Genomic DNA, 461,373 nt, shown 5'->3' on the forward strand with positions numbered 1-461,373 from the left:
AATATAAATTACACTTTCATCCATCCACAATTGGTCAGGTACTATTTGTTGAGTAATTTGATCCACAACTTCCAGTAAGACGATTTGCATTCCTGTTAAACCGAAAACAAAAAGCAAAATAGTAGTCAATTTGGCAAAATACACATTTCTGCGTGCTGTAGGAAGCATGAGCAAACGATAAATAACCGATGATTTCCCTAACCAGTCACGGTACCAAATAAAAAATACATAAATCATAATTAACGCTGCTGCAAATACAACGGATAGTATGAAGTATTCCGAAAATAAAAAGTTCTGCAGTGAATACGGACCATAGTTTTGTATATAGTCGCTAACTGTCATATGGTCACGCAGCATCGTTGTTTCCGCATTGCTTACATAATGTAAAGACGTGATAATGGCACCAAAAATTTGGGCTGCTACTAACGCAATTATTAAAGCTAGAAAGAGTTTGCTGAATCGTTTCACTTCAAAATTGACGAGCTTTATATAATGATTCACCCGACATACACCTCCCGCATTACATCTACTACAGATTTGCCTTCTGTTTCCCGCATTTGTTCTACATTCATTTCTCTTAATACACGCCCGTCTCCAATGAGCACCGCCTTGTCAATTAAATGTTCAATATCATTAATTTCATGTGTTGTAATAATGACGCCGCGGTTTTCGATTAAATGACTCGTAAAGACATTCGCAATTTGTTCTCTTGAAAAGATATCAATTCCGGAAAATGGCTCATCCATTAGTATGTAGTCTACATCCAATGCCAAGCCAAGCAGTAAATTGACTTTTGCCGTGTTCCCTTTTGACAAGCTTGAAATTTTATCGCTCGGATCCAGTTGAAAAAAGGCGAGAAGTTCAATTGCCCGCTGTTCATTCCACACTTTATAAAAATCGGCCATAAACTCGAAGCTTTGTGCAATTGTATAGTTTGGCGACATTGTCAGACGGTCTGGGATATACGTAATTTTTTCGTACATATCTTTGCTGATTTTTTTGCCATCGATTAAAATTTCGCCACGGTCAATCGGAGTGAGCGCCATGATTGATTTCATAATGGTCGTTTTTCCGGCACCATTAATTCCGATCAGGCATGTAATTTCCCCTTTTTCTGCAGTAAAGCTCATATCTTTCAATACTTGCTTTCTTTTGTATTTTTTAGAGACATTTTTTACTTCAATCACGCTGCTCCGCCTCCTCATACTGTTTCTGTACGAGCTCCATTATTTCAGGAAGTGGTGCATTGATTGATTTTATCGAACTGATAAATACTTGCACCGCTTCACTGATTAATTCTTCTCGTACACTTTTCAGTACCGTTTCATCTTTCGTAATGCAACTCGGCATATTTCCTTCTGTATAAATCAATTTCTGCTCCTCCATTTCCTTAAAGGCACGCTGCACTGTATTCGGGTTGATTTTGAGCTGATTGGCCAATTCCCGTCTAGATGGGATGACATGCCCTGGCGCAAACGAACCTTTTGCAATTTGTTCCTTAAAATGACGGATTACCTGCACGTATACAGGATCCCGGTTATTGAATTTCACATCCACCTTGTTCAGCTCCTTTCGTGTATTATTCACTTAGTACACTATCCGCAAAAAAATCCTTTGAATTGTACTCTGTACTAACCGCTTAATACAGTACGCATAAAAAAATGTATTAAGCACTTCATACACCCAATAAGTGTATTATGTGGTTAATACATTTTTTTGTCAATATTATTTTTTAAAGGTAATCATTTACAGATGTTTTTGGATAATCCGATTTAATCCATTCATGGTCATTCGAAAGTTTTTCATCGCTTATGAGGAAATATTGATAATGGACACGATCTCCCTGATCCGGAACCGGGTCATTCCATGTAATATCGAGGTGATACCACTGTCCATCTACTTTCACTAAATTCCAGGCATGTGGTCCGCCTGCATTACCGACAACATATTTCGCTTCGATACCGAGCGCTTCAAACATTAATAAGGCTGCTAATGCATATCCTTCACAGACACCTTCCCCATTCATTAAAACAGAATAAGGGGTATGCGGATTTGCTTTACTGTTCAGGTTGTACTCAGTATGCACGACTAAATAATCATTCACAAATTTTACTTTATCGGATTCCGTTGCGTTCTCCGGAATTGTACTTATAATCTGATCGATTTTCCCAAGCACTATGGCGTTTTGTTCTGCTGTTAAATCATAGTTTACCGTTGCATGCCATTCGACTTTATTGCCAAAGTATTTGGCACGAGTTGAGAACTCGCCCATGACCGCCCATAAATACGGTTCATTTACTTCCAGCCATGCAAATACTTCATCTATTGTCGTTTCAAAATCGGACACATCCCCTTCATAGTACACCGTAAACTGATGTTCAAACTGCGACATATGATGGGCGATTGCCTGCCCTAACTGCTCGACATTGGTCACTGCCTTCGGTAAATCTTTTACGTCATAAACCGGAACAACTTTCTTATTTGCCAAATCTTGAAAATTAAAGCTTTGCAGTTTATTTTCACCTTGCATAAAAGTTGTCACGATCTGATCGATTTTATCTTCCAAGTTAACATTCAGTTTTAATTGAATGTCTTGGTCAACTGTCGGCAATGTCAATGAAGAGGCTTTTACTTCGTCTTTCAAAATTCCGCCTGAAAGAATTGTTGCAATTAGAAAAAGACATGTAAATAACCCTTTTGAATAGGTTAATGCGCTTGCATACAGTTTTGTGAAAGGATTTCTCGTCATACGATTTAATTCCGTATTTGCTTTCAGTTCAAATTTATCTCGGTCTCTGGAGGCAAATAATCGATTTGGTTTTAAAGTCGCGTTATTATAAACACTTTTATATACGTCAAATAGCTGTTGCTTATTGCCTTTTGCCAATTTAATTTGTTTGAAATTCTTCCTGATCCCTTTTCGTATTCTGCTCCGAATATATAATTGTACGGTAAAGGAACGAAACAGCTTTATAAAAATTACTAGGACGATTAGAAAAATGATTGAAAAAATAATTAAATTACTCATATTACCCCCTACTAATTTTACTTATTTCTATATTACTTAATTATAGTTTCAAATGATAAATAATATGCATGACATTCTCATAAATAGTCCTTGTACTATCTATTTTCCTCACCCGTTATTTATAGATTAGCTTTATGGTAAATGAATTTTCCGAAAACAATTTACTTCCACTACACAAAAGTGTAAAATTACACTAATAGAGTATCATTACTTTTATTGAAAGAGGTGATTGTGTGGAAAGAGATTCAGAGATGCTGGAACGGATTGCGGCTTTGGAACAGGAAGTACGTTCATTAAAAACAGAAGTACAGCATTTAAAACAGCATGTGAAAATAGAGCATGTTGTACCTGTTAAAAAAGAACAAGTAAAACCTTTTGTACGAGAAAAAATATCTGTACCGAATACGGTTGCTGTTCCTAGAGAAGACCCTATTCCCGTAAAGGAAAAGCGGTCACTAGAAGATTTGTTTACTCGGGCATTACCGCGAATTTTTACGGTCATTTTAGTGCTCGGTGTTCTTTGGGGATTGAAACTCGTTAGTGATTACGGCTTTTTATCAGATAGCGTCAAAATTATTGCCGGCTTTGCATTATCGATCGGCCTTGGCGCATGTGCCTATTATATGGAGAAAAAGGAAAAAGGGTCGCGGGTTGTCGCGTTATCGCTTTACGGTGGTGTCTTCATTGTCGGGATTTTAACTACTGCTGCAGGGGCCATTTTATATGATGTTCTTAGTTTATATGTGGCTCTGATTTTTGCACTGCTTTACATTGTTTATGGGGTGTTCATCAGCTTTATTAAAGGAAATGAAGCATTGACAGTACTCGTTGTCTTTACGTCATTATTACTGCCTTATTTACTGGAATACATGCAATTCAGCGGAATCATTATCGGCATTTTCATCGTGCTGCTGTTCGCAGTTCTACAAATCGTTATTTGGAAGCATACACAGCGAAAAGCACTTTATATCGGGACCATTTTTTCAGTTTTAGCACTGGCGGTTGTTTCAATATTCCACGATGAACGACTCGTATTTTTTGCATTTGCGATCATTGCCGTTTTTAGTCTATTTCTCGTAAGTTTCTTACGGTTGTATTCTAGTAATAGTAAAGTCCATGCTAGTTTACTATTTACTTTTACTGTCATTGTATTGTCACTGGTAAACGGCATTCTTTCTCGTGAACAGACCCCGTTACTAATCGCTCTTATTTTGTTCTTAACGATTGTAGCTGGTGCATTATACATCGTATATAAACGTACGGACCGACTGTTGATCGATATGTTCGGGACGTTATCGGCTATTGTACTGCTGAATATTATTACACAGCTTAATATTTCAAGTGAAATGACGCTGCTACTGATGATTGTCGTAACTTTTGGCGGACTGGTTGTTGCGGTAAAGCATGCGATATTATTTATGAAATGGGTTAAGGGCATTACGTTTACTGTACTCTCCTTTTTCGTTTTAATGTTTTATGAAGTGGAGCCATTTTTCTCACTGAAGCATTTAAACATTGTTCTAGTCATCGCGATGCTAATCGGTCTTTATAAAGTGCTGCTTCTGTATAAAGGTACACCGGTTGAAGAGAAGAAGAGACTTTTCAAACTTGAAGATATCTACCCTTCTCTATTGTATTTAGTCGGTCTTCTTTATATTTGGAAACTGGACTGGGCGTATATGCCGCAGCATTATACAACGTTTTTAGCTTTCAGTGTGATCGCATTTGCCTTTGCCGCAGTTTTGATTATCAAACGTGATATTGCCGGTCAACTTCTCCCATGGCTTGCTGCCGGGGTTTTCGGAATTGCGGGACTTGTTTTACTTTCTACGGTATGGGTTGATGATCGCACCGTTATTGTTTCCCTTATCGTTCGCATTTTATATTTTGCCATCCTGTGGGCAATTATTGCAGATTCTTGGGAACAAGGGTGGATTTATAAAAACTACAAAACGTTTTTCAGCCGTTATACAGAGCAGCTGACAATTGCCAGTATGATTATTTCGATTATTTGGATCTTCAGTATAACGAACTTCATGAATTTCCATGATCTCATCAATTGGAGTTCGGCGGTTATTCTAAATACCGTGTTCATTTTCATCTTCGCTTGTCTCGCACTGTTCCTTGCAGCGAGACGAAATTATAGCAATCTGAAGATGGTCGGTATTGGCTTATTGTTTTTCGGAATTATTAAGATGATATTCTTTGACTTATCCGAACTCGACATTTTAATCCGTTCGATTTCATTCATCATAATCGGTGCAATCGGACTGGTCATTTCAAACAAGCTACTCGGAAAAGAAAAAGAAAAATAATTGTTCATTGAATGTAGTCTAGGTGATTTTGCTTAGGCTACTTTTTTTCATTTCTATCCATCGAAATGAAAATAGTATTATGTTATATTTAGTGTATTATTACACGAGGTGATTCGATGGATCGAGATTTTATCATTCAAATAACATCGGAAAGTTTGAAACTTATCCGAACGGAAAATAATTACACGCAAGATAAAATGGCCGAAATTTTAGGCATTTCGAAAAAGACGCTCGTACAGATCGAGAAAGAGCGTACTTATGCAAACTGGACAACGACGATTGCGATCTGTGCCCTCTTCCGTCATAGCGAAACATTACAAAACCGTATTGGCGGCGACCCGATGGAAGTCATTGAACTTACCGCACATAATGTCATCATTACCCCACGTGAAAAAACAATGGGCGGTTATGTTTGGTGGAAGAACATCGACGAATTTAAACACCACCGACTTCAGCAAAATCTTTTAAGCAAGCATTACCGCATTTTAGATGACGAAAATTATCGAATCATTAGTACGTTTGATGAAGATGTCGTAATGGAAAAATGGCAAGCAATAAAATCTATTGTTTAATTAAAATGACGAGTAAATAAACGGTCCTGCTGAGTGAATTTCCCCTGTCAGCAGGACATATTAATTTAACCCCTCTTTTTTTTCATACGCTAACAAATATCTCCTAAAAGAAATAAAATAATTGTACAGTTATTCTCTTACCCTTTTGTGCATTTTAACGAAAAATTTATATAAGCTAGACAATTTGATGTTTTTTTAACTTTTTTAATAATAAACATTGAAAATTACCTTAATTCAGAATATTATTATCTATAAATATTATGAACTTTGTTCACTATATTAATAATTCAAGTCATTTCAATGGGGATTGGGGACTTTTAGGGGGAATGCATATGAAGAAAATTAACGTAGCACAAGTTATTGCAGACAGTAAATTTAACCGCTTTCATTTCAGCTTATTGGCATGGTGTTTTCTCATTATTTTATTTGATGGGTATGATTTAGTGGTCTATGGTACAGTTGTCCCTGTACTAATCGAGGAATGGGGATTGACGACAGTTCAAGCCGGAGCAATTGGCAGTTATGGTTTGTTCGGTATGATGTTTGGTGCGATCATTTTAGGGATTTTAGCAGACCGTATTGGCCGAAAAAAAGTTACCGCGATTTCGATCGTATTATTTAGCTTATTTACAGTCCTATGTGGCTTTACAACAAATGTATTGTTATTTTCAATTTTCCGCTTTTTCGCTGGGTTGGGCCTCGGTGGCATTATGCCGAATGTCATCGCATTATTGACAGATTATTCACCTAAAAAAATGCGTAGTATGGTCGTTTCCATCGTATTATGCGGCTATTCTGTCGGCGGGATGTTAGCCCCTATTCTAGGTATCTTAATTATGCCAAGCTTAGGCTGGGAGTCGATTTTTTGGGTGGCCGGAATTCCACTGCTATTATTACCATTGATGTATAAAAAGCTGCCGGAATCAGCAGTTTACCTTGCTAGAAGGGGAAAGACAGAAGAGTTATTCAAAAATCTACGAAAAGTAGATCCGAATATAACATTTGACGGAACGGAAGAGCTCGAACATATTCCGGTTGATAATTCCAAAGTTCCTGTTGTCGGATTATTTAATAATAAACGTGGTTTAAGTACGGTCATGTTTTGGACAGCGTTTTTCTCATGTCTTCTAATGGTTTATGGATTAAACACATGGTTGCCAAAGCTCATGATTGAAGCGGGCTATGGGTTGAACTCGAGCTTAGGCTTCCTCATTACACTTCAAGGTGGTGCAATGGTCGGTACGATTATTATCGCCCGGTTATGTGATAAATACGGTTCAAAGAAAATGCTCGTTCCGATGTATGCCTCTGGTGCAATCGCTTTAACACTTCTAGGGTTTGGCGGTAATACATTTTACATTTATGTGTTAGTTGCTGTCGCTGGTGCTGCAACAATCGGTGCTCAAAATATTGTACAAGCATACGTTTCACAGTACTACCCGCCAAATATCCGTTCCACTGCATTAGGGATGGCATCCGGGATTGGGCGTATGGGCGGCATGATGGGTCCCCTTCTAGGCGGGTTCCTATTATCGATTGCATTGCCGATTGAAATGAACTTCATCGCATTTGCCATTCCGGGTTTAGTTGCTGCGATTGCTTTAACATTCGTTTCGGATAAACGCTCATATGTAAATATGCAAAATCGCGTGTCTTCAGAAAATGTTACCGCAACTAAAGCGACCTTATCCGAAGCTGCCGATTAACCGAAATTGAACGAGAAGGGCTGGGACAGAAGTAGAAATTTCATAAGCTAAGGAGAAAAACCTTATTAAGAAACGGATATTTTATAAAATTGATTGGAATGGAGGGCGAGTGTAGCTGACGGCTACGCCTTTCGCTACAAGCAAGCTTCCTGCGGGAATAGCGTGACGCCTGAGACTAGGAACAAAAGCTAAGAACGCCACGTCCTGTGGCAACGCTTTTGTGACCAACATCCTGTTGGCCTCACACCCGCGGAAAGCGTCCCGAAATGGAAATCAATTTTACGCTCAGCAAAAAAATGCCATTTTTCTCTAAGAGAAAAATGGCATTTTTGGGTTATGTCCCACCCTCTCTTTGCGCTTTACTGCTATAGAATGTCGTGACCTGTGCTTAAGCTATTTAATATAAATAAACTTCCCCACGTTGAAAATAAACTTCGAATTTCGGGTATTATTTAAAAAACAACTCTTTTAAGGATGTGTGCATAATGTGGCAGGAAATTTATGCGGATTTACATATACATATTGGTCGTACTTATAAAGGTCGGGCAGTAAAAATAACAGGAAGCAAAAACTTGACGCTGACAAATATTTTGGAAACCGCTACTTCGAGAAAAGGATTGGATTTAATCGGCATTATTGATTGTCATTCGCCAGAAGTAATCGAAGAAGTGGAACATCTTCTTCTAGAACAAAAAGCAACAGAATTAGCTGAAGGCGGAATTCGTTATAAAAAGACGACGCTCATTTTAGGAACGGAAATCGAGATTTACGATGCCAACTGCCATGGGCCAATCCATGTTCTTTGCTATATACCGACACTTACTAAGATGAAACAGTTTTCAAATTGGCTCCGGCTTCACCAGAAGAACATCCATCTAAGCACACAGCGTACGCGATGTGATGGACACACTTTGCAGCAAAAAGTCCATGAACTTGGCGGCCTTTTTATTCCGGCGCACGTATTTACCCCGTTTAAAAGCCTTTTCGGCAGAGGGGTTAAAAGTAGTTTAACGGAAGTATTTGATCCAAACCTCATTGATGGAATTGAACTCGGATTAAGTTCTGATACGATGATGGTCAAAGGGATTAGTGAATTGGCCCCTTATAGCTTTGTAACAAATTCGGATGCGCATTCTTTAGGAAAGCTTGCCCGTGAATATCAGAAAATCCAGGTACAGGATGTTAATTTTGAAGAGCTGAGAAAAGCGCTCCATAAGATGGAAGGCAGACAAATCATAGCTAATTACGGACTTAATCCCCTACTTGGAAAGTATCACGAAACGGTATGTGCCAACTGCGGCGAACAATTAATAGAGGAAGGTCATAGCCGCTGCCCTCATTGCGGAAAGGAACAGTTGATCAAAGGCGTTGCAAAAAGAATTGTAGAATTAACGGATAACCCGCAGCTGGAAATCAGCAGACCTCCGTATATTCACCAAGTTCCGCTCGATTTTATTCCGGGTATTGGCGCTAAAACAATTGAAAAGATGTTGGATGCATTCGGCACCGAGATGAATATTTTACATGAAGCATCATTTGAGGAACTAAAAAGCGTCATTCCTGAAAAACTTGCAGTCCTCATCGATTTATCAAGAAAAGGACAAATTGCCATTACAGGAGGCGGCGGCGGAGTATATGGAAAGATTGATACGAATTAAAAGATTCTTTTTAATTAAAAATCGTGATTCTTTCTGCTTTTTCAATCATCATATTCGTACAGTCTACTAAATTATAGTATACTTAGATGATAGAAATTTTATATAAAGGCAGGGTAGGAACACACAATGAATAAAAAACGTAAATGGGGCATTGGCTTCAAAATAACGAGTGGGTATATTATTCTCATAATATGTTTAATCGTTTCGGCGCTTGTCTTAAATAACCAAATAACAAGTTTACAATCAGAACGAAACGGCGTCATTAAATATGATTCCCAAATGCGCATGATGTCAAATAATCTAGAACGTCAAATTCTTAATATGGAATCCTCCTTACAACGTTATTTAATTACAGATGACGAAACTCATCTTGATAAATTTAATGAAGAACTCGCAACATGGGAAGCTTCTTATGAAGAACTAAGCACAATTGTACGAGACTTTTCAAGCGGCCAAGAGCAGTTGGAAGTGATACACAGCGGTATCGAAGATTGGATCAATAATATTGGACAGCCTTTATTGAACGCGATACTTGCTAATAATAATGAAGAAATACTTTCGACGTTTGATGGAATGCAAAGCAGTGTGGCAATCAGTGATTTACAGCAAAAGTTCACTGCATTCCGTACTTTTGAAACAGACGCAATTCAAGTAAAAGTTGCGGAGCTTAATGACCAAAATACGGCGTTAACATATAGCCTTTTTGGAATTTTAACATTAATCGCGACGGCTACAATTATCATCTTCACAATTATTTCTCGTAATATCGCAGGGTCGATTAACGAAGTAACCGATGCTATCCAAGATATGAATGCATCAGACGGGAAAGTACGGAAGCGAATTACTGCTAAGACGAACGATGAAGTGAAAGATCTCGTACTGGCAACAAATTCACTTCTAACCACATTGGAGAACCGTCAATGGTTCCAAACAAACTTGGCCGAGGTTGTAACAGCCTACCAAGGTGTCGATACACTCGATGAATTAGGTGAAGTACTGCTGAACTCGTTGACGACACGTACACATTCGGTATATGGCGCATTTTATATTCAAGATATCCGCAATAAAAACAAATTCAATAAGATTGCTGCCTTTGCGGAAACTGGCGACAATGTCGGACGTGAAAGTTTTGAAGTTGGACAAGGCTTCATTGGACAGAGTGTGAAGGAAAAACGGATTTTAAGCTATGATAATAAAGATAATAGCTTCCACTACTTAGAAACAGCACTTGGTAATATTCCAATTTCAAATGGTATTATTGTGCCAGTATTTTTCGGGCAGGAAGTCGTAGCGGTTTTTGAATTAGCTTCACTAAAACCATATAGCCAACTGCATCGTGACCTAATTAAAGAAGTCGTTGTACATTTAGGCGTAACGATTAACAGCATCATCGGTCGTATGGAAGTCATTCGTCTTTTAAATGAATCACAGGCGATGACGGAAGAATTGCAAGTTCAGTCAGAAGAGCTACAAACACAATCTGAAGAACTGAAAATGCAAACAGAAGAACTGACAACAATTAATGAACGTTTAGAAGAACGTACACGTGACGCGGAACAGAAAACACATGAGCTGGAAAAAGTACAAGTTGAGCTGAGACAAAGTGCAGAACAGCTTCGTCAAAGTTCGAATTACAAATCCGAGTTCCTGGCGAATATGTCGCATGAATTGCGAACACCGCTTAACAGTATTTTAATCTTGTCTGAAATGCTCGCGGAAAACCATGAAAACCATCTATCTGATGATGAGCTCGAATACGCAAAAGTCATCCATGATTCAGGTGAAGATTTACTGAACCTGATTAATGACATTCTCGACTTATCAAAAGTGGAAGCCGGAAAAATGGATTTATGGTTCAGAGAGATGGATGTATATGAAATACCACAGCATATTCAAAATTTATTTATGCCGATAGCCAATCAAAAAGGTCTGGAATTATCGGTGGATGTCGCAAATGATCTTGCGGAAATCTTCCATACCGATGTGAAACGATTCCATCAAGTATTAAATAACCTGCTTTCCAATGCGTTGAAGTTTACAGAGGAAGGTTCGGTAACAGTGAAAGTGGATCGAGCACGTATTACACCGGCCATGAGACAGTTAAGCGACACATGGATTACGGTAAGTGTGACAGATACCGGTATCGGTATTCCGAAAAACAAGCAAAATATTGTATTTGAGTCGTTCCAGCAAGCGGACGGTGCTACTGTTCGTAAATATGGCGGAACAGGATTAGGCTTATCAATTTGCCGTGAAGTAACAAAACTTCTTGGCGGCTGGATTACTTTATCAAGTACTGAAGGTCAAGGTAGTACATTTACTGTTTACTTGCCAAGCTTACCTGATGGAAATGCTGCCCAAACGAACATTGCTGTACAGGAGGCTGTTTATACAGATGCTGCTCCGGCAATGGGTGTATCAAAGTCAATATTTGATGAAAAGCATATTTTGATTGTTGATGATGATTACCGTAATATTTACGCATTGCGCCAGGCATTGGAACATAAAGGTGTTCATATTCTAGAGGCGTCAAACGGCGTGGAATGTCTGAACATTTTACAGACGGCGACACGTGTTGATGCTGTATTGATGGATATTATGATGCCTGAAATGGACGGATATGAAACAATGGAGCGTATCCGCAAAGATTTACAATTACATGAGCTGCCGATTATTGCATTAACAGCAAAAGCGATGAAGCAAGACCAAGATCGTGCATTTGAAGCAGGGGCTTCCGATTATATTAGTAAGCCTTTAAACTTGGAACAACTATTCTCCGTACTAACGGTATGGCTCACAAGTGGGGAACGTTTACGAAATGTATAGAAAGAAGTTAGAAGTCCGCTTATTATTGGAAGCGGTATACTCATTATCAGGATTTGATTTCCGAAAGTATAATCAACAATCAATATTGCGACGGATAGAACATCGGATGCGGATTAACAATTTTTCATCAATATCACAATTAACCGAATCGATTATTTACGATAAAGATGCACTAAAAGTATTACTGAATGATTTCTCGATTAATGTGACAGAAATGTTCCGGGACCCCTCTTTCTTTAGGGCGTTCCGGGAAGAAATCGTTCCTAAGTTGAAGCAGCTTGATAAAATCCGGGTATGGCATGCAGGCTGCGCAACGGGTGAAGAAGTTTATTCCATGGCCATTCTGCTGCAGGAGGAAGGCTTGCTGGACCGCACGATGATGTATGCGACTGACATGAATGAAGATGTGCTGGAAAAAGCACAGCTTGGGGCCTTCCCTCTTCATAAAATGCAAGCCTATACGAAAAATTATATTTTAGCAGGCGGAAGAGAAAGCTTTTCCCAGTATTATAAAACGGATGACAGCTTTGCCTCTTTTCATCCATACTTAAGCGAAAACATCATGTTTGCCCAGCATAATCTGGCAACGGATAAATCGTTTCAGGAATTTGATATTATCATTTGCCGTAATGTGCTCATCTATTTTACACCGGATCTGCAGCATGAAGTACACCATCTCTTTTACGATAGCTTAGCAATAAACGGATATTTGGGTTTAGGCGATAAAGAAACATTGCAATTTACGCCGCTCGTTTCCAAATACCGTACCATTAACGCAACAGAGCGAATCTATCAAAAGAGGTTGTAGTAAGTACTTTTAGTTACTCAATATATAGGAATCGAAATAAAAATGGCACATCTTTTACGGATGTGCCATTTTTTATTTCGTATTAAATTATTTCTACATAGCAAAAACTCAATTTTTCTGTGAGAGAAAAATTGAGTTTTTATATTTAAAGACTTATTAATTAATCTAGTTTCCTTAACTATTGGCGCGCAATAATAATACACACATATCATCCGGCTGATTATGTTGCAGTTCACCCTTCAACAAGTAGTCAATCGGTGAAATGTCCGTCGACCAGTGGCTACTCGCAATTTTACATAGCTCTTTTTCAGATTCCAGATCACACGGACCCATTGCTTCCAGAACACCATCTGTAAAGAGGACAATTTGGATAGAAGAATTATATGGTATAACTGCTTTTTCAATTTTGATATCTTCCACAAATCCTACCGCATAGCTCGTCGACGTAATCGGTACTGTCTTTTCCCCATCAACTAGTGCATACCCTTTCGGATGCCCAGCATTTACGTATTCCACGGTTTTTTGCTTCGTATCGATAATAAAATACACACCAGTGAAATAGTACAATATATTTTCTTTTTCATTTTGCAGTAAATTCATATAACGATTCAATTCTGAAATAACACGCTTAGGGTCTGTCAGCTTCTTAATTGCCTCACGCAAAACAGATGAAATATACATACAAACAAGCGATGCGGACACACCATGCCCCATCATATCCAATAACATGACAGCATAGCGATCTTCATCAAGCTTGTCCCAATAGTACAAGTCTCCTGCCAAATTCGATGAAGGTAAATAAGAAGCCGTAATCGAGATATCCGGTTCATGAACAGGTGGACTTAATAGACTTTGTTGGACACGGGCTGCCAGATCCAACTCACTTTGAATAATCTTTTCCTGATTCGTATGCCAGTCCAGTTCTGATTTCAACCGTTTCCCTACACGTATACGGGCTAATAATTCTATTCGATTAATAGGTTTCGTTATGTAATCAATGCCGCCAACGTCCAAGGCTTCCGACAGCTTCGACTTATCTTCAAGAGCGGTAACGAAAATCACCTGGATATCTTTCCATTGTGGATTTTGTTTTAATATACGACAAGCTTCAATTCCATCCATCTCCGGCATCATAACATCCAATAAAATAACATTAACGTCATAGCACTTAGGGGCATTGGATGGATCTAGGTAGTCAAACATTTCTTTTGCAGATTGTACGGAAACAAACTTCTCATAACCATCACTTTTCAATATTTTTTCAATAACAAAGAGGTTAACTTGGTTATCGTCTACAACAAGAATGGTCATTACATCAACTTCTCTCTACTTTTTTAGATAAAGCATAATTCATTGCCCGTTACACCTAATTATACAGAAAACGACAGGTAAATGAAATGAAGAGGCTTTTTTGTCGATATTTCAGTCTATAAGTCTCATTAACTTTGTTCTATGTATAATATTAAGTAAACGATAGACTTGTTCTGAAAGCTTCTACCTATCTCTTTTTCTGCATGAACGAGCAGTACTTTATACCGAACAATTTATATAATTATCCTCATATATGTTTCCCACAAAAGAGAGATGGGTAAACATATAAGTTATGTTTTTTTTGAGAAATATTGCATAAAGTATTCTTTAAAGGGAACATAGGAAAAGGATAGGATAAAAAATATTTTAGTTCATGCCTCTCCATATAATCTTATCTATTGCATTTACAAGAGTACCCATATTATGATGAGCATAATTTAAAGAAAAGGATTCGATTTGATGAAAGAAATTTTGCTTATTCTATTATTACAACTGCTCTATGTTCCTTTATTTACTCTGCGAACAATTTTTTTAGTTAAAAATATTACAACGCTCGCATCACTGATCGGAATTGTTGAAATGCTCATCTATGTGTTTGGTCTGTCTCTTGTTTTCAGCGGCGATCAAGGTTTTCTTGCAATGGTCGTGTATGCGGTCGGGTTTGGTCTAGGGATCATTATCGGGACGCGCATCGAGCAAAAGCTTGCGATTGGCTATATATATGTAACAATCAATACACAAATCCGCAACGAAGAACTGATACAAGTTATGCGAAATGAAGGGTTTGCGGTAACGACATACGTTGGTGAAGGCCGGGATAGTCAACGATACAAATATGAAATTTTAACGAAACGGAATCGTGAAAAGGAACTATTTATGCTTGTTCAGCATCATGAGCCATCAGCTTTTATAATTTCTTATGAACCGAAGTCGTTTAAAGGCGGTTTCTTAGTCAAACGAATGAAGCAACATAAGAAGCATAAATAAAAAAGTCCAATGAAGAAAGTGCAGTGTAGCGCTCCCCCTTCATTGGACTTTTCATTTTATTTCACTTTTTGAGCTGTCACTTTTTCCAGTTCCTGCCCTAAAAACTTAGCAAGCTGCAGCATTGCGTACTTTTCTTCTTTTGCCTCTGCATCCGAATTATAGTTCGTATTTGTATTGACATCATACGTAAATACTTCGCCTTTTGCATTGCGGATGAATTCAATGCCTGCTACATCAATTCCGCTGTCTTTCAGGAAATTCGCATAGTTTTCAAGCAGCTTTATTTCGTTGTTTTCAACAATTTCGAATTTTGCACGCTGCTCTTTCGGCTCTTCCCCTACCGGACAGAATAGATCGCCAATTTGGCATACATCTGCTGGACAAAGCTCGAACCCTTCGGATGTGTCCACTTGTACAGAGTAGAAATACTCGCCGCCAATAAATTCAACACGTGTAATATAAGATTCAGGTGACTCGATGTATTCCTGAATCAGCACAATGCCATCTACAGGCTCTTCATAATCCGGCTTCGCTAAATGCTCTTCCAATGCAGCGATCGAATAAAATAGCTGAACACCTAATCCTTTGCCTGCACGATTATGCTTCGTAATGAACGGTACGATATTCAATGCTTTTGCAGCTTCAACAACTTGCTGTTTCCCAACGGCAGCAATTGTTTTCGGTGTTTTGATTCCGTGCTTTTCCAGTGCTGTATACTGCTTCACTTTACTTAACTCTAAACGCAATGCATTACTGCCATTCAACACTTTTCTTCCGTGGAATTCCAGCCAGTCCAGCACTGCTCCTGTCAGTTCAGGTGCGTAACGGTGACCACGGGTATGTGAAGAGGCACTCATTCGATTATAAAATACACCTTCTGGAGGAGCCTCTGTTAAGTTAACAATCCCCTCGTCCAAATGCCATGATTCATACGGTAAGTTTAATTCTTCTAATCGATTTACTAAGTGACGCGTCCAATCATCATTTTCATGGATTACATAGATTTTTGCCATCTGCCATTCCTCCAATATTCATGCTTATGCTTTTACACAGAATTTTTCAACTTTAAAAATTATACTTTCATCATATATTAATTCATATGATATTAGTATGATTTATTATCGTGTAATTAATAAATTTTAGGCTGAAAATAATAAAAGAACTCCATAGCGTTAACTAAGGAGTTCTCTTAACGTGAATACTCTGCTACTTTATTGCGCCCTGCCTGTTTTGCTCCGATATACAATGCACGGTCGGCATTGCGTAAAAGCCCTTTCGTTTCATCCGTGTCATCCGGGACATTTGAAACACCGATACTCACTGTAATAAACACCAGCTCTTTCTGACCGGCTTCGGCTAAATCGGATTCAATTAAAAATGGTGTTACTTCTACACATTGACGAATTTCTTCACCTAATTGGACTGCCTCTTCCTTCGTCCTATGCGGTAAAAGCATGACAAATTCCTCTCCACCATACCTAGCTAAAACCGCTTCTTCCGGAACAAAGTTTTCTAGTAGCTTGGCAAAATTTTGAAGGATGATATTTCCCGCATGATGGCCATACGTATCATTAATCCGTTTAAAATAATCAATATCCATCATTAACAATGAAAATTGAAGATGAGGATTCGCCTTAATCCGCTCTTGCTCTACTACTAGCATTTTATCTAAATAATGATAATTATATAGACCTGTCAATGCACAAGTCTCACTTTTCTCAACTGCCGCGCTTAAGTATTTCGCTTTTTCCAGAGACACGGCAAAATACGTCGACAGTAAGTGAACGATATCCATCTGATACTTTTCAAATGCATTCTTTTTGCGTGCTGTTAAAATTAATGTTCCTTCCGTTTTTTGGTTACGGTGTATTGGAACAATCATGACACTATTCATATCATGCGGGAGGAAATCCGGCGCATTTTCTTCCCACTCTTTTGCACTTGAGAATACCTTTTTGTCTTCTGTTTGGAAGCAAATATGAATAAATGAATCGCGGATTGAATCTGAATCAGCCTGAATTTCGATATCTTTTCTATCTACTCTTGCACGCAAAATCACATATTTCCCTTGAATATTATCGACAAGATACATCGCATCATGTGCAAAGAGCTGACTCACCCGGTGCATAAACAGTTCAATAATTTGCTGGGCGCTTAATCTGTCTGCCAACTCATGACCAAATTCGCTTGCTTTACTGAGTGAAAAGTTGACCCGTTCCGAAATATTATACATTTTTGCAATAAATGTTATCGCAAAAAACGGAATGCCAAGCAGGAAAATGGCCGGCGCCCCAATTTCATTAATCAGGATAACTAATGTAATGGCAAACGGGATTGTAATGGTCGCACTGCCGTAATCCCATAATATATGTTCACTGAAAAACTTTTCGTTTTCACCTGTAAAGCGATCGCGTACATATAAAATCGTATGGTTGATAAACAAATGGAACCCGACAAATACCGTTCCGTAAAGCAGTAAATGCGTTAAATTCGAATTCCCTACTTCAAACCCCGCTAAATGAACAATGCCTGCAGCCAAAAACGACGTATAGGCAAACATCCAAGAAGTAAAGATGATTCGGTAAAACGCATCTTTATGGTTTCTCATCTGGTAAATAATCGGTAAAATACTTAATTGGACAATCAGCATTTCCGCCCCGACGCCGTACAGCAGAAAGGCTGCCAATGTGACCCATTGTGAAAGAATAATCGTCGTGTTTCCAATTTGAAATGGAATGGCTGTTGTGATGAGCGCGAATATCGATAAATACACAAAAATTTCCCAGTCGATCGGCTGATTTGGAAACAGAAGATATAGGCCGTACATGAGGGGTAGCCCAGTAGCTAACCAAAGCAATAATACGTTCTTTTTCGTTCTTTGATTAAATTCCATACTTGCCCCCTTCCCTTTTAACTGAAATGTCTGATAACAATTATTATATCATGTCTATTAAGGAATGTAGCATGTTTTACTTCCTAATTTTTTATTTCTATTATCCTAATATTTAGGGAATTTCTGGGTTTTTAGATATAGTATACTGTAAAATAATAACATAATATTACGATTATTCAATAAAATTATTTTATTTAGCCAAAAAATGTAAATTTTTTATTTTGATTGTTGGATTACTTTTTCTACACTATCCCATACACAGTTTTGTACGTTGTTCATAGCTTAATTCATCTAAAAAGCTTTGGGGTATAATGCCTTTATATGTAGTTCTCCAACTATCAACATGCACTTTTGCAATCCCCGGTGCATCGTCTCTATTTGCTTTTCGAATATTCATCCCATCTCTTCCCTTCTAAATTACAGTATTTCAAATTGCTCCACTTCTCCTGTTTGCATATCTTTCATTTCATATCGTCCTGACTTCATTTCATTTTCTCCTAAAATGATCACTTTCCGGATATTTTCGCGGTTTGCCTTTTCCATTGCTTTCCGCAATTTCTTACCACTCAGTTCAACTTCTACACGATTTCCCTGCTGACGTAATTGCCATGCTAAACGCAGTGCTTCCTTTTGCGTATTTAATGGAATAATAAAAATATCCACCAACGCCTGATCTTCACTATTTTCTCTTTGCTCCATTGCTGTATAAATAACATCCAAACCAAATGAGATACCTACAGTCGAAAACTTTTCCTCTGAACCGATCAATCCTCCAATTGCATTATCGTAACGACCACCGCCTCCAATACTTGATTTAATTGCACCATCTTTTAAAAACAGCTCATAAATGGAACCTGTATATATCTCCAGACCTCGAGCTAAAAATGGGTTAAACACACAATTTTCACCAACATTTAAAACTTGTAAATAATCCTGAAGCTCGATTAATTCTTCATAGCCTTGTTTAATTAATTCATTCTCCTCTCGGTACTTCTCAAAATAGGCAATTGTCGGATTGGCATTTAAAAATTGCTTAATTAACTCAATCGTTGAAGGTGAAAGGTTCTGTTCTTCCAGTTCTTTCAGTAAAGTAACTTGGTCTATTTTCTCCATTTTGTCCAGTATGAGAATGACGCTATTTATTTTTAGTTGAGGGACTTTAAAGTATTGCAATAACCCTGCTAATAGCTTGCGATTATTGAATTGAATCAACATCTCAATATTTAGCTTGTTAAAAGCATCGATTGTCATCACCATCAGTTCAGCTTCTGCAGACTGTGACTCGATACCGACTACATCCACATCGCATTGAGTAAATTCTCTAAATCTCCCTGCTTTAATCGGTCCATCCCGAAAGACTTTTCCGATTTCATAGCGCTTAAATGGCATTGAAAGCTGTGGATTCATCGCAATTACTTTCGCAAAAGGTATCGTCAAATCATAACGAAGCGCTAAATCGCGTTCTCCTCGATCGGTTAATGTGTACATTTCCTTTAATATTTCAGCCCCGCCTGCATATTTGGAAGCCATTAACTCTGTATAGTTTAATATCGGCGTCTCCAATGGCTTACAACCGTACAACATAAACGTATCTTCTAAAGTGCGCCGAATGTTGCGTCTTACAACTTCCTGAGCCGGCAAGTAATCCTGTGTTCCTTTTACATTTTGATAGTCCATTTTTTTCATACGAATCCTCCTGTTTTTGAGAAATAAAAAAATCGTATAATGATAAAGCTCCAAAACGGCTTTATTATACGATTCAATGCGAAAAAGTCTTCCTATTCATTATTAAAAATTTAATAAAGATAGCAAGACTACTTAGTATGAAGATGTAATTGTGCAAACTGCTGTTGAGTATAAATGAACCCTTTCATAAAGTTTCCCCCTTTTTAATTACTACACTATACTGCATGCTTCCAGATTGTGTCAACTTAAGTTTCAGAATTTTCTTTTTATAGTTGGAGAAGTACTCATCTAATTTGAGATGTTCTAATATGACTTTCCGATTTTCTAATAACGCTTGGATCTTTTCTAATATCCCCAAGTTATCTTCTAATAAAATTTCGATTACCCATAATCTCCCAAAAATTATTAATTTTCTGCATAATTTTTTTATTTCATTTATTAAATGACAAGTATACGTTAAAATTGAAAATGTTGGAGGTCGAACCTCTACATAATGTATTTAAAGTAAAGGACTGATGAAATGAAAAGAAGATGGTTGTTTTTGATGAGTCTTCTCGTTGTAGTCGTGCTCTCTGCCTGCTCACAGAAGTCAGAGGAAGAGAAAAAGGAACGGGTGAAAATTGGGGTCATGCTGTCAGATGCAGGACTTGGTGATCAGTCGTTTTCAGATATTGCTTTTGAAGGTCTCGAAAAAGCACGCGATGAATTAAATATAACATTTGATTACCGTGAACTTGAATTTACCGGTACATATAAGCAAGGGCTGGAAGAGCTCGTTGAGGAAGGTCAGGATCTGATCATTGGAATCGGGTTTACGGTCCAGGAGGATATGGAGGCCGTTGCCGCTGCCAATCCGGACGAGCAGTTTTTATTAATCGATGCTGTGTCGGACTTGCCGAATGTTCATAACATAACATTTAAAGAAGATGAAGGTTCCTACTTACTCGGTGCACTCGCTGCGATGAAATCAGACAGCAATACAATCGGATTTATCGGTGGTGTTGAAAATGAGGTAATCGAACGTTTTGAAACCGGTTTTAAAGCAGGTGCCAAACAAGTAAATCCCGATACAGAAATGCTATCCGTTTATGCGGGGAATTTCGGTGATGATCAGCTTGGTGCCTCCATTGCACAGGATATGATTGAACAAGGCGCGGACTTTATTTATCCCGCTGCAGGCTTTACAGGTGTTGGCTCCATTTTAGCGGCACAGAAAGCCGGTGTATATGCATTCGGTGTGGACAGCGATCAGTTTTTCCTTGCAGAAGATACGATTGTTTCTTCCATGCTGAAACGGGTAGATACAGCTGTTTATCAGGCAATTAAAGAAGTTTCGGAAACGGGGACCCTTTCGGAAAAAGATAAAGTGCTTGGCATTAAAGAAAATGGTGTAAGTCTAGCACCAATCCGTGTCGTGAATTTAACTGCACAGGAACAAAAGCAAATTGAAAACCTACAGCAGGAGCTTGCGGACGGGCAACTGACGATTAAGTAGAAGAAAGGATCGTACAACAGTGAAATTAAAACAAAAAATATTAATATTGGCATTGTTTCCGCTAATATTAGCTGTCTGTATTATCGCTTATAATATTAGTCAGCTTATGAGCCTGAATGCATCAACGGAAGAAGTGGTGGATTCCTTGGTTGCTGTTGAGGAATTAAACAGCTCGGTACAAAGCCTGCAGAAATCATTGAGCGTCTATTCGATCAATGTGTCTGAAAACAACAAGTATAATATTGAAACAGATTTAGCACGAACAGAAAAAATTTACAATAGTCTGCAAAGCAGTTTTTCAACAGATCGCCAACGTCAGATTAGTGCACAATTTGAAGAAAAATTCACTAAAATTGCTGAAGCGACTACAGCTTCCCTACAGGAAACAAATGTGGCGGAAATTAAGCGCCAATCCCAGCGTACACGAGGAATTGTCAATGATGTAGTCGAGTTGAAACGTGATGTCAGTGCAAACTATACCGCAATGCAGCAAGAGCTTGGCAATAAAATTAATGCCATTACATGGATTTCCATTATTTCAGCGATCGCACTGATTATTATTAGCGTTGTATCGGCCCTGTATTTTACAAACAGAATTGTTGGCCGCATCAGTCGATTAACTGCAGGTGCAAAAGAAATTGCTGCAGGGAATTTAAATGTGCAGTTTGAGGATAAAGAGTCTGACGATGAAGTTGGCGAACTGCAGGTTTCATTCCGCCAAATGACCGGCAACTTAAAGGAAATCATTACACATGTATCGGACAGTTCAGATCAGGTTGCAGCATCTGCCGAGGAACTGATGGCCAGTGCCGATGAAACAATGCTTGGCACAGAACTGATTTCCACTTCCATTCAAAATGTATCGGATGCAGCGGACAAGCAAAAAGAAATGTCGAACGCCTCTGCCTCCTTTGCACAAAAAGTATTAGAAGAAGCTGAGGAAATTGCGAATCAGGCGAATCAGGCAACAACATTGTCTAATTCTACAAATGAAAAAATTGAAAAAGGTTCGGTATATGTTGAAAACACTGTATCCCAAATGAATCTCATTCAATCAACAGTCGATGAAACAGCTGATTCTTTAACACTTCTTGCTAGCCGTACGACTGAGATCGTCAATATACTAAAGCTTGTACAGGATATTTCCGATCAGACGAACCTGCTTGCCTTGAATGCTGCAATCGAAGCAGCGCGTGCGGGTGAAGCTGGTAAAGGCTTTGCCGTTGTCGCGGATGAAGTGAAAAAACTGTCCGAGCAGACGAAGCAGTCGGTATCCGATATTTCGCGAATTGCCGTTGAGATTGAAAATGATACGACGACAACCGTTGCATCTATTCAGCAAGTGAAGGATCGCGTCAATGCGGGGATCACAATTTCGTATGATACGAAGGCAACGTTTGACGAAATTCTGGCTATTATCGGTCAGGTACAAAACCAGGTAATCGAGATTACAGCTGTTTCTGATAGTATTCATTCGAAAATGGCAACTGTATCAGAGCAATCACTGCAAATGGCGGCAGTCTCCGAAACTACGGCCGATAATGCCGTGTCGGTTGCATCCGCTTCTGAAGAGCAGCTTGCCTCGATGTCAGAAGTAAATACCGCAGCAGGTTCCCTTGCCCATCTTGCCGAAGAGCTGCAAGGTATTGTGGCGAAGTTTAGAACTTAATTGTATGCCGAAATCCTTTTATAGGGTTTCGGTTTTTCTTATGGGGTTGGGTGGTTTTATTAGAAGTTTTCTTTTAATGGACTTCTGGTGCGAGATGTTTGCTTATGTACCGGTTTGCGGGATATGGTTTGCTATTTTATTAGAAGAGTTGCGCATGATATTAGAAGATTGCGATGGGTTATTAGAACACCGACAAAGTTTATTAGAAGTTTTCAATAAATGTGCATTTGGCTGAGGTAGTTTTCCTTGTTTTGCGGTTTGTGGTATACGGTTTGGTGTTTTATTAGAAGAGTTGCATCCGATATTAGTAGATTGCACCGTGATATTAGAACATTCACTGACTTTATTTGAACATCTCGGATACTTATTAGAACAACGGGCACTTATATTAGTACATCCAGCTTTTATTAAAACATTTTTCGCTATATTAGAACAACCCGGCAATATATTAGAAAATGCACCCCAGAAACTTAATTCCATACATTAAACTGGAATATGACGAAATATCCTACTTAAAACAATAGAAATATTACTTAATGCCAAAACTTTAATTTAAGACTAAATAAGTATTCCCTCTTTTCAAATGTAAGTCTTAAGTACTTTGAATTTAAACCGAAGTTATAGATATATTTTAACTATGAAATTCGGAGGTAAATAAATATGAATATTGGAAAGAAACTGTTCGGTAGCTTTGGTATCGTTATTGTAATTCTCATTTTTCTTTCAATTTTTTCTGTCATTAAAATGAATGAAATCGATAAGGATTATTCGTTCCTAATTGAAGATCGAGTATACAAAGTAACGGAACTATCGGAAATCCAAAATGCGACATCATTACAAGGGCTGTATATCCGCTCTTATGTTTTACGTCAGGATTCAGCTGATTTAGAAAACCTTACTACTCAAAGAGAAACAATTGCAGAAAAAATCGGTGAAATCGAAGGATTATTTAGAACTGCTGATATGCAGGAACAAATTAATACTTTAAAAGAAAATCAAGCTTTATATAATGACTATGTTTCTCAAGTTATTGACTATATTGATAACGATGAATTTGAAAAAGCTAATAATATGCTATTTGAATTTGCTGTACCTGCTAACCGCTCGATTCAGCAAACAATCAACAGCATTGTTGATGTCCAAAAGGAACAAATGCATACAACAAGCGATGAAACAACAGCAAGTGCAAAAATCAGTAAAGCACTCATGATTACCATTTCCGTTATTGGTATTTTACTGGCATCATGCTTAGCCATCTTTATTACACTCAACATTACTCGCCCTTTACACAGATTAACAAATGCGGCACATGTGATTGCAAACGGGGATTTACGAGAAGAAGATGTTCATGTGAAAACGAAAGATGAGATTGGCGAACTCGCGGCTGCCTTTAATGCCATGAAAGCCAGTCTCTCCAGCTTAATCAGTAATGTATCGTTGAACGTTTCAAGTACAACAGCTGCTTCAGAACAGCTGGCGAGCAGTACCGATGAAGTGTCGGCTGCTTCTGCTGACATTGCAAAACGTGTGGAAACCGTTGCTGAAAGCGGTAGTAACTCTGCAGCAATCGGTAATGATTGTGCTGTCGCTATGGATGAGACAGCTCAAGGTGTAAGCCGAATCGCTGAAGCCGCGCAAGTATTGAACTCTCATGCGATGGACATGCAGACAATTGCAGGAGAAGGTGGTCATACATTACAGACAGCCGAACAGCAAATGTCGGTTATTCAGCAATCTTCTTATGAAACAAAAGAAAAAATTAAACAGCTGAGCAGACAATCTGCCGAAATTGAGAACATTACAAAAGTGATTACGGATATTACAGATCAGACAAACTTGCTTGCTCTAAATGCAGCAATTGAAGCAGCCCGTGCAGGAGAACATGGGAAAGGGTTTGCCGTTGTCGCTGACGAAGTGCGCAAACTGGCAGAGCAATCGAAAAGCTCGGCATCACAAATTGCCGGCCTTACATCGACAATTCAAAAAGATACGAGAGAAGTTGAAGAAAGCGTCAATACAACAGCTCAAAATGTCGATCAAGGTGTTGTCTACTTACAAAATGCGCAAGTTTCGTTTAATCATATTGTCGGGTCGATTACAGAGATGACTGCTCAAATTCAGGAAGTTTCTGCATCGTCCGAACAAATTTCCGCAAGTACCGAGGAAGTTGCAGCGTCTATTGCTGAAATGGCTCATGCAGCTAACAGCGCTGCCGGTGAGATTGGCATTGTCCTATCAGCAGTTGAAGAACAAACTGCTACAATGCAGGAGATTAACGAGGTCGCCCAATCATTGAGTGAAGGCGCTGTCGGAGTTCAAGAACAAATCAATCTATTTAAAGTGTAGTAAACATAAAAAACGCAAAAGCTGCAAATCAGCTTTTGCGTTTCTTTGTATGATTGGATTCTACTAAACTTAATCCAACGTGTTAATCTGCTTGTACCATTTTAACTAGCACACTTGCCAATGCTTTCTTTTCATTTTCATCTGCTACTTTCCATAATTCTTGCAGCACTTTTTCTTCACTGTTTCGAGGTTCTTCGTTTTTAGCTAAATGATCCGCTACAAACTTGGCACCTTTTGCCAACATATCATCGCTCAAACCTAATCGTTCACCTTTAGCAAGCTGGTCGTTCAAATAACTTTTGAACGTTGAAAAACTTTCTAAAATCTGATCTTTTTTTTCAGGAGATAATTCTTCAAGTTTTTTGTTAATGTTATTCATTTCACTCATTTTGTAATTCCTCCTAGATTGTGTTTTGGCGTTCCCCTAACAATTACCCGCCTTATTTGTAATTAAACTTTATTTTAATAAAAGCTATTATTTTGAACTACCTAACGGTGATTGTCCGGTCTTTATCTATTTGTTTGTATTATTTTCGTTTTTTTCGATATGTTCCATAATTCGTTTATGACGACGGACATCCCGTTTCGTAATAGGAATGACTTCATGTCGGATCATTTTAAAGAAGGATACAATGAGTAAGAGCATGACGACAGTAAAAGGAAGGGCTGATATGAGGGAAGCTGTTTGCAATGCTTCGAGCCCGCCTGAAAACAATAGTACACTTGCAATCGCAGCGATTAATACACCCCATATTACTTTTAATCGATTATGAGGGTTCATTGTCCCTTTATCCGTCATACTTGCCATAATAAATGTAGCTGTATCTCCTGATGTAATAAGGAAAATAACAATTAAAACAATCCCTAAAATCGAGGCAATCGTTGTTAACGGAAGCTGTTCCAGCATAAGGAACAAGGCGACAGTCAGATCAGTATCAACTGCTTCGGCGATTGTAGTGCCTTTGTTCAAATCAAAGTAAAGTGCTGAACCGCCAAATACCGCAATCCAGAAACAAGAGATAACCGGCGGAATGATTAAAACGCCGACGATAAATTCACGGATTGTACGCCCTTTCGATACACGTGCTACGAACGATCCGACAAAAGGTGACCAGGCAATCGCCCACGCCCAATAGAAAATTGTCCAATCCTTCACCCACGTTCCCCCTGCATACGGCTGCAATCGTAGGCTATACTGTACGAAATTCGTAATATAATCACTGATTGCTAAAACGAAACTTTCCAATATGAAAACTGTAGGGCCTGTAACAAAAACAAATACTAGTAAAATCAAGGCCAAGTACATGTTTACATTGCTTAATATACGAATCCCCTTTTGCAGGCCGCTTATAGAAGATGCCATATATCCAATGAAAACTACACCTATAATTGCTAGCTGTACCCAAATTGAAATCGGTGTGTTAAAGACGGCATTTAAACCGCCGTTCGTTTGTAAAACACCTAATCCGATTGACGTGGCAACACCCATTACTGTAGCAATAACAGCCAATATATCAACTGTATTTTTAATGCCCTGATTTGTTCCTGTGACAGGCTCTAACGCTGTAGATATTAACAAATCTCTTTTTTTGTTGAACTGCATATAGGCCATAACTAACCCAATGATCGCAAATACGGACCATTGGCTAATCCCCCAGTGGAAAAAGGCATAGCCCATTGCGAGACGGGCAGCATCCGTTGTTTGTGCCTGGACATCGTTAAATGGTGTTTTAAAGTAATGACTCATCGGCTCGGCCACACCCCAGAAAACTAACCCAATTCCAAGGCCCCCTGCAAATAATAGTGCAATCCATGTATGGAATTTAAATTCCGGTTGTGCATCTTTTCCTCCTAAACGGATTTTCCCGTACTTGGAAATAGCCAGCACTAAAAGAAATACAATAATAATAAAAACGGAGAGCAAGTAAAACCAGCCAAAATAGTCGGTTGTCAAACCAAATAAATATGTAGCAACATTACTGAACGCTTTTGGTGCGATGCTTCCAAAAATAACACAGATTAATATAAATACTGCTGAAACTGTAAATACAGTATTCGAAAAATATTTCCCTTTCATATGTTCACCTCTTTAAATACATTGAAGAGAAATTACCCATATTATGCTATTTTTAAACATCATTACAAAGGCTGTTACTATTTTTATATAATTATTTCAGCTTTGCTCAGTGGATTCTTCGCTAAATTTTATTATTTGCCAAAATACCAAGCCGACGCATTCGTATAGAAGATTTTATCGCTAGCTTGTTCATCAAAAAGTTGCTGGATCAGCGTAATGTCCGCAATTTCAAATGGTCGTTTTGCCCGGGTCGATGGCAAGTCCGTCCCGAACATAAGTGCATCCGGGTTAATGCTGTAAATTTCCGGCAGTGATTTTTTTACATCTAATTCAACTCGGCCAAAACCGGTCGCTTTCACACGTACCCCTTTATCGACCAGCTTCAGTAAATGCGGCAGACCTTCTTCCGATAACCCTAGATGATCGATCGAAATAGCCGGTAATTTCCCAATCGTTGCAGCAATTTCAGGCAATTCCTTCGCATCGATATACAGCTCGCTATGCCAGCCGACCAATTCATGCACACGTCTCGCAAAATAATCGAGCTTGGATAAATCTTCCGAGCCACCGCGTTTAATGTTAAAACGCAATGCTCTCACACCATTTTTATGCAATGCTTCGATTTCTTCGTCTGACACTGTATACGGCAATTGTGTCACGCCGCAAAATGCCGGACCAAGCTGCTTTAGCGAATCAAGTAAATACGTTTGATCAAATCCTTGAAATGACCCTGAAACAATTGCCCCGCCTTGAACCGATAAATCTTTTGTTTCTTCGCTATATGCTGCAACGTCATAGCTTGGCGGCATATATCCCTGACTTTCGATAATCGGAAACTGATAATCGATAATATGAAAATGCGCATCAAAAATTCTCATTTCTCTTCTCCCCCTTTTGTTTTTACTATATATTTTTTGCCAACATATGTCTCATGATAGCGGGAAGTTTTATTAGAAGATTTAGTGTGGATATTTGAAAAGAGCAGCTGCTTATTAGAAGAGTCGAGTGGTTTATTTGCACATCTGACGGGGTTATTCGAACATTTGGCTATTTTATTAGAACTTCCGGTTTTTATTAGAACCTTTTTTGTGATATTAGAACAATTTAAGATTTATTAGAACACCTAGGAGGAACCTGGCAAACTCTATAAAAAAGACTGTAAGAAATTAACCCTACAGCCTCTTGTTCCTTCTCTATTTCATATACAAATCGACTAATTCATAGCATCGCTCTTTTGTTAACTGAGCTTGAGTGCTTACATATTGTAGTGTTTCCATTGATCCGCCTTTATATTGTAATGCGTCCTCTGTTGCCTTTTCATCGCGATATTCTACCCAGTCATGCTGCTCTACTCTTAATTTGCTCATGTCATCGGGTGACAGCTGGTTTTTTAGTTCAGCGTAGATTTCATTTAATAACTGATCCCATTTTGAATATACTTCACCCTGGGCTTCAGTTATTTCTACTTGTGTCCCTTGAGTGAAAATTTCGTCCAACTCTTTTACACTTTTTTCAACCTCTGCTAATTTAGCGTGGTATCTTTCGTTCAAGCTGACAGAAGAATCTTCGGATGACTTAGTTTCTCCTGGCGGGGGATTTCCTTCTTCATCACCATTAGCGGAATTTTGTTCAAAGTTCTCTCTAATACTTTTATTAATTTCCAGTTCGGCTTCTTCAATCATGTTCTCCAGCTCAGCTTTTAAATTAGGTTCCAATTCAGGATTTTCCAGCAGTGTATGTGCTTTTTCTAAAACGCCATCCCAATCAGCATGGCTTCTTGCTTCCTCTACTTCTTTAAATTCCAGAAGCTGTGCATGTAAATTTTTTGTTTCTTCGTCGATTTGGCTATCCCCTGAATTTTGCTCTATTAATATTAACGCTTTATCATATTCTTCATTTTCCAACGCTACAATGACTTTGTCTTTTAGTTGTTCCTCGCTTTCTGTACCGCAGCCAACTAACAATAAGCAAACGGTAAACATTCCTACTAATTTTTTCATGTTGTTTTCCTTCTCTCTGTTATATGCTGCTATTTAAGGGCAATTCAATACAAACTTCTGTACCTTTTCCATATGCGCTATTCACTTCAATTGTCCCGCCGTGCTTTAAAATAATTGTACGGGAAATTGCTAACCCGAGCCCGGCACCAACGGATTTCACATCGGCTTTATAAAAAGAATTCATAATATGCTGTAATTGTTCTTCCTTTATTCCCATTCCATCATCTCGAATCGTACAAATCGCCTTTCCGTTTAATACGTACTGCTTTATACTAATTTCGCTGTTATGAGGCGAAAACTTAATAGCATTTTCGAGTATATTCAATAATACTTGCCTGATTTTATCTTCATCGGCGTAAAGGCTAACTGGCGAAGTGTTAAGTTTCATGCTGATATTCTTTTCATTCGCTTTACTTTGCAACTGTAATGCCGCTTCTTCAATCAAAGTCGCATAGACAAACTTTGTCGGATGCAGCTCAATCCGGTTTGACTCATATCTTGAGAAGTTCAGAAGATCCTCCACTAACTTTATGAGGCGATCGGATTCACTGTTAATCATGCGTAAACCAAAGTTTACTTCTTTATCAGTTAACCCTTCCGGTGACTCCAACATTTCAGCCCATCCTTTTATTCCCGTTAGCGGTGTCCGAAGCTCATGGGAAATCGAGGAAATAAAATCATTTTTTAACGTGTCCGTTTTGACAATCTCATCCGCCATATAATTCAGTGTTTTTGACATTTCGCCTAATTCATCCGGAAAATCTTCTTTGATTCTCTTTTCAAATTGTCCTTTCGCCATTGTCTCTGTAAATTGAATGATTTCATTAAAAGGCTTCACAATGGACTGAGCAAGCTGAAGGGCTACAAGAAAGACAATTGCCGCAACTCCGATACAAAGTAAGATCCCGTATCCTACCAGTCTTTGAATGAGAAGATTTGTCTCTGTTAAGGATGTAGTATAACGAAGTACGCCTATCACTTCCCCATCCAGCAGCAGCGGGATATACGTAGCCAAAACTTTCTCGCCTGTCTTTTCAAGCTCTTCCTTTTCATAATAAGGACTATTGGACGAAAATAGATTCGGATCTACTTTATAGTTGGTGTCTTCATAAAAACCTGTAGAAGACTGGATCATTTCACCATCGTTATTTAACAGTTGCAGTTCGGCTCCTTCAAACTCATAGCTTTTTACAACAAAGTCACTGAAATCTTTTATTCTAGCGGAAGTAAGCTCGATTTCATTTGCCCATCTAGGATGTATCGCTTCCACATGTTGTTGAAACGTATTGGCGATTCCTTGGTAATAAAACTTTGTCATTGCACCCCAAAACACTGTCATCACAAGGGTTAACGTCAAAATAATGATAATCATGAAATAAAGAATGACTTTTCGTTTCATTCGTTAACCTTCCAAAGGTATCCCCGTCCCCATTCCGTACATAAATACATTGGGGAAGAGGGATCTTTTTCGATTTTCTGACGAATCCGTCTAATATTGACGTCCACTACTTTTAATTCACCTACATAATTTTCACCCCATACAGCATCCAATAACTCATCCCTTGTGAACAATTCGTTTGGATGCTCCATTAGAAAATGCAGGAGAGAAAATTCAGTAGGTGTAAGCTTCACTATTTCGTCGAAGCTGTAAAATTTCTTGTTTTTTAAATCCATTTTAAAGTCTTCGGAAATCAGCATATCGGTAATTTGGGATTCTGCCTGGTCAGCGACATTTATTCTCCGCATAAGCGAAAAAATTCTCACTTCCAGTTCCTTTAGACTAAAAGGTTTGCATAAATAATCATCAGCCCCTATAACAAGCCCATCTATTTTATCCTTCTCTTGTGTTTTGGCCGTAATCATGATGATGCCCACCTTTTGATTTACTTTCCTGATCTCTTGGCAGACTATAAATCCATCGATTCCCGGCAACATTAAATCGAGCAAAATAACATCAAAATTTCTATTTTGAAAAAACTCTATTGCTTGTTCGCCTGATTCGGCTTCCACTACATCATAGCCCTTCTTTCTCAAACTTAATGAGACAAAACTGCGAATGGATAATTCATCTTCAACAACTAGGATGTTTGTCATATTTGCCCTCGCTTAAAACTCGTATTGTTCCAAATGAAATGTTTCAACAGGAAAATCCAAGTGTTCTTCTATCGTAGTATAATAAACTGTCTCTTTTGTTTCTTTTAATATTTTATGGTCGGCATGATATGTTTCTTTATTCGCCCATTGCACTTCAAACAGCAGATCATTGTTTGCAATTGATATAATTTGGATGCATTTTTCTATCGTCTTAATGGTCACTTTTCCGTGCCATTTTTCCGGAATCTCTATATAAAAAGTATGTTCAAGGTTGGTAGCCCGTTCTGTTACTTTTTTAGAAGTGCCGTTGATGGAATATGTGACATAGCGCACTATGTATGGGATTTCAGTTGAACCTTCTTCTACCCATCCTTCTGGCAAATACGTTTCACCGACTTCAATTATGCCGTCTTCATTAAGATCTGTACTATATAGAGACAGCGATTTAAATGGGAGATCCCCTTGTTCACCGCCTACCTTTATTAGGGCTGAACCGTCAAAAGCAATAATTTCAGTAATCATGGAGTTCACACCAATTGCACTATCAATAAATAATGCGTGATTCCCATCATTTAAATTTCCGCTCTTCATCCGCTGATGAAATGCATAGCTGTTTAAAGGAACAGCAGATAGGGATACTAAATCTCCCAATTCATAGTGATATAATTCGGCGCTATACGATGCTCTTCTTTCACCGTCTATAAGCAGAAGTTCCAATCTTTCATCAGCATTATAATCTGAAATATCAAGCCCTTCATAACTGCGTTCCACGGTCTTTTTCAAGCTACTGTCCTGCCATTCATAGATCATCAACTGCTTTTTTGTTTCAAACTCACTTTCTCCCAGCCCAACTACTACTTCCAATACACCATCTTTATTTAAGTCATGAAGGCCAAAATAATCGATTGTTTGCCCATTTGGTTCAATGTGCGTCGCTTCCCGCCATTCATTATCTTCTTCTTGTAAAACAACAACATGAACTTGCGATTTCTCTTGTGGATTTCTGTATAAGACAAATGCTTCTTGCTGTCCGTCATCATCCATATCCTCGATAAAAATGGACTGATTTTTATCACTTTGCACAGGTGTGACGAGTTCACTCGACGATGGTAACAATCCTTTCATCTGTTGTTCCAGATTTCTTTTTTGTTCGTCTTGCTGTTGTGGTGAAGTAATTAAATCGTTTGGGGATTTTACAAGGTCGCATCCCGAAAGCAATGTGATCATTAAAATCGTCACCCATCCAATGCCTCTTCTCATGTGCATACGCACCCCTAACTAATGCTTGCTTTGATCTTTTTCAAAACACTATAAATTGGAATAAGTTTATTATAAAGCCAACTCCTGTAGAAAGAGTTACAAAAAGGTTACAGTTCAGTTTGCTTATCACATACTTTCCCAAGTTTTTGAAAACTCCCCTCCCATATTTTACAAATCCCTCTTTAAGGCCATTACTATTAATTTATTTTTATTAAAAAAAGTCAAAAGAACCAGAGCGATTGGTCTAATTGAATCAAATTGTCCATCAATTGTTGACGAGTAATCGTTTAAAGCGTAGCATAGCCGTTACAACATATTGATAATGATTATCAATATCATTAGTTGGTTTGTTGATAATTGAAGATTTATTAAAGGAGGTTTCAGCCTATGTTGAATGGATTTACACCGTGGCCTGCTGATCGAGCTGAATTTTATCGGGAGACTGGTTGTTGGGTAGGTTTAACTTTCGGCCAGATGCTCGAAGACCGTGCTCGTCAATTTGCTGACAATGTGGCAGTTATGGATGATAAACGATCACTTACATATGCACAACTTAATGAGCGTGTGGACCAGTTGGCAACCGGTCTTTTACTGCTTGGGATTCAGAAAGAAGATCGTGTCGTTGTACAGCTTCCGAATGTGGTGGGTTATGTGGAAATTGTATTTGCCCTATTTAAGATTGGTGCACTGCCTGTCTTTTCACTCCCCTCTCACCGTTCTAATGAGATTCGCTACTTCTGCGAATTTGCGGAAGCGAAGGCTTATATCGTAATGGATCATTTTGGGGGCTTTGACTACCGAGGTCTTGCGCGAGAAGTTCAGCACACAGTTCATTCGCTGGAGCATGTCATCGTTCTTGGCGAGGCGCAGGAGTTTGTGTCATTTGATTCATTATTCAGTACACAATCTATCGAGTTCCCTGAAGTTAGAGGGAGCGAAGTAGCATTCTTGCAGCTATCTGGCGGGAGTACAGGAATTTCCAAGCTAATTCCAAGAACACATGATGAATATATGTACACGATCAGGCTGAGTGTTGAACAATGCCAGGTGACCGAACAGACGGTATTTTTGGTTGTGCTACCGGTTTCTCATAATTATCCGATGAGTTCTCCAGGTATATTGGGAGCCCTTTATGCTGGCGGTAAAATCGTTTTAAGTTCTTCACCTAGTTCGGATGTTGCATTCCCGCTTATTGAAAAGCATCGTGTGACAATGGTGCCGCTTGTTCCTTCCCTTGCGCTGCATTGGCTGGATATTAAGCCGAATCATACGGAGGATTTATCAAGCTTGGAAGTCATGCTTGTTGGCGGCTCAAAATTCAGTGCTGAAGCGGCGAAACGGGTGCGTCCTGTATTTGATTGTCAGCTGCAGCAAGTATTCGGGATGGCGGAAGGTTTGGTTAATTACACAAAATTGGATGACCCTGATGAAATCGTCATCCATACACAAGGTCGCCCGATGTCCCCTTATGATGAGGTGAAAATTGTCGACGATGAAGATCAGGAACTGCCTATTGGTGAGACAGGTCATCTGTTGACGCGTGGACCTTATACAATCCAAGGGTACTATAAAGCGCCTGAACATAATGAAAAAGCGTTCACAAAAGATGGTTTTTACCGGACTGGTGATATTGTCCGATGCACGAAAGATGGTTATTTAATCGTAGAAGGCCGAGCAAAAGATCAAATAAACCGCGGCGGGGAAAAAATCGCGGCGGAAGAAGTGGAAAATATGCTGCTTGCCCACCCTGCTGTCCATGATGCGGCAATTGTCGGGATGCCTGATTATTATATGGGTGAAAAAAGCTGTGCCTTCATTATTCTAAGAAATGCGGATGTAACGAAACGCCAGCTAAAGTCATTTTTGCGTGAACGTGGGCTGGCTACTTATAAAATTCCGGATGAAATCTTATTTGTAGAGCAATTTCCATTGACCCATCTAGGTAAAGTTTCGAAAAAGGATTTACGCCTTTTACTTGAACAGCAACTGCAACATTAAAATACTGAATATTAAGAAAAGAAGGTTGATAATATGGCAATTCAAACTGATTTTACAATGGAACAGCTGCGCGAACTTGTTGCTCAATATGTGACAGAACCGATTGATACGATTTCGGATGAAGATTATTTACTGGATGTCGGGATCGATTCTATCACGATGATGACAATTGTTGAAGAACTCCGTCAAAAAGGCTTTGCACTTACATTCATACAGCTTGCCGATGAGCCAACAATCTACGGGTGGCATCGTCTGATCAAACAATCGATGGCAGATTACGGAGGTTGAGTCGAATGACTGAATTACGTTTCCCTTTAACTGAAGCTGCCGCAGGGATTTGGTATGCCCACCATTTAACGGAAAGCCCTTTATACAATACAGCGGAGTACTTACATATTCAGGCTCCGATCGACTCCACCCTGCTGTTACAGGCAGTTGATGCCACAATCGAGAGCGCGGTTGGACTACATATCCAATGTTCGGAGGAAGAAGGCTCAATTTTCCAGACGATCCCTTCTTCGGTTCAATTTCATTCTCAACAGATTAGTTGTTCAATGGCTGAAGCGTTTCAACATATGCAGGAAGATGTCGGAACATTGCTTCATTTAGCAAAGGATAACTTTGTACGCGCCATTTTATTTTCTGTGTCTGCCGAAGAACATTTCCTTTATTTGCGCATTCACCATCTTGTCAGTGATGCGTATAGTTTCCGGTTACTGTTCCAGCAAATTTCCGAGCGCTATTCGGCTATGCTTCATCATGAATCATTTACAAAGCAGTTTGGTGACTATATTCAGATGGTCGAGCAGGAAGTACAGTACAGAACTTCCGATAAGGCAACGGCGGACGCTGCCTACTGGTTATCCAAAATGCAAGGAACCGAAGTCATTTCGCTCAGCAAGAAAAAGAGTGGTCGTATGGGACAGATTATTTTGTACCCCTCTTCCCTTTCTGCCGCTACATGGGCGAAATTAGAAACATACAGTAAGCAGCTGCATGTCAACATACAGGAAGTCGTTACTGCAGCAGTTATTGCCTACACAAAACGGATGTCACAGGCAGAGGATGTGATTGTCGGCATTCCGTTGATGAACCGTTTTGGTCATAAGTCATTGTCCGTACCAAGTACACGAGTAAATGTTTTGCCTTTGCGTGCAACGTTCACGACTGAGGAAACTTTTGAACAGCTTTGTATAAACGTAAAAAGCTTCATGACGGAGATGAAGCAGCATCAGTTGTACCGTCAAGAACAGCTGCGCCGTGATTTGCGGCTGACATCCGATGACCAGCTGTATGGTCCGGAAATTAATTTCATGCCGTTCTATGAAAACTATCTGTTCGGAAATGTCGAGGTGGAGCACAAAAAAGTTGTGACAGGGCCTGTTGAAGATATTTCATTTAATTTCTACAGTACGCCGTATGGAATGCAGTTTGATCTTGTAGCCAATTCGGATCTTTATGAACAGACAGAAGTGGAACGTCATGCAGCACGTTTCCTACAATTGCTTGAGTTATTGGTAGATCAAGCAAAAACACCGCTGTTCAACTTGCCAATGCTATTGCAAGAAGAAGCGGCCCTTTTTAAAGCAAAACAAGGCCCTGTCAGTGAGCTGAAAAATGCCACTGTGTATGAATTGTTCAAAAAACAGATGGAAAATATGCCTGGTGCGACCGCTGTTCAGATGAATGATACATCTATTTCCTACGCAGAACTGGATCTGCTTGTTGGTCGGATTGCGCATCAGCTGAAAGCGCATGACATTGGGCTCGAAGACTTTGTCGGAATTTGCATGGACCGTTCGATTGAAATGGTCGCAGCGATGCTTGCCTGCTTCAAGGTAGGTGCTGCCTATATTCCGATGGACCCTACTTATCCGACAGAACGACTGCTTTATATGATCGAGGATGCTCGTCCAAAAATTGTGCTCGTTAACAGTGAAGTTTCGTTTAATGAAGAAGGAACTCCCATTGTGCCGTTACAGCCTTCCAAGCAAATTTACGAACCGATTGCCCCTTGTATCGGACAAACAGCTTATATGATTTATACGTCTGGATCTACCGGAAATCCAAAAGGTGTCGTTGTTGAAATGCCAAGCTTGGTTAACTTTTTACAAGCGATGCAGCATCAATTTACATTATCTGAAAAGGACAATTTACTGGCGATTACAACGATTTCTTTTGATATTTCGGCATTGGAGCTTTATTTACCGTTGCTGTACGGGGCATCGATTCATCTGGCGACAAAAGAACAAGTACAAGATCCGGTTGTGATGCAGTCGCTGATCCAGCAGCAAAACATTTCCATCATGCAGGCAACACCGACTGTTTGGCAGATGATGGTACAGTACGCGAAAGATGCACTGAACGGACTAACTGTACTTGTCGGTGGTGAAGCACTTTCAAAAAGTCTTGCCCTCGCATTACTGGAAGCAGGCGCAACCGTTCACAATATGTATGGACCGACCGAAACAACAATCTGGTCAACTTACACGGAAATTCGCCCGCAAGATGCCCCTTCATTAGGTACTGCAATCGACCGGACAGACATTTATGTGCTCGATGCCATGCTTCAGCCCGTTCCGATTGGTGTCGTTGGTGAATTGTATATTGCTGGTGACGGATTGGCCCGCTGTTATCATAATCGTCCATCCCTAACAGCTGAGCGTTTTGTTGCACATCCATTTACTGCAGGGAAACGCATATACCGGACAGGCGATTTAGTTGTGTGGCAGGAGGATGGCAGCCTTCATTATGTTAGCCGTGCCGACCATCAAGTAAAAATTCGCGGTTTCCGCATTGAATTGGGCGAAATCGAAAATGCGCTTGAAGAAATGACTTCGATTGAACAAGCCGTTGTGATGATCCGTGAAGATCAGCCGGGTCATAAACAAATCGTTGCCTATGTTGTTGGGAATGAAACAGAGCAACAGTGCAGACTGCAGCTAGGAGAACGTTTGCCGGATTATATGATACCTGCTCATTTTGTTTTCATGGAAGCCTTCCCATTAACGAATAACGGTAAGGTTGACCGAAAGATGTTGCCGCAGCCTCATGTTTCGATTATTGAAAAAGCGAAACCGACAACACGTACTGAAGAAACGATATGCGCATTCTTTGAAGATATTTTGAATCTGCCATCAGTGGGAATCGATGAAAACTTCTTCCAGATAGGAGGGCATTCCCTGCTCGCAACCGAGCTGCTGTTGACATTACGGAAAACATTTGCAATTGATTTATCGATCTCTGTTATTTTCAATCGGCCTACTGTAAAAGAGCTGGCACAAGCAGTGGACAAAGCAAATAAAAAGACGCTCACTGTGATCGACAGACAGCAAGTTGAAAGAATCCCTTTATCGCATGCACAGCGCAGTTTATGGTTTATCCAGCAGCTGGAGGAATCAAGCGCTTCTTATAATATTCCACTTGTTTATACATCTGAACAGCAGATCGATGTATTAAAACTTATTAAATCAAATGGTAAAGTAGCAGAAAAACATGCTATTTTACGTACGATATATCCTGCAGTGGATGGAGTGCCCTATCAGCTGATCATTGATGATTCACCTAAAGTGCTGATTGAGGAAGTGAATCCAGAAGAAGTGCCGTCTCAAATCAATGCGTGCACACGCTATGCTTTTGATTTGAAACAGGAACCCGGCTTCCGTGTAACGCTCATTAATACGAACACATTGGTCGTTGTATTCCATCATATTAGTGCGGATGGCTGGTCACTTGCGACATTCACTGAAGATCTGCAGCTTGCCTATGATGGCCATGAGCTTGAGCCGTTAACGCTTCAATACCATGACTTTGCGGTTTGGCAGCAAACGCACGATGTTTATACAGATGACAACCTCGCTTATTGGACGGAAAAACTGAAGCATGTCCCGGATGAGATTGAGCTTGTCCGCGATGGGAAGCGTCAATTGCAGTCGAAACCAACAAGCGAAACATTAACGTTTACAATCGATTCCGCGCTTCACGGACAATTGCAGCAGCTTGCCAAAGATGAACAGGCAACTCTTTACATGGTGCTACAAAGCGGATTCTTAGCCCTCATGACAAAGCTCGGTGCAGGGGAAGATCTGATTCTCGGTAGTCCAATGGCGGGTCGTGATCAGGAAGAACTGCTGGCAAATGTCGGTATGTTCATCAATACGGTGGCGATACGGACGGATACTTCCGGGGACCCTCGTTTCACAAAATTACTGGAACGCGTAAAACAAACATCGATTGAGGCAATGGAGCACCAATATGTTCCTTTTGACCATATTGTCGAAGCATTAAAACCGACTCGTGTCCCGTCACAGCACCCGATCTTCCAGATTATGTTCGCCTTACAGAACACCCCCCAGCCATCACTTGTAATCGATGGCCAAAATGCCGACATTCAGCTGCATACAGTTGGGCAGCCGAAATTCGATTTGAGTATCGAGATGCGGGAGGTATATCTGGCCGAGCAGCCTAATGGAATCGAAGTACAGGTGGAATTCCGAACAGATTTATATGAAGCAAAAACAGTTGCCGCTCTAATGGAACGCTATGTAATCGTCCTGCAACAGGCGTTGCATAATCCGGCCATTTCAGAATTGAATGTGCTGTTGGAACAGGAACAAGAAAAAATCCTGCTTGACTGGAATCCGAAAGGTCATGTAAGCGATCAAAAAACGATTGCCGAACAATTTGAAGCGATTGTGGAAATGCATCCCGAACGAATTGCTGTCAGTGACGAAAACGAAGAGCTTACTTATACCGACTTGAACCGTAAAGCGAACCAGTTAGCGCATCTTTTACTGGAAAAAGGCGTTACATCCGAAACATTTGTCGCACTGTTAATGCCGCGTTCGACCGACATGATTGTCAGTATTTTAGCCGTTTTAAAAAACGGCGCTGCCTATGTGCCAATTGATCCGGTTTATCCGCAAGACCGTATTGACTATATTTTAAACGATTCAAACCCGAGCTGTTTAATCACTACAGAAGACTTGAAACCTACTGCAGAAGTGACGGAAGCTATGGAAGTGCTTGTAATGGAGGAGCTTTCGCTTACTTCATTCCCTGTTGAAAATACAAATCATAACTATCATCCAATGAATCCGGCTTATGTTATCTATACTTCCGGTTCAACAGGCCGACCAAAAGGTGTGGTTATTCCGAACCAAAATGTCATCCGCTTACTTGATGCAACAGATGAATGGTTTCATTTTAACGAAGAAGATCGCTGGTCGCTGTTCCATTCCTATGCCTTTGACTTTTCCGTATGGGAAATATGGGGTGCCCTGTTATATGGCGGTGAGCTCGTAATCATACCGTACAATGTCAGCCGCTCGCCCATCGACTTATTGGCATTACTTGCAGACAAGAAAATTACGGTGCTGAACCAGACACCATCTGCCTTCTATCAGCTCATGACCGTAGATAAAGAGCATCCCGAACTGTCCGAACAACTGGCACTTCGCTACATTGTGTTTGGCGGGGAGGCACTTAACCTGACGCGTTTACAGGAATGGTATGACCGACATCCGGCAGATGCCCCTACCCTTGTGAATATGTACGGCATTACCGAAACAACTGTCCATGTCAGCTACTTAAGCTTAAATGAAGAACTGAGCCAGTCACAGGCGAATAGTCTGATCGGCACGGCGATTCCTGATTTAAATATTTATGTCCTTGATGGGCAGTTAAAACCTGTTCCTCCCGGTGTTGTGGGCGAAATGTATGTTTCTGGAGAAGGCTTGGCACAAGGCTATTTAAACCGCGCTTCCTTAACGGCAGAACGTTTTATCGCCAACCCGTATGGAGCTCCGGGAAGCCGGATGTACCGTACAGGCGATCTGGCTCGCTGGACGAAAAACGGCGAACTGGACTATATCGGACGCATTGACCACCAAGTGAAAATACGTGGTTTCCGCATTGAGCTTGGCGAGATTGAACAAGTCCTTCTGAAACATCCGCAAATCTCACAGGCAGCTGTCATTGCGAGAGAGGATCGAAAAGAAGATGTCCGCTTGGCCGCCTACTATGTTCCGGAGCAAGGCATGGATGTAACCGAACAAATGTTGAAAGAATTCGTTTCCCGTTCGCTGCCGGCCTATATGGTTCCTTCAAGCTGTACTTGGCTGGAGCAGATGCCGCTTACCGCCAACGGAAAACTGGATACGAAGCAGCTCCCTGCTCCTGTCATTACATTGCAGGAACTTGTATTGCCGAAAACACCGCAGGAAACATTGCTTTGTGAACTGTTCTGCGAAGTACTGAATCTGCCACAGGTCGGCACAGAGGACAGCTTTTTCGAACTTGGCGGCCACTCGTTACTAGCCGTACATCTGATCGGACGCATTCGAGAGGCATTCGGGAAAGAGCTGGCAATCGGGCATTTGTTTGAAGCACCTACTATATCCGGACTCGCACATATTCTGCAAAAAGGAAAAGAATCACAGGCATTGAACACCGTACTGTCGTTACGCAGCGGGGAGCAACCGATTTTTGCTGTCCATCCTGCTGGTGGGTTAAGTTGGTGCTATGCAGGATTGCTAAAAAATCTGCCGCCGGAGTTTGCCCTATACGGCATTCAAGCAAAAGGGATTGCCGAAGACTGTGAACTTCCGGGTTCTTTAACTGAAATGGCGCTCGGCTATATTGAAGCCATCAAAGAAATTCAGCCAAAAGGACCTTATCGTCTACTCGGATGGTCACTTGGCGGAAATGTCGTACAGGAAATGGCTGTCCAGCTGGAACGCCAAGGAGAGGAACTGTCGCTTCTATGCATTATGGATGCCTACCCGTTCACATTCACCCCGCCAGTGAAGCTGACGGAAGAACAGGAGGCACTCGTGGCACTTCTTGCCCTAGCCGGGTATGAACCTGATATAGAAGATGAAGTGACACAGGAATATGTAATGGATGCTCTAAAAGCAGAGGGCAGCGCGATTGCAACATTAGATGAATCGACCTTTCTGCGCTTAAAAGAAGTTTATAAAAACTCGATTCAGTTACTGAAAAATCATCAGCAAGAAACGTATAATGGCGATGCTTTATTTTATAAATCTACACTTGTGCCAGATTGGATCCCGGACATTGATGTTACTTCGTGGAATCCGTATATCAAAGGAGAGCTTACACAGATTGATATTGCCTGTCGCCATAAAGATATGTGTCAGTCCATCCCATTGAATGAAGTCGGTCAAACATTAGTCAAGTACTTAGTAAAGGAGAAAAAAATGTATGTCTAACCCTTTTGAACAAGAAGATCGTGAATATTACGTTCTGCGAAATGCGGAAGAACAGCACTCTGTATGGCCAGCAGTCATTCCTGTCCCTGCCGGATGGGAGGTCGTATATGGCCCTGCGTTAAAACCATTATGCCAACTCTATATAGAAGAAAATTGGCTGGATATGAGACCTAAAAGTCTGCGTAGTGTTTTGGGATGAAAGCACAGCGAGCAGTCATCATCGCCCTCTATGTTGTGGCGATGTTCATGGTTTCAATCGACGGAACGATTGTCAATGTGCTACTTCCTACAATTGCCGTTGAATTCGGTGTAACGCCGGGGGCAACGAACGGCATTAATATCGGCTACCTTGTCAGCATCGCTGTTGCATTGCCTGCTGCCGGCTATTTAAGCAATCGGTACGGCGTAAAAAGAATGTATGTACTCTCTGTCAGTCTATTTACACTCGCCTCTCTTCTTTGCGGATGGGCGGGAAGCTTGCAGGCCCTTATTTTAGCGCGCGTGCTGCAGGGACTGGCAGGAGGAATCATTACACCCGTCAGCATGACACTGCTGTTTCGGACATTTTCTCCACCGGAAAGACAAAATCTGTCGCGTTCATTAGTATTGCCAATCGCCTTTGCACCGGCGATTGGCCCCTTAGTGGGCGGACTGTTTTCGGAGTATTTATCCTGGAACTGGGCGTTCTTCATTAATATTCCGTTTGGTATCATCATCGTCCTGATCGGACTTTTTGCCTTAACGGAATTTGAGATTTTTAAAGCACCGTTTGATACGAAAGGCTATATGCTCATTGCACTCGGGTTGCCGCTGTTAATGCTCACTCTGAGCCTTATTGCATCAGACGGTGTTTCCATTACGGTCGTCTTTTGTGCGATTGTCGGTGTATTTTTATTAAGGCGGTTTTATGTATATGAACGAAAAATAAAAGAGCCGCTGCTGGATGTGCGTCTGTATGAACAACCGCTTTTCCTTTCATCGAGTCTCGTCGCGATGTGTTCCATGGGCGCCTTGATGGGGATGCTGTATCTGTTCCCGCTCATGTATCAGTACGCGTACTCAGCTTCTGCTCTGGAAAGCTCACTCATTACGTTTACTGAGGCACTTGGACTGATGGTCGCATCCAGATTACTGCCTCGAACATCCAAGCATTTCGGCATGCTGTATACAGTACGTCTCGGTCTGATTGGTACAGTAATGATTTTCTGCTGTATCGCCATCCTTGGTCCTTCAGCAAATCCTTGGCTGTTACGCGGATTGATGTTTGCTGTTGGGATATGTTTAGGCCATAGTGTAATCGGTTCGCAACTTTCCGCCTTTCATCATGTAGCGAAAAGTCAGATGAGCAAGGCGACAACGCTATACAATATGCTTAACCGCGTTGGAGCAGCAGTAGGAATTGCACTTGTAGCGACGACATTAACCGTGTCTGGTCGTTACTTTTCAGAGATCCTCTCTTATCAGTACGCCCTCGTTGCTACGGTTGTTTTGCTTCTGGCAGGACTCGGCTGTTCTTTATTTGCGAAAGAACAGGAAACTATTCTAAAGGGAGAAAAAGCATGACAACCATTGCCTATTGCAAAATCAACGAGATGCCTACTGATTGGCAACGTTATCTTCCCTTTTTGGAAAACGACGTGGTGGAGCGGGTTGGACGCATGCGGAAAACGGAAGATCAGTTGCGAACGGTTTGTGCTCATTTACTAGCGAAGATGATGTTTGTGACGACTTATGAAAAGGAATTATCGGAAGTTCGCTTTACCAAAGATTCAAACGGTAAATACCAACTAGGACAAGACCTTCACTTCAATCTCTCCCATTCCGGAAATTATGTGGCATGTGCCATTAGTGATTTTCCGGTTGGAATTGATGTGGAACAGCAGGTAACAAGGGACTTCTCCCTCTTTCAAACATTGTGGAGCGAAGAGGAGAATCATCTCTATAAGCTTCTTGAACAGGAAGCTTTCTATGCCCTCTGGACTGCTAAGGAAAGTTACGGGAAATATAAAGGGTTTGGTTTACACGATTCTTTAATGGAGGCAACGATTCGGCAAGATGGAACGATTCATCATCCCGCCTCACGTGTAAAAGCCCGTACCATTCCTTTTTTCCTTGCACCTGGTTACAGTGCAGCAGTCTGTTTGGAGGATTCCTTGGAGACCGTAACGCACGCTCAGTGGGCACAAATTGAAACATTTTTCACGAAAAAGATTGCGACATATGCGAAAAAATGAGTTAACGAATTAGCATTTAAAAGCCTGTAACCAAGGAAAAGGTTACAGGCTTAATCATTTCATCTTAATACTCGCTGAACATTATTAATCATCACTTTGCTTTTAGGCAAGCTTGGGATGCTAACTTTGCTGTAGCTTAAATCCTGTTCCGGGACATCGTATGTCATTTGGTTAACTAGAAAATCCAGACTCACTTTCATCATCTCAATCGTCACCCATTCCCCCGCACAGCGATGGCCTAAATAGTAATCGCCGCCACCTTGCGGAATAAAGCTGAACGGACTGCCATCCCAGTTTTCAAAACGGCTCGGCTGAAACACTTCGGGATTCCCCCAAATATTCGTATCATGATTCGTTCCGTATAAATCCAATAAAGTTAATGTACCCTTTTCAAACGTATAATCCTTCCAAGTAAAATCTACTTTTACTTCCGCAGCGGCAAAAGGGAAGAATGGATAAAAACGGCGCACCTCCTGCACAAACATCTGTGTATTTTTTTCGTTGCCGGATTGAAGTTTCTTCCGCTCTTCCGGATAATGATGGGCAGCCAATGCTGAAAAAGTAATATAGACCGCAATCGCTACAATCGGCCTTAATATATTGATTACTTCTACAGAAGCGACCTCCGGATCAAGAAGATTCCCTTCCAAATCACGATGCCATGAAAACGTATACAGTGCTGTACCTTCTTCAGGATTCAGTTTCCCCTCGCGCACTTGGTCGATGAGGTTCCCCATCCACTTTTCCACCCGGTTTCGTGCATGTCTGCCAGCCCAGTGCGATGGTCCGATTGCCGTTGCCGATTCAAACATCGCTCTAAAATCGTCTGCGAGCTTTTTCATGTCCTTTTCTTCCACCGGTACTCCCGCCCACTCACAGGCAGAACGGCACATAATTTCCAGCGCTTCCTCGTAAAGAACAACGTCGTCCATCTGCTGCCATTTAGTTAAAGCTGTATCCCACTGCTTCGCGGCAATTTCATTCATTTTTTTAAGTCGATCCTGGGACATAATGGACATAAACATCTTTTTCCGGTGCTTATGGGCATCTCCATCCAGTGTCTGTACACCCTTTTTGCCGAATAATGTTTCGGCAACACGGTTTGGTGCAACGCCTGCCCTTTTAAACTTACTGTTATCGTAAAAAAGGTCGGCCGCTTCCTTTCCGCCCATACAGACCGCCTTTTTTCCAAGCAATCGTGTTTCGAACAGATCGGAATGAAAGCTTTGTCTTCTATTTAAAATATACAAATAGCCTTCTCTCAGAAGATTCAGGCTGTGGTCAATTCCTTCTTCCTTTGGCACCGAATTTGTCATCTACTTCATCTCCTTTTGTCTAAAAACATTGTCGGTAACCAATTCCCTGTTTATTCTTCATAAAAACTTGCTTCCATTTAAATGCAAAAACAGGCGGTGAAAACTTTCACCACCTGTGTATTCTTATACGAGCTCTGCTTCTGCAGATGCCTCACGCTTTAGCTGGTCCATAATTTGTGCTGTAGAATAAACTGCCCCACAGCGACCTGCTACATAGTTGATCGCCATTTCATGCTCAGATTGTGTAAAATCAGCTACCGCATCGGCAATGAAAAAAGGCTTAATGTCCGACATGAAAGCTTCTCCAGCAGTCATAAGGCAACCGATATGGGCGTAAACCCCGCAAATGATTAACTGATCTCGGTCTTGTTCGTTCATCATTTCCAGAAAATTAGATTTTTTAAATGCACTATAGCGCCATTTTTTCAATACGATATCGGCCTTGCCTGGCGCCAATTCATCGATCACTTTTGTAATATTCGGATCGTCTTTTAGTCCTGTTCCCCAAAAGTCAGTCAGTAATGCGCGATCCTCTGGTTTTTGATTTCCCGATTGTGCCGTATAGACAACTGGAATGCCAAGTTCATCGCATTGTTTTCTGATTGCTTTTATATTGGCAATCATTTCACGAACTAATGACGAATCCTTCTCATAATAATCGATAAAATATTGCTGCATATCATGAATGAGTAGGACAGACTTGTTCGGATCGACTTTCCAACCTACTTTATTTTTTGGAAGATTGCTTTCTTTCGGCATTTTATATGATGAGATCGCTGGAATAGCCATCTAAATCACTCCTTTTTCTTTGTTGGTGAACCCTGTTGTAATTCATATAAATAGTCGTTAAATATCCTTCAGCTGCTCTGTATCGATGCCCATTGCGCGAAGCATTGTCTGGAATTTCGCACCCGTCTCAGCCAATTCTTCTTCAGGCTTCGATTCGCTCACAACGCCTGCTCCCGCAAATAATCGTAATGAATCGCCATTTGCCTCTGCGCAGCGAATCGTCACAACCCATTCCCCGTCGCCTTCAGCATCACACCAACCGATCGTGCCTGTAAAGAAGCCTCGGTCAAACGGTTCAATTTCTGTGATTGCCTGTCTTGCCTTTTCCGTTGGTGCGCCACAAACAGCTGGTGTAGGCTGCAGGGCAATGGCTAAATCCAACGATGAGATATCCGCTTTCAGGAGCTCTCCTTTAATGACAGTCGAAAGATGCATCATCGTTTCCGTATACACGACTGACGGTTTTTCCGGGACTTCGATCGTTTTTAGTAATGGACGCAATCCCTTGACGACTGCTTCCACTACGACCGCATGCTCATGTAAATCCTTTGGAGAAGAAAGCAGTTCCTCTTCACGTCTTTGGTTCTCTACCGGATCTTTACTTCTAGGTCTTGAACCTGCCAATGGATTCGCGATGGCGTACATCCCTTGTCTTGAAACAAGCAGCTCCGGACTAGCCCCGATGAGCGAAGCCTTTTGATTTCCGTATTCAATCGGTGCTGCAAACGTATATCCATGTTTGTTTTGATACGCAAGATTACGTAACAGCTGCGGAAGGTCGATCGGCTCATTGAGACTTACTTCCAGTGAACGTGACAGCACAATTTTATCGAGTTCGCCGCTTCTTATTCTTTCAATCCCTTGCATGACACCTAGCTTATAGTGCTCTGGTGTTGGATTGGATACGAGCCGATTGACAGTAACTGATGCTGAACCGGACACTGCCCTTTCCTCCTGCTGCAATGATGGTGCGATTTGGATAGATTCCGGAACAAGTAAACATGCTTTTTTATAGTAATCAAATGGTACTGCGCCCGTTACGACTAATCGTGGATGTCCTTGTTCTTTAGCCTTCTTCAGCGCGCTCGCCACCCTATCGGACAATCCTTCCATCTGGTTTTGATGTGGTTCACCCGTTGGCACATGCATGTATACACCTTTGCCTAATATCGTTCTTTTTGGTGTTTCAATGAAAAAGTCACCAACTTCATACTCATCTAAAAGTTCATGTTCGATTACTACTTTTTGTTTGCTTACCATATTACCGCTCCTTTTCGTTTCACTACTCTGAATTCAAAAGACAGACTTAGCTCGCTCCCAATGTCGCGCCGCCATCCACGACAAGATTGCTCATCGTAATATGACTTGACTGATTGGACAGGAAAAACAGAATAGCGTCCACAATATTGTCCGGTTGTGCAATCTTTTTCAGCGGAATCCCTACTTTATACGTTTCAGTCATTCCTTTAATCATTACTTCAGCGCCATGATCATCGGACCACATCGAACGCTGCATGTCCGTATCCGTCGACCCTGGTGAAACGATATTGCAGCGTATATTATGCTCTGCCAGCTCTAAACCGAGACATTTTGTAAACATGACCGTTGCCGCCTTTGATGCTGCATAGGCCGCCATAGAAATTCTCGGTACACTTGCGGCATTGGATCCGACTGTTACAATCGAACCTGCTTTTCTTTGAATCATATAACGGCTTGCCGCTCTTGAAACATAAAACACACCTGTCGTATTAATTGAAAAGATTCTTGCCCAGTCACGGTCAGTGAATGATTCGACCGGTCCTGTAGCCAATGTGCCTGCTACATTGACGAGCATTTCGATTGGTCCGATTTCGTTTTCCACTTTCTCGACAACCGCATCAATGGCGTTACTATCTCCCACATCCGCAGGAAATGCGAAAACCTCGTGCCCCTGCTCTATTAAACCATTCACATGGCTTCTCAATTTTTCCTCGTTATAATCGATTACAGCAACTTTTACTCCTAATGTAGCCAAGCTTTTGACAAGGCTTGCGCCAATTCCTTGGGCTCCACCTGTCACAAGTGCAACTTTCCCTCGTAACTCCTGAAAGTTCACTTCAACACTTCCTTTCTCATTTACAGTTATGTAAAGACAGCTTGATTTCTTATTAGAATCAACAATCAATAATGATAATCATTATCAATTGATTCTATTAGCAATGATAGGCCTAACATTTTACAACGTCAAGAGACATTCAAACATTCCAATAGAAAGACCTAAGTTTCGGTTTAGTGCTAATTTAAAGAAGTAATATTCGGCATTTTTGAAAAATTTATAAGGAAAACTGATTTAACAAAATCCAAATAAAGGAATAAATATAAACTTTCTCTCCTCTATTATGTAGTCTTATCAATTCATTACTGACCCGTAGAGAAGGTATCATTGTGTAAATATTTGGCCAGAAATACATTCTTGAAAAAGAGAGCGATAGGAATATTGAATTACTGTACAAAAGATTATGGAACTTCTTCGTTTTTTCCTGTAAATATTTAAATTATTTTAATGTAAAACACCGTTAAATACCTGCTACTAAAACATTCCCAAGCTTTGAATTCCATAAAAATTAATACAAGACTGAAAAATTTTGTTTAACAAGCGCTTGTTTGTGTTAATTACAGTAATAATACTTTTTTTCTGTTAACAGAAAAAAGCTATACATAAAAACATGCATTACAGTTTTACTTAGAAAACGAAATAAAAAGGACGTGGTACATGAATGTTGGAAATCGTTAATTTTTTGAATAAGTATGTTTGGAGTAATGCGTTAGTCTTTTTATTTTTGGTGGTGGGCCTCATTTTTACGTTGAGAACACGATTTGTTCAAGTGCGACGCTTTAAAGATATGATCACATTGCTGTTTGAAAAAAATAATGACAGTGCAGGGATTTCTTCTTTCCAGGCATTGGCGATGTCATTGGGCAGTCGTATCGGTACAGGTAATATTGTCGGTGTTGCAGCAGCCATCAGCCTTGGTGGTCCTGGTGCAGTATTCTGGATGTGGGTTATGGGATTCCTAGGTGCAGCCACTTCATTTATTGAAATTACCCTTTCTCAAATTTTCAAAAGTAAAATCGATGGTGAATACCGCGGCGGAACACCGTTTTATATTTACAAAGGTTTGAATTTAAAATGGTTTTCCATTATTTCAGCGACGATTTTAATTATCGTTATCGGTATTTTATGGCCGACAGTACAGGCGAACACGATTGCTTTAACGGTTCAGGAATCATTCAATGTTCCCCCACTTGTAACAGGTTTACTGCTTGCTACATTAATGGCAGTAATTATTTACGGTGGTGTAAAGCGAATCGCTACTGTTTCGGAATATTTGGTTCCGTTCATGGCTTTAGCATACGTGACAATTTGTATCGCATTATTAGTTGTTAACATTTCTGAAATTCCGGCGATGTTTTCATTGATTGTGACAAGTGCGCTTAACTTGAATGCTACATTTGCAGGTCTGGTCGGTACAGCCATCGCAATGGGTGTACAGCGGGGTGTATTCTCAAGTGCTGCCGGGTTAGGTACAGAAACGTTTGAATCCGGTGCAACGAGTGTTTCGCACCCTGCCAAACAAGGTTTAGTACAGGCATTTTCTATTTACATTGATACGTTTCTAATCTGTACAGCGACAGCCTTTATGATTTTAATTACAGGTATGTACAATGTTGCGCCAAGTGCTGGCGAGGCCATCGTATCGAACATTCCAGGTGCTAACCCTGAAATTTATACACAGTCGGCAATGAGTACACTGATCTCTCCGACATTCGGTCAGTACTTTATGACAATTTCATTATTCCTGTTCTGTTTTACTACGTTAATTACGTACTTCTACAAAATGGATACGAACATTGCCTTCATTAAAGAAACGCTGAATATCGGCAAAGTAGGGAAAATTATTACACATGCTGCCCGCCTCGGTCTTCTAGGCATGGTTATTTTCGGTGCAGTGAATTCGGCTACTCTTATTTGGGCGATTACTGATTTAGGAGTAGGTTTGCTCGGCTGGGTGAACGTCATTACGATTGTGCTGCTTTCGAAAACCGCTTTAACCGCACTGAAAGATTACGATACGCAAAAACGTTTGGGGCTTAACCCAACGTTCAACCCGTTAGTGTTAGGCATTAAAAACGCGGTTTTCTGGGAAGACCTCGAAGCAAGATCTTCAATACCAAATACCGTTCCTTCAAAAGGAAAAACGGTCGTTGCGAAGAAAGTCCAAGAGCGTCTGCAACCAGTGCCGAATCCGTTTTCTGAGTAATTGATAGGCTGACCATTGCTCGTTGTTTCGGTTGTGGTCAGCTTTTTTATTTATTATTTACTTCATATATGGTTCAATTATAGAACAAACGTTCCAATTAAGAGGTGAAGTTTATGAACATCGAACGGCTGCATATTCGCATTATGATTACGTGCTCGATTGTGGGCTTTGCCAAACGTGAAGCATTGGCCGCAAGCTATCCGACAGAGGCAATTGATGAACTGGAACAGCACGGCTATATTGCCCGGACGCGCTATGGCCATTATTACAATACGAAGCTTGCCGCGCAGTATTTAAGAAAGTTTATTACAACGTATAGCCCGCGCTTAAAGGTTGCGGAAATGGTGGAACTGTTGGAGCGTGCACCCGAATATGTTGTCGTTGATATCGAAACAACGGGAGGCTCTGCTGCTAGGGGCGATAAAATCGTGGAAATAGCTGCGTTAAAAATTCGCCATGGTGAAACGGTGGACCTCTTTCACCGGTTTGTGAATCCGGAAAAACCGATCAAAAATTCGCATATTCACGGGATTACTAATGAACGCGTGAAAGATGAGCAAACGATCTTCCCTGTCATTCATGCGTTTAAAGCTTTTTTAGGTGATTTGCCGATCGTCAGTCATCATATCGGTTTTGACTGGTACAGCTTTCTCGCGCTGGAGTTTTTCCGAAATGGCATTCGTCCAACAAATCCGGCTGCCTGCACTGTACTGCTTGCGCGGAAATATTTGGACAGCCCGAGAAATAATTTAAATGTCATTGCCGAAACGTATAACATTCCGCTTCTTAACCATCATACAGCCGATGCGGATGCGATTTGTGCCAATGAAATACTGCAGCTTATTATGAAGAAAGCGACTGCACAGTAGGAACCTGTTTATTAAGTTCATTTGTGCAATCGCTTTTTTGTTTTGGATTTTATTAGAATAGTTGGGGCGGTTTTTAGAAAATGTCGGCGGGATATTAGAACATCGGAGTGCTTTATTTGAAGATGTGAGGTTAGTATAAAAAATGGACACGTCTTAAGAGACACTTTAAGATTAAGATATCTAAAAAAGGACGTGGAACCGATGAAAGAAAAACAAACTCGTAAGCGATTAGACGCACAAACAAAAGAATACATTTTAAAGTCTGTTTTAGAAGATGGCGCAAAAGTTTCAGATCTGGCATTTAAGTTTGAAATTGGGTCTTCAACGATCCATAAATGGATTAAAGATTATCGTGAATCGAAAAATCAGGATGTCACACGATACTTTACTTCTAGCGAAGTAGATAAGTTGCAGGCAGCGTTTGATAAGAAGTTACGTGATTTGGAAGAAGAGAATGAAATTCTAAAAAAGGCTATGCACATCTTCGCGAAAAACCCCGAGTGATTTATGCATTCATTGAAAAGCATAAAAACGACTTTGGCATTGCGATGATGTGTAAAGTATTGATGGTTTCAAAAAGCGGTTATTATGATTGGCGTAAAAAACAGATACAGCCCTTATCGGAAAAAGAAGTACGTGATACAGAAATTGCCTATCAGATTCATCGATCGTATGCGAGGAGTTTTGGTACATACGGTAGCCCTCGCATTGCGCAAGACTTAGCGAGTTTAGGTTATGTCTGTTCGCAAAAGAAAATTGCGAATATGATGCGAAACCTTGGGTTAAGTGCCGTAATCCCGAAAACTGTTCAACGAACAACGGATTCCAATCACCATCAATTTATTTATCCGAATCTAGTCAAACGTCAATTTCAAGTAAAAGAGAAAAATAAAGTATGGGTCGCAGATATAACTTATATTCGAACACTGGAGGGGTGGGTGTATCTTGCGTCCATCATGGATTTATATTCTCGTAAAATCGTCGGCTGGGCCATCGCAGATCATATGGAAGAAACATTAGTAGATCAAGCCTTGAAGCATGCATTAGCAGTTCGAAAACCCGAGAAGGGATTAGTTCATCATTCAGATCGAGGCGCACAATATTGTGCCACAAGCTATACAAGAACTTTAAAAGAACATGGGATTAAAATTAGCATGAGTCGTAAAGGAGATCCCTATGACAATGCGTGTATTGAATCCTTCCACGCCACAATCAAAAAAGAATGGATCTATCGTCACCGTTTCGAATCCAAAAAAGAAGCACGAAAGAGCGTGGAGTCATATATCGTAAACTTTTACAATGAACGACGACGTCATTCAACAATCGGTTATTTATCACCAAACCAATTTGAGAGAAATCAACAGGAGTCAGTTTGTCAAAATGCCTCATAAAGTTCTCTTACAGGGTTTTCATCCCTCCATGCTCAGGTCTGGGCATGGAGGGATGAAAAACAGAGCAACCGAAGGGCGGTAGCAAAAAAGTCTCTTAACGCGTGTCCGAAATATTGACAGAAGACCAGATGTCGGATGGTTATTAGAACAACTGAGTGATATATTAGAAAATCGCAATTATATTAGAACATTTTTGGGTTTATTAGAACATTGCCGGTCGTTATTAGAACTATTTACATACCTCCTGTTTTATTTGAAACTATTTCCAGCCTATCGACGTAGAATAGAACAATTGGAGGTGTACGGATGAGAAACTTATCTTCATATATGATGCTTACCGGGATATTGATCACTGCCCTATGCGGGAACTGGATCATCCTTAATTATGATGGGGTCGTGATTTATCCGAAAGCTTCTTATCTTACTTTCGGAATCGGGTTGGTACTGGTAGGATGCGCTTTTGTAATGAATCAATTCTTCAGTTACCAGGAACCGGAAGAAGGACATACAAAAGATAAACGGCATGCTTTGAACGAATGGCTAATTGCCAATCAGCCATTTAATAAATGGTTGAGTGGACTTGTTGTTCTCCCGCTTGTGATCGCACCGTTTTATAGCTGGACGCTGTTTTTTACGATGTTGGAATGGTATTTATTTTCGGGGCTTGTATTAGCCGGTATTATTTACATGCTGAAAGGTGACAGAGTAGAAGACAATAAGGATTGGGAGTTTAAGGGGAAGACAAAAAAGTTGCTTGATCTGATCGATTACCGCAAACACCCGTTTAATATTTCGTTTATTATCTACATCATGGTCATTGTCAGTTTTGTGTTAAGCAAGGGATTGGATATTCCGCTCTATATGGAAACAGGAGGCAACTCGCGCTACGTTACTTCTTTGCCAACAATTTCATTTTTAATGTCTTCCTTAATGGTCGTGAGTACGTTTATTTATATTATCAGTCATGGGGATTTCTTTGGTTTTCGTAAAGCTGAGTTAAGTTATGAAAGAGTCATGTTCGTCCACTTTACAGAAATTATTGTATGTGGTGCTACCCTGTTTATTTTAATTTTCACATTAATCAATGCGTTGTATGTGTATTTTTAGATGGATGGCTACTAACGACAATAGGCACGCACTGGTAAATTATTGCATATTTTAACTACAATAAAAAAGAGGTGAACTATTGAATCCGAATCAAGATTATACATCAGTGCAACCCCAGTTTACATTCGACCTTAATAAAAACCCGTTGTTCGTTAAAGACCAGCAAAATTTTATTAATGTAATGGGCGTCAACCAGTTAAATACACTGGATAATATATCGCTGCTTGATATTTATTTGAGTGCCAATAATGTCATTGAACCGCACTACCACCAAAATGCGGCGGAACTTGTTTATTGTATTGCGGGGAGTGCGGTTGTTTCGATTTTGAATCCGTTTACGAAACAGCTGATGCATTTTCCGATTACCCCCGGCCAGGTGGCGAACGTTCCTCAAGGGTGGTGGCATTACGAAGTCGCCACGCAAAACAACACGCATCTGCTCGCCATTTTCAACGCACCGACACCTGAAGTCATTTTAGGTTCCGACCTCCTCAAGCTGACACCAGCAAATATTATGGCCCACACATATGGCATGAACGAAAATTTATGGCAGCAGGCAATTGCTCCTGTCAGACCGAATACGTTCATCGGTCCGCCAAACCCTTGGCAGCAAGTCCAGCCCGGCAACTATGGCGGCGGGTATGAGCAGTAGTTTTTCTCGGTCAAAGGAATCAAATTTCAAAAATACATTTGCATAATGAAACGGCCGTGTTATGATAACTGTGAAATTAACCTAATATTGGAAGCAGGTAATCTGCTTATAATTGAATATGAAAACTACTAGGGGCGCCTGTTTGGCTGAGAAGAACCCTTTGCACCTGATCTAGGTAATACTAGCGTAGGAAAGTAGTGTCGATCCCTTTTTATTTGTTTTAGGCTGCGATACCACTTTCTTTAGTTGAAAGTGGTTTTTTTGTTGCAAAAATTTATTGTAAAGGATGGAAGAGATGAATAAAACGAGGAAGCTTACGTATTCAGCGATTATCGCTGCACTTACAACGATTCTCAGCAGTTTTGTGTACATCCCTTTAGGTTTTGCCAAAATATTTCCGATTCAGCATTTTGCCAATGTCGTATCGGCGGTGTTGCTCGGTCCATGGTATGCGGTATTACAGGCATTCCTTACATCGACATTGAGAAACTTAATGGGGACAGGCAGTATTTTTGCTTATCCGGGGAGTATGATTGGTGCCTTTTTGGCTGCATTTCTGTTTGCTAAAACGAAGAAGTTAGCGTTTGCGGCAGTAGGTGAAGTAATCGGGACCGGGTTGCTCGGTGCGATGGCTACTTACCCGATCGCCATTTTATTTTTAGGTCAGGAAGCGGCGCTGTTCGGTTTTGTCCCGGCATTTATGATGAGTTCTTTTGCGGGGGCGCTTTTAGGCTATGGCTTGCTGAAGATTATGGTGAGAAACCGGGCGTTTGGCGGGATGCTTTATCAGAATGCCGGGTGAATGGAGGGTTTTTATTAGAAATTTTTGTGTCGATATTAGAACTTCTTGGCGGGATATTAGAACTTCTGCGAATGATATTAGAACAGTTTGGGATTTTGGTAAAACGGGCTTATTCTTTTTATGATACGCGACCTTTTTGCGGTAGCCTGCCGTTTTTTATTAGAAGATTTATGATAGATATTAGAAGATTGCAGGGGGTTATTAGAACTTCTGTGGACGATATTTGAACATATTAAAGACTTATTAGCACAATGTACAATTATATTTTAAAATCTCACTTTTATTAGAAGATTTTAAAATATATTAGAACAACTCAGACCTTTATTAGAAAATGAAACGCCGGGTATCCATTCAGACACCCGGCACATTTTATTAAGGTAAATTAATCTGCCAAGATACTCCGTAACGGTCATTTACCCAGCCGAACTTCTTACTGAAACCGTAATTATCGATTGGCATTAGCGGATGCCCGCCTTCTAGCAATTTTTCATAAAGATGGTCGGTTTCTTCTTCCGTATCACACGTAATAAAAATAGAGAATGACGGTGTGAAGTCAAATTCATGCTTTATATTACTGTCAATGCACATAAATTCCTGACCTTTTATCGAAAAAGTGGCTTGCATGACTTTTCCTTCGTCTCCGCCTTCATTTGCCCCGTAGTAAACAATGCTTGTAATTTCCGCATCATCGATAAGTGATGTATAGAAGTTCATCGCTTCTTCTGCAACGCCGCCTTGAAACATTAAAAATGGTTTTGCGCTTTTCATCGGACTCTTCCCCTTCTTAATTCAAATTTGCACCACTTCAATTTAGCCTATTTTACCCTTTTTCGCGAACTTTTCTCCCTATAAGTTAGAGGCATCTCCTAACTAGACGATGCCTTTGGTTTAATATTTAAATTTCGCGATGAGCTGTTGTTCCGAAGATGCGGCTACTTCTTCAGGTACCGTATAAAGATCTAGTAGAACAATTCAACATTTTATTAGAAAATCTTCCCCGAACATTCAATCACCGGATGGTCATGACCCCCACCCGGTGTTTCATTATACGCCCTAACCTTGATAGCTCACTTTTCCGGTCTCAACTAATTCCTTCAGACCCATGAACATTAAGTTCCAGCCATGTTCTGTGCAATCTCGCATTTCATCTAGAGCTTTTACGATGTCTGCATCTGTCCATTGCTCTTTATTTTCAACATGGATCAGTTGGGTGTACGTCATTTCACTGCCTTGTCCCAACGCTTTCAGCTCCACTGTAATTGTATCTTCCAATTCGCTGAATTGCGGCATTTTAAAAGTGAACACGATTTTTTCAGGCGAATTGATTTCAACGTATTCCCCGATCGCCCGGTAGTCCACTCCTTGCCGGTGGTCTACAATTTCCCAACTGCCCCCTACTTTTGGGTCATTTTGTGCAAGCTTGTTCGTCCCTTCCAATGTAAAGAACCACTTTTTCATCATTACAGGATTCAACCACGCGTCAAACACTTTTTCAGGCTTCACATTAAATTCTCTTTTCATTGTTAATGTAGTCGTTGAGGTATTGTACATTCAAATTCTCCTTTTAGTTACTATAGTTTATTAATAACCTATTCACAGGAACTTTTAAAACAATTGCTCCAATAAAAAAGTCTCCTGTGAGATTATTCTCACAGAAGACTTGCTTCATCAATTATTCCCCAAAAACAATATGCCACTCATCGCGGCCTGTTAAAAATTCCTCAGCCAATGCTTTTGCGCCTTCTAAGCTGTGACTTGCTGCCCAGCCGCATTGTACTTCATTACATGCGGGTACCGACTCCGCCTTCAATACATCCTTCAGCGTATTTTCAATAATCGTTAATACGCCGTCATAGTCATTGTAGTTCAGTAATGCCAAGTAAAAGCCTGTTTGACAGCCCATTGGCGATAAATCTACGACGTCTTCACTATGATTACGGATACGGTCAGCCATTAAATGCTCTAATGAGTGTAGTGACGGCATTTCCATATGCGCTTTGTTCGGCTGTTTGAATCGGATATCGTACTTTGTTACGACGTCGCCTTTTGCTCCTGTTTTCGTACCGGCAAGTCGTACGTATGGTGCTACTACTTTCGTATGGTCTAAATCAAAGCTCTCTACATTTGTTTTCTCTGTTGTCATGTTAAATCCCCCTATATTAGATAAACTGCATCGATTTTATAAATTGTTGAATCCGTTCATTATTGTTTGCTGTAAAGAAGTTTTCGGTTACGCCGTCATAGCCGATTTCACCGTTTTCCAGAAATAGAATCCGGTCTGCCACTTCGCGTGCGAAATTCAGGTTATGCGTCACGATAATCATCGACTTGCCTTCCTCCGCCAAATCCTTCAGCACCTTCAGCACTTCTCCCTCTAGTTCTGGGTCCAGTGCACTTGTCGGCTCATCGAACAGTAAAAACTGCGGCTCCATTGCCAATGCTCTTGCGATGGCGACACGCTGCTGCTGCCCGCCGGATAATTGCGAAGGATACTGGTCTGTTTTATGACTCAGGCCAACCTTCTCCAATAACTGCTGTGCCTTTTGTCTTGCAATTTCTTTGTCCTGCTTCAAAACGGTAACTGGCCCTTCCATCACATTTTCAAGCACTTTCATATGCGGGAACAAATTGAAGCTTTGGAATACCATCGCCGTATTTTGACGAATCGAAAGCAAGTTCTTCTGAGAAATCGGCTTGTTCAGTTCAACTGTCTGGTTCCCGACTGTCAGAACGCCTTTTTCAGGTCGCTCCAGCAGATTGATACAGCGCAGCAGCGTTGATTTCCCTGAACCGGATGGACCTAAAATAACCGTTGTTTCGCCTTCATGAAATGTTAAATTAATATTTTTCAATGCCTCGTTCTCGCCAAAGAACTTAGACATCTGCTGAAATTGTACGATAATAAGCCCTCCCTTTTAGCGCTTCACGTTACCCGACTTATATATATTTTGAAGCGTATTTTTCCAGTCGGCCTTGAATGACCATCAACACACTAATAAAGATTAAATATATAACTGCACAAAGTGAATAAATCATAAGCGGCTCATATGTCCTTGCTGTAATTTGCTGTCCGACCATGAATAGATCCGCAAGTGTGATACTGGCTACTAAAGATGTCCCTTTTACCATATCGATAAAATCATTGGCTACTGGCGGCAATGAAATGCGAACGGTTTGCGGTGCAATGACACGTCGCATCATCTGCCAATACGTCATACCGAGTGATTCTGCTGCCTCCCATTGCCCTTTTGGAATGGCCAAAATTGAAGCTCGGATCGATTCAGAAGCATATGCACCCGTATTCAGAGAGAATGTAATAGTTGCCGCTGTCCACGCATCAAGGGTAATCCCCAGTTTCGGTAGACCGAAGAACACTATAAATAATTGCACTAATAATGGAGTTCCGCGAAACACCCATACGTAAGCACCGAATATCCATCGTAAAACCCGGTAATTCGAAATTCTTGCTAATGCCGTCACAACTGCAATGACTAATGCAATGGCAAAAGCAATGAGCGATAGCGGAATGGTAACAAGAAGTCCTGCTTTTAAAATCGGCCAGATTGAGCTAAGTAAAATATCCATTTCTCTACTCATCCACTAGCACTCCTTTCTGTAATGAAAGCCATGTAAAAAAGGAGGCCGTCGAAACGACCTTCCCATTAGTTGTTTGAAATAACATTTTCACCAAAATATTTTTCTGAAATTGCTTCGAATGTACCGTCTTCTGTACGTTCTTTAATAATTTCATTTAACTTCTCACGGAACTCATCGTTTTCTTTATTTAAGATTAATGCGATATCAGTTGAATTGATCGCACCGTCCAGCACTTTCAACTTCGTGTCAGGCTGCTCCTGCAAGTATGTCAGGAATGTCACTCGGTCATGGATTGTTCCATCTGCACGTCCCTGTACTACTAGCTCGATTGAACTCATCAGATCATTTGTTGCAACAACTTCTGCACCAAGCGCTTCAGCATCGCGGGCAAAGTTACTTGTAATTGTTTGTGAAGATTTTTTGCCTTTCATGTCTGCCGGCTCTTTAATTTCTGTATTATCTGTGTGCACGGCTACTACCGCTTCCGATTTCATATATGGAACGGAGAAATCGTACTTTTCTTTACGCTCATCTGTAATCGATACGTTGTTAATAACAAAATCGTATTTATCTGTATCCAATCCTGCGATCAATGAATCCCATTTTGTTTCAACATATTCTGCTTCAACACCTAGGTCTTTTGCGATTTGATCGGCAATCTCATATTCAAAGCCTGTTAATGCACCTGATTCATCATGGAAGCTGAACGGAGGGAATGTTCCTTCAAGACCGATTTGAATTTTTCCATCTGCCTGGATTTCCTCTAATTTATTCTTTGCCTCGCTTGCATTTTCATCTGATTTGTCGCCACCACATGCTGCTAAAACGAGCGCCGATAATGTAACGATTGATAATAATTTCTTCATTCTAATTGCCTCCATTATTAATTCCTAGTTTTTTTATAAGCTTTATATTATAACAGAGTAACAGCAAAAACAATCTTTATTTTCTGAACAATAATTAAATTTAGAACTTTTAATTAATACGGACGGTAAAATGGGTTAAATACATAAAAAAGTGCCAATTTCCTTAAATGGAAAATTGACACTTTCATGTAATTTTACTGTCTTACTATTATTCTTCATAAATCATTTTCTTCGTCATCCCGCCATCGATTGTCAGATCCGTCCCTGTAATAAAATCATTTTCCGGGTTAGCTAAATACAGACAGGCACGGGCAATATCATCCGGTTTGCCGACACGGTTTGAAAAATGCTGGGCGTGGTCGGTAGGTCTGAGTACATCGTAATCTCCTGTTTCAATCCATCCTGGCGAAATGCTGTTTACCGTAATATTCAGCTCACTGAAAGAACTTGCCAACGCATGTGTCAGTGCAAGGATACCGCCTTTTGATGCAGCATAGCCTTCAGAATTTGGTTCGGACATGACTGCACGGGTTGAAGCAAGATTGATGATCGCCCCGCCGCTTTTCATAAGTTTTGCCGCTTCACGTGAACATAAAAAGACGCTGCGCAAATTCGTCTGGATGATGTCATCCCAGTCTTCGAGGGATAATTCCAGCGGTGAAATCCATTTCGCTTTCCCCGCATTATTGATCAAAATATGAAGCCCGCCAAAACGGCTTGCTGCCATCTCCATTGTTTGGCGAACATTCTCTTCACTGCGCACATCTGTCTCTATAAAAATGGCGGAATACCCTTCTGTTTGAAGCTCCCCTGCCAGCTGGACACCTAAGTCGTGCTCAATATCCGCGATGACCACATTGGCACCGGCCTTTGCGAAATGGGTTGCGACTGAACGACCGATACCTTGCGCCGCACCTGTAATGACGACTGTTTTGTTTTGGAACATCTGATTTCCTCCTTTATAAATTGCTTAGTAAAAGTGTAACTGAAATCGCTTGGAATTTCGTGCTTCGGGTTGTCCTTTTTGGAGTGGGTGTGGAGTTTTTCAGGTTGCTCGGAAAGCGGTGCGGGATTTTATTAGAAAGGTTTGGGGATATATTAGAAGAGTTGCGCGGGATATTAGAACATCGGTTAGGTTTATTTGAATAGTTGGAGCACTTATTAGCAAAAATATGATTTATATTAGAACATCTCACTTTTATTAGAAGATTTTTCGGGATATTAGAACAATGTAGAGCTTTATTAGAACATCCTCACGGCAATCGAATCTGTACATCTATTGCGACAAGTAATTGCTTCACTTTCATGCTATAATAGATGGAGCGGATCATTGCTAGTAAGGCAATGACAAAGGAGACAAAATAATGAGTCAACAAAATCAAGAATCAACACAACAATTACCTGAAAATTTCAGTGAATTAAAGAAAGCCGTAAACCGTACAGCAGATTGGGAAGCACGTTTAGATGCAGTACAGGAATTAGCGAAAATTAAAGCCGATGAATCGATCAAAATTTTGCAATATGTAGCGAAAGCCGATCTAGTAACGAAAGTGCGCGATGCAGCAGCAAAACAATTAAAGAAAATGGGTCAGCAAGTGGAACAATCGGAAGCACCTAAAGGCGAATTGTTCAAAGACCTTCGCAAAATTTTCAAACGTATTAAGAAAAGCTTACCGGCAGATCACACGTATGAAGACTTCAAAGTAAAACTTGAAAAAATGCGTATCGATATTTACAACACATACGAAGGCGAAAAAGGCGCACAATTTGACGCTTGGCTGAAGGATATGTGGGAAACTACTGAAACAAGAAAATAATTAGCAAAAGAGAACACGAAATGATTTTCGTGTTCTTTTTTTTGTAGAAACAGCCGGCCCCTTCTCACGGCGCCAACTGTATTCAAATTATCCCCAAATCTCTTTTGAAATATCGACAATATACTTCAGTTTCGTCCATTGTTCATCCTCAGTCAGGATATTTCCATGATGAGTTGAAGCGAATCCACATTGTGGACTAATACATAATTGCTCCAATGGCACATATTTTGTTGCCTCTTCAATACGAGCTTTAATATTTTCCTTCACTTCTAATTCACCATGTTTGGAAGTGAATACACCCAGCACTACTTGTGATCCACCATTCGGAATGTAATCCAACGGTCCAAAATCACCCGAACGATCATCATCATATTCCAGGAAAAATCCATTTACTTTTTCTTTTGCAAACAATGTTGGCGCAATTTTAGCATAGCTTCCCTCGAACGCCCACTTTGAGCGATAGTTGCCACGGCAAAGATGAGTCGTAATGATTAAATCTTCCGGCTTATCCTCTAATACTCCATTTGCAACACGAAGAGCTAAATCGATTAACTCTTCACGGGAATACCCGCTATCATTGAATGGAATTTCCGGAGCATTCAATCCAGCAATGTACACATCATCGAGCTGTAAATAACGGCAGCCTGCATCATAAAAGGCTTTGATGGCATCACGGTATGTGCTGATAATATCCTTTGAGTATTCTTCAATATCCGGATAAATATCCAAATTGCGAATACCCGCATTAAATAACTGGTTTGGGCTTGGAATGGTTTGTTTGGCAACAGCTCGGTCTCCAACTATTTCTTTAAATTCGATAAAATCTTTAATATGTGGATGATTTGGGTTAAACGAAATTTTACCGATTACCCGCACATCATATCTTTCGGTTTCTTCGCCTTTGAATGAGAAGCCTGAATCTGGAACATACCCCTCGACTCCATTTAAATGTTCAAGGAAATCTGTATGCCAAAATCTGCGGCGAAATTCTCCGTCCGTTACTGCTTGAAGGCCTACTTCAATTTGCTTATCAACAATTTTCTTAATTTCCTCTGTTTCGATGGCATGTAATTCCTGTTCCGAAATATTGCCTCCGTTGAAATCCTTTCTTGCTTTGTGGATTCGCTCCGGTCTTAATAAACTCCCAACATGATCCGCTCTAAATGGTGCCTTTATTAATGTTTTCGTCATATACAATCTCCCACTTTCCCTTTGGTTTTCTTAACGTAAAGCTAGTGTAGCATGGGGAAATTGTTATAACGTAACACCTAAATCCTATTCTTTGTTATAGTCTTAAACTATAACTGAACGATTTCTTGTTCAACAGATTCTTTTAAATACTGTATATACGTATTCGCCATTGTACTATTTGTAACATTTTTATGAGTTATATACCCTACATGAATTTGTTCGTCCACCTTTAAAGGAACCGCTATAATGTCTTTACTGTTTAATTTATGACTGATTACCCCTGTGGAAATCGTATAGCCATTTAACCCGATCAGTAAGTTAAATAATGTGGCACGATCGGTAACCTTTATATTTTTCGGTCTGGAAAGCGTGCTTAAAATCTCCTCCGAGAAATAGAACGAATTATAATCCCCCTGCTCATAGGAAAGGTACGGGTAAGGATCCAGGTCCGATAATGTGACATACTCCTTTTTGGATAGTGGATTTGCCGAGCTAATAAATATGTGCGGCTTTGCTGTAAATAGCTCATGAAACTGTAAATTGCCTTCTCCTAAAAACTTGCTGATTACTTTTTTATTGAATTCATTGACATATAAAATGCCGATTTCGCTCCGTAAGTTTTTGACATCCTCAATAATTTCATAGGTTTTGGTTTCTCGTAAACTGAACTCGTATTTTTCGATATCATAGTCTTTTAATAAGCGGACAAATGCACTTACCGCAAATGCATAATGCTGGGCAGATACACCAAAAAACTTTTGCGGAGACGTTGTATTCGTATAGCGACTTTCTAAAAGTTCCGCCTGCTCAACAACTTGCCGGGCGTATCCTAAAAACTCCGAGCCTTCAGCTGTAATGATAATCCCCTTGTTCGAACGCAGAAAAATCGTGATTCCCAGTTCTTCCTCCAACTCTTTTAGTGCATTGGACAGACTTGGTTGACTAATAAACAGACTTTGTGCCGCTTTATTGATCGATTGACTCCTTGCTACTTCTATTACATATTTTAATTGTTGCAATGTCATGTTTTTATCCTCTTCTTTCTCTTAAAATGTCTCGTATGTTATAAGCTTTACCATATAATGCAACTGCGATAAAAACAATCTTTCCAACGCAAAAAAGGCGCTCCTATTAAAAGAAAGCGCCTAATTTCTTCTTTTCGTATATTGAAAACTATATTAATAGTCTCTTTGCGTATTTCTTGGGGCATCTGCCGCTTCAAATACTTGTTTATCAATGTATTTATGGAAGAACCATTCCCCTAAACCGATGACTACTGCTGAAACAACGGCAGCTGCTACAATACTTTCACTATTTTCAGCAAAGCTTAGTCCCATAAAGTAAATAACAATAGCTGCTAACAGGACATCCGACAATGTGGCGATAATATTTCTTTTATCCTGCTCTGCACGAGCACCCGTATTTTGGAAAATTCCTAAGTCCCCTACAACATAAGCTAAAAGTGTTAACACTAAACTGATTACTAACGTGTCGCTAAATGCGAAATTAAAAATCCCTGCAAGAATAATACCTAAAACCGCCGCAATCATCACAAATTTAATAACCAAGGCCTTAACATGATTCATTTAGAATCCCTCCTTAACTTTGTTATAAAGCTTTAATACCCAATTCTAATATTTTTACGCATTTCGACGGAAAATTACTATATTTTTTTAATAGAAAAGTAGCGGCTCTTCACTCACTAGTCAAAAAGTTTTACTGTATTGGAATGATTTTATTCGGTTGCAAGTATATCTTTAGAAACAATGTAAAAAATAGCAGAGATTAGAAAACAAAATGGTTGAGGTGAAACATATTGGGTATTTTTGACGGTTTGATGGGGAATGCCAGTGAGTTGAAGGCAGAAGACGTTCAAAAGGAAATGGAAGAAATCATCACGAGTAATGAAGTGGTCAAACATGCTTATAAAGTCATCCGAGATACGTTTATCTTTACAAACAAACGATTGATTCTCGTTGATAAACAGGGGATGACTGGTAAGAAAACTGAGTACTTGTCCATTCCCTACAAAAGCATTACAAATTTTTCGATTGAAACGGCCGGAACGTTCGATTTGGATGCAGAATTAAAAATCTGGATTTCCGGTAACAGCATCCCTATTCAGAAGAAGTTTAACAAAGCTACAAATATTTATGCGGTTCAACGGGTTTTAGCAGAAAATATTTTGTCGTCTTGATTATTGGGAAAGACGCAAAACGAATGATTTTGTAGGCTCCTTTCGTGGAGAATCAGAATCGTTCGTTTTTTTGTTTCTTTTATCATTTGTGATTTATGATATGGTAGAAGCAAGAAGGATATTAGAAGATTTTCCGTTATATTAGAACATTTCCGTGCCTTATTAGAACTTCCGCAGGACATATTTGAACATCGGGTACACTTATTAGAAGTTCGTACATATATATTAGAAAATCATACGTTTATTAGAACATTTTTTAGCTTATTAGAACATTGAGCGGTGATATTAGAACTTCTTCCAACCACACGCTCTACGAAAGCGAGGAACCTTTCATGCAAATCGAACTTGATACAAATACGAAAAAATGGATGCAGTCAAAAGGCAAGCCGGTTTCCGTAAAAACCATTTCGGTGAACGCCTGCTGCGCCCCGCCTGTCCAGGAATTGATGACCCACTTAGGTAAGCCGAAAGATGCGCATAATTATAACGAAATCAAAATCGATAACCTGTCCGTTTTCGTTGAGAAGCATCTATCACATAATGAAAAAATCACACTGAAGCTTACAGGCATCGGGGTTTTCAAAATGGTTTCGGCAAAGTTAGGGAGCAATTAATAAGCGATCCCCACACGCGCTTTTATATAATCGCTGCTTTGCAGTAAGCTGTAGGCAAAATCCGCTGTATCCGGAACTGAAATTTGGCTGCCGTCTTCCGGTAGAAAATTGCGTTCTGTACGGTATTTCCCGAGCTTTTCCCCGTCCGGCAAATAGGTAGGGCAGACAATTGTCCAATCAAGGCCGGACTGTTGAAGCAATTCATACACTTTATGGTGTTCTTCTGCAGCTCGGGTTAACTTTCTTTTTGATTCACTTGACTGATAACGCAGCAGTTCCGGGCTGACCCGACTTTGCAGGATGCCGGCAGTACCGATTGTGATAATACGTTTGATGCCTTCCTTTTTCATTGCATCAATAACTAGCGGCATACTTTCGGTTAAAGTCGTTCCCCCATCTGTATTCAGTCCACTTAACACTACATCCACCCCATGCATCGCCCGCTCAACATCTTCTTTCTTCAGCACATTCCCTTGAATAACTGTTAAATTTTCATGATGATTTTCAATTTTGTCCGGTGTCCGAACGAGAGCTGTCACATGATGGCCATCCTGAAGCGCATTCATAACTAAATGACTTCCAACTCGACCTGTTCCGCCTAAAATTAATAAATTCATTTGTAAAACCTTCTTTCTTTCTTATAAAGATACGTCCTTAAACTTACTTTATTATAATGGTCTTCATAAAAAAATGAGAAACTCAATGATTGCCTAGTTTCTCATTTCTGTTTCCCCATATCGAAATTATATTAACGTCTTATATAATGTGCTCCTTTTCTTTTGCTCTTAGCACATGTTTCAAAATTTTCCCTGATGGATTACGAGGCATCTCTTTTACAATTTCTACTATGTGCGGAACCTTATATTTCGCTAATTTACTCCGTGCATGGTCAATAATTTCCTGCTCTGTAATCGCGCCTTCTTCTGCTAGGACAACAATGGCTTTAGGAATTTCACCATAAATTGGATCTGGTATGCCAATAACAGCCGCATCGATTACTTGCGGAATTTGATACAATACATTCTCGACCTCAATCGGATAAATGTTTTCCCCGCCCCGGATAATTAGATCTTTCTTACGATCTACAATATATAAGTAACCATCTTCATCGAGCCGGCCTAAATCACCTGAATAAAGCCAGCCATTTTTAATTACTTGCATCGTTTCCTCATCATTTTTTAAATAACCCTTCATAATTTGCTCACCTTTAATGCAAATCTCGCCGATTTCTCCAACAGGCAGGTCTACACCGTTTGCATCCACAATTTTCAGCTGTGTATTCGGTAGGGCTTTACCGACTGACCCTGCTTTAGTGAGCACTGCTTCATCTGGCAATTCCGTTGCACCAGGGCTACTTTCGGTTTGACCGTATAAATTATGGAACTCCACTTTGGGAAAGGCTTCTTTAAGATTTTTAATAATTTCATGCGGCATTGGTGCTGAACCGTACACCATTTTCCTTACATTAGGAAATGCCTGATTCGCAAAATCAAATTTACTTAGTAATAATGCATACATTGTCGGAACACCAGAAAACACGGTAATCTTTTTCTCTAGGATAGTAGAAATAGTACGATCCGGTATGAACATTTCATCGATTACTAATGTCGCGCCACAATAAATCGTTGATACGGCGATTACATGTAAGCCTGCACAATGGAATAATGGAATTGAAATGTAGACACGGTCTGACTTTTGATAGGCGATACGTTCCGACCATTGCTGCACAGCACTGATGACATTACGGTGGGTTAACATGACACCTTTGGGACGCCCTGTTGTACCAGACGTATAAAGTACCAATGCCGTGTCGTTCGCTTTGTTTTCAACTGGTTGAAGCTCCCTATCACTAGCCTCTGCTTGCAGTTCAGTCCGTGTTTGTGTCCATTCAAATTCATATTCCACCTGCTGCAACGATCCTTCAAGACGCTCATCATAGATTAATCCTTTTGCTTCTGAATGATTGAAAATATATGTCAGTTCATCTGGTGCCAACTTCGTATTGATCGGAAGTAATGTACATCCTGCAAGCTGAACACCATAATACACCGCCATAAACAAATCGGAGTTTAGCAGCATAGAGGCAACGATATCTCCTTTTTTCATGCCTTTACTTTGTACGAATGCTGCAACAAGCTCAACCTTTTTGTAAAAAGCCTCATATGAGATTTCATCGTTATTAAATGCCACCGCAATTGCTTCAGGTGTTTGTTCCACTTGTGCTTTCAAATAATCCGTGATGAACATGTTTTCGCTACTAAACTGATGTTGATCCATTCCCACTCATCCTCCTAATCGGTATTAAAATTCCTATTAGAAACTAATTCTCTTTAATGAGAGTAAATCCTTCTTTCACTCATCCAGTGTAATCGCCCATAAAAAAATAGGAGATGAGAGAAATAATCTCCCATCCCCTAATAATTAACCTTCAATATAATTCGCTTCCAAGCCGCGCGCTACTTCCTTCGTTTTATCCATAACTGCCCGATGTGCCGCCGCAACATACAGCTCGCTTTCGTAAAAACGGAATGGTATTTCCTGGCCTTCATATTGCCACATGAAGAAGTGGCCGTTAATTTTCATATTGACACCGTCTTGTGTGACACTATAGAAATCTCGGTATACGAAATCCGATTTTGTCGCAAAGAAGTTTTGGCATTCCTGTAAGCTGAACGTAGGATTCCCTTCCTGATCATGACGTGTAATTTTATATCGTGGATTCATTCGTGTATTCATTAAAAATCTCCTTTAATAACCATCTATCGTTTCATTATAGTTGGTTATGTTAGTTTAGGCAAAAGAGATCATTCAGGTTCCTTAATGCTTCACTACATATTTTTGCTTTGCTGCAGAAGTTTAGACTTCCCGGATCGTTCCCATTCTCCCACTGTCTCATATGCTTCTTCCGGGGAGTATCCTTTTCCTACTAGAACGCCCATAAGAATAAATTCCTGAAGAATATGAGTAGTGTTTATCCCTCTTTGAAAATCTTCTAATCCTTCTTTCACTAAATATTCGGTATGCCGTATCCATTCATCCGGCGTCTTCCCAAAAATAACAGGGAATTCATTGCTGTGACCTCCGCCTTCTTTCATAGCCATTGCTGCAGCTTTCGTAGGGTGAACCGTTCCGAATGGATGATTCGGTGGAGCGTAGATAGAATATAGTTTTAGTGGGACATTACCGGTATTCGTTAAGTTATGCCATGTTCCGGCAGGGATAAAAATGGCAAAGTCATCCTGGACATTTCTTCTAAAGTCTAATTGATCTTTATTTTTGCCCATTTGAGTTACCCCTTGCCCTTGCTCTATCCGTAAAAATTGATCGACATTCGGATGCATCTCCAGTCCAATATCTTCTCCCGGCTCCAGACTCATTAATGTGAGCTGCAAATGTTTCCCAGTCCATAAAGCCGTACGATACGTATTGTTTTGCTTCGATGCCTCGTTAATATTGATGACAAATGGGGTCGTTCCATAATCCTTTAACATCATTCCATTATTACCACCGGAAACAGGAGAGGGATTTAATTGATTTATAGAAACAGCCCCATATGGGTATGTCCAGTAAGTCGGGGTTCCAACATAATTATACGGCGAAGAATTCACATAATATGGCGCTTGATATGGATACCCATAAGATTGATAATACATTTCTTTCATTCCCTTCACAGAATCATCGTATTATCTATCATATGCGACTGTTTTAAAAACGCCTATTATAGAATATAGTTACCTGTCCCTTCATTTGGTTGTATCATAATTTATGTTCATTTTAAGTTCGTTTAAATCTTTATCAATTTTGGATATTACTCTATGTAACTCTTCATTTTCCGAAGGGGTAAATGTTTCGCCGCTGCGTTTCCTTAAAACTACTGCTTGATTTATGAGTCTTAAACATGTTTTAATCAGTGCCAAATCCTTTTCGATCGCCTCTTTACTTATGTCTATTTCGCCCATTTATAACACTCCCTTCCATAAATTATATAACAGGAAGCACAAAAATACTCCCCTTTGCTTAAAGGAGAGTATTTTTTCATATTTTATTCCCAAATAGCCGATGCCCACTCAGGATGATCGATAAATGGATTACGGTTGTGCTGGTAATCGGTATATATAATTTCATTTCTTGTACGTTCAAAATTGTCGACCGGGTCTTGTTTATGCCATTGGAGCAGTACCGAAAGCTTCCCGTGATAAGGAGCTGTGCCGTTGTTGACTTTATTGTTTAATTCCAAATCTACTTCTCCGCTGTCTCCTTCATAGCGAACCGCCATATAAAATAGCATACGGGCAACATCACCTTTTACACTGTCTCTTGGCTCCCATGAATCAGAATCATAGTAGTTGCCGGATGCTTCTGAATGCTCGTTTCCGCCATTGTCAAAGTCAAGATTGCTTCGCGTACCGTTGACACTGACATCGGTTGGACGCAAATGATGCAAGTCTGTTCCTGCACCCATCGATGTGCCAAAGTCACCGTGCGATTTTGCCCAAACATGTTCACGGTTCCAGTCATTCACGTTCCCGCCGTTTGTAAATTTGCTTTGGGAGCGGCCTGTATAAAGTAGGATGACGTTATTCGAATTGTTCGGATCTTCATCTGTTTCGCGAAGAGCTGTCCATACATTGGAATACGAAATTTCAGTATGGTCATCAATAATATTATGCAAAGCCGATTTTAAAGCTGCACCAGTTTTCCCTATAGCTGCATCATAATAGGCACCCGTTGAAGGATTTGGTGTCGGAGTCGGCTCAGGATCGGCAGGACTTCCCCCCACTACTTCAAAAGCTGTACTATTTTTTAATCCAGGATGAGAAAAGTATGCTGACAAGGCGCCCGTGATTTTCACGCTTTCTCCCATTAATGAAGGATTTGACTTTAATCCGTAAGAAGAGCGGAAAGAAGTTGGAATCTGTACATAGATCATGTTAGCGGTATTCGTTTCGTTCGCATTGTCCGCTATAGCCAATGCATAGTCATTTGGAAAACTGCCTGTAAGGACGGTCGTTGTTGATGTAGGTTGTCCCACCACATAACCTTGAACTGTTTTTGTGGAGTTGTTTTGATTGCTGATTGCCTGAGATACGGAGTAAGGTGTCGACCATGACCCGTCCCCAGCTGCTGCATTTGTAACAGTAGATTGAAGAGGCTGAATTAAAATGAAAACAATAAGTACCCAAGAAAACAGTAGAGTTACATTTCGATTTTTAACCATTTTTCTCCTCCTAGTTATGCAATTTAAGTTCAATCAGCAAACGCCAACCAACTCCTCTTTATATTATCATAAAATTATTAATATTCAGTTAATTTTCGAAGTAAAATCGTTAAATTATTTAATTACTTGTTAAGAATGTGATGGAATTAGTTTAGGCATGCCTATAAAGCAAAAAGGCTAGAAAATGAAATAGTCCACTACTCCATTTTCTAGCGATTAGAAATTTTCACTTTAGCGATTGCCGGAATTTCACAATTTCCACAAGGCGGTTATTCATCATATCCACAGAGTCTTCAAAGTTGTTCAAATACCATTGAATAAGTAATCCGATGATGGCATTTGCATTATAGGCATGCAGATATTTATTTAACTGATGTTCATGCTTTAAATAATCGGTCTCATTCATCAGCTTACAGATTTCATCAAAAAGCATGTAATAATATTTCATCGATACATCTTCAGATAATACAATTTTGTAAAAGTCCTCGTATTTTTTTACGTGGTCGAAAATCTTTACTGAATTTGGGTTTAAGTTGAGACCGTTGACGGTTAATTCCAGTCCTTCTTTAAATGGCTCATCATAAGAAATATGTAGATCCATCATAATTTCCTCGAATAATTCCTGCAGCACATCGTCAACACTTTGATAATGGAAATAAAAAGTGCCCCGGTTAATCGTTGCTTCTTTACAAAGCTCGGTAATTTTAATTTGAGGCAATGACTTTTTCTTCAATAATAACAGTAATGCTTTATGTATTGTTTTTTTCGTTTTGATAACACGAAGATCGTTTTTATTCATGATGACCTCCTTTACTGTACAATTCTAGCAAATATGTTGGATATCGTACAACATGAAGGTTTTTTGCTGATTGAAAACGCTTTATTTTGTGTAATATAATTTTATTGTACAAATGTGCAATAATGATATTTCAGGAGGATGAATTCAAATGAAATTACAAGACAAAGTAGCAATCGTAACTGGTGCAGCTTCTGGTATGGGTAAAGCAATCGCTGAACTTTATGCAAAAGAAGGCGCAAAAGTTGTCGTTTCAGATTATAACGGTGAAGGTGCGAAAACGGTAGCGGACGCAATCGTGGCAGGTGGCGGACAAGCAATCGCCAACCAGGCTAACGTAGCAGAATTAACTGACATCGAGCGTATGTTTGAAGAAACAAAAGCAGCATACGGTCAATTAGATATTTTAGTAAACAACGCTGGAATCATGGACGGCATGGAGCCAGTCGGTGAAATTTCTGATGAGAAGTGGGATCGTCTTTTCTCAGTCAATACTATGGGTGTGATGCGTGCAATGCGTATCGCAACAAACATCTTCCTTGAACAAGGTCATGGTGTTATCGTGAACAACATTTCAGCTGGCGGCCTACGCGGTGCTCGGGCTGGTGCAGCTTATACTGCTTCTAAGCATGCAGTAGCTGGTTTAACGAAAAACACAGGTTATATGTACGCTAATTCTGGTATCCGTTGCAACGGAATTGCACCAGGTGGCGTAATGACAAATATTCAAGCTTCGATGACAGGCATTTCCGAGTTTGGTGCTGCTCGTCAGCAAACGGGGCTTGGGACAATGCCGCGCGCTGGTCAACCGGAAGAAATCGCTAAGCTAGCATTATTCCTAGGTTCTGATGATTCAAGTTTCATCAACGGACAAGTCATTGCTGCTGATGCTGGTTGGACTGCATACTAATTTTCATGTAGCTGATAGATTAAATAGAGAGACAAAATCTTAGATCACTCGGATTTTGTCTCTCTTTTTCTTGCTTTAAACAGACGCCGCTGCATCCTGATCAGCTTTCACACAATCGATTGCAATAACAATAGCAATGATGATTTTTTCCATGTCATCCTTCAGTACTTCTACCTTGTAGCTATCCCCCCATGTAAACCATTCCTTGCTTACTTGCCCGATGACTTCCCCATGCTGTTTTACTGCAAATTGCATATCCCACCAGTTTCCCTCAATTTCCACCCCAACTGCATTCACCGAATAGCGCGCCTTGAAAAGCGAGAGCTCCTTCTGGATTGTCAATACCTCTTGTCCTTCGACTTCCACATAAAATTTTGGCAGCAAGCTGAGCACCTTTTTCGTAATTAGTGCGACTTCATTTCTTGCTGTATCCATAATCGAGTACGTTTTCGGTATTTGCATAAAACTTCCTTCCACAAAATATACATCATTTTCGTGCTGATCCTTTACCGTAAATTTCCCGCTAAGACTGAAAACCTTTTGTTTAATAAAGAGCTGTTTCATTCAAAATACCTCCTCTAGTTAATACCTTTACGATTAAATGAGTAAAAAAGATTCAATTGCTAAAATGTTGATGCGAATAATAAAAGTGAACCTTCCATCTCAAACTTGACTGGAAGGTTCACTTTTTCATTTATATTTTGTTAATAACGCTTCAGGAATATGGCAGTAATCATCCGGACATCTTGTTAACCGGTCCTGATGCTCTTCCGCACTTCTCACATAATTAGTGAGCGGCAGCACTTCCACAACAATCCGGTCAGCATCGGGTCTCGCTGTAATAAATGCTTTTGCATCAATCAAGTGTGCTTTGTTTTCGCTATAGACACCCGTTCGATATTTCTCGCCTACATCCTCGCCTTGTTTGTTCACACTGTACGGATCGATGATTTCAAAAAAGTACCCCATTAATTCGCGCATCGATACAACATTCGGATCAAACTCGGTTTTGACACACTCGGCATACCCATCATAATCGCCGTCCAGAGTGGTTGTCGTTCCGTTTGCTCTTCCCGCTTCAGTATGTGTTACACCAGGCAATGTTTTCATAAATGCCTGTACGCCCCATAAACACCCGCCTGCAAAATATACAGTTTCCATCTCGGTCACTCCCCCTATGTAAACTAGTCCTTTGTGCTATGTATGTCGATCTTTCATTCTCTCTACTATTAGTATACCATTTCAGGCTATACATTTTTAGACTACTCTTTTAAAATTTCCGTACTATACTGATAATACAAAATGAAAGGGGTGTGTCCTATGAAAGATCAAACAGATGTCCTCGATCGGGGTCCTTTTTTTCATGGTACGAAAGCAGAACTAAATATCGGGGATCTATTGGAGCCTCTTCACTTATCCAATTATCAGGATAAGAAATCGAACTATATTTACTTTACCGCAACATTGGAAGCTGCAAAATGGGGTGCCGAATTGGCAAGATCAACAGCAAAAGAGCGAATTTATATTGTTGAACCATTAGGTGAATTCGAAAATGACCCGAACGTTACGGACAAAAGATTCCCAGGTAACCCAACACGCTCATATCGTTCGAAATCTCCTTTGAAAATAGTCGCCGAATTAGGTTGTTGGGAGCGCCATTCCGATGAAGTCATCAATCATATGCTGGCATCTTTAAAGAAGTTAAGCGATGAAGGGAAAAATGTTATTTACGATTAAACCGGTAAAAAGCCAGGTACACAATATGCTCTTGTGTGTACCTGACTTTGATTACTTACTGTCTCGATGTTGATTGGCTAACAACTTGTTTCTTAATGCTTCATCACTTGCATAAATGTAGAGCCCTTTGATGCCGCGCTTCATCAAAATATTAATCGAGTTCAGGACAATCTTTTCTTTCGCTTCGTTCACATTGGCTATGCCATCTGTGCCCGAATAAGCACCTTTATCCATATACTTGCTCGGATCAATGACAAGTTCGTCTTTCGCTTCATCGTATTGAACTGACGGTCCGAGTACAACGCCAACATAATTTAAATCAAACCCTTGAATCGTATAGATTGAGCCCGCCTCATGAATCGTTTCAGGCTTTTCCGCCCACGTATATTTCGTACTCGTCGTATTCCACGGCATTTTATATTCACCGTTGGATTCGTTCACATAATACGTCCCGCCATCTTTTTTATGCAAGTAATCAAATGTCGAGACAACCCGGCTTAAGCCGAACTCACTGTTTCGCATTTTTATTGCATCATGCATATCCTTCATCGACTCAAACACTTTGAATTCATAGTTTTTATCATGAGGGAGCGGCAGAAGCTGCTTGTTTTTGAAGGCATTGATCCAATTGATGACATCATCATTTGCCTGCATGCGGAACTGGTTTGTTAACTGATATTCTTCATTATATAAGCTTTGTTTTTTTAAATGTTCGGGTGTTGCTGCACCCCAGAGGCTCTTCAATTTCAGCACCTGATTTTGGTCGTAAATAATGACAACGATTTTTGCTAACTTTAACAGCTCCTCCAGGTGATTGTTACCGTGGAAGTTATTATACGTATCCGGCTTTGTGAGCAATAAATGCGCTTCATCCACAAAAATGATGTCCGCCTTTTTATTGTCTTTTTGAAGCGAGTTCACTAAAGGTGTCGGTTTCGCAAAGTTTTTTGCCTTTAAATGCTTCACCTGTTTCGCAATTCCTTTATACGTTTTGAACATTTCTTCATGATTCACAACCAAATAATTTTCCGTCTGATGAAGCGGTGACGAAGCTTCCTCCGCCCGTTCTTGAATCGTATTGAAAATCGAACTTAGCACAACACTTTTCCCGACACCTGCTTCGCCTTCAATGACCAATAAGCTGCCGTATTCTTCAGGTGCGGCAATTACTTGTTTCTCACAAAATTCGAGCACCTTTTCTTTAAGTTCCAGCTGCTCGATCGATAGCTCTTTAAACGGCGATAATTTAAATATGTCTTTGTTTTCGATGACATGCAGTTCATGGTCGACCAGCTTTTGCTCGTGCAGCCTCTGCCAGATTTCTTTAAACAGCTGCTGATCATAATACGGCTTGTCGTAATAATTGTGCGTAAAATCGCTCGCCGTTTTACTTTTGTTTTGAAGTCTATATTTTTCATCACCAAGAAAGTAATTGATCAGCTTCGTTTCTAAATGGAAGGTTGCCGAACGGTTGAATTTCTCATGCTTAATGAGATTAATCTGATTGATGTTGTTACGGGCATTTAAATGCGCTTTCATCCGGCTTTTAAAATACACCGTCTCCCCTATGTAAGCTTCTTTATTGCCATTCAATACGTAGATGACCGGGTAATTTAAATAATGTTCATTATTATTAATCTGATTGATGCTCTCTTGCTTGAACGGCCAGGACAGTATTTCGATTGCTGACATATTTTCACCCCAATCCATTTAATTTTCTAAATCCAATTGCTTTAGTTTTCCATCATGATAAGTAGAATTATTATCTCATACAAACAGTAAATATACATTGCCATTAGCAATGTATGAAATATTTGAAAAACCTAAAAAACCTTTCCATTTAATATCAATGGAAAGGTTTTAACTGACAGATAGAGCAAAATATCTTTACTTCGCTGTTTTTAATTTATCCCGAACGTTATTTATACTTTCTGTGCATTAATTAAGCACTTATCAATTGTATTTTCATTAATACCTTGTTCTCTTAAATATACTTTTTGTACTTTTCCATTTGATGTCTTTGGAATACTTTCGTAAAACTCTATATATCTTGGTACCATAAATTTTGCCATATGGTCTTCAGCATACTTAAATAATTCTTGTGCGGTTAAATTTTCACCTTTTTGTAATACTACGCAAATTTTAACCTCGTCCTCATTCAATTCAGATGGTACTGCAATTGCAGCTGTTTCGAGAACGCTTGGATGGGCATTAATAATTTTCTCCACTTCAAAAGAAGAAATATTTTCACCCTTCCTACGGATTGCATCTTTTTTACGATCCACGAAGTAATAGTAACCGCTTTCATCTTTATAACCAAAATCCCCTGTATGAAACCACAGATTTCTGAATGATTCAACCGTTTCTTTATACATATTATAATATCCTTGAGCTAAGCTGTACGGTTGTTTAGATCTAACGATGATTTCACCCACTGTATTTACAGGAACTTCTTCGTCAAAATCATCTACTATCTTTATTTCATAGTTATCATTGGCTTTACCACAAGAACCCGCTTTAAATTCACCATATTCACAGCTAGTGAGAAAGGCTGTTTCCGTAGCGCCATATACTTCTACAACTTTTGCTCCGAAACGTTCTTCAAATGCATCGGATAATGCGGATGGCCCAATGTATACCGAGCGCAAATTATGATTTTTATCGTCTGGTGTGTCTTTCTGGTTTAATAAAATAGGAATCATTGCAAAAATTACGTGTGCCACTGTACTCTCATATTTTCGTATATCATTCCAGAAGTTCGTAACACTAAACTTCTCTACAACCGCTATTTCCGCACCGGCTACGAGCACAGACATTATCCCCAGTTGGTGAGCAATTGTGTGAAATAGAGGTAGTGGTGTATACAATTTGTCGTTAGCCGAGAAATTATTGATTTTTAGCCAGTCGGTTGCAATTAAAATACAATGTCGATGTGTTACAACTACTCCTTTAGAAGGACCTGTTGTACCAGATGTATACATGATAGATTGTATATCAGTATAATGCACATCGATTTCAATTGGTGCTGATAATCCTGCCAATAATTGTGAGAATTTAATATAAGAATGATCTGAATCATTATTAACAATTACATGTTTAATTTTAGGACATTCATGAAGTACTTCCTCTACCACATCTAAATACTCTGTACCTACTATAATTGCAACACTATCAGATTGATCCAGCTGATACTGTAATAATTGTTTTTTATGAGCAGTATTAATAGGTACTTCCACTGCTCCGATCTTTAATATACCAAAGGCAGATAGTACGAATTCTTTTCCGTTCCCCAATAACATGGCAATTTTATCGCCTTTTTTTATTCCTAAATCCAATAAACTATTTGCGATTCTATTAGATAGTTCATCAACTTCTTTATACGAAAAACGTTGATCGGCAAAATTTAAAAATGTTTTATCCGGTGATTCCTGAGCTCTTAATTGAAGTAATTCCCCTACTGATTTTTCGAACATATCCTCTTCCCCCTACCAAGCTTTTTCTAATAGATCGATAACATCTTCTCTACCATTAATCTTTCTCGGATTTGTTGCTACAATGAAATCTTCTAGCGCATCTTTTGAAATATGTGCAAAATCTTCTTTTGTAACGGTTGTGTCACGTAATCTGGAAGGTAAGTCCAAACTAACAATTAAATCTCTTACAGCGCCTGAAGCTTTTTTTGCGGCTTCTTTATCTGATTCGGTCTCACTGGCAACTCCTATTGCACGAGCAATCATCGCTTGGCGGTCCATTGTCACTTCTAAATTGTAGTCCATGACAGTAGGCAGCATTACACATGATGTCACACCATGTGGTACATTACATCTACCTCCAAGCTGATGCCCGATTCCATGACTGAGTCCTAAATTTACATTGGCTAACCCTGAAATTGATAACCATGCTGCCATTTGTAAATAAGATCTCGCTTGCATATCTTCTGGATTTTCTTTGCATTTCGGCAAATATTCGAATAATAACCGCAACGCTTCTTTTCCTAATGCATCTGTATATGGCATATGACCGTCCGAACATATCGACTCAATTGCATGGTCAACAGCGCGCAATCCTGTTGATAACCATAACCATTCCGGTGTATATAGGCTTAACTTCGGATCATGAATAACAGCTGTAGGCGTTAATTTAGGATCAATAGCCCCTACTTTTACTCGTGTTATTTCATCGGTCATACCGCCAATATGAGTAAATTCTCCTGCTGAAAGGGTAGTTGTGATCGCAATATGGGGAACTGGATTATTTGATAATGGTTTAAAAGTTAATTCACCTGTTTGATAGTTAAATTTTATTGGATATTCATCTAACTGTTCTTTCGTAGTTATATTTTCAGCTAATACCATTGCTAAACACTTCGCTGAATCTACCGGGCTTCCTCCACCAACACTCAAAATACTATCTGCATCTGTTTCACGCATTTTTACTGCCATATCTAAAACAAGTGACTTCGGTACATGCGCTTTCATACCTTGATATACGTAGGCAATACGGTCTTCACCAATTAATTCCTTAATTTGATTAATGATTGGTGTTTTTTCAGCTACAGAATTTCCTGTTACTATAAATACCTTGTTCATATTATGCATATCCAGTAAGGCAGGCAATTGATTGATAGAATCCTCACCATATACATAATTGCTCATTGGCAGCATCAAAAAGTTACCTTCCAACTTTGTATCAACTAACTTTGACATACTTGACCCCCTTTATTTTTGGTAGTTTAACTCTTCCATTAAAATTGGCATGCCTTCTTTAAAAGTATCCATTCCTACTTCTGCTGCAAGCTGGTATACTTCCAATATTTCTTCTTTTGTTGCACCATATTTAAGGGCATTTTGTATATGCGCTTTTAAACCCGGAGTATATAAATGTGTTGCTGAAGCGTCTCCTGCTATATAAATAAATTCTTTTTGCTTTGGTGTTAATGTACCGTTTTTCCATGGAATTGTTGAAAACTTAATGTAGACTTCAAAAAATTCATCATCCAACAACAGCAATCCATCCCAGAACTCATTCCAATAACCTCGTCCTTCAATAAAATCTTTCTTTAATTGTTCTTTTCTTTCATTAAGCGTTCGATCGATTGGTGCAATTTTTTCCACTTCTTCGATTAATACGGGCATTCCTTCTAAAAAAGTATGCATCCCAATAACACTTACTAATTGAAACACTTCTAGAATTTGTTCTTTAGTCGCTCCAAATGACATGGCCTTTTCAATATGTGTTTTCACTGCTGGTGTATACAGGTGAGAGGCATTCGAATATATTGATAAATAACAAAGCTCCTTCGTTAAAGGATCAACTGCACCTTTACTCCAAGGTACTCCTGTAAAACCTAAGTACGCTTCAAAAAAGTCAGGATCCATTTCAAGTAACCCATCCAATGAGTCATCCCAATAACCTCTTAAATCGATAAATCGTTGTTTTAATGCTTCCTTCATTGCAATCATCTCCCTCAGATTAATTATTTACTTATTAAAGCCTTTCTTCGTTGCAACCAAACATAGTTTTCCAATAGACCTATGAATACCATATATCGGAATCTTCTGAATATTAATTCCAGAGTAAGGAAGTCGTATTAATAGCACCGTTCCAACTCTCCTATTAAACAGGAATTATCTCAATCTATATTTTCTTTATTTTAAAATCCTCAATAACTGGTCAGCATACACTTTTGCAATCTCCTCAGGCGTTTTATCACCGTTTGGTTTATACCATGCCTGAATAGAATTAAGTGCCCCCATCATCAGGAAACGAGTCAACTTCACATCTTCTGTATGGAACTCTTTATTTTTTATGCCTTCCTTAATAATCCGATCTAAAATCTGATTAAATTTATCTCGGCCTTCTGTTATCAATAAAAAGTTCTGCTCTGAGAAAATATGCTGTAAATTATTTGCTAGACTAAAAATTGGTTTTTCATTGATTTGAAAAATAATATATTGATAAATTAGTTCTTCCAATTTCTGTGTCGTAGTGAGTTGACTATTATATATTTCTTCGATTAGTTTAATACTCTCATCAATAATCATCATGTTGCATTCAAAATAAAGCTCTTCTTTATTGGCAAAATAATAATAAAGGCTTCCCTTTGTCATTAACAATTCCTGTGCGACATCTTCCATTGTCGTTCTTTCATAGCCTTTAACTGCGAGTAAATCTATTGCAACCCGCAAAATATCGCTCTTTTTCTTTTCCATTTTTAATTCTCTTAATGTCTTTTTCATTTGCTTTTACCTACTCCTTCTGACAATTCTTTTTTAATTCACCTCCCATAGAATTTATTAAATCAATAATTTTCTTAAATAGGGTGATTAATTGTGTCTTCATGATGTTGTCTTTATATGAAATTAATAGTTAATTTACCTTCTTTTTTCAAAATGTCATTAGTACAATTTCTTCTGCACATAACACAAATATACCTGCTGCCATTAACCCAATACTATTAAACTTCATCTATTCCCCTCAATTTTTCGCAAATAACGGTTTTCTCTTTTCAACAAACGCAGACATTCCTTCACGTTGATCAGGAGTATCAAATAATAGTGAGAAATCTCTCATAATTAAATCAATTGCTGTGTTATATGGTATTTCTTCTGCTACGTTTACCGATTTCTTTATAGCTCCTAGTGCTCGCAGACTTTTTCCGCTAAATTCTTGTGCCACTTCTTTTGCCCGTTCTAGCACATTATCATATCCAACTTCCAGTAACTCGTTACTTAATCCCCATTCGTAGGCTTGCTCTGCGCTAATCATTTTTCCGGTCATTAATATTTCCTTAGCTCTTGCTCTGCCTAACCATTTTGTTATCCGGACAATTGCTCCGGCACCCGGCATCACACCAATATTTATCTCCGCCAAACCGAACTTTGATTTCTGATTGGTAATTACGTAGTCACAAGCCAGCGATAATTCTGTTCCCCCTGCTGGTGCATAACCGTTCACTGCAGCAATAACCGGCTGAGATATCGTTTCGATTAACTTGAATAAGTAAACCCATCGCTTTGTTTTTTCCAGAACATCTTGCGGTATATCAAAGCGCATTTCATCGATATCTGCTCCTGCTGAAAAGGCTTTATCTCCAACACCTGTAATAATAATCGGGTAACAAACTTTATCTAATTTACTGATTTCAAACTCTGTAATTAATTCCTCAATCATTTTCATATTCATGGCATTAAATACATTCGGGCGATTTAAATAGATAATTTTATAGTTATCAAACTTCTCTACTATGATTGTTTCGTACATTAAATCCCTCCATTCTCGAAGATTAATAATGGATTTTTAAGGATGTGCTTTATTTCCTTTATAAAATTTCCAGCTAATTCTCCATCAATCACTCTATGGTCTACGGTTAAACTATAGTAGCAACTGTATCCAATAACGATTTCATCAAATTCATTAATTACCGGTTTTCTTTCTACTTTACCAACCGCCAGGATACCTACTTGGTTTACATTTAAAATAGGGGTTCCGAACTCCCCTCCAAAACTGCCCACATTTGTAAATGTAAATGTACTATTTGTTAAGTGATCAGCAGTTAACTGATTGTTTTTTGCAAGTTCTATCAGGTTTTGTGAAGCTTGTGAGAGTGCACTAATTGAAAGCTTATCGGTATTTGCAATTCCAGGTACTACTAAACCATTCTTTCCTGAAATCGCTAGCCCAATATTAATATCTTTCCATAATTTATAGTGGTTGTTATCTACCTGGCTATTTAACATCGGGAATTTTTTTAATGCCAATGCTATAACTTTTAGAAATATTACCGTCCACGAAAGATTAATATCTTTATTAGCCAGTGTCTTTTTTAACTCTTTATAGACATTGTGTATTTCATTAAGCGAAAGCTCACCCATTAGCGTCATTTGTGCTGTATTTTCTAAACTGTTCATCATATTTTTTGAAATCGTTTTTCTTAATTGTGTGAAAGGGATAAGTTCAAATTCTTTCTCTTCTTTCACACTTTTCTCCAGACTACTTACATCCTGACTTTTTTCTTTGTTAAATTGACTTACATCACGACTAAAGATGATTGGAGCATCTATCGTATTTTTTAATTCCTCCACATCAATTTCTAACTCTCTTATTAAAAATTTGGCTTTTGGTGTAATTTTTTTATCGTTTCCATGTTGCGTACTATTAACCAATGAATTCTTCTTGTTTTTCCGCCTCTCACCAGGCCTTGGTTGTCGTGCATGTGGCCATGTTTCGGCTTTAATTTCAGATATGGGTTCGTTCGTATCCTGCGATGGGCTAGAAATTTTTTCTGTTTCTGAATTTTTATCAGCACTTAATTTGGCTATTAAATCTTTTGACCGAACAATAGAATTTTCGTCTACTAGTAGCTTAATATAGCCTTTATCGGGACTATTAATTTCTGAAGTAATTTTTTCTGTTTCGACAATAGCAATTGCCTGATCTTTTTTTACAAAATCATTTTCATCCACTTCCCAGGACACCAGTGTCATATCTCCATCTTCCACACCAATTTTAGGAACAAGTACTTCCATCATCATTCACCTCTCATAATTTGTTCGATGGCATTTGTTAAGTCCTCATCGGATGGCATAATGAAATCTTCACCAGTTCCAACTGGGTAAGGAACAAATTTAGAAGCTATTCTTTTAATCGGTGCTTCTAGATCATATAATCCTTCTTCTGCTATAATAGCAGCTACTTCCGAACCAAACCCAAACGGAGCATATGCTTCATGGATAATAATTAATCGAGAAGTTTTCTTTACCGAGTTTTTGATTATCTCTTTATCCAATGGCATCACTGTTCTTGGATCGATAATTTCAATTGAAATAGAATTTTCGTATTTCTTAGCTACCCTAACAGCTTGGCTTACACAAATCCCTAAAGCCACAATTGTTATGTCATTGCCTTCTTGAACTATTTTCCCTTTTCCGATTGGTACAGTATAATCTCCCTCGGGAATAGACTCTTTCACAGACATTAACGTTTTTTGTTCCAGGAAAATTACTGGATCCGGATCTCGAATAGCACTTTTTAATAATCCTTTCGCATCTGAGGGAGTAGATGGATACACCACTTTCAAACCTGGCACATGGCCAAACATACTTTCAATCGATTGTGAATGATGCATACCCGTTCTAAATCCACCTCCTGCTAAAGTTCTAACTACTAGAGGTATTGAGACCTGACCCCCATACATATATCGCATTTTGGCAGCATGATTGATAATCTGATCCATTGCTAAATAAATAAAATCCATAAACATAATCTCAACGATTGGTTTGAGCCCAACTGCAGCTGCCCCAACACCTAATCCTACAATTGCTTCTTCGCTGACCGGCGTATCGCGCACCCGCATTTCACCATATTTTTCTAATAACCCTCGTGTTAATCCAAAAGATCCACCACTTGCTGCTACGTCTTCCCCTAAAACAAAAACGCTTTTATCTCTTTCCATCTCTTCATCTATTGCCTGTGTAATTGCCCACCTAAAGTTTGTCTGCATGTATTTAACCTCCAAATCCCGCACTATTTACATATATATTGGATAAAATATCTTCTTTATTTGGATATGGACTATTTCTTGCAAAATCTACGGCATTGGTCATTTCACCTTGTATTTTTGATTCAATTTCTTCTAGTTCCTGTTCTGTGACAAATTGATTTTCAATTAGTTGCGTTCTCAAACGATCTAAAGGATCTCTACTTTTCCACGAGCTAATTTCTTCTTTTGTCCGATAGTTTTGAGGATCTCCTTCAAAGTGTCCTCTCCATCTATACGTTTTAAATTCCAATAAGCTTGGTCCGCCGCCATCTCTAGCTCGCTCAATCGCAGTTTTTAATGCGCTATATACTACATCTAAATCATATCCATCTAAAGATTCTCCCGGCATTCCATAACCTTCAGCCTTTTTTCCGATATTTGTTTGTTTCATTCCGACTGTAATTGGGCTGAGTTCAGCGTAGAAGTTGTTTTCACAAATAAATACAATTGGCAAATTCCATGTTGCTGCAAAATTTAGTGATTCATGAAACGCCCCTTGGGGAACTGATCCGTCTCCAAAGCTACATATTGTTATCGCTTTTTCGCCCATATATACTTGTTTAAATGCTGTACCTAATGAGATTGGCATTCCTGCTCCTAATATCCCAGAAGAACCCAATAGCCCTTTACTAATATCTGCTAAATGTGCTTCTCCACCAACGCCACCACATATACCGTCTCTTCTCCCCATAATTTCAGCTAATACGTGATGAGGCTTAACACCTCTAGCTAGAAAATAAGATTTCGAACGGTGATATGGGATGATATAGTCTTTTTCAATTAATAGTGTGCATAATACCGAACCGACCAGTTCTTGCCCTACACCTGAATGTAACCAACCTGCAATTTCACCTTTTTCAAATAAATTAATGGTTGTTTGTTCAAATTCACGAGTTAAAAACATATTAGAATAAATTTTTATCTTTTGATTAACATCCATATCATTTCTCCTAACAGCCAATTTTTTTCGCTATAAACAGTTTTTGAACTTCGCTTGTACCTTCACCGATTTCCATCATCTTCACATCACAGTAAAAACGGGATATTGCATATTCCTCCGTAAACCCGTATCCTCCATGAATTTGGAAAGACTCATCAATTACTTCTTTTGCAATTTTACTTGCATAGAGTTTTGACATTGAGGCCAATTCTTCGACGTCATCGGTTTTATTGTCTCTAGCGATTGCAGCTTTATATGTAAGGGATCGGGCTGCTTCAATTTTTGTTTTCATCATGGCTAATTTAAATTGGATATCTTGAAGCTTAGTTAATGGCTTGCCAAATTGCTCACGTGTTTTAGCATGTGAAAATGCTAAATCAAAAGCACCTTGTGCCATTCCGACACTACAACTTGCAAATGCCAATCGGCCTAAATCCATCCCAGTTAGTACATGCCGTAAACCTTTTCCTAACTCTCCTAGTTGGCAATCAAGTGGAATCTTACAATTTTCAAAGTAAACTTCCCTTGTGTCACCATGCTTCCAACCAATTTTCTTTATTTTTTTACCGATTACTAACCCTTCACTATCTCTAGGCACAATAAATGTACTAAATTGTTTTTCGCCTTTAACTTCAGAGGTATCGGCTAAAACAATAATTCCGTCACTTTGTTCCGTACCGCAATTTGAAATAAACGTTTTTTGACCATTCAGAAGCCATTGGTCTCCTTTTTTTACTGCAGTTGTAGAGATAGAACCTAAATCTGATCCTGCCCCAGGCTCAGTCATAGCAATCGCTCCAATTTTTTCTCCGCTAACATATGAAGGCAGCCATCGTTGCTTTTGTTCATCAGAACCAAATTGACTGATAACCTCGATAACTAAATTTTGAACTTGCATAATTAAAGGAATTGTAGAATCAAATTTTGCCATTTCCTCTAATGCCACTATATAACCGACTGTACTTATCGATTGTCCACCGTATTCTTCCGGAGCAAAAAAGCTAGCAAACCCTAAATCAGCCATCTGCTTAAAAACTCCATAATCAAACTCTTCTTTCTTCCACAAATCCTCAATTTTCTCTTGAATTACATTTTTCCCAAAGTTCTTCGCCATGTCCCTAATCATCAATTCTTCTTCTTTAAACATCATATCCACTCAATTCATCACCTTTATTCTAAATTTTCTGAATTAAATTAAATATAAACGATAGTTTTAATTTTATCTACTCATTTATTTTTTGAATTATTGTTCAAATTTTAAATAAAAGGAATACTTTTATTTCAAAATATAATTCTTTTAACTTTTTTTCTTATACTTAAAGGTTTTTAGAGTAATTTTCATTTTTTCGCAAAACCTTTTTTTATTAAAATTTTTTTATAATTTTTTTGGTTTATGGTACTTTCACATAAAAAAAGCCAGATACGGACACAATTGAAATTGTATCTGTACCTGACAATATGAGTTTATACATTTATTCCCTTCGTAAATCGACACTTCGGAAAGCCCTGACAGCCATAAAATGCTCCGCGCTTACCATTACGCATTACCAAGTTACTGCCGCATTTCGGGCAAGTATGATCTGAAGCAATACTAATAGGCTCAACAATAACCGTCCCTGCAGTAACGGGCTCGACTTTCACCTTACTTATTCTTTTCTTTACAGGTTTGGCCATCTCTTTTACATGCTCCAGATGCTGCTTTTTAACCTCCTTCTTTTGCTGTTTAGTTTTAGGAACAAGTGCATGCAGCATCTGCGAAATTCTGCTAAGTTGTTCGCTTGAGATTTCCTGCGTGGTATATTGGTTAATTGTTCTTTTTAAATGTTTTGTTTGAATAACATGCGCTTGTTGAAAAGGTTCTTTAAATTTAAATGTTGCCGCGTTCGAAAAAACGATAATTGAATGCAACGGCATATCCATATTTAAATAGTGCTGCAATGCTTTTACATGTGTGTTATTTTGCATGACCGGATTATAGAAACGCGATTTTTTCTTATAAATTGTTTGCGTCCAATTTTTTTGACTTTCACTTCCAAAAATCCAGCCCGTATAATTTTTCGTTTCGATTACAAAAATGCCTTTCGGCGAAAGTAAAACATGATCGATCTGCGTCATTTCCCCATTCTTTTTCGGGACATACAGATCATTGTAAATCTTCACTTCCTCCCCTAGACTTTCCAGTAATTTACGGATACGCTGCTCACCTACATATCCTTTCAGCTGTGGTAAATAGGCTTTAGCTACAACTGATGTTACAAAGATAAAGCCAAGTGCTACGTACAAGTTTATATTTACTAAAATTACTAAAATCATTATGTATGACAACAAACCGAGAACTAACATACTCTTCCTCCTTAAAAAGTCCTATTTTAGGTAATTAGACAAATTCCCTATTTCTCCTCCTCTAAATATCACATCTTCATGTCACATTTACCGGTAAATTCTGTTGGTTCTTGATCTGAAGTTTATTACGTTCTGGACAGTTCTTTTTCCAACTGCCAATTTTCCCTACCTTCAACATTTTTTATTCAATAATTTTTAATATTCCATTATTGTATATAGATTTATTTAAAAAGTAATTATGATACCGTTTATGCTAATAAAAGAAGAAGGGAGTCTACGAATAAAGCAAATTAATCATTTTTTGGATAATGGGAAGCGTTTTACTTAAAGACATAGGTGTGAGCTTTTAATGGATTGTTTTTTAATTTCAACACATTACTTTAAATTTACAATTTCCGATTATTTTGTAAGGGGGAGAATTATGCGTTCTGACCGTATGTTCAGCAAAATAACAAAAACAAACCTTAGTATTCTAACGGCTGGTAGTTTAATTTTATCTGGTTATATCAATCAAGATCATAATGATTCAACAAAGCAGCTGACACTTAATACTGAAAAGAAAAATCATGAATTCAAATTACAGGAAAAGCCAAACATCATTTACATTATTTTAGATGATTCTGGATACTCGGATATTGGGAGCTATGGATCTGAAATAAAAACACCTAACATCGACTTGTTAGCAGAAAATGGCATACGTTTTTCAAATTCACATGTTTCTCCAGTATCCTCTCCTACTCGAGCAGCCTTGCTCACAGGAAGAAACCCGCATGCTGTTGGGATGGGCATGGTTGCCAACTTCGATTTAGATTTCCCAAGTAAGCAAGGGCGAATTATTGATGAGGCAGGAACAATTGCAGAGGTTCTGAAAGAAGAAGGATACAATAATTATGCTGTAGGTAAATGGCACTTAGCACCGAGTCATCAATTAACAGCAGCGGGTCCCTATAACTATTGGCCATTAAACAAAGGATTCGATAAATTTTACGGTATTTTAGAAGATTCAACAGACCAATACAAACCAGACCTTGTAATGGACAATACATTTATAGAAGTTCCTAAAGACCCTGAGTATCATTTTTCAGAGGCAATTGTGGAACATGCAAATCAATATATAATTGACCAAGCTTCTGTTAATTCAGATCAACCATTCTTCTTAAATCTAGCTTTTGGCGCTCAACATCAGCCTGTTCAAGTGCCACAATCCTATAAAGATATGTATAAAGGTGTTTATGACAAAGGTTGGGATGAAATTAGAAAAGAACGTTTTGAAAGGCAAATTGAAATGGGCTTAATCCCTGTAAATACGCCATTTCCTGAGCGGGATCCTGGGGTTCCAGAATGGAACTCTTTAAGCAAAAAAGAAAAAGAAGTATTTATTGAATTTCAAGAGGCTTATGCAGGCTTTTTAACACATACCGATGAACAAATTGGAAAATTAATAGATACATTAAAACGTACAAATGAGTTTGATGAGACTTTATTTGTATTTTTAAGCGATAACGGGGCAAGTCCATTAGGCGGTCAAACAGGATCAATTAACCATACCTTAAATTATAATATGGTCGATGAAGATTTCGAAAATATTTATAAGCAGAAAAAGCAAATAGGTTCCGTAACAACGAAAGCAGAGTACCCTCTTGGTTGGGCGCAAGTCAGCAATACCCCGTTCACTAACTATAAAGCTTCTTTGTTTGAAGGTGGTATTCGAACACCGTTAATTATTAGTTATCCAAAAGAAATTCCAGTGAAAAACGAAATTCGGCATAACTATACCTATGTAACAGATGTAACAGCCACTATTTATGATTTATTGAATATAACCGTGCCAGAAACAATTAACGGAATTAAACAAATGGACCTTAACGGAATAAGTTTTGTCCCTACTCTATTCTCTGAAGAGACGGAAACCCGTAAAACGCAATATTACGAAGTTTCTGGAACTAGAGCAATTTATTCTGATGGTTGGAAAGCCATTTCTATCCATAAAAAAGGAGAAGACTTTGAAAAGGATAAATGGATGCTCTTTAACGTTAAAGAAGATATTACCGAAACAAAAAATTTAGCGAATGAAAACAAAGAAAAATTAGCTGAGCTTTTAACTATCTTTGATCAAGAAGCGAAAGCAAACAACTTATATCCTTTATCCGACATTCAAGCGGAAGGGTTTTCTTATGTAGCCAAAGGTTCTAATCGGGACAAAGAAAAATTTGTTTATTACCAAGGAGCTAATCGCATCGCTGAAGGAGCTACACCAATGCTATTGAACAATTCTTACGAAATCACAATACCGATTGAACGTACTTCATCCGATCAAGATGGCGTCTTAGTTTCATTAGGCAGTTATGAAAGCGGATACACATTATTTATAAAGGATAATCAACTTCATTATGTATATAATCGGGGCGACAAACAATACAACCTTGTTTCGAAAGAAGACGTTCCCCTAGATAAATCTGTAGTTAAATTGAAATTTACTAAAGGGGAAAATTTCTCTGGCACTATGCATGTATCCATTGATAATAATATAGTAGGTGAACTCTTAATCGAGCAAACGCATTTTGTAAAAATGAGTTTTGAGGGCTTTGAGGTTGGAAAAGATACAGGTTTCCCTGTAAGTCCAATTTATGCTGAACAAGGGGAATTTGAATTTAAGGGTCTAATTGAAAAAGTAGAAATTAATCTTGTGAATTAAATTTTCATTAGCCAATGGACTCTCCCATTGGCTCTTTTAGGAGGAAAAACTGTGGCAATAACGGAAGCATTTCACCTTATAGCAAAACCTTCTGGACCTATATGTAATCTTGATTGCACATATTGTTTTTATACCGAAAAAGAATCATTATTTAAAAAAGGCACTAGCTTCAAAATGAACGACGAAGTGCTAGAGCAATTCATATTAAACTATATTCATAAGCAAAATACAGAGCTAATACCATTTGTTTGGCAAGGTGGCGAACCTTTGTTATTAGGAATTGACTATTACAAAAAGGTACTTGCCCTCCAAGAGAAACATCGAGGAAATAAGAAAATCCACAATTCCATTCAAACAAATGGAACACTATTAAACGAAGACTGGGCAAAGTTCTTCAAACAACATGATTTCTTAGTAGGCTTAAGTATGGATGGTCCTGATTATATACATGATAAATATCGAGTAGATCGTGGTCAAAGGACAACTTTCGATAAAATTTATAAAGGAATGAAATTACTGCAAAAATACGATGTTCCTTTTAATATACTTGTTTGTATAACGAATGAAAGTTTAAAATATGGCCCAGAAATTTATCGTTTCTTTGTGGATGAAGGTGTTAAATATATACAATTCACTCCAATTGTTGAAAGAGTTTCATCGGAACAATCGTTATATTTAGGGTTAAAACATGGGCTACCACCGAAGTTAAATACTATTGATGAACAAACAACAGTTAGTGAATTCACGGTTGATGCTGAAAGCTACGGTGACTTTTTAATTCAACTGTTTGATATCTGGGTGAGCGAACATGTGGGTGATATTTTTGTTTTAAATTTTGAACATGCCCTTGTATCATGGCTTGGTTTACCGGCTGTATCTTGTCTATTTTCGGTTGAATGTGGGAGAGCTGCGATGATTGAGCACAATGGAGATGTATATAGCTGTGATCACTTTATGTATCCGGATTATAAATTAGGAAATATTTTAAGCGATGACTTAGCAATAATGCTAGATTCACATCAGCAAAAGACATTTGGAACACAAAAGAAATCATCCCTGCCTAAACAATGCCTACAATGTGAAGTACGATTCGCTTGTAACGGAGAATGTCCAAAACATCGATTTTTAACTACAGAAGATGGCGAACCCGGATTAAATTATTTATGTAAAGGCTATCGAAAATATTTTAATTACATTCATAAATATATGAAAGTTATGGTTCAATTAATTGAGAATGATCTCCCTGTATCGGACATTAAACAAGTAATAAAAGGTCCATTAATTGTACAAAAATGATTGTAAAGAAAAAGAGTTAGGTGTACAAAATTATTGAAAATTAATCAAACATCTTTATATAAACTATAAAAAGTCGATTCCCACTAATTTACTCATGGGGAATCGACTTTTAAGCTTCATTAAATCTATCAATCTATACTTGTACCACACCAATTAAAACCGCAATAATCAGTAGGGTAATACTCAATCCCCACATCCAGAAGAATGAGAACTTTAAGTGTTTGCCCATTTCCAGGCCTGACAGACCTAGTGCCAACCATACTGCTGGTGCAAGTGGTGATACGAATGTGCCGACGATGTTACCGATGATCATCGCATACGCTGTGGATAATGAATCGATGCCATATGTTAAACCGATTTGATCAACTACCGGGAACAATGCGAAGTAGTAGGCATCCGTACTTAACAGCAAGTCAAACGGTACACCAAGCACCCCGATAATAATATGTAAATACTGAGCTAAAAAGCTTGGCAAAATATTTACGGCATTGTTTGCAATGGCCGTCAACATGCCTGTCCCATTTAAAATCCCTAAAAACAATCCGGCAGCAATAATGATCGAAGCCATTGTCAATGCGTTCGATGCGTGTGCCTGAATACGTCCCATCTGTTCTTTCGGTGTACGATAGTTCAATGGTAAAGCGATTGCGACACCGATCAGGAACGCTAAGCCTGCTGGTAAAAGGCCTGACATTAACACAGCAAGAACAACAATTGCTAAAATTGCGTTTGCCCAAATGAGCTTTGGACGTTTCAATGTTTCATCCGTTTCAGCATTTAAAATACTGTTGCTCAAATCGAAGTTTAACGTTTGTCCTGTTTGCGCTCGTTTCGCAATCAGACGTTTTTCACGGAAGCCCATAAAGACAGCTAGTAGCAGCATGAGCACAACGCCGATCACCTGAATTTTAATTAACGGGTGCCATAGCTCTGTTACATCTGTTTCAAGAACGGAAGCAACACGCCCTAATGGCCCGCCCCATGGAATCATATTCATAATTGCGGCAGAACCGCCGACTAATAGTAAAAGTAAATACGGGTTCATGCCAAGTCGAACATATAGCGGCAATAATGCCGTAATCGAAATTAAAAATGTGGAAGCACCTGAACCGTCAAGCTGTGCAATAACCGCGACAATTACCGTAACGATTGCAACAAGCACGACATTCCCTTTTGACAGCGCTACCATTTTATTGATAATAGGTTCGAATAAACCGACATCCTGCATAATCCCGAAGAATATAATTGCAAAAATAAACATGATGGCAACACTGATTACAGAACTAATTCCATCATTGAAAAATACCCCTAAATCATCAAACGAATAACCCGCAACAAACATTGCCACTACTGGCGGAATAACCATTGCCACAATCGGTGATACACGTCCGCTAATTAACAGCGTGACGATAACTAAAATCGTAATAATACCAATAATACTTAACATTCAACAACCCCCATTGCTTAGAATTCTTATAATCTTATGACAATTCTGTGTTAGGAGGAAGAATATGCTCATTTATTTAATAAAAACAATAAAGCTAATTTTGTTCATAAGTTTCACGGAGGACATAATTACGTTCCGGACGACCGACTGTACCATAAAGCAGTTTCGTCTCCAGAATATTCATTTCCACTAAATATTCCAAATAGCGTCGTGCTGTGGAGCGGCTAGTACCGATCACTTCACTTAACTGTGTCGCTGTTAACGTTGTGTACTTTTGCTCCTTAAATAAGTGAATGACCTGTTCGAGTGTAAAGGTATCGATTCCTTTCGGCAGTGCCTTTTCAGTCATCGTGGAATGATTTTGCCGGTAAAACAACGTATCCAGGTCTTGCTGCGAGAAATGTGTTTTCTTTTGTAATGCCGACTGTGTCAGATGAAGCTGCAGAAATGCTTTTTGCAATCGCTCTTCATCAAACGGCTTCACAATATAATCGAATACTCCGTATGCATATAAAGCTTCCACATGCGCACGCTCGGCTGCAGCCGTTACCATGATGATGCGGATTTCCGGAAAATGCATGCGTACATACGCAACAAGTTCATAGCCTGTGACATCCGGAATATATAAATCCATCAACAGAACAGCTGGCGGTGTTTTATGTAAGAGTGCTTCTTTTAATGAGGCTCCCGTTAAAAATTGCTGTACTTGTGCATCCCGCTGAATTGTTTTTATATAATCGGCATGAATCGCCGCAATCCGAAAATCGTCTTCCAGTAGCCAAATATCCATTGAATCACTTCCTTTGTAAAATGATTAAAAAGCAGGCCCCGCCTAAGTCACTTTCTTCGATCAGCAGTGAGCCGCCGACTTTTTCAAGTGCCTGTTCACTGATTGCCAGGCCGTAACCGCGATCATAGCCATCCTTTGTCGTAAATCCGAGAGTGAAAATTTTATTTGCTGTTTCTGCATCGATGCCCGGACCATTATCATGCACCTCTATTATGAGCTCATGACGATACTGCTGTATAAACAGCTTAATTTGCTTATCCGATATAGTTGTTTGATCCAATTCATCCATCGCATTTTGAAGGACATTCCCTAGCGATGTTAATAATGCGTCCACTTCTTCATCATTATAATCGATTAATACATCCTCGGTTTCAATCGAAATGGTAATACCGCGCTCTTTCGCTTCTGATATTTTCCCTTCAAGCAATGCCTGAAGCAATATTGAAGGCTGTGTTGCAAGTGCCTGCTGCTGTTTCGTAGAATCCTGCTGTTCCTGCCTGATAAACGCAATTGCCCCTTCAATATGGGATTGCTTCAACAAGCCAAGGATAACGTGCAGCTTATTCGCAAATTCATGCGTTTTCGCTCGCTGCATACGCGCCTGCTGCTTCACCAATGTCAGCTCATTAATCACTGTTTCATACTCAAGCTTGGCACGCAAAATATATAAATAGCCGAGCTGCTTTTCATGTTTCAAAAGCGTTTTCGAAAAAATCATTTCCTGCTGCTGCAACGGAATTTCCAGGGCCTTGATGACTTCTTCTTTAAATAACCGTTCCGGGAGCAGCGTATGTAATGATATCCCTTCTGTCAGGGATGAGATGAGTTCCTTCGCACGTGAATTGGCAATCACCACTTCATTGTTCAATGTCGTTAAGATCACACCATCCGTTGTTTCCTCTAGTATTGTATGATAGGCCGAATAAAGCTTCGCAATTTGTGCCGGCTGCATACCGAGCAGCTGTTCTTTTACATAAAGCGAGATCAGCACCGCACAGACAATCCCGAAAACTGCCAGAAGGAGCGTGATTTGAAGCCAACCGAAAAATGCAGTATCGATTGTTCCTTGAAGATCTTTTGTCAAAAATCCAACCGAAACAACCCCGACAACATTGCCGTCAACCAGAACCGGTACTTTCCCGCGAACCGATTCACCCATTGAACCCTTCGTTACGGAAACAATGGACTCTTTGTTAATCAGCGCTGAATCATTATCCCCGCCGACCATCGACTTCCCAATCTTTTCGGTGTTAGGATGCGTATAGCGAATACCCTGCTTATTCCCTATCACGACGAAACTCGCCCCGGTCTGCTTCCGTATATCCTCTGCAATCGGCTGAAGAATGGAAGACGGATCTTGCTTAGAAAATGCGCCGACGACATCCGGCCGATCAGCAATCAAGTACGCACTCGTCAACGCCTTTTCCCCCATCTCATCCAGTACCGATTCGTCCAAGTAATGATTGATCAGCAGTAAAAACAGCACACAAATCGTAAAAATGATTCCGCTGATTGTCATGATGAGATGGGCTGTTAGTGATTGTTTTAAGCGATTGATCATGAAAGTCCCCCCTTTCAGGTCATCATTTTTACTAGTTTACCATGTAGAATGATCTCGTTTAACAATTATCAGGATGAGATTACCTCAAAAAAACACGCAAAACCTTGTGTAAGTAAGGTTTTACGTGTATTTAATACTTATGCTAATTCCCGATACCAGAACCGTTGGGCTGCTATCGCTTCAATGAATTGAGTTGCGAAATCCTGCATGTCTGCTCCTGTTATTACACCGGGCTGACCTAAAATCTGATTGACGCGCAGCCATTCAATCCCTTCGCCCGTCGCACCAATTGGCTTGTAATGTGAATAGGCTTCATCTATGAAATAGGCTGCATCCTTGTTAAACATGACGTTTGTGTTACTTCCTCTAACCATATAAACAGCATCAAACAGCACGGATTTTGCGGTTAGGAAGGTGTGTTCAGCTTTTACGACCACTCCTTCTGTTCCGTGTACCATCCCAATATGTTCACTAATAATTTCCGGAACTATGCCTTGGTTAATCAATCGGTAGAGCACGTAATTAACTTCCGGACCATTGAATCCCTCTGTCAAAATGATTGCGACTTTTCTTGTTTGTACTGATTTCACTGTATTTTCCTGGCTGAGTGCCGGGGAGGACTTTGTTACAGCCGAACCGCCCCGTGCAGGAGGATGTGCTCCGATATTTATTGCGAAGGCGGTTGCCAAATCCATATCTACATTGGCGAACATATCCACCACCTGCTGTTTCACTGACTCACTTTTCACTTTACTTAGTTCAAAACTGAACGCTTCAATGATATGCATTTTTTCAGGTGGGCTCATACTGTTCCAGAAAAGTGTCGCTTGTGAAAAGTGATCGGCAAAACTTTCACTTCGAGCTCGGATTTTCACACCGTCCACTCTTTCCTGATAAGTGGCATATCCCCCTTTGTCCGGACTTACAGGTGACGGAGTGTTCCCTGCTAATGAATTACGGTGATAATTCACTTTCCCTAAATTAATCGTCTGGCGGTGGAAGCCTTCCCGCTGATTGTTATGGAAGGGGACAACCGGTCTGTTAATCGGGATCTCATGGAAGTTAGGTCCGCCAAGACGGAGTAATTGTGTATCTAAATATGAAAATAGCCGTCCTTGTAATAATGGATCATTTGTAAAATCGATTCCCGGTACGACATTCCCTAAATGGAAAGCAACCTGTTCTGTTTCCGCAAAGAAATTATCTACATTCCGATTTAACGTCATCTTTCCAATAATATTTACAGGAATGTCTTCTTCTGGCCAAATCTTTGTCGCGTCCAGGATGTCGAACCCGAGGCTGAATTCGTCCTCTTCAGCAAGAATCTGAACACCTAGTTCGAATTCAGGGAAAAAGCCGTTTTCAATCGCACCCCATAAGTCATTGCGGTGAAAATCCGGATCGATGCCCGCCAGTTTACGGGCTTCATCCCATACTAAAGAATGTGTTCCCAATAAAGGCTTCCAATGGAATTTTACGAAATGTGCTTTTCCTTCCTCATTGACGAGACGGAATGTATGCACACCAAACCCTTCCATCATGCGGAAACTGCGTGGGATAGCGCGGTCTGACATGATCCACATGATCATATGGGCAGATTCCTGGTTATTCGCGACAAAATCCCAAAACGTATCATGTGCAGTAGAAGCTTGTGGTATGTCATTATCTGGCTCCGGCTTAAATGCATGTACAAGATCCGGGAATTTGATGGCATCTTGGATGAAAAATACCGGAATATTGTTGCCAACTAAATCATAATTCCCTTCCTCGGTATAGAATTTGGTTGCAAATCCTCTTGCATCGCGAACGGTATCGGCAGAACCACGGGAACCATTGACAGTAGAAAATCGAACAAATACAGGCGTTTTTCTGGAAGTATCCTGAAGGAATTTTGCCCGCGTATACTTTTCCATGTTTTTGTATAACTGAAATTCACCGTGCACACCGAAACCACGTGCATGGACAACACGTTCTGGAATCCGCTCATGGTCAAAATGGGTTAGTTTTTCACGAAAATGAAAATCCTCAAGTAAAGTTGGCCCCCTTACTCCCGCTTTTAATGAGAATTCATCCTCTGATACTTTTAACCCTTGATTCGTTGTAAGTTCTTTTCCTTTATCATCTGTTCGAAAAATGTCTAATTGTTCGTCTTTGCTGTTCTTTCGGTCATTATGTTCACTCATTTAATATCCCTCCTCAACATTAAATGGTATGAGTACATGGAATAATTTATGTAAAAGTATGCATTTGCAAACAGCATAATAGTAAACGTGAGAGAACTTTTAGCTTATCCAAATAATTAACTTGCTTATAATAAGTAAAGGAACTAATAAAATTTGTATTTGCCCACCTAAAAGAATAAAATAATACCAACAAGTATTTTAAAGGACGTTTAGATTGCCCTACAATAAAACAAGGAGTTGAAAGTGGTGAAGATTGCTCAAATTTCAAAGTATAGTCTCTTCAGTTTCTTTGGATTAGCAATAATTTTATTCGGTTTTATAACTACGCCACAAGCAAGTTATGAAATGGAAGACAATGATGTCATTCAGTCCATAAATCAATACTTACAAACTAATTATGTATCCATGTATGACAATGACAGTGAATATAATCTTGAAAATGAATTGTTAAAGGTTCAACAGTTACAACGTGATTTAGCACATGCGGATTTGGATAGCAAACTGCATCAACAAGCTCAAACCATGCTTGGACAATTAAGTAGCGCCATTTATAAAAACGAACCAGAAAACGCCGATTTTTACGTAGATGCTTATTTATCGACACTATATGAAACTGAAAATGCGCAAAGCCAATATAGTGATTGGAATCTGTATTCAATGCCCTATAATGACCATCAACAGATGAATACAGAGCTATGGAATCAGCTTACTGAACAAGAAAAAATCAGTTTTATTTTATCCATGAAATCAATCTTACTAAAACAACAAGCCGAACAGTACATGCCTTCTACATTTTATGTATTGGAAAAATTAGAACAGTCTTCTCACAATAACGTTGCTAACTCTGCTGTAAAAATTTTGCTCTACCCATAAATAAAATTTTTCTAACGAAACGTCTGTCATGCTCCCACTCTTAGAGGTGGGAGTTCTTTTTTAGAAAAAAAACACAAGGTAGTGATTACCTTGTGTTAAAAATACGTTTATATTTTATTTAACCTTTTGGGCATGGTGTGAAGCTGCTGCACCAGCCAGTTTACCAAATACTGAACCAGACATTAACCCGGATCCACCTGGGTAATTTTCATAGAAAATCCCACCAATCATTTCACCGGCAGCATATAAGCCTTCAATTGGTTCATTTTTCGTATTTAATACTTCACCTTCTGGAGTTGTCGCTAATCCCCAGAATGAGAATGTAATACCACAAGTAACTGGATAAGCATAGAAAGGCCCTTCACTTATTGTTTGTGCCCAGTTAGACTTCGGAGGCGTAATCCCTTTTGTACATTTTCCGTCTTTGTCAGAAGGATTAAATTCCCCTTCTTGAACAGCTGCATTAAATTCATTAATTGTTTGTAAGAATTGCTCCTTATTAATATCCAGCTGGTCTGCAAGCGCTTCTAGTGAAGATGCTTCAACGACTGTCGCCTCTTCTAAATTATACTCCGCGCGTAATATTGGACGAACTTTTGTATCATAAATTTGATAAGCAATATTATTTGGTTGCTTCAATATTTCTTTACCGTATTTTGCATATGTGTAGTTTCGGAAATCTGCCCCTTCATCTACAAAACGGTTCCCTTCCACGTTCACCATCACACTATACGGATACGAGTGTTTCTTGAAAATATCACCTGGTTTTTGGAAATCTCCAACTCGTGGCGCATTGGCATCTGTCCCAATCGCATGACAGCCATTTACTTGACCGAATGTTTGCGCACCGATTGATACCGCCATATCGATACCATCACCAGTGTTAAATTCAGTACCTCGAACTAACGCCTCGTTCCACTCTTCTCCTAATGCATCGGCACGTTTCTTTTTATTCGCTTCAATACTGCCACATGCCAGCACAACGCTTTCACATTTAACCGTTTTAAGTCCATCTTTTGTTTGAACTTCGATTCCCGCAACGGTACTATTCTCCTTTACGATCTTCGTTGCTGCACTTTCATACCATACATCAATCCCTAATTCTTCACAGCGATTGAATAAACTTCTCATTAAGCCAATCCCTTTTTCCACCGTTTTAACTGGCAGACCGCCCCAAAAATGTATCTTTCCTTCTTTTTCAAAAGACTGATTCGCATAGTTCAATTCAAACTCTACGCCTTGTTTTTTCATCCATTCAATCGTTGGTAATGACTGATCCACTAGCTGACGAATCAGTTCCGGTTTACTTTGATTTTTTGAAACACGCATAATGTCATCATAAAAGTCTTGTGCCGAATAAACGGGCATATCGATTTTATTAATCGTTTCCTGATCCAAATCAACTACTTTTGTAACAGCTTCTAAATTTTCATAGGCAACACGAATTGCACCGTCTGTAAAGAATGAATTCCCTCCTCGTTTCTCGAACGGTCCTTTTTCCAGTACCAGTACTGAACTTCCTTGTTCTTTTGCAGAAATCGCTGCACATAACGCTGCATTCCCTGCACCTACAATTACTACATCAACATCGTATTGTGACATCTGACATATCCCCTTTTCTATTTGTTAGCTTTACTATAAAAAATATATTGAAATAAATGAAATACTCATCTTTTAGAAATAACCATAAATTTTTTTTATCTCTTTAGTAATCTCCATTTTAAAAGCGGTAAAATGATTATATAAATAAACAACATTCGAAATAACTGAAATAGGGTCACCTGGGTTGCATCGGCCTGTAAAGCAGTTGCGATTAGTCCCATTTGATCCATACCGCCCGGAGCAGTACTTAAGTAGCTTGTCGCAAAATCCATTTCAAAAAGCAGCACCATTCCTTCCGCAATAAAAAAAGTAATGATTAATAGTAATATTGCACTGCTGATTCCACCGATTAATACACGTTTTGGTAAACGTAAAGATTTGGGATGTAATAGTAACCCGATATATGCACCGATACATAGCTGTGCGATATGCAATAAATTACTGTCTATCGGCGCTATTTCTACCTTCAATAGACTTAATAGTAACCCCATAATGACAGGTGTTAAAAAATGCGGTACGGGCAATTTTAATTTTTTCCCAACCGGTAACAATATAAAGCCAAGTAAAATTAAGAGGCCGTTATGCAATAAATTAGTTGAGCCTGTTTCGATTGTCTCCGGAACTTTCCCTGTTAAGGAAACTATAATCGGTATTAACCCGACTACGAAAAGTACCCGAATGACATGAAAGAACGTTACAACTGCCACGTCAATAGCTTCCTGCTCTTCTGCAAATACAACTAATTGAGACAAACCACCTGGAATACTTGCTGTTAAAGCTGTTGCAAGTGGTATATGCGCCCACTTTTGCAATGCATATGCTAATGCAAGGCAAAATGCACTTAACACGATGTTAAGGAGCAACATAAAAAGCAGTGTATCTTGCATAGCCACTAAAATATCAAAAGTGAAAAGTTGGCCAATCGCAGTTCCTACTATAAGTAATCCGATATTTCGCATGACGACCGGCCACTTCATCGGAAATTTCCAAAGCAGTTGTGTGAACAATACACCAAATAAAGAGCCTAACATCCAAGGCATCGGGAAGTTGATTAATTGAAAAATGGCGACACCAACAATTGCGACCATTATCACTGTTACAATAGGGGAAATTGTGTGTATTAAATTCTTCTTTTTCAGCTTAAACACTAATTGCTCCTGTAATGACCGCAGCAATAATAAGGACAATCGATGTTAAAAAGCACCATAGAAACGCATATTTTTGATATTCCCCTAACTCTTTTGAGATCATCCCAACTAACAAAAAGGTCGAAGCCACTAATGGACTTAATAGATGCACTGGTTGACCGAGTACAGAGGCACGTGCTATTTCAATTGGGTCAACCCCGAATGATGTAGCTGTTTCTGCCAAGACCGGTAGAACACCAAAATAATAAGCATCATTTGACATGACAAACGTGAAGGCCATGCTCGTAATCCCGACAATCAATGGTAATTGTGAGCCTAAGGAATCCGGAATCAAGGAGATCAGTGCATTGGACATGGCTGTTACCATGCCTGTTCCTGATAAGATACCCGTAAAAATTCCTGCGGCAAATACAAGTGCTGTTACGATTAATGCATTTCCTGCATGCTTCATAATAATCTCTTTTTGTACCGTATTTTTAGGGAAGTTAATCATCAATGCAATGGCAAAGCCAAGGATAAAAATAGCAGATGGCGGCCAAATCCCTTTTACGAGGATCACCATCACAGCAACCGTTAGCAACAGGTTTGTCCACCAGCGAATCGGTGAAGGCTTGCCTGCACTTTCTACACCTGTTTGCATAACATGGTCGATTGAAAGCTCATGAACTCCCACACGTTTGCGTTCCTTTTTCCCTAACAAATAAGCTACGAGCAGTACCCATATCGCCCCTATTACCATTAAAGGAATTAAAGGCACAAAAAATTCAGACGGATCTACACCAGTTGCAACAATTGCTCTAGTTGCCGGTCCTCCCCAAGGCGTCATCCCACTCATCACACTTAAAGAAAGCATTGCGATAGTTGCCAAAATTAAAGGATTCATTCCTATCTTTAAGTAGAGAGACAGTAATGCTGAAACGGTAATCATGTACGTTGTAGTACCATCTCCATCCAATGCAACAGCCAGTGCCAATACAGCCGTTCCCATTGCAATTTTTACCGGATCCCCTTTGACAACCGTTAAAAGACGATGAATAAAAGGATCAAATAATCCAGCATCAATCATTACCCCAAAATACAAAATAGCGAATAATAATAACGCAGCCGTTGACGATACTTGTTTCATCCCATCAAGCATCATGTCGCCAAGAGTTGAAGCAAATCCCGCAAATATGGCAAATAGAATCGGAACTGTTATTAATGCTACGATTGGTGATAAACGATTGCTCATAATGAGATACGTAAATAGGATTATCATTATAAAGCCTAAGCTAGCTATCATATACCTCCCCCGTTCTTATTAGTTTGAAAGCGTTTTACTATCCCTATTTTCAGAATATATGATATATTCAAATAAATAAAATAGATAGTTTTAAGCGATACCGATAAAATTTTTTTATTGCACCGAAGAAGGAGGAGTTGCCTGTGAATATAAATGACGCCCAATTATTAATAGATTTATACAAAACAAAAAACATTACACATACCGCTAGCAATCTTTATACATCTCAGCCCGCACTAACATACCGGATTAAACAACTGGAGAAGAAATATAAAATCGAGCTAATTGTACGCGGCTCAAAAGGAATCGATTTTACAGAAGAAGGTCAAATTTTATATGATTATGCGAAACAGGTCATACATAATGAAAGATTATTAGTAGATCAGTTAGCCAACCTAACTGTAGATACAAGGGGTACCATTTCTATTGGTGCTTCCGGTTTATTCTCCTTATATCACCTCCCCAAAATATTGGATGAATTTAAACAACTTTATCCGAATATCTATATTCAACTAAAAACCGGATGGAGCAGTGAAATCAAAGAGTCACTGAATGCGGAGGAGATACATTTAGCAATTATTCGCGGTGATTATGCATTGAATGCCAAAAAGCATACACTTTTTACAGAAGAATTATTTGTCGTATCGAAAACACCATTTATAAAAGAGGATATTCCAAACTTACCGTTTATCACTTATAAAACGGATATTTCGTTAAGTCTTATGATTGATAAATGGTGGCGTACTTATTTTCAGCAACCTATCCGTCCCAGTATTGAAACCGACCAGGCTGCGACATGTAAAGAGATGGTGAAATATAATCTCGGGATTGCCGTATTGCCCGAAATCAGTATAGAAGGAGAAGAATTCTTTAAAATTTCATTGAACGATTTTGGAGAAGATATTTATTATAGAGAGACGAGTTTATTTTATAACCCGTATGTGGAGAAATTAAGACATGTTAAATTATTTTTGGATTTTTTAAAGGGACATTATAATAAATAGAATGGCTATGACAATGCCAAAAGTAAAAAGGGGGATCTCCAATGCCTGTTTACAACAAACTAGTACGCGACTTAATACCACAAATCATTGAAAAGTCTGGTAGTAAATTCACTACACGTATCCTACACTCTTCTGAACATTTGACAGAAATTAAGAATAAACTTGAAGAGGAGGTGCATGAATATCAAGAGACTACTAATAATCAAGAAGCCTTAGAGGAACTAGCTGACATTTTGGAACTAATCCATGCTGCCCTCCCTATTCATGAAGCGACTTTTGAAGATCTTGAAAAAATTCGGGTTGCAAAGAAAGAAAAGCATGGTGGATTTGAGCAAGCGATTTATTTGATAGAGGTTGAGGATGAGTAATTTAAGACTCATTACATCTAACCTTGATGAATTTATAAAACTATTCCAATTCAATTCAACCATTCCCTTGAATAAAGAAACACTACGAACTTATAGGGCTACCTATAAGCATGCAAATTAGACTTTTCCTTTGAGTAAGAAATGGAGTGAATCAGAAGAACAGGTAGCTATGTTCGGACCAACGAGCGGTGAATCATTAGCTCATGAAAGTCAAAAATCTTATCAACTAATATTAAGGAGTGTAACAATGGCCATCCCTACATATGAAAAATTTATGTATCCTCTTCTTGGCTGTTTAAAAGACAGGCAAGAACATACATTAAGCGAACTAAATGAATCACTTATTGAACATTTCAATTTAACAAAAGAAGATTTGAAAGAAATGATTCCTAGTGGTAAGAAAAGTTTATTTGGCAACCGTTTTGGATGGGCTAGAACTTACTTGAAGAATGCCGGACTAATAGAAAGTCCACGAAGAACAGTGTTTAGAATAACGGATAGAGGCTTATCTATTATTAACGATCCTACCATTACATATATTAATGATTCAGTATTAAAACAGTTTCCTGAATATCTAGCTTTCAAAAAAGGGTCTTCTTCAAGTGCTGATAATCAAATTGAAGCAGCAAATACTGATACATCAAAAACACCTCTAGAACTTCTAACTGAAAATTACTCCCTCATTAAACAGGCCGTCCAAGAGGAAATACTCGAAAAAATTATGAACAACACTCCCCAATTCTTCGAGCAGTTAATTGTCGATTTAGTTGTCGCAATGGGTTATGGCGGTTCCGTTGCAGATGCAGGTAAAGCTGTCGGAAAATCCGGTGATGGCGGAATTGATGGGGTTATTAAAGAAGACATTCTCGGTTTGGATAAAATTTATTTACAAGGCAAACGCTGGAGCAACCCGGTATCACGCCCTGACATCCAAGCATTTGTTGGCAGCCTTGTTGGGTTTAAAGCGAATAAAGGAATCTTCATTACAACTTCTCGCTTTACAAAAGAAGCCTTTGATTACGCAGAAGGTATCGACAAATCGCTAATCTTAATTGATGGCCAGCGATTAACAGATTTATTATTTGAATTTAACGTTGGTGTATCTAACGAACAAACTTTTACTATTAAACGAATTGATTTGGATTATTTTGAAGAGATGTAGCAATAATACAAAACGATCCATCCACTTATTAAAAATGGATGGATCATTTATATTTTTTATAAAGCTACCTTATTCGATTCAATGGTCGATACATCATAATAGTTGCTCAACGCTTTTAAAAACTCTTCCTGCAGTGCCTCATTATCTAATAAGGGGCTCATTAATACCGGGTAAGCCTTATTAAGCTCGAAAATAACGCGACGGCCATAACGTTCATCTTTTCCTAAGTCCGGACGATCTGTTATTTTCGCCTTCAAAATCTCGCTGACGCCGAGTTCATGTATAATCGTTAGGATTTTTACAAGGAAATCACCATTTCGGAAAATCGCATATTTAATAATATAGTTAAAGATGTCTAAATTCTCTACGATCAGTTCAGAGTACTTTTCTTTGGAAAAACTTAGCTCCTGCGCATCGCTAACATATTCAACTGCTAAAATACATTTATATACGTAGTTCTCCCAGTCAAATGTCTTTAGTACAATATTCGTGAATTCGCGGTAACTCTCCATAACTTGCGGGTAGTGTGTCACTATATAATCACGCTTTACTGTAACAAATAACGAATGCCAAAATTTCTCGCTAAAGTGAATATCACGGTCTAACTGTACATACGATTCTTCCATGACACGAAATGCTTCTAAAAAATCTTGTTTCTTTTGTGCTTCTGAACCTTTTCCCATATAAATCGGGAAATCAGGAGCATTTTTGATTTCGACATATTCATCTAAAAAGAAATCTTCGTCTACTACCTCACCTGCTTGAAATGCGACGTAAAGTAACTCATCCTTCTTATATCCATCCTTTAAAAGTCTAATCTTCATTTGCGACTAACTCCTTTACAGCCTTCACGTACTTTTCAATAATTTGATGCGAAATTCGGCCAATTACTTCATCAATATTATCTACGCTTAACTCCTCAACCGATTTACTTATCATTAAGTTATATAACTTATAGTCCAATAAATCCTCAGGCTGTGTAATTTGTGAAAGTTCTACGATATCGTCATCTTCTTCCGCATATGTGCCAATAAATCGCTCTAATGCCATTCGTAAACCTGTGTAGAGATACGGATTTATAAATGCACTCGCTTTCGCCATTGACTGGAACTGAACCTCTTCATCACGGAAATGAATAATGATACATTCCGCACCAAGTTCAAACTTAATCGCAGAGGAAAGTTGTGGATCTAAGCGCTTTTCAAATAAATCAAGCGGGTTCTTCATTCCCCCCTCAAACGTCACAATATTAGAGAAACCCAACATCGAGAATTTCGGTACGATAATGGATGATTTCAGTTGATTATAAAATTGATTTAACTCATGGTTACTATTAAATGAAATATCGGCCTTCGCAACAATATGCATTTGAATCGATGTCCGGCTTGATAGGGACATTCGATTTTTTGGAATCTCGACTTGTAAGTTATTCTGATCTAGTGAGAAGAATTTTGTATCTTTTGATTGGATTACTAGTAAGTACTGTGCTTCCCCTTTTTGTAAGAGGTTTTGCACAAATTCAGACGTTAAGTGATCCTGTATTTTAAATTTATATAAATCCCCATCTTCTTCAAAGCTTACTTTAATCATAAAGTCGCTTTCATCATAAGCAAATGTATTAGAAGAAAGTATTGGGTAGGGGAAATTTGCATCTTTTTTGTAAATCATGATGTTACACCTCTACATAGTAAATGAATTTTAATGATCGATTATAAGTTGGTTGAAGAGCTAGCTGTAAATTGACAATGCCTTTTTGAATTGATACGTTTTTAATAGCATCCTTTTCAACCTTACACTCAACATTTGTATTTTTATCGATAACTTTCACATAGTTTTTCAGCATATTAAATTCGCCCATATACTCTTTACCCATGCCATCCACTATGTTGAATTTTAAATTACAGCGTTTAGCCTTTGCTACATCCCCGTCGCCCGATAAATTTAATTGAATGATTTCCTGGTCATTTAACAACAAGCGTTCAACACGATAAGGATTAATTTTGAACTCATCCTTTAAATCATCTACCGCACCGTCTACATCGCCATTATCCGGCTTTGTCTTTTTTCTTCGTACGCCTGTATTAGTTGGTTTAACATTCTTTTCGTCTTTCTTCTTCTTGCGTTTTTCTTTTGCCGGTGCAGTATCTGCATTTTTTCCTTCATCGCTTGTCACGATATTTCGGCCATTTTTAATTTTGATAGCACCAAAAGAATCTGCTAAATTTTCTTTAAAATCCAGCTCCATTGTATATAAAAGATCCGACGTATTAATTTTTCCGTCAACAGGATTATGTTTGCGGACAGCTTCTTCAATGACCTTCAACAGCTCTTTTGTTAAATTATTAATAAACTTCCTTGCTTGTTTTTTTAACTCCGGATTTTTAATATCATCACTTGAGATTTGGGTATGTGATTCATTTTCAAGTGATTTCAAGTACACATCCTCATTACTACTGCCGATTAATACACCATTAAAAGGTTTTGTGGAGTTATTTTTCACCATAAAGTCTTCAATTTTCATACCGATTGTTCGAATGATCGCAACTCGCCCTTTTGGAATCTGCTCGTCATAATTGAAGTACAAATTAAATTTAAACGTTGAATTGCCATGAGGAATTTCAATAACCCGTGGTGTTTCATTTTTATATGTACGTACATATAGAGGCGTAAACACTTTTTTCATCGCCGAAATATCTTGCTCATAATATGCCGGGTTGTTTACTATCTCTTCAATCGTAGAGGCATCAATTACTAAATCATTAATATGTACAATTAATTTTTTCTCAAGAATTGATACAAAGAAGCTATCACATACCGAGCGAACAATTTCGTCTTCTTGATAAAAGCTTTTGCGTAAAAAAGGAATAACAATTTTCAGGCCGCGCGTTTGTTTTTCAAAAATGTCTTCAAAGTAATTTTCAAACGGCATAAACTTAGATCCTTCTAATTTAGCAAAGTAGCCCGTAGATCGATAATACTCATTTTGATATTGATGCTCAATTAGCTGAATAGTACCTCCTAAATGTTGCTCACCATCTTTGTCACAGTTAGCAAAAAACATCATATGTAAATCTGATGCTGCATTGGATGCAATTTTCCCTACACCATGTGAACCACCGCGAGAAGCTTCAAATTCTTGATCTTTTTCTTCGAAGTGAACGCCTTTGTTATATGCATAAATGCCCCATGTATGATCCTTTGAATTACTTTGACCGTACTTTGCACCAGTTAAACCACGTGTATTACTATCTTCAAACGAAATATAGCGTACCTCTTTATCTTCCAACGTTGCTTTCATATGGCTAATGGTCTCTTTTGTATAACCATTCCGCCCTTCAAGACTATGAATGCGTTCCGTAATTGAATCCATTCCAGGGATCAGTTTTCGGTTAATTTCGCCAAGTTTTATTTTTACTACGACCGGCTGCTCATTATCATCTAATCGCCCATCTAAAGAGTTTTGAATATTTTCTCTTGTTAAGCCTGCTACTCCTAAACTATAAAAACGTTCTAATATTTTATTGAAATTTGATTCTTCTATATTTGGTATTTTAGAAAACTGCCAATAAGAATCCGTATGTGATAACGTCATACTATATCCTCCAATTTATTACTAATACTTCCTAAGTATAGCGTAGTATATCTACAAAAAGTCCCCCATTATAATCCAATACTACTATAAATATCATAATAAATCTTTTTTCCATAACAAATTGTATTATTATTTTATTAAATAATTTTTCATTAATGAGTAAAGCCAATGAATATTTACTTATCGTAAAAATTCATTGGCTTTATTTTTCTAATATTGGCATTTTCACATCCGACTGAAGAAACGAACTATCTAAAAAAAGTAAAATGAGTCCGGTACATTACCCCGACTCATTTTACCCAAGCTATTTAAGTGAAATAAATGTGTATAACTTTAAGATGTCGCTCCCTCCTCCACTCCTAAAGATTTGGAACTATTCCCCAATAAAATTCACTATTTTAGTTCATACTACTCTCTCAACCCTTGCCAGCTTTGCACATAGTGTATTCCTACCCCGCTATAATAACGGTTTTTAGCATAATGACTTGCCACTTGATCGAGTACTTGGTTCATCTTGATTTCACCTTCAGCTGAAAATGTTATATAAGGCTCATATGGGAAAGGCATTGTTTCAACACCCATAACAACCGGAGTTTGATACTTCTTTGCATAACTCATTTCATTTTTTGTAATGCTCTTTAATGCGGCAACTGTATTGCGATAGGCCATGATGGAGACGCCGTCTGTATTCGCAATCATCCACTCTGCCAAGTTGCCTTCACCAAATTGGTTATAATATAGCACTTCATCATACCAGAATGGGATATCCGCCTCTAACCTTAGTTCTGTACAGCGTACTTTATAGAGGGCTTGTTGTATTAATTCTTGATACTGACTGACTGCAAGGTTTCGATTCTGTTCCCATAATGCAGATAAATAAGGCTCTACATCTAAATGGACTGCTGTAAATTTCGATGCAGGATATTCCTGATGGTATTGACTGATCCATGCCCATAACGCATCAAAATTTGCTGTATTCCAATAAGAACCTCCATCCAGTGCCTGCACTTCAATATTTGCTTCGCGCATCCTGTTAATAAAGTCTGCGTACATATCATTCGGTATTGCTGGATCAATCTGCAAATAAACGGTCGTTACTTCTTTTTCTATTAGAAACTGGATTGTTTGCTCATCTGTAATCGTATGGGTATGCCAAAGCCAAGTGGATTTTGTATTATTTTGCTGTGCCTGTGCATCATTCATTATAAAAATGACTCCTAACATCATAAAAGCAGCGATTATTTTTTTCATTTACATTCCCCATGTTCATTCGTAGTTGTTATTTTTAGTATAAATCATTGCACTTGTCAGAAGAAAGTATATTTCAAGAATTCTGTGAACTCTGGATCTCATGCAACGTTAAAAAAGTAAGCTCGCTGCGTTTTCCGCAGCGAGCTTGATAGATAGAATAAAACTTAATCTTATTTCAGCAATTTATCCAAAACAACAGCCGCCTGTGCACGTGTCAACGATTGCTTCGGATGAAACTCATTGTTCGTTCCTGTCATAATGCCGGCTGCTTTCAGTGAGGCAACGGCTTCCTTCGCATGAGCGGAAATATCCACGTCGTCTGTATAGACAGGCGCTTCAGCTGCTGTGATCTGTCCTGCCCCCTTCAACGCATTGTAGACCGCTACAGCGAATTCTTCACGCGTAATTGGTTTTGCTGCGCCGAATACTTTGTTGTTTAATGGACTGATGAACTGATTTTCCACTGCCCATGAAACAGCATCTTCTGTTGCAGATGCTTTTATGTCATTGAAATTCGTAGTGTTACTTGCCGGTGTACCCGCCAAACGGTGCAGCACCAATGCGGCATGTGAACGGCTAAACGGCTTGTTTGGCGCGAATGTTGTCTCATTTACCCCTTTAAATAAACCGCGCTTTGTTACGTTTGAAATAGCATCTTTATCCGGATGATTTTCAACGTCTTTAAATGCGATCGGATCGTCCATTACATTCAACACCGTTACCGTACCACTCACTTCATGACCAACAATTAACTGCGGCTTGTCATCCTTCGTAATAATAGCCATTCCTTCTGGTGAAACATCACCTTTAATATCATCCGAGAAGTCACGTAAGTTCAGATAGTCTACAAATTTTGCACTTGCCGGTTTTGTGATGTTGTACATCATGACACCACCGATGCGCTCCAGTCCAATGTATGCAAAGATTTCATCACCTACTTTGCCGATCTTTACATCTTCCGGCTCGGGTCCTTTTTTACCGCTGCGATTATCAAGTTTCACGTTCGTATTACTTGCGTTGAAATGTTCGGGATGGTGCTGTGCTGTCATTGTTTCAAAATCACTGCCGCTATCGAACACGACATCCATTGTCTCAGCATTAAAGATAGCAAATGAACGTGCACCGAAAATATAGTCCTGCCCTTCTACAAAACCGTCGTAGCCGGACGTATCATATGTCACAATTTCTTCGTCTGTTTCGATTTCATTCAAATGGAAGTTTTCGCTCTCTTCTTCGCCCCATTCACGTCCATCGCCTTCATTGGCCGTGACGAGATAATCTTTGCCGTTAATCGTCACTGTTGCCATTCCATCGGGCATATAGATACCGAAATAGTTTTCATTTTTAATCTCGATTTTGCCGTCTTTCAATAAGTCGATTTCATTGCCGGGCTTGCTGTGGTCTTTGAAGCCAAGCCCTTTCACAGACACCACTTCATTTGATGTTAAGTCAATTGTGGCAACGGCATTGTTTTCCTGTAACGCGACATACGCCATTGTGCTCGCTTCATTAACTGCTATGTATTCCGGCTCCAGATCTTCAGAAGCATTTGTATTTTTCTTTAAAATGACGTTATCCGCAACGAGCTCAGCACGTTTTTCTGCTGTATCGAATGCTTCGAAGAAAAGCGTTTCTGCTGTTAATGCGTCAAAGCTGTTTGCTGTATCAATGACAGAAATACTGCCTTTTGGGTCAACAATATCTGCGCCATAGCCTTCACGCGGCTCCCCCTCATTTGCTGTTAGAAGCTTCGTCCCGTCAGCTGTGAATATAATATTGTCCGGCTGGATGCCAACTTTTGTTGCGCCAAGAAGCTTGCCATCCCCCGTTAGTACAACAGCATAACCGGCAGTATTGTAGCCTTTTGCCTGTACCGACACCGCAATTACATTTTCTTTCGGGTGTACCGTAATGCTTGTTAAATCACCGTATTCAAATGTTTGGTCGAATGTGGCAATTTTTTTGGCGATATCGATCGAAAGGAAAGGCTTTAACGTAATGGCCTCATCTTTTGTATAGTTGAGTGAGATTGCTTCGATTTTCTTCGTTTCACCATTTACGATATACGTTGCATGGGTGTGCGGGTTATACGCAACAATTTCCGTGGTACCACCATCTTCATTTTGAACACCGGAATCATAACGTGCATCTAAACTTAACGCAGCTTCTGCGACAATGGCAGGCGTAGTGACCGCCGCTCCAATAAGAGCCGCAGCTAGTAATTTCTTAGACATAGACAACATTCCACCTTTACATTTTTTCTTAGTGTAAGGGTGGAATATTAAGTTCATATGAATTAATTGTAAGAGATTGTAAGTATTATTATCACCGCATGTAATTAAAGGCCGGGAAAGTAGAAAGTTCCGGCTTAAAAGTAGAAAGAATCAATGCAAAAGTAGAACTCTGCGTCATGAATATAGAACGAGGACTGGTGAAAGTGGAACAAACCGGCTCTAAAGTAGAAGGCTTCGGGATAAGTAGAAGATTCAAGCTTGAAAGTTGAACAGTTCGGTCCGAAAGTAGAACTTAGTACCTTATTGTAGAAAGTAAATTGAGAAAAGCAGAACAAAGCAGTCGCTCTTTTGAAGTAACCTGCATAATTTCCCCAAAAACAAGTACCAATTTCTAATTGTTTCATATGATTTATATGAAAGGGGGAGAAGGTTATCGTCTATACGGAAACGATTGATCTTCAAGGTCATTTATTTACTGCGGTAACGGTTCAATTACCTAAAACAACATTGCTGACAATTTCGAATGAGCATGGCTACATTATGTGCGGTGCACTCGATGTTGGTCTGTTAAATGAAAAGTTGGCCGATCGCAAAATCATTGCGGGTCGTGCAGTAGGTGTTCGAACGATCGATGACTTACTTAAAGCGCCACTAGAATCCGTGACATACGAAGCAAGAGCGTGCGGTATTGAAGAAGGTATGATTGGCGAAGAAGCGTTATTAAAAATGATTTAGTTAAATTGGAAGTTCTCAGGTGATGAGCTCCACCCCAAAAATATTTCCATGCAAAAAACCGCTCTTTCAATTTCTTGAAAAAGCGGTCTATCTATTTTTATTGACGTTATTACGTACAATTAGATTGCTTTATTATAATAGGAAGCTTTTGATCCTTTACTTCTTTTCACGGCTAGAAGCTCTTCTAATTTTTGAATATATTCACGGTCTGCCGATATTCTTGTAAGGCTTGTTAATAAATATGGTCTTAATCCGGAATTGATTTTTTGGCAACGCGCAAGATTGATCAAATACTTGGCCATCTTAAATGACTTTAAGTGCGTATGTCCATTTTTAAATTCCTTCTTCGTATTGACGACCATAAATTCCTGCTTGCGCCCTTTATAAAAAGGAATAATAATAAACTCATCTTTTTTGAAAATTTGATTCATATTATCCTCATCCTTTTCTCGAATATATTCAAAAACGACCTTTCACATACGGAGAAATAGTGATCACCCCGTTTCTCTTAATGCCCCTCCCGCCTCTCCTTTTTATTGGTCTTACTTCTCCTTACCCTATTTACCGGTTACTTTATTCCAAGTTCCATCCAAAAAGCACTTTTTTAGCTATTATTAACATTTCAAATATGTTTTTACATTTGGTTAATATAGGATATTGCGGAGGGGATACAATTGACAGGACAATCGCTTTTATTTCACTGAATTTTCTGTAAAATTAAATCAAGTTCTATTCATTCCCCGAATGTTTTGGTCGCACATAACATTTTCAGCGGATTGGATAGGGCTTTTCTTTATGATTTCTTCACTTACTCAATAAACAACATAGTTCCGCTTATTTGGTATTTTACTGGTAAAACAAATGGAATAGACTGAAAAACGCCATTTATTTCTATGGAATATCGAATTCATAAAAAAAGGCTACATTAAAAGTTACTATTACTTTTAATGTAGCCTTTTTACGACATTTTATTTTATTAATTTAATTTCTTTTTCTACTTGGCTACTAAAAGCGCGGCCGCTTCCTCCAATGTCACCATATTTGTAATCATGGAACATGCTGCATCTAGAATCGGGAACGCTAGTGCAGCACCTGATCCTTCTCCAAGTCTCATATTCATATGCAGCATTGGCTCTAATTCTAGAAGCTCAGCTGCAATTTTTGCACCCGGCTCTTCCGATAAATGTGACGGAATCAAATATGCTTTCACATTCGGATTTAACTTAGAGGCGATTAATGCGGAAACCGTTGAAATATACCCGTCAACAACGACCGGTACACGATTCGCTGCAGCTGCAAGGAAGATTCCGGCCATCCCGCAAATTTCCAGTCCGCCTACTTTTGCTACAACATCAATCGGATCTTCGGCGTTCGGCTCGTTCAAGGCAATCGCTTTTCGAATGACTTCGGCTTTATATTCGATGCCGCCAGCTCCGACACCGGCTCCAAAGCCCGTTACTGCCAGCGGATCACAGCCGTGAAGCACTGAAAGCACTGCAGCACTCGGTGTCGTATTCCCGATACCCATTTCCCCGGTACCAATTAGATTGATACCGTTTTGGATCGCTTCTGTTGCGACTTCAATTCCTACTTCAATCGCTTGAATCGCTTCTTCTCGGGTCATTGCTGGACCTTTCGCCATATTGTCTGTCCCGTATTTGACCTTTTTAATGATTACCCCAGCATCTTGAGGTAAATCTTCTTTTACACCGATATCTACCGGAATGACTTGTGCATTCGAAATTTTCGCAATCGTACACATCCCTGTCGTCCCTTTCGGAAATGATAATGTTTGGAAAACCGTTGTACTTTGCGGATTTGGCGTTACGCCCTCCTCATACACCCCGTGATCCGCAGCCATGACGATCACCGCTTTATTATCGATTTTAGGCGCAAGGTCACCCGTAATTGTGGCGATTTGCAGAGCTAGTGATTCGAGCTTCCCTAGGCTTTGTGGTGGTTTGGCTAAAGAGTCTATGTACGTACGTGCTTTTTCTTCCATTTGTCGGTCGATTCCTTGAATTTGATCAATTGTTTGCTGTAATAATTGCATATTTCGTTTCCCCTATCTAAATGTATTTTTGACAATAAAAAAGCCTGTAGTTTATTCGATAACAAATAAACTACAGACATATCCAGTGTCTATAACAGTAAGCGTATTAGGCAGGTCTCCTGGCTCAGATTCACAATTTCATAGCCCCTTCCCAGATGTAAATCCAGTGGGTTTTGCTATGAAACTCCTCTATACAGTGTTGGGATTACGCTAAAGCTTTTCACTTTATTCCCTATTCTCCCTTAAAGGGCACCTAATGCTTGATGAATTTATCATTACTTTACGACGAACGACTTTTTTCGTCAAGGGTGGGTTTTAAATAAGCAGGAATTAATAAGTTCTCTGATTCAGAATCATTGAGCGATGAATCCACCGTATACAACGAATTCTGACCCCGTTTTAAAATGTTGACTCATCTGAAATAATAATACGTTCGGGTTTTGTTTCTTTAGTCTTTTAACGTAGGGACATGCAGATGATTGTAATTTGCAAGCGAAATGAGTACGATATCAATGTTTGGTAATTCATCTAACTGCAAATAATTTTTTTAAATTTTCACTTTTATCTCAATGAAGTTTCATGTATACTAAAATCAAATTGAATAGAAATAACTAGGGGTGTCCAATAAGTTGGGCTGAGAAAGAAACACGTTGAAGTTTCTTAACTCTTGGGACCTGATCTGGATCATACCAGCGTGGGGAAGTTAGCATCGTATTATAGTAATACTACTTCTGTATACATATTAGCCGGGTCCGACCATTTATTGGACACCGGCTTTTTTATGTACTTCATAGCTTTTTAGCTCACCACTGTTGTGTTCTATCTCTTGTCCTTATATTCAAAAAAAGGAGAGATTTATTATGTCAATGTCACCATCTTCATTAAACGAACAAAGTATTTCCATCATGTCTAATTTTTCAGGTAGCAAAAAAGTATATGTAACAGGCTCTAGACCTGACATTAAGGTTCCAATGCGTGAAATCGAGTTAAGCCCGACTACTGGTACGTTTGGAGAAGAGGATAATCCTCCAGTACGAGTGTATGACACGAGCGGACCTTATACAGACCCTGATTATTCTGTCGATATTACAAAAGGTCTCCCTGCCCTTCGCAGTACATGGATTCAAGAACGTGGCGATGTGGAGGAATATGATGGTCGTGAAATCAAGCCTGAGGATAATGGTTATAAAGATGAAAACGATCCTCGTGCTAATCATAACGTGTTTCCTGGTTTAAAGCGGAAACCGTTACGGGCCAAAAAAGGGAAAAATATTACACAACTTCATTATGCAAGAAAAGGCATTATCACGCCTGAAATGGAATTTATCGCAATAAGAGAAAATATGAAACCTGAATTCGTACGGGATGAAATTGCAAAGGGTCGCGCGATTATTCCTTCTAATATCAACCATCCAGAATCAGAGCCTATGATAATAGGTCGTAACTTTCATGTAAAAATTAATGCGAATATTGGCAATTCTGCTGTTTCATCTTCCATCGAAGAAGAGGTTGAAAAAATGACATGGGCAACACGTTGGGGTGCTGATAATATTATGGACCTATCAACAGGTAAAAACATTCACACAACACGGGAATGGATTATTCGAAATTCGGCTGTTCCTGTCGGTACCGTACCTATTTATCAAGCACTAGAAAAAGTAAATGGTGTTGCTGAAGACCTAACATGGGAAGTTTACCGTGATACATTGATTGAACAAGCAGAACAAGGGGTGGATTACTTCACCATTCATGCTGGTGTTCTTTTACGATATGTTCCGTTAACAGCAAAACGTTTAACAGGTATTGTATCCCGAGGTGGATCTATTATGGCACAATGGTGTCTTCACCACCATAAAGAAAATTTTTTATATACTCACTTTGAAGAAATCTGTGAAATCATGAAAACTTATGATGTTTCATTCTCATTAGGAGATGGCTTACGTCCTGGTTCCATTGCTGATGCCAATGATGAAGCTCAATTTGCGGAATTAGAAACTCTTGGAGAACTAACAAAAATTGCTTGGGAGCATGATGTACAGGTTATGGTTGAAGGACCGGGACACGTGCCAATGCACCTTATAAAAGAAAACATGGACAAACAATTGGAAGTTTGTAAGGAAGCTCCTTTCTATACTTTAGGCCCTCTTACAACTGATATAGCTCCTGGCTATGATCACATTACATCTGCTATTGGAGCTGCAATGATTGGTTGGTATGGGACAGCGATGCTTTGTTATGTAACGCCAAAAGAACATTTAGGTTTACCGAATAGAGATGATGTTCGTGTAGGGGTTGTCACTTATAAAATTGCTGCACATGCTGCTGATTTGGCAAAAGGGCATCCAGGAGCACATAAAAGAGATGATGCCTTATCAAAAGCTCGTTTTGAATTCCGTTGGAGAGATCAGTTTAATTTATCTTTAGATCCTGAACGTGCAATCGAATATCATGATGAAACTTTACCTGCTGAAGGTGCAAAAACAGCACATTTCTGTTCTATGTGTGGACCTAAATTTTGCAGTATGAGAATCTCTCAAGATATTCGTAATTTTGCAAAAGAAAAAGAACTTGATACGAAGGAAGCTATTGAAATAGGTATGAAGGAAAAAGCTGAACAGTTTAAGCAATCTGGTGGTAACATATATCAGTAACTTTCTTAGGGGGTCATTAGGATGAAGGTTGGAAAAATTGAAGAGGAAATTAATCAGCTCAAAACTTACCTTGCTGTTTTGGAGAAAAGTTTAAAAGAAATCCAGCAAAATTGTGATCATCATTTTAAAGGAAATCAATATCATGAAAAATGTATCAAGTGTAATAAAGTAAATGTTTTATATTATTAGTAAATAAAAAGTGTCATAAGAAATAAGAGATTCCATAAAAACCTTGCCTTAATTATTTTGTTAAGGCAAGGTTTTTTAACTTTAACAAGTAAAGATAGTTTAGAGGGTGAATTTTGTCGTGCCATCTCCTTCTGGAAATGCTGGATCAATCTTTTCATTGAGGGCCATTTCTACCTTTTCAATTTCGTTTTGCCTGCCTCAACATACAAAACACGGCAATAATCCTTTTTTCAAATATGAAAATCACAAATTTGAATTCTGCTGTTCTGCGCTGATGATAATCTTTCAAAGCATTTAACAAACCACCAATTACATTCGAAAGGTCTCCCCGATCGCTAACGATTTTAATTGTTCATTTTCTAAATTCGCCTGCTGCCAATGAAAATACAATCGGTCAATCGCTTCCTTTGGCGTCTCATCTGCCAGCATATACGCTCCGTAATGCATTGGGATAAACACTTGCGCCCCTACATCACAAAACGCCTGGATTGCTTCTTCCGGTGTCACGTGGGAGGCATACATAAACCATTCCGGCTCATATGCACCGATTGGCATTAGCGCTGTATGTATGTTGAAGCGTTCGCCAATATCTTTGAAGCCCCGAAAATACCCGCTGTCTCCGGCGTAATAAATGCTTTGCGCATCTGACGCCGTTTGCAGTACAAATCCGCCCCAATGCGATGTATTCGTATCCCAAAGCATGCGTCTCGTCCAATGCTGAGCGGGAACGAAATGAATTTCAAGAGGACCTGCCTCATGCTTTTCGTACCATGAAAGTTCGATAAAATGGTGCAGCTTGTGACGCTTCATTAAATAACCGAGCCCTTCTGGAATGATAAATAGGAGATTGGGATTTCGTTTTTTCAGCTTTTTTAGCGTCGGTATGTTCAGGTGATCATAATGCGCGTGCGATATAAGTACGATATCAATTTCCGGCAGCTCATCTAACCGTAATCCCGGCTCGGTTAACCGTTTCGCCACACCCATCCAATATGCCCAAACCGGGTCTGTTAAAATATTGAGCCCTTCTTTTTGGATTAAAAAGGTTGAGTGGCCAATCCACGTAACAGACTGCTCCATACGGTTACTTTTTAGAAACGCAATCTGCTTTTCTTCACACTGCGGTACTTTGTAATCGACGACTTTCTTTTGCTTTGATCGCTGCCATTTCAGCACATCTTTAAATGTCCCGAGACAATCAATTTGATCTAAATTGGAAAAGCGTTTTCTCATCGCAGCACTCTCCTACTTCTTAAAAGCTTAATGATATAATTTCCTAATATGATCAACCTGCTTTGGTTTCATTATTAACCTTGCATAAAAGTAAACAAAAAAACTAATCCAAGTTCCGAGGCCAGTGAAACTGTTTAATCTAGTTGAAGTGAAATTTAAACCGCTCACAATATTTAATGTGTAAAACACGAGAATTCCAAATAATGCAACTGTCATCACTATATTTTTTCTTGCCATTTGTTTACGAAACAGCGCACTGCCCGCAATGTGTTCGCTGCTCCTTGTTTCTTTAATTTGTTTGACTAAAGCATAAAATAGACCTGCAATAATGATAAAAACTACTGCATATCCGATTATTTCATCCATTTGCACTACCTCCGTTTCTTTGCTCCTATCACGAGTAAAGTTCTTTTAGCTTTTCAGGCAATGTTTTATGCAGAATATATCCTGCTAAACCCAATCCAATCAAAATTAATACAACTTCAAAAACCTTAGATAACCAAACAATCTGGATTGCATCTGTAAAATTGGAACCACCAATAATGATGAGTATCGCTACAGCCCATGCACCTAAAAATCCGCCACCACCCTGTAACCATTCTTTTTTTGATAGCTGTTTAAAAATCTCTCTGTTTTTATAAAATTTCACAATCAAAAATAGCGATAGTAACCCGCTCAAGATCCATCCTACCATGCCAATCCCTCTCTTTTAGATAGTTGATTTTGATTCTTTCATTTTCCCAACCTTTAAAATCGATATTAAATTTACGATGAATAAAAACAAAAATAGGACAAAGGAAATCCCCGCTAACCATTTAGCATCGATTGACGGCGGGTTCATAATAAGCTGTATATTTTTAATTAAGAAACTTGCACACATGATTTGAACAAGGATTAAGCACATTCTTATAGTAATCAGCATTGAATGACCATGGACCATATCCAACCCGCCTCCCACCCAACATATAGTTATTATTTTACTATGCTAACATATTCTCCTAAGTCCAGATAGTATGGATTCAGGCCCCTAAGCTCCCAGCACACCTCCCACCAATATAAAAAACCGGCATGAACTTCTCCATGCCGGTGGTTCAAGCTACTTTATTTAATTACTCCCTTACTTCCCATATACACTTTCACACGGTTGCGTCCTTCTTCCTTCGCCGCATATAAAGCGGTATCTGCTTTATGCAATAGCTGATACAGTGTCTCTTCTGTCCAGTCTTTCACTTCAGCAACACCGATACTTAACCTAGCCGAAAGATTACCCGCTTCCGTCATGAGTGGCGCCTTCTCAACGGCACCCCGAAGTCGGTCGGCTATTGTTATACCCTCAGCTTCTTTATATCCCTTCAGTGCAATGACGAATTCTTCCCCGCCATAACGAGCAAAGAAATGCCCTTCCTGCAATTGTGTTTGGCAAACCTTCACGACATGTACGAGCAGTTGGTCCCCAACATGATGCCCATACGTATCATTCACTCGTTTAAAATAATCGATATCCATCAAGAGAACCGTAAATGGCAAACCTGTTTCTCTAGCTGCCTCAAAATCCTGTTCACATTGCTGTATAAATGCGCGCCGGTTATAAATCTTAGTCAGCTCATCATTATATGCCTGCTGCTCCAATTTTTCCTGCAGCCTTTTGATCTCGGTAATATCCGTAAAAACTAACAACAACCCTTTTCTATTTCTCGCTTGATCTAATGAAGTAATCCTGACTTGATAAATCCGTTCCATCCCTTCAGAACATAACTTTATCTCTTGGGTGGCGATTCCATCGGTAACTAATTTGAATGGCAGAGCCTCCCCAGTCTGCTCCTTCCAAAACTTCACAAAGTTATTGCCGAACATCGATTTGTTCAAATTCGGCAACATCGCTTTTGATGCTTGATTGAACTCGATGAGACGGTATGATTCATCCAGTACGATGGCTCCATCATTGATACTATTATAGATCGTATCTTTCGCAATCGGCATAATCCGAAACAGCCGAGATGAGTTAATCGCCCATAAATATAATAATGAAGAAAGCCATAAAATCATCGGTACCGGATCAACTCCTGCCGGTGTGAGTCCGTTCAAATAAAGAAAAGCCGTCAGCATCGGAACTAGCTGACCAAACATTAATGCGATCAATTGTGGACGGTATGCCTTCCCCGTTTCCTTCCAATGAGAGATTAACAGTAAAAAGGCGACAAACATGCTGGCAAATGTGTAGACACCGTGCACCATATACCATATGCCAATTTCCTGGTAAACGAAAGGTGCTCCTAAATTCGGATCCAGCTCAAATACGCGATAATGAAGATGATGCCAGTGATTTGTCGCTACCATAATAATTGTAATAAACGGAATAAGAAGTATGAGCATGCTTCTTCTAAACGACAGCTTAAATCCTAAATAGCTCATGACATACAATAAGCCTAATGTTGCTGACGTAGGCATCCCGATGTAGAGAATGGTGTTCCAAAAACTGATTTGTTCAAGCGTCGTTGATATTAAAGTCATGGCCGAAGCAAAACAGTAAATGCTAATGGCAGCTGTATAGAAAATAAAATAATTTGCGATATTCGTATATTTATGACGTTTGCTAAAGGCATAAAGACATAAGTACAAATTCAATACGCCCGACGTACAAACAAGCGTAATATACATGGTCAATTGCGAACCCATTATTGGTTTACCCTCTCTTAATTAACACTTTTTCCTTATAATGTAGCACATTATAAAAAATAAATGGACATTTTATTGATATAATAATTGTAGAATTAGGGGCTTTCGTACCAAGATACGGAAATTTCTTCCTGTCCTTTAATGACTCGAATTTACACTGGGCTTTTTGGGCGTTAATTTAATTGCATTTTTTCAATACGCGCTGCTTGAATACGTTTGCCAATGATGCCATATACAATTGTCATCAACACAACACTAGCGACCATCACTGAAATACTAGGAACAATAAACGCTTTACTCATGGAGAAAATGACTTCTGTACGGAACCAGCTTTGGAACGGTATACCAAGACCTAAAAGTACAGCGAAGAATCCGATTTTCACCAAAATATGCTTCCCTTTCATTTTACCAATCATCGTATTAATCATTAAACGTAATAACGCCAACCCTGATCCAACAAAAAAGAATGTCACTAAATATCCTTTCACCGCTTCATCTAAAATAAGTGCTTTCCCCAAAAATCCGATTAATATAATACTAGCAATTGCCATTAATAGTTTTGATAATTTACTCATTGTTTGCTTCCTCCTCAAAATTGAACACATTGTTCATTTCTATGATTAAATTGTAAGACGGATGGGTGGATGAAGCAATGTACAATATTGAACACATTGTTTATTTTTCGTTAAATATCTCTCACTACTTCTATTTTCAAATGAAGTTCACAAAATATAAATTCATAGATTATCACTATAAAATAGTCATATTCCTTTACTTATATCCTAATTTCATACAGAATGATTGTTAAATAGGAAGTTAACATGATGCTTAAAAATGTTTAAACATATATAAATCAATATGTTATAAGTGACCATTTGAAGGGAGGGCTATTTCATGATTCAAAATACGTTTAAACGTAATAACGTACATATTCGTGGTAACGGTAAAAAACCTTTAATATTCGCTGCGGGATTTGGTTGCGACCAAACGGTATGGAATGATGTTTTTCCTGCTTTTGAAGAAGATTATCAAGTGATTTTATTTGATTATGTCGGGTTTGGAAAATCAGATATTACCGCTTTTGACCTTATTAAATATGGTGAACTGGCCGGTTATGTGCAAGATCTTTTAGATATTTGTGAGACGCTCGATTTAAAGGAAGCTATTTTTGTCGGCCACTCGGTAAGCAGCATGATTGGTTTATTGGCTTCGTTATCGAAACCGGAGTCTTTCTCACAACTGATCATGATCGCTCCATCACCAAGTTATATAAATGATCCCCCTGAATATTACGGGGGTTTTGAAATGAAAGACTTGCTCAGCTTAATGGACTTGATGGAAAAAAATTATATCGGTTGGGCCAATGCTTTCTCGATTACATTATTGAACAATACAGCAAATGCAGATGTGGCAAAAGATTTGGAAGATCGCTTCTGTTCAACCAATCCTTTATTTGCCAATACTTTTGCAAAGGCTTGTTTTTTTACTGATAATCGTCAAGATATTACGAAAGCTACGGTACCTTCCCTTATTTTACAATGTTCGGAAGACGTCATTGCGCCAAGGGTAGTTGGCGAGTACTTACATGCGAATATGCCAAACAGTACGATTGCCTATATGAATGCAATCGGTCACTGTCCACATATGAGCGACCCAGAGGAAACAATTTTTTTGATTAAAAATTACTTATTGGAGCATTCTATGCCCCTTATCGGTGAGGGCGTGGGAAATTTAAATGAATGAACTTATAGAAAACGCTCCGTGCGGTTTCATCACTTTATCTTCAGAAGGTGAAATTCTTACGATAAATAAGACATTGCTAAATTGGCTGGACTATCCATCATCTGAGCACTTTATGGGAAAGCATTTTAATATGCTATTATCTCCTTCCTCTCAGATTTTTTGTCAGCTTTATTTAGTCCCACTGATTAAAGTGAAGCATACTGTAGAGGAAATGTTTCTGACATTACATACCGTAATGAAAGAGGAAATTCCTATATTATTAAATGCATCTTTCCACGATAATCATCAGTTAACCTGTGTCATCTTTCCGATCCAAAATCGCAGTGCATTGGAAGATGCGCTCATTAATGCTCGGAAGATGACCGAAGATGCCTACCTAGAAAAAGAACTGGCTCTTTTAGAATTGGAAAGAAAGCAACAGGATCTCTTGCAGGCTAATCAAATCAACACGAAAATCATGCGCGAAACTGAACGTGATTTACAGATTGCCAAAAAAATTCAGGAAACCGCATTAACGAAAGATATTACTAATGACAATATTGAGATTCTGTCTTATTACCGTGCTTCCAAATCATTGTCAGGCGATATTTTTGGATTTTATCAAGTAACGCCACAAAAATACGCGATTATTTTATTGGATGTTATGGGGCATGGGATTTCATCGGCCTTAATTACGATGTCCCTTCAATCGATGTTCCAGAAGTTAATATCACGGGAAGCAGCGCCTGAAAGCGTATTGCAGGAGCTGGACCAATACTTGCACGATTTATTTCAAAACAACCAGGATGCATGGCATTACTGTACAGCAATCTATTTAAACATCGATATCAGCACACAGACGATTGAATATATTAATGGAGGCCACCCTCCTGCCATCCTACAGGAAGAAAATGGTGCACAGCATGAGCTAGGTGCAACCAATCCGCCGTTAGGAACATTTGAAAATATACTTTTTAAATCGAGAACATTGCACTATGAACGCGGGACAAGAATTCTTTTGTATACTGATGGGGTTTCGGAAGCATTTGAGTTAAACACTTTAAATCATTTATTGAACGAATCCATCTCCAGTCCATTAGCACAGACAAAAGAGATTATACAGAGCGCACTCGAAAACAAGGAAACGATCTATAGTAATTATAATAACGATGACCAATGTTTTATATTGGTTGAGTTATGATTGAAAAACAGTGAGAGAGGCTTCCCACTGTTTTTTTCATTTTCCTATTATCTCCCCTATCGTTCCCCGTATTAAATACATCATGTAGCATTTACCAAACTGCAATCAAAACGAAGGATAATAACAATACGTATCCGAAATATTAAACAGTGGAGGTGCTTAGGTATGAAGCAATTCATTTTAATAATAAGTCTCATTTTGTTAACTGCTTGTTCAAATGAAACACATTCAATTTACGGTGAAATAAAATCTATTGAAGCAGATCACATCAATATTGAATGTTCAGATTTAGTTAGAAAATTAGATAAGAGCAAAGATGATATCGGTTATTCTTGTGCTATTAAAATAACCGACGAAACGATGATTAAAACTCAAGCTGGCGATGCATTAACATTTGAGGAATTAGCTGAAAATAATGAGGTTTCAGTATCTATGGAAGAACCAATAAAAGTAATCGCTGTTTCTGAAAGGCTAACATTCATAGCTAAAGAAATAACGGTATTCGAAAACAAGTAATAAAAGCTTAGAAGTTTTTATCTTTAGGTGTTAATAAACCCCTTATTCAATCGAATTAGGGGTTTTGGTTCCTATAATCGGGAATATGATTGTATTAAAATGTGATTAAAGTGGCATTGAGGAATGTTTTATGTATAAAGTTTTATATTAATTAGGCAATATTTAAATACTGTTTTATTAAGTATAAATGATGTTCATGGAAAAGATGCTTTTCTAAATAATTGAATTCGACCCAACGCATTGTTTCTTTTTCAATCGGTTCAGCTACCTTTTCTAGTAGTTCACAAACGTAAAGTATTCCAATATTATGCTGAGAATCTTTGGGATATTTTTCTGAAACCCAATGTCTTTCCGCTTTACCTATAACTTCAACGATTTGGATTTCATGACCTGTTTCTTCAATACTTTCTCTTAATAATGCAAGTTCAGGAGATTCTTTTTCTTCTACTCCTCCCCCAACTAAAAATAAATTTCCGTCGATATCTTCTACACATAAAAATTGTCGATGGTCATTTTGAATAACAGCATATGCTCCAGTTCTTTTCCAATAATTCAAATCATAATTACGCTCCCCAAAACTTTTCATACATACCCTCCAATTTGGCATTTAAGGTAAATATTATAACATTAAATTCATTATCAAAGAATCGGTTGGTACCATTTCATAATATATCTGATGTTAAAAAAATAGTGTTATAATCAACAATAAATAACAAAATATAGGAGGTTGAGGTTATGCAATACAAGCTTTGGAATGGTGCCTCAGCTATTATAATTAGAGACAATCGTGTATTAATGATACGTACAATAGATTCAAATAGTTGGAGCATACCTTCAGGGGGAGTAGAAGATGGCGAAACCGTAGAGGAAGCTTGCATACGCGAAGTTGCAGAAGAAACTGGTTATGAAGTTAAGATAGTTAAAGAGTTACATACAAAAAAGACAATTATAAAAGAATATAAGGTAACAACAAAATATTTTTTATGTGAAATAACTGGTGGTGATATTCAATATAATGACCCAGACGAAGAAATTGAAGAAATCACATGGATGAATCGTAATGAAATTTCAAAGTTAATTTATACATACCCTGAAGATCAAGAAGTTATTGAACAACTATTATCATCTTAAAAAAATCTTCATCAATCGAGCTCTTTCTTTATTAAGAATTGTAGAAGGAAGAATAGATTCTAATCAAAAGGAGAAAATGATGAACTATATTAAATCACTTAGAAGTATTATCGGAACAAGACCAATTATTGCTCCTGGTTCAGCAATAATTGTAATGAGTAAGGAGAATGAATTATTACTACAATTACGTTCAGACACAAAAGATTGGGGAATTCCCGGGGGCGGGATGGAGTTGGGCGATAGTTTTGAAGAGACAGCTAAAAAAGAATTGTATGAAGAAACGGGGCTTATTACAAATCACTTAGAAATTTTAGGAGTAGCTTCTGGTAAGGAGTTTTATTATAAATTTCCTCATGGGGATGAGATCTACAATGCCACTGTAATCTTTAAGGCTAGCAAGATAACCGGAAATATAAAAAAAGATGAAGAAAGTTTGGAGTTGGCTTACTTCCCATTAGATTCTTTACCAGAATTAAATTATACTACCCAAAAGATTTTAGAAAAGATTGGATACATATAAAAGTTCCGAAAGCGGTGTTGGAGACATTTTAATAAGGTTGGTTACACAAAAGCCTTCTTTGAATGCTCGGATAAAAGTTCTCCTTTCGGTAATTCATCTAACTCCACCTCGATAAAATCATAGATGTTATAAATAGGGATCCCAATAATAAATAGTAAAATGAATACAACAATCCCCTTTTTCATTTGTCATCTCCTTCCTCTCATTTCCGTAAACTGTCCGTTAGTTGAAGTATATCTAAGACGTTTATCTTTCATTATTAAATAATAATCACCTTCCCAAACTCGATTCAAATAGCAACTACATAAAACCACCCTTAAATGGTAATATTATTACATAAATTATTGGGGGCGTTATGATGAAATTACATAAGATTTTAAGTATTATATCTATTCTATTCATACTAAATCTAAGCGCATGTTCAAAAGAGGAAGTTAAATATAATGGGGAACCTTTAGAAATCGCTGTAATTGGGGATCTGCCAGAACTAAATAATGAAAAAATTCATTTTGAATCAATTTCATTAAAAGAACTTAGCGAAGATACAGTACAGATTTCAACAAATTATGATGCAATTATGATTACACCATTGATGTTTGAAGAAGCTTCAAATGATCGCTTTGTCGAAGTGTATAATAATACGAAGATCCCCTTTATCTTTTTTGATTCTGAAAAGACGGATCTTCCATTTACAAATGGTGGGCTTACATACGAATCAGCTCGATGGGAATCTTTAAAAAACGGGTCTCATACGACAATATATCTTTCCGATATAAATGCTAACAGAGAGGATGCTTGGTATTTCTATTTAAACGATAAAAAAGAGTTAGATGTTCTTTATAAAGAGATTTTTGAAAAGGTTGAAATGTTATAATTTATAAATATCATTTAGAAAGCAGGTTAACATCTAATCCTGCAAATTGGCTCTGAATTTATTACAAATTAAATTTGTACTTCACACATAAAAGCATGTGTATTTCCTTCAGTATCTTTAAAGAATGTCATCCATGTTTCTGTATTTCCCATTTTTGCAACGACATGAGGTTGGTCGATAAAGGAAACCCCCTTTTCAATCAATTTTTCAACTGACTTTTTTATATCTTCTACCTGAAAATAGATAACTGAACTTGAATTTGCAAATTCATTTTTTTCAGGTAGTGAAAGAAGAAGTCGTTGCCCGTTACAATCAAAAAATGCCATATTTTCTGTATTGTAAAGAAGTGGCAACTCAAGTACTTCTTTATAAAAGTCAATTGCTCTTTCCACATTTTTTATTGGGACTGCTATTTGTCCAATTCTTTGAATTATACTAGATTCCATTATTATTCCTCCATTCAACGTTGAATTATTGATTTATAATGCTAATAGAATTAACTACTTTCCTATCTATTCTATTCAAAATGTACATTTCCTTTTTTTAATAAACTGATGCTTATGTACAGATAGTTCCCAAAGCTGCAGTTAGGGACGTTTATAGAGATGCCCACACAATTGAATCGGCAATGGCGATTAATATACACAAAAATGAAAATAATATGTACGCAACGCTGATACTAATTAAAAAAGTATGTTTTTTCACAGATTGTTCTGGAGTATGGATTATAATTTTTAGCAAGTTAATAATGCTGATGCAAAGGATTATCGAGAAAAGTGGAATACCTATTAATGATAAAGGAACTAATGTCTCCATAGCTACTACCCCCCTTTTTTGTATTTATTTTAAATTATAACAAATTATATTCCGTCTTTTTGTAACCTTTCAACCCTGATTCCAAAATCGTATTTAGGAGCATCTATGAAGAACTTTTAGAACGTTACGGACTTTCATAGAAGAGATTATCAAATTCCTACTACTAAATATCAATGTTTTATGCGACTTACATAAAAAAACGTATAAACAAAGTTCCACCAAAAAATCCACAAACACTGATTTAAAAGTGATTGTGGATTTTTTGGTTTCCAAACTTTCATTTAGGAACGTTATTTTGTATTGAGATGTATTAGTTATGTAATGTTTCGAAATGAGTTTTTATATATTCTAACATCAGTTTCTCTGGATTAGATTGTTTAGGAAGTAAAATCACGTGTTTAGTATCAAGTACTCCAAAAAATAAGATTTTTTTATCAGAGTTTAATTCATAATAGCAATATCCTTCATACTCAATATCATTAAAACAAACTACTGGATGTTCGTGTTCTTCCGTACATAAAGTCACAGTAGCATTTAAATCGCTATAAACTTTTAAAAGGTTTTGTAAGTAGTTTTTATGAACAGGAATAATTGGAGCAGTTATATAGTTTCTTTGAGCCGAAATAAGAGATTGCTCTTCCACTATAACCTCGTAATAATGCTCGTCAGTAAAATCTATTGTTTGTCTTACTTTCATAAATCGATTAATAAATTTGTTTGCTAATTTGTGTAAATGCTTATGAGGTGGGATATTTATTCCGTAAATTAATAAAGTTAAAGACTCCACAAAATGCTCCTTAATAGAAAAATTTTAAAACTAATATTAATATAGATTAATTTCGAAAGAAAAGTTATCAAAGCGGTGTTTAAGAACTTTATTTCTCATATAATTAACTAATCCAAGTCATTTTCACTTCTTTGGATTCCCATTTATTATCTTTATAATGAACTTTTACTTCTACTCCAACTGCCCCTAAACCTGAACGATACTTGGAACCCTCAAAAAAGATTTCATTGTTGAACTTAAAATCAACTTTTTCTATTCTAAGAAGTACGCCATCCAAACCCATCGTATCTGAATTGTATAATCCCTTTTCTTTCAGTTGTTCAAGAGTAGCGTCCATTACTTCAACTTTATACTTTTCCTTAAAGTAGCTTAAAATTTCTTCTTTATCCCTTTCAGCCGCGTCCTCGAAATTACTCATATCGATAGCTATATATTCCATATCACTACTTAATGCTTCATCCTGTTCCATGATAGATTCCAATGCAACACTATATATTTCTCCTAAATGCTCACTTGGCTCAATTCCAGTATTACAAGCAGAAAGCAATAGCGATAGGACAAGAAGAATACTAAAATGTTTAATTTTCAAATTACCCCCCCTTTACTGTATAGATGAAATTATTAATAAGACCGCTTCAAATAAACTTGTTCTTCTTCTAAACTGTCCGTTAGGTGTAATACTTCACATTATAGCCAAAATCCTCCTAAAGGGGTGTTTAAGGAATGTTTATAACAGTTTATTAGCTTAAAGTCCCTAACTCACTCACTCATAAAATGTGCTTTATTAAACGAATAATCATTCTAGGAATAAACATTAAAATGTTCCAAGCCACTTCAAATAATATTGAACTGGTAAGCTGCCCTAATAACTCTTTAAAAAAGTTGTCCTGTCTTTCTTTGTTTTTTTATTTTTCATTTTCTAACTCCAAATAAGATTTATTTGAATTATAATCCATTCTCATATTTGAAACCAATCGATGAAAGAAATAAAGTCCCCCGTACCCAAAATCGTATTTGTGAACTTCTTTGTATAAAGGTAGTAAACCACACAAATATGACGATCCCTTATTCCACAATCTGACGTATTTCTTGAATAGGAATTGAGTTTTCTTCTGCTAAAGGGCCAGATTGTTGAATAACACTCAATAAGAAAATTGAATATTTATGTTAGTATTTAATTGAGATTATAAAGAAATATCCTTAAAAAATCAGGACAGTTTAGTTGATAAATAATATATAGGGAAGGAGTTGAAAATTAGAGTGAACAAAGAAGAAAGACAGAAGAGATTAAATGAAATTGTAGAGGAACGTAAACAAAAAGAAATAATTCAACAAGCGATCCAAAAAGAGAATGAAGTAAAGATTCTGCTTCAAGAGGTGTTCGGCGAATTGGAATTATTTGAAATTCTAGATTCTAATACCACTAATTCAATTGTAGAAGATTTCTCTGAAAATTTCCCGATTGCTTTTTGGAACAGAATTGACTGGAAAAATGCTATTGTTAACCGAGTTGAATTAAATGACCAAGGAATTAAAAGCATTCCTTCCCTTCTAATTTCTAAAGAATTTGATACTTCAATTCCTATATATATCTTTTGGGGATACGATAATCATCCATGTGTAAAAACTAAATTGACTGAAGAATTATTAAGTAATATTGAAGATATTGTCTGGTTAGGAAATGATTTATATCTTTATTGTCCTACGCAGAAATATGTTATAGAATTCTTTCATGATGATACTGTTAATATTGGGTGGATTTAGGTCAACACAGACTTTGTTTTGTTCAACTAACGGGCGAGATTCTTCAATTTGAAGATCGCGTTTTTCCGTTATAGGGCCATTATCTGGAATAAAACTGATTAAAAACGTTAAAATAATTAGCAACCTTTTATTTTTAATCGGTTAAGGGGTAGTTTAGGAGGAATCAAAATATTTATTGTTCTATTTAGAATTATTTACTTTATTATTAGTATTCTGGTTTTTGTAATATTAATTAATCTAAGGAAGTACCATAAACTATTAAAAAAAGATGCATTAACACCTTTACAAATTGAAGCCTTTCAAAAAAAGTTCCCCTTTGCGCTTATTATTATAATTGTTTATTTGATACTTAGCATTATATTTCCATTTATCTAAAAAGCTATAAAAAATATAAGTGTTAGTTTAACTTGTTATTCCATTAAAGGGCGCTATTATTGAATACCATTTTCCATGGGGTAGCGTCAGAAAAGATGCAGATTTAAAACGATAAGAAATATACTCTACAAGTTTTTATGCAAATTAAAGAACAAGCCTAGCAAGTATAAATTACCGTTCCATAACGGTTTTCGTCATCTGTAAAAAATGCTGCATAACCAATGTTCCAAATAGGAGCGAAACGTTGATTTAACAACGTTCGCGCCTTTTTAATGTGTTCCCATACTTTGATTTGGAAACATTATTTTGTTTGAAGATGTGTAAGCGTATATTCCATAAGAGGATATATTCTCCCTGGAATAACTGTTGATTCAACATAAATTATTCTTTTTGCACCCATTTTCAAATAAAATTCATACGCGTTTGGATCACTATTAAAATGGAAGCTACTTAATCCATTTTCTGTTGCCTTCAGTAAAATATTTCCCCATAAAACTTTCCCTAAGCCTTGTCCAATGTATGTAGGGGCCACAAATAAGCTTTCTAATTCTTGCGTTTCTATGCACAAACAATAGAACCCTTTAATAGCCTTATCTTCTTCAAGCAGATAAATAACTTTTGACTGAATATCTTCTACTGTAATTATTAAAGCATCTTTCCATGCATTCATAAAATCATCTGAATAACCCCAATAGCCTTTTGCTTTAAAAGCTATATCTGTCAGTGTTGCTGCGTCCTCGACATTTGCTTTTCTTATCGTATTCATAACCTATTCCTCTTGATTCTTGTTTTCATATGTTGCATTCGTTCCAATCGACAAATACTTACTTCCTAATTAAGGAGCGGGCTTAAAATCTTTACACTGATCGTTTTTCACACGGGATAATAAATAAAATACAATGAAAAACTAACCGATCAATTCATCCATATGGGCGGTTTATTTCCTGCGAATTTATTCATCTGCTTCACTATCAATGCTTTGTGTTTGCTGCAACACCTAAAGGCAAGCTACATGCCAGTGTAAGCCCACTAATGAACATAAGTATTTTCTTCATCGTTAAATCCCCTTGATTTTGTAATGCCCTGTACGGACGGAAAAAACGAGAAATAGTTTCAACATTTTTTAAATTTATTTTGATAGGTCAAATTGGGCACGATTCTTCAATAAGAAAATTGCGCTTTTTCGTTATAGTGCCATATTGTTGAATAACATAGTAAGCGAGTAAGGTTAACAAGAAATGTTATAATGGAAATACAAAAAGGAATGTTAAGGAGAGTATTTAAATGGAAAATTGGCTTGAATTATCCGAAGCAGAGTATGAAAAAGTGTGGAATAAAATGTGTGAAGTTTTGAACTTTAAACCAAGCACCTCCAATTTCCCTTCTTTTGAAGTACCTACTCCTTTCATCACCTACGATATTTCCATTTATTTTGAATATTCTAATGATTTAGGAGCTTATGATGACTTGGAAGAAAAAGCACTACTTGTATTTAAAGAAAATACATCACGAGATGATTATCTTTATGCTTTGGATTGGCAACATGAATGTTATTGGATAAATCCAGGTTTGGAATTTGAAAAAGATGAATTCGATGAATTGAAGGTACCAGTCTTCCCAAATGGAGATTATTATTTCTTTATTCATAAGGATTTTGAATGGGGATATTTAGGACACCCTTGGGAAAAAACCATAACTATTTTTGGAGAAGGGCTAATAACAGGTTTTGAAAAACATCAACCAAAAATGTTCCAGAAAATATTACGTCAGGGGTAAAACCCTCTTCAACTAAACCAGCTTATAGAAGCTGGTTTGTGCTTTCTTCAGCTAAAGGGCGCATTTCTTGAATAAGAAAAGTCTTTATTCAATTATAGGGCTATTTAAATAGGAGTGAAAATATCGCATTGATTTGTTTAGAAGGCGCAAGTGCAGTAGTGTATAGAAAGCCCGTTACAAAAAATGGTTTATTTGTATACAACTAGAAAATATTACCCTAAAATAGAATTAGAAAGGCAGGGTTTACATATGAAAAAGTTATTATATTTAGGGGCATTATCAGTAATACTACTTACAGCTTGCGAAGAAGCAAAACCAGCCACAGAACTAATTGAAGTTGAATCACCACAGGCAGAATTAAAAAATGAAGCAATCGAATTAGATATTGTTGATGTTAACGAAAATAAAGTCGAAGTAGGTACTAAGGTTTTCTCTAAAGGTATTGTATCTAGAATAGTTACAGAAGAAAGTCTCGAATTTGAATTTGTACTTACAACAGAAGGTAAAGATCCAGGTATGTATGGAATTGATGATTACGCATTAGCTGACACAAAATATGGTGCTGAGATAACAGTTTACGGTACATATGAGGGACTAGGTTCCATGGGAGTCCCTATTATATCAGCTATTGTAGTAGAATAAATCAGATTATCTCTCACAATAGTCTTGTCGCTGCTCTATTATTTAGAAATGTTTCATTACATTTCTAAATAAAAGTTTTGGGACACAGAAAACCAAACTTCAACAAACTGGCGTGATTCTTCAATGAGAAGATCGCGTTTTTCCGTTATAGGGTCAGGTTGTTGAATAACATTTTCCATGGGGTAGCGTCAGAAAAGATGCAGATTTACAATGATATGAAATATATTATACAAAATTTTATGCAAATTAAAGAACAAGCCCAGCAAGTATAAATGTTGCTGCATCAACGTTTGCACCTTATGTATAAAAAACTGTATAAACAATAGTTCTCATAAAAAGTCACGAACGTTGATTTAACAACATTCGTGACTTTTTAATGTGTTCCAAAACTTTGATTTGGGAATGTTTTTTAGATTTGTTTTGCATTATTTATAAATCTTTGTTTCACTTTACACTCATAAGCCATTAGATATTTACTCACTATTTTTGCTGCAATAATGTACCATCTTGTTTATCGTATATTTTGTAATGTATACCAAATTCAGAACCTTCATAATAGGTAACTTCACAATACGCAGTTTTTAATGAGCCTTTATCCCAATTCTTTGGAGGAACACTAAAAAATACATCTTCTGAAAATAGAATATCTAAATAAGAATCTTTTGTAGTTTCCCAATAGTCAACTGTACAAGCACCTTTTACTATTTCGTGTTCTCCTTTTAAAATTTTAGGCATTACTGTTAGTGCATCCCAAAACACAGCAAGAGATAAAAGGCTAATTAATATGAGTACAATTTGGATTACATAATATTTAAAAAACGATAAGGGTTCTTTTTTTTGATTCTTTCTCATATATAAAATGCCCACAATGCATACAGTAAAGCCTAAAATTGTTAGTAAAAATGCACCTAGTAGTTCTATCATTTCAATTTAACACCTTCTAAAATCATTAGTTTAATACTAGAAAATATTATAATATAAAAACGCACCAAAAGCGGCATTTGGGAATGGTTTTTGCATCTTATGTTTTAAAGTTGACTCATAGGTACGAATCAAAATTTACTTTGATTTATTGAAAAGAATTAGACCACCTTGAATAAATAAAAATACTCCGATAAATTTCACTGTAATTTGCCATAAAAGATGAAATTCGTAAACATAGATACTCATTATTTTAGCGCCAATTAATAGTAATATTAAACCTAATAATTTTTTCAAAGTTTTTCCCCTTTTTTTATTGCAACTTATTAATATACAATTTCAATAAAAATGTTAATTCTCCCTAAAACGTTACCGGAACGCATAAAACTAATGTCAGTCGTTAATCAACACTCGGACGCAATTCGGTAGTGACCCCTTAAAAGTAGAATTTTGGTCTCTTTTAAGATATTATCTTCTAACTTTCTTTATATCTTAATTATATAAAATAAATGGCCTTCACTTGAGCGCTTATTAAATTTAATTATCTTAACCTTGACAGAGAGTTAACTATATATTATATATTATAAATAGAGTTTTATCCGTTCATTACCTTAGTTTGATAGTCAATATTTTGGACATTGATTATTAATCTACAAGGGAAAAAAGAACAACAATTATAAATAATAGGTAGACATTTTAAAGAACCTAGATAAGGTTAGTTAAAAGTAAACCGACAATTTTAAAAGTAAATGGTTTGATATTTGAGACCATTATTTTTGGATTGTCGGTTTTTTTATTTTCTTAGTAATGAAAGCTATGGACTTGTTAGAAATGGTATAGGAAACTAAACTTAGATGTGCTATTTAGGAGGAAATATGCTTTTGGCTTATAGTTAAACTAGAGGTAACAAAGACTATAAAATAAATGTATAACGATTAATTGTGGAATGGAAGGGATAGAAGTCATTATGGATAAAACAAAAGGTGCTCTTGAAGCCGAAATCAGTAAAGTGTTAACTCATTGGGAGAAAAGTTACCTTGGGCGCGGTTCAGTATCGGTTAAATCAGATATCTTGCGAGATATGGTGGTGGTTGTGTTAGGAGGTGTCTTAACACCTGCTGAATATGCAGTATGCCAAGATAAAGAGGGCCTATTATCTGTCAAAAAAATGCGAAATAGCTTGGTGGAATCGGGTGTAGAAGGAATAAAAGAAGCAATACTAACCATAACAGGTATAGAAGTGGTGAGTTTTTATAGTGATTTGAGTACAATAACTGGGGAACGCATTATGATCTTTAAGCTTTCAGAGGATTTGCAAAGTAAATTATGATCTAACAATTGCATGTAGTCATTTCTTTAGAAACGTCTCAAGGATTTAACGTAGGGCAAGGAATTACCAAGTGGAGTGTTTCGATGGTCCGTGGGCAGAGAAACTCTAACTGCTAGTAAGCGAACTATTTTAATTAGTCAAATACCCTAATACTTCAAATCTAAAATTTACAGTCTTCTTAGGGAAAGAAAAGATTTATATCCCTCAGTATAATAGAGGATAAAGGAGGATTAATTTGATATGGATAAGAGTAAGACATCAGTACCTCACTTAGATACAAGACTAAAAAACCATCCTGAACTTTACGATAATGAAATCCATCTAAAAATAAAGGAAACGATAGCTAAAAACAAAGAAATAATAGAGAAAAATCGTGAAATTAAGGAAGTATTAAATTATCTATCCTCTAAATTTGCTGATGATTTGAAAAAAACAACAGAATAACATTTTCCATGCGGTAGCGTCAGAAAAGATGCAGATTTAAAACAATAAGAAATATACTATACAAGTTTTTATGCAAATTAAAGACAAGCCCAGCAAGTATAAACACCGTTCCATCCAGGGTTTGCATCATCTGTATAAAATATTGCATAACCTAACCTAATGTTCATAAAAAAAGGCGCGAAACGTTGTTTTAATTACGTTCGCGCCTTTTTAATGTGTCCCTATACTTTCATTGGAAACGTTATTTAATTTTATTTTGTATAATTATAATTCATTGCTGACTATAAACTTTTCATCAGCTTTACTTATTATGATTCTTATAGTTTTTTTCATGAGCGTAAACTTCATTTTCCGTTTGTAACCAATTACTAATAGCAGTTAAAATTAATGCAAAAATCCCAAGTAAAATAAAAGCTATACTATAATGTCCTAAAAAAAATAAAACTAATCCAGCAATTAGTAGTAATATCACTAAAATTATTGACCATATTTTTAATTTTTCCTTTTTCTTTATAATCTACTCCTCCCCTTCTTTAAACGTTAATACCTCATTATTAATTTGTATTATTTTACCATAAATTAAATTAAAATGTCCCCAAAAGCGTTGTTTGGGAATGTTATTTTGTATTGATTTGTATGAATTCGATGAAACTAGTTTACAATTTAAACGTCAAAATGTAAAAATAAGGATTTGGTAGGTGTGAGCAATAGAACTTATAACAGGTAAACTCATAATGATTGCCTTGTTTATATTAATCATTCATTCAATTGAAACATTAGCGTATGCAGTGCGACTTTCTGGAGCTCGTGTTCGTTTATTAGCGTCAGCATTGTCACTTTTTAATGTAATGGTTATGGTTTCAAGACTCTCTAATATGATGCAGCAACCATTTACAGGGAGCCTGATAGATAAGGCTCCTGCCGATAATGCTTTACAATTTGTCGAGAATCAATTCCGATTCCTTATAGGTTCAGCTTCACTAGGTACATTACTAGGCATTATATGTTTGCCAACTTTTGTAGCCATTTTTTCTAGAGCCATTATTCATTTAGCTAATGAAAGAGGTTCAATCCCCGCTTTATTGAAAAAAGGTTTTACAATTGAGTATATACGTCGTGGATTCAAGCATATACGCAAACCAAGCCTTTCCTATTTACGAGGAATAGGTATAAAAGATATTCCTCTAAAATTATTTATAATTAATATTATCATTACTGCTGTTTATACAATTGGAGTTTTGTCAGCTTTGTATGCGAGTTTGTTAGTACCTGAATACAAAACAACTGCAATCATGGCATCCGGTTTAATAAATGGTATAGCTACAATGCTATTAATTATATTTATTGATCCTAAAATCTCTATATTAGCTGATGATGTAATAAATAAAAAAGGAAATTATTCTGAATTGAAAAGAGCCTCTGTTATGATGATGAGTTCAAGGCTTTTGGGGACATTATTTGCTCAAATTCTATTTATTCCAGGAGCACATTATGTTGCTTGGTTTGCAAAATTCATTGCATAATAAATTTTTAAACATAATAAAAGTCTGGATTTTCCTTTAGGGGACTTACTTAAAACGAATTTCCAAAATCGGCGCGATACTTTAATAAGGATCGCGTCACTTTTAATTAAAGGGCCAGATTGTGGAATAAATGTCTTTTATGCCATGTTACCAAATACCTCTCTGGATACTTTCACGTTGTCCTTCATTGATTTATATTGTTAAAGAACATTAGAACTTATTAATGTAGAATATTAATGGAATTCGTATGAAGAAATATTTAAAAGGAGAAAGAATTTAGTGAACAAGAAATGGTCTTATATTAAAATGTTAGCGGCGTACTTTTTTCTTACTACTCCGTTAATATTAATATTCACATTAGCCTCAATTCCTGAAGCAATTACAATACAACCCACTACACTAAGTAGAGTGTTTTTTATGGTGATACTATTTGGCTTAGGGATTATTTTTTATTTTTATATAGATCCAGCATTTAAGGAATTAAAATATAAGACAATAGCTTTTATTATCTCAATGATAGCGAGTGTTTTATTTCTAATAATAAGCTTAAGCTACTAATATTCAGCAATCGTGCCGATTGTTGCATAAACGTCTCTATTCTTATTATACTAACTGGTGCTTTAGTAGAAGAAAGGGTTCTACATATGAAATATATCTAATATGTAGAGCCCTCTAATTTCTCTATCTTTTTAAATTTAGGTTTTGATAAATATAACAACGTTTGTGGCTTTTTAATGCACTCAGAAACAATGAAAGGTGCATAAAGAAATCATCACATTTACTGAAGTGTAGGGTCAGGTAGCATTAAATCCTCTTCTGCTTGCTCTAGAAATAGTTGATATTCATCATACACTTCTTTGAGCGCTTTATATGCTTGTTCATGCTGTTCAGGTGTTTCTGCTGCCATATATTTTTCTAAAATAACAGCAAAATCTGCTCTTGCATCATTGTATTCATCGTAATACTTATAATATATCTTTTGTTCCGTTGTGAGTCCAACACCTGCTCGATTAGAAATCGTAGAAAACATAACATTTAAATCATCGAGCATTTCCTTTCGTTCGTCATCTTCATAATTATCATCGTTCTCATGAAGTTCGATTACTTTTCCAATTGGAAAAGCCAATAATTCTAAAGAATAGTAAGGAATCTGTCGATATTCAAGAATTGTTTGATGTTGCTTGTACATAACTACAATTATGCTAATTCCGATAACCCCTATAATCACAAACTTCCATTTTTTCAACTTAACCACCTCTGTTTAGAAAAGTATAACTGAACTTGCTTAAATAAAGTTACTAACTCCCCCTATCGTTAATTCCATTCTTCTTCAATTCACCCTAAATCATAAGGTTAACGCATCATCTAAGATTAATTTTGAAAGCTCATGATCATTAATTACAAATGGTACTTCAGAGGGTTCTACCCAAATTCGAGCAGACGATTCATGTTCTCGGAGAAAAGGTAAACATTCGGTAACATCCATTCTAAAAAAAGCTTGATAAGCAATCAATGGATACTTTCCACTGGAATCAAAGGACGGATTTTCTTTATGACTCACTTCAATTGAACCTATGTATCTGATTGTTCCCTTTACATAACCCTCTTCATATGATTCGCGTAGTATGGTTTCTTCTACTTCCTCACCAGTCTCCACGTGCCCACCGGGATAATTAAACCCTCGATCCTTTATATAAGCTAATAGTACTTTCTCATCTTTAATACATACTGCATGAACACTAGTCACTTTTAATGATTCAGTTAATTTCAATTGGGGCATCCAAGTAAGTTTCACCCTGTTTCCACCCCAGTCCACAAAAATGGTCTGCATTATTTATCTCAACTCCCCTGTTTCATGTATTTAAATTTATCCGTTAGATTAACAATATTCAATTAGTTACATTATATTAACTTTCTACGTCCTTATATAAATACCTTTTGTTCAACTACCCTACCCCATAGTTAAATTAAAATCGTTCCTAAGCGTTGTTTGGTAACATCACTTAGCTTAATTAAAACTGATGCAACAATTAGGCCAGATTGTTGTAATAATCTTAAATAGAAGATTTCAAAAGATATGAACTTGCAAATTAGCGTTGTCTTTAAACATCTAACAAGTTCCCAATTAGATGGTATACAGATGATTTAATTAACTGTATACTTCCAAATATATACAATTAAGTTAAAATGTATATATACAAGTTAAACCTAAAAACATTCTTAAGTTTGCAATTAGAGGACCATATTTGTAATCAGAATTTAAAATTCTATTCATTTGAACGTATGAAAGTAGATCGTAGCCTAATTAAGGATTTTTAGGCACCTTTATTTAAGAAAAGGAGGAACTCGTTTGTTTTTATATCATATGATTATTCACAAAGATATCTACGAAAATATAAGTCCCCAAATCGTATTAAAGGAAGGATTAAATTACAAGACGTCAACCAAATGGTATGCCAAGGGTGCTAATCTATTTCCAGATTTAACTGAGCGGTTCAGACCAGCAAATTTACCAAATTGGATTGATTTTAACGTTGCTTTCCTAGTAGACTTGGAAGTCGACGAAGCTCCTCATTATCGATTTCCAGTGTTTAGTGATAAAATTTTAGTTTTTAACCGAGATATAACAAGTGATTTATTTGCTTATATTGAAGACATGTATGATGGTGGCAAAGGGCGTATTATTGAGGGATTGCCTTCAAAGGAAGATTTAATGAAAAATTATTGGGCAAGTATGAAAACTCTTGAAGATTATTTAAATAATAAGCCTTATAATAACCCTGAAGTTTATATTTTTGAGCAAGTTCCAGCAAAGTTAATTGACTATATAGAGTAAATAACTGTTCTACAATCGTGCGCTCATCCATACGCACCCGACTTGTGCGTTCTTTTTACCCTACAGGAAGTCGTGGTTAAAAGATAAAAATCTCAAAAAATGCTAAATAAATCAAAACAGACGATATAGAATTTTCTACATCGTCTGTTTTTTAATACCTATATGATATTTAAATGATCAACTAAAAGGAATTACATACCACCAGTGACAGGAATTGATTCACCTGTAATGGCTCCAGCACCTTCAGAAGCTAGGAATACAGCAGTTTTTCCGATTTCAGATGGTTCAAGTAAACGCTTGATCCATTGTTTACCCAAGATGTGATGGCCTAATGCTTCTTCTACAGAAGTTCCATCCTTTTCTGCTAAAACAGGTAATTGTCTTTCGATTAATTCAGTACGTACTGGACCTGGCTCAATACAGTTAACAGTAATTCCGTTTGTAGCGTTTTCTAATGCGACTACTTTAGAGAAACCAGTTTGTCCTGCTTTAGCAGCACAGTAAGCTGATTTGTAAGCATCCGGAATACGACCGTGAGCAGATACGATGTTGATGATACGACCGTAGTTTTGAGCTTGCATTGATTTTAAAGAGTGTTTTGTCATTAAGAATGTACCTTTTAAGATAACATCGTTTAATAAATCCCATTTTTCTACCGGAAAATCTTCTGTTTTACTGATAAATTGTAAACCAGCGTTGTTTACCACTACGTCTACTGATCCGCGCTCAGCGATTACAGCGTCGATAGCCGTTTTAACTGAAGTTTCATCAGCAACGTTCACTTTGTAACCTTTTGCGTTTCCTAATTTTTCAGCAGCAGCAACTGCAGCTTCTTCATTTAAGTCGAAAATTGCTACATAGTCACCGTTTGCGATAAATTCTTGTGCAATTGCATATCCGATCCCTTGAGCGGCACCTGTAACAAGTACTGTACGATTTGTTGTTTTCATAATCTATATACCTCCAAAAGTGATAATTGTAGTTTAAGTAGTATTGGAGAAGTACTCTCACCTTCTCCAATGGTTTGATTAGTACAAGAAAATACCAATTAGTAGTGCAGCAATTAATGCTAAAAGGTTTGGTACTGTCATTGTAATGAATGAGTATTTGAATGCTTTTTCATGTGTTAATTTCGTTAAAGCAAATGTTGATAAAACTGCTCCAGCATGTGGTAAACCAGTAAATACAGCTGAACTGATTGCAGACATACGGTGCATTGCATCCGGGTTTACACCCATTTCTAAATAAGGATTTGCGAACGCTTCCATTGTAATCCCTAAACCACCGCTAGCTGAACCAGTGATTGCTCCTAAAGCAGATGATGCAATTGTTAAACTAATTAACGGATTTCCGGGAATATTTAAGATGAAATCTGAAATTGCTCCGAAACCTGGTGCTAATGTTATTACAACACCAAAACCAACTGATGCAGCAGTAAAGAAGATTGGCGTAATCGCACCATTTGCTCCTAAGCTAACTGCTTGTTTATGTGATGGCATAAAGCGGTGGAATACGATTGCTGACACAATTACGCCAACCGCTAAACCGATTAGTACGATATTCTGTACTTTCATGGCACTACCAGCAAAAATAATAATGATTAAAATTAAAATTGGTAAAATACTTAAGAAGAAAGAAGGAATGTTTTCTTTAAGTGTCAGTTCTTGAGCATCTTCTTCTGCTTCAAACTTTTCATTCTTAGCTAAACTTTTGTTCAATGCATAACGCATATAGAAGATACCTGCAATGATTGCAATTAGAGTAGCAACGATTCCCATTAAAGGTGCCGCTGTAACAGTTGTTCCTAAGTAATTTGTTGGTACAACGTTTTGAATCGAAGGTGTTCCCGGCAACATTGTCATCGTAAATGTACCGATCCCTAAAAATACAGGAATAACAATTAAGTTCCATGCGATATTTAATTGTTTAAATAAAGGTTTGGCTAATGGAATGACAACGAATAATACAACGAATAAACTAATGCCTCCAAAAGTTAAAATGGAGCTGATTAAGAAAATAGCGATTAATACAGGGAATGGTTTATCTGTCCCCGTAATAGATAATACTTTTTGTGCAATGGCTTGGGCTGCCCCACTTTTTTCAATATATTGGGCTAGAATTGACCCAAGTAAAAAGATAGCAAAGAAGTTAACGATAAATCCTGTAAGCCCTGTCATAAATGAAACTTCAGAACCAATAAGCGACGGAAAGAAATCCATGCCATTTGTAACAATGACGATAATTGACGCTATTGGTGCAATAAATACAATGCTGTAACCTTTCATAGCTAAAAATATAATGAATATGATTGCAACAATAATACCTAAGGTACCCATGTTGTTTGCCTCCTATTTGATTTTCTGTATGTCAAGTATTTAACACAACTTAAATTATGTATGAAATATGTCCGTTTTTAAAATACTATTAAGGCTATTTCCCCTATAACTAAACAGTTATAGGAAAATACTGAGCATATTACAAATGGACGATTTCTGTTCAACTAAAAAAATCGTGCTATAATTACTCTTCAATCTTTCGGGAGGGGATAACATATGAAGGAAGATTTATCTTTAGAGTATTTACTGGCAATCCAAGAATATGGCAATATATCGCATGCGGCGAATGCTTTGTTTGTATCTCAGCCTTATTTAAGTACTTATATAAAAAATTTAGAAAGTAAACTAGGTGTAGAACTTTTAAATCGGCAAGTAACACCGCTTGTTCTTACGTATGCAGGAGAGCTTTATATTTCGTATATGCAGGAGATTCATGAAATGCATGAAGTGATGATGCGTGATATCGAAGCCTTAAATGAATTAAAAAAAGGTAGGATAGTTCTTGGTATTAATCCGATATTGGCTTCACATATGCTTTATGATTTTCTCCCAGAGTTTATGGACAAATATCCAGGAATAGAAATTCAATTAGAGGAAGGTACTGCCAATGAAATGGAAGCGCTAACCTTACAAAATAAAATTGATATTTGTATTAGTATGTTGCCAATCAAAAATACGGGGCTTGTTTACGAGAAGTTATATGAAGAAAACATTTACCTAGTCATTCCAAAGGGCCATATATTCTATGAAGAAAATAATAAAGAAATAAAACATATACCATTTCCTCCTTCAAAACTAAATCATCAAAAGTTTATCTTATTAAAACCAGGGTTAGGATTACGTCGTTTAACGGATAATATTTTTGATCACTATGCCATAAGCCCAACAATAACTCTAGAAACGAATAATATTGAGAATGCATTTCGTCTTGCAAATAAAGGAATAGGAATGACAATTATTCCCGAATGTATTATTACAAGAGATCAACTAAAGATTGAATCCAACTTATATACGTTAGGTAATCCAGTTTATAAAAATAGCGTTGTCATTAGTTATAAAAAAGATGTTGTTTTGTCTCCCGCAGCATCTGCATTTTTAAAGTTTGCCAAGAAAAGATATCTTCAATTTTAATTAGAGCCAGCAAAAAGAGAACGAATTCCCAAAGTGGGAACCGTTCTCTTTTTTTTGAAATTGGACGATAACCAATTAGTTATAGAGCGAATAATGGAATTAGTATGAGTAAAAGAGTCCTAATTATGACATAATCTCTTAGGAATTATTTAATTAATACGATGACATTTTAGAATTTTTAAGTGAAATGTTTTCTAATAAAAGGAGTAAATATTATGGATATGATCGGACCTTTAGGCATAGTCGTAGCGATTATCTTTATCATATTGATGGCAATGAAAGGATATAACATTATTTATATTGCCCCGCTAGCATCGATTATCGTAATTTTAACGAACCAAATGGACTTCTTCTCTTCTCTAATTGGTAAAGAGAATTCATATATGACAGGTCTTACCGGATTTGTGGTGAATTTTTTTGCAGTGTTTTTACTTGGTTCTATTTTGGCCAAGTATATGGAACAGAGTGGAGCTGCTCAATCCATTGCACAAAAAGTATTATCGATTACAGGAACAGAAAAGCCGTTTTCTGTATTAGTTGCAATTTTCTTAATTAGTTCGATTCTCACATTCGGTGGAATAAGTTTATTCGTAGTGTTATTCGTGATTATCCCACTAGCAAGACCTTTATTTAAACAATTAAATATCGCATGGAACTTAATTGTCATCCCTGTTTACATTGGAATTGGTACTTTCACAATGACAATGTTACCGGGAACGCCTTCGATTCAAAATGTTGTACCCATCCCATATTTAGGGACAACTTTGACTGCAGCACCTCTTTTAGGGATTATCGGTTCAGTAGTAGCCGTAACGTTCGGATTATGGTATATGAACTATACATTAAATAAGAGTCTTGCAAATGGGGAAACATATGCCCAATTTAACGCTGATGATCAATCCAAACATGAGCTAAAAGAGAAGACACCTTCATTTGTTCTGAGTATTATCCCGATTTTGCTCCTTATGGTAGTGAATTTAACAGGGAGTGCATTGGAAATTCCAAACACAATTTTAATCGGCTTAGGTGTAGCAGTAATTTCATGTGTTATTTGTTACCACAAGTATATTCCTTCTCAAAAGGCAGTATTGAATGCGGGGGGGCAAAGTTCAATTAATCCAATTTTCCTTACTTCATCAGCAGTAGCATTTGGGATTGTTGTAACTACAGCACCAGGCTTCAAATTTATTTCCGATTTAATATTAGGTATACCTGGTGACCCGCTTGTTAGCTTATCGGTTGCAGCCGGTGCACTATCAGGAATAACAGGATCATCATCCGGAGCATTAGGTATTGTAATGGAAGTATTTGCGGAAACTTATTTAGCTATGGGTGTGAGTCCGGAAGCAATGCACCGTGTTGGAGCAATTGCATCTTCTGCATTAACGATTATGCCGCACACTGGTGTAGTTTTATCACTATTAGCACTTACAGGATTAACACATAAAAACAGTTTTAAGTACCAATTCATTACAATGACATTTGCAAATATATTTGCTCTAATAGCGGTAATTGTTGCAGCCATTATCATTTATTAAATTGTATATTGTTAAACGACCGATCATAAGAACAAAATAAAAAAGGTATAGAAAACAAGTTTTTCTATATCTTTTTTTTATTTCAATATAAATGAACAATAACTGAACTACTTTGAGACGGTAATTAATCTCATGTATTCGATTTAAATAAAGCAATAAAGTTCCTGCAAATAGGAGAGAATGTCGCTTCTTGCTTGTAAAATAATTTCGGTTGAATCGCAATTTCTAATTCAGGTAAATCAACAAAATGAATTCCATCCACGTACCCTAGCTGAATTTTAGGTAATATACTGATTCCTACTTCTTTAGCAACTAAATACTGGGCAATCGTAATATCTTTACACTTAGCAACAATATTTAAGGAAATGTTCTTTTCTTTAAGATAATATATAATATTTTCTAACATCGAATACCCTTCCATCGCTTCTAACGAAATAAACGGGAACTTCATTAAGTTTTGGATTGATACCACATCTAGATCAATCTGATTCGACCAATTCTTTGGTACAGCCAATGCAAAAGGACTAGGTATTAAGGGTAATTCTTCGTACTGTTCACTATTTTCCGGTGCTAAAATAACAGCTATATCTATTTCATTATTAAATAACATTTGTTCTAATTTCTCGGAATCCCCTTTGAAAATTTGTAATTCTACTTTAGGGTAGCTTTGAGAAAATTGCCGTATGACATCCCCTACTAAATGTATACAGCTTGAAGAAACCCCTAAACGTAATTGCCCCACTTCACCTTGCATCATATAATCCATTTTTACGTCAAACAATTCCATTTGCTGAAGCATATGAGTTGCATGATTATATAGCATTTGTCCAGCTTCAGTAATCTCCCATTTTTGTCGATATCGCTTAATTAGTGGTGTACCGTAGTGTGTTTCAATTTGTTTTAATAACATACTTAATGGTGGCTGTGCCATATGTAATACTTCGGCAGCCTTTGAAATGCTTCCCTGATCAACTATTTCTTTAAAATAGCGTAATTGACGTAAATCCACTTAACCACCTCATATATAAAATATATATCTTTATTATTAATTATATATTTTTCATTTGAAATTTCAAAGAGTATACTACTTGTAGGAGGGGAAATATGAGTCATACAATCATAATTTCAAAAAGAATTAGCATTTACATAATTGGTTTATTTCTACTTTCACTTGGTGCTACCTTTTCAATTTTGGCAGGTATCGGTGTTTCTCCTGTAACCTCTTTACCTTATGCACTTGCTTTAACTACACCTTTGTCAGTTGGTATTACAACCGTATTAGCTAATTTTGTTTTTATAATTTTACAAGCAATCATTTTAAAAGAAATACGGTGGAAGAACTTTTTTATACAATTAATTATTTCCTTTTTATTCGGTTTTTTTATGGATTTCACGATTTGGTTAACAAACGGCTTACCTGAAGCAACTTCACTTGTTCTTATTATTGTGTATTTAGCAATAAGCTTACTACTTGTTGCCTTAGCTTTACTGTTATATTTCACAGCAAATTTACCGACGATGCCATATGATTCACTTACATATGTTATTGCGAACACATGGAAGATACCATTTAGTAAAGCAAAAATTACTAGTGACATGCTAAACGTCGTTCTTTCACTTGTGATTTGTTTACTATTTATTCAATCCTTTGGCGCAATTGGGATAGGTACGTTCATTGCTGCCTGCGGTATTGGAAAAATGGTGGGTATTTTGCTTCACAAACTTCAACCCTCATTAAAGCAATGGGTGTATAAAAACAACTAAAATTATTCAAGTAAATGCGATTGCTGCTGCTAATAAATCTTTTTACTTTGATAATAAAAAAAGCCAGGGAATTTCCCTGGCTTTTACTTGTTTATACCCGAAACCTTTATTGGGTAACTTACTTCTACCTGTCATTACAAACCCCAATCCCAATTGTATTCTTTTATATAGATTAATCATTAAATGAGTTTCGAATAAATAACCATTGTTAGTGGGATGGATGTAGTCATTATACAAAATAAAATAGTTAAAACATGTGTGGCACTTAAAGTGTTAGGTTCTAGTGCTCCAACTATTAGAAATAGAATTGTAATTGTCGCAAATAACGTAAAATAATTTGCTGTCATACTCTTGCCTATAATTTCTTTAGTACGCTCATCTTTCGGATATAAATGTGGCGACAAATAAGACATCATTAATGCACTAGTTCCCAAGAAAAAAATCATAATTCCTTCTGGAAAGTCACCATTTGCAACATATGGGTAATTAATATAAACACTTAATGGAATCATTATAATAGCTAAAAATAAGTATGATAGCTGATTTTCACGTGCTTTTTTCACTCAGAATCCCCCTCATAAATAAATACATCTTCAATCTTACAGTTAAAAATTTCCGCCAATTTAAAAGCTAAAATAATAGATGGATTATATTTTTCCTTTTCAAGTGAAATAATGGTTTGTCTTGAAACGGAAAGCTTTTCTGCCAACTGATCCTGCGTCATACTGTATTGAGCTCGTAAAACCTTAATATTATTTTTGATAGTAACTCATCCTTTTTATGTAAAGTTTGTTTTACTTTAAGTAAAGTATACTTTACATTCTTTTAAATAACAAGTTACCAAATTTTCGTTTTCTGACTTCCTTCCTATTCATAAACAGCATAAAAACAAAAACCCCCCCACTTAATTAAAAATGGGAGGTGTTGGTACCCTAACTTTTATTTGTGAACAGTTATTTGGATAGGATTGTTTAGACATAGAATAAGTATTTTTTATTTTTCTAATACTATACAATATTGCTCTTTATAATTTGCATGGTTCCAATTATACAATTGGAACAGATGATCGAGAGATAATTCGCTATAATTTAGCCTACTATACGGTATATTCAGTGCATCATCTTCATGACCAATCCATACTCGCCATAGTTCTATGACCTGTCCTGCTCTAATATTGTCTTTTAAGTAATCCAATAATTGCTTTACTCTTAATTCTGAATAGCCAAAATTCACTTCATAAATGAATGGATAGCCCGTATATTCACTTACATCATAGTAACTGCCTTCGTTAATAACCAACTCATTTAAATCCTCTTCATTTTCAATAAATAATATTTGACTATTCGGGTCCATCTTCTCCCAAGGCACCAATTCATGCGGTTTTATTTTCAATTCAATAGCTTCTTTGACCGTCATATATTTTGCTTTGGATTCTATTTCAGGCATTTCAAAATTTGTTGCGATAAATGAACAAGAACTCACTTAAATACCCCCAAATTTTAGATCTTATAACATTACTTTACTTTTAGGGTTTAAGTATAGCATTCCCAAAGCGATGCTTGGTAACATCTTTTTGCTTAACATATCATGGGTTAGTAAGTGGTTACTTTGGCTACTTTTTGAGCCGTGTAAATCCAGCGCTGCCACCAGGAGAGGGTATCCTGAAATTCTTCCACATCAAGCGTGTAGAGAGCATCTTCATTGTTCCAAAGCCGTTCAAAATATCGTTCCATATCCAAGGCGAGCGCGCTATCATTTGGAGCGAGGATACGTACATTATTTTCCAGGTTGTAATTCTCCAATGTTCGTTCCGTATAGTTGGAAGAACCGCTTGAAATGATTGTTTGTTCCGCTGTTTGAATCCAGATGACTTTTGTATGGTATTGGCCCACTACGGTGTTGTACCAGCGAATGTTAATTTTTTCATTTGTATCCTCAAGCAGTTCGTTTACAACCGGTCGATTCGGCAAACCTGACTTTTCCTGGCCGAATGAGTTTTCATTTGGGTCAAGAATCATATTCACCTGCACGCCCCGGTTTACTGCATCTGTTAAGGCGTTGACAATGTCACGCTGGGCAATAAAGAACATGCCAATCCAAATTTTATCTCCTTCTTTTGTTGCTTCTAGGTCTTCAAGCAATGCGTCCAATATTTTTTTCTCAGTCAAATATTGAACACCATACTGACCGTCACCTTGCTCGGGGATATCAGCCCTCGGCAATTTTGGACCATCCGACATGAGGGACACCGCTTCTTCTGCCTTCAAAATATCGTTTATGATGGGCCCCGTTACTTTCAAAGCAAGATTTCCGTGGAAGCCACTTGCATCATGCGGGTTTGATGATGTGATAATCGCTTCCTTTTCCGAAACGGCCGCTTTGCGGTGGTTGGCCTTCACGTTGAGCAATTCTAAATAAGAAGATAAGTTCATTTTTGGCGCTTTACTTGACATGGCGTTGGCAATCCATCCCTTGCCGTTGTTGTCGAACCATTGAAAAAATAATCGGTATAAGCCTGAATAAAGTGGTGTGGAATCCCGCAACGGTTCTAAATCGGTGTAAATAATTTCTACCCCGGCTTCCCGCATCTTCTTGAACCACTTCGTTTCATAGGAGCCATAACCCTTATTCAGCGGATCGGTAATGAAAACAACCGGCATATTAGGATTGTTCTTCTTTTTCTCGGCAAGCTTGTCCGAGAGGGTATCCGCAATTGGTGGGAAATCTTCTTTTTCATCAAAAAACCCGTCCATCAAAAAGAAATCCACCACCACAAACTGCTCTGCTTCATCAATCAATGTATAAACTTCATCAAATATCTGATTTTCATGTTTTCGATTGGTTCCTTCCTGGTCTTGCGCATAAGTTAGATCCGTCAGCATTTCAATATTGTCTGTTCTATGCAAGTCTCCTTCATAGGAAATACCTTCCGGCAACGGTTTATATGTATGCCATAACATTACTCCTATATATAGCAAAATCAAAAGAAGTATAAGAGCGCTTATCACTTTATTTCTGCGACTCCACCTATTCCATTTCTTCGGACCTTTTTTCATTGTAATTCCCCCAATACTCTTGTGCTATTAGTTCCCGTGAACAAGCAAAGTTAAACAGCGCTTGCTTGCATGATTGAGAATGCTGCTGAGAAAATCGCATACTTGCAGATGATTGAAGGAATCGGCAGTAATATTCTAATAAATTCTTAAATTATCTAATATCACTCTAACATTTTCTAATAAGTTGGCGGTTTTCTAATATATGGGGGAGTTTTTCTAATAACTCTCTTGGTTGATCAAATAAATGCATGAAAAGCGCTAATAAAGCCTTGAAGTTTTCTAAAATGCATACAAATTTTTCTAATAAAATCGGTCACCGGTCATATCATTACGAAAAATTAAACGGAATCCATATAAAAGAGTGATAAGTTCTTCATTATAGATAGTTTTTAAGAAAATCGCTTTAGGGCACTAAATGTAGTAATAAAAATATATATTATTCGGTATAATTTACACCCGCTAATCTGTAAGGCTGTATGAAAAGAATTTACTTTTCGCACAGCCCCCATCACTAGACGTGGTTATTAAAACCCGCACTTTATATTACGACCTTTTTTAGCTAGGTGGAGTCATTCTCCCACCATAAAACTGCACACCTTCTTTTAATCATAAAAATCATTTCAATTCCCACCTTTCATTGTTTTAAAGTAACAAAATTAATAATGGCGTTGACGAACGTAATCTTCTACTTTTCTTCGGTTCTGTTCAAAGATTTTTTTTACTTTTTCTTCATGAAGTGCTTTCTCACGAGAGATCTCACGCTCACGTTTTGTAATAGCTATTGAAAGGGTAAAAAAGTTTAATATCATGGATTATCACCTCCTTAAAATACCCATAAAACGGAAAAAACCACAGAGAGACTCTCCCTGCGGTAAAAAAAGGCACAAAAATACCGCAGGGGCACACTTCTCCCTGCGGTATGGGCATACTTAATTAATAAAAAAATTTAAGCAATCCATTCCAATCTGGTCGAATGTGTGATTTTCGTTTTCGCTGAAATTGTAACTACTAGTGACATTAATTTATTGATAACGATCATTTTCTTCGACCTCCTTAGAATTTTTTGATTATTGTGTAAGTATACCCATCCCCAGATTATTTGTAAACATCTTTTTACATTTTTAATAAAAAATGTAAAGTATTATTCAAAAGTAAAAATCCGAAACGATGATTTAGCCACGCAATTCTGTAAAAAGTTGCACACGATTTCATTATATGAAGAGCCTTTACTTATGTTTCCTTTTATCCGATTCTCCTGGCAATCTATAGGTTTCAGATGGACGCAAAATATATATTGCGTTCATGACGTGTAACGCCTGTCCGTGCTTGGTTAAACTTTAGAATTTGATATTAGCAATATCTTGTTATCCCTCTTTTCCCCTTTAAACCTAAAGAAAGGACATAACAATAGAAATATGTTATGTCCTTAACCTATCTATCCTTATATAACACTACTCACAGCATGCTGCTTCAAATACTCCAACGTTGCCTTTGCAAGTGTGTTTGCAGCAACAAGAAGTGCGCGCTCGTCGATATCGAATTTCGGATGGTGGTGCGGGTAAGCTTCTTCTTTCTCAGGGTCACGGGCACCTGTGAAATAAAACGTTCCCGGTACTTTTTCTAAATAGTAGGCAAAGTCCTCTCCGCCCATTTCCGGTTCGCAAATGACCACTTCCTCAACCCCCGGCGTTTGTCTTGCCTGTTCGATGAAGAATCTTGTTGTTTCCCGATCATTAATAACAGCTGAATAGCCGCGCACATAATCGTATTCGTAATCTGCCTTCATCACCAAGCAAGCCGCCTTCAGAACATCTTCTAGTTCACGTTCAATCAGGTCACGCGTTTCTTCATCAAATACACGTGCCGTTCCTTTGATTTTTACGGAATCGGCAATAACGTTAAATGGGTTTAACGCTTCAAAGTGACAAACCGAAATAACTGCCGGTTTCACAGGACTAATACGTCGGCCTAAAAGCTGTTGGGCATTCACGACAAATTGTGAGCCGATGTAAATCGAGTCTTTCGTTTCCTGTGGTTTTGCCCCGTGTCCGCCTTTTCCTTTAATCGTAATGTAAAATCCATCTGCTGCAGCCATTAACGGACCTTCGCATACAGCAATTTTCCCATACTCTACCGGTGCCCATAAATGCTGGCCAAAAATGACATCTACTCCGTCCAGGCAGCCGTCTTCAATCATCGCAATCGCTCCACCCGGCGCAATTTCTTCACCGAATTGGTGGATGAACACGACATTCCCCTGAATCTCGTCCTGGATTTTGTTCAGTGCCTTTGCCAAGACAAGGAGTGACGCTGTATGCCCGTCATGACCGCATGCATGCATTCGGCCATCTACCTTCGATTTATAAGGGACATCATTTTGCTCCTGAATTGCCAGTGCGTCAAAATCTGCACGTAATGCGACTGTTTTACCTGGTTGACCACCGCGTAATGTTGCCACTACGCCACGACCGCCTACCCCTTCACGTACTTCATGTCCAAGCGCACGATGGTATTCCGCAATATATTTTGGTGTTTCCACTTCTTCATGTGAAAGCTCCGGGTTTTCGTGCAGGTAACGACGAATCGCTACCATTTCATCGTAGTGCTGTTCTAGTATGTCAAATATATTCGTCATGTTTTACATCCCCAATTTCTAAATTGTCTGTTTTTCAAATGATATTCGTGTGTCCTGACTATTATTTCAAGTAAATGCCGTCGCCAGGTCCTAATGGCAGGCCAAGTAAGAACCAGATTGCGAATAAAACAATCCACATAATCGCGAAGAATACTGAGTATGGCAGTAATGCTGAAATTAATGTACCAATTCCGATATTTTTGTCGTAGCGTCGAGCAAATGCTAGTAAAATCGCAAAGTATGCAAGCATCGGTGTAATCGGGTTCGTAATGGAATCCCCTACACGGTACGCCATTTGTGTAACAGCCGGTGAGTAGTTTAAGTACATGAACATCGGTACAAAGATTGGCGCCAGTAAAGCCCATTTGGCCGATGCACTTGCGATCAGTAAGTTGATGAAAGCACAAATAATAATGAAGCCGATAAACATCGGTGCGCCGGTAAAGTTCATGTTTTGTAAAAATTCTGCGCCTTTAATGGCCAAGATCGGTCCAATGTTACTCCAACCGAAATAAGCAATCATTTGAGCTGCAACGAATGCCAATACGATGAATGAAGATAGGTCACCAATTGATTTAAACATTTGTTCCGCTACATCGCGGTCCGATTTTACTTTTTTCGTAACGATACCGTATGCTAAGCCTGGTAATAAGAAGAAGAACAGCATAATCGGTACAATACCCGTCATAAACGGTGAATTTAAAAAGCCGTTATCTTCAGGATTTCGTAGTAGCCCTGATTCCGGTACAACTAAAATTGCCATTAAAATGACGTATGCTAATGTGACAATCCCTGCCCAGCGAAGCCCTTTGTTTTCTAAAGCTGTCAGTGGTTCAGCCACTTCTATTTTCCCGCCGTACTTACCAAAGCGAGGTTCTACGAATTTACCTGTTACCCAAGTTGCGACAACAACTAATACAAATGTTGAAACGATCAGGAAGTAGTAGTTCATTGTTGCAAGTCCGGTATATGTAGGATCAACCAATTGGGCCGATGTTTGGGTAATGCCCAATAATAATACGTCTAAAGAAGAAATAATAAGATTGGCACTGAATCCTCCGGCAATGGCTGCATAGGTAGCAATTAACCCAACTAGCGGATTTCGTCCGACACTCATAAAAATCATGGCGGCGATAGGAGGTAAAATAATGAAGGCTGCGTCTGCGGCAACATTCCCGACAAGACCTGTCAATAAAATAACAGGCAGGATGATTTTTTTAGGAGCACTTAAAACGGTCTTTTTCATTAATGCTGATATTAAGCCACTGTTTTCAGCTACCCCAATACCGATCATTGTCACAACTACGATGCCAAGTGGCGCGAATCCAGTAAAGTTACTGACCATATTTGTAACGATTTGAATAAGTCCTTCACGGTTCAATAGATTGATAACTTCAATCGTTTCTTCAGTTCCTGGCTTAACGGCAGAAACCCCAAGTTTTGATAGAATCAGTGATAGCGCAAGAACAAAAAATGCTAAAATAACAAATAACGTAACTGGGTCCGGAAGTTTATTTCCCGCTCGTTCAATTCCGTCTAAAAACCTATCAACCAATTTTTTCTTACCAACTTTACTTTCCATATGCGGCCCCCTAGAAGTTTAATGTTTAAAAGAATAGCAAAATATAAAGGAGATAGCAATGAGTTATGCAAATTTTTAGATTTTTCTTTATATTTATATAGTAATTTTGTATATTTAAGGGGTATTTTGGGTGATAAGCTTTTTCCTAGGGGATTGTATTTCCCCCAAAACAAATTTGCACACAAAAAAAGCCTGGCGATAGCATGGCACGTCAGTTGTGCCATGTTTCCCATGCTTTCCATTTCGTATTTTATGGTGATGCTCATATGTAGAAGCGAATATTCTTTTAACAAGCTCACATCTTCATGTTAATTATTAGTGAGAGCACGTTTTTTCTGAACGTACATATTTTTTAATTTAGCGTAATAGGCCGCTGCATGTACTGCCCCTGTATCCGATTTACGTAAAGCAAACTCGAACGCCTCTACTAGATGCTCTGTAGTGACCAATTCACTTCTGATTTTAATTAAATCGAAATGCTTATAGTTTTCTGGTACTCTCGATAAAATTTCCTGATCCCCTGTAATCGAAATTAAATGATCGTCGTTGAAAAATAATTGTAACATAGTTCTTATCCCCTTTTCTGTATAGTATCGTGATGTCACCCTTTGATAAGCTTTTTAATTAATCGGCTTCTTACCATTACCCTTTTTCCCACAAAATGAATCGTCAATTTTTATCTGAATTATAAAAAATATAAGTTTTAAGCCTCTTTCGACTGAACGTCAATCCGTCATAAAGGTATTATAAAGATACACAGCCAGCAGTACTTTTAGATGATCTTCGTAATGGTTGAAGTCAATTTTTAATAGGTCTTCAACTTTTTTTATACGGTGATAGAGCGTATTTGTATGAATATGGAGTTCCTTTGCAGTCGTTGCCATGGAACGGTTGTTCTGTATATATGTGAAAAGCGTATGGAGAAGTTCATCGTTTGTTTCATTGTTATTCCACAATACAGAAAACGTTTCACTTAGAAATGAGTTAATTTCTTCAGCAGGATGATGTAAAAAAAGCGTACTAATGCCAATATCCCGGTAATGCAGAAGGCCTTTTTCCTTTTGTTTTTTCAAATGAAGAAGAGCCTTTTCCGCTTTCATATGATAATCTTTAGCTTGGCCGGGAGAGTATTGTCCCGTGCTTATTCCTCCCCGGGCTACTACTGTAAACCGCTCATTCCACCAATTCATACCGTTATTTAATATGTTGGTAATCATGCCTTCTCCAGCTGAATCTCGGGTAAAGGATAGAACGGTAATTTTATTATTGTAGCTAAACAGAAGACTGTTCTCTAAACGTAACTTCTCTTTTAGATGTGCTAGAAGAAGAAGTGCATCATTTTCAAGTGAAAGCAAATCCGCATTTCCATCTAGCTCAATTAAAGCAATTTGGAGAAAATGATCATGATGAATTCCTAACTCCTGCGCAACAAGCTCAGCCTGCTGGAGATTTCTAATTTCCAAAAAACGATGGTAGGTTTCATAGGTTTTCTTGTACAAAATTTCAGTCTGGGATCTAAGCTTCATTATTTCAAGCGAGAGAGTCAGAGCTCCTTGTTCAATGATCAACTGATCGGGTTGTGATAGAGGGGTGTTCCCTTCTACAATCAGACACCCTAAAAAAACAGAGCCTGACCGAATCGGATAAATATAGCAATCAATTTGAACTGAATCGTACGTTGATACATAACTAGCCTCAGTTTTATTCGCAAAGAGCAAGAATATATCGTCCAGAATGGTAGCGATATGTTGAATATGCTGGGGGACGTAATTTCCTTCAAGGTAATCCGCATAGACAAGCTTTCTCTCCATTAACTTATTCATTTCCAGGATAATTGCTTCCAGTCCTTTATTCTGAACAGATAACTTCGTGAGGTGCGTATGAATTTCTGTACGTTTCTCTAACATCGCATTCGTTTCTTTCAGCTTTTTTGATAAATGGGTAACTTCATCCAGGCTATTTTGAACTTCCGTGTGAAGCTGTGCATTATATAGCGCCGTTGCTGCTTGGGAAGCGAAACTTTGCAGAAGAAGCAAATCCGTTTCACTTAGGCCATCTTCTACATCAAAACAGTGAAATGTCATAACCCCCATCGTTTTTGTTCCAAGTGCTACAGGAACAGACAAAATGGATTTAATAGTAGGGCTATTTTGATGAGCCTTCGTAATGAATTCAAGATTCTCCTCACTTAAATTTGCCATGCTATTATAAATTTCTTCCGTTGAAGTAATTAACCTTATATCGCCATCCCTGAACACCTTTCCTGTAATGGACTCACCTATGTTAACTTTAAAAAATTTAATGTTTTCATTAAAACCTACATATGTCTTTACGATCAGCTTATCCGAGATCGCATCATACATTTGTATATAACCAGCCTCTGCTGTTTCGACAATCTTCAATGCAGAGTGCATAATTTTTTTAAGTACTTCATCCAATTCAAGCGTCGAATTAATTGCGCGAAAGCTTTCCATTAGATTCACCACATGGTTTTGGGCTTTTTGATTTTCCCTACTTAATTGTTTGAGCAACGCCTCATTTTGTTCCATTCATTCTCCCCCTTGTTGAATTCAACAACTTTCTCTCCATAACTTTGTTTGTCTGCACATGTGCATGACATTTCTGAAATTATATAATATTCAATAAATATTGAATATAGAAAACGCTTACTTTTTCTTGATTAAACAATTATCATACTCGAAAAATTGTTTATTCCAATCGTTTTCTTATATTCATATCGCTACATTCACATTGGATGAGTAAATTTCAGGGGGAGGTTATTTATGAAAAATGAACAAGTTCCTAATAAAAAGAGGCACATAATACTTTCACTGCTATTTTTAGGATGGTGTTTATCCTATCTTGACAGAATGGCAATGAATGTCGGAATTGTGGAAATTGCAAAAGACTTTAATCTTAGTCCGTCTGTAATGGGTGTTGTACTGAGTAGTTTTTTTGCCGGTTATGCATTAATGCAATTACCTGGGGGGTGGCTTGCCGATAAATTCGGTTCCAGAAAGGTCATTGTGATCTCCATTGTTTTATGGTCTTTATTTACCGTTTTTACCGGCATGGCCTGGTCTTTAATGTCGATGATTATTATTCGTTTCATGTTCGGTCTTGGTGAAGGCGGATATCCTGCTGCAAGTTCAAAAGCAATAGCAGATGTCTTTCCAAAGAAAGAACGGACAAGTGCCCAAACGATTATGATGTCATCGAATTCACTTGGAGGTGTGATTGCTCCTTTAATCGCCACTCCGTTACTTGTATGGATCGGCTGGCAAAACCTCTTTTTCGCGATTGGAATTTTAGGTCTCTTTGTTGCAGCCCTACTCTGGTATTATTTAAGTCCGCAAAATATGCAGGTAGAACTAGTTGAGGAAGAAACAGTTCAAAAAGCATCCTTTAAAGATGTGTTAAAAATTCCTACAAGCTGGCAGTTGGCCATTATGTGGTTTGGCGTAAGTACGGTCATTTGGGGGCTTATCTCATGGATGCCGCCATATCTTGTAGATGTGAGAGGCCTTGATTTGATGTCAATGGGGATGCTGACATCCATTCCGGCTCTGGCTGGTGCTATAGGAGTTATCGTCGGCGGACAGCTGATTAAATCTTTATTAATGGGAAAAGAGAAATACCTTGCGATTATAAGCTTTATCATCATGATCGGATCTCTTTATTTATTATTCAATGCGCCGTCAGTCACTCTCGTTATTATTTACCAATCCATCTGTATGCTTTTCCACGGACCAATTGTAGCGATCATCTTCAGCCTTCCGCATAAATTATTCTCGAAAAATGTGATTGGATCAACTTTTGGAATGATTAATCTTGGCGGAATGATTGGAGCATTCCTCGCACCAATGGTTATGGGCTATTTAATTGAAGTATTTGATGGAATTTATGCCTCTGCATTTCTGTACATCATTGCCTGTGCAGTTTTAGGAATCATCGCTGCAGCCGGTCTAAAACCGAATCGACCTGCTTCGGGCAGAAGAAAGCAGGAAGCTCAAAACTTAGAAACGATTTAAATACCGAATGGACATGCATTGATCAGCCATGTCCATTTTATAAATAGGGAGATTATCAAATGTTATTAGACAATTTAATGAAAAGATTAGATGAAAAAAAGGAGCGCATTATTGAAATCCGCCGCTATCTCCATGAACATCCGGAGCTTTCCTTTCAAGAAGAGCAGACAGCCAAGTATATTCAGGAGTTTTATGTTGATGTTCCGGTCGATTCGGTTGAAACAAACTTTGGGGGCGAACGTGGTGTCGTTGTAACGATTCAAGGGGCAAAACCAGGAAAAACAATTGCCATTCGTGCTGATTTCGATGCGTTGCCGATCCAGGAAGAAACCGGTCTGTCTTTCGCTTCAAAAAATGAAGGGGTCATGCATGCATGTGGGCATGACGGTCATACAGCCTATATGCTCGTTTTGGCGCAAACGTTGGCGGAGTTTAAAAATGAATTAAAAGGTACGATTAAAGTAATTCATCAACCCGCTGAAGAAGCGCCTCCAGGTGGTGCGATCGGAATGATCAATGCAGGTGTACTGGATGGCGTTGATGCTATCATCGGAATCCATGTCATGAGCAACATGAAGACAGGTCATATTTATTACAGAAGCGGCAACACGCAAACAGGCAGATCCTATTTTAAACTTGTCGTTCAAGGTAAAGGCGGACATGGATCATCCCCGCATCTTGCAAATGATGCAATTATTGCCGCAAGTTCATTTGTCATGAATCTGCAAACAATCGTCAGCCGCCGCATTAACCCATTTGATACAGCGTCCGTTACGATCGGAAATCTGGACGGGAAAGGTACCTTTAACGTGATAAAGGATTCCGTGACAATCGAAGGTGATGTTCGTACAATGACCCCTGAAACCCGGGAAATAGTAGAAGCTGAAGTTCGTGCTTTTACCGAAGGGTTGGAAAAATCATTTGGCGTCACATGTCATCTAGATTACCTCAACGACTACCCTGTTTTGAATAATCATCCTGTAGTAACGGAACATGTACGTCAGGCTTTGGAGCTGGCAGCCATTCCTGAAGTGGAGGCCGTTTTAGAAACACCGCCACTGCCGCCTTCAGAGGATTTTGCCTATTATCTTGAAAAAGTACCGGGCTGTTTCTTCTATGTCGGTGCGATGCCAGCGTCAGGTGAAGTATATCCGCATCATCATCCTAAATTTGATATTAATGAAGAAAGCCTTATTATAAGTGCCAAAGCAATGGCTGCTGTTATCGCTTCTTACTGTGACGGAAACGAAAATTAGAAAAAAGCATAGATCCAGTACACTACCCGCTTATGCCTCTATGCAACTGTTTTATTAAATGTTAGCCAAAAGTGCCCTCCTGATTTTTCAGGGGGCACTTTTGCTTGTAATGTTCGACTTAGACAGATAATGTATAATTTACAATCTACTCCTCATAAAACATTTTATTCATTTAATACAATAGCATAAGAATTTTCTTACGTTCGGTATAATCTGTCTATAGGAGACACATCGGTATTGATTGTTACCGTTGCGATGAAGTACTTGGAGAGGATAGACATCTATGAAAATAACGCGAATCATTAAATATAATTTACTCCGGCTGTTTCGGCTTAAATCTGGTCCCCATCAAGTTGCGTCAGGGGTAACAATTGGGTTTATTCCTAGCTGGTTTCCTACATTCGGACTCGGCCCCATTCTTTCCGTCGGGATGGCACGGTTCCTAAAGGCGAATACCGTTTCCGCACTTGTCGGCGGTGTCCTGGGAACGTTTATTTGGCCACTGCTTTTCTTTTTAAATTATAAGGTCGGAAGTTTACTACTCGATCGAAATACAAAAGTCGATGAACTCGATGAAGTAGAGTACATAGATGCAATTGAACATACATATACAGGTATTGTGAGTTCTCATTCTAGTGGATTTATATTTCTAACAGGTGCCATGTGCAATATAGTTATCTCCTCGATTGCCATTTACATCATGGTATATATCATGTTTAAGACGTACCGAGTGAGGATTTTAAATAGAATTAGGTGATGATCTCACATAGCACTTGCCTTTATTTAACTAAAAAGACTAGCAAATAAGGGTATTTGCTAATCTTTTTAAATTTTCTTTCTCCATATTTTGAGTAGTGTTTTTTATAGTTTTATTTTGGCCTGATCAGTAAGGAGGTGTCCTGTATATTCTAACGCTCGAAATGGAACCGATTCGCTCTACTATTACATTAATACCTATCCAGTCGTTTAAGTAACACCATGTTTCATCACAATATTTTTCGGTTACCTTATGTTCGAAACCAATAAAAACCTCGCCTTCTTTTTGACCTGCAGCGTGGGCACGAAACAGATTAGTACCTGGATCTCTCGTAATAGTGGCAATCTGTTCTGCATCTTTCGTCTGTATTATATGCTTGCCTATGTTGTAGTCAGCCCCCATATCGTATACATCAGAAATGTTTTCTTTCACTGTCCTGACGCCATAGTAAAAATCCGAATCATGTGATTTCACTTCGATTCCGTACCGTACTTCTTTCCCATCAGCAAAAAGAACAGTGGCGATATACTGGCCGGGCTGATCGATATCAAAACAAATAGATTCATCATACATACAATATTCAAACTCGATATTGTTAGACAACAGCTTTCCGTCCATCGTAGAAAGGGATACGTTCTGAACCACTTCTCCAGGCAATTCACCCTTACTATTTAAAAGCAATAAATTTACTGTTGTCGGCAAATGATCATCTGTTTCCTCCAGTGACAGTTTCAGCTCACCATTTTCTTTTTGAATATGCACATAATATTTTTTATAGACCGTACTGTTTGACTTTGAACCAGTTACAACTAGCGTGCCAATCCCCTCCTTTAATGGAACGAACTGAATACTACCTTCTCTTACGCCTGTCGGTAGCTCTTTACCTTTCACTAAAATTCCGTCAAACACTCTCGTATCATTCTGATCAGTCTTTATATACCTAATATTATCCAAACCAATGTCACTAGCCTCCAGCGTAATCATCGTTGGTTTCATATCTTCAGTTGCTTTCAACATTTTGGCTGCTTGTCCCCTTGTGATAAAAGCATTCGGGCTGAATTTATCGGGAGATGTTCCACTTGCGATGCCTAGCTTGTAAAGAATTAGAATATTAACGCCATGAGATGGTGGGTAACTATAAACTTCTACATCTTTAAAAGGATTATTGATAGAATTGTTATTGTCGTTATAGCGTGGCAGATCGAACGCTTTAACAAGGATCGAAGCCATCTGTCCCCGCTTAATAGAATCGTTCGGCCCGTAATGACCGTCTCCATAGCCACTGATAATACCTTTTTCCGCCAGCGCTGCAATCGCTTTATAGTAACCGTTCGCTGGTGTGACATCATTAAACCCGGGATTCTTCACGGCGGACATATCTAGTTTGATCATTTTTGCAATAATCGCAGCTGCCTGTCCTCTCGAAATGGTGTTACCGGGTTTGAACGTACCATCCGGATACCCTCCGATAATATTACGCTCCGCCAAATCATAGACTGCTTCGGCAAAATGCTTTGATGATGGAACGTCCGTAAATTTCTTTGTACTTGCGGCAACTGTGCCAGATAAAGGCAGGCTACACATCAGTAAAAGTACACTCAGCAGTACAACTAGTCTATTTTTCATTTCCTCGCTTCCTTTCTCTTCATTTAATAGTTTGGGGTTTCACATGCCTCTACAAATTACTGCAACTACGAACGCAAAAAAACCTTTAAACCAGTAGTGTGCTGTACTGACGGAAATATTGGAAATTAGTTTCATATTTATTCAACTTCTTGGAAACTTCAAAATTTCCAGGCAAACTGAAATGGGCTAGTAGCTATATGCGAAATCTTTTATAGAAATACAGTTATTTCCTATATTGTTTCTAGTTAGAAAATTCCCCACCTTTTACTTTGCAAAACCCTATTACTGATATAAAATTACTTTTTAAAATAAAGATAAAAAAGGTGATAAGATGCCCTACAGGGGAAGAATATTGGCAGTTGGAATTGTGCTCTTATTTAACATCATCCGTTATTTCTACTATCATCAGTATTTGGCCTTGCCTTTTAATTGGACATTTTTTATATTAACGGCTATTTTTTTGAGTATTGCCTGGTCGGGTGGTAAGCAATTTGATAAGGCCAAGTACCTGTCAGAAAGAGACCCGTTAACCGGTACATATAACCGGCGAATCGTAGAGCAATACTTTTACAAGGCTGCAAAGATATGCGATATAAAGAAACAATCATTAGTGGTCATCATGCTGGACCTCAATAAATTTAAGGAAGTAAACGATGAATACGGTCATCATAAAGGCGATGAACTGCTCGTGCAAGTTGCCGCAGCATTAAACAAATTTGTTGGGAAACATGATTTAGTTGCAAGATGGGGTGGCGATGAATTCGTTGTTCTCGTTGACAATATGAAAGAAAAATCAGCCGACGATTACGTAACAGAACTCCAACGAGCGATTACACTGGAAAGCGTGGAGAACTTCCCGAATGTTAAGGCTTCCGTCGGCTATGCCATTTATCCTCAGCACGGAAAAAGCTTTCAGAAACTTATCCAGGAAGCGGATGCATACATGTATCAGGATAAGAAGGACAAGTAACGATGATGTTCGTGATTTCACAACAGCCCCTTATTTTGTCAGGGGCTTTTATTAATTTATAGGGTTCAAATGCATGAATTAAAAATGAGCCCGGTACAATACCGGACTCACAATGCATCTTTCGCTTCGGAAATGATCCTCCTTAAGCTGAAGTTCGCCTAAGTACGCCGATTCTTCAATAAAAAAAGGCCTAGAGTTTTTATCTCTAAGCCTTTTTGATGTATTAACCCTAATTCCAATCAAGCGACAGCTGTTGAGAATTGGATGGTTTTTTATTGGCTGTTTCAGTGCTATTAAGCTTATTGAAATTCCTGTTATTCCTCTATAATATTTAACCCTTCGGAAGCTTTTGGTGCTTCAAAAAATTTAGTAACATAAAGAAACGTCTCTACTGTATCGAAAGCTGCTCTTTCGGGTTGTTCCTTACGTCGTTGTGCAATTTGCCGTAAGCATTGCTCATTATTTAAATTCAAGTAAATTAGTTGGTGGTTTGCATTGATTTCCAATACTATATCCAAAAACCACTTTCGCTGTTTTTGAGTGTTACCCGGAAAATCCATCACTACATTAGTCCCAACACTTAATATATTTTGGACAAGTTTCTTTACCATTGGCTTGAACTGAGCTGAGAATTTTAGATAGTCCTTAAATGTTGAGATCTGATTGGGATAAAGAGTTGAAAGCCATTCATCCTCAGATAACAGTACCGCTTGTTTTTCTATAGCCAATTGTTTAGATTTAGTTGACTTTCCTGCACCCATTTTTCCACAGAAGAAGTAGAGTGTTCCTAATTGTTTCATATTTTTATCCCCCGTACTTATTTTTTTGGTTGTTGCGCCCCTTGAAAAATTATAATTTACTACCTTGTTTACATAGCTATAGTAACTGTCCTCTTTAAGTATAATTCTTCAGTTTCAATTATTCATAGAACCCTATAATCTTCGCCCAACAATATGGCAATAAAATGAAAAATATGACTGTAATAAGCCTTAAGTCTTAATTTAGATAACCTAACCATATTACCTTCATTCACATATTGTAATAATGAACCACTTTTAAAGGAGGTGTTTCTATGAATAATCAAAATAGTATTGTTGGAATTTTCCTTGGATTTCTCACAGGTGTAATATGGCTGCTACTATCCTTATTAGGGTTCATTACTGATTTTTTGGTATTAATCGGTCTAGGTGGAGCTCTTGGAAATATTTTAAACATTCTAATTGCGTTAATTGGCTTCCTAACCTTTATTTGGTTCGGAATATGCCTATTCAAGAAAGCGTGGCACTATTGCAGGGGGCATAAACCGGGATGCTAATGGATCATTATAATCTTGGCAACACCATTTTGTTGAGGCATCTAATAATTCAAATACCTGCTGACAGTCTTTAGTAATAGGCCATTTTTTATCATTTTTTAAAAGACCAAATCACATATGATTTGGTCTTTTAAGCTTATTCCAATTTCGGATTTTTTTATTCTCCCCCACTAGCGTTTAATCTGCAACGTCTACTTTTAACGAATATAGCGTTAAAGATCAACAATCAATTTGTAGTAATGATTAAATGTACTTCTTGCTTAAGCAGTCTTACTTAACATCTTACATAACTATTCAGGGCAAGTATCCCCTATAGCTTTTTCCCTAAGCATAAACTGGTTATATGTCTAATTTTCAAAGGAGTGTATCTTGACTGATGCGAAATATGGAACAAATGCATTTTGACCAAAATACTAGAGGGATTCAAAATTGTTTATACCGCTTCACGTATATGTGGCTTAGGAACAATGACAACTTTTGGTTTTACTTAACAGCTGTCGGAGAATCAAGAGTTTATGGTTTTAGATTTTTCGGTGGAAGATGGAATCAATATTCGATTGCTTTAAGTGATATTGTTTCCTACCATTGTTCTCCCCCAACTCCAACTTTATATTAAAGAACTGCTCATAAAGGAAAAAACGGCCTTCATATATCTGAAAGGCGGTTTTTTCATTAGAAATTGAATTATTTCTTCTTATTCTCAAAAATAGTTATTAAATTTATTAAAAGGCACTCTTCATCTGATTAGAAAGAAAAAAAGGAAAAAATGCGATTTATTTTAATCGGAATGCAGTATTGGATAATAAATTTGTCTACTACCATACATACTACAGTTGAGGTGGGTTAATGACGATTGTACGATTAGGATATGTTGCGATGAGTATGGAGCTAAAAAATGCTTCTCCGTCTCAAACGATGACGTTTACTCAATTTCAAAAAATTATTGATCGTGAAGCGGCGATACGAAAATTAGAGCGGATTGCACTAAAAAATTTAGAAAACACATTTAGGCTATTAAAACATAATGTCTTTAAGGACATTCATTTCTATCGCTTAACATCTCGATTGATTCCTCTAGCTAACCATGAAGAACTGCCTGATTGGAATTATATAAAACCCTTATTAGAGAAGTTAACTGAAATTGGTGAGTACGCAACGAAACATAATATACGAATTGATTTTCATCCTGATCATTTTGTCGTTTTGAATTCACCTAAAACAGAAGTAGTCAAAAACTCTTTAAAAACGTTAAAGATGCATTATTTATTGTTAAAGGGAATGAAAATCAATCCGACACACCGATGTGTTCTTCATGTTGGTGGCAACTATAAAGATACCGAGAATTCTTTGGAGCAATTCGTTGATAATTGGATGGATGTTCCAAGAGCAATTCAAAAAATGATTATCCTTGAAAATGACGATACTTCTTTTACAGTTGATGATACGCTATATTTGTGTGAAAAATTAGAAATACCTCTTGTATTTGATTATCATCACCATCTTGCTCATCATTATGATGAAAAATGGGATGATAAGTGGAACCGAATTGTAGCTACTTGGAAGGATTCCCCGTTGCCAATAAAAATGCATATTTCAAGTCCTAAAAGTGAGAGAGAATTCCGCCATCATTCTGATTATGTAGAGGTAGACATGTTTTTCAGATTTTTAAAAGAAATCAAAGGAACAGTACCGGAAATACATTGTATGATTGAGGCAAAAAAGAAAGATGAAGCGTTATTTCATTTGATGGAGGAAATAAAACTTCTTGAAGATGTTGAAATCATTGATGGTTCATCTTTTTATTTAAAGTGACAATAACTGAAACTTCTCATAGAAAGAAGCCTAAATGTTGAAGGAAATCTACAACAAGCCCCCACCTCCATTAGTGTTGGGGCTATTTGACGATCCCCATCATTTATAATCGGACAAGCTCTTTCCTCTGGACTCCTAAGGTTATGAATGAAAACGGATCTAACATTCGAAATTACTTTTAAACAATTATGAGAAATATAAACACATTTAAGTTAGGATAGCCCTCTCTAAAAGGGGCATCAATATAAAAAAGGAGGTGAATGGATGAAAGAACGAATAGTCAAGTGGTTGTTGGTTACAGGGTTTATATTTTGTTTGCCTATAACAATTATCATGAGCGTTTATGCGAACGAGGGACACTTGGCAGATGGTGCAAGGCAATGGTTGAAAGCTGACTTACAGGTTAATGCGGAACAAGATTTATCTGACCATATAGGAGTAACTAAGATTTCCGTGCGGGATCCTGAGCAGCCTGTTGACCTAAGAATTCTACAACAACGGTATCCAGAAATGTTTTTCTTACAAGGTCCTACTGATCAAAAACGAATTGCTTTAACTTTTGATGATGGTCCTGATCCTCGATTTTCAAATGATGTATTAGATGTATTAAAACAGTACAATGTCCCAGCAACGTTCTTCGTACTAGGTTCAAAAGCCGTTGCTAACCCTGAAATTGTCAAGCGAATGCAAAACGAGGGGCATGTAATCGGAAATCATACCTACGCCCACCCTAACCTTGTCGAAGAAGCTGACCTCGGAACGCTTGAGAGGGAAGTAACGAGAACGGAAGATGCCCTTAACGAAATTATTGGTTACCGGACAAAATTATTTAGACCACCTTATGGCTTCCTATACAATGAATTAGTCGAGAAGCTTGGGAAAATGAACTATAACGTAATTGCCTGGGATATTGATTCGTTGGATTGGCAAGAAGATCCGCCAGAAGTTATTGCTTCGCGAGTAGTAGACAACATTCATCCAGGCGCGATTATTCTCATGCATGATGGTGCAGAATCGACTGGGGATCGAACGAATACAATCTTATCACTTCAACAAATTATTCCAAAACTGCAAGAGCAAGGCTATGAATTTGTCACAGTTCCAGAATTGTTGGGTATTCCATTTGAGAAATAAAACTGCATTTACCTGTATTACTATATCAAGCAAAAAAGACGCCTTCTTAATAAGAAAGCGTCTTTTGCATGGTTTATAGAGATATCAGGGGGTCACCCCTATATCCGTTTCGTTGTATTAATTTAATGTACGATGTTAATGGAGCATAATCGAGCCGCCATCAACCATCAATGTTTGACCTGTTATATATTTAGAGTCTTCTGAAGCTAAAAAGACAGCAGCACGTCCGATATCTTGTTCCGGATCACCGAATTTACCCATCGGAATACCTGCAAGTACCCCTTCATAATATTCCGGCTGTGCTTTCGCCCATGCTTGTACACCTTCCGAATTGGCGATTGGTGAAATCAGGTTCGCTGTAATACCATCTGCACCAAATTCATTTGCTACAACACGCGTAATACCGCGAATCGCTTCTTTCGCTGCAGCATAGGCAGCTTGTGTTTTATGTCCTTTTAATCCGGCACCTGAAGCAAAGTTAATAATATTACCACGCGTTTTCTTTAAATGTGGAATAGCAGCCTGCATTAAATACCATGTAGGATAGAAGCCTGTATCCATTGACAATGCTAAATGTTCTGGAGTTGTTTCAAGGAATGGAACTTGCTTAGAAGCATGTGCATTATTTACTAACACATCTAAACGACCATATTTCTCGACAACTTGTTCCACGACATTTTTTAGTTGATCATGCTTTGTTAAATCAAATTCAATAAAGCTAGATTGTGGTGAATGTTGCTGTAAATCCGCTAATACGTTTGCGCCGGCTTCCGGATTGAGATCAACTGCCACAACAATTGCTCCCTCTTTCACCATTGCACGACCTATACCAGCACCAATACCACCTGCACCACCTGTAATGATCACTACCTTGTCTTTTAATTTCAATACAATTTCTCCTTCTCAGAAAAACCACAAACCTAACGTGATTGTTCCCAGTATCGTTAATAAATTTTTGTTACTAACAACCTAAATATACAACTTCATCATTTTAGAGGCAAATTATCAATCTAAGTTATTATGCGCTAACTGGACTAATGCTATTACAGAAATTCGCTTTAATCTAAAACATTCAATGTCAATTCCTGATCTGGAGTAAAACCGACATACGTATACATTTCTTCTTCGTTTTCCAAACTGCGATACCCTACCTCAGTCAGATAATAATTAATGGATTCATTATTCAGTAACTCCTGTATTTCCTTACATTGTTCCAACATTTGTTCTTTTGTCAACTCGCCTTTTTCAACTTCAAGCATAATGTGCATCGGCTTGGGTGTTTTTAGCTTCGGTGTCCAAGTCTCTTTAACATTGTTGTATACTTCCACATTTGTAGTCACTGAATCAACTTGCGGCACTTCTCCCTGAAGCAGTGTTAAAATATACTGCTCTGCTTCCGTATTCAGCTTGTCGGATACCTCATTGTCTATGTTGGTTTCATGAATTGTATCACTAAAAACTTCATAGGGCTCAAAACCAGAAACATAAAACGTATAGGTAGTTTCAACTGCCAGCGAGTCCTTTTTCACCACTTCAAACTGATACGTGTCATCTGTCCAACCGTATCCTACCTGTTTAATCTCATAGTCCGTGTCCGGATAAGTTTCTTGCAAAAATGTTTCTAAGCTTTCCTTTGCTTTTTGTTTATCCAATGTATTGCCGCTCATTTGCATGTAAGCGAATACTAGGACACCTATTAATAAAACAGCGATTACGCTATATAATATTTTCTTTTTCATATTAATTTTCCTCTCTTATTTTAAGAATGCAAAAGCCGATAACAATTCCGATAAAAGTAAATATTAAATGGACAATCACGGCTGTGAGTGCGATGAGAAAACCTTCCAAAAAGCTTTCTGCATAAAAGTTACCGAACCAATCCGTCATATACAACAGACTGTTCCATATAAAATTCGGTATCCCTGCAAGCAGAACGGCAATAAGAATTGAGCGGTAAAATAAATATGTTACCGCGCCCAGTAAGGCATAGGTAAGGATAAAACCACTATTGTTATTCATCACGGTCGTCCCCATTGCCAATATAAAGGCAATCGCAATAAAGAAAATCTGTATCGTTGTCAGCTTCAGTGTGATGTTCCGAATCATTTTTTTAGAGCCACCGCCACGTTCTACTTCAACAGGCAGCGGAATTTGAGATTGTTCTGCAATCTGGCGGCACTCTTGGCAACTTTTCAAGTGTTCCTCGACAAATTGTTTTGTCCCTAGCTGAAGCAAATCTTCCTCGTATAAAGGTAAAAGATCTTGTACAATCGGACATTCCTTGTTCATAAAGTCGCCTCCATTAATTTTTGAATCTTTAATTTCAGCCGGTGAAACGTCACCCGCGCATAGTTCTCTGATTTACCAATTAAGACACCAATTTCTGCAAAGCTCAGTTCTCCATATATGCGCAGCAATACAATTTCCCTTGAGGCATCATCTAGTTTTGAAATATGATGTAAAAGTATTCTTGTGTCTTCATGGATTTCTGCTAACTCTTCTAGTGATTGCATTTCAGTTTCTGGAATCGCTGCGAGTTTTTGCATTAAGCTTTGCTGATACTTGTTTTTCCGGTAATATTTTTTTAGTAAATTCCCCGCAATCGAGAATATCCATGTCGACAAAGTGGAATGTCCATTAAAGGAGCCAATACTTTTACAGGCTTCATAAAAGGTATCGTGGCAAAGATCTTGAGCAGTCATCCGATTTCCTGTCTTAGATAAAAAAAACGCATAGAGTTTTGGATGAATTTGTTCATATTGTTCCTCTAGCTTGTTCATAACTGCCCTCACCTTCTTGTTGTTCGTAGTATTAATACCACGACCCTCTATTTCGTTACAAATTATTTTAAAATATTTTTTATCAGTGTTTCCGTAGATTTCTCAATCCAGGTGTAGATATATATTATGACTCCTGAATAGTATCGGAGTAAAAGCTCCCATGAACAGCAAAAATAAGAGAACTCCGGATCAGTACCGAAATCCTCTATTCCAATTAATCTTAAAAAGGTACATTTGTCGTTGCCAAAATGGGAAGTACAGAAACGCGGATGGTCTTCTTTAAAGATACTGAAGGAATTACACATACTTTGATAAAAAACTCTTATTTTATTATTCCATTTAAAATATACATTTCCTCTTTTTGTCCAAGTTTCTGCATATGGGACCCTGATAAAATTTTAGCTATGATACAGTTTTCTAGAAAAAAGTAGATTAATATATAAACAAAACCCTTCCCTCTATTCTACAAAGGAAGTCCTCGTTCAATTAATGGAATATTTACCCTCTATAACTAATAATAGTTAGACTTTACCACTATCATCCATTACTATGTATATATCTGCTACAAAAAAAGGTAGTTAATTTGCAACAGAATAGACAAGTTTCTAATATTCTTTTGTTCCTGTAGTATATATAAATTTGATTAAGGAGAGAAAATTGTGAATAAAAAAATAGTTATCTTTACACTATTATTTACTTTTTTGTTTGGAACAATGACTTTTGCTCACTCTGGAAGAACCGATTCAAGTGGTGGGCATAACTGTAGCGAAAAGTCTCAAGCGAAGGGATTGTGCTCAGGTTACCACTATCATAATGGAGGAAGTTCTACAAAGAGTAGTTCTATAAATAGCAGTCCCACAATTAAAAGAACGGATAAAAATTGTTCAGACTTTGCTTCATATGATGAAGTAGTAAGTTACTGGAACTCAAAAGGCTACTCTGCAACAAATGATCCGGAAAATCTCGATGGTTGGGGCAACGGTAAGGTAGACGATGGAATCCCATGTGAAGCACCTAGTTCGTATGACAAAACGAAAATAAATAACAGTCCAGAACAAGTTCAATACAAGGAAGAACAACTAGCGATTAAAAACGGAGAAAAACAAGGATATAATCAAGGTTTAAGTGATGGATATAATGAAGTTCCATCTAATAACGTTACTTCAAATGATTCCTCTACTTTCAAACAAGGGTATACAAGCGGGTACGATAAAGGCTATAAAGAAGGTAAAACGAAAATTGAGGGTGAAAAAGTAAAAGCTAGTAGAGAAGGATATGCTCTAGGTCAAAAACAAGACAATATTGCAATAGCTGGTAAATATTTAAATCACCAAGGACTTAAAAATTCTTTTGAAAGTGGTTTTAATCAGGCAGTAACGGAACGAGTGGAAACAAAGAAAAAGAAATTTACGGAGCTAGGCTATGAAGACGGCAAAAAAGATACATATTCCCCTCCAACAGATGTGGAGAAAGTTTATGGTAACTCGTATCAAAATGGGTACGATAAAGGACAAAATGAATTAAAACAAGAGTATGTCCAACAAGGTTATGAAGCAGCCTTTACAATGATTAAGTATCATGAACCTGATTTAACGAACGAAAAATTCAAAGAATGGCATGAGGAAGGTTTTGCTTCCAATAAAGAAGCTGTAAAAATCGGAGATGCCGGTTTTATGTTAGGGCAACAAGGCGATGATTTTGTAATCCCGTCTGATTATAAGAAAGCTGAGCCACTTTACACGCATTATTATGAGCTTGGTTTTAAAGAGTACGAAGAAGAGCAAGATGCCAAACAAAAAGCGGTTACTGGTAGCATTGGGGTCGCTGCACTCGCCTGGTTAGGCAGAAGAGTATACGTAGTAAAAAAAATGATTGGTTAAGGAGATTGTAATGAGCATATATCGAACAATGTGCTATAAGGTTGAGGACGTAATCGTTAAAGTGTTATCAAAAAAGCTCGATCAAGCAACAGTTAAAGAAAAAGTAAACTCCTATAGAATAGAACAAGGAAATCTTCTTACACAAAAGAAAACAGATAAAGCAAAGAAATTGGCTGAACAAAATAGTGAGAGAATCAAAAAACGTGAAGCTCTGCTTGAAAAGCGGCTAGCTCAAAAGGAACAAGAAAAACAAGAAATAGAAACGCTAATATCTACATTTTTAGAAAACAGTAAAGAGTATTCTCAATATGAATTCAATGAAGTTAAAAAGAATAAAACATTCTTTCAATTACTTCCCCAACGAGTATTGGAACAAAATGAAAAAGCATTGACTTTTATTTTCTGCGAGTATGACAAATCAAGTAAAAAAGAAATTAAAGGGTACTTAATTCCTACTAATAAAAGAGTCTTGTTTTTAACTAAGGATCTTAACCACATGGAAAAATTCCGATACCAAACGATTATAAATGTGAATTCGTACAAGGATGGTATTTTTGAAAGAGAACTCCGGATTCAGTATGGTAAGAGAAAACTCGAATTTGATGAAATATTTGATCAGGAGCAAATGAAGAAAGTCGGAAATACAATTTTAAATCAATCAACGACGAAGGTTTAGAAAAAATTTTTAGTATAATAATTGATTCTATATTTAGGAGGTTTTGTTAATTGGCCAATTACATTTTTCCGGCGATTTTTGAGGCTGGCTATGAGCATGAACAGGGCTATACTGTAACCTTCCCAGATTTACCGGGCTGCATCACTGAGGGTGATACATTAGAGGAATCTATTTACATGGCGAAGGATGCTTTAGCTGGTTATCTGAGTATCATGGAAGAAGATGGTGAAGAAATCCCAGCTGTATCAAATGCTCATGGAACTGAACTACCTCAGGGTGCTTTTATCATAGATATAGAAGTAAATACTGACAACTTCTTCAGAATCAACACATAATAATTTTTTGACTTAGGCTCGGTTATTTTTATAATTATTAAAAAACTTCAATAGTTACAAGCCCTCATTCTATCTTAGAAAAAGTATTTCAAAGATAGCATTGGGGGTTTTTCATTCACTTATGATTGAGTAACGACAAGCCGAGACTTTACTAATCCCAATAATTAAACACTAAATCTCCTACTGTCTGTGATCGGAAATGCTTCATAAAACGGAGCTCCACATCATTAAGTTCATTTTCATTCATCAGAACAATACCACTGCCTTTTGTTTGATATACTAAGGGCTCTGCTAATTGTGATGCTGTTAAAACTGTATAGTGATTTTCAAACAAGGCGCCCAATAATTCATGATCGATAAATTTTAAGCCCCCAATTTCACAGTTGCTAGTGAAGGCTATATCATCATACATATTATTGTGGAAAATATATAACTCTTCCCTATTGATTTTCACATGAGCATGGGCATAGCCAAGATCAATATCAGGTTCATAAAAGGCTAAAATGCTCCCATTTAATTTCTGAACATACGCGTAGCAATATTTTTTAAATTCAGCAGTAAGGGCTACCCAATCACGCTCAAGTGATAAATCCCCTGCACTAAAGCCTGTTACGCCTCTTTTTAAAATCATACATAACCCCCCTCTCTTGAATTCTATTTTAAGATGTATAGTATGTATAACGGTTGTCTATCACCGTTCTCCTTTAGCTTGCCATAGCTACTGTAATTAAAGCAAAAAAGTACATCCTGATAAAATCAAGATATACTCGGGTTTAATTATCTATATCCTTATGTTGTGAAAACTCGATTAGCTGTAAACGCTAAACCATACCCTCTCTTTAAAGCATGAGGTTCCAGACGATTTCAGTGCACCAATCTTTAATCCTTACTGATACTTTGGTTTTTCGTTTTATACTGGAAATTCACAAAATAAATGCTTATTGCTACTAGCAGCATCCCGATAACCAGTGAATAGGTCACCGTTTCTCCTAAGAATAGCACTCCGAGAAGAACAGCGACAATCGGAATGAGAAACGTATAGGAACCAACTTTGCTTGCCTCACCAGCGTTAACTAGATTGTAGTAAAGGATGTAGGCTAACGGTATGCCAATGGTCGCACCAAAGCCGAGCCCTGATAGATAATTCCGATTCCATTCGATGGCAGACCAGCTTTCAAACACCGATCCGGTACCTAAAAGAAAAACCCCGCCAATGATACATTGAAGTGCTACCATCCAATATGCATCTACTTCTTTGCTTATTTTCTTTACGTATATTACTCCGAACGCCCAACTTACAGCAGTTAGTAACCCGAGCGTAACGCCGATTGCTGAAATATGGACCATCAGACCATCCACGCTAACGACCGCTACCCCTACAAATCCTAGAAACAAACCGAGGATTTTAACTGGTGATAAATCTTCACCGAGTAATAGCCAAGCGAAAAGACCAAGTAAAATTGGTTGAAAATAAACAAGAACGGAAAACAAGCCACTCGGTAAATAGAGCAATCCGGCCGTCTGAAGTCCGAAAAACAGGATTGTATTAAAGAAAGCCCCAATACAATACTTTTGCCAGTTTTCCCGCCAATTGACTCTTTTCCTAGTCTTCCAAATGATAACTGTCAGCAGGATGCCTCCTAAAAGCGCACGAAGTCCGGCATAAAGCAATGGCGGTGAGTAGGGTACCGCTAATTTATTGATTGGCCAGCTCGCGCCCCAAATTAAGATGAGGGCAATAAGTGCAACAGTCGATTTTTTAAACACTATTTAAATCCCCTTTCATCGGCAAAAAGCATGTCCCTATAATCACTGCAAAGTTCAAAGAGACGATGCACAGTTGCATCGCCTCACATATTAGTAAGAGTATTTCACACCCTACCTTTACAATCTATCTTACTATGAAAGTATGATTCACATACATCTATAACACACTGAATGCTTCATCCTTTATATCACTGATGAACATATGTCCTGGTGCATGAGTAATCATAATCGAAGGCTTACTTTCCATCGCAACAGCTTGAGGCGTCACACCACAAGCCCAAAATACTGGAACCTCCCCTGGCTTGAATGGGACAGCATCTCCAAAATCAGGTTTTGTAATATCCTTGATGCCAATTTGACCAGGATCCCCAATATGTATTGGTGCACCGTGTACTGCCGGGAAACGTGATGTAATCTGGACAGCACGGATGGCATCCTCTGGCGTCATAGGCCGCATACTAACGACTGTCGGCCCCTCGAACATACCTGCTTTGTTACACAGAATGTTTGTTTTATACATCGGAACATTACAGTTTTCCTCGATATGTCTAATCGGAATACCGCTCTCAAGCAATGGGGTTTCAAATGTAAAGCTACAACCGATCAAGAAGCCGACCATATCGTCTTCCCAGTACTCCGTAATATCTGCGACTTCTTCTGTAAACACACCATCTCGGTAAATACGATATTTCGGGATGTCTTTACGGATATCCGCATTTTCGGCAATCATAGCAGGAATATATGAACCTGGCTCCGTCACGTCCAGTAAAGGGCATGACTTCGGATTCCGCTGACAGAAAAGCAAAAAGTCAAAGGCATGTTCCTTTTTTAAAATAACCAAGTTCGCTTGTGTATTACCTTTTGACATTCCTGCAGTCGGTCCAGTAATCTCTTGCTTTCTTATCAACTCTCTTATTTCTTGCGGCTCTAACATTCCATAGTTCACCATAAAGCCCCTCCCGAATTTGTCTTCTTATTCCTTTATTTAAAAACCAATGGTACTTGTTCAATCAAAGTCACGACACTTAAAATACCCATGATTACCACGACAAAAGCGCCCGTAACCGTCAACCAGATTGGATGTTTATATGTACCAACAATATTTTTCTTATGTGCAGCAATTAATAATGTACCTAAACCGATTGGCAAAATGAAGGCATTCAACGCTCCTACAATAAGCAAGATTGTTACCGGCTTTCCAACAAAAGCAAACGTTATTGTTGAAATAACGATAAACGCAATGATAACCCAATTTTGGAATTTCTCAATAAGAGGGTGAAACGTTCGGATAAATGAAACCGACGTATATGCAGCTCCTACAACAGATGTTACCGCCGCAGCCCACATAATTACACCAAACATACGATAACCAATGTCACCTGCAGCTAGCTGGAATACAGAAGCTGGCGGATTCGCTGGATCGATCGCTAGTCCTTTTGATACTACTCCAAGTACGGCCAAGAATAATGCCACACGCATAACACCGGTAACAAGAATCCCTGTAACAGAGCTTTTTGTAACTTCCGGCAATGATTCAACACCTTTAATACCTGCGTCTAATAGACGGTGTCCGCCCGCAAATGTAATATATCCCCCTACCGTTCCACCAACAAGCGTAACAATAGCAAATATACTGATTTGCTCCGGTTTAAACGTATTTACAATCGCCTCTCCAACCGGCGGCGATGTAGTAAATGCCACGTACAGCATGAGGAGGATCATTACAATCCCTGCACCTTGTGCGACTTTGTCCATCGCTTTCCCTGCTTCTTTCACGACAAAAATAAAAATTGCTAAAACGGCACTAACAATAGCACCTGTAATCGGATCCCAGCCAAGCATGGCATTCAGACCCAAGCCTGCACCTGCTACGTTTCCGATATTAAATGCCAAACCGCCAATGACGATAAGTATTGCCAAAACAACGCCCAGTCCAGGTAACACCTTGTTGGCAATTTCTTGTCCACGCAATCCGGAAACGGCAATGATTCTCCAAATATTCATTTGTGAAAAGATGTCTAGTAATAATGAAATTAAAATAACAAAGGCAAAACTTGCAGCCAATTGCTGTGTAAATACAGTAGTTTGTGTCAAGAAGCCCGGACCAATCGATGACGTGGCCATTAAAAAGGCAGCTCCAAGTAAAACACTTCTACTTACCTTCTTTTTCCCGGTAACGTTGACATCTTTTTGTGTGGCATCAGTTTTAGGATTTTTCATTTTTAACCTCCAACTTACAGATTGCATCTACAGTAATATTGTTCTTAGTCAATGTTTCGTTTATATATTTTGCAAAGGCGAGTGCATGTGCACCATCACCGTGAATACAAATAGTATCTGCTCGCAGCGGAACTTCTGTTTTTTGCTCAGAAACTACGACTCCTTTTGTCACCATTTTCACTATTTGCGCTACAGATTGCTCTTGATCTGTAATCATCGCATTCTTTTGTGATCGAGAAGTCAATGACCCGTCTGCTTGATACGTGCGATCTGCAAATACCTCGTGTGCTGTTCGTAGACCAATCTTTTCTCCGGCCTTCGTCAATTCACTGCCGGAAAGTCCAAATAATATCAATGATGGGGATACATCATATACTGCTTGTGCAATCGCTTCGGCAAGTTTTGGATCCTTTGCTGCCATATTGTACAGAGCACCGTGGGGTTTTACATGCTGCATTTTTTCATTGAACGTCATTAAAAACCCTTGCAATGCACCGATTTGATAGACGACCATGTCATACCCTTCTTGGGGAGTAATCGCCATTTCTCTTCGCCCGAATCCGTTCAAATCCGGTAAACCAGGATGCGCACCAATTTTGACACCATTGGCAATGGCCATCTTCACGGTTTCTCTCATCACGCTCGGATCTCCGCCATGAAAACCACAGGCAATATTTGCAGATGTAACGTATTTCAAAATTTCTTCCTGCTCCCCAAGTTTATAGCGACCAAAACTCTCCCCTAAATCACAATTCAAATCTACTTGAAACATATTTCTCCCCTCCATTGATAATCGTTTAATAATGAGTAAGCATTTCAACTGTTCCGAAATTCGGAACAGTGGTTTTAAAACTAAAACAAATTCTAGCATAAAAATTTTCGCTTGAATATATTATTTGCAAAATTATTCGAAAATTGTAAATATCGCAATATTCTTAACATATATACTTGATTTTAAATTTGAAAACAAATTATAATGTTAGCAATATCCGAATTGAAAAACATAAATACCGAAATTCGAAACCTTAAGGAGCTGTTTAGAATGGCCTATCAGAAAATTAATGCACACATAAGGCCCTTAGGGGATTCTGCGCTCGTCATTCAGTTAGGTGATGGAATCAGCCTTGCCGTCCATGAAAAAGTGAAAAACCTTTGCAATCTCTTAGAAAAAGAGCCGTTTACAGGATTGATTGAATCTGTGCCGTCTTATAATAGCTTGACCATTTATTACAATCCTGTTGCCGTCTTTTTGTCCAACACGGATAAAGCATCCGCAAGTCCCTATAAGAAAGTAAGTGCAATTATTTTATCGCTGCTGGATCAAATAGAAACAAGTGAAACATCGGAACAACGGCTAATAACAATCCCTGTCGTGTACGGAGGAGAATTTGGTCCGGATTTGGAATATGTAGCAAGTTATCACGGACTTTCTGTGGAAGATGTGATTGAAATTCACTCGTCAAATGAGTACTTAGTTTATATGATTGGCTTTGCCCCTGGATTTCCGTTTATGGGCGGGATGGATGAAAGAATCGCAACACCACGTAAGGATTCACCGCGTCTAGCCATCGCACCGGGTTCTGTAGGAATTGCTGGTAAACAAACAGGCATCTACCCGTTGGAAACTCCCGGAGGATGGCAAATTATCGGCAGAACTCCGCTCGATTTGTTTCTTCCGGAACTTTCACCGCCAACTCTGTTACAGGCTGGAGATAGAATCCGCTATGTACCGATAACGCTTGAAGAGTATGCTGTCTATAAGGAGATGAAACAATGAGCATTAAAGTACTTCATCCTGGATTAATGACTACGATTCAAGATTTAGGGAGATTCGGTTCACAAAAGTTTGGCGTCATCGTAAGTGGCGCAATGGATCCGATTTCTCTCAAAATTGCCAATTTACTTGTCGGAAATGACGAAGGCGAAGGAGCACTCGAAATCACACTTTTAGGGACAACGCTCCAATTTGACACGGATGAGTTAGTTGCCATTACAGGTGGAGACCTGCAGCCTACAATTGATGGAGAAAAAGCGCCAATGTGGAGACCTGTCCTCATTCGTAAAGGTTCTGTTTTACAATTCAAGTCAGCAATTAATGGGTGCAGGGCCTACGTGGCATTCGCTGGCGGAATCGTCGTGCCTGAAGTTATGGGAAGTAAAAGCACTTATTTGCGCGCAGCTATTGGAGGGCTTCAAGGTAGAGCATTACAAAAAGGAGATGTATTGGACAGCGGAGACTTCAACCCAATCAGTCAGGCATTTGTTCATCAGCTCAAAAAAATGACGACTCACTTTAATTGGTCTGTCGATTATACAGAGTTTCTATCATTCGATAAAACTCAAACGATCAGAGTTTTACATGGTGCGGAGTTCGAGCGTTTCGATACCAGAAGCCAACAAGCGTTCTACTCAAAGCCCTATAAATTAACGACTCAAGCGGATCGAATGGGCTATCGGTTGGATGGCGAACCACTCAGCCTATCAGAAAAATTTGAATTGCTATCAGAAGGAGTTACATACGGTACGATTCAAGTGCCCTCAAACGGCCAGCCTATTATTCTGATGGTTGATCGACAAACGACAGGAGGATATCCAAAAATCGGTCAAGTCATTTCCGTTGACCTCCCTTGTTTAGCACAAATGCAGCCAAACTCTAACATTCAGTTCAAGAAGTTTTCCCTTGAACAAGCAGAAGTAGAATTAATCAAACAAGAGCAGCTGCTGCGTCAATTAGCAATGGGTATTCACTTTAAAGCATTTCATCAATAAGAGTATATGAAAATCGATACATAAGTATATTTAGAAGCAAAACGAGGCGATCTCGCATCCAATTGATGCAGAGACCGCCTCGTTTATGTTATTTGCTATAGCCTAATTGCATTGAAATATCCTCAGCAACTTTTTTTACCTTCTTTGCATAGATCTCAATGTTTTCATCTTGATAATTCGCTTCGATCCCTGCGATACTGATTCCCGCAATAACTTCTCCGTTGTGATTAAAAATCGGGGCTGCAATGGCCGCTGTATGGTTTTCCAATTCAGAATGACTGATTGTATATCCATCGATTCTCGCTTGTTTGATCGTTGCATATATTTTATCTTTTTCAGTAATTGTCCCGTTTGCAAACGATTTGGGATTGATCGATTCAAGATATGTCTCCACTTCTGAATCAGGTAAAAAGGACAAGATTGCACGTGAACAGGCACCAGCATAAAGCGGACTTTTCCTGCCGATCGAAGTATACAAACGCACCTTTTGCTTTGTGTCTATTTTCTCAATATAGATGGCTTCATCTCCATCTTTAACAATTAAGTTAATGGCTTCCTTCACATCATTATGTAATTCATGCATATACGGATAAGCAACCTTACGTAAATCAATCCTGCCTAAAACCAGCTGACCGAATTTGAGAAACAAAAGTCCAAGTCGATATTTCGAATCGCTTCCTTTTTCCAAGAACTCCATTTCTTCTAATGACCTGAGCATTCGATAGACCGAAGATTTCGGAATCCCCGATAGATCAATAATTTCTTGAAAGGTTAATTCAGTATGCTCTATAAATAAATTTAATATATCCATCGAACGGACAACCGTTTTATTTTTGTTGTTCATTAATTGTAGTCGCTCCTTTCCATTCACCACTTTACATTTAGATATTCCTACCGTTTGTATTTCCGAACCCTACTGCTTCACTCGTTAAGATATTCATAAGTTCCTTCTTTTTAGCTTCCATCCAACTTATAAATTTAACATACTTAGACTCTCCCGTATGGATTACTTCAATAAAATCCATTGCATACACTTCCTGACTTAATATAAGTATTATACCCAGATTAGAAGATAAAACGGAAACTATAGTAGGTTCACATTTAATAAAAACCTCATTTACTTATGGGAACGGTTCTCTGCGACTATTTGGAAGAAATTAAATAATTGAGGATGGCCAATTAAGGATATCGCTCGCTCCTTGAAATACTAGAGTTCACCCGAGTGTAGTAGGTAAAATAAAGCAGTAGAGAATACAATTCCATTACTATTCTATTACTAGTTTTGTAAAAAATCGTAAGGAAAAAGAGCGAATTTCGTTTACATAATCTTTATTAAGCTATACATAGATCTATATATTCTATTAACATTCCTTTTCTAAAATAAATTTGAATCATATTTTAGATAGGAGATGGAGAAATGAGCAAAAAATTATTAGTGGGAACAGGTATGGCCTTATCGTTATTATTAAGCCCGTTCAGTCAATCATTTGCAGAACAACCAACAGTAGGTGAAAGAAAACAAGTGAGTAATGTAGCACACCGTGGCGCAACAGCTTATACACCTGAAAATACGATTGCCGCTTTTGATCTAGCAGTTGATATGAAAGCCGATTATATTGAAATCGATGTTCAAAGAAGTAAAGATGGTGAATTAGTATTGATTCATGATACCACGGTAGATCGTACAACAGATGGAACGGGAAAAGTTGGAGATTTAACATTGGAACAGCTTAGAAGTCTTGATGCAGGTAGTTGGAAAGGAGAACAATTTGCAGGAGAACCAATCCCAACATTTGAAGAAATTCTAGATCATTACCATGGGAAAATTGGAATTTTAATAGAATTAAAGGCTCCAGAGCTTTACCCTGGTATTGAAGAACAAGTAGCAGCAGCATTAATAGAACGAAATCTCCATAAACCACAAAATGAAAAAATCATTATTCAATCTTTTAACTTTGAATCAATAAAAAAAATGGATCAGCTTCTTCCTAAAGTTCCAATCGGTGTATTAACTTCTAACCGAGCAGATACAACATTAGAAGCTTTACAGGAATTTTCAACTTATGCGGATTGGTTTAACCCAAGTTATGGAATTGTTACGGAAGAATTAGTGAATCAAGTTCACTCTCTTGGAATGCAAATTGGTTCGTGGACGGTTCGTAGTCAAGAAGCAGCAGACTTCCTATTCGAAATGGGCGTTGACGCAATCATTTCTGATTATCCGGATTATGTAGATCCTAGAAACTAATATTCCTGTAAAATAGTTTAAGAAAAGGAGTAGTTGCTACTCCTTTTTTGTTTGGATTTTTTGTTGGTTTTTAGATTAAATTTTATACAAATAAGACCGATTCCGCCCAATCTGCTACACTAATTTGGATACATACTATAAGGGCTAGTAGGCTTAAAAATTTCAGAGGGCGCTTTAGATGATTTTATATGAATTCGTATGTAATTTCCGCATTCTTATACTTCTCTTGAAAGCGGTCAAGCTCTTCCTTGTCATAGAAAAATGCGATTTCACGGTGATTGTAGATGGCTTTTGCTACTTTTTTATACGGCTCTTGATTCCCTTCAAAATACATCGGCATTATTGTTGATAGACGCTCATAGCAAACCTTCCCTAACTCCAGCGTTCGTTTCTGATTCACTTTGTACCATCCTTTAAATACATATTCAAACCCACCAAATTCACTTCGGACATGAGCAAATAACGCAATTTCTTGTCTTAGCTCATACAGTCGTTTCTTCATATAAGCTGTATTAAATTCTAAGTCGGTATGATACTCTGTGAAGAATTGTTCGTCCGCGTTTAGTTCATTATCCCAACTGGCATTCGGATAAAATTTTAACGCTTTAATATCGATGGCCTCCTGAAACTTATGCTTGGCCCCACTTCCTTGCAATCCTTTATACCCCGCCCCAAAACAGTTACAGCAATCTTTTACCGTTTTAAAAGCAAGGTGCTCCGTTGCATCCAAGTATCCTCTATGTACGTAAGTCATTGGATTATACTCCTGTTCAACATCCCACACTTTATAATCCATTGTTTCAAACCGTTGACGAATATGTAAAACTACTGAGTCGATTCTTTCATTCATTTCCTGCAAATCATTGATCACTTTTATACGAATAACCTCACATTCAATCGCTTGTACGATATCGTGTTGACGCATAGAATCACTCAGTACCATTTCTTCTGTTAAATGATAGGGCTCATCAATTTCAATAATCATATTGATTTGTGGAAAATAGATATCTGCCAGCGCGTATGTTTTTGTTTCTACATCGCGGACGATATATTGCTGGGTAATCATTTTCACATCCGGGTTATTCAGCAAATGCCATATCCGTGATACTACATAGTTTTCGTCATTCTTCTTATTTGTTTTGGATAATTGTTTTTTAATAAAGTTGTATTTTTTCATTGATAACTCCATTTTTCACGTCATTATAAGAAATATACACGATTTGTTACAATATGGGAAACTGCCTCTATAAGCTAAAATACTGTTGCATCACTGGTGTAACTTCTCTGTATAAATTACTGCATAAATATTATTCAATCAGAAAAGCTCTAAACGCTGATATCACAGCCAATTAGAGCTTTTTGTAATGTGTATATATTAATCTAAGAAATTTCGTTATAACTAACTAAAGTCTAGGACACTTCCCTATTCGAAAGTTGTTTAAAAGGAGGTATAGTTTCCGTTTGTTTCAACTTTTTTCGTCGAATCCATGCAACAATCACGACAAGAATTAAAGCAAACCCTAAATAGCCCATCGTTGAGTAAACTTTCCCTACTAAACTTGTGAAGCCAACTAGGCTTGCAGCAAATCCTGCCAAACCAACGACGATGACAGCTGGCTTGAATGACTTTGATTCCGGTGCAAAGAAGCGCACGGTAAAGGCATAGAACATACCGACTGCCGTATTGTACATCATTCCTAAGAGTGCGATTGACATAAGAACACCTACCGCTGGATGAATTTGATTGGCCAGCTCTAATGTTGGCATATCTACCCCTGCCACCACGTCGATTTTTACGAACATCGCGACATTAATCAGAATAATTAATAGACCTAGCATAATCCCGCCAAAAATACCGCCGCGCCCTGCTACTTTACTATCTTTCTCTGTACCACCCATGACGATTAACAGCGCAGCACCCGCAGCGATGTTATAAGAAACATACAATAATGCGCCAATAAACCAATTCCCTGCCGCTGCCGGCTGCTCCTTCGCTAAGTTATCTGCTTGTGACCATGAAAGATCCATCGTAAAGATTGAATAGATTAATATAACAAAGATAACCCCCATTAAATACGGAGTCACACTCGCAATTATATTAATGATATTTTTCACATTTAATAATAATGTCGCAATCGTTAAACCAACCATGATAATGCTGCCAACCATCGGATCAATGCCAAACATTTGATTGAATGTAGAGCCAGAACCGGCAAACATCACGACCGCTACTCCAAATAAGAAGAACGTAATTAGGAAGTCTAAAATGAAGCCTAAATAACGACCACTAATTTGATAAATAACCTCTTTATGGGAATTAACCTGCATTTCCGATCCTAGCTGTGCTAACGTCATCCCTAAAAAGGCAAAGGCTAATGAAGCGAGAATTCCCCCAACTAGCCCCAGCGTACCGAAACTTGTAAAATACTGCATAATTTCTTGACCAGAGGCAAAGCCCGCGCCGATTATTAAACCGACGAAAGCACCTCCTATTTGTAAACTTCTTTTCATAATGCACCTTCTTTATTGTTTGAATTTTCTGATAAAATAGTCCATAAATTTCCTTAAGCACAAACATTCATGCTTAAGGAGTTGTTTTTATTAGTTATATGTTTTCTTTTCGACCGTATAAGATTCCACTGTTTCACGATTGATCGCATAGCCGATGCCAGCTGTTTGCGGAACCTGGATATAACCATTTTCCGCCACTACCTCAGGCTCGATAATGTCCTTTTCCCAGTAGCGATTCGAGCTTGCTGTATCCCCTGGCAGAATAAAGTTCGATAAAGTTGTCAGTGCTACATTATGTGCACGTCCCACACCCGACTCCAGCATGCCGCCACACCATACCGGGATACCCATTGATTCGCAATAGTCATGAATTTTCTTCGCTTCTGTTAAGCCACCGACACGACCAATTTTAATATTAATAATTTTTGTTGCACCGATTTCGATTGCTTTACGTGCATCCTCTAATGAGTGAATGCTTTCATCCAAGCAAATCGGTGTTGTCATTTGTTTTTGCAGTGTTGCATGATCGATAATATCATCCGAAGCTAACGGCTGTTCCACCATTGTTAAGTTAAATTCATCAAGCTGCTTTAATAGTGGCGCATCTTCTAGACGGTAAGCAGAGTTGGCATCTGCCATAATCGCCACATCCGGGAATTTTTCACGTAGTGTACGCATCACTTCTACATCCCAGCCTGGCTTGATTTTTACTTTGATCCGCTTATAACCGTCACGCACATATTCATCTACTAAAGCGACTAATTCATCGATCGAATTTTGGATCCCAATACTAATTCCTACCTCGATTTGATCCTTTGTACCGCCTAGTGCAGCTGCTAATGTTTGATTCGTTTGCTGGGCATAAATATCCCAAATTGCGCCTTCAATTGTTGATTTCGCCATATTATTTTTACGGATTGGCTCAAAAATAGCACTTACTTCATCTGGATGGCTGATTTCTTTATTTAAGATTAACGGAATCAAATAATCCTCCAGCATATGCCAGTTCGTTTTTAACGTTTCTTCGTTATACCATGGTGAGTGGAAAGCTACAGATTCACCCCAGCCGATTGTCCCTTGTTCATCTTTTGCTTCAAGTAATAAAAAATCTCTATTTGTGAAGGTACCAAAACTTGTTGTGAAAGGTGCCTTTAGCTTCATTTGTAAATGCCTAATTGTAATTTCGGTAATTTTCATGAGTGCTGCCTCCAAGTGCTAATGTGTCTTTTCGTACAAAAATATATTCATTCCACGCTTCCTGCTGCTGCAGGCGAACAGCTGCGTAGCCGGCAGCAAATAATGCCTGGCAAGTTTCTCGCACAGCTAATCGCCAGTGCATCGCATGCAGCTGACTTAATGCCTTTAATTGTTGGAAATCCTTTGGAACAGGTAGAGTATAAACAGGCTTCGTGAAATCTACTTTATGAAACTTGATTCTGCATAAATGGTCCTGCTCCCAAACCATTTCGCCAAGCGGTTCCGGATTTTCGATATCAGGTTGGATAGACTGCGCTACATAATCAGACGTTAAATGCCAATGCACCTCAAAACGATCTGATGGTAACCCTTTATTAAAGCCATCCTGCATTTCGCCGTAGCAGTTTTCCAGGTACGTATCACAAATGCCGTTCAGCTTCGTTAAGTTTAAGTACCCATTGCGTGTTTCCAGTGGATCAAATGTCCATACCATCAGGTCATAGCCTTTTTGAATGGCGATTTCTCGCTGCGCATCTTTCAACTTTTCGCCAACTTTTTGAGAACGATAGGCTTCATCAATGCCAAGCATATGCGAGCATAAATAGGTTTTGCCATTGTTGAGTGCCGCAAAGCCGTAGCTAAAGCCGATTAGTTTTTCGCCTTCATAGGCCCCAACCATAATGCCACCATGCTTGACCGCTGTTAATGTTTGATGTGTCGGCAGAGGGGATGTTTGCCATATTTGCTGCTCCAGCACTTGCACCTGATGCATTTCCTCTAGTGTCGTGAGTTCTTTTATTAAAATCATATCTGATCGCTTCTTTCTAAATGCTGTAACGCGCCAAGTAATGCCCGTTTAATTATTTCTACTCCTGTCTCAAGCTGATTTTGATTAAAGGTCATTTGCGGATGATGTAAACCCGGTGTGACACCACAGCCTAAGCCGAGCATCGTCGTTTTTAAATGCGGCTTCGTATACGCATAAAAATGAAAATCCTCGCCCCCCGGTGTCACGATATCCGGTGCGCAATACGCGGTTCCTACTGTTTCAATAATCGCCTGTCGCATAATGGTTTTTGCTTCATCATCGACCTGTGCTGCCGCAATATGAGCACCAATCGTTGTCGTAATGGCTGCTCCGTACAATGCACTGACAGCATCAATGGCCTTTTGCAAGCCCCTTGTGAGTGCATCCATTGTGTCATTCGTCTGTGCACGCACATCTAAACTAAATGTCGCGGTGCCTGGAATGATATTTGTCGATACACCGCCTGCTTGAATTTGGGTCATTTTTATCGAGGCGCTTTCCTCAGGTTTGATCCATATTCGTTTTAGCGCATCTACTAGTGCGGCTGCTACTTCAATTACGTTTATTCCCTGCTCCGGTCTTGCGCCATGTGCTTCGATCCCAGTAATGGTGCCGTTAATGAGTTTTGCTGCCCCATGATAGAGCGCTGGTGCATGATAACCTTCTGCCAGTTCCACAAGCGGGCGTACATGTGCGCCAAACAAAAACTGCAACGGATCGACTATGCCGCGCTCCGCAATCGCCTTCGCACCAGCTGCCTTTTCCTCTGCTGGTTGGAATATAATCCGTACCGCACTCGATAGATTCATTTTTTGCAAGGCAAATGCTACACCGAGAGCCATCGTCATATGTCCATCATGCCCACAGGAGTGATTGGCCTTAAAGACTCCATCCACTTCCTGCCATAAGGCGTCGATATCTGTGCGGAAGCCGACTTTCGGAATACCTGGACCAATATCCACATACAAGCCCGTCATTCCTTCGAATAATACGGGTGTCAGTCCTGCTTGTGTGAGCTGCTCTGCAATAAATTGCGTCGTTTCTACCTCCTGCCAGCTTACTTCAGGATGATGATGTAAATGCTCAAATATTTCGTTTAAACTTTTCTCCATACAACTCAACTCCATCGATCTGCTAAAAAACTATTTTGAAAATCATCAAACTTTTCGCGTTGTTGCTCATAATACGCCTGATCATGCGACACCATGCCCACGACGAGTGTGTTCATAAAAGCAATCAGTGCCGGCATCATATCAATCGTCGAAAGCTCCGTTTGCTGCAACACAAAGGTAGTATCTGCATGAGGGATAATCGGTGCCACATTGGAATCCGTCATTGCCACCGTATAGGCCCCCTGCTCATGAAACATTTTCGCTAAAGCAATCGATTCCTTATAATAACGATGCAACGATACGACGATGACCAATGCATCCTCATCCATCTCCTGCAATGTACGGATCAGCGCACCTGTATGTGTCTCGACGACTTGTACATTCGGTCGCAAAATATTTAAAGTGAACTTCAGCCACTGTCCTGCAAATTGTGAAGCACCCGCACCGATTAAATAAATCGTCGATGCTTGATGCATGCGTCTTGTAACATCTTGGAATTGGTCAGGGTCGATTTGCTGGGCAATATTAATAATTTGATTACTTACCTGTCCCATAACCTTTTCTGCAAGCTGCGGCTCATGAAATAATGCTTCCTTTGATGCCACATAATTGCCTAACGTACTATTCGTATTCTTTCCAAAAACGAACATCGTGACTTCCTTTTGGAGTTGTGCATAACCCGCCAAGCCAATCGCGTAGCAAAATCGGATCACCGTTGTTTCACTTGTTCCTGCACCAATACCTACTTCACTAGCCGAATGCACCCCAACATAAGTTGGATTTTTCAAGACAAATTGAGCCACCTTTTTCTGCGCTTTCGAAAGCTGATTAAAATGCGCCTCAATCCGCTCGGTAATCGTGGTTGCTTTAATACCCAAAAAGAAGTCACTCCTTCACGATTCTTTTTTTGAAGTTTATACTTCAAACGTTGAATAGTAATTTAACATACTCATTGGTAAAACGCAATGAGTTTTCTGAAAGTTCTAACTAATAAATCTACTTCTTTGTCAATTCAATGAAAATGATTAGCTTGAGCATCTAAAATAAAAGCATATAATGAAGACATAAAGGGGGGTATCTTTGATGAGGTTTAATCGAATCTTTCAACAATTTGCAGCAATAACCGAGGCAATCAAAGCATTTCCACTAGCTACTGTGCTATTAGTCGTCTTATTCTTCGTGAATGTAGCAGAAATTAGCGGTACTGTGGCAAATTACGAAAAATGGCTGGCAACGCTTGTTGTTGCTGTATTTGCTGCATCTGTAGCTGACTTATTTGCCAAACATGTCATAACGTATAGCATCGCAATTTTTTTTACAGGGCTTTTCTTCTGGATTAGCAGCTCCAATGATCTTGTATTAGCGATCCAAACAGGCGTTGTTGTCAGTGCGCTCATGATGGGCTTTATATGGTGCGGAAAGGAAAACTTCAGTGCTCGTTTTTTCCATATTTTCAAAAGCATACTCATCACAGCCTTCTTCTCCATTATCATCTTTGTTGGATTAATGCTCATCTATGCAGCGATCAATTATTTACTGTTTTCAATTAATTCAAATATCATCGAGTATATCGCGGCTATTGTATTTGGTTTGTTTACGCCATTATTCTTCCTGTCCTTGACAATGAAGAAAGAGGAACCTGCCCATATTCTTGAGGTGTTGCTTTCGTACGTAATTGTACCGCTGACAATAGTGTATGCTGTGATTTTAGTAATTTATATCGCACTGCATTTCACCGATTGGTCAGAAAATTTACTCGAACCATTATTAGTGTATTTCGCGTCAACTGTACTCATCGTCTACTTTTTAAGCTACCGACTTAATAATGGGTTAACGAAATGGTTCCGACTTATTTTCCCGAAAGTATTACTTATCATTGTGCTTTATCAGCTCGTTGTCTCCATCATGAAAATCGGAGAGACTGGCATTACACATGGCCGATATTTTGTTATTTTATTCGGTTTATTTGCCATCATCATCGCACTGATCCTGACATTTATTCCAAAAAAGCAATGGCTTGTTGCACCGATTTTTATCGGGTTTAGTTTACTTTCTGTCATCCCGCCTGTTGATGCTTTTACGATTAGTAAAAACAATCAGGAAAATCTACTACAGGAGCGTTTACAATCGCTCAATATGTACGATGGAGAAGTTCAGCCGAATCCGGAAATTTCTAATGAGAATAAACAATTCATTACGGAGAAATTTGATTATTTACAGCGCATGGGTTATGACATTGCGTGGCTGCCGGATCAACGTTTTGAAAAAATCTTTGGTTTCTCGCCACAGTATAAAGATTATCTGAATGAAGTCTATTATACGGTTAACCTAAATGGGGATGAACCGATTATCACTGCGATTGATCATTACGATTATTTTGTTCAAGTATCCGCTTCACAAAATCCACCGCACAGACGCTTTGAGTTAACAAACAATATGCAGCTCCGTTTACAGAAGGATCAGCTCGTGTTAGTGAAAGACGAGCAAGAGCTTTTAGCATGGCCGTTGGAGGAACTAGACACCCTCTTTACAAGTAATTACAGCGAATTATCTGTAGAGGAATCTACTTTAACCGCAGAAAACGACCGCGCGAAGCTGCAAATCATCGTACAATATGCTCAATCCCATCGCAATCAACGCTATGCGGAGTTATATGTTTTTGTGCAGGTGAAGGAATAAGGAATGAATGGAACAGCCCTTGACATGCGGATTGTCGGGGGTTGTTTTTGGTAAGAGGTGAAAAAATTAAAGCATAAAGAACGCACAATTCCTATTTCAAGAATTGCGACCGATTGTGGAATATCGTTTTTCAACAAAAGACTCCTTTAGTTAATAAGAATGAATAGAATTAAACCTTCTTCCAATAAAGTTAGCAGGTACGGGGTTGAGTTCTAATTCTCTTGACCAAATAGAGAGTTGACCAATGTGATGAATTTCATGGGCAATTATATGATGTAATATTTCCTCAACGGTATATTTATCTTCATCCCAAGGTACATATACAACTTTATTTTTAAATTTATCTATATCTTTACTTAGAAATTCTGCTATTTCATTTCGCAATCTATCAGAAAGAGCTTTAACCTTTTCAGGCGTATCATAATCAGCAAATTCAACTACTATGTCTTCTTTGCCTTGAATACCACGAAGCCAACTGTATTCAACATCAATAATGTGAAAAAGAGTATATAATATACTCCCTACTCCACCAGTTCTTTCCTTTTTCAATTCCTCAATCGATAGCTGGTAACACCAATCAAACCATTCGTCTCTGACCTGCCAGTTATATTCAAAAAAATTTAACAATGGGATCACTCCAATATAATTGTTTTAACTATAAGAGTTAGCTTCTTGTCACTAAAATTCCTCTATATTTTTTTAGTAATTTGCTAAACGTTTCTTATCAAAGAAACTAATTGATCACCGTTACAATGTGTAAATAAAGAAGACCATCTAATCATTATTCAACTAAAGCGCCCGATTGTGGAATAACTAATGCTATTATATAGTTATGTTCAGTAATACTCCGAAACTTCGGTTTGGGGCAATTGACATTTAGGAACCAATACTCCCTATTCAATTGAATGGGGAGTTATGAAAATGCTATATCAGTTTTCAAAAAGATAGGGGGAAATTGATGCACTGGTTTGTACGTACCTTTATAGGTACAGGACTTCTTATATTCGGGGGAGGTGCTTTGCTGATGCTCTATGCGGAGTACGGTCTACCGTGGAAGCATGCTGAAATGAAAAGAGAAATGGTTGCTTATTTAGAGCAACGTTATTTAGATGAATTTGAACTTGGAAACATACGCTTTGATTGGATGCACGGAAATAACTATTACACATATGCTACAGCTGCTACGACTGATATTAATTTTTATGTTGAACGTTCAAGCGATGGGACATTTGAAGATGGCTATGGTTACGAATACTGGTCAAGTTTTGGCGAATCTATTATTAAACCGTATATTCCATTTGCATCTACCATTTCAACGAATGTTACTTTTTATGAACCACTCCCTAAAGATAAAGATGTGTTTGATCATTTACAGCATACTTGCTGGACTGTTTATTTAGATATTCCATACTCTTTAACTCAAACAAACAAAGAAAATGAACTCTACAAACTTCTCGACATCATACAACAAATGGATAAGGATGATATATGTTTTGAATATATGCGCGTCGGATATATGGGTGAGGACATTGAATTACATAAAGAAGAGTTAATGCGTATTCACGAATTAGAAGAACTAAAAGTAGTTGACTACGATGTACGAGAACACAACCACTAAACTGCTTGAACAATGGCTTATTTAAATAAGAGTCTTTACTTCCATTAACTATTTATGCACTATTAATCTTAATAACATTCCCAAATAAAAGTTTGTGATCTCCAAAAAAGACATACGTTGATGTTTGATATGCTCCCCATTTGGTAGACAGATTAAAAAATAAAATCTGTTTGTCGAATGGGGGGCATTTATGGATTCTCCCATAGCAGTTATAAGTTAGTTTTTTATAAAAAGTTTGATCATTTTCTTCCGGTGTTACTCAACAATAGCGCCCGATTGTTGAGGAAGGCATTTACTTATTCAAAATTTATGTAATTATAAAAATAATATTAATAAGCGTTATCACTATAATACTGATTAAGGCTTTCGATTTTGTATTACGAATTGCACTTTCAGTTAATTGAGGTTCTTCTTTGTACATCCCTCGTTTCCCCCATAATAAACTTTCTTCTGGATTGAAATAGATCCATATTAAAAGTCCATATATAATAATGATTAGTAATACTCCCACCTTTTACCACACCTTCCTAAAGTAGTCCGTAACTAATATACGATTAAATTTCTTGATAGTTTCAAAATCTTTATTCAATCGCCAATTCCCTTTGAGTTGCTCAACAATCTGGCCCGATTGTTTAATAGGCATTAATGAAATCTAAACCAAGCAAACCATTGCCCCTGTTTGTTTTTAGTAACAAAAATTTGCCTATGTGAAGCATCGTATGCTGGTAAGTATTGTGGAAATAAAACTTCTACAAACCAAGAATTATTAGCTATTTCTTCTCCGCAATAATTTTTAGCCATTGCATAATAAGCATCTGGATGTGGTGACTCTGAAAGATGCGCTACGGTTTCTACTTTCCATCCTTTGTAATTTTGATTTTTATAAACCTCGGGTATAATTGTGTTTAATGCATTTAGAAGACCTTTATCTGAACTCACAGGCTCCAAATTTTGCGAGTCAGGACATTTCCCATTGCTAATCAAAAATGGTACTCCCTCATCTGTTTCAGCAAATGCTATTTGAGAATACATCAAAATTCCTAACAAATTTTGTGGCGGAATATATTCTCCTGTTGTTACATTAAAGCCAACTGCTTTCATTTCTGTCTGATTGCTATTCCAACCTATTACTAACATTAGGGAGATATTTGTCACTGTGTCTTTTCGCAGCATAAAATTGTAACCTTTTGCCCAGTCTTTACCTGGATAAATACTGCCCATTTCTAATGCTTTTTTTAGTAATACAGGTGAATCGTATTTAATATCAGCAGCTCCTACAAACTCCTTTTGGGGATAGGGAGATGTACCTTCTGTTGTCAAATCATTTAGTCCATCAATTTTCCCATCATGGATGGTTACTAAAAAATACTTATTAGTGTCTGGCACTCCAAACGAAATATTCCAATTTTCCCTTTTACCGTTTGCTCCAATTCCCTTCCCAGGCTTATCTATATCTATATTGATTGCAACTAATAATTGAGCATTTTCATTCCATTTCAATGCTGATGGATATGCTAATTCAATAGCTTGTTTTATTGATAATTCTTGGTGTTTACTGACTTCTAATGTTTTTTCAGCTGCTTGTAATGAACGAGCAGATAATTTCTCAATAGTACCTACTGAAACTAATAATATTAAGACAACAAAAACTACTTTTTTCATTTTTCTAACCCTCTTTTTAGAGGTATTCTATCCAAACCTTATCCAATTATCCTTCCTCTTTAGTTTAAGTCTAATTCATCACTATTACGATTAAGTTATGGATAAATATGTGATTACTTTACTCCACAATATGGCCCTATAACGGAAAAACGCGATCTTCTTATTGAAGAATCGCGCCTGATTGTTGAAGATTGATTTTCTGCGTCCACAACTTAACTTGGGAACGATATTTGTATATAGATTTATGCTTCATACTGCCTATAAAATGAATAATGATCTTTGAAGATTAGAAACCATCCTTGTACTTTACCGATGTCTTTTTGGTCTACAAAATCTACTAAAATGGCAGGACCCAAACCAATTGTCAGACATCCTAAACTAAGTGCTAGCGATAGAAACGCAATGGCAAGTACATCTGATGACTTCAATGTTCCAACAAAATAGAAAATACCACTTAGCGCTAATAATGGAACTAAGATGAAAATACGGCTTTTAACAACGTTTTTCGTTTTCGCATATAATTTATCAGATACCGTTGAAAAGAATAGTGGCTCCTCTTATGATAGTCGATCTGAAATTGTCCGGACGGCATCCATAAATACTTTAACAAATGCTTCGCGATCCACATCATGCAATACATGCACGTTTGGTTTATTGCCTGTTGAATTGTATAAATCTACGACTGTCGCACCTGTTGTAATACCTTCTGTCGACATTTCTACATAGTAGTCTGTTCCTTTGAAAAACTCAGGATGCAGTAAATACAAGATGGCAGAAACATCATGGAAGCGGAGCACATCGGCGTAATGCGGCTCACTAAAAGGTGTTGGTTTCGCTACGTCCAAATAGTACGTTACAAGATCATAAGCCTTTTGCGCAAATTCTGTACCGATGTCTAGAATTTTTTGCGCCTCAGTCTGTGTGACGAATGCTTTGTGCGTCACATCTAACCCGCACATGCTCATCGGTACACCTGATTGCATCACAATTTGAGCGGCATGCGGATCAACAAAGGCGTTAAATTCGGCAACGGCTGTTTTATTGCCACCCTGAACTGCGCCACCCATCCATGAAATCGTTTCAATGTGATCCTTTACTTCTGGGTGTGCTAGTAATAATGCACCGACATTTGTTAAGGGACCTGTCGCAACAATCGTTACCTTTTCTTCACTCGCTAAAATCGTTTCACGCATAGCTGCAACTGCTGGACGGACATTTGTCGGTACTTCCACTTTCGGAAACTCTACTTTTCCAAAACCAAATGCACCATGAATCTCCTCTGCAACTTCAAGCTTACGGAACATCGGCTGCTCAAGCCCTCTTGCAATCGTCACGTCTTCTCCAATATAATTTAAAAATGCATGTGCATTGTAATTCGCCTTACTTTGCGAAATATTTCCAGATGCAGTCGTTACTAAACGAATATCAAAAATATCCTTATTGGCAAATGCTACGGTTAGCATCATTGCATCATCAATGCCTGGATCTGTGTCAATAATTAACGGTCGTCTTATCATGCTGTATCACCTAATTCCTTCATTTATAGTCTCAGTATTAGATTGCCATAACCACTGTGTTAATTAAAGCAAAAAAGTACATCCTGATAAAATCAAGATACACTCAGATTTAATTATCTATATCCTTATGATGAGAAAACTCGATGAGCATTAAGTCTTCTGTATCCTTCTCTATTTTTTCTATATCCGGACGATCCCAGTCACTTCCGTTATACTTTTCTTGATCCAATATATAATGAAGCTTCGTATACTCCGCATTTTGTATTAATTGAAGAATATACCCTACTCGGTCCATCATGTACTTATTTAAAGCCATCATATCTTTATTAGACAGTTGGCTAATGACTTCTAATGGTGTATTTTCAGGAATCTTTGAGTATTCATCATAACCATATTTACCAGCATGCATATCTTCAATGATGCCATTTCTAAAGATAAAGTGAACTATTTTGCGTGATAAATCAAACACATTCTCTTCAGGATCACTTTCTTCAGGTATCTCGCACTTGTTAATATATTCTAATGTCATGGTATTTTTTTGTCTTTCAAAATTTATAGCCTCTACATCTTCCTCATAAAAAAAGCCTTCCATTTCAACTAACTCATCCACGAATTGCCGATCAAGCTTTTTAAATGTACCGTTAATAACCTTTATCAAATTACTTCTTTCTATAGGGTCAATTGAATCCAAAAAGTCGTCTTTATCTGAGCTCATTTTATAGCCTCCATATGCTTACAAGTTTGTTGCATCAGGTACAGTCATACTTGCTCATAGTTTTGGATAATCTCATTAATTTTATTCTGGAAATAACATTACCAGGATGTGAGTGTGTCTGTACCTATTACCAATTTCTAAAAATAAAAAATGCCAAAATCCTTATAATAGGATTTTGACACTTACTAAATTTCTTATATGGAGACGGACCACCAAGTACACTACCCAAACTAAAGGCCGAAAATTCCCCTAAATTCTATTCGATAGTGGATTCTATTTTCTTCCACATTACGAGACTTTGCCTTGAGTGTAAGGTATTAATACGGAAAATGATTATTTCATTTTCAGATTCTTTATCATTTAAATTTGTAACTTCAAGTCGTTCTATCAAGTTACTTACTACAGTCTATAAAACCTCGAACCGTTGAGGGTTTCAATATCAACATTTAAGCCATCATGATTTACCTTTTACCTATTCATTAACATATGAATAGTCCAATGACTAGAAAACTTTCCTAGGCCATTTAACTAGGAATTTAATTACTTATTTAAACTTCCTTGCAACTTTTTAATATAAAAATCCTTTTCCCCAATCAAAGTCATTGCTTCCTTCAAATCGTTTTGTGATTCTTCTAGTTGCCTTTTTAAATTTAATACTTCTTTTTTAAATATAGCTATATCTATTTCACTATTTAATTCTAGGGTACTTTGCTCTCCTACTACTCCGTACTTTCCTTCTTCGTATTCTCTTCTCCACTTCCTAACAGTATTAACATTCACTCCATATTTCTTTGATGTAAAGGTATTATTGTTAGTGCTAATAGCTTCTTTAGCAACTTTTATTTTAAATTCATAATCATATTCATGTTTATTACTCATTTCTCCACCTCTTCACTAGTAATCTTTAGTATGTTACTAGTATATAATCCACTCAAAACAATATCAATAGTATATATAGTGTTTAATGTTTCATCTATAGTCTATTGGTCATCAATCCACTAGCTATTACTGTTGTATGTGGTGATGGTAATGGAAGATATAGAACAAGTAGTAGGTGACTTTTCTGTTTCACCCAACTTTTTCTACATAATATCCTCGACATCAACATTTACTATTTCCATATTTATATTTCAAATTTGCATGTAGATGGAATATCAGACTACAACCCCTTTAAGATACCCAACAAACGCAGAGACACTTAGCTTAGTTGGAACACTCACAAACATATGTATATAATCAGGACACGAACCCCCTGTATAGGAGGGGGTTTTAAATTCTACAAAAAATAAAGCATATAACGCCTTTTCTGACGACTATATAAGTATGGAGACGGTGGAGTTATGACTAACTATTTCACAAACGTTGTTATATCAACGCTTATAAGCACTTTTCGACTATAATTTTTAAGTGCTCCTACGGATTTACCTACGATAGAATAAAAATATGCGTTGTAAGAGCATCTTAATATTAAGGTTAATGCTATAGAAATTCGCTTCTTCAACAATCGCGCCCGTTTGTGGAATAAGTAAAAACCTGCATTCTCATATAGGTTTCTTATCAAAATTAAATATAGTAATTAAATATAGTTTATCAATCTTTATTAAAAGACCACATATAATTGGATCGATAGAAAAAAGTAGTTAAAAATAAGGTAGAGGACTAGAGAAGACAGTAGCTTCCTGCATCCCAAACCGCTGCCTAAATGAAATAACCGTGTCTAACTTTTAGGGGTCACTTCAGTGAAGTTTAAGGACTTTATTTTTATAGTCTGAACTGTCCCTTCAATTGTAAAGTGTATTCACAATTGGCGTGCATTTTATGTTTTACGTTGTTTTTCACAAATAAGTGCTGTGCTCTATTTGGGAATATCTACAATAATATCCTCAAGCTCTATTTTTTCCTTTATAGAATTGGTATTACCTCTAAAAATTTTAACGCCATTTTCATCAATTTCGTCAGCCTCCATCAATCGGAAGAATGGAGTGATTATTAAAGTTTCAGCATCCGGATGCAGTTTTTCAAAGGTATAGACAAATTCCATATCTCCATGGTCGTGTCCTATACCACCGGTTAACGTTGATGTATACGTATTACCTAGATTATCCTTTACTTTTAAACCGGAAGAAATCATGTCCCATTTATCTTTTAAGTTCTCATTTCTTATCATTTCTTTGTAATTGACGATAAAGGAAATCGGTGTGTATATGATTTCATTTAGTTTAATTCCTAGATCAGCATTTTTTGATGCAGGTGCTTCCACGATTTGGACTTTAGGCTCAGTCGCCTTAGCATTTATTTCAAAATCCCAACTCCCCTGGATCATTTCCTTTTTATCCTGACTGGAAATACTACTAATGTGAAACTCAAAATTCGCCTCCTGTAAATAATTAGATAAGTTCAAGATCGCTGTAGTTAAGCCGGCGTATTGATTTGGCCCGACTTTTTCAATCCTATGTTCCGTATTATAGAGGGCGTATTCGCGGCCATCTACCTTAAAAGTAGTCTCAATTTCCGGGGAATCACCTAAATCCCTGTCCGTTTCAATATAATAGCCAACTAAAAACTTTTTACTATCGAATAAGCTTTCATTTACCGTAATCGTTGTCCCATTGCTTTCTGCTACAAGATTTTGTTGATCGGCGAATTCCTCATAGCCTGATATTATTTTTTCTTGGGTCGAGAAAAGCTTGATAATACTGTTCAAAACTGGAATTTCCTGAGCGAATGTTGTGTAGGAAAGACCTATAACTGATGCAGCACCGATACCCAACGACAAGCAGACAGCTGCAGCTCCCTTCATCCACTTTCTCGGTGTTGTTTTGGATGTCTGTATTCTCAGGTCCCTTTTAAACTGTGCTTTTTCAAGTTCTGTTACCTCTGCTTCTTCAAACTCAGTTAAATCGATTTCAATATCATTGAAGTGTTTAAACAGATTTTTCAATGGGCATACCCCCTAAATCTTTTTTAAGTTTTTTCCTGCCATGGTAAAGCCGGTTATTAATAGCCGATTTTGTCATCTGCAATTGATGGGCAATTTCTTCTGTATCAAAATCTAGTAGGTACTTCATTATAAAAATTTTCTGATCGACAGGCTTTAATGTCGAGATTATTGCCTAAATGTTCTCCTGTTCTTCCAGATAGGTGCTTTCATATTTCATTGGGTCATTCTGCGTAAGCTCTATATCCAAAGAGGGGCTTTCTTTTTTCTTCATTTCCATGCGGTAATAATCGATTGCTTTATATTTTGCAATCACGCATACCCATTTTTGAAAGTCAGCTGCATCTCCTTTGAACTTTTTCGCGTTTTTCCAGATAGATAATAGAATATCGTTACAACACTCCTTTATGATGTCATTAATGTCAAGAGGACCTAAAATTTTCAATACAACACCTTTTATTAATGGAAGATAGTGATCGATTACGTAATCAAGAGCGTTTTCTTTGCCGCCTTGAAGGTATTTTATAAAATTATGTTCATTAATCTTCATTTCCTTCTCCTTTATATAGTATTGATACTGCAAAAGCCTTTACATTATATATAACGTTAAATGGCACCTATTTTTCGCAAAAAAGCCCAAAAAAGTTGAAATATTGAAACACATATCGACTTTATTTCAAATTTCTTAACTTATATTTATAAGGGCGTCATTGCTATCAAAGTGTTGTTTAGTAAACTTCATAACAGATTGTTATTCAACAATATGGCCCTATAAAGGAAAAACGCGATCTTCTTATTGAAGAATCGCGCCCGATTGTTGAATAACAAAAAATAATTAGGGCTATTGACCGTGCAGTTACTCAGCAGCCAAATTAGAATGAGCACCGTAACTCGCCGGAGACAACCTTTCCGGCGCCTTACTATCACGTCATGTCTTCACGCCAGCTGTCCCATACGGTAACATTCCATTTGAATACACTGCACCTGTAGTTAGTGCTTCTAAATTAATCTTGCCAACTTCATCGCCAAATCCATAAACAAAAATATCTGAGCCATTTACAGGAGAATTTTTAATGCCTAAGGAAGATGTTTGATGATTTACATTAAATTTGACTTTTAGAATCTAATTAAAATTGTATACAGTCATTGTTCCTTGGTACACATTTACACCATACTTTTAAGGTTGCAAGTAATTTTAATAAAAGTAATAAAAGCATAATGTTATTTTGAATTTATTAACATAATGACAATTCCCATAATATACTTGTATTTATTTGTGGTATCATAGAGTAATATATTTCATGTGTTAGAAATATTATGAAGAGGGGTCACACCATGAAAGCAGTTCGAATTTTATTAGTTTTAGTTGTTTCGTTTGGTCTTTTTCCGGTAACGCAAACATTTGCTGCAGGAAAAACAATCAATCAATATTACATGGATGATGTCAATTATGAGCATGGAGCATATGAACAATTAGAACGCTTCTTATATGCAGATATCATTGATGGATATGAACAAAAAGAGGTTTATGAAGAAGATGGAGAAGAATATGAATATACATCGATTCTTTTAAAACCTGAAAATAGTATTACACGTGCACAATTCACGAAAATTTTAGTGAATGCCATGAATTTAACAAATGGTGATATTAAAAAAGAGTTCCCTGATGTTAAATCTTCAGCTTGGTATTATGACTTTGTCCAAATTGCAAGTAGCAGAGGGATTATTACTGGGAAAGAAGACGGTACATTTAAACCGAATGATAAGATTACACGTGCTCAAATGGCAGCTATGATCTATCGTGCATTTAATGAGACAGTCGATTTTTCAAAAAACGGAAAAACATTTAACGATATAAATCCAGAAAGCTACTCTTATGATGCTATTTTAAAAACAGCAGCTGTCGGAATCGTGAACGGTTATGGAGACAAGTTCAATCCGAATGATTTTGCGAAACGTTCTCACGCAGTGTTAATGATTGACCGTGCTTTACATTTAGAGCCTGGTACAGAGGAAGACAAAATTTCAGTTCTCCATACGGTTAACCGAAATGTCACAGAAGAGTTTACTCTTTATGAAGAACAGCAAAATCTAGAAGCATTTGAAGCACTTTATCGTGAAACAACAATGGGTTATTATTTAGCATATTCGCTAGATGGCCATAATCTACAAGATGATCCTGAATTATCACTTGGTTCTATTTCAATGAAACAAGTTGGGGAACATTCAAGCAAAGTGATTTCAGTTAATAAACGTTTTGCAGAAGTGAAGGTAGATAACTTAAAGGTTCGAGTTTCTATGAGTGACCCTGAAATGGAATTTAATCTTGAAATGACTGTAGATTTATCGGGAACTGCCTACTTAAAGAAAACAGACAGCGGTTGGAAAATTTATAACGTCGTTTACGATGAAGAAGATTATGAAGATATGCTGACTGAAGCTATGGAACAGAATTAATTTGAAAAGATCCCTAATTCTATTAAAGGAGAGGGATCTTTTTTAGTATTTATGCACTTAATGTTTGAGTTTCGTTCAGAAACTTTACAAGACAGGAGTGTTATTTCATTGACCTTGCAATTTCTAAAATTTGATTCTTCCATTGATGAGTTCTCACAGGATTAGGACAATTACTAAACGCATAAAATTGAAACAGGAAGAAAAATGAGGTGATTTTTTTAGAAAAACTCAGGAAAATTAATATGAAAACTGCTGTATTTATGGGAATTATTTTTTACTCTTTGACTATCTTAATCCACTTTCTTATTATAAGCAAAAGTATTCCATTTACATGGGTTAATGGTGGAAGGTCTGAATCATTCGCTGAACAGCTACCAATATCTGTTATAAGTATCGTTATTTCTATTATTGGAGTAGTTTTTACGTTGATTGTTGGGAGAATTAAACTATATAAATACCAAAGAGGAATAACCGTTATATGTTGGTTTTTTGTTGTACTTTGGTCTTTTGGATTTATACAACAATTGTTTGGAACACCTTTTGAAAAAACGGTTTGTTCGTTAGTATTACTTATTGGAGTTATCTCGAACTTGCGTATGGCGATTGAAAAAAAATAGATGTAACTATTTAATTAATAAGTTTTTGAACAATTACACTTAAACTAAAGGGGTGCTATAGTTTAACATGCAAATATAAAAAAATGGAACTTCCATTTTTATAAGTAATATCAATATTTAACTTTAACAGAGCCTAATAAAAAAGCACTTTTCCTTGTTCAAGAAATGCGCCCGATTGTTGAAGATTATAAGATAATATTCTAATGCCCTATAGCCTCTAACAAATAACCAATATGCGTCAGCTGCATAGCTATTACTACACTTGAGAACGCGATTACAATTAAACAAATTGCTTTGATTAAATTATAAAGTTTATCACTCAACTTATAGCCCTCCATTCTAATAAGTTAGACGGAATTTAACTCTTGAACGTTCCATATATACCCATATTGTATATTCAGCCAATTCACCCTATTACTGAATAAAAGCACAATTCTACTCAAGAATTGTGCCCGATTGTGGAATATCACTTTTTGTATAAATAGGGTTATTTAACAATACCTAAATTGTCAAATGGATAAAATCTAACATTGGCTTTTCCTAAAATTTTTTCCATTGGAACTAATCCTACCCTAGGATCTCTGCTATCAGCAGTTTTTCTACGATTATCCCCTAAAACAAATAAATATCCGTCCGGTATTTCTTTATAATCTGTTAAAGATTCTAAAGCGAAATCGTATGTAAGTGGAGCATTGTCTATTAGTTGTTCTTTATATTCATCTAAATAAGGTTCTTCTAAAGCTTCACCATTGATATAAAGGATATCATCCTTATAGGCAATATAGTCTCCCGGTAACCCCACAACCCTCTTAATGTAATTTTCACCAATCGGGGCTTCAAATATTATGACATCAAATCTTTCTATACCCGAAATCTGCTTACTAAGTTTATTGACAATAACTCTGTCTCCATCCTCAAATGTTGGCATCATTGAAGAACCATCTACCACAATTGGTGAAAAAATAAATGTTCTTATAGCAATAACAAAAACAACTGCTACAGCAATAGTTTTAACCCAATCTAATAGTTCTTTTTTCTTTGATTTCCCCAAAAAACATCACTCCTTTAATTACCATAAAATAAAATTTTTCTACTTGTACTATTCTGCTACTTTAGTTGAAGTACATTACTTCACAATTCAACCTAAATTGTAACATAAATTCTCCATTTTTTTTAAGTACGTTACTCAATTAAATGGCCCTATAACGGAAAAACGCGACCTTCATATTGAAGAATCGCGCCCAGATTGTTGCATAAGGATGGCATCAGTTCTATATTTAATTAAAAAATGGTAGGTGTGAGTATGCGTTTATTAAAGTCTATAAATAACTTTTTAGAAAGTAAGTATATGTTTCTTATACTAGGAACATTATTAGCTATAGTAGCAATAGCGCTTTATGTTAGGGGGTTAGGTGGTCTTTCTATCTTTATAGCTTCTCTTTTCTCTATTTCAAATTTGATATTGTTTTTTTATGTAAATAAATATGGGTTTAAAAATAAAAAGTAAAGAAGTCAGTCTTCGTAGAGGACTAAACCCTTGCTTGGTAACATTTCATAAAAAAGGCATCCATTGTATTCACCATTGGATGCCGCTTTCATATTCCGATAATTTTTAAAAGCACTGTTTGTTACCTTCTATTGGTTCTTTAACGAAAAAGAGCATTTCCTTTATTCAAGGAACGCACCCTTTAGCCGAAAAATGCGATTTTCTTATTGAAGAATCGCGCCCAGATTGCTGAATAGTGAAAGGACAAATGTGTCACCGCTAATTTATGGTTGTTGAAAACCATAAATCCCTACAAATAATATAACACCCCAAATACATATTCCTAAGATATTTAAAAAAACAAGGCTCTGTTTTAACAGTCCTTTTTCCCCAAGCAAACCAAATATTAATCCTAATACTCCAAAAAACAGAGGTAAATAGAGACTTATATTTATAACTAAGGTAAACAATTTGTCGCCCCAAGTTGTGGTAGCGAAACTAAAAGGTAAAATAGTTAATATAAAAAATATACCTGATAAAATTGTAAAATACTTCTTTGTCACAATAAATCACCCCGCCTTAAAATTCGAAAATTGCCCGATTGTTGATGATCGTTATTCAGTTAAAGCCTCCAATTAGTTCTATAAAAACTGTCTAACTTACATAAAAAATCTTTGATTGTTGAAGAAATCCCAAAAATTACTCTTCATTGTTCACTTTTCTGTAAGTAGAAAGCCTTTCTTTTACTCAACTAATTTGCCCCATTAGTTTAAGCCATTGCTTAACAAACTTAATTAGACTTTAACATAAATATCCAAATATTTCTTATTTAGAGTTATTCCACAATATGGCCCTATAATTGAATAAAGCACTTTTCTTATTCAAGAAAAGCGCTCAATAGTTGAAGTTTATTTTACTGTTTAAATAGATTTATCTAACAATACCTAAATTACCAAATGGATAGAATCTAACTTTGGCTGTTCCTAGAACTTTATCCATTGGTACTAATCCTACATTTGGATCTCTGCTATCAGTAGTTTTTCTACGATTATCTCCTAAAACAAATAAATAACCCTCCGGTATTTCTTTATAACCTGTTAAAGATTCTAAATTGAAATTGTATGTTAGTGGAGCATGATCTGTTAATTTTTCTTTATATTCATCTAAATAAGGTTCTTCTAATGCTTCACCATTAATATAAAGGATATCATTCTCGTATGAAATAGAATCTCCCGGCAAGCCCACAACGCGCTTAATATAATCTTCACCAATCGGCGCTTCAAATACTATGACCTCAAATCTGTCTATACCAGATATTTGCTTACTAAATTTATTAATAATAACTCTGTCTCCGTCCTCATATGTTGGCATCATTGAAGAACCATCTACTACAATTGGTGAAAAAATAAATGTTCTTATAACGATAACAAAAACAACTGCTACCGCAATAGCTATAAACCAATCTAATAATTCTTTTTTCTTTGATTTCTCCAAAATAACAGCGCTCCTTTAATTACTCTAAAATAAATCATTTCTTCTTTCACTGTTCTGTCGTGTTAGAAGTAATATTTTACTTCACAATTTAACCTTAATTGTAACATAAACCCACCACTTTTTTTGAGACGTTATTCAACTAAATGGCCCATTAACTGAAAAAGGATTCCTTGCTTATTCAAGAAAAGCGCCCGATCGTATGTGTTGAAGAACTTAATTTATACTGATAAAAATATCTTACGAGTCAAGCTTATATATTTCAAGCAATAAAATAGGATATCAAGCATCCCATTGTATTTCTATTGTTTCTTATTTTTCTGGTGTTACATCTTTATAAGAAACTTCAAAATTACCCTTTGTTCCTGTAACAGTAATTTCTAGAACTTTCTCCTTACCAGTTCCACCACCGTTTTCAAATCTTGCAAAAGTCTTACCAACTTTTTTAGGCTCAAGAATAGCATATACATTGTCCAATGTTTGTTCTACACCAGTACCTCTAAGGAACGCTGTTGTTTCATAGTTAGAAATTTCCTTAATAGAGACAACCGAAGAGTCGTCAATTTCAGCTTTGTCATGCACCCATCCTCCAGTTGCAACCTTACCTACACTTCTATTAGTTATGTCAAAGTCTTTGAAGTATAAATATTCATATTGAGTTCCTTTTTGCATACTGTTAATCATCAATGCTAACTGAGAGCGCTTAAGGGCTTCTCCTTGTCTAAACTCTAATAGTTCACCTCTGTCTTTATAAGTTTCTCCTGTTTTGTAACCAGAGACAAAATTATAATAATGCATAGTTTCAATTGCTTGACTGAATTGACCCTCTAATGTAAGCAAAGTATCGCCATTCTCAACGGCGCTATTTTCGCCACCACCTACATAATATGTAGTGTCAACAAAACCATTTAAGCCTATATCGTGACCACCGATTAATGGTATTTCAAAACCTTTTACTAAAATTGATGACATTTGACCACGAGTTAAAGGGTCGTTAATGCCGAATATACCGTTGCCTTTTCCTTTAACAAGTCCTGCATTCTCTAATGCGGCAATATACTTATAGAATTGGTGGCTCTTTGGAACATCCTTGAATTTAGGATCTTTAACATTCTCTATATCAAGTTCTAAAACTTTTGCAATTATACTAGAAGCTTGACCTCGTGTTACGTTCTCGTATGGTCTAAATTTTTCATTAGTTCTACTAATAGCCTTTTGTTCTATTAAGCTTTCTACTGCTGAATAGAAGTTATCAGATGTCTTTACATCTTTGTAATGCACTGAACTAGCGCTTGCATCTGCTCCTGTACCCATCATACTTGTGAAAAATAAACCTGTTGCTAACCCTGCTGTAATTAATGTCTTCTTCATTTTCCTTCATCTCCTATAACAACTTATTCCATGTTAAGTTTGTTTATATTTCTGTACATCGTCTTATGATTGACATACCCATCCTGCTGTACAACGCTGTACTGACGGAAAAAATGAAAATTAGTTTCACATTTATTCAAATTTTTTTTTAGCAAGTCTTTTAAGACTATGGAGGTGAAGAAGATTAATCACTAATATGCTCCAATTAACAACGACCTTAACCCAAGTATCATAACAATGAGGGTCACTATGAATTGTACAAACCGTTTGCTCAGGGGGGACCCCTTTAAATCTTATATAAAAAATGTCTCTAAAGCATTGTTTGGTAACAAAAATGACTGTTATTCAACAATATGGCCCGATTGTTGAATATCATATTTAATAAAAATGAATTAAGGGATAAGAAATAACGTAAGTTTTTCTTAAATTCAACCATAAGATTTCCGCAAAAAAAATAAAGCATAAGTTTTCCATTTGGAAAACTTATGCTTTACGTCACAACGTCGTAATAATTTTAAGTATATTTCTGCCTAAAATAAAATTAAGTATATCTTTGCCAATGCGGCAAAGATATACTTAAAGTTACACTTCACTGAATTTCATACAAATTCATTCTATGGAGACGGTGGGAATTTGAACTAATTGCCTATAAACCTAGTCATACCAACGTTTCCAAGCACTTTAAATTATTATTAGCCAGATTATAGCCAGACGTGTTAACACCGTATTATAAATCACCATACAGGGGAGCTAGCTTGTTCATATTGCTAAAGCACATAGATTACAAAAATTTTGAATCCTATAGACATCCTGGATTACTGGGATGGGTCAATTGAAAAGTTTGTTAGGTAACATTTATGCATTTTTAGATGAATATAAGTGTACCTTAGCAAATGTTATTATAGCCACTTAAAATAATTGGGATAAATATAAAAGAGTTAGGTAAGATATACCAACTAAATTCTCTAAAAAATCCTATCTAATTAAGGGTTATAGCTAAGTACCTAGCACTGCTTATTAAAAATACAGATAATCGTATAGTGCTCTTTTATAACAAACATAAGTGACCTTTATTCTTTAATTAAGTTATTTTCGTTCAAGGAAAGTTATCGCCTTATCAATTTTCTTAATTGTTTTATTAAATCCAAAATCAGTTACTTTGGTAAGAGGTTGTGTAGATTTTCTCTTTATTGTACGTTTCAAACCCATGTTTACCCCTCCTGTATAATATTCTTTACAGCTTAATTACTTATTCCTATTATAACATACAATAACTTTGGCTTTGATTCTGGAATTTTCTACAAAAATATTTGATGTAACTGAATTACCGACCATTTTTGCATTGTTCTACACGATTTTATGATAGAACAAAACCACATTTCCAGTATTTTGCATGACTTTTTTATACTACAAAACCACATTTTCAGTGTTTCGCATGACTTTTTTATACTACAAAGCCTCATCCTCGTTGTTTTGCATGACTTTTTTATACTACAAAGCCACATTCTCGTTGTTTTGCATGACTTTTTTATACTACAAAACCACATTTCCAGTGTTTTGCATGACTTTTTTATACTACAAAGCTACATTCCCTGATTGTTTTGCATGACTTTTTTATACTACAAAGCTACATTCCCTGATTGTTTTGCATGATTTTTTTATACTACAAAACCACATTCTCATTGTTTTGCATGACTTTTTTATACTACAAAACCACATTCTCGTTGTTTTGCATGACTTTTTTATACTACAAAACCACATTCTCGTTGTTTTGCATGACTTTTTTATATACAAAACCACATTCTCATTGTTTTGCATGACTTTTTTATACTACAAAACCACATTTTCGTTGTTTTGCATGACTTTTTTATACTACAAAGCTACATTCCCTGATTGTTTTGCATGACTTCTTTATACTACAAAGCTACATTCCCTGATTGTTTTGCATGACTTTTTTATACTACAAAACCATTCTTCATTGTTTTGTAGGATTATTGGATAGGGCAAAACCCTTAGTTCATAAATTTGTACACTTCTGTCGAGTACTAAATTTAAATAGATGCAACTAAATATGAGACTTTTATGTCCACCGATCAAATTCCTTTTATTACTTTCCATATAAAAATCACAAAATCCATTGGAGCAATAAATGGAATATTTCAATAAACCTCTGCTTATAGTAAACAAACAAATAAAAATGGTGTCTTCATGACATTTTGAAAGGAATCGCGGATATGAACTTAGTAGCTGATAAATTAGAATTACAATCACTTTTGCTGGAGCAAGATATTTTTTACAATGGTGAAATAATAAGTACAGACATGAAAAAAATTATTCTTTCAACGGCATTCGATCTGTTGAACATTTCAAAAAATCATGCTAATTGCAAACAAAAATCACCATTACTTAGTTCATACTAGGCAATGGTAATTTGCTTTTCACCGAAGAAATTTCCCCTATTTACGAGGCTGCCTGCTTCACTAAGCTTTCTAGATAATCCAGCTTATACTTAGGTGGAATCGTAATCGGATTTATTCCATGCTCATTGAACAGTTTCAGATATTTTCGATAGGTGCTATCTGAATAATGCTTAGTAGGTGTATCTAAGTTTCCTTTAGAAACATACTTTGCGAATTTTTTCATTTCTGTTTTTTCTCTAATTGATAAATCCATTGCAGCAACCATTGCCTCTAGCATAGGATAGGAATAAAAATCACCAGTAGGACATATGTTCAAAATGTACTTGTTCATATAGTTGGCGTATTTTTCTTTTTTAAAATAGTCCTTTAATAACCGTAGCTCTCCTTTTTTATATTTTTTGTACTTCAAATGATCTTTTTTAACACACACCTCAAATCTCATCATCCCTCTTTCCCACATCTCAATATATTCTTTTTTATCTCTTCGCTCTTGTTCCTTATCATAAGAGATAGTATGAATGCTTTTACATTGATGATATTGTGAAGTAAAATAAATCTTTTTTTCCAAGTGAGCCTTTTTCTTTTTTAACTTCCTGAATAATTCAAAGTATATCTTCCTAATATTTTCATCAGAAACCTCAATATCAAATCGATAATCAACTCTACTAAGATTATGATGCTCGAATAACTGCTCATTCCCATAAACTATACTCAATGCTCTTTTAATATAACGTTCAACTTGCTCATAATCGCTTTCTTCTACATTCCCTTTATTTAAAATCAAAGGAATATCTATTACCATCTTACAAGATGCATTTAGGTTATTTGAATATTCCACACTACTAACCCCTTTAATCATATGCCTGTGTAAAATTTGATTTATCGGTTCCTTGCCATAGTGATCCTTTCTATAGTTTATATGTTCGTAATCTAGTTGTATTGAAAACTCTGCTGTATGAATCATATTTTCTCTCCTCTTTTGAAGCAGATGATTGTCTATTTAACGTAGTTATATCAACGGATTCCCGTTTCTTTCTTACGCCAAATCACCCGCTTATTTACGTCTCTTAACTGCTCATATTTCAAGTGACTTTTCATTCTACAAAGTTCCGAGAGAAACTATTCAAAAAATATTTTCCACACTATGTTTATTATTTTAAAAACGCTATAAATAATAATGCAGATATGCATAAGACACGAATATTTATACTTTGCCTAGGGGCAACAGGATGAAATATTTAGCCAAATAAGCTTTGTAATAGTACTTAACAATTTAATTTATGGACTAGAGTAATGAATAATATTGCAAAACAATGAGTATGCTTCATTGCCAGTTATGACTTAAACTGAATACCAAATTCATTTACACCAAATCTATCTTCAATGTTATTTAGCCAACAATTTAAGAGTGGGAAAATGAAGGGATTGAAGGAAATAATCAAAAAAATCCTACATCATTTATGATGTAGGATAGGAATTTAATATAAGTTGGGAGTAGGTCTTTATAACCGCTATTCTCGGCAATGTTGTCTTATTGGTTAATTAGTATTCTTTTTAATCCACGCTAATCGCATTGGAAATCAGATAATCAACGTGATTTGCATTACACTTTAATTAAACCTTTTCTTTTAAGTTCTTCAATCATTTTTAATTCTTCAGCCGTTGGAACTGGAGAGGTTTCATCCTGAGCAGATGTATTAGGTTGATTTAATCCCCAATCATTTAATATGATTAATAGCTCATCAGAAATCCTAATATCTCTCTCTCGAATTTCATTTAATCCCCAATCATTATGATTTTTAGAAAGATTAAGCACTAGTTGGACTTTTGATTTTTCATAGCTTTGTTGCTTTTTTTTAAAATATCCGTTTCCTGCAATAATATTTAGTTTTTTCTCAAACGGAACCTTATTTCCAATATGTTCTACTAATTCTTGTACTTCGCTTTCAAAGTTACTAGGAAAATAATTTGTTTGCCATTTTTGAGGCAAGATATGCTCTATTTCCCATTTCTCAGGAAGTAATTCCTTTTGATTTTGATATGCTAGAATCTTTAATATCATTCGAACTGTATTACGGTGAGCAAGCTTGATTTTATCTTTTAATTCTTGTTCACTTACTTTAGGAAAATCAAATGTTGGAACAGGAGATTTGATTATTTCAGAGTTTAAATTTAAAATTCCTCTCTTGACAGCATTAATAGTCGGGGTAACAATATATCTTGCTGCCAAAACTGCAAGTAGTTTCTTAAGAAATTTTAAAAATAGTTCTTCGAAATCCTCTGATTCATTATATTTAAGATAATATATAACAACTGGATACTTCCAAAATTCATTTGGATAAGAAGTTAACATATCCAATACTTGTTTAATTTCTATATTTTTCGACCAGTCTTCATCATCAATTTCTACACGATTATTCACTACAAGCCATAAGTTAATCACCGTACTCAAATTTTCTATCACATCACTCTTGTATAACTGTTCAAAATTATTTTTTGAATAGTATTTTCTTATACCTGGTGTAGTTGTATTTCGATCGTTTTCTAAAGCTCTTAAATAGAACATATAATAATAAAACAGCTTTTGAATACTTTCATTTGCATTGGTTGCATCATCATCAAGTTTTTTCCATTGTTCAATGAAAGTTGCTTTCCCATCAGCATCCAACTGATTATATATTTTTGCTTTAAAAATATCTGCATCTGATAATGCTAATCCTCTATCGTTCAAAGTTGAGAAAATTGTTAATGCCGTATCTTGTGAATCTGCCGTAATTGGTAATAGAATTGCTTTATTTAGTACATTTCGAATAAACCAGAAAAATAACTCTGGCTCATTCGTAGCATACCTTTCTATTAGCTCTGTAAATAATCTGTAGTTTAACGAATAGTTATCTTTTGCTAAAGCTCCAACATCGCCTGTAATAAGTATTTCTGAAAAAACTTTGTTTCCTTCGTCTCTCATTACTCTGGATTTAATAAGCGTTTTTTCGAAATCGACCTCAGCAGTTAATTCATCTTGTTCCCACAATGCAGATTCAATTTGCCCCTTGAAATTTTTAACTTCTTTTGTTTCTGTCATTGAGCTTAGTTTAGAATAAAGTGCACGAAGTAATAAAAACAAAGAAGTGATTCGCTGTTGACCATCTATTATTTCTTGTTCGTTATTTTCATTTTCGTATGAAACAATTGTTCCTAGAAAATAAGTACTCTCATTATTATTTTCTGTATACTCTACTAAGTCCTCAAAGAGCGTTTGAATTTGTTCATCAGACCAAGCATATGGACGTTGATACTCAGGGATAATGAACTTATTAACTTTACCTGTTTCTAATAATTGTTTAACACTTTGTTTATTCACTTCGATTGTCGTTGCCACTACCCATTCCCCCTCTGTTTCACCACAATAAGACAAAATAAAAATTGATGGAATTCTCTACTACCTATACATAAAAAATCTCAAAATATACACCAATAATTAAAACTAATCAACTCACTCCTAATGCCTTATAAACCGCATCTATCGGATCTAGATAGAAGATTGGTTGAACTTTTACAATTAAATCTGCTGGTACTGTAAAGAAGTCTCCTGCCGATGGAGCTGGTAGGAGAATTTTCTTTGCACCTGCATCCACACAAACTTGAAGAATATTGGCTAATTCCTCGACTTTCGAAATCGTCCCGCCTACCGTCATATTTCCAACAATCACAAGTCCGTCCTGCACAGGTTTATCTAACGCTCCTGAACAAAGCCCAATTAATTCAGCAATTGCAACTTGAGCAGTTAATCCGATGCCCTGTAGGTCTGTAAGATGCATTAAATAATCCTTCGTCTTGGTACTGATCGAACTGCTAACACTCTTACTATTTGCAGTGAAATATCGGAATGCTGTATCGAGGCTTTCTTTTACTTCTCTATTAGAGCCTATACCAGCTTTATCAAACTTTCCTGTGCCACTGACAACTTGGTTTTCTAATTTATAGATACCTATCATGCCTGTTACTGCCTGACCTACAACATAGACGTGCCCAGGTCTTAACATACCTTCTGGAATAAGCTTTCCTCCGCCTTGCTCAGGAACAGCAACATGCTCTTCTAGCATGGTCTCTTTATCTAAATAAGAGAACATTACATCATAAAATTCCATGCCGCCAATTTTCTTCAACTGTTCTTTTACTCTGCGACGTCCCTCCAAAGCATATTTCAGTACTTCTTCAATTTCCTCACGTGTATATTCGCCATGTGGATATAGTAGCTTCACTAAGCCTGACACTGTTTTACGTACGGCAATTGTGTCTCGTTGATTTAAGTTGTTACCTAATTTAAAATAACGGTCGATTGAATCCGCAAAGGAACGCTTTCGCATTTCACGGAAAAACTCAGCAACATAATCTACTATAAAGCCATAACGATCCGTAAAGAATTCTGGACGCATTTTAGGAATTTCCCAGCCTGGCATATAATAATGCATTCGGTCGAAGAAAGCAGTGTCGTTCGCCATTTCAGGTGGGAATGGGGCAAATAAATGAGATGTTTTCAAAAGAACATCCACACTTTGATTAATATTACCGACAAATACCATTGATGCGGATGCATTTTTTTCTTCTTTACCACGTGCAAATGATCCAGACGCCATATAATCCTTCATAATTTGAATACCATCTTTATCCTTAAATCGGATGCCAGCTACTTCATCAAATGCTACACAATCCCACATACCAACCAAGCCTACTTTGCGTGTAGTCATATTATAAAAAAGGTTGGCAACGGTTGACTGACCGCCAGATACTAATATAGAGTTCGGTGAAATTTCCTTATATACATGCGATTTACCTGTACCACGTGGTCCTAATTCACACATATTATAGTTGTTTTCCACCAAAGGCACTAAGCGTAATAATAAATGCCATTTCACACGGTCTTCAAGCTGCGTTGGCTCCATGCCTGTTGAACGAATTAATACATCAATCCACTCGTCTTTTGTGAACTGCTTACGTCCTTCAAAAACTTCTGTAATATCCATGTTTGGCATTTGAATTGGCTTTAAATTACTTACACTGAACGGATTTGTGTTACGCACTTCCTCATCAAAGAAGTAATCGATTTTCACCATACACCAAATACCGCCTACTAGTAGCTTATCAAACTCCTTCACATAGCTTGGTGGCACAGGAACGCCCTTTAGTCCCAAATTTGAAAACTCTGCTTCATACGTATCAATTTTAGGATTTAACGCAACGGTTACTTTATCAATAATGGAATATTGACCGAGTTCTCGTATTCTTGACTTAATTTTTTCTGCTTCATCTGGTCGTACAAAATTTTCAGCAAGTATTTTTTTCACTCGCTCAACGCCCTCACGAATGCTTTCTTCATCGTCTGTAGCAGCATACATACCTAATAGGTACTCCAATACATAAACAGGCACGTTTGCCCCTTCCTTAATAAGCTTTGTTAAATCTTTACGCACCACTCGCCCAGCAAACTGCTCATTTAATTTTTTATCTAAATTTAGTGTCGAAACCTCGTCCATGTTCACACCTCTTTACTAAAAGTCAAAATCACTAACAATGCCTAAGTTAATTGAAAACGGTATTTTTTCGATTACGACACCCGTTTCTACATCTTTTATATTCAAATAATAGGTTTTAGCACGGTCATACGTAATGCTTTTTAATGCAAATTGCAATTTAAATGTACGTTCTTCGGGCTTATCAGATGTACGATCCCCTATTAAAGTTTCTTCATTGGATAATACGCTTCCTTCATCATTTGCCATATAAATTAAAACAGTACGAGGAATCCATTTTTCTTCAACTTTTTCAGTTTGGAAGAACTCTAAGTTAAAAATACTATTTGTAATCTTACGTATCGTATTTGTTAGCTTAATATCCACTTTTTGAATCGCTTGTACACCTTTTTGACCAGCACGCTTATTTTTAAATGTTAATAAGGGAACAACTACTTCCTGTAAGCTCGCTCCACCGTGTACAAAATTTACGCCTGAACCTTGCAATCGATTGCGAATTGTTCCATTTGGTAAATAAACCGTTAATGCTTCTTCATTTTGTACAATAGCAGATAAATTCACTCTAATTTGTCCCTCTAATTCACGCTGCTCTTTCGATAAAATGTGACGGCGTTTTACTTCGATTACATCCATCTTTTCCTTTGCCAATTTATCACTTTCAGGAAGTTCTTCACGTTGATACAAGAAACCGTGATCCGCTGTAATATAAACATTTGAACCACTTAGATCATCGCGGATAACCTTTATTAAAGCAGATAATTGATCTAATGCTTTTTCAACGGCATTGAATGTATATATTTCCGTTGAGGCTTTGTCACCCATTGCATCAATTGTGTCATGGTAGAAGTAAATGAGCTTCTTCCCTTTAAAAGTCTCTCTACGTCCTGCCTTATTCATATCTAACACATCCTGAAAATGCACTGCAATACTATCTTCCACATACGATTCAAGTATTTTCTTACGATTTTCTAAGCCAGACGAATCCGAACCGTCAATCATCACACGACCAGATGCATCAAAATCAAGCTTATTATGCGGTAGCAAGGCAGCCATACCTAATTTTGTTACAGAAGGTACTACGCCTAACAGCGTACTCATATCACAATCACCTATTGTTTCAGCATTTAGTCTTTCTGCTAATTCTACGCCGACTTCATACCGCATCGCATCTGAAATAATGACAAAAACTCGCTCTCCTTTACGGATATGCGGTGCAATAATTGAAGAATAAAAGCTTTGTTGATTCCTCACTCCTGGCAATGACCAAGTGCTCGTCAAATCTTTTTTTACAGCTTTTGACCACTTCGTATTTAGCTCTGCCACAAACCAGTTTGTATAAAGATTTTCAACAAGTGACTTCAATTTTTTAAGCAATTCATTATTACTATTTTCATCGAATGCAACATAAAATTTACGGTAATACATATCCATCACATAATACTCTTTTACATATGCCTCCTGTATAGCAATTGGTTCACCCTGCATAAGCCCCTGCTTATGCTCCTTGTAAAACTCATGCATTTTTACGGTATAGTATAATGCCTCGTAAACAAATGTGAACTGATTATAATAGTGCTTCACTCTACGTAACTTAATTAGCTTTATATAATTTTCAAAGTCCTCTAAATTCTCCAACAAGCTATTTGCAATTTTAATAATGATTGCCTTATCAAAATAAGGAAAAATATCTGCTTGCTTGACTTCTTCAACAGGAATCGATTGAATTAAGCTTATTAAATTAATTTCTTGTTCAATTCCTACTGCGTACTCATCAAATACAACATAATCCGTTTTATGATGTCGCCAATGATCAATGAATACTAATGAATTCGTTCTATTACGAACCGCTATAAACTCTCTTAATCCACCTAAATATTCCTCTTTCATTGCATGACTAAGAGCAGTTACAGTCAAATGAATGAATAGAGTTTTCAAACTTTTCACTTCACGCTCATAGCCATAATGCTGCTCTACGTGTTTCCAAAAAGCAGCTAAATCAAAGAACTTCTCCATCTGTGCCGTGTATTTATTTTCAGTGTCATCTAGCGTATCCATTAACACCATTTTTAAGACCGATTCAAAATCTGGTGTTTTAATGCCACATAGAACGCTCATAATCGCAAGCTCAATCGATTCTTCTGTATAGTTCGTTAAACCAAAAGCCTGGAACTTCTTGAAGCGTTCTTTGTTATTGAAGAACTTTTCATATTTCTTAATAATCATCTGTAATGACTGATCAATGTGCAAGTCACTAATAATTAATGAAATACGATCTGCAAAAAATGTTTTCGAATATAACATAATATCGTACAACCAATTTTCTTCCGAATTCAATTCCAAATTCGTATAAATTAAATAGTGAGATTGCGTATCCTTCTCCTCTAATAAATGCTTCATATAATATTGATTGTTATTCGTTAATTTTTGTATTTGTACACCATCTATTGTCATTTGATCAATTTCATCAATAAATTCTTGATCTTTATCTACCCAGAACACAATTTTACGATGTTCGCCACTTTTCAGCGGCTCATTAAACGCATCCTGTAATGCAGATTCTATTTGTTCGATATTCAAATGAATCACCTCACCTTATATTATAGCCGAAAACACAAAAAAGCCTCTTCTAATTTAGAGGCTTGTAAGGAATCGAGTGTAACGGCTGCACCGATTCCAAATTATCCTTTTAAATAATTTCTTTCGAATCTTCATCTTGAAATTCATGAAGACAATAAAACTCTTTAAATTCTTCATAAATTTCAAGAAATTGATTTTTTAATTGTTTCGACATATCTAGACCATTCTCAAGTTGTTTAATGAAATTTTGACAAAGTACTGACATTTCCTTCAAGATGCTATTGCCGTAAATATTATCTAAATAGGACATTTCATCTAAAAAATCATTAGCAAATGTATAGCAATCTATTTCAGCATTTAAAAAACACTTAAGTAAAGCCTTGCACTTCTGAATTTGAGCAAATTCAAAATCTACATTTCTATTACCTATTACATCCAATTGTCTAACTCTTTCTAGAGAATAACCGTTCTCTACATATTCATATTCCACAGTACTAACTAAATCTTGTGAAATATTTCCTCCTATGATTTGTTCCAGATATTCATTAGCCAATGCAATATCAAAATCTAAAGGTTCAATACTATCGATATATCGGAAGAACGGATTTCTATCGTTCGTCTGCATTAAATATACGATTAGCTCTTTAGCTGCTATTTTCTCGTTTATATTCTGCTCTTGTAATGAGTTTTTTCTGAATTCCTGCAAAAATACCTTTTCAGCCTTGGACTCACCTCTAATTTCATACGTGTATATATTTTGTAGCCTAGCCAAACGTTCAATCGCTAAATAGTACTTTTTAGCGATTGAACCTATAACTCTTCCAAAAAAGTCTTTAAGTTCTTCGTTATTCCGGATGCTTCCTGTAAAAAAATCATTTTCATAAACTCCTGTATAATGCTGCTTTATATAGCTCGATAATTCAAGCTTTTCTGCATTCAAATTTGTTGACACATGAAATCGACCATATCTATGCTTATCATAAAATCTGCTTAATAATTGCAGAAAAGCATTTTCCCTCGAGCTCAGTCTAATATCAATATCATTTCTTAAAATTCGATTATGTAGGTCTTGATGATTGTGACTTTTCAAACTATCCTCAAAAACTGTAATATCCTCAATATTTTCAGATAATACGATTGTTACCTTCTGTAACCTCTCAATGCCAACAGCTAAATTATAGAGAAACATAAACATTTCACTTTCAATATCAAATATATTAATTTGTTCGAGCTCTTTCATCCCATTATAAATAAATGTACCTGCAATTTCGATTTCGGTTCCCATTTTAAAGTTTTTGTAATGTAAGATTGGATCTTTAAATATATCTGTCATGCGTCCAACTCCTTATTTTAAATAAATATCTCTACATGTCTCGTATCTTCATAGTTTTATAAATTCATAATTCTCAATACATAGCTTTTCAATTAAATTATTTGCTCTATCATAATCTGACGGGGAGTAACATGAGATCATCCATCTACAATTAGAAGATGTATTAGCTTTTACCTCTTTAAAATAATTAAAATCAATATCCGATAATGAATGTCCTAAAATATAAATATCATTCACATGTGACAATGTTTTAAAAAAATCATTATGTTCTGAAATAATCTTCTGGGTATCCTTATATGTTCTTTTAAAATAATCTTCTATAATCTGCTCAGCTTCTATTTCACGAAAATCTCTTTCGAATTGATATTCCATATGGTCCTCATATTCTTCATCAGTCATCATAGATAGATCCTCCTTACTCCAAAATGAATCATCATGATGTCCCAAAATTAATTTATCTTTTCGTTTAGCCTTCCCATGTACATATTTTATACTGCGTTCAGAAATGCCGTACGAGCTTTCTAGCGTATCCGTATAATTAAAATTCAAGTAAATATTACTACCCTTCATTATATGTTCGAGATATGGTAATGGTTGTACCATTGTATTTATTGTTTCAATCCAGTTTGTAAATTGTAGAGTCATTTCCTCTGTAAAATTTAATTCTTCATTAATCATAAATTGATAATCATGATTTGCACTATCTTTCCAGTTATCATCTCCATAGCCTATAAAATACTCCGAATTATCCTCTTTTAGTTGTTCATAATCTAACTGTCCCAACGATTCTTCTAACGAATACCATAAATCTTCTTCTGGAATGTACTTCTTTAATTTTTCATATAGTTCATTCTTCGCTTGGTCTTCCTTTGACATAGAATTTGTTAGTACCAGCCCTGGTGCAATATACATAGATTTCCTTTCAAATATACAAATATAATCTATGAAATCGATATATTTTGTCTTCAACTTATGTGCTATATCAAATCCATTACCTACTATTACTAAATCAGCCATAAACCTTCCTCCTATATTTCTTCAACCTCGTATGTTTTTACTATTTTCTTAATAATTCCCTTTAAATCACTTATTAGTTCTTGCGATTTATCTATGATTTCTTCTTCAAGTTCAATTTTTTTTGTTATTTGAATATCTGAATTAAATATTTCAAAAAAGTTATAATGAAGAGCAATGTATTCCGCTGGTGACATATTCAATTCTTTTTTTAATGGGGGCAATATATTTTCTTCTCCATTCATTTTAGTAAGTAAAACAGCATTATAAATTCGAACCAAAACACTATAAATTGGGACAAAGTAATTATTACTTTTATCTACACACACTTCGCTATCATACATCCCCTCATTATTTAAGAGACTTATAATTTCTTTCTCAAAGTTCCCTCTACGAATAAGTTCAACAGGTAATACTTCATGTTCTTGTTCATATCCATTACCATCTCTATCCGTGTGAATGCTAACTCCTTCAATGATGCTACCGTATAGTTCTTCATAACCTTTTTCGAATATCTCTACAATTTTTTTATGAGCAATCAAAACTATGTTAATCTGATTATGTTTTTCTACTAATGAATATAAATGATCACATTTTTTTTGCAATTCTGTTGATAAGCCATATTTATAATCATTCATAAAAATTTCTTTTAGCATAGGTGTTTCCTTTTTTACTAATACGCTCAATTCAGAACGACTCATTGGAAGCAATTCATCCAGCAACGGTTGATATATTTCATTTTTCCTTTCAATTCCTAGTGATGATTTTTTCTTACCTTGAAAATAGCCTGTAATCCCTCCCAGTATTAAACCAATTATTAATACGACTATACCTGTTAATGAATCTGTGAAAAAAGTTCCCCATTCAATTTTATCCAAAATATTCACCTCTATAATAATTTAGGAGTGTAATAGCTAAATAAAAGAGAAGCAAGTATATAACCATTGCTTCCCTTTCTATAATTAAATTTTCGCTACTAGTCCTTTAAATAGCTCATAATTATGCTTCACACCGTCATCTAAATCGATTTCAATTTGCTGATCCGCCATATGATGCAATAGCTCATCATATTTTTTTAATTCATCAATTTTCTTTTCTAGCGATTTTAATTCTCTTTTTGCCGCTGCAATTTCTTTAACAGTTGAATCACCATTTATGACATTCAATAAGACTGTTCTCTCCGCATCCATTCGATTTTGAACTTCATGTACATAATCGGTACGAATACGAGATAACGTTGTTTTGTCATAACGATGCATGTAAATTAAGCAATTGAAAGCTTTTTCTTTGCCCGATGTAAACAACCAATAAATTGGGCGTTTTTTGTATGTTTGGATATGGTCTTTGTAGAAATCATTTAAGAAATAACGACGAATCACTTCTCTTGCTGTCTCTGTTTTCTTACGACCAACTGCATCGGCAATAAAATCAAGATTTTCTTCTAAAGTTTCTTCACTAAATGTTATTCGAATAAAGTTAACGAACTTCGTTACAATATCGTCTTCAAAATATACACCTGGTAAAATTGGTAAGATGTTATCTTTTTCTATCTTGATAGATTTATAACGAGAAGCATCAAATTCTCCACCAGCATAGATAAGACCATCTTCATCAAGTGAATAACGTCCAAATGAACAACCGATAGCATAAGAAATAAACGACTTGATATCCCTTTCCAAATCAGGCTTTCGAACCGTTACATCCTTCTCATCCACATCCGGCGTCAACTCATCCTGCAAACCATAATTTTCAATAAAAATACGATTAAGCTCTTCTTCATTGGCTTTTAATTGTTGGTACTTGGATTCAGCAACCTGTGACCACTGCTCAAAAGCATTTGCAAGAGAAAGCAGAGGTACTTTTAACATAGGGTGCTTTGAAAAACCCCATGATAATTCATCAATATCCCAATCTGCTTTTGAAATATTAATATTCTCCTCCACTATTTTTTCAAAATCACTACACTTAACTAATGTAAAGGGTAGTTTATTAAAGTAACCAATATCAAAATGCATAGTAGGACTTAGTACCTTAATAATTTCTTGAAAAAATTTATTATTTAATATACCCAATAACTGTAATGCATTTACATTACTATTAGGAAACGCTGAATGTCCAGTTGCATCATAAATAAAACCTCTTGGATAATAACGAAAGGCATTAGTTGATGAAGTAATATCAGACCAAGAAACTGATTCCCTAAAATAGTAATTTAAATTTTGTGGTCTAGATCTTAATTTTCCATTTTCATCTTTAAAATTTCTAATTTCTTCCCCGTCATTTCCCCAATTCACAACATATTCATGATTACCATACCATTTCCTAAAAGATCCACCTTTATTATACGGGAACCACTTATAATTTGATTTTGCCGCTATTTCTCTGGATGAAAAATTAAAACCAATATTGCTAAAATCACACTCAAACCATTTCCTTAAAAATCTATCATTGTCTGCTGTTTTTAATCCTTGCTTCGCTTCAATAATATCTCCAAATATAATTGAATCCTGTAATAGTTGAGTTATCTTATTTCCAATCCAATAAGCAATAGGAGTCCCAGCAATTTTTTTAAAACTTTCTTGATTCACTGTATAACGATATTTTAGCCCTGAATCTTTGACTGCTTTTAATGTCATTATTGATTGATTTTCTGATCCTCTAAAATCTGAAAGACGAATGTATTCGCCTGTTAATCCAGATTGATAATTTCTTAATGTAAATGTACATATTGGCACAGTTGCTCCATCAAAACCAGAGTACTCTAATTGAATTAAGCTGCTTATGGTTTTATCTGCTATAATTTTATTTCTTAGCTTTTCATACGACACAATAAACATCCAAACAAACGGCGTCATAAAACCAATTTGTCCATTGGTTTTTGTTCTCTCAAAACTTGAAGAAATAAATGCTGAAAATAAGTCTGTTTTTACATCACTATAATTATTATCCAAATATTCCGCAACTTGATTCGTTATATATTTATTTCCTACATATGGCGGATTCGTAACAAATACATCATATTGTATACTCATTAAAAATGCTTGTTTCACTAGACCTTTAAATAAAGTAAATGTACGTTCTTTCATTTCTAATTCGAATAAATCATTTGATTGCTGCTCAATTGCTATTAAACGTTGTTGTAAAAAATCAAGATTATACGCTTCTACTTTGAGCAGAGAGCCAATTGCTTTTGCGTGCTTAAACTGTTCAATAAAAGATTTCATCTGATTGAATGATTCACCTTTGTCTTCACCAGCTAAAAAGGCAATAACTTCATCGGCATCTTTCTCTAAAACAGTTTTCGTTTCCTGAAACGCAGCCAGGTTCATTTCTAAAGGTTCACGCTCTATACTACGTAAAAAACGCTTATTAAATTGCTGTGCCTTCATCACCACTGTAAAACTAGCTAGTTGAAATGCTCGATTATCAATATCCAATCCGTATAAATTCTTTTCAATAATCAACCGTGGAATTTCACGTTCCATATAACCGCATTTACTATAAATTTCATAAAGTACATCAAACATATAAGCAAGGATATGCCCACTTCCCATTGAAGGGTCAAAACATTTAATATCCTCTACATTTAATTCTTTATTAATGTATGGTGCGATTTTTTCGTCAAAGTCTGGTTCTGGATTTGGGTTTTCTAAGTAGTACTCCCAATTGTCAATTAAGTCACGGTGTTCGGGATGCGACTCTATCCAATAACGTCCTAATGCATTTTGCACCATATAACGAACAATCCACTCAGGTGTAAATAGCTGTGTGGCATATGGTATTTCTTCTACTTTATAACGTTTCTTCGCTTTAATTACACGCTCATTTTCTTCTGAAATATAATATTGATACAACCAACCTACTATTTCTACATTTGCCCAATCCTCTTCTGGTATCACATTCACATCTGTCATAGCACGTAAAAATGTATTTGTTCCTAAAAGACCTTTAGGGAACAAAATCTCCATATAGCCTTCAATCGTCTCGAACATAAAAGGCATATAGCGGTTCAAGTCATTACAATGTACTTTAATCAGATATTCAAACAACTCATCCGTTTTATTTTCAATTTTCAAGTTATAAACCAATTCTTTATCAATCGGTAAATCAAAATTCAATGCATCTTTAAACATATCCGGTTCTGTACTATCTAGATTCACTGAAGAAAGAACACGTACCTTTGTTGGTAAGTAATCATTCACTTCCATATAACGCAGTGCGATGAAGCGGTTAAACCATGTATACGCCGCTTCCTTTATTACCTCTTCATACCCAATTTCGTTAATACGTGCGATTAGCTTATTGCGTTGCTTACGCTCCACATCGGAAAGCGGATTGCCATCAATAAAGATGGCATCTGAGCTTTCTAATGATGCTTGTTGATTTGCTTCAGGCGTAATGCCTAGCTTCCGTGCTTGTAGCTGAATTTTTTCATGCAATTCGCTACGTGCTTCTGTTGCAAAGCTCTTTAAAGCCGATTTATTCATTGCTCAACATCCTTTACTCAATAAACTCAATTTGTTTATTTGATTTGATAATTTGCTTTAACTTTGCAGACAACGTTGAAATATATTGATCTACATCTTGCTCTGTTGCAAGTGTTTTCATTGGCACTAATTTCGTCACTTTTACAGATTCTTTCTGAACAACTGGTTCCTCTACTGATGGAACATTTGATTCTCCACCGATTATTTGTTGTTGCTCAGCTTTACGCTTTGCTTCCTGTGCTATATCTTGATTAATGATGCGGCTCAATCTATCCTTCAAGCTACTACTTTGCGAAATCGTAGCATCCACCTTATAAATGTCTGTAAATGCTGCAATATCAGTTAATAACTTCGTAAAATAAGCTTCCACGTTTTGTTTTGTTTCAGTAGATACGCCATATTGTCGAGATAATAATGCTACCTCATCATAATCTAGCTGCACCTTTTCTTGTGCAAAGGCAATTTTGTCTGTTAAGACCTTATTAAATGAAATATCAAGAGCATTCGTTAGCTCTGGGATTTCTTTAATTTTCTTATATGGAATCTGATCATTCAGTATCGCCTGCAGTTGCTGCATTGGCTGCTCAATTTCTTCACCATACAAGTAAGTCTTATTGTCCTCATACTTTTTATACGCAGCCAAGCCTTTATCAAATAGCTCTTTTTGATTCGTCCCAAAGAAGCTCTTTACATACGCAATGTCTTCTTCCCAATCTAACAGGTTATCCTCTAGCTCTTTTAGCTTTTCAAAGAAGGAAACGCTATCTAATTTGGCATCAAACTGCTCAAAATACTCTAGCCCTTTATTTAATAAGCTCATCCCTGGATATTTACGTCCTTCATAGTAAGCCTTGTAGCCTTTAATTTCACTGATTTGCGTTTCTATTAAGCCTTGAATGTCTTTAAGTAAGCCATCCTCATCATCTGCTAGGTTCGTTGTATTGAACACTTCCTTACAAATACTTTTAGCAGTTCGAATTAATGCTTCATCTACTTTCGTGCGTTTTACAACAATAGCTTTTTCTGACTCTGACGACTTGACTAAAGCTGTTATAATTTTATTCGTATCTTTTGCTGGCTCAATATATTCGGAATTGTAGCGAATGCGAATACGTTGCTCTGTTAATAATTCAGCAATAAGTGCAGCAATATCTAACGGCTTCCACCCATATGGCTTATCCTGATAACGATCATATATTTTCTTTACCGTAATTTGTTTCTTAATTTGATCCTGTAAATCAACAAATTCAAATACTTCACGCTTTGCCTCTTGGTTAGGCTTTGCCACAATGGAATCATCTAATGACAGCTGATTGTTATCCGTATTTAATAAAGCAACTAAGTCTTTTTCGTTTTCTAAGTGATCTACAATATAGTCTTTTTTACTAAAGACGTTATCTACCAGCACTTTAAATGCTGCATTGACTTTTTCTTTTACTGAAGAGCCTTTAATTTCTACCTTTTCTCCGTAAATGTAGAACTCTGCATCCTTAATCGCTTCTGTTAATAAATCTCTTACTCGGCGTTTACGGTCCTTCACTTCGACCTGCTTGTTATTTAAAATGTTTTGAATGTTTTCAGGTTGCTGTAACGGATTTTTCTTTTTACGATAGTCCTCAATTTTTAGGGCTTCTTCCATTTCCTCTACATAAGAATCATTTGCACCGAGCTTAATCAACATCTCTCCACTTCCAGATGTTAGTAACATTAGTTCCTGCTGTGATTTTTGATAATGATCCGATAATGGTGAAATAATTTGTATACCAATCGAAGACGTTTGGTTGCCGTAATTTTTTTCATCCATTTTTTGATTGAATGAGAACGCATATTGTTTCAAATTGAATCGTTTTTCATCATAAAGGTCGAGGAATATTGCATTCGCTAACTCACGTTTTAGAACATCCTCATCGATCGTCACTTGCTTAATTTCACGGTTAATATCTTGCTCATCATCTGTTAAGAACACATAGTAGTCACCGTTTTTCTGAATTAATGTTTGTGCTATCAATTTACGCACAGATGATTTAATTTTTTCTTTTAACTGTAGTTTATCTTCATCAATATTGGTTACCATCAATGTTGCAATGTTATCGATCGTAGCTGGCAGCTCTTTCACGTACTTAATCATAAATAGCACTTTTAATAAGTCTATGTTGAACTCATCATCTATCAAGGCTGGGTTTTCTTTTGCTCCTTCAATTACACGTGAAATCGCTGGGTTTAAAAATTCCTTGATAGTATCGTAAAAGGCATAGAAAGGAATTAATGTACCTTCTTCTTCCTGCTTGTAGTATAATGCTGCTTCTTTAAAGGCAGATAGCATTGAACGCTCTCCCTCAGATAAATGTTTACCTGACGAACCATGTTTACGTACTTGTTCAAATACATTTTGCAGCAATTTAAATTGATACGGTATAAATGGGTACACTTCCGCAAATTCTTGTTCATGATCATAGCCACGTAAATCAGCTGTGCTTTCACGGAAGCTAATTAAATTTTTTAATATTGCACTTTTCTCTGGATAAATAGCCTTTAATTTATCTGTTACATGCGGTTGCTTTTCTAAAATACGCTTTTTGATTACTTCATCCACTGAAATTGAAGATAAAGACAATCGAGTATCAAAACGTCCTTGAATACGCGAGAAGTCATCACCTTTTACTTTAATAATCGAATCAATACTTTCCTGAGAAGTAACCATTACCCAAACTTTACCTTCAGCATATGTACCCAAATCTTCTGTTAGTGTTTGCAAATTAAGCATTAGATTGCGGTTATCGCCAATATATTGACCAATTTCATCGACTAAAAATACTAAATGGAAATTTGGACCCTTCGAATCTATATATTCCTTTACATCTTTCGCAAATGTTTGAATATCCATTTCAAAGTCATCTACTTTTTCTTCAATCCACTTCCGTGCAGAAGCCTCTGATAGATTAATCACTTTTCCTAAAGCTTCAATAACATAGTCTTGATCAAAATAGAACGTGCTACGGCGTTCTTCCCAGCTTTCGCCTACAAGCGATTGGAACTCCTGCTTAAATGCTTCAAATTTGCCTTGCTTATCAAGGTATTTCTCCATTTCAGCAACACCTGGAATATCTCCGTAATAGCCACGTCGCTCATAAAACACTTTCATAAACACACGTAAAATAGCATCTTCTTTCGATTTGTTATCTAAAGAACTTTTTGAATCAATATTAAATAAAACAACTTCCGTTTCAATGTCTGCTGCTTTTTTCATATTGGCATACACAAGAGGATCTTTAATCTTATCTTCAAATAAACGTACAGGGTATTCATTTTCTACCATACGATTTTCTAGTAAGTATGCCAAAATCTTTAAGAAATGCGATTTACCTGAACCAAAGAATCCACTGATCCAGACACCCATTTTATCCGTTTTTCCAACAATTCCACGTTGGTAGTTCTCATAAAATTTTGAAAGGTGCTTATGTAATTCCTGCGTAACTACGTATTCATCAAGTTCATTATGAATATCTTTATCGCTCGTTTGAGCTACTTTAATAACGCCACGAATGTCACGCTCAATATCTTTTAAAAACATGTCCTTTAAAATCATCTACATATCCTCCCTGTGCTAATCAATTAATCGAAATGCTCGGTAATAGTTGTCATCTTTAAATTTGCTAAATAGCTGTAAGGATTGCCCATCATATTGACCTGGGAAAAACATAACAACTGGTGTTTTATCTAAAATTTCTTGTAGGTTGTTCAAAATGTTATGAGAACGAACGAATGGATACACCTTCCCTACACCTGTAAGGAAAATCACATTATGACCATCTAATTTTTTTTTGATTTTATTAAGGAATATTTCAGGCTTCGCAAAGGTTGTCATTGCTTTAAACAATGCTTCCTTACCCTGTCTTTCTTCCATTTGAAAAATCCGCTCATAAATACGCTTTTCTTTCGTTATTTCTAGAAGCGTCTTATATAAGTCCACCTCTAAAATTTGGAGTGTTGAGCCCTCATAGTCAAATTCCTTTTTGATGTGCTGTATATAATCTCTCATTTCAAGCTCATGAACAGGTTCGTAGTCAAATACATAGAAGCTAATTTCATTACCTAAACCTCTACCTTCAATGAACTTATCTTCTTTTAGCTTTGGAATAATTTTGTCCAGTCGCTCATTAAAATTAGCCATGATACCCTCCTACTTCACCCATTGCCTGTATGTACTTAGCATCACCAAGATGATTAAGATGAATTTTCACACGATCATCGATATACAAACGGTTTAACTCATTTGATTTTAAATCTTTCAGTAGACCTGCATTTAACAAGATTTTTTTAAATACCTGTTTAAGTTTTGCTACTGTTGTATCCGACCAGACAGCCATAAATTCACTTTGCTCCATCTTTGCCGCAAAAAATACATTAATATCGACTTTATCAAGAGAATAATCATTATTACTTAATTTTTCAGCCACTACTTCGTTCATAAATTCAAAAAATAATCGGTCAAATTTCATGATGGCGTATAAGTTAATTACTTTGCCTACTTCAAACGGTTCCTCAATCAATAGTTGAACCAATAAGTCATCTAGTAAATCCACTCGCTTTAAAATATACGGCATCGCTCTTTTAACACTTGATAGTTTTTCATATTGAAAGATATTTTCCTCTAAAACTTTATTTCGAATTTCTTTATCCGAATATCCTTGTTGTTTTAATTTTGCTACTTGCTTCATCTCGTAAAGCATAAATCCAGCACCTGTTAAGACTGAAGAGTATTCTATATCCATTGTCATTGATCCCTCGCTCTCTTACAAGACTATTTCACTAATTAATTTCTACAATTTTCTTAATCAATGTAAGTCTTCTTTTTCCACATTGCTGCTGAACGATTTTTGTAAAAGCCCCATCCTTCATTAACTTGTCAGTGTTATTTAAATACATACTATGTACATCAGAAATAAATTCCTCTTCAGTTATCGCCTCTTGCCAATACGCGTCTACTACTTCATTTATAGCCTTTGCTAAATCACGCTGTGTACGATAAAAACGTTTTACAACCAACTGTAACACCTCAATTACATTATTTGCACAATATTTATATTCTATTCTTACTTTATTCTTATAAAAGGAATACTTCAAGGACGAAATCAAATATACTAACATAATTTTTTAACATTTCAATTACTATGTTATTTACATACATTGAATCAGCAATCGTATGAAGTTACGTAACTAAGGTCATTAACTTCTACAAAATACAAGTGAGTGTATAGTTTATTCATTTTTGCTGATCCACTTGTTTAACGCTACATAATTTTGCAAGCAATCATTGCTACTTTCCTGTTTTCACTTCAATCATGGCAACAAGTTAAGTAGTGCAGCATTCCCCTTATGTGTAAGCGATTGGTTAGGGGGATATTGCCAAAGTAAAAATGCCCTTCAACCCTTGGTGCTAAAGGATTTTTGATAAAAAAGTTGAAATTTTTTTCGAATTTTTTTCGAAATTTTTTTATCTTTATATTCGAATTTTAAGCTCTAATTAGACTAAAACCCTTGGAGGTATCAAATAATAGTTTTTTTGGTCGAATCCTTCCATCGCTATTTAACCCATTGTTACTGGAATAATTATTTAATAGTTTCCCTAATCATTTCCTTCCAGCAATAATCTCTCTATTTTATAAATATAGCTCAAATATTCAAGAAACCTTTATGGCTTTTTTGATATAAGTTGTATAAATGTTGTGTAACTAATATTATTTTTGGCATAAGTTATATAATTGTTATATAACTTTTTTAGCATTATTTTGCTCTGTATGAGCTTTTTCATTGGAAGAATCTAATTGTAGTTTTTTCGGTCATTCTCTTCCTCTTAAATTTTCTTCAAACTTATATAACAGTTGTATATAAGTTACATAAGTGTTGTTTAAATGTTATTTAACTTATATCCTTTTCCATATAAATGCGGCATTAATATACGAGAAGCACTATGACTTTCGGTATAAGTTATATATATGTTGTATAAATGTTATATATATGTTGTTTAACTTATTTCATTTTCCATATAAATATGGCTTTAATATCTGAGAAACACCCTATGCTTTTTCGATATAAGTTATATATTTGTTGTATAAAAATTATATAAATATTGTATAACTTATTTCATTTTACATATAAATGTGGCTTTAATATCCGAGAAACACCCTATGCCTTTTTCGATATAAGTTGTATAAATGTTATATAACTATTTGGCAGTATAAAATTAAAACACTTTTAATTAATAGGAAATTGGTATTTAAACCTCAAATGTCGCTACTGATCCGAACGTTCTTATATCCCCTATTCGTTTGAAATTATTGGCTTATGATTTAGTCGCCTTTAATACAGGCACGCTTTAATTATGTCTAAATTGTGACAACTATGTACAACAAATTCCTATATGTGTGTACGCACTCATTTCCTCCTAGGAACTAGAGGCAGGTATTGGTGTACATTCCGTACGTGCGTAAGCCTACTTGTTGGCGGATCACTACAGGCGAGCTTTACGGATTGCTCTCGCTCCAAGCCCGCTTATGCCATTTCGTCTACTAGCACGTACCACGGAAAACCAAAACTCTATCAATTAAAAAGAAAAAGGCATTTAGACCTCAGATGCAACTGCTGACCTAAATATCCTTATAGCCCCTATTTTTTTGAGATTATTAGCTTAGGGTTTAATTGGCTTAACGGAAGGAACGTCATAATTGTGTCTAAATTGTGACAACTATGTACAACAAATCCCTATATGTGTGCACACACCCGTTTTACCTTCGAACTAGAGGCAGGTATTGCTGTACATACGTCCGTGAGTAAACCTACCAGTTGTCGTATTATTACAACAAGCGAGCTTTACGGATTACTCTCGTTCCGAGCACGCTTATGCCATTTCGTTTAATGGCACGTATCATGGAAAACCCAGAAACTTTTAATTAAAAAAAATGACATTTAGACCTCAAATGAATCTGCTGGTCTGAATGCTCTTATAGCCCCTATTTATTTGAATTAATTGGCTTAGAATTTAATTTGACTTTACGACAGGACTGCCACAATTGCATCTAAAATGTGACAACTGTGTACAACAAATTCCTATATGTGTGCACGCACTCGCTTCCTTCTTCGAACTAGAAGCAGGTATTGGTATACATTCGTGCGTGCGTAAGCCTACTTGTTGTGTCGGATTACTATAAGCGAGCTTAACAGATTACATTCGCTCCAAGCCGGCTAATACCATTACGTTTACTAGCACGTACCATGGAATATCAAAACACTGTTAATTAAAAGAAATTGGTATTTATACCTCAATTGATGCAAGTCTTCCCCTAAGTTTTAAGAATTACTTTCATTACTTAAAATCGTTTAGAGTCGACATTCTTATACTTTATATGACATTTTCTGTCAGTCTCAACCCTAAAATACAAATAAACACCTCTATGTAATCCTTCTCCTCAAATCTAAAATTTCCGATCAAACAATATAGCTACTTAATTCAAATGTTTAGAAGTAAACAATTTTATTATCTTAATTCTGGCTTTTGTCGTACTTAGAATGCTGATAAATTGCTGGTTCTATGGATCCAATACTTTTTCAAGAATTTTCATTTCTGCAAGTTTGTAGAGTGACGTAGCTATACTTCAGCTGCCTTCACATCTTATAACCGACAATCAGACGTGTTCGACACTTTTTTATGAATATTCATTTCTGCAAGCGTATAGAGTGTCATAGCTATACTTCAGCTGCCTTCACATCTTATAACCGACAATCGGATGTGTTCGACACTTTTTTATGAATATTCATTTCTGCAAGTGTATAGAGTGTCGTAGCTATACTTCAGCTGCCTTCACATCTTATAACCGACAATCAGATGTGTTCGACACTTTTTTATGAATTTTCATCTCTGCAAGTGTATAGCATGGGGTAGCAAATCTTTACTGACTTAATAACACTACTATCTATTACGGAGGAACAAACAAATGGAACAAACTATTGAAAAATCAATCGAAGAAAAAATTGAAAGATTAATTGCACAAAGCCTTGAAAAAATCCTTAAAAAAAACATTGAATCACTCCTTGATACAAAGCTTGATTCTTACTTTGAAAAAAAACTTGATGAAACAATTGGTCAACATAATGAGCATGCAGCTAAAGAATGGCTGAACGTTCAGGAAACTTGCGACTATATGCGAATTTCCTATAAAAGTTTACAAAAGCTTATTGATAAAGGGCTTAAAGGTATTTCAATTGGTCGCAGCAAGCGATTCTCCAAAACGGAAATCAATCACTTTTTAAAAAATGTACAAGCATAAAAAATAATGGAAATCACAAAAGGAGATCATTCTAATGACAACAATGGAAAAAGCAGTTAAAGAATATATGAAAAGAGGCGTTCCACATTATATGGTGAAAATGTATGGGGGTATCGATCCTTATACGAAAAAGCAAATCGACATCACAAAGCGAGGTTTTAAAACAAAAACAGAAGCTAAAGCTTTTTATGCTCAAAAGCAAGCAGAAATGCTACAACGAAATGATACTGACAAGCCAAACCTTACATTTGAGCAATTCTATCATTCTCACTATGAAAGATACCTTCAAAATTGTTCCCTTGAAAAAAGTACTTTAGGGAAAATTAAAGGTATTTTCAAAAACCACATCCTACCTTTTTACGGAGATTTAAAGCTTAAAAATATTTCTCACCAAGTTACATTGCGGTCTTTTGAAGTATGGAAAGAAAAATTACAAAAACCATCAAAGGTAGCAATCGAACTAAAAAAATGCTTAGAACAAGCTGTCTATGACGATTTCATTATGAAAAACCCCGTTAAAATCAAAGATTTACGCGTATGGGAAAAAAAGGAATTAAGAAAGAGAGACAACGCACAAGGTGATAAACTATTCTATACATCTGAAGAAATAGATTTATTTATTCAAAAGCTGAAAACAACAGATGATATTTCAAAAATCGCAATTTTTCTAGTGTTTGTAAATTTAGGTTTACGCAAAGGGGAACTACTTGCACTGCAATGGCAAGATATTGATTTTCAAAACAAAAAAATCCGTATTCATCAAGCTATTGGTACGGACGAATCGAATAAGCCTTATATTAAAAGCACGAAAAACTCGTATGAAAGAACAATTGATATTGATGAAGAAACTTTACAAGCTTTATTAAATTGGAAGGTACTTCAAGCAGAGCAATTAAAGTGGCAACATCTTGAGCATCAAGGTGACAAGCAGTTTATCTTCCCAAACAATAAAAATACTTTTTATAATAACAGCAAGTTAAATGCCTGGTTAAAAAAGTTCCAAACTCAACACGGATTAAAGCTTGTATCAATTCATGGCTTACGTCACTCTTGTGCTACCAGCATCTATTATCGAACGAATGATGTAAAATTCATTCAACATTTCTTAGGTCACACAGACATAACAACAACGGTAGATACGTATATTCATTGCATTCCCGAATTAGGCGGTATATTAGTAAAGCCATTTAAACGAGCTGCATAAATAATCGTTAATTGAATCTCGATTCATGCCAAAGTACATTTGTATTTTGGCACTTTTTCTTTCTCTATCTTTAAACAGGTTTTCACAATAAATAAAGGAATCGTTAAAACTAACCCCTTTCATTTATACAATAATCATAAAAATGCTTGGCAGATACCTTATTAGTATCCCAGCTACTGATATTGCTGGGGCTAGTGCTAGCTATCAATTATGTTGATTAGTGATAGTTTAATAACTTAACTTTAATCATTTACCTAAGCACTTTTCATTAAGCCACTTTTCTATTTCTTCATCATTATCCTTATCATATAATGCATATAAATCTTCATCAGTAATCATTTTAAGTAATAATGTCCTAACTAGCTGTTCGACCTCTACACACAAATCAGTAATCTTTTCTTCTGTTCTATATCTCTTTGGCATTGTATTTCCATGTACACAATTTGACCTAATAGAATATACATCACCAACTAATTTAAATATATGTATTCTTTCATCTATATTTTCTCCCAATATCCATGCTAACCTTTCTCTAAGTTTATGCGTTACCTCACTACTAGAGGTTGATAATAGTGTTTCAAATACAGTAACAAAGTTAGATATTCTAAGTGGCAAGAAACTTTCTGACCGTGCTACTTCAAGAAAGTAAAAACTCCTTTCGATTCTTTTAGATGAATAAATTGTTTCAGTAATTTGCGGCTTAAGTTCAAACCCTTTAAATTGCTTTTCTCTAATAAAAATCTTTTCGTTTAACTCTTTTGCCTTAAGAAGTTCTTCAGCATTAAAAATAACTTTTTCTTTTAAACCTCTCGCATTATAAAATGTAGTAGTCCTTATATTACTATGTGTTGTTCTATTAGTAGTATCCTCGACTTTTAAAAATCCAAACTCTGTATTTATACTATGGTCTTTAATCAACCATAATATATTATTAAAAATTTGTACTTGGACTAAATAATAATCAATTAACTTATGGGCATATTGTCCTTCATGTAGATTATCAATACTATCAATAACACCTTTAGCATAATAATATGGGCCATTTTTTAATTGTTTAAACTCCATACCTCCGATAGCATATTCAAAAAAATCATCTACGATATTCTGTAGTGAATCTGAGTTCGATATTCTTAATGGACTTTCATTTAATTGAATACCTTTATTAAGTACCTTAGAAATTTCAAGGTTATATGTAGCAGCTATAAAAGAATATTTTTGTTTCAATATGCACACACCCTTTATATGTTATTAAGAAAATTTCTTAATAGGTATTTTGCAATCACTAATAAATACGAATCCCCCAAATGGGCACCATAAAAATTCCTATAATTCAAAGAGTTTTGTACATGGGCACCTCCATTTTTATTAGCATATATTTTAATTACGTCTCTAATTGTAAAGTACTCAATAGTGTACCAATTAAACATATCACCTTGATAATTAGTAAAATCAAAGGAACTATTTTTCCCACAATCATGACTAAATCTAATTACACTACCAAGTTTGTTTATATATATTCTCCCACCAAAACTAGAATTGTCCTCAAGTCGTATACGGTTGTTGCATTTATCACATCTAATTTCAGAAGGTAATTCCAAAGGGATAACACATTCCATAATAACTTGGTCTAACCAACTTTCTAAATCTAGTTTAGATGCATTCAAATCAAATGTATTATTTAAATCCACGCCTTTAGTACCACCATGATATTCTACAAAGACTTTGTTTAAAGGAGAGAACTCGATTTTCTTTGATGGTACCCTCTGAAATAAAGCTTCATTATCTGTTAATAATATTCTTAATTGCTGCGATATTACTTTATAAAACGGCGAATGTTTCATACCTTGTCTTCCGCCCTCAATTAAGGCTACATTCACATTTAGAATCTCTTCGATATCTTTGATGTGCTGTGTTATTCCTATCTCAGTCAAAGCAAAATTAAACTCTTCAATTTTCATTTCAAAGTCCTCCTAATTCAAAATAACTTCTGCATATAATTTCGACATTCCCCAAATATTTACCTTTATGTTATGCAAGCTAAATCTCATATATTGGCGACTCACTTGATAATGCTTAATTCAATAATTATTCTGTTGTAGCTTCCTTTATTATGTTATAAACAGTAGCCCTACCAATCCCATACTCCTTTGCAATATCTATAGCACTTTCTCCCGCTTCAAATAATGCTCTAACATGCTTCTTAGTTTTTTCATCAATTGCAGGTCTTCCACCCACTTTTCCTCTCTTACGAGCAGCCTCTAATCCTGCTTTAGTACGTTGCTGAATAATATCACGTTCAAACTCTGCAAAGACAGCTAACATACCAAACATAGCTTTACCAGTTGGTGTTGAAGTATCAAATGAATCATGTACCGATACAAAATCTACTTCCTTTTCTTTTAATTTGTCTGTTAGCTCATATAACTCTTTTGTACTTCGTGCTAAACGATCTAGCTTATACACAACGAACAAGTCACCTTTTGTAGATGCTTTCATTGCATTGATTAATTCTGTACGCTCATTCTTACGGCTCGAGACTTTCTCTACATATAAAACAAGCTCTAATCCTTTCTGATCTGCATAATTTTGAATTGCTCGTTCCTGCATATCTAAATTCTGTTCTTCAGTACTTACACGACAATAACCAATAATTCTAGGCAAAATTAAACCCTCATTTCTATAAACTTATACGTTTTGTATACTTATTATAATAGACGAGTTTATAGACAGATTCCATAAAAAAAGAGAGCCTAAACGTTAATTCAAGCTCCTTCTTTAAATAGTCTACTAAACGATGGTTTTATGTACTATTATTAATTAAATTAGATTATCCCAAAACTCATCAGATTCTAATACAGATTTAACTAATGCATATTCCCAATTATTACATCCTACTTGTTGCTCAAGTACGTCTAAGTCGTCTTCTAAAATGGATTTCACCGCAACTATATTATTTCTTCCATTTATTTTTAAAATACAGCTTTTTCTAATACTAGACACCTTAGAATTAGCCTGCTTTATATACCTCTTCAATAAATATAATTTATCAAAGTGTGTCTCAATTCTTTGAAATATACTTGAATCAATTCCATTGTCATTCCTTAATTCAAAACTAATTTTTGGAACATCCGTTCCATCTGTATAGTCTAACTTTGCATATAGAAATTGTTCTTGAGGAATTTCATCAAAATAATAATTTAAGAATACCCTTGAATTGGAATTCTCCCATAATTCGCCTTTATAACTATTACATATACTACAACACGGAATTAAATTTAATGACAATACAGAGTATTCCGGAAACTCTTCTTTAGGCAGATAATGGTCAAAAGTTCCTGGTTCATTTATTTCACAATATGGACAATGTGCTTGATAATAAACTTCTTGTACCTCCTTAATTTCTTTTTTTAATTTATTTAAAGTAGCATTTTTTCCGTAGCATGAGATTAAATATTTTTTAAGAGTTTCATTATTTCTATAGTCAAGAGGCTGTGTAATAACTAATTCATTCTTATTCCTATTGTATTCACGATATCTTAAATACACATTTAATTTTCCTCTTAACAAAACTCTTCTCTTAACTAATTGTGTTCTATTAGTTATATCGTTATATACTTTAATAGGTCTTCTTTGAACTACTAATAAATTCTTCACTCCTCATCACTTCCCTGATACATGCTCTTTAAATATATTCGAGCATTAAAACTTAATTTACCACCAAACAAATTTATTATCTCTCCATAAGTGAAATTTTCTCTAAGTTCATTTAATATTTCCTTATAGTTACTTGGAGTACTTTTTACATCAAATACCTCTTCTGTAATATCTGATAGATTCTCTCCAAAGCTCTCGATATGTAAATTTCGGACTAAAGGTATATTATCAATTCTCTCAATAACGTTAATAAATTTAGAGGGAATTTCTTGTACTATTATAGGTGAATGGGTAGATATAATTGCATATGAATTAAACTCCGTTAAAATTTTATTAATCATATTAATAAGGTTAGAAATAGCGTTAGGGTGAAGATGATTTTCTGGTTCATCAAAAAGTAGCAGAGATTCCTCTTCAATTGTTACTAATATATCCGTCAAAGTCATTAGTAAAATATTTTGCCCAGAACTTAATTGAAAATCATCAATTAAAAACTTATCCAGTTCTTTTAAATTTTTATGTTCAAAAATTTCTTTAAACACTTCTATTAATATTGATTTTCTTTTCATTTTTATAATTGTATTGATATTTTTTTGAATTCTCTCTTTAATCTCCTTAGAAGTAAATACTCTATTTTTACTATCTCTGATTCCACAATATTTATAACTGAATGTTTTATCACTTTCTTTTGGTCTATCAAAATCATCAAATACACTATATGAAATAGCAATAATTTTACTGAAAGGAGGTCTTTCAGGAGAAAAACTATTTTTTCTAGACTTTTCATATCCACTTGCTATAGCCGCTATTTTGGCTAATATTTGAGTTTTACCAGTTCCGTTCTTACCAACTAATGCATTAATTCGAGATGGTAATATTTCATCTTTACTAAAATTAAAATTAATAACATGTGGCTCATTCGCATTCTCTAATTTATAGGAAAACGAAAATACAAAGTTATTTTGAATTTCAATTTTTTCAAACAATAAAGATGCTTCTTTTAATGCTTTTTCAGCCTCACTAAAACGTATTAATGAATCGTTGAAACCTTCATTATCTATAAATTCCCTATATATATCATCATCTATAGAAACATCTCTTAATCCTTTTAAAATTTCAAGAGCTATGTTTTCCCCAAATTCTAATAAATTTTTATAATAACTTATGCTTTGTCCTAAAGAACAATAGCTTTCGGGTAATTTATTAAATTTTTTCGGTGCTTTACTATATGTTGTAGTATCTGTTTCATGTAATACTTTAATTTCTCCTATATAATGCTCCTTTTTGTTTTCATCATAATAACGCATCTTAAATAGGGTTTTATAACCATTATCATCAAAATAGTCTCTAGATAATATCACGCTAGGATAAATATCAACTACATTTCTTACATTCGTATAATAATTAGTAAACACAAAATTCAATTTTATCCCCCTTAATAACAATTACTCATCAATTTTATTTTACCAATTTAAGGAGTTCAATAAAACTCCGATTTCATTTACCAATGCTAACCCATTATTCATTTACCCCACTGGAATAAATAGCATCTTCAAATTTTTCCACAATTACTATCAATTGAAGACCAAAATATTATGTATTTTAATGAATCCGTCATTTGAGGTAGCCGTATTATGTATGCCCTTGTTAAATTTAATTCTTTCAAATCAACACACCTACTATCTACTTATGCCCCCGATAGTTCCTTTAATTTTTTATACATGTCTGACACGTATCGTAAATGCGTATCCTACTATTTTGAGGAACTAGGCAACAATTACAATATGCGATATGTTCTGTAAGCCCCGTCAACTTCTTGTACTACACATCTAGCTCTAACAATTGGATATATGTTAATATGATAAAGTGGTTTTATTATCCATAAAATTCAAATATCCTTAAGGAGCGAGTACAATGGTCTTAGTATGTCATGAGTGTGATGAAATTATTTCAGATTTAGGCAATGGCTTAGTAGTTATCGTAAGAGATAGTAATCGAAATTATCATAGCGGTCACCTTGTTCACAAAGGAGATTGTGATAAAAAACTTGAAAGTAAATCTGAATACAAAGGTTTGAATACAAATTCATCAATGGAAATCAGCAGTTTAGGAAATGAAGATAATATTAATTATTACCTTTCAACAGGTGAAAATCCTTTTGATAGATAAAATTAAGAAAAATTTACTAGGACTTGTGTGTAGAAGTTATATGCAAGTCCTTTTTTGCTACCTTAATTACTCGCCTTTAAGGCCTCTAGTATGGCTCATGAGACACTACTGAAGCCATTACCAAATTGTTATGCCGTTACACTTTACAATGTAATACTAAGAAATAATGAGAGTAATCCATACACCCAATATGCAACTAGTTGATTTTTGAATATATTTATTACTCATTTCTTTTAGCTCATCAGCAAATCCATTATCTTTGTTATTCTTAAAGCTGCTTTCCGTCCCCCCATATATCGTCCTTTTCGGACATTAATAATAGAAAATATACCTTTAATTAATTCATTAATTTATCTGTTACTAGACGGTCGGCTACATTATATTTACCTTGTACCTACCCAATTTTTGAACACAAAAGAAAATGAGAGCAATTCATCGTTATTTTCTGCGATGGTTTTATAGACGTTTATTTCGTAATTGAAATGTGAGCCATATCGCAACCGAAATACTAGATCAATCTGGTAGATAAGATTATCGAGACAGCAAGTTTACTGGTAGGCTTTACACGCATTCTTTGCGGGTATAATTCACGTTTAAAAGGCCTAGTAAAAATGTAACTTAACATACATTTTACTAGGGATAAATCACACATACTTGAGAACATCAAAATTAATAATTCAATTCAAACCGTATAGAGAAAATTCAAAAATCATGCTATAATTTGGTGTGAATTGATTATAAATAAGACTGTTTAGTGGTGGTACACCAAACAATCTTATCAACAAGCAGAATCGTTTCAAAGGCGATTAGCGAGCAAAAAGTTAAAAATAAACCACTACTCAGCTTTGGGGGCGAGGGTGGTTTATTTTTTTTAGCAAAAGTAAATCACAATGCCATTACAAATACGATAAATGTTGAAAAACGTATAGCTATCATCATTGCTTTGCCCTTACCAACTGCTATACACCTCACGATTCTACAATACTAATGTCCGAACGAGTAATACACATGTATATTGAAGAGGGAAAGTATTTAATCATAAAAAAAGGCTTACCGATATTATATGACCAATAAGCATGAGACGAATTCAGATGGATAAGTTTGTTTTTAAAGTTAATTCTCGATTCAATTGAGAGCCTTTTAGTCAACGACCTCAAATTGCATCGTTTCAAAATTTAGCTCCATTGGAATGTAATGCGATACGATCATCATTAATGGAAATGCCAACGTCACTGTATAAGCATATACGTGCATGAATTGTAGCGGATCAACCTGTGCATATATTACCATCACCCAATGAGCGAGCACATACGGAACATAGAAAACGATAAAAAAGTAGGCTAATAATCTGGCGGTTTGTTGCATACTCAAATAAAAGCCTGATGCAATATATAATAACATGTCTCTTGTTTCTTCTTTCATAATACAATCGCCTCCATAATATCTAATATTTCTTCTATTATATTGTAAAAATGATGTACTGCCGATATTCTCTAATACACCATAAGACATGTTTTTAATTGTTTAGAAAGTAACTTTATACTATAACTTAAACAACAGCATATGCCCTTCGTGTTTATCCATGTAGTAAATCACCCCCCTACCCATTTTGAGCAAAATAGAGTAGATGCAAAATATGCATCTACTCTATTTTCGCCAATCAATGATCTCAATCGTTGCATTTGAAAGCTGATTGTACAAGATTAACCAATTGCCAGCGATATTTAGTTGAATCAATATTTCACCGTTAATATTTTTTCGAAATACAAGAACAATAATAGACAGTTCTTTATTTTCGTAACGCTCTAATACCCCAGCCTTCATCATGTAGTCATTAAAATGGCATTCTACGTATTGTTTTTCATCTAACTGAGCGTCAAGTAGCGTTCGTATCGTCTGAACCACATGCTTGTACAGGTTATGTGTATTGAATTCTTCTTGTAATGCTGCTGTTAAATCATGCTTAATTTGGTGTGCTTGCAAAATTATCGCTCCTTTCATAGTGTGTTCGTATTATCATTCTACATGCTTTGTCGGAATTTTTAACATTTATAAGTAATTATCGAAACTTTTGGGATTCTTAGTCGTAAATGTAATATGAGTTTTGAAGGAGGTGTGGTGTAGCATGAATTATAAAATATTTATGAAAGATAAATTTGACGGCAGTCTTGAAGAAGTTGATGAAGAAATATATCACAGTAAAGATGATGCTCAAGATGCTTTATCTGAAGTAATCAATAATTTTATGACAGGAGCAGAAGTACTTGAACTGTCTGGAAGAAGCTCTATAGATTCAAATGATTATGAATTTATAATCAAGAAAATTTAATTTCGGTAAAAGGGTAAAGGTTATTTTTTCTTTACCCTTTTTTTGTGAAAAAATCATTTAAGTTTTATTTAACTTTTTTTTAAACTACGTGGGATTTTCTAATTCAATCATCATGGACTTTAATACTACAAAAGATTTATAAGATATACATAACTATCTAATTAGACGTTCCCTAAATTAAACAACATTGCTATCTAACTCAAATGTTCAGAAGTAAACAATTTTAATTATTTTTACTTTAGCCTCTGTCCGACTTAGAAAGCTTATAAATAGCTGATTCTATGTATACGACACTTTTTTTTGAATTATCTTTTCTGGAAGAGTATAGAATATCGTATTAACACTTAAGCAACTTACACGGCTTAATAACACTTACTATCTATTACGGAGGAACAAACAAATGGAAAACTTAATTACACAAAGCCTTGAAAACATTGAAACAAAGCTTGAATTTACTCTTGATAATAACCTTGAACAAATCTTTGAAAAATGCTTATTGAACAGGGCGTAGTGGCAATTCAATTCGTCGCAGCAAGCGATTCTCCAAAACGGAAATCAATCACTTTTTAACCAATGTACAAGAATAAAAAAATAATAGAAAACACAAAAGGAGATCATTTTAATGACAACAATGAACAAAGCTGTAAAAGGTACAAAAAATCAAATCGAAAAATTATTCTATACCCCAGATGAATCGGACGAATTTATTCAAAAGTTGAAAGCAACAAATGATATATCAAAAATCGCAAGTTTTCTCTTGCTTATAAATTTAGGTTTACGCAAAAGTGAGCTTCTTGCACTGCAATGGCAAGATATTGATCTTCAAAACAAAACAATCCGTATTCACCAAGCCGTTGATTTTGACAAATTGAATAAGCCTTATATTAAAGTTACGAAGAACCATTATGAAAGAACACTTGATATTGATGATGAAACTTTGCAAGCATTATTTAAATGGCAGGAGCTCCAAGGAGAGCAATTAAAGTTGCAAAATCTTGAGCATCAAGGCGAAAAGCAGCTTATCTTCACAAACAGTAAAAATACCTTTTACAATAACTACAAATTAATCACTTGGTTAAAAAAGTTCCAAACTCAACACGGACTAAAACATGTTCCAGTTCACGGTTTACGTTACACTTGTGCTACTCGCATGTATTACCAAACAAAAGATGTTGAATTTATCCAACACCTCTTAGGTCATACAAATATAAAAACAACAATAGATTTATATATTCATTGCATCCCTGAATTAGGTAATATATTAGTAAAGTCATTTAATCAAACTGTATAAATGATTGTTAATTGAATCTCATTCCGTGCCAAAGTACATTTAATTGTATTTTGGCACTTGTTCTTTTTCTATTTTTAACAGGTATTCACTATAAGTAGTGGGGTACCTTATTTGATTGCTAGTGAGTACTCAATAATTTTGATGGAATGTTCTGATAATGTTTTGCAAATAACTAACCAGAGTACTTATTTTTAGTAATCGGATAATGGTAAATTTCAATATCTGAATCTATGAATCCTCTTCGCTTTGCCCCATGCAGCGTTTGATACATATTCTCTCTACCAACAGGGTTGTCCGTATGAATATATATTTTGTTTGCCCGTAACCCTTTTTCACAAATATATTTTACTAAATCATAACCTGTTGGCAATAGATTACCTTGTAGATCCTCTCCTAAATCATGGTCAAGAGAAAGTATCTCTACTTCGTGATTTTCAAGTAAGTGAATAGCTTCTTGAAAGGTTCTTGCAACGACAAAACCACTCGGACAATCTCTTAAATCATCCACATAGAGGTTTATTTTTGGTGTAACCAAAATAATCACATCCTTAATGCACAGTTTGTTCCAATTGTGTAGTGTAATAATAGATTTTGCAAACATCCAACCACTAATTACAAAAGCCTTTTTACTATCATCATTATTTCAACATTAAATGCTACCAAAATAAAGTTAGCTGATTTATTGGGAAACCTTTTTTTATACGCTATACTTACAATATAGTTAATCGTAGCATTAACTTTACCCCTAGTTTCCCTGTATGGTTCTAGGAGGCATTTCAATGAAAGACAATATTAAATCGTATACAAAAAAAGATGGCAAAACCTACTATATGTTTAAACTTTATTTAGGAATGGATAGCGAAACAGGCAAACAAATTCACGTTACTAGACGTGGTTTTCTAACGAAAAAAGAAGCTACCCTAGCATTAGCTCAATTAAGAGTTGAAGTTAAGAATGGGGAATATAAGAAGCCTAAAACTGAAACATACGAGGATATATATAATGTCTGGATTCAGCACTATGAAAGAACCGTTGAAGAAAGTACATTTGTAAAAACCTTAGGTATTTTCAAACATCATATTTTACCTGCAATAGGTTACTACCGTATTGAGAAATTGAGTGTAGCAATTTGCCAAAGCTTTGTTGATGACTGTTCCTTGAAACTAAAAAGGTTTCGAATGGTTAAAACCTACGCATCTAAAGTGATAGATTTTGCAATTAAGCGTGAGTACATCAGTTCTAATCCCTTCAAGCTAGTCGATCTTCCAAAAACCAAAGCTTCTACTGTATTAGATACTGAGGTTAACTACTATTCAAAGGAGCAGCTAATTAACTTTCTACAATGTTTAAAGCACTATGGTAACGCTCAAATCACCGCATTTTTCTATCTGCTTGCATTTTCAGGTATCCGTAAAGGTGAGGCACTTGCATTAACCTGGGCGGATTTAAATTTCGATACAAAGGAACTGTTCATTACAAAAGCTCTTTCAAGAGGTAAAAATAACAAGCTCTATATTAAATCAACGAAAACCGATACTTCACGCCAGCTTTTAATCGATGATGAAACATGCAGCACCTTATCTGAATGGAAAAAGATTCAGCAAGGTAAATTTCCAAATGTGAGGGACAAAAGCCAATTGATGTTTACAAACGAACAAAATGGTTTATTGCAGCAAACAGTTCCCAGAAAGTGGCTCATGAAAATCATCGACAATTACAACTTGCCCTATACACATGTTCACTCATTTCGTCATGTGCATTGCTCTTTACTTTTCGAAGCGGGTGCAAGTGTCAAAGAAGTACAAGAACGATTAGGTCACACAGATGTGCAAACAACGCTCAACATATATACGCACCTATCAAAACGTGCAAAAAACGATACAATTAATAAATTTGTGGCGTACTTAAACTCAGAATCTTGACCAAAAAGTAGCCAGATTTTTAGCCAGATTCCGATAAAAATCCCAGAAAACTCAATTCAACTAAAAAAGAAAAAACCCTTGATTTACAAGGGTTTTGATCACTCTAGACAACTCTAGAAAATTCATGAATGGAGACGGTGGGAGTCGAACCCACGTCCAGAAGCTCCAATACGCCGGCTTCTACGCGTGTAGTTTGTCTACTTGCAATTCGCGAGTTCTTATGCCGACAAACAGGCGTCCGAATCGCTAACCTGGAAATCTCTTACCGTTGACTCAGGTGGTGCCAACGATCGTATCCCACTTAAGTTGAACCCAGCGTAGTCTACATGGGCGATAGACAGGCTGAGTGCTACGCGCTATTAAGCTGCGAAAGCGAAGTTTTGTTGTTTGCCAGTTATTATATAACTTCCGTTGTTGACGAAGACGAGACCTCCGACGCGCGACCAGAGCTTGAACCACCCCTGTCGAATCCGTAACGTCCCCGAGTAGTAGTAAACCCGAGTTAAGTTCGGAAAAGAGCGAAATGCTCTTAAAAACGTGTACCGTATGAGTAGATACACACTGGCTAGTACAGTCAATTATATGACAAACCGGTTGAGCTTGCAAGTAAATCTGCTTCTCTCGTACACTGCCAATATTTTCTTAACCTTGTTTATACAGCTGGTTGCGGTAGTCAACGGGTGTCATCCCGTGGAAACGCTTGAACAATTGTGTAAATTCAAAGTAACCATTCATGCCAATCATTTTTGAAATTTCCTTGAAGTCCATTTCCGTATCTTCCAATAACCCTTCTGCTTTGTGTAAACGAACTTTCGTAATATATTCATTTACCGGCATCCCGACCTGCTGCTGGAAAATCATATTATAATTCGGATACTCGTCGGCAATTATTTCTTCGACTAATGCTAAACAATGCCCATGTACACTATACTTTTCAACTAAAATAACAACTTTATCGACCAGTTCTGCGTTGCGTAATCCATTCACTTGTGGAAATCCCCCTACGTATGCTATTGCCATTGACTAAAACACCCCAAATTCTGTTATCTCAACCTTACGTCTACATCATCTTACATTTGTACCCCCATTTTTTAGATTGAAAACCACTATTTTTGCCCGAAAAAAAGAGATGTGTTAAAAAATAAACAAATTCGTTTAACACATCTCTTTTGGTTAATTTATTAATTGCCGCTTAAAACAACGGATTACCGGTTATTGCTGGCGTTCCTTGAAAGCACGTTCCATGTCACGCTTCGCTTCTTTCTTCTTCATATCATGACGTTTATCGTAATCTTTTTTACCTTTTGCAAGACCGATTAGTAGCTTCGCATAGCCGTCCTTAATATACATTTTCAGCGGAACAATGGTATAGCCGTCACGCTTTACGGCACCGACTAATTCACTGATTTGCTTTTTATGTAAGAGCAGCTTGCGTTCGCGTAATGGGTCATGATTGTAGCGGTTCCCTTGATCGAATGGCGAAATATGCATATTTTTTACCCATGCTTCTCCGCCCATCACACTAATATACGCTTCCTTCAGCTGGACACGGGCACCACGTACGGATTTAATCTCCGTTCCTGTCAGTACCAACCCGGCTTCAATTGTTTCTTCTATGAAGTAGTCATGGCTCGCTTTTTTGTTTTGAGCTAAAACTTTACCTGCGCCTTTTGCCATTCGCTTTACACCTCTATTTTAAGTGGAAGAGCTATGATGCCGAAATTGCATCATAGCTTCACACCTTACTATTTCTTTTTACTTTTTTTCTTTTTGCCTTTTGCGATGCCTTCGTAAAACTTCGGCTTATCGCCTGACTTTCCTTCTTTGCGGCGCCCGCGTGGATCACGGTCAGACGAGCCTGAACGTTTTTCTTTCTCAGGGCGCGCCTTGCTTCCACCACGTGATTTACGGTCACGTTTTTCGCCTGTACGCTCATCATCTTTTTTGCGGCCTTCTCGGCGACCTGCATGAATCACTTTCGATGTTTGGCGACGAGCCGGACGTGGACTGCTCACCATATCGACGATTTCAAAATCGACCGAAGATTCCTCAATTACGACATTTGCAACACGGATTTTCACTTCATCCCCGATGCGGAACTGGCGGCCAGTACGCTCACCGATCATCATCATATGACGGTCTTCAAAGCGGTAGTAGTCGTCGGTCATATTCGAAATATGCACAAGTCCTTCCACCGTGTTTTCAAGCTCTACGAAAATACCGAAGTTCGTAATCGATGACACGATCCCTTCGAACTCTTCCCCGATTTTATCGAACATAAACTGCGCTTTTTTCAGTGCATCTGTATCACGCTCTGCTTCAACGGCACGACGCTCACGGCCAGATGTATGGTCCGCAATTTCATCCATTACCGCACTCCACTGTACAACCGTTTCCTTCGATGTATCGCCATTCACTAAATACGTACGAATTAAACGATGGACGATTAAATCCGGATAACGACGGATCGGTGATGTGAAGTGCGTATAAAACTCTGTCGATAAACCGAAGTGACCTAATGACTCGGCATAATATTTTGCCTGCTGCATCGAACGTAACAGCATCGTTGAAATAACTGGTTCTTCCGGCAAGCCTTCAATCGAACGAATAACTTCCTGCAATGCTTTCGGATGTACCGAATTTCCAGTACCTTTGATCATAATACCAAAATTTGTAACAAATTCAAAGAAGCGTTGTAATTTTTCAGGCTTCGGATCTTCGTGGATACGGTAGATGAACGGCAGCTCCATCCAGTGGAAATGCTCTGCAATCGTTTCGTTCGCTGCAAGCATGAACTCCTCGATCAGACGCTCTGCAACTGTACGTTCGCGTAACACGATGTCAGTCGGCCAGCCGTCTTCGTTCACTAATACTTTTGATTCCTTGAAATCAAAGTCAATCGCACCGCGCGCCATACGTTTGTTGCGTAGAATTTGCGCTAAATCAGCCATATCTTTGAACATCGGCACTAAGTTTTCATAGCGCTCCATTAATTCCGGGTTTTCGTCCGGATTTTCTAAAATGTTATAAACGTCCGAATACGTCATACGCTCCGTCGTTTTAATCACACTTTGGAAAATTTCATGTTTCACAACTTGCCCAGCCTGGTCAATCGTCATTTCACATGACAATGTTAAACGGTCCACCTGTGGATTCAATGAACAGATTCCGTTTGATAAACGGTGCGGAATCATCGGAATTACGCGGTCCGTCAAGTAAACAGAAGTCGCGCGTTCATACGCTTCCTGATCCAGTACAGAGCCTTGTGTCACATAATAGCTGACATCGGCAATGTGTACACCTAACTTATATGTGCCATTGTCATTTTTAACAACGGTAACGGCATCATCCAAGTCTTTCGCATCGGCACCATCGATTGTCACGATCACTTCATTGCGCAGGTCACGACGACCGACTAAGTCCTGTTCGGTAATTTCATCCGGTACATCGATTGCCGCTTGGACAACCTCTTGCGGGAACTCTGGCGGAATATCATATTTATAAAGGATCGATAAAATGTCCACACCCGGATCATTTTTATGACCTAAAATTTTCGTGATCATCCCTGTCGCAGATTTCGTTGCATCTGGCCAGTGCGTTACTTCTACAACGACTTTATGTCCGTCGACCGCACCCAGTGCATCCTCTTTTGCGATAAAAATATCCATATTCAATTTCTTATCATCTGTAACGACAAAACCAAAACCGCGATTCGCCTGGTATGTACCGACAAATGATGTTTTGCTGCGTTCGACGATTTTAACAACCGTCCCTTCACGGCGGTCACCTGATTGTTCCTTTAATACACGTACGAGCACGGTATCTTCATTGAGTGCACCATTAACTTCGTGTGCCGGGATGAAAATATCGTCCATGCCTTGTTCTTCCGGTGCGACGAAACCAAATCCTTTCGCGTTACCGATAAAGCGGCCGCGCAGTAAGTTCATGCGTTCCGGTAAACCGTAGCGATTTGAACGGGAGCGCACGATTTGTCCCTGTGCTTCCATTTTTACGAGTGTTTTGACTAACTCACGGAAATCATCCGCTTCTTCTAATTCTAGTGCATCTTCAATTTCCGATACGGTCATCGGTTTATAGCCATCGTCCTTCATCATATCGAGGACGCGCTGTTGTAATTCATTTTGTTGAGTCATGTATTATTTCCCTCCTTTGAACAGAAAATAAAGTTCAGGTTTATTTAAGAAGTGCTTCACAAGCCGTTGATTTCCGTTACGGTTACGCTTTCCGCGGGCGTGGCCTGAGCCAGTAGTCTCAGGCGTCACGCTTATCCCGCTAGAGTCGAAACTCCACTTCAATCAACTACTAAACGTTTATAAATAAGCTGAACAAAAATTTATTCACACCATTAGACTATCCAATCTAACGAATTTAAAAACGTGAGAACTTCTTCATGAAGCTGGTCTTTTTCTTTGTCGAGTGTGATGACGTGGCCCGAATGCTCATACCAGCTGATTTTTTTGTCGATCGATTCGACGGTATCATAAATAATATTGGCTGAATCGGGGTTGATGACTTTGTCGTTGCGCGATTGGATTACCAAAATCGGCGCATATAGTAAGTCGATTGTCTCTCGTACATCGTAAATTAATTGCTGCAGTTCTGGCAGTGATGCCATTCCCTGCTGCTTGATTGCTTCAATCTCTAATTCAATTTCCTGTTCATTTTTACCTTGTTGTTTTTTATATTGTTTTGCATATTCAAGTACGCCTTCAAACATAATGTCTGTCGTGCGCATCGTCATCGGCGAGCACATTGTGACAACGCCTTTCACCGGATGACTTGTCGCAAGCTTGAGTGAAAATACGCCACCGAGCGATAACCCTGCAACGGCGATTTCTTCATAGCCTGCCTCTTTTAATTGAGTATACCCGTTTTTTACATCTTGCCACCATTCTTCGGGATTTGAGACAATGAGTTCTTCTGGCGGAACACCATGTCCTTTATAATGTGGGGCAAGTGATGTGTAGCCGTGCTTTTCCAAAAAGCGTCCAAGCATCCGCACATCTGCCGAACTCCCTGTAAACCCATGTAATAATAGTACCGCTCTCGGTCCTGCCTGAAAGAAGAACGGTGAAGACAAAGCTGATTTCATACTGATTGCTCCCGTCTTGTTCCATAATATGAAAGATCCGATTCAATCACACCATTGAATCGTGGAAAACTTTTCATTTCTTTCTTCTATTATACTGTGTTTGGGCCCACACTAAAAGAAAAAGCCCAACCAAGCATTAAATGCTTGGTTAGGCGTTTAATTTCAATCCACTAAAATTTTGTAATAGCGAGCGGTAACATGTAGAAAGCTACAAAAAGAACTAGTCTTTTCTATATTTACGGTTACCTACTTTAAAAATGGAAAAGCTACAAAGGCAAGTAATACAACCCCTCAGCAGCTTTTCAACATTCTAATTTATAAGGTTATTGGACTAATCTCAATTTTCTGTAATAAATGATGATGACCATGACGATTCCGCCTACCACAAGAGCCCCACAGAGTAATAGATAATTTATTAGGTTTGTTGAACTGTCAGGCAAAATCGAACCCCCCGGTGACATTGGACTTCCTAAGCTGGAAATCTGCCCTATAATTTCTTCCTGAACCGGCTCGCTTTCATCTCCTTCAGCTGTAAAAGTGAAAGCAAATGAAGATTGAAGTGCTTGAAATTCATTTCCGAGATGTTCCGGAAAGCGAATCGTTACTTCCAGATTTTCCTCGTTGCCAGTTGTCAGTTTTCTTAGTGGCAATGATTTAAAGTTAGCCAATTTGTCTTGAAATAGTTCATCGTCACCAGCTTTGATCTCCAACAGCAGCTCATTAAACAGCTTTTCATCTCCACTATTTTGTAGCTGCATTTGATATTCAAAATCTTTACTCCCGATATTCTTTACTGTAATTGTCCTAGGCGCCCAATCACCCGGCTTCATATTACTAACTTCAAATAGAGTATCTGTCGGTGTGATACTGATGTCTATTTCTTTAACTTCCGTATCATCATTTTCACCCTCTGCATACACACTAGTAAAGGGAGATAACGATACCCAACTAAAAAGTAAAAGAAGCGGTAAAATTTGAAACAGTTTTTTCATATAATGCCTCCATATCCTTGCAATCGATTCAAGATGTGCTTTTTCCAGTATCTTCTGCAATTACTTCAGCTTGTTTTCTTTGAGGAATTTCAATTAAAGAGATAGCTTTCCAAAGTGTAAATGCTGAGTATAAAAGTAAAAGCAGACCTGGAACGATTAATAAAAATGCTCCGTTTTTCGAAGAAGCAAAGTTATTGAAGTACCCTACATACGGCATTGTGAAGCCAGTGTATTGAGCCACAACATTCTCCGCCATAACCGGATTCATATCTTCCGCATTGTTGTTATCACCTTTTGTACGGTAAAGTACAGAATCGCCATTTTTAACTACTTCCGTAATGCGGTGAGTAATCAACATATCTTCTGCTTCCTGGAAAGTGATGACATCGCCTTCTTTATAGTTAGTTTTATCTTCCGCAATTTTAACAGCGATAATGGAACCTGTTTGAATTCCTGGTTCCATGGATCCCGAAAGTACTGTTTTTAATTGGTACCCGAAAAATTGTGGTTCTCCACCCGATGCTTTTGAAACAACCACGATGAAAGCTAAGCTAATTAGTAACGTCATTAAAATAGCTGTAATAATATTATTTACCCATTTCATTATTTTCCCATTTGCTGTTTTTTTCTTTGTACTTCTCACTCATACCACCCTTTTCATGATATTTGTTATTTAATATTTCACTATCGCTGTTTTAGTCGACACCAATTTTTACAGTTCTAGCATTTATGAACTCTCATCAGATTTGTTCTAATCGTTACTTTTCGGTGGATTTGGACTTTCATTGTTCGGTTTCTGCCCTTCATTCTCTTTAATTTTATCCCCACCTGTCTTAACCCCATCTTCTTTATTCACTGCTTTTTCCTCAGTGATTGATTCGTTTGGCGGTTTGGCTTCCTTTTCTTTTTCAGTAGCCGGTGTTTCTGTGTTTTCCGGTGCGTTTTCTTTTCCATTTTCTTTTTCTTTTTCAGTAGCCGGTGTTTTTACTTCTTCGGCTGTTTTTTCTTTTTCTGCCTTTTCTTTATCAACAGCAGGCTCTTTAATATCCTCTGCTGACTTTTCCTCTTTATCTTTTTCAGTAGCTGGTACTTCCTCATCTTCTGCAGCTTTTTCTTCATCTTCATCTTTACAATTGATTGTTACTTTTTCAGTTGATTCAGGTGCAGCTGTTTTCTTACAATCCACTTCTTTAGATTTATCTGTTTCAACTTCTCCCTCTTTTGCATCACTTAAATCTCCGCAATCAATCTCAACTTCTTCGCCGATTATTGCATCTTTCACGGTAACTACTGAAGCATCAGTAGCCTTGCCTTCAGGAGTTGGCGCGGATTCATCGCCCGGTACTTTAGCAGTCGAATCTTCCATACCGCAGGCAATCACCGGAATTTCGGGAACCTCCCAGATGTCGGCAGTAATGGTTCCTGTAATTACAGACTGGCTACTGAAATTCGCGGAGGTGTCGGACGACATATAAGCGACACCAAAAATGGCTAAATAACAAATAAGTGTAACTTTTAAATAGAGGATAAGATTACGCTTTTTTTTCTTATATCTGCCTCTAGGTCTAGGGTTCAATCCGATACCGCCTTTCTGATTTCTAAGATTGGAATTTCCTTAAATATATTCCTCAAAACACAAAAACTATTTAATTTATACGTTGAGAAATATATATAAGGAAAATTTCCGACGGATTGTTACATAAAACAAGGGAGGAGAAGGGCTCTCCTCCCTGAATACTAATATTATTATTTTGCTGTTCCAGCTGTTTGTTTTGCATCGAATGTCCATTCAAGCTGTAAAGAATCGCCTTGGAAAACATTTTGATCTTTTGTATTGTCGACAAATTCGAATTTGACAGTAAGTTTGTCACTAGTACCTGCTTTTAGGCCGTCATTTTCTCCACCAAATAACCAGCCTAATACATCTCTATCTACTACGTCTGTACTAGACAACGCTTTTAAAGTCGTTTCATGAATCACTTCAGTCTTTTTGTCGTTATTCACCAAAAACTGCACTTTAATATGCTCGCCTAAATCTGCACCGGCGTTATTATTATTTGTATCAGTGACATTATATTTAGAAGTTAATAATACCTTCGCTACATCTAGGCTTCCCGTGTTATTAAGATTAAATTCACGCGTCATTGTATCACCAGGTTTAATATTCGTTACATTAATAATCGCATTGTCTGCGTTATTACCTTTTACATTAATATCCAACGTACCTGCAGCAAAAACACTGTTATTTACATCCACATCATTGAAATATGCATAAGTTCCCCCGCCGATCATGCTTACAGCTAGTGCTCCAGTTGCGATACCCATTGCTAGTTTCTTTTTGATACTCATTTTAAATTCCTCCAATTAGTTTTTAGTTTTTTTTTGCCTCTTCCCTGGATCGTATAAGAAAGTCATCTTTCTCGACGTTGGGTACGAGTTTTCTTACAGATTGATAAATTGCACCAAATTCATAGTATTGCAACTAAATGAATGTCTTCCCCCTTTGTACTTCACTTTTCGACTATGAAAGTGGAACTAACTTCAGTATAGACATAACCAAAAATTTCCTCTCCCCTCGAACGGGTGATATTTGGCCATTTGTCATTCTACTTTTGAACTTATCCCATGGTATACTTTCGTGTTACTCCATATACTACCAAGTGGTTATGTAACTACTATAACCATTGAAATAACAACGATTCTTTATGGTCATATGTAAAAATATTGCTTTGAATCTGTCACTCTCATTCATAACTTGGCATCCTGTTACTTATATTTTTTGCTTCTTGTAATTTGACACATAGTCCATATGACTTGCTCCCCACCATAACTTTTTACAGTTATTTACAACAAAAACAGATATGAAACGACGAAATAAACAATAAGATTCCAAAGAAAGTGCTTATGTACAAATATAGTTTGACAAAAACAACCTTCAATTCAAAATATAATTAAAGATAGTTTTTTACATTTTGCATTTGGATTCAGGGTCACTTTGAAATTAATTTCAAATATTTTATCCGTAGTAAATTCCACAGAAAAAAATCTGAGAATTCCACCATCTGATTATCCTTCTAATAGACACACTACTTAATTACTGAAAAACATTTACAATGGGAGACTATGAAGTACATCCTTTAATTGGGCACCTTGGATGTATGGAGTCAGTGGTGCAACCGGCCTCACAACATTTGAAAGTCATTTGTTAAGAGCACTCTTTTTATTCGAGTGAGGAGGCAATTTATTGATGAAAATTTTATTAGTAGATGATCAAGCAATCATCCGCAGAGGATTAGTTTCCATTTTATCGTCGGATGATAAAATGAAATTTATCAGCGAAGCCAGCAATACACAAGAAGCTCTTGAAATGCTTCAAAAAGAAACGCCGGATTTGGCTATTATTAATTTTCAAGTAGGAGATGAATGTGGATTAAAATTGATTAATGAAGCAAGGAAATTAGGTTGCACCTGCAAATTCGCGATTCTAACCTTTTCAAAAGATTATGATTCGTTCCAACGTGCAATGGCAATGGATGTGGTGGGATATATCTCACTTAATTCACACCCTGAAGAACTCATTTATGCCATTCAAATTATTCAAAAGGGACGTAAATATTATGATCCCGACTTAATAGATAAGCTCATACAAACACAAAAGGAGTCTTCAGTAGATGATAGCCGTCTTGCGCTCCTCACGACTAAGGAAAAAGAAGTAATGCAAAAACTAGGGATGGGCTATTCTAATAAACAAATAGCTCACAGTCTTTATATTTCGGAAAATACGGTAAAAAAACATGTAAGTCAGGTATTATCAAAATTGGAGCTTGGTGATCGTACGCAAGTTGCGCTCTTTGCAAACGAAACAGGATTGGTTCAATTTAAACAAAATGTTGTAGTTTAAATTTTTGACCTATTTCATTAATCTAGCATTTCTTATTAATTACTGAAATTTCAAATACTCTAGAATTCCACTATGTAAAAAAACTGATAAACTGTTGGTCCAAAAGAAAAAGCCTAACCTCGCACTATGCTTGGTTAGGCGTTTAATTTTACTCTAATCAATTACGCCTCGGCGTAATTGCGTCTAGATTCGGCTTTGTGCCAGCACAAAGAATTCCATTACCGAATCCATGACATCTGCCAGAGGCCATACTTCTTTTAGCTGGTGTATGAACACCTGCTGAAAGAAGTTTTAGAATTTCGTAATGGCCAAAGCCAATACGAAGAATGCAACAGAAAGAACGATTGTTGTGCGGTGAAGGACTAGATCCATTCCGCGAGCTTTCTGCTTACCGAATAGTTGCTCAGCTCCACCAGAGATGGCACCTGATAAACCAGCGCTTTTACCTGATTGTAATAATACAACTACGATTAAGGCTATCGCTACGATAATAAGTAATACTGTAAATAACGTATGCATTTGCTCCACCTCCTAAGTATGGACGTCACAATACAAATTAGTATATCAAAATGAGGGAGCCATTACAATATTTCTTGGAAATGAACATCATATTTTATCCAACATTCCCCATTCTTATTCAAAACTGTTAAAGCGGCATTCGCTTATATCTCGTTTTGCCGCCAATGCAAGTGGTACCATCGTTTCAAATAGAAGATCCTCTTCTTCAAAGATCAATTTGCGCAGGTCAATATTGAAGTATTCCTTCATCCGCGATTCGGTCATCACTTCATGAACCGCACCGATGACCGCCTTTTTCTCCTTCGCAATCATCAATACTTGATCCGCCAAATAGAACGCATGATTCGGATAGTGGGTGTTGATAATACATGAAATCCTATGCTCTTTCGCCAGGCGTTTTAATGTTTCCAAAATGACAACCTGCTTTTGCACATCCAAATGCGATTCCGGTTCATCCAGTATTAAAATTTCCGGATTCGATACAAGCGTTCTTGCGATTAGCGCCAGCTGCAGTTCCCCGCCGCTCACTTCATTGCACGACTTTTTCGCCAAGTGCACAATGCCTACTTCATTTAATGCTTCATGCGCCTTTTCATAGTCTTCCTTGCGCGGCTTTGACAATGAACCGATATACGGCGCACGTCCCATCACCACCAAGTCTTCAATCGAAAAGCCGAATACCATTTTATGCGCCTGCGGAACATAGCCGATTTTCTTCCAAAGCTCGTTTTGCGAAACTTTTGCAAGCGGTACATCATCGATCAATGTTTCCCCGACACGCCAGTCCTGCAAGCCGGTAATGCATTTTAACAGCGTCGTTTTTCCTGCGCCGTTTGGACCGAGAATTGCCATAATCTGGCCTGGTTCCAGTGTAAAGCTAATGTTCGATTCATAGATGAACGGCTTTACTTCCTTCTTTTTCGCATAGCAGAAGTTGCCTTCTCGTACTTCTATTTTCATGACCAGCTACCTCCTGTACGACGTAAAAGATATGCAAAGAACGGTGCCCCGACAATTGCCGTCAAGATCGACAACGGGATTTCCGCTGCTGTTACCGAACGGGCCAATGTATCGATAATAAGTAAATACGCGCCGCCCAGTGCAATCGACATCGGCAGTACGCGTTCATTGTTGCTGCCGACAAACATCCTTGCGATATGCGGGATAATTAAGCCGACCCAGCCGACAATCCCCGCAACGGCAACGGCCGCCGCTGTACAAAGCGTCGCCCCTGCAATGACAAGCCACTTCATGCGCACAACATTAATTCCTAAAGACTTCGCCTCATCATCCGGCAATGTTAGTAAATTGATACGCCAGCGCAGTGCCAGCAAAATGAGCATTCCGACTAGAATAATTGGTCCTGCTGTCCATAAATCACGGTAAGAAGCCGTTCCCAAACTTCCCATTAGCCAATACGTAATCGCAGGTAGTTTTTCTTCCGGGTCGGCCACAAATTTCGTTAACGAGATCAGCGCATTAAACAATGCACTTGTCACAACCCCTGCCAGTACAAGCATAAAGATCGGCATATTGCGTCCAGCCCCGCCGATCATATATGTAAATGCGATGGCCGCTAAACCAAAGACCAGCGCAAAACCTTGTGTCACATAACCATTGCCAAACAGTAAAATTCCGATAGAAGCACCAAAACCGGCACCCGCAGCGACTCCTAAAATATCCGCGCTTACTAATGGATTGGCGAACATCCCCTGGAATGCAGCACCTGAAATGGAAAGCCCCGCACCGATCAATAGTGCTAGGATAATACGCGGCAGCCGAACGGTCATGACTACGTTATATTCCATTTGTGTCCACGTTTCATCTATCGGGAAAATATGCGAACCGAGGATTTTGACCACTGTTACAAAATCGACTTCAAACCTGCCGATGCCAAGCGAAGCAATCGCAAGTACAAGCGGCAATCCCCACAGTAAAATACTTTTCCACTTTTTCATGAGCGTCCCTCATTCTAATACTTCGCAGCGTCAGAAGATGGGTGTAGAATCTGTTCTACTTCTTCGTCCGTTACGTCATATCCGTAAAAATCTTTATAGTAATTTTTAATTTCAGCATTCATATCATAGTCGAATAGCTCAGGCTGGTTGTTGCTTGCCAGCCATTTCAGCATTAGCGGTGCATCGCCACTTGGCGGGAACCAGCGATAAATCCCCAGTGGAATTTTGTACACTTGCTTATTTTTCACCGCTTCCACTTCACTCCAGTCCTGACCTGGAATCGTGTTGTTATATAAATCTTCCGGCTGGATTTCCGTAAAGTTCGTTAAGTAGATGATTTCCGGATTCCAATTGTAGATCTGCTCCATGTTCACATCTTTGCGTCCTGTCACATCGTTTTCCGCAACGTCATTTGCTCCCGTTGCGTTCAGCCATTGATTGCCGAAGAAGTTTTTGCCGCCTACCGTAATCGCCTGCTCGGATAACTGATACATCATTAATGCATTCGGCTTTTGTTCTTTCGTTAAGCCATCGATTTTTTCGTAAATTTCGTTTTGCACAGTTGTACCGATTTCAATGAATTTGTCCGCACGCTCAGTTGTGCTCGCAATTTCACCCGTCAGCTTTAGCCAGCTGTTGAATGTCGCAAGGGGCTCTGCTGCCGCTGCGTCGATTGCTTTAATCGCAACTGTATTGATCCCCGCATTACGTGCCTGCTCAATTGATTTTTCATCCGTTGCAATTTCAAAGAACACATCCGGGTTGATTTTCATTAATTCCTCGACGTTCATTTCCCCATTTTGGACGAATGACGTATCCGCGTTCAAAATGTCCGGTGCCATTTTCGATAAAATCGAGTTTTCCGCAGCATTGTAAGAGTTCGGGTGCATTCCCACGATTTCTTTTGCTGAATTTGTTGCGACATACCATGTATGGAAGTACGGTAAAATTCCGCCCGATACGATCGAGTTCACTTCAGCGGGAATCGTTACTTCTGTACCTGCCTGATCGATGACGATTTTTTCTTCTGCAGTCGTTTGTACTTCTCCGCCTGAAGTTGAAGTTGTTGCCTCTTTATCTGAACATGCTGCTAGCGCCATTGAAGCGAGTGCCAGCGTTGTCAAAATTGCCTTACGTCCTGCCATTGTTTTCTCTCCTTAGACATCATCCGTTTTCACGAAATTATTATTTTAATAAAATATTATTTGATTTCGTAACAAGATTGAGTATAATTGATAATGATTTTCAATGTCAATGAAGATTCAGTTCTCAAATGAGAATTTGTATCAATTAATTAAATTTACAGGATTAAAGGAGATTTTTATGTCTGAATATAAAATTGTAAAACTGGACGGCGGACATGCATTCAGCCTAGAGGGGCGTGCTATGAACGTTTCCAATGAACCAATGGACCATGTAACATTCATCGACCAGTATGAAATTTCGACTGCCGACCTTTCCGAGTTCAATGTGATGGTCGTAACGGACTTCATCGATCAGGAACATCTTTATGAGCACAAACAAGTGATTGAAAACTTCTTGAATGAAGGAAAAATTATTATTGCCAACACACATATTTTCCGTCCTTGGCTGCCAGGTGCCGGTCTGTTTACGCCAAAGGAAATTAAGTCACATGCGGATTATGTAATGGAACCTGCAGCGGCAGGTACATTTTATGACGGGGTTGAAATGATGGAGCTTACATACCGTAAAGGCGTTTCCGGCTTCTATGCGCGCGGCTCTCATCCTGTTGTCAACAAGGAATCGGAAATCGTGCTGCAATATACGGACGGCACACCAATCGTCTTCATCGACCGCACGGCAACAAAAGGAACGGTTGTCGCAGCATCTTGCCGTGATTTCCTGACGTACGCAACAGGTGTAAACTCGACGCAGCTGATCGCACCGCAGTTTTTAGCTTGGCTCGATCAAGAATTATTACGTTTGAAAGAAGGATCTAAAGCATGAGAAAAATAGCCGTTTTATATAGTGGTCACGCACCTCATTACGTGACATTCAATACGCCGAAATTCAAACAGTACTTCGAGAAAATCATCTATTTACCACGCTTTGTCGAAGAAGATTTGGAAGGTATGGACGTACTGATCGTGCCTTCTCAATTGCACAACAAATTATTGCTGGGAGCAGCACCTGCAATCCGACGCTATGCGGATAACGGCGGTGTTGTCGTAGCATTCGGACCTCAGCCATGGCAATGGATTCCAGGGCAAAACTGGGAAACGCGCCCGACGAACTTCTGGTGGTGGCTTGAAAAAGATGCGGACAGCGGTTTACGTATGGTTGCACCGGATTACCCGTTATTCCGTGACGGTTTCTTGGATGAAGCTGGCTGCACATGGCATCAGCACGGCGTATTCCACTTACAGGAAGGCATGCAGTCACTGATCGATATGAAGGACGGCGGTTCATTACTGTATGTCGATAAAGTCAGCTCAAAAGGTACGTGGATTGTAACGACACTTGACCCGGACTTCCATTTCGGGTCGTACTTCATGCCGGCAACGGAGAAATTCATGGACGGCTTCTTCCCGTGGTTAGCCTTCGGGGAAATCTGAGGAATTGAAAAAAGCATGGCACCCGCAATTGAATGCGAGCACCATGCTTTTTTATTTATTAGTCGTTGCTGTTGTCATCTTTGTTGTCGTCTGTATTGTCGTCAACAGTGCCATCAGTGTTGTCGTCTGTATTGTCATCTAAGTTGTCATCAGTGTTGTCGTTGTTGTCGTCACCGTCAACGTCTAACTCGACATTTGTATCGTCATTGTTGTCTTCCATTAGACCGTCATCCGTACCGTCGTCAACATTGTTGTCGATGTTCGTATCATCTTCATCATTACAAGCTGCAAGTGATAATGATAGTAACAACGTCATCATTAGAGTAGGTGTCTTTTTAAGTTTCATATTGTAATAGCCTCCTTTGGTGTATGCTTTATGATTCCCCGATTTATAAAAGAAAAACATTTTTAGTAATTTTCTTCGCAAAAAGATATTTTTAGGCATTGTATTTTCTTCTCGATTTACATTCGCTATAGTAAAATGAGGAGGTGAAAATCGTGCAGCAATCAAGGCATTATTTATTTGTCAAAACATTGTTGAATCGCATGAAAATGGATGATTTGGATGCACCGGCAATCGAGCAGGAATTTTACCGATTGGAAGCCGGCTTATCAGGAGAACAAAAGCTGAAACGGCTGCTCTCGGACTATCATTTTAAATCCGCTTCCCATATTTTTTATAATTTCGAGTGCATTAATTCAAAAGGTTTTACCCATCAAATGGACGCTTTGCTCATTACGCCGCATTTTGTCGTCGTAATGGAAGTAAAACAAATCTCCGGTACCCTTTTCTACAAACCGGCCCTCCATGAATTTTCCCGTGTTCAGGAGAATGTCAGCGAAAACTTCCCCAACCCGTTTGACCAAGCATATCGTCACCAGCTTTTTTTGGAGCATCAATTTAAAGCGTGGCAAATTTCCATCCCCGTTCACCACATCGTCGTACTCGCCAATCACCGCGCCACACTTGACCATTCGCTCACCAATTTCCCGATTATGCATATGAGCGGCATCCCGAGATTCATCGAAAAACTTTATAGACAGCACCCGAATCCCCGTGCGAATATTACTTTTCTGCAAAACCATTTAGAACAGCTTTACGAACAGCTTCCCCCTCGCCGTACGATTGAAAGACACCGGTTACGCAATGGCGTTCTCTGTAAGGCATGCGATTATGTCAATGAAATGCATTATCGGCAAGGCTATTTTATTTGTCCGGTGTGCGGAGGGAAAAGTAAAGAAGCGTTGTACGAAACTTTTCTGCAATATCGTATTTTAGTCGGCCCCCGCATAACGAATAAAGAGTTCCGGGAGTTTTTTAATATTTCGTGTCTCCATATTGCTTCGAAACTGTTGGCGAAAGCCGGCCTGGAAAAGCACGGGGTGAATAAAGGAGCGTATTATTTGATTCCGGAAAAGTTTGAGTAAATACTTATAAAAGGATGTGACACATATGAATGAAAAACAAAATCGTAAACGTGTAGATGCACAAACAAAAGAGGTCATTATTAAATCTGTTACAGAAGATGGCGCAAAAGTGGCTGATATTGCCGGTCTATATGATGTAGGCCCTTCCACGATTCATCGGTGGGTGAAGGAACACCGGCAGTCACTAACAGGCTTGGTTTCCGAGAGTGAAGCAGAAAAGATAAAAGCAGCATATGAAAAGAAAATACGTGCGCTGGAAGAAGAGAATGAGATTTTGAGAAAAGCGATCCATGTATTTTCGGATATTGAACGATGAGTTACGAGAGGCAGCCCCCACATTCGTTGCGTGGATGTGGGGGGCTTGTGTAATTTTCTAATATATCCGAATAAGTTCTAATATAAATTTATTTGTTCTAATAAATGGCTGATTTTCTAATATAAGTGCGGTTTGTTCTAATAAGTGTTCTAGATGTTCAAATAAAGTATCTGCATCTTCTAATATCCTGCCACTATTTTCAAATAAACCACTCGATTGTTCTAATAAAATCAAATCTGCCTTTCTCCCCGCCTATTGCCACCGACAATTCACCCACTCTACACCTCAAATTCAAGGAATTCTAATATCCATCCCACTTGTGAGGTTAGTATAAAAAATGGACACGTCTTAAGAGACACTTTAAGATTAAGATATCTAAAAAAGGACGTGGAACCGATGAAAGAAAAACAAACTCGTAAGCGATTAGACGCACAAACAAAAGAATACATTTTAAAGTCTGTTTTAGAAGATGGCGCAAAAGTTTCAGATCTGGCATTTAAGTTTGAAATTGGGTCTTCAACGATCCATAAATGGATTAAAGATTATCGTGAATCGAAAAATCAGGATGTCACACGATACTTTACTTCTAGCGAAGTAGATAAGTTGCAGGCAGCGTTTGATAAGAAGTTACGTGATTTGGAAGAAGAGAATGAAATTCTAAAAAAGGCTATGCACATCTTCGCGAAAAACCCCGAGTGATTTATGCATTCATTGAAAAGCATAAAAACGACTTTGGCATTGCGATGATGTGTAAAGTATTGATGGTTTCAAAAAGCGGTTATTATGATTGGCGTAAAAAACAGATACAGCCCTTATCGGAAAAAGAAGTACGTGATACAGAAATTGCCTATCAGATTCATCGATCGTATGCGAGGAGTTTTGGTACATACGGTAGCCCTCGCATTGCGCAAGACTTAGCGAGTTTAGGTTATGTCTGTTCGCAAAAGAAAATTGCGAATATGATGCGAAACCTTGGGTTAAGTGCCGTAATCCCGAAAACTGTTCAACGAACAACGGATTCCAATCACCATCAATTTATTTATCCGAATCTAGTCAAACGTCAATTTCAAGTAAAAGAGAAAAATAAAGTATGGGTCGCAGATATAACTTATATTCGAACACTGGAGGGGTGGGTGTATCTTGCGTCCATCATGGATTTATATTCTCGTAAAATCGTCGGCTGGGCCATCGCAGATCATATGGAAGAAACATTAGTAGATCAAGCCTTGAAGCATGCATTAGCAGTTCGAAAACCCGAGAAGGGATTAGTTCATCATTCAGATCGAGGCGCACAATATTGTGCCACAAGCTATACAAGAACTTTAAAAGAACATGGGATTAAAATTAGCATGAGTCGTAAAGGAGATCCCTATGACAATGCGTGTATTGAATCCTTCCACGCCACAATCAAAAAAGAATGGATCTATCGTCACCGTTTCGAATCCAAAAAAGAAGCACGAAAGAGCGTGGAGTCATATATCGTAAACTTTTACAATGAACGACGACGTCATTCAACAATCGGTTATTTATCACCAAACCAATTTGAGAGAAATCAACAGGAGTCAGTTTGTCAAAATGCCTCATAAAGTTCTCTTACAGGGTTTTCATCCCTCCATGCTCAGGTCTGGGCATGGAGGGATGAAAAACAGAGCAACCGAAGGGCGGTAGCAAAAAAGTCTCTTAACGCGTGTCCGAAATATTGACAGAAGACCACTTGTTCTAATATCCCCCGGCTTTCTTCTAATAACCGGCTACATTGTTCTAATAAAATGCAGGCACGTCACGAAACTTCTACTATCAGCGCCCTCCAGCTCCGCCCAAACAAAAAAACAGCACCGGCAATTCCCGATGCTGTCCTATAAACGATTCACTATAAATTTGAGCAGTTAATTCATAGCTATTAACTTAATTCCCAACCGGCTTGCTGTTCTTCACGAAGAATGAACCAACCAGACCTAATACTGCAACGACGGTCACGACGATGAATGCTGAGTGTACACCGTGTGCTAAAAATTCTGCCGGTAAGGCGTTGCTGAATTTTTCGATGTAGTTTTGCTGACCGATTGTGAACATTGTAATGGCAACCGCAGTACCTGAAGCACCCGCGATTTGCGTTAGGGTGTTCAATGCCGCTGAACCGTCAGCAAATTTATGTGGTGCCAACGAGTTCATCGCATTTGTTTGTGCCGGCATGATTGTCATCGATACCCCGACAAAGAATACACATAAGTTAACGATAATGATCCAAGTTGCTGTTGTTGCCGAAATCGTCGTTAAGAACACGATCATTGACACTAAAATCAGTGTAAAGCCGATCCGTGTGAAGATTTTCGCTCCGACTTTATCGAAGTTTGTCCCAACGATCGGTGACATGATGATATTTAAGATGTTACCTGGCAACATACATAAACCTGCAGTTAAAGCTGCGAAACCTAATACTGTTTTCAGGAACATCGGCACTAAGATCGCCACCGAAAGAATCATGAACATTGTCGCAACCATCAATGCGACACCTAAAGAGAACATTGGTGATTTAAATACCGATAAGTCGATCATTGGCTCATCCATTTTTGTTTGGCGAATGCCGAAGACTACTAATAAAACGAAACCAACGACAAGTGGCACCCAAACGATTGGTTTTGTAATCGATTGCTCCGCTAACGTTGCTAACGCGAATACAACACCACCGAAACCGAATGTAGAAGCAATTAATGATAATAAATCAATTTTTGGACGTGTTACGTTGGATACATTGTCCACTTTAGAAAGTGCTAAAACGATTACAACGGCATACACAACGACCATAATCCAGAAAATATATCTCCAGCTTAATGAAGATACGATCAAACCTGCGATTGACGGGCCTAATGCCGGACCTGCCGTTAAAATAATCCCGACGATTCCCATAACGGCACCGCGCTTTTGCACCGGGAAAATCAGCATTACAACACTAAACATTAACGGTAGAATAATCCCTGTTGCAAGTGCTTGTACGAAACGACCTGCCAATAATACCGCAAAGTTCGGTGCTAATGCGCCTAATAACGAACCGATTACTGCGAATACAACGGCTGCCACTACTAACTGACGTGTTGTAAACCAGCGTACTAAATAAGATGATAATGGAACTAATACGGCTAATACTAATAAGTAACCCGTTGTTAACCATGCCGCTGATGCTGCTGATACACCGAAGTCATCCATAATATTTGTTAACGCCATGTTTAATGCCGTTTCACCAAATAAACCAACGAATGTACTGATCATCAGAACAGCTGCCATACCTTTTGGGCTTTTCACATTGAATAAAGGTGCTGCCATTTTTTTCTTCCTCCAATTTTATAAGACTCATTTATGAAAGATGATAATTGCTGCGTATCATACTTTTTGCTGTTATAGAACGATTTTTCAAACAGCACGCTTTAAAATATATCAAATTTTTTCATGGAAATTCAATCGCTCAAGAAAAAAATATTAGACCGGTCGTTATAATTGTGAACACCCATTATCCATTTTTAACCTTAACTGGGCCTATCTTTCGTAGACATTTTTTAACATATTTTTATGAAAACGATTGCACTTTTTTCAATAAATTATAGATAGAAACAACAAGAACGTTGCTACATCAACATTTGCAAGCAATTTCAACTCCATTGCTATGAAAAACAATAAATTTGCAAGAGTTTTCCACACACTTATATCGAAAATCAGGCTAATTGTGAACAACTTTTATTTGCGACAACAACAAAAAGGCCTGTCCAGAAATCCTATTCCGGACAAGCCTTTACTTATATTGTGCAAGCAACGCAGGGATGACTTTGCTTATATTTAATAACGGTTCATTCGATCGCTGGGACAGTGACAGTGTAACGGCCCCTTCAATCATCGCACTTACCGCTTTACTAAGTGTAACCGCCGCTTCATCACTAAACCCGTTGGCAATCAATTTTGTATAGTAGATTGATTCCCAGTACTTATACGTATCGCCACAAACTTTCCGCAAACGCTCATTCATAAAGGCCGATTCCGCCGCAAGCAGCCCGAATGGCATCATCGTATAGGAATGCTCCTCTAGTCCATTTTCCACATCAAATAAGTCGGCCATCGCCAAAATATGGGCATTCAGCGCTGCTCCTACATCCACGAACTCATTCATATAATGCTGAATAACCGCGCCAATCCGCCGTTTTGACAGCACGATCGCTTCTTCCGCAAGTTGCTCTTTCCCCTCAGGAAAATAGTGATAAAGCGACCCCTTTGGCGATCCCGATTCGCTTATAATCTGATTCAAGCCGGTCCCATGGAAACCTTGAAAGTAAAACAACCGCGTAGCTGTTTCCAAAATCTTTTCCTTCGTTTGATTAGACATATCGTTCTCCCACCTTCTATAACAACTGGTCTAATTGATACCGGTCAAATTTGAATAGCTTAAACATATCACAAATTCTCCCGCTTATATAATAACCTGATGCCAACGTTCACAAATTTTCAATAACTCCAAGGAATGTGTTGCCCCCGGATCTTCTAATATATCCGAAAATGTTCTAATATAAATTTATTTGTTCTAATATATTGCCGATCTTCTAATATAGGTGCCCAATGTGCTAATAAGCCCTCCGAAAGTTCTAATAAAGCTTCTACATGTTCTAATATCCCATCATATTTTCCAATAAACCACTCAATTGTTCTAATAAAATCAAAGCTCGGCTTCTTCTCCGCGAATTTTAACTTCCCACACCGGCAAATTCAGCTTCCCTCCCCCTCCAATTCACAGAACTTCTAATATCCCAGCCATTTCTTCTAATACCAACTAAAAATCTTCTAATAACCCGCCTTAAACTTCTAATAAAATCAACAACCCCCACCACACAAAAAAGCACCCGCCAAAAAGCGAGTGCTCGTTCATGAAACAATTATTTAATATTGTAGAAAGATTTTAGCCCTTCAAAACGGCTAGTTGCGCCTAATTGGTCTTCGATGCGTAGTAATTGGTTGTACTTCGCAACGCGGTCCGTACGAGATGGTGCACCTGTTTTGATTTGGCCTGCATTTGTTGCAACAGCGATGTCAGCGATTGTGTTGTCTTCTGATTCGCCTGAACGGTGAGAGATTACTGCTGTGTAGCCAGCGCGTTTCGCCATTTCAATTGCTTCAAATGTTTCTGTTAATGTACCGATTTGGTTTACTTTGATTAAGATTGAGTTGCCAACGCCTTCTTCAATCCCGCGAGATAATTTCGTAGTGTTTGTTACGAATAGATCGTCACCAACTAATTGTACGCGGTCACCAATACGCTCTGTTAATAGCTTGTGGCCAGCCCAGTCGTTTTCATCTAAACCGTCTTCGATTGAGATGATTGGGTATTTAGAAGTTAATTCTTCATACCAAGCAACCATTTCTTCAGAAGTTTTTTCTACGCCTTCACCAGCTAAAACGTATTTGCCTGTTTCTTTATTGTAAAGCTCAGAAGAGGCAACGTCCATTGCTAAGCGGATTTCTTCGCCCATTTTGTAGCCGGCTTTTTCAACTGCTTCGATGATCACCGTGATTGCTTCTTCGTTTGAACCTAAGTTTGGAGCGAATCCGCCTTCGTCACCTACAGCTGTGTTGTGGCCTTTTTCTTTCAATACTGTTTTTAAGTTATGGAAGATTTCTGTACCCATACGTAATGCTTCTTTGAATGATTTAGCACCTACTGGCATTACCATGAATTCTTGAATGTCCACGTTGTTGTCCGCGTGTGCACCACCGTTTAAGATGTTCATCATTGGTACTGGTAATTGCTTCGAATTGAAGCCACCTAAGTATTGGTATAAAGGAATGTCTAAGTAGTCAGCTGCTGCGTGCGCTACTGCCATTGACACACCTAAAATTGCGTTTGCACCTAATTTACCTTTGTTTTCTGTTCCATCAAGTTCGATTAACGCTTGGTCGATCACAACTTGGTCCAATACAGAATATTGACCTTCAAGTTCTTCCGCGATAATTGTGTTGACGTTTTCTACCGCTTTTTCAACACCTTTACCTAAGTAACGGCCTTTGTCTCCATCGCGTAATTCCACTGCTTCATATTCACCAGTTGAAGCACCAGATGGCACGATAGCACGGCCGAATGCGCCTGATTCTGTGAATACTTCTACTTCTACTGTTGGGTTACCGCGAGAATCTAATACTTCACGAGCATATACTTGAGTAATGAATGGCATAATAAAAAACTCCTCTATTGATAAATTTAGTAGGTGCTTGCACAAGGACAAGCTATATAATTAACCGCGCGATCAATTACTGTTCGCTTGGCATAACTAACGATTTCCCTGTCATCTCTGCAGGCTGGGCAATATTAAGTAATTCAAGCATTGTCGGTGCTAAATCAGCTAGGATGCCGTCTTCATACAGCACGACACCAGGCTTTGTGACAATCACCGGCACCGGGTTTGTCGTATGTGCTGTCATCGGCTTGTCATCCAGTGTCACCACTTCATCCGAGTTGCCATGGTCAGCTGTAATGATTGCATAACCGCCTTTAGCAGTAATTGCATCAACGACTTTACCTAGGCACTCATCCACTGTTTCAATTGCTTTTATTGTTGGTTCAAGCATTCCGGAATGTCCGACCATATCCGGGTTTGCAAAGTTTAAAATAATTGCATCGAACTTTTCTCCTGCAATAGCTTCCAGTAAAGAATCTGTCACTTCATACGCACTCATTTCAGGCTTCAAGTCGTAAGTCGCCACTTTTGGAGACGCGATTAAAATACGCTCCTCGCCAGCAAATGTTTCTTCACGGCCACCGCTCATAAAGAACGTGACATGCGGATATTTTTCCGTTTCCGCAATGCGAAGCTGTGTTTTGCCAGCCTTTGAAATAACCTCACCGACCGTATTGACTAAATTATCATTTTCGTATGCTACATCTGCTACGACATCATCGCTATAATGTGTAAACGTAACGAATTTCAGATTCGTCGGGTGATTTTCAGAGCGTGGCATTGCATCAAATTTTTCATTCGTCATTAAAGACGATAATTGAATCGCACGGTCCGGACGGAAGTTAAAGAAAATGACCGCATCGTTCGTGCTGATCGTTGCGGCAGGTCGGCCTTCTTCAGTCACGACAAACGGCACAACGAATTCATCAGTCAATTCACGTTCATAGGAAGACTGGACACCTGCTGTTGCGGAAGAAGCTGTTTGTCCGATTCCATCAACTAATGCATTGTACGTTAAGCCGACACGTTCCCAGCGACGGTCACGGTCCATTGCATAGTAACGGCCATGAATCGATGCGAACTTCCCGATTCCGATTTCTTTCATCTGTTTTTCTGTTTCCAAAATATATTCAAGTGCTGTCGTTGGACCGACATCGCGGCCATCCAGGAAGCCGTGAACATATACTTGTTCAAGACCATTTGCTTTAGCCAATTTCAATAAGGCAAATAGATGCTCATAGTGACTATGAACACCGCCATCTGATAGAAGACCCATCAAATGGAGCTTCGAACCATGTGCTTTTGCATGTTCAACAGCCGCAAGAAACGATTCATTGCGGAAGAAATCCCCATCACGAATCGATTTGTGAATACGTGTCAGGGACTGGTATACAATGCGTCCAGCCCCGATATTCAAGTGTCCAACTTCAGAGTTCCCCATTTGGCCTTCCGGTAGACCTACTGCTTCACCACTTGCTATTAAAGTTGCATGTGGGAAGGCTTGCCAGTAACGGTCGAAATTCGGTTTATTTGCTTGTGCTACGGCATTACCTTTTACTTCATCACGAAAGGCAAAGCCGTCTAAAATAATTAATGCTACGGGTTGTTTAGGCATTTGCTGCCGCCTCCAATAATTTCATGAATGATGCTGGTTGTAGGCTTGCTCCTCCTACTAATGCGCCATCGATATGTTCTTGTGATAAAAGCTCTTCAATGTTCTCAGGCTTTACACTGCCACCGTATTGAATGCGCACTTTTTCAGCTGTATCTTTTCCGTATAATGTTTCAACCGCCAGACGGATTGCACAGCATACTGTATTCGCATCTTCTGCAGTAGCTGTTTTCCCTGTTCCGATTGCCCAGATTGGTTCATACGCAATGACCATATGCTCAACTTCAATTGGAGCAAAGTCTTTTAACGCTTTTGTAATTTGGCGTGCTACTTTTGCTTCGGTTTGACCCGCTTCACGCTCTTCCAATGTTTCGCCGCAGCAAATAATCGGTACAATACCGTAATTAAGAGCAGCACGGACTTTTTTGTTGATCGCTTCGTCTGTTTCATTGAATAGCTCACGACGCTCCGAATGCCCTAAAATGACATAATCGACATTGACATTCGAAAGCATTTTCGGGCTGATCTCGCCTGTAAATGCTCCTTCGTCTTCAAAGTGCATGTTTTGCGCGCCAATTGCCAGGCTTGAATCTTCTGCCCCTACGACAAGTGTCGGTAAATATAATGCAGGTGCACAGATGACCGCATCAACTTTATCCGGAGAAGGAACCTCTTGTTGGATTTCTTCGATAAAATCAACTGCCTCATCAAAGGACTTATACATTTTCCAGTTTCCTGCTATGATCGGTTTTCTCATTCAAAACCCTCCGTTTTTAAAAGATTCTGTTCAATCATGCCGTTGTTTTCCGCTACGGCGGACGCTTTCCCCGGGCGCGGCTCAAGCCTATAGTCTCGAGTATCGCGCTTTTCCCGGTAGAGTCGCCGCCTTCGCTCCAAACAACTAACATCCTGTAGTCACAGATAATTTATCCTATTAATGATTTATTTATCGTTTAACGCAACAATTCCCGGTAATTCTTTACCCTCCATTAACTCTAATGAAGCACCGCCGCCTGTTGAAATATGGTCCATTTTCGAAGCGACTTCGAATTTTTCTACCGCTGCAGCTGAGTCACCGCCGCCGATAATTGTGTAGCCGTCTGTTGTTGCCATTGCATCCGCTACTGTTTTCGTACCGTTTGCGAATTTTTCCATTTCGAATACACCCATTGGTCCGTTCCAAATGATTAATTTTGATTGCTTAATTACTTCTGCATAGTTTTCAGCCGTTTTCGGTCCGATATCCAGTCCCATCCAATCAGATGGAATTGCATCGATTGCCACAACTTGAGTTTCCGCATCTTTAGAAAACTCGTTTGCTACGACAGCATCGACCGGCATATGCAGCTGTACACCTTTTTCTTTCGCTTGTTCGATAAAGCCTTTTGCCAGCTCGATTTTATCTTCTTCCAGCAATGACTTCCCGATATCATGACCCATCGCTTTTACGAACGTAAATACTAAACCGCCGCCGATAATCAGGTGATCCACTTTATCCAACAGGTTTTCAATAACCCCGATTTTATCTTTAACTTTCGCTCCACCAATAATCGCTGTGAACGGGCGCTCCGGATTGGATAAAGCTTTCCCTAATACGTCCAGTTCTTTTTCCATTAATAGACCTGATACAGCCGGTACATGTTTTGCAATGCCCTCTGTTGAAGCATGCGCACGGTGAGCTGCACCAAACGCATCATTTACATAAAGATCCGCTAATTTCGCAAACTCTTTTGCCAATGCTTCGTCGTTTTTCTCTTCGCCTTTATGGAAACGAACATTTTCAAGCAGGATAATTTCGCCGTCTTGCATATTGTTAACCGCTGCTTCTACATCTGAACCAATTGATTCATCCAATTTTTTGACTGGCTTGTTCATTAATTCCGAAAGACGCTCGCCGACTGCTGTTAAGCGCATGTCCTCATTCACTTCGCCTTTTGGACGGCCAAGATGTGAAGCTAAAATTACTTTTGCTCCAGCGTTTACTAATTGTTCAATTGTTGGAATAGCTGCACGAATACGCGTTTCGTCGGTAATGCGGCCCTCATCCATCGGCACATTAAAATCGACACGCACAAATACGCGTTTTCCTTTTACATCTACATCGTTCATTGATTTCTTTAAAAACATACTGAACATCCTCCTTCATACTCGTTCGTCAATTATTGTGGATTGTATACTCGTTAGTTAAGATAGTAACAAAATTCGATAAGGCTGTCTTGATTTCGCCTCTGTTTTGTATATTTTCCTTATATCCGAAAAAAGAGCGGTCCGGGTGAGTCCCTGCCGCTCTTTTACCCTTATTTATTATAAGGTTTACCTGTATTAAAGGCTATACTTTTTATGCCCATTTCCTTTTAATATGTCACACTTTTTCTTTAATTCCGAAAAAGTATGTCACATTTTATCGAAATATTATGCTTTTTCGATTCCTTGTTTAGCGATATATAAAGCTAAATCCATTAAACGAGTAGAGTAGCCGATTTCGTTATCATACCAAGAAACAACTTTCGCCATACGACCTTCCATTACCATTGTTGATAAACCATCAATTGTAGATGAAGCCGGGTTACCATTGTAGTCGATAGATACTAACGGTAATTCGTTGTATGCAAGAATTCCTTTTAAATCGCCTTCAGATGCTTCTTTTAATGCTGCGTTAATTGAATCTGTTGTTACGTCTTTATCCAATTCAACAACTAAGTCAACACATGAAACGTTTGGTGTTGGAACACGCATTGAGAAACCGTCCAGTTTGCCTTTTAATTGTGGCAATACTTTCGATACTGCGATTGCTGCACCTGTAGTTGTCGGAATCATTGATACCGCGCCTGCACGTGCACGACGTGGGTCAGAGTGCGGGAAGTCAAGGATACGTTGGTCATTTGTATATGAGTGAATTGTTGTCATCATACCGCGTTTGATGCCGAACTTTTCATCCAACACTTTTGCAAGTGGTGCTAAACAGTTTGTCGTACAAGAAGCATTTGAAATAACATCTTGTGCTGGGTCGTAATCTTCGTGGTTAACGCCCATTACATATGTTGGCATATCGCCTTTTGCTGGTGCAGAAAGGATTGCTTTTTTCGCGCCGGCTTCAATATGTTTCGATACTTCTTCCATTGAACGCCATCTACCTGTACATTCTAAAACTACATCTACACCAAGTTCACCCCATGGTAATTGTGCAGGATCTTTTTCTGATAGCACTTGAATGCGTTTGCCGTTTACGATAAATGCATCTTCTTCCGCTTGAACGTCTGCATCATACACTCCATGTACTGAGTCGTATTTTAATAAATGTGCAAGTTGTTTCGCATCAGTTAAATCATTTACTGCAACTACTTCAAATTCCTCGTGCTTCATTGCTTCACGGAATACTAAACGTCCGATTCGTCCAAAACCATTGATTGCTAATTGTAATGCCATGTGTAATTCCTCCAATAACTTTATTATTAAAATAGTATGGGTAAAATCATACTTTTAAAAACATATTTAATTTTTAAGGATTGTACTTGCAGTTTGCTCATCTGTAATCAAAATCGTTTGCGGTGCAGCGTTTTTAAAATACGCCTGAATCGCTGCAGCCTTATTTCTGCCTGCCGCAATGGCAAGAACATGTTGCGCTTTGTTAACTTGATGACGCTGAATTCCAATTGTCCTCAGATGATGGACAATGTCGCCATCTGCATTGAAATAGTAGCCAAATGCTTCGGCAACCGCGCCTTTTTCTTCAAGTATTTGCTGCTCCTGCTGTGAGCTTTTACGACGAAGTGCCATTTCCTGTGCTGCACCGATTCCGTGAATCACGATATCCACCTGTTCATAAAGTGTAATCATCTCCCGGATAATCGGTTCATCCTTCATCGCTTCATATGCCTGCTCACTTAAATGCTCCGGCAAAAACAATGTGCGGTAGGTTGCTCCGCATCTTTTTGAAAACTTCGAAACAATTGTATTCGCCTGGAATGTCATCTCATCGCCCATACCACCGCGTGCCGCAATAAAGTTTGCGTCGCTCAGCACCGGGACATCCGATAAATATTCCTTCATCGAAGCAACACTGCTGCCGCCTGTCACCGCAATTTTCGCTTTTGCAGGTGCAATCTGCTGTAGTACTTGTGCCGCAACTTTACCGAGCTGCTGCTTTACCGTTTCATCCTGTTCGGCATCACCTGGCACAATGATGACACGTGCGATGCCAAAGATGTTTGTAAGCTGCTGTTCCATCGCTACAATACCGGAAAGCTCACGATACAGTTCGTAAAGCTGCTCTATTACTTCATACCCTTTTGGCGTGCAAATCATGCCTTTTTTTTGAATCAAGATCAATTGCTGCTCGCTCAGGACCGTTGTTTCATTACGGATATCACGCTCTGTCATCTGAAGCTGTTCTCCTAAAGCACGTCTGCCAATCGGGCTAAATGTCGCAATTGCTTGTAAAACTCGAAACCTCTTTTGAAAAAGAGCATCAATTTCAGGCATTAGTTTACGCTCAGCTGCAAAAAATGAAATATCCGTCAAAAAACCACCTACCTGATTTATCTTGTTGGACAATATATGTCCCACATAAATATTTTATGTCCCACATGGGGTAAAAAAAAGAATTTCTGACTTCATTATAGATCGTCTCGGAGTGATTTGCAACTTTTATGACGGAATTATTCGCAAAAAATAGCGAACAGGCACCGATAGCTAGTCCACCAGTGCCTCATACAATGTCGCATAATCGAGCTGTCCGTATTGCACAACATCCCCGTTATACTCAACAACAGGAATCATGAGCATATACTTTTCATGCGCTTCATCATCTTCTTCTATATTATAATGTTCAATCGTAAAGTCGATGTCTTCCTGCACAATTTTTAACGTTTGGAGTCCTTCAATGCAAAGTCCGCAGTCCGGTTTTGAATAAAATTTGATGATCATTGGCAGTTCCTCCCTTTTTTTATTATTATAGCTGATGATGGTGGGGATGGCGGGGATTTTATTAGAAGTTTTTTTGATTTATTGGAACATCCGGGTTGGTTATTAGAAGTTCTCTAATGCTTATTAGATAATGCGGGGCACTTATTTGAACATCGGCCACTTATATTAGAAGTTCCGTGTTTTATTAGAACTTTTACTGGTTTATTAGAACATCCCGCCAACCTATTAGAAAACCGCCGCCTCCCGCACCAAAAAAGCATCCCACCCGCAAAGAGTGAGATGCCTGATGCCTTGCCTTAAACCTAGAACTTCCTGCCCGCGCCTCCGCCGAACGAGCCGCCTCCACCGAAGCCGCCAAAGCCGCCCGATGAACCGCCGCCACCGCCGAAGCCACCTCCAAAACCGCCGAAACCGCCACTACGGTATACCCTGCGTGCTGTGCGTCGGCGTCCACCTGGGCCACCGCCACCTCCAAACTTCGTAATGATGAAGTAAATAATAATGATCATTATAATGAAACCAATTGAAATCCCATCATCATCATTTGATGCAACAGGCTGTACTAGATCCGCACCGCCTGCTTCACCACCCATTTCTTCATAAAAAGCGGAGAAAATACTGGCAAACGCATTCGTATAATCACCATCAGCTAGATATGGCAGCATATACGTATCGATCATGCCGCCGAGCTTTCCGTCCGGATATTCTCCTTCCAGACCGCCGCCGACCGTAATCCACACATCATTTTGCCCCGGTCCTTGCTCAGTTGTTGCAAAAATAAGCATGCCGTTATCAAGCGCTTCATCACCGATTCCCCAGCTGCGCATCGTCTCCGTACCAAACTCAAACGCATCCATTCCATCGATCGTATCAATCGTCATCATAACAATGACATTTCCCGTTGAACCTTCGAGCGCTTTTGCCGATTGGATCAAGTTTTGTTCCACATCATCGGACAAAACGTTGGCGTAATCATAAACGTAAGAATTGTAAGCCGGTTTATCCGGTATGGCTGCCATCGCCTGGATTGGTACGAGCATTACCCATATTAAAAGCGATACCAATAGTCTCACATACAGTCCCCCTTTTCAGAAGCTTCGGTCATGCCGCAAAGCTCCTCATGACTCCCATCTTTAATCGCCAAAATCGACAGCCGGTGCTTCTTCCACACCTTCTTTAATTTCGAAGTAGTCTTTTTGTTCAAAGCTGAACATGCCCGCGATTAAGTTTCCTGGGAAGCGGCGAACATCATTATTAAACTGCTGAACCGTGTCATTATAATCTTTCCGCGCTACCGTTAGACGATTTTCCGTCCCTGCCAATTCATCCATTAACCTCGCAAATTGTACATCCGCTTTTAAATTCGGATAGTTTTCAACTACAACGAGTAAACGGGACAATGCAGAAGATAGCTCATTATTAGCATCCGCCGTTTCTTCTACTGTATTGGCATTCCCGTATTGTGTTCGGGCATCTGCAATCTGTGTGAAAATTTCTTCCTCATGTTCGGCATAGCCTTTAACCGTATTTACTAAGTTCGGCACTAAATCAAATCGACGCTGCAGCTGGTTTTCGACTTGCGCCCATGCTGCGTCCACCGTTTCTTCACCTGTTACCAGTTTATTGTATTTTGGCACGACAAGCATTGCCGCAATGACGATCAATACAACAATTGCAATAAGGGCGACCAATACGGCACTGCCTCGTTCATTTTTTTTAAACATTTGCCCCATCCTCTCTTTTTTAAAATTAGCGTATAAAATTACGGTTCGTTTCCACAATAAGAGCGTACGAAATTTCTTACTATGGAGGTTTTTATTAATGTATACCCAATCATCTCAATCTCAAGACAATCAAATGCCCCTTTCAACAAATCATGGTGCCCATGAACTTCTGGATGTTCATGAAGTACTAAGCGCTATGATCGGCGGATTAAACCAATATGTTTTACTTCGCGACCAAGTTCAAGATAGCGAGCTTCTTTCTATTATGGATCGCCAGTATGCGTTTATGCTTGATGAGTATAATATTACTGTGGAGGCCTTTAAAACAGGTCATGATCCAAAACATCCTACACGCACCTACAATATGAATATGGGCAACGATACTATTTACGGCTTAAAACCAGGTGAGCCGAAAAAGCCGATCACTTCGGCAAGTGAAATTAATGATGGCATTATTTCAGGTTTCTTGCTCAGCTGCCATAAAGCTGGGGCTACAGGAAAAACAGGTGCTGCTTTAGAAAGCACAAACCCGGTAGTACGTCGCGTGCTACAAGATTCAGTACCAAACTGCATTGAAATGGCCTATGAAATTTCATTGTACCAAAACAAAAAAGGCTATTATCAAGTGCCACAACTATCTCCACAGGACATGAGCGCAATGCTCAATATGTATGGCAAAGCAGATCAAGCGAAAAACATGCCTAACTAGTATGCCCAATAAACTATACGAACGAATCATTGTATAGTTTCAATTTTTAAATAATTCATCCAATATTTACAACAAATATTTCAGGTGGATATACAAACAATAAGAACGGTGCTCGTTTCACCTACTACGATGAAGGAGGGGCTTTTATGAAAAATATTCGTGAAGGTTTAATTCCGACTGTACTTGGATCAGCTGTCACTGCAACGGGGTATGCAATGAAACAAAAAATCGGTACGAACAAGATGCTTGCCAATACCATTTTCGGTTTCGGTCTTGCCCATATTGTATTAGGAGCAATTGACCTTGTAGAACATCGTAAGTAAGAGCAGGATATCCTGCTTAGAAAAAGCTGGCTTAAAGAATCTTTACGGTTCTTTATGGCCGGCTTTTTTATCGCACTAATTAATTAAATAAGAGTAAAACAATACCCACAAAAATAATCATATTTGCTGGAATAACATAAAAATACATTTTCTTGCCTTTCTCTTGCCTTCCATTTCCAGCTTTGTTGAATAAGTATTCAAAGAAAAAGCTAGATCCACTCAATACAGTAGCTGCAAAAGCATAGGGAACAGCATTACTTGTAAAAAAGCCAGTAAATACTGGAGAAAGGACTAATAATAATACGAGTAGACTTACCGAAATTGCGTAACGATCCAAGTGTTTTATAAACAATTAGTTCAACCTCCCATCCTTTCTAATAACTACTATAAAGGATATATTGAGTTAATTTAAAGGGAAAAGAAGGCGCAAATCCCTTAGAAAAAGCTCATCAGTTATTGATCCTTTATGACGATCGATACAAGAGTTTAAACATTTTACCCTTTCAAGGTCTGGTAATGCGGATTAATGGACACTATTCGAAAACACATCAAAAAAAGCACAAACGCTGTTATATCAGTGTTTGTGCCCTATCCTTTAGAACATCCTTTATACACCTTTTTATACAATCCCCACAAACCCTGATTACACGGTATTTTCACTGAAAGATCTGGTGGAACTCTCCGCTTGTCTTTTGGTCGCTCCTTTTTAGGTGTAATATAGTGAAGCAGAAATCACTGTTCGCCAGCACACCCCCTGAATGTTCAGCTAAAGGTCAACCCCCTTCAGCCCGATTTAATCCATGTTATAACCACACTCCTCGCAAAACTTTTTCGGTTCATCGTAGCATTCATTGCAGTTGGCGCAATTATATATATATGACGCCGTAATATCATCAATCGTTTGCTTTACTTTATAGTCGGGCACTAATTCCTCCTCTTCGACACCCGCTAATTTACTAAGTTCATTTAATTCTTCAATATCTTTTTCCAGCTGCGCAATCGCGTTTTCTTTCGCCTCAATTTGTGCGAGCTGATAATTCACCATGCTGACCGAAAACAGGCTGTTGCGGTTCAAATTGACGATTTCCCCGATTTGCTGTTTCAGTATTTTGATTTCTTCTTCAATTCCATTGATTTGTTTTCGCAGTTTGGACCGGTCGACCGCAAAAGACGTTTTACTGCTAAGCGTTGTCACCTTCTTGTTGACTTTCTTCCTCCATTTCTGAAATGTGCCTTTCCCTTCACCCATAAAAACCCTCCACTTCAATCAGAAATTTTTCTGGATTCAACTGGTGCATCCACTTGTTCTTCTTCACAATATGTATTTCCATGTCGAAATATGCCTTTGTTATAAATTGAAATTTCAGTCAGTGTGGATTTTTTCATCCCCCACGGAGTAGAAGGAACTCAAGCTAACTACCCGTTCCCCGTAAAATAATAAAAGGCGCATCCCGTAAAGAAATGCGCCCGCCCGATTCAAATTTTCAACTGCTTATTTGTTCCAATAATTTACTGGAGAAATATTTCCGCGTATCTGCCATTTTAATATGCAGTAAACGCTCTTCAAGGCTTACCGGATGGATAAACGTAACGAAAGCCCCTTCCAGATTTTCATCGATCGTTTTAATCATATAATTTTCAGCAAGCAGTTCATCAATTTGCTGAATTTCTTTTTCTACAAACTGAAATTCTGACATGATTGCACCTCGTTTACAATTTAATCTGTGGAAGCTGTTTGTTGAACACCAATCGGTTCTGGAACAGCGTCAATTTCCCAGCTGCGTCCTGCTGTAATACCTAAATATTCATCATCGCTCGGATTCATGATTTCAGCTTGCGGATACTTTTTGAACCACCAGTATTTCGCCAGCACATAATAGATTGCTGCCCCTACAAAGAAGCCGACAAGCGAAGAAAATGAAGGCCAAATATTCGCGATCAAACCGCCAAGCACCCAAGCAATAATACCCGCTACATTGACACCTTTTAAATAGCGATATTGCCCTTCCACCTCATAAAGGTCCTTTACATTTACTCGTCGCTTACGGAGCAAGTAATAGTCAGCAAATAAAATACCGACAATGGAAGAAAGGATTCCGCCGACAACGAGCAGAACGCTATTTAAAATATCGAACAAACTCCAAGGCTGTACAATCGTTCCGACAATACCGGCAATGACTACACCAATCCAGAACGGTACTTTCGGTCCGCCGATATTCGAGAAAATCGTTGCAGCCGGAATAACGTTGGCGGACGTATTTGTCGACCACTGTGCAAGTACGATCATTGATAACAGCATCACTAGGACAATACCGCCCGCCGCTTGCTGTAGTGCGTTGATTGGATCACCTGAGCCAGTCGCCATATAACATACCGCACCAATGACGATCATCAGTGTATTGAAAATAGGCTGAACGACAAGGGAACCAAGTAACTGTGTTTTATTTCGTTTGAACCAGTTACGCTCATTTTTCGGTGCTTTGAAGTGACGGGAAAGCGTTGGCATATCCGCAGCAAGCGTTGCCCAGAAGCCCATGATTGCCGTAGCGACTACCATGAATGCCGTAAACTGTTCAAAACCTGTTTGTGGTGCTTCCACCCAAGACCATACCGCTTTTCCTTGCTCTTTCGCTTCAGCAGATAATTGCAAATACATCCAAATTGAAATAAAGATAATAATCGGTGCAGCGAAATCTGCGAAACGTTCAATCGATTTAATCCCTAGAGACACATTGAACAATTGCAATGTCGCAAATACAAGGAAGCAAATAAACCAGTTGTCAAAGCCGAACATAACATTCAGAATGCCGTTAATCGCCAAAGCCCCGAAATACGTGTTAATCCCGAACCAGCAAGACGCTGTAAACGCACGGGCAAATGACGGGAAGTGCGTACCGATCGTTCCGAATGGGGCACGCATATAAACAGGAAACGATAATCCGTGTTCAACACCGATATCCCCGATGACAACCATGAAAATCCCGATTAAAATCGAGCCAACCAGTGTCGCCAGGATGAGCATCGGCATACTTAAATTTACAATTCCTCCTGCACCGATTGCAAATGCGGCAAGTACGATGGCCATCCCTACCCAGATGACGCCAAAGCCCATCATACTAATACTGCGATTCTCATGTGTGACAGGAAGTAAGTCTGGTGATTTTAAATAGTTACTACTTGTGCTTTTTCTGTCTGACATCGCTACACCTCTCTTTATTCAATTTTTGGTCCTACAGGAAATGGACAGTCAGCCGTTTTCGCACGATGCGACACTGTTAGGCTGACATCCATTCCTTTAAAAATCAGTGATATCCGCCAAAACCCTACCTCGCAATACTTGAACTGCTTGGAGCAAAACCTGCAATTAATTTCTGTCTTTCATTCCACGTCATCGGCGGCTGTGTCGGAATAAGTTCCTTCATCGTAATCGCACCTTCAGCCGGACAAACAATCGAACATAAGTTACAGCCAACGCAGTCTTCCTCACGCACTTTCAGCATTGGACGGCCATCTTCTGTATACAGATCGATACATTGATGGGACGTATCTTCACAGGCAATATGGCATTTATTACAGTTAATGCAAACATCATTATTGATCTCTGCAACAACTTTATAATTTAAGTCCAAATCTCCCCAATCCGAATATTTCGGTACTGTTTTCCCAACAAGATCCATGACCGATGCTAAACCTTTATCGTCTAAATAGTTGTTTAAACCATCAATCATATCTTCAACAATGCCAAAGCCATGATGCATTGCCGCTGTACAAACTTGCACACTCGTCGAACCCATTAAGATGAACTCAGCAGCGTCCTGCCAGTTCGAAATACCGCCAATTCCGGAAATCGGTAAATTGATATACGGACTTCTTGCACATTCACCAACCATGTTCAGAGCAATTGGCTTAACGGCCGGTCCGCAATAACCGCCGTGCGCCCCTTTATTGCCAACATGCGGAATTGTGTTCCAAGAGTTTAAATCAACACCAGCCAAACTATTGATCGTGTTGATCATACTAATCGCATCAGCACCACCGCGCACCGCCGCTTCAGCCGTTACAGTAATATCCGTAATATTCGGTGTCAATTTGACGATGACTGGTACTTCAGCATATTCTTTCGCCCAATAAGTCTGCTTTTCCACCAGTTCAGGCACTTGACCCGAGGCGGCTCCCATGCCACGTTCCGCCATACCATGTGGGCAGCCGAAGTTTAATTCGAAGCCATCTACCCCAACATCCTGTACTCTTTTCACAATTTCATGCCATTTTTCTGCTTTCGGCTCCACCATTAACGATGCGATGATCGTATGATTCGGGAACCGCTTTTTCGTTTCATAAATTTCCTGTAAGTTCACTTCGAGCGGTCGGTCAGTGATGAGCTCAATATTGTTGAAACCCGCCACCTTTTGCCCATTGAAACTGACAGCAGCAAAACGTGACGAAACGTTTAAAATAGGATCCCCCAACGTTTTCCACACAGCGCCGCCCCACCCCGCTTCAAATGCACGCTGCACTTGATAGCCGGAGTTTGTCGGCGGTGCCGATGCCAACCAAAAAGGATTCGGTGACTTAATACCAGCAAAATCTATTCGTAAATCTGCCATTTCAATTCCCCCTATGCAATTTCTGAATTTGCGTTTAGTTCATAATGAATCGCGTAAGCCGAATCTTTGCCTTGCTGCGCCGCTGATACAACTGTCGCCTCACCGTATCCGTTGCCGTAAATCGCATCACCGCAAGCGTAAATTTTCGGATTCGATGTCTTCAGGCTATTATGATCTACATCAATCACACCACGTGTATTTGCCAACCCTAAATGCTCAATCAGCTCATACTGTTTCGTTTGACCAATCGCCCGAATAACCGCATCCGCCTCAATGACAAATTCAGAACCAGGAATCTCCATTAATGTCCCTTTTCCATTTTCGATGTCCGTCAGTTTCATTTTGATGCATTCCATTCCGATCACTTTCCCATTATCATCGCCAATAATGCGCTTCGGTAATGTCAGCCATCTGAATTCAACACCGTCCTGTTTCGCAAAATCAAACTCAAAATCGTACGCCGTCATTTCGTTTGATGTACGACGGTAAACGATTTGCACTTGCTCAGCACCCAATCTTACAGAACATGTCGCTGCATCAATCGCCGTATTACCGGCACCAATAACTAGCACTTTTTTACCTAGCACTCGATCTGTGAATGAAGATTTTGATTCCTTCACAAAATCAATCGCATCATACACACCGTCCAAGTTTTCGCCCTCAACGCCAAGCATCGGTACTTTGCCCATACCAACCGCCACAATGATGCGGTCATAATTTGCAAGCAGTTCATCTACCAGTACATCTTCGCCGATTTTCGTACTCGTTTTAATTTCAACGCCGAGGTTTTGTACTTGCTGCACTTCCCATTCCACAACATCCTGCGGTAAGCGGAATGAAACGATCCCGTAATAATTCAGGCCGCCCGCTTTTTCATCTGCTTCGTAAATCGTCACACCGTACCCTAGCAATGCCAGTTCACGTGCGGCAGATAACCCTGCCGGCCCGCTTCCGATAATCGCGACTTTCTTGCCGTTTGCCGGTTGTGGTGTAAACAGATTGACATTCGACTCACGCAGCCAATCCGTTGCATAGCGCTGTAGATGACCAATTTGAATCGGCTTTTCCTCACTGTTCAACACACAAGCCCCCTCACAAAGCTCGATCGTTGGACAAACACGTGCACAGCTTGCACCTACCGGATTTGACTCCATAATGACACGCGCTGAACCTTTCATATTATTCGAAGCAATCTTCTTAATAAAGCTTGGAATATTAATGCTCGTTGGACATGCCTTCACACAAGGTGGATCGTAGCAATACAAACAACGATTCGCTTCAACAGTTGCCGCGTATGTTGTTAAGCCACCAAATATTTCTTCAAAGTTTTTCGCTAAACTATTGCTCATTTCATAACAACCCTCTCCAGTTTGATTTGTTATTACTTTTAGCTATATCTTCGTTAACCTTTACAGATGATTTGAACGCTTGTTTTATTAAATTCAGCCGATGCCCCAACCACCTGCTGAATGAAGATAAGCCCCGGCGGATATCACAGATTTTTTAATGGAATGGATGTCAGCCTTAAAACGTCGCATTGTGCAACAAAGGCTGACTGACCCACGTCCTGTGGGCCTAAAATCTGGACGCAATTACGCAAAAGCGAATTGATTGTGTTATGAAGTTACTTTAGTGGAACCCTTTACTTCACGACGGATATACTGGCCGCTTCCAAGCTGTCCGACGAATTTTTTATCTTGAATAACATATTCACCGCGCACAAGCACACTTGTCGGCTCACCCGTCACTTCAAGCCCTTCAAATGCGTTGTAGTCCACATTCATATGATGCGTTTCTGCTGAGATCGTACGTTTTACTGTTGGATCGAATAATACGATATCCGCATCCGAACCGACCGCGATCGTTCCTTTTTTAGGGAATAGCCCAAAAATTTTCGCAGACTGCGTCGAAATCATATCAACAAACTCATTTTCTGTAATGCGGCCTTTCGCTACACCTTCCGAATACAGTACAGAGAAACGGTCTTCGATAAACGGCCCGCCATTCGGAATTTTCGAGAAGTCATCTTTCCCTAATGTTTTCTTGCCGTTGAAGCTGAATGAACATTGGTCTGAACCAATCGTTTGCAGCTGCTTCGCCTTCAATGCATTCCACAATACTTCCTGATGCTCTACCGGACGTAACGGTGGTGACCATACATATTTCGCGCCCTCAAAATTCGGCTTTTCCAAAGCTGTCTGGTCAAGCACTAAATACGGCGGACAAGTTTCCCCTAACACGTTGTAGCCTTTATTACGTGCCGAAATGATTTCATCGACCGCTTCTTTACACGTTACATGCACGACATATAACTGCGCTCCCGCTAAGTTCGCCAGTTCAATCGCACGCTTCGTCGCTTCGCCTTCTACTTCAGGCGGACGAGTAAGCGCATGATAAATCGGCTCCGTCTGACCATTCGCTTTCGCTTCTTCTACTAGCTCATCGATAACCGATCCGTTCTCACAATGGACCATAACCGTTGCGCCAAGCTTCTTCCCGACTTTAAACGCCTGGAATAACGTACGATCCGTCGCCTGGAACTCCTTCGCATAAGCAAGAAACACTTTGATCGAGCTGATCCCGCCTCTTTCCAATGCTTCCGGTAATTCCTGCAGGCGCTGCTCATTCAAATCACCGATCATTAAGTGGAAGCCATAGTCGATCACGGCCTTATCTTGTGCCTTGCCATGCCACGTATCAATCGCATCCATCAATGTTGGCGAGCCCGCACTAATACAGAAATCGATAATCGTCGTCGTTCCTCCGTATGCCGCAGCAATCGTTCCTGATTGCCAGTCATCATCAGTTACCGTATTGTTGAACGGCATATCAAGATGGGTATGAGGGTCAATACCACCCGGGAATAAAAGCTTTCCTGTTGCATCAATAATTTCTGCTTCCGCATCTTCTATTTTTGCTGCAATTTGAGTGATGATCCCGTCCTCAATCAGCACATCCCCTTTAAACGTATCCGCAGCAGTAACAATTGTTCCCCCAGTAATAATCTTTTTCATATGAACCCTCCTAGTTTTCTAGTAATTTCTATTGAAAAAATGAAAAACCAAAGCGCAGATTAATTTCGATTCTAGTACTATTAACTTTTGAGAATATTTACTAGTTTTTAAGCATATAATTTAATATATAGTATTATATGTAACAATTAGTAACATAATATCTAATTAACGGAAAAAATTAAAATAAATATTTTCTGTTAATAAAACCCTTGTAAATTCTTCATATATATAACTTTACTGAATATTTAGAATAAAATTAATATACAAAAGGTAATTTTTTCCGTAAATATTTTAGACAAAAGGTTAAAAGTTGTCAGGAAATATACTGTATTTATGTAAGTTTTTCTAACATAATGTATTGTTTTTGTCGGGTATCTAGTAGGCGGAAGCTTCGGTGAAGAGTTTTCTAGTATGTTACGGAGTTGTTCTAATATATTTTTATTTGTTCTAATAAAGTTTGGATTTTCTAATATATCCTTCTCTTGTTCTAATATGTGTTCGCCATGTTCTAATTTCTCCCCGCAATCTTCAAATATCCATTCTGTTCTTCTAATATCCGTTGGCAATGTTCTAATAAAACTATAACCCGTTTACTCACCCGCCCAAATCAGTACTTGCAGAAACCATTACCGCCCAATCTTCTAATAAAAAACCCAACTTTTATAATAACCGGTCCACTTCTTCTAATAACCGCTCTCATTGTTCTAATAAAACTATAAACCCGCCTTCACCAAGCCCAAATCAGTATCCACCCTCCCCATCATCCCAACAAAAAAACAGCCTAACCCCATATCGGGAATTAGGCTGTTATTTGCATATATTTTAGTTGTTGCTAGGGAAAGCGAATGTCGATGCTGTCGTTTCTGTTGTGTCTGGCCAGCGTTCCGATACCGTTTTCGTTTTTGTAAAGAATCGGGCCTGATCCGGACCAAACATATGCCCTTCACCAAAGCGCGAACCTTTAAAGCCGGCAAAGTTATGATAGCCGACAGGGATTGGAATCGGCACATTGACGCCGACCATGCCTACATCAATCTCCGTTGTAAACTTGCGTGCTGCCGCCCCATCATTTGTGAAGATCGTAACCCCATTCGCCAGATCCTGACCGTTAATGAAATCAATCGCTTCCGCAAGCGAGTTTACACGCACAACATTACGAGCCGGACCGAAAACTTCCTCATCGAAAATTTCCATCTCCTTCGTAATATTGTCCAGTAACGTCGGACCGACGAAGAAGCCTTCCGAGTTTTTCACGATATCCAGTTCGCGGCCGTCCACTACAACTGTCGCACCTTGACGTTCAGCTAAATCAATTGCTTTCAAAATATTCTCTTTCGACTCTTTTGAAATGACAGGACCAAAATCCGTCCCCTCTTCTTTATAGCTGCCCACTTTTAAGTTGCTAATCTTCTCTTTCAAAATCGCCACTAGTCGGTCAGCCGTCTCTTCACCAACCGGCATAATTGTAGAAATCGCCATACAACGTTGGGAAGCCGCACCATATGCTGCACCGATAAACGCGTTCGCCACTTGCTCTAAATCAGCATCCGGCATAACAACCATATTATTTTTCCCGCCGCCTAAAGCCGTAACGCGCTTACCGTATTTCGAACCCGTTTCGTAAATATATTTCGCAACAGGTGTCGAACCGACAAATGAAATCGCTTGAACAGTCGGGTTTTCCAGCAGCTCATTTACTGCATCTTTACTGCCGTTTACTACTGTCCAGATCCCGTCCGGCAATCCTGCTTTTTTCCATAATTCACTGACAAACAGCGAAGTCATCGGCACCTTTTCTGATGCTTTTAAAATAACAGCATTCCCAACAGCGACTGCCATCGACGTTTGCGCTAACGGCACCATGATCGGGAAGTTAAATGGCGAAATTGCTGCAACAACACCTAAAGGGTACTTCGCAGAGTAGGCATTAATTTGACCACCTACATTTACCGAATATTCCCCTTTCACTAAATGAGGTGCACCGATTGCCAAGTCAACCGATTCCAGTGCACGTGTCACTTCACCGCGCGCATCCTCCAACGTTTTCCCGCTCTCCGTACAAATAATATCCAATAGCTGATCCATATTTTCTGTCAGTAAAAATCGGAAACGCATCAATACTTCCGCACGCTTCGCAACAGACAGATCACGCCATGCCGGAAAAGCCGCTTTTGCTGCTGCAATGGCTTCACGTGTTTCTTCAGCTGTCGCAATCGGAACTTCGGCAATTACTTCGCCTGTCGTCGGGTTATACACTTTTGAATAGTTGTTGCTTTTCCCTTCGACCAATTCCCCATTGATAAAATGTGTTAATTTTTTTACCGAAACCGCTTCTGTCATTATGAAGATCCCCCTTTATTTAATACTGTTCACTGCTTCAATCACTGTATTGGCAATCAGGTCCTTTTCCTCCAATGAAATTGAAAGCGGCGGTGACAGCGTTAATATATTATTGAAGTTCGCTACCGTTACACCATTTTTGCCGATAATGACGCCCTTCTTCTTACAGTAGGCAATCACTGCATTTACGCGCTCAACATCAAGCGGTGTTTTCGTTTCCTTATTTTCAACAAGTTCAATACCGATCAATAATCCTTTGCCGCGAATATCGCCCACGAAAGGATAATCCTCTAAATTTTCTTTTAATGTGCGCTTAAGCGATTCTCCGAGTACAACGGATTGCTCGAATAAATTTTCGCGCTCCATAATTTCAATGTTTTTCAATGCAACTGCACATGCGACCGGTGACCCGCCAAATGTATTAATATGACGGAAAAATTCATAGTCCCCATTCGCGACAAACTGCTCGTAAATTTCGCGGCGGATTGCAGTTGCTGATAATGGCATGTAGGCACTTGTCAGCCCTTTAGCCATCGTCACAATATCCGGCTTAATGCCATAGTTCTGGAAGCCGAACGCTGTACCTGTACGTCCAAAACCACAGATTACCTCGTCAACGATTAAGAGCGCACCGTGTTTCTCGCACACTTCCTTTACGCCTTTCAAGTAATCTTCATTCGGTACAATGACACCGCCACCTGTAATAATCGGCTCCATAATAACCGCGGCGATCGTTTCGGACATTTCCCAAGTCATCACCTGGTCGATGTTTTTCACACTAGGCAATGTTTTAGCATCGCCGTTTACCGCCTCTTCCGGATTCCGGTACTGATCAGGTGGTGCCACATGTAAAAAGCCCGGTGCAAGCGGCTCGTATTTATATTTGCGCTGCGCTTGGCCTGTTGCTGCCAACGCACCCATTGAACTTCCATGATAAGCACGGTAGCGGGAAATGATTTTATAGCGGTTCGTATCACCTTTTTGCTGATGATATTGTCTTGCCACTTTAAACGCCACTTCATTTGCTTCCGATCCACTGTTCGAATAGAAGACAACATATTCGTCACCAAGCAGCTCACTGATTTTCTGGCTCAGTAAAATTGCTGGTGTGTGCCCATTCGTCAGCGGTGTATATGAATTCTTAAGCATTTGCTCGTAAGCTGTGTCAGCAATTTCCTTACGACCATAACCAATATTCGTACACCAAAGCCCTGCCATTGCATCCAAATATTTATTGCCATCGATGTCTGTCAGCCAAGCACCTTCCGCTCGTTCAACGATAAATGTTGCTTCCGGGTTATAAGGCTTCATCGAGTGCCATACATGTTTTTCGTCATTTGCTTTCCAGTTATACTCTACATATTGGCTCATGCATTTCCCTCCTACATTCCTAAACTCTATTTCTATTTTCGCTTATTGGAAGATTAAGGGCATTATACATAGTGTCAAATGGATGTTTGCCTTGATTTCACATTTAGCGCATGAGGATATCCTGATCAGGCAAGGGGATTGATTTCCATTCCAATCAACGCATTTGATATTTAATTGCATCATCTTCAATCACGGCATCTACACCTTCACACCCTCATAATAATTATGCTTCGTCATGAGCAGCATGATTTCCAGGCAGAGCCGGTTTTCATACTTCATAAAATCACTGCCGATGATCTGTTCCACTTTTTCCAGGCGGTGATAAAGAGTTTGGCGGACGATAAACAGTTTTTCGGCAGTTTCCTTTTTTAGTCCATTACACTGAAAATAAACATCGAGTGTTTGAATTAAATTCGCGTTGTGCTTGCTGTCATACTGGCTGAGTTTTTCGATTTTTTCCATTGCCGCCTGCATAAGACTACTGTTGTTTTGCAGAACTTTCACCATATGGTACAACACCAGTTCATCATAAAAATACGAAAGCTCTGTATGTTTCATCCGGATTTGTAGGGTTTCCTGAGCTGTTTGATAGCTTTCTTTCAATTCATTGTAATGCGTAACATATTTTCCAACAGCAACAAGCATGTCCTGTTTACTTTGATGAATCATCTCATTCATTACGCGGTTCATCCGTTCTTTATACGTAGCTCCCTGCGCCAAATCGTTAATGATAAAAATTAAATATTGGGACTGCTCGACAATAAATGTGTAAAACCCTTCTTTCTGCAGCGCCTGGCGAAGATTAATTTTATAATTCGTTAAATCCTTTATGGCATTCTTTCTTCTAAGCTGATGAATCATGACCATCCAGCCATTGTGCTTCAGTTTTTGATCGAACTCTTCGATAAAATAAAGCAATTCATCATCGCTGTTTTCACCTTCGAGCCATTTCTCAAAAAACTTCCGGTTTTCGCTTTCCAATTTTTCTTCAATATATAAATCTCTTAAAATAAACTGAGACAGCGTAACTACAGTGCGGTCCAAAATAAGTAAATCCAATTCCGTCATTTCTCTTTTTTCGGAGTATATATAGACCGTCCCGTACAACTGATCAAATAAATTCACTTCAATCTTTGCTTTATGTTTACTACTTAAAAGATTGATATACTTTTTGCAATTTTCAATCTTTTTATCCGGGATTGCGAGACTTGTTCCTTTATTCACATCAAAATAAATATCCACGTTTAAATACTTTTGCATATACTGCAAAATCTTCACTTTATCGTTCACTTTCAAAACATAGTTGTTGATCTTCTGGGAATAATCTTCGAGCTGCCTTAAAATATCGTACTGCTGATGAATGATCGCTGTATGCAAATCTTGCGTAATACCGACAAACGGGACAATTTCCTGAAAAACGATGAGCGGAAAATCCAGTTGATCCGCCAGTTTAATGACACTTTCCGGAATCGTTTGAATGTACATACCTAACTCAATACACAGCCCGGCTACATTTAAATCATTAAGTTGCCTTACAAAATTCAGAAAGCCTTGTTCATTATCTTTTAAAATGACGCCCGTTGTCAGAATGAGCTCATTTCCTTTTATCAGCTGCTTCACATCGGTAACTTCCAATATATGAATCCATTTGATCGCATGGCTTAAGCCGGTTTGACCTGCGACGACCTTCGCCGATTCAAAGTATTTTCGATTTAGAACTTCTTTTACGGTTAACATAAGCAGCCCCCTATCATTAACAATTCGTCCATACAATTATTGTATCATTTTACATTAAGTATATATTAATTTGTTATATGCTAGTGCTAATGTTTATATATTATTGAATTTAAGGGGGAATTTTATGTTAAAAACAAACCGCGAACGACTTCAAAACACTATTGATTTATTTAGCCAATTTGGGGCAACAGAAAATAATGGTGTCACACGTTTAAGCCTATCTCCCGAAGATATTCTCGCCCGCAACAAGTTCAAGGAAATTTGTGAACAGCTTGGCATGACGGTAACGGTTGACGATATGGGCACTATGTACGCAACACTGCCATCCAACTCCGATAACTTGCCGATTGTCATCGGCTCACACTTAGATTCTGTCATAAAGGGAGGACGCTTTGATGGGGTACTCGGTGTTTTAACTGCCCTGGAAGCTGTTCAAACTATTATTGATGAAGAACTCGAACTAAATCACCCTATAACAATCGTAAACTTCACAAACGAAGAAGGTGCACGTTTTGAACCGTCCTTAATGGCTTCAGGTGTTCTTTCAGGAAAATTCGAAAAGGAAAAGATGCTCGCTTCGACGGATCGAAAAGGGGTAACATTTGAACAAGTCTTGAAAGAAAGTGGCTATGAAGGTGATGTCGCAAACCGTCTAACCGAAGCGCATGCCTATTTGGAGCTTCATATTGAGCAAGGTCCGGTTTTAGAACATTATAAAAAAGAAATCGGGGTCGTAGAAGGCGTTCTTGGCATGGTTTGCTATGACATTACATTAACCGGTGAATCGAACCATGCGGGCACTACCCCTATTTCCATGCGTAAAGACAGTATGTTTGCCGCGATGCAGATCATTTCCATCCTGCAAAATAAATTAAAACAACTTCCTGAAGATCTTGTTTATACAATCGGACGTATCAATGCCTACCCGAATATTCATACGGTCATCCCGAGTAATGTAACTTTCTCGTTGGAGTCCCGCCACCAAGACCCTGCAGTCATCCAGCAAGTGGAACAAATTATCTTTGACCTTCCGAAAGAAATCGAAAACTGCGAACTGAGCTACCAAAAACTATGGAGCCGGGATACGGTCTATTTCGCACCGGAAGTTGTCCATGCTGTAGCAGCAAGTACAGATGAACTGGGCTATTCACGCCATCATATGTTCAGCGGTGCCGGCCACGATGCTCAATTTATCGCAGGATATATTCCTTCTACAATGATTTTTGTTCCAAGTGCGAAAGGCTATAGTCACCGGGAAGATGAATATACTTCCTACGAAGAATGTTCAAAGGGTGCCGATGTCCTTGTTAATGCAATATTGAAGGTAGCCGAATCTTCGGTTTCACCCGTTAAGTCTGCTAGTGTAAAGTAAAGGTTTTTATGATGAAATCAATAGGTTTGCCCTCCTCTTCTTATTAGGTGAACATACTATATGGTATCTAGTAGAAGGAGGTGGGATCATGAGACGTCCTGCAATGGGGTTCTGCTTCCCTGGTTACCGTTACTGCGGACCTGGTTGCAGCGGACCTGGTGCACCAACGAATGCAGTCGATAATTGCTGTCTGCACCACGATGCTTGTTATGCAAGTGGCTACGATAAAAGATATTGTGACGCAATTTTTCAACAATGTTTAAATCAATACAAAAACCCCTCAACGAAAATGGGGAGGGACGCAAATTTATTCTCCAGAGCGATACGGTTAAAGAATTTTCTAATATAGTCCTTATAAACTTGAACAAAACGAAACACCTCAATTTTCTCTGGGAGAAAATTGAGGTGTTTCTGCTTACCCTAGAATTGATTTCCGTTCCGGGGACGCTTTCCAGTGGCGTGGCGTGAGGCCAACACGATGTTGGTCACAAAAGCGTTGCCAAAGGACGTGGCGCTCTTAGCTTTTGTTCCTAAGTCTCAGGCGTCACGCTATTTCCCTAGGAGTCGCCCCTGCACTCCAATCAATTCATAAAGTTTAAGTTTCAAAATACCGGTCTTATCATATTTTTCACTTATAAATTAATCGATCTTCTGACCTGTAATTTCTTCTAATTTGCCGTTTTCTTTAATCTTCGCTAGGCCTTCATTTAAACGGTTCAGTAACTCAGTGTTTCCCTTTTTCACCATGAAGCCGTAATATTCTTTTTCAAACTGATCCGATTCAATCGCTTTTAGTCCTGAATCCGGATTGTTCTTTAAGTACTCGATAACAACCGCATTATCGCCAAACGCCGCTGCTGTTGCACCATTGATTACTTCCTGGAATGCTATCGGCTGGTTTTCATACGCTAAAATTTTTGAACTTGATTTTCCTTGCAGGTTTTGTGCTGCAATATGCCCTGTTGTATTAATTTGAACAGATACTTTTTGATCTTTCAATTCATCCAATGTTTTGATTGGTGAGTCTTCTTTCACAACAATCATTAATGATGCTTCATAATAAGGATCTGTGAAATCATACGTCTCTTTACGCTCATCTGTAATGGTAATGCCTGATGCACCTAAGTCCAGTTCACCGTTCGTAATTTGCTGGAATACCGGCTCCCAACCGACATTTCGGAATTCTACTTCTGAACCGATTTCTTCACCGATAGCCTTCATAATATCTACATCGATTCCAACAATTTCACCTTTGTCATTCATTGATTCAAATGGGGCAAATGTTGCTTCCGTTCCTACTAACAGCTTTTTACCGCCACCTTCTCCGGATGTTGCGCTTCCTGATGTTTCATCATCCGCTGTACCGCATGCGGCTAAAATGATTGTTAAGGTCATTAGCAGCATCGCTATGAAAAACTTCTTCGTTTTGAACATTATAAAACCCCCTCTAATTTTGTTAAGATTATACATTTTTTAGTAGAGCCACACAATATTTAATTCTAAATCTTCTGATAGTTTAGGATATAAAAGTTTTCCTAAGGAGTCGCCTCCCTTTTATTCCAAACAACTGTGAATCCTACTAAATATAAAAACTACCTTCTACTACTCAACATAATAGAAGATAGTTTACCTACATTTATAGTACTTTTCCTAAAAAGGCTTTTGTACGTTCGTTTTGCGGGTTGCCGAATACTTCATCCGGGTGGCCCTGCTCTACGATATAACCGCCATCCATAAACAGGACACGGTCACCTACTTCACGTGCGAAGCCCATTTCATGTGTTACGACAACCATTGTCATGCCTTCTTTAGCAAGGTTTTTCATTACTTCCAAAACCTCTTTTACCATTTCGGGGTCAAGGGCTGACGTTGGTTCATCAAACAGCATTACTTTCGGCTTCATCGCTAATGCGCGGGCAATCGCGACACGCTGCTGCTGACCGCCTGATAATTGCTGCGGATAGTTATCTGCTTTTTCACGCAAACCGACCTTATCCAATAGCTCGAGTGCCAATTTTTCGGCATCGGCTTTGTTCAGTTGGCGAATTTGCATTGGCGCCATTGTAATATTATCGATGACCGACATATGCGGGAATAGGTTGAACTGTTGGAACACCATCCCCACTTCTGTACGGATATCATTAATGTTTGTTTTCGGATCATTAATTTTGACACCTTGAATATAAATCGCACCATCCGTTACTTCCTCCAGCAAATTCATGCAGCGAAGAAACGTTGATTTCCCAGAACCAGATGGCCCGATGACACAAACTACTTCCTTTTCATGTACTTCATAATCGATTCCTTTTAACACTTCGAGCTTGCCAAAATGCTTGTGTAAGTTTTCTACTTTAATCATTTACGCGCGCTCCTTTTTCTTACGTGGGTTGTAATTAATATCAACTCGTTTTTCGATAAATGCAATAAGCTTCGTTACAGCATACGTCAATACAAGGTATAGGAACGCTGCGAATAAATAGGGCTCCCAGAAACGCTGATACGTTCCGGCTACTACTTTACTTACATATAAAATCTCGGCCCCGGCGATTACCGTTACAAGTGAAGAATCCTTTAACAATGCGATAAATTCATTCCCTAATGGCGGAATCATACGACGGAACGCCTGCGGTAAAATAACTTTACGCATCGCCTGGCCCTGTGTTAACCCTAATGATCTTGCAGCTTCCATTTGCCCTTTGTCGATCGACTGGATCCCTGCACGGAAAATTTCTGCATTGTATGCGGCACTGTTTAAAATCAGACCGACAATACCCGATACCCACCAACCTTGCGATGTTCCAAAAATAGTTGGAATAACAGCTAAGTGAATTAATAATAATTGTACGAGCATTGGCGTACCACGGAATACGTCGACATAAATTTTAGCCGGCCAGTAAATCCATTTTTTTGTTGAAACCTGGCCTAATCCTAAAACTAGACCGAATATGATACCACCAATATAACCACATGCTGTTAAAACAATAGTCGCCCAAAGTCCTTTTGCATATAGTTCACGGTAGTTCCAGATTATATCCCAACGGAAAAAATCAAAAAAATCCATCTGAAACCCTCCAATAAATTAAAATAAAGCTTATTCGATTTCCGTACCTGTAATTTCAGCTAACTTGCCATTGTCTTTAATTTTTTGAAGTCCTTCATTTAAAATGTCCAATAGCTCTTTATTGCCCTTTTTCACCATAAAGCCGAAGTAGTCTTTCTCAAATGAAGTATCCTCTACCGCTCTTAAGCCTGAATCAGGATTGTTTTCAAGGTAATCTAAAATTACTGCATTATCACCGATTGCGGCATCAGCAGCACCTGTCAGCACTTCCGTTAACGCAACAGAGAAGTTTTCATATGCTAAAATTTTTGAGCTTGCAACGCCTTGCAATTCCTGTGCTGCGATGTGGCCTGTTGTATTAATCTGTACTGCAATTTTTTTGTCTTTAATATCTTCCAGCGATGCAACTGTCGATCCTTCTTTTGTCACGATTAGTAAAGTCGCTTCATAGTAAGGATCTGTAAAGTCATATGATTCTTTACGCTCATCTGTAATTGTAATAGCCGCTGCGCCCATATCCACTTCACCAGTTGTTACTTGGCTCATCATTGAGTCCCAGCCTACATTTTTCACTTCTGTTTCAATGCCCATCTCTTCGCCGATCGCTGCTAAAATCTCTGAATCTAAGCCGACAACATTTCCTTTATCATCTAAGTATTCAAATGGTGCATATGTAGCTTCCGTACCTGCAACAATTTTCTTATATTCTTTATCCCCTGTAGATGTCGATTCGTCCGCTCCACATGCTGTTAAAATCATTGAAGCTGCAGCTAAAGGTGCTGCCCATTTAAATAGTTTTCTAGTACTCATTATGAATATCCTCCTGGATGTAGTAGTTTTTTTGTTAATAACATGTTCAATTATATTAATTCCGCAATTAATATACAACATTTAATTTTTAAAAAATTGATTATTATTGCAGTATGATGAATTATTATAACAAAATTAACGGTAAAATGGCATATAATTAAATATTTATTCATTATATTACTATTTCGTTATTGTATTTCCTCCTCCAAAAAGACTCTAATTCAATTACATATATTCCCTGTTATTTAAAATATATGTCAATTAGATAGGTAATTTTTAACTAAAATAAAAAAGACTGCACAAGAGGAACTCCCTCTTATGCAGCCTTGAATTATTATTTTTAGGTAGAGAACGAATGAAGGATAAAAAGAACCGGTACAGTGATTCTTTTTATCCTAATAAAACTTCATTCTCTATTGCAAAAAAACCTCAGATGATTTTTTGCAATTGATATTGAAACGTATATTAAAACAGTAAAATGGTGCCCCCTAAAGGACATGATAATATAGTCTATCTAACTAGTTTTGTGAAAACACAACATTTAATAATGTACTAATTTTTCACATATAATTCAAGTATAAATTGTGATTTTTAATAAAGAATTTTATTTTTTATAGGAAGAGCGTTTAAATTAGAATGGTTTAGGAAATTTATAGTGTAGCGCCAAAAATAAACTGTAGAAAAATGGAAGAGAAAGATTATTTTAACTCTATATAGATCAATAATAATCTTTAAAAAGAAAGCGCCCTCGGAGGGAATCGAACCCCCAGCCTCAGAACCGGAATCTGAAGTGTTATCCATTACACCACGAGGACATATAAATAATAATATGTGCAACTTTTTTCATTATACAGATGGAACACCTTATTTTCAACTGTAAAAATCAGAGTTTATATTTGACCATAACTGACTAATACGTGTATGATAGGTTTACAGCTGAAATATTTGTCATTTTCAGCAAAAGTAATCGAATATAAGCTTTAACAAAGGGAGGATTTTTCAATGAACTTAATTCCTACAGTTATTGAACAAACAAACCGCGGCGAGCGTGCATATGACATTTATTCACGTTTACTTAAAGACCGCATCATTTTATTAGGTAGTGGGATTGACGACAATGTTGCGAACTCAATCGTAGCACAGCTATTATTTTTAGAAGCTGAAGATCCAGATAAAGATATCTACCTATATATCAACTCACCAGGTGGCTCTATCACTTCAGGTATGGCGATCTACGATACAATGAACTTCATCAAACCTGATGTATCAACAATCTGTATCGGTATGGCTGCATCAATGGGTGCATTCCTGCTTTCTGCTGGTGCAAAAGGCAAACGTGTTTCTTTACCAAACGCAGAAGTAATGATTCACCAACCACTTGGCGGTGCACAAGGTCAAGCAACAGAAATCGAAATCGCTGCAAAACGTATTTTACACTTACGTGAAAAACTAAACCGCATCATGGCTGAAAACAGTGGCCAAGATTACGAAACGTTAGCACGCGACACAGATCGTGACAACTTCATGTCTGCAGAGCAAGCATTGGAATACGGTCTTATCGATAAAATTTATGAGCGTAACCAATTAAAATAATCGATCCATTCGAGCATACAAGATTCATCTTGTATGCTTTTTTGTATTTTAAAAAATAAGGCACAGCCGTTCATATAAACTGAACTGGCTGTGCTTTTGTCTTAATCCGCTTTTTCAATAAGTAGTTGTAATGCGTTGATTGCTTTTTCTTCGTCATGGCCGTCTGCCCATAATGTGACAACCGTGCCTTTTGCAACGGCAAGGCTCATAATGCCCATGATCGACTTCGCATTCACTTTTTTCGTATCCTTTTGTAAATAGACGTCCGCTTTATAACGATTCGCCTCTTGGACGAACAAAGCCGCCTGTCTTGCTTGTAAGCCCGATTTTAACTTTACTTCTACTTGTTTTTCAATCATCTTGAAATACTCCCTTTCACAACCGTTCATCGCTTCTATGTTTATCTTAACGAAATTGTCCGAAAAGAACAACAATTGGAAACATCTTTTATGAAATCGTTACCAATTTTTTCTATTACGCCATGACGTATGTGCTCCATATGCGCAAGTGGATTTAAATATTCTCTCCACGACGGAGCGCATCCGCGATTTCATCGATTTTGCGCAGACGATGATTGACACCTGATTTACTGACAACGCCAGTTGAAACCATTTCACCGAGCTCTTTTAATGTCACGTCCTGATATTCTACACGAAGACGTGCAATTTCCCGCAGTTTTTCCGGCAGCTGATCAAGCCCTACCGCATTATCGATATAGCGGATATTTTCCACTTGCCTCAATGCAGCGCCAATTGTTTTATTTAAGTTGGCCGTTTCACAGTTTACGATACGGTTTACACTGTTCCGCATATCTCTAATAATCCGAACATCTTCAAACTTCAGCATCGCCTGAACAGCACCGACTAAATTCATAAAATCCGAAATCTTCTCAGCTTCTTTTAAATACGTGACAAAGCCTTTTTTCCGTTCAATTGTTTTCGCATTTAGATCATAGCGGTTCATGAGCTCTGCCAACGCTTCCCCGTGCTCCTTATATAAAGAATAAATCTCCAAATGGTAGGAAGAGGTTTCCGGATTGTTTACCGAGCCTCCTGCCAAAAAGGCTCCACGTAAATAGGCACGGCGTTCATTTTCTTTCGGTATGATTGATTTGGCGATTGTATGATTAAACTCAAATGAATTTGAGACAATTTCTAAATCCGCAAGAATTTCCCGCGCACCTTCCCGTACACGGCATATATACACATTGTTCTTTTTAAGACGCATCTTCTTTCGAACAAGCAACTCTACATTATATGGATAAAGCTTTTTTACAATTGTATAAAGCCGACGTGCGATTGCCGCATTTTCTGTCTGTACGTCTAAGCTTAATTGGCGATTCGCAAAACTTAACGAACCGTTCATCCGTATAAGAGCAGAAACTTCTGCCTTTAAACTACTATCACCTGCTTCTACTTGCGTCAGTTCTTTCTTTGTTTCAGATGCAAATGACATGGATTCGCTCCCCCTTTCCTAGCAACCTATGTAGTGTTTGTTTCATACTACTATTCTTGCATCGTTTGTCTTTTCTTTACTGTATATTCAAAAAGCCATTCAGCGAGATTTACCGCATCATGACGTACTGTTCCATTTTCAATAAGCGCAATCTCTTTTGGAATGATATTAATGCCCATTTCTTGCAATCTTTCAATATCAAACTTAACAGGCTCAGCATTTTCCTCCCGATAATTTTCGTAAATCGAAGGAGGTAGCTCCTTTTCATTGATCAGTACCGATTCGATAAATGCTTCTCCCACATGCTCATGGATTGCTTCTATATGCTGTGAGGCAGTAAAGCTTCTCGTTTCGCCTTGCTGTGTCATTAAATTCGCAATATAGATTTTTTCGCCTTTCGCACGAATAACCGCCTGCCCAATTCCTTTAACCAATAAATTCGGAATAATGCTCGTATAAAGGCTGCCAGGTCCAATCAAAATAAAATCTGCTCGTTCAATCGCATGAACTGCAGCAGGTAATGGTTTGAGGTTACTAGGCTCCAAGTATACCCGTTTAATCGGTGCATGGCCTGATGGAATTTTCGACTCGCCGATAATGTCCGACCCATCCGATAATTCGGCATGTAATGTAACCTTTTTATTGGCTGCCGGGATAACCTTTCCGTGCACATTGAGTACTTTGCTCATCTCAGCAATCGCATGGTTAAAATCACCTGTAATTTCCGTTAAAGCGGTCAACATCAAATTCCCGAGCGAATGTCCGCCTAAATCGTTTGATTGGGAAAAGCGATATTGAAACATCTGCTCCACTAACGGCTCTACATCAGAAAGCGCGGCAATTACATTTCGCACATCTCCGGGCGGCGGGATATCATAGTCATCCCGCAAACGTCCGGAAGAGCCACCGTCATCTGCAACCGTAACGATGGCTGTAATATCAAAAGGATGCTGCTTTAAACCGCGTAATATTGTAGAAAGGCCTGTCCCCCCGCCAATTACGACGATTCTTGTTCTCTTTTTTTTCATCTCATCAATCCTTCCTATGATTGATATCTCTATGTGTAACGATGACTTGATCATTTTTTGCCAATAGCTTCCCGAAGTATTCAGCAAGTGTAACGGAGCGATGTTGCCCGCCCGTACAGCCGAAAGCGATGACAAGCTGTGATTTGCCTTCATTACGGTAATGAGGAATCATGAATGTGAACAAGTCAGTCAGTTTGGCAATTAGCTGTTGTGTTTCTTCTGTTGCTAGTACGTAAGAGGATACTTCTGTTTGTAGCCCTGTTTTATGTCGCAATTCTTCAACATAGTAAGGATTTTTCAAAAAGCGAACATCGAATACTAAATCTGCATCAATCGGCAGCCCATGCTTAAATCCAAATGACATAATGTTTAACGAAAACGTAGGACTGCTCATATTGCTGAATTCCTGGGCGATACGTTCACGTAATTCCCGTGGTTTTAACTGGGAAGTATTGACGATCGATTTGGCACGCCCTTTTACTTCAGAGAGCAGTTCGCGCTCCATTTGAATCCCTTCCAGCGGTAATCCCTGAGGTGCAAGCGGATGTGATCGGCGTGATTCTTTATAGCGCCGAACTAATGTGGCATCATCGGATTCCAAAAATAAAATACGGAGTAAAATATCTTCTTCGTCCAGTAGTGCGTCGAGCGATTCGATCAATGAGCCAAAAAATTCTCTCCCACGTAAATCCATAACAACTGCCATACGTGAAATCTTTTTTTCGGAATCCTTCATTAGCGCTAAAAAAGTAGTTAAAAGCTCCGGAGGTAAGTTATCTACACAGTAATAACCTAGATCCTCAAAACTTTGAACTGCAACCGTTTTGCCCGCCCCTGACATTCCTGTAATAATCACTAACTCATGTGTATAGCTCGAACTAGCCACTTATTTCATCTCCTCTAGTTTTGTTCCGTCGAGTTTTGAATTTTTTCGCTGATTAGCTCAAAATCCTCTGTATATTCAAATGTACCATATTGCGTACCTTGATTTAATGCTGCAAATAATAAATTCGTACGGTCACCTGCCGCCATCGGAAGATCCTTTAAACGTTCAATTTCATACCAGCTTAAAATGCCTTCCCGCGTTTCGACAAATGGTGTTCCTTCAACATCAGTTGCGATAAATGTGTACAGCATCCACTCATCGACGACTGTATCTCCATTTTTGATAACCATTGTGTATACACCTTTTAAATGAACGTCTTTTGGTGTTAGATTCGTCTCTTCCTGAAATTCGCGTATAGCGGAGTCATAGATGGATTCTCCTGGCTCCATTTTCCCACCGGGTGCCACAAACCAGCCTCTTCTCGGTTTTTGCAGCAGTAACACTTGACCATCTTTAATAGCGAGTAAATTTGTAATACGTTGCATACACAACACCTCAACTTTTTCATTTAATGGGATAAGTGAATAACTAATATTTCACGAATTCCACATAAGTAAAGACACAATTTCGCTATATGCAGCGAATTGTGTTTTTCTAAAGCTTATTTCTATTATACCTTGTCCTATGCATTCCGTAAAAGCAAGCGTTTCATTTATAAAGTCAACATTTGTGCCGAAAAGCCACAAAAAAAGAGGTTGCTTCAGCGTAAGCACGCTTGAAACAACCTTAGGATAAAAAAATAAGGGGGTTAAAACAAATTCCACTTTTAGTATACCCTTATTTTGTAACGATATGATTACATTTATATTAAAGAATTATTGATTTATCTTTTCTTTTATTTCTTCCACGTAATGTTGCGCTGATTGTGCTGCAATACTGCCGTCACCTGTAGCTGTTACAATTTGACGCAGCATTTTATCACGAACATCGCCCGCTGCATAAATACCCGGAATTGATGTTTCCATTTTCTCGTTTGTTACAATATAGCCTGCTTCATTTAAAATATTCAAAGAAGCAAATGGCGCTGTTAATGGAAGCATGCCGACATATACGAATACGCCATCTGCAGCCTCTTCCGTTTCAGTACCGTCAACTGTTGAAACTAACGTCACTTTCCCTACTTTACCGTCAACTTCATGAATTTCTTTTACTGTTGTGTTCCAGATGAAGTCAATTTTTTCATTGGCAAATGCACGGTCCTGAATAATCTTTTGTGCGCGAAGTTTATCGCGACGGTGTACGATTGTTACTTTATCCGCAAAACGTGTTAAGTAAATACCTTCTTCAACTGCAGAGTCGCCCCCGCCGATTACGATTAGTTTCTTTTGTTTGAAGAATGCGCCATCACATACAGCACAATAACTTACACCGCGGCCGCCAAGCTCTGTTTCGCCAGGAATGCCTAGTTTTTTGTATTCTGCACCTGTTGTAATAATAATCGTGCGTGTTTTATATTGTTTTTTACCAGAAACGATAATTTTATATTCTTCACCATCAATGATTTCATTTACATCACCGTAAGCATATTCAGCACCGAATTTTTTCGCATGCTCAAACATTTTTGTCGATAATTCCGGCCCTAAAATTGTATCAAAGCCTGGATAGTTTTCCACTGCTTCTGTATTAGCCATTTGTCCGCCGGGAATCCCACGTTCAATCATTAATGTTGATAAGTTCGCGCGTGATGCATATACCGCAGCTGTCATACCTGCTGGACCTGCTCCGATAATGACTACATCATAAATTTTTTCTTCTGACATGAAGATCCTCCTCTTGCGTATACCTTTTCTATATTTTTATCGTATAAGATTGCTTGTATAAATACAAATATACTGCCTATTCAAAGTCCGACGGTACAAATTCATATAATTCATCATTGTATTTCGATAATGTTGCAGTTGAAATATTATATTTGCCCGCTACTGCTTTTTTCGTCACTTTGTTTTCCAGCGCTACATGGAATGAATATTCAACAGCAGCAGCCAGAGCCGCGCTGTTTTTAAACGAATAGCCTTGTTCGAATGCAATTTCCCCAAGTGCAAACCATGTACTTAACACTTGCGCGACCTCTAAAGAAATCGAATCATTTACTTCTGTAATCTGCTCAGCTACTTCCATAAAACGCAGGAATTGCTTTTCTTCCTTGCTGCCGTTACTGAAGTCATAGTCCAGTGCATATGCCAGGCAAAGTTTTTCGATAGCCGTAAAATTTGAGACATTTAAAATAGAAGGGTGCGCGACAATTTCCTGTTTATGTGCCGAACGCTTCAATAAAAACATGCCAAATAATCGGCTTGACTGGTGCTCATCTGTTAGTTGACGAATGATGAAGTCACGATGATTTTCCGCGGAATTTCGTAAAATAGAGCCTTCACCATTTGCCCACGGTTCCATCCCTTCTTTTGATGGATCCAACTGTATGAGCATTTTCCACGCTTCTTTAGCAATCGTTTCATGTCCTGAGAAGAAGGCTGACTGGGCAAGCCAGAAATAAAAGCCAGGCTCTCCATCATAACCTTTCTTACTCATAGAGCGCAGCCATTTATAGGCTTCTTCATACTGCCCGATTAACGCAAATGTCGCACCGAGCTTATAACGGTTTTCCCAATCGAACGGTTGGATTTTCTTCAATAAACCGACCAGTTCATTCAGTTCTTCACTGCTTTTTTCGTAATATGCAAAGACGGCCAAGTTGCAAAGTGCGTGAAGATTGCCTTGGTTTTCACGCAGCACTCGATATAGAAGTGCGCGTGCCTGTTCTGCCTCACCGACATAAAAATAGGCTAACGCCAGATTATTATACGCATTCCAAAGGTCTGGATGCTCTTCAATGATTTGCTCCAGCATTTCGATTGCTGTTTTAAAATCGCCCTGCTCCATATGGCGGCGGGCTTTTTCCTGTGCCACATGCTTCGCCCCGTCAAATTCATCCATGTCATCCATATCTTCGCCCACATAGTCGACAAACTCCAATATTTCGGAGGCGTCTTCCGTATATGTGCCATTAGGTTCCATTTCTAAATATTGAGCTGCGTATTTTTGGGCATCAGCAATATGACCCATACAGCCTGACACTTCCGCCATCATAAAGATGATTTCGGATTCATTCGGCTCTAAACTATAGGCTGTGTGAATCAACTCATATGCATGCTCGAAATTTTGCAGTTCCATTTCAAGAATTCCGTACTGTAATAACACATGCGCGTCATCCGGACTTAAATCCGCCGCGCGCTTAATAAATTTATATGCTTTATCCATTTCGTCTCGTTCAATTGCCTTTAAAGCTTTATTGTAATAATAATCACCATTCGGAACAAACGACACGACATTAGTAACTTTTGTTTTTAAACGTTTATTTTCCAATAATATTCCTCCGAGTCATTCCGTTCAATACATTCTATATCATCAAATACGCAGGTCATTTGTTTGTAAACAAAGAAATAAGGAACGCACAGGTGTGGTCCCTTAATCAATTCTAACTATTATAGCATATCCGGCACATATGTACTAAAAACACGTCTGACAAAGCGGTGTTATTTTTCCAGTAGTTACTGCTTCTTTCCTTCATGGCGTTTTTGCAATACATCCAGCACTTCATAAACATCGACTTTTTGCTCTTGAAGAAGAACTAATAAGTGATAAAGAAGATCTGCCGATTCCCATTTCACTTCTTCTGCGTCACGGTTTTTCGCACCGATGACAACTTCTGTAGCTTCTTCGCCGACTTTTTTACAGATTTTATCGATTCCTTTATCGAATAAATATGTTGTGTACGCCCCTTCAGGCATATCGATTTCACGCTGTTTTATCACTTCTACTAGCTGCGGAAGAATCGCGACAGAACCTGGACGTTCGTTTTCTACCAAGCTTTCAGTAAAGCATGAAGTCGTTCCGTTATGACAAGCCGGGCCAGCTGGAATCACTTCAATAACGAGCGCATCCTTGTCACAGTCTGTTTTAATCGAAACTACATTTTGCGTGTTGCCGCTCGTTTCCCCTTTATGCCAAAGCTCCTGACGAGAACGTGAATAGAACCATGTTTCATTCGTTTCAATCGTTTTTTGGAGTGACTCTTCGTTCATATAAGCTACTGTTAATACTTCTTTTGACTGTGCATCTTGTACTACGGCTGTAATTAAGCCTTGATCATTAAATTTTACGTTCATCGTACACGAACCCCTTTTTCTTTTAAGTAGCTTTTCACTTCTGCTACGCTTGTTTCTTTATAGTGGAAAATACTCGCTGCCAATGCGGCATCTGTATCAACATCTTGCAATACTGCACGGAAGTGTTCGGCATTCCCTGCTCCGCCGCTAGCGATGACAGGTACAGTTACCGCATCACGTACCGCTTTCGTTAATTCCAGGTCAAAGCCGGATTTCTCGCCGTCCTGATTCATCGAAGTAAGAAGAATTTCTCCGGCACCTAGTCGTACCGCTTCTTTCGCCCACTCGACTGCTGTCCATGTCGTTTTATTACGGCCGCCATGTGTATATACCATCCATGTGCCGTCTTCTTCGCTGTACCTCGCATCGATTGCACAAACGATACATTGTGCCCCGAAGTAATCCGCACCTTCTTTTATGAGCTGCGGGCGTTCCAGTGCAGATGTGTTGACCGATACTTTATCGGCACCTGCACGTAAAATACGCTTCATATCATCGATTGTTCGGATTCCGCCGCCTACTGTAAACGGAATCGCCAATGTTGCTGCCGTTTGACGGACAACATCGACCATCGTTTCCCGTCCTTCATGTGAAGCGGAAATATCGAGAAATACGAGCTCATCGGCGCCTTGCTCATCATAAAATTTAGCTAACTCGACAGGATCGCCTGCATCACGCAACTCTACAAACTGTACCCCTTTTACAACTCGTCCTTCTTTAACATCAAGACATGGAATAATTCGTTTTGTTAACATACGCCCTCTTTCACTCCCTGTGTCCAAGCCGTCAATAAATACACACCAAACGGCCCTGACTTTTCTGGATGGAACTGCATACCTGTAAAATTATCTTTTGCCACGATGCCCGGTACTTGTACGTGCTCATAATCAGCTGAGGCGATCAGCTCCATCTCATCGATGCCGCTCGCATAGTACGAGTGAACAAAGTAGACATGGCGTTCTTGCGGCATGTCCTCTTTATCTAACCATTCTGGTGTTTGCTTTAATTTCAGCTCATTCCAGCCCATATGCGGAATGCGGGTAACATCAGTAAAGCGCTGAATACGTCCTTTGAAAATGCCAAGACCTTTCGTTTGCTCCACCTCATCACTTTCCTCAAACAATAGCTGCATCCCAAGGCAAATGCCAAGCAGCGGCTTTTTCGTCTTTTTAATGAAATCGATGAACCCCGTTTCTTCCAGGCGCTTCATCGCATCCGGAAATGCACCCACACCCGGCAGTACATAAGCATCCGCCGCTTCCAGCTGTTCAATATTACTTGAAACAATTACTTGTACATCCAATCGCTTTAATGCCTGCTCGACACTAAACAGATTGCCCATTCCATAATCAATTACACCTATTTTCACGTTAACAGCCCCTTTGTTGATGGCACACCTTTTACACGTGGGTCGATTTCTACCGCTGCATCCAATGCACGTGCCGTTGCTTTAAAAATCGCTTCAATAATATGGTGTGTATTATGGCCATAAGGAACGATGACATGCAGATTAATGCGGGCTTCCAGTGCAAACTTCCATAAAAATTCATGGACAAGCTCTGTATCAAAGTTCCCTACTTTCGCATTGAGCTCCGGTGTAACGCGGTATTCCAAATGCGGACGGTTTGAGCAGTCAACGACAACTTGCGCTAATGCGTCATCCATCGGTACAAATGCAGTACCGTAGCGTTTAATTCCTTTTTTATCGCCTAACGCTTCACGGAATGCTTGTCCTAACACAATTCCGATATCTTCTGTCGTATGGTGATCATCAATCCATGTATCCCCATCGGCCAGTATTTTACCGTCAAACAATCCATGCTTTATAAATAAATCGAGCATATGGTCCATAAAGCCAACACCTGTTTTAATGTCGGCTTGACCTGTACCGTCCAAGTTGAGCTCTACTTTAATTTTTGTTTCATTTGTATCGCGTTCGATTTTTGAAAAACGTGTCATTATTCTTCTCCTTTATCCCAGCCGCGCGATTCTACCGCTCTTGCATGTCCTTCCAACCCTTCCAGTCGTGCAAGACGCGCAATCTTCGGCGCATTTTGTTGCCAAGTTTTTTCGCTATAATAAACAACGCTCGTGCGTTTAATAAAATCATCGACATTTAAGCCACTTGCAAAGCGCGCTGTTGAGTTTGTCGGTAATACGTGGTTCGTGCCTGCAAAGTAATCCCCTACCGGCTCCGAACTATAGCGGCCGATAAAAATCGCACCCGCATGCGTAATCATTCCCGAAACCTTTTCAGCATTTTCTGTAATGACTTCCAAATGTTCAGGTGCCAATGAATTGACAGCACGTACAGCATCCTTCATAGATTCTGCTACGTAAATATGACCGAAGTTTTCAATCGATTTTCGCGCAATCGCCTGTCGCGGTAATTTTGACAATTGAATCTCGACTTGATCTGCCACTGCATCTGCCAAATCATCACTTGTTGTGATCAAAACAGCACATGCTAATGTGTCATGCTCTGCCTGTGATAGAAGATCTGCAGCAATTTCATCGGCATAGGCACTTTCATCCGCTAAAATACAAATTTCAGATGGGCCGGCAATCATATCAATGGCCACCTCACCGAATACTTCACGCTTTGCCAATGCTACAAATATATTTCCCGGACCTGTAATTTTATCGACCGGAGCAATCGTTTCCGTTCCGTAAGCTAGTGCTGCAATTGCCTGTGCACCGCCTACTTTATAAATTTCCGTCACACCTAAAATATGGGCCGCAACAAGTACAGCGTCCGGCAATTTCCCGTCATTTCCTGCAGGTGAAGTAATGACAATGCGTTTCACTCCCGCAACTTGTGCCGGGATGACATTCATTAATACAGAAGATGGATAAGCTGCTGATCCGCCAGGTACATATAACCCTACTGCATCAAGCGGTGTAATTCGTTGCCCTAAATACGAACCGTCTTCTAACGGCAACTGGAACCCCGTACGTTTTTGTTCATTATGATAACGATAAATATTATCTGCTGCTTCTTGTAAATCGCCGTATAATTGCGGATCAAAACTTTTAACCGCTTCGATGATTTCACATTCGGCTACGCGTAAGTTTTCAGGCGCAAAACCGTCCCATTTTTCACTATAGTATTTAATCGCCGCATCACCTTTCGTACGTACATCCTGAATGACTTCACGTACCGTTTGCAGCTGTTGTTCATTGCCTTGCTCGAGTTGGCGTTTTAAAGAAATATCGTTATCCAAAATTGTTATTTTCATCTCATTGGCACCTCTTATTTCACACATTTTTTCAAGCGTGTCACTAAATCTTGAATGCGGTCACTTTTCATGCGATAGCTTACAGGATTGGCGATTAAACGGGATGAAACTTCGGTAATATGCTCATATTCCACTAAGCCGTTTTCCTTCAATGTACGTCCCGTTGAAACGATGTCGACAATGCGATCCGCAAGACCGATCATCGGTGCCAGTTCAATCGATCCGTTCAGCTCAATAATCTCAACCTGCTCGCCGATTCCTTTATAATACTTCATCGCAATATTCGGATATTTCGTCGCAATGCGCGGCGCAATCTCGTTAATTGTTGTATTTGGCAAACCTGCTGAAGCAATATAGCATTCGCTAATTTTTAAATCGAGCAGCTCATGGACAGTTCGGCGTTGCTCCAGTAAAACATCTTTACCCGCAATTCCGATATCCGCAACCCCATGCTCGACATAAACCGGTACGTCCATCGGTTTGGCTAAAATAAAGCTAATGTTTTCCTCAGGTATTTCAATCATGAGTTTACGCGACATTTCCACTTCTTCAGGAAGGTTAAAGCCAGCCTCAAGCAACATTTCATAAGCTTCTTCAAAAATACGGCCTTTTGGCATCGCAATTGTTAGCTGTGTCATTTGTTTATGCCTCCCTGCTATTGTATTCATTAATTATTTTAAAGTGTGCTTTTAATGCCTCGATATTTTCGATGCCTTCATAGGATTGGAATGTCACTTGCTTTCCTTGTGCGCGCAACTGTTGTACTGCCTCCAGTGCTTCAGCAAAACGCTCTGCCGTGAACAATACAAGTACTTCATCTTTTTCAACTTTGATTTTTGGCATTGCTTCAAAGACACGGTCAACTCGTAAACCAAAGCCTGTTGCCCCAACTTGTGAGCCAAAGTGCTGCATTAAGCCGTCATAACGTCCGCCATTTCCTAACGGGAACCCACTGCCTGAAGCAAACACTTCAAATAACATTCCTGTGTAATAACTCATATGGCTTGATAATGTAAAATCAAATGCGATGTACTCTTCATAACCGGCAGCATCCAAAATTCTTGCCAAGTTTCGCATATATTCCAGCGCATCATTTTTGCGCACATATTTTTCAATTGCTTCAATAGAAGGTAGGCTGATTGCATCTGCAATATAGGCTAACAGCGCATCGGATTTTGTTTTCGGTAAATCAAATGCCAGTACGGCTTCTTCAAACCCGACAAAATTACGTTGAACAAGAAGATCATTTAAATCATCTGCCTGTGCATCACTTTCTGTATAGTCCTTTAAAATGCAGCTCAATACACCTGCATGTCCAATAGTTACTTTGAAATCTGTAATTTGATACGCCTTTACTAAATCGATTGCCGTCATGATCACTTCCGCATCGGCATACACAGAATTGTCGCCGATCAGTTCGATTCCCATTTGATCAAATTCAGCCGGGCGTCCCCCTTCACGCTGCTGCGCACGGAATACATTGGCAAAATAGGCAAGACGTTGCGGTATTTTCTCTTTCAGTAATTTCGAAGTCGCAACACGGGCAATCGGGGTTGTCATATCAGGTCGTAGTACAAGCGTATTCCCTTGGCTGTCCACCAATTTAAAAAGTCGGGCATCGGAAATTGCAGATGCTTTCCCGACCGTATCATAATATTCTACAGATGGTGTTTTAATTAATTCATAGCCGCGTTCACGCAGCAGTGCTCGTCCTGTCGAGCGGATTAATTCTAGTTTTTCATAGATTTCCGGTAATGTATCACGCATTCCAAGTGGCTTTTCAAACATTTTAATCGATGACATTTTCACACATCCTAATTTTTATACTTGGTAAAAGTCTGTATACTACACTTTAGTATACTAGAGTGTTAAATCACTAGTGTATGAAAGTATTTTACTGCTACTTATGTTTGTAGTCAATGGATTCATACAAATATTTAGTTAATTTAATTTTCTGATATATTTTTATATTATACATCATAATTTGGCAATTTAAGTTTACTGGCGGAAAAGACATAAAAAAATGAGCGTAAGCACATAACCAAAAAATGCTACTTTTCTTTGAAAAGAAAAATAGCATTTTTTCTGAGCGTTAAAAATTGATTTCCATTCCGGGACGCTTTCCGCGGGCGTGGCCTGAGCCTGTAGTCTCAGGCGTCACGCTATTCCCGCAGGAAGCTTGCTTGTAGCGAAAGGCATAGCCGTCAGCTACACTCGCCCTTCATTCCAACCAATTTTATAAAATATCCATTTCTTAATAAGGGTTTTCTTCTTAATAAACGGTATTTCTACTTCTGTACCAACCTCATTCTGCATTCAATTTTGCCAAACCGGCTTGTCATTCATTTTTCGTTCTGCCATTTGTTCCGCGGTAAAAATAATGCGCATCGGGTTGCCGCCTGCCATTGCGCCTGCTGGTACGTCTTTATGAACCAATGTCGCGGCAGAAACGATTGCCCCGTCTCCAATTTTCACACCCGGTAAAATGGTGGAATTTGCACCAACCATCACATTGCTGCCAATTTCGACATCACCTAACCGGTATTCTTCGATTAAATATTCATGTGCTAAAATGGTCGTATTAAAGCCAATGATCGAATTATCACCAACTGAAATGCGTTCTGGAAACATGGAATCAGGCATTACCATCAATGCTAAGGATGTCTGCTTGCCGATTTTCATTTTTAAAAATGAGCGGTACAGCCAGTTTTTCCAGGCCATAACTGGAGTAACCCGTCCAATTTGAATAACAATAAAACATTTCATTACTTTCCAAAAGGAAACGGTATTATAAACTTTCCATAATGAATTCGCACCTTGAACTTTGTAGCGTTCTGTTCTGCGCATGCCTACTCCCCTTTCACAATTTCCAATAAATCACGCATATGATGAAGCATATAGGTTGGCTCATAGGACATTAAATAATCGACACCTTTAGCAGACCACGCAACCCCCGCTGTTCGGACACCTGCATTTTGTCCGCCCTCAATATCATGTGAATTGTCGCCAATCATGATCGCTTCCTCTTTTTCAATACCTAGCTTTTGCAATGCTAAAAGAACCGGTTCCGGATGTGGTTTCACATGCTCCACGTCATCTAACCCGACGATAACATCAAAGAACTGTTCCGCACAAAGTACTTTTAAACCACGAGCAAGACTTTCCCTGCTCTTCGTTGAAACAATCGCCATTTTGACCCCTAATTTATGGAGCTCTTCCAATGTTTCGACTACTGCATCATAGCTTGTTACTAAACGGTCATGGTTGATGGCGTTCCACTCTTTATATTTCCCAATCATAACATCGGTTTCACCAGGTGTTAATTCGTCAAACGTTTGTTTTAATGACGGACCAATGAATCTTAGGCAGTCTTCTGTCGAATATTGCCCGGGAAATTTTTCGTCAAAAATATACATGAATGTCTGGATGATCAAATCATTTGTATTTAATAATGTGCCGTCAAAATCAAACAGCAATGCTTTTGTTTTCATACTGAAGAATGCTCCCTTTTAAAAAACCGCTCGCACTAATGCAAACGGTGTTAAGAATATTTATTTTCCCTATTAGAGGGGTTGATTTCAAGGAAGGACGCTTTCTGCAGGTGTCGCCTCCCTCTATTCCAATCAACCAGTTTTAATATTTTTCGTTCTACTTATTTAACTTCACAGCAGAATTATTTTTTCTTGCTCTTCACTTTATTAGTAGTATTATTTTTCTTTTTAGTCGCAGCAGGTTTTTCCTCATCTAAATAGTGGATAACCGGTTTTACTTTCATACGGCGATAAACAATGGCAATAATACCGACTGTAATACCGATGATCGAAACAACTTGAGCAGAGCGCAAATCGCCCACTAAGTATAAGCTATCTGTACGTAAGCCTTCGATGTAGAAACGTCCGATTGAATACCAGATTAAATAGAAGAAAAACATTTCGCCGCGTCGCCAGTTTAATTTGCGGGCAAACAGCAAAATGACTAAACCGACTACATTCCATAATGATTCATACAAGAAAGTCGGATGTACATAGTTCCCATCTTCACTAATGTACATTTGTTCGATCAGCCAATTCGGTAAAAACAAGCCTTCCAAAAATTCTCGTGATACAGGGCCGCCATAAGCTTCCTGATTTACGAAATTGCCCCATCGCCCAATAATTTGACCAACGAGAATACTTGGTGCCGCAATATCGGCCAGTTTCAAGAAGCTCACTTTACGCTTTTTCGTAAATATGTATGCTGTAATAAACGCACCGATTAATGCACCATGGATCGCAATACCGCCATTCCAAATTTGAATGATACTACCCGGATGTTGACTATAGTAGTCCCACTTCATCACAACGTAATACACACGGGCTGAAAGGATTGAAATCGGAATCGCCCAAATGAGCAGATCGGCGAAAAACTCCGGATCTAATCCACGACGGACCGACTCTTTTTGTGCGAGAAAATAGGCAACGACAATACCGAGCCCGATAATGATTCCGTACCAGTTCACCGGTATTGGTCCTAAGTGGAATGCCACCGGATTAATTGCTAATAAATTTGTAACCATAAACTTCTCCCTTCAACTACATATTAATAATCGTCTATTTCATCATTCGGAACAAGCATATCGTCCAGACGACGTGAAAATTCCTCAGCTGCATTGACTCCCATTTTCTTCAGACGGTAATTCATCGCAGCTACTTCAATAATTACAGATACATTTCGACCAGGCTGTACTGGAATTGTCAGCTTCGTTACTTCTGAATCAATAATTTTCATTTTCTCCTCATCCAAACCTAGACGATCATAAAACTTATCCGGATCCCAATTTTCAAGCTCTATTATCAAAGTAATCCGCTTGTAAGGACGCACCGCACTTGCACCGAACAATGTCATAATATCGATAATGCCGATACCGCGAATTTCCAGCAGATGTTCCAATAATGGAGGCGGGAATCCAACAAGCATGTTTTCGCCTTCCTGACGAATTTCCACACTATCATCTGCCACTAACCGATGCCCTTTTTTCACAAGCTCGAGTGCCGTCTCACTTTTCCCGACACCACTTTTACCAATGATAAGTACACCAATTCCATAAACATCAACGAGAACCCCGTGAATGGCAGTTGTTGGAGCAAGCTTGCTTTCCAAAAAGTTCGTCAACCGGCTTGAAAATCTAGTCGTCGTCAGTTTTGTCACGAGCACAGGGACATGATTTTCATTCGATGCATCAATCAGTTCCTGAGGCACGTCCAAATCGCGCGAAATAATAATCGCTGGTGTTTCATCCGAACAAAGCTGCTTCATCCGGCTTCTTTTTTCCTCTTCAGGCAACATTTCGAAAAATGAGAGCTCTGTTTTACCTAACAGCTGAACACGATCAGCTGGATAATGTGTAAAATAGCCGGCCATTTCCAAACCTGGGCGGGATATATCACTCGTCGTTATGTATCGCCCAACTCCGGCTTCCCCACTGACTAGCTCCAAATTAAACTTTTCCATAACATCTTTCGCAATTACTTGAATCATAAATTTGGTACGCTCCTATCTTCTAGCATCTCCACTGTATTTTATCATGTCTATCCCATTTCCAATATATAACGCGCTTAGTTTTTTAAATTATCAATCACATTAATTGGTCATTTGCTGAAAAGGTAAAAAAAGATGAAGCAAATAAAGCTCCATCTTTTTTATGTATAAATTACTTTAATGTTGATAAATACTCTGCAGCTGCTTCCGCCTTTTCGCCTTTAACAATTCCACCAGGCATACGGTCTTTACCATTTAAAATAATATCCAAAATCTCTTCTTCCGAATATTTAGCCCCTAATTGATTCAACGCTGGCGCATTGCCGCCTTGTAATTGACCGCCATGGCATGTTGCGCATGATTGCTGAACAACACTTTTCCCGTCGATTTCAGCTGTTTCGCCGTTTGAAGCCGAATCATCTCCACCGCATGCAGCAAGGAAAATTGCTGAACCGAAAACTAATGTAAGTAAACTCTTTTTCATTCTGAACCCCTCCAAAAATGAACTTTTATTCCACTACTGATTATAACAAACTTATACTTTTTTGAAACCTTCGCCTAGCACTTCATAGGCGTCCGAAACGATGACAAATGCTTGAGGATCAACGGTTTTCAATACTTGTTTCAACCTTGTGAACTCTGTTTGATAAACAACGACCATTAAAACCGGGCGCTCCTCACCTGTATACCCGCCAAATGCCGGAAGCCTTGTAATCCCGCGATTGATCTCTTTATAAATCGCATCGCGCACATCCGTTTCTTTTTGTGTAATAATGTAAACCATTTTCGATTGGCTAAAACCTAGCTGCACAATATCAATCGTTTTTGTCGTGACATATAGGCCGATTAACGCATACAATCCTTTTTCAAGGTCAAACACAATTGCTGCACTTACCGCAATGAGGCCATCGATTAATAGCACGCTTGTCCCTAATGTTAAGCCTGTATACTTCGTAATAATTTGGGCAAGCAAATCCGTACCACCAGTTGAAGCATTCCCTTTAAAAACAAGACCTATCCCTAAACCGACAACAATCCCGCCAAAAATAGCCCCTAATAATGGATTCAGCGTCCAAGGATCCCAGCTCTCCGTTAATATAACGAAAAAAGGAAGGGTGATCGTACCAATAAAGGATTTAATCCCGAATTTTTTTCCTAATACAAGCACGCCAGCTATAAATAAAGGAATATTGAATGCATATTGAACAATCCCGGCATTCCATCCGAACATTCCATGCAAGATCGTACTGATCCCGCTTACTCCGCCGGATGCGACTTGGTTTGGAAATAGAAACACATTAAAGCCAAACGCAATAATTGCTGCGCCGACAATGACAAATACATATTCCATTACACTGTTTTTCAGTGAACTCTGTGAGCTATATGTCATACAAATCCTCGCTTCTTTTGTAAATTCCATTGAATTATAACAAATCCTACATAAAATGAGAACTTCATCAAACTAAAGGAAAAGCGCCCTACAAAAGGACGCCTTCTTTATTACTTTTTATTGGATTATTAGTGCCTCATCTACCCATGCTTTCACTTCTTCATACATCGGCAATAGCCCTTCGACCGGTATGTTTAATTTACGAGATAATGGAATAATACTTTCCCAGTCCAATTTGCTTAAAGCCGTCCCAAATTGTAAATACGGCGTCATTTCCGTGTGTTCACCTGAGATTGTTTCCAAAATCGTTTCCGATAGCGGCAACTGCGAAACAATTGCATTCATCGGCCGTTTTAATAAAGAATCAATCAACGAAAACAGACCAACTAAAAAATACTCCGAGAAATTCTTTTTGTAGTTACGACGGGCAACTTTCTCACAGACTTTTGCTCTGAACAACGATGCATACATTAACTCCTGAAACACATCATTATTTCGATTAACGTCCGATTCCCGCATCGCCAGTAAATAAATCCATTTCCGCAACTCCGTTAACCCTAGTAATAATATGGCCTGTTTAATCGAGCGGACTTTCGTTTTCGAACGTCTTGATGAACCATTGATTAATTTGAGCAACCGGTACGATAATGAAATTTCCCGTTCAATATGATTCGCCAATACATCGATATTGGCCTCATCATCCCGCAACAACGAGATAATCTGAAAATATTGAAACAGATTTGCCGGTATGTCTGTCGCTGTCAGTATTTGCGGCTTTTCAAAAAAATAGCCTTGAAATAAAGAATAGCCCGATTGTTTAGCAATATTATACTGCTCACGCGTCTCTACTTTTTCTGCCAATAGCTTAATATGAGGAAATTTCGATTTAATTGTATTTTCAATTGCAGTTCTCTCATGTTCACCACTATGTAAAAAATCGATTTTTATATAATCGATTTGCGGAAAGAGTTCATCATAGATCAAAACTTCATCATTAATGACAAAATCATCAAGCGCAATTTTATTTCCCGCATTTTTTAATTGTTTGAGCCGTTCGATCAATTCCATTGTAATCGGAATATTTTCTAATATTTCAATGACAATTTGTTCGGGTTCAATAACGTCTATTGAATCCTGCATAATCAGGTTTTCCGTAAAGTTAATGAAAGATGGCTTTCCATTGGCCAGCTCCTTAATGCCAATCGAAAGAAATGAATTGATGATCAGCTCAACGGTTGCTTTATCTGCATCAATATTCGGAAACTGGTTGGTGTAATTATTTCGATACAACAACTCATATGCTACGATTTCTTCATGTTTGTTAAATATAGGTTGTCGCCCAACAAATACTTCCATTTTGTAATTTCCCCAATACTCGTTTATTTTCTCTCTATTTATTATGGAAATTGCTGTTATTTTACAATCTTCCAATGTACTATAAAACTAGATTAACAAAATTCAAGGAGGCAGTAAATGTGAACACTGTAAAATATGAGCAAAAAGACTTTATTGCATATGTAACACTTGATCGCCCCGATATGTTAAACGCCTTTAATTATGAAATGCTGGAACAATTACGCAATGTCATGGAATCCATTCAAATCCACCCTGACATTCGTCTTGTCATCATTACAGGTTCCGGTGATAAAGCCTTTTCAGTTGGTGCGGACTTAAAAGAACGTAAAACATTGCCGGATACACTTGTAAAACGCAACTTAAACCGGTTCGGGGAAGTATTTACGCTTATTGAGCAATTACCACAACCGACGATTTGTGTACTAAACGGCTATGCCTTCGGCGGCGGACTTGAGCTTGCACTTGCCTGTGATTTCCGTATCGCTGCTGATACAGTTTCACTTGGCTTAACGGAAACAGGCTTAGGCATCATCCCGGGTGCTGGCGGAACACAGCGACTTCCACGCTTAATCGGTGAAGCGAAAGCATTGGAGCTTATTTTGACAGCAAAACGAATAACTGCGCATGAAGCACTTGACTATGGGGTTGTTACAAAAGTGGCACCGGTCGAAAGTTTACATGAAGTGACGGCCGACTTTGCCGCACTTATTTTACGCAATGCGCCGATTGCGATCCAGCAGGCTAAATTTGCTGTAAAACAAGGGATGAAAACAGATATTCAAACAGGTCTTCAAATTGAACGAAAAGCCTATGAACTGACGATTCCAACCGAAGACCGTATTGAAGCTCTGAATGCCTTTGCTGAAAAAAGGCCACCTCAGTTTAAAGGTAGATAAACCCACTCATATAAACAGGGTGCCCGCCAATGGGACACCCTGTTTGTATTTTACAAGTATTTCTCAAACCAGCCTGTAATTTGCTCAAGTCGTTCTAATCGTAAGTTCGGGATACCTGTACGTGATAAGTTGTGGTCACATTCAGGGAAACGGACGAAACCGACCTCTTTGCCCATGCTCTTAAGCGTAATATAAAGTTGCTCAGCCTGCTCAATCGGGCAGCGGAAATCACGTTCACTGTGTAAAATAAGCAGCGGTGTTTCCACATTAGCCGCATATTTTAATGGTGAATGGTGCCACAGTTTTTCCACATCATTCATATCTGCGAGCATTTGCCATTCCGAGAAATAATAACCGATATCCGATACGCCGTAGAAGCTGATCCAATTTGAGATTGAACGTTGGGTAACAGCTGCTTTAAAGCGGTTCGTATGACCAACAACCCAGTTCGTCATAAAGCCGCCATAGCTTCCGCCAGTAATCCCTAAACGCGACTCATCAATCCATGAATATTTTTCGAGTGCATAATCAACACCAGCCATTATATCTTCATAGTCTCCATCACCATAATTACCGCGCACACCATCAACAAATTCCTGGCTGTAGCCATGACTGCCTCGTGGGTTCACATAAAGCACACCATACCCTTTCGCCGCCAATAGCTGCATCTCATGGAAAAACGTATTCGCATATAAAGTATGCGGTCCGCCGTGTACTTCAACAATTAATGGATATTTTTCTCCTTCTGTATACTGTGCAGGCTTCATAATCCAGCCATGTACAGTCAAACCGTCTTTTGATGTATACAAAATCGCTTCCGGTTCTGACAGCGTAGTCTCATTTAAAAACTTTTCGTTAAATGTTGTTAACTGCTTGCGCTCACCTGTTGTAATATCAAAGTCAAACAGCTCCCCAGGGAATGTTCCATTGGACACCGTCAATAATGCACGGTTGCCGTTTTTAAAGATTGCATAGCCATATACATGCTCATTTTCAGGTGACGCAGGATAAAGTGCGCCCTCTAACGTTGCATAATATAAGCGAATATCCCCTTGTGTAGATACTTGGAAATACAAATCATTGTTTTCCGTCCACATTACAGATGGAGCAGATACACCTTGCTGAATGTCTGCAACACCATAATCACCAACCGGCAAGTCCAGCATCTCTGTCAGCTTTTGTGTTGTTTTCGTTTCTGTATCATAAATATAGACATGGCCATGTGTTGCATTTCTGAATGTATGATCCGAACCGCCAAATGCAATATAACGGTCATCAAATGAAAACTCAGCACCACCAAAGTAGCCATCTTCCTCAATTAGTACCGTTTCTTCTTTCGTATCTACATCTACTAGGTAAAGCGGTGTACGGAATACATTATCCGTATTTTCTTCACGATTCACACCGATCACCAATGTTTTCCCGTCATGTGAAATGCCTTGTAGACTATGTGAATAATTTCCTTCTGTAAAAGTATTCACTTCTTTTGTTGCCAAATCTACAGCAGCAATTTGTGAATAGCGGTCCTGCTTCAATAACCCGACACTATCTGCTTTGTATTTCATTTTGTCGACGACATAGGCTTTCGGGAATTTCGTATCTTCTTTTTCTTCCTCTTTCGTAATGTCCAACCCTTTTTTAACTGTGCTTGTAATCCAAACTTTCTCACCACAAGGACTCCATAAAAATGAATTGACGCCATTTGGAAGTGTCGTAATTTCCTGTGCTTCCCCGCCACGACGGTTTAATATGTATAGTTGCTGTTTTTCATTGCGTTTTACTAAAAATGCGACTTGTTTGCCGTCTGTTGACCACTGTGGGCTTGAGACACGTTCATTACCGTAAGTCCATTGCGTTATTTCCCCTGATTCCAGGTCAATGTGGAACAGATGGGCACTGTAATTATTCTCTTTTTCATTGATCTGTGTACGAATAAATACCGCCTCTTGCTCATTTGGCGCAAGTACCGGATTTGCAATGGATTGAATTTCGAATAAGCTTTCTTTTGTCATATACTTTGTCATTAAAACACCTCTTCATTTATTTCGATTTCCGTAATAACAATGTACCATCTTTTATTTGAAATTTCAAAATATAACTCAAAAAATATATTAAGATATTGCTTTATCTATACAACGTTATAAGTCCAATAGTTTTTAATAGAAAAATTAACTTTGTGCGTAGAAACGGCGCCTACCACGTAAGCGCCGACTATAGAGCGTAACGGTTTAGAGATGGCACTTTTGATTTGGCGGGAGTCCCAAGCCGCAATAATAGCAGCAGTAAAGGTGCGACGTTTACGGCGTGCCTTTACTGCTGCTATGCAGCCCCCGCCGAAAACAACCCGGAACATTATAAGAAGCTTTATGAGAACAATCACTAAACTAATAACTATCCCCCTTATAAGAAGACATATACCAATGAGTATGTAAGGCCCATTGCAAAGGGACGGCGCCTTCTTTTATTTTCCTAATTTTAAAAACACCCGCCATAAATATGGCAGGTGTAGGAATGTTATGTTCTTGCTATTTCTTTTAAAGAACGGCGCAGAATCTTACCAGTGGTGTTTTTTGGCAGCTCGTCCAAAATTTCGATGACAGTCGGTACTTTGTATTTCACAATACGGTCTGCACAAAATTCGCGAATTGCTTCTACTGTTAATGAAGGATCCTTCAAAACAACATAGGCATGTACCGCTTCACCAAAGTCCAAATCCGGGAAGCCTACTACTGCCGCTTCCACAATCCCTTCATGTGAGAACAATACTTCTTCTACTTCACGTGGGTAAACATTGTAACCGCCTACAATTATCATATCCTTTTTGCGGTCGACGATGTAGAAGTAACCTTCCTCGTCTTTTCTTGCCAAGTCACCTGTATATAACCAGCCGTCACGAATCGCTACAGCAGTTTCTTCCGGCATGTTGTAATAGCCTTTCATGACATTCGGTCCGCGTACGATCAGCTCGCCTACTTCCCCAACGCCCACTTCCTCCCCATTTTCATCGACCACTTTATTTTCAACATTGCTGATCGATTGTCCGATTGAGCCTGGTTTACGCTCACGGTCTGTAGGGTTGAAACAAGTAACAGGTGAAGCTTCAGATAATCCGTATCCTTCAGAAATTCGTACATTGAACTTTTGCTCAAAGTTATGTAGCAATGATACAGGTAATGAAGCACCACCAGAAATCGCTAAACGAATTGTTGAGAATGCAGCAACATTCGCTTTGTCATATTGATAAAGGAAATTGTACATTGTCGGAACACCCGCAAATACTGTTGCTTTATACGTCGAAATTAACTCGAAAATTTCTCCCGGACTAAAGCGTGGCGCTAATAAGATCGTCGCACCTCGTGTTAACGGTGAATTGACAACGACCGTTAATGCAAAGACGTGGAAAACCGGCAATGTTGCCACAATACGATCTTCTGATGTCATTTTTAAGTAATCGCCAATATCTCTTGCATTGGAGAATAAATTATTATGTGTCAGCATAGCACCTTTCGGATGACCCGTCGTACCGGAAGTATATAAAATTATCGCCGTATCATCAGGCGCTACTTCTACTGGATCCGTTGTACGTGCTGTTGTTGCTAATACTTGTGAAAACAGCTTCGTTTTTTCTTTCGCCCCATCTGAAAGCGCGGCATACTTTTCACCGATGTCTTCAGTCGTTTCGCAAATGATATATTGTTCTACTTGTGGGAATCTATGCACCCCTGCCTCCACAAGCGGTAATAGTAAATCAAGTGCGATAACAACTTTTACATCACCATTTTGTATGATGTATGAAATTTCATCTGCTGTATAGATTGGATTAATCGGAATTGCCACAGCACCAATACGCATTGACGCGTATAAACTGATGATGAAATGCGGTGTATTACCTAATAGAAACGCGATATGATCGCCTTTTTTTACACCTAAATCTTCCAAAGCAGCTGCAAATCGTGCAACAGATTGCTCCAATTCACCGTAAGATGTGCCTTTACCTAAAAAGTAGTACGCTGTTTTTTCTGGTTGTTCGAAAGCTTGTTGTCTTACCTTTTCAACTAAATTCAATACACCCATCCCCCTATTGCGTAAAATGAAAAAATATTCACTCTATTAGCATTATAGAATAAGTATATTAATAAAACAATATGAAAATCTCGCTTATTCACAAATATTGTACTAAAATCATTTTTTCTCTATTTAAACTCACCCGCGCACATGTGAAATATAACGCCAGCGAATTAAGAAAAAGTAAACAATTTGAATAAGGGCAAACATCGTAAATGAAAATACGACCTCTTTTACAATCGATAAATTCATTACATCATTCAATACGGTTTGCACAACATAGAACGCAAATGCACTATGTACAAAGGCTAAACCCCACGGCAGGAAAAATTGAATCATTAAATTTCTCGTAATAAGGCGTTTCAGTTCTTTTCCGCTCAACCCTACTTTAACGAGCATATCAAACTGTTTTTTCTCACGGTCCAAGTTGGCATAGATTTTGAAATAAACGAAACTTCCGGACGCAAGTAGAAATACAGCTACTACTAATATACCGATGAGTGTTAATAAAGAATACGTAGCTAATATATAAGAATAATTTAATCCGGCATTTTCAAAATAAAACGGTAACGTATATTCTTTGTTGATCAGATAATCGCGGGCGACCATCTGCTGAATATCGATTCCGATATTTTCCGTTTCGGTCCAGTTAGGGATATCAAATGTAAATAAATGATAGCCAGGCTCAACATATGGCGACATTTCAAACTCATTTGTCAGTTTTTCAAAGTCTTCATCACTAATGATAATGGAGTTGCTGCTAATAATAGCCGTCGGGAAAAACATTTTCGGGTATACACTGTTAATCGTCAGGTCCACATTATTTTCCTTTAGCACCGTCTTTACTTCCGTTTTCTCCAGCTTTTCAATCGAATCTTCCGAATAAGGGATGAACATTGCTTCCCCGCTTTTTAAATTCACAAGCGGGTATTTATACGAAAACAGCAGATGGTTAATATCTGTTTCCCGGAAAACTTCCACCGGATTCGATGTATACGATGATGTTTGGCGCATGACCGTAAAGCGTGTCATATGATAACTGATTCCATTAAATTCAAGCTCATCAATGACGGATAAAATATGTTCAATTTCATAAGGATTATCCATTTCCCCTTTATAGAGGAGACCGATTGGATTGATCTTGTCATATTGTGATGTATAGGAAGACATCGCCGATAAAACGCCGACCGTTAAAAAGGCAAGTGTCGAGACGAGTGTCACAATGAAAAACATGCGTGAGTTGAAACGTAAAATCTGCACTTGTTCAGCAATCGCCAGCATGCGTGCCTTTTTCCAGTAAAACTGCTTTCGCCCCTTCAACCGGTCAATAATATAAAGCGTTGTATCCGTAAAGAAATAATAAGTTCCCAATGTCACGAAAACAGGGATCAATAATGTATACGAAAAAATAGATGACTTCGTTGTAATAAGTGCAAGACCGTATCCGCATAAAATAAGGATGATTCCTAAAATGGCATTACGTTTTGAATAGGTCACAGCAGCATCGACAAACTTCGGGCCTCTTATAAAGTTCCGTATTTTAATGTCCGGAGTAAACAGGGTACTCAACGTCGAGATGACAACAAATGCGCTTAAATAAACGAATAATGTCAGCACAAACGGCTCCCATGATAAATAGAGCGGCAATGCATTTAAGTTTAAAATTTCACGGACAATCATAAAGAAAAATTTCGAAAATGCAAATCCGAACACAATACCGGAAATACAGGAGAAAATACCAATTGTCATTGTTTCGATGATGATTAGTTTTCCAAGCTGATTCCGGTCCATGCCAAGATGAAGCAATATCGCAAACTCTTTAGAGCGCGCTTCCAAAAAGGCACGCATCGAGTAAAAAATAAAAAACCATGAAAACAGCACAAGAACGATTTCAGCAAAAACCATTCCGGCTATCGATACTTCCCCTAAAAAACCGCGTTCGATTTCAGGATGGAACATGAGCATCGAATAAATAAAGAACACAAAAACACTAAAAAAGCTGGCCATAAAAAAGGCGGCATAGTTACGGAAATTCCGGAAAACGTTACGGTAAGCGAATTGAAGAAAAGTCACCTACATGTCCCCCTAATAAACTTAATACATTTAAAATGCGCTGGAAAAATGTTTGGCGACGATCGTCTGTATAAATTTCATTGAAAAACTCGCCGTCTTTAATAAAAATAACTCGATCGCAATAACTCGCCGCAATCGGATCATGTGTCACCATCAAAATCGTCGTATCGTTTTCTTTATTCATTCTTGCCAGAAGCTCCAACACTTCACGTGATGCATTCGAATCCAGATTTCCTGTCGGCTCATCGGCCAAAACGAGCATCGGATGGTGGATCAGTGCACGTGCAATAGCTGTTCTTTGGGCTTGTCCCCCTGAAATTTCATACGGACGTTTCATTAAAATTGACGTTAAATCGAGCAGCTCACTTAAAGATTGCAGACGTTCCTCCATGACAGATATCGGCTGTTCATCAATTGTCAGCGGCAAAATAACATTCTCCTCGACCGTCAATGTCGGCAGCAAATTAAAGTCCTGAAAGACGAAACCGAGCTGACGGCGTCTGAAATAAGCAAGTTCCTCACTATTAAGCTTTTGCGGTTTCATCCCGTTAAAGATAATTTCGCCGGATGTCAGCGTATCAATCATGGATACCATATTCAACAACGTCGTTTTTCCGCTGCCGGATGGACCCATAATTGCGACAAACTCACCCTTTTCCACTTCAAAACTTAGCTGGTTGAGCGCTCGCTTCGTTACTTTTCCTTCATATACTTTCGTTGCATCTTGTATTTGTAAAATAGACATAGTAACTCCTTTTAACCAAGTCTGTTTCTTTCAGTCAATAGTAATACCTCATGACTGAAAAATCACTTCAATTTGTGTACCTTTCCCAACTTCCGATGTAATCAAAAGCTGGTGTCCGAGCTTATCACAAATCTCCTTTGCGATATAGAGTCCCATGCCGGTAGATTCTCCAGTTTTCCGGCCGTTTTCACCGGTAAAGAATGGCTTCATTACACGGGGTAAATCAGATTTAGGAATGCCGACTCCTTCATCACGAATGAATAAATGGACATGCTGTTCTTTTTGCACCGCTGTAATATACAATTTCTTATTCGGCTCAAATGTATATTTCACTGCATTTGTAATGAACTGTCCAATTAAGAAGTTCAGCCATTTTATATCGCTCATTACGATTAAATCCTCATCAATCTTCACTTCCGGAAATACCCGGTTGGCGATAAACAGACGTTTATTGTCATTCACATTAGACATAATCGCCGACTTCAGCGGTACTTTTCCGATTTGCATATCATCCGAAAAGTTTTCCAAACGTGCATTCACTAAAACCATTTCAAGACCGCGCTTCAAACGTTCGACTTCTTCCTGCACACTTTTTTTATCAAGCTCTTCTTCCTGCTGCAGCAAAAGCTCCAAAACCGAGACCGGTGTTTTCATCTGATGTACCCACTGGTTCATAAACTTATATTGTCTGGACTGGGTCGCATAAAGTGCCTGTACTTCATGCTGATACAATTTGTACAGCTCATGCAAATAGCGCTCAGTCTCCATATATTCCATTGTTTTCGCATTCTTTTGAAGCGCATCTTCCATCGTTTGCGGCAACGTGGAAATCTTCGCCAAATAACGGCGTCTCAACATATAGCGCAAGACTAAAAATGAGACAATTAACAGAAGGCTGATCGCTATCGCATAAATGGCGGTCGTGACACTGCGAAATCCATCTAGCCAAAACAAAGAAAGTAAAAATAATGTTAAGACGATTTGAAAAATCAAGTAGGAAAGATGCTCCTTCACAAATAATTTGACCGCCATTACATTTCCTCCGAGCTCAATAAAAAGCGATACCCTGCTCCGCGCACTGTTTCAATAACAGATGAAATGCCATAATCGGCCAGCTTCTTTCGAACACGCGTCATATTTACATTTAACGTGTTTTCATCAACAAATGCCTGATCATCCCACAATTCCTCCAACAGCTGTTCACGTGATACGACTTTTGGCGCTTGTCCCATTAATAATCCTAAAATGACACATTCCTTCTTTTGAAGCGGAACGACGAGCTCCTTCAATTGAAGTTCCATCCGTTCCAAATACAATGTTAGCTGTCCTTGTACAATTTTCCGCTCTTCCTGTCTTGCAGAATATTCTCCATATGTACGACGCAAATGGCTGCGAATTTTAGCAAGTACAATTTCATAGTTAAACGGCTTCGTAATAAAGTCATCTCCGCCGTTTTCCAATGCAAATATTTGATCCATTTCACCCGAGCGAGCCGAAATAAATAAAATCGGACATTTCGTAAATTGTCTCAACTCACGGCACCAATAGTACCCATCATAGGAAGGTAAATTAATATCCAGTAAAATTATATGAGGCGAAAACGCTAAGCATTGTTCCATTAATGAATCAAAGTCTTTAATCGTTTCGACTTCGTATTGGTATTTTCTCAATGTGTCTGCAAGTAGTGCAGCTATTTTAGGATCATCCTCAACGATGAAAATTCGATGTTTTTCCATCTGAATGACCTCCTTTTCAATAGGTTTTAAAACTAAATTATCCCTACATAAGTTATTTGTTCATATTGTTCCATTGTATCAAAAAAAGGGGGCTCCCGAAAACAGGAGCCTCCCTTTTCATACTCTCTATTACGTTCATGATGATTGACAGCAGCTGCTAGTAAATTAGATGAAGGAAATCCTCTTCCGTGATCCCGCCAAAGTATACCGGGATTTCAATATCTTTCAGCTTTTCTGCAATTGCGGCACGGTCATATTTCGTCCCGACCAATAATTCAGCGACCTCATCTACATCACCGACACCAAAGAAATCTCCGAAAATTTTCGCCTCTTCAATAACACCTTTATTCACTTCTAAGCGAATATCCAGGCTTCCTGAAGGGTAACGCTTTGTTTTTTGAATGTTAAAGCGCGGTGATTTTCCGTAATTCCACTCCCATAACTGGTAACGGTTTTTTGAAATTTCATGGATGTTTTCCCAATCTTCTTCGGTAAGCTCGTAGTATTGAATATTTTTCTCGCCACCGAAAATAGATTTTAAAATTTCCAGACGGAACTCTTCTACTGTAATTTTTTCTGGAAGGAAATCAATGATGTTCGCAACACGCGAGCGAACTGATTTAATTCCTTTTGATTCGATCTTGTCCTGTTTTACTTTAAGTGAGTTCACGACAGCATCAATATCCAGATTGAACATTAGTGTCCCATGACTGAACATGCGGCCGCGCGTTGAATATTGGGCATTGCCCGAAACCTTTTTCCCTTCAGCCAAAATATCATTACGGCCTGAAAGCTCTGAATTAACCCCCAGTTTTGCAAGTGCATCTACAACAGGCTGGGTGAATTTTTTATAGTTGCTGAAGCTGTTGCCGTCATCTTTTGTCAGGAAGCTGAAATTCAAATTGTTCAAATCATGGTAAACTGCACCACCGCCGGAAAGGCGACGTACGACAAGGATTCCATTTTCTTCAACGTAATCTGTGTTGATTTCTTCAATCGTGTTTTGATTTTTTCCGATGATAATCGAAGGCTGATTAATATAAAACAGTAAAAAATCATCCTTTTCGATATCCATGTTTTTCAGTATATACTCTTCTATTGCCAGGTTAATACGCGGATCTGTAATTCCTTTATTATCGATAAAATACAAGAGGCTCACTCCTTCAAAAATCGTCCATTTATATTTTAACTTAAATTAGGCATTTTGTGTTGACGAATTAAATCTGTTATAATACAATACAATATATAAACAGAAGTAGTATAACAGAAACTTAAAGGAGGCATGCACAATGTTAGAAAACGTAGTGGAATTTTTCAAGAATTTACCTGATAAAATTTGCGTTCAATGCGGTGATAAAATCGAAGAACAAAGCGAGTGCTACAGCAACAATTGTGATAAATGTAACTCTCTTTAATTCTTTACACACTGTTTAATTCGTATTACTGACAACCTTCATCTTAGGACTAGGATGAACCTATAATAGCTTACATTTTTATTGTAAACCCCGCTCAATGTTTACAATAAAAAATACGATTCGCTAAATAGCGAATCGTTTTTTTATGGTTACAACTATAAAGATTTAGCTTCCTGTACTTTTGAATAACGGCGTCTGTATAGAAGCGCACAGAACGCGAACGAGATTGCTTAATGGCCGTGGTCTTTTCTGTATAAAAAAAGCATGGATTCAGGGGAAAAACCCGGATCCATGCTTTTTCATATTATAGTTCTGTATGTTGTTTTGAATAACGTTTTTTATAAAGCAATGCAAAGTAACCGAACGTGATTGCTAAGCATGAAATCATAACTGCACCTAAAATCGACCAGTTGAACATTAGGAATGATGTATCACCAGTTGAAATGGCTGCTTTGAAGCCTTGTACAGAGAATGTCATCGGTAAAATTTTATTGAAGAAATGCAATTGCTCTGGTACTAGCTCAATCGGGAATGTCCCTGCACTTGTTGTTAATTGAAGAATCAACACGACGATGGCAATAAATCGTCCTGGATCACCAAACACAGACACAAGCAATTGAACCATAGCTAAAAATGTAAAGCTAGTTATAATTGTTGTCAGAATGAACTGCGGCATATTATTTACCTCAAGTCCAAGCCCCCAAACGACAATTGCAATCGTTATAAATGATTGCACCAATCCAACACCGATTAATACAGTTACTTTACTTACAAACCAGCTTGCACTGTTTTTCGGGATAACGGCTGGTTCAACAAATGGGAATACAATCGAAATTAATAATGCCCCAACGAATAATCCTAAAGAAATAAAGTATGGTGCAAAACCTGTACCATAATTCGGTACATGGTTTACAGAATCTTTTTCGACTTCCACTGGAGAACCGACCATATTGTACGTATCTTCAGTCGGATTTACAGCGGCTTTTTCGCCAGCTTCCGTCAACTTTTCAGATAAAGTTGTCGTACCATCCTTCAACTCTTTCGTACCATCCGCTAAAGTAGTAGAACCTTGTGCTAACTCACCCGACTTTTCTGCCAACAAGCTCGTACCGTCATATAATTTATTCGAACCATCCACTAATGTGTTCAAACCTTGTGCTAATGTGTTGGCGCCAGTTGCCGCACTTGATGCGCCTGCCGTTAGTTCATTTAGTTTTCCGGCGATTGTCGTATTGCCTTGTGCTAATGAATTGGCACCCTCTATTAGCTGTGCTGAATTTTGCTGCAATTGTGCAACACCTGAAGTTACTTGTTGTTGCCCTGCATTTAATTTACTTGCACCTTCACTGATTGCCGCGATTTTATCGTCCAATCCATTTGTTCCTGCATGCAGCTGACTTAAACCGCCACTTACTTGTTTACTGCCTTCTTGCAGCTGCCCTAGTGCGGCTTTTAAAGCTGCTTGATTCTCTTCAGGCAGCATAGGTAAAATCGCTTCCAGTTGGCTTGCCAACTGATCCATACCGCCTGCTACATTAGCTGAACCATCTGCCAGCGCTTTTACTTTGTCATCGATATTCGCTGTACCTTGTGTTAATAATTTCAGGTTTTCAGCTAAGCTCGCCTGACCGGATGTAAGATCCTTTTGTCCGTTTGCTACTTGTGCAACACCATCAGTATAGCTTTCAATACCTTGCTGCAATTTATTGGCGCCATCTGCTGCAGATTTTGCTCCTGTTTCAAGTTGGCCGCTGCCATCCGCAATTTTTGCTACACCTGCCGCCAGATCACCAGCACCTTTTGCAGCATTTTTAGCACCGTTAACTAAAGTGTCAGTACCATCGGATAATTTAACAGAGCTTGATGCCAATTGTTCTAAATAGCCTTTCAACTCATCAGCGCCATCCGCCAGCTTCGCGGCACCTTTATCTAGCTCCCCTGCTCCATCTGCTGCCTCGGCAAAGCCATCACCAAGTTGTGTAATGGAATCAAATAATTTTTCGGCATATGTTGCTGAAACTTGTGTATTTACTTCTGCTTTAATGCGATCCATTGCAGTTTCACCAATTTGTGCGCCTAAAAAGTTGAAGCCTTCATTTGGAATATAATCAATAACCAACTTTTGTGGTTCGTCATCTAATAATGTAGTTGCATGCTCAGAAAAGTTTTCCGGAATTTTAATTAAGATATAATACTTTTGATCCAATAATTTTTGGTCCGCTTCCTTTGCATCAACTTCCTCAAACTGGAATTGCTCGCTATCTATCAGCTTATCGACCAATGTCTGACCGAGCTCCATTGTTTCGTCATCCATCATAGCCCCTTTGTCTTCATTGACAACGGCAACCGGCAAGCTCTTTAAATTGGCATATGGATCCCAAAATGCCCATAAGAACATCCCGCTGTACATAACAGGAACAAAAAGAACGGCAATAACTGAAATAAGCATTTTTTTTGTTTTAAAAATCTTCAGCCATTCTGCTTTTATCACACTAATTTCCTCCTTTAAAACTATATGACCAATATCGTCAATTGGTCATTTCATGGTAAAAAGAAACCACTTCACCAGGAAGTGACTACTACTTTTTCTTTGCCAAACCACGGAAAATGGTTTCGCTGAATAATGTCAGAATTTCTTGTTCGTTGAGTGGTTCATTATGTGTCAACTGCCAGTCTACAATAAAAGCCAAATACGATTTAAACAATAAAAAGGCTACATGCTCAGGATTACATTCAATGACCTCATCTTTTGCAATGCCGTTACGAATGCGCATCGAGACGTATGAAATGATTTCCGACTCGATTTTCAACAGCATTTGCTGTACTTCAGGAGTGCCCAGTGCTCTTTCCTCATCTATTAGTTTGGCAAACAGTAAATGACGTTCACGGAACTGCAGCATTTTCATTAATGCTGTATGGGCATTTTGCATAAAGCTCGCATTTACATCGATTAGCTGATCTGTTTCGCGTTTCATTTCACCGATTAAATGGAATACTACTTCCTGAAACAGCTCTTCTTTATTTTTAAAAAAAGTATAAATAGTCCCTTTTCCTACATTTGCAATTTTTGCAACTTGTTCAATCGTTGTTGCTTTATAGCCAAATAATGTAAAGGATTTTGTTGCGGCTATTAAAATTTCATGTCGACGATCCATAAATCCACCTCCTCAAAAAAAGTGACCAAAATACCACTTCGGTCATCCAGTCACTATTATACACCGTTCTTCTCATATTGCAATATTTAATGGTTATGATCTTCTTCTTTTTCTTCTTTATTTTCTTCGTCATGTTCCATCGAATTAGAGCTTGTATCTTCCAGCACTTTGCTCATATCAGGGTTGCCGACGATCAGTTCCTGCTTTGGCATCACATGCATTCCGCGCGCCGTCGTATGGGCAAACATATAATATACGCCATCATGGTCAAATACATAGTCAGCGACATAAATCCCGTCTTCAGTCAGTTCCCCGTCCAGCATCTCCCCTTCATCGCGAAGGCCGGATTCCCATACTTCAAACTTCACTTCTTTCGCATCATTTACCGCTTCTTCTTCTTGAGTAACACGTGCCGATAGCTGTATCGTTTCCCCTACGTTTAACTGTTCTGCTGTTTGAATATCTACTTCGACGATTGCCGGCACCTCGGCAGTATCAAGTGTTTCCACTTCGGGGTCATCGCCACATGCTGCCAATAAAAAAGGGACTGCTACTAAACTGTAAAACCATTTTTTCATCATTAAATCTCCCATCCTTGTTAACTATTATGTATTTTAATGCAATCTTTCCCCATCCTTACTAGCGTACTAAAAAATACGTACAGATGCATAGGATAATTAAGATAAATTTGTGAACCATTGAAAAATTATCCAAATAAAAATGCTGCACTAAAAGCGGTTCACCTTTAATACAGCATTCTGTTCAATTAGTCTATTGAATTATTACATTGCTACTTTTGACTCGGCAAACTGGCTGAGTAATTGCTCGGCAGTATTTCTCCCTTGCAATACACAGTCCGGAATACTAATTCCCTCATAGGAGCTTCCTGTTAATAAGACATTCGGAAACTCTTGATAAAATTGTTCTTTCATAGTAGACATGCGCAATTCATGACCAATTGTATATTGAGGCATTGCTTCTTTCCAGCGGGCAACTGTTGTCAGTAGCGGCTGGGCATTCAATCCCACTGCCCGCTCTAAATCTTGCAATACAATTTTTTCAATTTCACTGTCGGGCAGCTCTACAATCGATTCATCCCCTACACGGCCAATGTACACTCTAAGGAGTTCCTGGCCATCCGGTGACACATTATCCCACTTCCGGTGACTCCACGTGCAGCTTGTAATTGCAAAATGACTATTGCGTGAAACGAAGAAGTTAAGTGCATCTTCATATTTCTGCATTGAACCTTTTTCAAATGCCATCGTAACGGTGGCAATTGTGGCATAATTCATATCCGGAACTTTCAGCATTGTCGTTGAGTCCGGGAAGATTTTTTTCGTTACATTAAACGGTGTCGTCACGACGATTTTATCTGCTTGAATCGACGTCCCATCATTCAATTCTACAAGATGGGTATCATCATTATTTTTTTCAATGGAATTCACTTTCAATCCTTTTAAAATCGTTACATCGGTTAAAGCTTTTTCCAATGATTCAATTAAGGATTCCAATCCATTTTCAAATGATTCGTAATGTAGTTCACCTGGAGTATCCACGAGTGCGTAAATACCTTTTCCGGTTTTTTTCATACCGAGCAATAAGCTGCGATATTCTTTTTCCAACTGATAAAACTGCGGGAACATCGATTGCATGCTAAGATGGTCGACATCACCTGCAAAAGTACCCGCCAACACCGGCTCAACTAAATTTTCGACCACTTCTTTACCAAAGCGACGATTGAAAAATTCACTAATCGGTTCGTCTGCAGCATGCGGTAATTTCGGCAACAACAAATCTCCTGCTGCACGGAATTTCCCCATTAAAGATAGAACATTCGATGTCATAAACGGGAGGATTTTAGGTGACCCTCCGAGCAGAATATTACTCGGAATTTGGTGTAACTTGCTACCAACTGCGATAAATGTTCGACCATAATTATTTTGAATCATCTCATGTTCGATATTTAAATCACGTGCCAACTTTCGGACACTGCTACCTGTATCAAAAAACGATTCAGGCCCACGTTCGATAATATATCCATTTTGACGTACAGTATGGATTTTACCACCTAAACGTAGTGACGCTTCGATCAACACGATATCTATCGGTAAATTATGCGCCTTCGTTTTTTGCTGTAAATAGTATGCCGTCGTTAAACCAGTGATCCCACCGCCAACGATAACAACCTTCTTCCTTTTTAAAGTCACCCTCATCATCACTCTCTACTATTCCGCTAATTTTTTATTGATAGCATCTACCATTGCATCAATGAATAAAGGATGTGTATTTGGCATTGTCGGGCGATAATAGCTTGCACCGATTTCGTCACATACAACTTTACACTCAATATCATTATCATAGAGCACTTCTAAATGCTCTGTAACAAATCCTACTGGTGTATAGATGAATGCTTTATAACCTTTTTGCTCAAATAATTCCTTTGTTAAATCCTGTACATCCGGTCCTAGCCATGGCTCGGGTGTTTGTCCAGCTGACTGCCAGCCTACTTCAACGTTTACAATATCAGAAGCCTCTTCAATTAAACGTGCTGTTTCAACTAACTGTTCTTCATACGGATCGCCTGCAAGTTTAATTTTTTCCGGCAATGAGTGGTTTGATACGATTAAGCAAGCATTTGCGCGCTCTTCTTCTGTCATTTTTGCCAGCTCGCCATTCACGGCATCTTTCCAGAATTCAATAAATTTCGGTTCGTCATACCATGCTTCAACAGAAGTGATATTTAACGTACCACCTAACTTTTCAGCTGCTTCTTTCGCTCGTCCATTGTACGATTTAATTGAGAAAGTTGAGAAGTGTGGTGCTAAAACGATCGATACCGCTTCAGTAATACCTTCTTTCACCATTGCTTCTACTGCATCTTCAACGAATGGTTCAATATGCTTTAAGCCGATAAATACTTTATATTCCACTTCGTCCTGCACTTCGTTTAAACGCGCACATAATGCATGGGCTTGTGCTTCCGTCATTTTCGCAAGCGGAGAAATACCGCCGATTGCACGGTAACGTTCAGTTAAATCGTCCAAATGTTCCTGGCTTGGTTTACGGCCATGACGAATATGTGTGTAATAACGTTCAATATCTTCTTCTTTATATGGCGTACCATAAGCCATTACTAATAAACCGCGTACTTCTTTCATGTAAGTTCACCTCTGCATGTTTTTTAACACGTTTCTTTTTTAATTAGTTATTAAAGGTTTTTCATCCCATTAACTTGTTGTTTTTTGGGTGCTCTCCAGTCAACCTTCATCTTTCTAGTTTTCTCACCTTCACCGGTGAATAATCATATTTATATTAGTATTTGTATTATGAACGTTTTGCGATTTGTTCGCGGCTGTATTCGTGTACAAATGTAGTTAGTCGTTTTAATACAGCTGGATCTACTTCCGGGAAGACGCCGTGGCCTAAGTTGAAAATATGTCCGCCTGTATGCGCTAAACCTTGATCGACAATATCTTTCGCTCGTGCTTCGATTACGTTCCAGTCTGCCAGTAATAATGTAGGATCCAAGTTCCCTTGTACCGCTTTTGTTACGCCACGTGCTTCTGCTTCACGAATCGGTAAACGCCAGTCCAACCCTACTACATCGACTGGCAGGTCATGCCATTCATTTATTAAATGCGATGCACCTACACCAAACTGGATTAGCGGCACATTCAATGCGCGCAATTCAGCAAAAATGCGTGTCATCGTCGGTTTGATAAAAATACGGTAATCTTCAACATTCAATGCTCCAACCCAAGAATCGAAAATTTGGATTGCTTTTGCACCGGCTTCTACTTGTGCTGTAATATCCACAATAATCATATCAGCCAGTTTTTCCATTAAAGCAAACCATGCTTTTGGCTGCGAAACCATGAATGATTTAGTTTTAGCGTAGTTTTTGCTTGGGCCGCCTTCAATCATATAGCTCGCAAGCGTAAACGGCGCACCGCCAAAACCGATTAACGGAACATTTAGCTGTTCTGTTGTTAACATTTTAATTGTCTCTAGCACGTAAGGTGTATGCTCCTGTGCATTGAACTCACGTAAGTTTTCCACGTCAACAGCTGAACGGATCGGATTTGAAATAACCGGACCAATCCCCGCTTTTATTTTTACATCAATTCCCATTCCTGGTAAAGGGGTAACGATATCTTTATAAAGAATCGCTGCATCTACATTGTATTGCTCAACAGGTAAATGCGTTACATAAGCACATAACTCCGGCTGCATTGTAATCTCTTCTAATGAATATTTTTCTTTTATTTCACGATATTCTGGCTGTGAACGGCCTGCCTGGCGCATAAACCAAACTGGTGTATGTTCTACTTGCTCACCGCGAGCAGCACGTAATAATGTGTCATTAAATTTCATCATTTTTGATTTCTACCCCTTAAAGTAAATTCTTTTTTATTCTATACCTCAAAAACGTCATTGATATCCATCATCGACTATAAACTTTTCATAAATATTTGTATAGATTTCTTGAATAAATGTCATAAATTTGTCTCTTCTGCTACAGAACTTTTTGACAAATGGCTTGAACATCTTTATAAATGGAAATAATAGTGTAAAGGAGGTCAGTCATATGAATTTTTATGTAACTTCAGGAACACCTGACTATATGGAAAATTTAATTGCAAAAAATCCACAGCACCCTTTATCTTTATTACACGGAAATGGTAATTCAGTGGTGTTGCATGAAACAGAGAACAAATCTATTTTCGCAGTACCCCGCAAGTTTGAAGTCATTGCTCAAGATGGACAGTTTACACAAAAGGGCTATTATACTTTTTTCAATATGCCCATTATGTCAGATGAGCGCCCGGTTTTCGAGAAAAAAGCTCTCGATGTCATCCCTGCTTTGAACTCCAATGACGCTGTAATTGCCTATCGTTTACTGCGTCCGATTAAAGCAGAAACCTATTTATTTATTATTCAATGGGGCGGGCCTGCTTCTTATGAAGTTTGGAAAGGCAGCAATGAGTATAAGACTTCATTTGCCCCTATCTTTGAAGGCACGACACAAGTGTTACAGTCGATGTTTACCTCATCATCCTATATTACGACATATAGTGCAGCTTCAAAAGAATAATGCTTTTATCAAAAATGCTACGATTGTTTTTCGTAGCATTTTTATATAAAATAATACATATTTAGAAAATCTTTCGTTTTCCGAACTATTCTGCTTCTCACTAAACAAAAGGCGGTTATTATGTGAAAATACAAATTCAGTTGTTTAAAGCTTTCTTTGTTTCAGGAATTCTTGGATTCGGGGGAGGTCCGACAATCATTCCATTGCTTCATAAAGAAGTGGTTGAAAAATATAAACTTATGACAGATGATGATTTTTCTGATGTGTTATCGATTGGAAACACATTGCCTGGTCCAATTGCGACAAAGATGGCAGGCTACATTGGTTACCGTATAGGCGGTTTTCTCGGATTAATTAACGCTCTGTTTGCTTCGGTTATGCCTACTGTACTTTTAATTATTTTATTATTAAATTCATTAAACCAATTCAGTAACTCTGACTTTATCAACAACATGTCTAAAGGTGTCATACCCATTGTGACAGTGATGATGGGGATTTATGCATTTGACTTTTTAAAGAAATCGCATAAAGCTTTAGGTCTAAAAATCAGCGCAATTATTTTCGTATTCAGTTTTATAACGATTGTTGTATTCGATCTCCACCCTGGGATTATCATCGGTTCCCTCTTAATATTGGCGCTGGCATTGCCCAATAAAGGAGGAAAAGAACAATGATATTTTGGGAGCTTTTTATTGCATTTTTAATACCGAACCTTTTGGCATACGGAGGCGGGCCTGCTTCAATCCCGTTAATTGAACATGAAGTGGTAGACAGGTATGAGTGGATGACGCAAAGTGAATTCAGTGAGTTTCTTGCTTTGGCAAATTCACTGCCCGGTCCTATCGCAACGAAGATGGCGGGTTATATCGGCTTTGAAGTTGGTGGTATTTTAGGGAGTATTATAGCGTTATTTGCGACAGTAGCCCCTACCCTGATTTTAATGATCACACTTTTGAATCTTCTACAAAAATATAGAGATTCGCCTAAAGTAATGCGGTTATCAAGCTTTGTATTACCTGCAATTGCCGTATTATTAATTACATTAACATTCGATTTCGCCAAGTCTTCCTATGAATCAAATAAATTAATTCCAACGATTTTAATGATTGTCGGCAGCTATATTGCTCTGGAAAAATTCAAAGTTCCTTCTATTATAGTAATCGCCGCCGGATTATTAATTGGCGGATTTCTATTGTAAATTAACTTGGTTAATAAAAAAATCGCTAACCTCTACTTAACTCATACGTAGGGTTAGCGATTTTTTATTTTGACATTCTCATCGTCAATTCACTGACTGCAATAATGACAATCGGAATGAAATAAAACTGTGGCTGCATTACTGCACACAGTGTCACAATAATAGCCTGTACAATGCTCAATTGACGAAGCAGTTTTGCAACAGCCTGCTTTCTCGTATCACGGGGAATCGGGTAAAGCATGTCCATTCGGAAATCCCCTGCTGACATAAGTGCATACTTAAGCTGAAGCGTTGTCGCAAATGCCAGAGCACCGACAACAATCCAAGTTACAAACGGAATTGTAATAAACATGGCTACAACAGCTGAAATTGCTGTTAACCGCACCCATAAATAAAAATGGTCGTCTGTACGGATAAACGTACGGTAAATTAAATAGGCTTGCGTGTTTTCCTTTTTATAGCTGATCGCTTTATACGCAATATCCAACCAAGCACGACGTTTTACAGAGCCCTTTAAATGCGGAACATCTGTGAAGTAGTTGGCAAAGCGGTAAAAACGCATCATTCGGTTTTGCTCGAGCTTAATGAAATGTTCGTAAGGTACTGGATTATCCTGTACTTTTTTCTTCAATGTAACTGTATAATAAGCCATCATAACGAGAAATACGACGCCAATCAAACCGTCTGCCAATGTCATTTGAATTCCGATAATCGACACGATTGCCCGTACGAAACGGTCCATTAGTACGGCATTCCCACGATTCGCATAACGGTAATTGAATTCGGCGCGCACATTAATAAATTTCAGAACCGCGATAAATAGAGCTGTCAGCCAAATTTCAGCTACGCTAAGTGTCGTAACTTCTTTCAATAACGGAATCGTTATAATATACAGAACGACCGGCAACAATAGCTGTGACCAAAACGTCCAGTTCATCGCCTTTTTGAAATAGTTCGGCATTTGGCTTTCTAGCGGCAATAAGTATACTTGATCGGGTTCTTTCAGCAATGTGACAGGTCTACTTAATGCAACTAAGAACCCGATCACAAGGGCAATGAGCCATTCTGCCGGAAAATCAGGCTGCACGACCTTCAGCCATTCACTGTACTGATATCCCCCTGCCCCTGCGATAAAGACAAGGACAATCGCAATATGCCCTGTAAAGACGAAGCGCATATACTTCATCACTTCGCCGATGTAATGCTCGAAGCGCTTAGCCCATACACTATGCATGCTGTTCATTGTCCTGCTCCTTTGTCATTGCAATATACAAATCATCCAGTGTCGCAGTCGGCATATTGAACGCTTTGCGCAAATCATTCATTGTTCCTTGTGCACGAACACGTCCTTCATGAAGTAAGATGATGCGGTCACAATGTTTTTCTGCAGTCGATAAAATATGTGTCGACATTAAAATCGATGCACCTGCACGTTTTTTATCGTCCATTTGGTCAAGCAATGACTGGATGCCGAGCGGGTCTAAACCGACAAACGGCTCATCGATAATATACAGACTTGGATCGACTAGAAATGCGCACATAATCATTACCTTCTGGCGCATCCCCTTTGAAAAGTGCGACGGAAACCAATTTAATCGCTTCTCCATACGGAATTCCTTCAATAAAACTTCAGAACGCTCATTCAATGTTTTTTCATCTAAACCATATGCCATTGCCGTTAATTGTAAATGTTCTTTTAATGTTAATTCTTCATATAGTACGGGTGTTTCCGGAATATAAGAGAAGCTTGACCGGTACTTGTCCAAATCCTCTTTTAACGTCACACCGTTTAAACGGATTTCACCAGAGCGTGGTAAGAGCGTGCCAATAATATGCTTGATCGTCGTACTTTTCCCCGCACCATTTAAGCCGATTAATCCAACGAGCTCTCCTTTGTTAATTTCAAATGATAGATCTTGAATCACAGGTTTTCTCGTATAACCACCTGTTACATTTTGCAGTTGTAAAATTGCCACAGTCGTCACTCCTCTTTTCTAAAATTTAGTTTATCAAAAGCGAATAAAATTGAACACTGAATGCAACACTCAATTCAAAGAACATAATGTGAAACTTCATTCAGCCGGGATTTTTTACGGGAAATGCTGACTCCGCCGCCACGCTTTCAAGGACCCGTTAACACGGGTTTAAAAGTAATTCTTTCATATAAGAAAGTAGTTTTCCAAATAATCTATGATAGAATAAAGAAAAATAATAGTATGTTCACCATAAATTGGGGTTGTACAGTTGATGTTCATTGCTGGCGCACACTTTCCGACGGATTCTGACCCACTGTATACCTTTCAACTTACAATAACATTATTTTCTAACTTCTTATGGTGAAAATCAAAAATAAAAAAGGAGCGATAAATAAGATGAGTGATTGCTTATTTTGCAAAATAATTGCCGGTGAAATTCCAAGTATTAAGGTTTATGAGGATGAGCATACTTTTGCCTTCATGGACATTGCCCCGTTGACAAAGGGTCATACACTATTAATTCCGAAAACACATTGTAAAGATCTATTTGAAATGTCTGAAGATGTGGCACGTAATTTATATGCCGCTGCCCCAAAAGTTGCTAATGCCATTAAAGCTGCTTTTAACCCGGCTGGTATGAATACGATTAATAATAATGGTGCTGAAGCAGGTCAAACCGTTTTCCATTACCACCTGCATCTCGTTCCACGCTATGACGAAAAAGATGGACTAGTGGTCAACTGGAATGGTCGTTCACAGGAATTCCCGCCAGATGTGCTTTCAACACTTTCTGAGGAAATTAAATCACACTTATAATTGCTCCACTCAGTTATGTCTACATAATTGTATGAGGAGACGATGGCCAGCATCTTTTTCATAAGTGAAAATGCTGGTTTTTCTTTTAGTACATTTTCCCACAATCTTTCCAATGTTTATCGGAAGATGGATTTGGAAAAAGATTTGGATAACAAATATAAATAAAGCGAGGTTAACAATATGAAAGCAAAATCATTTTTACTAGGTATTACAACAGGTATCGTTAGCGGTGCAGCTGTCATTTTATTTACAGCACCACAATCCGGGACGGCTTTACGACAAAACCTGTTGGAAAATACGAAAAACGTCAAATCCAAACTTCAAGATGTTCAATACGAACTAAATAATGTAAAGCAATCGATCACAACTTTAAAGGCAGAAGTCCAAAATAGTATGCCTAGTATAGTAAATGAATTAAAGGATAATTTCGCAAATTTCAAAACTCAGATAGAACCGGAAGCAATAAACTTAAAACAAGAAATAGAGAAATTACAGAATTCTATAAGTGAAATCGAGAAAAATATCCCTTCAACTAGAAATAACGAGTAATGAATACAAATTCATCACTATAACTTTAGGACCATCAAAAATAACAAAAACAGTCAATTCAATCCCAAATTTATCTTTTTATAGCATAAATCAACCAATGTTGAATTATTCCATTTTTCTAACTTTAAACTCTTTTCTTTTATTGCTATAATAATTTTAAAATGTTAAATGAAAGAAGAAGGTGATTGCTTTGACAGAAGATTTATACTCGCAAAGAGAGGCTATGTTATTTAGCCAAAGAGTCGCACAACTTTCGAAAGCACTATGGAAAGCTATCGAAAAAGATTGGCAAACATGGATTAAACCTTTTGATTTAAATATTAATGAACATCATATTTTATGGATTTCATATCATTTGAAAGGTGCTTCCATTTCAGATGTAGCTAAATTTGGTGTCATGCATGTATCTACCGCTTTCAACTTTTCAAAAAAATTAGAAGAACGTGGATTACTTACTTTCTCAAAACGTGATGAAGACAAACGTAATACATATGTGGAGTTAACTGATAAAGGCGCAGAACTCATTTTACGTATGTATGATCATTATCACGATACAGAACATACGATTTTAACAGGTGCATTGCCATTAAAAGAACTATACGGTAGATTCCCTGAGTTTTTAGATGTAATGGCCGTTATCCGAAATATTTACGGGGATGATTTCATCGAAATATTCGAACGTTCATTCTTTAACTTCAAAGAAACAATTGATGACAAGGGAAAGCCATCAATCACAACAACTTCATAAAATTTGTAGAAGAAATGTCGCCAATTTTAATTGATGACATTTCTTTTTTTATTGATTATAGTTAGTTTTATGTTTAATATTGTTTCGTTAATGGAAAAGCATAATACATCCTTTTCCATAATGTTTTAGGAGGGCTCACATGCATTGTTGGAAAACGATCAACATTGAGCGCGAATACGGTACGGGAAGACTTGTACTATTGGCAATTACTCTTTTCGTCCTTGTATTTTGCTTTTCATATATTGCATTTAGTTTTAATTTTAACGGTAAGCATATCGATCGCCATTTATGGTTAGTTTTATTAGTAATACCTTTTATTTATCCTATGCACAAATTATTACATTATTTCGCTCTGCTTCAGCATAGAAAATCACTGGTCATTCGTTTTAAGATTCAACATTTCATGCCAGTTGTCCGGATGCGCCTGCAAAACGGTATTCCAAAAAAATCTTATATTTTCGCACTTGTGACACCTTTTATTGTTATTAATTCAGCATTGATTGCCGGGGGCATTTATTTCCCTGAATATGCGCATTATTTTAGTGGTTTGCTCGCTTTTCACTCTTGTATTTGTCTAATGGATTTTTTATATGTGAAAAATTTAATGTATGCACCAAACAATGCTATAATTGAAGAAACACCAAGAGGTTATGAAATTTTAGTTCCTATTGATATTTAGGTTTTAATGATGCTTTAGAGGGGAGGAATAAATTTGTTACTACTTATTGTAATCTTATTCTCAGTAATATACTTATTCCAAATAAATCGAATGACTGCCGCATTATGCAGTCGACGTGAAATTCCAGAAGAAAAACAACCAAAAATTTTCCGTACGATTAATGTACTAATTACGATTTTACTTGTGAGCATGTATGTCGAAGTACTGCTAGCCGTTTAAAAAATTTTTTATGTAAATAGATTTTTATCCATACTTCAATAATTGGAAAAGGTGTGTTAAAAGCCGTAAAGACTTTTAACACACCTTGCTTTCTTAGTAGATGAAAGCTGCACCAACAATAATCAATAAGATAAACAATACAACTAATAGAGCAAAGCCAGAGCCGTAGCCGCCGCCATTGTAACCTCCGCCACCCATATTGCCACCTCCCTTCTCTCTTTCTCTCAATATCGTATGCGCCTGTTGTTACAAAACTTAGGCACTATACACATGCAACCATTTTGTTTTTAAATCGTTTATGTTATAGTTACAATTGCATTAAAGTTAAGTTAGGAGCGTATTCAAATGAAAAAGACCATTTTTGCATTAACAGTTGCTGCTTCAATCGGTTTAGCTGCATGCAGTAATCCAGGCGATGAAGTTGTAGTATCAACAAGTGTTGGCGATATCACTCAAGAAGAATTTTATAATTCAATGAAGGATATCGCTGGTGATCAATTACTGCAACAAGTAGTAGTTGAACAGATTTTAAACGATAAATATAAAGTAACAGATGAGGAAATCGAAGAAGAATTAAAAGGTGTAAAAGAGCAGTATGGTGAAAGCTATGAAGCTGTTTTAGCACAAAGCAATTTAACGGAAGAAACGTTAAAAACAAATATTCGATTCACATTGTTACAAGAAAAAGCATTAAAAGATGTTGAAGTAACAGACGAGGAAATCGAAAAGTACTATAACCAAGCATCTCAAGAATTAAACGCTCGTCACATTTTAGTGGAAGATGAAGAGACTGCAAAAGAAATCAAAGCTAAATTAGATGCCGGTGAAGATTTTGCGAAGTTAGCAAAAGAATTCTCGACTGACCCAGGTTCTGGTGCACAAGGCGGAGATTTAGGTTGGTTTACAGTTGGGACAATGGTGCCTGAATTCAACGATGCTGCATATGCATTGGAAATCGATGAAATCAGTGAACCTGTACAATCTGAGCACGGTTTCCACATCATTCAAGTGACTGAGAAACGTGATGTTAAAGATTACGGTAAACTTGAAGACAAAAAAGAAGAAATCCGTGAATCAATTGCAGCTACAAAAGCTGATTGGAACACAAAAATGGCAGAGTTAATTAAAGAAGCCGATGTAAAAGTAAAAGACAAAGATTTAAAAGACGCATTTTCAGGCATTAAAGCTGAATAATCGTTGATATATAAAGTGAAAATTCAATCCGTGGGGTTCTTCATCCCCACGGATTTGTTAGTTGATCCAATCAGGCTTTTACGGGGAGTCGATCTCCCGCCTGACATTTTCGCCTTGCTTAAGTTTAGAGGCGCGAGATTTACTACTTGTTAATACGGGACAAAATGCGAGACCCACAAATGGGCCTCGCATTTTTTAGTTTTTCTTTACAAATTCCGATTTCAGCTTCATTGCACCGAAACCGTCAATTTTACAATCAATATTGTGGTCGCCTTCTACAAGTCGAATGTTTTTAACACGTGTTCCGATTTTTAATGTAGAGGAGCTTCCCTTTACTTTTAAATCCTTAACAACTGTTACGGTATCCCCATCAGCTAGCAGATTGCCGTTTGCATCGCGCACGACTAATCCTTCTTCCACTGTTTCCTCCGATTGAGACCATTCATGTGCACATTCCGGGCACACATAATTCTGACCATCTTCATACGTATACTCAGACCCGCATTCCGGGCATTTCGGTAATTGTTCCATTTTTATATACCCCCTGTCTATCATCCCCTCTATACTCGCACAGATCCTTATTTTAAACAAGGTTATACAAGTAAATGGCTCTAAACACGAACATTCCTATTTCCTTAGTGACAAAAATCTATAAATTTTCTATAGGTTCTTCTCTTTTATGTCTATTAGAAAAATAATTTCAAGAATTTTCACATATTTGTTCCGAAAGGGTATATTATCAATTTATATATTCTAATATTAAAATTCAGGAGTGATTGCATTGACAGTAACGACAAAACGCGCATTTAACTTTAATGCTGGTCCATCAGCATTACCATTGGAAGTTTTACAAAAAGCACAGGCAGAACTAGTAGATTTTAAAGGTACTGGTATGTCTGTAATGGAATTAAGTCACCGTAGTGCTGAATTTGAAGGAGTACATAATGAAGCGATAGCAAATTTACGCGAGTTATATGATATCCCTGAAAACTATGAAGTACTATTTTTACAAGGCGGAGCAAGCCTACAATTTTCAATGATTCCAATGAACTTCTTAAAAGAAGGACAGAAGGCAAGTTATATCCAAACAGGGGCATGGTCAGAAAAAGCCTTTGCAGAAGCGAAGTTATTCGGGACACCTGTAGAGGCAGCAAGCTCAAAAAGCAATAACTACAAAAATATCCCGGCTCTATCGGAGATCCAAATCGATGAAGAGGCTGCATACCTTCACTTAACATCGAACAATACAATTTTTGGTACTCAATGGAAAACGTTCCCGACTACTGGGGATCTTCCATTAATTGCAGACATGTCTTCTGATATTTTATCGAAGAAAATTGATGTATCAAATTTTGCCATGATTTATGCGGGTGCACAGAAAAACCTAGGACCTTCAGGTGTAACGGTAGTCATCATCCGCAAAGAGTTTCTTGAAAAAGCAAATTCAAATATCCCGACAATGTTGAAATACGCAACACATTCTAAAAATAACTCGCTGTACAATACCCCTCCTACTTTCGGAATTTATATGTTAGGTGAAGTATTGAAATGGGTGAAAGCTGAAGGTGGCTTAGAAGCAATCGAGCAGCGTAATGAAGAAAAGGCGAAGTATATTTATGATGTGATCGACAATTCCAATGGTTTCTATTACGGGCATGCAACTGAAGATTCTCGTTCATTGATGAACATTACGTTCCGTGTAGCAGATGAAGAGCTGGAGAAGAAATTCCTTGCTGAAGCAAAAACAGCCGGGTTTGTCGGTTTGAATGGTCACCGCTCTGTAGGAGGCTGCCGCGCTTCTACTTACAATGCGGTCCCACTTGAAACATGTAAAGCCCTAGCTGATTTCATGGTAAAATTTCAGCAGGATAATCAATAACAATTAAAGCCAAAATAATCCTCCCCATAATTAAAGGCCGTTCAAATTTACGCTGAGTAAAATTGAACGGCCTTGTTTTTATATCTGTCTTGTAGATGTTGTTCTCCGTTACGGAGGATGCTTTTCTTCGGACCGGGGTCAAAAACCAGTTGGTCAAAAAACGTTGCCACAGATGGAACCGAGGCAGCTTAAATCGTCGGCTTGTAGAATGAGCGGTTATCTAACGGGAATAGACGCTCTGTAAATTCACCAGGTTTTGTTTTATCAAGGGCACGAGTCAGCATATTCATCTTCGCATCAATATTATCAATATAATGTAAAATTTCCGCTTCTTGAATCATAGGTTTTTTCGGGCTGCCCCACTCTTCTTTACCGTGATGTGACAATACTAGATGCTTAAGCAGCATCACTTCTTCTCCTTCGATTTTCAGCTCATTGGCAGCTTGACCAATTTCATTGACCATAATGGATATATGACCAAGCAGGTTGCCTTCCACTGTATACATTGTACCTACTGGACCACTCAGCTCAATGACCTTACCGATATCATGTAAAATAACCCCAGCATACAGTAAATCACGGTTTAATGTAGGATATAGATCACAAATCGCCTCACTTAATTTAAGCATCGATACAACATGGTCAAGTAAGCCTGATGCATAGTCGTGGTGATTTTTGGTTGCTGCAGGGTAAATCAGTATTTGGTCTTGATATTTTTTTGTAAGATTGCGTGTAATACGCGAGATATTCGGATTTTGAATTTGAAAGAAGTACTGTGTCAGCTGTTCAAATAACTCTTCCTTTGGTACCGCAGACGTCGGTAAAAGATCGCTGATTTGAACGCCTTCCTCTTCACGTGCAGGTCGGATTTGCTTCACACGCAGTTGGTTTTTTCCACGGTAGTCGTGAATCTCTCCCCCAACTTTTACAATTACCTGTGCACGGTATAAATTTTCATGTTCCTCGTTTGTATCCCATAGCTTGGCTTCAATATCGCCGCTACGATCCTGTAAAATTAGTGACATAAAAGGCTTGCCGACAGTCGTTACACCTTTTTTTGCTTCTTTAATCAATAAATATTGGTCCACTTGTTCACCAGGTTGGAGTTTTGTAATTCCATTCACAAGTAATCGCCCCTTTATAACTCTATTACAATTTATTGTAACATGTATATGCGATATTTACCGTTTAAAAGACTATCAATTGCGACTCCCGCTAACGAATGCTAAATTTTTTTCGCGAAATAGCGTTTAACAAAATAAAGATTCGGGTAAATATTGAAGGATTAAAATGTTCATGAGCCGTTCATAAACTGCAAATATTTCTTGAATTATGTTAGCTGCTTCGTGAATTATCGGAAAATTTCTAGTATAATTATATTATCTTGCTTATAAAGGGTGGTTTAAATGGAGAATTATCGTTTTACTGCATTTGAAAAAACTGGGGAAACATTATTTGATGAAGTGTGGAATTTCGCAAACGATGACGCAGCAAAAATCGAAGGTCAAAAGCAAATCGAAGAAAAAGGTATTGCTGAAAAAACTCACCGACTAGTAAATTCATCTGGTAAATTAATTTTATTCCACGTTTAAAAACGTACATAAAGCGTAACTTCAATTCGTGCGGCAGGGGTCTTTCCTCTGCCGCTGTGCTATCTAGAATACTAAATTACTCCCCGTTAATTTGGGGTAAATGAGAAGGTGCCCTGAAATTCAGGGCACCTCTTTTTTATACTAAACGTTTTATTGCCTCATATAGTTCTTCATTTGTTGGCACTTGCAAATACATGCGCAGACGAACGATACGATTCAATTCCTTTTCGATCATAGTTCTAGCATAGGCAACACGATCCTCTGTTGCATACATCTTCCGAAACTCTTCCTGCATATTATACATTTCATTAAAATCGCTTAACACTAGTTGAAGCTCTTTTTCATTCAATAAATATTGCTCTACTAAATTGATAAGCTCCTCATTAAAAATTTCCAGCATTTTAACAGCATCATCTTTTATAAATAGATCAAGTACTTTTTTGACAAGAGTTGTCGTCAATATACTCCCTATAATAAGACCGATGATCCCGCCTATTAAACTGATGACCGTTGTACTAACATTCGGAATCGATAAGCCGATTCCTCCGCCAACGATTAAACCAATAATACTCCCTGCAACACTTGCAGCTGTTTTGGAAATATTTTTAAATAGTTGTGCCGGAGACATCTGATTTTTAATCGCACGGATAATATCGACGCTCGACATGACACCTGTTACGATGGCTCCTGTTACAACATTTGCATTTAGTAATGTGATGGCTTTTTTAGCGATCACAGAGCTGTACATTGCCTTTTTCGTCGCCGTACTAGCCATCCTCTTCACTACTGCTTTTGCACCGTTTTTCTTTACTGCACTAGCAATACCTTCATCCAGCTCAATATGGTCCACAATATTCAGATTATCGATTTGCTTTTCGATTATTTCTTCAGCAAACGGTTCTCCTATTACTGTTAGACCTGTCAGAACTGCATTTTCAACTGCGGTACTTCGTTCTGCACCATTCCATTTACTTTGGGCGAAAGAAATTGCGGTACTCATTCCGATTATTTCTTTCTTAAAATCGATACAACCTCTTTCATCAATTACTAGATTGTGGATATTACCAGCATCTAATATATGACGGACTTGCTCATATGTGAAAGCACCTTGTTTAATAATATCGCTATTATTAAAATGTGCATGTATTTCATGATATTGCTCAAAAGGCACTTCCAAATAATTACTCTGTTCCTGATCTAGCTGTTTTAGTTCAATTTCGCAAATTGCAATCGCATCATTTATATTGGGACAATACACATTGTGCACAATTTGTCGCCGGTTATTTGATAGCCAAATTTGGTCCATGAAGGTACCTCCATTTTTCGTCTTTCCCTATCATATAAGCATTCGGTAATGTTGTACAGTAAATATTTTATAGCCCAATAAAAAAGGAGGAGCCAGCGATGTTTCACTAGCTTCCTCCGACATGTATCTATTTTCCTTCAAATTGCGGCATTCTCTTTCCGACAAATGCCTGAATTCCTTCTAAATGGTCCTGTGTTTGGCGCATTTTCACTTGCCCTGCAGATTCGCCTTCCAAAACTTTCTCTAAATGAGGCAAATTCGAATTATGCAAAATCTGCTTTGTTTCAATCATCGCCAAAATCGGTGATGCCAGCAGCTTACCTACAAGTTGGTCCACTGTTACAGATGCCTGACCATCTTCCACGTTATAATCAATGAGTCCTAATGCTAACGCTTCATTCCCGTTTAACACTTTTCCTTCCCATATCATTTGCTTCGCTTTTGGTGTCCCTAGACGTTCCTTCATAAAGAAGTGTCCAGCACCGTCCGGAACCAAACCGATTCCAATAAAGTTCATCGCTAATTTACTCGATTGCTCCGCAACAATGATATCGCTTCCTAGTGCCAGGCTGAAGCCTAAACCAGCTGCAGCACCATGAATTTGTGCAATCGTAATCATCGGAAGTGTATAGTAAGCCTTCACTAAACGTGAAATGTCTTCCATAATCGTTCCAAAATCAGAAAAGTCGTCTGATGATACCATCATTTTAACATCGCCACCCGCTGAGAAGACTCTCCCCTCTCCTCTAATGATAAGAATTTGAACATCCTTTTCATTATGTAGCGCTTCAAAGCAATCCGCCAGCTCTCGCATCATCGTAAAATCCATTGCATTCATAGCATTCGGGCGATTTAATGTTAATGTTGCTTTTCGCTCCGCAATTTCCAAGTTAATTGTTTCAAAGTTCAATTGTATACACCCCTTATTTATGAATAATCATTCATTTCGACAAATGCCTACATATCTCCTTTATTTTTCATACTTCTATCGCTTTGGCTTTGTTCGGTACAGGCTTTAAAGTGCCTAAATATTTACCGACCTTCAATCCTGTAAATAAGCAACCGCCTAAAAATGTTCCTTCCAAAGAACGGTAACCGTGTACGCCGCCCCCGCCAAAGCCACTGACTTCCCCTGCTGCAAAGAGGCCTTGAACAGGGTTGCCCTCATCATTTAGTACTTGCCCGTTTAAGTTGGTTTGTAATCCTCCTAACGTTTTTCGTGTAAGGATATTTAAACGTACCGCAATTAACGGCCCGGCTTTCGGGTCCAAGATTTTATGAGGTGAGGCAGCACGAATCAATTTATCCCCTATATAGTTTCTCGCTCCATGCAATGCATTGATTTGTGCATCTTTTGAAAAGGGATTTTCGATTTCACGGTCGCGCGCCAAGATTTGCTCTTTAATGTGCATAAAATCAAGCATGTCATTGCCTGCCAGTTTGTTCATACCATCGACTAAATCTTTTAAACTATCTGCAATGACAAAGTCTTCCCCATTTTCTTTGAATGCCTGAACAGCTTTAGGCGGCCCAGGTAAAACACGCTTCAGCACGTCCTTTATACTTTTATTTGTCAAATCCATATTTTGCTCAGAACCGGATAATGCAAATTCTTTTTCGATTATTTTTTCCGTCAAAATAAACCAGGAATAATCATATCCGGTTTTTTGGATTGCTTCGAGTGTGCTGAGTGTATCAAATCCAGGAAAATTTGGAGCTTTAAATCGGTCTCCTCTTGCATCAAACCACATCGATGACGGTCCGGGCAATATACGTATTCCATGGTTTTTCCATATTGGATCCCAGTTTTTTAAGCCTTCCGTATAATGCCACATACGGTCTCGATTGACGATCCGCCCGCCTGCTCGCTCGGTAATTTCGAGCATTTTCCCGTCGACAAATGCAGGTACGCCAGACACCATATTTTTTGGTGGCAGTCCTAGTCGTGATGGCCAATTTTCTTTGACAAGTTCTAAATTAGCTCCGATTCCACCACTAGCCACTACGACTGCATCTGCCGTATATTCAAATGTGCCAATGACTTCTCTGGAACTTTCTTCCCCGCGGCGAATGATACAGTTTTCTAAAATATTACCTTGAATACCAGTTACCGCCCCATCCTCCGTCAATAAATCCGTTACTTGGTGGCGCGGCAAGTAATCAATTAGACCGCTTTCCGAAGCTTGTAATACTTTACTCGCAAAAGCTTCTACAATTGCGGGCCCAGTACCCCAAACGATATGAAACCGAGGAACCGAATTCCCATGCCCGCCTGCTAAAGCACCCCCACGCTCCGCCCAGCCGACAACCGGGAAAAATTGAATGCCCTGTAATTTTAGCCATTGATATTTTTCTCCCGCTGCAAAATCTACATAGGCCTTTGCCCATTCATATGCCCAGTAATCCTCATCCTCTAATCGGTCAAATCCAGCAGAGCCGCGCCAATCTTGCCATGCGAGCTCCTTACTGTCTTTTATACCTAACCTCCTCTGTTCAGGAGTATCTACTAAAAATAGTCCCCCAAATGACCAAAATGCCTGACCCCCGATTGAATTTTCGGGCTCCTGATCAACAAGCAATACCTTTTTTTGCGCATCTATAAGCTGACAAACTGCAGTTAACCCTGCCAGCCCTGCTCCGATAACAATTGCATCATAATGCATTTCTACTCCCCCTTGTCAGTGCACCTGTTATACAATTTCGTGTTATTTTTTATTTCCCCTTCTAATAATTTTTCTTTAAAGCATCGAAAATTTAAATTAAGGCAAAATTTTAGCGAAATAGTAAAACCGTTATTTTCCGATGAATGTGATGGATCATAATTTTTCTGTAAATTCAAACAAATCCCTCCAAATCAATATCGTTAGCGCTTTCATTCTTTTTCTAAATCACGAACATTAATATTAATAACTTTGAATATAGTTCGTAAAACAACCACATATTAGCTCATTAATTCACTAATTATTTATTAATTTTGAAAATTTCGTTGACAAAGATGAACAATCGGGTTTATGATGTTATCAAATTTAAAAACGATAAACTATTGTGATAGAGACATACTGTTTAGTTTTGTATAGCAAAGAGAGCTGGTGGTCGGTGTGAACCAGTGTATACACTAAATACGTTCCACTCTTGAATAGAATAGCCGAAAACCCCAAGTAAGTTATTCCGTCCCATGCACGTTACGCATATTGATAAGGTTGTATGACTATTTTTTCTATTAGTCGGCAACGAATAAGGGTGGTACCGCGATTTGTTTATTGAATGCCTTTCGCCCCTTACGTTATTCGTAAGGGACGGAAGGCTTTTTTTGTATAGATTTTTAAAAATAATAGTGAATTTTAAGGAGAGATTATTATGACAGCGACACAATTAATCGAAAAGGCGACAAAAACAATTAACGTATTTATTGCAGATCCATTAAGTGATGACGGTATTTTTCCGCTTCGTCAAGAAACAGAATTAGATTTAAATATCATTGTTGATACAGGGCTGGCACCTGAACAATTAATCGCTCGTATTGCGGATGTGGATGTATTACTTGTCCGCTCTCAAACAACGGTTACACGCGAAGTCATTGAAGCAGCGAAAAACCTGAAATTAATCGGGCGTGCGGGTGTCGGTGTTGATAACATCGATTTAAATGCCGCAACAGAGCACGGAATTATTGTTGTAAACGCTCCAGACGGGAACACGAACTCTGCGGCTGAGCATACAATTGCAATGATGACATCTCTTGCCCGCTTTATACCACAAGCATTCAATACATTAAAAAATGGAAAATGGGATCGTAAGTCTTATGTTGGGGTTGAACTTAAAAACAAAACATTAGGTGTTATCGGTATGGGCCGTATCGGTGCCGAAGTGGCTTACCGTGCAAAAGGTCAACGTATGGACGTAATTGCCTATGACCCATTTTTAACTGAAGAACGTGCAAAAGAATTAGGTATTACAAAAGGTACTGTCGACGAAGTATGTGCAGCAGCAGACTTTGTAACGGTTCATACACCACTTTTACCTGAAACACGTAATATCATTAACAAAGAACGTTTTGCCATTATGAAAGACGGTGTACGTATTATCAACTGTGCTCGCGGCGGAATCATTAACGAAGATGATCTATACGATGCGATTGTTGAAGGCAAAGTAGCAGGTGCCGCACTTGATGTATTCGTACAAGAGCCTGCAACAGACCATAAACTATTAACTTTGCCACAGGTGATTGCAACACCTCACTTAGGTGCATCTACAGTAGAAGCACAAGAATCAGTAGCAGTCGATGTATCAAATGATATTATTAAATTCTTTAAAACAGGTACTGTAACAAATCCAGTAAACATGCCATCTATTCCGAAAGAAAAGCTTGCTGAAGTAGAGCCGTTCTTCGCATTAGCTGAAAAGCTTGGTAAGTTTTTAATCCAAGTTACTGAAGAAAGCATCAAACAATTAAATATTTCTTATGCTGGTGAAGTTGCAAACTTTGATGTACGTCCATTAACGGCAAATGCCATTAAAGGACTGCTTTCAACGAACCACGGCTCTCACGTGAATGACGTAAACGCACGATACTTGGCTGAGCGTATTGGCATTCAAATTAATGAACATAAAACAACAACTGCTAAAGGCTTCACAAATTTAATCACGGTTGAAATCGTAACAGAAACAGAAACACATACAGTTGCTGGTACGTTATTAAATGGTCTTGGTGCCCGCATCGTTAAAGTAGAAGGCTTCGTGGTTGATGTCATTCCAAACGGCAACTTGCTTTACATTAAAAACCAAGATAAGCCAGGTTCAATCGGCCGTGTTGCTACTAAGTTGGCCGAAAAAGATATTAATATCGCAACAATGCAAGTAGGTCGCGATCAAATTGGCGGCTCTGCAGTCATGATGCTTGTCGTTGATAACGAAGTAACAACAGAAGATTTAATTTTTGTAGCACAACTTGAAAATATCGATGAAGTAAAAGCCATTACACTTTAATTATTCCCGCTACTGCTGAACGGAAATTTCATTCAGCAGTAGTTTTTTTGTTTTAACATATTTTCTATTCGCATACATAAGTTTAAAGGATGATTTTATCTCTTATTATTTGAAACTTATCGGATAAAATCTTACATAAAACTTGGCGAAAGTGAAGAATCCTACCCGATTCCCATCAACAGTTCACTCTATTCGCTCACTTTTAACTAAAAGGAGAGTTTAGTTGAGAAAAATACTTTATTTCTTATTAATTGTTTTCTGTATCATTGGTGTTTCTCTAGTAAATAATGAGCGTGTTCATGCAGCAGCCCCTTCTGCCAAAATTAAAATTACAACAAAAGAGACCGAAGTGTTCGATGAGACGTTACAAAAAAAATTGATTACTTTGTCAAAAGCAACGCCCGTTATCGTACTTTCAGAAGCGGACGGATGGACTGAAATCCAATACAAAACGGTGATCGGCTATATTCCAAGTGAATATTTAAAATCTGCATCCCCTCAATATATGCTCGTACAAGCGAAAGAAGAGCCACTTGTGCGTGTGACGAATAATCTACAGAGCGAAATTAAAGGAAAACTCCATTTAAATACAATTGTAGAGCTTTACGGGTCTGCAACAGCCGACTTTGTTTTCGTAAAATACGGAAAGCTTGCGGGCTTTGTAAATCAGCAGGCTCTTGTAAAACCTGTTTCAAAAGCAATGATCGTCAAAAGTTCAGCCGATTTAGTTGTAAGGGAAATCGCTAGTTCTTCGAGTCAGGAAATCGGTGTGTTACGTAAAAACAGCCCTGTTACAATGCTCACAAATTTAAAAGGCTGGGCATTTGTCACAACGGATAAATTATCAGGCTATGTGCTGACAAATGGACTGATTACACCGCCTGTCGAAAAAGAAAAACCGGTAAAACCAGTCACTCCTAAACCAGCAACCGATAAGAAAATCGCCTTAACCTTCGATGATGGACCCCATCCAAAAGTGACAAAACAAATTTTAAAAACACTAGAAAAATACGATGCAAAGGCAACATTTTTTGTTGTGGGGCAAGAGGTGAAGGAACATCCTGAAATTTTAAAAGCGGTCTATAACGCAGGGCATGAAATTGGCAATCATACATTTAATCATGAAAAACTGACAACATTGCAACCAGAGGATATAAAGCAGCAAATCCAGTCAACCGATGCAATTATTAAATCGACTATCGGTCAACGGGCAACCGTCTTCCGCCCGCCATATGGAAGCTATGACGAAACGATTACTGACCAATTAAATGTTCCGAATGTGCTCTGGACAATTGATACACTTGACTGGAAGCATCGTGACCCGAAAAAAACGGTACTTGCAGTAAAAGAAGGTGCAAAAAATGGCAGTATCGTATTAATGCATGATATTCACCAGACGACTGCCGATGCATTGGATGAGATTCTCGCTACACTCCAAAAACAAGGCTATGAATTTGTGACCGTCTCCGAACTGTTAGGGAAATAAATAAAAGGACCTGGTGAATGTTTCAACAGGTCCCTAACTTATTGATATTCTTTTAATTGTAAAAAGCTTAAGTGCTCATTTATTAGAATGGAGTCAGCTTCAAAAAGTGACAATGTGACAAGTTCCGTGCTTTGCGCTACCCCTAATGCTGCAATCGCAACAAAAAATAAGACACCAACTGCAATAAATGCAGACAGTATACGGTGTATTCTTTGCATCTCAGGATTGGCCTGTTTTCTGTTTTTGCTGCGTACAAGGCTGATAAATCGGTTTTTGTTTTCAGGTAAATGAAGCACATGTTCACATGCCAAACAAAGGTATGCTGTATGATGGTCAATCGTAACCCGATTGATCTGAACTAAGTTGTTTGTGCGGCCGCAGTTTTCACAGCGACAAGTATTATTATTTACCATAAAAAAACCTCTTTCATCCCTTTCATACACTTATTATAGCATGAATTTTTAGAAAATTCATTCATTTAATACAAAAGACGCACTTAATTAAAGTGCGTCTGCTAGTTTATAATGTTTTCACTAACTGTAAAAATTCTGTAAGCGAAGTTACTTCATATGTCGGGACAATATCCGGATTGTGCGGCTTACTTTCGCGGTTAATCCAAACATTGCGCATACCGACACGCGACGAGCCTAAAATATCGGTCATTAAATTATCGCCGACCATTATCGCTTCATCTTTAGTAACCTGTGCTTTTTCCATTACAAATTCAAAAATAGAAGCATCCGGTTTCCCTTTACCAAAATCACCTGAAATAATGATATGGTCAAAATAAGGTACAATCTCCGGCGTAATCTCCAACTTTAAATTTTGTAAGCTCGGTGCACCGTTCGTTAATAAAACAAGCTCGTATTTCCCTTTTAATTCATCCAATACCGCAAATGTATCGTCATAGAAAAACGGTGCTTTTTTACGTTCCTCTACGAAACGCTCCCCTAGCTCTGCGCCTAATGCTGCCTCTTCAATTCCGACTGCCGCTAAACCTTTTGTCCAAGCCTCAGTCCGATACGCAGGCACAATTTCTTTCATCTGCTGAAATTGTGGTGTCGGATCATCAAACGTCCCCCAAAGACCTTCAAATGGGTTAATACCGATTAAGACTGTGTAGTCATATGTAGGGTAACTTTCATAAAGACTGCGTGCCGCTGATCTAACCGCCTCTTCCAATTGCTGAGAGTTGACGCTTGTCTTAGTCGCAGCATAGTCACATGTTTTTTCAAATGCCGTTTTTACCGAAAGTTGATCGAATAATAATGTATCATCCAAATCGAAAATAATTGTTTTGATAGCCATTGTTACGCTCCTAAAATTAATATATGTACCCATATATTTTACCATACTAAAGCGTAAAATTTCCGATACTTTTTTGACTTTTCAAACTTTTCGAGGTTTACTTCAATTTAGAATGAGAAGAACTTTTATTCCTTATTTCGTAATTGCTGCAACAGATTATTGACACGCTGTTTTTGGTTTGCCGTTTCTTCTCTCAATAATTCAATCTTATAGTCGAAACCATCGTCCTGAATACTTACAATATCGCCTTCTTTTAGCTCTGATGGAATTTCAGCATGATGGATCAGGAGCTGCTCCGTTTCGTTTGAGCGTTTTAAAAAAATCGCGTATTCCCCATCAAATCTGTCTAGCGTGTATTTATTGTAGTTCATTTACACCTTCCCCTTTCGCATTGACTAATTGACTGTGCATCTATTTCATATGTTACCCTATCTGCTTTGATCACAATCGTTCCCGCTTCGGCAGTACTAATATTTCACTATTTACATGTTGCCATATATCGATTACTTCCGCATGCGGATGACCATACCTGTCCATTTAATCTGATATAAAAATCTTCTTCACAAAAAAAGTCAAATAGCACATACCAATTTGTTTGGCTGTGCTATTTGGTGATGTTTGAAGACTAACGATTAAGAATAAAGCTCATCTAAAATGGCGATTTTCTTCGCGATCGATTCTTCAAATGTCAGGATATATGCTGCTGGATCTTTCGGATTATGGAACTGTGTAATTTTGCCGGTCGTTGGATGTACGAACTTTGAAGAAGCCCCGCAGCCGATACCTAAAATTGTTTGCACTTCTTCCATAATGACAATATTGTAGATCGATTCTTCTTCCGGTTTACAATAGCCGACGTTTTCCAAGTTTCCTAAAATATTTTTCTGGCGATACAAGTAATATGGAACATAGCCGTTTTCAGCTGTCCAGTCTGTTGCCATCTGCATCATTTTCCCTACTGTATCACGGTCCGCTACTTTATATTTATCTTTGTTTCGCGTCATTTCTGATGCTCGCTTAAAGCTAAGTGTATGCACCGTTAAACTTTCAGGCTGCATTTTTGCCGATTCCGCTAATGAATGCTCGAATTCTTCGATACCTTCGTTGGGCAAGCCGATAATCAAATCCATATTAATATTATTCATACCGGAATTGCGTGATAACCAAAACTTCTCGACTGTTTCTTCGACAGTATGATGGCGTCCGATTGCTTTCAATGTTTCTTGTGTATAACTTTGCGGATTTACAGAAATGCGGTCAATGCCCCATTTTTTCAGCACTTCTATTTTTTCCGGTGTAATTGTATCTGGTCGCCCTGCTTCTACAGTAATTTCTCGAATGGACTCTGGATTCGGGAAAGCATCAAACATTGTTTTATATAATGCATCCATTTCATGTGCCTCGATTGAAGTCGGTGTTCCCCCGCCCCAGTAAATCGAAGTAATGCGCATATTCTTTTCCGTCAGCCATTTGCCCATTTCACGCAACTCGATATGCAGGCCATCGATAAATTTTTCTACACGACCCGCCTTACGATTTGACTGGATCGCATAGGCAGGGAATGTGCAATAAGCACACATTGTCGGGCAAAACGGAACCCCAATATAAATAGAAATTTCTTTTCCAAGCTCGTCCAAATCCGGAATAACCGTAAGTTGACGCTCAACAATTGCCTTCATCAATGCGATTTTCTGATCTGAAATACGGTAGTCCTCTTTCAGTACAGCGGCAATCTGCTCATCATTCATACCTTCTTTACGATATTTATGATAAAGCTTAGTCGGACGTACTCCTGTTAAAATCCCCCACTGCTGAGTCATACCGGAATATTGTTCAAGTACATCAAGCATGACATGTGACAGTGCCCGCTTCATGCGGATGTTTTGCTCTTTTTCCGTTCCTTCTGTCGAATACTTAATCGAATAGTCGCTTGTATATTCCTGGCCCTCGACGATAAGCTTGGCAAATGTGGAAATCGTAAAATTTTCATCGATAGACTTGTTAAACTCAATCGACATATCCGAACCGTCCTGCTCGATTTGAATAACGGAATCCTCGTAAAATAAATTGGCTATATGATTAAGAACACGTGTCCAGTCTTCTTTGAATTGCTCATTAATATGAATCGTTTTCATGTTATTCTCTACCTTCTTATGATATTAAATAAAAAATCTATCTCATTGTAACAAATATTAAGGTAGAAGAAAAAAAACATGTTTATTGTTAGTAAATTTAATTGGGATATTGCCCTCATTATCCTCAAAATAAAAAGGAGCCACACATAGTGTGACCCCTGAATCTTATAGTCCGTCGTACATTGCTTGGATTGGCTGTGTGATAATACGGTTAATTTCTTGAATTACTGCACTTAAAGCCATCTCCGCTTCCAGCATACCAATAATTTTTGGATTTTGCTGAGCTAACTGTGCTGTTTTTTGTAAAAATACATACTCTTCTTCTGTAATTTCTTCACCAGCATTTTGTTTGTCCTGCATCTTTAATTGAACATCGCGGAAGTTTGTGAATAATACTTTAGCTTCCTCATCTGCACGTACAGTTTCCACTGCGTTCTTTAAATTTTGAAACTCATCAGTCTTGCGGAATGTTGCTTCAAGTTTATTAATATCTTCATAAATATTAATCATGTAATATTCCTACTTTCTCTTTTTAGTTCGTCAAAAAGACGATTAACGCTTGAATGATCCCGACAAGACCACCAATAATGCCGCCCAGCCATGTGATTAATTTCAGCTCTTTATTAATAATACCTAGTACAAGCTCTTCTAATTTGGCGATAGGGAAAGAATCTACTTGCTCTCGAACGACTTCCGCTAAATTCAGTCGCTTCAGTACGTCTTCGATTTTTCCTTCTGCTGCAATAAATGTTTTATCCATCATTTTAGGGAGCAGATCATTTGTAGCCCAGTCTTTTCCTTGTGGCCAATAGTCATTAATCGTTTTATCCAGGCGTGCCTCCAATGCCAATGCATTTTTTGCATAGCTTTGGATACTCGTTTCAATCGTATCAAAGTTTACATCATTCATAAAGTCCATTGCCGGGCGATTTTTAATTTTTTCCCATTCTGTTGTGAAAATCCGATTTAAAAGTGCAGCTGTTCCTGGAGCTTTTAAAAACTTTATAAGTTCACGCTGTACTTTATCAACGAGTGATGTGGAGTCTCCTAAAAACATCTGGATCATGCCGCCAAATGAACCTTTTGTCGATAAGAAGTCATCCAACATATTTTTGATTGTCATCGTACCTTCCGGCGACAGAAAATAATCTTCACCCTTTTGCAAAATCTGTACGACTGCCTCATCGATTTTCTGGTCCAATACAGGCTCCAAATCATTCGGTAATAGTTCACGAATGGCTTTTGTAGATAACGTATTTTTTACTTTATGGAACTGCACGTGAATAAGTTCATCCACTTTCCCTTCCACTGTTTGCGGTAAATGTGTGAATCCTGCCAAACGAATCCAGTCATTAATCGTTTTTTCATTTGTAAATATTTCTTGCGTCACTTTATTTTGCGCAAAGGTTAATACATTTTCACGTATTTCCTTTGATAAAAATTTTTTCTTAATTGTTTCAGGTGTCAGTAAATATTCTGTAACGGTTTTCCCTAACTGAATAGCCAAATCCTCGCGGCGTTTTGGGATCAGACCCGGTGTTAATGGCAACTTCCATTTTTTAAAGTAGATTGGCTTATAAGGTCTAAACAGCATTTTGATTGCCATATAGTTCGTCGCTGCACCAACGACAGCCCCTACAACACCCAGCAGGAATATTAGCGAAATAAATTCTCCCATTTTGCTCACTCTTTCTTCATCATGTCTATGTTCTATTATTAATTTCAAAAAAGAAAAATTGCAACAATGTACTACTTTCTTGTACGATAAAAATGGGAGGAAAGTTTCATGATTCAACATTTTAGCTATAAGCCATTATTTGAAAACAGTCAAATTCCGGGGTGGTCCATCCGCTTTTTCTATGAGCAGAAACGTTATGTAGCTGAATATTATAAAGACGGAAGCATCAAATTCTTTGGGGAAAGCCCTGCTGAAGAACAGAAAGAAAAGCTTGAGAAAATGATTCACGAGTTAATGCTCTTTCACGTTTATGAATAAATAAAAAGAAATGGGAGCAATCGAATTTTTCGATGCTCCCATTTTTATGCGCGTTTCGAGTTAATCATAATTTAATAGCTGGCTGCAGGAAATTATTGCTGGCGTTTGCTAATTTTCCTGCCTATTAAATTATCATTATCTACCATTTCACAGTATCATAAATCTACTGTAATTTCAATTTTCTATCAATTTACGCTAATCTACTAATTATTTATTCCTTCAATATTAAAATTCAATTATCGAATGGCTATTCCAATTTCACTCCAATATTTTTTTCCTCAAATTTCAAATTGGAAAATTGTTTTTTTTACGCAAATATTTTATGATTGTAGTATTAAAATTTTTTTAGGAGGTGTACTCTTTATTTGCCACGCTCATTTGCGCCGCAGATAGGGAATATAGTTGGACGTAGACATAGGAATCGAACTAACCATTAGGTTGATAGCATTTGCTATCTTAATTGCCGCTACGGCATTTTTCGTTGCAACTGAGTTTGCAATAGTTAAAGTAAGAACGACAAAAATTGATCAGCTCGTTGCAGAAGGAAATAAATCTGCAATCCGGGCAAAAAAAGTAATTTCAAACCTTGATGAGTATTTATCTGCTTGTCAGCTCGGAATTACAATTACGGCATTAGGACTCGGATGGCTCGGAGAACCGACTTTCGAAATTATTCTTCATCCAATATTTGAGTTCTTTAACTTAAGCGGTAATGTCACAACTGTTCTTTCATTTATTGTTGCCTTCTCACTCGTAACGTTCATACACGTTGTCGTAGGGGAATTAGCACCAAAAACTCTCGCTATTCAGAAAGCAGAAGCCGTAACATTAAATCTATCTGGATTTTTAATTCTGTTCCATAACATCATGTACCCATTCATCCGTGCTTTAAACGGATCGGCACGTGGATTAACTGGGCTTTTCGGCTTAAAAATGATTTCTGAATCTGAAGAAGCACACTCTGAAGAAGAGCTTCGCATGATTTTATCAGACAGCTTTAAAGGTGGGGAAATTAACCACTCTGAATACGAATATGTTAATAGTATTTTTGAGTTTTCTGATCGAATAGCGAAGGAGATAATGGTACCTCGAACTGAAATTATCAGTATTGAAAGAGGTCAAACGATTCGCGAAGTATTTGAAGTAATGGGCATTGAACAATATACACGTTATCCGGTTACAGATGGTGACAAAGACCATGTCATCGGCCTTGTTAACATGAAGCATTTATTAACAGCTTATATTAAAGATGCTGCAAATGGCGATAAGCTTGTTGATGATTATATGCAACCGGTTATTCGAGTAATCGAAACAATTCCTGTCAGTGATTTATTATTAAAAATTCAAAATGAACGTATTCACCTCGCAATTTTAATGGATGAATACGGCGGTACTTCCGGTTTAGTAACAATTGAAGATATTATCGAGGAAATTATCGGTGATATTCAAGATGAATTCGATGAAGATGAAATTCCGGAAATTCAGGAAATCGCTGAAGACCACTACATCTTTGACTCTAAAATGTTATTGCAGGAAATGAATGATATTTTAGGTACAACAATTGAAGATGAAGATATCGATACAATCGGCGGATGGTTCATGACTCAACGCTTTGATGTTCAAGAGGGCGATATAATTGAATCAGAAGGTTATCAGTTCAAAGTAACTGAGCTGGACGGTCACCACATTTTGTATATTGAAGTAACAAAACTTCCACCATCTGAAACGACAGACGAGGAAATTCTATAATTGATACAAAAAACCACACTTTTTCTCCAGTAGGAAAAGTGTGGTTTTTAATTCGGTTATTTATTTACCCTTATTTAGCTTTCGTTCGTCTCAGTCAAATTATGCTTTACTGCATATAAAGCCGCCTGAGTACGGTCCTGTACATGAAGCTTCGCAAAAATATTCGATATATGGGTTTTAACCGTTTTTTCCGTTACATATAACGAAGAAGCGATCTCCCTGTTGCTCTTGCCCTTTGTCAGTTCCGCCAATACATCCTGTTCCCTAGGTGTCAGTGGATTTAAAATATGGGGCTTATTCTCATCTTCACGCAGCCCTTCTTCCAATTGCGAAGTCGCATCCGGATGGATCGTATTTTCACCGCGCATAATTTGCCGGATCGATTCAACTAGATCATCCGGTTCGATATCTTTTAGCTGGTAGCCTGAAGCCCCTGCATCAATTGCCGGAAGCACATGGTCTTTATCCGAAAAGCTTGTCAGCATCAGTACTTTAATATGCGGCCAATTCTTTTTTATTTTTTTAGTTGCCTGGATGCCGTCCATCTCAGGCATGACGAGGTCCATTAAAACAATATCGGGAGAAAGTTGTTCAACAAGCTCTACTGCCTCTAATCCGTTTTTCGCTTCCCCTACAACTTCGATATCCTTTTGGGTTTTTAAAAAGAATAATAACCCTCGTCTTACTACATGATGATCATCTGCTATTAGTACCCGTATCATCAAATCCCCCCCTAGTATGGTAAACGGACAAGTAATTCTGTTCCTTTTCCTATTTTACTTACCCAATCCGCGGTTCCTCCAACTGCATGTGCCCGGTCAATAATTGATTGCATGCCAATTGATGGTATGCGGCGATGTGCCTCCACATTAAAACCATGGCCTGCATCGTTTACAACGAGTAATACATCGGTAGCGGTCACATTTATATATATTTCCACATTCTTTACACCTGCATGTTTCCGTACATTATTCAATGCTTCTTGAGTAATCCGGAAAAGCGTTTCCTCTACTCTTGACGGGAATTGAATGACCCCCGAAACATTGACCGTTAATTTCAGGTTCAGCATTTCTGCATACACTTTAATCGCTTCGATCAGTCCGCTTTCCAACCCTTTTGGACGGAGCTGCCAAATGAGTGCACGCATTTCCGTCAAAGCTTCCTGTGTAAGCTCTTGAATATCTTTAAACGTTTCTTTAATATCCTGCTCATCCCTCATCTCAACTCCTGCACGGGCTGTCAGTGTTACCGAAAAGAGCAGCTGGTTGACAGAGTCATGCAAATCGCGTGCTAACCGGTTACGTTCCTGAACAAGTGCAATTTCCTGCTGTTCATTTGTCAGGTAAATACGTTTAATCGCAGAACCCATCTGAAAGGCAACCGATTCAAGTAAATCTAGCTCCTCATCAGAAAAGCGCACCGTATTTCTTGAAGCGACATTGAGCAACCCGAAGCGTTCCTGACCTGATTGCAATGGTACAGTCGCATGATGGGTAATTTCGTTATGATCACCTACATTTGCTGCGATGGCACTTTCGATGCGCTGACATTCAATAATATTCGAAGCTTTTTTTAACTCTTCATTGCGGAACCGTGATACACACCAGCATCCGCCCTTCTTTAAATAGTGGCACTCGTTATAGTTCAGCGCATCCGGCAGATCCTGCTTCACGACAAGCTCCGATTTCCCTTTTTCATCGATAAAGAAAATCCAGCCCGTTTCGAATTTTGTCCCGCTTAAAAATTTCGACAGTGCACCCTTTAGCATCGGAATCATCTCTGTTTCCTCGTTTAACAGCTCAGCAATTTCTTTTAAAATGGCAATATTAGATTGGTCTTTTGTCATACTGGCTCTTCCTTTGCTACTTCACTTTTCTCTATCATACCATTTCAATTAAATAGTACGCACCGCTATCCCTCTCATACTTTTGAATGAAAAAAATTCTGCTATCGTTTACAATAGCAGAATTTCCCTTTACGTTATTTTAAATATTCCACGCGGTATACGTCATGGCGTCTGTCTTTAAGATGCTTAACAGTACCGTCTTGGCGTTGTCGGCGCAATATTTCAAGATCGACATCCCCGATCAGTACCATTTCCAAGTTTGGACTCGTCTCTCCGACGATCCCATCACGTGCAAATTCAAAATCGCTCGGTGCAAAAATCGCCGATTGTGCGTATTGGATATCCATGTTTTCCGTTTCAGGCAAGTTGCCCACAGTTCCGGAAATAACCGTGTAGATCTGGTTTTCGATCGCACGTGCCTGTGCACAATAGCGCACGCGTAAATAGCCATGACGATCTTCTGTACAAAACGGTGTGAAAATAATATTCGCGCCCATATCTGTTGCAATACGCGCAAGTTCCGGAAACTCGATATCATAGCAAATCTGAATGGCAATCTTGCCGCAGTCGGTATCAAATACACGGATCTTATCGCCGTTACTGATTCCCCACCACTTACGTTCATTTGGTGTAATGTGAATTTTATATTGTTTTTCAATCGTTCCGTCACGTCTGAATAAATAGGCGATATTGTAAATCTCCTCATCTTCTTCCTCAACGAAATGCGAACCACCGATAATGTTCACATTGTAGCGGACCGCCAGACTTGTAAACAGTTCGATATATTCAGGTGTATATTTCGTCAATTTACGAACAGCCTGTGACGGTGATTTATCATTTAAGAAACTCATGAGCTGTGTCGTAAAAATTTCCGGAAAGACAACAAAATCCGAGCCTGCATCAGACCCGACATCAACAAAGTATTCACACTGCTTCGCAAAGTCCTCAAAGGAATCAATCGCGCGCATCATATATTGAACAACACAAATACGCACTGGATAACTTGTCTTGAAATGACGCTTGGACAGCGGTCGGTAATCGACGTTGTTCCATTCCATTAATGTCGCATACTTGCCTGAAGCTGTATCATCCGGTAAATAGTTTGGATTAATACGCATTAAAATAAAGCCGTTCATCATTTGGAATGTCAGCACCGGGTCATATATTTTATGGCGACTTACCGCATCCACATAATCACGTGGACTCATCTCATCCGAATGGACATGATAGTTTGGAATACGGCCGCCAATAATGATAGATTTCAAATTAAGTGTTCGCGCCAGATCTTTCCGCGCCTCGTATAGTCTTTGACCGACCTTCATACGGCGGTATTCCGGGTGTACCATTACTTCAATACCATACAAATTATAGCCATCCGGATTGTGATTAGTAATAAAACCATTGTCGGTAATATCATTCCATGTATGACGGTCATCGTATTCATCGAAGTTAATGCGCAGGCTCGAGCAGGAACCAATTACCTTCCCATCAAGCTCGGCTACAATTTGTCCTTCAGGGAAAATCGTTAAATGGCTGTATAAATGCGCTCGTTCCCACGGCTCCATACCCGGAAAACATATACGCTGTATCTCTAGTATCGAGTCAATATCCTCTGTAGTCATATTTCTTATTATCATAGGTTTTTCAAATTTGGACATATCTAATGAATCTGTCATGCAAAACTCCCCCTCCATATATAGACTTTCCTTTTAATAGCGATCAATAAACGTAGTAATTTACTTTTTCTCGAATTCAAACTATAATCAATGAGAATAAATATGAAAAACTTCTGCTGATAGAAGTTAAATTTTGAATATCGAGGTAGCACTATGTCCAAAAAACTTGAAAATGCCTTGCTCATTATTTGGGTTGTATCGTTGACAGCAACGCTCGGATCATTGTATTTTTCTGAAATACGAGGATACGAACCATGTACATTATGCTGGTACCAGCGCATTTTAATGTACCCTATTGTGCTGATTTCAACGATTGCCTACATCCAGAAAAATGCGAAAATTGCATTAACAACAGCCATTTTTTCTACAATTGGCGCGGCAACATCTTTATACCATTATAGTCTACAGAAGTTAGTTTTTATGCAAGATGCAGCACCTGCTTGTGGTCGTGTAGCATGTACAGGTCAGTATATTAACTGGCTGGGCTTCATTACGATCCCATTTTTGGCGCTTACTGCCTTTATTATTATTGCGGCAGTTAGTTTTTATATGTTAAAAGTTTTAAAGGGGGAGAAATAATTTGAAGAAGTTAGCGATTGTCGGTGCAGTAATTGTGTTATTATTCGCAGCAATTATCGTCCTGACAAACATGAAAAACAATGAAAAACTAGAAAACAATCCGTACGGTACAGACAACTTAAAACAATCAACAATCGACTTATTGGACGATGAAAACTATCAAAATATCATTTTACCAGATGCATTGGCAGAAAAAATCGAGTCAGGTGAAGGCGTTGTCGGCTATTTCTTCAGTCCAGAATGTTCTCACTGCCAAAACTACACTCCAAAACTTATGCCGATTGCCGACGAACTTGATGTTCAAGTCGATCAATTAAACATTCTTGAGTTTGATGAATGGAATACTTATAATATTACATCAACACCAACACTTATCTACTTCGAAGACGGCAAAGAGGTTGCCCGTCTGGAAGGTGACGCACCAGATGAAACAACGCGTCAATTCTTTAACGATGTTGTGTTAAAATAAGACTATATTTAAATCGTGTTCTTTACGAGCACGATTTTTCATTTGGAGGAAAATTAATGTTCACATATATCATTCACGAAAACGGACAAACCGTAGAAGACCTGCTGCGCGATAAATGGCGGTTAGGCAAAAAGCTAGTTCACGAATTACGTATGGCTAAAGCAGTAACAATTGATGGAGAGCCCATTATGTGGAAGGAGCCGTTTGAAAAAGGGACAAAAATCGAATTTGCATTTGATATTCCCGCTTCGAACTATACTCCAACGGACAGCTGCGATGTAAAAATCCGCTATGAAGACGAGCACTGCCTTATTGTTTCAAAGCCCAAAGGAATGGCGACACATCCAAACGAGCCAACTGACAACGACACATGCATGAATCATGTCATGCGTTATATTATGGATAACGGCGGGCATTACGCGGAGCATGTTCACCGTTTAGATCAAGGAACAAACGGCTTACTGCTTGTCGCAAAGCATCCGGTTGCAAAGTCTATTTTCGACCGTATGATCGAAGAAAAAACAATCGTGCGTACGTATGCCGCAGAAGTTCAGGGGAACCTTCGTACAGACAGCGGTACGATCAACGCTGGTATTGGTAAAGACCGCCATCATAATACTCGCCGTGTCGTATCACCTACCGGCCAGCATGCAGTGACACATTATGAGGTAGTGAATCGCTATAAAGGTACTTGTGTTGTCCATGTTGTTCTTGAGACAGGACGTACACACCAGATTCGTGTGCATATGGCGCATCTGGGCCACCCGATTGTTGGCGATACTATGTACGGTGCACGTGAAACCGCGTCAGGTGATTATGCATTGCACGCCATTCAGCTAGCATTTATGCACCCGTTTTTAGACGAGCAGATCATCGTGAAAGATAACTAAAAAAGAGGCGTTCGTAATTAAAATACGGACGCCCTTTTTCCTATCTTTTTTCACGCTCAATATAAGTTACTTCATTCGCTCTTGAAAATTGATAAATCAAGCTTCTACCGGTTGAGTGCAATTCTTTTTCTTTAATGACAAACTGATCCCCTGTTTTTGTTGTAAATGTGATATCTCCCTTGTTACTGCCTACTACATATTCATAAACAACTTCATCGAAATCTTCCCACCGATATTGTTGTTCCTCAAATAAATGATGTCGCTCCAATTGTTCCTGGCTAATCAACAAATAATTTTGAGTCGATAAGTAACCAATGCCAACACTCAATATAAAGAGTAATAGGCCAATCAAATAAACTTTTATATTACGCCTGTACGCTAAAATCCACAGCATCACTATCGCAAAAAAACACGCCACCAGAACTAGTCTTAAATTAATTGGATTCGGAATAAACGTAGCGGCTGAGTTATTATACTGAAAAGAATCCATCTGAAAAATAGGATGGAAAATCATAATAAAAGGTGCAACAACTACAATCGTTACTGCAGCCATCGAGAAAAACAAACTCGGTGAAAAGTTTTTAAACACAGTTTCACTCCCCCTAAGTAAAAACGATGTTAGAAATCAAACTTGAAATTATCAGGATTTTGTCCAAAACGTTCATTACGGTTCAATGCATTTAACTGCTGCATCGTTTCATTCGTTAATTCGAAATGATATAGTTCACTATTTTCTTTTATGCGTGAAGCTGTAACAGATTTCGGAATGATGATGACATCGTTTTGCAAATGCCAACGTAAGATGATTTGAGCTGGTGATACATTATATTCATCTGCAATACGAATAATCGTTTCATCGTTTAAAACTTTTCCGCGTCCAAGCGGTGACCATGCTGTTACCGCAATTTGCTGTTGTTCACAAAATGCACGTAGTGGTTCTTGGGTTAAATACGGGTGGGCTTCAATTTGGTTAACCATTGGCGCGACGTTGCAAGTTGCCAAAATTGTCTTTAAATGATGTTCATGATGGTTTGATACTCCCGTTACACGGATGAGTTTTTCATCATATAAGCGTTCAATTGCACGGTACGTATCTACATATTTATGTTCGACCGGCCAATGTGTTAAATAAAGATCCACATAATCCATATCAAGCTTTTTTAATGATGTTTCGAATGCACGTAAAGTATTGTCATAGCCTTGGTCGCTATTCCAAACTTTTGTTGTAACAAAGAGATCCTCGCGTGGTACAGAAGAATGGCGAATGGCTTCCCCTACTTCTTCTTCATTGTAATAAAGCGCTGCCGTGTCGATTGCACGGTAACCTAGATCAAGCGCTGCTTCAATCGCCTCAAGTGTTTCATCACGGTCTGTCATTTTATAAACGCCTAATCCTAAATAAGGCATTTCTGCGCCATTGGCTAATTTTTTCGTTGAGTGTAAATTCATTTTGTTCACCTCTTAGATTTGATTGTACTTATTATAACATTCTAATTATTTGCCGTTTATTAATCGCTATCAATTATTAATGCTTACTGGCCAGTAAACTTATTATCTACTATATTCCCATTACCAGAATAATCTTCCAGATACAGGAGTATATATTATAATATATTCTCTTGGAGGAGCTGAAAAACTATGATGGATACACAACTAGTTTTGACTGGATTTTTGAAGCGTGCACAACGGTATTTCCCGAACAAACAAATTATCTCACGTACAAGCCCCACTAAGACACATCGTATTACATTCAATGACTATGTAAAAAGAACACATCGATTAGCGGATGCCCTAACAAAACTTGGGATGAAGCGCGGCACAAAAGTCGGTACATTTGCCTGGAATCATCATCGTCATCTCGAAGCGTATTTTGCGATTCCGAGCAGTGGTGCAGTTTTACACACGATTAACATCCGACTTGCCCCAGAACATATTGTTTATATTATTAATCATGCCGAAGATGAAATTTTATTGATTGATAGCGACTTATTCCCATTAGTCGAGCCTGCACTAGACCACTTGAAAACGGTCAAGCATATTATTGTCATGGGTGATGAATTGAGCGCTCCTCAATCCAGTTTTCCGAATGTATATAGCTACGAACAGCTTCTTCAGGAAGCGGATGAAAATTTCGAGTTTCCGACAGATCTGGATGAAAATTTGCCGGCTGGGATGTGCTACACTTCAGCAACGACGGGTATGCCAAAAGGTGTCGTTTATACACATCGAAGCATCGTACTGCATAGCTTGGCACTGGGTCTTGCTGAATCCTTTGCCATTAAAGAAAGCGACACTGCCCTGCCGATTGTACCGATGTTCCATGCAAATGCATGGGGCTTCCCGTTTGCTGCATTGAATTTCGGCTCAAATATTATTTTACCGGGACCGATGATGACACCTGGCTTAGTTTTGGATCTGATTGAGCAAGAGAGAGTAACGATTACAGCTGGAGTTCCAACGATTTGGCTTGGTGCACTTTCTGAACAGGAAAAACAGCCACGAGATCTCTCTTCTGTCCGTTTAATCATTTCGGGTGGTTCCGCTTCCCCGAAAGGTTTAATTCAAGCTTACAATGAAAAACTCGGTGTTCCGTATATCAACGCTTACGGTATGACGGAAACTTCACCGCTTGTAAGTATGTCGCATCTTATAAGTGAGATGAACGACTATACAGATGATGAACAGTTAAATATTCGTGTATCCCAAGGATTGACGGTTTCGCTAATTGAAACAGAGGTCGTGAACGAAAACGGTCCGGTTCCATGGGATGGCAAAACAATGGGTGAACTACGTGTCCGCGGTCCATGGATTGCCTCAGAATATTATAATGATGAGCGGACAAAAGAAGCATTCCGAGATGGCTGGCTTTATACAGGTGACATTGCGGTATATACAAAAGAAGGCTATATCAAAATTACCGACCGCACGAAGGACCTTATAAAATCCGGCGGTGAATGGATTTCGTCTGTTGATCTTGAAAATGCCCTCATGTCACATCCTGCTGTTTTCGAAGCAGCCGTAATTGCGGTCCCACATCCGAAGTGGCAGGAGCGTCCATTGGCATGTGTCGTTTTAAAAGAAGGTGCAACGGCATCTAAAGAAGAGCTCATCGAGTCAATTGAACTGGAGTTTGCAAAGTGGTGGCTTCCGGATGATGTTGTATTTTTAAACGAAATCCCAAAAACTTCTGTCGGCAAATTTCTAAAAGCAACGTTGCGGGAACAATTAAAAGACTACGAGGTTCAAATTTAACTAGAAAAAGTATAAAATCTTAGTAAGAAACGGATATTTTATAAAATTGATTGAAATGAAGGGCGAGTGTAACTGACGGCTACGCCTTTCGCTACAAGCAAGCTTCCTGCGGGAACAATTTTTGACAAAAGCGATGCGGCAGGAGCACCGACGCCTGAGACTACAGGCTCAGGCCGTGCCCGCGGAAAGCCGTTCCGGAATGGAAATCAGTTATTATGCATAGCAAAAAGACGCCACTTTTCTTTGAGAAAAGTGGCGTCTTTGGATTATGTCCAAACTAACTTTTTTATTTTCCCTCTTCCTGCTGTTCATCCTCTTCATCATCAAACTGCTGCGGATCTGAAATGCGTTCCGCTTCTTCCAATTGTCCGCCGTCTCTTAAATTCTCCATTTGCTTCCCGAGAATTTTCAGCTCATCCATCGTATTAGCCATATTTCCATTAACGATTTCTTCTCTTTTCATATAAATCCCTCCAAATTAATTTAGTATTATTTTTTTCCAATTTTGACTGATTTCTGTCATAAATAAAGTATTCATTCAAATAATTTATGCTATACTGAAAAAAGAGATAATTAAAACATGAGGAGGATTCTTCCATGAAATTACTTTTAATTCTTGGTGTTAGCATATCATTTTTAATCGCTATTTTCACAGCTGGCTATGATAGCAAACCATTCTCAAAAGAAAGATAATTCCACTAGCTTTCCAGTAAAGGACAATCGTTAATTAGCGGTTGTCTTTTTCATTTGACTTTTATTGTTGCATATTTTATATTAGTTACATAAAGTAAGTTGATTATAAAAAATAACCATTAAGGGAGATCATATATTATGGCTACACATTTTCATAAAAAACCGAATCTTTATCCTGCTCATGTTCAATTAAAAGTTTCTGACTTAGTACGTTCGATCGAATACTACACAACAGTTATCGGCTTTAAAGTATTACAGCAAACAGAAACGGAAGCATACTTGACAGCAGACGGACAAACAAGCTTAGTATCACTAGTCGAAGTACAAAATGCTCAGCCACTTAAACAAGGCTTTGCAGGTTTATACCACTTAGCATTACTATTACCCTCTCGCAAGGACTTAGGAAACATCGTACAGCATTTTGTTAATCTGAATGTTCGTATTGGGGCAGCAGATCATGATGTTTCAGAAGCACTTTACTTAAACGATCCGGATGGAAATGGTATCGAAATTTATATCGACCGTCATGAATCGGAATGGACTTGGAATCAGGACGAACAAGTCCATATGGTGACAGAACAGCTGAATTTCCAGCCGATTTTAGCAGCTGCAGACGGCAATTGGAACGGCTTGCCTGCTGACACTGTTATGGGGCATGTACACTTATCCGTAGTAAACCTGGACAAATCGGAGCAGTTTTATACAAATGTATTGGATTATAATGTCGTGACTCGTTACGGTGCACAGGCGCTGTTCGTATCAACAGGTAAATATCATCACCATTTCGGCTTAAATACTTGGAACAGCAACAACGGCCATGCTCCAACAAACGATATGGTCGGTTTAAAATCCTTTACGGTCGTGTTAAAAGATGCGCAGTATGCAGAAGAAGTAAAACAAAGCCTGATAACTAACGGCTTCATCGTTGAAAACTTTGCAGAAGCACCAGCACACGGGGGTACTCAGCTATTCTCAACAGTGGATCCAAATGGTTTACGTATTGTATTTACATTAGAGGGTGAATAATTACCGGTAACCTAAAGCAAGAGCCCGAAAAATTTTTCGGGCTCTTTTTTGAAACTTTCTTTTCTATCCTACGTATACATAATTAATTACAATTAACGGAGGAATTCATTTGTCACTATTTAATAAAGTTTTAGCAAGTGTTGGTATAGGAGCTGCAAAAGTTGATACAAAATTGCACAAATCAACTTACACGTTGAATGAAAATATTTCAGGTGTTGTAGAAATCATCGGTGGTAGCACGGAACAGCAAATTGATGCAATCTATCTAACACTTCATACAAACTTTATCCGCGAAATCGATGATAAAAAGATTAAAGATGAAGCGGTGCTGCACAAATACAAATTAAATGAGCCATTCACAATTCAGGCAGACGAAAAACGCCAAATTCCATTTTCATTCTCCCTGCCCCCTGTTGTTCCGGTAACGACCGGCAACTCGCGTGTATGGATTCAAACAGGCTTAGATATTAAAAATGCGGTCGATCCTAAAGATAAAGACTTTATCGAGATTCAGCCGACTCGTCTTGCGAACGGTGTGTTAACTGCCATTCAAAACATGGGCTTCCGGTTGCGTAAAGTAGATAACGAACAAGCCCCTTCTTATTTACGCCGCCAAACACCGATTGTACAGGAATTTGAGTTTACACCGACAAACAACACGTATCGCCGGTATCTAGACGAACTTGAAGTTGTCTTTTTACATCAATCATCAAACTCAGTCGAAATTTTAGTGCAAGTAGACCGACGTGCCCGCGGGCTTGGAGGTTTTTTATCCGAAGCGCTCGATATGGATGAGAGCTTCATCCGTCTCACATTATCCGAACACGACAATATCCAGGCAAAGCTTGAGCAAGTAATTAAAACGAAGATGAAATAATCAAAAGGCAAGAAGCATCAGTCGCTTCTTGCCTTGTTTTATTTTAAACCTGGATAGTTTTGTTGTCTTAGTACTTCGTAAATCACAATTGCCGCTGTATTTGATAAATTCAGTGAGCGGATATGGTCACTTTGCGGGATGCGCAGGCACATATCGGCACGTTCTTTTGCAAACTCCTTTGGCAAGCCAGTCGTTTCTCTTCCGAACATAAAGTAAAGGTCACGCTCTGAATTGCTGAAATCATGTGTCGTAAACGGCTCATCACTATATGTCTCAATTAAATACACATCGCCATCTTTACTGTACTCGATAAAATCTTCTAAAGAATCATGGTAAACGACATTCACGTGTTCCCAATAATCCAATCCAGCACGCTTCAGCATTTTGTCATCTGTTGAAAAGCCCAATGGACGGATCAAATGTAATGATGTATTCGTTCCAGCACAAGTACGGGCAATGTTGCCTGTGTTTGCCGGGATTTCTGGTTGATATAATACGATATGGTTTGGCACTTCTGATCCTTCTCTCTTAATGATTTAACATTGCTAGCCCTTTATCAATCTCCGCCAGCACTTCTTCATCCTGCTCTGTTTTTTTTGCAGCTATTAAAATCTCCACTGCCCCATCCGTTCCGATTTTTCCGATTGCCCATGCAGCGGTCCCTCTTAATACAGGACGCTCATCTTTTTGCAGTACTTGAACTAAATCAGGCATCGCCGCTTCTTCTTTAAAATGGGCCAGCGCTAAAATGGCATTGCGCTGAATCGGCTTTTTGCCGCGCCATGAGCCGGATACATGACCAAACTTTGCCTTAAATTCCTTATTGGAAATAGATAAAAGAGGCTGTAGTAAAGGTTTTGCGATTTCAGGATCGGGAGTGAATTCATCATGGATCCAGTTCAGCTTTCCTTTATTTTTCGGGCACACTGTCTGACATGTATCACAGCCATACAAACGGTTTCCGATTTTTGCCCGAAACTCATCCGGTAAAAATCCTTTCGTTTGAGTTAAAAAGGCAATGCACCGCTGTGAATTCAGCTGCCCAGGTGCAACGATCGCTCCAGTTGGACATACATCAATACATAATGTACAGTCTCCGCATTCATCCTCCATCGGTGTGTCAGGGGCAAACGGGATATTCGTGATAATCTCGCCTAAATAGACGTACGAACCAAACTCCGGTGTAATGATCGAACAATTTTTGGCGCTCCAGCCGATACCTGCCCGTTCTGCAACTGCACGATCTACTAGTTCCCCAGTATCGACCATCGATTTCACCTTTACATTTGGCACACGTTCATGCAGCCATGCTTCAATGAGCTGCAGACGTTCACGAACAGCTGTATGATAGTCAATCCCCCATGAAGCACGGCAAAAAATACCGCGGCGCTCCCCTTTTTTTCCCTGCGGGGCATCTTGCATGCGTGAAGGATAGGCAATCGCGATCGCAATAATACTTTCTGCTTCATCTAATAATTTTAAAGGCTCTGTACGCAGCTCTATATTTGCTTCTTCAAAGCCTGATTGGTATGCTAATTGTTGCTGACGACGCAGACGGTTTTTCAATTCATGAAACGGAGCAGCGGTCGTAAATCCTATTTTATCAACACCAATAGATGCTGCGTATTTCACTAATTCTTCTTGAAGTTGATGAACTTTCATTTCACATACTCCTTTCAAATGATACAATAATTATAAACTTATTCCGTATTACATATTTTAGTATTTCTCCCATTAAAAACAATGTAAGAAGGTGTTCTCATGAATATTTCAATAAATGAAGCTCTTTTTTCTGTCAATGAGCAATTAAAAATTGGCCTTATCCATTATAGCAAAATTATCGTCGAAGAATCTCCTCAAATGATTAAAGGTCGCACACAACTTTATCAGGAAAATCTATATCTGGAATTACAGGAAACACCTGTGACAGAACGTCCTGGTATTAAAGAGTGGCGCCAGCTTTGGAAGGCTTTTGGCGGGGACCCGAACCGGTACCGTCACTCTGCGGAAAGCTTAATGCGCCGTATCGCCAAACAGCAATATTTAGCACCGTTCCATTCGGCTGTTGATCTAAATAACTTCTTCTCCCTGCAATACGAAATACCTGTTGGCATTTATGATGCAGAAAGTATTGATGGTAATGTGGAAATCAATGTCGGCAATGCATCGACAGGCTATGAAGGAATTAATGGACGCTTTAATTCATTAGATAACATCATCCATGCCAAGGATGCAATCGGTCCATTCGGCAGCCCCTTTGTTGATTCAAAAAGAACGGCAGTGACAGAAGCTACGACAAATGCGCTGCAAATCTTTTATTTACGCCCTTCCCTCAGTGGAAAGGAAGCTGCTGAACTACTAGGCAGTGCAGGAAACATGTTTACACAAATTAGCGGTGGCGAATATGAAGTACATATTCTTTCAAGGGAAAATTCAAAAGTTCATATTTAAGGAGTGAAATCGTTTGACTATTAACTTAGCTGAGGCAGTAAAACTAAAAAGTATCATTACGAAAAGAATCCAGGAACGAACAATACAAGTACATTCATTAACACATGCTATTATTGAAAAAGGCGAACAGCCGAAAACACCTGATTATACACTCGAAATGCTTGAAGCCGAGTTAAAAGAGCTTCGTTATGATTCACGTAAACTTGATGCCCTGATCTACCGGGCTAATATCGACAATACTATTGTGTTTAAAGATGAGGAAATGCCTATTGTAGAGGCGATTGAACTTGCGAGTCAATTACGTGCAGAAGCACAATTTTGCAAAAACCTTGGTTCTGAGGAAAAAGAGGCTTTCTACCATAATTCCGGTGATGCCATACTTTACCGTGTAGCATTGTATGATCCAATGACATACCGAAACCGTGCAAATGAGCTTGAAAAGGAAGCACATCGCCTTTCCAATTTAATTAATGCCAAAAACTATCAAGTTGAAATTGAATTTGATGACAGCAACTATTTCTAAACCTAGGGCGGTGAGACTCCAAACTAGGTAATAACGGGCGATTTTTGCTTCGGCATCCCCAACTAATGGTCAAACCGATGACCCTTTACCGTTTACACTGTTACCTTTCACACATAACCAACTATAGTAAAAGCTAACACAATCGTAATTGAGTATTTTTGCTCGCCCGTTATTAAAAGACACCTGCTCACTTACACGTGAAAAGGTGTCTTTGCTTTTTATTTCATCTAAATCCTACTCTACACCCGGTAAAATGCTTAATGTCTTTTCATCTGCATCTAATAATACGTCCACACCTAATGGAATCGCAATATTAGGCTCGCAATGACCAATTTTGAACCCTGCTACTGCCGGTTTGTTAAACGGCTTCAAATACCCTTCTATTACCTTCAGCACATCTTCATAGCTGTATGTATCATCCGGCATATTAAAGTCTGCTATTACAAAGCCTGCTGCAAGCTCCAGCTTTCTTGAAAGACGAAGCTGATTCAGCATTAAATCAATTTGCTCGATTGTTTCACCTAAATCTTCAAGTAGTAAAATTTTATTGCGCACATCAATTTCAAATTTAGTTCCAAGTGTGCTGACAATACGGTTTAAATTTCCGCCTGTCAATTCGCCGCGTACAGTTCCCGGTATAATTGTCGTAAGAGGTGAAATGCTTTCTGTATACTGAATTTCAATCGGCTGGAATAGCTGCTGGAACATTTTTTTAGAAAGAGGGTCCAGTTCCCCTTTTGGACTAGACAGCATCGGACCATGGAATGTCACTAAATTTGCAAACTCGTTTACTTGTGTATGTAAAGTCGTCACATCGGAAAAGCCCCAAATTATTTTCGGATTGTCCTCGATTAATGGATAGCTTATCTTATCGATGATTCTTGAGATTCCGTAGCCGCCCTTCACTAAAAAGACTGCCTTCACTTCCGGATCAACAATCATTTGGTGAAAGTCTTTAATCCGCTCCTCGTCGGAACCTGCCAAATAGCCTTCGTATGCCTGTACCGTATTACCAAGCTTATACTTTAAACCTAATTCCTCTAAAAACGCTAATTTATCCCCTAATGATTCTATATTAAGCGGACTACTTAAATTAACTAATCCGACTGTATCGCCATGCTGTAACCTTGCTGGTCGAATTTTCATGCTAATGACCTCCTTTTGCTTCTGTCGTTATTGTATCATAGCGTTTTATGTAAAGCGCATTGCAAATTCCATGTGGTTGTCCTTATAATAGATAAAATCAATTTCCAATATAAGGAGATGCTCAATAATGAAATTTCCACCACAGCTACTGCTCATTTTGGCTACTTTATTGTGGGGCGGCAACTTTGTAATTGGACGAGCTGTTTCAGGAGATATTCCTCCGATTACACTTGCCTTTTTACGTTGGATTGTCGCCTTTCTCGTATTTTTCCCAATCGCTTACAACCGGACGAAAAAAGAATGGCCTGCGCTGAAACAGCATTGGGGTGCTGTCATCATTTTAGCAATAACAGGAGTTGCCGCATTCAATACACTCGTCTACATCGGCTTGCATGATACAACATCCATTAATGCATCTTTAATGAATTCATCAACACCGATTATTATATACATACTGAGCTTTATCTTTTTAAAAGAACGGTTAACGAAGTTCCAAATGATCGGCACACTGCTTTCTTTAGCCGGAGTGCTCTTTATTATATCCGGAGGCTCATTACAAATCCTGCTTTCATTTTCATTCAACAAAGGGGACTTGATCGTTTTGATTGCGGTAGTGTGCTGGAGTTTCTATTCATTACTCATTAAAAAGTACGCAGGTAAGCTGCCGGGTTATTCTACGTTTTTAGTGACGATTGCAATCGGAGCTATTATGTTACTGCCGTTCGCAGTATATGAACTACTAACAACATCACAAGCAATCGTATGGAACGCTTCGACAATTGGGGCGATTTTTTATGTAGGGATCATTGCTTCGATAGTTGCCTTTTTAAGCTGGAACAATGGCGTTGTCTCATTAGGAGCAAACAAAGCAGGAATCTATCTAAACTTCATTCCTCTATTTGCCACAATCTTTGCTGTACTGTTTTTAAATGAGCAACTCCTCATCGCTCAAGTAATCGGAGGCATTGCGGTAATTACAGGAGTATTTATTTCATCGATCAAATAAAGGAGTGCACAATGTATGCACTCCTTTACCTTATTTTACATCTGTATAAATAACCGTCACATCTGGATGGTTGTGCAGTGCGCTCGCAGGGAAATCTTCTGTTACGACACCGCTGCGTAAACGTTCAAATGCCTCCTGTTTTGATGCACCTGAAATTAATAATACAATCTTTTTAGAACTTAAAATCGTTTTGATTCCCATTGTAATGGCATGTGTCGGCACATCATCAATTGAATCAAAATAGACTTGATTCGCTTCACGTGTAGACTGTGCAAGCTCTACAATATTTGTACCTAAATCAAAAGGAGTTCCAGGTTCATTAAAACCGATATGTCCATTTACACCAATTCCTAAAAGCTGTATATCAATATTTCCTGCCGCATTAATCAATGCATCATATTCAGCGGCAGCTTTTTCTAAATTCGACTTATTACCAGCTGGTAAATAAATATTTTCCCGTTTCATATCGATATGATTAAACAGGTTATAGTCCATATAATAATGGTAGCTCGCTTCATTTGCCGGATTAATACCGATATATTCATCCAAGTTGAAAGACTTTGCCTGTTTAAAAGATATTTCGCCTGCCTTATACGCAGCTACAAGCTTTTTATAAAAGCCTTCCGGGGTACCTCCTGTAGCCATTCCAAATACCGTTGAACTATCCTTTTTTAATTGATCTATAAAAATCGTTGCGGCAATTTTACTCAACTCATCATAGTTTGCCGCTTCAATCCACTTCAAATTTGTTGCTACATTCATTTGTTTAATTCCCTACTTCCTCGCTATTTTCCATAATTTATATCACTTAAATAAAATACGTTTTTTTAAAATTCATTCCTAACATCACTATGTTAATTTTATAGTAAATAATTTTAATACGCCAGAAAAAACGTGCAGGATTTTCTGGAAAACATACTAATTTCCTTTGTATATAATATGATATTCTCCCATACTAATCTCCCAATATTCCGTACGCAGACTTTATTTTTCTCATTATCATATAAAAGAATCGATGAATCTATTCTTTCCTAATTTCACTTATAAATACCACTGTTGAAGTCGGATTCTATAATCTATTCTATGCTCTTTAAAAAGATTATGGGACTTTATATATCGATTATAAAAATAAAAAAAGACTTCACAGTATGAACTGTGAAGTCTTTTTTTCAGATACCGAGTGTGGGACTTGAACCCACACGCCTCGCGGCAACGGATTTTGAGTCCGTCGTGTCTGCCATTCCACCAACTCGGCAAAATAAGGTAAAAAAAAATCGGTTTCTCCGATTAAATAAAATATGGAGGCGGCAACCGGATTTGAACCGGTGATAAAGGTGTTGCAGACCTGTGCCTTACCACTTGGCTATGCCGCCATATTTGGAGCGGAAGACGAGGTTCGAACTCGCGACCCCCACCTTGGCAAGGTGGTGTTCTACCACTGAACTACTTCCGCAAAATAAAAAAATGGCTGGGGTACCTGGATTCGAACCAGGGCATGACGGAATCAAAATCCGTTGCCTTACCGCTTGGCTATACCCCAAATATTTAAATTATGATATAGAATGGGGCGACTGATGGGAATCGAACCCACGAATGCCTGAACCACAATCAGGTGCGTTAACCACTTCGCCACAACCGCCACTATATTATAATTTTAACACTTAAACCTAAATAAAAATGGGGCGACTGATGGGAATCGAACCCACGAATGCCTGAACCACAATCAGGTGCGTTAACCACTTCGCCACAACCGCCACTATATTATTTTAAGTATTTTTAAGTTATTTGGCAGGGGCAGTAGGAATCGAACCCACACTGACGGTTTTGGAGACCGTAGTTCTACCTTTAAACTATGCCCCTATCAAAAGGATGGTGGAGGGGGACGGATTCGAACCGCCGAACCCTAAGGAGCGGATTTACAGTCCGCCGCGTTTAGCCACTTCGCTACCCCTCCAGGTAATGGTGCCGGCGAAAGGAGTCGAACCCTCGACCTACTGATTACAAGTCAGTTGCTCTACCAACTGAGCTACACCGGCAAAAATATGGTGGGTTTGGACGGAATCGAACCGCCGACACTTAGAGCTTCAATCTAATGCTCTACCAACTGAGCTACAAACCCACAAATTAATTTTTTAAAAAAATGGCGGTCCCGACCGGGATCGAACCGGCGATCTCCTGCGTGACAGGCAGGCATGTTAACCGCTACACCACGGGACCATTTGGTTGCGGGGGCAGGACTTGAACCTGCGACCTTCGGGTTATGAGCCCGACGAGCTACCACTGCTCCACCCCGCGATAATACTATTTGTTTAATGGTGGAGGATGACGGGCTCGAACCGCCGACCCCCTGCTTGTAAGGCAGGTGCTCTCCCAGCTGAGCTAATCCTCCAATGCTGGATACTACTTATGTATCTTTTGGTGACCCGTACGGGATTCGAACCCGTGTTACCGCCGTGAAAGGGCGGTGTCTTAACCACTTGACCAACGGGCCTCTTTATAAATTAAGCCTGGCGGAGAGTAAGGGATTTGAACCCTTGATGCAGGGTTACCCGCATACACGATTTCCAATCGTGCTCCTTCGGCCACTCGGACAACTCTCCAAGATTTAATGGCTCCGAAGGCAGGACTCGAACCTGCGACCTGCCGGTTAACAGCCGGATGCTCTACCAACTGAGCTACTTCGGAATAATTCTATAACAGCCTAGCGACGTCCTACTCTCACAGGGGGAAGCCCCCAACTACCATCGGCGCTAAAGAGCTTAACTTCCGTGTTCGGTATGGGAACGGGTGTGACCTCTTTGCCATCATCACTAGACTATTTAATCGAAAGACATTATTTATTATATCATACTTTTCTTATTTGTCAAGTATTTTTATAATAATTTTTCATTCTTTCAAAACTGGATAAACGTTTCATTGAATTGAGCAATAAAATGTGGTTAAGTCCTCGACCGATTAGTATTCGTCAGCTGCATGCGTCACCGCACTTCCACCTCGAACCTATCTACCTGATCGTCTTTCAGGGGTCTTACTTACTTGCGTAATGGGAAATCTCATCTTGAGGGGGGCTTCATGCTTAGATGCTTTCAGCACTTATCCCGTCCATACATAGCTACCCAGCGATGCCTTTGGCAAGACAACTGGTACACCAGCGGTATGTCCATCCCGGTCCTCTCGTACTAAGGACAGCTCCTCTCAAATTTCCTACGCCCACGACGGATAGGGACCGAACTGTCTCACGACGTTCTGAACCCAGCTCGCGTACCGCTTTAATGGGCGAACAGCCCAACCCTTGGGACCGACTACAGCCCCAGGATGCGATGAGCCGACATCGAGGTGCCAAACCTCCCCGTCGATGTGGACTCTTGGGGGAGATAAGCCTGTTATCCCCGGGGTAGCTTTTATCCGTTGAGCGATGGCCCTTCCATGCGGAACCACCGGATCACTAAGCCCGTCTTTCGACCCTGCTCGACTTGTAGGTCTCGCAGTCAAGCTCCCTTATGCCTTTACACTCTACGAATGATTTCCAACCATTCTGAGGGAACCTTTGGGCGCCTCCGTTACTCTTTAGGAGGCGACCGCCCCAGTCAAACTGTCCGCCTGACACTGTCTCCTACCCCGCTAAGGGGCATGGGTTAGAAGTTCAATACAACCAGGGTAGTATCCCACCGACGCCTCCTTCGAAGCTGGCGCTCCGAGATCTCTGGCTCCTACCTATCCTGTACAAGTTGTACCAAAATTCAATATCAGGCTACAGTAAAGCTCCACGGGGTCTTTCCGTCCTGTCGCGGGTAACCTGCATCTTCACAGGTACTATAATTTCACCGAGTCTCTCGTTGAGACAGTGCCCAGATCGTTACGCCTTTCGTGCGGGTCGGAACTTACCCGACAAGGAATTTCGCTACCTTAGGACCGTTATAGTTACGGCCGCCGTTTACTGGGGCTTCAATTCACAGCTTCGCTTGCGCTAACCGCTCCTCTTAACCTTCCAGCACCGGGCAGGCGTCAGCCCCTATACGTCACCTTACGGTTTTGCAGAGACCTGTGTTTTTGCTAAACAGTCGCCTGGGCCTATTCACTGCGGCTTCTCTAGGCTATGCACCCAAAGAAGCACCCCTTCTCCCGAAGTTACGGGGTCATTTTGCCGAGTTCCTTAACGAGAGTTCTCTCGCACACCTTAGGATTCTCTCCTCGACTACCTGTGTCGGTTTGCGGTACGGGCACCTCTCACCTCGATAGAGGCTTTTCTTGGCAGTGTGAAATCAGGAACTTCGCTCATACGAGCTCGTCATCACAGCTCAACGTTATAGTATGCGGATTTGCCTACATACACGCCTTACTGCTTGAACACGCGCAACCAACGGCGTGCTTACCCTATCCTACTGCGTCCCCCCATTTCTCAAACGGTGAGGAGGTGGTACAGGAATATCAACCTGTTGTCCATCGCCTACGCCTATCGGCCTCGGCTTAGGTCCCGACTAACCCTGAGCGGACGAGCCTTCCTCAGGAAACCTTAGTCATACGGTGCATGGGATTCTCACCCATGTTTCGCTACTCATACCGGCATTCTCACTTCTAACCGCTCCACCAGTCCTTCCGGTCTGACTTCAACGCTGTTAGAACGCTCTCCTACCACGCATACTCAAAGTATGCATCCACAGCTTCGGTGAATCGTTTAGCCCCGATACATTTTCGGCGCAGCGTCACTCGACCAGTGAGCTATTACGCACTCTTTAAATGATGGCTGCTTCTAAGCCAACATCCTGGTTGTCTAAGCAACGCCACATCCTTTTCCACTTAACGATTACTTGGGGACCTTAGCTGGTGGTCTGGGCTGTTTCCCTCTTGACTACGGATCTTATCACTCGCAGTCTGACTCCCGTGTATAAATATCCGGCATTCGGAGTTTGTCTGAATTCGGTAAAGCGAGATGCCCCCCTAGTCCAAACAGTGCTCTACCTCCGGTATTCTCAATCACGAGGCTAGCCCTAAAGCTATTTCGGAGAGAACCAGCTATCTCCAGGTTCGATTGGAATTTCTCCGCTACCCACACCTCATCCCCGCACTTTTCAACGTGCGTGGGTTCGGGCCTCCAGTGAGTGTTACCTCACCTTCACCCTGGACATGGGTAGATCACCTGGTTTCGGGTCTACGACCACGTACTAATTCGCCCTATTCAGACTCGCTTTCGCTGCGGCTCCGTCTTCTCAACTTAACCTCGCACGTAATCGTAACTCGCCGGTTCATTCTACAAAAGGCACGCTATCACCCATTAACGGGCTCTAACTACTTGTAGGCACACGGTTTCAGGATCTATTTCACTCCCCTTCCGGGGTGCTTTTCACCTTTCCCTCACGGTACTGGTTCACTATCGGTCACTAGGTAGTATTTAGCCTTGGGAGATGGTCCTCCCGGATTCCGACGGAATTTCACGTGTTCCGCCGTACTCAGGATCCACTCTGGAGGGAATGAACTTTTGACTACAGGGCTTTTACCTTGTTTCGCGGACCTTTCCAAGTCGCTTCGTCTAATTCATTCTTTTGTAACTCCGTATAGAGTGTCCTACAACCCCAAAGAGCAAGCTCTTTGGTTTGGGCTCTTCCCGTTTCGCTCGCCGCTACTCAGGGAATCGAATTTTCTTTCTGTTCCTGCAGGTACTTAGATGTTTCAGTTCCCTGCGTCTGTCTTCAACACGCTATGAATTCACGTGAAGATACTATCCGATTAAAGATAGTGGGTTCCCCCATTCGGAAATCCCCGGATCAAAGCTTACTTACAGCTCCCCGAGGCATATCGGTGTTAGTGCCGTCCTTCATCGACTCCTAGTGCCAAGGCATCCACCGTGCGCCCTTATTAACTTAACCAAAAGTTAACACTTAGATCAGAGATCTAAGATTTAAGTTTACACGTCAATTGCTTGACTTGTTTAAAAATCTATAAAATAGAAATTTGATTTATTGCTTTCAATGTCGTTTTATCCAGTTTTCAAAGAACGAAGCAGCTGACTTCAATCACATCGTGAGAAGCTTCACTGATTTTGCTTCATGCAGCTTTGCGACGTAAGCGCAAGCGTCAGGAGCAAGGTTTGAAGTATTTCATTCATTTAAGAATGAACCTTCAAAACTGAACAGCAACCGTTAATGTTTCATTCCCCGAAGGAATGATTCCGAAAAATCCTTAGAAAGGAGGTGATCCAGCCGCACCTTCCGATACGGCTACCTTGTTACGACTTCACCCCAATCATCTATCCCACCTTCGGCGGCTGGCTCCATAAAGGTTACCTCACCGACTTCGGGTGTTACAAACTCTCGTGGTGTGACGGGCGGTGTGTACAAGGCCCGGGAACGTATTCACCGCGGCATGCTGATCCGCGATTACTAGCGATTCCGGCTTCATGTAGGCGAGTTGCAGCCTACAATCCGAACTGAGAACGGTTTTATCGGATTAGCTCCCCCTCGCGGGTTGGCAACCGTTTGTACCGTCCATTGTAGCACGTGTGTAGCCCAGGTCATAAGGGGCATGATGATTTGACGTCATCCCCACCTTCCTCCGGTTTATCACCGGCAGTCTCCTTAGAGTGCCCAACTGAATGATGGCAACTAAGAATAAGGGTTGCGCTCGTTGCGGGACTTAACCCAACATCTCACGACACGAGCTGACGACAACCATGCACCACCTGTCACCGTTGCCCCCGAAGGGGAAACTATGTCTCCATAGTGGTCACCGGGATGTCAAGACCTGGTAAGGTTCTTCGCGTTGCTTCGAATTAAACCACATGCTCCACCGCTTGTGCGGGCCCCCGTCAATTCCTTTGAGTTTCAGTCTTGCGACCGTACTCCCCAGGCGGAGTGCTTAATGCGTTAGCTGCAGCACTGAGGGGCGGAAACCCCCCAACACTTAGCACTCATCGTTTACGGCGTGGACTACCAGGGTATCTAATCCTGTTTGCTCCCCACGCTTTCGCGCCTCAGTGTCAGTTACAGACCAGACAGTCGCCTTCGCCACTGGTGTTCCTCCAAATCTCTACGCATTTCACCGCTACACTTGGAATTCCACTATCCTCTTCTGCACTCAAGTTCCCCAGTTTCCAATGACCCTCCCCGGTTGAGCCGGGGGCTTTCACATCAGACTTAAGGAACCACCTGCGCGCGCTTTACGCCCAATAATTCCGGACAACGCTTGCCACCTACGTATTACCGCGGCTGCTGGCACGTAGTTAGCCGTGGCTTTCTAACAAGGTACCGTCAAGGTAGCGCCAGTTACTACGCTACTTGTTCTTCCCTTGCAACAGAGTTTTACGAACCGAAATCCTTCTTCACTCACGCGGCGTTGCTCCATCAGACTTTCGTCCATTGTGGAAGATTCCCTACTGCTGCCTCCCGTAGGAGTCTGGGCCGTGTCTCAGTCCCAGTGTGGCCGATCACCCTCTCAGGTCGGCTACGCATCGTTGCCTTGGTGAGCCGTTACCTCACCAACTAGCTAATGCGCCGCGGGTCCATCTTATAGTGACAGCCGAAACCGTCTTTCAACTTTCAAACATGTGTTAAAAAGTATTATTCGGTATTAGCCCCGGTTTCCCGGAGTTATCCCAATCTATAAGGTAGGTTACCCACGTGTTACTCACCCGTCCGCCGCTAAAATTTTAAAGGTGCAAGCACCAATAAAATTTCCGCTCGACTTGCATGTATTAGGCACGCCGCCAGCGTTCGTCCTGAGCCAGGATCAAACTCTCCATAAAAGTAGTTTGAAAGCTCATTTGCTTTGCTAGCGATTCAACTTCGTTAGAAGTTGAAATCTATTGTTTGCTTCATTTAAGAAGCTTGTTTCATTAACGTTGCTTGTTCAGTTTTCAAGGTTCATTTTGTTTCGTTGTCGTTTTAGCGACTTCTCTAATTTAACATCTCTGTTTCTTTTTGTCAACAACTTTTTTGAAAAAGTTTTTCAAGGAAATTCGAGAAGGTAATTTAGTTGTTTTCGAGTACGTCTTAGCGACATTTAATATATTACAATACTTCTTATGATTTCGTCAACACTTTTTATAAAAAAATTTCAGAGCGTTTTTAAACGCTCTGATTAATATACTATAACCCATACTCAGATTCAATATATTGTCTGTCTACATAATAGTTCCTGTGGAATATCGCTTCGTTTTTGGCAATAACCGTTTCAACCAATATTAACTCTCTTTCAATTAAATATTCAACGAACACTTCCAAGTCAACAGAGTAATAACTTAACTCCGGATGGTCATGCAGCTGTTGAATCGTCCACGAAGATTGTGCAAGCATTGTTTCCAGAATATGTTGCGCCCCATCAGTAGTTCTGGAATTAATTAAAAACTCGCCAGCTAAAAATAATAACTCCAGACGCTTTTCTAGACTTTCGTTACTCATAATCAATTCTTCATATAATTTATAGATGGCTGGATCATTTCGTTTTACCTGGGCCCATACTGTAACTTCCGGGTAATGCCCACTATCGATAATCGATAATCTCCCTAAATGATGCAATGAAGCAACTACATGATTATAAGCATCTAAAAAATGACCATCTTCAAATAATTCTTTTCCTTCTTTATAACGGCGGATTAACTTGGCAAACTGTATACCTGTTTTTAATTTACGACCGAAGAATGGGAACTCTTGCAATTCAGAACGCAGCTTATATAGAAACTCATTGCGGTCAAACATAACTTTTCCGTGGAAAAGCCAATCGACCAAGCGCTTATTTGAACCAATGAAAATCCATTTACGCAACCGTTCCTCCGTTAAAATATGCATCACCATTTTTGCTTCACCATATGAATAGTGTTTCGAATAAATAGGCTTATCACTTTCTTTTACAATAATTAAAAGAACCGAATCAAATGTATCGGTCATATTCTCAGCACCTTCACGCTTGTTTATCAATATTACTCCAAGCGTTTCCGGCTGACTTGCACGTTCCTGATAAATCGGTCTTAAAATATGTTCCATTGTTATCCCCCTATAAAATTTACCTTCTATATATTGTCATTGTAGATGCTATAAGATAAATTAACTATTGTTACGTCGATAAACTTTCAACCATGCTGAAAGTCCATCATTTCCTTAAATTAAATAATAGAAATCTCGTTATTTTTTCTTTCGCCATTAGTTTATAAAAACCCTTCATTTAAACATTTTAAATAGTATTACAGGATATTTAAAAGCCGCCTAAATCTTTCCTGTCTACTAATTTATATCCAATTTATGTTATAGTATATTTCAGATTAGGAGGCAATTGAAATGAAAAAATATAATAGTAAAATTAATAAGATCCGCTCTTTTGCATTATCCCTTATTTTCATCGGCTTCGTTATTATGTATGGTGCAATCTTTTTCAAAAATAATCAAATACTTGTATTAATCTTCATGACAATTGGACTTCTTTGTATAATCGGCAGTACAGCTGTATACGGCTGGATAGGATTGCTGTCTACAAAGGCCGTGCAAGTCGTCTGTCCGGAATGCGGGAAATGGACAAAAGTTTTAGGTCGTGTGGATATTTGTATGTATTGCAATGAACCACTCACTTTAGATCCTGCATTGGAAGGAAAAGAATTCAATCAAGAGTACAATAAAAATTAAATGTTCGGCAATGCTGGAGAAAAAGTATTCAAACTTTTTGCTCCAGCTTTTTTCATATAAAAAAACCTAGCAACAACCGTTACTAGGTTAAACTATTATTGAACTTTTGTTGCACCGACTGCAATACAGTCAGGACATGTACCATAGACTTCTAAACGGTGCGAATTAACTTGAAAGCCTGTTACTTGCGAAGCAAACTGCTCCACTTCATTTAATCCGGGATAGTGGAAGTCTACAATTTTACCGCAGCCATCACAAATCATGTGATAATGGTCGCCCGTTACGAAATCGAAACGACTCGCTGCATCTCCATAATTAAGCTCTTTTACTAAGCCTACTTCACGAAAGACACGTAAATTATTATAAACTGTTGCTACACTCATATTAGGAAACTTATCGCAAAGCGCCTTGTATATATCATCAGCTGTTGGGTGAATCATACTTTGAATTAAATATTCCAAAATCGCATGACGCTGAGGAGTAATTCGTACACCAGTAGTCTTTAACGTGTCCAGCGCATCCTTCAAATGCAATTCAGACATCGTCATGCACCCCTTTTCATACATATTATTAATTTGTAATTGTTATAATTAGTGTAGCGAATTTGTCCATACATTGTCAACAATTGCTTATTCCAATCGAAATAAAAGTATTTGATAGAAAGGCTAATTGAAAATGAAAGCGATTAAAGGCTTATTCTTTCATATAGTATTCTCAATTAGTACCCTCTTAGAATATCCATCTTATTTTCTAGATCACGTTCCCCGTTCAACCATTTTTTCAGGCTTGGTTTAAAAATATCGAGACTGCGCTCTAAGTAACGCGATGAATGACTAGAAAAATGTGGTGAAAGTGTTACATTGTTCAAGTCCCATAGCAGGCTATCTGCCGGTAATGGCTCAATTTCATATACGTCCAATACAGCATGCCCAATTAACTTGTCTTGCAAAACACCGACAAGTGTATCTGTTTCTACTAAGTCTCCCCGCCCGAAATTCATAAAGATAGCAGAACTCTTCATCAGTTCAAAATGCTCTCGAGTCAGCATATGCTTCGTTTCCTTTGTAGATGGCAGCATTGAAAGAATAATATCCGCTTTTGGTAGCTGCTCTTTTAAATCATCCAGCTTATACGTCTCATTCATATACGGTGCTTCTTTGCCTGAGCGGTTACAGCCAATTGTATGAACATCAAATGCCTGCAGAATCCGTCCTACTTCTCCACCGATTGCACCCGGACCGATAATTAAGGCTGTACTTCCATTTAACTCTGTCGGACGCGCCTTTTTATTCCATTCTTTCTTCTGCTGTTGCTCGTAAATAAACGGCAATACACGTTTCAAGGATAAAATATGAGCTAAAATTGACTCAGTCATCGGCTTCTTATGTATCCCGCGCACATTCGAAACGAGTATATTACGTTTCGCGATTGCTTCTGCCGGCATCTTTTCGATTCCAGCAGATGCTACAAAAATCCATTCCAATTTGTCTGCATGCTGCAAATGCTCTTTCTTTAAGTCTTCCCCATAGGTTACTAAAATTTCTGATTGAGCAAGTTTCCCCACATCCAGTTTCGTATCAAATAAAAAATCTGCTTGAGGAAACTCCGCCAGAAGCGGCTGTTTCAGATCCTCGCGTGGTTCAAATGTAAAATAAATCGTTACCATCAGTGATCCCCCTTTGTGCACATATTATTTTGTGCCATTTTTTAAATAGTTTAACACATCTTCAATATGGTTTTTCACCCGTACTTTTCGCCACTCTTTTTCAACAATACCCTCTTCATTAATTAAAAACGTTGTACGCTCAATGCCCATATATTCTTTTCCGAAGTTTTTCTTCAATGTCCATACACCATATTTCTCCGCAACTTCATGGTTCTCATCCACTAATAACGAAAACGGTAATCCGTGCTTTTCAATAAACTTGGTATGTTTCGCTGCATCATCCAAACTCACACCTAAAATTACAGCATTCAAATCTGAAAAGTCCTCATATTTGTCGCGGAAGTCGCAAGCCTGTGTTGTACAGCCCGGTGTTAAATCTTTCGGGTAAAAATAGAGAATAACATTTTTGCCTTTATAGTCTTCCAGCGAAATCAATTTCCCCTCCTCGTTTTGCAATGTAAATGCTGGTGCTTGTACTTTTTCTAATGTCATGTATTTTCCCTCCAAATTTTCTTCTATGATACAAAACAATGCCCGTTGCTTCAATTTCTTTGGCGTTCCCTTTCATTACATACTACAATAGATATGAAATCATTTCATGTAACCTATTTTGGAGGAATAAATTATGAATCATACTAAATCTGAACAGCTTCATGCAGAAGCACTCGAACATATCGTTGGCGGGGTTAATAGTCCATCCCGTTCTTATAAAGCAGTGGGCGGCGGCGCACCTGTTGTCATGGTCCGCGGTAAAGGAGCATACTTTTGGGATGTGGACGGTAATCGTTACATCGATTATTTAGCAGCCTATGGACCGATCGTTACAGGGCATGGTCATCCGCATATCGCAAAAGCTATCGCCCATGCCGCAGAAACAGGTGTATTATTCGGTACACCGACAGAGCATGAAATCAAATTCGCAAAAATGTTAAAAGAAGCAATTCCTACATTGGATAAAGTACGTTTTAACAACTCCGGTACAGAAGCCGTGATGACATGTGTCCGTGTAGCACGCGCATTTACAGGCCGTACAAAGATCATTAAATTTGCCGGCTGCTATCACGGTCACTTCGACCAAGTACTTGTTGCTGCGGGATCAGGTCCAGCAACATTAGGTTCGCCTGACTCTGCCGGTGTTCCTCATGCTGTCGCTACGGAAGTAATTACAGTTCCTTTTAACAATAAGGAACAATTCACATTAGCAATGGAAAAATGGGGTAATGATGTTGCAGGGATTTTAATCGAGCCAATCGTTGGTAACTTTGGAATTGTTGAACCGCATAAAGGATTTTTGGAACATGTACATGCATTGGCAAAAGAGTATGGTGCCTTAACAATCCACGATGAAGTTATCACAGCTTTCCGTTTCCACTACGGGGCAGCACATACAATGCTCGGCTTAACTCCGGACTTAGTCGCAATGGGGAAAGTAATCGGCGGTGGTCTGCCAATCGGTGCATATGGTGGTCGTAAAGAAGTAATGGAAACAGTCGCTCCACTAGGTCCTGCATACCAAGCAGGTACAATGGCTGGAAATCCTGCAAGTATGCAAGCAGGGATTGCATGTCTTGAAGTGTTACAGCAACCGGGGATTTATGAAGAAATGGATCGCTTAGGTGCTCTTCTAGAAGAAGGTATTTTAGCTGCTGCCAAAAAACATAATGTTACGATTACATTAAACCGTTTAAAAGGCGCGTTCGCTATTTACTTTACTGATGTAAACGTGGAAAACTATGAGCAAGCGGAAAATACGGACGGGGAAAAGTTCGGTCGCTTCTTTAAATTAATGTTATCTCAAGGCATCAACTTAGCCCCTTCAAAATATGAAGCATGGTTCTTAACGACAGAACATACAGAAGCAGATGTAGAAGAAACATTAAAAGCAGTAGATTACGCATTTTCTCAACTTTAATAAAAACTGCCGCTATATATTTTATAGCGGCTTCTCTTCATTGACTCCCTCAGAAAGGAGGAAAAGAACATGAAACTAGGTGCACGCGTTTTAAAAACGGGTGTTGCAATTGTTTTCGCCTTATTTTTAGCTCAAATACTAAATGTACCCTCACCTGTGTTTGCTGCAATTGCTGCTGTATTCGCAATCCAGCCTTCTATTTACCGCTCTTATCTTACAATTTTAGAGCAAATACAGGGTAATATAATCGGCGCTACCATTGCTGTCCTATTCGGTCTCATTTTCGGACATCATATCGTGGCTGTCGGTATTGCCGCTATTGTTGTCCTTGGCATTATGATGAAGCTAAAGCTCGAAAAATCCGTTTCACTGGCACTCGTAACGATGATTGCCATTATGGAAGTACCGGGCGATGATTTTCTAATGTTTGGTTTAATCCGATTTAGTACTGTCATGCTGGGTGTTTTTGCTGCTTTCGTTGTCAATATGTTATTTGTACCGCCTAAATACGAAATAAAATTATTTAAAATGATTAACTCTGTCCAGGATGATATCATTCGCTGGACACGTTTAGCCGTTCGCCAGGCTAGTGAACATACTTCAACAAAAATGGCTGTAAGTAAATTGCAGTCCCGACTAAATGAAATTGATACAATGTATGGTTTTTTCAAAGAAGAACGCAGCTATTTCAAAAACCGGAAGTATGTGAAAGCCCGAAAACTGGTTATTTACCGCCAAATGTTATTAACTTCGAAAAAAAGCTATGAGTTGCTCGTTCGTCTGCATAAACATGAAAATGAGCTCGGGAAGTTACCAAGTAAATTCCAAGTAATTATTCAAGAACGTTTAGACTTCTTGCTAACCTACCACGAACAACTGTTATTGAAGTATACCGGGAAGCTGAGGCCAGAACATTCAAAATGGACACGTCACGAGGAATATTTGCAAGGCAGTGAGCTAATGGAGCAGTTTATCAAACAGATCGCCCTTGCTCAGGAAGAGGCGGCAGAAGATGAGCAGTTTTCAAGCTACCATCTGCTTTATATTTTATCGCGGATATTAGATTACGAGGAAAACCTGGAGCATCTTGATACGTTGATAGTTTCTTATCGCAGCTTCCATAGTGAAGAAAAAAACCTCGACTTGGAATCAGAGTTCTACTAAATAAAAAGAAGGTGTGCATTTTTCGCACACCTTCTTTTTAACTTTTCATCTTCGGATCAAGTGCATCCCGCAATCCGTCACCCATAAGGTTAAAGCCGATTACTGTGAGCATAATCGCCAGTCCCGGGAAAATCATCGCCCATGGTGCGTTCATTAAAAACATCCGCGCATCTGCAAGCATTTTCCCCCACTCCGGCTGAGGAGCTTCTGCACCAAGTCCTAAAAACCCGAGTGCTGCCGCTTCGATAATCGCTGTCGCAATCGCCAATGTTCCCTGAACAATTACGGGAGTCATCGAGTTCGGCAAAATATGCTTCCATAATATCCGGGAGTTTTTCATACCGATAGCTTTTGCGGCATGAATATACTCTTCTTCTTTTATACTAAGCACCCGCGACCGGATCAGTCGGCCAAAGTTCGGTATATTAATAACCGCAATCGCAATTAATGCATTTTGCAATGATGGGCCTAAAATCGATACAATTGCGATCGCCAATAAAATACTTGGAAACGCAAGCATAATATCAAAGATTCGTGAAATAATCGTATCAACCCAACGACCATAATAGCCTGCAATAATCCCTAAAAAACTGCCGGCAACTGCAGAGATTAACACAGCCGATAAACCAACTGTTAACGAAATACGGGCCCCATGTAAAATTCGCGAAAATATATCACGGCCTAAATCATCTGTTCCAAACCAGAAATCAGCAGATGGAGGCTGCAGACGCATACTTAAATTTTGCTCATTTATACCTTGTGGTGCAAACAAAGGGCCGAATATTGCCAGAAGCACAAAAAATAACACAATTGCACTGCCGAACAGCGCAGACTTACTTTTCTTGAAATTCGTCCACGCCTCTTGCCATGGTCCTTTTACTCGTTCTTCTTTAATTCGCTGAACTCGATTTTGTATAATTTCAGCCATGCTATGCGCCTCCTCTCTAGTTGTATTTAATGCGCGAATCAATCACCGTATATAAAAGGTCAACAATCAGGTTAATCATTACGAATAAAAAGGCAACAATTAAAATACCTGACTGGATGACAGGATAATCACGGAATCCTATCGCTTCGTATATATAGCGGCCAATTCCCGGCCAACTGAAAATCGTTTCCGTTAAGATGGCACCGCCTAACAGCATGCCCGTTTGTAAGCCGACTACTGTCAATACAGGAATCAACGCATTTTTCAATGCATGCTTATAAACAACGACAAACATTTTTTGACCTTTTGCCCGCGCTGTACGAACATAATCAGAACGCATTACTTCCAACATTGAGGCTCTTGTCATTCGTGCAATAATCGCCGTCGGAATTGTTGCAAGTGCAATGCCAGGTAATAATAAGTGCTTTAACACAACAATAAATTGATCAAACCGGCCTTGCCATAATGTATCAATCAAGTAGAAGTGGGTAATGGCCATAACAGGATCCCGCACTTCTTCCCGTCCCGATGTCGGTAACCAGCCCAGCTGAATACCGAATGCCCATTGCTCCATTAAACCTAACCAGAAAATCGGCATCGAAACACCGATTAAAGCAATCACCATCGCTAAGTAATCAAACCATGAATTTTGAAACCATGATGAAATAATCCCTGCATTTACTCCAACGATAATTGCGATAATCATCGCGAAAAATGCCAGTTCAAATGTAGCAGCTAAATAAGGCCACATTTCAGAAGAGATCGGCTGCCTCGTTCTTAATGACTCTCCCAAATCTCCCGTTACAATCCCTTTCAAATAATCGAAATATTGAATATACCACGGATTATCAAGGCCAAGTTTCAGGCGAAGTGCCGCGATTGCATCAGCAGTAGCTTGCTGTCCTAAAATGACTTGTGCTGGATCCCCGGGAATGGCACGGATAATAAGAAATACTAAAAAAGTCATTCCAAGTAATACAGGAATTAAATGCAGTAGACGTTTGCCAATGTAGTGAAGCATGCTCTTCACCCCTTTTATGAATGTATGGTTCTACTAGTTGAAAAAAGGAGAGGAATATTCCTCCCCTTTCAAAGAATTCTCTATTACTCCATTGAAACTTTATCCAATTTATCAGAACCTGTTGGATGAGGCTTGAAGTCCTTTACACCTGCTTTTGCTGCTAATAACGGTGTAGAGTGAGCAAGCGGAACCCATGGAGCATCATCATGAATGATTTCCTGTGCTTTTTTGTATAACTCATTACGCACATTTTCATCTGTTTCCGACTGTGCCTGAATTAATAGCTCATGCACTTCTTCATTAGAATAGAACGCATAGTTGTTTGAACCGATATTATCTTTGTCTAATAATGTGTAAATGAAGTTGTCAGCATCTCCATTGTCACCAGTCCAGCCAAGCATGAATGCATCTGCTTCACCGTTTTTCGCTTTTTCTAAATATGTTGCCCATTCAAAAGTAACGATTTTCGATGGGATTCCAACATCTTCTAAGTTCTTCTGGATAACTTCCGCCACTTTCGCTCCGTCCGGCATATATGGACGAGGAACCGGCATTGCCCATAACTCAATTTCTTTTCCGTCATAGCCAGCTTCAGCTAATAAAGATTTCGCTTTTTCCGGATCATACGGATATGGAGAAATTGCATCATTGTAGCCGCTAATTGAAGATGGCATCGGGTTTGCCGCCACTTCTGCACGTCCTTCAAAGAACGCATCAACAATCGCCTGTTTATCGATTGCATAGTTAACTGCTTGACGTACCAGTTTGTTATCAAACGGTGCGCGTGTATTCGTCAAACCTAAATAACCAATGTTCATTGATGGACGTTCAATCAGTTGTAAAGTAGAATCACCTTCCACTGTTTTACCGTCTGAAGGGTTAATACCATCAGCTAAATCGATATTGCCTGCCATTAATTCATTTAAACGAGCAGAGTTATCCGGAATAGAACGGAAGATAACTTTATCTAATTTCGGTAAACCTTCTTGCCAGTAATCTTCAAACTTCTCAATCGTGATTGAGTCATTACGTTTCCAGTCTGTAAATTTAAATGGACCTGTACCTACAGGATTGTCGCCGAATTTATCGCCTGCTGCTTCAAATGCAGTGGGTGAACCAATTCCGAACGGGCTCATCGCCAAGTTTTTAAGGAATGGTGCCTGCGGACGAGAAAGTGTGAATACAACTGTATGATCCCCTTCTGCCGTTACATCTTTAATAATATCTTCGCCCTCTGCTTTAAACATAGAGTTGAAATAGTAGTAATCTTCCTCTTTTCCACCTTTCCAGCGATTGATATTTTTAATAACCGCGTCTGCATTGAAGTCTGTGCCGTCATGGAATTTGACGCCTTCTTGAAGCTGGAATGTGTAAGTTAAACCATCTTCACTTACTTCCCATTCTTTTGCCAGTCCAGGGTTGATTGTTGTATCTTGCTCCCCAAAGTTTAGTAATGTTTCAAATACGTTTTGTGTAACTTTAAACGATTCGCCATCTGTTACGATACCTGGATCAAGTGAAACAGAATCTGCTCCACGACCAAATACTAATACTTGAGGTGTTGAAGAACTTGAATTGTCTGTCGTATTGCTGTCTGTATTTGTACTTGAATCGTTATTTGTTTCTGATGATGACGTTTCTGCATCGTCAGCACCACAAGCAGCTAAAAATAATGACATTATTAATAGCATCATTAGACTTACTAAATACAATTTACCTTTCCTCAATAAAAAAACCCCCTAGACTTTTTAATCTATTATCATTGCGGCGTTTCATATAAATGACACGCAACAGAATGACCTGGTTTAACTTGCTGGAGCATCGGAATTTCTTGTTTGCACTTATCCATCGCAAAAGGACAGCGTGTATGGAATGTGCATCCTGTCGGCGGATTTGACGGGCTCGGTATATCACCTTTCAGCAATAGCTGTTCCCGTTCAAACTGCGGATCCGGAATTGGTACAGCCGATAATAGTGCCTGTGTATAAGGATGTAATGGCTCATGATATAACGATTCGCTTTCCGCAATTTCGACAAGCCTCCCTAAGTACATCACGCCTACCCGGTCACTAATATGTCGCACAACCCCTAAATCATGTGCAATAAATATATATGTCAGTTTCAAATCTTCCTGCAATCGCTGCATTAAATTTAAAACTTGTGCCTGAATGGATACGTCCAGTGCAGATACCGGTTCATCTGCAATAATCAGTTTCGGATTAGTCATTAAGGCTCTAGCGATACCGATTCGCTGTCTTTGTCCGCCGCTAAACTGGTGAGGATAACGCTTCGCATGATAGGAGCTTAAACCGACGATTTCCAAGTATTCATGGACTTTCTTTTTTCGTTCCTTCGCATTCCCAATTCCGTGGACAATTAACGGTTCCTCTAGAATTTTTTCAACTGTATGTCTTGGATTTAATGAGGCATACGGGTCCTGAAATACCATTTGAATCTCTCGTCGAACTTTTCGCATTTGCTCGCTGGTTAACTCAGTGAGCTCAACGCCATCAAATGTCACCTGGCCATCTGTAGGTTCATGCAATCGCATAATCGCCCGGCCAGTAGTAGATTTCCCGCAGCCGGATTCTCCGACAATGCCTAATGTTTCTCCTTCATAAAGCTCAAACGATATATCATCGACCGCCTTTACATCACCGACATGGCGTGAAAAAATCCCATGTCGAATTGGGAAATATTTTTTTAAGTTGTCAACTTTCAGCAGCACTTTCGACATGTGTAACTCCCCCTTCTTCCATATCCAATAAGAAACATCTTGCTTTATGTGTACCGGATGATTCATATAGCGGAGGGTTATTTGTTAAACAACGGTCAAATGCGTATTCACATCGTGCTGCAAAACGGCAGCCTTCCAAAATGGAACCCGGTTTCGGAACATTCCCAGGAATTGAATAAAGCGTATCCTTTTTATAACGCATATCGGGTACAGACTGGATGAGTCCTTTCGTATAAGGATGCTGCGGGTTTTTAAATATTTCATTGACCGGCGCTTCTTCAACGATTTGTCCAGCGTACATGACAATGACGCGCTCACAGGTTTCCGCAACAACACCTAAATCATGTGTAATGAGTAAAACAGCAGTGTTCAGCCTTTCATTTAAATCCCGCATTAACTTTAATATTTGGGCTTGGATTGTAACATCGAGGGCTGTTGTCGGTTCATCGGCGATAAGCACTTTTGGATTACATACAAGGGCCATTGCAATCATTACACGTTGCCGCATTCCTCCTGATAGTTGATGAGGATAATCTTTAAGCAACTGTTCTGCGCGCGGCAAGCCGACCAACTTCATGATTTCCACCGCTCGTGCACTTGCTTCTTTTTTCGACCATTTTGGATGGTGGATTCGGATTGCTTCGATCAATTGATTCCCGATTGTAAACAAAGGATTTAGCGAAGTCATCGGTTCCTGGAAGATCATCGCGATTTCATTGCCTCGAATTTTGCGCATTTGCTTATCTGAAAGCTTCGAAATGTCTTGCCCTTTCAATAAAATTTCTCCATTTGTTATTTTTCCGGGAGGACTCGGTACCAGCCCCATAATAGAGAGGGAAGTAACACTTTTACCACAGCCAGATTCCCCTACGATAGCGAGAATTTCCCCTTCATGAATTGAAAAGCTTATCCGATCGACAGCTGCAACCTTTCCACTGTCTGAAAAAAATGTCGTTTCTAACTCTCTCACTTCAAGCACAGCTTTTCGACTCATTTAAACACCTCAGTTTTCTGAAGATTAAAAGTATTTGAAAATATGATATTATAACATCTACTAATTTACAACATTATCGTAAAAAAATGTATTTTAAAATATACATAAAAAAAGTGACCATGCTGATTTTTTTCAACATAGTCACTCAAATTTAATCTAATTTTTGTACTTGGAATAAGTTATAATATGCTCCTTGTTGCTCCATTAGTCGTTGATGAGTCCCTGATTCTACAACTTCTCCGTGATCGATAACGAAAATGTTGTCGGCATGGGTAATTGTGGACAGTCGGTGAGCAATAATGATCGTCGTCCGCTCATGTGCTAAACGGTCAAGCGAGTCTTGGATAAGTGCTTCACTTTCCAGGTCAAGTGCAGAAGTCGCCTCATCCAATACAAGAATTGGGGGATTTTTAAGAAATACTCGTGCGATTGCCACACGCTGCTTCTGCCCGCCTGAAAGTTTAACACCACGTTCTCCCACTTTCGTGTCATAGCCTTCCGGTAAACCCATAATAAAGTCATGGGCATTCGCCGCTTTGGCAGCAGCAACTATTTCCTCATCCGTCGCATGCGGATTCCCCATTAAAATATTCTGCTTCACTGAATCGCTAAACAAAATATTATCCTGTAATACTATCCCGATTTGCGAGCGTAATGATTCAATCGTAACATCTTTAACGTTTAGATCATCAATTTTCACCGCTCCCTCCGTCACATCATAGAAGCGCGGAATTAAGCTGACGATTGTCGATTTCCCCCCGCCGCTCATACCTACAAAGGCGACAGTTTGTCCAGGTTCAATCGTGAAATCAACTTCATTTAAAATTGTGTTTCCATCTTTATCATACTTAAATGTAACTCGGTCAAATTGAAGTTTCCCTTTTGCTGCGGGTAACACCATTGCGTCAGGCTTGTTTTGAACTTCATATTTCTCGTCCATCAGTTCAAACATGCGGTCCATTGACGCAATTGACTGAGTCAATGTTGTCGATGAGCTTACCAATCGGCGAAGCGGTCCATATAAGCGTTCAATATAAGCATAAAACGCAACGAGTACACCTATCGAAAGCGCATCATTTAAATACTGATAACCTGCATAGCCAATTACGATCAGCGGCGCCATATCCGTAATAGTATTAACTACAGCAAAAGATTTGGCGTTCCAGCGTGAATGGTCCAATGCTTTATTAAGAAATTCTCCATTCGTTTCATCGAAAATTTTCTGCTCATGCTTTTCCAATGTAAAACTTTTAATAATGCTCATACCGGCAACACGCTCATGTAGATAACTTTGAACACCAGCCAGAGCCTGTGACCGTTCCTTCGTTAAACTTCGTAGTCGCCCGAAGAAATACTTTACACTAAATGCGTAAAATGGCAGAGCAATAAGCGAAACAAGCGTCAGCTTCGCATCCATCGCAAACATGACGGCAATCACGATTAATATCGTCGCTAAATCTAGCCATAAGTTCATCAATCCTGTCATAACAAAGTTCTTCGTCTGCTCAACATCATTGATGACACGCGAAATTACCTCTCCAGCTCGGGTATTCGCATAATACTTTAAGCTTAATTTTTGCAAGTGCCCATACAATTCTTTACGTATATCAAATAAAATATTGTTACTCAAGTTTTGTGCAAAGTATTGGCGGTAATATTCGATTGGTGGACGAATAACAAAAAACAGTACGAGCGCAATTCCGATCCATGTAAATAATTGCTTTGTCTTCTCCTCTGTAGTCATGCCATCTTTCAACAATATATCATCGATAATTATTTGCAGGAGCCACGGTAAAAATAACGGAATCGCAAATTTTAGTATGCCGATTACGATTGTTAAAAATAAAAGCATTTTATACGGCTTGACGAACCGCATATAACGTTTAATACTATCCAATGCAAAAAACACTTCCCCTCAGAAATTTTGCAACAGCAATTATCATATCATAATTCCCCATTTAACATTTACACATGTACTTTACCCAAAAGAAAAACACAAGCAACCTAAAAAGCTGCTTGTGTCCCACTACTCTTTATTTGCCTGAATTTCACTCAATAAGATATAACGATTCGTCCAAGACTCTATGAAATCCTGAGCGAATGGTCCACGGCGTTGTTCAATCCAGCTTACCAATGTTTTAACATTACGCTGTAAAATTTTATCTATGACTTCGGGATAGTTCATTTCCAACCTGTGCTGCTCATATTCATCTTCATCCAGTAATGCATGACTCATATCAGGAAACACCTTTACGTCCAAATCATAGTCAATATATTTTAAGCAATTGTTATCAAACACAAACGGTGAACTGATGTTGCAATAGTAGTACACGCCGTCGTCCCGCAGCATACAAATAATATTGAACCAATGCTCTGCATGAAAGTAACAAATCGAGGGCTCACGTGTCAGCCAAGTGCGACCATCTGATTCCGTAACAAGTGTTTTTTCATTCGCACCGATAATAATATTTTTCGTTGCTTTTAATACCATCGTTTCTTGCCAGACACGGTGGATATTACCATTGTGCTTATAACTATGTATTTGGATTTTTTCTCCTTCAACCGGTAATGCCATCATAAAGCCCACCTTTTCGTCTCAGCTAAAAATTCTAGCAGTCTTTATTGTATTATAACAATGCTTGGGCAAAACTTGTAGTTCGAATACAATTATTTTCAATTTTGCGTGAAAATTATTACGATGCCTTAATGTTGCACGTTTTAAACAAAAAATTAATTAGTAGTATGTGACACTTCTTTTATAACTTCCCCGCTCTTTCATTTTAAAACAAAAAAAGATGCTCTGAAAGTTTGCACTTTCAGAACATCTTTCTACACTTCATTAGAAGTTGTTATTGTTACGTTTCGCGAATTGTGCGTTACGCTGCTCTTGTTCACGTTGTTGTTTTTGGTTTTGTTGTTGAACCTCGTTGAAATTTTCGTCTTGGCCGAATTCTTCAAGGTTGTTTTGTCGGTTATTGTTTTGACGGTTATTCTGGTTTTGATTTTGGTTTTGCTGGTTGAAATCGTTGAAGTTTAGGTCTTGACCAAACTCTTCACGGTTGTTTTGTTGGTTGTTACGTTGGTTTTGGTTTTGTTGTTTGTTGCGGTTTTGTTCATTGCGACTCATTTTTTGTCACCTCCATGACCATTATTGTGGTCTGGTGGCAAATTAATTATGCATTTATTTTCCCCCATATTTTTAACATCGGCACAGGCATTGGTAAATTGGCAATTTGCTCTTTTGTAAAGTATGCTGTATTTTCCGGATTTGCATTCGTTTCAACTGCATCGACCAAATAGCTGTCAATATGCCATTTCAAGTGAGAAAAAACATGGCTGAAACTTAAAATTGTTTCCTTAGAATTGTGCTCCAAAGTAACGTTATATTGTTTTTCCACTTTGGTTAAACTATTTTCATCTGCCTGGCGTTCAATCATAATAAACTGCCACATATTCGCGAGCAGACCTGCTTGCGGTCGTTTTTCCATTAAAAAACGTCCTTGCTGATCACGGATAATATAAACATCATATTCGATATTTTTTGTTTTTAGCTTTTTGGATTTAACCGGTAAGCTGGATGGATCACCTTCATGGAATGCCGTGCAGTAATCACGCACTGGGCATAATAGGCATTTTGGTGAAGTTGGTGTACAAATTAACGCACCTAGCTCCATCAGTCCTTGATTAAATGAAGATGCATTTTCATGATCAATCAGCTCTGTTACCGCTTGTTCAAAAATTTTCTTTGTTTTTGGCAAAGCGATATCGGCATCAATATTTAATACGCGACTCAAAACACGCATGACATTTCCATCTACAGCATGCTCCGGCTTCCCGTAAGCAATACTTAATATTGCACCTGCAGTATAAGGTCCAACACCTTTTAGCTTTGAAATATCAACGCGGTTATCCGGTACTTTTCCGCCGTACACCTCGACTACTTCTCGGACACCTGCTTGTAAATTACGTACACGGGAATAATATCCTAGACCTTCCCACATTTTAAGCAGCTCTTCTTCCGGTGAATAGGCTAAGCTTTCCGCTGTCGGGTATTTTTCGATAAAACGGTTGTAATATGGGATGACTGTATCAACTCTTGTTTGCTGCAGCATGACTTCAGACACCCAAATTTGATAGGGTTCTTTCGTACGACGCCAAGGCAAATCTCGTTGCTCTTCCAAAAACCATTGCACTAATGCTTGGCGAAACTGTTTTGTATATTGATAGTTCACATTGTCCTCCAAAAATTCGATTTTATTTCCTTAAAAAAGGGTATATTATAATGTGGATACGATTGCTAAATTTTTCCGTTCTCGAACGGTTTTAAGATCGAGGGGTTGATACATTTGGATTCTGGCACACATTTCGTCATGGGGATTGCTATTGGAGGCCTAGCACTTGTAGACCCGACTGTCGCAAGTCATTCTATGACCTTTACGGCTGTAATGGCAGGAACGATTATCGGACAACAGGCACCGGATATTGATACGGTTTTAAAACTTCGTAATAATGCGGTTTATATACGCCATCACCGAGGGATTACACATTCAATACCAGCCGTTTTACTATGGCCTCTATTAATAACAGGTGTTCTCGCCCTTATTTTACCTGATGTCCATCTGTTCAATGTTTGGCTATGGACTCAAATCGCCGTATTTTTACATGTTTTTGTAGATATTTTTAATGCATATGGCACACAGGCATTGCGCCCTTTTTCAAAAAAGTGGGTTGCACTCGGTGTTATTAATACATTCGATCCATTAATATTTACGATGCACTGTATTGGTATTTTACTTTGGTTATTAGGGACAGAACCCGTCCTCACATTTACGGTCATGTATATCGTTATTTTCTTCTATTATATTTTACGTTTTGCTCTTCAAAAGGCGGTTAAAACTGCTGTCCATCATGAATTGCAGGACGAAGAGTTTGTAATTGTCGCTCCGACAATGCGCTTTTTCCATTGGAAAGTTGCCGCTAAATCGAAAACGCATTTCTATGTTGGCCGTGCCTATCGCAGATCTGTCAATATTTACGATAAGTTCGAGATTGAACCTATCCCAAAAACAGAACTCGTTGAAAAAGCGTTAAAAGATCCAAATTTAGATGCCTTTTTATCGTTTTCACCACTTTACCGGTGGGAAATTTCAGAGCTTGAAAGCGGCGTGACAGAACTGCGTTTAATCGATTTACGCTACCGAAGTAATGATCGCTATCCATTCGTTGCAGTCGCCCATTTAGATGAAGAGCTTAACATTGTCAATTCTTATACCGGCTGGATTTTTACAGAAGAAAAATTGCAGAAACGACTGCAAATAGGGGCCGGCAATGACTAAATAAAATGACGTAAAACCACCAGCCACAACTGGTGGTTTTATATTGGAATCAGCTGTAAATAAAACAATTACACTAAAGCTGACTGGTTTTAATTTAACGTATCATCACTGTCATTTAATAAATGCGCATATTTCGGATTTTGGGCCGCAAATAAATGAAGCTTATCCCCATAGCTTTCAATTAACTGACTCACTAATTTAGCTGTATATTCGGCACCGCGGTAATCCGCCCCAGCCTTGGCAGATGTAGACTCGAAATCGCTGCATAATAATTCCACCCACGTTCGGGCACGACCTGCCGGTAATTTAGGGTTTTTCGCTAGTAATTGTTCTGTTAGTCTTTGGTATAACTCTTCCATGCTACTTCCCTTCCTTCATCGGACGTAAAATAGAAACAGGTAATGCTTCTTCAAAACGTTCCGAACCTAATCGGTGTCCCCATGCAAAGCGACCTTTTAAATAATCTACTTGGAAAAATTCACCCGGCGATCCATTTAGACGATAGATTTCGCCTGGAATAATTGTTGAAAGATCAACTAAATATGCCTCTGCCAGTAATGCTTTACGCTCATAAACTGCATATTCATTAACAATCCCCAATTGCTCTGCTTTTCTCGCACGTTCACGTAAATTCGCAATTTCCTGACGTAATTCCGGTTCAGACATTGCACTATATGTTAATTCATTCATTTTGTTATTGCTCCTTCTGTTCAATATATTCATTAATTTTCTCTATCGGAAAGCCCTTTTGATAAAGCGCCTGTTTTACTTTTTGCCGAAGATCAGATCCTGTTAATTTAGCTGCATATTTGCGCCAAATTTTATCACCTTGAGCTTCTATTAATTCGGACCATTCATCTTCGTCACGGTCTAATGTAATCTGCTCGAGTATTTCTTTAACAATCTCATAGGAATACCCTTTACGCAACAGCACATCCTGAATTTTCTGCTTCACTTGTGTCGGAGTTTTATTTGTATTGGAACGCACAGCTTTTTCCGCCAGTTCCATTGCAAGCTTTAATTGCTCCTCATGATCATATGTCGCCAATACTTTCTGTTGCAGATTTTTATCAATCCCTTTTTGCATCAGGTCTTGCCGAATTGCAGCCGGTCCTTTTTTTGTCGTACGCTTTCTCGTTTCAAGCAGTGCTTTGGAATAGCTTTCATCATTTAAAAAACCTAAGCCCGTTAATTTATGAATAGCTTCTTGTACAACTGCTTCCCCATGCCCTGCTTTCAGGAGCTTGGACTTCACTTCATGTTCACTGCGCATTTGGAAGCTAAGAAAATTGAGCGCTTTGTTAAACGCTTTTGCAATTTCATCTTCATATTGTATTTCATCTATTTCCATCTGCTCAAGTACTTTGCCTTTTTGCAGACCGAACTTAATAAGTGTCCCTTCATCAACTGCAAAAGCATACTGTTCGTTCAAATAAATATTGTAGCGCTCTTGATTGTTTTTTTGTCGACCAATTTTCGTAATAATTTGCACTTGCACCGTGTACACCTCACAATAACAATGTACATTCTAGTATACATCTTTTTACTTATAGTTTCATCGAACGGTATACTGATACTAACGAAATGAAATAAGGCGGTGTTTGTATGAAAGTTGCAATTGCAGGTGGGACAGGAATGGTTGGCAGAAGGTTGAGTAAGCTATTACTTGAAAAAGGTCACGAAGTCATAATTTTAACTCGGGGAGAGCAGCAAGTTAAAAATAACATCCACTATGTACAATGGCTAAACGATGACTCGACACCCGAGCTTTACATGGAAAATACTGATGCATTTGTAAATTTAGCCGGAGTATCACTAAATGAAGGTCGATGGACAGATGAACAAAAACAAAAAATACTATCAAGCCGAATCGAATCTACCGATGAAGTCATCCGTATACTACAAAATTTAATGGATAAACCAAAAGTACTTATTAATGCGAGTGCTGTTGGTATTTATCCTGTTTCTGAAAAAGCTGTTTATACAGAACAAGCTCCTGAAAAAGCATCTGATTTTTTAGGAAACGTTGTAGTCCAATGGGAAGAAAGAGCAATGCAGGCTCAACAACTAGGCATTCGCACTTGTTTAACCCGTTTTGGCGTTATTTTGGAAAAAGGCGAAGGTGCATTGCCGATGATGGTACTTCCTTATAAGCTTGGTGTTGGCGGAACAATTGGATCAGGCAGACAGTGGCTTAGCTGGATTCATGTAGAGGATGTAGCACGTGCTATACTTTTTGCAATCGAAAACGATACATTATCAGGGCCAATTAATTTTACAACACCAAATGTAAAACGAATGAAGCAATTCGGGCAATCAATAAGTCATGCATTGAAGCGTCCACATTGGTTCCCGGTTCCAAGTATTGCTTTAAAGATCGCTCTTGGTGAAAAAAGTATGCTCGTACTGGAAGGACAGCATGTATTACCCGAAAAATTGTTAAACGCAAATTTTGAATTCAAGTTTATTTCTGTGGAAGATGCAATTCGTGATCTATATGAATAAAACAATGCTTTTCACGCAACCTACCTTGTAAAAGGAGGTTGCTTTTTCATTGAAAAAACATATTTTAGGGATTAGCTTCGTGTTAGTTGCCACATTTATATCCTTTATGTCTGTTGCAAAAGCCGAGGAATTTCATTGGGGCTTCAAGCCAAGCCGTAATGGCGAGCCTGTAGAAATAGGTGAACCGCTTGAATCTATGTTAAGTAAATACGGTGCCATTTATAAAGGCAATGAAGAAAAGAAAATCGTTTACTTAACATTCGATAACGGCTACGAAAATGGCTATACCGAGAGTATTTTAAATACTTTGCGGGAAGAAAAAGCTCCGGCCACTTTCTTCTTGACCGGTCATTATTTAACAAGCGCGACCGATTTAGTAAAAACGATGGTTAAAGATGGCCATATTATCGGAAACCACTCTTATGGGCATCCGAATATGGCGCGTTTGTCCGCTGAAGAAATGAAGAAGGAATGGAAACGGTTTGATGATAAATTAAATGAATTGACTGGTGTCAAACGGACTTATTATGCCCGACCGCCAGAAGGTATCTTTAATGAAGAAGTTTTGAAAGTCGGCAATGAAGTGGGCTATCGCCATATGTTCTGGTCCATCGCTTTTAAAGATTGGCTAAAAGATGAACGACGCGGCGCAAAATATGCTTATGATGCACTAATGAACCAGCTACATCCAGGTGCAATTATTTTAATGCATACGGTAGCTCAGGATAATGCCGAAGCGATACCTCAATTCATAAAAGATGCTAAAGCACAAGGTTACACGTTTGGCTCTCTGGATGATCTGGTGCTTGAATACGAAAAAATTTCCCCGTATTAAAAAAGTAGCGTTCCTTTCTTTTCATTGTACTTTCCGCTATACTGAAATGATGAAGAAAAGGAAGTGACTCGCACTAAATTTTGGTGCGAGTTACTCTATTTAAAGGACGTGTAAACTTGAGTGAACTAAAAATGGAAGTCGGGCAAAAGTTCCCGTTAACGATAAAGCGCCTTGGCATTAATGGTGAAGGTGTCGGTTTTTATAAACGCAATGTCGTATTCGTAAAAGGTGCGATTCCTGGGGAAGAAGTAACAGTAAAATTAACAAAAGTATCCCCGAAATTTGCTGAAGCGGAAATTTTGGCAATACGTAAAGCAAGCGAATTCCGCCAAGAAGCACCTTGCCCTGTGTATTCTGAATGTGGTGGTTGTCAATTACAGCATATGACTTATGAAGCGCAGTTAATGAATAAGCGTGATATCGTCGTACAGGCATTCGAAAAATACGCAAAAGAAATTGGACAAACTGCTGAAATCCGCCCAACGATCGGAATGGATAATCCTTGGCATTACCGCAACAAATCCCAGTTCCAAGTACGTAAAGAAGGCAAGCGTGTATATGCAGGTCTATTTACTGAAGGAACTAACCAGCTTCTAAATATTAATGATTGTCTTGTACAGCATCCTGTAACTTCAAAAATTACAGTTGCTACTCGTAAAATTTTACAGAAACTAAATATCCCGATTTATGATGGGAAAACGTTAAATGGCTTAGTTCGAACAATTGTTGTTCGTACAGGTATGCGCTCTGGCGAAACACAAGTATGTCTTGTAACAACTCGCCGTGAGCTTCCGCATAAAGAAGAGTTAATTGAACGCATTAAAAAGATTGATCCTTCAATCGTTTCCATTACACAAAACGTCAACCGTGAGAAGACATCGCTTATATTTGGACCTGACACTTTTATTTTAGACGGAAAAGAAGCGATTCATGAAAAGTTGGGTGAATTTGCATTTGATTTATCAACTCGTGCATTTTTCCAGCTTAATCCTGAACAAACAGTACATTTATATAATGAAATTAAAAAAGCTGCAGCACTGACAGGGAAAGAAAATGTTGTCGATGCATATTGCGGTGTTGGAACAATCGGTATGTGGCTGGCAGAAGGTGCCCGTGAAGTCCGCGGTATGGACAATGTCGACGAAGCAATTGCTGATGCGAAGTATAATGCACGTACAAACGATAATCTGCAGCATGTACGTTTCTTCCCAGGCTCTGCAGATAAATGGCTTTTCCGCTGGTCAAAAGAAGATTACCGTCCAGATGTCATTTGTGTGGATCCACCCCGCACAGGTTTAGAGCCAGGCTTTATTAGAACTGTATTAAAAATTAAACCAAAGCGTTTTGTTTACACATCGTGTAACCCTTCAACACTAGCGCGTGATTTAAAGGAATTATCAAAGAGTTACAACGTTGAATATATTCAACCAGTCGATATGTTCCCGCAAACAGCACAGGTTGAATGTGTCGTGAAACTGACATTAAAAAAATAATATGTTCCATACGCCTACACAAAATTTTGTGTAGGTTTTTTCTCTTGGTAAAAACTTGCATATACACTTCAATTAACGCAATATTAAATCAAATATATTTTCGGAGGGATTATTTTGGGAAGAATCATACATTTTGAAATTCATGTAGATGATATGGAACGCGCGAAAAATTTCTATGAGGCTGTTTTTGAATGGAGTTTTGAGGATTATAGTGAATATGCAGGCATGCCGTATTTGGGAGCGATTACTGGCGACGATCAATATCCGGGAATTAATGGTGCTTTAATGCAGCGACAAGGGCCTTCCCCTGCAGAAGGACAAAGTGTTAACTCTGCAGTATGTACTTTAGGCGTAAGCAATTATGATGAAACCGAAGCAAAGATTTTAGCAAACGGCGGCAAAGTAGCAATGCCGAAATATGCGCTGCCAGGTATGGCTTGGCAAGGATATTTTCTTGATACTGAAAATAATATATTTGGTCTACATCAACCGGATCCGGAAGCAAAATAACATAAATTGAATTAGCGAACCGCTAGCTATTTTAGATACTACCATACTATGTGTAAGGATTTCACGAAGGCCTATTATGAATAGGTCCTTCGTAATTACAAGTAATTTTATTTATTATTGAGCGCAAAATTAAAGAAATTAAGCTTTAATCTCTTATCTAAGCCCTACCCTTTCATATAGTTGCGGGAAAGAACTTTAACTTACGGATTAGTTAGTTAGTGCTTTGCTCTAGAATATATTTAAAATCCTTTAAAGCATAAAATGGATAAATCCCCTGCCTAGGAATCTCAAGGATATGTTGAGATGATTCAGCGTAACCAGGCTTAATGGTAAAAGCCATTTTAATATCCAACTCTCTTAATATATCTAATGTATTGGTATTATAATTCCCGTAAGGAGCTGCAAAGGCTATTGAATTTCCTAACCATTCCTTTGCTTTAGCAATATCAGCCTTCACCTTTTCAACTTCGTATAATACTAAGTATGATTCTCCGTTATCGTAAACCTTATGAAAGGAGTGAGTATGGTTTTCATAATCAAAGACATCCGCTGCTTCTTTTAATTCTTCAATGCTTGCATATTGGTGATCGAGAGGGTTATATAAAATATTTTTCTCTGTAATTAAACTAGTAATGATAAAATTAACAGCACTATACCCATGATTTCGTAAAATTGGATAAGCAAATTCAAATATATTCTTATATCCATCATCGAATGTAATCAACACACTTTTTGCTGGCACTTTCTTCTGGTTATTCATAAAAGATTCGAATTCCTTTAATGATAAAACAGTAAAATTTTCATCCTTTAAATAATTCATTTGTTCAATAAATTGTTCAAGTGTTACGACTTCATCAATTATGTCCCCCGATTCTGTGAAATGGTGTTTTTTTAATTGATTCTCAGGAATAATTTGATGATACATTAAAACTGTTACCTTGTCGGCATACTCCTCAAAATCAGAAAAATTACGGTTAATTGAAATGGAAGAAATGTTAGCATTACTTAATGGTTCTTTAGCTGCTACAAAGGGAACATCGAAAGATAAAATGTAATTGTAAAGTATATAACATAAAGGTGTAAATATAATGAGGAAAGAGAGGGTAAATAAAAAGTTTGATATGATGTATTTTTTCAATACATTAACCTCCGAGAGTATCTTTAATATTAATTTCCACTCTGGTATTAAGAATTATTGGCTGTCCAATACGTTCTGAAGGGTTCCATCCATCCTTTTTAAAAAAGTATAAAATTGTTCCAATCGAAACAAAAAATAACTCTGTAAGTCGATATAAGATTACCTCGAATGGTAAAAATAAAAACAGTAAAAATTTATCTTTTAAGCTATAACTGTGACCAAATCTTTTTGAAACTAGTAATGAAGCTATCACCTGCATAATTACCAATACAAATGAAATTATAAAAAGAATAAGGAAAAATTTAATATGATTTAAAGAAAAGAATATGAGAATTGGAATCATGAGGGTTGGGAAAGCCGAGAGTGTTCCAAGGAGTAGTGAGTCTAAAAGTAAGTAGGTTGATACTTTAAAATTCATTTTTCGATACAATGACTTACGATAGGTTATAATGCAATCCATAAATCCTTTTTGCCAACGGATTCGCTGGGTGTATAAACTTTTGAAACTTGAAGGGCATTCAGTATAACAAACTGCTTCAGGAACAAATACAATACGTTTATTCTTCAAACATGTGCTAATTAATTCATGAATCCTCAACGTAATGTCCATATCTTCACCTACGGTTTGTCTGAAACCTTTTATTTGATTTAGTATACTTCTTTGAAAAGCACCGAATGCTCCAGCTATCACTGTAATCGATCCTAGTTTTGATTGCGTAGTCTTGTGTAAATAAAATGCTGTCAAATATTGCACTACTTGATAGCGGATTATGCCCGGTATTTTAAAGAAAGGAGTTAATTTTTCATCACTGTGTTTAAAACCCTGAACAACTTTTACTAATCCACCCGCTGCAATTACTGAATCATCTGAAAATATTCGATTCATTTCATTTAATGAATTTTCCTCGAGAATGCTATCGGCATCTAATGTAATTACAATTTCGTTTATCGCAAAGTCTATGCCAGCATTAAGAGCATCTGCCTTTCCACCATTACTTTTGTCAATTATCCAGATATTGGTATACTTTTGCGAATGGTAAATGTTCTTTACCTTTTCATAATTTAGTAACCCGGAATTAAATCTGGGGGTTTTAATTAGTCTAAGATGTTTGTGGAATATTTCAAGGGTGTCATCAGTGGAGCCATCATTTATAAATAGGACCTCAAAATTGGTATAATTTAAATTTTTAATTCCAACCAAACAATTTTCAATTACAAGTGCTTCGTTATATGCAGGAATTAATATGCTAATCCCCTTCTCCTTTGAAGGATGACCATACGCTTGCTGGCGGAGAGTATACAATGGTACAAATATATATAATATATGGAACAATATAAAAATACAGAAAAGACCAATTGTTATAATTAAAAACATTATTATAACCTCCAATTTCGCAAAAGCATTTCTTGTGGGAAGAAAAGTAAAGAACCCTATTAATAATGTTTTTTGGTAAAAACATTATTAAAATTAATTTACTTTATTTCTTTTAAAAACTTTTACATAGTCAATTTCATAAATGGCCGGAAAACCCGTAGTATGATCCGGAGATCCAGGCCAATTCCCGCCAATAGCAGTATTTAAGTATAAATACATATTCTCATTAGGAATATACATAGTGGATTTAAATCTTTCAATACCATCAATAAACCACGAAATTGAATCTGGCGCCCATTCAATACTAAAGGTATGGAATTCTTTAGAGAAGTCTTCACCTGTATAGGAGGAAAAATCACTCTTTAACTTCCCATTTTCACCTAGCCAATGTGAAACCATCCAGATTTCATTGGGTTGGTGACCTAACATTTCCATAATATCTATTTCCGGCAACCAAGTATTTTCCTTATCTGTTATCAACCAAAAGGCGGGGAATATCCCTTGACCAGTTGGTAATTTAGCCCTCATTTCAGCTTTTCCATACAATAAGTCAAATTTCCCTTTTGTGTGAACTGCACCAGAGGTATATTTCTTCCCTTTATACCTTTCATTTTTACTTATTAACTTTAAGACACCGTCTTCAACCTTGACGTTATTAGAAGTGTAATGTTGTAGTTCATTATTTTTCTCGGCTGCGAAATCTTCTATATTCCAATTGTTTATATTTATACAATTGTCCTCAAATTCATCTTGCCAAATCAATACCCAATCATCATGATTTGAAGTAATTTGTTTTTTTGGTTCATTATTAGGGATATTAAATGTAGGAGTTTCTTTTAAACAACTTTTATTATCGTTCGGTAATAATATTGTTTCTTCAGATTTTTGAATACCTTGCTCAATTAGAGGTTTAAGTATTTTATCCTCGGTATCATTAAAAATAAATTTAAGTAGGGTGAGGAACATTACCAAAGAAAGTACTGTTAAGAAAAAAAATTTATAAAGTCTCTTCATTAATTCTCTTCACTCCCCAATTAAGATATTCTACTTAAATAAATAATATGCCAAAACACCTACACTTTAGAAATAATTATTTTAATTAAAAAGGTTTCGTATATCTTTTGAAGCAATATATAAGGATTAGTGGAACAAGAAGTTAATAATCTAATAAATTATTGGAGTTAATTAATAACCTGGTGCATAAATGCAGTTTCCAGAAACTTCGTACTTTTTAATATGAATTATTTTAGAAGACCCCCCACTGCTTTACTTTTCATGTAAAATAGTAATCGCCAGGAGGTATTAATATGAAGAATTTTCTATTTGTAGTAATCACTTTTATTATTTCTTATTGGGCGATTTCATCTTTTGCAGGCCTCATCTTTCAAAGCAATGATGAAAATTCAGCAACTTCAGCAAGCTCACTTCAAGCTGCTGTTACATTTGGTGGTGTAAACTATTTAAATGTGTTCATCTACATAATTTTAGCAATGATTTTTACCGCAATAGTCTTCTTTTCAGTAAAAAGCAGACGTTCCAAGTAAGAGAACGTCTGCTTTTTTATATAGCTATTTTTTTCGATTTGCCAAAAAAGAGTATGACCACTGCAACTGTCAGCAGCATGACCGAAATAACAAATAAAAATCCGCTACTCGGGAAAACTTCCAAATATAAACCGCCTAAAAGCGGACCAGTTAAACTGCCTAAACTGAAGAATATACCACAAAGCAAGTTCCCTGTCGGCAGCAGCTCTTTCGGAGTCAAATCGGTCATATATGTAATACCGAGTGAGAACATCGAACCGACACACATTCCTGCACAAAAAAAGACAGCAGCTACAAACAGTTCCGAATGCTCAAAGAAATTGCCTATTAAGAAAAATATGCTTCCGGCAAAGAGCCCTGAAACAATGACTTTATGGCGACCCATTTTATCACCTAATGCACCAAGCGGAAATTGCATAACAATCGCTCCGATCGAAAAGCCAGCCAAAATAATGGATACAAATGCTACGTCAAAATCTTTTCGTAAAGCATACACCGGAAATAAAGCATTCAGTGACGATTCTAAAAAGCCATAAACAAACGGCGGCAAAAAGGCAATCCATCCGTATTTTATAGCTAGACTATAACGTTTGATACCTGATTCATTTGCATCTCCTGCCAACGCTTCCGGCTTTTCATTTTTCACGAAAAAGATTAACGACCATGCTAATAAACATAATGCCGACGAAATAATAAACGGAAAGCTTTCCGATATTTTAATTAGCGGGACAAACAATGGGCCAACAGCAAAGCCTACTCCAAAAGATATGCCGTATATTGACATGCTCTTACCGAGTTTATGTGTAGCTGTAGTTGATGTAATCCAAGTCTGTGTTGAAAAATGCAGTGCATGATCACCGATGCCAATTAACAGCCGGAGTATAAACCAAAACATGACACTTTTCCAAAATGGAAATAAAAACAGTGACATGAAAACGAGTGCCCCACCAAATAGGATAATAGGTTTATACCCATATTTGCGTAATGGCTGCTCGATAAACGGCGAGATTAATAATGTTCCTATGTATAAACCTGTGGCATTCAAACCATTGAGCGTTGAGGATACGCCATCCCCTTCAAAAATCACCGAAATCAGAGGTAAAAGCATTCCTTGCGAAAATCCTGAAATTGATACAATAATAACTAAAATCGTAAACCTGCGCTGTTCATAACTCATTTCAATTTTCTCCCTTAGTTCATACAATTCATCGTATCACAGCTTTTAGGAGAAATAAAAGTAAACTCAAAAACCCCAGCTAACTTTATCTCTAAAAGTTAACCGGGGTTTTAAATATCACTATATTCCATTTCTGCGTTGCGTAAACAGTCGTATCGGCGAATAGCCGTAAATGTTTAAACTTCCTCCTTTTCTTGAGTTTGTCTATACATGTTTTTTCCGACCATCTCCTTCGTATTTAAGTATGAATTTACTTTATCATAACACTTCATTAATGTAAATATTCAAAATTAACAGAATGTTAAAATAATTAACAAGTACTATACAATTTCCTATTTTTTAAAGTTAATTTAATAGGTTAGTCCGATATATACTATAAGTTGTTGTTTAACTTTTAGAAAATAGCGTAGTATAATATTAATAAGTCAATACAAAAGGAGCATCATACATTATGAAGCCAATTACAAACAAAGAACAGCAAGTAACATATTTAAAAGAACGCCTGGAAATTTTCCTTGAAGTGCTTGATGCAATCGATCCTGAAACGACGGAAATTGAAGATATTGATCGCTTAATTCAAATGATGGATGATTTAGAAGAAAAAATGGATCAATTCCAATCCCGCGAAGATAAATAGAGAATTCAGCAATACCTGTACACTGGGTATTGCTTTTTTCATTCTTTTGACTAGTTCTGCTATTATTCGCCGTTTTTTCTTTTAATCTGACAAACATTCATGTAAGCGCTCTTTTTTTTCCACATTAAAAGAGTTATAATGTAAGATGGTTTATTAAGAAAGACATAACATTCATTTCTTCGTGAAAGTTTTGTTCTAACTTATATTAATTTTATTGATCAAAATACACATATTTTTCTGGGGGGAAAAATAAGATGGCATACTTAGAAACTTTAGAAAAAAGTCTTTATTCTTTAGTAACTGAAACATCTACTAACTTACCAAAAGACGTTCGTCGTGCTATTAAAGCTGCAAAAGAAGCAGAAAATGCTGGTACACGTGCAGCGATGTCTTTAGACACAATCACTACAAATATTGTAATGGCAGAAGATAATGTATCTCCAATTTGTCAAGATACGGGTCTACCAACATTTAAAGTATATACTCCAGTTGGCGTAAACCAAATCGAAATTAAAAAAGCAATCCACACTGCAATTGCTGCAGCTACTGGTGATGCAAAATTACGCCCGAATTCAGTTGATTCATTGACTGGTAAAAACTCTGGAACAAACATTGGCGCTGGACTTCCAGTAGTAAAGTTTGAGCAATGGGAAAATGACTATATTACAGTGAAGCTTATTTTAAAAGGCGGCGGCTGTGAAAACAAAAATATCCAATATTCTTTACCTACAGAATTAGAAGGTTTAGGCCGCGCTGGTCGTGACTTAGACGGTATCCGTAAATGTATTTTACATTCTGTATGGCAAGCACAAGGACAAGGCTGTTCTGCTGGTTTCATCGGTGTTGGTATTGGTGGTGACCGCTCTTCAGGTTATGATCTTGCAAAAGAGCAATTATTCCGTCATGTTGATGATGTGAATCCAATTGAAGACTTAGCAAAACTAGAACAGTATATTGTAGAAAAATCAAATACATTCGGTGTTGGTACAATGGGCTTCGGCGGTGAAGCAACATTACTAGGTTGTAAAATTGGTGTAATGGACCGTTTACCAGCTTCATTCTTCGTATCTGTAGCTTACAACTGTTGGGCTTACCGTCGTATGGCAATCGATATCGATCCGGCGACTGGCGAAATCACAAACTGGCACTACCAAGAAGGTGAAAAAATCACTTTCCGTGATGAAGAAAAACAAGAAAACTCGGACAACAAAGTAGTTGAATTGGTTGCACCGATTACTGAAGAAAAAATTCGTTCACTTAAAGTTGGGGACGTAGTAAAAATTTCTGGCCGTATGTACACAGGTCGTGACGCAATCCACCACCACTTAATCGGTGAAGGTGTAGAAGCGCCAGTAGATTTAGATGGTCAAATTATTTACCACTGTGGTCCGGTAATGGCGAAAGACGAAGCAGGCAACTGGGTCGTAAAAGCTGCTGGTCCAACAACTTCAATTCGTGAGGAGCCATACCAAGGCGACATCATGAAAAAATTCGGTATCCGTGCTGTTATGGGTAAAGGCGGTATGGGACCAAAAACTCTTAAAGCTTTAGAAGAACACGGTGGCGTTTACTTAAATGCAATCGGCGGTGCAGCTCAGTACTACGCAGACTGCATTAAGTCAGTTGACGGTGTAGACTTAATGGAATTCGGAATTCCAGAAGCAATGTGGCACTTAACTGTAAAAGACTTTACTGCAGTAGTAACGATGGACTCTCATGGTAACTCATTACATGCTGATGTAGAGAAATCTTCTTTAGATAAACTAGCATTGCATGCAGAGCGTGTATTCTAATAGTTATGAAAAACGACTTCTTCCTAAATGGTTGAAGTCGTTTTTTATTTCCGTATTTTAAATTACATATAATTCTAACTATTCTTTTTATTGGTATGCTATACTATTTTATTATATAAGGTATAGGTGGTGTTATATGCTCTATATTAAGATATTGATTAATGCATTATTTATAGCTGCCCAAATACACGTGAGTACTAAATATCAGTATAGACGCAGCTTTCTTGTTGCCCTTTCGTATACAATTTATGTGATTATTATTCTCCCTTACGTAACCCTTGAATATATATACCTATATCTTTCATTAATGCTTTGGCTATTTTTCAGCGCATGCTTTTTTATGCGAGATCGATTGTTTGGTTAAAAAAAGCAGCACAGAATTTGTCTGTGCTGCTTTACTTTTTCATGTTATTGAACTAATTGTGTATCGGCTGGTTCATTATAGACTGTTGTATCGAGCTCTTTTGTTGCACGGCTTGATACGACACCTGAAACCATTGACCCGCTTACATTAAGCGCTGTACGACCCATGTCGATTAAAGGTTCTACCGAAATTAAAACACCTGCTAACGCAATCGGTAAATCCATTGCAGATAAGACGATAATGGCTGCGAATGTCGCACCACCACCTACACCTGCCACACCAAATGAACTAATCGCCACAATTAAAATTAATGTTGCGATAAAGCCAGGTGTTAACGGATCAATACCCACTGTCGGTGCAATCATTACGGCCAACATTGCCGGATAAACACCCGCACAACCATTTTGCCCGATTGAAAGACCAAATGAAGCAGCAAAGTTGGCAATGCCATCCGGAACACCAAGACGCTTTGTCTGCGTTTGAATATTTAACGGTAATGCTCCTGCACTTGAACGTGAAGTAAATGCAAATAGCAGTACTTCAGCTGTTTTTTTCAAATAAGTTAATGGACTTAAACCTGTTAATGCCACAATGATTAAATGCAGAATGAACATAGCGATCAATGCAACATAAGAAGCTAGGATGAATTTACCTAAATCCATAATCGCCCCTAAATCACTCGTTGCAACGGTACGTGCCATAATGGCAGCTACACCATATGGAGTTAAACGTAAAATAATTCGTACAACACCCATGATTAAACCGTAGAGTGCATCGACACCTTTTTTAACATTTGCCGCCGTTTCTTCTTCTTTTCGACGGAGTGTTAAATAACTAAATCCTAAAAATGCTGCGAAAATTACAACCCCAATTGTTGATGTTGCACGAGATCCTGTTAAATCCGCAAATGGATTTGCAGGAAACATTGATAAAATCTGTTCAGGTAAAGGTGTCACTTCTGCCGAACGTTCAACCAATGATTCACCGCGTGCAATTTCAGCCTCACCTTGCATAATTTGAGATGCATCTAAGTCAAATAACACTGTTGATGCAATACCTAAACCAGCTGCAACAGCAGTTGTACTGATTAAAACTGATAAAATAACCGCTGCTGACTTACCTAAGTTTTTACCAAATGTCACTTTTGTAAATGCAGCTAATATCGAAATGAATACTAAAGGCATTGCAATCATCTGCAGTAACTTTACATAGCCTGTTCCGACGATGTTGTACCATGGCACAGTTTCATTAATGGCATCCGACCCTACCCCATATGCAAATTGTAATCCTACCCCAAGTATAATACCTAAACCTAAGGCGATAAAAACACGATTTGAAAACTTAACATGCTTCGTTTTAAGGAAATATAAAAAAGCAATGACAATAAGCAGCAAAGCAATATTAAGCAATACGTAGAAATTCAAAGTATACTCCTCCAATTTTATAAATGTACTTCATTATATTACTCTATAATCCTTATAAGTCAAGTAGGCATTATTTTTTTTAATTCTCTATTGTATGTTATTTACAAAATAAATGACCTATATTATAATTATTATAAATAAGAAATAATTCTAATCTAATTGAAATTCATTATCAGTCCTTATCAATAGTAATAATCATTATCAAGGAGGTATTTATGATTAATTCTAATCGAGAAAACTTATCATTAAATGAGAAAATCTTAGAACACAAAGAATTAATTGCAGCTTTAGTATCCGGCTTTATCATTTTGCTCGCGTGGCGAATGGAGTCAACAGAGCAAACGACAGCCGCTGTAATCGCATATTTAACAGCATTCTTTATCGGTGGATATGCAAAAGCAAAAGAAGGTATTGAAGATACAATAGAAAGCAAGTCTTTAAATGTAGAAATTTTAATGATTATTGCTGCCATTGGTTCTGCCATTATCGGTTACTGGATGGAAGGTGCTATATTAATCTTTATATTTGCCTTAAGCGGCGCACTTGAAACATATGCAATGAATAAAAACAATCGTGAAATCTCTTCATTAATGGACCTGCAGCCAGAGGAAGCATGGCTTGTACGAGGCGGATTTGAACCGATTAAAGTTTCCGTAAAAGATTTGAAGGTAAACGATCATATATTAGTAAAACCAGGTGAACGTATACCGGCAGATGGCGAAATTTATAAAGGTATTTCAACAGTTGATGAGGCAGCGATTACCGGTGAATCAATGCCTATTACGAAAAAAGCAGGTAATGAAGTTTTTGCCGGTACAGTAAATTTAAACAGTGTGTTAACTATAAAAGTAACAAAGCCGAGTTCCGAAACATTGTTCCAAAAAATCATTACACTTGTTCAATCTGCACAAAGCGAAAAATCACCTTCCCAACAGTTTATTGAACGCTTTGAAAGTGTGTATGTAAAAGCAGTATTATTGGCCGTAGCACTCATGATGTTTTTACCGCACTATTTATTAGACTGGGATTGGACGACAACTCTTTACCGCGCAATGGTATTACTTGTTGTTGCTTCTCCTTGTGCATTAGTTGCTTCTATTATGCCGGCTACCCTTTCAGCGATTTCCAATGGTGCGAGAAACGGGATACTTGTTAAAGGCGGTGTGCATTTAGAAAATTTAAGCTCGATCCGCGTATTGGCAGTAGATAAGACTGGTACATTAACACAAGGGACACCTGTTGTGACAGATTTTATTGTTCGTGATGATTTAGACAAACAGCAGACGTTAGCTTTAATAGCAGGGATTGAAGGACAGTCAAACCATCCCCTTGCACAGGCGATTAACGCATTCGCAAAAGAGCAGGGTGTCATCAACGAGCAAAATATTACCATAGAAGATATTCCTGGTTACGGAATGAAAGCGCAGTTTAATGAACAATCCTATATAATCGGAAAACCTGACTTTGTTGGAGCAAAATTGGCAAAACAATTTGCTGATGGAGCGCTCGAACAATTAGCGAATGAAGGTAAAACAGTTGTATTTCTTAAAGATCACCAAGGCATTGCAGCACTTATCGCTCTTAAAGATGTCGTTCGGGAAGAGGCAAAAAAGGCGGTAGCTGCACTGCAAGAGCTAGGTATTAATGTAGCCATGCTGACTGGTGACAATGAAACAACCGCAAAAGCAATTGCAAAAGAAGCTGGTGTTTCGACTTATGTGGCGGAGTGCTTGCCGGAAACGAAGGTCGAGCATATTAAGCAATACAAAAAAACATCCGGCCATGTCGGCATGGTTGGTGACGGTATCAATGATGCCCCTGCCCTTGCTACTGCCTCCGTCGGTATTGCAATGGGTGGCGGTACAGATGTCGCACTAGAGACAGCGGATGTAATATTAATGAAAAACGACTTATCTAAAATTGCCCATGCCGTTAAGCTTTCGCGAAAAATGCAGCGTATCGTGAAACAGAACATTATTTTTTCATTAACGGTTATTGCTCTGCTGATCATTTCGAACTTCTTCCAAGCAATCAGCCTTCCTCTAGGCGTTATTGGTCATGAAGGCAGTACAATTTTAGTTATTTTAAATGGATTACGTATGCTAAGTAAAAATGTTTAGTCCAATAATAAAGGTGCATCCCAACAACAGGATGCACCTTTTGCTTTCTCTATTAAACTAGTACAAACCATAATGCCATTGTGAAGATAATTGTCGTTAAACCCATCAGCAATGTTGCCATCGTTTGCGCTTTATATGCATCCGTAACTTTCATTCCGCTGTATTGAGTAATTACCCAGAAGAAACTATCGTTTACATGACTAACTGTCATAGATCCCGCACCAATTGCCATAACGACTAATGCTAACGGCACTGCCCCTTCGATTCCTAAAGTCGGTAGCATCGGTGCGATTAAAGAAGATGTAATAACTAATGCTGCAGTTGATGAACCTTGCGCTGTTTTTAGAGCAGCGGCAATTAAAAACGGAATTAATAAAAATAATGCGCCTGTTGCTAATGCACCTAAATCCATTTCCTGAAGTTTATCACCGACTCCTGTATTTTTAATAACCGTACCAAATGCGCCACCAGCACCTGTGATTAATAAAATTGGCGCTGCTTCTTTTAAAGCTTCACCGATCCAGTTTGATAATGTTTCTTCACTCAGTTCAGGCAATAGTAAAAATGCAGCAAATACCCCTAGTATTAGTGCGACTGTCGGTGAACCGAGGAATCTGAAGAATGTATTAACTCCTGCTTCCGGGTCACCTACTAATGCAGCGACAGAACCTGCCCCGATCAATACAATCGGCAATACAATCGGTAAGAATGACTTGAATGTAGAAGGCATTTTACCAAACGACTTAATAATTTCATCGTAATCCAATGCCGGCTCATCATCTGCCTCAACCCGAATTTTCGATGCTACTTTCGTCGCCCAAATATAGCCTACGATTGTTGCTGGAATAGCAATGATTAATCCTATTAAAATGATTGTGCCTAAATAATCTGCTGCACCAATATTTCCAGCAGCCGCAATCGGTCCTGGTGTAGGCGGTACGAGTACGTGAGTTGCATATAAACCCGTAGCTAAAGCAACTGCCATTGAAGCAATTGTTACGCCTGCGCGTTTAGCCAGCGCTTTCTTTAAACTCGTTAAAATGATATAGCCTGAATCGCAAAATACCGGAATGGATACAATGTAGCCAATGATCGACATTGCTAATTGCGGTCGTTTTGGTCCAATTACCCGCAATACGACTTCAGCCATACGATATGCAGCGCCGGATTTTTCTAATATAATTCCAATAATCGTACCTGCTACGATGACGATACCAATGCTCGTCATCAGCCCTCCAAACCCTGTGTTAATACTTTCTACAACTGTTAACAAAGGCATACCCGCTGCAATACCAACAAAGAATGAACTAATTAATAATGCAAGAAAAGGATGCAGCTTTAGTTTTGCCGTTGCAAAGACAATGAACAACACACCAATCAGAATAATTAGAAACAACATTTCTCCCCACTCCTTATATTAATCTTTTTATTAAATCCGTAACCTTTTGTTCCAAATAATAACTTGGATTATTTAATGATTGCTCCGCCGAAATATCATTACCGACAATACTTTCAACTTGATGAAAATAGGTTTTTAGAATACTGGAATTTTCAATCATTCCCGAAATTAAAATTGTTGGCACACCTTTTTCTTTTGCCAGCTTAGCAACCCCTATTGGCGCTTTTCCGGAAAGTGTTTGCTCATCCGATTTCCCTTCACCTGTAATGACAAAATCCGCTTTTTCCAGGTGATTTGTAAATTGCACTGCTTCCAGCACAATATCTACACCAGGCTTAAACTGGTGCGGAAAAAAGGCCATAAACGCCGAGCCAATTCCACCAGCCGCACCTGCACCTGCACGATGACGGACTTTTACGTTTTGCTGTGATTCGATAATAGTAATATAATGATTTAAATTTTGATCAAATATATTAATATCATGCGGCTCTACCCCTTTTTGCGGCCCAAATACAGCTGTAGCACCATTCGAACCTATTAACGGGTTATCTACATCACAGGCAATCATAAATGTACTTTCAGAAATTCGTGAATCAAAATTAGACAAATCGATATTTTTAAGTGCATTAAATTGGTATACGTCGTTTAAAATTTCATTACCATCTTTGTCTATGAATTTCATTCCAAGTGCCCTTAGCATTCCCTGGCCACCATCATTTGTAGCGCTTCCTCCTATACCGATAATAAAGTGACGATAACCAGTATCCATTGCATGTTGTATTAATTGACCTGTTCCGTATGTTGTTGCAAAACGGGGGTTTTTTTCTTCTTCATTTATAAGTGTTAACCCTGACGCCTGGGCCATTTCTATCACACAAGTTTTCCCATCGCCCAGTACTCCATATTTTGCTTCAATCCGCTTCCCTAAAGGATTTTGAACCGACGCTGTCAAATACTTTCCTTTTGTAGCTTTGACTAATGCATCAAGGGTTCCTTCGCCGCCATCTGCAATCGGTAAACAAATTGTTTCAATCTTATTGTCCACCTTTTTAATTGCTTCCTTTATCACTGATGTAACCTCTCCGGAAGACAATGTCCCTTTAAAGGAATCCGGACTTATAATAATCTTCATTTGATTCCTCCCTCACATGAATAAAGCGCTTACAAAAATTATAGTAGTAATATTCTGAATTTACTTTATACTTGTTGTATAATTTTTTATTAATTATTACTTTATTTTTATACGAGGTGTATAAATTGTTAACAATAAGACTGGCAAATGAAATTGTAGAACAAACAATGCTGCGGTTAAAGCGTAATGTAAATGTAATGAGCATTGACGGTATTATATTAGCTTCCGGTGATAAGGAGCGGGTGGAAAAGTTTCATGAAGGCGCGAAGTTTGTAGCAGAATCGAAGAAAACGCTCATAATATCAGACGACAATATTCATGATTTCCCGCAAACAAAGCACGGGATAAATTTGCCGATCTTTTTTCAGGAGGAAATCGTTTGTATTATTGGAATTACCGGTGTGGTCGATGAGGAACTGCTAAATATTTCTTCATTAGTTCAGTTAACAGCAGAGGTATTAGTCCATCAGGCTCTTATTGAATCTAAAAGCGAATGGCAGCGGAAAATGAGTGTACATATTTTTGAGGAACTAATTAGTGGCACTTCTATAAATCGGTTTGTAAAAGAACGGATAAATAAACTGGCCATACCCTTTATTGCCCCCTATTGCATCATATTATTAAAGGCCGAACAAAAGACTGGTTCCCATCGGACACTTATACAATATATCGATGATTTCTTTTATAACAAACCCGTTATCTTTGGACATTTTCAGCTAGATGAATACTTTATTTTAACTACAGAGTTGAATCAAACATTTTTAACAAAAATAGTGGAAGCATTTAATACTTATATAAAAAGCAAATTCAGTATTAAAATTGCTGTCGGTGAACATGTTGAAAATCTTGAACGGTTACCGCATTCCTATAAAACAGCGCAGTTAGCTTTAAAGCATCACCATACCGTCTCGAAAGTAATCTACCATCAGGAAGTTGAAGTATTCACCTTATTTAATACAGAGGTAGCCCATCACTACAGTATAAAAACATTGAACCAACTGGATGATAAATTAATTGCTACATTGCAATGCTTTTTTAATAATAATAAGTCAGCTTCAGCGACTGCCGACGAATTGGAAATACACCGACATACGTTAGCTTACCGGCTTTCTCAAATTAGAGAGCATACCTATTTAAATCCTACTGAGTTTCATGATGCATTAAAACTGCAAATCGCACTATGGCATCGTGAAGGATTAAACCAATAAAAAAGTGCCATTTCCATAAAACGAAATGGCACCTTTCTGTATATGATTCCAATTAAAAAATAGGGGATTTAGCTTGCTTTTTACTTTCTTTAGCAAGCTGCCTTTTTTGGAATGATGCATTAAGCAAGCCGCCTAATATGATGATCATTCCTGTGAAATATAGCCAAAGCATTAAAATAATGACCCCGCCGATACTGCCGTATGTTGAACTGTAATTGCCGAAATTATTAATATAGAATGAGAATCCGTACGTTAATACAAGCCAGCCCAAAGTCGCAAAAACAGCACCCGGAATCACACTGAACATCGTTAACCGAGGATCTGTATTCGGGACAATCCAATACATGACTGATATTACGATGAAAATAAGTGTTGGCGGCGTAATCCAGCGCACAAAGGTCCAAACGTTTGCGAATGACTCCTCTACACCTAAATAGCCGAATACGATATTGCCGATCTGCTGACCAAAAACCGGGAATACAAGTGCTATTAAAATAACTGCAACTAATGCAATTGTAAAAACAAGTGACCATAAACGGTTTAAAAATCCTGCTCTGCCTTCTACATCATAGGCACGGTTTAATGATTTCATCAGTGCATCTACACCTCTAGAGGCAGACCATAGTGTACCAATAATACCGATTGAAAGTAAACCGCCGTTTTGATTGTTCAGAACATCTGTTAATGTCGTTTCGATCAGTCCATATACTTCTTCAGGCATAACATCACTTAAAAAATCGAATATTTGCCCTTGTTCCAAATTTAAGTAAGGTAAAAGCGTTACCATAAAAATAAGCATAGGGAAAAATGATAACAGGAAAAAATAGGCCAACTGTGCCCCCATGCCTGACATGTCCACATTTTTAGTTCGATAAATTAAATCTTGGATAAACCCTTTTGTCGTCAGTATATCTATTTGGCTACGATCCGGTGAAACATATGATTTAACTAGCGAAATCTTTTCTTTTAGTTCTCCCTTTTCTTCCATGCTGCCACCACCTGTTCACATTATGTTGATTCAGTGGATATCATGGACATCCGATTACCCGATTTGTTCATCCTTTTTTGAGAAAGCCTGAATCGTTTCTGAAACCATACTTTGAATTGTAGCAGGTAACTCTTTAATATCATTTTCATTTTGCATAATTGATTGGACACCATTATTTACTGTCCCATACAAAGATTGTGCTTGTTCCATCTTAGTTTCTACCAACGCCACTAATTCATCACGATTTTCAGCATAGTATGCTACTGTATCTTTTGCTTTCTTTGCTGTTTCTACAGTATGCTCACGTGTTTGTTTATCCAACATACTAATTGCTGCACCTGTTACTGCTCCAATTGCTATAAAAGGTAATAGTTTACTTTTCATTAGTTTTCTCCTCCTACTATATGCTTTCGTATTCCCCTAATACTTTTTCATAAAACTTATCTATATGTATTTTAACGAATATCCAATATTATTAAAAGTATTCAGTCAACTTTATCCTGTTGACAAGTTGATGGTTGCATGAAATGATATTTTTGTAAACATTGAAAGGTAGGGGCAAAAATTATGGACTTATCCAACCCGTCGCAACAGAATGTCATCTATATGATCGAGCAAATTAAAGAAAAACTTCGTATGGTAAATGTTGATGCTATGCAGTCTTCTGCATTTGATGAAGAAAAATACGAAGATCTACAATATTTATACGAAATGGTTATGAAACGTGATTCATTTAGCCCAAGTGAAATGAATGCCATCGTAGCTGAACTAGGCGCCCTTCGTAAATAACATCAATCGCATAGTGAAAAAGAAGCTCATCGATTAATTCGACAAGCTTCTTTTTTTATTCCCTATTCCCCAGGAAATATTAATTATTTATTTAATTCGACAGCAATTTTTGCACCTACACGGGCATTATGTTTAACAAGGGCAATATTGGCATCCAGTGATTTACCTTCTGTCAGCTCTTTCACTTTACCTAATAAGAATGGCGTTACATTTTTGCCTGCGATGCCTTGTTCTTTCGCTTCATTTAATGCATTGTCAATAATTCCGTCAATAACACTTGATTCCATAGCATCTTCTACTGGGATCGGATTTGCGATCAATGCACCGCCACGTAAACCTAAATCCCACTTAGCACGTAGAATTGCAGCAGTTTCTTCTGCAGAATCAACGCGGATATTTACATCGAATTCACTTTCACGTGCATAGAATGCAGGCAATTTATCTGTTCCGTAACCAATTACCGGTACACCTTTAGTTTCAAGGTATTCCAATGTTAAGCCGATGTCTAAAATTGATTTGGCACCTGCACATACTACAGCCACATTTGTCATTGCCAGCTCTTCCAAGTCTGCAGAAATATCCATTGTAGTTTCAGCGCCACGGTGAACCCCACCAATACCGCCTGTTACGAATAGTTCAATACCAGCAAGCTCAGCACAAATCATTGTTGCCGCTACAGTAGTTGCACCGATTTTCTTTGTTGCAAGTAAATAGCCAATATCACGACGGCTTGTTTTTGCTACACCTTGAGCATTACCGAACATTTCTAATTCTTCATCAGATAGACCGATTTTAATTTTCCCATCGATTAATGCGATTGTTGCCGGTACTGCACCGCCATCACGAATAATTTGTTCTACTTCACGAGCTGTTTGTACATTTTGAGGATATGGCATACCGTGTGAAATAATTGTTGATTCCAACGCTACGATTGGTAAGCCTTTCTCTTTAGCTTCTAATACCTCTTGTGAATATGATAAATATTGTTTCATTATAAATTCCTCCATTCAATTAAGTTATCTTTTGTTAAATCTTCACGTACTGTTTTATCCGATTGCAATGTTTTCGATGCATTTACCAACCCGAGCTGGATTGCTTCTTCAAGCTCTTCATCGTTTAATACACCATGTAAAAATGCACTAACAAAAGCATCTCCGGCACCTGTAACATCTACTATATTTCTAGTTGCAATGGCTTTGTAGTGTACTATATTACCTTCGTTCCCCACCATTACTCCATGTTCGCCAAGAGTGAGCACAACATGCTCCGCTCCTTTTTGCAACAACATGTAAACAGCCTTTTCATATTGGCTATATGTTTCCAGCTTCACATTTAAATAGCTTTCCGCTTCATCTCGATTGCAAATAAAGTAACGGATACCGTGCAGATCCTGCGACATATTTTTCATCTTAGGTGAAGAAACAGGGATAACCGCCAATGCGATATTACGCTCTATTGCGAAATTCCTAATATATTCTACTGTTTCTAACGGGCTGTTTAAGTCAATGACAATACAGCTGGCATTTTGTAGTATCGCTTCGTGCTTTTTTAAAATACTCGGCAACAACTGATCATAAATCGCCATATTTGCCATCGATATTACCAGTTCACCCATATTATCAAGTACTGCTGTATAAGAACCTGTATTATAATCGTTTAATTTCTCTACTAAATCCACATTCATCATACTCTTACAATTTTGTTCAATAAATGCACTATCATGATCTTCACCCATTACAGTAATTAAGGAAACACGGTTGCCTAACCGCCCTAAGTTTTCAGCGATATTGCGGGCAACACCGCCTACCGATTCTGTAACAGAAGCAGGATTGGAAGTCCCTAATTGGACATTTTGCTCAATAGTGAATTTACGATCGATATTGGCACCACCAATTGCAATGATTTGATTTTTCTCTGGCAAAACATAGGCACGTCCTAAAATTTCCCCTCGTTTTATAAGCGAAGAGATTATATTAGCAAGCGCTGGCCTGGACATTCCCAGTTGTTCTGCCATTTCCTGTTGTGATAAGTAGGGATTCTTCTTTATTAATTGGAAAATCAATTTTTCCTTTTCATTCAACTTTATCACCTCTAATCAAACATTTGTTTATAATTATAAACTTTTGTTTACGTAATGTCAAATTAATATTAAATTTTTCGTCTTGCGTAGTATGGAAGTACTTTCTTCTTTTATGAGCTGTGACATAATAAAAAAGCTGTTTGGAAAGTTTCCCTTCCAAACAGCTTTCTTGCTATTCTACTATTACATCGCCATTTTCTGCTATACGTGGCTGTACGAGCACCTCAACACGGCGGTTTTTAGCTCTGCCTTCTTTAGTATCATTCGTAGCTATCGGCTGGAATTCTCCGAAACCTTTTACACTGAAGTATTTGGAATCAAGTTGTTCATTTCCCGAAACGATTTCTTTCATGAAGTTTACTGCACGCATTACAGACAGATCCCAGTTGGAATCGAATTCAGGTGTCTTAATCGGTACATTATCTGTATGACCAGTAATGACAATATTACGCGGTGGATCAAACATTAATAATTGAGCAAGCTCGTCAGCAATTGTTGCATATTCCGCTTTCACATCTGCTCGTCCCATATCGAATAAAATACTGTCCCGGATGGTAATTAATAATCCCTCTTCTGTCATTTTCGTTTCAAACTGGTCTTCCAGCTCATTAATCGCAATAAACTCGTCCACACGGTTTTGCGTTTCATGTAGGCGTTGCTGATCTTCCATATATTTAGAGATACCTGTTGGTGTAGAGTTATCCGGTGTTTGTATGATAGATGAGTTGTCCATTACACCTGTGCCACCGGTAAAAATATTATTAAATACTGCAGACATTTGCTCCAATTTTTTCTCATCCACTGAGCTTGATGCAAAAAGTACAATAAATAATGCTAGTAATAACGTTAATATATCTGCATAAGGTACTAACCAGGACTCGTCAATATGTTCCTCATGCTTTTTATGTCTTTTACGCTTCTTTGCCAAGGCCACCCGCCCCGCTTTCGGTAATTTGCTTACGTTCTTCCATTGTTAAATATGAAGCCAGCTTTTGCTCGATTACACGAGGTGCTTCACCTTCAAGTACGGATAAAATCCCTTCAATCATCATTAGCTTTTGCTTAACTTCTACAGCGGATTTACGTTTTAACTTGTTTGCAAAAGGATGCCATAATACGTACCCAGTAAAGATACCTAATAATGTCGCAACAAAGGCCGCTGAAATGGCGTGTCCTAATTTATCAATATCAGACATATCTTTTAATGCAGCAATAAGGCCTACTACAGCACCTAATACCCCAAGTGTCGGTGCATAAGTACCTGCTTGTGAAAAAATGCCTGCTCCACTTGCATGGCGGTCTTCCAGCGCTTCAACTTCCTCTGTTAAAACATCGCGAATATAGTCTGCGTTTTGTCCATCAATCGCTAATGTCAGTCCATTTTTTAAAAATGGATCTTCAATTTCAGCTGCTTTGCTTTCTAATGCCAATAGCCCTTCACGACGAGCTAAATCTGCCCATTGTGAAAACATTTTGATCAAGTCGATATCACTCGCGAGTTTTGTTTCTGAAAATAAAATTTTAAAAAGCTTTGGAATTCTTTTTAATTCCTTCATTGGGAAAGCGATTGTAACTGCAGCAATCGTACCAAAAATAATAATTAAAATAGCAGCAGGGTTTATTAACACTTCCGGTGTAACGCCCTTTAAAAACATCCCGAATAACAGGGCGATAAAGGCGATGATAACCCCAACAACTGATGAAATATCCATATGTAGTACCTCCAAATTACGATGTCTTTTCTTATTTCGGTATATTTAAATTTTTATTAACTTCCTTTACACTAGTTATAAGAAGATTTTTTTATTTTTGACACATTATTGTTCTTTTCTGAGCTGGAATATGAGTAATAATAGGTTAAGAATTAACTAATTTTTAAGATAATTATTGGAGGAATGAATCAATGAATTCAACGTTCAAAGCACAACTAACGAAATACGCAGAACTAGCAGTAAAAATCGGTGTCAATATTCAGCCAAATCAATATTTGTATATTGCAGCCTCTATCGAATCGGCACCCTTTGTACAAGTAGTGACAAAAATCGCTTATGAAATTGGAGCCAAACAAGTATTTGTAGATTATACAGATGATCAAATTACACGTACTCGATATGAGTTGGCACCGGCGGATTCTTTCGATTTCTTCCCGCCTTGGAAAGTACAGGAACGTGAATGGCTTGCTGAAGAAGGTGCGGCATTTATGAGCATCGTATCCCAAAGCCCCGATTTACTGTCTGGCATTGATTCAAAACGTATTGCATCATTCCAAAAGGCTTCTGGCACTGCATTGAACAAATATCGTCAATATGTTCAGTCAGATAAAATTAGCTGGACGGTCATTGCAGCTCCATCTAAACAATGGGCTCGTAAAGTATTTCCTGAATTGCCGGAAGAAAAGCAAGTAGAGGCATTATGGGATGCCATCTTTAAAGCAACACGTGCGGATTTGGATAACCCGGTAGAAGCATGGGCACAGCATAATGACAACTTGCATGAAAAAGTTGATTACTTAAACAATAAAAACTATGCAAAATTACACTATACAGCTCCAGGGACGGACTTGACGATCGAGCTTCCTAAAGGACATTTATGGTGCGGGGCAGGCAGTATTAACGAAAAAGGCGAAGAGTTCATGGCAAATATGCCGACAGAAGAAGTTTTCACAGTACCACATAAAGATGGTGTTAACGGGTATGTATCTAGTACAAAGCCATTAAGCTATGGTGGTAATATTATCGATAACTTTAAACTTACATTTGAAAACGGTCGTATCGTTCAAGTAGAGGCAGCACAAGGTGAAGAAGTATTAAAAAATCTTGTTGCTACAGACGAGGGATCACATTATTTAGGAGAAGTGGCGCTTGTTCCATTCCATTCTCCAATTTCACAGTCGAATATTTTGTTTTACAATACACTATTCGATGAAAATGCATCAAATCACTTGGCAATTGGCAGCGCCTACGCATTTTGTATCGAAGGCGGCAAGTCAATGTCGTCTGATGAATTAAAAGCTCAGGGTTTAAATGAGAGCATTACACATGTCGACTTCATGATTGGCTCTGAACAGATGAATATTGATGGTGTTACAGCTGATGGGCAAAGCGAGCCAGTTTTCCGTAATGGGAACTGGGCATTTTAACCGCTGTTTCACTTCCGGCTTTACCGATAAATAAAATTTCAAGATGTCGCCATATTTACAGTTTTTTCTACATTAACTAACTAAATTACCCTACAATGTTCCAATTTAATAGGGTATAATTGGTTAATGATTGTTATTACTAAATAGAGAGGAGTTTTTATAATGTTTGATCACCATTATCCGTTCTTATCTGACTACTATACGTTAGTGTTAGGGTTTACGGTTATACTTCTTGTATTCTTATTTATGTTTATTATGTACTTACGTATTGGTTTACAATCACACGACTCTGTTATAGTAGATTCAAAGGCAAATACATTTGCGCCAAACGAAAAATCATTGGATGGTCACCATCATCATTAAATTTTTTTACAACCACTCTATTGAGTGGTTGTTTTTTTGATATTAATACATCACTTCTTCTTTATTTATTTTATTTTTAACTTTGTTAGTGCGCATTTGTTTGAATTATCTAAAAAATATTTTAAAATAAAACAAGAATCGAAAGGGGTTTGAAGAACAATGTCTGCATTGCAAACGATTTTAGAATTTAACGAAAAATTCGTAGAAGAAAAACAATATGAACAATATGCCACAACGAAGTTTCCAGATAAGAAAATTGTAGTTTTATCTTGTATGGATACACGTTTAGTAGAATTACTACCTAAAGCTATGAACTTGCGCAATGGGGATGTCAAAGTTGTAAAAAGTGCAGGGGCAATCGTAAATCACCCATTCGGCGGGATTATGCGCAGTTTACTTGTAGCCGTTTATGAATTACAGGCAGATGAAGTATATATTATCGGCCACTATGACTGTGGAATGAGTGCAGTTGATCCGAACGTAATGATCGGCCATATGCTTGAACGCGGGGTTAAACAGGAAACGATTGATGTCATCAATTATGCCCGTTTTGATTTAAAAGAATGGTTACGCGGTTTTGGGGATGTTAAAACAAGTGTATTAAAAAGTGTGGACTTAGTCAGAACACATCCATTAATGCCAAAAGGCGTTCCAGTACATGGTCTTATCATCGATCCTGCAACAGGAAAACTTGATTTAGTAACAGACGGCTCAGTTGAACAAAAATAGATAATAAGTAATTAGCGACAGCGCTCAATATAATGAGCACTGCCGCTATTTTTTATAATGTGGCCCCTTTATATTCCCGCTGTAAAATGGCGTACATATAATGATCCACCCATTTTCCGTTTATATACAATAGCTCTCGTAATAACCCTTCTCTTGTAAAGCCCGACTTTTCCAATACACGAATAGAAGCAGAATTTTGCGGCGCGACATATGCCTCAATCCGGTGAATATTTAACGTAATAAAAGCGAATTCCATTATTAGACGTACTGCTTCAGTGACAATTCCTCTACCTGTAAACTTCTCATCCATCGAATAGCCGATAAAACCGCTTGAATAAGGTAAACGTTTAATCGAATAGAGAGAAATATGCCCGATTAACTGACCTGTTGCATTATAAAAAATGCCGAATGAAAATTCCCTGTTTGACTGCAGTAAATGTATGCTTTCTAAAATTTTATTGTACTGTACTTGTTCTGTATAAAATTCATCGTGATGTAATGGCTCAAATTCGGACCAATACATTTTATTGTCATTTAATAATTTTGCCAATCCTTTCGCATCCGACGGGGTAAACGTACGAAGCGAACATTGTTGCCCAATAAGTTGAACCATTGGACCCTCCTTCTTGTGAAATAGCTTGAATAAGCTTTTCATTGAACCACCTACATTTCATTTCAAAGCTTGCTACCTTTTTTTCAACTTTTTCTTTTTTGATTTTACAGGCTTTGGTATTATATCTATAAATTCCGATTTTTCTTTATGTGCAGTTGTTTTATTACCGCTTTCGAAAATGTTCGTTAGCTTTAATCCGCGCTTTGTAACTTCTTTTTCTATATGGGTAACTACTTCTTTTAGTACTTGAACACGTGCATAGTTTTTGTCGTTCCCCGGAATTAAGTGCCAAGGAGCGTTTTCCGAATCAGTTTTTTCAAACATTTCATCGGCTGCCTCACAATATAAATCAAATTTATCACGGTTCCGCCAATCTTCAGCCGTCAATTTCCATGATTTATATGGATCAGCTGCTCTTTCATTAAAACGTTTAAGCTGTTCATCCGAATCGATATGAATCCAAAACTTTATCATTATATAATCTTCATCTGTCAATTGCTTCTCAAAACTATTTATTTCTTCATAAGCACGCTTCCATTCTGCTTCTTCAGCAAAACCCTCTATACGCTCCACCAGCACCCGACCATACCAAGAGCGATCAAAAATCGCAATCTGGCCATGCTGCGGCAACTTTCTCCAAAAGCGTTGCATATAATGATAGCGCATCTCATGGGGCTGTGGGGCAGAAATTGGCCATACCATTAACCCACGCGGATCGATACGCTCTGTTAAACGCTTAATCGCTCCCCCTTTTCCTGCTGCATCCATTCCTTCAAATGCAATAATAAGGCCAATTTTATTATTAAATAAAAATTGCTGGGCATTTAGCATTTCATATTGCAAAGCTTTCAATTGCTTCTTATAGATTTCCTTCTCCAGTTTTTGCGATAAATCCACATCTTGTAGCTTTTTCAAATAGTGCTGCCTCCCCTATTCCATTTATTATGTATATTTTACTCGAAAGTGTATGGAATTGGTAATTGTTGCGGTTATTTATTTGAATCATTTGATTATTTTATGTTGGCATCCTGTTTTAATAGAACAAAAAAACGCGGGCGCACTTATATATGCACCCACGGTTATAATTTAGTCTTCCAATGTTGTTAAAATAATTGGTTTATCTTTTGTTACAATAATCGAGTGTTCGATCTGGGCAACTAATGATTTATCCGGTGTAATAAATGTCCAGCCGTCACCTGATTCTACGATGTGCTCAGCCTTCGCCGAAATGAACGGCTCTACCGCCAACACCATGCCTTCTTTCATGATTGTCGTATCCCAAGCATCGTAATAGTTCAAGACATGGTTTGGTTCTTCGTGTAATGATTTACCTAAGCCGTGTCCTGTTAAGTTCATAATTACCGTCAACCCGTGATCACGTGCTTCACGCTCTACTGCTTTACCGATCTGATTTAATTTCGAACCTGCTTTAACCTTTGTCATCGCACGGTCAAATGCTGATTTTGCTACAGAGCAAAGTTTTTCTTTATCTTCATAACCTTCACCAACAACAAAAGAAATACCTGTATCTGCAAAGTATCCGTTTAAAGAGCCCGAAACATCAATGTTTACGATATCGCCGTCCTGAATAACCTTGTTCCCTGGAATGCCATGTGCAACTTCGTGATTTACTGAAATGCATGTATATCCCGGAAAATCGTATTCGTCTTTAGGACCAGAAACCGCGCCTGCTTCCGCAAACATACGGCCTGCAATTTCATCTAATTCTTTCGTTGTCACGCCAGGTACTGTCGCAGCTTTCATTGCCTCGCGAATTTCAGCACAAATGCGTCCAATTTTTTTAAACGCTTCTATTTCTTCTTGTGTAGTAACAATCATGTGTAACTTCCTTCCTCTTAAACAATGTCTACCCTTAACTATAGCATACTTAATATCGGTTGTAATTGTTCAAGGATTTTAAAATTATTTGGATTTATGATCAAATTAATACGACATTGTACAATAGAAATTAGAAAAAGCTTGCATCGGGAAAATAATCCCTTGCTGCAAGCTTTGAGTTTTCCATTCATTATGGTGTTTGTGCTTTTTGGAGTAAACGGGGTGCAGATGTGAATAATATAACTGCAATAACCGCTGTAATTATTGTTGCAGGTACCATATAAGTACTGTTATAAATTATTGAGTAGATCCACACATTATCATCGCCTGCGTACTCTTTAAAGAACACGACACCTGCAAGCAAGTGCGAAACAAATCTTAAAGCTCCGCCTATTAGAGCTCCTATTACGATATAAATTGCCATTTTTACTTTATTGAGTGATTGTGTTGCCTGTAATAATGGCTTTCTTACAATTGCCGCTAACCCTACTACTGTAAAGGCAAGACCGTAATCTAAAATCGCCTGAAGCCAGTGTACTATGTAAGCGCCGAACATCATTTGCATAACGCCGATCAGCAAGCCAGTTGCAAGTCCTGCTGTTAGCCCCCAACGAATGGCCATTAACATAATCGGTACCATAACAAAGCTGATTGACCCGCCCTGTGCCCACATTTTAAAAGATACTTGGTCCAATACAAGTCCGATGGCAGCAAATATCGCTATCTCCACCATCATCAATAATTTTTTTCTGTCCATAACAATTCCCCTTTCTTTTATCCGATGTAACAAAAGTGAAGAGGGATAGAATGGAACTTTTACTTCTTCTAGGTATTTAGAAAAAGCAAAAAACGATAATCAGGACAAAAGCCTGACTATCGTTTGAACAGTCGGATTCTATCCACATCCCTACGCAAGTGCTAACTTACAGGTTCAAAGAGTCAGTGCAATCCCGTGCACAATCTCAGCCGACTTTCTCGGCACCCCTTGTGGTACATCTAAATTTTTATTGTTTGAACATGCTCATTGTAACGAATATTTCTACAACTTTCAACAGCTATTATTTTGAAACGTACTAGAATTACATATAATAGATACGAAGGAGTGATAAATGATGGATCAATCGAAAGGTTTAAGTGCATTAAGCTATTTGAGCTTTTATTTTGCACCGTTTATTTTACCGGTAATTATATTTATCGTTACGAAAGATCAAGCCGTTAAAGGCCATTCTAAAAAAGCTTTTATTTCTCAACTTATTCCAATACTGTTAGGGATTTTGTACATGATTTACTTTTTCACTTCCGTTCTTTCCTGGAATAATACTTTGACAGTGAGCGTGCAGGATTTCTTTATTAGTTCACATTTTATCGGATTTATTCTTTTAGTCCTTATTACGTTTATTCTGGCGATTTGGAATCTAGTCCAAGCGATTAAAGTTTTACGTTAATGTTTATGATAGCTCCTTCTTTGGGTATATTTTTTATACGAAATGTATTCGTTAAGGAGTGTATATCATGAAATTAAATAAACTCATTAAAACCGCAATTAAATATGGACCGATCGTGTACCCGATCATTAAAAAAATGATGGATAAAAAATCTGCACCCCAACCAGCAACTACACGACGAACGCCAAAACGTTAACGCAGAAAAACACATTTCGCACTAAAACTCGTGTGAAATGTGTTTTTTGTTGTCTTTATTTAATAATAATTTCCGTTTTACTGTAGCCTTCTTTTAGCTTTTGGACTTGTAAAATGGCAGGCATTGCTGCTTTTAATTCGGCCACATGGGAGATGACGCCGATTAGGCGGCCTGTTTGCTGAAGATCGATCAAAATATCGATTGCCCGTCTTAACGCTTCCTCATCCAATGTACCGAAGCCTTCATCGATAAACATCGTATCGATATGCACACTTCCTTGAACACTTTGAATAACATCGGCCATTCCTAAAGCTAATGAAAGTGAGGCATTGAATTTTTCACCGCCGGACAATGTTTTTACATCCCGCGTTTGTCCTGTATGGCTGTCATATACATCGATACTGAGCCCGCTTTGTGCATTTCCTTCTTTACGACCTGTCGATTTCAGGAAGTATTGACCATTTGATAAGACACGTAATCGTTCATTTGCCGCATGGGTTACTTTTTCCAAATAACCAATTTGCACAAATCGCTCAAATGAAATTTTCGAATCGTTTTGTCCACGGATTAAATTATAAACATGCTCCACCTGTATCAGTTTCGCTTTATAGCTTTCGATCTGCTGTGCGAATTGGTCAAGTTTTTCGAGAGTTTCCTCACATTGCTCAACATAGGACTGGGTTAATGTAATTTTAGAATACTGTGCCTCGATTTGCTCATTCAGCTCATGAATCTGTTGCTCACTTGCCGTTAAATCAGCCCGTTCTTTTCCTTCGAGCAAAGGTTCTTCCTCGGAAATTTGAACAGATAATGTATGAACATTTTGCTTGTAAGCTTCAACTTCATCCTGAATTTGCTGCTGAACATTTAATGGCAGTAACGCATTCTTATATGTTTCCAAGTCAAAACTTTCTTGCTGCAATGCTGTATCAAACGCTTTTTGCGCTGAAAGAGTCTCCTGCTGTTTTTCTGTTACAAGGTTTTGTGCATGTAGATGGTTCACTTCACAAGATTTTTCATCTAATTGGATTTTTTGCATTGCCTCCAGTGCACTTTGAATTGCACTTTTTAAATGGCGGTGTTTTTGCTGCTGGCTGGCCAATTCTTGTGTTACTTCATCCAATGTAGAAAACTGAGGCAATAATGACTGCTCACTTTGCTCAAGCTTCCCTTTTTCTTGTGCATATTGTTTATCGATATCGACTACATATTGCTGCCCTTTTTCAATACGGCCTTGCAGCACTTCTTTACTTTCAATAAGCTGTGCCATCGTTTTCTTTTCAGTGATGAGCTGTGCCTGCTGCTGCTTTTGCTTTGTCAATTGCTCAGTCAGTTCGGCCAATTGCTGTTCATAATAATGTAGTTGTGAAAGATCAACGTTCAGTAACTCTAGAGCATTTCTTTTCTGTTCCAATGCTGCCTTTTCAACATCCAATTTCGAATTGACCTGATAAAAGCTTTGCATAGCACGGTCGCCTTCTTGACGAAGATGTTCCAGTGCATTTTCATCAATGGTAAACGCTTCGCTATTATGAATGGCTGGATGCTCCGTGCTCCCACATACAGGACATGCTTCCCCATGATGTAATGAAGCCGCTAGAAACGCTGCCTGATTGCTGCGTATTTGCTGCTCCATATTTTGCAGCTTCTGTTGCGCTCCATCGGCAATTTGTTTCTTATCAGCAAGCTGTTTCACTAAAGTTTCTATATTCTTTTGTATTGCAGCCACTTCTTTTGCCATTTCAATTTTTCGTGTTAATACAGCATGTGCTTCATACGTTTCATGGTACGTCACTGTCGCATCTTCCAGCTCATTTATAATAGCCTGCTGCTGTTGATGTTTTTCTTTTAAAGAAGCTGCTTCCTTTTGGAGCTTATCAAATAATTGCTTTGCGTTTTTCTGGTTTTCTGCAAGCTTTGCCACCTTTTCCCGCTGCGTATTAATCGATTGATAGATCGGGACAAGCTGTTCAAGCTGTGAAATTGATTTCGTAAATTCATCCAACAGTGGCTCATGCTGCTTTTGCTCCTGATAGTGATTTGTCGCCTGCAGAAGTTGTGCCTGTGCACGTTCATAGTCAGCCTTTGCTTTCTGTAAGGTAACTTCGGCTTGTTCAAGCTGCCGTTTTACCTTCTCATATTCACGTTCTAAAGGTTCTATTTGATTAGCCTTTTTTGCAAGTACAAGTTTCTGTTGTTCTGCTTGTATTTTATCCTTTTGCTGCAGCAATTCATCGAGCCGGGCTTTCCTGATTAAAAACTTTTCAATTCGCTCATTTAACAGCCTTTGCTCATTTAATGATTTAACTAACGTTTGTAAATGCGTTTTCGAGGCTGCATATTGCCCTTTTAATGCCGCACATTGCTCTTCATAAAATTGCTGTTCTGTTTCCAATGCCGTTTTTACTTGATACAGATTAATGACATCATTGTTCAGAGCTGTAAACAGTTCCGATTCTCTGTGCGGGAGGCGGGACCGAATATCATGAATCGTATTATCCTGCTGCATCCTTGCTTGTTCATAATGCTTTTCAGCAATATTCTTTTTCTCTTTCAGCAGTTCCACCATTTTCGTAAAGCGTTCCGTTTTAAAAATTTTTCGGAAAATCTCTTCTTTATGCTTTGATTCCGAAGTGAGGAGCTTTTGAAATTCTCCTTGCGGCAGCATGACGATTTGATTGAACTGGGACTGTGTTAAGCCGATCAGTTCTTCAATTTTCGACTGAATGAGCTTCACTTGAAACTTCTCTACAGCGGGCACAGTGACCCCATCCGTAATTTCAAAAAACTCGCGCTTTGCACTTGCCCCGTCATGACCAAATTTCCGCCAAATACGGTAAAGGCGACCGCGTACTTCAAATTCCAGTTCGACTTCCGTATCAACTGCTTCATCCGCAAAATCACTGCGCAAAAACAGCGACTTTTCCCGATCCTCTCCACTTCCAGAATCATAAAGCGCAAACGTAATCGCATCAAAAATAGTCGTTTTTCCCGCGCCCGTTGCACCGGAAACGACAAAAATTCCATGTTCATGGAGTTTAGTAAAATCAATGACTTCTTTTTGATGATATGGTCCAAATGCTGTCATCGATAATTTTATTGGTTTCATCGTTACAGCACCTCCTGTTTTTCACGTTCATTTTCGATTAGCTGCTCTAAAACATCAGTATAAATCTCTTTTATTTCATCACTTAAAGGCTTGCCTGTCATTTCCGTATAAAATAGCTCAAACAGTTCCGAATCATCCATCTGAACACGGTTCATTGTTGTCGCATGCTGTTCAAGCTGTTCATACACAACCGTTCGTTCAATATGCAAAGCATTGGGATAAACTGTGCGGACAAGTTCGGCAGCACCTTTTACATAATGTTCATCCTGTAATTTTACAAATACATAATCGTCGTTTACTTTATGCTGCAATATATCCTCAAGCATTCCCGTCACGACACGCATATCCCGTACTGGGGTAAGCATTCTTTTTTCAATCGTCACTGACCCGTCTTCATTTAAATCAACAATTAAAAATCCCTTTTTATGTGTCACTTCAGATTCTGAATACTTAAGTGGTGATCCTGCATATTGGATTTTCTCGTTTGCGACAAAGTGGGCCTGGTGTAAATGGCCTAACGCTGTATAACAGAATGGTTCAAACAACGCTGAACTGATACACTCCGTCCCGCCAATCGTCAACTTGCGTTCAGAGTCACTCGTATTCGGTTCCGGCATCCCGTCTTTTGTAATGAAAGCATGGCCGATAATGATATTACGTTTCGTACAGTCCATTGTCTGTTTAATCTGTTCAATGATTTTCGCCATCGCCGCTTCATGAGTTGTAACGGATTGATCGTCAAATACTGCCCGTACAATTGAAGGCTCCGCAAATGGAACTAAATAAAAATGAACTTCTCCGTATTCATCGTGCATTATGACCGGATCGATATTCTGTTCTAAATGGCCAACGATATGTAACCCGCTCGCCTTCATAAATTCACTGCCAAAATTTAAACGTGTAGCGCTATCATGATTTCCAGCAATTGCTAAAATCGGTGTTTTCTCATCGACTAAAATTTCCTTCAACGTTTTATTTAATAGTTGGATTGCATCTGTCGGTGGTACAGAACGATCGTACAAATCTCCGGCAATAATGATGACATCCGGCTTTTCTTTTCTGATTTCTTCGATAAACTGTTCAAGCACAAATTGCTGGTCTCTTGTCATCGATACACCTTGTACTATTTTTCCTAAATGCCAATCTGCTGTATGAAAAATTTTCATGAATACCGCCTCCTATCTTCTAACTATAAGTGTACATGAGGAAAAATAAAAAAACCACATAGTACGAATATTCGTTCGTACGATGTGGTCTCCTCCAATAAATATTGTCGGAATGCTTTTTATACTAAGATCGGGATTGGTCGATCAAGATTATGCAGTGCTATAAATGGTACGTCTTCTACTGCTAACTTATTTTGTTGGATCCTCAGCATTTCTTCAAATGTTTTCGGATTTGGTGCTGGCATTGCATCGATTGGCAATATAAGTGCCTCATTACCGCTATAGCTTTTCAGCATTTCATTAGCCATAATACGGTACCCAAGCTGGTTTGGATGCACATCCGCCACGTTCGGCAAATATGTTGAACGCTGCTGATCAAATGTTTCATAAACATCTACAAATATATGGCCTGCCGCTTCTGTTTCCTGCTTTAATATCGCATTTAAAAGCTGCACCGCTTCTACTGCTCCGTCTACCTGTTCTTTATGAACACTTACATAAGGGAAATAATAGCCAAGTACATATACTGTCGCTTTCGGGGCCTTTTCGTTAATTATTGAAAGCAGCTCTCTCATCTGATTCCTTACTTCATTTAAAGCGAAATTGGCGTTAAGCTGACTAAAAGCGAGTGTTCCCTGTTGAGGGTTATGTGTAATGAGCGGCAGTAAATTATTCGCTCCGGCTGACAGTGTGATCAATGTTGCTTCACTTAGTAATGGTGCTGCCTTTTCGGACTGAACTGTTTCCATTACATTTCCAACACGGTATCCGGGGAAAGTAAGCTCTTTTGAAAAATGTGCGAGCTTACCATGTCGCTCTAGCTGCAAAGCAATGTAATCCGTATATCCTGCATCAATTTGACTGTAAGGTGTTTGCCCTGCTGCCAAAGAGTCGCCAAGTGCAATATAAACTTCTCGTTCATTGGCTAATGCTCCCGTTGGAAACAGGACAATACAAAAAATAAGAATCCCTATTATTTTTCGCATTTATTCACCCCACTTCTTTTGTTAGAATGCCCAATTACCTTTTCTGAAAATCGGTTCTGTTGTGCCATCTGCCAGAATCCCATCAATATCCATTTCCGCACTGCCGATCATGAAATCCTCATGTGTAATCGACGTATTAATGCCCAGTGCTTCCAGTTGGCCCTTTTCAAGTTCCTTGCCACCTTCATAGCACGTCGGATATGCTTCTCCGATTGCTAAATGGTTAGAGGCATTTTCATCAAATAATGTGTTGTAATATAAAATATTAGATGAAGAAATAGGTGACTCATGCGGTACTAATGCAACCTCTCCCAAATATGAAGAACCTTCATCGGAAGCAATTAGCTGCTTTAATAAGTCCTGACCTACTTTTGCCTCAACATTAACGATTTTACCCTTTTCAAATGTCAGCTTAAAATCATCAATAATATTCCCTTTATAAACGAGCGGTTTCGTATTGGATACATAGCCGTTTACACCAAATTTTGCAGGCAGCGTAAAGACTTCTTCTGTCGGCATATTCGCGATGAATGTCGTGCCATCAGGTGCTTCGCTGCTTCCGCTTTTCCACAAATGTTTTTCCGGTAGTTCAATCGTCAAGTCTGTACCAGGAGCCGTGTAGTGAAGCTTCGCATACTTTTTCTTGTTCAGCTGATCTGCACGTGCGTGTAAGTTTTCAATATGAGTTTGCCAGTTTCCTACCGCATCCCCTTCACCAATACGTACTGTTTTGAAAATAGCATCCCATAGTGCAGGAACCTGCTCCTTTTCCGGTAAATCAGGGAATACTTTTGCCGCCCATTTCGGCGAAGGAACAGCAATAATTGACCAAGCGATATCATCATTCATAACAGCTTTACGGTAATTGACTAATGCCGTACCTGCTGCTTTTTGCTGTGCTCCGATCTTTTCTGAATCAATACCTGCCAGTAAATCAGGATTTTCCGCATCGATCCAAAGAAGTGCACCTTTACGTTCAATTAATTCTTCACGTTGTGCGACAACCCATTTCGGGAAATTAGCTGTTTCTTCCACTGTAACATTCTCATAATAAGCACGTTCAAAGCTGGCATCAGTTAAGTTAACATGAACACGGCTTGCGCCTGCTTCATATGCTTTTTTAACGACAATACGTGTAAAGTCCAGCGTATCCGTAGATGTGTTAATTAATAAATATTGTCCTTTTTGAATATTTACTCCGATTCGAACGGCTAAATCTGCAAATTGCTCTAACTTCTCTTGGAATGTCATGAATTATTTCTCCTTTTTCTTACTGAAAGTCATGCCTTTTTTATTGGACTTTGGTTGATACGGCTTTTTCTCTGATGCTTTGTTTGCTGCGGGTGCCGCTTTTGAATTTACTGTCTTAGCATTTCCCTCGACAAGTTGTCCTTGTGTCCAAACTTTTTGAACACCTTTTAAGGAAAGATCACGCAACCATTTTTTGAATGTCTTTTCGTCCTTGTAAGATAGTAATGTCAATACTTCTCCGTCTGCACCGGCACGTCCAGTACGTCCTGAACGGTGTGTATACTGCTCGATTGTACGAGGTACATCAACATGAATAACATGTGTTAAACCTGAAATATCTAAACCTCTTGCTGCAATATCTGTCGCAATTAAAATACGCGCTTCCCCTTTTCGGAACGCATCCAACGCTTTTTTACGCTCATCTTTTTTCATGTCCGAGTGAAGTGCTACAATCGGTGCATCACGGTATTCCAGCTTGTTCTGTTTCATTAGTACTTGGTCGATGTTATTAACAAATGCCAATCCGCGCAATCCTTCAATATTAGCTAAACGACGAAGCATATCTGTTTTTTCCCGCTCTTCTACTTTTACAAAAGAGTGCACAACTTTACCGAACTTCACCATATCTTCCGGTTTGATCTCGATGCTGATCGGTTCAAACATTAATCGTTCCGCTACAAGCTTGATCTCTTCTGTAATCGTAGCCGATACAACAACGACTTGACGGCCGAATGCGGCATTTTCAATAAATGATTTTACGACAACACGGTACTCGCGGCTAAGCAGCTGATCGCATTCATCCAAAACAATCGTCTCGATTTCTTTGAGTTTTAATTTACCTTGGCGTGCCAATTCATTTAGACGTCCTGGTGTCCCGACTACAATCGTTGGCTTTTTCTTTAATTTTTCGATTTGGCGTGCCGAATTCGCTCCGCCAATTAGTTGCTGAACAGTGATGTCTGTCCCTGCTGTCCAGTCACGGATTACTTCAACAATCTGCATCGCAAGCTCTTGTGAAGGTGCAACGATTAATGCCTGAGTTTGTTTCTTGTTACCGTCTACTTTATTCAAAATCGGTAATGTGTAGGCTAGTGTTTTACCTGAACCTGTCGGTGATTCTGCTACGATATCTTTTCCTTCAACCATCGCAGGAATCATTTCCTCTTGTATTTTCATTGTCGTTTCAAACGACCATTTATTTTGAAGTGTTTCGTTTAATAAGCTAATTGCTGACATATTGTTTTACCACCTTTTATTCGTTGGCTTTAGTGTACCATATTCCGTTATTAATGCGGAAATTTGGCGGGTTGTCAGTTACTGTTTTAAAACGAAATTAGGAGGCGAAGTGTCAAACTTTTCAAACGTGGATTGTGATAGCTTGGAAGGGTTCTAATAAATGCGGAAATCATCTAATATATTTGAAATTGTTCTAATAAAATGGCGATCTACTAATATAACCGGTCAATGTTCCAATATAGGTTCACTTTGTTCTAATATCATCTTGCGGTTTTCTAATATCGCCCGGACATTTGAGGTTAGTATAAAAAATGGACACGTCTTAAGAGACACTTTAAGATTAAGATATCTAAAAAAGGACGTGGAACCGATGAAAGAAAAACAAACTCGTAAGCGATTAGACGCACAAACAAAAGAATACATTTTAAAGTCTGTTTTAGAAGATGGCGCAAAAGTTTCAGATCTGGCATTTAAGTTTGAAATTGGGTCTTCAACGATCCATAAATGGATTAAAGATTATCGTGAATCGAAAAATCAGGATGTCACACGATACTTTACTTCTAGCGAAGTAGATAAGTTGCAGGCAGCGTTTGATAAGAAGTTACGTGATTTGGAAGAAGAGAATGAAATTCTAAAAAAGGCTATGCACATCTTCGCGAAAAACCCCGAGTGATTTATGCATTCATTGAAAAGCATAAAAACGACTTTGGCATTGCGATGATGTGTAAAGTATTGATGGTTTCAAAAAGCGGTTATTATGATTGGCGTAAAAAACAGATACAGCCCTTATCGGAAAAAGAAGTACGTGATACAGAAATTGCCTATCAGATTCATCGATCGTATGCGAGGAGTTTTGGTACATACGGTAGCCCTCGCATTGCGCAAGACTTAGCGAGTTTAGGTTATGTCTGTTCGCAAAAGAAAATTGCGAATATGATGCGAAACCTTGGGTTAAGTGCCGTAATCCCGAAAACTGTTCAACGAACAACGGATTCCAATCACCATCAATTTATTTATCCGAATCTAGTCAAACGTCAATTTCAAGTAAAAGAGAAAAATAAAGTATGGGTCGCAGATATAACTTATATTCGAACACTGGAGGGGTGGGTGTATCTTGCGTCCATCATGGATTTATATTCTCGTAAAATCGTCGGCTGGGCCATCGCAGATCATATGGAAGAAACATTAGTAGATCAAGCCTTGAAGCATGCATTAGCAGTTCGAAAACCCGAGAAGGGATTAGTTCATCATTCAGATCGAGGCGCACAATATTGTGCCACAAGCTATACAAGAACTTTAAAAGAACATGGGATTAAAATTAGCATGAGTCGTAAAGGAGATCCCTATGACAATGCGTGTATTGAATCCTTCCACGCCACAATCAAAAAAGAATGGATCTATCGTCACCGTTTCGAATCCAAAAAAGAAGCACGAAAGAGCGTGGAGTCATATATCGTAAACTTTTACAATGAACGACGACGTCATTCAACAATCGGTTATTTATCACCAAACCAATTTGAGAGAAATCAACAGGAGTCAGTTTGTCAAAATGCCTCATAAAGTTCTCTTACAGGGTTTTCATCCCTCCATGCTCAGGTCTGGGCATGGAGGGATGAAAAACAGAGCAACCGAAGGGCGGTAGCAAAAAAGTCTCTTAACGCGTGTCCGAAATATTGACAGAAGACCACATTTTCTAATATCCCGCAGAATTGTTCTAATAAAAATCAAACCGGATGCCTTTCACACAAGTTCTTGATTATAAAGCTTGCCCTTTAACTTCAGCATCGGCCAAAATTCTAATAACGTCACCATTTCTTCTAATATCCCCCTCATTTCTTCTAATATCACTCGTCATTGTTCTAATAAAACGCCTACTAGTAACTACAACAAAAAAGCATGCCAGAAATCTCTTTCCGGCATGCCTAGTTTTTACACTCTCTCAATAATTAAAGCAATTCCTTGGCCGCCACCGATACATAGACTTGCAACCGCATACTTTCCGCTGCGCCGTTGCAGTTCGTATGCAGCGGATAAGATGATTCTTGTTCCACTTGCACCAACCGGATGACCAAGTGCGATTGCACCGCCGTTTACATTCGTTTTCTCACGGTCCAGACCAAGTTCCTTTTCCACTGCAATATATTGAGCTGCAAAAGCTTCATTTATTTCAACTAAATCCATGTCTTCAATTGTTAAATTTGCACGCTCCAATGCTTGACGAATTGCCGGAGCCGGGCCGATTCCCATAATCGTCGGATCAACGCCTGCTATGCCCCATGATACAATGCGGGCTAACGGCTTTAATCCTTGTCCCTTTACAAAATCTTCGCTTGCGACAACGACAGATGCTGCCCCGTCGTTAATGCCGGAAGCATTGGCAGCTGTAACAGAGCCGTCCTTTTTAAATGCAGGACGTAATTTTGCCAAGCTTTCCAGTGTGCCGCTTTCTTTAATATGTTCATCCTGATCTATTAAAATCTCGCCTTTTCTTGTAGCTACTGCAACAGGCACAATCTCTTTTGCAAACGTACCGTTCTCGCGTGCTTTTGCGGCACGTTCGTTTGAAAGAAGTGCGAATGCATCTTGCTCCTCGCGGGAAATCGTATATTGTTCAGCAAGTTTCTCTGCCGTCAAGCCCATTCCTGAGCCAGTATACTGGTCAGTTAATGTCGCTTGAAGCATATCTGTAAACTGCAGGTTGCCAAGTTTGGAACCGCTGAAGCGTTGTTCGAAATTTGAGTATGGCGACTGTGACATATTTTCTGCTCCCCCAGCTAGTACGACTTCCCCTTCACCTAGCTGAATCATCTGTGCCGCCGATACGACCGATTGCATACCGGATCCGCATAGACGATTTAATGTTAATGCCGGCACTTCCTTTGGCACGCCAGCATAAAGTCCGATATGACGGGCTAAATATGCTGAGTTTGCACCAGTTGTAATTACACCCCCGTAAATGACATGGTCGACTTGCTCAGGCTGTACGTTCGCACGCTTTAACGCTTCCACTGCTGTTTTTGTGCCAAGCTGTACTGCATCTGTTGTTGCAAAAGAACCTCCAAAAGCTGTAAATGCTGTACGTGCCCCGTCTACAATATATACGTTTTTCATTATTCTATCCCCTTTGTCAGTACTATTTAATAATTTGCTTTGCGATAATCCCCTTCATGATTTCGGTAGTACCCGCATAAATCGCAGCTACCGGAATATCACGATATCGTCTTGCGATTTCGTATTCCTCCATATAACCGTAGCCACCATGCAGCTGCAGACAATCTGCTACGACACGCTTTGCCATTTCACTAATCCACCATTTGGCCATCGACACTTCCTTTACGATATCTTGTCCTGCAATATGTTTGACAATCAAACTATCGACATATGTACGGCCAAGGTCAATTTCAGTTGCCATTTCAGCTAACTTGAATTGAGTATTTTGGAAATCGGCAATGCGGCTGCCGAATGCTTTACGTTCTTTTACATAGTCAACCGTCAGTTTTAAACAGCATTCTGCCTCGATTTGTGTTTCCAGTGCGACAATCAGTCGTTCCTGCTGCAGTTTTTCCATTAAATAATAGAAGCCACGGTTTTCTTCCCCTAAAAGGTTTTCTGCTGGTACACGAACATCCTCAAATATCAGCTCCCCGGTATCTGCGCTATGCATGCCAATCTTATCTAGTTTTTTTCCGCGCTTAAAACCAGGTGTACCGCTTTCCGCAATTAACAGACTAACTCCTTTATATGCCGGACTTGCCTGCGGATCTGTTTTACAAACGACAACTACATAATCTGCATGAATGCCATTCGTAATAAAGGTTTTTTCTCCGTTTAAAATATAATAATCCCCATCTTTTTTTGCTGTCGTTTGAATGCCTGCGAGGTCAGATCCTGCACCGGGTTCCGTCATAGCAATAGCCGAAATATATTCGCCTGTAACGCTTTTAGGAAGCCATTTTTCCTTTTGTGCAGCTGTCCCATATGCTTCAATATAAGGTGTCACAATATCGGAATGAAGCGATATCCCACTTGCTAACCCTGCACCAACACGCTCAAGTTCCTCCGTTAATATAGCAGAATAGCCAAAATCGAGCGCAAGCCCCCCATATTCTTCACTGACCATTGGACATAAAAAGCCATTCTCCCCGAGCTTCAGCCAAAAATCCCGTGGAATATCGCGATCTTTTTCCCATTGCTCGAAATAAGGATACGCCTCTTTATCCAGCATTTTTCGTAAAGCTTTTCTAAACATCTCATGCTCTTCTGTATAAATGCCCATTTCCCCGCCCCTTTGTTTTTTCTGAATATTAGTACACTTCAATATTAACAGGCACAAAAAATGGAAACAATGATTTTATAAGAAATATTATCGCACTATACAGAAATTAAAGTAAAAAATAAAAAAAGAGTTGCCAGAATTATTCATGACAACTCTCGTTATTAACTATTGTTTAACAGTAAAATCGCTTTTCTCGTATGACCATCTACTTGTTCTAACGCATGGATTACCCGATCATAATTTTGATTTGTTTTTAGCATGACAATTGCAGGCTTAACAGCAAATTTTGTTTTTTCAAGCATTTGTTCCGCTTCCACATATTCACAATCCGTAGCAGCGATGACAATTCTTTTAGCCCGCTCTATTAATTTTTTATTGCTGGCATGTACATCGACCATTAAGTTTTCATACACTTTGCCTAGCTGCACCATCGAAGCTGTACTGATCATATTTAAAATCATTTTATGTGATGTAGCCGCTTTTAACCTTGTTGAACCTGTTAATATTTCGGGACCTACGACGACTTCAATCGCTTCTTCCGCATGGCGACTTACTTCGGAGTTAATATTGCTCGTCAAACTTACCGTAAAAGCCCCGACAGATTGCGCATATTGTAAAGCCCCCATTACAAATGGCGTTGTACCGCTCGCTGTAATACCGATAACGGAATCGAACGGTGTTATGTTTTTTTCCTTTAATTTGTTTATTCCGTCTTCCAAACGGTCTTCAGCATTTTCCACTGCCTGGAAAAAGGCTTCCTTTCCACCTGCCATGACCGTTTGCACAAGTTCCGGATCGGTCATAAAAGTAGGGGGACATTCTGATGCATCAAGCATCCCTAAACGACCACTAGTCCCCGCTCCGATATAAAAAAGGCGTCCACCGTTACTTATATTTTCAACCACTCTTTTAATTACTTTCTCAATAATAGGCAAAACTTGTTCGACACTTTTCACAACCTGCATATCTTCTTTATTCATTATTTGCAGTATGTCCGAGATAGGCATTACATCCAACTTCAATGTTTCGTCATTCCGCTTTTCAGTCGTTAATTGATCGTAATTCATGTTATCTCACCTTCCAATAGACGCCATGTTTGTTGAATCGTTTGTTTAACTGGATCGCTTACTTCGATTTCACTTTCATGTAATGCTAATAAGTAAGCTCCAACTGTCCCCGAAATTGGTGGCTTCAAAGCAATCAAATCAGGAAATCGCGATGAAAAACGTACGGTAAACCGTTCATAGAATGGCTTATTCGAAAATAATCCGCCATGTAAAACTACCGGCTTTGTCCGATCAATTCGTGAATAGGCACTTTCAATAAGTTCTAATAATGCTTCTTGAACTGTGCTAACGATGGATTTTGCTATTAGATCTTCCTCAAAAGCGTCTAGCACAATCCTGCCCACAGAAGAAATAGCGGCCACGGAGTTCGTGCTGCCGTAAACTTTTGTAATGAGCTGATCAGGTGACAGTACATTAAAATGGGACAATATCTTTTCCTGAAATAGCTTCAAAGGCATTTTGTTGTCATGCGCCTTTAAAACAGAACGAATGGCCAGCTTCCCTAAGTGATAGCCGCTTCCTTCGTCACCTAATAAATAACCCCAGCCGCCGACACGAAATGTTTTTTGCTGCTCATAACCGAATATAATTGCTCCGGTTCCAGCAATAAGTAAAGTACCTTCTCTGCCCCATGTTCCCGCTGCTAATGCGGCATGGATATCACTCTGCACTCTAAGTTTTTCCAGAACGGGTGATTGCTTAAATGCATCATATATTTTCTGCTGCTCAGCTTGTCGATCTGCACCTGCCATTGCAGCAAATACTGTTTCAACGTCCGATAATGTCACACCTGTCTGTATGAACAACTGGTCGATCAAATTATTTATAAGTGTGTACAACTGCTCTATTGAAATCGCTGTTAAATTGCCGGAACTTCCCTTGGCAACTGCAAGTAAATGTCCGTTTTCATCACCGATTACAGCGGTTGTTTTCGTGCCGCCACCATCTATACCAATCCATAATTTCCCTGCCATTTACTCACCTTATCTATTCATTTTCAAGTGCAACTAAGTTGTGCACAATTCTTCGAAACCGTTGAATTTCGCAACCACGTCCAAAATGAACGCGATTTGTTACCAAAATAATTGCTAATTGCTTCTCATCCGATACCCAAATTGAAGTGCCCGTAAAACCGGTATGCCCAAAACCATCTCGCAAATATTGGCCGGAAAATGAAGGCGAAGAATACAACTGCCACCCTAAGCCACGCTGTTCCTCATGCTGCTCTGTAAAACTTTGCTTTGCTAATTGTTTAGTATGCTCGCGAAAAATAGAATCTTTATTTTTCATAAAAGATTGAGCAAACTTCGTCAAATCCTCAGCAGTCGAAAACAACCCTGCATGACCGCTAACTCCGCCAAAATGAAGAGCATTTTCATCATGCACTTCACCCCACTGATGTTTCTTTAAATAGGTGCGGTATTCAGTTGCCGCAATTTTTCCCTGTAACTGGACAGGCGGATTAAATAGAGTATTGTGCATACGAAGCGGCTGAAAAATAGTTTTACTGGCATAGTCGGCCAATGAGATACCTGTAACCTTTTCGATCAGCTTCCCTAATAAAATATAGTTTACATCACTATAGGTCACCTGCTGCTCTACATTTTTTCGTCCTGTTTCCTGTGCAATACGTTCTATGACATCTGCATAAGCTACCTCTTCTTTATAGAACTTGATTTCTGCCCGAAAGCCGCTTGTATGTGTTAATAAATGACGAATCCTAACTTCTTCATGCATTTCCTTCAATTCTGGAAAGTAGTAACTAATGGAATCATCTATATCAATAACCCCCTGCTCAAGCAATAATAAAACCGAGCTTGCCGTTGCTACTACTTTCGTTAATGAAGCACAATCAAATATCGTCTGTTCCGACATCGGAATTTGCTGCTTTGTATGTGCCATCCCAAATGCTTTACAGTAAAGGACATCCTTTGCATTTGCCACAGACAATACTGCACCGGGCAGTTCTTTGTTTTGGATTGCTGTTTCAATAAATTGTTCAACTCGTGAAAAAGCCATGATCTCCCCCCTATTTGATTGCACCTTCTGTCATACCTTTTACGATATGGCGTTGGAAAATCGAATAGAAAACAATTACCGGTATGACAGCAATACATAATCCCGCAAACAAGACACCCCATGCACTATCGTATTGTGCGTCTATTTTCAGTAAGTTCATCGCAACACCTAACGTATTTTTGCTTTCTGTCTGCAGTAAAATTAGCGCCATGAAAAATTCATTCCAATAAGAAATGGCATTCAAAATCGTCACGGTCATAATTCCTGACTTTATAAGCGGTGTCACAATTTTAAAGAGGATTCCATATGGACTCATACCATCGACGACCGCTGCTTCTTCAAGCTCTTTAGGAATATTGCCGATAAATCCAACAAGTATGAAAATTGTAAACGGTACATGTGAAATGGCATATACAAGCGATAATGCCCACAAGTTATCTAATAAATTAAACTTCATTAATAAGAAAAATAGAGGAATCCAACCTAAAACGGATGGAATCATCATTGAAGCCAAATAAACATTAATCAGCACTTCACCAAATTTTGAACGAACACGTTCCAGCGCATAAGCCGTAGGAATCGATAAAATGAGTGTTAAAAAAGAGCCAAGCACTGTTACAAAAAAACTGTTCAAAAATGCACGCCCGATATTATAGTCGTTCCATGCTCGTTCAAAATTTGTAAAACTAAAATCAGTCGGCATTGACCAAGGTGACGTGAAGATTTCTGCATTCGATTTAAACGCACCCATAAACATCCATATTAACGGGAAAATTACGATAAACGCCCATAGGATTAACGGGATACGTACTAAAATTTGTGAAACTACTTTCATCTCAATTCCCCCGTTAATATTCGACTTTTTCTTTTTTCAGAATAAATTGTGACACGAGAACGGTAATGAGCGACACGACCAAGATTAGAACACCAATCGCTGCACCATAGCCAAATTGAAAATCTTCAAAAGCGCGCTGGTATAAATATGACCCCATTACTTCTGAAGCGCTTCCCGGTCCACCGCCTGTCATTACTTGCACAAGGACAAACGAACCGTTCAGAGAAGTAATGATGATATAAAGAATGGATGTTTTTATTTGTGGCCAAACGAGTGGGACCGTAATATGCCAAAATTGTTGCCACTCGGATGCCCCATCAATATCTGCCGCCTCATATAAACTTTTCGGAACATTCGAGATACCACCCATAATAAGTAGCATAAATAATCCAATCCCTGCCCAGATTGCAGGAATGGCAATACTAGGAAGTACCCATGTTTTATCACCTAACCAAGGGCGGGCCCACTCAGTTAATCCAATCTGATTTAATAAGCTATTTACAATCCCCATATTCGGATCATAAATAAATTGCCATAAAATCCCTATAACTACAACCGACATAATATTCGGAAAGAAAAATACAATCCGGTAAAATGGCGCTTCTTTAATCTTAAGCTGCGTCAATGCCACAGCAAAAAATAGAGCGAGCGTCATAATCCCAATAACTTTTACAAATACGAAGAAAAAGTCATTTATGATCGCCTTTTTAATAATGGAGTCATTCCATAGACGAATATAATTATCTAAGCCGATAAACGTTTTGTTTGCACTTGTTCCGGACCACTCAAAAAATGAGTAATACAATCCGCCCAACATCGGATAAACAGTAAAAATTAAAAAGAGCAGAAAAGTCGGCAGTAAACAAAATGCTAAAAACAAATATTTACTTTTGGAAGAAAAGGTCATTGTTCATTACTCCTTTCTCTACTGATTAAATAAGGTTGCTAAAAAGCTTTTAGCAACCTCATTTCCAGCAGTCACTTATTTGCAAAGTGACTCTCTCGTTATTTTCTTAGCTCTTCTGCTTTTTTCACCATCTTATCGACAAATTCTTCAGCAGTAATTTCACCAAGTAAGATATCAATAATTAATAATTTAATTTCATTTGTAATTTCAACTGCAATTTTTTGCAGTTCAGCGTCTGGTGTGTAACGTTTGTACGTATGAACAGCACCTGGATTGTTAATCATTTCATTAATATTTTTCAAGAAATCCTGAACATTTGTATTCGAAGATAAATCAACGTCCTTCATGTTCATAATCGCACCTGTTGATTCAGCAAATGCCTGCGCATATTCTTCCGTAAAGATGAATTCCAAAAATGCCTTTGCAGCTTCCGGATTTTGCGATTTTTCAGCAATTGCAATTGTACGAATATCCGGTACAAGTGCTAATGGCTTACCAGGATCATTCATCGGTGTTGGTGTGAAGCCAAATTCAAAACTTTCCGGCGTATCATTTTTCATTTCATTTGGTAACCAGAAACCTACTGGAATATAGGCATTTTTATGCATTAAAAAGTTCATTTGTGATTGCGTATGATTGTAGGCAGCAAAACCGCTGTCAATTAGTCCTGCTTTAGCAATTTTTTCTACCTTTTTCAATACTTCAAGCGTTTCAGGTTTTTTCCAAGCCTCTACTACACCATTATTTAAGTCATTTAATAACTCTTCACCGCCTGCAGCAGCAAAAGCCGGATTCAATACGCCACGGTGGAAGTATTGTGTATGTTGGCCTGTCGTTACAAATGGTGCAATTTTCGTATCGGCTTTAATTTTTTCCATAGAGCTGATCCAGCTGTCAAAATCTGTTGGTACTTCCCATCCGTTTTCTTCAAACCACTTCGCATCATACCAAGTTCCCCACGTATCGAATACTAATGGCAAACTATAGATTTTCCCGCCATCTACTTCTTCTGCCGGTGAGATAAAGCTATCTAATAATGCTGTACCATTTTCAAGTTTAATTCCTTTTGCAAATTCACTAATATCCATTAACTGACCTTCAGCGATCATTTGTGTTTCACTAGCTCCTGCTCCATCGATATAGACGACATCAGGTGGTGTTTCCGAAATCCAGCGTGTGTTCATCTCCGTATTAATATTCGGACCTGCATGTTCTACAATTTCTAAATCCGGATGCTGTTTTTGGAAGTCCCCTATAACTTGCTTCCACCATCCGTCACCATATCCTCCAACGAAATATTGAATTTCCAGTTTTCCTGATAACCCATCCCCTGTACTTTCTGTAGAAGTATTATCCGATGAAGTCGTTGATTGTTCTGTACTGCTGTTTCCTTCAGTGTCGCTATTTGATTCCTCGTCATTCGAACACGCTACGAGCAATAGCATTAAACTCATTAATGCTACTAAAAACCAAGTCTGCTTTCTCTCTTTGATAACAAACATACATTACACCCCTTCATTTTCATTATGTTAACTATATGAATATAGTCAGCACCAATATTAACGAGAAAAACCCTTAATTACCTCGAGTGTGCGATTTAACGCAACAATCGATTTATCATAGTTTAATGTTGCGATTCCTGTATATAAAATATCAATTAATGTCAGTTGGGCGATGCGTGATGCGGTTGCCGAGCTACGAATATCTGCTTCGTTAGAAACGACGTACAGAGCAGAATCTGCAAAGCTTTGTACTGTATTTCGCTTGTTTTGTGTCATGGTAATAATCGTTGCTTGATTCTCTTTTGCAACGGTAAGTGCATTAATAACTTCCTTCGTTTCACCTGAGTACGAGATCGCGAATACAACATCTTCGCTCGTTGCATGTGCTGCTGCAATCAGCTGCCCATGACTATCGAAAATTGTTTCACAGTTTTTATTAATCCGTTTCAATTTATGTTCAAAATCTTGCGCAACGATTGCTGAGGCCCCGATGCCGATAAAGATAATCTTTCTTGCATTATTAATTTGGTGAATAATTTTCTCCAATTCCCTTTCGCCATTAATCATTAGCGTTCGTTGGATTGCATCGATATTGTGTATTTCAATGGTCTGTATCATTTGCAATATGGTCGAATCTTTTTCCAGTTCAAAATTGTGGTTGTTTTGAATTTCCAGAGTAGGTGCTGTAGCAATACTTAGTTTTAAATCTTTGAATCCGGAAAAGTTTAATGCCCTGCACATTCTCACTATTGTTGCTTCACTTGTTTTAGCCTTTTCTGCCAGCACTGCAATCGGCATGCGAATAACATCCTCTAAGTGACTTAAAATATATAAAGCTACATTTCTTTCTGCAGGTTTCAGCAATTCCATCCCCGAACGTATTCTTTCAATACTATTTTCCAAATTCATTACCTACTCTCAAACAAAATGTTGTAAAACTTCCTTTTTAATGTAAAATATATGAAATTTAACTCCATAATAAAACCTATATTGCTAGTCGTCAAGATTTTATTTTAAATTTTCTGAAAATAAAAGGAAATAAATGTTTTATTTTATCGATTAATTGACTATTGCTATACTATTGTAGAAATTCAATTATACGGTGGTGATTCTTAATGAAGTATGCAATTTTAAGTGACTTACATTCGCATTATAAAAATACTAAAAAGGTGTTAAACCATATACAGCAAGTAGCACCAAATGCAGAGATTATTGGCTTAGGGGATTTATTCGAGTGTAAAATCGGCAAGAAAAAGGCGAAAATGGTTCGTCATGCAAAGCTAAAAGATGCGGCAATTATTGATGATAAGTTTATGAGCCTCTTAACATTCCCTTCTATCATCGGCAACCAGGAAGAACGGATTGCTCTTGTAACAGGCGATAATCGTTTTCTCCAATATAAAAATGCGCTTGTAATTGAACATGCAACTTTAATTCACGGGCACCAAATAGAGTGGGATAAAACATTCAATCCTACCTTCCCTAACATCCAAACGCCATTGCTGTTTTTTGGACATAGTCATGAAGCAGCCATCTATAAGGATGGGCTACGACAATCTGTCCCTTACGATATCCCTCTGGCAGTTGGAAAAAAACAATACCAGATTAATGTTGGTCCTGTCGTAGATAATAAAGAATGGTGCCTATATGACAGTGAGGAAATGACGGTCACTTTTATGCAGGCGCAATAGGAAAAGGCTGCCCTGAAGTAAATTCAGGACAGCCTTTTAATCTATTTATATAGCCGATTACAAAACATCCGGCAGTTCTGAATCCATGCCAAACTTTTGGCGGAAACCGCATTTTTTGCAAAGTTCTTCAATTGCTTCACGACGAGAAAAACCATCTACTAAGTTTTGTGCACGGTCGGTAGTAATAATTTCGCCGAACTTTTGATCGTGGACATTCCCTAGATTAATGACACCCTCGCCATCCAAACAACAAGGAACAACAGAACCATCTACTAAAATAGCTGCATGTGTACGCAATGCATGACAGAACCCTTTTCCTTCATCCGCTTTTTCAAGTAGACTCGGCCAGCGGAACTCATGATCCTGGTTCAAATAGATGTTTTTTGCAATTTTTACTCCTGAGCCCATTTCTACCCGCTCTTGAATTTCATAGTCCAGTTCATACTCTTTTTCGAGAATTTCAAGTGTTTCGCGGTTTCTACGGTTTGCAAGTTCAGAAACATTATTGCGCTGCAAATTCCATAGCCTGTAAGAAATAATGACATTATGTTTTCGTACATCCCGTACAAATTCCAAAATATCACTTAAGTACTTTTCGCGGTTTTCAGAGCCTTCATGTCCATCAAAACTATGAAGCGAAAAATTTATTTGTCTGAGTGCAGGCTTGCCTAAAAGCTTTTCGCGGTTCTTTTTAATTAACGTCCCGTTTGTCGTAATATTGACTTTAAAGCCCTTTTCATGTGCAATATCAAGTAATTGCCCAATGCGCGGATGCAATAAAGGCTCCCCTTTTACATGTAGGTATATATATTTTGTATAGCCGCTAATTTCATCTAAAATATGAGCAAATTGCTCTACCTTTATTAATCCTTTTGCGCGCTCTGTAGGTGGACAAAAGCTGCATGCTAAATTACATACACTTGTAATTTCGATATACACTTTCTTAAAAGTTTTCAACGCTCGTTCACCATTCCTTTTTTTGATCCTAAACAATACTTTTCATTGTAACAAATTTCTTATGTAAAAAGGAAGCTGTCTGTTTGGCTTAATACACAATGCAAATAAAAAACCGCCTAGAATATGAATGATATTCTAGGCAGTTCGTATTTTTATCCGCGGTAGCGAACGGATAGGCCTTTAAGGAATTTACGGGCAAAGTTGTCGCCGCATTCTTTGTAATTACGGTGACCCGGTTTACGCATAATGGCGCCAAGTTCGCCTTTTGATACTGCAATACCCCCGTCATCAAGCACATCCAGCATCTCTTCTGTCGTCAGCTGGCATGCAACTTTCAGCTTTTTCAGCATCATGTTGTTAACATGATCCGGCTTTTCCTGCACAGGCGCTGGCTGCCCTTCTTTTTTCGGCATCGGTCCACGCTTATACGTAATCAACCCATTGAAAAATGCTTCCAAATTTTTATGATTCACTTTCATTTGGTCATAATCAGCAGGTGCTTCCTCATCTTTTTCCAAAGACTTCGTTAAAATTTTCGGCATATCCTCCGGGGAAACTGTAACGCCACCTAACTTAAAAATTTCAATCATTTCTTTATTTTTCAAATCCAATGCATAACGCGTTCGGATGAGAATATCATTATTATCCATAATAACCTCCATACTTCTTTCGCTAGCAAATATTATATCAGAGGTTGGACTTGGAATGTTAGCGCGATCTCTTAAACGTTCCATATCTTTTAGCGTATTTTTTTATACATTTCCACTCAGCAAAAACTAGTATTCACAATATTCCGAATCAAGAAACCCCGCGCAAAATCAATAACACTAAATAGTAATTTTATGCTCTAAACAGAAAATTTACGTGATTTATAAAAAAATAGGTTTATAATTATCTGAAGATTTGATATAGTTATATTGCATTAATTTGCAAAAAATATCATGTTTTTACACAAAATGGGGGTTTTAAGATGAAATTGAACAAGTTTCTAACACTTTTCATGGCACTTGTACTATCTGTAGTACTTGCGGCATGTGGTGGGGACGACAGTAAGGACAATGAAACATCGGAAGGTTCTACAGGTACTGAAACAAATAATGAAGGGTCTACAAGCACTTCATCAGAACCAAAAGAGCTTAACCTAGTATTTATGTCTGAACCACCGTCTTTACACCCGGGTTTAGCATCTGATACTACATCAAGTACAGCAATCAACAACATTTTCGAAGGTTTAATGACAATGGAAAACGGCGTTCCGGTTGAAGCTGCCGCAGAGAGCTATGAAATTTCCGATGACTTATTAACTTATACATTTAAATTACGTGATTCAAAATGGTCTAACGGCGACCCTGTAACAGCAAACGACTTTGCTTTTGCTTGGAAATGGGCATTAACGCCAGAAAACGCTTCTGAATATGCTTCAATTTTATATCCAATCAAAGGCGCTGAAGCTTACCACTCAGGTACTGGCTCTGCCGATGATTTAGGTATTAAAGTTGTGGATGACAAAACTTTAGAAGTAACATTAGAAGTTCCAACACCATATTTCTTGGAATTAACTGCTTTCAAAACATTTTCACCAATTCACCAAGCTACTCAGGAAGCAAATGCTAACTGGTACACTGAGGCAGACACAATCGTATCAAATGGTGCTTACACTTTAACGGAGTGGGTTCACAATGGTAACTTGGTATTCACTAAATCAGAAAATTACTGGGATAAAGAGAACGTGAAAATTGATACGGTAAACGTAGCAATCGTTGAATCTGAAGCTTCTCAAATGAACATGTTTGATGCTGGGGAAGTTGACTTCTTAGGAACAAATTATGGTTCGATCTCCCTTGATGCAATCGATCGCTTAAAATCAGAAGGCACGCTTAAAGTAGCAGAGTACTCTGGTGTTTACTGGTATAAATTCAACACGACAGACAAAGTGACAAGTAACGTAAATATTCGTAAAGCTTTAACTTTAGCAATAGACCGTGCAAGCTTAATTGCCAACATTACGAAGGCGGAACAACAACCTGCATTAGGATATGTTCCAAACTCAGTAGATGGATTTGGTGATGATGAAGGTTATTTCAAAGATGCTGATTTCGAAGGTGCTAAAGAGTATTTAGCAAAAGGTTTAGAAGAACTTGGTTTATCAGATCCTTCTGAATTAGAAATTACAGTTTCTCACAATACTTCTGAAGCTCATGCTGCAATTGCACAATTCGTTCAACAAGGATGGACAAAAGAATTAGGTATTAAAGTAAAACTTGATAACTCTGAATGGCAAGTATATTTAGATAAACTTTCTAGCTTAGATTATCAAGTAGGTCGTTTAGGTTGGATTGCTGACTTCAACGATGCTTATACATTCCTGGAAATGTATAACTCTGCAGAAAACGGAAACAACGATACTGGTTGGGAAAATGCTGAATACTCTGACTTATTAAAACAATCAGTTACTGAAACAGATCCAGACAAACGTACTCAGATTATGTTACAAGCAGAAGCAATTATGGCTGAAGAAGTTCCAGTTGCGCCAATCTACTTCTATACTAACCCTTACATCGTAAAAGATTATGTAACAGGCATGGAGCCAGATGCATTAGGTAATATTTCACTTAAAAATGTTGATATCAACAAATAATTTTTAACATATCAACACAACTTATTGTGTATGTTTACATGAAAGGCTGCTCAGAATCCATGTGATTTAGGGCAGCCTTTATATATATTTCAGAATATTCATTTCATTCTAACAAAAAGGGGGTCTGTTTAGTGCTTAACTACATTTTCAAGCGATTAATTTATATTTTGGTAGCATTATTTTTCATCATATCGGCAACGTTCTTTTTAATGAAGCTTGCACCAGGTAGCCCATTTGCCAGCGAGCGTGAGTTATTACCAGCAATCGAACAGCAACTTAATGCAAAATACGGACTTGATAATCCATGGTACATCCAATATAAAGATTATTTAATCTCATCCCTTACATTTGATTTTGGAGAATCCATGAAATATAAAGGACGTTCAGTAAACGACATGATTTCCGAAGGATTCCCTGTTTCATTAGTACTAGGTTTAGAGGCAATGTTCTTAGCAGTAGGTTTTGGAATTTTACTAGGTGTTATTTCTGCACTTTATCACAATCGATTTCCTGACTATGTGTCGACTGTCATCGCTGTTATAGGAATTTCTGTCCCTTCCTTTATTCTTGCAGCGATATTACAGCTCTATTTATCACTAAAATTGGGGTGGTTCCCTGTGACTGGATGGAAAGGCTTTAGCTACACGGTTTTACCTGCAGTCGCTATTGCCCTGACACATGTTGGATTTATTGCGAAGCTAACTCGATCCAGTATGCTGGAACAAAATAACAGTGAATATGTAAAGCTTGCACGTGCTAAAGGAATCGGAAAATGGACAATTGTATTTAAACACTCGCTTCGTAATGCGTTGTTGCCGGTTATCACCTATTTAGGACCTTTAACTGCAGGCGTACTGACAGGAAGTTTCATTATTGAACAAATTTTTGCCATACCGGGTATTGGCCGTCACTTCGTACAATCTATTACAAATCGTGATTATACGACGATTATGGGTGTAACTGTTTTCTATTCAATTATTTTACTCTTTGCGGTATTAATTGTAGACATTTTGTATCACTACATTGACCCTCGTATCAAATTGAAAGGAGCGAAAAAATAATGACTTTAGAAAATAAATTTAATGAACAAATCGCTCCGGAGCGTTTTGAAATTGTAGGCGCCCGTCCAAGTGATGCGGATTCTCTAAACAAAAAGCAAATTTCATTTTGGCAAGAGGTAATGTACCGGTTTTCACATAACAAGCTAGCAATTATAGGCTTGGTTATTTTATCGTTTATTACAATTATGGCTATCTTTGCACCGATGTTTTCCTCTTGGAGTTATGAAGAAAATACGGGTCTTTACAATACAGCCCCTTCAGCTGCCCACTGGTTCGGTACAGACGACCTTGCACGCGACTTATTCGTTCGTGTCTGGATTGGCGCAAGAATTTCGTTATTCATCGGTCTTGCCGCAGCTGTGATTGATTTAATTATTGGTGTTCTCTGGGGAAGTATTTCAGGATTGCTTGGTGGACGTGTTGACAATATTATGATGCGTATTGCTGATGTGTTAACAGCGATTCCTTATTTATTAGTTGTTATCATTTTACTAGTCGTTATGGAGAAAGGATTAATTCCTATGATTATCGCCCTATCCTTTACGGGATGGGTAAACATGGCACGTATCGTTCGTGCTGAGGTACTTTCAATTAAGAGTCGTGAATTTGTTTTAGCTTCTCGCACATTAGGCGCTGGTTCATGGCATTTAATTAAACGTCACCTAATTCCAAATGCAATGGGCGCTATTTTAGTAACAATGACATTAACTATTCCAGCTGCAATCTTTACAGAATCATTTTTAAGCTATATTGGTTTAGGGGTACAGCAGCCGCTTGCAAGTTGGGGCACAATGGCTTCAGAAGGAAATAAGGCAATCCAATCTGCACCTTGGCGATTAATGTTCCCTGCCCTCTTCATTTCGTTAACGATTTTCGCTTTTAACGCTGTTGGAGATGGTCTTCGCGATGCTTTAGATCCGAAATTACGTAAGTAGAAAGGGGTGTATGAGATGAAGAAGAAAATTTTAGAAGTTAATGATTTACATATTCACTTCAAAACGTACGCCGGTATTGTCCAGGCTGTACGAGGCGTAAACTTTGAATTATACGAAGGCGAAACATTGGCTATCGTAGGTGAGTCGGGCTCAGGTAAAAGTGTTACGAGTAATGCTTTGATGAAGCTGATTCCTGAGCCACCCGGTATTTATGCCAATGGCGAAATAAAATTTAACGGTCGTGATCTGATTCCTCTTTCTGAAAAAGATATGTTATCTATTCGGGGCAATGAAGTGGCAATGATTTTCCAAGATCCGATGACTGCACTAAACCCAACAATGCGTATCGGCAAGCAAATCATGGAAGTTTTATTAAAGCATAAAAAAGTTTCCAGTAAAGGGGCTGCGAAAACG

At 38.4% G+C, this 461,373-nt stretch carries 428 protein-coding genes, 17 tRNA genes, 3 rRNA genes, 1 other RNA gene, 4 pseudogenes and 5 riboswitches (2 of these 458 running past the window's edge); of the genes and pseudogenes, 141 read left to right on the top strand and 312 right to left on the bottom strand.

Annotated features, from left to right (window positions below; all coding sequences use genetic code 11):
- The 4 genes from MHB58_RS15490 to MHB58_RS15505 all read right to left on the bottom strand — a co-directional run.
- Window positions 1–501, bottom strand: partial view of a hypothetical protein gene (locus tag MHB58_RS15490; RefSeq protein ID WP_340735516.1) — the 5' portion only. The gene continues 324 nt to the left of window position 1, outside the view; only the first 501 of its 825 coding nucleotides appear in the window; its start codon is at window positions 499–501; the stop codon falls past the left edge of the window.
- Window positions 498–1,187 (bottom strand): ABC transporter ATP-binding protein, encoded by a 690-nt coding sequence (locus tag MHB58_RS15495; protein WP_340735517.1) that lies wholly within the window; start codon window positions 1,185–1,187, stop codon window positions 498–500. Before MHB58_RS15495 ends, MHB58_RS15490 begins: the two co-directional genes overlap by 4 nt.
- Window positions 1,180–1,557: a GntR family transcriptional regulator gene (locus MHB58_RS15500; RefSeq protein ID WP_340735518.1), complete on the bottom strand. Its 378-nt coding sequence runs from the start codon at window positions 1,555–1,557 to the stop codon at window positions 1,180–1,182. Before MHB58_RS15500 ends, MHB58_RS15495 begins: the two co-directional genes overlap by 8 nt.
- Window positions 1,558–1,732: 175 nt before the next feature.
- Window positions 1,733–3,028 (bottom strand): transglutaminase domain-containing protein, encoded by a 1,296-nt coding sequence (locus MHB58_RS15505; RefSeq protein ID WP_340735519.1) that lies wholly within the window; start codon window positions 3,026–3,028, stop codon window positions 1,733–1,735.
- Window positions 3,029–3,261: 233 nt separating this feature from the next.
- On the opposite strand from MHB58_RS15505, the gene MHB58_RS15510 reads away from it, so the two are divergent.
- The 6 genes from MHB58_RS15510 (at window position 3,262) to MHB58_RS15535 (ending at window position 12,913) form a co-directional block, all read left to right on the top strand.
- The gene (locus MHB58_RS15510; protein ID WP_340735520.1) at window positions 3,262–5,343 is read left to right on the top strand and encodes a DUF2339 domain-containing protein; all 2,082 of its coding nucleotides are present in this window, start codon (window positions 3,262–3,264) and stop codon (window positions 5,341–5,343) included.
- Between the two features lie 116 nt (window positions 5,344–5,459).
- Entirely contained in the window at window positions 5,460–5,915 is a 456-nt protein-coding gene (locus MHB58_RS15515) for a helix-turn-helix transcriptional regulator (RefSeq protein WP_065216888.1), read from the top strand.
- A 332-nt stretch (window positions 5,916–6,247) separates the two neighbouring features.
- Window positions 6,248–7,621, top strand: coding sequence for an MFS transporter (locus MHB58_RS15520; protein WP_340735521.1), 1,374 nt, complete (start codon window positions 6,248–6,250; stop codon window positions 7,619–7,621).
- 485 nt (window positions 7,622–8,106) lie between these two features.
- On the top strand, window positions 8,107–9,279 hold the full coding sequence (locus tag MHB58_RS15525; RefSeq protein ID WP_339262903.1) for an endonuclease Q family protein: 1,173 nt from the start codon (window positions 8,107–8,109) through the stop codon (window positions 9,277–9,279).
- A gap of 126 nt (window positions 9,280–9,405) precedes the next feature.
- Complete coding sequence (locus tag MHB58_RS15530; RefSeq protein ID WP_340735522.1) at window positions 9,406–12,105, top strand: ATP-binding protein; 2,700 nt, start codon at window positions 9,406–9,408, stop codon at window positions 12,103–12,105.
- Window positions 12,098–12,913, top strand: coding sequence for a CheR family methyltransferase (locus MHB58_RS15535; RefSeq protein WP_340735523.1), 816 nt, complete (start codon window positions 12,098–12,100; stop codon window positions 12,911–12,913). The genes MHB58_RS15530 and MHB58_RS15535 overlap by 8 nt, the downstream gene beginning before the upstream one ends.
- A gap of 174 nt (window positions 12,914–13,087) precedes the next feature.
- Here MHB58_RS15535 and MHB58_RS15540 read toward each other — a convergent pair whose 3' ends face one another.
- Window positions 13,088–14,224 (bottom strand): SpoIIE family protein phosphatase, encoded by a 1,137-nt coding sequence (locus MHB58_RS15540; RefSeq protein WP_014822978.1) that lies wholly within the window; start codon window positions 14,222–14,224, stop codon window positions 13,088–13,090.
- A 459-nt stretch (window positions 14,225–14,683) separates the two neighbouring features.
- On the opposite strand from MHB58_RS15540, the gene MHB58_RS15545 reads away from it, so the two are divergent.
- A complete protein-coding gene (locus tag MHB58_RS15545) occupies window positions 14,684–15,211 on the top strand; it encodes a DUF2179 domain-containing protein (protein ID WP_008406062.1) in 528 nt (175 codons plus the stop codon).
- Between the two features lie 56 nt (window positions 15,212–15,267).
- Here the strand turns inward: MHB58_RS15545 and MHB58_RS15550 are convergent, their stop codons facing one another.
- From MHB58_RS15550 to MHB58_RS15565, 4 genes and pseudogenes are all read right to left on the bottom strand, one after another.
- Window positions 15,268–16,224, bottom strand: coding sequence for an ATP-grasp domain-containing protein (locus MHB58_RS15550; RefSeq protein ID WP_340735524.1), 957 nt, complete (start codon window positions 16,222–16,224; stop codon window positions 15,268–15,270).
- A 176-nt stretch (window positions 16,225–16,400) separates the two neighbouring features.
- A complete protein-coding gene (locus MHB58_RS15555) occupies window positions 16,401–18,104 on the bottom strand; it encodes a sensor domain-containing diguanylate cyclase (RefSeq protein ID WP_340735525.1) in 1,704 nt (567 codons plus the stop codon).
- A gap of 259 nt (window positions 18,105–18,363) precedes the next feature.
- Window positions 18,364–18,501: pseudogene (locus tag MHB58_RS15560) on the bottom strand (GNAT family N-acetyltransferase); the annotation flags it as partial.
- Window positions 18,502–18,521: 20 nt separating this feature from the next.
- Window positions 18,522–19,790: a histidine--tRNA ligase gene (locus MHB58_RS15565; RefSeq protein ID WP_340735526.1), complete on the bottom strand. Its 1,269-nt coding sequence runs from the start codon at window positions 19,788–19,790 to the stop codon at window positions 18,522–18,524.
- Window positions 19,791–20,310: 520 nt separating this feature from the next.
- Here MHB58_RS15565 and MHB58_RS15570 point away from each other — a divergent pair.
- The 3 genes from MHB58_RS15570 (at window position 20,311) to MHB58_RS15580 (ending at window position 25,300) form a co-directional block, all read left to right on the top strand.
- Window positions 20,311–21,285, top strand: a complete 975-nt coding sequence (locus MHB58_RS15570) for a BMP family lipoprotein (protein ID WP_041865698.1) — start codon at window positions 20,311–20,313, stop codon at window positions 21,283–21,285.
- Between the two features lie 19 nt (window positions 21,286–21,304).
- On the top strand, window positions 21,305–22,954 hold the full coding sequence (locus tag MHB58_RS15575; protein ID WP_340735527.1) for a methyl-accepting chemotaxis protein: 1,650 nt from the start codon (window positions 21,305–21,307) through the stop codon (window positions 22,952–22,954).
- A gap of 660 nt (window positions 22,955–23,614) precedes the next feature.
- Window positions 23,615–25,300, top strand: a complete 1,686-nt coding sequence (locus MHB58_RS15580) for a methyl-accepting chemotaxis protein (RefSeq protein ID WP_340735528.1) — start codon at window positions 23,615–23,617, stop codon at window positions 25,298–25,300.
- 82 nt (window positions 25,301–25,382) lie between these two features.
- On the opposite strand, the gene MHB58_RS15585 is transcribed toward MHB58_RS15580, so the two are convergent.
- From MHB58_RS15585 to MHB58_RS15615, 7 genes are all read right to left on the bottom strand, one after another.
- Complete coding sequence (locus MHB58_RS15585; RefSeq protein ID WP_008406077.1) at window positions 25,383–25,688, bottom strand: DUF3243 domain-containing protein; 306 nt, start codon at window positions 25,686–25,688, stop codon at window positions 25,383–25,385.
- Between the two features lie 126 nt (window positions 25,689–25,814).
- Entirely contained in the window at window positions 25,815–27,377 is a 1,563-nt protein-coding gene (locus MHB58_RS15590; protein WP_340735529.1) for a BCCT family transporter, read from the bottom strand.
- Window positions 27,378–27,508: 131 nt separating this feature from the next.
- Window positions 27,509–28,255, bottom strand: a complete 747-nt coding sequence (locus MHB58_RS15595) for an amidohydrolase family protein (protein WP_340735530.1) — start codon at window positions 28,253–28,255, stop codon at window positions 27,509–27,511.
- A 315-nt stretch (window positions 28,256–28,570) separates the two neighbouring features.
- Window positions 28,571–29,377 carry a lysozyme inhibitor LprI family protein gene (locus MHB58_RS15600; protein ID WP_340735531.1) on the bottom strand — a complete coding sequence of 269 codons (807 nt, stop codon included), beginning with the start codon at window positions 29,375–29,377 and terminating at the stop codon, window positions 28,571–28,573.
- A gap of 19 nt (window positions 29,378–29,396) precedes the next feature.
- Window positions 29,397–30,776, bottom strand: coding sequence for a sensor histidine kinase (locus MHB58_RS15605; protein ID WP_340735532.1), 1,380 nt, complete (start codon window positions 30,774–30,776; stop codon window positions 29,397–29,399).
- Window positions 30,773–31,471: a response regulator transcription factor gene (locus MHB58_RS15610; protein WP_340735533.1), complete on the bottom strand. Its 699-nt coding sequence runs from the start codon at window positions 31,469–31,471 to the stop codon at window positions 30,773–30,775. The genes MHB58_RS15605 and MHB58_RS15610 overlap by 4 nt, the downstream gene beginning before the upstream one ends.
- Window positions 31,472–31,483: 12 nt before the next feature.
- Window positions 31,484–32,731 (bottom strand): FG-GAP repeat domain-containing protein, encoded by a 1,248-nt coding sequence (locus MHB58_RS15615; protein WP_340735534.1) that lies wholly within the window; start codon window positions 32,729–32,731, stop codon window positions 31,484–31,486.
- 387 nt (window positions 32,732–33,118) lie between these two features.
- Here MHB58_RS15615 and MHB58_RS15620 point away from each other — a divergent pair, with 387 nt between their 5' ends.
- Genes MHB58_RS15620 through MHB58_RS15645 form a run of 6 tightly spaced genes read left to right on the top strand, consistent with a single transcriptional unit; the run spans window position 33,119 to window position 44,195 of the window.
- Complete coding sequence (locus MHB58_RS15620; RefSeq protein ID WP_340735535.1) at window positions 33,119–34,729, top strand: (2,3-dihydroxybenzoyl)adenylate synthase; 1,611 nt, start codon at window positions 33,119–33,121, stop codon at window positions 34,727–34,729.
- Window positions 34,730–34,762: 33 nt separating this feature from the next.
- Window positions 34,763–35,017 carry a phosphopantetheine-binding protein gene (locus tag MHB58_RS15625; protein ID WP_340735536.1) on the top strand — a complete coding sequence of 85 codons (255 nt, stop codon included), beginning with the start codon at window positions 34,763–34,765 and terminating at the stop codon, window positions 35,015–35,017.
- A 5-nt stretch (window positions 35,018–35,022) separates the two neighbouring features.
- Window positions 35,023–41,961, top strand: coding sequence for an amino acid adenylation domain-containing protein (locus tag MHB58_RS15630; protein ID WP_340735537.1), 6,939 nt, complete (start codon window positions 35,023–35,025; stop codon window positions 41,959–41,961).
- Complete coding sequence (locus MHB58_RS15635) at window positions 41,954–42,160, top strand: MbtH family protein (protein WP_014822957.1); 207 nt, start codon at window positions 41,954–41,956, stop codon at window positions 42,158–42,160. The genes MHB58_RS15630 and MHB58_RS15635 overlap by 8 nt, the downstream gene beginning before the upstream one ends.
- Window positions 42,157–43,524 carry a DHA2 family efflux MFS transporter permease subunit gene (locus tag MHB58_RS15640; protein ID WP_340735538.1) on the top strand — a complete coding sequence of 456 codons (1,368 nt, stop codon included), beginning with the start codon at window positions 42,157–42,159 and terminating at the stop codon, window positions 43,522–43,524. The genes MHB58_RS15635 and MHB58_RS15640 overlap by 4 nt, the downstream gene beginning before the upstream one ends.
- 29 nt (window positions 43,525–43,553) lie before the next feature.
- Window positions 43,554–44,195, top strand: coding sequence for a 4'-phosphopantetheinyl transferase family protein (locus MHB58_RS15645; RefSeq protein ID WP_445683160.1), 642 nt, complete (start codon window positions 43,554–43,556; stop codon window positions 44,193–44,195).
- A gap of 59 nt (window positions 44,196–44,254) precedes the next feature.
- Here the strand turns inward: MHB58_RS15645 and MHB58_RS15650 are convergent, their stop codons facing one another.
- The 4 genes and pseudogenes from MHB58_RS15650 to MHB58_RS15665 form a co-directional block, all read right to left on the bottom strand.
- On the bottom strand, window positions 44,255–45,511 hold the full coding sequence (locus tag MHB58_RS15650; protein ID WP_340735540.1) for a cytochrome P450: 1,257 nt from the start codon (window positions 45,509–45,511) through the stop codon (window positions 44,255–44,257).
- Between the two features lie 156 nt (window positions 45,512–45,667).
- A pseudogene (locus MHB58_RS15655) lies at window positions 45,668–46,300 on the bottom strand (isochorismatase family protein); the annotation flags it as partial.
- A gap of 57 nt (window positions 46,301–46,357) precedes the next feature.
- Window positions 46,358–47,560, bottom strand: a complete 1,203-nt coding sequence (dhbC, locus tag MHB58_RS15660) for an isochorismate synthase DhbC (RefSeq protein ID WP_014822952.1) — start codon at window positions 47,558–47,560, stop codon at window positions 46,358–46,360.
- 46 nt (window positions 47,561–47,606) lie between these two features.
- Window positions 47,607–48,395, bottom strand: a complete 789-nt coding sequence (locus MHB58_RS15665) for a 2,3-dihydro-2,3-dihydroxybenzoate dehydrogenase (protein WP_014822951.1) — start codon at window positions 48,393–48,395, stop codon at window positions 47,607–47,609.
- Window positions 48,396–49,056: 661 nt separating this feature from the next.
- On the opposite strand from MHB58_RS15665, the gene MHB58_RS15670 reads away from it, so the two are divergent.
- The 7 genes from MHB58_RS15670 to thiW all read left to right on the top strand — a co-directional run bounded on the left by MHB58_RS15670 (window position 49,057) and on the right by thiW (window position 55,422).
- On the top strand, window positions 49,057–50,601 hold the full coding sequence (locus tag MHB58_RS15670; RefSeq protein WP_340735541.1) for an alanine/glycine:cation symporter family protein: 1,545 nt from the start codon (window positions 49,057–49,059) through the stop codon (window positions 50,599–50,601).
- Between the two features lie 113 nt (window positions 50,602–50,714).
- Complete coding sequence (locus MHB58_RS15675; protein ID WP_340735542.1) at window positions 50,715–51,470, top strand: 3'-5' exonuclease; 756 nt, start codon at window positions 50,715–50,717, stop codon at window positions 51,468–51,470.
- 201 nt (window positions 51,471–51,671) lie between these two features.
- Window positions 51,672–51,974, top strand: coding sequence for a transposase (locus MHB58_RS15680; RefSeq protein ID WP_014822792.1), 303 nt, complete (start codon window positions 51,672–51,674; stop codon window positions 51,972–51,974).
- Window positions 51,971–52,861 (top strand): IS3 family transposase, encoded by an 891-nt coding sequence (locus MHB58_RS15685; RefSeq protein ID WP_081483418.1) that lies wholly within the window; start codon window positions 51,971–51,973, stop codon window positions 52,859–52,861. Before MHB58_RS15680 ends, MHB58_RS15685 begins: the two co-directional genes overlap by 4 nt.
- Window positions 52,862–53,167: 306 nt before the next feature.
- Window positions 53,168–53,968: a nucleotidyltransferase gene (locus tag MHB58_RS15690; protein ID WP_340735543.1), complete on the top strand. Its 801-nt coding sequence runs from the start codon at window positions 53,168–53,170 to the stop codon at window positions 53,966–53,968.
- A gap of 79 nt (window positions 53,969–54,047) precedes the next feature.
- Window positions 54,048–54,620 carry a cupin domain-containing protein gene (locus tag MHB58_RS15695; RefSeq protein ID WP_340735544.1) on the top strand — a complete coding sequence of 191 codons (573 nt, stop codon included), beginning with the start codon at window positions 54,048–54,050 and terminating at the stop codon, window positions 54,618–54,620.
- A gap of 120 nt (window positions 54,621–54,740) precedes the next feature.
- Window positions 54,741–54,830: riboswitch (TPP riboswitch) on the top strand.
- 85 nt (window positions 54,831–54,915) lie between these two features.
- The gene (thiW, locus tag MHB58_RS15700; RefSeq protein WP_008406146.1) at window positions 54,916–55,422 is read left to right on the top strand and encodes an energy coupling factor transporter S component ThiW; all 507 of its coding nucleotides are present in this window, start codon (window positions 54,916–54,918) and stop codon (window positions 55,420–55,422) included.
- A 372-nt stretch (window positions 55,423–55,794) separates the two neighbouring features.
- Here the strand turns inward: thiW and MHB58_RS15705 are convergent, their stop codons facing one another.
- The 7 genes from MHB58_RS15705 to MHB58_RS15735 all read right to left on the bottom strand — a co-directional run bounded on the left by MHB58_RS15705 (window position 55,795) and on the right by MHB58_RS15735 (window position 60,831).
- Window positions 55,795–56,190 carry a VOC family protein gene (locus MHB58_RS15705; RefSeq protein ID WP_340735545.1) on the bottom strand — a complete coding sequence of 132 codons (396 nt, stop codon included), beginning with the start codon at window positions 56,188–56,190 and terminating at the stop codon, window positions 55,795–55,797.
- A 285-nt stretch (window positions 56,191–56,475) separates the two neighbouring features.
- On the bottom strand, window positions 56,476–56,973 hold the full coding sequence (locus MHB58_RS15710; protein WP_340735546.1) for an SRPBCC family protein: 498 nt from the start codon (window positions 56,971–56,973) through the stop codon (window positions 56,476–56,478).
- A 121-nt stretch (window positions 56,974–57,094) separates the two neighbouring features.
- On the bottom strand, window positions 57,095–57,565 hold the full coding sequence (locus MHB58_RS15715; protein ID WP_014822943.1) for an S-ribosylhomocysteine lyase: 471 nt from the start codon (window positions 57,563–57,565) through the stop codon (window positions 57,095–57,097).
- Window positions 57,566–57,581: 16 nt separating this feature from the next.
- A complete protein-coding gene (locus tag MHB58_RS15720) occupies window positions 57,582–58,322 on the bottom strand; it encodes an amino acid ABC transporter ATP-binding protein (RefSeq protein ID WP_082990870.1) in 741 nt (246 codons plus the stop codon).
- Window positions 58,323–58,359: 37 nt separating this feature from the next.
- Entirely contained in the window at window positions 58,360–59,019 is a 660-nt protein-coding gene (locus MHB58_RS15725) for an amino acid ABC transporter permease (protein ID WP_340735547.1), read from the bottom strand.
- Between the two features lie 65 nt (window positions 59,020–59,084).
- Window positions 59,085–59,885, bottom strand: a complete 801-nt coding sequence (locus tag MHB58_RS15730; protein ID WP_014822941.1) for a transporter substrate-binding domain-containing protein — start codon at window positions 59,883–59,885, stop codon at window positions 59,085–59,087.
- A gap of 208 nt (window positions 59,886–60,093) precedes the next feature.
- Window positions 60,094–60,831, bottom strand: a complete 738-nt coding sequence (locus MHB58_RS15735) for an SDR family NAD(P)-dependent oxidoreductase (RefSeq protein ID WP_340735548.1) — start codon at window positions 60,829–60,831, stop codon at window positions 60,094–60,096.
- A 418-nt stretch (window positions 60,832–61,249) separates the two neighbouring features.
- Here MHB58_RS15735 and MHB58_RS15740 point away from each other — a divergent pair, with 418 nt between their 5' ends.
- Window positions 61,250–61,702, top strand: a complete 453-nt coding sequence (locus MHB58_RS15740) for a HEAT repeat domain-containing protein (RefSeq protein ID WP_340735549.1) — start codon at window positions 61,250–61,252, stop codon at window positions 61,700–61,702.
- 87 nt (window positions 61,703–61,789) lie between these two features.
- Here the strand turns inward: MHB58_RS15740 and MHB58_RS15745 are convergent, their stop codons facing one another.
- The 3 genes from MHB58_RS15745 to MHB58_RS15755 all read right to left on the bottom strand — a co-directional run bounded on the left by MHB58_RS15745 (window position 61,790) and on the right by MHB58_RS15755 (window position 64,479).
- Window positions 61,790–62,893 carry a 5-methyltetrahydropteroyltriglutamate--homocysteine S-methyltransferase gene (locus MHB58_RS15745; protein ID WP_340735550.1) on the bottom strand — a complete coding sequence of 368 codons (1,104 nt, stop codon included), beginning with the start codon at window positions 62,891–62,893 and terminating at the stop codon, window positions 61,790–61,792.
- A 107-nt stretch (window positions 62,894–63,000) separates the two neighbouring features.
- Window positions 63,001–63,918: a LysR family transcriptional regulator gene (locus MHB58_RS15750; protein ID WP_014822937.1), complete on the bottom strand. Its 918-nt coding sequence runs from the start codon at window positions 63,916–63,918 to the stop codon at window positions 63,001–63,003.
- A gap of 153 nt (window positions 63,919–64,071) precedes the next feature.
- A complete protein-coding gene (locus MHB58_RS15755; RefSeq protein ID WP_340735551.1) occupies window positions 64,072–64,479 on the bottom strand; it encodes a DUF2512 family protein in 408 nt (135 codons plus the stop codon).
- Between the two features lie 230 nt (window positions 64,480–64,709).
- Between MHB58_RS15755 and MHB58_RS15760 the strand changes: the two genes are divergently transcribed.
- Entirely contained in the window at window positions 64,710–65,090 is a 381-nt protein-coding gene (locus tag MHB58_RS15760) for a PH domain-containing protein (protein ID WP_008405260.1), read from the top strand.
- Window positions 65,091–65,422: 332 nt separating this feature from the next.
- The gene (locus tag MHB58_RS15765) at window positions 65,423–65,704 is read left to right on the top strand and encodes a CC/Se motif family (seleno)protein (protein ID WP_014822935.1); all 282 of its coding nucleotides are present in this window, start codon (window positions 65,423–65,425) and stop codon (window positions 65,702–65,704) included.
- Here the strand turns inward: MHB58_RS15765 and MHB58_RS15770 are convergent.
- The 7 genes from MHB58_RS15770 to MHB58_RS15800 form a co-directional block, all read right to left on the bottom strand.
- Window positions 65,701–66,321: an NAD(P)-dependent oxidoreductase gene (locus MHB58_RS15770; RefSeq protein WP_014822934.1), complete on the bottom strand. Its 621-nt coding sequence runs from the start codon at window positions 66,319–66,321 to the stop codon at window positions 65,701–65,703. The genes MHB58_RS15765 and MHB58_RS15770 overlap by 4 nt on opposite strands.
- Before the next feature lie 139 nt (window positions 66,322–66,460).
- Window positions 66,461–67,981, bottom strand: coding sequence for a class I adenylate-forming enzyme family protein (locus MHB58_RS15775; protein ID WP_340735552.1), 1,521 nt, complete (start codon window positions 67,979–67,981; stop codon window positions 66,461–66,463).
- A 144-nt stretch (window positions 67,982–68,125) separates the two neighbouring features.
- Window positions 68,126–68,440, bottom strand: coding sequence for an excinuclease (locus MHB58_RS15780; protein ID WP_340735553.1), 315 nt, complete (start codon window positions 68,438–68,440; stop codon window positions 68,126–68,128).
- 92 nt (window positions 68,441–68,532) lie between these two features.
- On the bottom strand, window positions 68,533–69,357 hold the full coding sequence (locus MHB58_RS15785; protein WP_340735554.1) for a cupin domain-containing protein: 825 nt from the start codon (window positions 69,355–69,357) through the stop codon (window positions 68,533–68,535).
- A 90-nt stretch (window positions 69,358–69,447) separates the two neighbouring features.
- The gene (locus MHB58_RS15790) at window positions 69,448–69,663 is read right to left on the bottom strand and encodes a phosphoglycerate mutase (RefSeq protein WP_065216854.1); all 216 of its coding nucleotides are present in this window, start codon (window positions 69,661–69,663) and stop codon (window positions 69,448–69,450) included.
- Between the two features lie 83 nt (window positions 69,664–69,746).
- Window positions 69,747–70,922, bottom strand: coding sequence for an endonuclease (locus tag MHB58_RS15795; RefSeq protein ID WP_340735555.1), 1,176 nt, complete (start codon window positions 70,920–70,922; stop codon window positions 69,747–69,749).
- A gap of 226 nt (window positions 70,923–71,148) precedes the next feature.
- Window positions 71,149–71,721, bottom strand: coding sequence for a TetR/AcrR family transcriptional regulator (locus MHB58_RS15800; RefSeq protein ID WP_014822929.1), 573 nt, complete (start codon window positions 71,719–71,721; stop codon window positions 71,149–71,151).
- 148 nt (window positions 71,722–71,869) lie between these two features.
- On the opposite strand from MHB58_RS15800, the gene MHB58_RS15805 reads away from it, so the two are divergent.
- Window positions 71,870–72,628 (top strand): SDR family oxidoreductase, encoded by a 759-nt coding sequence (locus MHB58_RS15805; RefSeq protein WP_340735556.1) that lies wholly within the window; start codon window positions 71,870–71,872, stop codon window positions 72,626–72,628.
- Window positions 72,629–72,703: 75 nt separating this feature from the next.
- Here MHB58_RS15805 and MHB58_RS15810 read toward each other — a convergent pair whose 3' ends face one another.
- A complete protein-coding gene (locus MHB58_RS15810; RefSeq protein ID WP_065216852.1) occupies window positions 72,704–73,192 on the bottom strand; it encodes an LURP-one-related/scramblase family protein in 489 nt (162 codons plus the stop codon).
- 126 nt (window positions 73,193–73,318) lie between these two features.
- Window positions 73,319–73,789 carry a peptide-methionine (S)-S-oxide reductase gene (locus tag MHB58_RS15815; protein ID WP_340735557.1) on the bottom strand — a complete coding sequence of 157 codons (471 nt, stop codon included), beginning with the start codon at window positions 73,787–73,789 and terminating at the stop codon, window positions 73,319–73,321.
- Between the two features lie 159 nt (window positions 73,790–73,948).
- Between MHB58_RS15815 and arr the strand changes: the two genes are divergently transcribed.
- Window positions 73,949–74,365, top strand: coding sequence for an NAD(+)--rifampin ADP-ribosyltransferase (arr, locus tag MHB58_RS15820; RefSeq protein WP_014822925.1), 417 nt, complete (start codon window positions 73,949–73,951; stop codon window positions 74,363–74,365).
- Window positions 74,366–74,416: 51 nt separating this feature from the next.
- On the opposite strand, the gene MHB58_RS15825 is transcribed toward arr, so the two are convergent.
- From MHB58_RS15825 to MHB58_RS15875, 11 genes are all read right to left on the bottom strand, one after another.
- Complete coding sequence (locus MHB58_RS15825; RefSeq protein ID WP_340735558.1) at window positions 74,417–76,057, bottom strand: DUF2075 domain-containing protein; 1,641 nt, start codon at window positions 76,055–76,057, stop codon at window positions 74,417–74,419.
- Between the two features lie 230 nt (window positions 76,058–76,287).
- Window positions 76,288–77,838, bottom strand: coding sequence for an AMP-binding protein (locus MHB58_RS15830; protein WP_340735559.1), 1,551 nt, complete (start codon window positions 77,836–77,838; stop codon window positions 76,288–76,290).
- Between the two features lie 12 nt (window positions 77,839–77,850).
- Window positions 77,851–79,071 (bottom strand): iron-containing alcohol dehydrogenase, encoded by a 1,221-nt coding sequence (locus tag MHB58_RS15835; protein ID WP_340735560.1) that lies wholly within the window; start codon window positions 79,069–79,071, stop codon window positions 77,851–77,853.
- A gap of 12 nt (window positions 79,072–79,083) precedes the next feature.
- Complete coding sequence (locus MHB58_RS15840; protein ID WP_340735561.1) at window positions 79,084–79,818, bottom strand: carboxymuconolactone decarboxylase family protein; 735 nt, start codon at window positions 79,816–79,818, stop codon at window positions 79,084–79,086.
- 195 nt (window positions 79,819–80,013) lie between these two features.
- Window positions 80,014–80,604: a TetR/AcrR family transcriptional regulator gene (locus MHB58_RS15845; RefSeq protein WP_340735562.1), complete on the bottom strand. Its 591-nt coding sequence runs from the start codon at window positions 80,602–80,604 to the stop codon at window positions 80,014–80,016.
- A 238-nt stretch (window positions 80,605–80,842) separates the two neighbouring features.
- Window positions 80,843–81,628, bottom strand: coding sequence for an enoyl-CoA hydratase/isomerase family protein (locus MHB58_RS15850; RefSeq protein ID WP_340735563.1), 786 nt, complete (start codon window positions 81,626–81,628; stop codon window positions 80,843–80,845).
- Window positions 81,628–82,896 carry a dihydrolipoamide acetyltransferase family protein gene (locus tag MHB58_RS15855; protein ID WP_340735564.1) on the bottom strand — a complete coding sequence of 423 codons (1,269 nt, stop codon included), beginning with the start codon at window positions 82,894–82,896 and terminating at the stop codon, window positions 81,628–81,630. The genes MHB58_RS15850 and MHB58_RS15855 overlap by 1 nt, the downstream gene beginning before the upstream one ends.
- Window positions 82,896–83,867, bottom strand: a complete 972-nt coding sequence (locus tag MHB58_RS15860) for an alpha-ketoacid dehydrogenase subunit beta (RefSeq protein WP_340735565.1) — start codon at window positions 83,865–83,867, stop codon at window positions 82,896–82,898. The genes MHB58_RS15855 and MHB58_RS15860 overlap by 1 nt, the downstream gene beginning before the upstream one ends.
- A 4-nt stretch (window positions 83,868–83,871) precedes the next feature.
- On the bottom strand, window positions 83,872–84,846 hold the full coding sequence (locus tag MHB58_RS15865; RefSeq protein WP_340735566.1) for a thiamine pyrophosphate-dependent dehydrogenase E1 component subunit alpha: 975 nt from the start codon (window positions 84,844–84,846) through the stop codon (window positions 83,872–83,874).
- 10 nt (window positions 84,847–84,856) lie between these two features.
- Window positions 84,857–85,996, bottom strand: a complete 1,140-nt coding sequence (locus MHB58_RS15870; RefSeq protein WP_340735907.1) for an acyl-CoA dehydrogenase family protein — start codon at window positions 85,994–85,996, stop codon at window positions 84,857–84,859.
- Between the two features lie 314 nt (window positions 85,997–86,310).
- On the bottom strand, window positions 86,311–87,189 hold the full coding sequence (locus tag MHB58_RS15875; protein WP_340735567.1) for a nuclease-related domain-containing protein: 879 nt from the start codon (window positions 87,187–87,189) through the stop codon (window positions 86,311–86,313).
- Window positions 87,190–87,610: 421 nt separating this feature from the next.
- Here MHB58_RS15875 and MHB58_RS15880 point away from each other — a divergent pair, with 421 nt between their 5' ends.
- Window positions 87,611–89,884, top strand: a complete 2,274-nt coding sequence (locus MHB58_RS15880) for an arylsulfatase (protein ID WP_340735568.1) — start codon at window positions 87,611–87,613, stop codon at window positions 89,882–89,884.
- 51 nt (window positions 89,885–89,935) lie between these two features.
- Window positions 89,936–91,180 carry an anaerobic sulfatase maturase gene (locus MHB58_RS15885; protein WP_340735569.1) on the top strand — a complete coding sequence of 415 codons (1,245 nt, stop codon included), beginning with the start codon at window positions 89,936–89,938 and terminating at the stop codon, window positions 91,178–91,180.
- 133 nt (window positions 91,181–91,313) lie between these two features.
- Here the strand turns inward: MHB58_RS15885 and MHB58_RS15890 are convergent, their stop codons facing one another.
- The 4 genes from MHB58_RS15890 to MHB58_RS15905 all read right to left on the bottom strand — a co-directional run bounded on the left by MHB58_RS15890 (window position 91,314) and on the right by MHB58_RS15905 (window position 97,161).
- Window positions 91,314–92,627, bottom strand: a complete 1,314-nt coding sequence (locus MHB58_RS15890) for a CitMHS family transporter (RefSeq protein WP_340735570.1) — start codon at window positions 92,625–92,627, stop codon at window positions 91,314–91,316.
- A gap of 94 nt (window positions 92,628–92,721) precedes the next feature.
- On the bottom strand, window positions 92,722–93,417 hold the full coding sequence (locus tag MHB58_RS15895; RefSeq protein WP_340735571.1) for a response regulator: 696 nt from the start codon (window positions 93,415–93,417) through the stop codon (window positions 92,722–92,724).
- A gap of 4 nt (window positions 93,418–93,421) precedes the next feature.
- A complete protein-coding gene (locus tag MHB58_RS15900; protein ID WP_340735572.1) occupies window positions 93,422–94,978 on the bottom strand; it encodes an ATP-binding protein in 1,557 nt (518 codons plus the stop codon).
- Window positions 94,979–95,115: 137 nt separating this feature from the next.
- Window positions 95,116–97,161 carry a catalase gene (locus MHB58_RS15905; RefSeq protein WP_340735573.1) on the bottom strand — a complete coding sequence of 682 codons (2,046 nt, stop codon included), beginning with the start codon at window positions 97,159–97,161 and terminating at the stop codon, window positions 95,116–95,118.
- Window positions 97,162–97,407: 246 nt separating this feature from the next.
- Between MHB58_RS15905 and MHB58_RS15910 the strand changes: the two genes are divergently transcribed.
- Complete coding sequence (locus MHB58_RS15910) at window positions 97,408–98,034, top strand: D-alanine--D-alanine ligase (RefSeq protein WP_340735574.1); 627 nt, start codon at window positions 97,408–97,410, stop codon at window positions 98,032–98,034.
- Between the two features lie 114 nt (window positions 98,035–98,148).
- Here the strand turns inward: MHB58_RS15910 and tcuA are convergent, their stop codons facing one another.
- The 3 genes from tcuA to MHB58_RS15925 form a co-directional block, all read right to left on the bottom strand.
- Complete coding sequence (tcuA, locus tag MHB58_RS15915) at window positions 98,149–99,636, bottom strand: FAD-dependent tricarballylate dehydrogenase TcuA (protein WP_340735575.1); 1,488 nt, start codon at window positions 99,634–99,636, stop codon at window positions 98,149–98,151.
- Between the two features lie 95 nt (window positions 99,637–99,731).
- Window positions 99,732–100,784 (bottom strand): AbrB family transcriptional regulator, encoded by a 1,053-nt coding sequence (locus tag MHB58_RS15920; protein WP_340735576.1) that lies wholly within the window; start codon window positions 100,782–100,784, stop codon window positions 99,732–99,734.
- Window positions 100,777–102,066 carry a CitMHS family transporter gene (locus tag MHB58_RS15925; protein ID WP_340735577.1) on the bottom strand — a complete coding sequence of 430 codons (1,290 nt, stop codon included), beginning with the start codon at window positions 102,064–102,066 and terminating at the stop codon, window positions 100,777–100,779. Before MHB58_RS15925 ends, MHB58_RS15920 begins: the two co-directional genes overlap by 8 nt.
- Before the next feature lie 143 nt (window positions 102,067–102,209).
- Between MHB58_RS15925 and MHB58_RS15930 the strand changes: the two genes are divergently transcribed.
- The 3 genes from MHB58_RS15930 (at window position 102,210) to MHB58_RS15940 (ending at window position 104,600) form a co-directional block, all read left to right on the top strand.
- Entirely contained in the window at window positions 102,210–103,070 is an 861-nt protein-coding gene (locus MHB58_RS15930; RefSeq protein ID WP_340735578.1) for a LysR family transcriptional regulator, read from the top strand.
- A 41-nt stretch (window positions 103,071–103,111) separates the two neighbouring features.
- A complete protein-coding gene (locus MHB58_RS15935; protein WP_340735579.1) occupies window positions 103,112–103,438 on the top strand; it encodes a nucleoside triphosphate pyrophosphohydrolase in 327 nt (108 codons plus the stop codon).
- A 130-nt stretch (window positions 103,439–103,568) separates the two neighbouring features.
- The gene (locus MHB58_RS15940) at window positions 103,569–104,600 is read left to right on the top strand and encodes a restriction endonuclease (RefSeq protein WP_340735580.1); all 1,032 of its coding nucleotides are present in this window, start codon (window positions 103,569–103,571) and stop codon (window positions 104,598–104,600) included.
- A gap of 56 nt (window positions 104,601–104,656) precedes the next feature.
- Here the strand turns inward: MHB58_RS15940 and MHB58_RS15945 are convergent, their stop codons facing one another.
- From MHB58_RS15945 to MHB58_RS15965, 5 genes are all read right to left on the bottom strand, one after another.
- Window positions 104,657–105,424 carry a hypothetical protein gene (locus MHB58_RS15945; RefSeq protein ID WP_340735581.1) on the bottom strand — a complete coding sequence of 256 codons (768 nt, stop codon included), beginning with the start codon at window positions 105,422–105,424 and terminating at the stop codon, window positions 104,657–104,659.
- A complete protein-coding gene (locus tag MHB58_RS15950; RefSeq protein WP_340735582.1) occupies window positions 105,414–106,268 on the bottom strand; it encodes a hypothetical protein in 855 nt (284 codons plus the stop codon). The genes MHB58_RS15945 and MHB58_RS15950 overlap by 11 nt, the downstream gene beginning before the upstream one ends.
- A 4-nt stretch (window positions 106,269–106,272) precedes the next feature.
- A complete protein-coding gene (locus MHB58_RS15955; RefSeq protein WP_340735583.1) occupies window positions 106,273–108,192 on the bottom strand; it encodes a hypothetical protein in 1,920 nt (639 codons plus the stop codon).
- Between the two features lie 408 nt (window positions 108,193–108,600).
- Window positions 108,601–109,443, bottom strand: a complete 843-nt coding sequence (locus tag MHB58_RS15960) for a hypothetical protein (protein WP_041865695.1) — start codon at window positions 109,441–109,443, stop codon at window positions 108,601–108,603.
- Between the two features lie 170 nt (window positions 109,444–109,613).
- A complete protein-coding gene (locus MHB58_RS15965) occupies window positions 109,614–111,677 on the bottom strand; it encodes a choice-of-anchor I family protein (protein ID WP_340735584.1) in 2,064 nt (687 codons plus the stop codon).
- Between the two features lie 432 nt (window positions 111,678–112,109).
- Here MHB58_RS15965 and MHB58_RS15970 point away from each other — a divergent pair, with 432 nt between their 5' ends.
- Window positions 112,110–112,412: a YunC family protein gene (locus tag MHB58_RS15970; protein WP_339264660.1), complete on the top strand. Its 303-nt coding sequence runs from the start codon at window positions 112,110–112,112 to the stop codon at window positions 112,410–112,412.
- A gap of 119 nt (window positions 112,413–112,531) precedes the next feature.
- On the opposite strand, the gene MHB58_RS15975 is transcribed toward MHB58_RS15970, so the two are convergent.
- Window positions 112,532–112,843: a hypothetical protein gene (locus MHB58_RS15975; RefSeq protein ID WP_008405307.1), complete on the bottom strand. Its 312-nt coding sequence runs from the start codon at window positions 112,841–112,843 to the stop codon at window positions 112,532–112,534.
- A gap of 563 nt (window positions 112,844–113,406) precedes the next feature.
- Window positions 113,407–114,465, bottom strand: coding sequence for a nicotinate-nucleotide--dimethylbenzimidazole phosphoribosyltransferase (gene cobT, locus MHB58_RS15980; RefSeq protein ID WP_340735585.1), 1,059 nt, complete (start codon window positions 114,463–114,465; stop codon window positions 113,407–113,409).
- 92 nt (window positions 114,466–114,557) lie between these two features.
- Window positions 114,558–114,735, bottom strand: a riboswitch (cobalamin riboswitch).
- 333 nt (window positions 114,736–115,068) lie between these two features.
- Window positions 115,069–115,183: riboswitch (TPP riboswitch) on the top strand.
- A gap of 148 nt (window positions 115,184–115,331) precedes the next feature.
- On the opposite strand from cobT, the gene thiC reads away from it, so the two are divergent.
- Complete coding sequence (gene thiC / locus MHB58_RS15985; protein ID WP_340735908.1) at window positions 115,332–117,116, top strand: phosphomethylpyrimidine synthase ThiC; 1,785 nt, start codon at window positions 115,332–115,334, stop codon at window positions 117,114–117,116.
- Between the two features lie 21 nt (window positions 117,117–117,137).
- Window positions 117,138–117,305 carry a hypothetical protein gene (locus tag MHB58_RS15990; RefSeq protein WP_014822911.1) on the top strand — a complete coding sequence of 56 codons (168 nt, stop codon included), beginning with the start codon at window positions 117,138–117,140 and terminating at the stop codon, window positions 117,303–117,305.
- A 309-nt stretch (window positions 117,306–117,614) separates the two neighbouring features.
- On the opposite strand, the gene MHB58_RS15995 is transcribed toward MHB58_RS15990, so the two are convergent.
- From MHB58_RS15995 to MHB58_RS16020, 6 genes are all read right to left on the bottom strand, one after another.
- Complete coding sequence (locus MHB58_RS15995) at window positions 117,615–118,538, bottom strand: MBL fold metallo-hydrolase (RefSeq protein ID WP_340735586.1); 924 nt, start codon at window positions 118,536–118,538, stop codon at window positions 117,615–117,617.
- A gap of 27 nt (window positions 118,539–118,565) precedes the next feature.
- Entirely contained in the window at window positions 118,566–118,904 is a 339-nt protein-coding gene (locus MHB58_RS16000; protein WP_340735587.1) for a 4-aminobutyrate aminotransferase, read from the bottom strand.
- Window positions 118,905–118,932: 28 nt separating this feature from the next.
- Window positions 118,933–119,232, bottom strand: coding sequence for a hypothetical protein (locus MHB58_RS16005; protein ID WP_340735588.1), 300 nt, complete (start codon window positions 119,230–119,232; stop codon window positions 118,933–118,935).
- 15 nt (window positions 119,233–119,247) lie between these two features.
- Entirely contained in the window at window positions 119,248–119,478 is a 231-nt protein-coding gene (locus MHB58_RS16010; protein ID WP_065216835.1) for a hypothetical protein, read from the bottom strand.
- A gap of 161 nt (window positions 119,479–119,639) precedes the next feature.
- Window positions 119,640–121,214 carry a histidine kinase N-terminal 7TM domain-containing diguanylate cyclase gene (locus tag MHB58_RS16015; RefSeq protein ID WP_340735589.1) on the bottom strand — a complete coding sequence of 525 codons (1,575 nt, stop codon included), beginning with the start codon at window positions 121,212–121,214 and terminating at the stop codon, window positions 119,640–119,642.
- A 173-nt stretch (window positions 121,215–121,387) separates the two neighbouring features.
- The gene (locus MHB58_RS16020; RefSeq protein WP_065216833.1) at window positions 121,388–121,789 is read right to left on the bottom strand and encodes an MFS transporter permease; all 402 of its coding nucleotides are present in this window, start codon (window positions 121,787–121,789) and stop codon (window positions 121,388–121,390) included.
- Window positions 121,790–122,108: 319 nt separating this feature from the next.
- Between MHB58_RS16020 and MHB58_RS16025 the strand changes: the two genes are divergently transcribed.
- The 3 genes from MHB58_RS16025 (at window position 122,109) to MHB58_RS16035 (ending at window position 124,653) form a co-directional block, all read left to right on the top strand.
- Window positions 122,109–122,957 carry an alpha/beta fold hydrolase gene (locus MHB58_RS16025; RefSeq protein WP_340735590.1) on the top strand — a complete coding sequence of 283 codons (849 nt, stop codon included), beginning with the start codon at window positions 122,109–122,111 and terminating at the stop codon, window positions 122,955–122,957.
- Complete coding sequence (locus MHB58_RS16030) at window positions 122,950–124,137, top strand: SpoIIE family protein phosphatase (RefSeq protein ID WP_340735591.1); 1,188 nt, start codon at window positions 122,950–122,952, stop codon at window positions 124,135–124,137. Before MHB58_RS16025 ends, MHB58_RS16030 begins: the two co-directional genes overlap by 8 nt.
- 165 nt (window positions 124,138–124,302) lie before the next feature.
- On the top strand, window positions 124,303–124,653 hold the full coding sequence (locus MHB58_RS16035; RefSeq protein WP_014822902.1) for a hypothetical protein: 351 nt from the start codon (window positions 124,303–124,305) through the stop codon (window positions 124,651–124,653).
- A gap of 151 nt (window positions 124,654–124,804) precedes the next feature.
- Here the strand turns inward: MHB58_RS16035 and MHB58_RS16040 are convergent, their stop codons facing one another.
- Window positions 124,805–125,239, bottom strand: coding sequence for an NUDIX hydrolase (locus tag MHB58_RS16040; RefSeq protein ID WP_014822901.1), 435 nt, complete (start codon window positions 125,237–125,239; stop codon window positions 124,805–124,807).
- A 149-nt stretch (window positions 125,240–125,388) separates the two neighbouring features.
- Here MHB58_RS16040 and MHB58_RS16045 point away from each other — a divergent pair, with 149 nt between their 5' ends.
- Both MHB58_RS16045 and MHB58_RS16050 read left to right on the top strand, forming a co-directional pair.
- On the top strand, window positions 125,389–125,784 hold the full coding sequence (locus tag MHB58_RS16045) for an NUDIX hydrolase (protein ID WP_014822900.1): 396 nt from the start codon (window positions 125,389–125,391) through the stop codon (window positions 125,782–125,784).
- A 79-nt stretch (window positions 125,785–125,863) separates the two neighbouring features.
- On the top strand, window positions 125,864–126,304 hold the full coding sequence (locus MHB58_RS16050) for an NUDIX hydrolase (RefSeq protein WP_014822899.1): 441 nt from the start codon (window positions 125,864–125,866) through the stop codon (window positions 126,302–126,304).
- Window positions 126,305–126,345: 41 nt separating this feature from the next.
- On the opposite strand, the gene MHB58_RS16055 is transcribed toward MHB58_RS16050, so the two are convergent.
- Window positions 126,346–126,489 (bottom strand): hypothetical protein, encoded by a 144-nt coding sequence (locus MHB58_RS16055; protein WP_014822898.1) that lies wholly within the window; start codon window positions 126,487–126,489, stop codon window positions 126,346–126,348.
- A 173-nt stretch (window positions 126,490–126,662) separates the two neighbouring features.
- Between MHB58_RS16055 and MHB58_RS16060 the strand changes: the two genes are divergently transcribed.
- The gene (locus MHB58_RS16060) at window positions 126,663–127,178 is read left to right on the top strand and encodes a hypothetical protein (protein ID WP_014822897.1); all 516 of its coding nucleotides are present in this window, start codon (window positions 126,663–126,665) and stop codon (window positions 127,176–127,178) included.
- A 68-nt stretch (window positions 127,179–127,246) separates the two neighbouring features.
- Here MHB58_RS16060 and MHB58_RS16065 read toward each other — a convergent pair whose 3' ends face one another.
- The 3 genes from MHB58_RS16065 to MHB58_RS16075 all read right to left on the bottom strand — a co-directional run bounded on the left by MHB58_RS16065 (window position 127,247) and on the right by MHB58_RS16075 (window position 129,370).
- Window positions 127,247–127,624, bottom strand: coding sequence for a VOC family protein (locus MHB58_RS16065; protein ID WP_014822896.1), 378 nt, complete (start codon window positions 127,622–127,624; stop codon window positions 127,247–127,249).
- Window positions 127,625–128,304: 680 nt separating this feature from the next.
- The gene (locus tag MHB58_RS16070; protein ID WP_340735592.1) at window positions 128,305–128,781 is read right to left on the bottom strand and encodes a hypothetical protein; all 477 of its coding nucleotides are present in this window, start codon (window positions 128,779–128,781) and stop codon (window positions 128,305–128,307) included.
- Between the two features lie 103 nt (window positions 128,782–128,884).
- Entirely contained in the window at window positions 128,885–129,370 is a 486-nt protein-coding gene (locus MHB58_RS16075; RefSeq protein WP_340735593.1) for a peptide ABC transporter substrate-binding protein, read from the bottom strand.
- Between the two features lie 671 nt (window positions 129,371–130,041).
- Between MHB58_RS16075 and MHB58_RS16080 the strand changes: the two genes are divergently transcribed.
- Window positions 130,042–130,545, top strand: coding sequence for a CDI toxin immunity protein (locus MHB58_RS16080; RefSeq protein WP_014822892.1), 504 nt, complete (start codon window positions 130,042–130,044; stop codon window positions 130,543–130,545).
- A 676-nt stretch (window positions 130,546–131,221) separates the two neighbouring features.
- On the opposite strand, the gene MHB58_RS16085 is transcribed toward MHB58_RS16080, so the two are convergent.
- Complete coding sequence (locus MHB58_RS16085; protein ID WP_065216824.1) at window positions 131,222–131,686, bottom strand: GNAT family N-acetyltransferase; 465 nt, start codon at window positions 131,684–131,686, stop codon at window positions 131,222–131,224.
- A gap of 518 nt (window positions 131,687–132,204) precedes the next feature.
- On the opposite strand from MHB58_RS16085, the gene MHB58_RS16090 reads away from it, so the two are divergent.
- Both MHB58_RS16090 and MHB58_RS16095 read left to right on the top strand, forming a co-directional pair.
- A complete protein-coding gene (locus tag MHB58_RS16090) occupies window positions 132,205–132,696 on the top strand; it encodes a DUF2716 domain-containing protein (RefSeq protein WP_065216823.1) in 492 nt (163 codons plus the stop codon).
- A gap of 249 nt (window positions 132,697–132,945) precedes the next feature.
- On the top strand, window positions 132,946–133,338 hold the full coding sequence (locus MHB58_RS16095) for a hypothetical protein (protein WP_340735594.1): 393 nt from the start codon (window positions 132,946–132,948) through the stop codon (window positions 133,336–133,338).
- A gap of 480 nt (window positions 133,339–133,818) precedes the next feature.
- Here MHB58_RS16095 and MHB58_RS16100 read toward each other — a convergent pair whose 3' ends face one another.
- Both MHB58_RS16100 and MHB58_RS16105 read right to left on the bottom strand, forming a co-directional pair.
- Window positions 133,819–134,262 (bottom strand): hypothetical protein, encoded by a 444-nt coding sequence (locus MHB58_RS16100; protein ID WP_008405362.1) that lies wholly within the window; start codon window positions 134,260–134,262, stop codon window positions 133,819–133,821.
- 135 nt (window positions 134,263–134,397) lie between these two features.
- Window positions 134,398–134,556 (bottom strand): hypothetical protein, encoded by a 159-nt coding sequence (locus MHB58_RS16105; protein ID WP_340735595.1) that lies wholly within the window; start codon window positions 134,554–134,556, stop codon window positions 134,398–134,400.
- A gap of 670 nt (window positions 134,557–135,226) precedes the next feature.
- Here MHB58_RS16105 and MHB58_RS16110 point away from each other — a divergent pair.
- The 3 genes from MHB58_RS16110 (at window position 135,227) to MHB58_RS16120 (ending at window position 137,556) form a co-directional block, all read left to right on the top strand.
- Window positions 135,227–135,589 carry a DUF2294 domain-containing protein gene (locus MHB58_RS16110; protein WP_039966741.1) on the top strand — a complete coding sequence of 121 codons (363 nt, stop codon included), beginning with the start codon at window positions 135,227–135,229 and terminating at the stop codon, window positions 135,587–135,589.
- 240 nt (window positions 135,590–135,829) lie between these two features.
- Window positions 135,830–136,033 carry a hypothetical protein gene (locus MHB58_RS16115; protein ID WP_014822884.1) on the top strand — a complete coding sequence of 68 codons (204 nt, stop codon included), beginning with the start codon at window positions 135,830–135,832 and terminating at the stop codon, window positions 136,031–136,033.
- Between the two features lie 734 nt (window positions 136,034–136,767).
- Window positions 136,768–137,556, top strand: a complete 789-nt coding sequence (locus tag MHB58_RS16120; protein ID WP_008405370.1) for a lipid II flippase Amj family protein — start codon at window positions 136,768–136,770, stop codon at window positions 137,554–137,556.
- Between the two features lie 778 nt (window positions 137,557–138,334).
- On the opposite strand, the gene MHB58_RS16125 is transcribed toward MHB58_RS16120, so the two are convergent.
- On the bottom strand, window positions 138,335–138,802 hold the full coding sequence (locus MHB58_RS16125) for a hypothetical protein (protein WP_340735596.1): 468 nt from the start codon (window positions 138,800–138,802) through the stop codon (window positions 138,335–138,337).
- Window positions 138,803–138,901: 99 nt separating this feature from the next.
- Window positions 138,902–139,387: an NUDIX domain-containing protein gene (locus tag MHB58_RS16130; RefSeq protein ID WP_340735597.1), complete on the bottom strand. Its 486-nt coding sequence runs from the start codon at window positions 139,385–139,387 to the stop codon at window positions 138,902–138,904.
- 519 nt (window positions 139,388–139,906) lie between these two features.
- On the opposite strand from MHB58_RS16130, the gene MHB58_RS16135 reads away from it, so the two are divergent.
- Window positions 139,907–140,392, top strand: a complete 486-nt coding sequence (locus tag MHB58_RS16135; protein WP_340735598.1) for a hypothetical protein — start codon at window positions 139,907–139,909, stop codon at window positions 140,390–140,392.
- A gap of 191 nt (window positions 140,393–140,583) precedes the next feature.
- On the opposite strand, the gene MHB58_RS16140 is transcribed toward MHB58_RS16135, so the two are convergent.
- Window positions 140,584–141,342 carry an SDR family oxidoreductase gene (locus tag MHB58_RS16140; protein ID WP_008405375.1) on the bottom strand — a complete coding sequence of 253 codons (759 nt, stop codon included), beginning with the start codon at window positions 141,340–141,342 and terminating at the stop codon, window positions 140,584–140,586.
- 78 nt (window positions 141,343–141,420) lie between these two features.
- On the bottom strand, window positions 141,421–142,728 hold the full coding sequence (locus MHB58_RS16145) for a GntP family permease (protein WP_340735599.1): 1,308 nt from the start codon (window positions 142,726–142,728) through the stop codon (window positions 141,421–141,423).
- 216 nt (window positions 142,729–142,944) lie between these two features.
- On the opposite strand from MHB58_RS16145, the gene MHB58_RS16150 reads away from it, so the two are divergent.
- Window positions 142,945–143,859, top strand: coding sequence for a LysR family transcriptional regulator (locus MHB58_RS16150; protein WP_340735600.1), 915 nt, complete (start codon window positions 142,945–142,947; stop codon window positions 143,857–143,859).
- 215 nt (window positions 143,860–144,074) lie between these two features.
- On the top strand, window positions 144,075–145,397 hold the full coding sequence (locus MHB58_RS16155) for a GntP family permease (RefSeq protein ID WP_340735601.1): 1,323 nt from the start codon (window positions 144,075–144,077) through the stop codon (window positions 145,395–145,397).
- Between the two features lie 130 nt (window positions 145,398–145,527).
- On the opposite strand, the gene MHB58_RS16160 is transcribed toward MHB58_RS16155, so the two are convergent.
- Entirely contained in the window at window positions 145,528–146,406 is an 879-nt protein-coding gene (locus tag MHB58_RS16160; protein ID WP_340735602.1) for a LysR family transcriptional regulator, read from the bottom strand.
- 95 nt (window positions 146,407–146,501) lie between these two features.
- On the opposite strand from MHB58_RS16160, the gene MHB58_RS16165 reads away from it, so the two are divergent.
- Window positions 146,502–147,161, top strand: a complete 660-nt coding sequence (locus tag MHB58_RS16165) for a YczE/YyaS/YitT family protein (RefSeq protein WP_340735603.1) — start codon at window positions 146,502–146,504, stop codon at window positions 147,159–147,161.
- 179 nt (window positions 147,162–147,340) lie between these two features.
- Here the strand turns inward: MHB58_RS16165 and MHB58_RS16170 are convergent, their stop codons facing one another.
- The 9 genes from MHB58_RS16170 to MHB58_RS16210 form a co-directional block, all read right to left on the bottom strand.
- Complete coding sequence (locus tag MHB58_RS16170) at window positions 147,341–147,724, bottom strand: hypothetical protein (protein WP_340735604.1); 384 nt, start codon at window positions 147,722–147,724, stop codon at window positions 147,341–147,343.
- Window positions 147,721–147,924, bottom strand: a complete 204-nt coding sequence (locus MHB58_RS16175; protein ID WP_340735909.1) for a helix-turn-helix transcriptional regulator — start codon at window positions 147,922–147,924, stop codon at window positions 147,721–147,723. Before MHB58_RS16175 ends, MHB58_RS16170 begins: the two co-directional genes overlap by 4 nt.
- A gap of 230 nt (window positions 147,925–148,154) precedes the next feature.
- Window positions 148,155–148,643, bottom strand: coding sequence for a magnesium transporter (locus tag MHB58_RS16180; RefSeq protein ID WP_340735605.1), 489 nt, complete (start codon window positions 148,641–148,643; stop codon window positions 148,155–148,157).
- Between the two features lie 110 nt (window positions 148,644–148,753).
- A complete protein-coding gene (locus tag MHB58_RS16185; protein ID WP_340735606.1) occupies window positions 148,754–150,217 on the bottom strand; it encodes a phospholipase D family protein in 1,464 nt (487 codons plus the stop codon).
- A gap of 656 nt (window positions 150,218–150,873) precedes the next feature.
- The gene (locus tag MHB58_RS16190; RefSeq protein ID WP_008405393.1) at window positions 150,874–151,026 is read right to left on the bottom strand and encodes a YrzI family small protein; all 153 of its coding nucleotides are present in this window, start codon (window positions 151,024–151,026) and stop codon (window positions 150,874–150,876) included.
- Between the two features lie 632 nt (window positions 151,027–151,658).
- A complete protein-coding gene (locus MHB58_RS16195; protein WP_340735607.1) occupies window positions 151,659–152,852 on the bottom strand; it encodes a M20 metallopeptidase family protein in 1,194 nt (397 codons plus the stop codon).
- 61 nt (window positions 152,853–152,913) lie between these two features.
- On the bottom strand, window positions 152,914–154,434 hold the full coding sequence (locus tag MHB58_RS16200) for an AbgT family transporter (RefSeq protein ID WP_340735608.1): 1,521 nt from the start codon (window positions 154,432–154,434) through the stop codon (window positions 152,914–152,916).
- A gap of 308 nt (window positions 154,435–154,742) precedes the next feature.
- Window positions 154,743–155,000, bottom strand: a complete 258-nt coding sequence (locus MHB58_RS16205; RefSeq protein WP_340735609.1) for a UDP-glucose 6-dehydrogenase — start codon at window positions 154,998–155,000, stop codon at window positions 154,743–154,745.
- A gap of 159 nt (window positions 155,001–155,159) precedes the next feature.
- Window positions 155,160–156,983 carry a helix-turn-helix domain-containing protein gene (locus tag MHB58_RS16210; RefSeq protein WP_340735610.1) on the bottom strand — a complete coding sequence of 608 codons (1,824 nt, stop codon included), beginning with the start codon at window positions 156,981–156,983 and terminating at the stop codon, window positions 155,160–155,162.
- Window positions 156,984–157,217: 234 nt separating this feature from the next.
- Between MHB58_RS16210 and MHB58_RS16215 the strand changes: the two genes are divergently transcribed.
- From MHB58_RS16215 to MHB58_RS16225, 3 genes are all read left to right on the top strand, one after another.
- On the top strand, window positions 157,218–158,465 hold the full coding sequence (locus tag MHB58_RS16215) for an MFS transporter (RefSeq protein WP_340735611.1): 1,248 nt from the start codon (window positions 157,218–157,220) through the stop codon (window positions 158,463–158,465).
- Window positions 158,466–158,524: 59 nt separating this feature from the next.
- Window positions 158,525–159,721 (top strand): M20 family metallopeptidase, encoded by a 1,197-nt coding sequence (locus MHB58_RS16220; protein ID WP_340735612.1) that lies wholly within the window; start codon window positions 158,525–158,527, stop codon window positions 159,719–159,721.
- Window positions 159,722–160,004: 283 nt separating this feature from the next.
- On the top strand, window positions 160,005–160,478 hold the full coding sequence (locus tag MHB58_RS16225; protein WP_340735613.1) for a DUF2062 domain-containing protein: 474 nt from the start codon (window positions 160,005–160,007) through the stop codon (window positions 160,476–160,478).
- Between the two features lie 126 nt (window positions 160,479–160,604).
- Here MHB58_RS16225 and MHB58_RS16230 read toward each other — a convergent pair whose 3' ends face one another.
- A complete protein-coding gene (locus tag MHB58_RS16230) occupies window positions 160,605–162,104 on the bottom strand; it encodes an S-layer homology domain-containing protein (protein WP_340735614.1) in 1,500 nt (499 codons plus the stop codon).
- 352 nt (window positions 162,105–162,456) lie between these two features.
- On the opposite strand from MHB58_RS16230, the gene MHB58_RS16235 reads away from it, so the two are divergent.
- The gene (locus tag MHB58_RS16235; protein WP_340735615.1) at window positions 162,457–163,074 is read left to right on the top strand and encodes a GGDEF domain-containing protein; all 618 of its coding nucleotides are present in this window, start codon (window positions 162,457–162,459) and stop codon (window positions 163,072–163,074) included.
- Window positions 163,075–163,388: 314 nt separating this feature from the next.
- Here MHB58_RS16235 and MHB58_RS16240 read toward each other — a convergent pair whose 3' ends face one another.
- The gene (locus tag MHB58_RS16240) at window positions 163,389–163,874 is read right to left on the bottom strand and encodes an AAA family ATPase (RefSeq protein ID WP_340735616.1); all 486 of its coding nucleotides are present in this window, start codon (window positions 163,872–163,874) and stop codon (window positions 163,389–163,391) included.
- Window positions 163,875–164,146: 272 nt separating this feature from the next.
- Here MHB58_RS16240 and MHB58_RS16245 point away from each other — a divergent pair, with 272 nt between their 5' ends.
- The 3 genes from MHB58_RS16245 to MHB58_RS16255 all read left to right on the top strand — a co-directional run bounded on the left by MHB58_RS16245 (window position 164,147) and on the right by MHB58_RS16255 (window position 167,335).
- Window positions 164,147–164,389 (top strand): hypothetical protein, encoded by a 243-nt coding sequence (locus tag MHB58_RS16245; RefSeq protein WP_014822855.1) that lies wholly within the window; start codon window positions 164,147–164,149, stop codon window positions 164,387–164,389.
- Window positions 164,390–165,235: 846 nt separating this feature from the next.
- The gene (uvsE, locus tag MHB58_RS16250) at window positions 165,236–166,201 is read left to right on the top strand and encodes a UV DNA damage repair endonuclease UvsE (protein ID WP_340735617.1); all 966 of its coding nucleotides are present in this window, start codon (window positions 165,236–165,238) and stop codon (window positions 166,199–166,201) included.
- A gap of 264 nt (window positions 166,202–166,465) precedes the next feature.
- Window positions 166,466–167,335, top strand: a complete 870-nt coding sequence (locus MHB58_RS16255; protein ID WP_340735618.1) for a polysaccharide deacetylase family protein — start codon at window positions 166,466–166,468, stop codon at window positions 167,333–167,335.
- A 135-nt stretch (window positions 167,336–167,470) separates the two neighbouring features.
- Here the strand turns inward: MHB58_RS16255 and MHB58_RS16260 are convergent, their stop codons facing one another.
- The 4 genes from MHB58_RS16260 to MHB58_RS16275 form a co-directional block, all read right to left on the bottom strand.
- The gene (locus tag MHB58_RS16260; protein WP_339263089.1) at window positions 167,471–168,223 is read right to left on the bottom strand and encodes an SDR family NAD(P)-dependent oxidoreductase; all 753 of its coding nucleotides are present in this window, start codon (window positions 168,221–168,223) and stop codon (window positions 167,471–167,473) included.
- Window positions 168,224–168,393: 170 nt separating this feature from the next.
- On the bottom strand, window positions 168,394–169,074 hold the full coding sequence (locus tag MHB58_RS16265; RefSeq protein WP_340735619.1) for a YfjL-like protein: 681 nt from the start codon (window positions 169,072–169,074) through the stop codon (window positions 168,394–168,396).
- Between the two features lies 1 nt (window position 169,075).
- Window positions 169,076–169,624 carry a zf-HC2 domain-containing protein gene (locus tag MHB58_RS16270; protein ID WP_340735620.1) on the bottom strand — a complete coding sequence of 183 codons (549 nt, stop codon included), beginning with the start codon at window positions 169,622–169,624 and terminating at the stop codon, window positions 169,076–169,078.
- Window positions 169,621–170,115: an RNA polymerase sigma factor gene (locus tag MHB58_RS16275; RefSeq protein ID WP_065216798.1), complete on the bottom strand. Its 495-nt coding sequence runs from the start codon at window positions 170,113–170,115 to the stop codon at window positions 169,621–169,623. The genes MHB58_RS16270 and MHB58_RS16275 overlap by 4 nt, the downstream gene beginning before the upstream one ends.
- Before the next feature lie 659 nt (window positions 170,116–170,774).
- Here MHB58_RS16275 and MHB58_RS16280 point away from each other — a divergent pair.
- The 3 genes from MHB58_RS16280 (at window position 170,775) to MHB58_RS16290 (ending at window position 173,006) form a co-directional block, all read left to right on the top strand.
- The gene (locus tag MHB58_RS16280; RefSeq protein WP_340735621.1) at window positions 170,775–171,995 is read left to right on the top strand and encodes a YHYH domain-containing protein; all 1,221 of its coding nucleotides are present in this window, start codon (window positions 170,775–170,777) and stop codon (window positions 171,993–171,995) included.
- Window positions 171,996–172,056: 61 nt separating this feature from the next.
- On the top strand, window positions 172,057–172,671 hold the full coding sequence (locus tag MHB58_RS16285) for a PH domain-containing protein (protein ID WP_197494733.1): 615 nt from the start codon (window positions 172,057–172,059) through the stop codon (window positions 172,669–172,671).
- Between the two features lie 50 nt (window positions 172,672–172,721).
- Window positions 172,722–173,006, top strand: a complete 285-nt coding sequence (locus MHB58_RS16290) for a type II toxin-antitoxin system HicB family antitoxin (RefSeq protein ID WP_014822851.1) — start codon at window positions 172,722–172,724, stop codon at window positions 173,004–173,006.
- 151 nt (window positions 173,007–173,157) lie between these two features.
- On the opposite strand, the gene MHB58_RS16295 is transcribed toward MHB58_RS16290, so the two are convergent.
- The 5 genes from MHB58_RS16295 to MHB58_RS16315 all read right to left on the bottom strand — a co-directional run bounded on the left by MHB58_RS16295 (window position 173,158) and on the right by MHB58_RS16315 (window position 177,765).
- Window positions 173,158–173,637, bottom strand: coding sequence for a hypothetical protein (locus tag MHB58_RS16295; RefSeq protein ID WP_014822850.1), 480 nt, complete (start codon window positions 173,635–173,637; stop codon window positions 173,158–173,160).
- Between the two features lie 248 nt (window positions 173,638–173,885).
- Window positions 173,886–174,773, bottom strand: coding sequence for a DMT family transporter (locus tag MHB58_RS16300; protein WP_445683152.1), 888 nt, complete (start codon window positions 174,771–174,773; stop codon window positions 173,886–173,888).
- 157 nt (window positions 174,774–174,930) lie between these two features.
- The gene (locus MHB58_RS16305) at window positions 174,931–175,722 is read right to left on the bottom strand and encodes a putative hydro-lyase (protein ID WP_014822848.1); all 792 of its coding nucleotides are present in this window, start codon (window positions 175,720–175,722) and stop codon (window positions 174,931–174,933) included.
- Between the two features lie 32 nt (window positions 175,723–175,754).
- The gene (locus tag MHB58_RS16310; protein WP_014822847.1) at window positions 175,755–176,993 is read right to left on the bottom strand and encodes an NRAMP family divalent metal transporter; all 1,239 of its coding nucleotides are present in this window, start codon (window positions 176,991–176,993) and stop codon (window positions 175,755–175,757) included.
- Window positions 176,980–177,765: a LamB/YcsF family protein gene (locus MHB58_RS16315; RefSeq protein WP_340735622.1), complete on the bottom strand. Its 786-nt coding sequence runs from the start codon at window positions 177,763–177,765 to the stop codon at window positions 176,980–176,982. Before MHB58_RS16315 ends, MHB58_RS16310 begins: the two co-directional genes overlap by 14 nt.
- Before the next feature lie 270 nt (window positions 177,766–178,035).
- Here MHB58_RS16315 and pxpB point away from each other — a divergent pair, with 270 nt between their 5' ends.
- Window positions 178,036–178,770: a 5-oxoprolinase subunit PxpB gene (gene pxpB / locus MHB58_RS16320; protein WP_340735623.1), complete on the top strand. Its 735-nt coding sequence runs from the start codon at window positions 178,036–178,038 to the stop codon at window positions 178,768–178,770.
- The gene (locus MHB58_RS16325; protein ID WP_340735624.1) at window positions 178,767–179,762 is read left to right on the top strand and encodes a 5-oxoprolinase subunit C family protein; all 996 of its coding nucleotides are present in this window, start codon (window positions 178,767–178,769) and stop codon (window positions 179,760–179,762) included. The genes pxpB and MHB58_RS16325 overlap by 4 nt, the downstream gene beginning before the upstream one ends.
- An 88-nt stretch (window positions 179,763–179,850) precedes the next feature.
- On the opposite strand, the gene MHB58_RS16330 is transcribed toward MHB58_RS16325, so the two are convergent.
- Together MHB58_RS16330 and MHB58_RS16335 are read right to left on the bottom strand one after the other, a co-directional pair.
- Window positions 179,851–180,606, bottom strand: coding sequence for an IclR family transcriptional regulator (locus MHB58_RS16330; protein WP_340735625.1), 756 nt, complete (start codon window positions 180,604–180,606; stop codon window positions 179,851–179,853).
- 37 nt (window positions 180,607–180,643) lie between these two features.
- A complete protein-coding gene (locus MHB58_RS16335; protein ID WP_340735626.1) occupies window positions 180,644–180,787 on the bottom strand; it encodes a hypothetical protein in 144 nt (47 codons plus the stop codon).
- A gap of 392 nt (window positions 180,788–181,179) precedes the next feature.
- On the opposite strand from MHB58_RS16335, the gene MHB58_RS16340 reads away from it, so the two are divergent.
- Window positions 181,180–182,010, top strand: a complete 831-nt coding sequence (locus MHB58_RS16340) for a glycerophosphodiester phosphodiesterase (protein WP_339263112.1) — start codon at window positions 181,180–181,182, stop codon at window positions 182,008–182,010.
- A gap of 184 nt (window positions 182,011–182,194) precedes the next feature.
- Here the strand turns inward: MHB58_RS16340 and MHB58_RS16345 are convergent, their stop codons facing one another.
- The 6 genes from MHB58_RS16345 to MHB58_RS16370 form a co-directional block, all read right to left on the bottom strand.
- Window positions 182,195–183,187 carry an AbaSI family restriction endonuclease gene (locus MHB58_RS16345; protein WP_340735627.1) on the bottom strand — a complete coding sequence of 331 codons (993 nt, stop codon included), beginning with the start codon at window positions 183,185–183,187 and terminating at the stop codon, window positions 182,195–182,197.
- A gap of 233 nt (window positions 183,188–183,420) precedes the next feature.
- Window positions 183,421–184,521, bottom strand: a complete 1,101-nt coding sequence (locus MHB58_RS16350) for a YkvI family membrane protein (protein WP_008405427.1) — start codon at window positions 184,519–184,521, stop codon at window positions 183,421–183,423.
- A gap of 90 nt (window positions 184,522–184,611) precedes the next feature.
- On the bottom strand, window positions 184,612–185,718 hold the full coding sequence (gene menC / locus MHB58_RS16355) for an o-succinylbenzoate synthase (RefSeq protein WP_340735628.1): 1,107 nt from the start codon (window positions 185,716–185,718) through the stop codon (window positions 184,612–184,614).
- Window positions 185,693–186,526, bottom strand: a complete 834-nt coding sequence (locus tag MHB58_RS16360; RefSeq protein ID WP_065216785.1) for a GNAT family N-acetyltransferase — start codon at window positions 186,524–186,526, stop codon at window positions 185,693–185,695. Before MHB58_RS16360 ends, menC begins: the two co-directional genes overlap by 26 nt.
- Entirely contained in the window at window positions 186,523–187,638 is a 1,116-nt protein-coding gene (locus tag MHB58_RS16365; RefSeq protein WP_340735629.1) for an amidohydrolase, read from the bottom strand. Before MHB58_RS16365 ends, MHB58_RS16360 begins: the two co-directional genes overlap by 4 nt.
- A gap of 5 nt (window positions 187,639–187,643) precedes the next feature.
- Entirely contained in the window at window positions 187,644–188,516 is an 873-nt protein-coding gene (locus tag MHB58_RS16370; RefSeq protein ID WP_082990865.1) for a MurR/RpiR family transcriptional regulator, read from the bottom strand.
- A gap of 205 nt (window positions 188,517–188,721) precedes the next feature.
- Between MHB58_RS16370 and MHB58_RS16375 the strand changes: the two genes are divergently transcribed.
- Complete coding sequence (locus tag MHB58_RS16375; RefSeq protein ID WP_340735630.1) at window positions 188,722–190,317, top strand: DUF4153 domain-containing protein; 1,596 nt, start codon at window positions 188,722–188,724, stop codon at window positions 190,315–190,317.
- A 150-nt stretch (window positions 190,318–190,467) separates the two neighbouring features.
- On the opposite strand, the gene MHB58_RS16380 is transcribed toward MHB58_RS16375, so the two are convergent.
- Window positions 190,468–190,944: a DinB family protein gene (locus MHB58_RS16380; RefSeq protein ID WP_340735631.1), complete on the bottom strand. Its 477-nt coding sequence runs from the start codon at window positions 190,942–190,944 to the stop codon at window positions 190,468–190,470.
- Window positions 190,945–191,275: 331 nt separating this feature from the next.
- Here MHB58_RS16380 and MHB58_RS16385 point away from each other — a divergent pair, with 331 nt between their 5' ends.
- A complete protein-coding gene (locus MHB58_RS16385; protein WP_065216781.1) occupies window positions 191,276–191,935 on the top strand; it encodes a hypothetical protein in 660 nt (219 codons plus the stop codon).
- A 642-nt stretch (window positions 191,936–192,577) separates the two neighbouring features.
- Here the strand turns inward: MHB58_RS16385 and MHB58_RS16390 are convergent.
- The 8 genes and pseudogenes from MHB58_RS16390 to MHB58_RS16425 all read right to left on the bottom strand — a co-directional run bounded on the left by MHB58_RS16390 (window position 192,578) and on the right by MHB58_RS16425 (window position 199,317).
- Window positions 192,578–193,597, bottom strand: a complete 1,020-nt coding sequence (locus MHB58_RS16390; protein WP_340735632.1) for a hypothetical protein — start codon at window positions 193,595–193,597, stop codon at window positions 192,578–192,580.
- Between the two features lie 242 nt (window positions 193,598–193,839).
- A complete protein-coding gene (locus MHB58_RS16395; protein WP_340735633.1) occupies window positions 193,840–194,025 on the bottom strand; it encodes a hypothetical protein in 186 nt (61 codons plus the stop codon).
- A 129-nt stretch (window positions 194,026–194,154) separates the two neighbouring features.
- On the bottom strand, window positions 194,155–195,114 hold the full coding sequence (locus MHB58_RS16400; protein ID WP_340735634.1) for a nucleoside hydrolase: 960 nt from the start codon (window positions 195,112–195,114) through the stop codon (window positions 194,155–194,157).
- Window positions 195,115–195,223: 109 nt separating this feature from the next.
- The gene (locus MHB58_RS16405) at window positions 195,224–195,829 is read right to left on the bottom strand and encodes a hypothetical protein (protein ID WP_340735635.1); all 606 of its coding nucleotides are present in this window, start codon (window positions 195,827–195,829) and stop codon (window positions 195,224–195,226) included.
- Window positions 195,830–196,369: 540 nt separating this feature from the next.
- A complete protein-coding gene (locus MHB58_RS16410; protein ID WP_340735636.1) occupies window positions 196,370–196,708 on the bottom strand; it encodes a transposase in 339 nt (112 codons plus the stop codon).
- A gap of 225 nt (window positions 196,709–196,933) precedes the next feature.
- Window positions 196,934–197,073 (bottom strand): annotated as a pseudogene (locus MHB58_RS16415) (transposase); the annotation flags it as partial.
- A gap of 611 nt (window positions 197,074–197,684) precedes the next feature.
- On the bottom strand, window positions 197,685–198,770 hold the full coding sequence (locus MHB58_RS16420; protein ID WP_340735637.1) for a DUF4179 domain-containing protein: 1,086 nt from the start codon (window positions 198,768–198,770) through the stop codon (window positions 197,685–197,687).
- A pseudogene (locus MHB58_RS16425) lies at window positions 198,754–199,317 on the bottom strand (sigma-70 family RNA polymerase sigma factor). Before MHB58_RS16425 ends, MHB58_RS16420 begins: the two are co-directional and overlap by 17 nt.
- A gap of 785 nt (window positions 199,318–200,102) precedes the next feature.
- Here MHB58_RS16425 and MHB58_RS16430 point away from each other — a divergent pair.
- Both MHB58_RS16430 and MHB58_RS16435 read left to right on the top strand, forming a co-directional pair.
- Window positions 200,103–201,224 carry an S-layer homology domain-containing protein gene (locus tag MHB58_RS16430; RefSeq protein WP_340735638.1) on the top strand — a complete coding sequence of 374 codons (1,122 nt, stop codon included), beginning with the start codon at window positions 200,103–200,105 and terminating at the stop codon, window positions 201,222–201,224.
- A gap of 209 nt (window positions 201,225–201,433) precedes the next feature.
- The gene (locus MHB58_RS16435) at window positions 201,434–201,841 is read left to right on the top strand and encodes a hypothetical protein (RefSeq protein WP_340735639.1); all 408 of its coding nucleotides are present in this window, start codon (window positions 201,434–201,436) and stop codon (window positions 201,839–201,841) included.
- A gap of 487 nt (window positions 201,842–202,328) precedes the next feature.
- Here MHB58_RS16435 and lepB (MHB58_RS16440) read toward each other — a convergent pair whose 3' ends face one another.
- The 5 genes from lepB (MHB58_RS16440) to MHB58_RS16460 all read right to left on the bottom strand — a co-directional run bounded on the left by lepB (MHB58_RS16440) (window position 202,329) and on the right by MHB58_RS16460 (window position 207,398).
- Complete coding sequence (gene lepB, locus MHB58_RS16440; RefSeq protein WP_340735640.1) at window positions 202,329–202,892, bottom strand: signal peptidase I; 564 nt, start codon at window positions 202,890–202,892, stop codon at window positions 202,329–202,331.
- 719 nt (window positions 202,893–203,611) lie between these two features.
- On the bottom strand, window positions 203,612–203,890 hold the full coding sequence (locus tag MHB58_RS16445) for a hypothetical protein (RefSeq protein ID WP_340735641.1): 279 nt from the start codon (window positions 203,888–203,890) through the stop codon (window positions 203,612–203,614).
- A gap of 367 nt (window positions 203,891–204,257) precedes the next feature.
- The gene (lepB, locus tag MHB58_RS16450; RefSeq protein ID WP_340735642.1) at window positions 204,258–204,821 is read right to left on the bottom strand and encodes a signal peptidase I; all 564 of its coding nucleotides are present in this window, start codon (window positions 204,819–204,821) and stop codon (window positions 204,258–204,260) included.
- 309 nt (window positions 204,822–205,130) lie between these two features.
- On the bottom strand, window positions 205,131–206,189 hold the full coding sequence (locus MHB58_RS16455; RefSeq protein WP_340735643.1) for an S-layer homology domain-containing protein: 1,059 nt from the start codon (window positions 206,187–206,189) through the stop codon (window positions 205,131–205,133).
- 1,086 nt (window positions 206,190–207,275) lie between these two features.
- On the bottom strand, window positions 207,276–207,398 hold the full coding sequence (locus MHB58_RS16460) for a hypothetical protein (RefSeq protein WP_340735644.1): 123 nt from the start codon (window positions 207,396–207,398) through the stop codon (window positions 207,276–207,278).
- Window positions 207,399–208,423: 1,025 nt separating this feature from the next.
- On the opposite strand from MHB58_RS16460, the gene MHB58_RS16465 reads away from it, so the two are divergent.
- The gene (locus MHB58_RS16465) at window positions 208,424–208,609 is read left to right on the top strand and encodes a hypothetical protein (RefSeq protein ID WP_340735645.1); all 186 of its coding nucleotides are present in this window, start codon (window positions 208,424–208,426) and stop codon (window positions 208,607–208,609) included.
- Window positions 208,610–208,649: 40 nt separating this feature from the next.
- Here MHB58_RS16465 and MHB58_RS16470 read toward each other — a convergent pair whose 3' ends face one another.
- The 12 genes from MHB58_RS16470 to MHB58_RS16525 all read right to left on the bottom strand — a co-directional run bounded on the left by MHB58_RS16470 (window position 208,650) and on the right by MHB58_RS16525 (window position 228,606).
- The gene (locus tag MHB58_RS16470) at window positions 208,650–209,573 is read right to left on the bottom strand and encodes a hypothetical protein (RefSeq protein ID WP_340735646.1); all 924 of its coding nucleotides are present in this window, start codon (window positions 209,571–209,573) and stop codon (window positions 208,650–208,652) included.
- A gap of 639 nt (window positions 209,574–210,212) precedes the next feature.
- Window positions 210,213–211,988 carry a DUF262 domain-containing protein gene (locus MHB58_RS16475; RefSeq protein WP_340735647.1) on the bottom strand — a complete coding sequence of 592 codons (1,776 nt, stop codon included), beginning with the start codon at window positions 211,986–211,988 and terminating at the stop codon, window positions 210,213–210,215.
- Window positions 211,989–212,097: 109 nt separating this feature from the next.
- Entirely contained in the window at window positions 212,098–214,143 is a 2,046-nt protein-coding gene (brxL, locus tag MHB58_RS16480; protein WP_340735648.1) for a protease Lon-related BREX system protein BrxL, read from the bottom strand.
- A gap of 15 nt (window positions 214,144–214,158) precedes the next feature.
- The gene (gene pglZ, locus MHB58_RS16485) at window positions 214,159–216,717 is read right to left on the bottom strand and encodes a BREX-1 system phosphatase PglZ type A (RefSeq protein WP_340735649.1); all 2,559 of its coding nucleotides are present in this window, start codon (window positions 216,715–216,717) and stop codon (window positions 214,159–214,161) included.
- A 109-nt stretch (window positions 216,718–216,826) separates the two neighbouring features.
- On the bottom strand, window positions 216,827–218,050 hold the full coding sequence (locus tag MHB58_RS16490) for a hypothetical protein (protein WP_340735650.1): 1,224 nt from the start codon (window positions 218,048–218,050) through the stop codon (window positions 216,827–216,829).
- Between the two features lie 48 nt (window positions 218,051–218,098).
- Window positions 218,099–219,067 carry a bacteriophage abortive infection AbiH family protein gene (locus MHB58_RS16495; protein WP_340735651.1) on the bottom strand — a complete coding sequence of 323 codons (969 nt, stop codon included), beginning with the start codon at window positions 219,065–219,067 and terminating at the stop codon, window positions 218,099–218,101.
- Between the two features lie 11 nt (window positions 219,068–219,078).
- Complete coding sequence (locus MHB58_RS16500; protein ID WP_340735652.1) at window positions 219,079–219,942, bottom strand: hypothetical protein; 864 nt, start codon at window positions 219,940–219,942, stop codon at window positions 219,079–219,081.
- An 84-nt stretch (window positions 219,943–220,026) separates the two neighbouring features.
- Window positions 220,027–223,551, bottom strand: coding sequence for a BREX-1 system adenine-specific DNA-methyltransferase PglX (gene pglX, locus MHB58_RS16505; protein ID WP_340735653.1), 3,525 nt, complete (start codon window positions 223,549–223,551; stop codon window positions 220,027–220,029).
- A gap of 13 nt (window positions 223,552–223,564) precedes the next feature.
- On the bottom strand, window positions 223,565–227,137 hold the full coding sequence (gene brxC, locus MHB58_RS16510) for a BREX system P-loop protein BrxC (RefSeq protein ID WP_340735654.1): 3,573 nt from the start codon (window positions 227,135–227,137) through the stop codon (window positions 223,565–223,567).
- A gap of 18 nt (window positions 227,138–227,155) precedes the next feature.
- On the bottom strand, window positions 227,156–227,722 hold the full coding sequence (locus MHB58_RS16515) for a DUF1788 domain-containing protein (protein ID WP_340735655.1): 567 nt from the start codon (window positions 227,720–227,722) through the stop codon (window positions 227,156–227,158).
- Window positions 227,715–228,323 carry a DUF1819 family protein gene (locus MHB58_RS16520; RefSeq protein ID WP_340735656.1) on the bottom strand — a complete coding sequence of 203 codons (609 nt, stop codon included), beginning with the start codon at window positions 228,321–228,323 and terminating at the stop codon, window positions 227,715–227,717. The genes MHB58_RS16515 and MHB58_RS16520 overlap by 8 nt, the downstream gene beginning before the upstream one ends.
- A 37-nt stretch (window positions 228,324–228,360) precedes the next feature.
- Window positions 228,361–228,606, bottom strand: a complete 246-nt coding sequence (locus MHB58_RS16525) for a TIGR04540 family protein (protein WP_340735657.1) — start codon at window positions 228,604–228,606, stop codon at window positions 228,361–228,363.
- A 2,936-nt stretch (window positions 228,607–231,542) separates the two neighbouring features.
- Between MHB58_RS16525 and MHB58_RS16530 the strand changes: the two genes are divergently transcribed.
- Window positions 231,543–231,875, top strand: a complete 333-nt coding sequence (locus MHB58_RS16530; RefSeq protein WP_340735658.1) for a helix-turn-helix domain-containing protein — start codon at window positions 231,543–231,545, stop codon at window positions 231,873–231,875.
- A gap of 34 nt (window positions 231,876–231,909) precedes the next feature.
- On the top strand, window positions 231,910–233,079 hold the full coding sequence (locus tag MHB58_RS16535; protein ID WP_340735659.1) for a tyrosine-type recombinase/integrase: 1,170 nt from the start codon (window positions 231,910–231,912) through the stop codon (window positions 233,077–233,079).
- Window positions 233,080–233,325: 246 nt separating this feature from the next.
- Here MHB58_RS16535 and MHB58_RS16540 read toward each other — a convergent pair whose 3' ends face one another.
- The 5 genes from MHB58_RS16540 to MHB58_RS16560 form a co-directional block, all read right to left on the bottom strand.
- On the bottom strand, window positions 233,326–234,303 hold the full coding sequence (locus MHB58_RS16540; protein ID WP_340735660.1) for a hypothetical protein: 978 nt from the start codon (window positions 234,301–234,303) through the stop codon (window positions 233,326–233,328).
- Window positions 234,304–234,317: 14 nt separating this feature from the next.
- Window positions 234,318–235,037 (bottom strand): hypothetical protein, encoded by a 720-nt coding sequence (locus MHB58_RS16545; protein WP_340735661.1) that lies wholly within the window; start codon window positions 235,035–235,037, stop codon window positions 234,318–234,320.
- A gap of 127 nt (window positions 235,038–235,164) precedes the next feature.
- Window positions 235,165–235,740 carry a recombinase family protein gene (locus tag MHB58_RS16550; protein ID WP_340735662.1) on the bottom strand — a complete coding sequence of 192 codons (576 nt, stop codon included), beginning with the start codon at window positions 235,738–235,740 and terminating at the stop codon, window positions 235,165–235,167.
- A 156-nt stretch (window positions 235,741–235,896) separates the two neighbouring features.
- The gene (locus tag MHB58_RS16555) at window positions 235,897–236,733 is read right to left on the bottom strand and encodes an HNH endonuclease (RefSeq protein WP_340735663.1); all 837 of its coding nucleotides are present in this window, start codon (window positions 236,731–236,733) and stop codon (window positions 235,897–235,899) included.
- On the bottom strand, window positions 236,730–238,148 hold the full coding sequence (locus tag MHB58_RS16560) for an ATP-dependent nuclease (RefSeq protein ID WP_340735911.1): 1,419 nt from the start codon (window positions 238,146–238,148) through the stop codon (window positions 236,730–236,732). Before MHB58_RS16560 ends, MHB58_RS16555 begins: the two co-directional genes overlap by 4 nt.
- Before the next feature lie 499 nt (window positions 238,149–238,647).
- On the opposite strand from MHB58_RS16560, the gene MHB58_RS16565 reads away from it, so the two are divergent.
- Window positions 238,648–238,902 (top strand): hypothetical protein, encoded by a 255-nt coding sequence (locus MHB58_RS16565; protein WP_259420310.1) that lies wholly within the window; start codon window positions 238,648–238,650, stop codon window positions 238,900–238,902.
- Window positions 238,903–240,042: 1,140 nt separating this feature from the next.
- Here MHB58_RS16565 and MHB58_RS16570 read toward each other — a convergent pair.
- Window positions 240,043–240,324: a hypothetical protein gene (locus MHB58_RS16570; protein WP_340735664.1), complete on the bottom strand. Its 282-nt coding sequence runs from the start codon at window positions 240,322–240,324 to the stop codon at window positions 240,043–240,045.
- A 225-nt stretch (window positions 240,325–240,549) separates the two neighbouring features.
- On the bottom strand, window positions 240,550–240,885 hold the full coding sequence (locus tag MHB58_RS16575; RefSeq protein ID WP_340735665.1) for a hypothetical protein: 336 nt from the start codon (window positions 240,883–240,885) through the stop codon (window positions 240,550–240,552).
- Window positions 240,886–241,027: 142 nt separating this feature from the next.
- Between MHB58_RS16575 and MHB58_RS16580 the strand changes: the two genes are divergently transcribed.
- Window positions 241,028–241,231, top strand: coding sequence for a hypothetical protein (locus MHB58_RS16580; protein ID WP_340735666.1), 204 nt, complete (start codon window positions 241,028–241,030; stop codon window positions 241,229–241,231).
- 622 nt (window positions 241,232–241,853) lie between these two features.
- Window positions 241,854–242,522, top strand: coding sequence for a site-specific integrase (locus MHB58_RS16585; RefSeq protein ID WP_340735667.1), 669 nt, complete (start codon window positions 241,854–241,856; stop codon window positions 242,520–242,522).
- A 172-nt stretch (window positions 242,523–242,694) separates the two neighbouring features.
- Here the strand turns inward: MHB58_RS16585 and MHB58_RS16590 are convergent, their stop codons facing one another.
- Window positions 242,695–243,057 (bottom strand): cyclic-phosphate processing receiver domain-containing protein, encoded by a 363-nt coding sequence (locus MHB58_RS16590; protein WP_340735668.1) that lies wholly within the window; start codon window positions 243,055–243,057, stop codon window positions 242,695–242,697.
- Window positions 243,058–243,301: 244 nt separating this feature from the next.
- On the opposite strand from MHB58_RS16590, the gene MHB58_RS16595 reads away from it, so the two are divergent.
- Window positions 243,302–244,444, top strand: coding sequence for a site-specific integrase (locus MHB58_RS16595; RefSeq protein WP_340735669.1), 1,143 nt, complete (start codon window positions 243,302–243,304; stop codon window positions 244,442–244,444).
- Window positions 244,445–244,570: 126 nt separating this feature from the next.
- Here the strand turns inward: MHB58_RS16595 and ssrA are convergent.
- The 9 genes from ssrA to MHB58_RS16640 form a co-directional block, all read right to left on the bottom strand.
- Window positions 244,571–244,927: a transfer-messenger RNA gene (ssrA, locus tag MHB58_RS16600) on the bottom strand.
- 159 nt (window positions 244,928–245,086) lie between these two features.
- A complete protein-coding gene (locus MHB58_RS16605) occupies window positions 245,087–245,431 on the bottom strand; it encodes a helix-turn-helix domain-containing protein (RefSeq protein WP_340735670.1) in 345 nt (114 codons plus the stop codon).
- Between the two features lie 225 nt (window positions 245,432–245,656).
- A complete protein-coding gene (gene smpB, locus MHB58_RS16610) occupies window positions 245,657–246,121 on the bottom strand; it encodes an SsrA-binding protein SmpB (RefSeq protein ID WP_339263156.1) in 465 nt (154 codons plus the stop codon).
- A 68-nt stretch (window positions 246,122–246,189) separates the two neighbouring features.
- A complete protein-coding gene (gene rnr, locus MHB58_RS16615) occupies window positions 246,190–248,598 on the bottom strand; it encodes a ribonuclease R (RefSeq protein ID WP_340735671.1) in 2,409 nt (802 codons plus the stop codon).
- A 212-nt stretch (window positions 248,599–248,810) separates the two neighbouring features.
- On the bottom strand, window positions 248,811–249,557 hold the full coding sequence (locus tag MHB58_RS16620) for an alpha/beta hydrolase (protein ID WP_008408961.1): 747 nt from the start codon (window positions 249,555–249,557) through the stop codon (window positions 248,811–248,813).
- A 323-nt stretch (window positions 249,558–249,880) separates the two neighbouring features.
- Window positions 249,881–250,549, bottom strand: a complete 669-nt coding sequence (locus MHB58_RS16625) for a hypothetical protein (RefSeq protein ID WP_340735672.1) — start codon at window positions 250,547–250,549, stop codon at window positions 249,881–249,883.
- A 28-nt stretch (window positions 250,550–250,577) separates the two neighbouring features.
- A complete protein-coding gene (gene sipW, locus MHB58_RS16630) occupies window positions 250,578–251,192 on the bottom strand; it encodes a signal peptidase I SipW (RefSeq protein ID WP_339263162.1) in 615 nt (204 codons plus the stop codon).
- Between the two features lie 108 nt (window positions 251,193–251,300).
- Entirely contained in the window at window positions 251,301–252,020 is a 720-nt protein-coding gene (locus MHB58_RS16635; protein ID WP_340735673.1) for a hypothetical protein, read from the bottom strand.
- Between the two features lie 275 nt (window positions 252,021–252,295).
- The gene (locus MHB58_RS16640; protein WP_340735674.1) at window positions 252,296–252,898 is read right to left on the bottom strand and encodes a CalY family protein; all 603 of its coding nucleotides are present in this window, start codon (window positions 252,896–252,898) and stop codon (window positions 252,296–252,298) included.
- 758 nt (window positions 252,899–253,656) lie between these two features.
- Window positions 253,657–253,740, top strand: a riboswitch (cyclic di-GMP riboswitch).
- A 56-nt stretch (window positions 253,741–253,796) separates the two neighbouring features.
- On the opposite strand from MHB58_RS16640, the gene MHB58_RS16645 reads away from it, so the two are divergent.
- Entirely contained in the window at window positions 253,797–254,450 is a 654-nt protein-coding gene (locus tag MHB58_RS16645; RefSeq protein WP_340735675.1) for a response regulator transcription factor, read from the top strand.
- 291 nt (window positions 254,451–254,741) lie between these two features.
- Here the strand turns inward: MHB58_RS16645 and secG are convergent, their stop codons facing one another.
- The 4 genes from secG to MHB58_RS16665 form a co-directional block, all read right to left on the bottom strand.
- Complete coding sequence (secG, locus tag MHB58_RS16650; protein ID WP_008408959.1) at window positions 254,742–254,969, bottom strand: preprotein translocase subunit SecG; 228 nt, start codon at window positions 254,967–254,969, stop codon at window positions 254,742–254,744.
- Window positions 254,970–255,083: 114 nt separating this feature from the next.
- Window positions 255,084–255,929, bottom strand: coding sequence for an ABC transporter ATP-binding protein (locus MHB58_RS16655; RefSeq protein ID WP_340735676.1), 846 nt, complete (start codon window positions 255,927–255,929; stop codon window positions 255,084–255,086).
- Window positions 255,926–256,927, bottom strand: coding sequence for a FecCD family ABC transporter permease (locus MHB58_RS16660; RefSeq protein ID WP_340735677.1), 1,002 nt, complete (start codon window positions 256,925–256,927; stop codon window positions 255,926–255,928). Before MHB58_RS16660 ends, MHB58_RS16655 begins: the two co-directional genes overlap by 4 nt.
- A 14-nt stretch (window positions 256,928–256,941) precedes the next feature.
- Window positions 256,942–258,072, bottom strand: a complete 1,131-nt coding sequence (locus MHB58_RS16665; RefSeq protein WP_340735678.1) for an ABC transporter substrate-binding protein — start codon at window positions 258,070–258,072, stop codon at window positions 256,942–256,944.
- A 178-nt stretch (window positions 258,073–258,250) separates the two neighbouring features.
- Here MHB58_RS16665 and MHB58_RS16670 point away from each other — a divergent pair, with 178 nt between their 5' ends.
- Together MHB58_RS16670 and MHB58_RS16675 are read left to right on the top strand one after the other, a co-directional pair.
- Window positions 258,251–258,895 (top strand): phosphate starvation-inducible protein PhoH, encoded by a 645-nt coding sequence (locus MHB58_RS16670; RefSeq protein WP_340735679.1) that lies wholly within the window; start codon window positions 258,251–258,253, stop codon window positions 258,893–258,895.
- On the top strand, window positions 258,892–259,503 hold the full coding sequence (locus MHB58_RS16675) for a hypothetical protein (RefSeq protein ID WP_340735680.1): 612 nt from the start codon (window positions 258,892–258,894) through the stop codon (window positions 259,501–259,503). Before MHB58_RS16670 ends, MHB58_RS16675 begins: the two co-directional genes overlap by 4 nt.
- 58 nt (window positions 259,504–259,561) lie before the next feature.
- Here MHB58_RS16675 and MHB58_RS16680 read toward each other — a convergent pair whose 3' ends face one another.
- Entirely contained in the window at window positions 259,562–259,819 is a 258-nt protein-coding gene (locus tag MHB58_RS16680) for a hypothetical protein (protein ID WP_156732632.1), read from the bottom strand.
- A 182-nt stretch (window positions 259,820–260,001) separates the two neighbouring features.
- On the opposite strand from MHB58_RS16680, the gene MHB58_RS16685 reads away from it, so the two are divergent.
- A complete protein-coding gene (locus tag MHB58_RS16685; protein ID WP_340735681.1) occupies window positions 260,002–260,931 on the top strand; it encodes a nuclease-related domain-containing protein in 930 nt (309 codons plus the stop codon).
- A 25-nt stretch (window positions 260,932–260,956) separates the two neighbouring features.
- The gene (locus MHB58_RS16690) at window positions 260,957–261,247 is read left to right on the top strand and encodes a transposase (RefSeq protein WP_340735682.1); all 291 of its coding nucleotides are present in this window, start codon (window positions 260,957–260,959) and stop codon (window positions 261,245–261,247) included.
- Between the two features lie 57 nt (window positions 261,248–261,304).
- On the opposite strand, the gene MHB58_RS16695 is transcribed toward MHB58_RS16690, so the two are convergent.
- Complete coding sequence (locus MHB58_RS16695; RefSeq protein ID WP_340735683.1) at window positions 261,305–261,481, bottom strand: phosphomannomutase; 177 nt, start codon at window positions 261,479–261,481, stop codon at window positions 261,305–261,307.
- A gap of 162 nt (window positions 261,482–261,643) precedes the next feature.
- On the opposite strand from MHB58_RS16695, the gene MHB58_RS16700 reads away from it, so the two are divergent.
- A complete protein-coding gene (locus MHB58_RS16700; protein ID WP_014822792.1) occupies window positions 261,644–261,946 on the top strand; it encodes a transposase in 303 nt (100 codons plus the stop codon).
- The gene (locus MHB58_RS16705) at window positions 261,943–262,833 is read left to right on the top strand and encodes an IS3 family transposase (RefSeq protein WP_081483418.1); all 891 of its coding nucleotides are present in this window, start codon (window positions 261,943–261,945) and stop codon (window positions 262,831–262,833) included. Before MHB58_RS16700 ends, MHB58_RS16705 begins: the two co-directional genes overlap by 4 nt.
- 319 nt (window positions 262,834–263,152) lie before the next feature.
- Here MHB58_RS16705 and MHB58_RS16710 read toward each other — a convergent pair whose 3' ends face one another.
- The 11 genes from MHB58_RS16710 to MHB58_RS16760 form a co-directional block, all read right to left on the bottom strand.
- Window positions 263,153–264,568, bottom strand: coding sequence for a DHA2 family efflux MFS transporter permease subunit (locus MHB58_RS16710; RefSeq protein WP_340735684.1), 1,416 nt, complete (start codon window positions 264,566–264,568; stop codon window positions 263,153–263,155).
- 463 nt (window positions 264,569–265,031) lie between these two features.
- Window positions 265,032–265,616, bottom strand: coding sequence for a TetR/AcrR family transcriptional regulator (locus MHB58_RS16715; protein ID WP_014822799.1), 585 nt, complete (start codon window positions 265,614–265,616; stop codon window positions 265,032–265,034).
- Between the two features lie 544 nt (window positions 265,617–266,160).
- Window positions 266,161–267,453, bottom strand: coding sequence for a phosphopyruvate hydratase (gene eno, locus MHB58_RS16720; RefSeq protein ID WP_008406351.1), 1,293 nt, complete (start codon window positions 267,451–267,453; stop codon window positions 266,161–266,163).
- A gap of 76 nt (window positions 267,454–267,529) precedes the next feature.
- Window positions 267,530–269,071 (bottom strand): 2,3-bisphosphoglycerate-independent phosphoglycerate mutase, encoded by a 1,542-nt coding sequence (gpmI, locus tag MHB58_RS16725; RefSeq protein ID WP_340735685.1) that lies wholly within the window; start codon window positions 269,069–269,071, stop codon window positions 267,530–267,532.
- A complete protein-coding gene (gene tpiA / locus MHB58_RS16730; protein WP_008406354.1) occupies window positions 269,064–269,825 on the bottom strand; it encodes a triose-phosphate isomerase in 762 nt (253 codons plus the stop codon). Before tpiA ends, gpmI begins: the two co-directional genes overlap by 8 nt.
- A gap of 185 nt (window positions 269,826–270,010) precedes the next feature.
- Window positions 270,011–271,195 carry a phosphoglycerate kinase gene (locus MHB58_RS16735; protein ID WP_340735686.1) on the bottom strand — a complete coding sequence of 395 codons (1,185 nt, stop codon included), beginning with the start codon at window positions 271,193–271,195 and terminating at the stop codon, window positions 270,011–270,013.
- Between the two features lie 285 nt (window positions 271,196–271,480).
- Window positions 271,481–272,494 carry a type I glyceraldehyde-3-phosphate dehydrogenase gene (gene gap, locus MHB58_RS16740; RefSeq protein ID WP_014822795.1) on the bottom strand — a complete coding sequence of 338 codons (1,014 nt, stop codon included), beginning with the start codon at window positions 272,492–272,494 and terminating at the stop codon, window positions 271,481–271,483.
- Between the two features lie 66 nt (window positions 272,495–272,560).
- Window positions 272,561–273,622 carry a sugar-binding transcriptional regulator gene (locus MHB58_RS16745; protein WP_148271494.1) on the bottom strand — a complete coding sequence of 354 codons (1,062 nt, stop codon included), beginning with the start codon at window positions 273,620–273,622 and terminating at the stop codon, window positions 272,561–272,563.
- 138 nt (window positions 273,623–273,760) lie between these two features.
- The gene (locus MHB58_RS16750) at window positions 273,761–273,994 is read right to left on the bottom strand and encodes a glutaredoxin family protein (RefSeq protein WP_065216745.1); all 234 of its coding nucleotides are present in this window, start codon (window positions 273,992–273,994) and stop codon (window positions 273,761–273,763) included.
- 302 nt (window positions 273,995–274,296) lie between these two features.
- Complete coding sequence (locus tag MHB58_RS16755; protein ID WP_065216744.1) at window positions 274,297–275,067, bottom strand: TPM domain-containing protein; 771 nt, start codon at window positions 275,065–275,067, stop codon at window positions 274,297–274,299.
- A 60-nt stretch (window positions 275,068–275,127) separates the two neighbouring features.
- The gene (locus MHB58_RS16760; protein WP_065216743.1) at window positions 275,128–275,718 is read right to left on the bottom strand and encodes a LemA family protein; all 591 of its coding nucleotides are present in this window, start codon (window positions 275,716–275,718) and stop codon (window positions 275,128–275,130) included.
- Window positions 275,719–275,815: 97 nt separating this feature from the next.
- Between MHB58_RS16760 and MHB58_RS16765 the strand changes: the two genes are divergently transcribed.
- A complete protein-coding gene (locus tag MHB58_RS16765) occupies window positions 275,816–276,427 on the top strand; it encodes a spore coat protein (protein WP_008406368.1) in 612 nt (203 codons plus the stop codon).
- A 146-nt stretch (window positions 276,428–276,573) separates the two neighbouring features.
- Window positions 276,574–276,750, top strand: coding sequence for a hypothetical protein (locus MHB58_RS16770; protein ID WP_008406370.1), 177 nt, complete (start codon window positions 276,574–276,576; stop codon window positions 276,748–276,750).
- 79 nt (window positions 276,751–276,829) lie between these two features.
- Here MHB58_RS16770 and MHB58_RS16775 read toward each other — a convergent pair whose 3' ends face one another.
- The 10 genes from MHB58_RS16775 to MHB58_RS16820 all read right to left on the bottom strand — a co-directional run bounded on the left by MHB58_RS16775 (window position 276,830) and on the right by MHB58_RS16820 (window position 289,819).
- A complete protein-coding gene (locus MHB58_RS16775; RefSeq protein WP_340735687.1) occupies window positions 276,830–277,102 on the bottom strand; it encodes a hypothetical protein in 273 nt (90 codons plus the stop codon).
- Between the two features lie 441 nt (window positions 277,103–277,543).
- Window positions 277,544–277,999, bottom strand: coding sequence for a nucleotide-binding protein (locus MHB58_RS16780; protein WP_340735688.1), 456 nt, complete (start codon window positions 277,997–277,999; stop codon window positions 277,544–277,546).
- Between the two features lie 235 nt (window positions 278,000–278,234).
- Window positions 278,235–278,447, bottom strand: a complete 213-nt coding sequence (locus MHB58_RS16785) for a hypothetical protein (protein ID WP_008406375.1) — start codon at window positions 278,445–278,447, stop codon at window positions 278,235–278,237.
- A gap of 20 nt (window positions 278,448–278,467) precedes the next feature.
- A complete protein-coding gene (locus MHB58_RS16790) occupies window positions 278,468–279,949 on the bottom strand; it encodes an NCS1 family transporter (protein WP_340735689.1) in 1,482 nt (493 codons plus the stop codon).
- Between the two features lie 124 nt (window positions 279,950–280,073).
- Window positions 280,074–281,357, bottom strand: coding sequence for an NAD-dependent dihydropyrimidine dehydrogenase subunit PreA (gene preA, locus MHB58_RS16795; protein ID WP_340735690.1), 1,284 nt, complete (start codon window positions 281,355–281,357; stop codon window positions 280,074–280,076).
- An 11-nt stretch (window positions 281,358–281,368) separates the two neighbouring features.
- Complete coding sequence (locus MHB58_RS16800; RefSeq protein WP_008406380.1) at window positions 281,369–282,706, bottom strand: NAD(P)-dependent oxidoreductase; 1,338 nt, start codon at window positions 282,704–282,706, stop codon at window positions 281,369–281,371.
- A 267-nt stretch (window positions 282,707–282,973) separates the two neighbouring features.
- Complete coding sequence (gene hydA / locus MHB58_RS16805) at window positions 282,974–284,371, bottom strand: dihydropyrimidinase (protein WP_065216739.1); 1,398 nt, start codon at window positions 284,369–284,371, stop codon at window positions 282,974–282,976.
- Between the two features lie 822 nt (window positions 284,372–285,193).
- A complete protein-coding gene (locus MHB58_RS16810; RefSeq protein WP_251690313.1) occupies window positions 285,194–286,711 on the bottom strand; it encodes a CoA-acylating methylmalonate-semialdehyde dehydrogenase in 1,518 nt (505 codons plus the stop codon).
- Between the two features lie 15 nt (window positions 286,712–286,726).
- Entirely contained in the window at window positions 286,727–288,082 is a 1,356-nt protein-coding gene (locus MHB58_RS16815; RefSeq protein ID WP_014822781.1) for an aspartate aminotransferase family protein, read from the bottom strand.
- A 198-nt stretch (window positions 288,083–288,280) separates the two neighbouring features.
- Window positions 288,281–289,819: a PucR family transcriptional regulator gene (locus MHB58_RS16820; RefSeq protein WP_339263181.1), complete on the bottom strand. Its 1,539-nt coding sequence runs from the start codon at window positions 289,817–289,819 to the stop codon at window positions 288,281–288,283.
- A 124-nt stretch (window positions 289,820–289,943) separates the two neighbouring features.
- On the opposite strand from MHB58_RS16820, the gene MHB58_RS16825 reads away from it, so the two are divergent.
- The gene (locus MHB58_RS16825) at window positions 289,944–291,191 is read left to right on the top strand and encodes a Zn-dependent hydrolase (protein WP_340735691.1); all 1,248 of its coding nucleotides are present in this window, start codon (window positions 289,944–289,946) and stop codon (window positions 291,189–291,191) included.
- 88 nt (window positions 291,192–291,279) lie between these two features.
- The gene (locus tag MHB58_RS16830) at window positions 291,280–291,540 is read left to right on the top strand and encodes a phospholipase A2 family protein (RefSeq protein ID WP_306341334.1); all 261 of its coding nucleotides are present in this window, start codon (window positions 291,280–291,282) and stop codon (window positions 291,538–291,540) included.
- A gap of 290 nt (window positions 291,541–291,830) precedes the next feature.
- On the opposite strand, the gene MHB58_RS16835 is transcribed toward MHB58_RS16830, so the two are convergent.
- The 5 genes from MHB58_RS16835 to MHB58_RS16855 form a co-directional block, all read right to left on the bottom strand.
- Window positions 291,831–292,625, bottom strand: coding sequence for a basic amino acid ABC transporter substrate-binding protein (locus MHB58_RS16835; RefSeq protein ID WP_340735692.1), 795 nt, complete (start codon window positions 292,623–292,625; stop codon window positions 291,831–291,833).
- A gap of 202 nt (window positions 292,626–292,827) precedes the next feature.
- Window positions 292,828–293,550, bottom strand: coding sequence for an amino acid ABC transporter ATP-binding protein (locus tag MHB58_RS16840; protein ID WP_008406392.1), 723 nt, complete (start codon window positions 293,548–293,550; stop codon window positions 292,828–292,830).
- Window positions 293,551–294,252 carry an amino acid ABC transporter permease gene (locus tag MHB58_RS16845; RefSeq protein WP_008406394.1) on the bottom strand — a complete coding sequence of 234 codons (702 nt, stop codon included), beginning with the start codon at window positions 294,250–294,252 and terminating at the stop codon, window positions 293,551–293,553.
- Between the two features lie 30 nt (window positions 294,253–294,282).
- On the bottom strand, window positions 294,283–295,062 hold the full coding sequence (locus MHB58_RS16850; RefSeq protein WP_065216733.1) for a basic amino acid ABC transporter substrate-binding protein: 780 nt from the start codon (window positions 295,060–295,062) through the stop codon (window positions 294,283–294,285).
- Window positions 295,063–295,805: 743 nt separating this feature from the next.
- Window positions 295,806–295,877, bottom strand: a tRNA-Arg gene (locus tag MHB58_RS16855).
- A 187-nt stretch (window positions 295,878–296,064) separates the two neighbouring features.
- Between MHB58_RS16855 and clpP the strand changes: the two genes are divergently transcribed.
- Window positions 296,065–296,655, top strand: coding sequence for an ATP-dependent Clp endopeptidase proteolytic subunit ClpP (gene clpP / locus MHB58_RS16860; protein WP_008406397.1), 591 nt, complete (start codon window positions 296,065–296,067; stop codon window positions 296,653–296,655).
- 101 nt (window positions 296,656–296,756) lie between these two features.
- On the opposite strand, the gene MHB58_RS16865 is transcribed toward clpP, so the two are convergent.
- From MHB58_RS16865 to MHB58_RS16965, 21 genes are all read right to left on the bottom strand, one after another.
- Window positions 296,757–297,014 carry an HPr family phosphocarrier protein gene (locus tag MHB58_RS16865; RefSeq protein ID WP_008406398.1) on the bottom strand — a complete coding sequence of 86 codons (258 nt, stop codon included), beginning with the start codon at window positions 297,012–297,014 and terminating at the stop codon, window positions 296,757–296,759.
- Window positions 297,015–297,168: 154 nt separating this feature from the next.
- Window positions 297,169–298,110, bottom strand: coding sequence for a DNA-binding protein WhiA (gene whiA / locus MHB58_RS16870; RefSeq protein WP_008406400.1), 942 nt, complete (start codon window positions 298,108–298,110; stop codon window positions 297,169–297,171).
- Window positions 298,111–298,160: 50 nt separating this feature from the next.
- Window positions 298,161–299,138: a gluconeogenesis factor YvcK family protein gene (locus MHB58_RS16875; protein ID WP_008406401.1), complete on the bottom strand. Its 978-nt coding sequence runs from the start codon at window positions 299,136–299,138 to the stop codon at window positions 298,161–298,163.
- A 4-nt stretch (window positions 299,139–299,142) separates the two neighbouring features.
- Window positions 299,143–300,024: an RNase adapter RapZ gene (gene rapZ / locus MHB58_RS16880; RefSeq protein ID WP_008406403.1), complete on the bottom strand. Its 882-nt coding sequence runs from the start codon at window positions 300,022–300,024 to the stop codon at window positions 299,143–299,145.
- Between the two features lie 14 nt (window positions 300,025–300,038).
- Window positions 300,039–300,509 (bottom strand): 8-oxo-dGTP diphosphatase, encoded by a 471-nt coding sequence (locus MHB58_RS16885; RefSeq protein ID WP_008406405.1) that lies wholly within the window; start codon window positions 300,507–300,509, stop codon window positions 300,039–300,041.
- Window positions 300,510–300,839: 330 nt separating this feature from the next.
- A complete protein-coding gene (gene trxB / locus MHB58_RS16890) occupies window positions 300,840–301,784 on the bottom strand; it encodes a thioredoxin-disulfide reductase (protein ID WP_339263186.1) in 945 nt (314 codons plus the stop codon).
- 76 nt (window positions 301,785–301,860) lie between these two features.
- Window positions 301,861–303,387 carry a tetratricopeptide repeat protein gene (locus tag MHB58_RS16895; RefSeq protein ID WP_340735693.1) on the bottom strand — a complete coding sequence of 509 codons (1,527 nt, stop codon included), beginning with the start codon at window positions 303,385–303,387 and terminating at the stop codon, window positions 301,861–301,863.
- Window positions 303,388–303,572: 185 nt separating this feature from the next.
- Window positions 303,573–304,190, bottom strand: a complete 618-nt coding sequence (gene hisIE, locus MHB58_RS16900; RefSeq protein WP_340735694.1) for a bifunctional phosphoribosyl-AMP cyclohydrolase/phosphoribosyl-ATP diphosphatase HisIE — start codon at window positions 304,188–304,190, stop codon at window positions 303,573–303,575.
- Entirely contained in the window at window positions 304,187–304,945 is a 759-nt protein-coding gene (gene hisF / locus MHB58_RS16905) for an imidazole glycerol phosphate synthase subunit HisF (protein WP_340735695.1), read from the bottom strand. The genes hisIE and hisF overlap by 4 nt, the downstream gene beginning before the upstream one ends.
- Window positions 304,939–305,559: an imidazole glycerol phosphate synthase subunit HisH gene (hisH, locus tag MHB58_RS16910; RefSeq protein WP_340735696.1), complete on the bottom strand. Its 621-nt coding sequence runs from the start codon at window positions 305,557–305,559 to the stop codon at window positions 304,939–304,941. The genes hisF and hisH overlap by 7 nt, the downstream gene beginning before the upstream one ends.
- Window positions 305,556–306,149 (bottom strand): imidazoleglycerol-phosphate dehydratase HisB, encoded by a 594-nt coding sequence (hisB, locus tag MHB58_RS16915; protein ID WP_008406417.1) that lies wholly within the window; start codon window positions 306,147–306,149, stop codon window positions 305,556–305,558. The genes hisH and hisB overlap by 4 nt, the downstream gene beginning before the upstream one ends.
- Complete coding sequence (hisD, locus tag MHB58_RS16920; RefSeq protein WP_339263188.1) at window positions 306,149–307,429, bottom strand: histidinol dehydrogenase; 1,281 nt, start codon at window positions 307,427–307,429, stop codon at window positions 306,149–306,151. The genes hisB and hisD overlap by 1 nt, the downstream gene beginning before the upstream one ends.
- Before the next feature lie 14 nt (window positions 307,430–307,443).
- Window positions 307,444–308,067 (bottom strand): ATP phosphoribosyltransferase, encoded by a 624-nt coding sequence (gene hisG / locus MHB58_RS16925; RefSeq protein WP_340735697.1) that lies wholly within the window; start codon window positions 308,065–308,067, stop codon window positions 307,444–307,446.
- 4 nt (window positions 308,068–308,071) lie between these two features.
- Complete coding sequence (locus MHB58_RS16930) at window positions 308,072–309,232, bottom strand: ATP phosphoribosyltransferase regulatory subunit (protein ID WP_340735698.1); 1,161 nt, start codon at window positions 309,230–309,232, stop codon at window positions 308,072–308,074.
- Window positions 309,233–309,745: 513 nt separating this feature from the next.
- Window positions 309,746–310,276: an acyltransferase gene (locus tag MHB58_RS16935; protein ID WP_087618296.1), complete on the bottom strand. Its 531-nt coding sequence runs from the start codon at window positions 310,274–310,276 to the stop codon at window positions 309,746–309,748.
- Window positions 310,277–310,278: 2 nt separating this feature from the next.
- Window positions 310,279–310,920, bottom strand: a complete 642-nt coding sequence (gene ppaX / locus MHB58_RS16940) for a pyrophosphatase PpaX (protein ID WP_014822764.1) — start codon at window positions 310,918–310,920, stop codon at window positions 310,279–310,281.
- Window positions 310,921–311,102: 182 nt separating this feature from the next.
- The gene (gene lgt / locus MHB58_RS16945; RefSeq protein WP_339263190.1) at window positions 311,103–311,984 is read right to left on the bottom strand and encodes a prolipoprotein diacylglyceryl transferase; all 882 of its coding nucleotides are present in this window, start codon (window positions 311,982–311,984) and stop codon (window positions 311,103–311,105) included.
- Window positions 311,985–312,007: 23 nt separating this feature from the next.
- Window positions 312,008–312,946, bottom strand: a complete 939-nt coding sequence (gene hprK, locus MHB58_RS16950; RefSeq protein WP_008406426.1) for an HPr(Ser) kinase/phosphatase — start codon at window positions 312,944–312,946, stop codon at window positions 312,008–312,010.
- A gap of 172 nt (window positions 312,947–313,118) precedes the next feature.
- The gene (cccB, locus tag MHB58_RS16955) at window positions 313,119–313,430 is read right to left on the bottom strand and encodes a cytochrome c551 (RefSeq protein ID WP_014822762.1); all 312 of its coding nucleotides are present in this window, start codon (window positions 313,428–313,430) and stop codon (window positions 313,119–313,121) included.
- Window positions 313,431–313,481: 51 nt separating this feature from the next.
- A complete protein-coding gene (locus MHB58_RS16960; protein WP_014822761.1) occupies window positions 313,482–314,336 on the bottom strand; it encodes a YitT family protein in 855 nt (284 codons plus the stop codon).
- A 117-nt stretch (window positions 314,337–314,453) separates the two neighbouring features.
- Complete coding sequence (locus tag MHB58_RS16965; protein ID WP_340735699.1) at window positions 314,454–315,692, bottom strand: EAL and HDOD domain-containing protein; 1,239 nt, start codon at window positions 315,690–315,692, stop codon at window positions 314,454–314,456.
- Between the two features lie 119 nt (window positions 315,693–315,811).
- On the opposite strand from MHB58_RS16965, the gene MHB58_RS16970 reads away from it, so the two are divergent.
- The gene (locus MHB58_RS16970; RefSeq protein WP_340735700.1) at window positions 315,812–316,588 is read left to right on the top strand and encodes an enoyl-CoA hydratase-related protein; all 777 of its coding nucleotides are present in this window, start codon (window positions 315,812–315,814) and stop codon (window positions 316,586–316,588) included.
- Window positions 316,589–316,638: 50 nt separating this feature from the next.
- Here MHB58_RS16970 and MHB58_RS16975 read toward each other — a convergent pair whose 3' ends face one another.
- The 7 genes from MHB58_RS16975 to MHB58_RS17005 form a co-directional block, all read right to left on the bottom strand.
- Window positions 316,639–318,612 (bottom strand): S9 family peptidase, encoded by a 1,974-nt coding sequence (locus MHB58_RS16975; protein ID WP_340735701.1) that lies wholly within the window; start codon window positions 318,610–318,612, stop codon window positions 316,639–316,641.
- A gap of 490 nt (window positions 318,613–319,102) precedes the next feature.
- Window positions 319,103–320,653, bottom strand: a complete 1,551-nt coding sequence (locus MHB58_RS16980) for a fatty acid--CoA ligase family protein (RefSeq protein ID WP_065216720.1) — start codon at window positions 320,651–320,653, stop codon at window positions 319,103–319,105.
- Window positions 320,654–320,791: 138 nt separating this feature from the next.
- On the bottom strand, window positions 320,792–322,726 hold the full coding sequence (locus MHB58_RS16985) for an FtsX-like permease family protein (protein WP_014822756.1): 1,935 nt from the start codon (window positions 322,724–322,726) through the stop codon (window positions 320,792–320,794).
- Window positions 322,698–323,471, bottom strand: coding sequence for an ABC transporter ATP-binding protein (locus MHB58_RS16990; RefSeq protein ID WP_014822755.1), 774 nt, complete (start codon window positions 323,469–323,471; stop codon window positions 322,698–322,700). The genes MHB58_RS16985 and MHB58_RS16990 overlap by 29 nt, the downstream gene beginning before the upstream one ends.
- 48 nt (window positions 323,472–323,519) lie before the next feature.
- Window positions 323,520–324,503 carry a sensor histidine kinase gene (locus tag MHB58_RS16995; protein WP_340735702.1) on the bottom strand — a complete coding sequence of 328 codons (984 nt, stop codon included), beginning with the start codon at window positions 324,501–324,503 and terminating at the stop codon, window positions 323,520–323,522.
- A complete protein-coding gene (locus MHB58_RS17000; RefSeq protein WP_008406439.1) occupies window positions 324,503–325,207 on the bottom strand; it encodes a response regulator transcription factor in 705 nt (234 codons plus the stop codon). Before MHB58_RS17000 ends, MHB58_RS16995 begins: the two co-directional genes overlap by 1 nt.
- Before the next feature lie 157 nt (window positions 325,208–325,364).
- On the bottom strand, window positions 325,365–326,357 hold the full coding sequence (locus MHB58_RS17005) for a lipoate--protein ligase (RefSeq protein ID WP_340735703.1): 993 nt from the start codon (window positions 326,355–326,357) through the stop codon (window positions 325,365–325,367).
- Between the two features lie 139 nt (window positions 326,358–326,496).
- Between MHB58_RS17005 and yhfH the strand changes: the two genes are divergently transcribed.
- Window positions 326,497–326,622, top strand: a complete 126-nt coding sequence (gene yhfH / locus MHB58_RS17010) for a protein YhfH (RefSeq protein ID WP_008406441.1) — start codon at window positions 326,497–326,499, stop codon at window positions 326,620–326,622.
- Between the two features lie 304 nt (window positions 326,623–326,926).
- Here the strand turns inward: yhfH and MHB58_RS17015 are convergent, their stop codons facing one another.
- From MHB58_RS17015 to hemE, 6 genes are all read right to left on the bottom strand, one after another.
- Window positions 326,927–329,113, bottom strand: coding sequence for a YhgE/Pip domain-containing protein (locus tag MHB58_RS17015; protein WP_340735704.1), 2,187 nt, complete (start codon window positions 329,111–329,113; stop codon window positions 326,927–326,929).
- A gap of 88 nt (window positions 329,114–329,201) precedes the next feature.
- The gene (locus MHB58_RS17020; RefSeq protein WP_014822752.1) at window positions 329,202–329,777 is read right to left on the bottom strand and encodes a TetR/AcrR family transcriptional regulator; all 576 of its coding nucleotides are present in this window, start codon (window positions 329,775–329,777) and stop codon (window positions 329,202–329,204) included.
- An 86-nt stretch (window positions 329,778–329,863) separates the two neighbouring features.
- Complete coding sequence (locus MHB58_RS17025) at window positions 329,864–330,355, bottom strand: FixH family protein (protein WP_340735705.1); 492 nt, start codon at window positions 330,353–330,355, stop codon at window positions 329,864–329,866.
- 204 nt (window positions 330,356–330,559) lie between these two features.
- Window positions 330,560–331,993 carry a protoporphyrinogen oxidase gene (gene hemY, locus MHB58_RS17030; protein WP_008406446.1) on the bottom strand — a complete coding sequence of 478 codons (1,434 nt, stop codon included), beginning with the start codon at window positions 331,991–331,993 and terminating at the stop codon, window positions 330,560–330,562.
- Window positions 331,994–332,005: 12 nt separating this feature from the next.
- Complete coding sequence (hemH, locus tag MHB58_RS17035; RefSeq protein WP_008406448.1) at window positions 332,006–332,938, bottom strand: ferrochelatase; 933 nt, start codon at window positions 332,936–332,938, stop codon at window positions 332,006–332,008.
- A gap of 166 nt (window positions 332,939–333,104) precedes the next feature.
- A complete protein-coding gene (hemE, locus tag MHB58_RS17040; protein ID WP_014822749.1) occupies window positions 333,105–334,157 on the bottom strand; it encodes a uroporphyrinogen decarboxylase in 1,053 nt (350 codons plus the stop codon).
- A gap of 211 nt (window positions 334,158–334,368) precedes the next feature.
- On the opposite strand from hemE, the gene MHB58_RS17045 reads away from it, so the two are divergent.
- From MHB58_RS17045 to MHB58_RS17055, 3 genes are all read left to right on the top strand, one after another.
- Window positions 334,369–334,875: a Target of RNAIII-activating protein gene (locus tag MHB58_RS17045; protein WP_340735706.1), complete on the top strand. Its 507-nt coding sequence runs from the start codon at window positions 334,369–334,371 to the stop codon at window positions 334,873–334,875.
- Between the two features lie 122 nt (window positions 334,876–334,997).
- Window positions 334,998–335,549 (top strand): chromate transporter, encoded by a 552-nt coding sequence (locus tag MHB58_RS17050; protein WP_014822747.1) that lies wholly within the window; start codon window positions 334,998–335,000, stop codon window positions 335,547–335,549.
- Window positions 335,546–336,073 (top strand): chromate transporter, encoded by a 528-nt coding sequence (locus MHB58_RS17055; protein WP_014822746.1) that lies wholly within the window; start codon window positions 335,546–335,548, stop codon window positions 336,071–336,073. The genes MHB58_RS17050 and MHB58_RS17055 overlap by 4 nt, the downstream gene beginning before the upstream one ends.
- A 64-nt stretch (window positions 336,074–336,137) precedes the next feature.
- Here the strand turns inward: MHB58_RS17055 and MHB58_RS17060 are convergent, their stop codons facing one another.
- Entirely contained in the window at window positions 336,138–337,316 is a 1,179-nt protein-coding gene (locus tag MHB58_RS17060) for an ABC transporter permease (protein WP_014822745.1), read from the bottom strand.
- Window positions 337,300–338,049: an ABC transporter ATP-binding protein gene (locus tag MHB58_RS17065; RefSeq protein ID WP_014822744.1), complete on the bottom strand. Its 750-nt coding sequence runs from the start codon at window positions 338,047–338,049 to the stop codon at window positions 337,300–337,302. Before MHB58_RS17065 ends, MHB58_RS17060 begins: the two co-directional genes overlap by 17 nt.
- 396 nt (window positions 338,050–338,445) lie before the next feature.
- Between MHB58_RS17065 and MHB58_RS17070 the strand changes: the two genes are divergently transcribed.
- The 5 genes from MHB58_RS17070 to MHB58_RS17090 all read left to right on the top strand — a co-directional run bounded on the left by MHB58_RS17070 (window position 338,446) and on the right by MHB58_RS17090 (window position 341,060).
- Window positions 338,446–338,865 carry an HIT family protein gene (locus MHB58_RS17070; protein WP_008406458.1) on the top strand — a complete coding sequence of 140 codons (420 nt, stop codon included), beginning with the start codon at window positions 338,446–338,448 and terminating at the stop codon, window positions 338,863–338,865.
- 180 nt (window positions 338,866–339,045) lie between these two features.
- Window positions 339,046–339,414: a YtxH domain-containing protein gene (locus MHB58_RS17075; RefSeq protein WP_008406460.1), complete on the top strand. Its 369-nt coding sequence runs from the start codon at window positions 339,046–339,048 to the stop codon at window positions 339,412–339,414.
- A 184-nt stretch (window positions 339,415–339,598) separates the two neighbouring features.
- A complete protein-coding gene (locus MHB58_RS17080) occupies window positions 339,599–340,162 on the top strand; it encodes an HTH-type transcriptional regulator Hpr (protein WP_173364531.1) in 564 nt (187 codons plus the stop codon).
- A 139-nt stretch (window positions 340,163–340,301) separates the two neighbouring features.
- Window positions 340,302–340,841 (top strand): DUF3267 domain-containing protein, encoded by a 540-nt coding sequence (locus MHB58_RS17085; protein ID WP_008406463.1) that lies wholly within the window; start codon window positions 340,302–340,304, stop codon window positions 340,839–340,841.
- A gap of 33 nt (window positions 340,842–340,874) precedes the next feature.
- Complete coding sequence (locus MHB58_RS17090) at window positions 340,875–341,060, top strand: hypothetical protein (RefSeq protein ID WP_008406465.1); 186 nt, start codon at window positions 340,875–340,877, stop codon at window positions 341,058–341,060.
- A gap of 93 nt (window positions 341,061–341,153) precedes the next feature.
- Here the strand turns inward: MHB58_RS17090 and MHB58_RS17095 are convergent, their stop codons facing one another.
- Window positions 341,154–341,258, bottom strand: coding sequence for a YjcZ family sporulation protein (locus MHB58_RS17095; RefSeq protein WP_081483416.1), 105 nt, complete (start codon window positions 341,256–341,258; stop codon window positions 341,154–341,156).
- A 147-nt stretch (window positions 341,259–341,405) separates the two neighbouring features.
- Here MHB58_RS17095 and MHB58_RS17100 point away from each other — a divergent pair, with 147 nt between their 5' ends.
- Complete coding sequence (locus MHB58_RS17100) at window positions 341,406–342,254, top strand: peptidylprolyl isomerase (protein ID WP_014822742.1); 849 nt, start codon at window positions 341,406–341,408, stop codon at window positions 342,252–342,254.
- Between the two features lie 195 nt (window positions 342,255–342,449).
- Here the strand turns inward: MHB58_RS17100 and MHB58_RS17105 are convergent, their stop codons facing one another.
- Window positions 342,450–342,785, bottom strand: a complete 336-nt coding sequence (locus MHB58_RS17105; protein WP_008406469.1) for a zinc ribbon domain-containing protein YjdM — start codon at window positions 342,783–342,785, stop codon at window positions 342,450–342,452.
- 250 nt (window positions 342,786–343,035) lie between these two features.
- Between MHB58_RS17105 and serC the strand changes: the two genes are divergently transcribed.
- Complete coding sequence (gene serC, locus MHB58_RS17110) at window positions 343,036–344,133, top strand: 3-phosphoserine/phosphohydroxythreonine transaminase (protein WP_014822741.1); 1,098 nt, start codon at window positions 343,036–343,038, stop codon at window positions 344,131–344,133.
- A gap of 188 nt (window positions 344,134–344,321) precedes the next feature.
- Here serC and yhaM read toward each other — a convergent pair whose 3' ends face one another.
- Window positions 344,322–345,257: a 3'-5' exoribonuclease YhaM gene (gene yhaM / locus MHB58_RS17115; RefSeq protein ID WP_014822740.1), complete on the bottom strand. Its 936-nt coding sequence runs from the start codon at window positions 345,255–345,257 to the stop codon at window positions 344,322–344,324.
- A 282-nt stretch (window positions 345,258–345,539) separates the two neighbouring features.
- Here yhaM and MHB58_RS17120 point away from each other — a divergent pair, with 282 nt between their 5' ends.
- Window positions 345,540–345,725, top strand: a complete 186-nt coding sequence (locus MHB58_RS17120; RefSeq protein WP_008406474.1) for a YhzD family protein — start codon at window positions 345,540–345,542, stop codon at window positions 345,723–345,725.
- Window positions 345,726–345,861: 136 nt separating this feature from the next.
- On the opposite strand, the gene MHB58_RS17125 is transcribed toward MHB58_RS17120, so the two are convergent.
- The 3 genes from MHB58_RS17125 to MHB58_RS17135 form a co-directional block, all read right to left on the bottom strand.
- Window positions 345,862–347,031, bottom strand: a complete 1,170-nt coding sequence (locus tag MHB58_RS17125) for a hypothetical protein (RefSeq protein WP_014822739.1) — start codon at window positions 347,029–347,031, stop codon at window positions 345,862–345,864.
- 127 nt (window positions 347,032–347,158) lie between these two features.
- Window positions 347,159–347,941: an enoyl-CoA hydratase gene (locus MHB58_RS17130; RefSeq protein ID WP_008406477.1), complete on the bottom strand. Its 783-nt coding sequence runs from the start codon at window positions 347,939–347,941 to the stop codon at window positions 347,159–347,161.
- 67 nt (window positions 347,942–348,008) lie between these two features.
- Window positions 348,009–349,694: an FAD-binding dehydrogenase gene (locus tag MHB58_RS17135; RefSeq protein WP_014822738.1), complete on the bottom strand. Its 1,686-nt coding sequence runs from the start codon at window positions 349,692–349,694 to the stop codon at window positions 348,009–348,011.
- A 694-nt stretch (window positions 349,695–350,388) separates the two neighbouring features.
- Between MHB58_RS17135 and serA the strand changes: the two genes are divergently transcribed.
- On the top strand, window positions 350,389–352,014 hold the full coding sequence (serA, locus tag MHB58_RS17140; protein WP_008406480.1) for a phosphoglycerate dehydrogenase: 1,626 nt from the start codon (window positions 350,389–350,391) through the stop codon (window positions 352,012–352,014).
- A 223-nt stretch (window positions 352,015–352,237) separates the two neighbouring features.
- The gene (locus MHB58_RS17145) at window positions 352,238–353,500 is read left to right on the top strand and encodes a polysaccharide deacetylase family protein (RefSeq protein WP_340735707.1); all 1,263 of its coding nucleotides are present in this window, start codon (window positions 352,238–352,240) and stop codon (window positions 353,498–353,500) included.
- A 38-nt stretch (window positions 353,501–353,538) separates the two neighbouring features.
- Here the strand turns inward: MHB58_RS17145 and MHB58_RS17150 are convergent, their stop codons facing one another.
- The 6 genes from MHB58_RS17150 to MHB58_RS17175 all read right to left on the bottom strand — a co-directional run bounded on the left by MHB58_RS17150 (window position 353,539) and on the right by MHB58_RS17175 (window position 358,621).
- A complete protein-coding gene (locus tag MHB58_RS17150; RefSeq protein ID WP_014822735.1) occupies window positions 353,539–353,913 on the bottom strand; it encodes a hypothetical protein in 375 nt (124 codons plus the stop codon).
- A 106-nt stretch (window positions 353,914–354,019) separates the two neighbouring features.
- Complete coding sequence (locus MHB58_RS17155; protein WP_014822734.1) at window positions 354,020–354,808, bottom strand: HAD family hydrolase; 789 nt, start codon at window positions 354,806–354,808, stop codon at window positions 354,020–354,022.
- A 125-nt stretch (window positions 354,809–354,933) separates the two neighbouring features.
- A complete protein-coding gene (locus MHB58_RS17160) occupies window positions 354,934–355,179 on the bottom strand; it encodes a DUF3006 domain-containing protein (protein WP_008406484.1) in 246 nt (81 codons plus the stop codon).
- 261 nt (window positions 355,180–355,440) lie between these two features.
- Window positions 355,441–356,943 carry a coproporphyrinogen III oxidase gene (locus MHB58_RS17165; protein ID WP_014822733.1) on the bottom strand — a complete coding sequence of 501 codons (1,503 nt, stop codon included), beginning with the start codon at window positions 356,941–356,943 and terminating at the stop codon, window positions 355,441–355,443.
- A 165-nt stretch (window positions 356,944–357,108) separates the two neighbouring features.
- Window positions 357,109–357,453, bottom strand: coding sequence for a YlbF family regulator (locus tag MHB58_RS17170; protein ID WP_008406486.1), 345 nt, complete (start codon window positions 357,451–357,453; stop codon window positions 357,109–357,111).
- 22 nt (window positions 357,454–357,475) lie between these two features.
- Window positions 357,476–358,621 (bottom strand): DUF445 domain-containing protein, encoded by a 1,146-nt coding sequence (locus MHB58_RS17175; protein WP_014822732.1) that lies wholly within the window; start codon window positions 358,619–358,621, stop codon window positions 357,476–357,478.
- Between the two features lie 108 nt (window positions 358,622–358,729).
- Here MHB58_RS17175 and MHB58_RS17180 point away from each other — a divergent pair, with 108 nt between their 5' ends.
- Window positions 358,730–358,939 carry a YheE family protein gene (locus MHB58_RS17180; protein ID WP_014822731.1) on the top strand — a complete coding sequence of 70 codons (210 nt, stop codon included), beginning with the start codon at window positions 358,730–358,732 and terminating at the stop codon, window positions 358,937–358,939.
- A 438-nt stretch (window positions 358,940–359,377) separates the two neighbouring features.
- Complete coding sequence (locus MHB58_RS17185) at window positions 359,378–360,688, top strand: hemolysin family protein (RefSeq protein WP_173364530.1); 1,311 nt, start codon at window positions 359,378–359,380, stop codon at window positions 360,686–360,688.
- Window positions 360,689–360,762: 74 nt separating this feature from the next.
- On the opposite strand, the gene MHB58_RS17190 is transcribed toward MHB58_RS17185, so the two are convergent.
- The 3 genes from MHB58_RS17190 to MHB58_RS17200 form a co-directional block, all read right to left on the bottom strand.
- Window positions 360,763–361,410 carry a response regulator transcription factor gene (locus MHB58_RS17190; protein WP_008406490.1) on the bottom strand — a complete coding sequence of 216 codons (648 nt, stop codon included), beginning with the start codon at window positions 361,408–361,410 and terminating at the stop codon, window positions 360,763–360,765.
- Window positions 361,411–361,421: 11 nt separating this feature from the next.
- The gene (locus MHB58_RS17195) at window positions 361,422–362,534 is read right to left on the bottom strand and encodes a GAF domain-containing sensor histidine kinase (protein ID WP_340735708.1); all 1,113 of its coding nucleotides are present in this window, start codon (window positions 362,532–362,534) and stop codon (window positions 361,422–361,424) included.
- Between the two features lie 134 nt (window positions 362,535–362,668).
- Window positions 362,669–364,210 (bottom strand): bifunctional GNAT family N-acetyltransferase/carbon-nitrogen hydrolase family protein, encoded by a 1,542-nt coding sequence (locus MHB58_RS17200; protein ID WP_340735709.1) that lies wholly within the window; start codon window positions 364,208–364,210, stop codon window positions 362,669–362,671.
- Between the two features lie 153 nt (window positions 364,211–364,363).
- Here MHB58_RS17200 and MHB58_RS17205 point away from each other — a divergent pair, with 153 nt between their 5' ends.
- Genes MHB58_RS17205 through MHB58_RS17215 form a run of 3 tightly spaced genes read left to right on the top strand, consistent with a single transcriptional unit; the run spans window position 364,364 to window position 366,148 of the window.
- The gene (locus MHB58_RS17205) at window positions 364,364–364,789 is read left to right on the top strand and encodes a disulfide oxidoreductase (RefSeq protein ID WP_340735710.1); all 426 of its coding nucleotides are present in this window, start codon (window positions 364,364–364,366) and stop codon (window positions 364,787–364,789) included.
- 1 nt (window position 364,790) lies between these two features.
- Window positions 364,791–365,258 carry a thioredoxin family protein gene (locus MHB58_RS17210; RefSeq protein ID WP_008406494.1) on the top strand — a complete coding sequence of 156 codons (468 nt, stop codon included), beginning with the start codon at window positions 364,791–364,793 and terminating at the stop codon, window positions 365,256–365,258.
- 56 nt (window positions 365,259–365,314) lie between these two features.
- Window positions 365,315–366,148, top strand: a complete 834-nt coding sequence (locus tag MHB58_RS17215) for an RluA family pseudouridine synthase (RefSeq protein ID WP_008406495.1) — start codon at window positions 365,315–365,317, stop codon at window positions 366,146–366,148.
- Between the two features lie 40 nt (window positions 366,149–366,188).
- Here the strand turns inward: MHB58_RS17215 and MHB58_RS17220 are convergent, their stop codons facing one another.
- The gene (locus tag MHB58_RS17220; RefSeq protein ID WP_340735711.1) at window positions 366,189–366,737 is read right to left on the bottom strand and encodes an acyl dehydratase; all 549 of its coding nucleotides are present in this window, start codon (window positions 366,735–366,737) and stop codon (window positions 366,189–366,191) included.
- 29 nt (window positions 366,738–366,766) lie between these two features.
- Window positions 366,767–367,597, bottom strand: coding sequence for an aldo/keto reductase (locus tag MHB58_RS17225; protein ID WP_065216699.1), 831 nt, complete (start codon window positions 367,595–367,597; stop codon window positions 366,767–366,769).
- Between the two features lie 189 nt (window positions 367,598–367,786).
- Between MHB58_RS17225 and MHB58_RS17230 the strand changes: the two genes are divergently transcribed.
- Complete coding sequence (locus tag MHB58_RS17230; protein ID WP_340735712.1) at window positions 367,787–369,400, top strand: long-chain fatty acid--CoA ligase; 1,614 nt, start codon at window positions 367,787–367,789, stop codon at window positions 369,398–369,400.
- 286 nt (window positions 369,401–369,686) lie between these two features.
- Here MHB58_RS17230 and MHB58_RS17235 read toward each other — a convergent pair whose 3' ends face one another.
- On the bottom strand, window positions 369,687–369,863 hold the full coding sequence (locus MHB58_RS17235; RefSeq protein ID WP_008406499.1) for a hypothetical protein: 177 nt from the start codon (window positions 369,861–369,863) through the stop codon (window positions 369,687–369,689).
- Between the two features lie 368 nt (window positions 369,864–370,231).
- Between MHB58_RS17235 and MHB58_RS17240 the strand changes: the two genes are divergently transcribed.
- Window positions 370,232–371,119, top strand: coding sequence for a VOC family protein (locus MHB58_RS17240; RefSeq protein ID WP_340735713.1), 888 nt, complete (start codon window positions 370,232–370,234; stop codon window positions 371,117–371,119).
- A 109-nt stretch (window positions 371,120–371,228) separates the two neighbouring features.
- Complete coding sequence (locus tag MHB58_RS17245) at window positions 371,229–371,996, top strand: sporulation protein (RefSeq protein WP_340735714.1); 768 nt, start codon at window positions 371,229–371,231, stop codon at window positions 371,994–371,996.
- A 38-nt stretch (window positions 371,997–372,034) separates the two neighbouring features.
- Here MHB58_RS17245 and trmL read toward each other — a convergent pair whose 3' ends face one another.
- Window positions 372,035–372,508 carry a tRNA (uridine(34)/cytosine(34)/5-carboxymethylaminomethyluridine(34)-2'-O)-methyltransferase TrmL gene (trmL, locus tag MHB58_RS17250; protein WP_014822725.1) on the bottom strand — a complete coding sequence of 158 codons (474 nt, stop codon included), beginning with the start codon at window positions 372,506–372,508 and terminating at the stop codon, window positions 372,035–372,037.
- A gap of 16 nt (window positions 372,509–372,524) precedes the next feature.
- Window positions 372,525–373,658 carry a tRNA epoxyqueuosine(34) reductase QueG gene (gene queG / locus MHB58_RS17255; RefSeq protein WP_340735715.1) on the bottom strand — a complete coding sequence of 378 codons (1,134 nt, stop codon included), beginning with the start codon at window positions 373,656–373,658 and terminating at the stop codon, window positions 372,525–372,527.
- 99 nt (window positions 373,659–373,757) lie between these two features.
- Here queG and MHB58_RS17260 point away from each other — a divergent pair, with 99 nt between their 5' ends.
- Window positions 373,758–374,447 carry a B3/B4 domain-containing protein gene (locus MHB58_RS17260; RefSeq protein WP_340735716.1) on the top strand — a complete coding sequence of 230 codons (690 nt, stop codon included), beginning with the start codon at window positions 373,758–373,760 and terminating at the stop codon, window positions 374,445–374,447.
- A gap of 13 nt (window positions 374,448–374,460) precedes the next feature.
- Window positions 374,461–374,970: a DIP1984 family protein gene (locus tag MHB58_RS17265; RefSeq protein ID WP_339263219.1), complete on the top strand. Its 510-nt coding sequence runs from the start codon at window positions 374,461–374,463 to the stop codon at window positions 374,968–374,970.
- Between the two features lie 234 nt (window positions 374,971–375,204).
- On the opposite strand, the gene MHB58_RS17270 is transcribed toward MHB58_RS17265, so the two are convergent.
- On the bottom strand, window positions 375,205–376,116 hold the full coding sequence (locus MHB58_RS17270; protein ID WP_340735717.1) for a S66 peptidase family protein: 912 nt from the start codon (window positions 376,114–376,116) through the stop codon (window positions 375,205–375,207).
- Between the two features lie 127 nt (window positions 376,117–376,243).
- On the opposite strand from MHB58_RS17270, the gene MHB58_RS17275 reads away from it, so the two are divergent.
- Window positions 376,244–377,122 carry a DMT family transporter gene (locus MHB58_RS17275; protein WP_340735718.1) on the top strand — a complete coding sequence of 293 codons (879 nt, stop codon included), beginning with the start codon at window positions 376,244–376,246 and terminating at the stop codon, window positions 377,120–377,122.
- Between the two features lie 30 nt (window positions 377,123–377,152).
- Here MHB58_RS17275 and nagB read toward each other — a convergent pair whose 3' ends face one another.
- The 21 genes from nagB to MHB58_RS17380 all read right to left on the bottom strand — a co-directional run bounded on the left by nagB (window position 377,153) and on the right by MHB58_RS17380 (window position 386,097).
- Entirely contained in the window at window positions 377,153–377,884 is a 732-nt protein-coding gene (gene nagB, locus MHB58_RS17280) for a glucosamine-6-phosphate deaminase (protein WP_340735719.1), read from the bottom strand.
- Between the two features lie 412 nt (window positions 377,885–378,296).
- Window positions 378,297–378,377: transfer RNA gene (locus tag MHB58_RS17285), tRNA-Leu, on the bottom strand.
- A gap of 44 nt (window positions 378,378–378,421) precedes the next feature.
- A tRNA-Cys gene (locus MHB58_RS17290) sits at window positions 378,422–378,495 on the bottom strand.
- Between the two features lie 5 nt (window positions 378,496–378,500).
- Window positions 378,501–378,575, bottom strand: a tRNA-Gly gene (locus tag MHB58_RS17295).
- Window positions 378,576–378,587: 12 nt separating this feature from the next.
- Window positions 378,588–378,662: transfer RNA gene (locus tag MHB58_RS17300), tRNA-Gln, on the bottom strand.
- 23 nt (window positions 378,663–378,685) lie between these two features.
- Window positions 378,686–378,761, bottom strand: a tRNA-His gene (locus MHB58_RS17305).
- Between the two features lie 39 nt (window positions 378,762–378,800).
- Window positions 378,801–378,876 (bottom strand) — tRNA-His (locus MHB58_RS17310).
- Window positions 378,877–378,908: 32 nt separating this feature from the next.
- Window positions 378,909–378,982, bottom strand: a tRNA-Trp gene (locus MHB58_RS17315).
- Between the two features lie 10 nt (window positions 378,983–378,992).
- Window positions 378,993–379,076: transfer RNA gene (locus tag MHB58_RS17320), tRNA-Tyr, on the bottom strand.
- Between the two features lie 6 nt (window positions 379,077–379,082).
- Window positions 379,083–379,158: transfer RNA gene (locus MHB58_RS17325), tRNA-Thr, on the bottom strand.
- A 7-nt stretch (window positions 379,159–379,165) separates the two neighbouring features.
- Window positions 379,166–379,241, bottom strand: a tRNA-Phe gene (locus tag MHB58_RS17330).
- A gap of 22 nt (window positions 379,242–379,263) precedes the next feature.
- Window positions 379,264–379,339: transfer RNA gene (locus MHB58_RS17335), tRNA-Asp, on the bottom strand.
- A gap of 3 nt (window positions 379,340–379,342) precedes the next feature.
- A tRNA-Met gene (locus MHB58_RS17340) sits at window positions 379,343–379,417 on the bottom strand.
- Between the two features lie 18 nt (window positions 379,418–379,435).
- Window positions 379,436–379,511 (bottom strand) — tRNA-Val (locus MHB58_RS17345).
- Between the two features lie 27 nt (window positions 379,512–379,538).
- Window positions 379,539–379,613 (bottom strand) — tRNA-Glu (locus MHB58_RS17350).
- 17 nt (window positions 379,614–379,630) lie between these two features.
- A tRNA-Ser gene (locus MHB58_RS17355) sits at window positions 379,631–379,722 on the bottom strand.
- A 9-nt stretch (window positions 379,723–379,731) separates the two neighbouring features.
- Window positions 379,732–379,807: transfer RNA gene (locus MHB58_RS17360), tRNA-Asn, on the bottom strand.
- Window positions 379,808–379,821: 14 nt separating this feature from the next.
- Window positions 379,822–379,937, bottom strand: a 5S ribosomal RNA gene (gene rrf, locus MHB58_RS17365).
- Between the two features lie 120 nt (window positions 379,938–380,057).
- A 23S ribosomal RNA gene (locus MHB58_RS17370) occupies window positions 380,058–382,986 on the bottom strand.
- A 317-nt stretch (window positions 382,987–383,303) separates the two neighbouring features.
- Window positions 383,304–384,860: ribosomal RNA gene (locus MHB58_RS17375) — 16S ribosomal RNA — on the bottom strand.
- The 16S, 23S and 5S rRNA genes sit together here with 16 tRNA genes alongside, the layout of an rRNA operon.
- 343 nt (window positions 384,861–385,203) lie before the next feature.
- Entirely contained in the window at window positions 385,204–386,097 is an 894-nt protein-coding gene (locus tag MHB58_RS17380; RefSeq protein WP_340735720.1) for a nucleotidyltransferase-like protein, read from the bottom strand.
- A 291-nt stretch (window positions 386,098–386,388) separates the two neighbouring features.
- On the opposite strand from MHB58_RS17380, the gene MHB58_RS17385 reads away from it, so the two are divergent.
- The gene (locus tag MHB58_RS17385) at window positions 386,389–386,730 is read left to right on the top strand and encodes a YgzB family protein (RefSeq protein ID WP_008405748.1); all 342 of its coding nucleotides are present in this window, start codon (window positions 386,389–386,391) and stop codon (window positions 386,728–386,730) included.
- Between the two features lie 95 nt (window positions 386,731–386,825).
- Here the strand turns inward: MHB58_RS17385 and perR are convergent, their stop codons facing one another.
- The 3 genes from perR to bcp form a co-directional block, all read right to left on the bottom strand.
- A complete protein-coding gene (gene perR / locus MHB58_RS17390; RefSeq protein ID WP_039966829.1) occupies window positions 386,826–387,272 on the bottom strand; it encodes a peroxide-responsive transcriptional repressor PerR in 447 nt (148 codons plus the stop codon).
- Between the two features lie 176 nt (window positions 387,273–387,448).
- On the bottom strand, window positions 387,449–388,396 hold the full coding sequence (locus MHB58_RS17395) for a D-2-hydroxyacid dehydrogenase (RefSeq protein ID WP_340735721.1): 948 nt from the start codon (window positions 388,394–388,396) through the stop codon (window positions 387,449–387,451).
- 24 nt (window positions 388,397–388,420) lie between these two features.
- Window positions 388,421–388,888: a thioredoxin-dependent thiol peroxidase gene (gene bcp / locus MHB58_RS17400; RefSeq protein WP_008405743.1), complete on the bottom strand. Its 468-nt coding sequence runs from the start codon at window positions 388,886–388,888 to the stop codon at window positions 388,421–388,423.
- Between the two features lie 133 nt (window positions 388,889–389,021).
- Here bcp and MHB58_RS17405 point away from each other — a divergent pair, with 133 nt between their 5' ends.
- Window positions 389,022–390,308, top strand: coding sequence for a glutamate-1-semialdehyde 2,1-aminomutase (locus MHB58_RS17405; RefSeq protein ID WP_340735722.1), 1,287 nt, complete (start codon window positions 389,022–389,024; stop codon window positions 390,306–390,308).
- Between the two features lie 69 nt (window positions 390,309–390,377).
- Window positions 390,378–391,472, top strand: a complete 1,095-nt coding sequence (locus tag MHB58_RS17410; RefSeq protein WP_008405739.1) for an FUSC family protein — start codon at window positions 390,378–390,380, stop codon at window positions 391,470–391,472.
- 37 nt (window positions 391,473–391,509) lie between these two features.
- Here MHB58_RS17410 and nikC read toward each other — a convergent pair whose 3' ends face one another.
- From nikC to mutY, 9 genes are all read right to left on the bottom strand, one after another.
- Window positions 391,510–392,400 carry a nickel transporter permease gene (nikC, locus tag MHB58_RS17415; RefSeq protein ID WP_008405738.1) on the bottom strand — a complete coding sequence of 297 codons (891 nt, stop codon included), beginning with the start codon at window positions 392,398–392,400 and terminating at the stop codon, window positions 391,510–391,512.
- 16 nt (window positions 392,401–392,416) lie between these two features.
- A complete protein-coding gene (locus MHB58_RS17420) occupies window positions 392,417–393,421 on the bottom strand; it encodes an ABC transporter permease (RefSeq protein ID WP_340735723.1) in 1,005 nt (334 codons plus the stop codon).
- An 83-nt stretch (window positions 393,422–393,504) separates the two neighbouring features.
- On the bottom strand, window positions 393,505–395,148 hold the full coding sequence (locus tag MHB58_RS17425) for an ABC transporter substrate-binding protein (RefSeq protein ID WP_340735724.1): 1,644 nt from the start codon (window positions 395,146–395,148) through the stop codon (window positions 393,505–393,507).
- 32 nt (window positions 395,149–395,180) lie between these two features.
- Window positions 395,181–396,158 (bottom strand): ABC transporter ATP-binding protein, encoded by a 978-nt coding sequence (locus MHB58_RS17430; RefSeq protein ID WP_014822717.1) that lies wholly within the window; start codon window positions 396,156–396,158, stop codon window positions 395,181–395,183.
- A complete protein-coding gene (locus tag MHB58_RS17435; protein WP_008405730.1) occupies window positions 396,133–397,152 on the bottom strand; it encodes an ABC transporter ATP-binding protein in 1,020 nt (339 codons plus the stop codon). Before MHB58_RS17435 ends, MHB58_RS17430 begins: the two co-directional genes overlap by 26 nt.
- Before the next feature lie 151 nt (window positions 397,153–397,303).
- Window positions 397,304–399,028 (bottom strand): ABC transporter ATP-binding protein, encoded by a 1,725-nt coding sequence (locus tag MHB58_RS17440; RefSeq protein ID WP_340735912.1) that lies wholly within the window; start codon window positions 399,026–399,028, stop codon window positions 397,304–397,306.
- A 150-nt stretch (window positions 399,029–399,178) separates the two neighbouring features.
- Window positions 399,179–399,727, bottom strand: coding sequence for a nucleoside tri-diphosphate phosphatase (ntdP, locus tag MHB58_RS17445; RefSeq protein WP_014822714.1), 549 nt, complete (start codon window positions 399,725–399,727; stop codon window positions 399,179–399,181).
- Between the two features lie 264 nt (window positions 399,728–399,991).
- Window positions 399,992–400,279, bottom strand: coding sequence for a hypothetical protein (locus MHB58_RS17450; protein WP_008405726.1), 288 nt, complete (start codon window positions 400,277–400,279; stop codon window positions 399,992–399,994).
- Window positions 400,280–400,325: 46 nt separating this feature from the next.
- Window positions 400,326–401,384: an A/G-specific adenine glycosylase gene (mutY, locus tag MHB58_RS17455; RefSeq protein WP_014822713.1), complete on the bottom strand. Its 1,059-nt coding sequence runs from the start codon at window positions 401,382–401,384 to the stop codon at window positions 400,326–400,328.
- Between the two features lie 114 nt (window positions 401,385–401,498).
- On the opposite strand from mutY, the gene MHB58_RS17460 reads away from it, so the two are divergent.
- The gene (locus MHB58_RS17460; protein WP_014822712.1) at window positions 401,499–402,488 is read left to right on the top strand and encodes a metal-dependent hydrolase; all 990 of its coding nucleotides are present in this window, start codon (window positions 401,499–401,501) and stop codon (window positions 402,486–402,488) included.
- Between the two features lie 89 nt (window positions 402,489–402,577).
- Here MHB58_RS17460 and MHB58_RS17465 read toward each other — a convergent pair whose 3' ends face one another.
- Genes MHB58_RS17465 through recX form a run of 3 tightly spaced genes read right to left on the bottom strand, consistent with a single transcriptional unit; the run spans window position 402,578 to window position 403,980 of the window.
- Complete coding sequence (locus MHB58_RS17465) at window positions 402,578–402,847, bottom strand: YfhJ family protein (RefSeq protein ID WP_008405720.1); 270 nt, start codon at window positions 402,845–402,847, stop codon at window positions 402,578–402,580.
- Window position 402,848: 1 nt separating this feature from the next.
- Window positions 402,849–403,178 (bottom strand): YfhH family protein, encoded by a 330-nt coding sequence (locus MHB58_RS17470; protein ID WP_008405719.1) that lies wholly within the window; start codon window positions 403,176–403,178, stop codon window positions 402,849–402,851.
- Between the two features lie 4 nt (window positions 403,179–403,182).
- Entirely contained in the window at window positions 403,183–403,980 is a 798-nt protein-coding gene (gene recX, locus MHB58_RS17475) for a recombination regulator RecX (protein ID WP_445683161.1), read from the bottom strand.
- A 113-nt stretch (window positions 403,981–404,093) separates the two neighbouring features.
- Between recX and MHB58_RS17480 the strand changes: the two genes are divergently transcribed.
- The 4 genes from MHB58_RS17480 to MHB58_RS17495 all read left to right on the top strand — a co-directional run bounded on the left by MHB58_RS17480 (window position 404,094) and on the right by MHB58_RS17495 (window position 407,831).
- Entirely contained in the window at window positions 404,094–404,993 is a 900-nt protein-coding gene (locus tag MHB58_RS17480; protein ID WP_340735726.1) for a TIGR01777 family oxidoreductase, read from the top strand.
- Window positions 404,994–405,042: 49 nt separating this feature from the next.
- The gene (locus tag MHB58_RS17485) at window positions 405,043–405,828 is read left to right on the top strand and encodes a polysaccharide deacetylase family protein (RefSeq protein WP_014822710.1); all 786 of its coding nucleotides are present in this window, start codon (window positions 405,043–405,045) and stop codon (window positions 405,826–405,828) included.
- 131 nt (window positions 405,829–405,959) lie between these two features.
- The gene (gene rlmD, locus MHB58_RS17490; protein WP_340735913.1) at window positions 405,960–407,321 is read left to right on the top strand and encodes a 23S rRNA (uracil(1939)-C(5))-methyltransferase RlmD; all 1,362 of its coding nucleotides are present in this window, start codon (window positions 405,960–405,962) and stop codon (window positions 407,319–407,321) included.
- A 114-nt stretch (window positions 407,322–407,435) separates the two neighbouring features.
- Window positions 407,436–407,831: a VOC family protein gene (locus MHB58_RS17495; protein WP_014822708.1), complete on the top strand. Its 396-nt coding sequence runs from the start codon at window positions 407,436–407,438 to the stop codon at window positions 407,829–407,831.
- Window positions 407,832–408,042: 211 nt separating this feature from the next.
- Here MHB58_RS17495 and MHB58_RS17500 read toward each other — a convergent pair whose 3' ends face one another.
- The 3 genes from MHB58_RS17500 to MHB58_RS17510 all read right to left on the bottom strand — a co-directional run bounded on the left by MHB58_RS17500 (window position 408,043) and on the right by MHB58_RS17510 (window position 411,358).
- The gene (locus MHB58_RS17500) at window positions 408,043–408,969 is read right to left on the bottom strand and encodes a polysaccharide deacetylase family protein (protein ID WP_340735727.1); all 927 of its coding nucleotides are present in this window, start codon (window positions 408,967–408,969) and stop codon (window positions 408,043–408,045) included.
- Window positions 408,970–408,973: 4 nt separating this feature from the next.
- Window positions 408,974–410,344, bottom strand: coding sequence for a glycosyltransferase (locus MHB58_RS17505; RefSeq protein ID WP_014822706.1), 1,371 nt, complete (start codon window positions 410,342–410,344; stop codon window positions 408,974–408,976).
- A gap of 93 nt (window positions 410,345–410,437) precedes the next feature.
- Window positions 410,438–411,358, bottom strand: coding sequence for a glycoside hydrolase family 16 protein (locus tag MHB58_RS17510; RefSeq protein WP_014822705.1), 921 nt, complete (start codon window positions 411,356–411,358; stop codon window positions 410,438–410,440).
- 293 nt (window positions 411,359–411,651) lie between these two features.
- Between MHB58_RS17510 and MHB58_RS17515 the strand changes: the two genes are divergently transcribed.
- Window positions 411,652–411,888: a carboxypeptidase gene (locus MHB58_RS17515; protein WP_014822704.1), complete on the top strand. Its 237-nt coding sequence runs from the start codon at window positions 411,652–411,654 to the stop codon at window positions 411,886–411,888.
- A 16-nt stretch (window positions 411,889–411,904) separates the two neighbouring features.
- On the opposite strand, the gene MHB58_RS17520 is transcribed toward MHB58_RS17515, so the two are convergent.
- Window positions 411,905–413,065 carry an MFS transporter gene (locus MHB58_RS17520; RefSeq protein WP_014822703.1) on the bottom strand — a complete coding sequence of 387 codons (1,161 nt, stop codon included), beginning with the start codon at window positions 413,063–413,065 and terminating at the stop codon, window positions 411,905–411,907.
- Between the two features lie 451 nt (window positions 413,066–413,516).
- On the opposite strand from MHB58_RS17520, the gene MHB58_RS17525 reads away from it, so the two are divergent.
- Both MHB58_RS17525 and MHB58_RS17530 read left to right on the top strand, forming a co-directional pair.
- Window positions 413,517–413,702, top strand: a complete 186-nt coding sequence (locus MHB58_RS17525; RefSeq protein ID WP_008405711.1) for an SE1561 family protein — start codon at window positions 413,517–413,519, stop codon at window positions 413,700–413,702.
- Window positions 413,703–413,956: 254 nt separating this feature from the next.
- The gene (locus tag MHB58_RS17530) at window positions 413,957–415,495 is read left to right on the top strand and encodes a fumarate hydratase (RefSeq protein ID WP_014822702.1); all 1,539 of its coding nucleotides are present in this window, start codon (window positions 413,957–413,959) and stop codon (window positions 415,493–415,495) included.
- A gap of 408 nt (window positions 415,496–415,903) precedes the next feature.
- Here the strand turns inward: MHB58_RS17530 and MHB58_RS17535 are convergent, their stop codons facing one another.
- Window positions 415,904–417,283: an L-cystine transporter gene (locus tag MHB58_RS17535; protein ID WP_008405708.1), complete on the bottom strand. Its 1,380-nt coding sequence runs from the start codon at window positions 417,281–417,283 to the stop codon at window positions 415,904–415,906.
- 215 nt (window positions 417,284–417,498) lie between these two features.
- On the opposite strand from MHB58_RS17535, the gene MHB58_RS17540 reads away from it, so the two are divergent.
- Window positions 417,499–419,403 (top strand): heavy metal translocating P-type ATPase, encoded by a 1,905-nt coding sequence (locus MHB58_RS17540; RefSeq protein ID WP_340735728.1) that lies wholly within the window; start codon window positions 417,499–417,501, stop codon window positions 419,401–419,403.
- A 52-nt stretch (window positions 419,404–419,455) separates the two neighbouring features.
- Here MHB58_RS17540 and MHB58_RS17545 read toward each other — a convergent pair whose 3' ends face one another.
- Both MHB58_RS17545 and MHB58_RS17550 read right to left on the bottom strand, forming a co-directional pair.
- On the bottom strand, window positions 419,456–420,802 hold the full coding sequence (locus MHB58_RS17545; protein ID WP_340735729.1) for a GntP family permease: 1,347 nt from the start codon (window positions 420,800–420,802) through the stop codon (window positions 419,456–419,458).
- Window positions 420,803–420,815: 13 nt separating this feature from the next.
- Window positions 420,816–421,934, bottom strand: a complete 1,119-nt coding sequence (locus MHB58_RS17550) for a glycerate kinase (RefSeq protein ID WP_340735730.1) — start codon at window positions 421,932–421,934, stop codon at window positions 420,816–420,818.
- A 116-nt stretch (window positions 421,935–422,050) separates the two neighbouring features.
- Here MHB58_RS17550 and MHB58_RS17555 point away from each other — a divergent pair, with 116 nt between their 5' ends.
- Window positions 422,051–423,142 (top strand): CdaR family transcriptional regulator, encoded by a 1,092-nt coding sequence (locus MHB58_RS17555; RefSeq protein ID WP_340735914.1) that lies wholly within the window; start codon window positions 422,051–422,053, stop codon window positions 423,140–423,142.
- A 52-nt stretch (window positions 423,143–423,194) separates the two neighbouring features.
- On the opposite strand, the gene MHB58_RS17560 is transcribed toward MHB58_RS17555, so the two are convergent.
- Window positions 423,195–424,130: a YihY/virulence factor BrkB family protein gene (locus MHB58_RS17560; RefSeq protein WP_014822697.1), complete on the bottom strand. Its 936-nt coding sequence runs from the start codon at window positions 424,128–424,130 to the stop codon at window positions 423,195–423,197.
- 54 nt (window positions 424,131–424,184) lie between these two features.
- Window positions 424,185–424,514 (bottom strand): hypothetical protein, encoded by a 330-nt coding sequence (locus MHB58_RS17565; RefSeq protein WP_008405697.1) that lies wholly within the window; start codon window positions 424,512–424,514, stop codon window positions 424,185–424,187.
- Between the two features lie 183 nt (window positions 424,515–424,697).
- Here MHB58_RS17565 and MHB58_RS17570 point away from each other — a divergent pair, with 183 nt between their 5' ends.
- Window positions 424,698–424,919, top strand: a complete 222-nt coding sequence (locus tag MHB58_RS17570) for a DUF1128 domain-containing protein (RefSeq protein ID WP_008405695.1) — start codon at window positions 424,698–424,700, stop codon at window positions 424,917–424,919.
- A gap of 83 nt (window positions 424,920–425,002) precedes the next feature.
- Here the strand turns inward: MHB58_RS17570 and MHB58_RS17575 are convergent, their stop codons facing one another.
- The 4 genes from MHB58_RS17575 to motA all read right to left on the bottom strand — a co-directional run bounded on the left by MHB58_RS17575 (window position 425,003) and on the right by motA (window position 428,711).
- On the bottom strand, window positions 425,003–425,911 hold the full coding sequence (locus tag MHB58_RS17575; RefSeq protein ID WP_008405693.1) for a pseudouridine-5'-phosphate glycosidase: 909 nt from the start codon (window positions 425,909–425,911) through the stop codon (window positions 425,003–425,005).
- Complete coding sequence (locus MHB58_RS17580; RefSeq protein WP_340735731.1) at window positions 425,911–426,999, bottom strand: carbohydrate kinase; 1,089 nt, start codon at window positions 426,997–426,999, stop codon at window positions 425,911–425,913. Before MHB58_RS17580 ends, MHB58_RS17575 begins: the two co-directional genes overlap by 1 nt.
- A 172-nt stretch (window positions 427,000–427,171) precedes the next feature.
- Entirely contained in the window at window positions 427,172–427,927 is a 756-nt protein-coding gene (motB, locus tag MHB58_RS17585; RefSeq protein WP_065217582.1) for a flagellar motor protein MotB, read from the bottom strand.
- Entirely contained in the window at window positions 427,911–428,711 is an 801-nt protein-coding gene (motA, locus tag MHB58_RS17590) for a flagellar motor stator protein MotA (RefSeq protein WP_008405688.1), read from the bottom strand. Before motA ends, motB begins: the two co-directional genes overlap by 17 nt.
- Window positions 428,712–428,902: 191 nt before the next feature.
- Here motA and MHB58_RS17595 point away from each other — a divergent pair, with 191 nt between their 5' ends.
- The 3 genes from MHB58_RS17595 to MHB58_RS17605 all read left to right on the top strand — a co-directional run bounded on the left by MHB58_RS17595 (window position 428,903) and on the right by MHB58_RS17605 (window position 431,230).
- A complete protein-coding gene (locus MHB58_RS17595) occupies window positions 428,903–430,138 on the top strand; it encodes an aminopeptidase (protein WP_340735732.1) in 1,236 nt (411 codons plus the stop codon).
- A 162-nt stretch (window positions 430,139–430,300) separates the two neighbouring features.
- Window positions 430,301–430,501, top strand: a complete 201-nt coding sequence (locus tag MHB58_RS17600; protein ID WP_008405685.1) for a hypothetical protein — start codon at window positions 430,301–430,303, stop codon at window positions 430,499–430,501.
- 159 nt (window positions 430,502–430,660) lie between these two features.
- Complete coding sequence (locus tag MHB58_RS17605; protein WP_014822691.1) at window positions 430,661–431,230, top strand: beta-class carbonic anhydrase; 570 nt, start codon at window positions 430,661–430,663, stop codon at window positions 431,228–431,230.
- A gap of 52 nt (window positions 431,231–431,282) precedes the next feature.
- Here the strand turns inward: MHB58_RS17605 and MHB58_RS17610 are convergent, their stop codons facing one another.
- The 4 genes from MHB58_RS17610 to thiT form a co-directional block, all read right to left on the bottom strand.
- Complete coding sequence (locus tag MHB58_RS17610) at window positions 431,283–431,843, bottom strand: GNAT family N-acetyltransferase (protein WP_008405680.1); 561 nt, start codon at window positions 431,841–431,843, stop codon at window positions 431,283–431,285.
- Between the two features lie 72 nt (window positions 431,844–431,915).
- The gene (locus MHB58_RS17615) at window positions 431,916–432,758 is read right to left on the bottom strand and encodes a polyphosphate kinase 2 family protein (protein ID WP_340735733.1); all 843 of its coding nucleotides are present in this window, start codon (window positions 432,756–432,758) and stop codon (window positions 431,916–431,918) included.
- A 171-nt stretch (window positions 432,759–432,929) separates the two neighbouring features.
- Window positions 432,930–433,682 carry a type I methionyl aminopeptidase gene (gene map, locus MHB58_RS17620; protein ID WP_340735734.1) on the bottom strand — a complete coding sequence of 251 codons (753 nt, stop codon included), beginning with the start codon at window positions 433,680–433,682 and terminating at the stop codon, window positions 432,930–432,932.
- A gap of 190 nt (window positions 433,683–433,872) precedes the next feature.
- The gene (gene thiT, locus MHB58_RS17625) at window positions 433,873–434,439 is read right to left on the bottom strand and encodes an energy-coupled thiamine transporter ThiT (protein ID WP_014822689.1); all 567 of its coding nucleotides are present in this window, start codon (window positions 434,437–434,439) and stop codon (window positions 433,873–433,875) included.
- Between the two features lie 130 nt (window positions 434,440–434,569).
- Window positions 434,570–434,678: riboswitch (TPP riboswitch) on the bottom strand.
- A 116-nt stretch (window positions 434,679–434,794) separates the two neighbouring features.
- Here thiT and MHB58_RS17630 point away from each other — a divergent pair.
- Both MHB58_RS17630 and MHB58_RS17635 read left to right on the top strand, forming a co-directional pair.
- Window positions 434,795–435,127, top strand: a complete 333-nt coding sequence (locus MHB58_RS17630) for a DUF4870 domain-containing protein (RefSeq protein WP_014822688.1) — start codon at window positions 434,795–434,797, stop codon at window positions 435,125–435,127.
- Between the two features lie 67 nt (window positions 435,128–435,194).
- Window positions 435,195–435,323 carry a hypothetical protein gene (locus MHB58_RS17635; protein ID WP_008405671.1) on the top strand — a complete coding sequence of 43 codons (129 nt, stop codon included), beginning with the start codon at window positions 435,195–435,197 and terminating at the stop codon, window positions 435,321–435,323.
- A gap of 55 nt (window positions 435,324–435,378) precedes the next feature.
- On the opposite strand, the gene MHB58_RS17640 is transcribed toward MHB58_RS17635, so the two are convergent.
- The 5 genes from MHB58_RS17640 to MHB58_RS17660 all read right to left on the bottom strand — a co-directional run bounded on the left by MHB58_RS17640 (window position 435,379) and on the right by MHB58_RS17660 (window position 443,071).
- Window positions 435,379–438,432: an SMC family ATPase gene (locus MHB58_RS17640; protein WP_340735735.1), complete on the bottom strand. Its 3,054-nt coding sequence runs from the start codon at window positions 438,430–438,432 to the stop codon at window positions 435,379–435,381.
- A gap of 2 nt (window positions 438,433–438,434) precedes the next feature.
- Window positions 438,435–439,598: an exonuclease SbcCD subunit D gene (locus tag MHB58_RS17645; RefSeq protein WP_014822686.1), complete on the bottom strand. Its 1,164-nt coding sequence runs from the start codon at window positions 439,596–439,598 to the stop codon at window positions 438,435–438,437.
- A 119-nt stretch (window positions 439,599–439,717) separates the two neighbouring features.
- Window positions 439,718–440,584: an SGNH/GDSL hydrolase family protein gene (locus MHB58_RS17650; protein WP_014822685.1), complete on the bottom strand. Its 867-nt coding sequence runs from the start codon at window positions 440,582–440,584 to the stop codon at window positions 439,718–439,720.
- Window positions 440,585–440,605: 21 nt separating this feature from the next.
- Window positions 440,606–441,835 carry an aminopeptidase gene (locus MHB58_RS17655; protein ID WP_340735736.1) on the bottom strand — a complete coding sequence of 410 codons (1,230 nt, stop codon included), beginning with the start codon at window positions 441,833–441,835 and terminating at the stop codon, window positions 440,606–440,608.
- A 3-nt stretch (window positions 441,836–441,838) separates the two neighbouring features.
- Complete coding sequence (locus MHB58_RS17660) at window positions 441,839–443,071, bottom strand: DEAD/DEAH box helicase (protein WP_340735737.1); 1,233 nt, start codon at window positions 443,069–443,071, stop codon at window positions 441,839–441,841.
- Window positions 443,072–443,441: 370 nt separating this feature from the next.
- On the opposite strand from MHB58_RS17660, the gene MHB58_RS17665 reads away from it, so the two are divergent.
- Window positions 443,442–443,744, top strand: coding sequence for a transposase (locus MHB58_RS17665; RefSeq protein WP_014822792.1), 303 nt, complete (start codon window positions 443,442–443,444; stop codon window positions 443,742–443,744).
- Complete coding sequence (locus tag MHB58_RS17670) at window positions 443,741–444,631, top strand: IS3 family transposase (protein ID WP_081483418.1); 891 nt, start codon at window positions 443,741–443,743, stop codon at window positions 444,629–444,631. The genes MHB58_RS17665 and MHB58_RS17670 overlap by 4 nt, the downstream gene beginning before the upstream one ends.
- A 369-nt stretch (window positions 444,632–445,000) precedes the next feature.
- On the opposite strand, the gene MHB58_RS17675 is transcribed toward MHB58_RS17670, so the two are convergent.
- The 9 genes from MHB58_RS17675 to MHB58_RS17715 form a co-directional block, all read right to left on the bottom strand.
- Entirely contained in the window at window positions 445,001–446,182 is a 1,182-nt protein-coding gene (locus MHB58_RS17675) for an acetyl-CoA C-acetyltransferase (protein WP_340735738.1), read from the bottom strand.
- A 22-nt stretch (window positions 446,183–446,204) separates the two neighbouring features.
- Window positions 446,205–447,347, bottom strand: a complete 1,143-nt coding sequence (locus MHB58_RS17680; RefSeq protein ID WP_340735739.1) for an acyl-CoA dehydrogenase family protein — start codon at window positions 447,345–447,347, stop codon at window positions 446,205–446,207.
- A gap of 161 nt (window positions 447,348–447,508) precedes the next feature.
- Window positions 447,509–448,414, bottom strand: a complete 906-nt coding sequence (gene murQ, locus MHB58_RS17685; RefSeq protein WP_065217592.1) for an N-acetylmuramic acid 6-phosphate etherase — start codon at window positions 448,412–448,414, stop codon at window positions 447,509–447,511.
- A complete protein-coding gene (locus MHB58_RS17690; protein ID WP_014822679.1) occupies window positions 448,411–449,388 on the bottom strand; it encodes an N-acetylglucosamine kinase in 978 nt (325 codons plus the stop codon). Before MHB58_RS17690 ends, murQ begins: the two co-directional genes overlap by 4 nt.
- A gap of 13 nt (window positions 449,389–449,401) precedes the next feature.
- Window positions 449,402–450,433 (bottom strand): serine hydrolase domain-containing protein, encoded by a 1,032-nt coding sequence (locus MHB58_RS17695; protein WP_340735740.1) that lies wholly within the window; start codon window positions 450,431–450,433, stop codon window positions 449,402–449,404.
- Between the two features lie 10 nt (window positions 450,434–450,443).
- Complete coding sequence (locus MHB58_RS17700) at window positions 450,444–451,268, bottom strand: carbohydrate ABC transporter permease (RefSeq protein ID WP_008405651.1); 825 nt, start codon at window positions 451,266–451,268, stop codon at window positions 450,444–450,446.
- Between the two features lie 13 nt (window positions 451,269–451,281).
- Window positions 451,282–452,175 (bottom strand): carbohydrate ABC transporter permease, encoded by an 894-nt coding sequence (locus MHB58_RS17705; RefSeq protein WP_014822677.1) that lies wholly within the window; start codon window positions 452,173–452,175, stop codon window positions 451,282–451,284.
- Window positions 452,176–452,273: 98 nt separating this feature from the next.
- On the bottom strand, window positions 452,274–453,677 hold the full coding sequence (locus MHB58_RS17710) for an extracellular solute-binding protein (RefSeq protein ID WP_008405647.1): 1,404 nt from the start codon (window positions 453,675–453,677) through the stop codon (window positions 452,274–452,276).
- A 57-nt stretch (window positions 453,678–453,734) separates the two neighbouring features.
- Window positions 453,735–454,580: a MurR/RpiR family transcriptional regulator gene (locus MHB58_RS17715; protein ID WP_340735741.1), complete on the bottom strand. Its 846-nt coding sequence runs from the start codon at window positions 454,578–454,580 to the stop codon at window positions 453,735–453,737.
- 212 nt (window positions 454,581–454,792) lie between these two features.
- On the opposite strand from MHB58_RS17715, the gene MHB58_RS17720 reads away from it, so the two are divergent.
- Window positions 454,793–455,368 (top strand): metallophosphoesterase family protein, encoded by a 576-nt coding sequence (locus MHB58_RS17720; protein WP_065217596.1) that lies wholly within the window; start codon window positions 454,793–454,795, stop codon window positions 455,366–455,368.
- Window positions 455,369–455,425: 57 nt separating this feature from the next.
- On the opposite strand, the gene MHB58_RS17725 is transcribed toward MHB58_RS17720, so the two are convergent.
- Both MHB58_RS17725 and MHB58_RS17730 read right to left on the bottom strand, forming a co-directional pair.
- A complete protein-coding gene (locus tag MHB58_RS17725; protein WP_008405643.1) occupies window positions 455,426–456,325 on the bottom strand; it encodes a radical SAM/SPASM domain-containing protein in 900 nt (299 codons plus the stop codon).
- A 152-nt stretch (window positions 456,326–456,477) separates the two neighbouring features.
- On the bottom strand, window positions 456,478–456,975 hold the full coding sequence (locus tag MHB58_RS17730) for a YehS family protein (protein WP_008405641.1): 498 nt from the start codon (window positions 456,973–456,975) through the stop codon (window positions 456,478–456,480).
- 320 nt (window positions 456,976–457,295) lie between these two features.
- On the opposite strand from MHB58_RS17730, the gene MHB58_RS17735 reads away from it, so the two are divergent.
- The 4 genes from MHB58_RS17735 to MHB58_RS17750 form a co-directional block, all read left to right on the top strand.
- Window positions 457,296–458,963, top strand: coding sequence for a peptide ABC transporter substrate-binding protein (locus MHB58_RS17735; protein ID WP_065217597.1), 1,668 nt, complete (start codon window positions 457,296–457,298; stop codon window positions 458,961–458,963).
- A gap of 131 nt (window positions 458,964–459,094) precedes the next feature.
- Window positions 459,095–460,024 (top strand): ABC transporter permease, encoded by a 930-nt coding sequence (locus tag MHB58_RS17740; RefSeq protein ID WP_014822673.1) that lies wholly within the window; start codon window positions 459,095–459,097, stop codon window positions 460,022–460,024.
- The gene (locus MHB58_RS17745) at window positions 460,024–460,959 is read left to right on the top strand and encodes an ABC transporter permease (RefSeq protein ID WP_008405637.1); all 936 of its coding nucleotides are present in this window, start codon (window positions 460,024–460,026) and stop codon (window positions 460,957–460,959) included. Before MHB58_RS17740 ends, MHB58_RS17745 begins: the two co-directional genes overlap by 1 nt.
- 15 nt (window positions 460,960–460,974) lie before the next feature.
- Window positions 460,975–461,373, top strand: partial view of an ABC transporter ATP-binding protein gene (locus MHB58_RS17750; RefSeq protein WP_008405634.1) — the 5' end (the start) only. It continues 654 nt past the right edge of the window; the window shows 399 of its 1,053 coding nt (coding positions 1–399); the start codon lies at window positions 460,975–460,977; its stop codon lies beyond the right edge, outside the window.

The organism is Solibacillus sp. FSL K6-1554, assembly GCF_038005185.1.
Taxonomy (GTDB): domain Bacteria; phylum Bacillota; class Bacilli; order Bacillales_A; family Planococcaceae; genus Solibacillus; species Solibacillus silvestris.

What these genes read in the sequence shown, in the direction of transcription:
- MHB58_RS15770 (WP_014822934.1), bottom strand. Translation starts at nt 66,321, where the DNA reads ATGAATTTATTAATTTTAGGCGGAACAGGTCGAGTTGGAAGTCATTTA.
- serA (WP_008406480.1), top strand. Translation starts at nt 350,389, where the DNA reads ATGACAGCGACACAATTAATCGAAAAGGCGACAAAAACAATTAACGTA.
- MHB58_RS17645 (WP_014822686.1), bottom strand. Translation starts at nt 439,598, where the DNA reads ATGAAAATTTTTCATACAGCAGATTGGCATTTAGGAAAAATAGTACAA.
- MHB58_RS16085 (WP_065216824.1), bottom strand. Translation starts at nt 131,686, where the DNA reads ATGAATACGATAAGAAAAGCAAATGTCGAGGACGCAGCAACACTGACA.
- hemE (WP_014822749.1), bottom strand. Translation starts at nt 334,157, where the DNA reads ATGATGAAATTTAATGACACATTATTACGTGCTGCTCGCGGTGAGCAA.
- MHB58_RS17520 (WP_014822703.1), bottom strand. Translation starts at nt 413,065, where the DNA reads ATGAGTTATGAACAGCGCAGGTTTACGATTTTAGTTATTATTGTATCA.
- MHB58_RS17270 (WP_340735717.1), bottom strand. Translation starts at nt 376,116, where the DNA reads ATGAAAATTCGACCAGCAAGGTTACAGCATGGCGATACAGTCGGATTA.
- MHB58_RS17530 (WP_014822702.1), top strand. Translation starts at nt 413,957, where the DNA reads ATGGCATACTTAGAAACTTTAGAAAAAAGTCTTTATTCTTTAGTAACT.
- MHB58_RS17660 (WP_340735737.1), bottom strand. Translation starts at nt 443,071, where the DNA reads ATGTCAGCAATTAGCTTATTAAACGAAACACTTCAAAATAAATGGTCG.
- MHB58_RS16825 (WP_340735691.1), top strand. Translation starts at nt 289,944, where the DNA reads ATGTTAAAAACAAACCGCGAACGACTTCAAAACACTATTGATTTATTT.
- MHB58_RS16850 (WP_065216733.1), bottom strand. Translation starts at nt 295,062, where the DNA reads ATGAGTACTAGAAAACTATTTAAATGGGCAGCACCTTTAGCTGCAGCT.
- rnr (WP_340735671.1), bottom strand. Translation starts at nt 248,598, where the DNA reads ATGACTCAACAAAATGAATTACAACAGCGCGTCCTCGATATGATGAAG.
- MHB58_RS17690 (WP_014822679.1), bottom strand. Translation starts at nt 449,388, where the DNA reads ATGGCAGGGAAATTATGGATTGGTATAGATGGTGGCGGCACGAAAACA.
- MHB58_RS17730 (WP_008405641.1), bottom strand. Translation starts at nt 456,975, where the DNA reads ATGGATAATAATGATATTCTCATCCGAACGCGTTATGCATTGGATTTG.
- MHB58_RS15530 (WP_340735522.1), top strand. Translation starts at nt 9,406, where the DNA reads ATGAATAAAAAACGTAAATGGGGCATTGGCTTCAAAATAACGAGTGGG.
- MHB58_RS16680 (WP_156732632.1), bottom strand. Translation starts at nt 259,819, where the DNA reads ATGACGTTGTTACTATCATTATCACTTGCAGCTTGTAATGATGAAGAT.
- MHB58_RS17450 (WP_008405726.1), bottom strand. Translation starts at nt 400,279, where the DNA reads ATGAGTCGCAATGAACAAAACCGCAACAAACAACAAAACCAAAACCAA.
- MHB58_RS15525 (WP_339262903.1), top strand. Translation starts at nt 8,107, where the DNA reads ATGTGGCAGGAAATTTATGCGGATTTACATATACATATTGGTCGTACT.
- MHB58_RS16210 (WP_340735610.1), bottom strand. Translation starts at nt 156,983, where the DNA reads ATGGAACAAAATGAGGCGTTGCTCAAACAATTAAGTAGGGAAAATCAA.
- MHB58_RS16145 (WP_340735599.1), bottom strand. Translation starts at nt 142,728, where the DNA reads ATGGGTACCTTAGGTATTATTGTTGCAATCATATTCATTATATTTTTA.
- thiC (WP_340735908.1), top strand. Translation starts at nt 115,332, where the DNA reads ATGTCACCATCTTCATTAAACGAACAAAGTATTTCCATCATGTCTAAT.
- MHB58_RS16430 (WP_340735638.1), top strand. Translation starts at nt 200,103, where the DNA reads ATGAAAGCAGTTCGAATTTTATTAGTTTTAGTTGTTTCGTTTGGTCTT.
- MHB58_RS16570 (WP_340735664.1), bottom strand. Translation starts at nt 240,324, where the DNA reads ATGAAAGAAGAAACAAGAGACATGTTATTATATATTGCATCAGGCTTT.
- MHB58_RS17190 (WP_008406490.1), bottom strand. Translation starts at nt 361,410, where the DNA reads ATGATACGGGTACTAATAGCAGATGATCATCATGTAGTAAGACGAGGG.
- MHB58_RS15550 (WP_340735524.1), bottom strand. Translation starts at nt 16,224, where the DNA reads ATGGCAAAAATCTATGTAATCCATGAAAATGATGATTGGACGCGTCAC.
- hisB (WP_008406417.1), bottom strand. Translation starts at nt 306,149, where the DNA reads ATGACACGTTTTTCAAAAATCGAACGCGATACAAATGAAACAAAAATT.
- MHB58_RS16545 (WP_340735661.1), bottom strand. Translation starts at nt 235,037, where the DNA reads ATGAAAATTGAAGAGTTTAATTTTGCTTTGACTGAGATAGGAATAACA.
- MHB58_RS16115 (WP_014822884.1), top strand. Translation starts at nt 135,830, where the DNA reads ATGGATAAGAGTAAGACATCAGTACCTCACTTAGATACAAGACTAAAA.
- gap (WP_014822795.1), bottom strand. Translation starts at nt 272,494, where the DNA reads ATGGCATTACAATTAGCAATCAATGGTTTTGGACGAATCGGACGTTTA.
- MHB58_RS16460 (WP_340735644.1), bottom strand. Translation starts at nt 207,398, where the DNA reads ATGGGTTTGAAACGTACAATAAAGAGAAAATCTACACAACCTCTTACC.
- MHB58_RS16700 (WP_014822792.1), top strand. Translation starts at nt 261,644, where the DNA reads ATGAAAGAAAAACAAACTCGTAAGCGATTAGACGCACAAACAAAAGAA.
- MHB58_RS15705 (WP_340735545.1), bottom strand. Translation starts at nt 56,190, where the DNA reads ATGAAAAGCGCAAAACCATTTTTAATGTTTCAAGGCGGCGTTGCAGAA.
- MHB58_RS15925 (WP_340735577.1), bottom strand. Translation starts at nt 102,066, where the DNA reads ATGATAGCTAGCTTAGGCTTTATAATGATAATCCTATTTACGTATCTC.
- MHB58_RS15610 (WP_340735533.1), bottom strand. Translation starts at nt 31,471, where the DNA reads ATGACAAACATCCTAGTTGTTGAAGATGAATTATCCATTCGCAGTTTT.
- MHB58_RS17510 (WP_014822705.1), bottom strand. Translation starts at nt 411,358, where the DNA reads ATGAAGAGACTTTATAAATTTTTTTTCTTAACAGTACTTTCTTTGGTA.
- MHB58_RS15810 (WP_065216852.1), bottom strand. Translation starts at nt 73,192, where the DNA reads ATGAAACAGCTCTTTATTAAACAAAAGGTTTTCAGTCTTAGCGGGAAA.
- MHB58_RS17405 (WP_340735722.1), top strand. Translation starts at nt 389,022, where the DNA reads ATGAATCATACTAAATCTGAACAGCTTCATGCAGAAGCACTCGAACAT.
- MHB58_RS16750 (WP_065216745.1), bottom strand. Translation starts at nt 273,994, where the DNA reads ATGATCATCAAATTTTATTCAAAACCGGACTGCGGACTTTGCATTGAA.
- MHB58_RS17565 (WP_008405697.1), bottom strand. Translation starts at nt 424,514, where the DNA reads ATGAAAAGTAAACTATTACCTTTTATAGCAATTGGAGCAGTAACAGGT.
- hisG (WP_340735697.1), bottom strand. Translation starts at nt 308,067, where the DNA reads ATGACACAGCTAACAATTGCGATGCCAAAAGGCCGTATTTTTGAAGAA.
- pxpB (WP_340735623.1), top strand. Translation starts at nt 178,036, where the DNA reads ATGGCCTATCAGAAAATTAATGCACACATAAGGCCCTTAGGGGATTCT.
- brxL (WP_340735648.1), bottom strand. Translation starts at nt 214,143, where the DNA reads ATGGACGAGGTTTCGACACTAAATTTAGATAAAAAATTAAATGAGCAG.
- MHB58_RS16965 (WP_340735699.1), bottom strand. Translation starts at nt 315,692, where the DNA reads ATGGAAGTATTTGTTGGGCGACAACCTATATTTAACAAACATGAAGAA.
- MHB58_RS17435 (WP_008405730.1), bottom strand. Translation starts at nt 397,152, where the DNA reads ATGAGTCGAAAAGCTGTGCTTGAAGTGAGAGAGTTAGAAACGACATTT.
- MHB58_RS15865 (WP_340735566.1), bottom strand. Translation starts at nt 84,846, where the DNA reads ATGGATGTTAATCAAAAGATAAAAATTTATTCTAATATGTTTTTAACT.
- MHB58_RS15585 (WP_008406077.1), bottom strand. Translation starts at nt 25,688, where the DNA reads ATGAGTGAAATGAATAACATTAACAAAAAACTTGAAGAATTATCTCCT.
- MHB58_RS16760 (WP_065216743.1), bottom strand. Translation starts at nt 275,718, where the DNA reads ATGTTTAAAAAAAATGAACGAGGCAGTGCCGTATTGGTCGCCCTTATT.
- hemY (WP_008406446.1), bottom strand. Translation starts at nt 331,993, where the DNA reads ATGAGGGTGACTTTAAAAAGGAAGAAGGTTGTTATCGTTGGCGGTGGG.
- MHB58_RS15565 (WP_340735526.1), bottom strand. Translation starts at nt 19,790, where the DNA reads ATGAAAAAAATGGACTATCAAAATGTAAAAGGAACACAGGATTACTTG.
- MHB58_RS16385 (WP_065216781.1), top strand. Translation starts at nt 191,276, where the DNA reads ATGCACTGGTTTGTACGTACCTTTATAGGTACAGGACTTCTTATATTC.
- MHB58_RS16710 (WP_340735684.1), bottom strand. Translation starts at nt 264,568, where the DNA reads ATGGCAGCACCTTTATTCAATGTGAAAAGCCCAAAAGGTATGGCAGCT.
- MHB58_RS15775 (WP_340735552.1), bottom strand. Translation starts at nt 67,981, where the DNA reads ATGGATCAACATCAGTTTAGTAGCGAAAACATGTTCATCACGGATTAT.
- MHB58_RS15835 (WP_340735560.1), bottom strand. Translation starts at nt 79,071, where the DNA reads ATGTCAAAGTTAGTTGATACAAAGTTGGAAGGTAACTTTTTGATGCTG.
- MHB58_RS16045 (WP_014822900.1), top strand. Translation starts at nt 125,389, where the DNA reads ATGCAATACAAGCTTTGGAATGGTGCCTCAGCTATTATAATTAGAGAC.
- MHB58_RS16580 (WP_340735666.1), top strand. Translation starts at nt 241,028, where the DNA reads ATGAATTATAAAATATTTATGAAAGATAAATTTGACGGCAGTCTTGAA.
- MHB58_RS17680 (WP_340735739.1), bottom strand. Translation starts at nt 447,347, where the DNA reads ATGGGCATTTATACAGAAGAGCATGAGATGTTTAGAAAAGCTTTACGA.
- rlmD (WP_340735913.1), top strand. Translation starts at nt 405,960, where the DNA reads ATGGAAGTCGGGCAAAAGTTCCCGTTAACGATAAAGCGCCTTGGCATT.
- MHB58_RS16390 (WP_340735632.1), bottom strand. Translation starts at nt 193,597, where the DNA reads ATGAAAAAAGTAGTTTTTGTTGTCTTAATATTATTAGTTTCAGTAGGT.
- MHB58_RS15785 (WP_340735554.1), bottom strand. Translation starts at nt 69,357, where the DNA reads ATGTATTATCAATCTTATGGGTATCCATATCAAGCGCCATATTATGTG.
- MHB58_RS17545 (WP_340735729.1), bottom strand. Translation starts at nt 420,802, where the DNA reads ATGTTGTTTCTAATTATTCTGATTGGTGTGTTGTTCATTGTCTTTGCA.
- MHB58_RS17540 (WP_340735728.1), top strand. Translation starts at nt 417,499, where the DNA reads ATGATTAATTCTAATCGAGAAAACTTATCATTAAATGAGAAAATCTTA.
- MHB58_RS15780 (WP_340735553.1), bottom strand. Translation starts at nt 68,440, where the DNA reads ATGAATACACGAATGAATCCACGATATAAAATTACACGTCATGATCAG.
- thiT (WP_014822689.1), bottom strand. Translation starts at nt 434,439, where the DNA reads ATGGACAGAAAAAAATTATTGATGATGGTGGAGATAGCGATATTTGCT.
- MHB58_RS16140 (WP_008405375.1), bottom strand. Translation starts at nt 141,342, where the DNA reads ATGAAAACAACAAATCGTACAGTACTTGTTACAGGTGCCGCTCAAGGG.
- MHB58_RS16200 (WP_340735608.1), bottom strand. Translation starts at nt 154,434, where the DNA reads ATGGAAAGTAAAGTTGGTAAGAAAAAATTGGTTGATAGGTTTTTAGAC.
- MHB58_RS16270 (WP_340735620.1), bottom strand. Translation starts at nt 169,624, where the DNA reads ATGAACAAGGAATGTCCGATTGTACAAGATCTTTTACCTTTATACGAG.
- MHB58_RS15595 (WP_340735530.1), bottom strand. Translation starts at nt 28,255, where the DNA reads ATGAGAATTTTTGATGCGCATTTTCATATTATCGATTATCAGTTTCCG.
- MHB58_RS16030 (WP_340735591.1), top strand. Translation starts at nt 122,950, where the DNA reads ATGAATGAACTTATAGAAAACGCTCCGTGCGGTTTCATCACTTTATCT.
- MHB58_RS16230 (WP_340735614.1), bottom strand. Translation starts at nt 162,104, where the DNA reads ATGAAAAATAGACTAGTTGTACTGCTGAGTGTACTTTTACTGATGTGT.
- MHB58_RS16015 (WP_340735589.1), bottom strand. Translation starts at nt 121,214, where the DNA reads ATGGGTTCGCAATTGACCATGTATATTACGCTTGTTTGTACGTCGGGC.
- MHB58_RS15535 (WP_340735523.1), top strand. Translation starts at nt 12,098, where the DNA reads ATGTATAGAAAGAAGTTAGAAGTCCGCTTATTATTGGAAGCGGTATAC.
- MHB58_RS17430 (WP_014822717.1), bottom strand. Translation starts at nt 396,158, where the DNA reads ATGTCGAAAGTGCTGCTGAAAGTTGACAACTTAAAAAAATATTTCCCA.
- MHB58_RS17505 (WP_014822706.1), bottom strand. Translation starts at nt 410,344, where the DNA reads ATGTTTTTAATTATAACAATTGGTCTTTTCTGTATTTTTATATTGTTC.
- MHB58_RS15750 (WP_014822937.1), bottom strand. Translation starts at nt 63,918, where the DNA reads ATGACATTGCAACAATTAAAATATGTAATAGAAGTAGCAAGGAGTCAA.
- MHB58_RS16055 (WP_014822898.1), bottom strand. Translation starts at nt 126,489, where the DNA reads ATGAAAAAGGGGATTGTTGTATTCATTTTACTATTTATTATTGGGATC.
- MHB58_RS17630 (WP_014822688.1), top strand. Translation starts at nt 434,795, where the DNA reads ATGGATCAATCGAAAGGTTTAAGTGCATTAAGCTATTTGAGCTTTTAT.
- MHB58_RS17470 (WP_008405719.1), bottom strand. Translation starts at nt 403,178, where the DNA reads ATGAATGAATTAACATATAGTGCAATGTCTGAACCGGAATTACGTCAG.
- MHB58_RS16365 (WP_340735629.1), bottom strand. Translation starts at nt 187,638, where the DNA reads ATGGAGAAAAGTTTAAACGAAATATTTGAGCATTTACATCATCATCCT.
- MHB58_RS15730 (WP_014822941.1), bottom strand. Translation starts at nt 59,885, where the DNA reads ATGAAGAAATTATTATCAATCGTTACATTATCGGCGCTCGTTTTAGCA.
- MHB58_RS16265 (WP_340735619.1), bottom strand. Translation starts at nt 169,074, where the DNA reads ATGAAAAAGAAAATATTATATAGCGTAATCGCTGTTTTATTAATAGGT.
- MHB58_RS16535 (WP_340735659.1), top strand. Translation starts at nt 231,910, where the DNA reads ATGACAACAATGGAAAAAGCAGTTAAAGAATATATGAAAAGAGGCGTT.
- MHB58_RS16530 (WP_340735658.1), top strand. Translation starts at nt 231,543, where the DNA reads ATGGAACAAACTATTGAAAAATCAATCGAAGAAAAAATTGAAAGATTA.
- MHB58_RS15625 (WP_340735536.1), top strand. Translation starts at nt 34,763, where the DNA reads ATGGCAATTCAAACTGATTTTACAATGGAACAGCTGCGCGAACTTGTT.
- MHB58_RS17155 (WP_014822734.1), bottom strand. Translation starts at nt 354,808, where the DNA reads ATGGCTATCAAAACAATTATTTTCGATTTGGATGATACATTATTATTC.
- MHB58_RS16220 (WP_340735612.1), top strand. Translation starts at nt 158,525, where the DNA reads ATGTTATTAGACAATTTAATGAAAAGATTAGATGAAAAAAAGGAGCGC.
- MHB58_RS16960 (WP_014822761.1), bottom strand. Translation starts at nt 314,336, where the DNA reads ATGACATATAGCTCACAGAGTTCACTGAAAAACAGTGTAATGGAATAT.
- MHB58_RS16295 (WP_014822850.1), bottom strand. Translation starts at nt 173,637, where the DNA reads ATGATTTTAAAAAGAGGCGTAACAGGCTTTAGTGCAGGGGATTTATCA.
- cobT (WP_340735585.1), bottom strand. Translation starts at nt 114,465, where the DNA reads ATGCAATTATTACAGCAAACAATTGATCAAATTCAAGGAATCGACCGA.
- MHB58_RS16345 (WP_340735627.1), bottom strand. Translation starts at nt 183,187, where the DNA reads ATGAAAAAATACAACTTTATTAAAAAACAATTATCCAAAACAAATAAG.
- MHB58_RS17525 (WP_008405711.1), top strand. Translation starts at nt 413,517, where the DNA reads ATGAAGCCAATTACAAACAAAGAACAGCAAGTAACATATTTAAAAGAA.
- MHB58_RS17100 (WP_014822742.1), top strand. Translation starts at nt 341,406, where the DNA reads ATGAAAAAGACCATTTTTGCATTAACAGTTGCTGCTTCAATCGGTTTA.
- MHB58_RS16255 (WP_340735618.1), top strand. Translation starts at nt 166,466, where the DNA reads ATGAAAGAACGAATAGTCAAGTGGTTGTTGGTTACAGGGTTTATATTT.
- MHB58_RS15710 (WP_340735546.1), bottom strand. Translation starts at nt 56,973, where the DNA reads ATGTACAATACCTCAACGACTACATTAACAATGAAAAGAGAATTTAAT.
- MHB58_RS15520 (WP_340735521.1), top strand. Translation starts at nt 6,248, where the DNA reads ATGAAGAAAATTAACGTAGCACAAGTTATTGCAGACAGTAAATTTAAC.
- MHB58_RS16810 (WP_251690313.1), bottom strand. Translation starts at nt 286,711, where the DNA reads ATGACAGAAGCGGTTTCGGTAAAAAAATTAACACATTTTATCAATGGG.
- MHB58_RS17195 (WP_340735708.1), bottom strand. Translation starts at nt 362,534, where the DNA reads ATGACAAAAGACCAATCTAATATTGCCATTTTAAAAGAAATTGCTGAG.
- MHB58_RS17655 (WP_340735736.1), bottom strand. Translation starts at nt 441,835, where the DNA reads ATGACATTCCAAGAGAAGTTAGAGCAATTTGCAGATTTAGCCGTTCGA.
- MHB58_RS16110 (WP_039966741.1), top strand. Translation starts at nt 135,227, where the DNA reads ATGGATAAAACAAAAGGTGCTCTTGAAGCCGAAATCAGTAAAGTGTTA.
- MHB58_RS16215 (WP_340735611.1), top strand. Translation starts at nt 157,218, where the DNA reads ATGAAAAATGAACAAGTTCCTAATAAAAAGAGGCACATAATACTTTCA.
- MHB58_RS15825 (WP_340735558.1), bottom strand. Translation starts at nt 76,057, where the DNA reads ATGTCAGCAATCGAAATACTGTCCTGGCCGTTCAAGCAAGAGAGCATC.
- queG (WP_340735715.1), bottom strand. Translation starts at nt 373,658, where the DNA reads ATGAAAGTTCATCAACTTCAAGAAGAATTAGTGAAATACGCAGCATCT.
- MHB58_RS16360 (WP_065216785.1), bottom strand. Translation starts at nt 186,526, where the DNA reads ATGATTTTAATAAAAGAACTCACGACACTAGAGGAAATGCATCAGGTG.
- MHB58_RS16165 (WP_340735603.1), top strand. Translation starts at nt 146,502, where the DNA reads ATGAGTCATACAATCATAATTTCAAAAAGAATTAGCATTTACATAATT.
- MHB58_RS15670 (WP_340735541.1), top strand. Translation starts at nt 49,057, where the DNA reads ATGTTGGAAATCGTTAATTTTTTGAATAAGTATGTTTGGAGTAATGCG.
- thiW (WP_008406146.1), top strand. Translation starts at nt 54,916, where the DNA reads ATGAATAAAACGAGGAAGCTTACGTATTCAGCGATTATCGCTGCACTT.
- MHB58_RS16065 (WP_014822896.1), bottom strand. Translation starts at nt 127,624, where the DNA reads ATGGAATCTAGTATAATTCAAAGAATTGGACAAATAGCAGTCCCAATA.
- MHB58_RS17025 (WP_340735705.1), bottom strand. Translation starts at nt 330,355, where the DNA reads ATGAAAAAATGGTTTTACAGTTTAGTAGCAGTCCCTTTTTTATTGGCA.
- menC (WP_340735628.1), bottom strand. Translation starts at nt 185,718, where the DNA reads ATGAAAATTACCGAAATTACAATTAGGCATTTACAAATGAAGCTAAAG.
- MHB58_RS16800 (WP_008406380.1), bottom strand. Translation starts at nt 282,706, where the DNA reads ATGAGCAATAGTTTAGCGAAAAACTTTGAAGAAATATTTGGTGGCTTA.
- perR (WP_039966829.1), bottom strand. Translation starts at nt 387,272, where the DNA reads ATGTCTGAATTGCATTTGAAGGATGCGCTGGACACGTTAAAGACTACT.
- MHB58_RS16040 (WP_014822901.1), bottom strand. Translation starts at nt 125,239, where the DNA reads ATGAAAAGTTTTGGGGAGCGTAATTATGATTTGAATTATTGGAAAAGA.
- MHB58_RS17410 (WP_008405739.1), top strand. Translation starts at nt 390,378, where the DNA reads ATGAAACTAGGTGCACGCGTTTTAAAAACGGGTGTTGCAATTGTTTTC.
- MHB58_RS16660 (WP_340735677.1), bottom strand. Translation starts at nt 256,927, where the DNA reads ATGAAAAAGTGGAAAAGTATTTTACTGTGGGGATTGCCGCTTGTACTT.
- MHB58_RS17170 (WP_008406486.1), bottom strand. Translation starts at nt 357,453, where the DNA reads ATGATTAATATTTATGAAGATATTAATAAACTTGAAGCAACATTCCGC.
- MHB58_RS15890 (WP_340735570.1), bottom strand. Translation starts at nt 92,627, where the DNA reads ATGTTAAGTATTATTGGTATTATTACGATTTTAGTTATCGTCACGCTG.
- MHB58_RS16595 (WP_340735669.1), top strand. Translation starts at nt 243,302, where the DNA reads ATGAAAGACAATATTAAATCGTATACAAAAAAAGATGGCAAAACCTAC.
- MHB58_RS16885 (WP_008406405.1), bottom strand. Translation starts at nt 300,509, where the DNA reads ATGCAACGTATTACAAATTTACTCGCTATTAAAGATGGTCAAGTGTTA.
- MHB58_RS16240 (WP_340735616.1), bottom strand. Translation starts at nt 163,874, where the DNA reads ATGAAACAATTAGGAACACTCTACTTCTTCTGTGGAAAAATGGGTGCA.
- MHB58_RS16735 (WP_340735686.1), bottom strand. Translation starts at nt 271,195, where the DNA reads ATGTTTTTAAAGAAATCAATGAACGATGTAGATGTAAAAGGAAAACGC.
- MHB58_RS16025 (WP_340735590.1), top strand. Translation starts at nt 122,109, where the DNA reads ATGATTCAAAATACGTTTAAACGTAATAACGTACATATTCGTGGTAAC.
- MHB58_RS17165 (WP_014822733.1), bottom strand. Translation starts at nt 356,943, where the DNA reads ATGAAAACGATTCATATTAATGAGCAATTCAAAGAAGACTGGACACGT.
- MHB58_RS17055 (WP_014822746.1), top strand. Translation starts at nt 335,546, where the DNA reads ATGATATTTTGGGAGCTTTTTATTGCATTTTTAATACCGAACCTTTTG.
- MHB58_RS17230 (WP_340735712.1), top strand. Translation starts at nt 367,787, where the DNA reads ATGATGGATACACAACTAGTTTTGACTGGATTTTTGAAGCGTGCACAA.
- MHB58_RS15680 (WP_014822792.1), top strand. Translation starts at nt 51,672, where the DNA reads ATGAAAGAAAAACAAACTCGTAAGCGATTAGACGCACAAACAAAAGAA.
- MHB58_RS16010 (WP_065216835.1), bottom strand. Translation starts at nt 119,478, where the DNA reads ATGGTCCATGGTCATTCAATGCTGATTACTATAAGAATGTGCTTAATC.
- MHB58_RS16150 (WP_340735600.1), top strand. Translation starts at nt 142,945, where the DNA reads ATGAAGGAAGATTTATCTTTAGAGTATTTACTGGCAATCCAAGAATAT.
- MHB58_RS16095 (WP_340735594.1), top strand. Translation starts at nt 132,946, where the DNA reads ATGAAAAAGTTATTATATTTAGGGGCATTATCAGTAATACTACTTACA.
- yhfH (WP_008406441.1), top strand. Translation starts at nt 326,497, where the DNA reads ATGTTAGAAAACGTAGTGGAATTTTTCAAGAATTTACCTGATAAAATT.
- MHB58_RS15645 (WP_445683160.1), top strand. Translation starts at nt 43,554, where the DNA reads ATGCCTACTGATTGGCAACGTTATCTTCCCTTTTTGGAAAACGACGTG.
- MHB58_RS16190 (WP_008405393.1), bottom strand. Translation starts at nt 151,026, where the DNA reads ATGATATTAAACTTTTTTACCCTTTCAATAGCTATTACAAAACGTGAG.
- MHB58_RS16330 (WP_340735625.1), bottom strand. Translation starts at nt 180,606, where the DNA reads ATGAACAACAAAAATAAAACGGTTGTCCGTTCGATGGATATATTAAAT.
- MHB58_RS15880 (WP_340735568.1), top strand. Translation starts at nt 87,611, where the DNA reads ATGCGTTCTGACCGTATGTTCAGCAAAATAACAAAAACAAACCTTAGT.
- MHB58_RS16930 (WP_340735698.1), bottom strand. Translation starts at nt 309,232, where the DNA reads ATGTCATCGATTAAAATGTTTGAAAAGCCACTTGGAATGCGTGATACA.
- trxB (WP_339263186.1), bottom strand. Translation starts at nt 301,784, where the DNA reads ATGTCAGAAGAAAAAATTTATGATGTAGTCATTATCGGAGCAGGTCCA.
- nagB (WP_340735719.1), bottom strand. Translation starts at nt 377,884, where the DNA reads ATGAATGTAGCAACAAATTTGAAGTGGATTGAAGCGGCAAACTATGAT.
- MHB58_RS16975 (WP_340735701.1), bottom strand. Translation starts at nt 318,612, where the DNA reads ATGACAAAGTATATGACAAAAGAAAGCTTATTCGAAATTCAATCCATT.
- MHB58_RS16645 (WP_340735675.1), top strand. Translation starts at nt 253,797, where the DNA reads ATGAAAATTTTATTAGTAGATGATCAAGCAATCATCCGCAGAGGATTA.
- MHB58_RS15975 (WP_008405307.1), bottom strand. Translation starts at nt 112,843, where the DNA reads ATGAATCAAATTTTCAAAAAAGATGAGTTTATTATTATTCCTTTTTAT.
- ntdP (WP_014822714.1), bottom strand. Translation starts at nt 399,727, where the DNA reads ATGGCATTACCGGTTGAAGGAGAAAAAATCCAAATACATAGTTATAAG.
- hisF (WP_340735695.1), bottom strand. Translation starts at nt 304,945, where the DNA reads ATGTTAACAAAACGAATTATTCCATGTCTTGATGTTAAAGAAGGACGA.
- MHB58_RS17095 (WP_081483416.1), bottom strand. Translation starts at nt 341,258, where the DNA reads ATGGGTGGCGGAGGTTACAATGGCGGCGGCTACGGCTCTGGCTTTGCT.
- MHB58_RS17070 (WP_008406458.1), top strand. Translation starts at nt 338,446, where the DNA reads ATGAGTGATTGCTTATTTTGCAAAATAATTGCCGGTGAAATTCCAAGT.
- MHB58_RS16185 (WP_340735606.1), bottom strand. Translation starts at nt 150,217, where the DNA reads ATGAAAAAAGGTCCGAAGAAATGGAATAGGTGGAGTCGCAGAAATAAA.
- brxC (WP_340735654.1), bottom strand. Translation starts at nt 227,137, where the DNA reads ATGATTTTAAAGGACATGTTTTTAAAAGATATTGAGCGTGACATTCGT.
- MHB58_RS17175 (WP_014822732.1), bottom strand. Translation starts at nt 358,621, where the DNA reads ATGGGAGAATTTATTTCGCTAATATTCCTGCTGGGTGTTGTAGGGGCT.
- uvsE (WP_340735617.1), top strand. Translation starts at nt 165,236, where the DNA reads ATGACGATTGTACGATTAGGATATGTTGCGATGAGTATGGAGCTAAAA.
- nikC (WP_008405738.1), bottom strand. Translation starts at nt 392,400, where the DNA reads ATGGCTGAAATTATACAAAATCGAGTTCAGCGAATTAAAGAAGAACGA.
- MHB58_RS15845 (WP_340735562.1), bottom strand. Translation starts at nt 80,604, where the DNA reads ATGAAAAAGACATTAAGAGAATTAAAAATGGAAAAGAAAAAGAGCGAT.
- hisIE (WP_340735694.1), bottom strand. Translation starts at nt 304,190, where the DNA reads ATGAACGTAAAATTTAATGATCAAGGCTTAATTACAGCCGTAGTACAA.
- MHB58_RS16520 (WP_340735656.1), bottom strand. Translation starts at nt 228,323, where the DNA reads ATGGATATAGAATACTCTTCAGTCTTAACAGGTGCTGGATTTATGCTT.
- MHB58_RS17020 (WP_014822752.1), bottom strand. Translation starts at nt 329,777, where the DNA reads ATGGATCGTCGACATGAAATTTTAATAGCCGCAACAAAATCCTTTACA.
- MHB58_RS15765 (WP_014822935.1), top strand. Translation starts at nt 65,423, where the DNA reads ATGCAAATCGAACTTGATACAAATACGAAAAAATGGATGCAGTCAAAA.
- MHB58_RS16315 (WP_340735622.1), bottom strand. Translation starts at nt 177,765, where the DNA reads ATGTTTCAAGTAGATTTGAATTGTGATTTAGGGGAGAGTTTTGGTCGC.
- MHB58_RS17160 (WP_008406484.1), bottom strand. Translation starts at nt 355,179, where the DNA reads ATGAACTACAATAAATACACGCTAGACAGATTTGATGGGGAATACGCG.
- MHB58_RS16155 (WP_340735601.1), top strand. Translation starts at nt 144,075, where the DNA reads ATGGATATGATCGGACCTTTAGGCATAGTCGTAGCGATTATCTTTATC.
- MHB58_RS17560 (WP_014822697.1), bottom strand. Translation starts at nt 424,130, where the DNA reads ATGGAAGAAAAGGGAGAACTAAAAGAAAAGATTTCGCTAGTTAAATCA.
- tcuA (WP_340735575.1), bottom strand. Translation starts at nt 99,636, where the DNA reads ATGTCACAATACGATGTTGATGTAGTAATTGTAGGTGCAGGGAATGCA.
- MHB58_RS16490 (WP_340735650.1), bottom strand. Translation starts at nt 218,050, where the DNA reads ATGACAGATATATTTAAAGATCCAATCTTACATTACAAAAACTTTAAA.
- MHB58_RS15790 (WP_065216854.1), bottom strand. Translation starts at nt 69,663, where the DNA reads ATGGGCGAAATAGACATAAGTAAAGAGGCGATCGAAAAGGATTTGGCA.
- eno (WP_008406351.1), bottom strand. Translation starts at nt 267,453, where the DNA reads ATGCCATTCATTACTCAAGTATATGCTCGTGAAGTATTAGATTCTCGC.
- MHB58_RS17665 (WP_014822792.1), top strand. Translation starts at nt 443,442, where the DNA reads ATGAAAGAAAAACAAACTCGTAAGCGATTAGACGCACAAACAAAAGAA.
- MHB58_RS17440 (WP_340735912.1), bottom strand. Translation starts at nt 399,028, where the DNA reads ATGCGGTTCGTCAAGCCGTATAAAATGCTTTTATTTTTAACAATCGTA.
- MHB58_RS15515 (WP_065216888.1), top strand. Translation starts at nt 5,460, where the DNA reads ATGGATCGAGATTTTATCATTCAAATAACATCGGAAAGTTTGAAACTT.
- MHB58_RS15570 (WP_041865698.1), top strand. Translation starts at nt 20,311, where the DNA reads ATGAAAAGAAGATGGTTGTTTTTGATGAGTCTTCTCGTTGTAGTCGTG.
- MHB58_RS16000 (WP_340735587.1), bottom strand. Translation starts at nt 118,904, where the DNA reads ATGGATGAAATAATCGGATATGCAGTAGTTTTTATCATTATTGCAGGT.
- MHB58_RS15755 (WP_340735551.1), bottom strand. Translation starts at nt 64,479, where the DNA reads ATGAATCATGTTAAGGCCTTGGTTATTAAATTTGTGATGATTGCGGCG.
- map (WP_340735734.1), bottom strand. Translation starts at nt 433,682, where the DNA reads ATGATTGTTACTACACAAGAAGAAATAGAAGCGTTTAAAAAAATTGGA.
- MHB58_RS17650 (WP_014822685.1), bottom strand. Translation starts at nt 440,584, where the DNA reads ATGCGAAAAATAATAGGGATTCTTATTTTTTGTATTGTCCTGTTTCCA.
- MHB58_RS16350 (WP_008405427.1), bottom strand. Translation starts at nt 184,521, where the DNA reads ATGAAAAGAAGTTTACAAATAGGAGGTGCTTTCGTCGGTTTAATAATC.
- MHB58_RS15935 (WP_340735579.1), top strand. Translation starts at nt 103,112, where the DNA reads ATGCCTGTTTACAACAAACTAGTACGCGACTTAATACCACAAATCATT.
- MHB58_RS16195 (WP_340735607.1), bottom strand. Translation starts at nt 152,852, where the DNA reads ATGACGAATATATTTGACATACTAGAACAGCACTACGATGAAATGGTA.
- MHB58_RS17695 (WP_340735740.1), bottom strand. Translation starts at nt 450,433, where the DNA reads ATGGCTTTTTCACGAGTTGAACAATTTATTGAAACAGCAATCCAAAAC.
- MHB58_RS15630 (WP_340735537.1), top strand. Translation starts at nt 35,023, where the DNA reads ATGACTGAATTACGTTTCCCTTTAACTGAAGCTGCCGCAGGGATTTGG.
- MHB58_RS16655 (WP_340735676.1), bottom strand. Translation starts at nt 255,929, where the DNA reads ATGAAAATAGAAGTACGAGAAGGCAACTTCTGCTATGCGAAAAAGAAG.
- MHB58_RS17605 (WP_014822691.1), top strand. Translation starts at nt 430,661, where the DNA reads ATGTCTGCATTGCAAACGATTTTAGAATTTAACGAAAAATTCGTAGAA.
- MHB58_RS16455 (WP_340735643.1), bottom strand. Translation starts at nt 206,189, where the DNA reads ATGAAGAAGACATTAATTACAGCAGGGTTAGCAACAGGTTTATTTTTC.
- MHB58_RS16375 (WP_340735630.1), top strand. Translation starts at nt 188,722, where the DNA reads ATGAGGTTTAATCGAATCTTTCAACAATTTGCAGCAATAACCGAGGCA.
- MHB58_RS17735 (WP_065217597.1), top strand. Translation starts at nt 457,296, where the DNA reads ATGAAATTGAACAAGTTTCTAACACTTTTCATGGCACTTGTACTATCT.
- MHB58_RS17480 (WP_340735726.1), top strand. Translation starts at nt 404,094, where the DNA reads ATGAAAGTTGCAATTGCAGGTGGGACAGGAATGGTTGGCAGAAGGTTG.
- MHB58_RS17575 (WP_008405693.1), bottom strand. Translation starts at nt 425,911, where the DNA reads ATGAAACAATATTTATCATATTCACAAGAGGTATTAGAAGCTAAAGAG.
- MHB58_RS17700 (WP_008405651.1), bottom strand. Translation starts at nt 451,268, where the DNA reads ATGAAAGTAGTTTCACAAATTTTAGTACGTATCCCGTTAATCCTATGG.
- MHB58_RS16035 (WP_014822902.1), top strand. Translation starts at nt 124,303, where the DNA reads ATGAAGCAATTCATTTTAATAATAAGTCTCATTTTGTTAACTGCTTGT.
- MHB58_RS17710 (WP_008405647.1), bottom strand. Translation starts at nt 453,677, where the DNA reads ATGTTTGTTATCAAAGAGAGAAAGCAGACTTGGTTTTTAGTAGCATTA.
- MHB58_RS15715 (WP_014822943.1), bottom strand. Translation starts at nt 57,565, where the DNA reads ATGACAACAGAGAAAACAAATGTAGAGAGCTTTGATTTAGACCATACG.
- MHB58_RS15675 (WP_340735542.1), top strand. Translation starts at nt 50,715, where the DNA reads ATGAACATCGAACGGCTGCATATTCGCATTATGATTACGTGCTCGATT.
- MHB58_RS16665 (WP_340735678.1), bottom strand. Translation starts at nt 258,072, where the DNA reads ATGGCAGGACGTAAGGCAATTTTGACAACGCTGGCACTCGCTTCAATG.
- murQ (WP_065217592.1), bottom strand. Translation starts at nt 448,414, where the DNA reads ATGAATTACGATCAATTAACGACTGAAAAGCGGAATGACGAAACATTG.
- clpP (WP_008406397.1), top strand. Translation starts at nt 296,065, where the DNA reads ATGAACTTAATTCCTACAGTTATTGAACAAACAAACCGCGGCGAGCGT.
- MHB58_RS16785 (WP_008406375.1), bottom strand. Translation starts at nt 278,447, where the DNA reads ATGTCAGAATTTCAGTTTGTAGAAAAAGAAATTCAGCAAATTGATGAA.
- MHB58_RS16820 (WP_339263181.1), bottom strand. Translation starts at nt 289,819, where the DNA reads ATGTTAACCGTAAAAGAAGTTCTAAATCGAAAATACTTTGAATCGGCG.
- MHB58_RS16090 (WP_065216823.1), top strand. Translation starts at nt 132,205, where the DNA reads ATGGAAAATTGGCTTGAATTATCCGAAGCAGAGTATGAAAAAGTGTGG.
- MHB58_RS15605 (WP_340735532.1), bottom strand. Translation starts at nt 30,776, where the DNA reads ATGAAACGAAAAGTCATTCTTTATTTCATGATTATCATTATTTTGACG.
- MHB58_RS16495 (WP_340735651.1), bottom strand. Translation starts at nt 219,067, where the DNA reads ATGGCTGATTTAGTAATAGTAGGTAATGGATTTGATATAGCACATAAG.
- MHB58_RS17675 (WP_340735738.1), bottom strand. Translation starts at nt 446,182, where the DNA reads ATGAAAAACGTATATATTGTAGACGGGGCACGTACAGCATTTACAGCT.
- MHB58_RS17395 (WP_340735721.1), bottom strand. Translation starts at nt 388,396, where the DNA reads ATGGTAACGATTTATTTTACATTTGAACCACGCGAGGATCTGAAACAG.
- MHB58_RS16635 (WP_340735673.1), bottom strand. Translation starts at nt 252,020, where the DNA reads ATGTCGTCCGACACCTCCGCGAATTTCAGTAGCCAGTCTGTAATTACA.
- MHB58_RS16225 (WP_340735613.1), top strand. Translation starts at nt 160,005, where the DNA reads ATGAAAATAACGCGAATCATTAAATATAATTTACTCCGGCTGTTTCGG.
- MHB58_RS16470 (WP_340735646.1), bottom strand. Translation starts at nt 209,573, where the DNA reads ATGATTCATACAGCAGAGTTTTCAATACAACTAGATTACGAACATATA.
- whiA (WP_008406400.1), bottom strand. Translation starts at nt 298,110, where the DNA reads ATGTCATTTGCATCTGAAACAAAGAAAGAACTGACGCAAGTAGAAGCA.
- MHB58_RS16335 (WP_340735626.1), bottom strand. Translation starts at nt 180,787, where the DNA reads ATGGATTTTATTGAAGTAATCCATACGGGAGAGTCTAAGTATGTTAAA.
- MHB58_RS15995 (WP_340735586.1), bottom strand. Translation starts at nt 118,538, where the DNA reads ATGAGAAAACGCTTTTCCAATTTAGATCAAATTGATTGTCTCGGGACA.
- MHB58_RS17150 (WP_014822735.1), bottom strand. Translation starts at nt 353,913, where the DNA reads ATGGTAAATAATAATACTTGTCGCTGTGAAAACTGCGGCCGCACAAAC.
- pglX (WP_340735653.1), bottom strand. Translation starts at nt 223,551, where the DNA reads ATGAATAAATCGGCTTTAAAGAGCTTTGCAACAGAAGCACGTAGCGAA.
- MHB58_RS16565 (WP_259420310.1), top strand. Translation starts at nt 238,648, where the DNA reads ATGGTCTTAGTATGTCATGAGTGTGATGAAATTATTTCAGATTTAGGC.
- MHB58_RS16790 (WP_340735689.1), bottom strand. Translation starts at nt 279,949, where the DNA reads ATGTCAGACAGAAAAAGCACAAGTAGTAACTATTTAAAATCACCAGAC.
- MHB58_RS16205 (WP_340735609.1), bottom strand. Translation starts at nt 155,000, where the DNA reads ATGTTACAATTATTTTTCAACGACGATCATTTAATTTCGATTACAGGG.
- MHB58_RS17000 (WP_008406439.1), bottom strand. Translation starts at nt 325,207, where the DNA reads ATGGAAAAACATCGAATTTTCATCGTTGAGGATGATCCTAAAATAGCT.
- MHB58_RS16305 (WP_014822848.1), bottom strand. Translation starts at nt 175,722, where the DNA reads ATGGTGAACTATGGAATGTTAGAGCCGCAAGAAATAAGAGAGTTGATA.
- MHB58_RS16400 (WP_340735634.1), bottom strand. Translation starts at nt 195,114, where the DNA reads ATGATAAGACGACCGTTAATTATTGACACAGATCCAGGCATTGATGAT.
- motA (WP_008405688.1), bottom strand. Translation starts at nt 428,711, where the DNA reads ATGGATATTTCATCAGTTGTTGGGGTTATCATCGCCTTTATCGCCCTG.
- lgt (WP_339263190.1), bottom strand. Translation starts at nt 311,984, where the DNA reads ATGGTTACAAATTTATTAGCAATTAATCCGGTGGCATTCCACTTAGGA.
- MHB58_RS16245 (WP_014822855.1), top strand. Translation starts at nt 164,147, where the DNA reads ATGAATAATCAAAATAGTATTGTTGGAATTTTCCTTGGATTTCTCACA.
- MHB58_RS15740 (WP_340735549.1), top strand. Translation starts at nt 61,250, where the DNA reads ATGAGTCAACAAAATCAAGAATCAACACAACAATTACCTGAAAATTTC.
- MHB58_RS16020 (WP_065216833.1), bottom strand. Translation starts at nt 121,789, where the DNA reads ATGAGTAAATTATCAAAACTATTAATGGCAATTGCTAGTATTATATTA.
- dhbC (WP_014822952.1), bottom strand. Translation starts at nt 47,560, where the DNA reads ATGGTAAGCAAACAAAAAGTAGTAATCGAACATGAACTTTTAGATGAG.
- MHB58_RS17085 (WP_008406463.1), top strand. Translation starts at nt 340,302, where the DNA reads ATGCATTGTTGGAAAACGATCAACATTGAGCGCGAATACGGTACGGGA.
- MHB58_RS15745 (WP_340735550.1), bottom strand. Translation starts at nt 62,893, where the DNA reads ATGACGAAAACATTAATAAAGGCACCATTTAGAGCGGATCATGTTGGG.
- MHB58_RS16625 (WP_340735672.1), bottom strand. Translation starts at nt 250,549, where the DNA reads ATGAAAAAACTGTTTCAAATTTTACCGCTTCTTTTACTTTTTAGTTGG.
- MHB58_RS16715 (WP_014822799.1), bottom strand. Translation starts at nt 265,616, where the DNA reads ATGTCTAATCAAACGAAGGAAAAGATTTTGGAAACAGCTACGCGGTTG.
- MHB58_RS17260 (WP_340735716.1), top strand. Translation starts at nt 373,758, where the DNA reads ATGAATATTTCAATAAATGAAGCTCTTTTTTCTGTCAATGAGCAATTA.
- tpiA (WP_008406354.1), bottom strand. Translation starts at nt 269,825, where the DNA reads ATGAGAAAACCGATCATAGCAGGAAACTGGAAAATGTATAAGTCCTTT.
- smpB (WP_339263156.1), bottom strand. Translation starts at nt 246,121, where the DNA reads ATGGCAAAAGGCGCAGGTAAAGTTTTAGCTCAAAACAAAAAAGCGAGC.
- MHB58_RS15850 (WP_340735563.1), bottom strand. Translation starts at nt 81,628, where the DNA reads ATGTACGAAACAATCATAGTAGAGAAGTTTGATAACTATAAAATTATC.
- MHB58_RS17105 (WP_008406469.1), bottom strand. Translation starts at nt 342,785, where the DNA reads ATGGAACAATTACCGAAATGCCCGGAATGCGGGTCTGAGTATACGTAT.
- MHB58_RS16340 (WP_339263112.1), top strand. Translation starts at nt 181,180, where the DNA reads ATGAGCAAAAAATTATTAGTGGGAACAGGTATGGCCTTATCGTTATTA.
- MHB58_RS16325 (WP_340735624.1), top strand. Translation starts at nt 178,767, where the DNA reads ATGAGCATTAAAGTACTTCATCCTGGATTAATGACTACGATTCAAGAT.
- MHB58_RS16005 (WP_340735588.1), bottom strand. Translation starts at nt 119,232, where the DNA reads ATGGTAGGATGGATCTTGAGCGGGTTACTATCGCTATTTTTGATTGTG.
- MHB58_RS16995 (WP_340735702.1), bottom strand. Translation starts at nt 324,503, where the DNA reads ATGGCGGTCAAATTATTTGTGAAGGAGCATCTTTCCTACTTGATTTTT.
- MHB58_RS17135 (WP_014822738.1), bottom strand. Translation starts at nt 349,694, where the DNA reads ATGCATTATGATGCAATTGTTATCGGAGCAGGGCTGGCAGGGTTAACT.
- MHB58_RS15945 (WP_340735581.1), bottom strand. Translation starts at nt 105,424, where the DNA reads ATGAAGATTAGACTTTTAAAGGATGGATATAAGAAGGATGAGTTACTT.
- MHB58_RS17205 (WP_340735710.1), top strand. Translation starts at nt 364,364, where the DNA reads ATGTCCAAAAAACTTGAAAATGCCTTGCTCATTATTTGGGTTGTATCG.
- cccB (WP_014822762.1), bottom strand. Translation starts at nt 313,430, where the DNA reads ATGAAAAAGAGTTTACTTACATTAGTTTTCGGTTCAGCAATTTTCCTT.
- MHB58_RS17420 (WP_340735723.1), bottom strand. Translation starts at nt 393,421, where the DNA reads ATGCTTCACTACATTGGCAAACGTCTACTGCATTTAATTCCTGTATTA.
- MHB58_RS15960 (WP_041865695.1), bottom strand. Translation starts at nt 109,443, where the DNA reads ATGAAAAAAATAATCGCTGCTTTTATGATGTTAGGAGTCATTTTTATA.
- MHB58_RS15650 (WP_340735540.1), bottom strand. Translation starts at nt 45,511, where the DNA reads ATGACAAATTCGGTGCCAAAGGAAGAAGGAATTGACCACAGCCTGAAT.
- MHB58_RS16935 (WP_087618296.1), bottom strand. Translation starts at nt 310,276, where the DNA reads ATGCGCAGAACAGAACGCTACAAAGTTCAAGGTGCGAATTCATTATGG.
- MHB58_RS16875 (WP_008406401.1), bottom strand. Translation starts at nt 299,138, where the DNA reads ATGAAAAAAAAGAGAACAAGAATCGTCGTAATTGGCGGGGGGACAGGC.
- MHB58_RS15555 (WP_340735525.1), bottom strand. Translation starts at nt 18,104, where the DNA reads ATGGAATTTAATCAAAGAACGAAAAAGAACGTATTATTGCTTTGGTTA.
- MHB58_RS15815 (WP_340735557.1), bottom strand. Translation starts at nt 73,789, where the DNA reads ATGGAAACTGTATATTTTGCAGGCGGGTGTTTATGGGGCGTACAGGCA.
- MHB58_RS15830 (WP_340735559.1), bottom strand. Translation starts at nt 77,838, where the DNA reads ATGTTCGAAAAATCAGTAGGGGAATTACTTCAATTAAGAGCTCAGGAA.
- secG (WP_008408959.1), bottom strand. Translation starts at nt 254,969, where the DNA reads ATGCATACGTTATTTACAGTATTACTTATTATCGTAGCGATAGCCTTA.
- MHB58_RS17215 (WP_008406495.1), top strand. Translation starts at nt 365,315, where the DNA reads ATGTTCACATATATCATTCACGAAAACGGACAAACCGTAGAAGACCTG.
- MHB58_RS16050 (WP_014822899.1), top strand. Translation starts at nt 125,864, where the DNA reads ATGAACTATATTAAATCACTTAGAAGTATTATCGGAACAAGACCAATT.
- MHB58_RS16640 (WP_340735674.1), bottom strand. Translation starts at nt 252,898, where the DNA reads ATGAGTATCAAAAAGAAACTAGCAATGGGTATCGCAACTGGAGCACTA.
- preA (WP_340735690.1), bottom strand. Translation starts at nt 281,357, where the DNA reads ATGGCAGATTTACGAATAGATTTTGCTGGTATTAAGTCACCGAATCCT.
- MHB58_RS15795 (WP_340735555.1), bottom strand. Translation starts at nt 70,922, where the DNA reads ATGGTTAAAAATCGAAATGTAACTCTACTGTTTTCTTGGGTACTTATT.
- MHB58_RS15505 (WP_340735519.1), bottom strand. Translation starts at nt 3,028, where the DNA reads ATGAGTAATTTAATTATTTTTTCAATCATTTTTCTAATCGTCCTAGTA.
- MHB58_RS17705 (WP_014822677.1), bottom strand. Translation starts at nt 452,175, where the DNA reads ATGACCTTTTCTTCCAAAAGTAAATATTTGTTTTTAGCATTTTGTTTA.
- hprK (WP_008406426.1), bottom strand. Translation starts at nt 312,946, where the DNA reads ATGATTCAAGTAATTGCGAAAGATGTTATGGAAAAGTTTAATTTGGAG.
- MHB58_RS15640 (WP_340735538.1), top strand. Translation starts at nt 42,157, where the DNA reads ATGAAAGCACAGCGAGCAGTCATCATCGCCCTCTATGTTGTGGCGATG.
- MHB58_RS16675 (WP_340735680.1), top strand. Translation starts at nt 258,892, where the DNA reads ATGAGAAAAATAGCCGTTTTATATAGTGGTCACGCACCTCATTACGTG.
- MHB58_RS15900 (WP_340735572.1), bottom strand. Translation starts at nt 94,978, where the DNA reads ATGATCAATCGCTTAAAACAATCACTAACAGCCCATCTCATCATGACA.
- MHB58_RS16865 (WP_008406398.1), bottom strand. Translation starts at nt 297,014, where the DNA reads ATGATTGAAAAACAAGTAGAAGTAAAGTTAAAATCGGGCTTACAAGCA.
- MHB58_RS16780 (WP_340735688.1), bottom strand. Translation starts at nt 277,999, where the DNA reads ATGGGTGAAGGGAAAGGCACATTTCAGAAATGGAGGAAGAAAGTCAAC.
- MHB58_RS16405 (WP_340735635.1), bottom strand. Translation starts at nt 195,829, where the DNA reads ATGAGCTCAGATAAAGACGACTTTTTGGATTCAATTGACCCTATAGAA.
- MHB58_RS15540 (WP_014822978.1), bottom strand. Translation starts at nt 14,224, where the DNA reads ATGACCATTCTTGTTGTAGACGATAACCAAGTTAACCTCTTTGTTATT.
- MHB58_RS15895 (WP_340735571.1), bottom strand. Translation starts at nt 93,417, where the DNA reads ATGGATATTTGGCTACTGGAAGACGATTTTCGGATTGCGGCGATTCAT.
- MHB58_RS15955 (WP_340735583.1), bottom strand. Translation starts at nt 108,192, where the DNA reads ATGACGTTATCACATACGGATTCTTATTGGCAGTTTTCTAAAATACCA.
- MHB58_RS17235 (WP_008406499.1), bottom strand. Translation starts at nt 369,863, where the DNA reads ATGAAAAGAGAAGAAATCGTTAATGGAAATATGGCTAATACGATGGAT.
- MHB58_RS17465 (WP_008405720.1), bottom strand. Translation starts at nt 402,847, where the DNA reads ATGGAAGAGTTATACCAAAGACTAACAGAACAATTACTAGCGAAAAAC.
- MHB58_RS17060 (WP_014822745.1), bottom strand. Translation starts at nt 337,316, where the DNA reads ATGAACAGCATGCATAGTGTATGGGCTAAGCGCTTCGAGCATTACATC.
- MHB58_RS15615 (WP_340735534.1), bottom strand. Translation starts at nt 32,731, where the DNA reads ATGAGAAGAGGCATTGGATGGGTGACGATTTTAATGATCACATTGCTT.
- MHB58_RS17200 (WP_340735709.1), bottom strand. Translation starts at nt 364,210, where the DNA reads ATGACAGATTCATTAGATATGTCCAAATTTGAAAAACCTATGATAATA.
- MHB58_RS17595 (WP_340735732.1), top strand. Translation starts at nt 428,903, where the DNA reads ATGAATTCAACGTTCAAAGCACAACTAACGAAATACGCAGAACTAGCA.
- bcp (WP_008405743.1), bottom strand. Translation starts at nt 388,888, where the DNA reads ATGACATTAGAAAAAGTACAAGCACCAGCATTTACATTGCAAAACGAG.
- MHB58_RS15840 (WP_340735561.1), bottom strand. Translation starts at nt 79,818, where the DNA reads ATGAAGGAAGCATTAAAACAACGATTTATCGATTTAAGAGGTTATTGG.
- MHB58_RS16815 (WP_014822781.1), bottom strand. Translation starts at nt 288,082, where the DNA reads ATGAGCCAATATGTAGAGTATAACTGGAAAGCAAATGACGAAAAACAT.
- MHB58_RS17120 (WP_008406474.1), top strand. Translation starts at nt 345,540, where the DNA reads ATGGAGAATTATCGTTTTACTGCATTTGAAAAAACTGGGGAAACATTA.
- MHB58_RS16410 (WP_340735636.1), bottom strand. Translation starts at nt 196,708, where the DNA reads ATGAGTAATAAACATGAATATGATTATGAATTTAAAATAAAAGTTGCT.
- MHB58_RS15690 (WP_340735543.1), top strand. Translation starts at nt 53,168, where the DNA reads ATGAGAAACTTATCTTCATATATGATGCTTACCGGGATATTGATCACT.
- MHB58_RS17275 (WP_340735718.1), top strand. Translation starts at nt 376,244, where the DNA reads ATGAAATTTCCACCACAGCTACTGCTCATTTTGGCTACTTTATTGTGG.
- MHB58_RS15580 (WP_340735528.1), top strand. Translation starts at nt 23,615, where the DNA reads ATGAATATTGGAAAGAAACTGTTCGGTAGCTTTGGTATCGTTATTGTA.
- MHB58_RS17745 (WP_008405637.1), top strand. Translation starts at nt 460,024, where the DNA reads ATGACTTTAGAAAATAAATTTAATGAACAAATCGCTCCGGAGCGTTTT.
- MHB58_RS16275 (WP_065216798.1), bottom strand. Translation starts at nt 170,115, where the DNA reads ATGAACAAGCTAGAGGAACAATATGAACAAATTCATCCAAAACTCTAT.
- MHB58_RS16830 (WP_306341334.1), top strand. Translation starts at nt 291,280, where the DNA reads ATGAGACGTCCTGCAATGGGGTTCTGCTTCCCTGGTTACCGTTACTGC.
- MHB58_RS16840 (WP_008406392.1), bottom strand. Translation starts at nt 293,550, where the DNA reads ATGATTAAAGTAGAAAACTTACACAAGCATTTTGGCAAGCTCGAAGTG.
- MHB58_RS15590 (WP_340735529.1), bottom strand. Translation starts at nt 27,377, where the DNA reads ATGAAAGGGAAATATTTTTCGAATACTGTATTTACAGTTTCAGCAGTA.
- MHB58_RS15990 (WP_014822911.1), top strand. Translation starts at nt 117,138, where the DNA reads ATGAAGGTTGGAAAAATTGAAGAGGAAATTAATCAGCTCAAAACTTAC.
- MHB58_RS15860 (WP_340735565.1), bottom strand. Translation starts at nt 83,867, where the DNA reads ATGCAGACAAACTTTAGGTGGGCAATTACACAGGCAATAGATGAAGAG.
- MHB58_RS15905 (WP_340735573.1), bottom strand. Translation starts at nt 97,161, where the DNA reads ATGAGTGAACATAATGACCGAAAGAACAGCAAAGACGAACAATTAGAC.
- MHB58_RS17180 (WP_014822731.1), top strand. Translation starts at nt 358,730, where the DNA reads ATGATTCAACATTTTAGCTATAAGCCATTATTTGAAAACAGTCAAATT.
- hemH (WP_008406448.1), bottom strand. Translation starts at nt 332,938, where the DNA reads ATGAAAGAAGTACGCGGTTTATTAGTAATGGCTTATGGTACGCCATAT.
- MHB58_RS16620 (WP_008408961.1), bottom strand. Translation starts at nt 249,557, where the DNA reads ATGAAATCAGCTTTGTCTTCACCGTTCTTCTTTCAGGCAGGACCGAGA.
- MHB58_RS16060 (WP_014822897.1), top strand. Translation starts at nt 126,663, where the DNA reads ATGAAATTACATAAGATTTTAAGTATTATATCTATTCTATTCATACTA.
- MHB58_RS17075 (WP_008406460.1), top strand. Translation starts at nt 339,046, where the DNA reads ATGAAAGCAAAATCATTTTTACTAGGTATTACAACAGGTATCGTTAGC.
- MHB58_RS15870 (WP_340735907.1), bottom strand. Translation starts at nt 85,996, where the DNA reads ATGATGTTTAAAGAAGAAGAATTGATGATTAGGGACATGGCGAAGAAC.
- MHB58_RS16100 (WP_008405362.1), bottom strand. Translation starts at nt 134,262, where the DNA reads ATGATAGAACTACTAGGTGCATTTTTACTAACAATTTTAGGCTTTACT.
- MHB58_RS17225 (WP_065216699.1), bottom strand. Translation starts at nt 367,597, where the DNA reads ATGAATTTACACTCAACGAAAAAATTAGCCAATGGCGCAGAAATGCCT.
- MHB58_RS17570 (WP_008405695.1), top strand. Translation starts at nt 424,698, where the DNA reads ATGGACTTATCCAACCCGTCGCAACAGAATGTCATCTATATGATCGAG.
- hydA (WP_065216739.1), bottom strand. Translation starts at nt 284,371, where the DNA reads ATGAAAAAGATTATTACTGGGGGAACAATTGTTACTGCTGCGGATACG.
- MHB58_RS15600 (WP_340735531.1), bottom strand. Translation starts at nt 29,377, where the DNA reads ATGAAAAAATTAGTAGGAATGTTTACCGTTTGCTTATTGTTAGTTGGC.
- MHB58_RS15620 (WP_340735535.1), top strand. Translation starts at nt 33,119, where the DNA reads ATGTTGAATGGATTTACACCGTGGCCTGCTGATCGAGCTGAATTTTAT.
- MHB58_RS17640 (WP_340735735.1), bottom strand. Translation starts at nt 438,432, where the DNA reads ATGAAACCAATAAAATTATCGATGACAGCATTTGGACCATATCATCAA.
- MHB58_RS17600 (WP_008405685.1), top strand. Translation starts at nt 430,301, where the DNA reads ATGTTTGATCACCATTATCCGTTCTTATCTGACTACTATACGTTAGTG.
- MHB58_RS16465 (WP_340735645.1), top strand. Translation starts at nt 208,424, where the DNA reads ATGAACTTAGTAGCTGATAAATTAGAATTACAATCACTTTTGCTGGAG.
- MHB58_RS17610 (WP_008405680.1), bottom strand. Translation starts at nt 431,843, where the DNA reads ATGGTTCAACTTATTGGGCAACAATGTTCGCTTCGTACGTTTACCCCG.
- MHB58_RS16765 (WP_008406368.1), top strand. Translation starts at nt 275,816, where the DNA reads ATGTATACCCAATCATCTCAATCTCAAGACAATCAAATGCCCCTTTCA.
- MHB58_RS15735 (WP_340735548.1), bottom strand. Translation starts at nt 60,831, where the DNA reads ATGTTCCAAAACAAAACAGTCGTCATTACAGGTGCGGCGCAAGGTATC.
- MHB58_RS17385 (WP_008405748.1), top strand. Translation starts at nt 386,389, where the DNA reads ATGAAAAAATATAATAGTAAAATTAATAAGATCCGCTCTTTTGCATTA.
- hisD (WP_339263188.1), bottom strand. Translation starts at nt 307,429, where the DNA reads ATGAAAATAACAATTTTGGATAACGATATTTCTTTAAAACGCCAACTC.
- MHB58_RS16990 (WP_014822755.1), bottom strand. Translation starts at nt 323,471, where the DNA reads ATGTCTATTTTACAAATACAAGATGCAACGAAAGTATATGAAGGAAAA.
- MHB58_RS17380 (WP_340735720.1), bottom strand. Translation starts at nt 386,097, where the DNA reads ATGGAACATATTTTAAGACCGATTTATCAGGAACGTGCAAGTCAGCCG.
- ppaX (WP_014822764.1), bottom strand. Translation starts at nt 310,920, where the DNA reads ATGAAAACAAAAGCATTGCTGTTTGATTTTGACGGCACATTATTAAAT.
- MHB58_RS16835 (WP_340735692.1), bottom strand. Translation starts at nt 292,625, where the DNA reads ATGTTCAAAACGAAGAAGTTTTTCATAGCGATGCTGCTAATGACCTTA.
- MHB58_RS15875 (WP_340735567.1), bottom strand. Translation starts at nt 87,189, where the DNA reads ATGTTAGTTCTCGGTTTGTTGTCATACATAATGATTTTAGTAATTTTA.
- MHB58_RS17240 (WP_340735713.1), top strand. Translation starts at nt 370,232, where the DNA reads ATGGCTACACATTTTCATAAAAAACCGAATCTTTATCCTGCTCATGTT.
- MHB58_RS17720 (WP_065217596.1), top strand. Translation starts at nt 454,793, where the DNA reads ATGAAGTATGCAATTTTAAGTGACTTACATTCGCATTATAAAAATACT.
- MHB58_RS15725 (WP_340735547.1), bottom strand. Translation starts at nt 59,019, where the DNA reads ATGAGTAGAGAAATGGATATTTTACTTAGCTCAATCTGGCCGATTTTA.
- MHB58_RS17550 (WP_340735730.1), bottom strand. Translation starts at nt 421,934, where the DNA reads ATGAAGATTATTATAAGTCCGGATTCCTTTAAAGGGACATTGTCTTCC.
- MHB58_RS16120 (WP_008405370.1), top strand. Translation starts at nt 136,768, where the DNA reads ATGATTGCCTTGTTTATATTAATCATTCATTCAATTGAAACATTAGCG.
- MHB58_RS17125 (WP_014822739.1), bottom strand. Translation starts at nt 347,031, where the DNA reads ATGGACCAAATTTGGCTATCAAATAACCGGCGACAAATTGTGCACAAT.
- MHB58_RS16770 (WP_008406370.1), top strand. Translation starts at nt 276,574, where the DNA reads ATGAAAAATATTCGTGAAGGTTTAATTCCGACTGTACTTGGATCAGCT.
- MHB58_RS16130 (WP_340735597.1), bottom strand. Translation starts at nt 139,387, where the DNA reads ATGCAGACCATTTTTGTGGACTGGGGTGGAAACAGGGTGAAACTTACT.
- MHB58_RS16310 (WP_014822847.1), bottom strand. Translation starts at nt 176,993, where the DNA reads ATGAAAAATCCTAAAACTGATGCCACACAAAAAGATGTCAACGTTACC.
- MHB58_RS15950 (WP_340735582.1), bottom strand. Translation starts at nt 106,268, where the DNA reads ATGATTTACAAAAAAGATGCAAATTTCCCCTACCCAATACTTTCTTCT.
- MHB58_RS16515 (WP_340735655.1), bottom strand. Translation starts at nt 227,722, where the DNA reads ATGGCTAATTTTAATGAGCGACTGGACAAAATTATTCCAAAGCTAAAA.
- MHB58_RS16845 (WP_008406394.1), bottom strand. Translation starts at nt 294,252, where the DNA reads ATGGATTTTTTTGATTTTTTCCGTTGGGATATAATCTGGAACTACCGT.
- MHB58_RS16690 (WP_340735682.1), top strand. Translation starts at nt 260,957, where the DNA reads ATGAATGAAAAACAAAATCGTAAACGTGTAGATGCACAAACAAAAGAG.
- MHB58_RS17045 (WP_340735706.1), top strand. Translation starts at nt 334,369, where the DNA reads ATGAATTTTTATGTAACTTCAGGAACACCTGACTATATGGAAAATTTA.
- MHB58_RS15805 (WP_340735556.1), top strand. Translation starts at nt 71,870, where the DNA reads ATGAAATTACAAGACAAAGTAGCAATCGTAACTGGTGCAGCTTCTGGT.
- MHB58_RS17635 (WP_008405671.1), top strand. Translation starts at nt 435,195, where the DNA reads ATGAAATTAAATAAACTCATTAAAACCGCAATTAAATATGGACCGATC.
- MHB58_RS15965 (WP_340735584.1), bottom strand. Translation starts at nt 111,677, where the DNA reads ATGTCTAAGAAATTACTAGCTGCGGCTCTTATTGGAGCGGCGGTCACT.
- MHB58_RS15545 (WP_008406062.1), top strand. Translation starts at nt 14,684, where the DNA reads ATGAAAGAAATTTTGCTTATTCTATTATTACAACTGCTCTATGTTCCT.
- arr (WP_014822925.1), top strand. Translation starts at nt 73,949, where the DNA reads ATGAAAGATCAAACAGATGTCCTCGATCGGGGTCCTTTTTTTCATGGT.
- MHB58_RS16585 (WP_340735667.1), top strand. Translation starts at nt 241,854, where the DNA reads ATGACAACAATGAACAAAGCTGTAAAAGGTACAAAAAATCAAATCGAA.
- MHB58_RS15855 (WP_340735564.1), bottom strand. Translation starts at nt 82,896, where the DNA reads ATGATGGAAGTACTTGTTCCTAAAATTGGTGTGGAAGATGGAGATATG.
- MHB58_RS15635 (WP_014822957.1), top strand. Translation starts at nt 41,954, where the DNA reads ATGTCTAACCCTTTTGAACAAGAAGATCGTGAATATTACGTTCTGCGA.
- MHB58_RS15800 (WP_014822929.1), bottom strand. Translation starts at nt 71,721, where the DNA reads ATGAATAAAAACGATCTTCGTGTTATCAAAACGAAAAAAACAATACAT.
- gpmI (WP_340735685.1), bottom strand. Translation starts at nt 269,071, where the DNA reads ATGCCTAAACAACCCGTAGCATTAATTATTTTAGACGGCTTTGCCTTT.
- MHB58_RS17515 (WP_014822704.1), top strand. Translation starts at nt 411,652, where the DNA reads ATGAAGAATTTTCTATTTGTAGTAATCACTTTTATTATTTCTTATTGG.
- MHB58_RS16670 (WP_340735679.1), top strand. Translation starts at nt 258,251, where the DNA reads ATGTCTGAATATAAAATTGTAAAACTGGACGGCGGACATGCATTCAGC.